The following is a 461,373-nucleotide window of genomic DNA, read 5'->3' as shown; positions in this document are numbered from 1 at the left end:
CGCAAAGGTTTAGCGATTATGGCGCTAAAATTGGCCAGTTGTTGTTAACACATGACGTTTTTGATTATCCGCAAACTCGGCAGCATGTTTTGGATACCATCGATGCTTTGCTGAAGCGGCAGGTGATTCCAATCATTAATGAAAATGATAGCGTCGCGGTTGATGAATTGGATCATCGTACGACTTTTGGCGACAATGACCAACTTTCCGCCTTGGTCGCGAAGCAAATCGGAGCAGACTTACTGGTGGTGCTTTCCGATATTGACGGGCTTTATGATCGCGATCCTAATCGCCATGCAAACGCCGCCTTGATCCCGGAAATCACTCATGTGTCCGCTAAAATTTTGGCTGGTGCAGGGGGCAGTTCAACCCGGTTTGGAACCGGGGGAATGGTGACGAAGCTTAAGGCGGCGCAAGTGATGATGCGAGCAGGGAAGCACATGGTTTTAACGAGTGGGCGTGACCCACGCATTATTTTGCGAGTCGTTGCCGGCGAGTCAGTGGGGACATGGTTCGGGGCAGAACTTGAGCCTGTGCCATCTGAAGTTCACGCGGCTAACTGATGTTTAACGAGGTTGCTGAACGAACAGTCTTTAAAAAATGAACGGTTGCGCCTGTCAGGGTACAAGGAGGACGATTAAAAATGGATGTCACCACGATTGATCTGGAACAAATGGGCCGAGCAGCAAAGGCCGCGGCGACTGTCTTGAGCCAGTTGACGACCGCACAGAAAAATGCCGGGTTGTTGGCCATGGCTACGGCTCTTGAAACGCATACGGAAACAATTTTGGAAGCTAATCATGAAGATCTAAAAGCGGCAGCAAGCTTGCCGGCTAAGTTCACGGATCGACTGGTGCTGACCGCCGAGCGAATTGCTGACATGGCAGCAGGGGTTCGCCAAGTTGCCGCCTTACCTGATCCAACCGCCCAGACGGATAAGGCCTGGGTGAATCACGCAGGACTGAATATTGCGCAAAAACGGGTACCTTTAGGGGTGGTCGGGATGATTTATGAGGCTCGGCCAAATGTAACCGTTGATGCTGCTGCGTTAACTTTTAAAAGTGGCAATGCGGTCATTCTCCGTGGCGGTAAAGAGGCGCTGCACAGCAATTTGGCCTTGGCGACTGTTTTACAGGCTGCATTGACCGCACAAGGATTGCCAAAAGACGCGATTCAATTAATCACGGACCCGAAGCGAGAAGTCGCGAATCAGATGATGCACCTGAATGGCTATATTGATGTACTGATTCCGCGTGGTGGCCGGGGGTTAATTAAAGCAGTCGTTGAACAGGCCACCGTACCGGTCATTGAAACCGGGGCGGGCAATTGTCACATTTATGTTGATGCGCATGCGCAAGCCCAGATGGCAATCGACATTGTTGTCAACGCCAAAGTTCAGCGGCCGTCTGTTTGCAATGCGGCCGAGAAACTTTTAATCCACGCTGATGTTGCAAACGAGCAGCTGCCTTTAATTGCTGCGGCACTGCAAGCGCATGGTGTCGAATTGCGCGGTGATGAACGGGCGCGGGCAATTGTGCCGAACATGCAGGTCGCCACGGAAGAAGACTGGGATACCGAATATAACGACTTAATTATGGCGGTCAAGGTGGTGGATTCCGAGGAAGAAGCGATTGCGCATATCAACGCACACAACACGAAGCACAGCGAGGCCATCATTACAGATAACTACCAAAATAGTCAGCAATTCCTCCAACAGGTAGATGCGGCTGTTGTCTATGTGAATGCCTCAACTCGGTTTACAGACGGCTTCGAGTTTGGTTTCGGCGCGGAGATCGGTATTAGTACGCAAAAATTACACGCACGCGGACCAATGGGGTTAGCGGCGTTGACGACGATTAAGTATCAGGTGCTGGGTAACGGACAGGTACGCGAAGGTTAGTTCAAAAATTAGCGAAAACGCAGGCAAGCACAGTGTCTTTTCAACGTGCTTGCCTGCGTTTTTTGGTGTTACCGCGATACCCACTTTTTTATCGTAGACTGGTGAAAACCGAAGATGACCATCGTTAACATGAGGGCTAACACGCCACATGCAGGAAATCCCCATAAACCGCCAGCAGCATCCATGACACTGCCGGCGTATAGACTGCCAATCGGGGTTGATCCTTGATTGAGCAAAACGTAAACACTCATAATCCGCCCGCGCAGTTGATTGGGAATGCCAAATTGAAACGAGGCGTTGGACTGGTTCAGGAAAACCATGTTACAAAAGCCGATGAGAACCATGAGCAGCATGGCAAGCCAGTAGACATGAATGAACAGCATGGACGACTGAATCAAGGCCGTGCCAACTGCTACGGCCAAATAAAGATCCCGGCGCAGGCCGAAGCTGGCAAGATAACTCATGAGAAAAGCTGCTACCAGTGAGCCGACACCAGTAGCAGACAAAAGGCTAGCATAACCTTGAGCGCCGCGGTGCAAAACCTCCTCGGCATAGATCGGGATGATGACGTTATTGTTGAAGTTTAATGTACAGATGACCAGCATCAATTCAGCACTGAGTTTCACGTCTGCATGATGCAAGATATAACTTAACCCTTCCCGAATATCTAATAAGATGTGGCGTGAACGATGACTGGCAATAGGATGATCTTGGTGAATCATTAACAAACCGGCAATAATCGCCACATAACTAAGCGTATCAATCAGAAAACACGGTGCCACGCCCAGCGTCACCATTAAGATACCTGCCAGTGACGGACCGGCAATTTTAGCCAAATTGAAAATGGATGAGTTTAGCGAAATGCCATTAATTAAATCTTTTTTGCCTACAAGTTCAATAACATATGATTGCCGCGTTGGCGTATCGAAACTCTGAAGGATGCCATAGCCCAAGGCAATCGCGAGAATCTGCCAATACTGGACGATCTTCAAATAGGTGATCAACGTCATCGTAGCACCCAACAGTAAAAAGCCGAATTGGGTAAACAAAAGAATTTGTCGCTTGGGGTAGCGATCAATCAATGTTCCGGCGACCAAAGTCAGCGCCATGATCGGAACAAACTGTGCCGCCGCTAGCAAACCAACTAGAAAAGCGGATTTTGTCATTTGATAGACAAGCCAGGTTTGCGTTGTTCGCTGAATCCAGGTTCCCATAACGGAAATACATTGGCCCGTCCAAAATCGACGAAAGTTCTTTGAACGCAGCGAAGAAAAGGTTGCTGCGAAAACGTGTCGGTTCATTTGATCATCACCTTGCCTTGAGACTTAAATGCTTCTTAAGCGTTAGTCTTTCTTAGAATGATGTCAATAGAAATATTAATGACTAGGAATTCTTAAAATCATAGAAAGTATAAATGGCGTTTGGGTTGGCGCAATTTTTAGTCTGGAGACAGGGAACGAACGAGCTTGCAGGAGTGGGCATTATGAACAAAATATTAGAAAATTTGTATAATTGATCGTTTATGTTGACGATAAAATATTCACCTTGATAATCTAATATCAACCCAGCAGGAGCAGGTGGAATATTGGTTGTGCTGGGTTGCGCTTTCCGAGACGCGTTCACAGGGCGAGAAACCTGTGTGTAAGGACCTTGGTGCAATGGTCAAACTCGGGCCATTACGCTTAAGACCACTTACACTCCGGTTTCTAAGCAGCCCTGCTCACGCTCCATAACGCGTTCGCAGGGCCAGAAACCTGCGTGTAAGGACCTCAGTCGCAATGGCCAAACCCGGGCCATCACGCCTGAGGCCACTTACACTCCGGTTTCTAAGCGGCCCTGCTCACGCTCACTATACAAGGAGGTTTTGGTGATGAAACATGCAAAATCAGGAATGACTGTTTTGTGCCAGGCTAATGGCAATATGGAATATGATTTTATTGTCCGGATCGAGAAATGTTATGAGAATTCAGCTTTGGTGACGATTTTGGATTATGACCCCCGAGATAAGTTTAATGTTCAGGACTTGGTGGGCCGGACGGTGATTGCGTTTAAGCGGATGAAGCAGAGTAACCGTGACCGGCTTGAGTCTGACTTTGATCAGCCAATGCAAAGAGATGTTGGCTAACATATCAATGGTAAGTGTTGAAACGGTGAGAAAGCTTTAGCGTTGATATGCCGGGAATGAACGTTAGTCTGGGAAGTTCTGATACCTTTTTTTGCTCGTGTGGTTGAAACGGGACCAATAAGGGTGTATAAATGCTTCTTGTGATACAAAAACAAGTGCCAAGTCATGGTACAATTAGTAAAGGTGGTTAAGAGGAATCATGTTATTTGCAGCACATCTTCGTGATTATGAAGTCGTTGGTCAATATACGGATAAGTGGGGACACCGGCACGATTCTTCGCGGGTCTGTCACCAGATGACCAAGAAAGAAGCGCGTGATGCGATGCAGCGGTATTTGTTGCAACATTACAGTGATTCGGTTGACCTGAATGCACCGATTAAGGTTAAAGTCCAGGTCGCCAAGTAAGCTCTTAACTATTGATGAAAATGGCGTTGGCAACAGCGCAAAGATAGTGCGTCTATCCCAGTCGAAATGCAGTGCGTCACGATTCCGTTTCAATAATTGTCATAACGCGCCTTCATTTTCCGATGATGACGGCTCGTGTTACGATGGTGACGGGAATGTGGCGGAAGATGCGTTGAAGGAGGTTTTTGTGTGTCACAAGAAATCGTTGTAGGCGATAAGGTCTCGGTACGAAAGACCAAAGATGTGCCATTGAGCTTCAAAGGCACGGTCGAAAAGCTTTATGCCAATGCAGCCATGTTGACGATTGACAGTTTTTCACCCGAAGATGCGTCAATGGTTGAAGATATGAAGAATAAGACAGTTGTGAACTACAAGCATATTAAAAAAGGCGGCAAAGCGGTTATTCCGCCAGCGCCTGAGGAAAAACGTCCCGGTGCACGGCACTAAAGGCGCATCATTAGTCATTAAAAGAAGGACCCTTGAATGCCGAACATTTCGGTGTTTAGGGGTCCTTTTGTATGAACTGCAGTATCCATATTGGCATCCGCAAATGAGATGACATGATATTGGGTGGTTGAAAATGTTGATTAGCGACATGATGGACAAGAGTACATAAGTATCTTTGACGATGTATTGACTCTTTTAGTTAATTGTTCGCATGCGCTAATGTTTGAGTGATAACCGCAATATATAACCTGAATTTATCATCAGTTTTTTGATAATCAAGCCCCGTTTGCGATTTAATCTCCTTTAAACGATATCTAATAGTATTTGGATGCGTGAACATTTGCTGGCTTGTTTTTTTGATTGACTCATTATTCTGAAAAAACAGCTTCAATGTTTTGAATAGATCTTGGTTTTTTAAAACTTCTTTCAATCGTTGTGTTGTTAGTTCTAAAGAAGCTGATTCTTGTATACCTTCAATAAGTGACCAAACAGCTACATCATTAAATTTTGTAACGGTATTTTTGTAGTTGAAAATTTGAGCCATTTTGATACTAAATACAGCCTCCTGATAGCATTTGTGAAGTTCTCTAGCTGGGTGAAGGGTTGAGATTCCAATATACAGCGCCTGATTTGAGATCTTTACTTGAGATGACAGTTGTAAGTGATGCAACAAAGAAACGTCCGATTCAAGTTTTGAGCCTGTAAATAATATCATAGTCGCACCGTCTGAATTCTCAAGAACAAAATAGCTCGAAAGTATTCGATTAGTAATAAAACTGCTAAAGATGGCGTGGAGTTGCCGACTTAGTGTAAATAAATCATGAATTCGATGATTAAGATTTGTCTGAGATGTGAGAGTGATTTGAATAACACAAGCATTTTGCTTATATAAATCAATACTTTTTACGCTTGAAATGTAGTCAAAATCACTATCGCGTGGTTTGTCTGTTCTTAGGAGATGTTCAAGGTCTAGTTCAGCCAAACGATTAACTTGACGGTCTTTAAAAAGCATCATATTAACGTCATTCATCAATTCTAAATATGTGATGTTTGATGACATTTTAAAAATTGGAAGAACATCCTCTTCTAAAAGAATATTTGAAAATTTTTGTGATGAAATTGGGGAAGTAACACATTTAATAATCAAGCAGCAAGCCTGGCTGATTTTTAGTTGAGATAAGAGTTCCTGTAACTGATTCTGCTCGGTTGGCAAAGTGTGCGATCCTGAAAGCACAATTTCGCCACCCCGTAGCCACTGCCGAACATTTGTGTTATCCATAATCGTAATTGCGCTAACAACGTGACCGGAAAGATTTGCTGAATTAACAGGCTTGAGTCGGCGAGATTGCGTTTTTAAAACTGATTCGAGATAAATCATGATTGAGGACCCCCTTTTTTGTGATGAAGGACAAATTAAAAAAATCGTTTTTGTAGTATACCACAAAAGCAAACGTTTACATATGTGATAGGCTTCAACTATTAAATAGTTTGGAGGAGGTTCTTCTGATGGAACAAAGCGCGAGAAGTTTTAGCCGCGAACAGCGCAAGGCTCTATTTGTCAGTGGTAGCGGATTGTTTTCTCAATCAGCAAGCACAATGCTTTTGTCATTTGTCCTAGCAAGTATGATGACAAGCTTTCATGTCAATGGGGCTGCTGGTGGTTTTATCTCAACAATAACCAATATTGGGATGTTGGCAGGTGGGCTGATATTTGGACCTATGGCAGATCGAAATGGTCGTATGAAGATTTTTGCGGTAACCACTATTATTTACGCGAGTGCAACAGGGCTGATGGCAATAGCAAAAAATATTCAAATGGTATATCTATTTAGATTTCTAGTGGGCGTGGGCGGAGGTGGTGTTTATGGCGCCATTATGTCAATGGTTGCTGATGTTTTCAGAAACGATCAACGTGGTCGAATTACTTCTTATGTAACAATATTAGGCCAAATTGGCAGTATTATTGCGGCATTAGCTGCCGCAATTATTATTCCGATTTTGGGATGGCGAGGTCTTTTTGTTTTTGGTGCTCTACCGATTCTTTTGGGATTCTATGTTTACTTCAAGATGCCTGAATCGAAACAGTGGTTAGAGTCAAAAAATGAGCTAATAAATCAAAGAAATTCGAAGATAACCCTGCTAGATTTATTTCGAGACGGTCGAGCCAGTAATACAATTAAATTGATCATTATGGCGACTGTACAAATAGCGGGATATTTTGGTCTGATGAATTGGCTTCCGTCGATCTTACAACAAAAATCGGGTTTGTCTGTTTCTGGATCGTCTATATGGATGATTGCTACAATTTTGGGTATGTCGCTTGGCATGCTTGTCTTTGGACAAATTATGGATAGAATTGGCAGTAAAGTTGCCTATTCTTTTTTCTTGATTGCCTCGGCCATTTCGGTTTTCATGTATAGTTTTGCGGACACACAGATTACATTATTGGTTGGTGGAGCAATAGTGGGATTTTTTGCTAACGGAATGAATGCGGGGTACGGTGCTATCGTCGCCAATCTTTATGAAACAAGAATTCGTGCCTCAGCAAACAATCTGATCTTCAATGTGGGTCGGGCAATAGGCGGATTTTCATCAGTGATCATAGGCTTTTTATTGGATCACTCGTCTTTGGTTATAACCATGAGCTTCTTATCGGTTCTTTATATTATCTCATTATTAACAGTTTTGACATTGAAGGTAAAGAAGGGTGATTCTTATGAGTAGTGAGCATTTAGCACATATCCAAAAAGGGGATCTTGGTGAAGTAACTTTAATTGTTGGTGATCCTGATAGGGTTGCGTTGATTTCTAAAGATTGGGAGTCTAAACGAAAAATAGAAGATAGTCGAGAATTCGTCCTGGTAGTTGGTATGTTTCGGGGCCATCATGTTTCTGTCTGTTCGACGGGGATGGGAGTTGGATCGACTGAGATTTGTGTTGTAGAACTTATCGAGAACGGTGCGAAACAAATTATTCGATGTGGTGGCTGTGGAGCATGGCGAGATGATATTAACCCCGGTGATATCATTATTAATCGTGCAATGGCGCGAACATCAGGATTAATGGGCGATTATGTTCCCGATAGTTATCCGGCCGTAGCTGATCCGCTTTTAGTAAACAAGATTTATACAGGAGCGGTAAAAAATGGGTTTAGGGTTTATACCGGTATAGGGTTAACAACTGAGACGTATTTTTTTGGCCAATACCGGCAACCGGACATCTCGGAGACAGCTCTCAAAGTTGATGGGGCAAAAATGAAGTTCTGGCAAGACCGTGGCATTATCAATGCTGAAATGGAGTCTGCGGTTTTGTTTTTGCTGGGCTCTCTTTACAATATTCCCGTGGCAAACTGTTTGGTTGTCCACCTTAGTCGTGCAACATATAAGTGGGAAAAGCCCGAAGACTATAATCGTATTCATCAAAGATCTGCCGAGTCAGTTCTAGAATCAGTTTTAGGGTAAAGATAAGCTGTAGGGAGGAATGATAAGATGCAAGAAGCCGAGTCATATCGGAAAAAGATATTAGTATCTTCTATGCTGGGATTAGGACTTGAAGGTATGGATATCTTGCTGCTGTCATTTGCATTAAGCTCAATTATCAATGAATTTCATATTTCATCTGCTGCGGGCGGAGTTTTACCGTCAGTCACGAACATTGGAATGTTGGTTGGCGGTGTGATTTTTGGGTACTGGGCGGACAAGAAAGGCAGGATTAAAATTTTCACCTATACTATTTTTATTTTTGCTATTGCAACGCTGTTGATGGCGTTTGCACGCAGCATAGGGGAAATATATATATTGAGGTTTGTGGTCGGTTTAGGTGCTGGTGGTGAGTATGGTATTGGGATGGCTTTGGTTGCAGAGGCATTTCCAAAAGAACGAAGAGGGCAGATGTCTTCTTGGATTACAGTCGGTGGTCAAATGGGAACGCTGATTGCTGCATTGATTGCGGCAACAGTGATCCCTTTAGCTGGCTGGCGTGCAGCGTTTATTTTTGGGGTTATTCCAGTTTTTTTGGCTTACTTTGTGCGCCGACATCTTCCCGAAACTAAAAGTTGGCAGCTAGCACATAAATCAGGTGCAGAAAAATCCGACCATCCTCGAATTAGTCTGCTATTCAATCAACCCAAGATCGCATTGATTACTGTAGGATTAACAATTATGTCAGCAATTCAGGTTGCAGGCTACTATGGACTGATGAACTGGTTACCATCGTTACTTGAAAAGCAGCAAGGTCTGTCTGTCTCCGGGTCGTCTTTGTGGATGATTTCGACTATTATCGGTATGTCACTAGGGATGTTGTCGTTTGGTAAATTGTTTGATAAATTTGGCTCTCGATTGACCTATTCTGTCTTTTTAATCATGTCTGGCATGTCGGTAACTCTCTATGCGTTCGTACACAGTGCTTTTCTGATGTTAATTATCGGCGCGATTGTTGGCTTTTTTGCTAACGGTATGAATGCAGGCTACGGTGCGCTCATCAGCAGCTTTTACCCAACAGAAATACGGAGCTTAGCAAATAATGCAATATTTAATACCGGTCGTGCGATTGGTGGACTGTCGCCAATTTTAATTGGCTATATTATCGATGAGAAGGGCTTTTCAGTGGCGTTGTTGGTTTTAGGATCCTTTTACTTAATATCATTAGTCATAGTTAATCTAATCCCCAACCCAGTAAAACGGAGAAACTCTGATAGTCAAGGGCGTGTTGTTGAATGAAAAGATTTGAGCGAATCATTACAATTGTATTGGACTCAGTTGGCATTGGTGAAGCTCCGGATGCTAAAAGCTTCAACGACCAAGGGGCAGACACGCTCGGGCATCTTTGTTCTTATTGGAATGGAAAACTAGCAATACCTCAACTGGAAGATTTGGGAATAGGTCGGATTCTGCGAGCAACACCGCTAAAGGGAATTAAAGCAAAGAGCGGTACATCTAGCGCAGTTGGAAAGATGAGAGAAGTTTCTGCTGGGAAAGACAGTTTAGACGGACATTGGGAAATGATGGGTGTTCCTGTTGATTCTGCTTTAGACACTTTCCCGAACGGCTTTCCACAACGGTTAGTTGAACAAATAGAACAATTCTCAAATCGACGGGTCATTTTAAATCAGGTTTATTCTGGAACTCGGGCAATTGAAGATTACGGTGAAGAACAAATCGCAGAGGGCGCTCTGATCGTTTACACATCAGGTGATTCAGTTCTGCAAGTGGCCGCATGTGAAACCGTGGTCCCAGTTGAAGAGCTATATCGCATTTGTCGATTTATTCGATTTACTCTGGATGATAGCGGGTGGCAAATCGGTAGAGTTATTGCACGACCATTTATAAGAATGGACTCCGGGAGTTTTCGTCGTACAGCAAATCGTCGCGATTATACTATAGTACCAGGCCACGAAACGGTGTTAGACATACTAAGCACGAATAATATTTCTGTTTGTGGTATTGGTAAGGTTAACGATATTTTCTCGGGTCGAGGCATTGATCGTAAAATTCACACAACAAGTAATCAGGATGGGCTATACCAAGTTATTAATATTCTCGAAGACAAGAAGTATAGGTTTATTTTTGCTAACCTCGTTGATTTTGATTCACAGTATGGGCATCGGCGTGATCCAAGAGGTTATGGTAAAGAATTAGAACGGGTAGATCATTTACTTCAAAGCGTGATAGCAAAAATATCTGAATCTGATCTATTACTTATAACGGCTGATCATGGAAATGACCCAACATTTTGTGGGCACGACCACACGCGTGAGTATGTGCCGCTGATTGCTTATTCTCCAAACCTTACTAATGGAGATCTTGGGATAAGAGAGACCTTCAGTGACCTTGGAGCAACTGTTCTTGAAAACTTTAATTTAAAATCAAAGCAAAATATTGGCGCAAGCTTTCTTAGCAAATTATAGTTGTGTGATCACCTGATTAGAGATCATAAATCATAAAATTAATTGTATTTATATGAGCTTATTGCTGGTGATACGAACCGTCAACTTGGTATCCTTAAGTTAAGCAAAAATAAGGAGGCATGATCGTATGGCAGATTTTGATGCAACTAAGGATAAGGTCAGCGGCAAGGTAAAAGAAGGCGCAGGCAAACTTACCGGCGATGAATCAACCGAAGCAAAAGGCAAGGCTGAACAGATGGTCGGCAATGCTAAGGAAAAGCTCAGTGATGCCAAGGACAAAATCGCGGAGAAGTTCAATGACGTGGTTGACAAGTCCAAGGAGAAGAAAGAACGCTAAACCGCCAATGGTGATTCGGTGTTTGGCTAACAAAGGAGGGCCTCGTTTTGCAGGTTCTCCTTTTTGCTTACAAAAAATTAGCAAAATGCCTTTACTTACTATTTATAAGTGCTACACTTATAAGTGTTCTAATAAGTAAGCAATTCAGGAGGCTTTTGACACATGACAGTTGTTAATGGTTACGAACAAAGCGATGCAGAGAAGAAATTGGATATTTTGAACTTGCCGTCATTAGAAGGTGAAGCCAAGAAGATTATTCCAACAGGTGGATTTGGCTATATCGTTGGCGGATCCGAAGATGAATGGACGCTTGCCGAGAATACCAAGGCATTTAACCACGCACAGATTGTTCCCAAGGCCTTGTCGAACATTGATTCTCCAGACTTGTCGACCAACTTTTTGGGCATTGATCTGAAGACGCCGGTTATGATGGCGCCAACTGCGGCTCAGGGATTGGCCCACAGCCAAGGTGAAAAGGATACCGCTCGCGGCTTGGCAGCAGTCGGTGGTTTGATGGCGCAGAGCACGTATAGCTCAACCTCAATCGCGGATACTGCTGCGGCCGGCAACGGAGCACCGCAATTGTTCCAGCTGTACATGAGCAAGGATTGGGACTTCAATAAGAGCTTGCTTGACGAAGCTAAAAAGGCTGGCGTCAAGGGGATTATTCTGACCGTTGATGCCACTGTTGATGGTTATCGAGAAGAAGATATTATCAACAACTTCCAATTCCCGATTCCAATGCCGAACCTGGAAAAGTATTCTGAAGGCGATGGCAAGGGTAAAGGCATCGGCGAAATTTATGCTTCTGCTGCTCAAAAGATTAATGAAGATGACGTTCGCCGGATTGCTGAATATACCGACTTGCCGGTTATTGTTAAAGGTATTCAGTCTCCTGAAGACGCATTGCGGGCAATTGGCGCCGGTGCTGCGGCAATCTATGTTTCTAACCATGGTGGCCGTCAGTTAAACGGTGGCCCAGCATCATTTGATGTTTTGCCTGCCATTGCCAAGGCCGTTAACAAGCAGGTTCCGATCATCTTTGACTCCGGCATTCGTCGTGGCAGTCATGTCTTCAAAGCATTGGCAGCCGGTGCAGATTTGGTTGCGTTTGGCCGCCCGGTTATCTATGGCTTGGCTTTAGGTGGTGCACAAGGTGTTCAAAGCGTGTTCGAACAGATTGATCACGAGTTGGAAATTATCATGCAGCTGGCCGGCACCAAGACGATTGAAGATGTTAAGCATGCACCGTTAACCCACTTTAACTACGCTGACTAAGTTGCAGCATTGATGAATTAAACTCGGTGTTTGTTGTACAGACACATGATTCGACCGAAAAAAGAATCCCTGTCAGTTTTTAAGGCTGAAGGGATTCTTTTTTGATACATAGATTCTGTACATCAGCATGACCGTATTGACATCAAGAAACTACGATATGTATGAATCGATAGGATTTTGATGACGTGGGTTAGAGGCTGATGTCCTAAATGTGCTGATCCATTTTGATACCCGTAACAGGATTGCTACAGGCCAATCTGGCTCAGCGTGTACATGGCATTGCGGAACTCGTCGCGGCGATTTGCCCGTTTTTCAACATCGCTTGGCAGTTCGGTCATATCAATGCGAACAACGGCACGCCGCAACAGGCTGACCATTGTTTTGTCATTCATTTTGATGTAAAGGTGGTCGGCATCAAAACGTTCAACCGCGTCCTCCCAAACCCGAGCATTTTCGTGATCGCTTTGGACGTTGCGCTTGATGAGTGACTTGCCATCGACAGTGTTGAATGTGACATCATAAGTTGTCATGTGGAGCTCCCCTTTCATTTAACCAAGTTTATTATACATCGCGTCATTGGGATGGAGAATAAATTGCCAAAGATAAAGCGTATTGGCTAATAGATAAGCGGTGAGTCCGAACATGAAGGGTAATGGCATAATGGTTGTCATGAAGCTAAAAATACCAAAAATCAACACGGAAAAACCAAGGTAAAACCAGCGCTTGAAGCCGATGTCAATGTGCTTGACAGGGTAGGCGCTAAGATATCCGATTAAGCTAAAATAATAAACTGCCAACGTCACCGTGATGGCAAGCGCAAACCATTGAGGATCAAGCAGCCCGGCCAGCCACGAGTGAATGAACGTACTGAGACTGAGAATGGCCGCCAGTAATGGAAGTTGTAAATAGATAACAGCCAAGCCCGCGGTTTTTTGCCGGCGATCGAGACCGTTGTCATAAACAAGTTGGTAGGCAATAAACAATAAGATGACTACCAAGAAGAAAAGACCTGCTTGCAAAGATAGACCAGCATAAATGGTTTCCGCCACACCAATGATCGATTCGCCAAATATCAGTAAAACCAATAGAGAATAACGGGTGCTGAGATTGCCTAAGTCGGCTGGCGTGGCTTTGAGTACGTTCCGCAATAGCAATGGCATCAATCCAGCGGCTAAAACACCGCCAAAGAAGACCGCAAATGAAAGGGTGTATGGCTTTATAAATAGCGAAATTAAAATCACAAAACTGCAAGCTGCCAGCGTGATGCCAAATGTTTTGGCGAGTTGCGAGTGTTTTCGCCGCCAAAGCAGACCGTATTGGCTCGCAAGACTCAAGAAGAGAATCGCAGCACTTAATTGAAATGGCCACTTAGTTTTAGCAAAATCAGGGTTAATCGCGGTGCTTAAGACAATCACCCAAAACATGTTGAACAACGTAAACAGGTTGTGGGTCACTTCATGATGTGAAAAACGATCGATTAAGACTGTCTGAAAAGTCCAGATGGTCCAGAAAACCAGCAGCATCAATAGAAATTCAACCAGTACTTGTGGCGCGATCATCCCATGCACCGGCACTGCCAGAGTCTGCGCCATTCGCCCAACGGCATAGGCAAAAATCAAATCATAGAAAAGCTCGACCATGGTGACAGATTGATGCGACTTGGCCATGAGCATCCTTCTTTCTATAAGCTAAGGCAGTGTGCCTTGCTTAGTTCAATAATAGTAGCCTATCATTTTCACGCCTTGGCAGCAAAAAAGACCTGCCGAGCAGACTACCCTAAACCCGTTGAGATTGTTATACTAGTTGGGTTAAGGAGGCCGTGATGTGGTCAAATTAGTCCTTTTAAGACATGGCGAAAGCATTGCTAATCAACAAAATACTTATACTGGCTGGTCCGATGTCGGATTAACGGCGCAAGGGAAAGCTCAAGCAGCAGCTGCCGGCAAAAAGATTGCGGCGACCGGGATCTTATTTGAGCATGTGCATACCAGCGTGTTATCGCGGGCCATTATGACTGCCTACATCGTTCAGGACGCAATCGGCCAGAATTACCTGCCGATCACTAAAAGTTGGCGTCTGAACGAACGGCATTATGGCGCCTTACGCGGAATTAACAAAGATCTGACCCGGAAACTTTTTGGCCCGGATCAAGTTGCCAGCTGGCGGCGAAGCTTTTATGCGCATCCGCCGTTGTTGGCACATCCCAGTCGTTCACGGCGCTATCACGCGTACCCGGCGACGATTATTCCGCGCGGTGAAAGTCTTGCCGATGCGAGTGAGCGCCTGTTGCCGTATTGGAGTGCCGAACTGGCGCCGCGGTTGATGGCCGGCAAGAATCAGCTTATCGTGGCGCACGGCTCAACGTTACGGGCATTAGTCAAGTACATGGAAGCTATTAGCGATGCTGGTATTAACAAAGTTGAAATTGGCAATGCCCAACCTATCGTCTACACGCTTGATCAGCATTTAACCATTCTCAATAAACAAACACTGTGAAGACTTTCCGGCAAGGTAGTTTAGCTACATGCCGGATTTATTTTACCAAGATTTGGGATTAAGTTGTGATTAACGATTAAATATCACGTCATATTTCCCTGAAAATGTTATACTGTTGATTAGCAATCATGAGGAGGAGCGCTTACGCAACTTACTAAACGTCAACAAAAAATTGTTCAGTTACTAAAAGCAAAAAGTCCGATGACTGGGGAAATGCTGGCGACGCAATTAAAGATTAGTTTGGCCACGATTCGCGCTGACTTACGCTTGCTGACAACGGTTGGAATTTTAGATGCCCGGCCTAAAGTTGGATATGCCTACCAAGGAGCGAGTGTTTTATCAGTCGATAACGATGCGCTGTTTAATACCCCGATTGCCAAAATATTATTGCCGCCGACTGAAATTAAGCTGACAACCTCGATGGAAGAAGCGGTAACCAAGCTGTTCTTGGCGGATGTCGGCTCCTTATACGTGTTAGATGATGATGGCGCCTTGGTCGGCCTCATCTCGCGAAAGGACTTATTGCGCGCCAGCTTTACAGATCGTGACACCACTTTACCGGCCAGCATTGTCATGACGCGGATGCCCAATGTCGTGACGGTGACGGCGGATACGACCATTATGGCGGCCAGCAAGTTGTTGTTGAAACACAATGTCGATTCACTCCCTGTGATCCAAAAACATGGGGACACTCATGTGATTGGCAAGATCACTAAAAACCGGATCTTTAAATACTTAATTGAAACACTTGCACCATGAGGCTGGGCTTTCATTTGCAGCTTCAAATTAAAGGTGTCCTATTTCTCGATTTTGGCGAGAAATAGGACACCTTTTTACATTCCTTATAGGCAAGTTTCTTGTTGTGACATGGGTTGTTATATTAACCGCGCATCGCCGCACTTGCAAAAAGATTTTTGTGTATTATATAGCGTTATGAAATTGAACTTTTTCCGAATTAGACCAATTTCTAAGTGTAAACGCTTGCATTTTCGCGGGCTAAATAATACATTATATAGCGAACATATATAACGTCATATTTAGCGAAGGGAAGGCTTTATCATGAAACAAATCTATGCGTTTGCGGAAGGTAATATGGAGATGCGGGCATTATTGGGTGGCAAAGGTGCCAATCTGGCCGAAATGACCAATCTTGGCCTGCCGGTGCCTCCGGGTTTTACGCTCACAACTGCTGCGTGCCACGATTATCAACAGCATCACGGGCTTTCAGAAGCGTTGTTAACCGAGCTGGATCAACACATACAGGCGTTAGAAAAAGCGACCGGGAAACGATTCGATGATCCGGTTGCGCCATTACTGGTGTCGGTTCGTTCCGGTGCACCGATTTCAATGCCAGGCATGATGGATACCATTTTGAACATCGGCTTAAATGATCAAACCGTTCAGGCACTCGCCCGGGAAACTGCCGATCCCCGGTTTGCGTATGACAGTTATCGCCGCTTACTGGCGATGTTTGGTAACGTGGTTTACGGCTTGTCGGAAAAAGGATTCGATGACATTTTAACCACCGTGAAACGCCAAAATGGGTATGACTCTGACTTGGCGTTGACAACCGCTGACCTGCAGCAAATCATTCTGGCATTTAAGCAGCTTTATATTGAAGCAGGCAAGTCATTTCCACAATCGCCCAAAGCGCAAATGCTGGCGGCAGTGACGGCAGTATTTGAATCATGGAATAATCGGCGGGCAGTCGTTTATCGACGCGAAAATCGCATTCCCGAAGACTTGGGAACCGCGGTGAACGTTCAGACGATGGTTTTTGGTAATGCTGGCGCTGATTCCGGAACCGGCGTGGCCTTCACCCGTGATCCGGCGACTGGGGAACGCGCGCTGTTTGGCGAATATCTTTTGAATGCCCAAGGTGAAGATGTGGTGTCAGGAGTGCGGACGCCTCAGTCAGTCGCGGTTTTACACGATCAAATGCCTGAAGTTTATAATCAGCTGGCAGCGATCGCGACCACGTTGGAGCAGCATTATCGCGACATGCAGGATCTTGAATTCACGATTGAACATGGCCAACTTTATCTCCTACAAGCGCGTAATGGTAAACGGACACCGGCGGCCGCTGTTAAAATTGCGATAGATTTGGTTAACGAAGGCTTGATTGATCGCCAGACCGCGTTGTTGCGTATTGAACCGCAATCATTGAGTGACATGTTGCATCCGGAGTTTGATCCGCAGGCGTTGCAGGCACATACGATTTTGGCTACCGGTTTACCGGCATCACCAGGGGCGGCAACTGGGGAGGTTTATTTTACGGCGGCAGAAGCCAAAGCGGCTCATGAAGCGGGCCATCAAGTGATTTTGATGCGTCAAGACACTTCGCCGGAAGACATTGAAGGGATGATTGTCAGTCAGGCCATTGTGACTGCGCGCGGCGGGATGACGTCACATGCAGCTGTGGTCGCGCGCGGCATGGGGGCAACCGGTGTCGTGGGGATGCATGCCTTAACCGTTGATGAACATGCCAAAACCGCGACTGTTGGCGATACGGTGCTGCATGAAGGCGATTGGGTATCCGTTGATGGGACAACCGGCAATTTGTATCGCGGCCAAATCCCGACCACTGCTGCCTTGGTCAAGGATAGTCTGGCGACACTGTTAGCATGGGCAAAGGAAGCCAGCCGCATGGGCGTGTTTACGAATGCCGACACACCTAAGGATCTGCAGCAGGCCTTGGCTTTTGGCGCTGATGGCATCGGCTTGACGCGCACCGAGCACATGTTTTTCCAACCAGAACGATTGTTACAAATGCGTCGGTTGATTCTCGCAAAAGATGCAGCCGGACGCAAGGCACCCTTGGCCGCATTAGAGAAAATGCAGGAGCAGGACTTTTACGAGCTATATCGCTTGGCAGCTGGTAAAACCGTCACGATTCGTCTGCTTGATCCACCGCTGCATGAATTTTTGCCACATGACCAGCGTGAAATCGGGCAAGTCGCGCATGAGCTGGGGTTGGAGCAAAATCAGTTACGCGAACGGATGGCAGCCTTGAAAGAAGTCAATCCGATGCTAGGCCATCGCGGGGATCGCCTAGCCGTGACCTATCCGGATATTTACGCCATGCAAGTGCGGGCGCTGATGCATGCGGTATTCCGGTTAGCCGACGAAGGGATGCAGGTGACACCGCACATCATGATTCCTTTGACCAATTCGGAAACCGAGTTGCGTTGGGTGCGGCAATTGGTTGTTCGGCAAATTGAACAGCTGGCCGCCGCAAAAGGGATGCAGGTGAGCTATGAAGTTGGTACCATGATCGAAACCCCGCGCGCTTGCGTCTCCGCGGACAAAATTGCTCACGCCGCCGACTTCTTCAGTTTCGGGACGAACGATCTTACCCAGTTAACTTTTGGCTATTCGCGTGACGATGTGGGATCCTTCTTACCCGCATATCTGGAGCAGAAAATTCTTCCGAATGATCCTTTCCAAACAGTTGATACAGAAGGCGTAGGCGCATTGATGGCCATGGCGATTACAAACGGTCGTCAAACAAATCCGCAACTGCCGATCGGAGTCTGCGGCGAAGTTGGCGGCGATCCGGATTCAGTGGCGTTCTTTGATCAAATTGGCATCAGCTACGTCTCCTGCTCGCCTTACCGGGTGCCGGTTGCCCGACTCGCAGCGGCTCAAGCAGCCTTGCGCGCCATGAAAAAAGTTAAAGCCGGTGCCTAGATTGCAGACGGACAGATTTGGTGTGAGCCGTCAAGCAGTGTGAGGCTGTATTTTCAACAATACCTGTACTTAAAAAGTGTCCCAAAAAGTCAGCAGTCGATGAAGACATGCATGACTTTTGGGACACTTTTTTCTGTGAGCGCGAGCCGGCGCCGGGGAGCGCATTATGTGTGCGCCACCGCCTAAGCTAGTGAATGTGTTGTGATCTGACTAAAATAGCTAGTCGTCTTCATCCTCGGCTTGGGCATCAACTTGCGAACGACTTAGGCGGGTTAACTTGGTGATCGGAATCTTACCAAGTACAAGCGGGACGGTTTCGTCCAAGGTGTCAGCATATTCCAAACCGAACCATTGAGCAGGTGTAACTGTCACGCGCTGAAGCCATAGCCGCGCCTGGATAATCGTCTTCTGAAAACCTTTGATCTGAGTTTGCGGTGACAATTCTTCATGCAGCAAGACAAACGTCCAATCACCAACCTGTCGATCCGGAATGGTGGTGTATTTTTGCGGTTGGGTTGGCAATTCACCTTCGCGCATCATGTCATTCACAATCTGGCGGAGGAAAACATTGACCTGCTGCTCCATCCGAAAGCCTAGATACAGCTGCACGTTGACCATATAATCAGTGCCATACGTATCAGTTGTATATTGTGCCGTGTATGGTTCATCCGTGACGTTAACGGTGACAAACCAGTAGACACGGGCGCGCTTTGGTCGTTTATCCAAAATGGAGTACAGGATTTCTTTTTTAATGTAGTGATCATCGGCAATCTGCGTCATATAAACCAAGTTGGTGGTGTAGGTTGGATATTCCGGATCACTGCGAAGTTCGGATAGCTGCTTTTTATACGCAAACAGTGAGGCCATTTCAGCGCGGTAGGTGTTATCATCGCGAATCCGGCCGCCGTATTGCCAAACGTACATAATGGCCAGAATGACAAACGCGATCATGGCCGTGACATAGCCGCCATGGAGAAACTTGACGGCGCTGGAAATGAAGAAGACGGTTTCGATCGCGCTAAAGAAGATCAAGGTACCCAAGGCGATCAAGGTTGGGGCGTGGCGAGCGCGCAGATATTGATAAAGCAACAAGGTCGTCATTAACATCGTGATGGTAATGGCTAGACCGTAAGCGCCTTCCATTTCGGCACTGGTTTTGAAGTAAGCAATAATAGCCAAGCAGGCGAGCCACAAAATCGTGTTCACCATGGGGATGTAGAGCTGTCCTTTAAGCCGTGTCGGATAGACAATGTGCAGCCGCGGCAAAAAGCGCAGTTTAATTGCTTCAGAAACCAGCGTGTAAGAACCGGAGATCAACGCCTGCGAGGCAATAATCGCAGCCAATGTCGCTAGAATAATTGCGCCTAGGCGAATGCTTTCCGGTAACATTTGGAAGAATGGGTTGAAATCGCTAATCTGATTATAAGCACTCACATTAGCATGGCGATCAAGCCAGACTGCCTGACCAAAATAATTCAACACTAAGCATAGGTTAACGTATGGCCAGCTGACGTAAATATTGCCACGTCCCACATGGCCCATATCCGAATACAACGCTTCCGCCCCAGTCGTTGCCAGGAAAATACTCCCTAGAATAAAGAGACCCATTTTGTTATCCGGACTGACCAGCAAACGCAATGCATAGTAAGGGTTCAAAGCACGCAACATGGACCAGTCTTTTGATAAAGCAATAAAGCCGGCAACGCCTAAGAAGGTAAACCACACAAACATGATCGGCCCAAACGCCTTGCCAATGAGGTCAGTCCCAAAACGCTGGATGAAGAACAGGAAGGTAATGATCAAAATCGTGACCCAAATAACCTGTTGTTGATTGTCGATCAAAATGTTGCCGTTAATATGGACCCCTTTTAAACCTTCAATTGCGGTTGTGACCGTCACGGCTGGCGTCAACATCCCGTCAGCTAATAACGCCGCACCGCCAATCATCGCTGGCAGTACAAGCCACCGCGCCCGCTGCCGAACCAAGGTGTAAAGTGCAAAGATACCACCTTCACCGTTGTTATCCGCTCGCAACGCAATGAGAACATATTTGAGGGTCGTGATAATCAGCAACGTCCAGAAGATCAGCGAAACCGACCCGACTAGAAAATCGGTATCGAAATGTCCCATCCCGCCATTTCCAGCGATAATTGACTTCATAACGTAAAGTGGTGATGTCCCGATATCGCCATAGACAACACCAAGGGTTACGAGTAAAGCCGCCGCGGTAATCTTATGCCGCAGTTTTTTATTAGCAGTCAAGCCTGACGCCATATTTGTGCCTCCTGAAAAGTAATAACGTCATTGTAGCAGAACCGAGTGTCATTGTAAGGGAAGGCTCTTAATTTATTTTGCCCAATATCTTGCATCCAGAAAAACTTTCATAAAAAGCTGCTGTTCAAGCGACTTTGAGTGGCCTTGGTGATTAATCGGCATCATAAAATTCATTGAAGTAAGTTTCAAGATCCAGTGGTGCTAATTTAAACACAATGTGATGCGCAGCCAGTCCTAGCAGCAACTGGTTAAAATGTTCGCCGGGGAGGTTGTTAATTGGCAATACCAACATGCCATTGGGATAGTGCTGCCAAGGCATGCGCGGTAACCGGTTGGCTTCTTCGGCTGCCACTTGAATATACAAAGGTTGTTGTTCATGCTGATCAATCGTTTTGATGATTTTGCCATCGCGCATGAAGTAGATGAAATCAGCATATCCTTGCAGATTATTCAATAGATGCGACACTGTAATAATCAATTTGCCTTCTGCCCGCAATCCGCGCAGAATCTGCGACATGCGCGCAACGTTGATCGTGTCCAAACCGTTCATGAATTCATCTAATAGCATAATCGGGGTGTTGGCCGCCATCACCATGCCAAAGCAAAGACGCTGCTTCATGCCCATTGAATAAGTTCGCACCGGCTGATTGACATAATCCTGCATGTCGAGTGCGCTGATAATTTGCTTAACACTTTTCGTTTGGTTATGCCAAAGTCGGGCGTAATATGCCAGGTGCGCCTTGCCCGATAAGTCAGGATAAAGATCATCTTGAACCGGGAAAAGGCACATTTGCCGATGCATGGCGAGGGTATGCTTTTGGCTGCCGTATGTTTGTCCATCTAATACCACTTTGCCGGATTGTGGTTTGAGATCATTAAGAATCAATCGCAGCAAGGTTGTTTTACCAGTACCATTGGGCGCCACAATGCCGACAATTGAGCCGCTCGTCATCGTTAGGCTGATATCATGAATGACATTGGGTTTATTTTTGAAACCCAAAACGAGATTTTGTAATTGTAATTCCATCATGGGGCCTCCTTTATTTAACGATTGCTGCCCGGCGTCGATGCGTGATGATGAATAGGATCACTTCAAGCACGATAATCACACTGCCGACCACAATCAAAGCAGCGAGCGGACTCATGCGGCTGGTATCATAGCGAAAGTTTTGCAACCTGCTGACAATCGCCGCCGGATTCATGTACCCGGGCAGGTAGTACGCGGTTTGCGGAACCGAAAAAGCCAGGCCATGCATGAAGTAGAGTGGTTCGCCGAATAGCAAGAGTGCACTGAGTACCAGTCCAACCAGTTCGTTGTGGAAAAGTAACTGACACAGTAGATTTAACCGAATAAAGAGCCACATCAGTAGGATTGTCAAGCCGAGGATGATGGGGAGAGCAATGCTGAGCGCGATCGGATCAACGGTAACTGTCATCCCATCTTTGGCAAAGTAGGCGATCGCAGTTGTTAGCGATCCTAGTCCGTGAGTAGGGATGACGAAGCCGGCAACAACAAGCGCTGATAGCAGAAGTACACCGGCTAAGGCTGTTAGCACGGTCAAGGTTTTGGTGTTGATGGCATGCCAGGGACTTAGAGGCGATGACCGAACGATGCTGCGATGGCGTTGTTCGCTCGTCAGCAAATCATTAGCAAATAAGATCGTGATCAGCAGTAGCGCAGTGAGCCACCCGCCTAACGCGCCACGGAAAAGCGTCTGCCAGAAAGTTTGCTGATGAACCGCAGTCATGTCGGGATCGCGCTGATCGGCTAAAGTCATCAGCGAGCGCGTCAGGGTGATATTGGCAAAAGCAGCATCGGCATCAGGGTATTGCCGATTTTCAAAATAATATGTTAGCGGATAGTGGAATGGGCTACTTTGAGCCTCAGGATTGGCGGCATTTTTTCGTACAAAAGCCAGATAATCCAAAGTTGCCTGCACATAGGCCTGCGAATGCTGCTGCTTTTGCGCCGTTAACATGCGGTTTTCAATTTTGACGAGTTGACGGGTGACAGGGACCCACATCGCTGTATGCGGTCCATGTGGCTCATTGATAAATGCCACATTTTTATCGCGATCACGTGTCAACACCGTACTTGTCGGAAGTTCAGGTGGCACCTGATTTGGCGGAAAAAAGACGAACTGGCAAATCAAGGCAACGAGTGCGATGCCAATGACAGCCAAGTTTTTACGATTGGTAAGCAGTTGATGGAGTTGAAATCGGAAATATCGCATCATGCTGCCTCCTTTCTGGCCCGATAACCAAAGAGTCCCAGATTAAGCACCGACCAGATGAATAAAGCGCCTGTACCGATCCAAATACTGGCTAAGGGCTGATTCAGTCGATCAATTAATGTTCCACGCATCATTGCGGCAACGTCGAGATAGGAGAATGGCAGAAACCACACAAACCGGAAAAGCTGCGGCAGTATAAGCGGCAATAAAGCAGTGGCGGTCACAATAAAGGTCGTGAGGTAAGCATTGGTTATCCACGTGTTAATCAGCATACTAAAGCTAATGATCCAAATGCCGGCCAGTAATGTGAGAGCCATGAAAATGAGTAAATATTCCCACAATGGCAGTAATGTTTGTCCCATGATGGCCATGGGGTAGTCGAAGTCACCAAAGCCTTTTAATAGCGCAGGTAAGCCGACTGCAGCCGCGCCACCCGCAACAAGGATCAATATGTAAAAACCAATTAAAGTGAGCAAGCGACTGCTACCCGCAACGCCGACAGATAAAGGACGCGCGCTAATCAGCGTTTGGTGGCGTCGTCGTTCAACCCAGCTATCACAGGCTAGCAGCACGGCAGCCGCGCCGGTTAACCAGCTGAGATAAGGCAGGATGGTGACGAGATACGCCACGCTAGTGGAAACCGCTGTGACGGCAGGTTTTTGCTGCTTTTTTAACGTAGTAAGCGCTAGAACGTCACCTTTAAGTTGGTGCAGCGGCGGCAGCGGCATGGTGTTAAGTGCTTTATAATGCCGTTGCCGCATTTCAAGTTGAGCAGTGCGCAAACTAAGCAGCCCGTTACGGGTCGTATCGGGTTGATCAAGCTGGATGCCCAAGTCAATAACACCAGTCGCCGAATTTTGGTCATCTAGATTCGCCAATAGCGGTTTTTGCGTCTTGCTCAGTGTGTCCAAGTTATATTCTGCATAGTTAGCCACGGCGGCATTGGCAGTGGCCTCGGAAGTCTGTTGAATATCAAGGCGGTGCGTCCAGACTAGTGCGAAGAATGCGATGATGAATGCCGCAAAGAACAACCCCAATAAGGCAATGTTTTTGCGTGAATGAATGATTTGGCGCCAATCAAAAGCTAATTGTGTCCCCATGGCCCGATCTCCTCATTTGATTTAATCCAGTTGCAACCAGAATACCACAATTTTATCAGACTCAAAGACTTCTGCGCTGGAAAACGCGTTATGAGCGTTAAGTCACTCAGTCAGCCGCATTGGTTTGAATCGCTTACGGCGGTATACAAAAAGCCTCGTAACTTTAGATCAAAATTACGAGACTTTTCCAGTTATCTTAGTGTTTTCAGATCAAGCTTATCTTGATGCCAAAGCACCCATTGGATCCCAAGGTGCAAGAACGGTTGGCTTGTCGTATTCGTTCTTGATGACATCCTGTAGTTCAGCTGGGAGATACTTCTTGGAAATAACAACTTGGTAGACGAATTGGTCAAACCACGCATCACTTGCGACAAAGTAGCCTTTTTCGCCGACTTTTTCACCCCAAGAGTTTTCAACTTTCCACTTGGTTGGCTTGCCGTCTACAAGATCAACGCCGGTCAAGACCATTGCGTGAGTCATCAAGCTTTCGCCATAGTCAAGGCGTTCAGCTTTAGTCATGGTGAAGTCGGTGTTGAACAGGTCATCTTTCTTGTAAATGTTGGTGTCCAAAATGCCAAGTTGACGATCGGAGCTTTGACCAACATCGGAACCGAACCAAACTGATTCGCCGGCCTTGAGTTGCTTGATTGCCAAGTCTTTGAAGGTATCAATGTCAAGATTCAAGTGGCGAACTTCACGACCACCTACGACATTGCCCAGCATTTCAACGGTGTAAAGGTGCTTGTAAGGCTTGTCAGCGGTTGGGGCGTTGATGATACTTTGATAGTCATCGAGATTCCAGCCGACATACTTCTTGAAGAAGGTTTGCGGCGTCAATTCGCGATCAATGTGATAATTCTTATCATCATCGCGGTATTCAAAGTCAAATTTGGTTGGCGGGTTGCCTAACGTGTATGCCAAGATGCGATAGTCTTCAGCCAGCATTTTTTGCTTGGCTGCTTCAATGTCGGCATCGCTAGCTTTGTCAGCAACTAACTTACGTAGGGTGACGGCGTCTTTACGCAGTTTCAAGTTGAGCAAGCCGTTTAATTCGTTACTCTTGCTAGAACTGTAGGTTTCAGGCATTACTGACTTCGGCACAATACCATACTTTTCGATTAAGGCTGACAGCATATCCCATTGGCCGCCATCTTGTTGCGGGGTAGCCAAAAGAAAGGCAACTTTACGGCTGTCGAGTGGTTGATCGGCGGTTTTTAAGACATTTTCATAAAAATAGTTGGACTTTTCAAACTTGTCCCAGAAGAAGGTGTAGTTTTGGGACAGTTCAAAATCCTTGATCTTAAATTGTGCCTGAATGCCATGACGCATAGTATTCAAGGCGGCGAACATCCAGCAACGACCGCTTTGCTTTTGGTTTGACACAGCACCGGTATCAAGTTCAATTGAGAACGTTGGTGTCATGGCAACTTTGCTGTCCGTATTCTCGGCGGTTGCATTAATACCATTGTTCATGACCGCTTTTTGTAAGGCGTTGGCGCCAGGTGTGGCTTGAAGATCCTGTTTGAACTGATCCAAATCGCCTGAAGTAATTTCTGCAGACATTAAATAAACACTCCTTTTTATGTGCATGAGCTGAGTCACCATGCGGCTGGTAATGAAAATCATGGTCGTTCGAAAAGGCGGCGAAGATTTCGTCATAAGCCGACACCGTTTTGTGACTCACTTAGTTTAGCATATCAGTTAATCTTAATTTAGAAAATCCCATACAGGCAAGTTGATCGGCTCGGTTTGAAGGAGCGCTTGTTCCGCGTCAGTTAAAAGATCCTTGCGAACCACGACTTCATAAACGTACTGGTCAAACCAGCTGGCATCGGCCACAAAATAACCATCGTGGCCATTTTCCTTGCCCCATGAATTTTCGACTTTCCATTTGGTGACCGTGCCATCAACGACATCGGCGCCGGTTAGGGTCATGGCGTGGGACATTTCTGCTTCGGTGGTCACGATACGGTCGGTTTTGTTCACATGGAAATCGACACCAAACAAATCACTGTAATTGAACAATCCGCCTTTAAGCGTGCCGGATTTCCGATCCATGTCGGCTAGTACATCATTGCCAAACCAGACAGCTTCACCTGCTTGCAGTTGCGCTAATGCCAGCTGCTTCAAGCGTTCCGGAGGGAGATTTAAAATTGTCAGCGGATGGCCTTCAACAACTGTGTTGGCTGAATTGATGGTATACAATTGCTGATACTTTTTGGTTGGTTCGGGATCGCCGGCAATCACCACGTAATCGTCGAAATGCCATTTGACGTACTTTTTGAAGAATGACTGCGGGGTCAAGTTAGTATCGCGATGGTATTGCTTCTTGTCATCACGGTACTCGAAATCAAACGTTGTCGGCGGATTGCCAAAGGTGTAAGCCAAAATGCGATAAACAACACTGAGAAATTCGCGTTTTTGCTTGGCGATGGCTTCTTCGCTGGCGTTATCTTGCTTGAGGGTCCGCAACACCTTGGCATCTTTACGTAACTTCTCGTTCAACACACTGTTGAGTTCAGCGGTTTTGTCGCTGTTATAAGTTTCCGGCATGACCGACTTAGGCACCAACCCGTACTTTTCAATTAAGGCGGCCGCTTGATCGTAGTGGCCACCATCTTCATCTGGACCGCTTAAGTAAGTGGCGACTTCTCGGTCATCCAGGGGTTTGTCCGCGGTTGCCAGAATATTTTCATAAAATAAATTGGCTTTTTCCAAGCGATCAAAGAAGGCATTGTAGTTTTGTGAGAATTCGAAATCCTTGATGCCAAATTCATCCGCAATCCCGTGGCGGACTGTATTCAATGTCGCAAAGAGCCAGCACCGACCGCTTTTCTTCTGGTTGGCAACGCTGCCGGTGTCCAGATCAATTGAGAAAACCGGCTTCATATCTTCGCCGTCCATGGTTTCACGGCTTGCGGCTTGTGGCCCGACATTTTGGACAGCTCGGCCAAGTGCACCCGATGCCGGATGCTGATCAAGCTGATCTTGAAAGGCTTTAATTTGATCAAATGTAATTTCTGACATAACGTCCTCCTTTTCAAATTGCATTAAAGAAACCTTACCCCAATTTAATTTAGATTTAAAGATGAAACTGGAAAGCTTTTGGGTAAAAGTTGGCGTTTTATTAAAAAAGGAGCCAAGACTATAAAGGCATCAAAAAAGCTGCCAAGGTTCGGCAGCTTTTGCGGAGGATTTTTACTGATCTTTAACTGGTCGCAAAACGTCTGCATATTCCGGATGATTATGGAATGCATGCACGGCATAGGAACATAGCGGCTCGATGGTTTTGCCTTCTTTGCGCGCTGCTGCAACTACGGCTTCGATGAGCTGAGCGGCAATGCCTTGACCGCGAAGGCTTTCATCGACAAAGGTGTGATCCACTGCCCACGCCTGACCGTCATCGATTGATTGGAAAGTGACTTCCGCCATCAGTCGGCCGTCCCAATCCGTATTAAAAATTCGTCCTGGTTCACGTTGAAATTCCATAGCAGCCTCCTTGGCAAATTGAATGATGGTCATCCTATTAAGAATCAAGGCGCGTAACTGGCACAGTTCGTCTGATGACCCATCCGTCGTTAACCCAATTCATGAATGACTTTTATAAGCCAAATTTATCAGGAAAACGGTATAATTACAAGAAGGGAAGCCCTTACACCGTGGCCTTCGATTGTCTCCGCGTGGTATGATACTTTGGACGTGTTGGCGTGCTTTCTGGCGCACAAGCTGGTTTGCGCTCGTCATAACGCGTTCACCAGCCCAGAAACCTGCGTGTAAGGACCTCGAACGCAATGGCCAAACCCGGGCCATCACGCTCGAGGCCGCTTACACTCCGGTTTCTAAGCGGGCTGGTTCACGCTCACTTTCTATAACGCGCTCCCCGGCGCAGAAGTCTGCGTGTAAGGACCACAGCCGCAATGGCCAAAGCCCGGCCATCACGTCTGTGGCCACTTACACTCCGACTTCTAAACGCGCCGGCTCGCGCTCACCATAACGCGTTCGCCAGCCCAGAAACCTGCGTGTAAGGACCTTGGTCGCAATGGCCAAAGAGCGGCCATCACGCCCAAGGCCACTTACACTCCGGTTTCTAACCGGGCTGGTTCACGCTCACACTTTTTTTGGAGGCTATTTTCATGAAGACCCGCGGATTTGAAATTGTTTCAAAGTATCAAGATGACAACTTAACCTTGCCGACCCGCCAGACTAAGCAGGCGGCTGGGTATGATTTTTATGCGCGCGAAGATTTTCTGTTGCGGAGTATTTGGCGTTATGACTTCATTCGGCTTTTTCGGTTGATTAAAAATGAGCACCCGCTGACGAATAAGGACTTTGAACGGGCGAAGAAGATTTTAAAGCCTTACTTGGTTCCCACTGGCATTAAAGCCTATATGCAGCCTAATGAAGTGTTGATTTTGGCCAATCGTTCCAGCAGTCCGCTTAAGCACGGCCTGACGCTGCCCAACGGTATTGGGGTCATTGATGCCGACTACTATAACAATCCGGCAAATGAAGGCGAAATCTATATTCAGCTCCTGAATTTCTTCCCGCGGGATGTGATGATCAAAAAAGGTGATCGCATCGGTCAGGGTATTTTTATGCCATTTCTATTGGCAGACGGTGACCAAGGCGGCTTGGCGCAACGACAAAGCGGTTTTGGCTCAACCGATCACTAGCAGATATTGAAGGGATAGTATGGCGAAAGCAAAAACACAATATGTATGTCAAAATTGCGGTTATATTTCGGCGACTTATTTAGGCCGTTGTCCAAACTGCGGCGGGTGGAATACGCTCGTCGAAGAAACCGTTAGTTCCACTAAATCGGCGCCGCGACAAACGCGCACCGGTAGCAAGGTTAAGCCCACACGCATGGATGAGGTCACGGTGACCAAAGAAACCCGGGTTAAAACAGGCTTGGCCGAGTTGAATCGCGTGCTTGGTGGCGGTGTGGTTCCGGGCTCGTTGGTTCTGATTGGCGGCGATCCCGGGATTGGCAAATCAACCTTGCTGCTGCAGGTGTCTGGCCAACTAGCTAGCACAGGCGGTACGGTGTTGTATGTTTCAGGTGAAGAAAGCGCCAGCCAGATTAAAATGCGGGCAGGGCGGTTAGGGGTTGCCAACTCTGGCATGTATTTATATCCCGAAACCGACATGCCCAGCATCGAAAACGTGATTGACCAGATGCAACCGGATTATGTGGTGATTGACTCGGTTCAAACCATGAATGTACCGGACATGAATTCGGCAGTCGGCTCGGTTGCCCAGATTCGGGAAGTCACCGCCGAATTGATGCGCATTGCCAAGTCAAAAGGCGTGACGATTTTTATCGTTGGCCACGTGACGAAGGAAGGCGCCATTGCCGGGCCCAAGATTCTTGAGCATATGGTGGACACCGTGCTTTATTTTGAAGGCGATATGCATCATACTTATCGCATTTTAAGGTCGGTCAAGAATCGGTTCGGCTCTACTAACGAAATCGGCATTTTTGAAATGCATCAAAATGGCTTACAGGAAGTCGCCAATCCCTCGGAAATTTTCTTAGAAGAGCGACTGGCCGGCGCGACAGGATCAGCGGTGGTGGTTTCGATGGAGGGTACCCGTCCGATTCTGGTTGAAATTCAAGCGCTTATCAGTCCGACCATGTATGGCAATGCCAAACGTACGAGCAGCGGCTTGGATCACAACCGCGTCAGCCTGATTATGGCCGTGCTGGAAAAACGTGCCAATTTGATGTTGCAAAATCAGGACGCTTACTTGAAAGCAACGGGGGGCGTTAAGCTGGATGAGCCGGCGATTGACTTGGCAATGGCAGTGGCAATTGCCTCGTCATACCGCGACAAGGAAATCCCGCCGACTGATTGTTTTGTCGGTGAAATTGGCTTAACCGGTGAAGTGCGGCGGGTGAATCGCATTGAAGACCGGGTGAAAGAGGCGGCTAAGTTAGGGTTTAAACGAATTTTTGTGCCGCGAAATAACCTGCAAGGCTGGCGTGCACCTAAAGATATTCAGGTTATTGGCGTCACAAGCATTGCCGAAGCGCTGCATAAGGTTTTTAATTAAACTTAGAAAGGAGGTATATCATGAAGAAACGAATTATTTATTTGATCTTTGGTCTCATTGGGATCGGCGTCGGCATGGGCGCATTACCATCACTTTGGGATCTTATTGGTTGGAGCGCCAATCACTTCTTAAATAACTTGCTCATTGACGGCTTAATCGGTGCCATTATCTTCTTGCTCTTGGCGAGTCTCAGTGTGAACTGGATTCTTAAGCGCTTGAAGGTATTGGAAAAAACGTTAAACACTAAATCGCCAAGCTATCTACTGTTTGGCAGTTTGTCGACGATTATCGGGTTGATCCTGGCCGCTATTATTTCCATTCCGTTTTATGGCTTCATCGCGCCGCTGAATATCTTCCTACCACTCATCATCATGCTATTATTCGGTTACTTGGGTTTTCGGGTGGGTACGACACGCAGCGAAGAATGGCGCCGGCTTCTGAGCTTTCGCAACCGGCGGAATACGGAAACGGAAAATGATCAGGTGCTCGAGCGCAAAGTTGGCGATCATTTTCGCAAATACAAATTGCTAGACACCAGTGTGATTATCGATGGCCGGGTTCAAGCCATTGCCAAAACCGGCTTCATCGAAGGAACCATGTTAGTACCGAATTTTGTCTTGCATGAACTGCAACTGATCTCGGACTCGGCTGACTCAATGAAAAGAATGCGCGGCCGCCGCGGCTTAGACATTCTAAATGCCATGCAAAAAGACAAGGACATTCATATTGAGATGTACGAAGGCGATTTTGACGATATGACCGAAGTCGACAGCAAGCTGCTTAAACTGGCAAAACTACTGGATGGGATTGTCATGACCAATGACTTTAATCTCAACAAAGTCGCCCAATTTCAAAATGTCCCGGTTCTCAACATCAACGCCTTGGCAAACGCACTCAAACCAGACGTCATCCCCGGCGAAAACATGACCGTGACCGTGATTAAATCCGGCTCCGAACGACAGCAAGGTGTTGCTTACTTAGACGACGGCACCATGGTCGTGGTGGAAGACGGTAAATTCTACATGAACAAACCGCTGGAAGTAATTGTCACCAGTGCTTTACAAACAGCGGCAGGACGCATGATCTTTGCCAAGCCGGCTCATCAGCAAAAGGCTATTCGCGACAAGGAAAGGTAATTGGATTAAGAAAAAATAAAAGGGCAGTTTCGGTATTTCTCTAGAAAGCGGGGGAATACCGGAACTGTCCTTTTTTGTTGGCTTATATTGATTAAGTATGGTCACTTACAGGTTCGTGAAATTGAAATTCTGATTTCCAGCGACGCCCGAATGCGGGACTGATTTTGAAAATTACTTTTACGAGCTCTGATAATTCATCGGCCGTTTCGGTACTGTTGGTGAGCTTGTATTGGCATACTGTCTTAAGAAGCCTTAATTGCAAACGGATAAAGAAGAGGTTGTCTGGCAACTGCTGATCTTGAAGATGATTAAGAGTTTGAATTGCCTTCTTATATTCTTGTCGGTAGAATAGCGCGACAGCAGTATTATAAAACGACTGGAAAAAGAGATTGATGTAATCTCGCCGTTGACGGAACGAGAAATGAATGGTTAAAAATTTAGTGTACAACTGATCAAAGTCCTGGGGTTGTAGAAAAGAGACACAGTCACCATAAAGACTGTACTCTAGTTCGTACCAAACATCTCTTGCCATTAAATAGTCGTTAACAAACTTTGAATCTGCCTGTGTCAGTAAAGTATGAGTGTCTCGCGTATCAATCAAAACTGCAGAAACGATTATTTCGCGCAATTTGTAGAGCCTGATTCCTGATTGTTGAAAGTAGTTAGTAAATTGCTTGCGGAAGTGTGTTAGACCATCAACGTCTTGTTCAAGAGCAAGCTTCATCAGATGTTTATCAAAAGCCCTTTGCGAAAGTGTTACGGGAGAACTTTTGCTACTTTGTTTTGAACTAAGGATTTCGAAAAACTCCGTAGCATCCATGCCAAGCTTTTGAAGCAACAGCATCAACTTCTCTGCGGAAATCTCGGAGTGCCCATTTTCAAATTTTGAGACAGTACTGATGCTCAGATCACCGGCGACATCGGTCAAGGTAAGACCGCGTTCAAGGCGAATTTCTTTGAATAATTGGCCTGTAGTATGGATCGGCATAGACTGTCACCTCATTTTTCTTAAAGTCGAAACTCACTCGATTATATCGTTAATTTTTTTCTTTCGTCAAAAGTTGCGGCTTTTTAACTGATCTGTGATAACTTTACCTCAACTCCTGTCGAAAAGTTTGTGAGGTTAAGTATGCTAAAAGTCGAACAGTTAGATAAATGGTTTGGACGACACCAAGTTTTACATAAAATTTCGTTTGAAATAAAACCCGGACATATTTTGGGCTTGATTGGGGCAAATGGTGCCGGTAAAACAACGATTATGAAAGCAATCTTGGGCATTTCGTCATTTGCTGGCCACATCAGCTTGAATGATGCGCCAATATCCATGAATGAACATAAGCCTTTGGTAAACGTAGGCGCGTTGATTGAATATCCCGGTCTTTATCCTTATCTGACCGGGCGCGAGCAGTTGACACTTTTTGCAAACGGTACAAATCGAAAGGCAAAAGTCGATGCCATTGTCGCAGCCCTTCAACTGGAACAATTTGTGGACGTCAAAGCCAAAAAATATTCATTGGGGATGCGTCAAAAGCTAGGCATTGCGCTAGCCTTCCTTAATCAGCCGGAATTGGTGATTTTGGATGAACCGATGAATGGCTTAGATCCGGAAGCAACCATGACACTGCGCAAATTAATTTTGCAACAAAAGGCGCAAGGGGTCAGTTTCTTGATTTCCAGTCATATCTTAAGTGAGCTGCAGAAAATCGTGGATGATGTGGTTATTATTAAACAGGGTCATATCGTCGCCAACGCCACCACGGAAGCCATATTGGCCGCCAATCAACGTTTCTTGTTAATTCAAACCGATCACGATCATGTTGCTCAGCGTACCTTGAAACAGCACGGCTATGAAGTTCAGCAAACGGCATCTGCTCTAAAGGTGAAGTTGGATTCGGCTACTTCAATCAATGCGTTACTCAAAATCTTGTGGGACCACCAACTGAAAATCAATCGAATCACGGAGACACAAGGTGATTTAGAAAGTTCATTGTTGGCGGTTCTGGAAGACCAGAACATTGATTCGGAGGTGCTTTAAAGTGATAACTTTACTTAAGCAAGAGATCTACAAACTCATGAAACGTCCCTCACTTGTAGTTTTTATTATTTTACTTTTTTGCTTTCAATTAGCAGTTGCCCTGATTGCTATGAAGTATCCAAATTTATTAAATATTAAGGCCACTTTCGTCAGTAATTTTTTTGCACCAGTGTTAATCGTGTTTTATATGATCGCAGTGGGGAGTACGCAACTCTCTTCGGAAATCCAGTATGGGACATTGAAAACATTGCTGTATCGGCAATATTCATTTGCGCAAATTTTGCTGAGTAAGTGGCTGGCTTTATTGATTGGTGTCATTTTGTTGTACGTCAGTAGCGCATGCATGAGTGTCATCATCAAAATTTTAGTGCTCAACAATCAGTTTGCCTTAAATGCACACGTTTGGCAGCTATGGTCACTGAATATCGTTGCCACGTTTTTGACCTTATTGTTCTTGTTATGCTTTGTCGAACTTATCGCTACATTGTTTGAAAACTCAACACCAGCGATTATTGTCGGCATCAGCGCCTATTTTGTCATTTCCATCTTTAACCAGTTAATGTTCATGATGATTGATCAACACCCATGGCTAAAATGGAATCCCGTCAACATGCTGAATTTAGGAGAACAAATTGGCAATCAACAGCTGTCTAGGATGACCCAATTAACACTTGGTCAAATCACTGTCGGGTATGTCGTTTATATTGGTTGCTTCTTACTCGCCGGTTTGTTCATTTTTAAAAAACGGAATTCAAATTAATTATCAGAACAACGGTATCAAAAAGCAGTGTCAACCATCTAGAAGCATGAATCAACGCTGAATGCCATATCAGTGTGTATTCAAAAAGAAAATTGGAACTCCGATATTTTATTGATAAAGTTTATGAAACGCTGACGTAGCGGCTTTATTGGCATGCTAAGGTGTAGCTGATAACTCTTTAAAAACTAATTAATGCTACAATACAAGTGAATGTATGAGCAGCTGTTTTTGTTGTTTTCAGTTGAAAAAGTTTTCGGCTGGATCACGAAAGAGGGGCAAGACCATTGCGTTTATTTGGAGAAGAGAAGACTCGTTATAGATTATATAAGTCAGGAAAGCTATGGCTGGTAGCTTTAATTGGTGTCTTTGCGTTGGCTATCGGGCATCAACCTAATCAAGTTAAGGCGAGCTCAATGGCGACTAGGACAGCCACATTGGCCGTGCAACCGGCAACGCTTGGGCAAGAATTGAATTTAAATAATCAGCAAACAATGAACGCTGATTCGCCAACGAGCAGCAATGAAGTTGTGGTGAAGTGTGTTGATGATGCTGGGAACACGCTTGTTAAAGACATGATTCTTCAAGGTGAAGTTGGAAAAGTGTACACAATTAAACCAGCGACGATTGCCAATTATCAATATACAAAGTTGGCTAATGGCAGTGCGCCAATTAACGGAACCTTTAGTAAAGGCACTTTGACAGTTACCTTGGTTTATACAAAAGTCCCTGTAGCTCAAAGAACGGTGAATGTGAAGTATGTTGATGAACATGGCAATGAAATCGCACCAGCCACAACCCTGATAGGGACAGTCGGTGGTTCGTATACTGCCGTGCCAGCGAACGTCAAAAATTATGAATATGCGCATCTGGCTGCAAACAGTGCGCCTGAAAAAGGAAGCTTTACTGCTAATCCGCAGACGGTGACTTTTGTTTATACAGAAAAACCGGCAGCGCAAGGAAGCGTGACGGAAAGATTTGTGGATGAGGCTGGCAAGCGCATCGCCCCTGATAAGACGCTGACGGGTCAAGTTGGTGATTTATATGAAGCCCGGCCCATTGAGATTAGCGACTATGCCTTTTCCCGTGTGGCCCAAGGCAGTGCGCCGGCTGGTAATGCCTTTATCAACGGCAATGTGATCGTTACCTTTGTTTACAAGCAGGTGCCAGCCACACAAGGATCGGTCACGGTTCGTTATGTTGACGAAAATGGTAACGAATTAGCACCTAACAAAGTGTTGACAGGTCAGAGTGGATCGGCTTATACGACCGGTCCGATCACGATTAACGGTTACCGGTATGTGCGCCTGGCAGCTGATAGTGCTGCAGCATCAGGAACTTTTCCTAAAGATACCGGATTGGTTGTCAGCTTTGTCTATACGAAACCGGCTATTCCAGTTACGCCAACAACGCCGGAAACATCAACGGTACCATCAACCAGCAGCCAGTCTGCCACAACTGAAGTCATAACGCCAAGTGCTCAGCGACGGTTACCTAATACTAACGAAAAGCACGAGTACGGTATTGCAGCAGTGGGTTTAGCGTTGTTATCACTTATGGGCCTTGGTTCGACGCAGCTGTTTCGTAAGGCGAAGCGCCAGTGATGGTTGAAAGTAAATCTAAATCAGCTACATGGAGATTAAGCAAAATCGGTTCTCAGTATTTGAGGACCGATTTTTTTGGTGGCGAAAAGTTGACAAATTGAAATGAAAAAACGACTTTACATATTCTAAAATTCGGCCATGAGAATATCAGCCTGGTCAACAAGCAAAAAGAAACAACTGGTTAGGATTCATAATTGATTGGCAAACGTAAAAAGAACACGATCACAAAAATTGCTGCCTCAGTTACTAAGCAAAAGATTAAGTTATAAAATTAAAGAAATATTTGATAATGGCATTAGTATTAAGTAAATCGTTGACGAATCACATGAAGACAGGTACAAACAAATTATCCTGACAAGCTAGTTCTGTTTCAGTAAATAGTTGTCTATGCGGCGAGAATGTCAGGACGATGTAACAATGCTATGTTTTTTCCGGACAGAACCCGGACCTTTTTGCAGAACCAGTCGAAACACGTCAAACGTGAAACAGAGGTACGCCTATGCCACCCATCATTAAACATGTTCTGAAAAAACGGACGGCTTCCTTCATCGCATTAATTTTACTGGCAGTGGCCGGAACCAGTTTAATCACTGGCGGGACTTATCTAGAAGGTAAATTGTTAGATAGCCTTGTGTACAGTCACGATCGCACCTTATTTGTCACCTTATTGCTAATCATTCTAGGAATCGGGCTGTCGCGGCTGATCGTTTCCTATTTTCAGAATCGTATTCAGATCCTGACGCGACGGCGAACAATCCTAGCGATGAATCGCAGTATTTTGGCGTGCTTGTTTACTAAGAAGACCCTCGCAATCCTGACCTGGAGTCCGACTACCTTGAGTTCCTGCATAAACGATGACGTCAACGAAATTGTCGGCTTCTTTGCGGATACTATGGTACGGCTCATTGGCATTATCGTTTCAACAGTGACCATTGCTCTTTATGTCATGAAAGCAGATGCTAAAATTTTTGGCATGATGGCAATCTTTGTCCCGATTTATTTTGTGATTTACGTTGTCTTCCACCAGAAAATCTACGCGATCAGCTTGCGAGTTAAGAACAAGCAAAACGAATACTTCACGGCGCGCAATGATTTTATCGGTCGTTATATTGAAATTAAAGGTGCTGGTAGTTTTCAGAACGAAGCAAAGCGCTTGAACCGGGTTGAAGCAGGGCTATTCCAGACTTATATCAAAGATTTCTGGATTCGGTTTACGATGTCGGCTTCGCAAATCAGTATTCAGTTGATCTTTCAAACCTGTTTCTTCTTAGTCGGCGGATTTGCAGTGCTCAATGGACAGATTACCATTGGCTTTTTCTCGATTATTTTGCAATATTTCAGTCAATTGTTAAATTCGGTTGACCAGCTGCTGACGGTAGCAATGGGCACGGAAGCATACCGGGCTTCGCTTGCACGCATGCGACAAATTCTAAGCATTGCGCCTGATGAAAAAGGGACCGGACAAGTGAATGGGATTCACTCCATTGAGGTAAAAGGATTCAATGTCAGAAGGTTTTCCCAGCAGCCAAGTAACGATGAGATGTTTTATGCCAAGAACATGAATGTTTCATTTCGGACGCCCGGACTTTATGTTATTTCCGGCGACAATGGGATTGGGAAAACGACTTTTGTTCGAACCATTACCGGAATTTACCAACCTGAAATGACGGGCGATGTGCTGATAAATGGGCTTAATGCGGCGCAAGTCGACTTGACAAAAGTGCGGCGCGAGCAAATTGGGTTTTTATTTCAAGATGTACCTAGCCCGCATCTGACAGTTGGCGAATACTTAGCCGATGACTGTCGCAATGTGGCGGCATTTTTAAATGAAGAACCGAAGCATTTTACTCAGGTGTTCCATTCGCCTAATTTCAACATATTCAATTTACTAGATAAAAAAGTCGATATTCTTTCAAGTGGCGAGTTGCAACTGGTTCGACTTCTAAAGGCCTTGAGCAAGGAACACGCCACGACCTATGTTTTAGATGAACCTACCGCGAATATTTACCCGGAAATCAAAGCGGATGTGATTCACTTGCTGCAGGAGCTGGCAAAAACGCGGTTGGTGATTGCGATTACGCATGATGATCAACTCGCACAAATTGGTACGCCGATTTTAATGCGGTAAAAAAGGCGTCGTTTAGGGTACTTATAATAAAAAAAGTCGAGCGGCGGCAATTTAGCCAAAATTCGTTGACCTTTTTTTGCACGAGTGTTATACATGATGTAGAACAAGTGTAACGGGAAGAAGGCGGGTTTGTGCGTTTGACAATTGATTTGGCTTCTAAAGTACCGCTTTATCAACAAATTCGCGATGCTATTGTGAATGGTATCGCGACTGGCACGCTCGCAAATGGAACCGTGTTGCCTTCTATTCGCGCACTGGGAAATGAGCTGGGTGTCAACTTGCACACAGTGAACAAAGCCTATCAAGCGTTGCAACAAGAAGGCTTCGTAGTCATACAACGAGGACGCGGTGCGGTGGTCCAATCACGCGGCGCCCCTGAACAAGCTGTCGAGAATGTTTTGCGGCCAGCACTTGAAAAAGTCGTTGCCGAAGCAGTGGCGCGGAACCTTGACCGTAGCACGGTGCATAAAATGATTGATCAGCTGTACGACCAATTAACGGGGAGTGAAGATAGATGAAAGCAGAAATTTTGATCCTTGTCATAACCTGGCTTGTGCTTGTTGCCATTCAGGCGATGCTGCCATGGCTGTCGCGCCGCAATGTTCTCTTCGGCGTTGTTTACGCACGCACATCAATTTGGCAACGTCCTGAAGCAGTGACATTGCGACGGCGTTATCTAGTTGCTTCGTCGTTAGGCGCAGTGGTGATTGCCGTTTTGGCAGGCGGGGCCGTGGCTATTTGGGCATTGTCGTCAGTGACCCTTGCCTGGATTCAAATTGCCGCTACTTTAGCGACAGTGAGCCTTAATGGTGTATTAATCATTGCTGGTCACCGGAAAAGTAAACAATTGATGCAGCAATTACATGCAGATCAGGCGTTGACTAACCATCAAGTGACAATTGACTTGGCAAACCTAAAGCCGCAAACACTGGTCCCGGCCGCAGCGGGTCTGGTTCTGTTGCCACAATGCTTGCTGGCTATTTTTCTGGGTTTCCGCCAGCCTTCCGCAGATACCATCGTGCTTTTAATGGCGTTGGGCATCGAAACGCTGATCTTATTAACCGCTTTTTATTTGACCCGTCGAGCACGTGGTACGGTTCGTGGTAATCCGGATGCCGAACCGCGATCCGGGCGCGTGCGTAACGCTATTTTGTACTATCTGCTTTTAATTGGCTTCCTCTCACAAAGCCTGCTGGTCTTACAGCTGATGTTACCGGCAATGTCTAGCGACTGGCAGTGGCTTAACGTGATTCTCACCGCGACCCTGACGCTGGTCTCGGTTATGTTACTGCCCATGGCTTATATTGCTGGCACGCGTAAACTGGATGCAAAAGGCAAGGTACTGAACGACAATCAGCATTGGATCGGTGGTGTTTTTTACTACAATCCCGGCGACCCAGCCATTTTTGTCGAGAAGCGCATCGGCATTGGGTTTACATTGAATATGGCTCGGCCGATCAGTTGGGTCTTAATGGGACTAACACTGGTATTGATCCTTGGTATTGTGCTCTTAGCATTCTGGTTTGATTGAGAGGTAAAAGCGAATGGAAAAAGTTGTGAATAATCAAATGGTCAGCCAATCAGCCGTGACCATGATGTTGATTCAAATGCTCATCTGCTTAGCGTTGCCGATTGGGCTGGCAGTTTGGGTTATTAAGCGGCGAAGTCATCCCAAAAAAGGGGCGACTAAAATCTTCTTCATCGGGATGGGAATCTTCTTCCTATTTGCGGGTGTACTAGAAGGCCCGTTTCGTGGAATTGCCCGGCAGTTTCAGCACACACCTTGGGCTTATGCACTTTATGGCGCGCTTTTGGCCGGTGTCTTTGAAGAAGTTGGCCGGTTTTTGGGCTTCAAGTTTATCCAAAAGCGTATTCCCGATAAAATTAACGATCCTGAGACGCCATTCCTGTATGGCTTAGGACATGGCGGCTTGGAGATGATTCTGGTTGGGAGTATGACAGTGCTCAGTAACTATCTTTTTGCCATGTTGATCAATAGCGGATCAATTGAGAAGGTATTAAGCCAAACGCCTGCCAGCTCGCGGTCCGCTATCACCGCGGTAGTGAAACAGTTAACGGGTATGAGTGCGTGGACAGTTTCGCTGTCGTTGCTGGAACGGATCATGGCATTAGCCGTACAGATTGCCCTTTCCGTTGTGGTTTGGTTGCTTATCGTTAAACGGAAGCAATGGTTCTGGCTATTGGTTCCGATCGGGTTACATGCTTTCATCGACTTTCCCGCGGCACTGACACAAGTGGGTGCGTTGAGTGTGACCGTTGAAGAATTCCTGCTGGTTGGCCAGTCACTTTTGATCGTGGGACTTGTTTACTGGCTATGGCAACGGACGATGCGCAACCGACAAGTTAGCGACTAAAGCCGAGCAGGTTCAGCGAGTGCTGTAATTGGCTTCAATCTGATAAGCTGACGTCTGATAAGGAAGGGTCTGGTCGTTCTTGACGATTTGTTAACATCCAAGGTATAATAATGGCGTTGAAAAGAGGCCATCAGGTGGTGCCCTGATGACCTCGACGCAGTTCACAGATGACTTTGGGTAAAAGCTAGCCTCTACGGTTAGCTTTTTTGATTATCGCGTAAGCTTTGGCCATTCTGGTAACCAGTATGGCAAGCGCGACGATAATCGACGCCACGTCCAATGCGGCGAAACCCTTTCGTCTCCTGATTTTGGCATGGCTATCACCTCCGCGTTCAAAGAATGTTGAGGGGTGTGTGCCATCCAATCCGCTAAACAAAGAACAAGGGTAATTAAGCCTTGTTCTGAGCCTGATAACAGTCTAAAGATTTTTGCGTTGACGGTCAACGAATTAGCTAATTAAGTAGGTGCCAATTGCACCCGGACCCGTCCATCGTTTGCCCTTCTGTGGTACACTATCAGTGCATGTTTACAGAAAATGGAGGCTAAGACATTGGCAGATCGACCAATTCGGGTGCGTTATGCACCAAGTCCGACTGGGCATTTGCATATTGGCAATGCACGGACGGCGCTGTTCAATTATTTATTCGCACGGCACAACAAAGGGACGTTGGTGCTGCGGATTGAAGACACCGATACGAAACGCAACGTTGCAGACGGTGAAAAGAGTCAGATGGACAACCTTCACTGGCTTGGTATTGATTGGGATGAAGGCCCTGATAAAGGTGGCGACTTTGGCCCATACCGTCAGTCTGAACGTAAAGACATTTATGACAAGTTGATCAAGCAGCTTGTGGATAAGGGCTTTGCTTACGAATCATATCGGACCGAAGAGGAACTGAAAGCCGATCGCGAAGCCCAAAAGGCCCGTCACGAAATGCCACATTACGAGTACGAATATGAAGGCATGAGTGAAGCAGAAAAGGCGGATGCAATTGCTGCAGCCAAGGCCAAGGGATTACAGCCAGTCATTCGGTTCCACATTCCGACTGATAAAACTTATGAGTGGAACGATATCGTTAAAGGCAAAATTTCAATTGATGCCAACACGCTTGGCGGCGATTTTGTCATTCAAAAACGTGATGGCATGCCGACGTATAACTTTGCGGTGGTTGTCGATGACCATTTGATGGAAATTAGTCATGTGCTGCGCGGGGATGACCACATTGCCAACACGCCAAAGCAATTAGCGATTTATGATGCGTTCGGCTGGGAACCACCGATCTTCGGCCATATGACCTTGATTATCAATGGTGCAACCGGTAAGAAGTTGTCCAAACGCGATGAAACGGTTTTGCAATTCATCGAACAATATCGTGAATTAGGCTACCTGCCAGACGCAATGTTCAACTTTATCACCCTGTTAGGATGGTCTCCGGTTGGCGAAGACGAAATCTTTACCAAGAAGGAATTCATCAAGCAGTTTGATCCTAAGCGTTTGTCCAAGAGTCCGGCACGGTTTGATCAAAAGAAACTGGAATGGGTCAATAACCAGTACATCAAGGCTAAGCAAAAGACCAATCCAAATGAGTTAATGAGCCTGTCATTGGCTAACCTAATTGAAGATGGCAAGATTCAAAGCGATCCGGATCCCAAGACGATTGAATGGGCTCGGCAGCTGATCAGCCTTTACACTGATCAAATGAGTTATACAGCTCAGATTAGTAAATTGGCGGATATTTTCTTTGATAAGGCCACTGATTTGACTGATGATGAGCGCAAGGAACTGGCAGATGATAACGCTAAGCCAGTGATCGAAGCTTTTGCCAAAAAGATTCGGGCACTCGACACGTTTGATGCTTATTCCATTGGGCACATCGTCAACGAGGTCAAGCAGGAGACGCAAGTTAAAGGACGCAAGCTTTACATGCCAATCCGAATTGCCGCAACATTACGGATGCATGGCCCACAACTAGCCGAAACCATCGAATTAATGGGACGCGATCAAGTCTTGAAGAATGTTGAGATTGTCACGTCACAACTTTAAGCAAATTTAAAACCCGCGCGCATACGTTTGCCGCGGGTTTTTGTGTGAGCGCGAGCCGGCGCGTTATAGAAAAAACATTTTTTCACCCGTTACTTGGACGGTGAATCCAACTCTTGACGACTCAGCACAACGTTAATCGGTGATTTTCCGACGTTTATTTGGGAAAACCCACAAGTGCATCTCGATAGGGTAAAATAAAAGTTGTTGGGACGGGTAAGCGGTAACATCATCTGAGGTGAAGCGAAAATGAAACGTAAACGCAGTATGTCCAAAGTCGGCTATTTTTTGGCGGGCATTGTGACAGGGTTGGTTACGACAGGGCTTTTTCGTCTGTTAAGTGGGTGGCTCTTTTCGTGATGAACGGAAAGGCGATGGATACTGCGGCATGACCGAGTTGTGAGAACGAGACGGACTTGATCGGGTGCGTTTCGAACAAGCTGGGTGATGTTGATTTTTTGGGGTAGGTTTCAGGTGACAGGCAGGGGGACAGCGTCGGATTCGGCAGCTGACACCCGGCCTGTTTTTTATAAGGTTAGGTTGATGGCATGGCGAAGGGTTATCGCGTGCGTTTTCAGCAGTTAACCGAGTATTATTTTATTTATAGTCTAATGATGCGATAGGAGTGAATGTTGATGTTGCCTTCCCGCCAACCCCCATCCCCGGAAAATTCGGTTACCACTTCCTCAAAATATCCTGCCTTTGCGTTGCGCTATATTCCCGGTTCTGCCGCAGCCGGTTGTTTTGCTGGAAAGGCTGGGCTAATGCTGACCGGTCAACGGATGCTGAAACTATTGGTGCCGACTTTTTATTACATTTTGCCACGATTTAGCCGGTTTGACGGATTTGATCATCATTTCTGCTTGCTGGGGCAGCCTGAAGTCGCGGTTTTGACCGGTTTTGATACTCATGGTCGGCATGTGGTGCGCGTTGCTTATCCGCAAATCGCAGAGCCCTTGCAAATAGCGCCCGGGCAAGTTTTCAATGCACTGCGGTTTCGGCATGAGCCGGATGCCTGCGCCGACACGGATGTCTTGACCATTTGTGTGGCCTCACAAACGAAAGTGACGGGTGTTGGCTATCCGCGGCGACCATTGCAGACGAAAAGAATGGCCCGAGATTTAACGTGGTTGGGAGAAGCGGTGATTACCGTCCATCCTAAACTGTCGTATCGCAATCTTGACGATACCAATCGCCTAGCTTAATTTATCTTGGTTTGCCCCTGAGACTAAATCCTGACCTTCTTTTGTGAATTGAGTCATAATAAAAGCGAAATAGTCGTATCAGTAACATTTCATGATTGACGGTCAGGACAGGGGGTTAGATCATGGCGATTTTTACAGCTTACGATCATGCAGAGATTTTAACCGCATTGCAGGATGCCGCGCCGCATGCGGAGATTCACACAGATGATAAAGTTGCCCGCGAACATAGCGCTAATGGCAATGCCCAACAGGAGATAGCCGGGCACATTTTGGCATACATTGCAGTGGGGGACGTGCCTGATATTCAGGGCGTTTTAAAGGTGGCACGGCAATATCATATTCCGGTCGTGCCTCAAGGAGCTGACACTAGCACGGTGATTGGTGCTGACGGACTGGACGGGAGCATCATTTTGTCCACGGCGCGAATGAAGCGGATTAAAGAGATTAGCAAAGGCGACTTATTGGCCGTTGTGGAACCTGGCGTCATCAATGGCGATCTGGATCAAGCCGCCCGAAAACAAGGCCTATTTTATGCGCCTGACCCGGGATCCAAGCCGATTTCAAGCATTGGCGGGAATGTTGCAACGAATGCAGGTGGCATGAGCACGGTGAAATATGGCACTACCAGTGACAACGTGCTAGGACTAAAAGTGGTGCTGGCAGATGGACGTGAAATCAAGCTTGGCGGGCGTACTTATAAGCATGCCTTCAGTTATGATTTAACCCATCTTTTTGTCGGCTCTGAAGGAACGCTGGGGATCATCACGGAAATTACCGTCAAGTTAAATCCGATTCCGGTTGGCACTCCGGTTGTCGGCGTGGCGTATTTTGACAATATGACCGCTTTAGCCAAAGGGGTCGAGGATTTGCGGCTGTCCGGTATTTATCCGGTGACACTGGAGGCGCTGGATGGGTTAACGGTGGCAGCACTAGATCGTTATGAAGGCACGCATTATGCAGAAGGCGCCGAAGCTATGCTCATTTTCCGCCTGGATACTGGTGGTGAGGCAAGCTTGAAAATTGCCGAGAAAATATTAACCGCTGACCACGCTAAAAACATTCAGGTGACCAGTGATCCCGCTGAATCAGCCGCGATCATCAAACTGCGCCAAGACATGTTGCCTGCTGTGTTTGCAAACGGTCAGCACATCATGGAAGACATGGCCGTGCCACTTTCCAAGCTTCCGGAAATGATGGACTATATTGCGGCGGTCGCCAAAGAGTTAAACGTTGAAATCTACACCGCCGGACACGCAGGCGATGGCAATGTTCACCCAACCGTCATTTGGCCAGCCGATCAAGTTGAACCGCCAAAAGAAGCCCTGCAGGCAATTCGCTTGATGTTTCGCAAAGCTCTTGCACTAGGCGGAACAATTTCCGGCGAACATGCCGTGGGGATGAGCAAGAATCAATGGAACAATGAAGAGCTTGGATTTGCCGTTGACGAGCTTCAACATCGCATCAAAGACTTGTTTGATCCGTTAAACATTTTGAATCCAAAGCGGAAGATTGATTAAATGCAGCCGCGCCGGTTGATCATATCCGGACGCCGTTTTTTGATGAAAAACTGTGAAACAACGCGTCACGTTCCTTTATAAACGCTGCTGTTTCCTGTAAAATGCAGGTAAGACGCTACAGGAAGGATATGAGCCGATGTTAACGCTATATAATACGATGTCGCGACAAAAAGAGCCGTTTAAACCCTTGCATCCCGGAGAAATCCGAATGTATGTCTGCGGCCCGACTGTCTATAATTACATCCACATCGGTAACGCGCGCAGTGCCATTGCGTTCGATACAATCCGCCGTTATTTTGAATATCGCGGATTTAAGGTCACCTATGTTTCGAATTTCACTGATGTCGATGATAAAATTATCACCGCTGCACACAAAACCGGAGAAGCCCCCCTTGATCTGGCACAACGATTTATTGATGCGTTCATGGAGGATACCACTGCGCTTGGCATCGAACCGGCGACGGCGCATCCGCGTGCCAGTCAGATGATCCCGGATATTGTCGATTTCGTCCAGGATTTAATTGCAAAAGGCTATGCATATGCGGTTGATGGGGATGTTTACTATCGCGCCCGTAAATTCAAACATTACGGCGAGTTATCCCATCAAAATGTTGATGAACTCGAAGAAGGTGCCAGTCAGCATATCACACAAGAAGAGCTGGACAAGAAAGAAGATCCAATCGATTTTGCCTTGTGGAAAGCTGCTAAACCCGGTGAAATCAGTTGGGACTCACCATGGGGTAAAGGGCGGCCAGGTTGGCACATCGAATGCTCGGTTATGAGTACCCAACTCCTTGGGGATACATTTGATATTCACGGCGGCGGTCAGGATCTTGAATTTCCGCACCATGAAAACGAAATTGCCCAAAGTGAGGCCAAAACCGGCAAGCAGTTTGTGCGTTATTGGATGCACAACGGGTTTGTGACCATTGGCGAAGATGACCAGAAAATGAGCAAGTCGCTGGGTAATTTTATTACGGTCCATGATATTCTCAAAACGGTCGATCCCCAGGTTTTACGTTTCTTCATGGCGGGGACGCAATATCGGATGCCGATTCGGTATTCAGAGGCGAATTTAAAGAATGCTGCTAATAGCTTAAATCGTTTGAAAATTGCCCGGGAAAACTTGGTCTATCGCCGTGCCAATGCTGCTGACGGCGTTGATGCACAGATCACTGCTGAGCTTAAAACCTTAAAAGACCGTTTCATTGCTGCAATGGACGATGATGTGAACGTGCAAAATGGCCTGACTGTGCTATTTGATCTTGCCAAATTGTTGAATGAATATGCCAATGAAGATACCGTCAAACAGGAAAGTGTCAATGATCTCCTGAATCAGTATGACGCTTGGCTGCAGATTTTCGGGGTTGTTTTCACCGACCCGACCAATCTGGATGCGGATATTGACGCCTTGGTGAAGGCTCGGGATGCGGCGCGCGCGGCGAAGGATTTTGCCAAGAGTGATGAGATTCGCGATCAGCTGGCAGCACAAGGGATTATTTTGGAAGACACTCCTCAAGGGACACGGTGGCGCAGAAAATGACATTTGATCCAAAACAATTGAACGGGATTGCACTGGCCTATCTAGGCGATGCAGTTTATGAAGTCTATATTCGGGAACACTTACTCAAACGCGGGCTGGTGCGCCCGGCAGCCTTGCAACGAGCAGCCAAGGATTTTGTTTCCGCCAAGGCACAAGCGGCGTTGATTGCCGGGATGCAGACGGCGGATTTGTTAAGTGCCGAAGAGACAGAAGTTTTCAAGCATGGGCGCAATGCCAAAAGTTACACCCATGCCAAACATACGGATGTGGTCACGTATCGCATCTCGACAGGATTTGAAGCACTGTTTGGTTACTTGCATCTTGAAGGCCGCGATAATCGCGTTGCCGAGCTAGCCGCATGGTGTATCCAATACGTTGAAGAAGGGAAGACGGGTCATGGCAAAACAGCCGCAAGCACCAAATAATGAACACGAGCCAGATGAATTCGTCTTCGGGCGCCATGCAGTTGAAGCCGCACTCAAGGCGGGAACCGCAGCCACCATCAACAAGCTGTTTGTCCAGACCGATCTAAAAAGCGAACCGATTCAGCATCTTGTCGGCATGGCGCAAAAGAAGAAGATCTTAGTCGCCACGGCTCCAAAGCAAAAACTTGATCTCATGAGTGACCACGGCAATCATCAAGGGGTTCTCTTGGCGATGACGCCATATGCTTACGCAACATTGGACGATCTGTTTAAGCACGCGGCAGATAAAGGGGAAGATCCGTTCTTCTTATTGCTGGATAACTTGGAAGATCCGCACAATCTCGGCTCGATTTTGCGAACGGCTGATGCGAGCGGGGTGCATGGCATTATTATCCCAAAGCATCGGGCAGTCGGTTTGACCAGTGCCGTGGCCAAAGTCAGCACTGGGGCGATCGAATATGTGCCGGTTGCGCGGGTCACGAACCTAGCGCAAACCATCAAAATCTTGAAAGATCGCGGCATGTGGATTTTTGGCACCGCCATGGACGGGCAGGATTATCGCCAGTGGGACGCAAAAGGCAGCACGGCGTTAGTCATCGGCAATGAAGGCAAAGGTATTTCGCCGGGAATTGCCAAATTGATGGATGCCACCATTGCCATTCCCATGGTCGGTCACGTGCAGAGCCTTAACGCGAGTGTTGCGGCGGGCATCTTGATGTATCAAGCTTTTGCCAGTCGCCATGAGGGTAAGTAAATGCGCGAACATATTATGATTGTGGATGGCTATAACGTCATCGGTAACTGGCCTGAACTCGCCAAGTTGAAAGCAGAAGATCATTTCGATGTCGCCCGTGATCGCTTACTGGATATTCTGGCTGAATACCGCAGTCATGAAAATGCGAAAATGATTGTGGTTTTCGATGCCATGTATGTTCCGGGAATCGGTAAAAGTTACGCCAAGTGGGACTTGCAAGTGGTTTTCACGAAAGAAGACGAAACTGCCGACAGCTATATCGAACGACTCGCTCAGGAGATGAACTCGCCGCTGGTGCAGCTGGTCGTGGTCACCAGTGATCAAGCAGAGCAGTGGACGGTCTTTTCCCGTGGTGCCTTACGCATCAGTTCGCGCGACTTTCTCAAGGAAGTGCAACGCTCGGAACGTGAATTCAACCATGATACGTCCAGTTACGCGGCGCATCTAGCTCGCCGTAATAGCCCATGGAATAATGATCAACTCTTCTTGCTCGATAAAATGCGGCGCCACTTGGAACGTCGACCGAAACCAAAAGAATAAGTTTTCAGATGTGACTTCATTTAAAAAGTCCGGTTACGCAGCGGGTCATTGTCAATATTGGCTAATGACCGTCGCACGATGATCGGACTTTTTTTGCGTCTCTGAGCAATTTATTGGCACATCCTCGTATGAATATCTGTGTGAAAGCTTGCCACCCGCCAGAAAAAAGGCTATGATACGATTATCGACTTACAAAAAGTAAGTATTATCGTTTGGGAGGCATTTTTGATGGTAGACATTGAGCATTTACAGTTTGGGCTGGAGACGTTTGGTGACATTGTGGCGAATGAAGATGGCAGTTTACAAACGGCTGCGGCCTCGATTCGACAGATTGTGCGTGAAGGTCAACTGGCTGACGAATTAGGCATTCAGGTTTTCGGAGTGGGCGAACATCATCGCCCGGATTATAGCGTTTCAAGTCCGGAAACGGTTTTGGCAGCAATTTCGACAGTTACCAAGCAAATTAAGCTTGCCACGGCGGTCACGGTGCTCAGTTCCGATGATCCGGTTCGGGTTTATGAGCGCTTTGCAACTTTAGATGCTTTGTCTAACGGGCGCGCGCAAGTAATGTTGGGCCGCGGATCATTCACCGAATCCTTTCCGTTATTTGGCTACGATTTGACCGACTATGACGACTTGTTCAACGAAAAACTTGGCTTGTACGATGCCTTGCGCAATGAAAAAGCGGTAACCTGGTCAGGAAAATTCCGCGCTGCTTTGAAGAATCAGGAAGTTTATCCCAAAACAGAAAACGGCAAACTGGAGACATACATTGGTATCGGCGGCTCACCGGAATCTGTCATTCGGGCGGTTAACTTCAGCTATAAAGTGATCATCGCGATTATTGGCGGTCAGGCGAGTCGGTTTAAGCCATATATTCAGCTGTACCATGCTGCCGCAAAGGAGCTCGGCAAACCCGAATTCCCAATCGCCGTCCACTCTCATGGCTTTATTGCCGATGACGAAGATGAAGCAATTGAAGTCGCCTTTAAGAATATCAAAGCCAATTTTGACCGCATTGGCTTAACTCGCGGCTGGGCACCGATGAGTCGCGAACAATTCGATGGTGAAACCAAAGTGGGCTCCTTCTATGTCGGCAATCCGGAAACCGTGGCGCGGCGCATGGCAGAAACAATTGATCTGCTGGATTTGGGCCGCTTTGACCTTGTTTACGGCGCCGGTAACCAAACTGCGGCTCAGCGTGAACGCATGATTGAGTTGTATGGCACGAAAGTCATCCCGCGGGTTAAAGAAATTCTAGCAGAAAAGGCGGCGGTGAAATAATGGCGATTCAACGTATAGGCATTCTTGGTGCTGGTAAAGTCGGCATCGTTCTCGCTGGTTTAGCCTTAGATGCCGGTTATACTGTCCGGATTTCCGGCTCAGGCGCAGTCAAAAAAATCGCCTTAACCATCAAAACCCTCGTCCCCGACGCGATTGCTTCCGAAAATGCCGAGGTGGTGGCTAACAGTGACTTGATCATTTTAGCAATCCCGTTAAGCCGGTATAAAAATATTGATGCAGACTTACTCAAAGGTCATTTAGTCATTGATGCGATGAATTACTGGTGGGAAACAGACGGTATTCGTGAAGAAGTGTTAGATCCAACGACCACCTCGAGTGAACAGGTTCAAGCCTATTTTAAAGGTGCCAAAATTGTCAAAACCTTCAACCATATGGGCTATCATAACCTGCAAGAAGAAGCGCGGCCTAAAGGGAATCCAAAACGCAAGGCGCTGTTTGTGACCGGTGATGATCCCGCTGCTGTTGATCAAGTAGCTGCCTTTGTTGATCGAATGGGCTTTGACACGGTTGTTCATAACCGATTAGCAGACGGCATTATGACCGAACCGGGAAGTCCGTTGTTCGGCGCTAGTCTGCGGTATGCCGAGCTTAAGGATATTATCGAACATTTTGATCAAACAGATTTCGGCAAACAAATCGCTGCAAAAGTTCACACTCATTGATGCGGGTTTAATAAGCCAAGGTACCCAGTTTTTTTGAAGGCTGAGGTGCTTTGGCTTTTTTGGTAAGCGCGAGCCGGCGCGGTTAGGGATCGGAGTGTAAGTGGCCTCAGGCGTGATGGCCCGGTCTTGGCCATTGCGCCTGAGGTCCTTACATGCAGATCCCTGCGCCGGGGAGCGCGTTATAGGAGTAAAGGAAGGCCCTTACATGTAGGGACCTGCGTCGGGGAGCGCGTTATGGCGGATGTGATGCACGATTAATTTGAGCTCTTACTTGATGGCGGCCTCATTTTAATGTAATGTAAAGCTCATCATGTACTAATCAATGGATAAAGAGAATAGAAGGTATGAACTAGTAAAGAAATAGCTGGTTTTTGCTGGGCTCATATTTTATCAATATACTCAAAATATGTGGACCTATTGATTTGGTATGTTAAAGCAACTCACAGAATTTTACTTTGAGTAAAGTTTTGACCAGAGAAAGCAAAAACGGGTGAACAGAGAGGCATCTAAGATGAAACAGTTAAGCGCCTTTTTTCAAAAGCAAGTGATGCTGAATCAGAAAAACCTGGTAGGCGAACTTTTTATGGTTTTTCTAGTGATTGGCTTGTTTTGGGTTGCTAAATTTCAGCAGATTGCCGATTTAAAGATTGAGACATTTAGGATTCAGCAGTCGGTGCAATCGAGTTATTTACGCTATGATGCCCAAAGCTATTCGAAAACCAGCAAACAAGGAAAAATGGTGCAGGCGTTGAATGAGCAACTTTCAGGAACCGGCAAGATTGATAGTGGCTTACTCGTCCATGATGCCAGCATGATTCTTAATGGGCAGGTTGAATTGGCTCAGGCGCAACTTAAAAGTTATTCCCTTGATTTTGCCGGTGCTAGCGGACTATTAATCCCAACCAAAGAAGCCGTGACGGGGAAGCTCGCGGTTGCCAGAAAGTTACAACAAGTTCAAGGTTCGCCGCGGGTTGCCATCAAGACTGCCAGTGACTATGGCGCCTTATTATTTCAGGCCATCGCTGTGTGCGCACCCTTTTTAATCGCCTATTTAGTCGGAGATTCATGGTTAGTAGAACTTGAGCACCAAAGTGTTTTGAGGAACATGCCGGTTCATTTTCTTGGTAAAATGGCGGCCCACGTCAAAGCAAACTTTCAATTAAGTATCGGACTGTTCTTTGTTCTGCCGGTTGTGGGATTAATACTTTTAGGAATCGTTATCGGTTTCGGGGACTGGAACTATCCAACCGCTTTTACCTTGATAAACAAAATCACCACGGTTCCCAGTTGGCTTGCCGGCTTACTGATTGCGGTCTATGCAGTTGTGCTCACAGTATTGATGTCGGTTGTAGCCATTTGGTTGAATCGACTGATCGGAAGTTTCTATGCGACACTCCTCGCTTTGGTTGTCGTGTTAACCATCGTGACATTCAGTCCATCGTTGCCAGCAGTCTTCTATTTAACACCGCTACCTTATTTAAGCATTGCTAATGTGTATTCAGGCCATTTTCTAATAAACGATCATCTGCCCATTGGTTGGGTGACAGGTTTGGGGATGATGTTAATCTGGCTGATGGGTATTTTATTCGTGATTTCAAGGTGGGGGCGTGCAAAAAATGAGTCGTAATCGTTCATACATAGCCTTTCAAATCAAACAAAATCTCCTCAGTAAGAAAAATTGGGGCGCGTGCTTAATTTTTTTGCTATGGAGTTTTTGGTTCTGCTATCAGTACTTACCTGCAAATGGCACCTTGGAAAACTTTTCACGCCAGGAGGTGACCGCTAAGTACCAGAAAAATGCGAAATTCATGAAATCCTTCAATCCGGCATTTCCTAACTATCCGACCATTGCCAACGCTGGTACCTATGTCCCTCAGTTTATGAAAGATGAACGCGCGCAGTTGAAAGCGGCTGGGCAAGGCAAATACAATCAGGTGGCAGCATCAATGGCTGATGAATTAGCGCTTACCGATCGCCTAGTGCTACAAGGGCAACCGTGGCTTAGTTATCCGCTGCAATATTACAGTGATCCGACTGTGGTCCGCGATGCAGGTTCAGGCAATCAGAACCGTAATGGCCATTATTGGAATTTAGAGGCGCGGACTCGGTTGCGTCAATATGCACATATGCCAAACAATAGTGTCACGGCAGCGATGATTAATCAACAAACAGCCTTACAGCAGCTGCAACGCGCGTTATTTTATGGACTGGCGTTGTCGTTATTGCTTGTGACGGCGATGATCAGTACAGATTTAGTGACAAGAGATCGCAAGAAACAATCGATTTTGAAAAACTTCCCGTTAACAACTTGGGCCATGCTCAATGACAAGTCTCTGTCAGCGTTACTGATGAGTGGCGGCTTGTTACTTGGCTTTTTGGCCATCTTATTACCGTTTAACATGATCAAGTTCGGCCTCGGTAGTTTGTCCCTACCGATACCGGTGTATGAAGGGCTTACTTTCAGCACGATTTCACTTGGCCAGTTTATGATGGAAGCCTTTATTCTTTTACTGTTAAGCGTATGGATGATCATTCGTCTGCAGGTTGTCTTACAGGTAATTTTAAAAAGTGAGTTTGCCAGTTTGGCGGTGACAATCCTGTTGATAGTTAGCGAAAGTCTTTATTTTCTACCCGGCTTAGTCGCCATTAATCACAACTCGTTATACTTGTTGCCGAGTTACTTCAATATCGGCCGGTTGGTGGTGGGCTTTCAAAACTTCAGGTATGAGACGACCCAAATGACCTTCGTGTTCGGGTTGATCATGATTCTGAGTGTGATAGTCGTACTTGAAGTTGTTATATTTTGCCTGACTCACAAACGGCACCCGAAAAAGAGAGAGGTGGCATCATGCTAAAGCTAAATGATATCGGATTGTCTTTTGCCAACAAAAAGCATGTCTTAGATGACGTCACGCTCACTTTGAATCAGAAAGAAATTGTCGGACTTGTGGCTCCGAATGGCACAGGTAAAACCACGCTTTTGAATGTCATCATGAATAATCTAAAGCCTGACCGTGGCTATGTAGAGGTGGACGGGCTGCGCTACGAAAGCAATCAAGCGATTAAGGCGATTTATCAAAAAATTTGCGCATTCCCTTTAGAAAGCGAGCTTTTTGGTGAGTTAACTGGCTATGAACATTTGAAATTGTACCGAAACATGTGGCAGAGTCAGATCACGCTCGATGCCTTAATCGATGGCTTGAAAATGCGCAGTTATATCACCCAAAAAGTCAGCACCTATTCGCTCGGGATGAAACAGCGCCTATGTTTTGCAATGGTCGTGGCTTCGGATACGCCGATTATGTTACTGGATGAAGCCATGAACGGCCTTGATCCGGAAAATATTGCGCTGATCTCGGGTCAAATTCAGCAACTGCGAGAAGATGGCAAGCTCGTCATCATGGTCTCGCATTTACTGGACAACCTGCAAAGTCTGGCCGATCGCATTCTTTTTCTGCGAGCAGGCAAGATTGTCAAACAAATCAATATGCATGAGAGCCAGCCAAACTTTTTGAAAATGCGGCAGACATCCCAGCTGTTAACCGATGTTAGTGCGGATGCGATATTAGATACTGATCGTGATCGGGTGCTTATTGATTTGACAAAACTGGATAAGGGAACACGTGAGAAGCTTGTTTTAGGACTTGTGACTCATGACGTGCCATATAGTGTTGCGCCGCTTTCGTTGGCTGATGAGTTTAGGCTGATATTTCAAAAAGCGTGAGTGTGATTTACGATCATAAAGATTTGTTGAATGTGAAACGGATAATTGTGTCAAGCCGGCTTGGATTCGGTCTTGTTAAAGATTAAAAATGCGAGTCAATTAGTCTAGTTGAGTTTGACAAAGGGCAGAGGCATAGATTAATCTAGAAAAATTATGACATTTCTTGAAGGTTTACATCGAGTGCTAATCGTGTTAACGCTTGCCATGGCCGGTTATATAGGGTACGTACGGCTGGTTCCTGATAAAAAGTTCAGTTTGAAACGATTTGTCCTGGTCGGCGTACTGTCTTTGTTGCTTATTTGGGCAACTTGGTATGTTGGAACCTTAGTGAATCAATGAGATTTAGCGCTATACATTTTTTGACTTTGTTTGGGATGTGCAGCCTTGAATAAATGAAATTAACAAAGCAGCAAGTTCGCCCCGTCTGTGCTAAGACGGGTGGACTTGCTGCTTTTTGCAAACTATTTAATCCTAGGCTGACATCAAATATTCCACCTTAGAATATTAGGTTAATCGTTCTCTTCTTCCATGGGGACCCAGCACTTCTTCAGGTGATGTTATTTAAGATTGCCTCGGGATCTAAATTCAGAGACTTCATCCACGCCATATTCGTCTTATATAACTTCGGGTCAATGATCTCTGTGGCCATCAGTAAGGTAGCTAGTTTCTTTTTGGCTTCCTGATCTTGGCACTTTAAAATCGGCACAGCTAGCCGGATGAATGCCACATGATGCCGCAGATACAGGGCTGTATTTTTGACAGGAAAGTCGGCAACTATATCTAGCATTGATAAGGCACGGTCATAATCGGCATCTTTTAAGTACCTCGCGGAAATATTATAAAAAGTACCAACAAAAGCTTGATCGTACCGAGATAGGTGAAATTCTTGATATTTGTTGACCATATGGCGAAGTAAACGGTCATTGACGCAATTGGAGAGCGAGTGACACAAATTGGCGTATACCAGATACTCAAAGTGGAACCAACGCCCTTCTGTTAACAAAAATTGCTGGATGCACTCTTCATCCTCAGCCGAGAAAATCGGGCTTTGTTCCTTAACTTTAGCAATACAAGACATAACGATTAGCTTGAGCATATACTGTGGTGTTTCAGATCGTTTAATTCCATGATAATCGGTCAAGAGCATTTGCAAGCCCGCTAAATCCAGACTTTCATATAAGGTATTGAGCTCTGTAAAAAAGCGACGCAATTGACTATGCGTTTGATCAATTAACTCAAAGAATTCCTGGGGTTCTGTCATTGTTGGCTTCAAGATCTCCATCAGGCTAAAAAGACGGATGTTGGCATCTTTAGTCTCAAAGAAAGAAACTGAAGTCTTGTGTAAGGGTCCTTGTACATCGGAGATTTTAAGATGACGACGTTCACGAATTTGGCGAAATAAGTTACCACAAGTAAATTGATCAGCAAACATTTCTTCACCTCTCATGTAGAAAATACTCGACCTTTGAATTTTTTTAGCTGAAGTTTGATTAAATTATCAGTGTAGATGTCGGAGGAGGTTGGAGGAGAAAGGGGGGAATCCGTGTGCCGGATTTAACAGAGATCCTGAATGACACTTATCCGGTGGGTGATGACGTTATTATTGTTCCTGGATAAATTATGGCGGATGTTGACAAAAAAAGCGAGTAACTCGCTTAACAAATGGGGGGATTCACATGGAATTTCAGTCGAAGTGGAAAAGAACACCTAAATTTCTTGCATTGCTAGCGATATTCACAACGACATTGTTTGTTAGTCTAATGCTAACCGGAGCCAAACCGGTCAATGCAGCAACTAAAGCAGACGAGATTACTGTAAACTCGGCAACGCCAAAAGAGCAAGCCGTCGCCAAGGAACTAGAAAAGATGTTTGTAGATGGCGATATTGAAAATCTTAACATTGATTATCTCATTGCCAAATATGGAAAAGATGAAATTCAGGCTACAGAAAGGTTTATCGGTATCTCTGAGAATGAATCTCGTATTTTTCCAACGGAGCATCGAATTGTTCAACGCGATCTAGCCGATATTGGAAATTGCATGCTGGGAAAACTCGGTGAGGAAATCCGAAGCATGGTCAATGTCAATACTATCGTGGCTTATATTGACAAAAAGCTCTGGTTGGAAGCAGCAAAGGCTATCGTTGCTAAAGTAGCAGCTCAGGGTATTAAACGTAATGCAGCTGTTATGGCAACCGTATTGGCATGGTATGCCGTACAATGCGGTCTGGGGTGGTAAACGTTAAGAATAAAGCCAAGACATATCTTGGAGGATTTTTACTATGGTTGGCGTTGATGCTCTTTAATATTGGTTATGATCTTCTTTTTCTGGGTGAGCTTTATTGGACGCAATATTTTAAATTAACTGGTTATCTAATGATTGCTGTACTCATAGGGAGCGTTTATTTTAAAGATAGGTCAGAGTAGTGAAGGCTTCCATACGATATTAACAGGATATTTTCTCCAGATATGCGATAAATCAACTAATAGCATCATCCTTAACAATTTAATAGGAGTGTTTGAAGTACAGAAAGTCCCAATTTTATGGGACTTTTTTTGCTTGTAAACAGTCTCTATGCCATCCAGTTACAATGTATATCAGTGTACTGAATTTTTTAAATGTTGGGCTAACTAAAATCCTAACAAAAGCAGAAAAGTATGCACAGCAAACCTCCCTCGCTTAAATATAGAAATTATGCCGATAATTCTCAACAAACGGCATGTCCATTGCCAGCGCCTGCTTGAATTCCCTTTGCAGATCATAAGAAATTCGGCGAAACTGCGGATTGATTGCGCCGTCGTCAGTCACTTCCAGTAAGAGATACTCAGCGCGCCACTCTTGATACCGGCGAGTTGGCTTGTCAAAAGGCAAACCGACTGAGCCAAGGTTCAAAACAAGGCGTTCATCGGCTTTGGCATAATCAAAGGCATCAGCGGTTTGGATCGGCATGCTTAAGTCGACATAACGCATTGTGGGATGGTGAATGTGGGCATAGATGGCCAAGTCAAGGGTACTACGGGGTCCACTGAATAATGCCGATAATGCGGAACCTTCAGCACGGACTGAGAGCGTATCCCCGCTGTTATTGGCGGGAAGATGGTGTGAGAGCCCAATTTGCACCCCATTGACCGTCACTTCTTGGTGAAGCGGCCAGCTGGCAAGGGTGGCGCAAATCTTGGCCGGATCATGCAGGTGGTTCAAAATATAAGCTTCAATTTTCTTTTGCGTGGTAGATAGACGATCTTTACCTGACCATGTGGTGACCAAGAAATCTTCCCAGTTGCCCCGGATTTTGATCGTCGGGTTGATGGTTTGTAATTCTTCCCACAATGGCTGAACGTCTGGTCCGGGCCCAAAAAGATCACCTAAGAACCAGTAAGCTCCAGAGCCATGTTGAATCGCATCTGCATACACGGCTTCTAACGCTGCTAAGTTGCCATGGATATCTGAAAAGACGGCAATGGTTGTCATGTCACTCACACTTTCCTGGGTTGAGAATGGTTGAAGGCTCTATGGATAACTATGCTTTGTGGAACGCAAAAAAACAACCAGCAGATGAGCTGATTGTTCCTTCAATTCAGCAATGTACATTGCATGGGGTCGATTTAAGGGGAATGCTAATTACTTAACAACAAATGATGCTCCCCAGGTAGCGCTGTTATTACCATCATCGAAAGTTGTGTTGTATTGAAGCTGCAAGCCTTTCTTTTTAGAAATAGCCGAATTGATCGCCTCTCTAAAGTTGTTGAACTGGGTGTTTGTTCGAATCAATGCGGCCGTTGCCAGAAGCCCTGCGTATTGATTTATAGCGCCAAAAGCTGCCGCAAAAGCTAGTCTAGCATTTGCCTGGGTGTTTGAAGCCGCTTTAACTGCAGCCATTTGTGAGGCTGAATAGTAAACATAAACCGTATCATTACCCAATCCATATAGGGTGATACCGCGCTTTGCAGGAGTGGGGTATGAAGCAGCCTGGACGACAACGGGTTCTTCATGATTAACGGCTTGGTAAACAAATGATCCAGAAGTGGTGATGCCAACAGCAATAGCCAGAACCAAGGGAAAGACGATATGACTGACAATTATCTTGCCGGAATTAATGACTTTAGCTTTATTTTCCATAACGGTTACCCACTATTCAAAAATAGACTTCTGACTTCTACGACTTGAAATTGTGAACCTATAGTAAGCTGATTTCGTTGCCATTGCAAGCGGATTCATCGAATGAGACTGTTACATTAGTTTGGTTATTTAGCTGATTTTCCGCAGATGAAAGTTCGACTTTAAATAACGAGTTCTAACAATTGTGAAAGTAAAAAAGTCTTGGGATTGTCTCATGAAGCGAAGAGATTTTTCCATCAAAATGGGCTACATATCGACAAGACGCCGTAAAGACCATGGGCAGATAAACAGATCAAAAATGAAAAGTTAATGGTCATTAATCGAGAGTAAGAAAAATCGAACCTGATAGCGATCTAGGAGTTAGAGGATTTGTTGTACATCTGCATTAACAAAAAAACAACCAGCTCAATTTCTGCTGGTTGCTTAAGATCCGGTTAATACGAATTAAGATTTGCGCTTCAAAAGGCTCTCCGTCAAACGGATTAAATCGTCTCGTGCAGCGCCGGCAGGCAACTTCTGCAAACCGGCAGTCGCCAGTTCAGTACGTTGTTGCGCCATAGTGTAGGCCTGCTTGACACCTTCATACTTGATGACAAGATCGCGCAGTTGAATCATCTCGGTATCGCTAATGTGTTCTTTTTTCGCTAACAGCGGCAAAAAGGCTTGGCGATCGCGCTGCATGGCCAAAATGAGTGGTGCTGAGTAGACGCCGCTGCGCACATCTTCGTAAACCGGTTTGCCCAAAGTTTCGCCATCGCTAGTGTAATCGAGAATGTCGTCTAGCAATTGGAAGGCGATGCCAATGTTCATGCCGATTTTTTCGGCCGTTTTGGCAAAGTTCGTTGTTCCGCCGCTTTCGTAGGCACCGACAAAACAGCTTAACGCAAAGAGCTGGCCGGTTTTTCCGGAAACCTGCTTGAGATAGTCATTAATGGTGATTTGGGTTTGGTAGCGTGTGGCCATCTGATCCAGTTCGCCTTTTAAGATTTTCTCCATGCTGCCGCTGTCTTGTTGAATGCTGCGGAGGCTTGAGGCGTAATGTGCCAACAGCTTGAAGCAGACAACAAAGAGATAATCGCCAGCATAAACTGCTGTGTCCGGGCCGAATTGTTTTTGAATCGTCACCTGATTGCGGCGGGTTGGAGATTTATCGATAATGTCGTCGTGGATCAAAGTGGCGGTATGAAGCGTCTCAATGGCGGCCGCCAGTGCAATCATTTTCTCGCGATCCGTGTCTTGAAACCGGGAGAAAAGCAGACAGTACGCCGGCCGTAACAATTTGCCACCGCCATTAATCATTTCCATGATCGCCTTGGCCACAGGTGTATTGTTGGTTGTGATCTGTTTTTCAATCAACGTTAGCGCTGAAGCAAGCTCCGGCGCCAACGTCGGGTATTCATGCCACATGGGATGAATTTTCATGTGTAGCTCCTTTTTTACGACGCTTGGTGCGATCATAGCGGAGTCGTCGTAAGATATCGATGTGTTCAAAAAGAAAATTAGCAGCAATCCCAACCGCAATGCCCGCCAGAATGCCCATAAACGCGAGAATCGGTAAATAGAGCATGACGGTCCAGCTTTGGGCGATGAAGGATGCCATCAAGAGCTGGCCGACATTATGCAAAATGCCACCTGCTGCAGAAATACCGATCATACTGACACGTTTTTCACCTAATTGTTTAATGAGTAACATGCCAAACCACGATAAAACCGCACCAGCACCACTGTAAAGAAAGGTTGACAAGGTGCCGCCAAGTAGTGTGGTGAGCAGCAGTCGCAAGCACATCAGAATAAAGCTGTCGGGAATTGACATCGTGAACAATGAAATGATCGTGATTAAATTGGCCAGGCCCAATTTGGCACCAGGCGCAAAGGCAAAGGGAAACGGGATCATACGCTCGAGTAGGCCGATAATGACGCCTTGAGCGCAGAGTAAGGCAATATAGATATACTGCCGGGTACGGTCGGCTTTATAAACACTCATTCGGTCACCATACCTCCCGTGTTGCTATCGCCTTTATTTGACTTAATCGCAATGAGTAGCTTATGCGGCAGGCAGACAATTGTTTGACCGGGTTTCGTAATCCGACCGCGGCGAACGCAGACCTGATCCTGACAGTTAGCTTCCGTAATCGCGATTCCCGCGCCTTTGACTTCAATCTTATTCCAGTCACCGTCTTTATCACGATAGGTGAAGTGGCTGGTCCCAGTATGACCGGTTAGTCGCTTGCGATAAACTTCATGGCCGTCATGGGTCACCACGGCTGTTAATACCTGTTGCGAGGCGGTTGCTTGCTGCTGATTCTCATGAATGCCGAAAATAAGATACGGAATGAACGCTGCGATAAACAGGCCGCCAACAATGATCCAGTCAAATGGGCGAATCATCTTAAGATAACGTTTAAAGGTATTTGGCCGTTTCATTGTGAGCCTCCAATCTAGTGAAATTGAATCGCGTTCAAGTTCATGACTTCAAAACGATGATGTGAACACGAAGGACGGGGAGCAGTCGTGGCCGATAAAAGAGACCGCAGCAGCTTCCCGCTCTTGAAAAAAGACTCTAGGTAAGTCCACCCAGAGCCTTTTGTGTAGACAATTATTTGAGTGCATCGGTACCGTAAAGAGATCGCGGTGTTCCATAGCGCCATTTGCCAAAGACTTTCTGGAGATAAGGGACAACCCATTTATCGAGCCCAAATGCGCGGCCGGAACCGTTCATGCAGGCAAAGGCCATCGGGATCATCCAAATGTTAACCCAGTAGAACATACCACTGAGGCAGAAGACGCCGACAAAAGCGATCGTAGCAGCAGAGGTCAACCAGGTGAATAAACCGGCAACAAGCGCAAGCCCAATCAGAATTTCCATAATCGTCATGGCCTTTTGCATGAAGAAGGCAACTTGCTGATTAGGAATCAAGGTCTTGGTAATGCTGTAGTACCAGTTTGGCATCTTGTCAAAGACCATCATCGGATCATTACCATACTGATATGAAAGGGAGAAGACGGTCTTGGTTGCTTTGGCAGCACCGGCAGCGGCCCCGGAAGCAGCACTGGTTGCATCAGCGCCAGCAGCAGAGGCACCACTGGTAGCAGCCGGTTGTAACCAGCTAAATGGCAACCGGAGCTTGTCAATGAACCATGACTCTTTACCTTGAATCTTCGGCCAGCAATCAATCAACCACATAGCGCCTAATGTGAGACGGGCAGGCAGTGTCCATAAAACATTGCCTTGACGGGAAAGATGTCCGCGGAACATGTTGCGGCCATTGCGGGTCCGGAAAAATTCGTGCATGAAGTACTCGAATAAATAATAACCGGAATAGATCTGAACGAAGTAGAGCATGTTGACTAAATGTTTCATCAACATCGCAAAGAAACCGGAAAGGTGCAGCCAGCCCATGATATTGGCAACACCATATTTTGAACCCAAGCTGACCATAAATCCGGAATAGTTGGCTTTATATTCAACCTGTTCCTTATTTTCCAACTTGGCTTCAATGTTCGTCAACGCGGTGTGGGCAGTTGCCTCAGCGCCTTGAACGATTTGCGGCTGGCCCTTGCCGGTGCCGTCTTGATCAACTAACGATACATCGCCGACAACATAGATGCTTGGATCGTCTTGCGATTCCATGTTGTTTTTGACTAAGATTCGGCCGGCACGTCCTTGTTTCAAGCCGAAATCTTTCGCTTGGTCAGTTGCTTTAACCCCGGCCGTCCAGACTAAGGTACATGTTGGGAACGTGGAGCCGTCTTTTAGATCAACGTGATCTGCGTGAACGCCGACAACGCCGGTATTCTTCATGACCTTGATGCCGCGTTTTTCCATGTAACGTTCGGCTTTGTTCGCGTCTGAACGATCTAGCATATTCATGATCGTTGGCGCCATTTCCATCAAGCTAAATTGAATTTCGTTCGGATCTAGCTTGTACTGTTTGGCTAAGGTATCGCGCCAGTCACGTAATTCACCAATCGTTTCGGTACCAGTGAAGCCAGAACCGACAATGACGATAGACAAAAGGGCTTTGCGTTTAGCCGGATCGTGCTCTTCGGAACCGCGCCGAACAACGTCTTCAATGTGGCGCTTTAGCCGAATCGCGTCTTCCCACTTACCCAAGGTGAAACCGTGTTCGGCAACGCCAGGCGTCCCAAAGTCGTTCGGTTGTGATCCAATTCCCAAGATCACATAATCATAAGGGAAGCGTCCGTTTTCAGTGACAACTTCCTTCTTGTCGCGGTCAATCCCAGTCACATTATCGGTGACCAGCTTGACATTCTTACGTCGATTGAACAACCGCTGTAAATCGTATTGGATTGCGTCTTCTGGGACACGATCCGCGGCGATTTCGTGCAGTTCGGTGACATAAGTGAAGTACGAGTGGCGATCGATCAGCGTGATCGTCACGTCTTTGTTACGTTTGTAGTGCTTGGCCAGGTGCTTTGTCGCATAGACCCCGGCAAACCCCGCGCCAACCACGACGATATTGGTTTTCGCCATGCATAACACTCCTTACCATTTGCTTTACCCATACTCTTACAAAGTATGTATCTAAGCCATTATAGCCTTTAAAATTACGTAATGTCTAACGTTCGCGCTCTCTTTTTCTAAAGCCGTACATTTTTGTGTAAAATGACACAAAAATACGCTTCGTAAAGGACGATTAAAAAATGAGAAAGCGCTTATAATACCCGTGTTTGGTTGATTTTTTTGATTTGACTAGCTAAACTAAATATGTGATTGAAAACACAATATCGCAGTTATGAACTGCAAAAGGGGTAAATGTCATGAAGTTAAGTAAAGTTGTGACGGGGACAGCCGTTGTTGCACTGTCCACTTTGGTTTTAAGTGCATGCAGCAGTAGTTCAAGCAGCAAAAATTCATCCAGCAGCAAGGCTTCCAGCAGTAAAGTGGTCAAGAAGTCATCAACCCAAAAGCAGGTTGCAGGTGGCCCGTTGAAGGATGGTACTTACAAGCTGAATGAAACCGGCTATGACCATGGCTATAAGGTTGAAATGGCGATGACGGTCAAAGACGGGAAGATTACTTCTACTAAGTATGATTACGTTGATAAGAATGGCAAATCCAAGACCAAAGACGCCAGCTATGAAAAGGCCATGAAGGCTAAGGTCAAGGTTGGACCAAAGGAATACATTCCTGAATTAAACAAGTCCTTTAAGAAGAATGGAACCAATGTCGGCGCTATCGATGTTATTTCCGGTGCGACCGATTCCAGTATGACCTTTAAGAATTACGCCCAACAATTAGTTCAGGCGGCTCAGGCTGGGGACACCAAGCCAATTGAAGTCAATAACACTGGCAAGATGAAAGATGGTACTTACACGCTTGAAGAAAAGAACTACTTCAACGGCTATCGGGTAACCTTCTCCATCACGGTTAAAGACGGTAAGATTACCGAAAGCAACTACGACAACGTCAATAAAGACGGTAAGTCCAAGACTCAGGATACGAAATACGAAGCTAACATGAAGAAAGTGAACAAGGTTGGCCCGAAGGAATACATCCCAGAACTGAACAAGTCACTGGTTGCTAAGCAGTCACCAGCCAAGGTTGATGTGGTTTCCGGTGCAACCCACAGTTCCGATACCTTCATCTTGTATGCTGATCAGTTAGTTAACGCTGCTCAAAATGGTAATACCAACAAGATCGAAGTCGACAATATTGTTTACAAGTAATGGCGTGATCTTGAAAAGAAGTTAATGTGCGTTATTAGCGCGGGTTAACTAAGCAAGAACTTGTTTGGAATAATTTTTCTGAGCGAGTTCTTTTCTTATGCTCATAATGCCCGGTATAATGGTGCTGTAACCGTTTTAGTCAGTAAACGATGTGGCACTTGGCTAGTGTGTCGGCTTGCTTTCGGTTCAAGATGCTCACCGGTGCATAAAGCGTTCGCCAGCGCAGAGATCTGCGTGTAAGGGCCTTGGACGCAATGGCCAAAGCCCGGCCATCACGTCCAAGGCCACTTACACTCCGATCTCTAAGCGCGCTGGCTCACGCTCAGCTCACTATAACGCGCTCCCCGGCGCAGAAACCTGCACATAAGGACCTTGGACGCAATGACCAAAGCCCGGTCATCACGTCCAAGGCCACTTATGCTCCGGTTTCTAAGCGCGCCGGCTCGCGCTCACACTTTTTGGAGGTGATTAACAGCAGACAAATATATGTAACAATGTAGCGTAACATGGTATGTTATGAGCACGATAATTAAGTGGAAGATGCTCATATGCTCAGACCAAACGAAATGGCTAAATGTCTCGGTGCAACTGCAACAGTGGGATAAGTCTGGAAAGCTCAAAGCTCGCAGAACACCACCTAATTGATGTTATTATACCGAGCATCAATACTTGGCTTATATCGGTCATGCTGATGAATTAAAGAAACATCGACGAGTTGCGTGCGTTTTGGCTATGATTGGTTTGAGCGCCAAACCCCAAAGATTCAACCACACAGCTTGTGGGGTTGAATCATCCTGGTCTATCACCTCAGGGAGAGCTAACTGAAGACTTAATTAGTATGATTCACGTATTTTCGCGTCGGTTATCCGGCTTACGTCAATACAAGGAAAGCTTGAAGACGATCCATTTTTGAAGTAAGTCCTTTAGTTAACTTGAAGGGAGGTGAACACTTTTGATTAAAACGCATAAGATCAAACTTTATCCCAATGCAACGATGCGTAAAGAATTAGAAAAATTGTTTGATTATCGCCGTTTCGTTTGGAACCAAGGGCTGGAAATCTGGAATGACATGTATGACGCCTCTTTAGTCATGATGGATAAGTCGATACGGCCTAATGAGCGAAAAGTTCGTGATGAACTGGTTGCGAACAAAGCAGATTGGCAGTTTGAACGATCGGCGCGCGTTTTACAGCTTGCCGTGAATGATTTAAGTAAGGCGTGGGCAAACTATTTGAATCCTAAAATGCCCAACCATGACAAGCCTAAGTGGAAGTCGAAAAAGCGCTCACGTAAAACTTTTAGAACGGATCGTGCCCAGATAGTTAATGGCAAGCTCCGTTTGGACAAACCACATGGCACAAGGGTATGGTATGACATCAAAATGGCTGAACAGCCACGATGGCAAGGTGAAATCAAGCAGGTTTGCATCGTTCAAGACGCAGATGGCTACTATGCATCGTTGTCTATTGAAGCCACAGTCATGGTTGAAAAACGAACCATTCGCCGGGTTACTGCCGTTGACGTCAATGTGGGCAAGTTCGACTACAAAACCCCATCAGGTTATGCCATTCAGCCAACACTACCCGCTTCTCTACCAGCACTTTACGCTCGTATCACTCACTATCAAAAACAATTAGCACGTAAGCGAGCAACAAATCCAAAGCACTTTAATTCAGCGACCTATCGCGCAACGAGAACCAAGTTGAAGCGAAACTATCAACGCGTTGAACGGATACAAATGGACTTGTTAAACAAATTTACGACCAAGCTAGTTGTTGATCACGATCTAATTGGGATAGAAGACTTGGATAATCAGCACATGCGCATGAATCATCGTCTCGCCAAAAAGCTGCATCGTTCAATGTTTGGCAAATTCAAAATCATGATGCAATACAAAGCGGATTGGAACGGCAGTACTTTAATTCTTGCCGATCCAATGTTTCCGAGTACGCAACGGTGTTCAAAATGTGGTTATATCAAAACCGGTGAAGAGAAACTTACTTTGCACGGTAATGCCAAATACCACACTGGACATGATGATTACATTTGCTACCAATGCGGTGCTAGGATGCGACGTGATGAGAATGCAGTTGATAACCTGATCGATTATGCAAAATCAAAAGTACCGGGGTAGGCTATACCCTTAAAGTTCAAGAGGCGGTCACTGTCATGATGAATTATTTCAGAGTGGGAATACCGCTGTTAACGGGACTAAATGAAATGCTGAATGTCAATCAAGAAAGGAAATATATAGAACCTTTATTGGTGTCAAAGAGACATTCTTCCACATTTTATATAGCAGGTTGTACATGAAAAAGCGATTGATTGTCGTTATCCTGATGCTTTTGGCACTGGTGGCGACGGGCTGTTCGAGTCAGTCGACAGCTAAACGGGAATTGGTTTCGGGCGATCCTTATTCGGATACTCAGTTTCTGATGGGGACGGTTGTTATGATTAAGATTTATGACAAGGGGAAGCAGGGAGCACTAGATGCTGCTTTTGCCCGTGTTCAGCAGTTGGCCGATGAACTGACGGTTAACCAGAAGGGCTCCGAAGTCGATGCTGTCAATAAGAATGCGGGGGTGAAACCCGTACATGTCACTCCGAGTGTTTATCGGGTGATTGAAGCTGCCAAGCATTATAGTGAAAATTCGAACGGTTCGTTTGACTTGGCAATTGGGCCGATTACGAGTTTGTGGCATATTGGTTTTGCCGATGCGCGCAAACCGGCGCAAAGTGAAATTGATGCCAAGCTGCCATTGGTTCACTATCAAGATGTTGCTCTCAATAAGAAACAACAGACGGTATATCTTAAGAAAAAGGGCATGGCAATTGATCTAGGTGGTATTGCTAAAGGCTTTATTACCGATGAAGTCGTGAAAACGTTGAAGAAACAGCATGTAACGACTGCTATTATTGACTTAGGCGGCAATATTTTTGTCATGGGCAAAAGTCCTAAAAGCACTAAAAAAGACTGGAGTGTCGGTATTCAGGATCCTAAGAAGCCTCGTGGGACGGCCATCGGGACCTTACCTGCCAGCAATAAAACCATCGTGACCTCGGGTATCTATGAACGCTATCTTAAAGTTGATGGTAAGGTTTATATGCACCTGATGAATCCCAAAACCGGCTATCCATTTGATAATGAATTAATGGGTGTTTCGATTATTACCAAAAAGAGTGTGGATGGGGATGCTTTGTCAACAGCGACTTTTGATAAGGGGCTATTTGATGGGATGGCCTATATTGAAAAGTTGAATTATGCTGATGCTATTTTTGTTACCAAAGATAAAAAAGTTTACGTGAGCTCGGGGTTGAAAGATAAGTTTAAGTTGTTGAAGGACTCGGGGTATACGCTGGCGAAGTTAAAGTAAGTTGGTTAAGGGTTCACAATAAAGGCTTGACCGACTTTTAACCGCGCTGGCTCGCGCTCACAATAACGCGTTCACCGGCGCAGAAGTCTGCGTGTAAGGACCACGAACGCAATGGCCAAGAGCGGGCCATCACGTTCGAGGCCACTTACACTCCGACTTCTAAGCGCGCCGGTTCACGCTCACGATAACGCGCTCCCCAGCGCAGGGCTTGCGTGTAAGGACCTTGGTCGCAATGACCAAGCGCGGGTCATCACGCCCAAGGCCACTTACACTCCAGCCCCTAACCGCGCTGGCTCGCGCTCACTACAAAAGGGGAGAGTAGATGTCGTTACCGATATTTTTAGAACTGGTTGAAATTCGCACCAAACTGGCAAGTGTTTTGCCATTTGCGATTGGCACTTTGTTTGCAGTGACTTATTTTCACGCCTTTGATTGGCTCAATACGCTTTTATTTTTTACTGCAATGTTGATTTTCGATATGATGACAACTGCGCTTAATAATTTGATGGATTATCAAAAAGCCAAAGATGCTCATTATCAGCAGGAAGTGAATGTCATTGGTCGGGCTCAGCTTGATCCGGGAATGGTTGCCAAGTTGATTCTGGTAATGCTTGTGGTCGCTTCGTTGCTGGGCGTTGTGTTGGTCGTGCGGACGGATTGGCTGTTGCTGTTAATGGGGATGGCTTGTTTTGCCATTGGTATTTTGTATACTTGGGGGCCATTACCGCTTTCTCGTTTGCCGCTTGGTGAAATTTTTTCCGGGATCGTCATGGGATTAGGCATTCCGGTTATTGCAACCTATGTCAATATTGCCCCGGGACGCTTGCTTGCCTTGGATTTTGGGTGGCCAACAGTTGTTTTACGTGGTGACTTTATCGCCATCGTTGCATTAGGATTAGCCTGCATTACCCCGATGGCAACCATTGCCAATATTATGCTGGCTAATAATATGTCTGATATTGAAGAAGATCAGCGCAATCATCGCCACACGTTGCCGATGTATCTGGGCAAATGGTGGTCGCCACGGGTATACGCGTTGTTAGCTTATGCCGGCTTCTTAGCGGTGATCTTGGGCGTCATTTTTGGCGCGCTACCGATATGGACATTGGTGGTGGAGTTAGCCTGGCCGTTGGTGATTCGCAATGTGCATCGGTTCATTCGTGATCCCAGCAAACAGCGAACGTTTCATACCGCGGTGATCAACCTGGTTTTGGAAAACGGTTTGCTGGTTGTGGGTTTGGGAATGGGGGTGGTGCTATGACCCAGTCTTATCATCGGCTGACGTGGCCGCTATTTTTAGAATTTATTCGGTTACCGGCTAAGGCTGCCAGTATGTTGCCGCTGGTGTTGGGAATCAGTTACGCTGCTTGGGCATTTCATCAGTTTTCTTGGATCAATAGTCTCATATACGCTGCGGCTCAATTGGCTATTGCCTTATTTGTGACAGGATTCAACAATGTTCAGGATTATTTTAAGGCCAAAGATCGCAGTTATCAGCAGTCGCAAAATATTATCGGCCGCGAGCATTTGTCACCTTGGGGCATGTTGGCACTTACCATCTTTATTTTGCTCATCAGCGTGGTTTTAGGCATTATTCTTGTCATGCGCACCAACCTGAGCTTGTTAGTGATTGGCGCGGTCGGGGTCGGTGTGGCCATTTTATATACATTCGGGCCGGTTCCTCTATCACGATTGCCGCTGGGAGAGGTGTTGGCCGGGTTTGTGGAAGGTTATGGGACTTTCGTGATCGCGGTGTTTATCAATATGACACTACCGGGACCGCTTGACTTAACGCTTGACCGCCGCACGTTTACATTTGCACTTAATCTGGGCTGGCTGTTACAACTGTTGATCGCTGTTTTACCGGTGATCATTTTGAATGCTGCTGTCATGTTTGCCGATAACATTGCTGATATGGCGCAGGATATCAAAAATCAGCGCTTTACATTGCCATATTACCTTGGCCGAACCCGAGCTTTACGTTGGTACCGGTTGATACCCTTCTGTACCTTTGTTGCGTTACTGCTAGGTGTTTTGACCCGCAGTTTGCCATGGTGGAGTTTACTCGTTATGTTGACTTGGCCGGTGGTGAAGAAAAACACGCGGCGGTACACTAAAGCACCAAGCAAAGACAAAACTTTTATTTTTACGATTCAATCTTTAATGATCGTTGGCGGTGCTTTACTGTTGACCTTGTGGCTTGGTATTTTCTTCTGAGGGTGTGAGTTCAAAATATCAGACTCGATCATGGTAGTTGGTAGCAGTGCGATGGGTCCACCTTGTTAGAATATTAAGATAGAAAGCAAGAGCTGGCGGAGCGGTGGCGGGCTCAGTCGTGCCCACCACTCTAGCTGCGCGGTCGCCAGCCCTCGCCACCGCGGAGCCAGCTCGGAGTAACGGAAATCACTTAATTAGAGTAGAACCGAGAAAAAGTTGACACTTACCGGCGCGAACCTCTGCTTGCTATCTGTTTGTAATCTTGGTAAGATATTGGACGTGACTGGAGGGAACAAGATGTCAGTAAAGAAAGTTGCTTTAGCTTGTTCGGTTTGTGGGCAACGGAATTATTTTGTTCCCGAAAACCCAAAACGAACAGAACGGTTAACGTTAAAAAAGTTTTGTAAACATTGTGGCCGCGTGACGGTCCATCAAGAAACCAAGTAATAATGGAAGGAGCGCAATGATGAAATTTATCAAAAGTGTTTTCGCGGAAATGAAAGCTGTCACTTGGCCAACTGCCCAGCAGACGCGGCGTGATACGTTTACCGTCATCATGACTTCCATTATTTTTGCGATCTATTTTGCGGGTGTGGACTGGGTTATCAATGCAGTCTTCCAAGCCTTCTTATATTAAGACCTGACAAACTGCTTTATTTTTGCTATACTATGAGCAACGCAAAACCGCCTTCGATGACGGTTTTTTATTTTGACTCAAAACACTAAAAGGAGAACATTATGGCTGAAACAGTTACATCAGCAGAGAAACGTTGGTATGTCTTGCACACTTATTCTGGTTACGAAAATAAGGTGAAGACAAACCTTGAACAACGGACCAGCAGTATGAATATGGATGATTATATTTTCCGGGTAGTTGTTCCGGAAGAAGAAGAACACGAGCAAAAGAACGGCAAAGAGAAGATCGAAATGAAGAAGACCTTCCCGGGTTATGTGTTAGTCGAAATGGTCATGACGGATCAATCATGGTTCGTAGTGCGGAACACGCCTGGCGTTACCGGTTTCGTGGGTTCCCATGGTGCAGGTTCAAAGCCGGCGCCATTGTTGCCTGAAGAAGTTGCAAGTGTCTTGCATTCAATGGGCATGAGCACACGGCATCAGGATGTTGAGTTTGATGTGGGCGAACCCGTTACGATTATTGATGGGGCCTTTACCGGGATGCATGGTAAAGTAACCGCTGTCGATAAAGACAAGATGAAGCTCAAAGTCGTGACCGAAATGTTTGACCGCGAAGTCACTGCTGAACTGGATTTTGATCAAGTCGACAAACTGTAGGCAAGGCTCATGAGCAGCTGGTTTTGGCTCGTGATTGCAGTTGGCACTGTTGTGATTGCGGGCGGTTTAGCAGACTTTATATTACTGGGTCGTCCCGGATATGCGCCGGTGCCATTAGTCATGGATGCAACGCCGACTTTGTTCATCCCCGGCCATTTAGGTACGCGGTATTCATTCGGCCATATGTTGTGGCGTATGCAGCGTCGTTATGGCTTGAGTAAAGATGTTGTCGCGATTGTTGCCCCTGATGGCAGGGTGCGTTTGCGTGGTCGGTTGAACTTGAATCATCATGCTGCGGTGCAAGTGCTATTCACCGATAAAACCGTGCGCCCAGCTGCGCAATTACGGGGACTAAATCACGTGATTACGGCTTTACAGGCGCAACAAGCTTTCAGTCAGCTTAATCTGATTGGACACTCAATGGGCGGCGTGACGGCAGTGTTGTATTTATTAAGCAAACCAGCTGTGCCAGTCGCCAACCTAGTCACTATTGCTGCGCCTATGAATGACTTAGAAGTTGCTCAGCGCTCACCGATTCTAAACTGGTCGTTGACGCGTCAGGGACCGGAACACACAGCCCCAATTTATCAGCAATTTCAGCGCACCATTGACAATCTTCCTTCTGATTTGCGATGGCTGAACATTGCCGGAGACTTGATGCTTGGAGGTCGCCATGACGGCGAGGTTGCGATTAACAGCAGTTTTGCGGTGCGTTATCTGGTGAAGGATCGGATCAAGGACTATACGGAGGTCGTCATTCGCGGACCGCGGGCAGCCCACAGTTTGCTCCATGAGAATCGCCTCGTTGATCATGATATTGTTGAATATTTATGGCAGCAGCAACGCGATTTTTAGCTATTGTCAGAAGATATCGGTTGCGCGATAAGCAACGGCACATTATTTTTGGCATTGCTTAGGAACCTTGACCATGATGGCCAAGGTTCCTTATGTTTTACCCGCAAGTTGCTGTCACCGGAAATAAGGCATTGGCGACAATAAAGTTGCCGCAATGCTTGCTAGGAGGAAAATATGGCCCAAGTCTATCTTGCCGCTCCTTTTTTTGATCCCGCGCAGACAAAGCGGTTGAATCAGGTATTAGCGGCTTTAAATGAAAATGAGTCCGTTAGCGGTATTTTTTCACCACGCGATGATACTAACAAAGCAGGTTTGACGGAAAATTCACCAGCTTGGCAGCGACAGGTTTTTGGTGAAGATATTCGCGGCTTGCACCAAGCAACGGTGATGGTCGCGATTTTGGATTATATTGGCGAAGACCCTGATCCGGGAACCGCCTTTGAGATCGGCTATGCGTATGCGCACCACATGCCAATTGTGGCGCTACAACTGACGGACATGAAAATGAACCTGATGCTCGCCGGCTCCATTACCTGTTTTGTAACAGATATTGCCGAGCTGAAAACACTGGATTTAGATCATGTGCTCGTTCGTCCTTATGTGGGACCGGTGTTTTAGTGAGCGTGAACAGGGCCGCTTAGAAACCGGAGTGTAAGTGGCCTTGTCGGGCTTTGACCATTGCGACCAAGATCCTTACACGCAGGTTTCTGCATCGGAGCGCGTTATGATGATAACTGAAAACTTGCTAGCGTGATGTAACGCTGGCTTTTTTAATGTCATCCTGAATTTTTTAAAAGCCCGCCATTATCTGTTTGACCGGTCATCGTCAGCATTAACGAATTGTTATTGATTAATCTATATCTTGATATTGAATTCGTTTGGCTATACCATATCTTGTATACGGGAGGGACGGATATGCAAGTTATGATGAAACCGATCACCTTGGCGCCTGAATTCATTGCCGAGGTTAAGAAAGAAATTAAGCCGCACTGGGGGGAGCTTGGCTGGGTAACCTACAAGCGGACCTATGCGCGGTGGCTGCCGAATGAAGAGCGAACCGAGAATTGGGATGAAACCGTCAAGCGCGTTGTTGAAGGCAATATTAACCTTGATCCGCGTTTACATACTGCGGATCCGGATCCTAAAGTAGTAACGGCCTTGCAAAAAGAGGCGCGCAATCTTTTCAAACTTATTTATGGGTTGGCAGGCACGCCATCTGGCCGTAACCTTTGGATTTCCGGAACGGATTATCAAAAGCGTAATGGCGATGCATTGAATAATTGCTGGTTTATTGCGATTCGTCCCCAACCATATGGCGATTCACATATTGTGCCAACCGATTTTTCTGCTGATCAGCCTGCTGTTTCGATGCCATATTCTTTCATGTTTGATGAATTGATGAAAGGCGGCGGTGTTGGTTTTTCCGTCACCAAAGACAATATCGCCAAGTTGCCACCAGTAGCCAGTGCGGTTGATTTGACGATTGTCATTGATCGGCGCAGCGCCAGTTATGAAGCTTCACTTAAGATGGGCGCGGTTGATCGACAAGCATGGGAACAAGCCCATGCAACCGAACGCAACGATCGGTATGTTTTGCCGGATACGCGCGAAGGCTGGGTTTTGGCCAATGCCAAGGTGATTGATCACCATTTTGCCGCAACTAATCCTAGTGGCCAAACGAAATTGGTATTAGACATTACCAATATTCGACCAAAAGGCGCGCGCATTCATGGTTTTGGCGGTACGGCTTCAGGGCCCATGCCGTTAGTTGAAATGTTGCAGGATATCAATAACGTGCTTAATGCGCGAGTTGGCAAGCATTTGACAGCGGTTGATGCAACCGATATTGGCAATCTGATTGGTAAAACCGTTGTCGCAGGTAATGTTCGCCGCTCTGCCGAAATGTCGTTAGGATCTGCTGATGATGATGCGTTTATCACCATGAAGCAGGATCAAAAGCAACTGTATCATCATCGTTGGGCATCGAATAACAGTGTTGCGATTGATACCCAGTTTGAAGCCTACGCACCGATTGCGACGGCGATTGCCAAAAATGGCGAACCAGGTATTGTCAATCTCGACTTGTCCCGGCACTATGGACGCATTGTCGATGGCGAAAATGCCGCCAATGATCCGGATGTCGAAGGGACAAATCCTTGCGGCGAAATTTCTTTGGCCAACGGTGAGCCCTGCAATTTATTTGAAGTATTCCCGGTTGTGGCCGTGCAGCAAGGTTGGAAGCTAAAACAAGCCTTCACGTTGGCGGCGCGTTATGCTAAACGGGTCACCTTTAGCAACTACGACTGGCAGGTTTCACGCGATATTATCAAGAAGAACCGGCGAATCGGCATTTCGATGTCCGGTATTCAAGACTGGTTCCTGGATGATTTCGGTCATCGGGTTGTTTCCGGATTTGAACCGGTTGTTGATCCGCATACGGGAAAAATGGTCGAGAAACCGATTTACGATCCTGAGATTAAACAAGCGGTTGATGGACTTTATCGTACGGTGGTCAACGCAGATAAAGCTTATTCTGAAGCCTTGGGATGCGAACCGTCGCGCAAGCACACAACCGTTAAACCATCCGGAACTGTGGCTAAATTGGCGGGTGTTTCCGAAGGCATGCATTTCCATTATGCCGGTTATTTGATTCAACGGATTCGGTTCCAGGCCAATGATCCGCTATTGCCGGCACTGAAGGCATGTGGCTATCACATTGAACCGGATGTTTACACTAAAAATACGATGGTCGTTGAATTTCCGATTCGTGCAGCGCATGCGGATGATCCGGCATTTGCTTCGGCAGGCACGGTTTCGATTGCCGAACAAATTGCCACCCAAGCGTTCTTGCAAACATACTGGTCTGATAATGCGGTGAGTTGCACCGTGACCTTCCAGCCTGAAGAAGCTGACCAGATTGCTGACTTATTATCACAATATCGGCATGTCATCAAGTCCACGTCAATGCTGCCATACGTTGGCGCAGGCTTTAAACAAGCACCAAAAGAACCAATTGACGTCCAGACTTACAAGCAGAAATGCCAACAGATTCACGGTTCGGTTGCAGCGGTTTTTGCGGCTCAAAATGCCGATCATGATCAAAAAGATCTCGGATTAGTGGATCAAACCGATTGTGCTGGCGGTGCTTGCCCGATTAAATAAACGATATGGAGGATGTAGGTTCATGTTAAAGAAAGTTTTACGGTCACTGGTTGTCTTCTTCACTGCGATGTTGGTTCTTACCGGGTGCAGCAGCAGTGCTAGCAGTACGGCCAAAAGCAGCAGCAAACCCAATCAGATTGTGGTCACGTATCAACTGAAGGAAAACGGTAAGGCATTTGCGAATAAGAAAATCACGCAACCTAAAAAATCTGTTGTTATGACCGGTTTGAAGAAGGGCTGGAAAGTCAAGGCTTCCAAGGGCTTCATCACTGAGATCGCTGGCAAGAAGCAAAATGTTGCCAAGAAAACATACTGGCTGTACACCATCAATGGCAAGATGGCTAAAAAAGGTGCCTCGCAGCAACCGGTTAAGAACCATGATAAAGTTGTGTTTGACTTGAGTGTGACTAAATGAAGCTGCCAGTAGCAGCCAAAAAGCCATCGCCTGTCCGGGCGGTGGCTTTGCTTGGTTTATTAACCGCCTTGTGTACGGTTTTGCGCATTATTAAAGTACCGATTCCTAATGTTCAGCCCGTCACGGATATTTTGATGGTGACAACGCTGCTACTGGGATTTCGGTGGGGCATTGCTTTGACCATGAGTACCTTGGTGGTTTCAAATCTGATTTTAGGATTTGGCTTGTGGACGTTGCCGCAGATTGTTGCTTATGCGATGTGCCTAGTCGTGGTTCAAGTTAGCGTAACGTTGATACCGCTGATTCGGCTCACACTTTGGATTCAGATTGGGATAGCCGGTCTGCTTGGCTACTTATACGGGTTCATCGTTAGTTTAGGAATGGCCGTCATTGGCAGTTTGAATGGTCTTGGCTTTTGGGCTTATTATTTAAGTGGTTTATTGTTTGATACTTATCACGTCATTGGAAATCTCGTGTTTTATCCGATTGTGGTGCTGGTTTTGCAACAGGGATTGAAACGCTTTTCTCATCAGGGTTGAAGACAGGAGGCAGTCATGAAGCTATACACAAAAGTCGGGGATCACGGTGCGACCAAACAGATTAACGGTAAGAAGGTGCCAAAATACGATCCGCAGATTGTGGCACTAGGCGATCTTGATGAACTCGATTCGTGGCTCGGCTATGTTGCTGCTCAAGCGCAGGCAACGCCAGGATTTGCCTGGCTTACAGAAGCGTTGCAAGCACGGCAGCGGGAATTATATGAGCTGCTGGCGGATATTGCGGTTCCGCGGCACCAAACGATCACAGAAGCACATGTGAAGGCACTAGAAGATGCGATTGATCAAATGATGGCCGCCGTTCCCCATATCACAGCGTTTGTTTTGCCAGGCGGACATCCGCTAGCAGCCGCGTTACAATACGGCAGAGCAGTGGCCCGGCGCGCAGAACGGTCATTGGATCAATTAGCTGCTAAAGATGACACTTTGAGCGCCGTCACATTGCAATATAGCAACCGGCTATCTGACTATCTTTTTGCGTTGGCACGCTACGTCAACTTCAAAGCAGGCGTTGCTGAGGTGAAAAGTAAGTAAACAAGGTTAGTGTGATCGTTAGTTTGAAAGACCCGCAAGTAAAAAGCCTTGATCCGAAAAATTGGACCAAGGCTTTTTGCATACTGTGATAGTGGAACGCATTTTTAACTAAAAGCTATTCTGTCGCTTACGAAGGCTGGCTTGCGGCTGGCGATCTTATTCCGCTACAGGCAACATTTTCAAAAGATGGTGTTGTTCAAACCAATAGCCGATCCGTAGAAGTTGATCTTCACGACCCTTGGCGGCGGTAAATTGGATCCCTAGTGGCAGGCCTTCATCTGAAATAGCGGTCGGCAAGCTGATGGCTGGGGCGCCGGTTAAGTTCGCTTGTTGCGTGAATGGTGAATAGGTGAGACTGGGTTCGAATAAATCCCAGATCAGCGTTTGTTGTTCGCTTGGGTCAAGCTCGGCTGCGTGGTGCATTTTTTTAATGATCGCTGGTGATTGTAACGCGGCATCAATGCGCGGGGCGGTTTTGGCGGTGGTCGGGGTTAACAGCAAGTCGTAACTTTCGTGAAACCGACTGTAAGCTTCAGCGGCTCGATCCCAGATGGCTAACGACCGGCTGTAATCAGCGGCGGTGGTGTGCAACCCTGCTTGATAGATGGCCCAAGTGATTAACTCAATATCGTTAGGCGTAACCGTCCGACCGGTTTGATCGGTGTAGGCTTGGAACATGGCAGCCGTTTCGCCACCATTCATCAGATAATAAGCCTGCATGAGTGCCACACCGTCCACATCCGGAGCAGCTTCGGTCACGGTATGCCCTGCAGCGCGCAACGCATCGACAGCTTTTTCGACGGCAGTTATGGCGGTGCTGCTGACCGGTGTGCCCACGGGAGATTGCGTTGTGTAAGCAATTCTTAACGGTCGCGTGTCGTTGACTTGATCAAGCCGCAGTGGTGGGGCGATAAACGGTGCGGCTAATTGAGTAGTGGCTAAACCGCGTAAGAGCGCTTCGGTATCTGCCATTGTCCGGGTCAAGGCAAAATTAATGGAGGCACCTTGCCAGCCGCGCCATTCACCGGGACCGGTGGGAACACGACCACGCGTTGGTTTTAACCCGATCAATCCAGAAAATGAAGCGGGGATGCGGATAGAGCCGCCACCGTCAGAACCGGCTGCGAGCGGGCTAATTCCTGCGGCAACCAACGCTGCAGCACCACCGGAAGAGCCACCCGGTGAGTAGGCCAGATTCCAAGGATTACGCGCCGGTCCGTAAAGTGCAGCATCGGTAATGTTTTTAAATCCGAATTCCGGCACATTACTTTGACCGACAATGATGAAACCCAGTCTTTGCAAGGCCTGAACAAAGTTATTCGTACGGGTTGCCTTGGCATCTTTAAAAAGACGGCTGCCGCCTGTTTCCGGAGCGCCGGCGAGGCTTTGACCGAGTCCCTTCAAAAACAAAGGAACCCCGAAAAAAGGCTGACCAGTATCCGTGAGTGCCGCGGCTTCATGCTTTGCCGCATCAAACCTCGTCCACGTTACCGCATTCAGTTGCGGATTGCGCGTGGTTAATTTTTTTGCAGTCATGTCAATCAAGTCACCACTCGTCACGGCACCTGCACGAACAGCCGCGGCTTGAGCTAATGCTGAAGAAATCATGTTTAGCCTCCAAAAAGATAGTGAGCGCGAGCCGGCGCGGTTAGAAGTCGGAGTGTAAGCGGCCTTGGGCGTGATGGCCGGGCTTTGGCCATTGCGACCAAGGTCCTTACACGCAGACTTCTGCGCTGGTGAGCGCGTTATAGAAAGTGAGCGTGAACCAGCCCGGTTAGAAACCGGAGTGTAAGCGGCCTCGGGCGTGATGGCCGGGCTTTGGCCATTGCGACCAAGGTCCTTACACGCAGGTTTCTGGGCTGGTGAGCGCGTTATGGTCGAAGCGCGAGCCGGCGCGGTTAGACCTCATGCCAACAAGCGCCTTTTGTTTCCCTGACAGCAGTTATTTTTAGTTACCTTTGACAACCATCTTACCGTCAAGTTAAGCTTTGAGTAAAGTTAATTGTTTTAGCCCGTTATATTTTTTCGGCTAAGGCATGAAAACGAGGGAGTGATGAAACAATGGCAGTTTATGGATAATAGCGACGCGGCACCCACGCAGACATGAGTGCAATCATTAAGTGGAAGGTGCTCATGTGGTCAAAACAAACTCAATGGCGAAATGTATTGATGAGCTGTTAATAAGCAACATAGGCTCTGAAACCTTGCCAAGTATGATGAAACCAGTAAGTGTCTCGCGGATGCTTGCTAGAGACGACATGCATACGTCAAATTTATGAGGAGGAACGATATAAAGCTTTAATTCGTGTCATAGCGGCATGCTTCCACAGTTTATATAACAAATAATGATGTTCAATAAAACCATATCGAGGCGCGATGCTTCGACTCAGGAGAAAACTGCTGCACTGACACGGTACAGCCAGCAAGAACCACAAGCCATTTTTGCAGCTTTGAAGACGCAAGAAGCGGGTTTGTCTTCACAAGAGGCAGCAGAACGGCTTGAACAGGACGGCCCCAACACGGTTGTTACCCAACATCCGCGCCCGTGGTATTTAATTTTATTCGCTGCATTCAACGAACCCTTTGTCTGGGTATTGCTATTGTTGTGTGCAGTCTCAACCATGACTGCGGATTATGACGGCGCCAGAATGATGGGCTTGATGATTATCTTATCGGTGTCCATTCATTTTTGGCAGGAATATCGTTCTCAAAAGGAAAGTCATGCATTGGCGGCCTTGATTGCCAATACCACGGCGATCACGCGTGCCGGTGAAACCAAAGAGCACCCCATGGATGAAGTGGTGCCTGGTGACATTGTTCAGCTGGCGACCGGTGATATGATCCCGGCTGATGCCTATTTAGTTGCGACTCATGATTTATTTGTCAATCAGTCGTCGTTTACTGGTGAAGCGATGCCGGTAGAGAAGAAAGCAGGCGCGGCGAATTTAAGCGATAAACAAAGCTTGTTTGATGCTCCTAATCTCGTTTTTATGGGAACTGATGTAATTTCCGGATCGGGGACGGCCGTTATTCTAAAAACGGGAGACGCGACTTATTTTGGCGACATGGCGAGTCAAATTAGCGATAAGCCGGCGCCGACCAGTTTTGAGCAAGGGATGCGCGCCATTAGCCGGGTTTTAATTAGCATGATGTTGGTGCTGGTGCCGGTGGTCTTTGTCATTAACGGTATTACCAAGCACGATTGGTCCCAGGCATTCTTTTTTGCCATCGCGGTGGCGGTCGGACTGACACCGGAAATGCTGCCGATGATTGTCAACAGTAACCTGGCAAAAGGGGCGTTGGCGATGTCGAAGCGGAAAGTCATTGTGAAACGACTGCACGCCATTCAAAATCTTGGCGCAATTGATACGCTTTTCACGGATAAAACCGGGACCATCACTGAGGACCGGGTCGTTGTGATGCGCTATGTTGATGCTACGGGCGAAACCGATCCGGCAGTGTTGCGGATGGCATATATGAATGCTAATTATCAAACCGGGTGGCACAACTTGATGGATACTGCAGTGGTGGATTATGCCCGTGAGCATCAGCATCTTTTAACCGATTTACCAAGCGGGCTGACCAAAATTGATGAGATTCCGTTTGATTTTGAACGCCGCCGACTGACGGTTGTCGTTGCTAACGACGCGCATCAGTGGATGATCACAAAAGGCGCCTTCGAAGAAATGCTGGCGGTTTGTGACCGAGTGCAACTCAATGGTGATGTACTGCCGCTGACACCTGAGCGGATCCGAAAACTTGAGCAAACTAACGCGGCCATGAGTGGTCAAGGTATGCGCATGATTGTCGTGGCATATCGTCAAGACGTCCATCAACAGGAAATTTATACGCCAGCGGATGAACAGCATATGGTTTTGGCTGGTTTTCTGGGTTTCCTTGATCCGGCCAAACCCGATGCAAAAGAAGCAATTGGGTTGTTAGGCGCGCATGGTGTCCGGGTTAAGGTTCTGACCGGCGATAACGCCATTATTACGCAGCATGTTGCTGAGGAAGTAGGAATTGCCAATCAGCTTGTTGCAACCGGCAATGACGTTGATGCCATGGATGATAGCGCGTTGCGACAGGCAGTTGAGACCACGGATTTGTTTGTGAAACTAAGTCCGATGCAAAAAGCCAGAATCATTAAAACCATGCGTGCGGCCGGTCACACAGTCGGATACATGGGTGATGGCATCAATGATACTGCTGCGTTGCGTGAAGCGGATGTCAGCATCAGCGTGGATACAGCTGCCGATATTACCAAAGATGCAAGCGGCATTATTTTGTTGGAAAAAAGCTTATTGGTGTTGGAAGATGGGATTCTAGAAGGTCGTCGCGTTTATGCCAACGCTATGAAATACATTAAAATGACCATTGCATCTAATTTCGGTAATGCTTTTTCGGTGTTAGTGGCGAGTATCTTTTTACCTTTCCTACCGATGCTGGCCATTCAATTACTGGTTCAAAATCTGATTTATGATACCTCGCAAATGACGATTCCATGGGACAATGTGGATGAAGCAACCTTAGCGCAACCGACACCGTGGCGAGCCAAGGGATTATTGCGCTACACATTGACTTTTGGACCGCTAAGTTCGATTTTTGATATCACGACTTTCCTATTTTTATGGTTCGGGCTTGGCGTTGGGACGCATGCTGCCAGTGTGCCGGCTCAGCACCTATTTCAGGCGGGGTGGTTTGTGGTTGGTCTATTTACCCAATCACTGGTGGTTCATGTCTTACGCACCCGCCAAACGCCATTTTGGCGGTCACCAGCCTCAGCTATTGTCATCTTGTCAACCATGATGGCTTTGTTAGTTGGCCTTTTCATAATTCTATCGCCATTCCATCAGGCATTTGATTTCGGTATTTTACCAGTCACTTACTGGCCTGGAGCTGCTGTCATTATTCTTATCTATTTGATATTGGTTGAAACTGTTAAAAGAATTTACCTAAAGCGCGGACGACCGTGGTTATGAAGTTTTTTGGGAACAGATAAAACGCAGGGATGTGCCGGTTCTTCTTGCCTTTTATCGTCTAACATGGTAATCTATTCGAGTATGTTTTCAGCATACGCGTGGGAGGCCAAAAATTCTGGCCATCATAACCACATCACGGACTTAAGGAGGTATGTCTCGTGGCTAAAAAAGTAGCAAACATTGTCAAACTCCAAATTCCTGCTGGGAAAGCAACCCCAGCTCCTCCGGTTGGCCCTGCACTTGGGCAAGCCGGTATCAACATTATGGGGTTCACCAAGGATTTCAATGCACGGACAGCTGATCAGGCTGGCATGATTATCCCTGTTGTCATCACGGTTTATGAAGATCGTTCGTTTGATTTCGTAACCAAGACCCCGCCGGCTGCTATTCTACTGAAGAAAGCTGCTGGTGTTGAACATGGTTCCGGCGAACCGAACACGAAGAAGGTTGCTAAGGTAACCAAAGCTCAGGTTAAGGAAATCGCCGAAACAAAGATGCAAGACCTTAACGCTGCCGATGTTGAAGCGGCAATGCGCATGGTTGAAGGAACAGCTCGCTCCATGGGCTTCGAAGTCGAAGACTAGGCCGCACTGTTCGGATTCTCAGTGAAAACTGAGGCAATCAGGTGGAAGGGAGTAAAATGCTCCCAGTGACCACATTTGCAAGGAGGAAAACCCAGAATGGCTAAAAAAGGTAAAAAGTATTTAGAGGCTGCTAAGGCCGTTGATGCGACCAAGCAGTATACCCCTGAAGAAGCAGTTAATCTGCTTAAGAAAATCGACTTTGCAAAGTTCGACGAAACCGTTGAAGTTGCATATCGATTGAATGTTGATCCAAAGCAGGCTGACCAGCAGATCCGTGGCGCTGTTGTGCTACCAAACGGAACTGGTAAAACGTCGAAGGTTATTGTTTTTGCCCAAGGCGATCAGGCTAAGGCTGCTGAAGATGCAGGTGCTGATATTGTTGGCGCCGAAGATCTTGTGCAAAAGATCCAGGACGGCTGGTTGGACTTTGATGTTGCCGTTGCAACACCACCAATGATGGCCCAAGTTGGACGTTTAGGCCGGATTCTTGGACCGAAAGGCTTGATGCCAAACCCGAAGACCGGTACCGTTACGATGGACACGGCCAAGGCTGTTAATGACATCAAGGCTGGTCAAGTTGCTTATCGTGTTGACAAGGCTGGTATCATCCATGCCCCAATCGGTAAGAAGAGCTTCGATGCTGACAAGCTGCTTGAAAACTTCAAAGCAATGAATGATATTGTGCTGAAGGCTCGTCCAGCAAGCACCAAAGGTATTTACATCAAGAGTTTGACGTTGACCTCAACGATGGCACCTGGCATCAAGGTTAACCCAACAGACTTCTAAAACATTCATTGAATATTTTAAGACTCGCTATGATTAGCGGGTCTTTTTCTTTTGCGGTAAATTAAGTCTGAACCGTCAAGTTACGAAAAGAGGTCTTACTATGGAATCATTCACGATCCGGTCGCTTCAACCCAATGATGAGGATGCATTTAATGAGTTTCGGCGCGATGTTTTAAATTTCGATCAGCAAAATCCTCACAGTCAAAATATTGTTCGCGAATTGACGCCTGCAACCGACTTTACGACAAGGTTGGCAGTACTAACCGCCGATCAGAATCCCGAAAAACCCGAGTTAGTGCCGCAGTTTGCTTTTTTCATGTTTAACTCGGAAAACGTCATCTTGGGGCGGGTTCGCTGCCGGACTGAAATGACACCGATGCTAGCCAGAACCGGCGGGCACATCGGCTATTATGTGGCTCCGTCTCAGCGCGGCCACGGTTATGCGAAAAACTTGCTCAAATTTGCGTTAGGTTATTATCAGCAACGCCAGGAACCTTATGTCATTGTGACAGCAAAAGCGGCTAATTGGGCAAGCCGCAAGACGATTGAGGCCAGTGGCGGCGTTTTACAGGAAATCTTGCCCGAACAAAACACTGAATCGCTTGCCATTTACCATATTCAGTTAGCTGCTGCAACGGGTATTTGAGCCCGACGACTTGTTGATAGCGGATTATTCGGTGCTTGTTGATACGATAATTTGCCAGGCAATCTGTCGTCGAGGGTTCATCCGCTGTCTTGGAATTTATCCGGTTGGCATCTACCCTCTGAATAAGCTATGATTAAGTAAGGACACGAAGGGAGCGTTTACAAAAATGGCTTATCAAACCGTTGATCCGAACACGAACACGTTGGAGAAAACTTATGCGAACACAACACCGGCACAAATTAGTGAGATGTTGACGGCGGGGCATGCTTTTTACAAGCAGCAGCGTAATCTTGACCCTGCAACGCGTAGTGCAACATTACATGCGGTTGCTGCTTATTTCCGCGACAATGCCGATGAAATGGCGGCAATTATTACCAAAGAAATGGGCAAGCGGACCGAAGAAGCGTTAGGCGAAGTTGAACTTTGCGCTGAAATTGCGGATATGTACGCTGATCGGGCTCCGGCATTGCTGCAGCCGCAACCGCTTAACAGTACTGCAGGGGCTGCGGTGGTCAATCACGTTGCCAGTGGTATTGTGTTTGGCGTTGAACCGTGGAACTTCCCTTACTACCAGTTAATGCGTGTTTTCGCACCAAACTTTATGGTGGGGAATGCGGTGATCATTAAACCTGCCAGCAATGTTCCGGCTAGCGGCCTTGAATTTGAAAAAGCAGTTCTGGCTGGCGGCGCTGACAAAGGTGCTTTCCAAATCGCACTTATCGGGCATGATGATACCGAGACCTTTATTAAAGATCCGCGCGTTGCCGGTGTCTGCTTGACGGGTTCAGAAGGTGCGGGTTCGCATGTGGCGGCGTTGGCAGGTAAGTATTTGAAGAAGTCGCTGATGGAATTAGGCGGTATGGATGCTTTTCTGGTCTTGGACGGGGCTGATCTTGAGCACGTGATTCCAGAAGCCATTAAAACTCGCCTCATGAATTGCGGACAGGTTTGCACCAGCTCCAAACGGTTTATTGTGTTAGATAAATACTACGATGACTTTGTTGCCGGCTTGAAGAAAGGTTTTGAAAACGTCAAAATTGGCGATCCGAGTGATCCATCAGTCAATGTGGGTCCATTGAACAGTCAAAAGGCAAAAGATAAGCTGCAAGGTCAGGTTGATACTGCCATTGAACACGGAGCCAAAGTTGTTTACGGCAATACACCGGTTGATTTGCCTGGTGCCTTCTTCCGGCCGACTATTTTAACGGATATTGACAAGGACAATCCGGCGTATCGGACAGAATTATTCGGCCCGGTCGCCTGCGTTTATAAGGTGCATAGCGAAGAAGAAGCGATTGCGTTGGCCAATGATGTTCCTTATGGCCTTGGCGGAGCAGTCTTTGCCGGTGATACCAATCATGCGGCAGAAGTCGCTGCCCAGATTGAAACCGGGATGGTCGGTGCCAATCAGAGTCAAAGCTACAATGCTGAGTTGCCATTTGGCGGGGTCAAGAACTCCGGCTATGGTCGTGAACTGGGAGATTTAGGCCTGTATACGTTTGTCAATGAGCAAACGGTGACCCGGGCGCTGCGTCAGTGATCTAGCCCACACGAGTTTCAAGTGAAAAACCGCCTTTGTATCATAACGAAACTTTGAAAAGACTTTGTTGCGCATTTGCCGTGATAAAGTCTTTTTTAATGGCCAGAAGCATGAGTCAATAACTGGAATTTGGTGCGAAAAAATTTGTAGACCAAGGAACAGCTTATGGTGGCATGCTTTTTTGGTGATGATCTGGTTTTTGAAAAATAATTTTCGAAAAAAATTTTTAACCTGTGGATGGCTGATATGGCGCTGATTATAACGGGGGATGGTGCAATATGCTCGAGAAAAATTCAAAAGTGGAATCGATTTCATTGTATTTATATATTAACAAATTTTTTAATGCTAGTATTGTATAAGTAGTCAGAAATTAGTGTAGGGTATGAGTTAAATTCTAGCCAGTGACGGTTCTGAGTGGCCGACGTGTTAGCGCCTATATTGGATAGATAATGCTTCCGGGAGACAAGGTTAATTAATAGTCAGAGTTCGTTTCATAACTAACACAATTTTTCTCGATAAGTTTATTTTTGAGTCTAGGAGTGATTGCTAGTGAACTATTTCATCAATTTCGGTATGCCTGCCAGCAAATCGGGTATTGAGCATGCGCAGATAAAGCGCAAGCGCCTATTTGATAAGCATGGTGAACCTTACGTATTTCTTCTACGGGATTGGGAACGGGATCTACATACTAACACTGCCAATGCAGGAATTACGGATGATCACCTCGTTAACATGTTTGATTACTATCAGCACGCCTGCCATGTTGACGTGGTCCGGTTGTTACCGGAGCAGGTAGATCTGGGACTTAAAGATCTTCAATATTCCGATGATTACGAGCACAATCGTATGTTGGTTTCACGAGCTGATGGGCGATTGGCTGCGCGGATCAACTATGTTCGCGGCACTAGACAGGTGGTTTCTGTCGAATTGTTTGACGGAGTTGAGAATCTATACCAAGTTGAATTTTATGATGTTCGCGGATTTAAATCATTGGTTCAGTGGTATACCCCAGACAATAAGGTTGGCAACGAGGAATGGCTAACGGTGGATGGCCGTCCGGTAATCAGAGCATTTAACAAGAAAAATGAAGATGGCAAGCTTAAGCAGACTGGGTGGATTCTGACAGATCGCAAAGGTAAAATTTTTCAGTTTGACACGATTGATGCGTTTTTTGAACATTTTATTAATGACATGAATGAAACTGGCCAGAATGTCTTTATCCTTGATCGGTCTTTATTGGCGGATGAAGCGCTTATTCATCTAGAGAAACCCGCTTACACGATTATGCACCTACATAATTCACATGCTGGCGATGCGCAACGGCCAATGGATTCGATTATGAATAACAATTATGAATTTGCATTAGTTAATGGTGCGAAGTATTCAGCATTTGTTTCTGCAACTAAAAAGCAGGCAGCCGATGTTCAAAGACGCTTCCCTTACATCAAAAAGTCCTTCCATGTTCCTGTTGGCGTGGTATCGGATGACGTGCTTCACCGCCAGCGAATTCTGTCGGAAAATCGAATATTCGGCAAAGTCATCGCGGTTGCTAGGATTGCACCGGAAAAAAATCTGAATGATCTGGTTCGAGCCATTGCCATCGTCCACAAACAAATACCGCAAGTGACGCTGGATTTGTATGGTTACCCGGATGCAACGAATCATTATGCTGAAAAACGAAAAATCGAAAAAACAATCCAAGAACTTTCATTGGAAGGGGTTGTGGCTTTTAAAGGCTACACGGAAAATCTGGAAAGTGCGTATGATACTGCCCAGATTTTTGGCTTAACTTCTATCATGGAAGGTTTTGATCTCTCATTACTGGAGGCGATTTCGCATGGTGTTGTCGGCGTGACCTATGACGTTAACTACGGTCCAAACGAAATCGTGCAAGACGGCATCAATGGGTATGTCACTCCGTATGGCGATATTCATGCCTTAGCGGAGAAGATTCAGTTATTGCTATCCGATCGTGACAAGATGCAGCAGATGAGTACGAATGCATACGAATCTGCTAACAGATATTCTGAAGAAAATGTTTGGAAGAAATGGCACAACGTTTTAATGGATGCACAAAAGAGTGAGGGGAAGGTGACGAAATGATTTACATGGTTGGTGAAAATGTTTTTACATTTAATTCCGGCACTGAGTTCTCGCAGCTGCAACGCCTGAAAGCCTTCAATCAAAATGGCATTGAATCTAAACTGCTACTCCGGAACTATAATCGCTTCTTGTATCGGGATGCCGAGCGTGCAGGAGTTAACAAAGATGCATATATCAACATGTACGATTACTTTCAGGGTGTTGTCGGGGTTGAGCGTAAAGAACAAAAGTTACGCTTACTGGAATCGATTCCCCTGACGAAATATCATGTCGTTGGGATTGACAATAATACGACAACTATCGATCTGTTAGGTCGAACGCTTGCAAAGATTACTGTCATGCCAGAGACGGTCGGATTAGTTGGAAGTATTGATTATTATGATCGCTTTGATCACAAAGAGTTAACCGAATTCTGGGATTGGCGCGGGTTTAAGTCTATGGAACAAAATTATAATCCCGATGGAACCGTGGCTGCACAGAAGTTTTTGGATCAGAAAGGCCATGTGGTTTTGGAGATTATCCACATGAATAAAAATGGTCAGCTTGCACCGACAATGTGGAAGTTGGTTCATTATCAAGGACATGATTATGTATTTGATTCCGAAGATGACCTTTTCCGTTTTTTCCTGAATGAAATTAGTAAAGGCAATCCGGGGATCATGATTTCAGATCGCAGAACGCTCGATGCTGCCGTCAAGCAAGTTAATCATGCAACTGCTAAGCTCGCTTTTATTCATGAAGGTGACCTGTTCTTGAAAGGAGAAGGGAAGAAGCGCGTACCTAATGTCATTTATAACGAGGTACTAAGCGAGCAGCATCCGTTTAGTACCGTTATTTTTCCTACGCATGATCAAGTTAAAGCGATTGAGACTCAATATCCGTACTTAACCATTGAGGCTGCCCCGGATACTTATGCACAGACGCCGAAAGCTAAGAAAATACAACCCGATCATCCACGATTGGCGTATATCGGGCGTCTTTTTCCAGATAAACAGATTACGGATTTGGTTGATGCGTTTGAACGTGTACACCGAGAACGCCCGGATGCTGAACTGTTCCTCAAAGGTTATTTTTCAGACGAGGCCTATCGCCGGGAGATCCGCGATAGAATCCACAAGAAAAAACTTGATGATGCGATTCATCTGGTTGCCTATAGCAATGACAATCAGGATATTTTGAACAAGACGACGCTGTTTGTTTCTGCGGCGAAGTCAGAAGCTTTCGGTATGAATAGTCTTGAGGCAATGTCGTATGGCATACCAGTGATTGCATACGGATGTCACTTCTTGAAGCATAACCTGTTAGTGAACAGACAAAACGGGGTGGCGGTTGCTAATATGACGCCTAGCGAGTTAGGCAAGGCGATTTTGGTCGTGTTACAAGATAATCGGCTTTATCACAAATTACAAGCTGGTGCTTTAAATACTGCAAAACAACATTCAGAAGCTGATTTCATCGGTGCATGGAAGTCAGTATTATCAGCGTTCTTTTGAGATGACTCCCGGTTCGCTTTTGCTTGCAAGTACTCAGGAAAGGGGATGATCGCACCACGAGAAACTATTTAAACAGTTCTAAGCCGGATTTTTAAATACAAGTAAAAAATCAAGTGGGTTGCTCATTATTTATTGAGAGGATCTTGGGTATGAAAAAGATAAATAGAGCAAATGTTTTGGTGGAGAAAAAGCGTTTCAAGATGTTTAAGGCAAAGAAGAAATGGTTAATTGCTCCATTATTCTTCATCGGCATCGGTTTGGGAACCGCCTATCAGACGAATTTGGTTAAAGCTGATGCTCAAGCGCCCAACAGTTCAGAGTTTATCGAAGCGCCTTCATCGGGAGCCAGTAGTGGTCAAAATGGAACAAATAGCCTAAAATCAGCAAGTGCAAGTGTAGCTACAGCCAGCAGCAGTGCGAGCGATGGTCAAGCCAAAGCGAGCACGGCAAATGTGGCAACGACCACTAATAGTAAAATTGGCGGCAGTCAAAGTAGTGCCAACGCGGCCAGTGCGTCTCAAAGTAGTGCTAGCGTTGAAAGTAGTGGCCAGATCAAAAGCACTAGTTCAGCCAGTGCTGGCAGTAACGGCGAAAAAGCGACCAGCGCTCTAAGCAGTAGTGCAGTTAATGCCAGCGATGGTCGTGCGAGTCAGGGTGTTGGCGGCACGTCAAGTGGTAGTTCAGATACTACGAGTCAGGCAAATGAAGGCAACAGCGCCGCCAGTGTAACAAGTGCAAGCGCCAATAGTGCCTCTGCAACAAATACATCTGAAGGTCAAACTCCAGTTAATGAAGCGGTATCAAACGATGCTTCTAGCGCCGATGTCAGCACCGCGTCAGAGTTTGATGCAGCCATGGCCGATTCAACGGTAAGTGTCATCAACGTACAGTCCGACTTTGTTATGGATGTTAGTGGTGATCGCCAATCGTATGCTTATCGGCCAAACTTAGTTATTAATGGCAATAACCACACAATTGATTTTCAAAAGAAGTATTTCGAAGCTGATCCTACAAGTAGTCAGAATGAATCGTTTACCATCAACGATTTAAATATGTACGGTTACAGTTGGTGGGGCCCGGTTACTATCAAGGGTAGTAAGCCGAAAGACGGCATCGATCATTCGGTAGTGTTCAATAATGTCACATACACAGGTGCACAACTGATGTATGGCATTTATACAAAAGCCTTTATTAAGGGGAATACAAAGATTCAGTCAGTGGGCAGTTATGTTTCCCCGCTGGACGGATCAACCCAGACAACCCAAGGCTTAGGCAACCAGCAAAACTTTCAAATTAGTTATTTAGAGGTTTTGCCTGGCGCTACTTACACGGGGACAACTACTGGTGGGACTAACGTTGAAGTATATGATGGCGGTTCATTTATTGTTGACAAGGGAGCAACCGTTAACTTACAACGCACGGATGCAAGCAAATCGAATGAACGTGGTACGAATGCATTGATTGATACACAGGGAGGTAATGTTGAGTTTAAGGATGGATCAACCGTTATCCTTAATAAAAATGCACTTGTGAAAGATGGCTTTGCACCAATCTATATTGAAGACGGTGGTAATCTAACCGTTGATAAGAATGCAACGGTATCCATTACCGGTGCAACTGGAAACATTCCGGTAAGAATTGACGGTACCGGAACTGTCAACCTCAACGAAGGATCGCACATGACGATCACTCAAAATGGTGCGCCTAAACTTGGCTATGGCTTTATCAATATTAAAGGTACCGGAGGCTTCTTCGTTGCAAGTGGCAGCACTTTGGATCTTAATGTAACGGGTACAGGGACAAAGAGTGTCAATGCAATTAATGTAGCAAATGACGGTCAACTGAGTTTTGCACAGGATGCTACGGCCAACTTAACCATTGACGGTGGCACGGGCGAAGCGCATTTGTTGAAAGTCGGTGACGATGCCAACATTAACATCTATATGCCGAAATCCGTTCTTTTTAAGATTACCGATAACGATGACGCAGACAGCAGTTTATTTAAAGTCAGTGGTACCGGTACGCTAACAGGTCAATATGTGAAAATCATTCCGGATGACGGGAATGCCTATGGTCCATATAAGTCCGCTATCTATACACTAAAAGGGAATGGCTCTTCTTCAGATACCGCTACGGTTGAAGGTGAGACAGCAGAAGATGAACAATCCGGGAAAGCACTTGCCGACACGTTTGCGACTGATAAAAGCCTGGAGTTCGTCAGTGCCAGTGATAATTTTATTAAGGTAAATCCAGTTACTGATGAAACCACAACGCTTACAGGTAAAACCACTGCCGGAGCCTATGTAACGATTTCAGGTTTAAAGGGGATTCCAGAAGGCAGCTTAACTGCGAATTCCTATGATAGTACAAAATATTTGGTACAGGCGGACAAGGGCGGTAATTGGAGTTACGAACTGCCGACTGGGGTTTCGTTACCTGCCAATGCTTCATTTGAAGTTATTTCGAGTGCTGGATTCATTGTGAAAACAGCGACGGTAGTGATCAACGATGCCGAAACGCCAAAGCAGGCATCCAGTGCAGCTGGCAGCTTAATCAACGCCAATAGTGCTGCTGATGTCACAGCTTCACAGGCAAAGGCTACAAGTGCTGCTGCTAGTGATGCGGCGAGTTATGCAAGTGAAGCGCAATCGATTGCTGGCAGTCATGCTGATAATATGGAAGTCAAGTCTCTTGCCAGTGATGCTGAGAAGCAATCGCAAATTGCTTTGGCAGCTAGCAAGTCTGCTGCGGCTAGTTCCAGTGCGGCAGCGTCCGCAGCAATCGTGGCAAGTAGCGCGGCTAGTGAAGCGTCATCTGCAGCTGCTGCCGTAAGTAACGCTGATGCATCAGCAAACTCTGCAGCCGCTGCTTATGATTCCTACGCTTCTGAGGCCAGTGCCGCTTCTGCTGCTAATGATAGTTCGGGATATGCCACTGCATCATCTGCAGCAAGTTCCGCTGCGGCTGCCATGAGCGCAGCGTTATCGACAGCGCAAGTTGCTGCCAAGGTTGCAGTGAGTGATGCAGCAGCAGCGGGTAGTGCAGCTGCTGTTGCTAGTGCAGCTCAAAGCGACTCCAAGAATAACCAAGCGACTGCAGCTACAGCAAGAAGTCAAGCACTTGATGATTTGAATAAGATCAAGTCTCTAACTGATTACGCAAGTGGCGCAAGTTCCAGTGCCAGCGAAGCGGGTCAAGCATCAACCGCAACATCTGCGTATGCTAGTGCTGCAAGTTCGAGTGCCAGTGAAGCCGGTTCATATGCTCATCAGGCAGGTTCCAGCGCCAGTGACGCTGCCGGTCAGTCCGGCAGTGCAGCCCAACATGCCAGCACCGCTGCGAGTGCGGCATCCAGCTATCCGAAGGATAGTGGGATTCAGTCACTAGCCAGTTAGGCTGCAAGCGAGGCAGCAAAGGCAAGCAGTAACGCGAGTGCCGCAACCAGCGCCGCGGCCGTTGGTTCCAGTGCTGCCAGTGATGCAAGTGAACAGGCGAAGACGGCTGCAAGTGCCGATGTGGTGGCAAGCAGTGCAGCCAGCACGGCCAACAGTAATGCGAGTGCCGCAGCCAGTGCGACCAAGGCTGGTGATAGCAAAGCCGCAGCAGGATTCTCGAGTGCGGCGAGTGCCGCAGCAAGCAGTGCCAAGCGTGCAGAAGCAGTTGCCAGCGGAGCGGCGAGTGCCGCGGCATCCGATGACTCGGTAGCTTCTAGCGCCGCCAGTGCGGCTGCAGGCTTTGACAAAGCTGCCAGCGCTGCGGAAGGCGCAGCTTCAAGTGCCGCGAGCGCGGCTGCTAGTTCAGCGGCAGCTCAAGGCACACGAGGTGGCGCAAGTTCCAGTGCCAGCGAAGCGGGTCGAGCATCAACCGCAACATCTGCGTATGCTAGTGCTGCAAGTTCGAGTGCCAGTGAAGCCGGTTCATATGCTCATCAGGCAGGTTCCAGCGCCAGTGACGCTGCCGGTCAGTCCGGCAGTGCAGCCCAACATGCCAGCACCGCTGCGAGTGCGGCATCCAGCTATCCGAAGGATAGTGGGATTCAGTCACTAGCCAGTCAGGCTGCAAGCGAGGCAGCAAAGGCAAGCAGTAACGCGAGTGCTGCAGCCAGTGCCGCTGAGGTTGGTTCCAGTGCTGCCAGTGATGCAAGTGAACAGGCGAAGACGGCTGCAAGTGCCGATGTGGTGGCAAGCAGTGCGGCCAGCACGGCTAACAGTAACGCGAGTGCCGCAGCCAGTGCGACCAAGGCTGGTGATAGCAAAGCCGCAGCAGGATTCTCGAGTGCGGCGAGTGCCGCAGCAAGCAGTGCCAAGGGTGCAGAAGCAGTTGCCAGCGAAGCGGCGAGTGCCGCGGCATCCGATGACTCGGTAGCTTCCAGTGCCGCCAGTGCGGCTGCAGGCTTTGACAAAGTTGCCAGCGCTGCGGAAGGCGCAGCTTCAAGTGCCGCGAGCGCGGCTGCTAGTTCAGCGGCAGCTCAAGGCACACGAGGTGGCGCAAGTTCCAGTGCCAGCGAAGCGGGTCGAGCATCAACCGCAACATCTGCGTATGCTAGTGCTGCAAGTTCGAGTGCCAGTGAAGCCGGTTCATATGCTCATCAGGCAGGCTCCAGCGCCAGTGACGCTGCCGGTCAGTCCGGCAGTGCAGCCCAACATGCCAGCACCGCTGCGAGTGCGGCATCCAGCTATCCGAAGGATAGTGGGATTCAGTCACTAGCCAGTCAGGCTGCAAGCGAGGCAGCAAAGGCAAGCAGTAACGCGAGTGCCGCAACCAGTGCTGCTGCGGTTGGTTCCAGTGCTGCCAGTGATGCAAGTGAACAGGCGAAGACGGCTGCAAGTGCCGATGTGGTGGCAAGCAGTGCGGCCAGCACGGCCAACAGTAACGCGAGTGCCGCAGCCAGTGCGACCAAGGCTGGTGATAGCAAAGCCGCAGCAGGATTCTCGAGTGCGGCGAGTGCCGCAGCAAGCAGTGCCAAGCGTGCAGAAGCAGTTGCCAGCGGAGCGGCGAGTGCCGCGGCATCCGATGACTCGGTAGCTTCTAGTGCCGCCAGTGCGGCTGCAGGCTTTGACAAAGCTGCCAGCGCTGCGGAAGGCGCAGCTTCAAGTGCCGCGAGCGCGGCTGCTAGTTCAGCGGCAGCTCAAGGCACACGAGGTGGCGCAAGCTCCAGTGCCAGCGAAGCGGGTCAAGCATCGACCGCAACATCTGCGTATGCTAGTGCTGCAAGTTCGAGTGCCAGTGAAGCCGGTTCATATGCTCATCAGGCAGGCTCCAGCGCCAGTGACGCTGCCGGTCAGTCCGGCAGTGCAGCCCAACATGCCAGCACCGCTGCGAGTGCGGCATCCAGCTATCCGAAGGATAGTGGGATTCAGTCACTAGCCAGTCAGGCTGCAAGCGAGGCAGCAAAGGCAAGCAGTAACGCGAGTGCCGCAACCAGCGCCGCGGCCGTTGGTTCCAGTGCTGCCAGTGATGCAAGTGAACAGGCGAAGACGGCTGCAAGTGCCGATGTGGTGGCAAGCAGTGCGGCCAGCACGGCCAACAGTAATGCGAGTGCCGCAGCCAGTGCGACCAAGGCTGGTGATAGCAAAGCCGCAGCAGGATTCTCGAGTGCGGCGAGTGCCGCAGCAAGCAGTGCCAAGGGTGCAGAAGCAGTTGCCAGCGAAGCGGCGAGTGCCGCGGCATCCGATGACTCGGTAGCTTCCAGTGCCGCCAGTGCGGCTGCAGGCTTTGACAAAGTTGCCAGCGCTGCGGAAGGCGCAGCTTCAAGTGCCGCGAGCGCGGCTGCTAGTTCAGCGGCAGCTCAAGGCACACGAGGTGGCGCAAGTTCCAGTGCCAGCGAAGCGGGTCGAGCATCAACCGCAACATCTGCGTATGCTAGTGCTGCAAGTTCGAGTGCCAGTGAAGCCGGTTCATATGCTCATCAGGCAGGCTCCAGCGCCAGTGACGCTGCCGGTCAGTCCGGCAGTGCAGCCCAACATGCCAGCACCGCTGCGAGTGCGGCATCCAGCTATCCGAAGGATAGTGGGATTCAGTCACTAGCCAGTCAGGCTGCAAGCGAGGCAGCAAAGGCAAGCAGTAACGCGAGTGCCGCAACCAGTGCTGCTGCGGTTGGTTCCAGTGCTGCCAGTGATGCAAGTGAACAGGCGAAGACGGCTGCAAGTGCCGATGTGGTGGCAAGCAGTGCGGCCAGCACGGCCAACAGTAACGCGAGTGCCGCAGCCAGTGCGACCAAGGCTGGTGATAGCAAAGCCGCAGCAGGATTCTCGAGTGCGGCGAGTGCCGCAGCAAGCAGTGCCAAGCGTGCAGAAGCAGTTGCCAGCGGAGCGGCGAGTGCCGCGGCATCCGATGACTCGGTAGCTTCTAGTGCCGCCAGTGCGGCTGCAGGCTTTGACAAAGCTGCCAGCGCTGCGGAAGGCGCAGCTTCAAGTGCCGCGAGCGCGGCTGCTAGTTCAGCGGCAGCTCAAGGCACACGAGGTGGCGCAAGCTCCAGTGCCAGCGAAGCGGGTCAAGCATCGACCGCAACATCTGCGTATGCTAGTGCTGCAAGTTCGAGTGCCAGTGAAGCCGGTTCATATGCTCATCAGGCAGGCTCCAGCGCCAGTGACGCTGCCGGTCAGTCCGGCAGTGCAGCCCAACATGCCAGCACCGCTGCGAGTGCGGCATCCAGCTATCCGAAGGATAGTGGGATTCAGTCACTAGCCAGTCAGGCTGCAAGCGAGGCAGCAAAGGCAAGCAGTAACGCGAGTGCCGCAACCAGTGCCGCTGCGGTTGGTTCCAGTGCTGCCAGTGATGCAAGTGAACAGGCGAAGACGGCTGCAAGTGCCGATGTGGTGGCAAGCAGTGCGGCCAGCACGGCCAACAGTAATGCGAGTGCCGCAGCCAGTGCGACCAAGGCGGGTGATAGCAAAGCCGCAGCAGGATTCTCGAGTGCGGCGAGTGCCGCAGCAAGCAGTGCCAAGCGTGCAGAAGCAGTTGCCAGCGGAGCGGCGAGTGCCGCGGCATCCGATGACTCGGTAGCTTCCAGTGCCGCCAGTGCGGCTGCAGGCTTTGACAAAGTTGCCAGCGCTGCGGAAGGCGCAGCTTCAAGTGCCGCGAGCGCGGCTGCTAGTTCAGCGGCAGCTCAAGGCACACGAAGTGGCGCAAGTTCCAGTGCCAGCGAAGCGGGTCGAGCATCGACCGCAACGTCTGCGTATGCTAGTGCTGCAAGTTCGAGTGCCAGTGAAGCCGGTTCATATGCTCATCAGGCAGGCTCCAGCGCCAGTGAAGCGACTGGCCATGCAAGTAGTGCTACAAGTCAAGCAAGTGCCGCATCCAGTGCTGCGTCCAGGTACCCAAGTGATAGTGGGGTCCAGTCAGATGTAAGTATTGCGTCCAGTGCAGCAAGTACTGCATCCAGTGCCGCTAGTGCCGCACAAAGTGAGGCTTCGACGGCATCGTCGGCTGCAAGTCATGCTAGTGAACAAGCAAGTATTGCTTCCAGTGAGGATGTTGTATCAAGCAGTGCTGCGAGTGTCGCGTCCAGCGCGGCCAGTGCCGCATCCAGTGCTGCAAAGGCTGGTAACAGTAGTGCTGCGGGTATATACTCTCATGCAGCAAGTGCAGCTGCAAGCAGTGCTAAGAGCGCTGAAAGCCAAGCAAGCAGTGCCGCCAGTGCTGCTGCTTCTGATGATTCGGTAGCTTCTAGCGCTGCCAGTGCCGCTTTGTCTGACGATGCTAAGGCAAGTAGCGCCGCCGATGTAGCATCCAGCGCGACAACTGCTGCCATTAGTTCCGCCACATCCTTGGCTGATCAGAGTGCCGCAGGGTCAACCGCTGGCTCCCATATTTTGCCAAGTACTGGTGGAGAGACGACAGGTAGTATGCCATCGGGTCAGACGCCAACGCAGACGAAGCCAACACAAACGAAGCCAACACAAACGAAGCCAACACAAACGAAGCCAACACAAGCCGGTCAAACAATCCAGATAGGTTCATTACCGCAAACGGATCATGCAGGGAGGCATATGCTACCGCAGACCGGTGATGATGCTGAAAGCGGTACTTCTGTTTTGGGTTTGCTGATTGTTAGTCTGATGGGATTGTTTGGTCTTGCGGGAACCAGACATCAGAAGGAAAATAAGCCATCAAAGTAATATTGGATCACTAATGTCGCCCATACACTGGTGATAAACCAAAATCTGATGGAAATAGCTAGTGGTGTAAGAGATGATTATTCTCTTGCACCACTTTTTTGTTAAGCACGTTTTTTTATGGATTCTGTGTGACAAATGTTTGAAATTGATGTGGTTAAATTGGTTTTGCGGGTAATCTAGCCACTCTAAAAAAAATCCATGACCACAAAATAAAGGCGTACTATTTTTAGTACGCCTTTATTTATGATTATTATAATCTGTCTCTAAATAACTATCCTGATGACTAAGTGAAAAACCATCTTAGTATACTCTACCGTTTTCCTATAAAGAAATTGAGCTTTCAAGGACAGCTACTGTTTCGCTGTTGAAGTTTCAATGGTGTCAGCTAACTTAACGCCCATAGTTTCTTTACCAAGGAAAATAATCGCAATAATGGCAATGAGGATAGACGCCGTGAAGATTCCGAAAATACCCGTGACGGACCAGTTAGCGCCTAGCAGGTGACCGACTAATAACGGACCGACAATGCCACCGATTCGGCCGATACCTGCAGCCATGCCAGAGCCGCTGCTACGAACAATGGTTGGGTATTGTTCTGGCGAATAGGCATACAACGCGCCCCACGCACCGAGGTTAAAGAAGGAAAGTAGCATGCCGGCAGTCAAAAGCATCGGTAAGCTGGCTGCCATGCCAAAGCCTAGCGCGCTACCAGCAGTGCCGAGAAGAAAAAGGCTTAAAACAGTTTTTCGACCCCATTTTTCGATCAACCAGGCAGCCACAAAGTAACCCGGTAACTGTGCAAGGGTCATGATTAACACATAACCGAAGCTATTGATGAGGCTGAACCCTTTGAGCACCATCACACTTGGCAACCACAGGAACATGCCATAATAAGAAAAGACTACCATGAACCAGACAATCCATAACATGAGTGTTGAACGAACATATGGTGGCCGCCAGAGGGTTGTCAGGGTTTTGATTAACCCCGGCCGCGCCACTTTTTTGAACGCGCGCGATTCATGGATGCCTTCACGGAAGTAAAATGCGTACAACCCGGCTAATCCAGTGGCAAAAATGGCGACTCGCCAGCCCCAGATTGGCATGACAAAGTATGAAATGATCGCTGCCAGTAGCCACCCCGCAGCCCAGAAACTTTCAAGCAAGACGACGCTGCGCCCGCGCTTTTCAACCGGGACGCTTTCGGAAACCAACGTCGAAGCAACAGGTAGTTCACCGCCAAGACCAGCGCCAATAATAAACCTTAGTACAAGAAAAATACCATAACCCGTGGCAAAAGCAGATATGCCACTGCCAATCGAAAAGACTAATAATGTAAGGATGAGAATGGCTTTACGCCCGAAGCGATCTGCCATCATACCAAACAAGATGGCGCCAACTGCCATTCCGATTGAACTAACACTTCCGATCCAACCCATTTCAACCGTACTCAACTGCCATTCTTTATGTAAAGCGGCAATCACAAAACTCAGCATGCCGACATCCATAGCATCAAACAGCCAGGCAATGCCGATTCCGATAATTAACCGCGTATGGCTAGGTGCTTTCTTTGACATCGTTATCCCCCTTGAGAAATCCAACATTAATTAGGTGTCTTGACACCCCAAAACATGTTACTTATTTCACCAAAAAAAGGCGGGTCTGTCAATGAAAATTTTCATAGTAAGCACGTCTGAGGTAAAGAAGGGATCGTGGCGTTAACAAAAAGTAGCGAGTGAAAAGCCAAATAATTTTCAAAGCTTGGAGGATTCAAGGAAAAAGCAATCGTGAGGCGAAGAAAGCCTAATGCCCAAATACTGCCGACAATACCTTGAGGGATGTACATGATCACGGCAAAAATCAATCCGCTGACCAGGATTTTTCCGGATCCGATCCGATCGCCCAACTGCCCCAAGCGTGGTGCAGCCATCAGATTTGAAATACCTGGTAATGCGGCAATAATACCAGCGACAACTGTGATCGGCCCGACGTTATGCATTAATTCCTTGACATAAAGACTGATGATTGGGTAAATAGACATGTTTCCGAGCTGAATGATGGCAGTTGAAATCAACAACACCATGATGGCCTTGGGATTGCCGACTTGAGTGAGCAATCCGGGACGCTTTTGCTTGTTCAGCAAGCGCGGATCAGGCGTATAGTGTTCATGCACCATGGTTAAGCTGAGCACAAAGACAATCATGAGTAAGGCTCCGGTAATAATGAAAGTCAGCCGAATTGAAAATGTCTGGGCCAAAAACCCGCCTAGAATCGGTCCGATCAGATTACCGGAAACATAGCCGGTTGTCAGAATTCCAATGGCAGTTCCGCTTTTTGCTTTCGGCGTTTCGGTGGCAATCAAAGCGCTGGCATTAGGAATGTAACCAGCTGCTAATCCCTGTAAAAAGCGTAATGCAATGAGCGCATAAACATTATGCACAAACCCGCACGCACCAATAATGATGGCCATGCCGAAACTGGAGCGCAGCAGCATCAGTTTACGGCCGCGACGATCCGCCAGTCGGCCCCAAAGTGGACTGACAATCGCAACTACCATAAAGGTGACCCCAAACGTAATACCGGAGTAGATACTGAGTTGGCCTTTGGTAAAATCGCCGAGCTGGTCGACATAGAGTGAGATAAACGGCGAAACCTCACTAAAACCCATGCCGGCGATGAAGGTGCCAAGCCACAAGACAGCTAAATTTTGCTGCCATGGCTCGAGACTTTTAAGTTTACTTGGCAAGATCGCCAACTTCCTTTCAAAAAATTAGTTACCTAACTAATATAACGCAATCTGTGGGTGCTTACAATTCAACGTGTCAGTTTACGATTGTTGAAGTCTCGGCATTCGCACAAAATATATTTTTGCAGAAACACTTTGACATCAACCTCCGACCATGGTATTCTACTCGTTGTGATTAGTCACTCTGCCTAAGACTCAGGGGGCGCAAGCCTTAATCATCCTGCCGAGGTGGTATCGGAAACAGTAGATACCTCTATGTCTTGGTAGACATGGAGTTTTTTTATTGCTAAAAACTTCAACCAAACTAATGGAGGTGAAAAACATGAGTGAACAAGCTATCGCAAAAAAAGCTGAACTCGTTAAGACGATTTCTGAACAATTCAAGAATGCTACCAGTGCTGTCGTTGTCGACTATCTGGGCTTAACAGTTGAGCAAGTAACCGCATTACGTAAGGAACTGCGCGAGGCTGGTGTCAAGATGGAAGTCTTGAAGAACACCTACCTGCGTCGGGCCGCTGATGCCAACGGTTACGAAGCATTGGATGATGTTTTCAAGGGCCCTACAGCCGTTGCCTTCTCCAATGACGATCCTGTTGCCCCTGCCCGTATCATGGCCAAGTACGCTGACCAATTTGATGCATTGAAGATCAAGGGTGGCATCATCGAAAACAAGGTTGCTTCATTGGACACCATTATGGAAATGTCCAAGATGCCAGATCGCGAAGGTCTGCTGTCGCAACTTGCTTCTGTCTTGCAGGCACCTGTCCGCGACTTTGCATTGGTTGTCAAGGCAATTGCAGAATCCAAAGACGAAGAACCTGCTGCATAATTTTACGTTACAAACTATTTAAAAAACGGAGGAAACAAACATGGCTTTAGATGTAGATGGCATCATTGCACAACTTAAAGATGCTTCCATTTTGGAACTAAACGACTTAGTTAAGTCGATCGAAGATGAATTCGGTGTTAAAGCAGCTGCTCCTGTTGCTGCCGGTGCTGCTGCTGGTGGCGATGCTGCTGCTACCAAGGATTCCTATGACGTTGAATTGACCGAAGCTGGCCAAGAAAAGGTTAAGGTTATCAAGGCAGTTCGTGAAATCACTGGCCAAGGTCTGAAGGATGCTAAGGGTCTCGTTGATGCCGCTCCTAAGGTTATCAAGGAAGGCTTGTCCGAAGACGACGCTAACAAGATCAAGGAACAGCTTGAAGAAGTCGGCGCAACCGTAACCCTCAAATAATCTAGTTTCATTTTCAAACAAAAGCACCTCGCTTAATCGTGGTAATACCGCAAAAGGCGAGGTGCTTTTTTGTATAAATTTTAAAAGACTGCCGAAGATAACAACTCAAGCTCACGATGCCGTCATTGATTTAAATAACAACATCAATGACAAAGTTGTTATTAAATAGGAAGAAATTCATGGCATGTGAGCAAACTAAGGACTAATTGGCTGCGACGCTTTGTTTATAGCTGTCAAGCGCATCCGCTAGATCTTTATCTTTGATGGTGACGTGTTGATCTTTCAGTACCTGACTAATGACACGTTGCATCACACTTGAATTACGCGACCATTTTGAATAGACACTAGCAGTTAAGGCTTTCTTACTGTCTGAAAATGTCCCTTTAGCCGGGTGCTTGATCATTTTAATGACCTCATACCCATTTGTGACTTTAACCGGTGATTGTGTATACTCGCCATTTTTAAGCTTGTACGCGGCGTCTTTAAAGGTCGAATCAAGACTTTTACTGTTCGATTCAAAGCTTACTTTGCCACCTTTATCCTTGGTTGAGGTATCGATTGAATAAGTTTTTGCCAACGTCGTGAAGTCTTTGCCAGCTGCTAAATCACTGATGACTTGTTTAGCTGTACTTTCATCGCTAGTTAGAATATGCTGAACGGTCACTTTGGGTTGGTAGGTTTTCCAAGCGGCTTTAAGTTGACTGTTGGTGACTTTCTTTAACTTTTTTAGTGCCACTTCGCTTAAGAGGTTGGTTCGAATGCTTTGGCGAAAACTGCTCTTACTAAAGCCGTTTTGACTCAAAAAAGAAGTGAAGTTTTCACCATATTCATTTTTATAGCTGTTATAAGTATTGTCCACTGATTTGGCGCTGACGGATTTTCCATACGCTTTGTTGAGTGCGCGATAGATAAGCAGGTTAGCGAGAACGGTTTTGGTGGTCGGGGATTGTTTGAGCTCTTTATAAAAACTGGCTTGTGTGACCTGACCACCGGAGTATGTAGCGACCGTTGTACTATCGGCTTGTTTGGATTGGCAGCCGCTTAATAGCATGATTGAAGATGCCATCATTGCGGCTAAGAATGGAACGCGCAGTTTTTTCTTCATGAAATCAATCTCCTTTAACAGATTGCGGAATAGATCGTGGCTACATTCTAACGTTGGATATTAAAAAACTCAACATATTCCTCATAATCACATAATTTAAACATTTTTCCGCCTTAGCATACCTGAATTGCCCAGTATCACAGTCATGAGAGCTTTTTTACAAATAAGAAAATTAATAAAAGATTAAAAATTATGTTGAAACTCCTGAGTGTCTGTATATAATCTTAACTATATCAAGCCAAGGTTTGAATAGTTTTGAAATTACTGGGAATCGGAGGGTATAGGATGCAAACAAAAAGGAAAGGGCTATCAATTCTCTTAGCCAGCACAGTTGCATTAGGAGCACTTTCTGTTTTGCCAATTGGTGAAGTTCAAGCTAAAGCGGCAATCTCGCAGCAAACTAAAGGAACAAATTTAGCGGAAGCCAAGACTGCCTCAGCTGGACGAACTGCCAAAGACACGACCAGTGCGGTGACCAATCAAGCCATTGCGACCCAATTAGCCGCAAAAGGCATTGATTACAACAAGTTAAATAAAGTTCAGCAACAGGATACTTATGTCGATGTTATTGTGCAGATGAGCGCGGCACCGGCTTCCGAAAATGGCACGCTCAAACCCGATTACTCCAGTACTGCCGAAATTCAGCAGGCAACAAATCAGGTCATCGCGGCTCAAGCCAGTGTTAAATCAGCCGTTGAACAAGTGACGCATCAGACAGCTGGAGAAAGCTATGGTTACGTTGTTAATGGCTTTACAACCAAAGTCAAAGTCGCTGATATTCCGCGGTTGAAACAAATCCCCGGCGTTAAAACCGTTACTTTAGCCAAGGTTTATTACCCAACCGATGCTAAGGCCAATTCAATGGCAAATGTGCAGGCGGTTTGGTCTAATTACAAGTATAAAGGGGAAGGCACGGTTGTCTCGGTCATTGATACTGGGATTGACCCCAACCATAAGGACATGCGGCTTAGTGATACTAAAAAGGCCAAATTGACCCGAACAGATGTTGAAAAATTCACCAGTACTGCTAAACACGGGCGTTATTTCACGGCTAAGGTTCCGTATGGCTTTAATTACGCAGATAACAATGACACGATTACCGACGACACGGTTGATGAACAGCATGGGATGCATGTTTCCGGGATCATCGGGGCTAACGGTACAGGTGATGATCCAACCAAGTCAGTTGTCGGTGTAGCGCCAGAATCACAATTATTAGCGATGAAGGTGTTTACCAATTCAGATACATCGGCGACGACTGGTTCGTCAACGCTTGTTTCTGCGATTGAAGATTCGGCCAAACTGGGCGCGGATGTTTTGAATATGTCCCTTGGGTCTGTTTCCGGCAATCAAACACTGGAAGATCCTGAAATTGCAGCCGTTCAAAACGCCAATGAATCCGGGACCGCAGCGGTTATTTCAGCAGGAAATTCGGGTACATCCGGGTCAGGTACAGAAGGGGTCAACAAAGATTATTATGGCCTGCAGGATAATGAGACGGTTGGCACACCGGGGACATCACGCGGGGCAACGACTGTCGCATCGGCCGAAAATACAGATGTCATCAACCAAGCCGTTACGATTACTGACGGCAGCGGGTTAAAACTCGGGCCTGAAACCGTACAGCTTTCAAGCAATGACTTTGTTGACAGTTTTGATCAGAAGAAATTCTACGTTGTCAAAGACGCAAGCGGTAAGTTAAGTACAGGTGATGCTGGCGACTATACGGCGGATGCCAAAGGGAAAATTGCAATTGTCAAACGTGGCAGTCTGACTTTCACTGACAAGCAGAAATATGCCGAGGCCGCTGGTGCAGCAGGCTTAATCATTGTTAATAATGATGGCACATCCACACCTTTGACTTCGATTTCTCTAACGGCTACTTTTCCTACTTTTGGTCTTTCCAATACGACTGGCCAAAAACTGGTTGACTGGGTAACTGCGCATCCAAATGACAGTCTGGGCGTAAAAATTGCCTTGGCGTTGTTGCCAAATCAAAATTATAAAGCAGATCGGATGTCAAGTTTCACTTCATATGGCCCTGTATCTGATCTTTCCTTTAAGCCTGATATTACAGCGCCGGGTGGTAATATTTGGTCAACGCAAAACAACAATGGTTATACGAATATGTCGGGGACCTCAATGGCATCTCCATTTATCGCCGGCTCCCAGGCACTTCTAAAACAAGCGCTAAATAATAAAGACAATGAGTTCTATGCCGACTATAAGCAACTTAAAGGCACAGCATTAACCGATTTCCTCAAAACAGTTGAAATGAATACTGCAAAACCGATTAATGATATTAACTATAATAATGTCATCGTCTCTCCACGCCGACAGGGAGCAGGGTTGGTGGATGTCAAAGCCGCGATTGATGCTTTGGAGAAGAATCCATCAACGGTTGTTTCGGAAAACGGCTATCCTGCTGTTGAATTGAAAGATTTCACGAGCACTACCAAAACGTTTAAGTTGACGTTTACCAACCGCACCAAGCATCAGCTGACGTATCAAATGACTAGCAATGAAGACACCAATGCGGTTTATACTTCGGCTACCGATCCGAATTCAGGCGTTCTCTATGACAAGAAAATTACTGATGCGGCAGTCAAGCCGGATACCGATATTGTGGTACCGGCTGGAAAATCCGTGAAGGTACCGTTCACGCTTTCACTGCCTAAGACTTTTGATCAGCAACAGTTTGTTGAAGGATTCTTGAACTTCAAGGGAAATGATGGCTCGAATCTCAACTTGCCATATATGGGCTTCTTTGGTGATTGGAATGACGGGAAGATCGTGGATAGCCTGAATGGCGTGACTTACGATCCAACTGGTGGCAATTATGGGACTGTTCCGGTGCTCACCAATAAGAAAACCGGCAGTCAGTATTACGGTGGCTTAGTCACGGATGCAAGTGGCAAGCAAACGGTTGATGATAAAGCAGTGGCCTTTTCGAGCGATAAGAACGCGCTTTATAATGACATCAGCATGCAATACTACCTGTTACGCAATATTAGCGATGTGCAAGTCGATGTGCTGGATAATCACGGTAACAAAGTAACAACGCTCAGCAGTACGACTAACCAGACTAAGACTTATTATGATTCAACTGGTCGCAACTATACTTACTATCGCGCACCGGCTTGGGATGGTACGTATTATGATCAACGAGATGGCAATATCAAAACAGCCGCTGATGGCAACTACACGTACCGTATTTCGGGTGTTCCTGAAGGCGGCGACAAGCGGCAGACATACGATGTAGCATTCACGCTGGACTCTAAGGCGCCAACGGTTCGTCATGTCGCTTTAACGTCTAGACAGGAAAAAGGCAAAACCACTTACTATCTCACCGCTGAAGCAAAAGACGATCGAAGCGGTTTGGATGCCACTAAGAGTGCAAAAACATCGGTTAATCAAGTCACCAATCTTGATGGCACCTTTACGACGACAGGGACAACTGCTGATGGCTACACAAAACTCGAAACGCCACTGACGGATAAGCAGGCACAAGCCTTGGGTCAAGGCGATAATAATGTTGAACTTTATTTGACCGATAACGCCTCAAACGCCACGGATCAATCAGCTTCCGCACAAAAGCCCGGATCAACTGCTTATGATCTGATTATTAATGGTGGTGGTTTACCAGATAAAATCACGAGTCAAACGGCTAACTATCAAGCAGGGAAGCAAGGTGGCACTTACACCTTTACCGGGACGTATCCGGCTGCTGTTTATGGTACCTATACCGATGCGCAAGGAAAGCAGCATGATTTGACGACCACTTATGACGCTGATGCCAATAGTTTCAAAGCCACTATGGCACTTGACGCCAGCGACTATGCGACGAAGGTTGATCTTTATACTGACCAAGCACATACCCAGTTAGTTAAACATTTTGATACGAATGTCCGGTTGGCGGCACCTACTTTTAGTGACTTGCGGGTTAATGATAATCAAGATCAAACGTCCGAAAGTACCGTTAAAGTAACCGGAACAGCTAGTGCCGACACTGAGAAGGTAACGGTTACTAACGGTGGCACGACAACACCGGTTACTTTGGATGCCAAACATCACTTTAGTGGCGATGTACCCGTTAACTATGGGGATAATACCATTACGGTGACGGCAGAAGATGAAGATGGCAATACCGTTACCAAGCAGCAGAAGGTAAACTCAACTTATGATGCCGATGTCCTAAAAAATGCGGTGACCTTCGACCAAGGCGTCACTTTCGGGGCAAATCAACTGAAAGTTAAAGATGCTAAGTACTATGACCCTAAGACCGGGATTGCAACGATTACCGGTAAAGTCAAGCATCCGACGACGACTTTGCAAGTAGATGGTAAACAAGTACCGATTAATGATGATCTAACCTTTAGTTTTAAGTTGAATCTGGGGACAGCCGGTCAGAAACCGTTTGGCGTTGTAATTGGTGATACCACGCAAGATAAAACGGTTCAAGACAGCTTGACCTTTATTTTAGATGCTATTGCCCCGACACTGTCACTCGATAGCTCGACGGACAAACCTGTCTATACGAATGATCCGAATTTCCGTATCACCGGAACAGCGACAGATAACGTTAATTATTTGGAACTGGCAATTAACGGTAGTCAGGTTGCCAGTCAATATGAGGACATTAACTTAAACAGCGGGCAGCCGGGTCATATGGCAATTGATCAGACGGTGAAACTATTAGAGGGCAAGAATGTCTTAACCGTTGCGGCAACAGATAGCGGCAGTAACGTCACAACTAAAAAGATTACGGTTTATTATGAGCCTAAGAAGACACTCGCAGCGCCAACAATTACGCCAAATACGACTGATCCAGCTAAAGAAGTGACGTTGACAGCCAAGGCAGCAGCAGGTGAGACCGTTCAATACAGTACTGATGGCGGCAAGACTTACCAAGATTTACCGACAACGGGACTGAGTGTATCGGCAAACGCGGACTTTAAATTTAAGGCTGTTGATCTATACGGTAATGAATCGCCGGCAGTAGATTACGCGGTTAAGAATATTAAGACGGATGATCCGGCGCAGTTACAAAAGGCCACAACAACGCTGCAGGATTTGCTTACTCAAGCAAAGGCAAAAGCAGCGAGCGCTCAGTATACTGACGCCACAACTGATGCTCTGAATACCGCTATCGGATCGGCGCAGACTGCTTTAGCTAAAGCTGATGCCACAATTGAAACACTCACAACGGCAACAACGCAGCTGACCACCGCAGTGAATCAGTTGGTTGATAAGCTGCCAGCAGACCAACAAGCTGCACTACTAAACAAGATACAATCTGCCAAAGAGGCGTTTGGAACTGATTTAGGTGGCCAAACCGATCCAAGCACCGGTAAAACGCTAAATGCCGAACTGGACGCTGTCGCTGCGCAAACGACAGCAGGAACTAGTACCGCCGATCAAATTGAAACCAACTTCAATAAGGTATTAGATGCTGCATTGAATCAATTGGCAAAAACAATTAAAGCGGCAACGCCTGTCAAAGTTGGTAATGCCAAAGATACCACTACCGGTAAAACCTGGTACGGTGATGTTGATGCTGTCATTGCTGCAGGTACAGCAGCTAAAGCGGATACTGAAAAGATTGCACAATTGCAAGGTTTGTTTGGTTTGAAGACTAAAATTGCCGCAGCGGTTGAGGCAGCTGCCAAGACACCACAGCAACCTGGAGGCGGATCCGGAAGTGGTTCTGACACTGGCAAAGGGTCTGGCACCGGAAGCGGCTCTGAAGCAGGTAAAGGTTCCGGCACCGGAAGTGGTTCCGAAGCAGGTAAAGGGTCTGGCAGCGGAAGTGGCTCTGAAGCAGGTAAAGGTTCCGGCACCGGAAGCGGTTCTGAAGCAGGTAAAGGTTCCGGCACTGGAAGTGGTTCCGAAGCAGGTAAAGGATCTGACACCGGAAGCGGTTCAGATGCCGGTAAAGGCTCTGGCACTGACAAGGGAAATCAACCAAAAGACACACCATCAACCAATCCTAAGGGCGGCGACGACAAGAAACAGACGCAAGAAACGCCGGCACAACCAACAGGGACCGAAAACGCCAATAGTAATGGTGCAAACAGTCAAGCGTCCACTAAAGATACGCTGCCAAGTACAAATGAATCGCCACGGCCCGCACTTGCTTTCTTAGGAGCTTTAGTCATGGGTGGGCTAGGTCTTCTTGGCATCAAGCGTAAACGCAAGCAAAGCTAATCACTATCTTTAAAACGATTCGTTACAAGTATCGACTACCGGTCAAGCGTTGTAACGCTCGGTTATGAATCTATGGTTTAAAAAATCCGACATACAGATATGGTGTGTAAACGCCATGCTGAATGCCGGTTTTTATTTTGGTTAAATTTTGGTTAAAATAGACAAAAATCAATCACGAAGAATTAAATCGGACTGAATTACGGTCTGAGCAACTTCTGCACGCAAGGCCAGTTTTAAAGCTGCGGCACCAATGGCGGTTACATGATGATCAATCGTGCTCATGTTTAGTAGCCGACTGGAAAGTTGATTTTCCTGACCCATTAATGGCGGAATAGGGAGATGCTGATCAACAAAATATTGCCGCAATCCTGCCGTAATATCGTCACCATTACCCAAAATAAAATCAGGCTGTTTCGCCGCAAGCATCTTTCCAGCGCGATAACCATCTTGAAAAGTACGCATTTGATAAACCACCAAAGATTGCTCGGGACGGTGACCAAAAACATCGACATAACTATTAATCGTGAGTTTGCTTGTGGCACTTTGCGCATAAGGTCGACTGAGCAAGAGACCGATTCTAGTGTGGCCTTGCCGCTTCATCCAGTTAAATGCAGCTTGATAAGCGGGAGTGCGATCAGCGTAAGCAGCGGCAAGTTTAACCTGGCCCGGATCTTCGCAAACAACAATCGGACCATATCTTTGGTAACTGGCAATAGTGCTTAAACCAAGTCCGTGGGATGTGAAGATCAGTCCATCATAGGCTTGTCTGCGCAATGCTTCCAGATAAGTGCGCTCAAGTTCCTGATCGTAACGCGAGGGTAAAATAACGGCGTGGTAGTTGCCGATCATAGCGGCGTTTAAGATTCCCGTTACCAATTGTTCAAAATAGGGATGATCGGTATGAGGTAAAATGACACCGATTGTCCGGGTCTTACCGGCGCTTAGATTCTGGGCCATCGTGCTCGGCACATAATCAAGCTGTTTCATAACAGTCAGAATTCTAGCGCGGGCAGCAGCCGAAACATAACGATGGCCATTAATCACGCGCGAGACCGTTGCGGTTGAGTAACCAGATAGGCGTGCAATGTCGTGAATATTCGCCATGAAAGCACCTCCACACACAGTATACCAGTCGATTCACCCAGTCGAAAAAGCCGATATGGCATGCAGCGCGTTTAACGTGCACGCATATCGGCTTGGATACGCGACTGCGGGCTTTAAGCAATAGCAGCAGTTGCCATTTGAGTTACAGCCTCTAAATCTTGATGATCGCGGCTGTTTGTTGCAATCGCATCAAGCCAATCATGGATGGTTTGATCATCAGTTGAGACTGGCACTAGCAGCACGACTGCACCGCTAATTTGCTGTCCAGCCGCCCACGGTAATTGGGAGCCAAAGTCGAATCCGATCACCATTGGCGCGGATAGCTTGCTAACGTGCCCGTAAGTCAAAACAATCCGATCACTGAGCAATTGTGTCTCCTCTGCGGCGCTTGCTAACAGTGAACTGAGAACTTCTTGATAATCAAAGTCATAGTCAGTGGTCAGCTTTAACGCAATCGCCTTCAAAGCCCCAATTTGTGTAGGGTGATAAACGGGAAGTTCAGAGTAAAAATGTGTTTGCATTAACATGAAAATGACCTGCTATATAAAACGTGGAAGAATGTCTCTTTGACACCAATAAAGGTTCTATATATTTCCTTTCTTGATTGACATTCAGCATTTCATTTAGTCCCGTTAACAGCGGTATTCCCACTCTGAAATAATTCATCATGACAGTGACCGCCTCTTGAACTTTAAGGGTATAGCCTACCCCGGTACTTTTGATTTTGCATAATCGATCAGGTTATCAACTGCATTCTCATCACGTCGCATCCTAGCACCGCATTGGTAGCAAATGTAATCATCATGTCCAGTGTGGTATTTGGCATTACCGTGCAAAGTAAGTTTCTCTTCACCGGTTTTGATATAACCACATTTTGAACACCGTTGCGTACTCGGAAACATTGGATCGGCAAGAATTAAAGTACTGCCGTTCCAATCCGCTTTGTATTGCATCATGATTTTGAATTTGCCAAACATTGAACGATGCAGCTTTTTGGCGAGACGATGATTCATGCGCATGTGCTGATTATCCAAGTCTTCTATCCCAATTAGATCGTGATCAACAACTAGCTTGGTCGTAAATTTGTTTAACAAGTCCATTTGTATCCGTTCAACGCGTTGATAGTTTCGCTTCAACTTGGTTCTCGTTGCGCGATAGGTCGCTGAATTAAAGTGCTTTGGATTTGTTGTTCGCTTACGTGCTAATTGTTTTTGATAGTGAGTGATACGAGCGTAAAGTGCTGGTAGAGAAGCGGGTAGTGTTGGCTGAATGGCATAACCTGATGGGGTTTTGTAGTCGAACTTGCTCACATTGACGTCAACGGCAGTAACCCGGCGAATGGTTCGTTTTTCAACCATGACTGTGGCTTCAATAGACAACGATGCATAGTAGCCATCTGCGTCTTGAACGATGCAAACCTGCTTGATTTCACCTTGCCATCGTGGCTGTTCAGCCATTTTGATGTCATATCATACCCTTGTGCCGTGTGGTTTGTCCAAACGGAGCTTGCCATTAACTATCTGGGCACGATCCGTTCTAAAAGTTTTACGTGAGCGCTTTTTCGACTTCCATTTAGGCTTTTCATGATTTGGCATTTTAGGATTGAAGTAGTTTGCCCACGCCTTACTTAAATCATTCACAGCAAGCTGTAAGACGCGTGCTGATCGTTCAAATTGCCAATCTGCTTTGTTCATAACCAGTTCATCACGAACTTTTCGCTCATTAGGCCGTATCGACTTATCCATCATGACTAAAGAAGCATCATACATGTCATTCCAGACCTCAAGCCCTTGGTTCCAAACGAAGCGTCGATAATCAAACAGTTTTTCTAGTTCTTTACGCATGGTTGCATTGGGATATAGCTTGATCTTATGTGTTTTAATCAAAAGTGTTCACCTCCCTTCAAGTTAACTAAAGGACTTACTTCAAAGACGGATCGTCTTCAATCTTTTTCTTGTATTTACGTAAGCCGGATAACCGACACGAAAATAAGTGAATGATACTAATTAAGTCTTCAGTTAGCTCTTCTTGAGGTGATAGATTAGGATGATTCAATCCCACAAGCTGCGGGTTGAATTTTTGGGGTTAGGCGCTCAAACCAATCATAGCCAAAACATACGCAACTGGTCGATGTTTCTTTGACTCATCAGCATGACCAATACAGGCTAGGTGTTGATCTTCTGTGTCATAACATCGATTAGTCGGTGCTATGTGGGCTTTGAACTTTCTAGACTTATCCCACTTCTGCAGTGACACCGAGGCGTTTAGCCATTTTGTCTGGTTTGAGCATATGAGCATCTTCCACTTAATTATCGTGCTCATAACATACCATATTACGCTACATTGTTATATATATTTATCTGCTGTTAATCACCTCCTAATGAAAGTGAGCGTGAGCAGGAGCGCTTAGCAATCGGAGTGTAAGTGGCCTCAGGCGTGATGGCCGGGCTTTGGCCATTGCGTTCGAGGTCCTTACACGCAGACTGCTGCGCTGGGGAGCGCGTGATGATAAGCGCAACCAAATTTCGTTAACCTGTCTCTCTAGCAACCAATAAAACCATTTCCTAACTGCAAACACAGTGTAATTTGTGTAACGCGTTACAGGTCAAGTGCTTTCACACTAAAATTTTCACTTTTTTATATGGACCGCGAAAACCGGCGCGCTTAGGGAGCGGAGTGTCAGCGGCCTTGGGCGTGATGATCGCTCTTTGCCCCTCGTGACCAAGGTCCTTACATGTAGATCCCTGTGTCAGTGAACGCGTTAAGGTCCTGCAAACTTACAGTGTCTTACAAAAAAGTCAGAATGAGTGCGGACGGGTCGTGTTTTCCATATAATGGATGGGAGTACAAACACGGAGGGCGCAAAATAATGAAGAGACTTTTTCGAAAAGTCGGAACGTTTTTTAAAAAACATCTCACAACGTTAAAGGTGCTATTTGTGCTGGCAGTCCTTGTGTTTGTGATTTTCGAGGTTGGCCGTATTAGTCAAGATCTCAGCGGCGAACAAATGCGGGCGAGCCTAGCCACGCAAAGTCCCGGTTCACTGATCATTTTGCTAATCGTGGGCTTGATTGCTGTGACGCCGATGCTGACGTATGATTTTGTTATTACCGAATTACTGCCGGGCGACTATCCACGCCGATATGTTATTAAGTCCGGTTGGATTGTTAATACATTTACGAATATTGCCGGTTTTGGTGGCTTGCTGGGAGCCAGTTTGCGGGCCAATTTCTATCATGAAAAGGCAACGCAGAAGCAGGTTTTATTTGCTATTTCTAAGATCGCTATGTTCCTGTTGGCAGGCTTGTCGCTGTGGTCAATGATTGGGATTGTGATTATCTTTGTTTTCGGGATTGGCGCTGAATTTTCCAATTATTGGATTTGGCTAGTTGGGGGCGCAGCGTATTTTCCATTGTTGATGTTCATTTCCCATGTGCGCGACAGTGAGTTCTTCGCGGATATGCCATTAAAGCGGCAGTTGCGCTTAACATTAGGCTCGTTTCTGGAGTGGGGTGGGTGTGCAGCTTTCTTCCTGCTCATTGGTTATTTTCTTGAGGTCCGGATTCCGTTGATGTCAGTGTTGCCGCTATTTATGGTAGCCAATGTGATCGGGGTTATTTCAATGGTGCCAGGTGGGCTGGGTTCATTTGATGTGTTCATGATCTTTGAACTCGGACAGTTGGGACTGGATAGCAATGTTGCTGTTGTGTGGCTGTTGTTTTATCGATTGTTTTACTATGTGATTCCATTTCTGATTGGTGCCGGTCTGTTTGCTCAAGATGCAGGGAAACGTCTGAATGCCTATCTTGAAGGCTTGCCGGTTCAGCTGATTCGTAAAGTTGCGTTCGGTTTTTTGGTTATTTTCCTGTACTTTTCCGGGATCATGTTGCTGTTGCGCGGAGTAGCACCGGACTTGGCGTTTCGGAATACGCTTTATCAACGACTATATCCGTATACATTCCTATTCTTGGATCGGGTGACGAATGTGGTTGTGGCATTCCTGATTCTGGGGTTTGGGCGTGGTATTGCCAGTCGTGTCAAACGCGCTTATTGGCCGACTGTCATCGTCTTGATCGTCGCCATGATTGCGTCATTGCGCGAGGACAATCACCTGCGTTTTATCGTCTTTTTGGTATTGGTTGTCCTGGCCTTGATTTTGACGCGGCGGGAACTGACTCGTGAACGGCTGGCCTTATCGTGGGGCAATAAGCTGATTGATGGGGCGGTTTTTGGCCTGACATTCATCTTTTATGCATTCGCCGCGTTTTATAATGCCCCGGCGATTCACCATCGTCATGTGCCGGACGTCTTCTTATTCCCGTCCGAGCGCATGTTTTTCACGACTTTAATCGGGGTCATGCTGGCGGCGTTAACAGTGTACTTAATCTTCCGTTACTTGTCGGCGCCTTCCAAACCATTGGCGGATCCCTATGATGAGGAGCGCTTAAAGGCAGTGGTTGAAAAATATGGCGGCAATGAAGTCAGTCATTTGGCTTTGATGCGTGATAAGTCGCTGCACTTTTACCAAGTAGACGGTGAGGATCGAGTTTTCTTCTTATTCAAAAAGAAAGCTGACAAACTGATTATCATGGGCGAACCGATCGGGGATGAAACCCAAATGGCTGCGGCAATTGGTGATTTCATGAAAAAGGCCGATAAGCAGGATCTATCACTGGTGTTTTATGAAATCAATGAAAGCCTAACGATGAAGCTGCACGAGTTTGGTTTTGATTTTATGAAGTTTGGTGAAGAAGGTTATGTGGATGTCACGACCTTTACCTTGGCGGGATCAAAACGCAAAGGCGAACGCGCATTAATGCATAAATTCGAACGGGAAGGGTATACGGTTGAATTACTGCAGCCACCGTTTGACGATGCGTTAATGCAGGAACTCAAAGCGGTATCCGATTCGTGGTTGGCTGGGCGCAGCGAAAAAGGATTTAGTCTCGGCTTTTTCGATCGCCATTATCTTAATCAGGCACCGATTGCGGTTGTTCGCGGCCCGGAAGGTAAGATCGTTGCGTTTGCTTCTGATATGCCAAGTGGTAATCAGGAAGTTACCAGTATTGACTTGATGCGTTCAAGTGCTGATGCGCCGTCAGGAATTATGGATGAGGTGTTTATCAACCTGTTCCAATTAGCCAAGCAGCGCGGTTTTAAGTATTTCAATATGGGCATGGCGCCACTTGCCAATGTGGGAACGTCTGACTATTCTTTCATCGAAGAAAAGATTGCCCATTTGGTTTATGAATATGGCTATCGATTCTATGGTTTCCAAGGATTACGCTCATATAAAAACAAATACGTAACAGAGTGGGTTCCTAAATATGTCGCTTATCGTAAGCGGACATCCTTACTGTTCACGTTGTTGCAGATTATGATGGTGGTTAATCAAAAAGTGACCATTGCATCGCCTGTTAAGTGGTGGCCTAAGCGTTTGGCTTGGGTAAGCCGTCTTGGCCAGGGAATTGACAAATAAGCAGTCGGTGGTAGATGCGGGCTAGTGAGGTACGCATGCTTGCAGACAAAGTGTAAAATAGTCGTTAAAGTAAATCTAAACGCGATTGTTTGCTCGGATCTACCTGTGCCGAGTTGCACGCATGCTCATGTTCAAGGAGGTTTTTATGCAGCATTATTATACGAACGATCCTGATCTTGCCCACGATGAACGCACTTTTGATTTCGAACTTGGCGGTCATCGTTTGCGTTTCACCACGGACAACGGCGTTTTTTCAAAGCATACCGTGGATTTCGGCAGTCGCGTACTGATTGCAGCGGTCTTGGCCGAAACCTTGCCTGATGGGCCGATTCTTGATGTTGGCGCTGGCTATGGGCCAATCGGGTTGGCACTGGCAAAGCATTTTCCGAACCGGCAAGTGACGATGAGTGATGTCAATGAACGGGCACTTGCCTTGGCAAAGCAAAACGCGGCTGATAATGGCATCACCAATGTTTCGATCATCGAAAGTTCTATGTACGACAGCATTGATGATCAGTTTGCGGTCGTCGTGACCAATCCGCCGATTCGTGCCGGTAAAGCCATTGTTTCCGGCATTCTTTCCGGAGCAGCCGCGCATCTTTTGCCAGGCGGCCAGCTGTATGCGGTCATTCAAAAAAAGCAAGGTGCGCCTTCTGCATTAAAGTTAATGAAAGCCACTTATGCCAACGCGGAAGTTATTAAGAAAGAGCACGGTTATTACATTCTCAAAGCGAGTAAATAACAGTTTTAATACGTGACGTGGTACACTCATACTAGGATAGAAAGGAGCAGATTTAGATGGCAAATTCGAAGTACCTAGCAGCAGGTGCGGTTGCCGCTGCTGTCATTGCAACCGGCGCATTTGTTTGTGCCAAGAATTTAACGGAATATTTTGAACGCAGGCATCAGCGGAAACAGGTTGAAGGCTTCGTCAAGAAGATTTTTGGTGACAATGAGCGGGTTCAAAGCATTTTGGACAAATTAAGCGATGATGACGTGGCCAATCTGCTCCGGGTCAGTGATAAGTTGCGCAGCCTCAAAGACAGCGCCAGTGAGTATGCCGGATCAGCACGCGAACAAGGGCTGGCCGCATTTGATCGCTTGAAAGCAGCATTGAGTCGTTGAGCGTTTGAAACAGTTTTAAAGAATCAAGCATCTAAAAAGAACCGGCCATGGGAAAATTTCCTTGTGGGCGGTTCTTTTAAATGGTTACAATAAGAAGAACCGGTATGAGGCGAGTTTGGCGGTATATGAACCCGCTGGAGGCTTGTGCTGATAATCACACTAAAATGGAGGCCGCTTTTTCACGATGGCAATGACGGATTCGGAAATCAATCAATATATGATCGCGGCACTGGTCGAAGCAAAAAAAGCAGCGGCTATCGGCGAGGTGCCAATTGGAGCCGTCGTTGTGCATGACCAGCAAATCATAGGTCGTGGGTATAACTTGCGCGAGACGACGCAGGATGCAACCCAGCATGCGGAAATATTGGCGATTCAGGCAGCCTGCCGTCAACTTGGCACCTGGCGTTTAGAAGATTGCAGTTTGTTTGTCACATTAGAACCTTGTCCTATGTGCGCAGGGGCAATGATTAATGCAAGAATTGCTACCTGTTATTTTGGTGCGACTGATCCGAAAGCAGGGGTAGCGGGTACTTTTTATAATTTGCTGGAAGATACCCGATTCAATCACCAAGTTGCTGTTGTTCCCGGGATTCAAGCCACTGCAAGTGCTGCCTTATTGCAAGATTTTTTCCGTGCGATCCGGGCAAAACGAAAAGCGGCCAAACAGGCTGGTCAAACGGATCAAAATCAGGTATAATGGTTTTTGCCGCAAGGCCTTAAGGCAATGATGGCTTTCCGAATTGTGTCAGGTCCGGAAGGAAGCAGCACTAAGGTAGGTTCGTCATGTGCCTTTTGTTATTGAGAAATTGACCGGTCGCTTTGTTATAAAGCGGCCGTTTTTGTTGTCAGAATACAAGGCATCTTCTGGCTTGGCTATGGTAAACTAGAACGAGGCTTTATGCTAAACGATTGAAATGTTAAGCCATTCATGAGGGGGCGAAAAGGTGAGTTATCAAGCGTTGTATCGGGTCTGGCGCCCGCAGCAATTTAAGGATGTTATTGGGCAGGATGCGATTACCAAGACGCTGAAGAATGCGTTGATCACCGGACAAACGAGTCACGCCTATCTTTTTACTGGCCCCAGGGGAACCGGGAAAACATCGGTCGCAAAAATTTTGGCCAAAGCGTTAAATTGTCTACACCTTGAAGATGGTGAGCCGGACAATACTTGTGAAATTTGTCAGGCGATTAACGATGGCAGTCTGACCGATGTGATTGAAATCGATGCTGCATCCAATAATGGCGTCGATGAAATTCGGGACATTCGCGACAAGGCCAAGTATGCGCCGACACGAGCACGCGTTAAGGTGTATATCATTGACGAAGTACACATGTTATCAACCGGTGCGTTCAATGCGTTATTAAAAACGTTAGAAGAACCGCCAGCACATGTGGTTTTCATTCTCGCAACCACCGAGCCGCATAAAATTCCGGCAACGATTATTTCGCGGACGCAGCGGTTTGATTTTCGCCGGATTACGCCAGAAGATATTGTGAAGCGGATGCGCTTTATCCTTGATGACAAGCAGATCACCTATGATGATGCAGCACTCAAGGTCATTGCCAAAGCAGCTGAAGGCGGCATGCGTGATGCCTTGTCAATCCTGGATCAAGTGTTGAGTTTTGGCGATAATCACGTGACGACTGAGGATGCGCTTGATGTCACCGGTGGCGTCACCACAGCCGTTTTAGGCAAATATCTGGCGGCGGTGTTGGCTAAGGATCATGCGCAGGCTTTGAAAATGGTCGAGGACTTGCTGGCAGCCGGTAAAGATGCCGGTCGCCTCATTGAAGACCTGATTGAGTATCTGCGTGATTTATTGGTCAATCAACAAGCACCTGCGTTATTAGGCGAGTTAGAAAAAAGCCTGCTAGACGATCAATTCAAGATTTTGAGTGAAAACTTCAAACCGGCGCAGATTTACCATATGATTGACGTGTTAAATACGACGCAGCAACAATTGCGGATGACCAATCACCCGGAAATTTATCTGGAAGTTGCCACGGTTCGGCTAAGCGAGACCGCTAAACCGGTTGTCGAAGCTGCGCCTGAGCCCGCCGTGACGCCGCAACTTGAGCAGCTATCGGCCAAAGTCAAACAGTTGAGCGATCAACTTAAGCGGGTAGAAGCAAATGGTGGTACGATTGCACCGCCACCGCGTACCCGCCGAGTCAAAAAACAAAAAGCCAATCATGTTAATCGTAAGGCAATTTATCCGATTCTCGGCGCGGCAACCAAGCAGGATTTAACCAATTTAAAAGATGTCTGGCCTGACCTTTTGGGAATGCTGAGTATTACCAAACGTGCGATGATGAAAGTCAGTGAGCCGGTAGCAGCCAGTCCGGATGGCGTGATTGTCAGCTTCGACTATGATATTTTAGTTGAACGGGCCATGAACGATGCGGCCTTAATGACAGAACTGGAAACCGGATTGCAGAAGTTGACCGGCAAGCAGCCCAAGATTGTTTTGGTACAAAGCGATGTCTGGCCGACCATTCGCAAGGAATATATTCAGGAACTCAAGGCACCGGCAGCTAAGGCAGAAACGAAAGAGACTAAGCCACAGACGCCCCCGGTTGTCAGTAAACTGACTGAACTTTTTGGCAAAGATGCACCTAATGTGACAATCAAAAATGACTAGTAAAGGATGATCAAATATGCGTGGAATGGGTAATATGCAAAGTATGATGCGGCAGATGCAGAAAATGCAAAAAGAGATGCAGGCCGCGCAAAAAGAACTATACGCGACAGAATTCGAAGGTAAATCTGCTTCTGACATGGTGACCGTTAAATTCAGCGGTGAGAAAGTCATGAAAGATATTCAGATTAAACCGGAAGCAATTGATCCGGATGATCCGGATATGTTGCAGGATCTGATCATTGAAGCAGTCAATCAGGCAATGGCCGACATTGACAAGCAAACGCAGGATAAACTTGGCAAGTATACACGCGGACTTCCGATGTAACCCACCATCAAGCGGATTCTGTAAGCGAAGACGCCGCGGTTAATGGCGGTTAGTCGAATCATGTAGATGATAAAGCTGTTCGTCATTTAGCACGATAGCGATCACGATTTTAGCAAGAGGGGTTACTATGCAATATCCGGAACCGATCAGTAAGTTAATTGATAGTTATATGCGCTTACCCGGCATTGGCGCTAAAACAGCTACTAGACTGGCTTTTTATACCATTGATATGAACAAAGACGATGTTACGGCATTTGCTAAAAGTCTGGTCGCGGCTAAAGAAGATCTGCATTATTGTTCGATCTGCGGCAATATTACCGATGAAGATCCGTGTGCAATTTGTCGTGACAAAAATCGCGATCAAAGCACCATCTTGGTCGTCGAACAGCCCAAAGACGTCATGAGTATTGATCGGGCTCAAGACTACCATGGCCTTTATCATGTGTTGCATGGGGTGCTATCGCCAATCGAGGGTCGCGGCCCGGAAGACCTTAACATTGAAAGCCTTTTGAAGCGGCTGAAAAAGAATACCGCCGTCAAGGAAGTCATTATTGCGACCAATGCAACGCCAGAAGGGGAAGCAACAGCCCAATACCTTGCGCGCCTTATCAAGCCGGCTGGGATTAAAGTGACGCGTTTAGCTCATGGCCTTTCGGTTGGCAGCGATATTGAGTATGCCGATGAAATGACCTTAATGAAGGCGGTTGAAGGAAGGACTGAGCTGTAATGTTCGGACGCAAGCAGATCAAGGTCAAAGAAGAAAAAGACGAAGAACTCATGATGCTTGTTTATCGAGTTCGTGATCAGATGGCGGCACAACGGAAGCTCGTGGCAACTTTCCGTGAGGTTGATGACCAGACAAAATCACAAGTCGCGCTGCAAGCAGCTTTATTCGATTTTCTCTATCGTGAGGCGCGCACCCGCAAGATCAAGGGTGAAATTGTAGCCAAAGTTGCGGCTGAACAAATTGCGGAGTTCCGGGATCAGTAACAGTCAGCTGCTCGAACCGGTTTCCTTTTGGTCGGGACAAGTGCTTCGCGGTGATGTTAGAAGCACGCGATATTTCACATTAACGGTAAATGGTGATGATCTCTTTTTCAGATCTAAGCATTTACCGTTTTTATGTCGCTGTAAGTCTTGGTGCATGACTTTTATGAAACGGATTTAAAGATAAGTTTTTAATTGTGAAACATTTCAAGTAAAATGGACTTAATTCCAAAAAAGGAGCGGCATATCGTGACAGGCACTTTTATCACCTTCGAAGGTCCCGATGGCGCAGGGAAAACCAGCGTCTTGAATACATTAATTCCTAAATTAAAGGCGTGTTCGGTTACTTCTGTGCATCTTACCCGTGAACCCGGGGGCGCGAAAATTTCCGAGATGATTCGGGATGTGATTCTTGATCCCAAGAATACGGCCATGGATGCACGCACGGAAGCATTGCTATACGCAGCGTCACGGCGCCAGCACTTGGTTGAAGTGATTCAGCCGGCGCTTGCTCACGGGGACATCGTTGTTTGTGATCGATTCGTCGACAGTTCCGTTGCTTATCAAGGTGGCGGCCGGCAAATCGGTACGCAAGCGGTGTTACAAATGAACCAATTTGCGACCGCGGGGCTGGAACCGGATTTGACCGTTTATTTGGATGTGCCTGTACAGGTGGGCTTGGATCGGATCATGGCTCATCAAGGCGAACGTCAATATGATCGCCTTGATCAGGAAAGTCTGGCCTTTCACGAGCGGGTTCATGCTGCGTACATGAAACTGGTTGCCGATAATCCTAAGCGAATCGTCACCGTTGATGCGACTCAGCCACTTGCGGCGGTTGTCACTGCGGCGTTTATGACGATTACAGAGCGGTTCCCGGAGTTATTTGCGAAGTAAGGAATGGAATGCGCTAGGTCGTGTGCGACAATGCTAACTAGCGCAGGGAGGATATTATGAAGCTGATTCTTGCAATTGTTCAAGACAAAGATAGTAACCTGTTAAGCAGCCAATTTATTGATGCTAATATTCAAGCGACCAAGTTATCGACGACTGGTGGATTTTTAAAAGCCGGCAACACCACTTTTATTATCGGTGTCGCTGACGAACGGGTTGATGAAGTGCTTAAGATTATTAAAGAGACTTCCCAGACGCGGCAACAATTTATGACGCCGCCAGTTAATCTTGATGCGACATCAGATAGTTCGATTGCGTATCCGGTTGAGGTTCAAGTCGGTGGGGCTACCGTCTTCGTGCTGCCGATTGAAGCCTTTCATCGCTTCTAATGGCTGATTTTCTGATTAACACGCTGCAGCCTAAGCTTGTTGCCCAATTTGCCCGCGTCATTGATCGGCACCAATTGGCCCAGTCCTATTTGTTTGTGGGGCCAAAAGGAGCAGGGAAGTTAGCGCTGGCTGAGTGGATTGCGCTGCGCCTATTTTGCCAGCATGTCCAAGACGGTGCTCCTTGTGGCGAGTGTCCTGAGTGCGAGCGCATCTTAAACCATAATCATCCGGATGTGATGATGCTCAAAACCAGTACGCAAAGTATCAAGGTGGATGACATTCGCAACTTGAAACAGGAAATGAGCAAAACCGGGGTTGAAGGCAATCAGCGCGTGTTTATTGTGGAAGATGCTGATAAAATGACGGCAGGAGCGGCCAATTCACTGCTAAAATTTTTTGAAGAACCGGTTCCGGGGATGACGGTGATTTTAACGGCGACGGCTAAGAATCAGTTATTGCCGACAATTTTATCGCGGGCACAGGTGATTACTTTTCAGAGTCCGGATCGTAACGCTGTGATTACCAAGCTGGAAGAAGGCGGAGCCAATTCGCAGCTGGCGCGAGTGGCAGGGCGCTTAACCGGTAATGTCAGTGAAGCGCAGGAACTATTGGCGTCTGATGATTTTCAGGATCGGGTTAATCGGGTTTTTCAGTTATTAGACCGATTAGCTGATCATGATCCGGAAAGTTTCGTGCGCGTGCAAACCCAGTTACTGCCGGTTGCCAAAGATGCCGAGGCACAGCGACAAGTCTTGGCATTGATCGGACTGGCTTATGCGGATGCCTTAAATCGTCATTTTCAAGTGAATGCCCCGCAGCAGCTGGACATTCCTGCAATTGGCATTTTGGCTAAGTTATCAAGCCGCCAGTTAACCGCTTCCTTACAAGCTATTTTGACAGCACAGGTGCGGTTAACGCAGAATGTGACGTTTCAATCGGCAACAGAACAGTTAATGCTTAAACTCTTAGAAGGGTGATCTTGTGGAAAAGAAAGAACTGTACGATGGTTTCCTAGTCCTTGAGAAACACGCCCAGCAGATGCTCAAGGAAATTGCGGCGATGAAAGATGATATGGCGGAGACGCTTGAACGCAATGCGGAACTTGAAATCGAGAATAAGCATCTGCGTCAACACTTGGCTGAACTGGAAAAAGACGACAACAAAACCAGTGACGGCGGCGTTGAACTATCAAAGTCAAAGCAAAACCTAGAAAGCCTCTATAATGAAGGCTTCCATGTTTGCCCAATGTTTTATGGCCAGCGCCGGGTCAATGACGAGCCATGTGCGTTTTGTCTTGATATTATTTATGGGGAGAATTGATTTGGAGCAGCAACGAAGCTTTGGTACCCATACAACCGGTACGTTATATTTAGTCCCGACGCCGATTGGCAATTTAGCTGACATGACGATTCGCGCAGTTGAGCTTTTGAAAACGGTTGATCTTATTGCGGCTGAAGATACCCGGCATACCCAGATGTTGTTGAACCATTTTGAGATTGCTACCAAAACGATTTCATTCCATGAGCATAATACCCAAATGCGCATTCCCGAACTGCTCGCAAAGCTGCAAAACGGTGTCACCATTGCACAAGTGAGTGATGCTGGCATGCCGTCTATTTCGGACCCCGGTAAAGAATTGGTACACGCGGCGATTGAAGCCGGCATACCGGTTGTTCCACTGCCGGGTGCTAATGCGGCCACTACCGCATTGATTGCGTCAGGGTTGCCACCGCAGCCATTTTTATTTTACGGCTTTTTACCGCGCAAAACGGGAGAAAAGCAGCGCGTGTTAGAAAAGCTGTCAAGCGAACCGGCGACCTTGCTATTCTATGAAAGTCCCCATCGAGTAGGCAAAACGCTTGCGGCGATGGTAGCGGTGTTTGGCGATCGGCAGGCGGCTTTGGCGCGGGAGTTGACTAAAAAGTTTGAAACCTTTATTCGCGGATCGTTAACGGAATTACAAACCTATGCAGCTAACGAATTAAAAGGCGAATTTGTCATCATGGTAGCCGGCGCGACGGACAAACCGGCTGTTAACAGTCAATTGCCGCTTAAAGAACAGGTGGCAGCGATTGTGGCAACCGGTGCCAAGCCCAATGCTGCGATCAAGCTGGTTGCCAAGCAAAATGGCGTGGCTAAGCAAGTGGTTTATGATGCTTATCATGAATTGGATAAGTAAACGAATATATTTTTAGAATCTGAGGACTGAGACAAAACCGAGCTTGAAAGAGAAGGGGTTTTCATGGGAGCAGTTTATGAAGAAGATTATCGAATTCCGGGTTTTCTAGGAGATCGATTTGGTCGCGCCGGATTGGCCAACATGATGAATGTCATGTTGGAAGTGTCGGAACGCCAATTGGAGCAGTTGCATGCCGGCATTGATGCGATCAGTGAGTTTCATGCCGGGTGGGTGATCACCCAGTATCACATGGATATCCACCGTATGCCAAAGATTGAAGAACGGTTACGTGTCGGCACGGAAGCCACCACTTACAATAAGTATTTTACTTACCGCGATTACTGGATCGATGATGCGCAAGGCAATCGGTTGGTTTCAGTGAGCAGCAATTGGGTGATTATGGATTTGCGCACCCGTAAAATTGTCGATGTGATCCCTGAACTGGTTGAACGTGTCGGAGCCGTTTCAAATCGTAAAATCAATCGGTTCCCACGGTTTAAAAAGGTGACCGATCCGGATGGTGAAGAAGCTTTTCATGTTCGTTATTTTGACATTGATAGCAATGGTCATGTGAATAACGCTCATTATCTGGAATGGATGGAAAACAGCCTAGGGTATGACTTCTTGAGCACGCATACTTTACGGGGCGCAGATATTCGATATGAACGTGAAGTAGCATATGGCACCACGCCAACCGCGCAATTTCAACATGATCCTGATGATCCAATGCGCACCTTGCATCGGGTTGTAACCAATGACCAGGTGAATGCCGAGGCACAGATGATCTGGGATGACTTCAGTGCTTAAACATCGCAGGGAAAAGTTTTTGTTTGGGAATAAAAAGCAGTTCTAAGCAATTTTCATCACTTAGGACTGCTTTTTTAATTGCCCAAACTTAACTCACAGCATTATCCACAAAGTCAGCCAATGCTTGGCCGCGTTTGCCGTCGCTTAGGCCCACTTGCAGCTTAATGCGTGCCTTTTGTCCATTGAGACCTTGGCAGAAGATGATGCCCATTTTTTTAAGCTGAACCCCGCCGCCTTCGTAATTGTAAACGGCCTGGGCGACGCCATTGAAACAACGGGAAACTAGCACAATCGGAACGTGACGGTCTAACAGGCGCTGAATGGCTGGCAGTGTTGTGGGAGGAAGATTACCGGCACCAAGCGCTTCGATGGCAAGGCCGTTGATATTATCCGGTAAGGCATCAAATAAAGTGCCGTCCATTCCGGCATAAGCCTTGATTAAGAAAACCCGATCAACAAGATGATCAATCGCACAGACTTCTTGATTGATTAATTCCTGGAAGAAGCGCACACCATCTTTAGTCACCAATCCCACTGGCCCAAATGTCGGGGTGCGGAAGGTGGCGACGTTGGTGGTGTGGGTTTTGGTCACGAAACGGGCGGTGTGGATCTCATCGTTCATGACCACTAAAGTCCCTTTGTTCCGCGATTCATCGCTGGCAGCTGTTTTAATCGCACTTTGGAGGTTTTCCAGGCCATCACTGCCAATTTCGTTACTCGATCGCATGGCACCTGTCACAACAACGGGCATTGCCGAATCAAGGGTGAGATCAAGGAAATAGGCTGTTTCTTCCAGTGTGTCCGTACCGTGTGTGACAACCACACCATCTGCCCCTTCCTTTTCGGCGCGGCGGATACGCTTAACCAAGGTCAGCATCCGTTCAGGCGTCATATGCGGTGAAGGTAAGTTAAAAATTTCTTCATTTGTCAGTTCAACACCGGCAGGAACAAAGCTGTCGGCACCAAGTAAGGGGTTATGCTGACTTGGCATAATATCGCCATCTCGAGTTTCGGTCATGGAGATGGTGCCCCCAGTATGTAAAACAAGAATGTGTTTGGTCACGATTGGATCTTCCTTTCACACGTTATCGAGATTCATTATACGGCTTTTTTTCCAGGCGTGACTGTTAAAATGGTCACGTGTCAAAACCACTGGTAAGCGGTTTTGAAATGCTGCTAAATAAGTCTGGACTTTTTTCCGTTTGGCTGTAAATACTGTGGCGCAGCTGATGATGAGCGATGCCACGGGTGTTTGAAAAGTGATTAATAAAATAAAAGATTAAAAAAACACTTCGATAGTGAAGTGTTAAGGGAATCCCTACATGAGGGAATGAGAGCAACCAGAAAGATGTGATTACGAGTCAATATTTTAGCAAAAGAGTCTGGCAGCATCGTTGGTATCACGCTAGAAAATACCGTGAAAGTTGTGAGATAAATTTCACCACGGCTTTTTTGAACGGCAATGCGAACATTTAAGGGGTTCCCTTTAGATAATTTTCGGTGTACGATAAGACTCGTTACAAAAATCTAGGAGTAGGAACCTGCGCGTTAAGTGCTGCCGGAACGGAATGTGAACGGCAGACGAAGACAGATGTCGCGGTGCAGGTTCCGCATTCGCCTGATGTTTAGGCGTCTCCGCAAAAAAGGAGATTGCAGCTAATGCAAGTTTTATCGTTTAGTAGTCCCAAGCTTTCCACTCGAAACATTGTGTATCTCGCCATGATGATGGCTATGCAGATTGTTTTGAGCCGTTTTTCTTTTGGCACCCCGTGGTTGAAGATTAGTCCTGCTTTTTTTGCCACTATCTTAATGGGGTATTATTTCGGACCATGGATGGCAGCAGCCGCAGCAGCATTGAATGATCAGCTGTCGATCATGATCTTTAATCCTGGCGCTAACTTTCCTGGGTTTACGCTTAGTGCAGCAATTGCAGCCATGATTTACGGGATGTTCTTCCACGGTAAGAAGGTTTCGGTTATTCGGACATTGCTTGGGGTTGGCTTAGTGTTGTTGATTAGTAATATTATTTTGACGACACTGTGGCTAAACATGATGGGCACGCCATGGCAAGGTATTATCTGGCCGCGCACGATTAAAAACGTGGTCATGTTGCCAATTCAAACGGCGCTGTCCTACGCAACGCTAAAAAGTGTTGAACGGATTCGGCCACATCTTTAATTGACATTGTTGATTGTTGAAACCGGCTAAAAACAGCACTGATTTTCTGGCCATGATTAGATGGCAGAAGGTCGGTGCTTTTTTGATGTTGAGCAGGTGGTTGAGCGGTTGACTGGTCAGTGGGGCCGTTAATTGTTAGAATAGACAATCAAAGGTTTAGGCGGGGGATTTACTCGGCGCAGAAAGCTGGGTGTAAGGACCTTGGTCGCAATGGCCAAAGCCCGGCCATCACGCCTGAGGCCACAAGTCCGCCTTTACGCCCATAACGCGCTCCCCGGCGCAGAAACCTGCGTGTAAGGACCTGAGTCGCAATGGCCAGGAGCGGGCCATCACGTCTCAGGCCGCTTACACTCCGGTTTCTAAACGCGCCGGCTCGCGCTCAGCTCACCATAACGCGTTCGCAGTCGCAGCAATCTGCGTGTAAGGACCTTGGTCGCAATGGCCAAAGTTCGGCCATCACGCCCAAGGCCGCTTACACTCCGATTGCTAAGCGCTCCTGCTCACGCTCACCATACAGAAAGGGTGCCGGTTATGTATCTTTTGTTGATAGGTTTGACTGCACTGGCTTTGGCTGGAGTCGGTTTATGGGCCTTGCAGTTGGAACGGCAGATTGTGGCGATGCAATTGACAACGCATAAAATGATGTATCCGAATCAGGTGCGTAGCGGGCGGAAGACTTATATTCGTAACTTGTATCGCGAAGATGCGAGTGCGCGTCTGGTTCGCCGAGTTGGGTTGATTGGTAGTTGGATCAGCGGGCTGGCGTTTGCCGTGGCACTTGGAAACCAATTTTATACCGAGTTGCGCCATTTGCCGTTTATTAGCCGTCTTTATGTGATGGCTACGAATTATTTGACGACGCGTGATCTGGCATTGTGGGTCGTGATGATCAGTGTTATAGTTGCCGGCTTGGCCTGGATTTGGTTGGCGAAGTGGTTACACGATCGCTTGTTAGCGGAGAATGAAGCCACTGGAATTCAAAGTGCAACCGACTTGTATTGGACTCCAGAAGGCGTGATTCATCAACGTCTGTGGCTTAAGATCTTGTTACAGGTGCTGCTTATTGTCGGTGGCGTGCTTCTTTTGCTGGCGGCTTTAAACGGTGCTTTGCCTGATCCTGGTCAAGCGTGGATTTAATGTTGATTTAATCTAACCCTGCTACTCTTTCAAAAAGTGATGGTTTTGCGGTCAATTGGTTGCTCAATCATAGCACTAAAAGTACGCACCTATATTCTAAGCTCTGCATATACATGCTCACGCTTCGAGGCTATTTGTGATAAACTATTGCCATGATTGTATCGCCGGAGGGAGGTTTAAATATGCGATTATTAGCACTTGATACCTCAAATGAGGCGATGTCGGTTGCAGTGTTGGATAATGATCGATTATTGGCGCAAACAACGATTAATCACAAGCGAACGCACAGCGAACAATTGCTGCCGACCATTGACGAACTGGTTGCTGCAAGTGGCTTACAACCTGAAGATTTAGATAAGATTATCGTTGCTGATGGTCCGGGATCCTATACCGGTATTCGAATTGCGGTCACCACTGGGAAAACACTGGCATATACCCTAAACATTGCGTTGGTTGGTGTTTCCAGCTTGGCCGTTTTAGCGTCAAACATCAGTGCCACTAAAGCGATGATTGTGCCGATTATGAATGCGCGCCGGAATAATGTGTTCACGGGGGTTTATCAGTGGGACAAAGGTAAACTGCTGAATGTGGTGACGGATCGACATGTTCCATTGACGCTGCTGCTCACGGAGTTATCGACCTTGCACCAGCCAGTCATTTTTGTTGGCGTAGATGCTGGCATGTTTCGGAGTCAGATTATTGAGGCACTTGGCGGATTGGCACATTTTGCCCCGGATTGGCTGAATTTGCCCCAAGCATTGCGACTAGGACAGCTTGGCAAAGACTTGCCACCGGTTTCGGTTTATGACTTTGTACCGCGCTATTTACGCTTAACAGAAGCCGAAAACAACTGGCTTAAGGCGCATCCCGGCAAAGGACATGATGTTTATGTTGAGAAAGTTTAGGTCGTGGTTTGAACGCACGACGCCTGATGAATTGCAATTTAAACCGCGGACGATCAATGTTCGCAATAAAGAATATCTGTTGCGCCGAATGACGGAAGCGGACGTTGACGCAGCGCTGGCCATCGAGCGTCGAATTTATCATGATACGCCGTGGGATCGTTATGCTTTCTTCTCTGAACTGCGCAAGGTACGGCATTCGTTGTACCTCGCCGTTGAAGATGCCGGTCAGATGGTGGCGTTAATTGGTACATGGTTTACCATGAACGAGGCGCACGTGACGAATATTGCCGTTGATCCAGCTTACCAGCATATGGGGCTGGGTCGCTTTTTAATGCAATTCATGATTGGCCGTGCAATTGATTACGGCAGTCAAAAGATCACACTCGAGGTTAGAACCAATAACGAGATTGCCAAACGGTTATACCACTCGTTAGGTTTTCAAGATGGAAGAATTAAAAAAGGCTATTATGTCAGCAACCATGATGATGCGCTGGATATGTATCGGGAATTGCCGTAATTTCGGCGATCATCGTGATTGTAGAGGAGAATAATGTGGCAGCAAGAGAATTAATTTTAGCATTCGAAAGCAGCTGCGATGAAACCAGCGTGGCCGTTGTCGAAAATGGGACCAAAATCCTATCGAACATTATCGCCACGCAAATCAAGAGTCATCAGCGGTTTGGCGGCGTTGTACCGGAAGTTGCCAGTCGTCACCATGTGGAACAGATTACGTTGGTGACCGATGCGGCGTTAAAAGAAGCAGGTGTGACTTATACTGACCTGACCGCAGTTGCCGTGACGTATGGACCCGGACTGGTAGGTGCCTTGTTGATCGGGGTAACGGCTGCCAAAACCATTGCGTATGCCCATCACTTACCGCTTATTCCGGTCAATCATATGGCAGGCCATATTTATGCAGCTAGATTTGTTAAGCCATTGGTCTATCCATTGTTGGCATTAGCGGTTTCCGGCGGGCACACGGAACTGGTCTATATGCGCGCTGCCGGTGAATTTGAAATCATCGGTGATACCCGTGATGATGCGGCCGGTGAAGCGTATGACAAAGTCGGCCGGATATTGGGTATCCCTTACCCCGCCGGAAAAGAAGTCGATCGCTTGGCCCATCTTGGTCATGATACCTTTCATTTTCCGCGAGCCATGGATAAAGAAGACAATCTCGATTTTAGCTTCAGTGGTTTGAAGTCAGCTGTCATTAATACGGTGCATCATGCCGATCAAATTGGGGAAACACTCAGCCGTGAAGATCTGGCTGCGAGTTTTCAAGCGGCAGTGGTGGACGTGTTGGTTCACAAAACCCAAAAAGCGCTGACCGAATATCCGGTTAAACAGCTCGTGATTGCCGGGGGCGTTGCCGCTAATCAAGGGCTGAAAGAAGCGATGAATGAGACCTTGGCCGTTCATTTTCCCGATGTCGATGTCATTGTGCCGCCATTGCGCCTGACCGGTGACAATGGTGCCATGATTGGGGCTGCAGCTCATATTGAACTGGCAAAACGGCATCTCGCTTCTGAAGATTTAAATGCCGATCCCGGCCTGAGTTTTGCCCATGCGTAAGTAATCGTCACCCGCGACAGCAATTTTATTGACGTTGTCTAACTGTTTTGGTTAGACTTAACTTATTGATAAGGTTGTTAACGAAAGGATGATTCCCATGGCTCAAAAAACGATCATGTTAGTTTGCTCCGCTGGTATGTCAACCTCAATGCTGGTACAACGAATGAAAAAAGCGGCGGCTGCAGATGGTATTGACGTCGATGTTTTTGCAACTGCAGCTGCCGATGCGGACAACAAGCTCGCCTCAGAGCCAGTTTCGGTCCTCATGCTCGGCCCGCAAGTCCGGTTTATGGAAAGCCAGTTTAAAGCCAAGGCTGACGAGAAAAAGATTCCAATGGCGGTAATCGACATGAAAGCCTATGGGATGATGGATGGCGAAAAAGTTTTACGCCAGGCATTGGGACTACTCGATCAAAAGGTTTAAACATCCCACCAATTAGCGTGCAAAAAAAGAACTGGTTCTAACAGCAGCATTTGTTGTTGGAACCAGTTCTTTTATATTCTTGTCATCTGACAGTCAACGGCAAACTTTTATCAAAACGAAAAGGGTTAGGTAGACTCATTTTGCATCGTTTCAAGTTGAATGCTTTTTTCTTCCCATGCATCCTCGGTCGTTTTGGTTTCCTGTTGAACCGCATCAAGTTTGGTTTGCAATTTTTGCATTTTAACATAATCGGTTAAAACATCTGGCGCGGTCATTTGCTTTTGAATGGCGGTTGCTTGTTGTTCCAATGTTTGCAATTTGGTTTCCAGATCCGCGACTTCACGCTGCAATTTGCGTGCTGCTCGAGCATCTTCTTTGGACTGCTGATAAGAAGTGGCACCGGTCGTTTCCGATTTGGTCATTGGGGACTCAGCCGCTGCTGCTTCGGCCTGGGCTTTGGTTTCGGCCAGCTTTTCCTGGTAGTAGTCCCAGTTGCCAAGATACGTGGTACTGCCGGTAGGGGCGATGGCGATAACGTTGGTTGCTAGTTCATTGATGAAGTAACGGTCATGGGAAACAAACAAGACCGTACCGTTGAAGTCTTTTAATGACTGCTCAAGCACTTCTTTGCTGTTAATATCCAAGTGGTTCGTCGGTTCATCCAGAACGAGAAAATTATCGTGTTTCAGCGCTAACTTGGTTAATTCCAGCCGCGCTTTTTGCCCGCCGGATAACGCGCTCACTGGTTTTTGAATATCATCGGCACCGAATAAGAAGGCAGCAAGGACAGCGCGTACATCCTTTTCCGGCATCATCGGATGATCATCCCAGATCTCGTCAATGACGGTATTTTTGGGATTGAGTTGTTGAATTTCCTGATCGTAATAACCAACATCGACATTGGCGCCAAACTTGGCAGTGCCGGCTAAGAACGGTATTTTTCCCAAGATGCTCTTAAGTAAAGTTGATTTGCCGACCCCATTCGGACCGATAATGGCGATGCGATCGTATTTGTTAACCTGAAAATCGATGGGACCTGCCATTGGATGATCGGCTTCATAACCGACTGTTGCCTGATTAACCTTGAGGACCTCATTACCGCTTGGTCGATTAGGCGTGAAATTAAAATGGACGGTTTTATCATCGCCGGTCGGTTTTTCCAGCACGTCCATTTTTTCCAATTGTTTTCGGCGTGCCTGTGCCTGTTTGGTGGTGCTGGCGCGGACAATGTTTTTATCGACAAAATCCTGTAGTTTGGCGATTTCTTCTTGTTGCTTGTTATAGGCTTTCCACGCTTGGGCCTGGCGTTCGGCTTTTTGCTTGAGATAGCCGCTGTAGTTGGTTTTGTAATGGGTTGCGTGGTGATGATCCAGTTCATAGATTTCCGTGACAACGTGGTCAAGAAAATATTGATCATGACTGACCGTTAAGATCGCACCGGGGTATGTTTTGAGATAACCTTCAAGCCAGCTCAGCGTTTCGATGTCGAGATGATTCGTAGGCTCGTCAAGGATAATCAAGTCATGTTTTTCCAGCAGCAGTTTGGCCAATGCTAGCCGTGAGCGTTCACCACCGGACAAAGTACCCACGGGTTTATCATAGGTGTCTTCACCGAACTGAAAGCCGTGTAGAACCGAACGGATTTCGGCCTCGTAGCCATAACCGTTTTGTTCATTAAAGTCATGCTGCAGTTGATCGTATTGTTTCATAGTGGCCGCAAAAGCAGCTTGATCGGCAATCAGTTTAGGATCGCCAAGTTTGGCCTCTAAATCATGGATTTGACGCGCCATCGCTTGAAGCGGAGCAAAGACGGTCAGCATTTCTTTGAAAATCGTTTTGTCGGAATCAAGCCCGGAGTTTTGAGCTAAATACCCAATTGATAGATTCTTCATGGTGGTGACCTGACCGGCGTCCGGGGGAGCAATACCGGTCAGGATTTCCAGCAGCGTTGTTTTGCCAATGCCATTGGGACCAACAAGGCCGATGCGGGCGCCGTCTTGGATCTCCAGGTTCACGTTGGCAAATAATTCATTGCCGTTGAAGCTGCGGCCAACTTGTTGTGCCTGCAAAATGATCACAGGAATACCTTCTTTCACAATTAATCGTTAAGACCTAATATAACATAGTTTCGTTCATGGGCGCGCATTCCCCGCCGATACATTTAGCTGGCAAAATCTGCTTGTGAAGATGTATCCGCTTGCGTTCAGGCCATAAACCAGCTAATATAAGCAGAAGATACTATGTTGGACAGTTCACATGTTCTGCATGGGAATACTTCTACAGGAGGCTTGCTTACATGGCGGAAACGATCATCCCCAAAGCAACGGCGAAACGCCTACCCGTGTACTACCGATACTTGAATTTCTTGGCTAATTCCGGGACAACCAAGATCAGTTCAACTGAACTGTCGGACGCGGTAAAGGTTGACTCGGCGACGATTCGACGTGATTTTTCCTATTTCGGTGCACTCGGCAAACGCGGTTATGGTTATGATGTGAAGGATTTGCTCAATTTCTTCAAAAAGATTCTGAATCAGGATCGACTTACCAATGTCGGTTTAGTCGGGGTCGGCAACCTGGGGCATGCGTTGTTGAATTATAATTTTCGACAGGCAAACAACATCCGGATCAGCGCCGGTTTTGACATTAATCCTAAGCTCGCTGGAACGATTCAAAGCGGCGTTCCGATTTACCCGATGGATGAAATGATTAAACAGATTAAAGATCAGCAAATTGAAATTGTGATCTTGACGGTGCCAATTGATGCTGCTCAGCACATTACCGATGATTTGGTTAAAGCAGGTATCAAAGGGATCATGAATTTTACCCCGATTCGGATTTCGGTACCGAGTTATGTTCGCGTGCAGAATGTGGATTTAGCCACCGAGTTGCAAACATTGATTTACTTCCTGGAACATTATGGGCCAACGCTCAACGAACCAGAAGCCTGAATAAGACCATAATGGCGTCGTTTACCTTTAGCAGGCAAGCGGCGTTTTTATATTGCACTTTTTAGTGTACTGCGTATAATAGTACACATAATACGAAAGGAGGCGCGGTCATGGCGACTGAGTCTTATGCTCACTTGGCTTACTATGAACGACTGGTGCTCCAAATTAAAGCCAGAGTCGTTCAAGGCATCATGCAGCCAGGTGACAAATTACCGTCCGTACGGGAAATGGCGAAGCAAGAACAGCTAAATCCTAACACGGTCGCGAAGGCGTACAAGCAGCTTGAAGCTGACGGGGTTATCTTTGTTGAACCGGGACGTGGCTCGTTTATTGCCGAACCGTTGAAACATGCCAACGCAGCAGCAGTGGCAACCTTTCGCCCTAAATTTGATGCGTTGGTGGTTGAGGCACAGAGTCTCGGTATCAGTCTTGCCACGCTGCATACCTGGCTAAATGAAAAGGAGGAACCTGCATGAGTCTCACCATCACGAATTTGCAAAAAAAGATTGATCAGCGACCGGTGCTAGAAGACGTTACATTTTCGTTAGAGCGCGGCCAGGTCGTCGGTCTAGTCGGTCCCAACGGTATTGGCAAAACCACCATTTTTCGCACCATCACCCATCAGTATATTGCGGATGGCGGAACGGTGAAGGTTGACGATCATGATTTGGCAACCGAACCGGCCCAGCGAGAAGCTATTTTTTATTTGGATCAACAGCATTTGTTTTTCCGCAAATATTCACTGGTTAAAATTGCCGCCAACTACGCATTGCTGTATACCGACTTTGACCAAGCCGCGTTTCTGCACTTGATTGAAAAGTTTGGCCTAAATGGAACCGCCCGTTTCCAGAGCCTATCTAAAGGTTATCAGGCACTGGTGATGGTCGCGTTGGCTTTAGCGAGTCAGGCACCTTATGTTTTCTTGGATGAACCATTCGATGGCTTGGATGTTTTGATTCGGGAAAAAATCGTCAATCTGGTTGTGGATGCGGTTGCAGATGGCCAGCGTACGTTTCTGATTGCCTCACATAATCTGATTGAGTTGGACGGCTTATCCGATCGGGTTTTGTTTGTTAAAGGTGGGCGCATCAGTCGCGATTTGACCCTTGAAGATGTTCGGCAGCAAGCGGTGAAGTTACAGTTGGTGTTTAAAACCAATAAAATTCCGGCAGTAGTCAAGCAGTATGGCCGAATCCTGAATATTCGCGGGCGGGTGATTGAGGCGGTTTTCCCGGATTTCAATCAGGAGATTCAAGCAAAGTTGGCAGCAGAACAGCCAGTCCTCAATGAGAATTTACCGTTATCGCTGTCAGATTTGTTCAAAGTCGAATTTCGACCACATCATTCGGGGGTGAAATAATGTATGACCATCAATTATTGAAGCTGGTTCAATCACGGCATAAAGTTTTGCTGCGGGTGGTACTTGTATTTGTTGTTTTACTGGCATTTCTCAATCTCGGCGGAACGATACAGGGCTACCAAAATCGTCAGGAGTACATGATGAGTCCTAGAGATTTTGCGATTATGAAAAAGCAGTCCGCAAAGAATCACGATACAACGTTTGCCAAGATGTCTTATAGCCAATATCAAGAAGAACAAAAGTATTTAATCGCTCCGCAAGATAAGCACAAACTTTACTCGCCTTCTTTCATTGCGTATAGCATGACAATTGTTTCGTATGCTATTCCTTTGCTTGTCGGAATGGCGATGGCAGGGGTTGATCAGGCCAGTGGTCTCAATGCGGCACTGTTTACGAGCCGGTTTCGGCGCCGACAAATGTTTTCGGTTCGCTATGGCTATGGCCTTGCGTATTTATTAGGGGCAACAACAGTCGGTATTGGGATCACGCTTTTAGGCTTTTATGCCGCCGTACCTGCGATGTATGTCGGTCTCAGCGGGGCTAATATTGTGGGTGCATTATTACTCAATCTCGCCGTCAACAGTTTTATGTTTACAGTCGGCATTGGGGTTGGCACGATCTTTGCCTCGCCATTTTGGATGGGCGTTTTTGGCTTGTTTGGTACGTGGTTTGGCATGAGCGCAATAGAACGGTTTATAAATTCGATTAGATTTTACGGCCCAGTCAAAAAGAGCTTTTGGCACACGCTGATTCCCAGTGGCAACCAACTTTTTTGGGTACTATTTATCGGGGCGATACTGGCGAGTGTCGGCGGTTATTTCCTGATAAGGTGGTTGTTTGATCGGATTTCCCTAGAACATTCAGGCGATGTCCTATTGTTGCCGAAGCTGCGATGGTTAATTCTCGCATACGCACTCGTGGTGATTCCGTATACGTTTGATGATTGGATCTTACAAAATCGCTTAATATCATATGTTGTCTCAATTGGCATGGTGATTGGGCTAGGCGTATGGTGGCAGCGGCGAGAACATGTAGGATCGCAAACATCATTGAAAACCAAAACAGTTTGAAGCTAGCTTTAAGTCATGAAGTTTATGCAAACATACCTTTATGGCGTAAAAAAGTCGGCTCCAGCGCTGCATTTTCATGCACGTCGGAGCCGACTTTTTTGTGGGTCCTGATTGATTTTGATGATTGTTTGGCCAGACAGTTAACTAGTTAACTGCCATTAACGATCATAAGGGGTATAAATAATGTAGTTTTGATCCGTTGTGGCTTCAAAGTCAAATTGCGAGTTCTTCGCGTTTTGTTTGGTTTCTTCATTGCTAATCGTTTCGGTTTGTAAGCCGAGAGCTGTACGGAGTTTATTTGAGACTCGCTGCATTTCCGCATCGGAGGCAATCTGATAGGCGCCGTCCCCGACCCAGGCATTGACGCCCTGCAAATGATCGGTTGAGATGGTCTTGGCGGCATCACGATAATTCAAGAAGATACTTTGCATATCTGCGAAACTCATATTAGTGGCGATGTTCTTGGAAACCGTGTCCATAAGTTTGGTGAAATTACCGAGTGATCCCACTGATATGGCTTTTTTCAAAATAGCTTTGATCACTTGTTGCTGGCGTTTTTGGCGCCCGTAATCGCCTTCTGGGTCTGAATGACGCATTCGGGAATAAGCGAGGGCCATATTGCCGTTTAGGTGCATGTTGCCTTTAGTGAATTTCTGGTTGCCGGTATACGGGTCTTGGAATGAAAATGGGACGTTAACGTCAATCCCGCCGACTGCATTGACTACCTTTTCAAGTGCGCCCATGTTAATGGTTAAGTAGTAAGAAATCGGGACATTGACCAGCTTGGAGACAGTATTGATGGCCATGTCCGAACCGCCGACGTTATAAGCGGCATTGATTTTTTGCATATTGAATTCTTTGGTACCAATCAGTTCAGCAGCGGTATCCCGCGGAATGCTGACCATGGTGGTTTTTTTAGTCTTGGGATTAATGACGGCAACAATCATCGTATCCGAGTTGCCTTTTTCAATCCGTCCGTCTGCCCCCGTGTCAACCCCCAGTAGCAAAACAGCAAATGGTTTCTTTTGGGCAATATCCGTGCTGACGTGTTTGGTGGCATGGTATGTATTGTCAATCGCATATTTTGCCTGACTGTATAAGCGCAACGCATAAGCTCCGACTGTAAACAGGCCGACGACAAGGATTAAACCGATGAGTCTTCCCCAGTGAAATCGGCGGGGTTTTTGACGCTGACGGTGATTTGAGCGGGTCTCCATAATTTAACTCCTTCGTAAAAGCATTATTTTCCATTATAGGAGATTGTGGTGATGGGTGCGATTAATATTCGGTTACGTTTATAGGGCATGGGCAATGTAATAAAGCCAAACCATCCATAAGGCACCGACATGGGCGATGATCGGTGTGCTGATGGCGCCGGTGTGGCGATAATCGTAAGCAAGTACCAACCCGACCAGAGTTGCACTAAGCCAGTGGCCACCGGGTTGGGTCACGGCAAATAGGAGGCTGGCGATGAGCGCGCCGCCAAAGATACCGGTGACATTGACGAGATTACCGAACAGAACTTTACGAAAAGCCAACTCTTCCAAGATCGGCAATGCTAAGCCAATGGTCAAAAAGTACCAAGGATTAGTCGTCATACTGGAAAGCTGTTGATGAATTTGGCTGCTGGTTTGCGGCATTTTGAATAAAATGGTTTCAAGCCACGAACCAACCAGTTGCGCTGCCAAAACACCGGCAATGCCCATTACGCCCCAGAAGACGCGTTGCTGCGGGGCAAGAACGCCAGGTGCTTCAATCGCGTTGGCAATCACTAAGTTACGCTCGCTCAAAATCGCGATAATGAGTGCGACCATACTGATTAAGGTAACAATACCAAGGCTAAGGCGCCCAACCGGCAATATCTGAAAAATAAGGAGGTTAGCGATGAAGGCAACCAAGTAGGCGCCAATAATAGAAAAAGCATGTTTTTGAAGTGACATAAACGACTCCTTTTAAAAAATGTCTGAAATTAGTATAACATTCCGGAGTTTGGGGGTTGCATTCACCCGCAAAACTCGTTATAGTTACTTTTGTAGTTAGCACTTAGACGCAACGAGTGCTAAATCAAAAAATGTAATGTGGAGGGATTGCCTTGTTAAAACCATTAGGAGATCGCGTGATTGTCGAGGTCGTTGAAGAAGAGGAACAAACCGTTGGCGGCATCGTTTTAGCCAACAATGCAAAACAGAAACCGCAAACCGGCAAAGTTGTTGCTGTAGGTGAAGGCGCTTTGACACCGGAAGGCAAGCGTCTGCCAATGGCCGTTAAAGTTGGCGATACTGTATTATACGACAAATACGCCGGCTCTGAAGTGAAGTATGAAGGTCAAGACTACCTCGTACTGCACGAAAAAGACATTATGGCAATTGCGTAAAAAATAATCGATCAATTTTGAGGTGAATAAAAACAATGGCAAAAGAAATTAAATTCTCTGAGGATGCACGTGCCGCAATGCTGCGTGGCGTGGATCAGTTAGCAAACACAGTTAAGACAACGTTAGGACCAAAAGGCCGCAATGTTGTTTTGGACAAGAGCTATGGTGCACCGGAAATCACCAATGATGGTGTCACGATCGCAAAGTCAATTGACTTGGAAGATCACTATGAAAATATGGGTGCTAAGTTAGTCGCAGAAGTTGCTTCCAAGACTAATGATATTGCCGGTGATGGTACGACCACCGCAACGGTTTTGGCACAAAGCATTATTCGTGAAGGCATGAAGAACGTCACTGCCGGTGCTAACCCAGTCGGCATTCGGACCGGGATCGAAAAGGCAACCAAGGCTGCAGTTGACGAATTGCACAAGATCAGCCACAAGGTTAACGGCAAGAAGGAAATTGCCCAAGTTGCTTCCGTTTCCTCTTCTAATGAAGAAGTCGGCAACCTGATTGCTGACGCGATGGAAAAAGTTGGCCATGATGGTGTGATTACCATTGAAGAAAGCAAAGGGATTGATACTGAACTCTCTGTTGTTGAAGGGATGCAGTTTGATCGCGGCTATCTGAGCCAGTACATGGTTACCGACAACGACAAGATGGAAGCTGATCTGGATGATCCATATATCCTGATTACCGACAAGAAGATCTCCAATATTCAAGATATTCTGCCACTCTTGCAAGAAATCGTGCAACAAGGCAAGGCACTGTTGATCATTGCTGACGATGTTGCCGGTGAAGCACTGCCGACCTTGGTTCTGAACAAGATTCGAGGCACCTTCAATGTTGTTGCCGTTAAAGCACCTGGCTTTGGCGATCGGCGCAAGGCTCAACTTGAAGATATTGCGACCTTGACAGGTGGTACTGTCATCAGCTCCGATCTTGGCTTGGATTTGAAGGATACCAAGATTGAACAATTAGGCCGTGCAGGCAAGGTTACGGTTACCAAGGACGACACCACCATTGTTGATGGCGCTGGTTCCAAGGATGCTATTGCTGAACGGGTTAACATCATCAAGAAGCAGATTGCTGATACGACCAGCGACTTCGACCGTGAAAAACTGCAAGAACGCTTGGCTAAGTTAGCTGGCGGGGTTGCTGTTGTCAAGGTTGGTGCCGCAACGGAAACCGAACTGAAAGAACGTAAGTATCGGATCGAAGACGCTTTGAACGCGACCCGTGCTGCGGTTGAAGAAGGCTATGTTGCTGGTGGTGGTACTGCCTTGGTAGACGTATTGCCTGCTGTTGCTGCTTTGAAAGAAGACGGCGATGTTCAGACCGGGATCAACATTGTTCAACGTGCACTGGAAGAACCAGTTCGCCAGATTGCCGAAAACGCCGGCAAGGAAGGCTCTGTCATTGTTGAAAAGCTGAAGAAAGAAAAGCAAGGCATCGGCTATAACGCTGCAACCGGCGAATGGGAAGACATGGCTAAGTCAGGTATTATCGACCCAACCAAGGTTACCCGCTCTGCATTGCAAAACGCTGCCTCAGTTGCAGCACTGTTGCTGACAACAGAAGCAGTTGTGGCTGACAAGCCTGAACCAAAAGATAACAACGCTGCCGCTGCCGGCGCAAACCCAGCAGCTGGCATGGGCGGTATGATGTAATTTCGCCTCGGCGTTTAAGGCTGCAACAAAACACCAGTCCCCAACCGGGCTGGTGTTTTGTTGTACATAAGGAACAGATTCGGTTAATTCTGACGATCATTGAGGCGTGAAACAAGATGACCATGATTAACAAATAAAGATGGCAACTGAGCGGCATTAAGCGCAATAATAGGCATTGACCGGCTTTCCTTGGTAAAATAAAATAAATAAGTCATCTTGGTTATCATTTTAAAGTTGCCAGGATAGCGACAGTCAAGCAATGCGTGGGGTCCGTTTAATGAATTTCTCGCGCTCACATTAGCAAAGGGAGCGGTTGATATGAAACTAGTTCAAAATCCGATTCGACTTAACGCCAGCCTGCATAAAATGCTACCGAATACCATGCGTTATCTCTATAGTCGCAAGCCGGTTAAATACTTTGAGCTTTACACACTTGGTTCAGTACATGTTTATTATGTCGAAGGCTTTGACCAGATTGACATTGTGCTGACGCATGATAAACGGACAATCAAAGATACCGAGATTGATTTTGTCTTGGAAAAGTTATTGCCGGATACGCCAAAAGATGAATTGAAAATCGATCATGCTGCCAAAAGCGAGATTGAACATGAAGTCCATCGCAAGCTAAAGGTTCATGATGTTGTGATAGTCGAGAAGGCTTAATTGCCAGCGGTTACTTTTTCGGTCAGACGAAAGAGTGATCGCTTTTCTTTTGGTTTGCGCGAGTTCGTAAAATGGCGGTGTTGTTGCCAATCAATATAGGTTAAGATGAAAGAGGGTAGGCGCTGGGCAATTTTTAGCGTAGACTGGTGCATGTTTACTTTTTAAAATTTCAATTAAGGTTAATAGGAGTTTAAAATGATGCATTTGAAGCGGCTGTTTATTGGACGGCCATTGAAATCTTCCGAAGAAGGCGGACAACAGCTAAACATCTTCAAAGCGTTGGCGATGCTGTCGTCAGATGCTTTGTCAAGTGTGGCATATGGTACTGAGCAGATTGTCTTGGTTTTGACAACCTTGTCAGCTGCAGCAATCTGGTATTCATTGCCAATTGCGGCGTTTGTGTTGATTCTCCTGATCTCGCTGACACTTTCTTACCGGCAAATTATCCATGCTTATCCAAGTGGCGGCGGAGCTTATGTCGTTGCGAGCGAAAATCTGGGCAAGAATGCCGGTTTGACGGCGGGCGCTTCACTTCTGATTGATTACATGCTGACGGTTTCGGTTTCCGTTTCGGCGGGGGCTGAGGCGATTACCAGTGCGATCCCAGCGCTTTATGGTCATCAAGTTGCCATCTCGCTTGTCATTATCTTTATTTTAATGGGCATGAATCTTCGCGGAATGAGTGAATCCGCTAATTTCCTGATGATTCCGGTGTACCTCTTCGTTTTGGTTATGACCGCGATGATTATCTGGGGGTTGTACCAAGTTGTGACCGGGGCCATTCCTTATAAGGCAACATCGATGGTCGGTGCCGCAATTCCCGGCGTTTCCATGGCGTTAATCTTCCGCGCCTTTTCCAGTGGTTCCAGTTCACTGACCGGGGTTGAAGCGATCAGCAATGCGGTGCCATTTTTTAAGTTGCCAAAAGAAAAAAATGCGGCGAAAACATTGGCCATTATGGCGGCTATTTTGGGCTTCTTCTTTGCCGGCATCACATTTTTAAACTACTGGTATGGTTTGGTGCCAATGGCGAAAGTGACGGTATTGTCGCAGGTGGCCAAAGAAACATTTGGCGGTACTGGAATCATGTACTATGTCGTTCAGTTTGCGACGGCGCTGATTTTGGCGGTCGCTGCGAATACGGGTTTTTCTGCATTTCCAGTGCTGGCCTTTAATTTAGCCAAAGATAAGTTCATGCCGCATATGTACCTGGATCGTGGGGATCGATTGGGTTATTCCAATGGGATCCTGACACTGGCGCTGGGGTCAGCGGCGTTGATCACGATTTTCCAAGGGTCCACGGAGCGATTAATTCCGTTGTATGCTGTCGGGGTGTTCATCCCGTTTACGCTGTCGCAAACCGGCATGATCATTCATTGGTTCCGCAATCGTGGTAAAGGCTGGATAGGCAAGACGGTCGCCAACTTCTCCGGAGCCTTAATTTCCTTTGCCATTTTAGTCATTCTCTTTGCTTATCGTTTGTTTGACATTTGGCCGTTTTTCATCGTCATGCCGCTTGCCATCTTCTTGTTCTACAAGATTCGTGATCACTATGACAAAGTAGCGGCGCAGTTACGGTTGCCGGCCGACGTTGAAGAGCATGACTATGACGGTAGCACCGTTATCGTCCTTGTCGGCAATGTGACGCGGGTTACCCGAGCAGCGTTGAATTATGCCCAGTCGATTGGCGATTATGTCATCGCGATGCATGTGTCGATGGATGAGAATCCTAACAAGGAAAAGGAAACCCAAAGCGAGTTTCGGGCAGACTTTCCGGATGTTCGGTTTGTAGACATCCATTCGTCATATCGCTCGATTGAAGCGCCTACGATTCGGTTTGTGGACATCGTAGCTCGCAATGCAGCTAAGCGTAATTTCACGACCACGGTGCTCATTCCACAGTTTGTCCCGCGCAAAAAGTGGCAGAATATTCTCCACAACCAAACCAATTTCCGCTTACGGGCTGCTTTTGCTAGCCGGGAAAATGTGATTATTGCGACGTACAGTTATCATTTGAAGAAATAAGTTTCAGTAAGCTGCCGGCTGGATTGTGTAAGTGTCAACTTTTTCACGGTTCTACTCTAATTAAGTGATTTCCGATACTCCGAGCTGGCTACGCGGTGGCTGGGCTGGAACGTGGTGGGCACGACTTTGAACCCGCAAATTGCGCGGTTTCAAAGCTCGGCCTTGGTCTAAAGCGGAGAAGACCACTCCGCTTAAGACCAATTTCACCACTGAGCCCGCCACCGCTCCGCCAGCTCTTGCTTTCTATGCTAATATTCGTCACACTGCTGTTGGAATCGTCTAAATTGATGCGGCCTTTGTTTGACATACACATGCACCAAGAGAGATTTTACACTAGCTCCTAAAAACCGGCCAGATTCAAACAATCCAGGGCTGTGGGATTGACGGAACTGGTAAAATATGAATAATAGAACGTCAGAGAAAGTCAAAGGATAAAGGGTGAATTTTGTGCCGCAAAAAACCAGCGATACGCCGATGATGCAACAATATAATGCGATTAAAGCGCAGTATCCGGATGCATTTTTATTTTATCGGATTGGTGATTTCTATGAGCTGTTTAATGATGATGCGATCAAGGGGGCGCAGTTACTTGAGCTGACCTTGACGGCGCGGAATAAAAGCGCGGATGATCCGATTCCAATGGCAGGGGTGCCGCATCATGCCGTGCAAAGCTATGTCGATATTTTGATCGATCATGGCTATAAGGTAGCAATCTGTGAGCAGATGGAAGATCCAAAAAAAGCGGTCGGTATGGTTAAGCGTGCGGTCATTCAATTAATCACGCCCGGCACGAATGTCGATATTAAGGCCGGTGCGGCGAAGACCAATAACTATATCACAGCAGTTTTGCCGCACGCAGCCGGGTACGCATTTGCTTACGGGGATGTTTCCACTGGCGAACTGAAAGTCACGGACCTGAAAAGTAAGTTCGCCTTACAAAATGAATTAAGCGCGCTGGCCACCAAAGAGATTGTAGTGCCAGAAGACCTGAACGATGAAGATGCCGCGATGCTTAAAAAAGGGGAGCGGCTGTTATCAGTCCAGCAAGACACGAAGCCGACCAGTGAAGGCAGTTATGTTTCCCAAGATTTAACCGATCCTGCCGAAGCTGCGGTGGTGCAGATGCTGATGGCGTATTTGTTGAACACCCAAAAGCGCAGTCTGGCACATATTCAAAAGGCTGTTGCCTATCAACCGTCCGCGTATTTGGAAATGGATCAGGATGCCCGCAGCAATCTTGATATCCTACAAAATAGTCGTACCGGACGCAAAGGTGATACGCTGTTGTCATTATTGGATGCGACCAAAACCGCAATGGGCGGGCGCTTATTGAAGCAGTGGCTGGAGCGGCCATTGTTGGACATTGATGCCATCAGTGTGCGCCAAAATCAGGTGCAGGATTTGCTGGAACACTTTTTTGAGCGGAGTGAGCTGCAAGAGCGGTTGACAAAGGTGTATGATCTTGAGCGGTTAGCAGGACGGGTGGCCTTTGGAACCGTTAACGGGCGCGATTTGATTCAGTTGCAAACCTCGCTGGATCAAGTCCCGGCGATTCAGGATGTTTTGAGCAAGCTTGACGATGGCAGTTTTAAAGAACTTCGCGGTAAGATAGACCCGGTTAGTGACGTGGCAGGACTCATTCGGCGGTCAATCGAGCCGGAGCCACCGATTTCCGTGACAGATGGCGGCTTAATTCTGCGCGGTTACAATGAAAAGCTAGATGCTTACCGCGATGCCATGAAAAATTCGAAGCAGTGGATTGCGGAACTTGAAGCTTCAGAGCGGAAAGCGACGGGCATTCACAATCTTAGAATCCGTTACAATAAGGTCTTCGGCTACTTTATTGAAGTGACCAAGTCAAACCTGGATAAGGTGCCAGAGGGTCGGTATGAACGCAAACAAACGCTGACTAACGCCGAGCGCTTTATTACGCCGGAACTTAAAGAAAAAGAAACGCTGATTTTAGAGGCGCAGGAAAGTTCAACTGCGCTTGAGTATGACCTTTTCCAGGATATTCGGGAAAAAGTTAAGGCTCAGATTAAACGGCTGCAGCATTTAGCCGCTCAAATTTCGGCGTTAGATGTGCTGCAAAGTTTTGCGACCGTTGCCGAAAATAACCATTATGTGCGGCCAACGATGCATGCCGGGACCCATGACATTAACGTCAAAGGCGGCCGACATCCGGTAGTTGAACATGTTTTGGGGCAGGACAGTTATATTCCTAACGATGTCATCATGGATCGGGATACGGATATGCTGCTGATCACGGGCCCAAATATGTCCGGGAAAAGCACCTATATGCGACAGCTGGCATTGATTGTCATCATGGCTCAAGCAGGATCGTTTGTCCCGGCTGACACGGCAGATTTGCCTATTTTTGATCAAATCTTCACCCGCATTGGCGCTGCCGATGACTTAGCAAATGGCGAAAGTACCTTTATGGTCGAGATGTTGGAAGCAAATGCGGCCTTGAGTCATGCAACCGCATCGAGTTTGATCCTGTTTGACGAAATCGGTCGCGGCACGGCAACGTATGATGGGATGGCATTGGCTCAGGCGATTATCGAATATTTGCACGATCATGTCCATGCCAAGACACTTTTCTCAACGCATTATCACGAATTGACCAGTTTATCGGATTCATTGGCAAAGCTGAAAAATGTCCATGTCGGGGCAGTTGAAGAACACGGCAATCTGGTGTTTCTGCATAAGATGATGCCGGGTCCGGCTGATAAAAGTTACGGGATTCACGTTGCCAAATTAGCCGGTTTGCCAGCTGACTTATTGAGCCGTGCGGATACTATTTTGAAACAACTCGAAGCGGCAACTCCGGAAAAAACCGTCCCGGCAGCTACCAGCCAAGTCGAGGACCAGCAGTTATCGTTGTTTGAGGAACCTAAACCTGCACCCAAGAATAGTCCGATTTTAGCCAAACTTGCTAAGTTCGATTTGATGGATGCAACGCCGATGGATGCGATGAATTTGATTTTTGACCTGCAAAAGCATTTAAAGAAGAAGTGATTTTATGCCAAAAATTCACCAACTATCTGCCACTTTAAGTAACCAAATTGCTGCTGGGGAAGTTATTGAACGGCCGGCCAGCGTGGTGAAAGAATTGGTGGAAAATAGTATTGACGCCCAAGCCACCCAAATTGACGTGAAGGTGTCAGCGGCCGGTTTACAAACCATTCATGTTAGCGACAACGGAATCGGCATTGACCCTGACGATGTGGCGACAGCTTTCTTGCGCCATGCGACGAGTAAAATTTTGACCACGCGTGATCTGTTTAATGTTCATTCACTGGGATTTCGCGGGGAGGCGCTGGCAAGTATTGCGGCGGTTGCCGATGTGACGCTAACGACCGCTACCGATGCCGGGATTGGCGCTAAAATTCATGTCAAAGGCGGACAGGTAGAAAGTCAAACGACAGCGGCGCATCGTCGCGGAACCGATGTCGAAGTGAGCGATCTGTTTTTTAACACTCCAGCACGGCTGAAGTACATGAAGTCGCAACAGACCGAACTTGGCAAGATTGTTGATATTGTCAGTCGGCTGGCATTAGCTAACCCTAAGATTGCGTTTACGGTCAGCCATGACGGCAATATGATGGTGCGGACAGCCGGTCAAGGTGATCTACGCCAGACATTGGCGGGCATTTACGGTTTGCCGGTTGCTCGGTCAATGGTCGACTTTCAAGCCGAGGATCTTGATTTTAAGGTGAGTGGTTTGACCAGTTTGCCTGAAACCACGCGGGCGTCGCGTAATTATCTGAGCTTGGTCGTCAATGGCCGCTATATCAAGAACTTTCAGTTGACGAAAGCCGTGATTGCCGGTTATGGCTCCAAACTCATGGTCGGGCGCTATCCTATGGGCGTGATTTCGATTCAGATGGATGCCGCTTTGGTGGATGTCAACGTGCACCCAACCAAAGCCGAGGTGCGGTTAAGTAAAGAAGATCAGCTCAGCCACTTGCTCAGTGAGGCCATTCGTGCGCGCTTAGCCAAGGAAAACCTGATTCCCGATGCCATGGATAATTTGCCCAAACGCGAGCGTTATGATCTTGATCAACTGGAACTGACCCTTAATAAAATCAGTCCTAAGACGACAGCAGTGTCGCATCAAGGTACTGAAGTGCGCGAAAACGCCGACACTAACACTGAAAATACGCCGACTTCTCAACCAGCAGCGCAGGCAGAAGCAGCAGTCGATTTAACCATCAACGACTTAGATGATCGGCCAATTTTTGATGAGCCACAGCGCTTGGCTGCTTGGGATCAGCGTTATCAAACGTTAGACGCCAATGTTGCGCCTGCCTTGGTGGAGGATACCGCAGCTTCGGATTTGAAGCGATCGGAGCCGACTGAACGTTTTCCCGATTTAACCTACCTTGCCCAAGTTCACGGGACATATCTGCTGGCGGAATCTGGGGACGGCTTGTATATTTTGGATCAACATGCGGCCCAAGAACGGGTTAATTATGAGTTTTATCGCCAGGCAATTGGTGAAGTCAGCAACGATCAGCAACATTTACTGGTTCCCATCGTGCTGGATTATTCCGCGGCTGATGCGATCAATATCCGCACGCATCGGGATGTGTTGGAAGCGGTCGGCTTGTATCTAGAGGATTTTGGCCAAAATAGTTTCGTGGTCGAGCATCATCCGACGTGGTTCAAAGCCGGTCAGGAAGAAGACACGATCAAAGAAATGGTTGATTGGGTTTTACGTGACGGCAAGATCTCCGTTGCGGCTTTTCGGGAGAAGACGGCGATCATGATGAGTTGTAAGCGCGCCATCAAAGCCAATCATCATTTAGACGATCAGCAGGCACGGGCGTTATTGCAGAAACTGCCGCAATGCGAAAATCCATTCAATTGTCCGCATGGTCGGCCGGTTCTGGTCCACTTTTCCAACACCGATCTGGAGAAAATGTTCAAGCGGATTCAAGACAGTCATGAAAGTGGGGAGATGCAGGCATGATTATTCTGGCGAGTTATTCACCACGGCGCCAAGCATTACTCAAGCGTATTATTCCTGCATTCGAAAGCCATCCTGCAGCAGTTAACGAACGGGCGTTGCCGATTTTGCCACCACCGGAGTATGTCCAGAGTCTGGCCAAAGCCAAAGGAGAATCGTTAGTACCGAGTTATCCGGGGGCAACAATTATTGCGGCCGATACGATGGTGGCTTTTCAAGGAAAATTACTGGGTAAGCCGCATAGTCGTGCAGAAGCCAAGCAAATGACTACTGCACTCGGCGGCCAAACCCATCAAGTCTATACGGGCTTGTGGGTGCGTCTGGACAATGGCACGATTCGGCAGCAAGTCGTGGCCACAGATGTCACTTTTTGGCCGCTTGATGAAGCCGAAGTTGAGTCGTATTTACAAGAAGACGCCTATCAAGACAAGGCGGGTGCTTATGGCATTCAAGACGCCGGAGCTTTACTGGTTAAGGCGATCAATGGTGATTTTTACAACGTCATGGGTTTGCCGATCAGTACGTTGTATCGAATGTTGTTGGCGTAAGGCGTTTGCGCTTTTATTCAACCGTATGGAAATTCAGAGGTTATAAAAAGCCGCCCTTAGAGAAATCTAGGGACGGCTTTTTACGGATATAGATACTTTAAAAACTTACAACCTGCCAATTACTCGGTAAAGTGAACGTGTAAATCTTGCCAATGGTTTTGCCTTGTTCACCGGATCCGGCGAACATAATAGCGGTGAAAATATTGGTGTACTCGAGTTTCTGCGCGGTCACGGCAACTTGCGGAATCGTACCGTGTGTCAGTTTGGTTTTGACGGTAGTACTTGGCTTAACAGTATGAATCGTTGCATCACCCGAAATACGATATTGATAAGCCATGTGTTTCTTAGCCGTGCCGATGGGGTGGCTTTGAATTTGTAACTGGTCATTCATGGGTGCTAGCGGTTGCAATTCAGTGGTTTCGTCAATCGTAAAGCCGATGTGATACAAATCATTCAAACTCAAAAGTACAACCGGTATCATAATTAGCAAGGCGCTCACAGCGATTGCCAAGGGTCGACGCCGGTTGGGCTTCATCAATACCATCGTCCAAAAGAAGGCAACGGCGCCAATAATCAACAGCAGAATAATCATGATGGGTGCCTCCGATCCATGGCATCGTTATTCAAGAAGAAACTCAGAACTAACCCTAAAGCGGCCATGACCAGCGAAACTGCAAAAGCAGCACGATATCCGGCAAGAGTTGCTTGATGCATCGCGTTGGTGTAGTCAATCGGATCCAGGACTTTCCCGCTAGCCGAGGGCGTGGCGCCTTTTGTGACGACGGATAAAACCGAAACCAAGATGGCGGTGCCGATTGAAGCCGCGACTTGCCGAATCGTATTGTTAACCGCAGTGCCGTGGTTGATGAGATGGGTTGGCAGTGCATTCATACCGGCAGTGGTGACGGGCATCGTTACCATGGTGATACCAAACATCCGCACCGTATAAATGGCCGTGATGTAAATTAGCGGTGTTGTTGCGGTGACAGTCATCAATGGCAGCGTACCGGCAACTAAGAGAAATAACCCAGCTACGGCCAAACGCTTAGCTCCGATTTTGTCAAAAATCCGGCCAGTAATCGGACTCATGATCCCCATCATAATGGCGCCGGGGAAAAGGATCATTCCAGAGTGAAAAGCACTTTCGCCGCGAATCGTTTGAATGTACATCGGCAGTACCATTTCCACGCCAACCATGGACATGAAAGCAACAGCGGTCAAAATGACACTCAAAGTAAAGGTTTTCGATTTAAAAACCCGTAACTCCAACAGCGGGGTTTTGAGATGCAACTGCCGCCAGCAAAAAAGGGCCACAAAAACGATCCCAATCGCCAGACTGATGAGTACCTGCGAATCTGTCCAGCCAGCGTCACCAACCGTTGAAAAGCCATACAATAATCCACCAAAACCTAACGTTGAGGCAATAATGGACGGCACATCAATTTTGGGATGCGAAGTAGGCAGCACCTGACGCATGCTGTAAATCGCCAAAAGAACAACGCCGGCAGCGATGGGCATAATGACCGCAAACAATGCACGCCAGGTGTGATGCAGCAGAATCCAACCGGAAAGCGTCGGGCCAATTGCCGGCGCCAACCCGATCACAATGCCGGCCAACCCCATGGCACTACCGCGTTTTTCAGGCGGGAAAATGGTGAACATGACGGTCTGGAAAGTTGGCATCGACATCCCAACGCCGATTGCCTGAATGAGTCGCCCGAGCAGCAACATTTGAAAATCATTGGCGAGCCAACAAAGCAGCGATCCCAAAAAGAAAATCGTCATGGCGGTTAAATAAAGATGTTTAACGTTGAACTTATCCAGCAGCCAAGCCGAAACAGGAATCATTATCCCCATAATCAGCATGAAGCCGGTCGTCAACCATTGAACCGCGCTGGCGCTAATGTGAAAATCCGCCATTAAGGTCGGGTAGGCAGTCGTCAGAATCGTTTGAGTCAAAAAAGTCGTAAAGGTCCCGATCAGTAGCGTAATGACAAGCAGCAAACGATTGTAAGGATGACCATTAACATCAGTTGTTGTCAACAATATCGTGTCCTTTCTAAAAACATTATAATCTAGTCTAGCACGTAATCTGACAATTTTGGGTAAATGGCCTTCACAAAATCTTTAAAAAGCGATCAAAGAAATACCCCACTCACCTTGTTAGGCTAAAAGTAAGTTAGTCGAACGAAAGGGGCGTTTAAAAACGTGAAAGTCCGATCATCGCATCAGCGAATTGAATGGATTGATGTTGCCAAGGGCCTCGGAATCATTGCGGTTGTGCTGGGACATTTCTATCCGCGCAACACAACCTTTTATGAAAGTCTGTATTGGTGGCACATGCCGTTGTTTTTCATGATTGGCGGTTTTTTTGTTAAGCCGACAACGCTGCCAACCTTAAAAGCTTTTCTAGCGCGACGTTTTTGGCCATTATTGAAACAGTACTTTGGTTACGGCGTCGGTTTAATCTTGTTGAACTTTATCATTGAACAGCGCACCCCGGCGTTTACCGTTGATTATTTGCGACGGTTAATTTATGGTGGGACCGAATTGAATGGCTACTTGTCAGTTTTCTGGTTTGTGACGGTATATGCGTTCAGCAGCTTGCTGTTTAGCTTATTGCGCGGGTATTTGCCAAAAGTCTGGCACGAAGCAATTTTAATGGCCGGATTGTTCTGGTTAGGGTTTAGTTACCCTAACGCTGAAAATGTTTTGGGATTTCCGATTCCCGGCAATCTTGATTTAGTATTGGTTGCATTGCCTTACATGTTTGTGGGCTGGTGGTTATTTCATTACGCTCGCCATATTGTCACGCAACCATGGTTTATGCTAGTTGCGCTTGGTGTTTTTGCCGGTTTATTTGTTGCCCAGTCGCGCGGTCAAATCGACTTCTTGCTTTACATGAAGTCGCACCATCTAACGGATCCATTACTTGCTAGCTTTGTGCCGGTTATTATCTGCGGCGGTTTATTTGCCGGTGCGAAAACATTAACCGGAACCGTGCTTGGAGACTGGCTAGATCGCATTGGTCGTAGTACACTACCCATAATGTATGGGCACAAGGCGGTCGGCTATGTGCTGGAAAAGTTGGGCGATCCGAATTTACTTGTTTTAGTTGCTGCTGGTGTGACGATTCCTCTTTTCCTTGCTTACGCGGGCCGCTATGTGCGCGAACGCTGGCAAGGTGGAGGATTATATGCGTTTAATTAAACGAATACTGCTAGTTGTGGCGGTTCTGATCATTGGCTTGGCCCCAAGCGGTCAATTAGTCGAAGCCGATACGACGCCGACTATATTTGTTCATGGTTATCGGGGGACCGCGTTTTCCACTAACCAACTTATAGAATCGGCGGAGGCTGCCGGGGTGGCCAAACGAAGCATGGTCGTGACCGTCAGTCCAAATGGCCAATTAAATGTGCAAGGAGACTTGCATGCCACAGCTGCACCCATTATTCAGGTGATTTTTCAAAACAATACGGCTGGCGAAGAAGTCGATAGTCAGTGGCTGGCCAAAATTCTAACTATGTTGCATCAGCGCTATGGCGTTACCCGGCTAAATGCGGTTGGCCATAGTATGGGCGCTTATGCCGTGATTGCCGCCGCGATGGCACAAACACCGGTAGAACTGGAAAAGGTAGTTGTGATTGCCGGCCCATACGATGGTTTACTGGGATGGAATGACAAACCCCATGAACTGCAATTGGCAGCTGATGGGCGGCCCAGTTTAATTCGACCCGAGTACGCGCGACTTTTGCAAAGACGTGAACACTTCCGGGCTAAATCGGTTTTGAATATTTATGGTAATGTTCAAGACGGCAGTGACACAGATACGGTCGTAAGCGTTAATTCGGCTTTGAGTCTAGGCTATTTGTTGCGAGGGCTAACGAAGTATCAAACGTTAGCAGTGACCGGACCGCATGCCCAACACAGTCGCTTGCATGAACACAATGTCGCCGTTGACCGCGCGATGTTGCAGTTTATCTGGGGAAAGTAGCACAGGATGAAGCGTTAGGCAGTGGCGTGGAAGTAGCAGGCACTGAAATCGTTAAAGTTGACGCTACTAATACGAAAGAGTCAAAAAGCGTACCATTTCTTGCAAAAGTCGAGAAATGGTACGCTATTATTTTGAAACGATGAATGATGGGCCTTGATTGTTTTAATAAGGCCGCATATTTTTGTCTTGAGCTAAAAACTTCACCAACAAAAGCAGATGACGTGACAACATTAGTCTTGATGCTGGCTCTTGGCTTCTTTAACCTCTTCGGCAACGGTTTGCTTAACCGGCTTTGGGTCTTCAGTCACATCAAACCAGTTGGCAAAACCGCGGGAGAAATCGGCAACCGTAAAGTTAAAGTGATCGATTTTGACCTTGTCATGTAACTTTAGATCCGGATGTGTTTCCATGATGAAGCCGGCTATGGTAATGATTTCGGAGTCGGTGAACGCTTTAATGTCGGTGTGGAAATAGCGCTCAAAGTCCCAAAGTGTGGTCTTGCCGCTGACTCGGAAAACTTTAGGATTGTCGGTTTTGCGAATATATTCATCAGACACATCGTCAATTTCATCTTTAACAGTGCCGAAAAGTTCTTCATAAATATCTTTATCTGTCACAATGCCGCTGGTGCCGCCGTATTCATCCACAACGACAACGATGGGCGTTTGCTTCTTGATCATCTGGGCTAAGATGTTATGAATCGGCGTTACTTCCGGTACATTAATGATGGAGCGCAAGAGTTTGGAAACTTTGACGGACGGATCCACCTGACCTTGTTTAACCAGATCATAGATGTAGACATAGCCTAAAATTTTGTCCTTATCGCCATTTGCAACGACGGGGAAGCGACTATAGCCTTGGGTTAAATAATCACGTAAGGCTTCTTTAACGGTGGTATTAATATCAATCACAAACAGGCTGGTGCGATCAACCATGATATCTTTGGCGGTCTTGTCGTTTAACTCGAATGCCCGCTGCATGTAGATGACATCGTTTTGTTCCATATCGCCTGATGTTACGGCGTTTTTACTAAGACTCAAAATTTCGGCTTGCGAAAAAGCCTCGTTACCTTCATCAGCCGGCTTCATGCCCATCATTTTGACAATGCCGGTCGCACTGACATTCAGTAACCAGACGAAGGGGAAGAACAAAATGTGGAAATAATGCAAAGGGGTGACAACTAACATTAACGTTTTAATTGGATAGTCAATCGAAATGTTTTTTGGCACGATTTCGGTAAGCACCACTTCCAAATAAGTTAAAATAATGACCCCTAAAACTGCACCTACCGCATGTAAACTACCATTAGGCAAGCTTAAATGCGTCAACCCGAACAAATCGACCAGCAGGAATTCAACGGTGGTTTCACCAATCCACCCTAAAATAATACCTGCCAGCGAAACGCCGACTTGGGTTGTGGACAAATATTCATTCAAGTTGTGCACCATTCGCAAGGCGCGCTCGATTTTCGCTTTGCGGCCTGTGCCTTTGTCAATCATATCTTCCAAGGCACTCGGACGACTTTGAACCAATGCAAATTCACAGGCGACAAAAAATGCCGCGAAGAAAAAGGTGACGAGCATCACCAATAAATTGGGGACGATTTGGCCACTTTCCATGTATTCCATTCCTCATTTCATGTTACTTACAAACTTAATTTTAACATTGAATTGGCCGGATGAACGATAATTCATGAGTTGATTGCTTCTATGTTATGCTGAGATCGGTCAGAAATTACTTTGGGGTAGTTGCGGCGGCTTGATTAGATGGCAGCATTTGATATAAAGCGTCTGTCAGCGTGGTTATCTGCGCGTAAGAATCTGTGTTGTCATGTCAAACCGTGAGTGGCCACACCATAAAGCGCGTATACACCGAGTGCTGATCGCGTTTGACCACGTTTATTTTGAATAGGAGCAAGATTAAGATGGAACAGGTTAAGATGTATTGGGAAACGATGAAAGTTTTTAAAGCGAATCCAGAAATGCCAAAGACGGAACTGATCAGCCAACCATTACCGCAAACGCCGGCACAAGGTTCTACTGCGCCGCAAATTGCTATTCGGAATGTGGATGTTTTCCAGCTTATGAGTGAGTTGACAGGCAAGATTGGGGTGATGAATTTTGCCAGTCCGATTCATCCAGGCGGTGGTGTGATGTTTGGCGCCCGAGCCCAAGAGGAATCGATTGCCAAAGGAACTTTCCTGGTGCCCGCCTTGAAGCAACATATGGCCGATTACTATGATGTCAATTGTCAGCAGGCCAATCGCGGGCTCTTTAGTTCCAAACTGATTTATGCTGAACATGTGCGCCAGGTGTTTGACGATCAAGGCCGGCGATTACCGAATAAATATGTTGATATCGTCACAGTAGCTGCTCCTGATCGTCGGGTAGATCCGCAATTAGATGACGAAACCGCCATGCATGATATTGCGTTTAAGGTTCTCCAAACGTTACGTGCTTTTAAAATGCATGCGGTTGATCAGATCATTTTGGGAGCTTTTGGTACCGGCGTTTTTGGGAATCCCGTCAAACCGGTTGCCAAGATTTTTCGCGACACGTTGTTGATGCCTGAATTCGCCGGTGCTTTTAAACGGGTTTATTTTGCTATTTATAATCCCGGGATGACGACAATAAAGGCGTTTGCCGCGGTGCTAAAAGGTGAAGATGAACAATAAAGGAGAGCTGATGGGCGGATGAAGCTTACAGTCATGCAACATGCAAATGCCGAAGATCTTGGGGTGATTAAAGAATGGGCCGCAGATCAGGGGATTGAAACAGTCACCTATCGACCGGACCAAGGCGATCCAATTGCCCAGTTAAATCCAGCTGATATTGATGGGTTGATTGTGCTTGGCGGGCCGATGAGTGTGAATGATGATCTCGATTGGCTTGCTGCTGAACGGATTTTGATTCGCAGTCTGAACAAACTTAACCGGCCTGTTTTAGGTATCTGCCTTGGAGCACAGCAAATTACCAAAGCGTTCGGCGCCAATGTGTATCGCATGCCGAAACCTGAGGAAGGCATCGGGACAGTAAAAGGAACGGATGGGACGTTATTGAATGTTTTCCATTGGCACGGCGAAGCGATGAGTCGATTACCCGGCAGTCAGATACTGTATGAAAATGAGCACGCACTGCAAGGCTTTGCTTATCATGAGCGGATTGTGGGCTTGCAATTTCATTTGGAAGTCACGCCTGCAATGATTACAGCGATTGGCGCGGTAGCTGATAAACCGCAAGCGCCGGTCAACGAAGCACTGCTAGAGCCGGGACATCAGGTTTTGACGGCTATTTTAGAACGGCTGTTTAAATGATCGACAATGATGAAGCATGTTTCCGAGCTGTAAACAAATACGAAACCAGGTAGCTATGTAGCGGTTAAATGGTGACCTGCTTGCGGATTGAAGGCTGGATACCACTGACTAAATGAGGGTGATTGTGCCGACTGTTATGTTAAAGCTGTAATCTAATGTAATCTTTTGTCATAGAACTTAACCTAAACGCAACACGCCGAATACATGTTCGTAATACTCACTGACTATACTAAGCGACAGTTAGTTAAGTCACCACACAAATTCAGGAGGAACTCGAACATGAAAAAGCTCTTAAGTACAGTATTATTCTCAGCCGTTGCTTTATCTGCCGTTGCCTTGTCAAAACCAGGTCACGTTAACGCGGCAACGAAAGATACTGACACCACCGTCAGCGCACCAGCCAGTGATAAGACTGAAGCTGATGTCACTTATAATGGCGGTGCAACAACCGTTTGGACCTCACCGACTGTGGGACAGCAAGTTAAGCGTTATGTAGCAACCGGTGAACATCTTAAATTTATTAATAGTAAAAAAGTTTACGCAGAAATCTGGTACGAAACATCTGACCATGGTTGGGTTCCAGAACGTTATTTGAGCATCAACACCTTGCAGCAATTATCATCATTGACCAAGAAGGCTGATGCCACTGCTGTGCCAACTCAGACAACCTCGACTGCGGAACAGGTTGCGCAAACATCCACAGATAATAATCAGGCTGCATCCGATGCTGCTGCTCAAAGTGCTGCAGCTTCTAATGCGGCTGCCTCAAGCGCCGCTGCATCAAGCGCTGCAGCTTCCAGCGTTGCGGCATCCAACGCTGCTGCTTCCAGCGCGGCTCAGGCTGCGGCTCAACAGCAGGCGCAACAACAAGCTCAGCAACAGGCTGCGGCTCAACAACAGGCACAACAGCAAGCCGCTGCTCAGCAACAAGCACAGCAGCAGGCAGCTGCATCTCAGGCTGCCGTTCAACAACAGCAAGCACCAGCAACCCAGACGACCCAAACATCAACTAATAAGGGCACTTTTAAAATTAGTTTCTATGACCCGTCTGTTTTAGGTAGCAACATGGGTTACGAAGGTGTGGCTGCAAACCTGAGCGTCTTCCCTAAAGGTACTAAGCTGCGAATCACCATGTCTAACGGACAAGTGTTAGAACGAACCGTTAATGATACTGGCTCATTTGCATATAGCAACCCGCGCCAGCTTGACGTCGCAATGCAGGGTAAGGACATTCCATCAGCCGGAGTGCTTTCTGCAACCGTTGAAGTGATCAACTAAGCATCGGCAAACTTTAATCAGTTAAAATCAGTTTAAAAAGCACGCGTCAATTCCCTAGCATTAGGAATTGCTAACGCGTGCTTTTTACGTGGTTGATTTTAGAGAGATAAGCTTAATGTACCCGTGAACTCAGTAGTAGATAAAGTTGTGCGGTTTCAGCCAGCCGTTTGTCGGTAACCTGGTACCAACGATTAATGATCAATTGTGAGCTGATCAGTTCTTCGACCGCTAACTGATCACCGGTTGGTTGTTTTGGCGGTGCAACGGCAGCCACTAACTGTCCTTTGGCATTCAGCAGGGCACTAAGAACCTGAGTGATCGCTTTTAATTCCGCTGGCGATTGGTCGAATGCGCCAACAATCAAATCGTAGGGACCCGTCAGCAATTTCAACCACCGATCGGGCATGATTCGGTATCGGAGCCGATCAGAACTCGCAGCTGCACGCGCATTTTGAATGGCTTCGGTATCGGTGTCAATCCCAAGAACAGCTGTCGCACCGTGGTTCAAAGCATAACGGCAAAACCAGCCATCGCCACAATGAATGACAAGGACGCGCAAGTCAGTCAACGGTGGCATTTTCTTGATGAGTGCCTGCCAAATCGGTTGATGATCGCCTGATTCAACTGGCAGGTTGGGGTTATCTTGCATATTAGGATATGGCGTTTCCATAGGTTCACAACCTTTCACGTTCATTATAGAGGAAAAAGATGAACGATGTGTGACGAGATAGCGGGTAGGAGGGATCACGATGCTACCTCAAAATTCAAGGCAAGTACGGCACCTGTCAGCACCTTGTCTAAGAGGAATCTGAAAAAATGCCGGAAATTCAAACAAAAGTATTGCATTCCTCTAAGAAACATGAGAATATACTATACATACTTATTGCCCAGTAGTTCAGTGGTAGAATGCTTGACTGTTAATCAAAGGGTCGCTGGTTCGAATCCAGCCTGGGCAGGCCTTAATCGCGGATGACGATAATATCCGCGATTTTTTATTTGAGCACGAGCCGACTTCTGCGCCGGGTACCGCGTCATGTTGTGTTTGCGCTGACGCAATTAAGCGATGGTTCTTGAGTGAGATGGCACGATGGTTCGTCAGTTTAAATTAACCAGATTAAAAAGAACACTAAAGAGACAGGCCATGAACGAATTCTTTGATCAATTGTAAACAAAACATGGTATGCTTAATGAAATACAAAAGCAGGAAGGGTGGCGTCATGCATACAAAGACGTTGACACGGATGGGGTTATTGTTAGCTGTATTAATCGGGTTGGCATTTGCCCCACCAATTACCGTTGGATTCTTGGGTGTACCAATCGTTTTACAGAATATGGGTGTCATGTTGGTCGCCATGTTATTGCCGACGCGTCCGGCAACCATTACGATCGGCATGTTACTGGCGTTGGCTGCGTTAGGATTGCCAGTGTTGACTGGAGGACGCGGTGGCATTGCTGTCTTTATGGGCCCGACAGCCGGCTTTATGTATGGCTGGTTGCTGACGCCGCTAGCGTACGCGGGCATCACGCATTTCCTGAAACGGGATTTCTGGCTCACAAAAGCAATCGGCATGACATTTGGCGGCGTTTTGCTGACAGAACTTTTGGGCGCATTATGGCTAACGGCCACGACCAGTATCGGATTTGTGCCTGCCATTTTAAGCGTTCTGATTTATATTCCAGGCGACTTGCTTAAAATGGCACTGACCGTGTTAGTTGTTCAGCAACTGACCGCTGTTATTCCGGCGTTGCGCCAGAACTGAATTTGGTCATCAATCAATTAAACAATTAAAAAATACCGCAACCTGATCGGCGTTTCATGTGATCGGCTTGCGGTATTTTTAGAGTTATTCTTGACAATGGGCGAATGCCAATCAAAACGGGAAGAATGACTGGTCGATATGACGTCATTAATCGACAAACAAAAGCTCAAACGTATGGTCTTGGGTATTAATATTGACGGCAACGTGGCGGTTAAGATCGCTGACCAGATTTCGGGCAAATGCCATCTTGGCCTCAAAATCTTTCAATTTAGCGGTAAAAGGCACCGAATTGAAGTCAAAATTCTCACCAATGAAGGCGGCATCTGTGACATATTTAAGGTTGTTTTGATCGTGCCGACTACCTGGTTTCAAAACAGCGTCTAAGTAATGATAGAGTTCTGATGGCGCGTAATGCAGCGGCTTAACTAGATCGGTTGTGATCTTGAAGTCTGGCGCATCATCGGCCATTTCTTCATTGACCTGTACTTGGGTAAGTCCTTGATATAATTTCAAAATAGGCACCTCTCATCTTTATTTTCTATTATAGCATGCTCAACGTTGCGCGATTCGCTCAAGTGCTTTTTGAAATTCTGCCTGCGCCAAAGCAGTGGTTTCTTTTGCTTGCGCTTTCTCCAGGAATGTTGTCAATTCAGCATTTGGGGTTGCGGCAAGCTCGCTTACAGCCCATGCGGCAGTCGCGCGAATCATGGGGCGGGGATCGGTATCGATCACCTCAAGCAAATGAGGGACGGCACTGCGATCGTGGAGATTGACAAGAGCAATGATCGCATTACGTTGCAAGGGCTTTTTTCCCCGCCAGGCACCGGCAAGCTTCCCGAATCGGTTTTTGAATCCTTTATTGCTTAGCGTCAGCATCGGGATCAATTCCGGCATGACAGTATCCGGGTCAGGCTCCATTTCAGGATGAACGTGAAAATCTTTGCCTTTGTTGAACGGGCACACTTGCTGACAAATATCACAGCCGTATAAAACATTGCGAATCATTGGCCGAAATTCCGGGTCCATAAACCCTTTTGTCTGTGTCTGGTAAGATAAGCAGCGTTGTCCGTTCATTCGACCGTCGCCGAGTAAAGCATGCGGTGGACAAAAGTCGATACAGCGGGTGCATGTGCCGCATTGACATGACATGGGTTCATCAGGGGCAAATTTAATATTGGTTATGATTTCGCCTAAATAGACATAGGAACCGAACTCGGGTGTAATTAATAAACCATTTTTACCGATAAAACCCAGCCCTGCTCGTTGGGCAACTGCCACATCAATTAGTTCGCCGGTATCGACCATGGGTTTAAAGCGGATATCAGTCTGTGACTTGGCGGTTTTTTTAATAAAGCGAATGAGTGCTGCCATTTTCCGGTCGAGAACCGTGTGATAATCAATTCCCCAGCTGGCACGAGCAAAGCGCCCACGTTTGGGACCGGTTCGTGGTGGTCGGTCGTGAATTTTCGAGGGATAAGCCAGCGCAATGGCGATAATACTTTGCGGTTGGTCGAAAATTTTATCCGGATAGAGCCGCTCGTCCAGATTCTGGTGTTCAAAGCCAGTTGTGTGGCCGGCAGCTTTTTGTGCCAAAAGGCTTGGTTTTAATGCAGCAAAGTTATCGGCTGTCGTAAACCCGATTTTGTCAATACCCAGATCTTTGGCGTGCTGCTTAATCGTAGCTTTAAGATCCATGAGCGCCACCCCTAACAATGGTGTTTGCCATTATTTTAGCTAAATGACCTGACGAACGCAAAAAATCGCAATGCTGTAAATTCCTACGTCGGTGAACGCATTATGATACAGTCATTTTAATAGACAAAAAGCGCCATGCGGCTAGGCCGAACAGCGCTTTTACATTACGCACTTCCCTGATTTAACTTCGGAAAGTGCAGGATAATGGGCAGGAGGTGAATATCGCTTTTCACGACGATGTTAAAGTACCGCTAAAATGTGAACAGAATATGACGATTTTGGCGCTAATTACTGAAGATAAAGTTCGCGTAAATCACGCTTTTCGGCGTCGGTTAATTGCAAGGCTTCCTTCAGGTAATTGTGCATGTTGCCATATTCAGCATCAATGGTGGCTAAGGCGCTATCAAGAAATGCACCGGAGACCGTGCCGAGATCGCGAATGTTGGCAAGCAAAGCATCAGTTGCACCGCGTTTGCGAGCGGCAGCAAGATTTTTCTCGACCATTGGCTGAATAAGATCGTTGGTTGCCAGATAGTCTTGGCGAATGGTGTGGCCGTCAACGCCTAATGCTGACAGCAAATAAACGGCGCCCATGCCGGTGCGATCTTTACCAGCCGTGCAATGAAATAAAACAGCACCGTCATTTTCCTGATGACTTAAAAGGATATCAAAGAACTGCCGATAAGCTTTTTGCGCGGAAGGCATTTTGACAATATCGGCATAAGTTTTGACCATATTTTCAAAGCCAGCGTGGGGATCGCGTGAAAAACTTTTTTGTAGAGCATCGGCTTGTTCGCTGCTTTTGGTTTCATCTGTTGGGAAAACCGGGACGAAATGATAAGTCGTGTTTTCGGGATAACGATCAGGTTCGGCTGCTTGTTCTTCCGGAGACCGAAAATCGACATCGGTTGTCAGGCCATAGTCTGCCAGATATTGCAAGTCGTCATCTGACAGTTCACTTAATCTGGCAGAGCGAATAATTTTACGTGATTTAATCACTTGACCTGATTTCGTCTTGTACCCACCAAGATCGCGAAAGTTGAGGCCGTTTTTGATATTAAGAACAAATGGTTCCAAATTTAATTCCTCCATCGTGAAAACGTTTGACTTTAGTATACGCGAAATGGATGGTGACCAGCAACGGCTGAATAGTTTTTCGTGACGATCTCGCGTTTATCGGCGTAGGGATCGGAGTGTAAGGACCTTAAGTGCAATGGCCAAGACCGGGCCATCACGCTTAAGGCCGCTTACACTCCGACTTCTAAGCGCGCCGGCTCGCGCTTACTTTCCATAACGCGCTCCCCGGCGCAGGGATCTACGTGTAAGGACCTTGGTCGCAATGGCCAAAGCCCGGCCATCACGCCCAAGGCCACTTACACTCCGATCCCTAAGCGCGCCGGCTCGCGCTCACTTTCCATAACGCGCTCCCCGGCGCAGAAGTCTGCGTGTAAGGACCTTAGCCGCAATGGCCAAAGACCGGCCATCACGGCTAAGGCCGCTTACACTCCGACTTCTAACCGCGCCGGCTCGCGCTCACAAAAAAAGAGCCGTTTTCAGACGACTCCTTCATCACTTCGAACAACTATTCAGGCTGTGAAATAATAAGACCAGCAATGAATGCTGCGACGAGTGACTTGGTTCCTGAAGAAAGCGGCGAGCCGTTGTAGGTCAAAACGGAATTGTTTCCGATGAGATCTTCAATGCGGATCGTTGAGCCTTCTGCAGCTGCTTTTTCCTGTTCTTGCTGTTTCGCATACTTATCAGGGTATGCAACACCGAGCAATTCCAGTGGGTCGGTTTGATAGTATTCTGCAAGTTTACGAATACTGCGTTCACTTGGAATTGTTTGATCATTTTCCCACTTGGTAAAGCTTGCCGGGGAAGTATGGGTTGCCTTTGCAACTTCTACAATTGATTCGCCACGACTTTTACGGATTTGTCGTAAAACACTGCCAACACCATTTGTAATCATTAATTTCACCACGCTTCTTTTCATTTTGAACGCCAAATTTTTAAAAATTAAGAATTCAGCTTACTCACTTTAATATAGCATCATTACGCATTAAATCAATCATAAAACCGCAAAAGTAAAGCATATTTTAATAAATAATGATAGCCATTCTGCAAGTTGTATGTTAATGCTTCAAGGATGTTACTGGCATATATTTTACATGGTGTGAAGATAGATTACCATGTAAAAGTGCAAATTTATTTCTTGTATTCGTTTCCTCACCGTTCTATGCTTAAGTTAATTAGAAAGTTAGGATGTGAGCGGAATGGATCAAGAATATGATCGCTTGCTGGTACCTGTAGACGGATCGAAGGAAGCTGAATTAGCTTTCAACAAGGCAGTTAAAGTTGCATTGGCCAATCAAGCACATTTGGATGTGTTAAATGTGCTTGATACCAAACAATTTATCGGCAGTTACGGCGGCATGATCTCAGGTGATGCAGTTTATCAGCTGACACAGGACGCACAGGAATATTTAGAGAACTTGAAGGATCAGGCAAAGCAAACCGGCCTGACAGATGTGGACATCCATATCCGGTTTGGGAACCCTAAGACAGTTATCGCAACCGACTTTCCTCACGACCATCACAACGACTTGATCGTGATCGGCGCAACCGGTTTGAATGCAGTTGAGCGCGTATTAGTCGGTTCGGTGACAGAATACGTTAACCGCACGGCTCCGTGTGATGTTCTGATTGTCAAAACAAAATAAGCGTTTTATCGATGAAGAGTCGGCAGCGAAGGTTGCGGACTCTTTTTTGGTAAGCGCGAGCCGGCGCGTTTAGAAGTCGGAGTGTAAGCGGCCTCAGGCGTGATGGCCGGGCTTTGGCCATTGCGACTGAGGTCCTTACACGCAGACTTCTGCGCCGGGGAGCGCGTTATGGGCGTAAGCCAGAACATAAGGGCCATCTAGCCTAAAATGGCCGGGCTTTGCCCATTTAGGTTAGAGGTCCTTACACGCAGATTGCTGCGACTGCGAGCGCGTTATAGATAACAGAGAATAACGCCGCCACTTGCCGAAAATAGAATTCCTCCAAGCCACCACAGCCTCAAACGCAACATAACCATCTTCCGAAGTACGTTAACTGGCATTCTCGTAACTGACGGCGTAATGTATCGTTAACAACGATAAAGACTTGGAGGAATCCTAAAATGACAAATGCACATGATCGCGCTGAGCAGGTCAAAACAGAGGCGGCATTGCGGAAGTATCAGGCGCGTAAGCAATACACGGACTGGTTGGCCAAAATGTCACCGGAATTACGTGCTTATCATGACCATGAGTGGGGTGTTCCGGTTCATGATGACCAAAAGCTATTCGAGTTACTATCGTTAGAAATTTTTCAGGCTGGTCTGAACTGGGAATTGGTACTGCATAAGCGAGCCGCTTTTAACGATGCGTTTCATCAGTTTGATATCAAAAAAGTGGCTGCGATGGATGAGCCGGACATCGATGCCTTATTACAACGCACCGACATTATTCGCAACCGGATGAAACTTGAAGCAACGGTCACGAATGCACGGGCTATTTTGCGAATTCAAGCGGCGTATGGCAGCTTGAATGACTATTTATGGGCATTTGTGGATGGCAAACCACTTGTCAATCGACCTAAATCTTTGGCCGAGATCCCAACCAGAAGCGCATTATCGGTGAAAATTGCTAAGGATTTGAAAAAGAACGGGTTTGCCTTCGTTGGCCCGGTAATCGTGTATAATTATTTGCAAGGCGCAGGATTAATTGATGATCATGTTGTGATGCAAGACTGATCCAATCAGCGCAAAAAGGGGCAAGAGCGTTGAAACGCATCCGCTTATGGGGGATTTTTCTGGCTATCCTTGGTTCAAGTTTATGGGGAATATCCGGTCCAGTGAGTGAAGCTTTATTTGATGAAGGCATTAAAGTTTCCTGGCTGATTAGCTCTAAAATGATCATTGCTGGCGTTGTTTTGATGACGTTAGCTGTTTGGAAAGATCGCGCTGCCATTATGTCACCGTGGCGCAATCGGCGTGATGCGATACAGCTGATTTTGTTTGTGTTGTTTGGCATGATCGGGATGCAATATATTTACTTTAAAGCAGTTGCAGTGGCTAACGCAGCGACTGCGACAATTTTGCAATATCTATCACCGGTTATCGTTTTGGTTTTTTTGGCGTTACGATTACGTGAAAAACCACGCCGAATTGATTTATTCACAATTGCCATGGCGATGCTTGGTACCATGCTAGTGGTGACAAAGGGACGGTTAACACATTTGGCTATTTCGCCGTCTGCTTTTTTCTGGGGGGTGATGGCCGCTTTAGCCGCAGCAGCGTATACATTATTGCCGGCGGGATTACTGAAGCGGCATTCGCCTATTGTCGTGACAGCTTGGGCTCAATTACTGGGTGGCTTATTAGTTGATATTTTCGATCCTTTCTGGAAACAAATTCCGCACTTGGATCAAGCAGGGTGGGCCGGTTACTGGTTTATCGTCATCTTTGGGACGATTGTTGCTTATTCGGTCTATTTGGCCAGCTTACAGTTTATTTCGCCGACAGCCGCGACCTTGTTAGACGCGTTTGAGCCGCTGGGGGCAACCTTGGTGTCGGTCATTTTTTTGCATATGCATCTAGGTGTGGCTGAGATACTGGGTGGGATGATCATTATTTTAACCGTGGCGATGATGGCACTCATGACCCCACGCGGACCTAAGCTTGAGGATCGTTCCGACTAAGTGGCTAATGCGCAACCTGTTTTTAGGCAAAAAAAGAAGGACAAATGAACGAACCCTTGATAGCGCTTGGCTCGCAAAAAATTCATTTGTCCTTTTCTTTGTTTGTTTCTCAGGTGGAAGCTTGAACCTATGCTCGTCAAATCAAAGCGTGTCGCAAATTGCGAGGCAGCATGTCCCAACAAAATCAAGCTTAACTTGCGTGTTTAACGAGAAGGTTGGGAAGTGCTTGTTGGTGCTGGTTGCGGCGTAATGCGAGAATGTAGCCGTTTTTGACGCGCAGACGATAGGTGACAAATAACTGCAGTTGGATTGGACGCCCCAAATAGTCAATAATCGGATATGGTGTCTGATTCGTCGGCATGATGCTCATCCCCTTAACATCATTATAGAACCAAAAAGTGTCACAAGTTTATAACAATCATGCACATCAAACCCGATGTCCATGCTATACTGGCGTAAGAATCTGCGATGAATATGGAGGCACAACATGGATCAGTTTAGTATCAGTAATTTAGCAGACTGGCTTGAGGCCCATAATGATGAGCTCATGGCTAAGACCACCCAGCTGGATCCCACGAAGGTTTTTGCCATTGTGGATTATTTAAAGGTACTTAAGAAACCGGCTGAAAAATACTTGCACATGAAACAGGCTGATTATTACACCACTGAATCGGATCACAAACTCAATCTGCCCGATGATCAGGCACCGTTAACGGCGGCACATGATCGGATTATGGTGAATCACGTTGATGGTTCGATTAAAGATGATCATTTAAACTTTACATATAACCATGAACCGGTTTTTGACGGTGGTTATGCACCTCAACGCGATCTCAACATTGTGAAGTATGGGCTTGAAGTGATCGGTGCGGTTGCAACCAGCGGGCACATTAAAACTGTCAGTGCCGCATTGTCACCTGATGCAGTTTTGACGCTTATTTTAGCTGCCAATGCTTTTGCCACGCATCAAGCATAAATTTTATACTGGCGATGCTAACCAGTCATGATCGGTGAGTTCATGATATTTTTTAGAAACCGGAACCCAAAGATGGGCTTTTAGGATAGCGCTGATGCTCTGCCAAAAAGCAGGGTCATCGCGCTGTTTTTGGTTAGTTTGAATCGTGATTGACGCGCCGGTTTCAGTGATGGCGGTGATATTAGGGTAAACAATTTGCTGTAATTGGGTTGCGATGAAATCTGTCTGGTTAATCAACATAAGAATCATCCTTTCATTTGTTGATAGAACCAGCATAGCTTGTCCATGTGGCTTTATCGCGAATCAGTCGGGATGAATTTGGGGATAAATAATGATAAACGTGTGGTTTTTTCCCTAAGCAAAGGTTAAGGACGTTAAGAAAAATGAAGCCTCGATAACACTTGCAGCTCGAAACGCAATAATGCTGATGGAGTGTGGACTTAAGCGTGTGAGTTTACAGGTAAGGTGCGTAATCTTGTTTTAAGCGCATACGTAATGTTTGCTTGGTGGTTTCGGGGATGAAAGCTGCATTGACGGCATTGAGGTTAAAAGTTAGAAAGTCAGCGGCGGTGGTATCAAAATATGCTTGATACCGTTCATACTCGTGGGTCAGGGTGGTGTTGGAGACAGTACGATTATCCGTATTAATCGTGATGGCGGCCCCGGCTTTTTTGAGGGCTTGATAAGGAAATTCTGCCAGTGACCGTGCGGCTTTGGTTTGCAAGTTGCTGGTGAGGCAGAGTTCGATCGTTGTATGGGTTTTCACGATTGTCTGAATCAGTTCAGGTCGGTCAAAACAAGCGGTGGCGTGGCCGATTCGCGGAATACCCAAGCGGATCGCCTCGGCAATATTTTGCGGGCAGTGGCATTCACCAGCGTGGAAAGTTAACGGGACGCCAAGTCGTTGCGCAGTTTCAATGGCAGGTGCACAAACTTTAGTCGGATAGTCAGCTTCGTTACCGGCAAAATCGCCGCCAACCAAGGTATCACCGACTAAAGGAGCATTGGCGGTAAACATGGCTGCATTGTCTGCGTTTGGCAATTGGCGCATGCCGCAAACTAAGACCTTGGCAATAATATCGAATTGGGCCATAGCCTGATGTAAGCCCGTGATAACCGCCTCGGTGGCTTGACTCAATGTTAAATCGCCAGCAGTCGAAAGTACCGGGGCAAATCGGATTTCGATATAGCGGACATTTTCGCGGGCAGCTTGGGCGACAACATCAAAGGCCGCCATCTGCAGCGCCTCCTTGGTTTGCAAAAGGGGTGCGATAAAGTCGAATGTTTTTAGGTAATCAGCCAGATTTTCAGAATTTTCCGGAGCCTGGACCAGCTTGCGTAAGGCGTTATCATCGGCAGGCAACGGTTGATTGATTTTTTGGGCTAGTTGACGAATGCAATTTAAGGACAGAGACCCGTCCAGATGGCAATGCAGTTCCGTTTTACCCAGCGTATGTAAGGTAGCAAAATCCATGATGTTCTCCTTTGAATGAATAGATTGATTTGAGTTTAACATAGGTAGCAAGTAGGGCGTTACAATAGTCATAACAACCGAGTGAAGGGTGATAAAAAATGCGCATGGTCGACTTGATTACAAAGAAACGCGATCACGGGGAATTGACCGATGATGAATTAACCTGGATGATTCAGCAGTATACCGCGGAAAAGATCCCGGATTACCAAATGAGTGCGTTTTTGATGGCAGTCTATTTTAACGGCATGAGTGCGGCTGAACGCGATCACTTTGCGTTTGCAATGCTGCATTCCGGTGACGTCCTTGATTTAAGCGATATTCCCGGCATCAAGGTTGACAAGCACAGTACTGGGGGCGTGGGTGATAAAATCAGTATTCCGCTGGCACCTTTAGTAGCTTCTCTGGGTGTTCCCGTACCCATGATTTCAGGCCGTGGCCTTGGCCATACCGGCGGAACACTGGATAAGCTAGAAAGTATTCCGGGCTTTAATGTTAACGAAACTGAAGCCCAATTCAAACACCAAGTGCAAACACTCCATCAAGCCATTGTGAGTGCCAGTCGCGATGTTGCCCCAGCGGATCGGCGAATCTATGCATTGCGTGATGTGACCGGGACAGTGGAATCGATACCATTAATTGCGGGCTCGATTATGAGTAAGAAACTGGCGAGTGGGACCGATGCCTTGGTTTTCGATGTCAAAGTTGGCAATGGTGCGTTTATGAAGACTTCAGAAGATGCGCGTGCTTTAGCTAAAGCCTTGGTTAGCATCAGTCAGGCTGCCGGCGTCAAAAGTGTTGCTTTGCTAACTGATATGAATCAACCGCTGGGCATTACAATCGGTAACAGCTTGGAAATCGCCGAATCAATCGCTATTTTAAAAAATCGCGGGCCACGGGATGTCCACGACTTAACGGTTGCATTAGCCGCACAGATGTTGGTCTTAGGCAAAAAAGCACCAAGTCTGGAAATTGCCACCGGGTTAGCAGAAGATGCCTTGCGTGATGGCCGAGCTTTGAACGCGTTTAAACAGCTCATTCAAGCTCAAGGCGGTGATCCGGCGGTGGTTGATGATCCGCGGAAGTTACCGCAAGCAGCATATCGAATTCCGGTTAAAGCCGAGCAAAGCGGTATTGTCACTGCGATTGATACGAATGCCCTAGGCGTGGCGGCAATGCAACTGGGCGGCGGCCGCGCTCAAAAAGGAGACACGTTGGACTTGGCAGTCGGCTTAGTTCTACACAAAAAACTGGGAACGCCGGTGACTAAAGGCGATACGCTGGTCATGCTGCACGCTAACGATCAACATGTGGATGCGATTGTAGAGTTGGTGCGCCAAGCTTACCATATCGGCACAACCGCTCCAAAAAAGTTGCCGTTAATTCATGAAGTGATTCGACCGTAAACGTTTTTTCACAAATAGATGCGATTGTTTTCTCTACTGTGAAAAGATAGGAAATCGACTTTCCGGAAAGCGGTTGCGATTATTGACGTCGGAGAATATCATAACAATCTTGTGAAATGAAATATCCTAAGAAGCATGATTTCCATCTGGTTTTTTGGGTTTTTGGTTTTTAAAAAATAAATATCGGGGTATACTTAGATTGTAATCAATCTATTAAAGGAGGAGAAACATATGCTAATGGCAATGGACGTATTATCGCTAGCTCGTTTTCAGTTTGCGATGACGACCGTTTTCCATTTCTTTTTCGTACCGTTTTCAATTGGTATGGGTCTTGTGGCTGCCATCATGGAAACGATGTATGTACGCAAAAAGGATGAGACATATAAAAAAATGGCCAAGTTCTGGGGCAAGATTTTCTTGCTGAGCTTTGCTGTCGGGGTCGTTACCGGTATTATTCAGGAATTTCAATTTGGCATGAATTGGTCGAATTATTCACGATTCATGGGGGACATTTTCGGAGTGCCACTGGCGATTGAAGCCTTGTTGGCATTCTTCATGGAATCGACTTTCATCGGGTTGTGGATGTTTACCTGGGACCGCTTCAAGCCAGCTGTACATGCTATCTTTATTTGGATGACTTGGTTGGGCACCACGTTATCAGCAATTTGGATTCTTTCCGCAAATGCTTTCATGCAACATCCCACCGGTTTTGCGATCAGTCAAACAACTGGTCGGGTCAAATTGGTTGACTTTGGTGCGGTGATCACCAATCCGCAACTGTGGGTTGAATTTCCACACGTCATCTTTGGTGCCTTTACCACAGCCGGTTTTGCGGTTGCGGGCATGGCAGCTTGGCGGTTGCTTAAAAAAGATCATGTTGATTTTTACAAGAAGTCGCTTAAAGTCGGCTTGGTTGTCGGGACCATTGCTTCTGCCTGTGCGATTGGCTTTGGTGACTTGCAGACTCAGTTCATCATTAAGGATCAACCGATGAAGTTTGCGGCAACTGAAGGGATTTACAAAGACACCAGTGATCCGGCACCTTGGACGTTGGTTGAGTTAATCAACACCAAAGATCACACAACTAGCGGCAACATTGAAGTGCCATATTTACTGAGCTTATTGTCCTATCATAAGATGAACGGTTCAGTTAAAGGCATGGAGACTGCTAATAAAGAGCTTGAAGCCAAGTATGGCAAAGATAAGAATTATTATGTACCGGTTAAGACCCTGTTTTGGAGCTTTCGGGTCATGGCTGGTGGCGGCGTTTTGCTCTTCTTGCTGGGTGTCTTAGGCCTGTGGTTCAGTCGTAAGAAGAAGGATACGTTGCTAGATCAGCGGTGGTTATTGTATATTCTCGGCTTTGCTCTGTGGCTGCCGTTTATCATTAATACCGCTGGCTGGTTCATTACCGAATTAGGTCGTTATCCGTGGGTTGTTTACGGATTGTACACGATTGCCGATGCGGTTTCGCCAACCACGACGGCCGGTCAATTGCTGTTCACCAACATCTGCTACTTCTTGATCTTTACCTTATTAGGTGGCGTGATGATTTACTATTCACATCGCGTTTTGAAGAATGGACCAGATGGCGATTTGAACACCGATTATGGGGTCAACAGCGATCCGTTTGCTAAGGAGGCGTTCGCAAAATGAGCTGGTTACAGATTTTATGGTTCTTTTTATTGTTCGTCCTGTTCAGTGGGTTCTTCGTCCTTGAAGGGTTTGACTTTGGAGTCGGGATGTCAACTAAGCTCCTGGCCCACAATAGCGATGAAGAAGATCAGTTGGTAGCAACCATTGGCCCACACTGGGATGGTAATGAAGTGTGGCTCATCACGGCTGGCGGTGCGATGTTTGCTTCCTATCCGATGTGGTATGCAAGCCTGTTCTCCGGCTTTTATATCATGTTCTTCCTTGTTTTGTTTGGTCTGATTGTTCGCGGGGTTTCCTTTGAATTTGCCGCACATGCTGAGACCAAAACCGGGCGCAACATTTGGCGTTGGGCGTTGGCGTGTGGCAGTTTGATTCCGCCGTTTATTTTGGGCATGATTTTCACCGCGATTATTCAACCGCTGCCGATTACCAAAAATGGGGATGTGTTTCCGACGTTGGGCAATCAGATTAATCTATTGACGATTGTCGGCGGCGTTGCAGTGACCCTGATGATGTTGATGCATGGGCTGAACTTCATTCGCTTGAAGACCACAGGCGACTTGCGGAAGCGAGCACGTGACTGGAATAGCAAGTTGTATTATCTGCTTTATGCCGGCGAAGTTGTTTTCGCTGTCTTACTATTCTTCATGACCGATTTCTTCAAGGAACGCCCGATTAGCACGTTGCTGATTCTGGTTATCATCGTTGGTTCAACGGTCGCAGCCCATATCGGGGTTTTAAAAGATAATGAAGTCTTGTCATTCATTGGCAGCGCCCTTGGTTTGGTCGGCGTTGTCGGCGTCATCTTCAACGGTTTATTCCCGCGGGTGATGATTGGTCAAAATGCGGCCATGTCGATTCTCGCTAAGGATGCCAGTGCCAGCCCATTGACGCTGACCATTATGACCATTGTGGCAGTTATTCTTTTGCCAATTGCCTTGGCCTACTTCATTTGGAGCTATGTTGTCTTCCACAAACGCATTCAAGCCAAAGGGGCGGTTAGCGAATGATCGATAAGACGCTGTTGCGCCTTTCGGGAATGCGAAAAACAATGACAATGCTTGCCGGGTTTGCACTCGTGCAAGCTTTTGTTATTTTACTCCAAGGAAAATATCTCGCTGAAGGGATTGTTCATTCTTGGAATCGTCAAAGTTTAGCTGGTTTATGGCTGCCGCTTGGCTTTTTTGCCGCGGCTTTTACGGTCCGCCAGTTGATCGTGTGGGTACGAAACCGTATCGCCGCCAAGTTTGCGATGAAAAGTGCTGCCTGGCTGCAAGCGCAGTTGTTGCGACATCTTTTTGCGCTTGGTCCGGCAGCGGTTGCTAAAGAAGGTACTGGTAATTTAGTCACGATGGCACTTGACGGCATTCCCGAAGCTGAAAATTATATCGAACTTATTTTAAATAAGATCTTGAATATGAGCATTATTCCGTGGATTTTGGTGGCTTATATTTGGTATGAAAACTGGTTGACCGGATTCACGTTGCTGATTATGTTTCCAATCATTATCTTGTTCATGGTCATCCTTGGCTTGGCGGCGCGTGATAAGTCGGAAAGTCAGTACGCCGGATTTCAAAAGATGAGCAATCATTTTATTGATTCACTGCGGGGGTTAAAAACACTGCAACTGATGGGTATCAGTCGCGAGTATGCCAACAACGTCTATGAAGTCTCTGAAGATTATCGCAAGCAGACGATGGGCGTTTTGCGAATCGCCATGCTTTCCACCTTTGCGTTAGATTTTTTTACCACTTTATCAATCGCAGTCGTGGCGGTTTTTCTGGGCATTAAGCTAATGGATGGCACGATTCCGTTGTACCCCGCGATGGTAGCATTGATTTTGGCACCTGAATATTTTATGCCGATTCGTGATTTCGGAACGGATTACCATGCCACTTTGAACGGTAAGAATGCCATGACGGCGATCTGGAAGGTGATTGACCAGCCGCTGCCAACGGATACGCATGTGCTACCAGCGTTTAAGGGATGGCAGCCGCAAGATACACTCAGCATGCAGCATCTTGATTTTACTTATGCTGACAAGCGAGCGGGCATTCAGGATGCTAATTTAACCTTTACTGGACCGGAAAAAGTTGCCATTATTGGCGCGAGTGGATCAGGAAAATCAACGTTACTGAATTTAATTGGCGGATTTTTACAGCCGCAAGCTGCCGATATCACGTTGCGCGGGACCAAAATTCCCCATATGACGCAAACGGCCTGGCAGGATCACCTGAGTTATATTCCGCAAGATCCTTATCTGTTTGCGGATACGATTGCGGCTAATATTCGGTTTTATCGGCCGGATGCTTCTGATCAGGCAGTGCGGGATGCCGCAGAATCGGCTGGTTTGACGACTTGGATCAATTCGTTGCCAGATGGTTATGCAACGCGAATCGGTGAAGGCGGCCGCGGCATTTCCGGTGGTCAGGCGCAGCGAATTGCCCTTGCCCGGACTTTAATCGACACAAATCGTTCTATTTGGCTTTTCGATGAACCGACCGCACATCTGGATATTGAAACCGAAGCGGCGTTAAAAGAAACCTTAGTTCCACTTTTTGCTAATCGACTGGTTATCTTTGCCACGCACCGGTTGCACTGGTTGAACCAAATGGACCGGGTTATCGTGGTTGACGGGGGCAAGATTGTTGCGGAAGGAACCCCGACTGAATTAGCCGCCCACTCTAAGCCGTATCAGGCGTTGGTCCATGAAATGCGAGGTGAATTCAATGCATTGGTTGAAAAATGAACATTGGGTCCGGCCTGATCTCAAGCGCTATCGGTGGCTGTTGTTTTGGTCATTGATTCTGGGCATTATGACCTTTGTCTTTGCCGGTGCGCTGATGTTCACCTCCGGATTTCTAATTGATAAAAGTGCGACCAAGCCACTGTTTGCTGCGATTTACGTCACAGTGGTGCTGACCCGGGCATTCGGGGTTGGCCGGCCAGTCTTTCAATATGCTGAACGCCTGACCAGTCATAATTGGGTGTTGCGGATCACCAGTCACATGCGGCGAAAATTATATAAAGTCCTGGAAACCGATGCGGCATTTGTCTCCGAACATCATCAGACGGGCGATATTCTCGGCTTATTGGCGGACGATATCGGACATATCCAAAACCTCTATCTGCGAATGATTTTTCCCACAGTTGTCGGAGCCGGTCTAACGGTCATTGCAACGCTATTATTGGGCTGGTTTAACTGGGGCTTTGCCTTGTGGATATTGCTGCTGTTGCTCTTCCAGATTTTGATTCTTCCATGGTGGGGTTTGGTCGTTGAACGTTTTCGTAAAGCGGAGCAGAAACAGTTGAATCATGATGCCTATGTGTCGTTAACCGATTCGGTGCTGGGCTTGTCTGATTGGGTGATTACCCACCGCGATCAAGATTTCATGAAGCAAAGTCTGGCAGCACCCAAAAAACTTGCTGTCTCTACCGCTAAGTCCAAGCGATTTCAGTGGGGGCGTGATTTTATCGGCCAGCTTTTGTTTGCTTTAATCGCCGTTAGTATGTTGATTTGGACCAATTTGGAATGGACCGGCAATCAGTCAATGGCTAATTGGGTTGGCGCGTTTGTCTTGGTTGTCTTCCCGCTAGACCAGGCGTTTTCCGGAATCGCCCAAGGGGTTGGTGAATGGCCGACTTATCGGGATGCCATCCGTCACCTCAATGATTTACACCCGGTTACGCGCGAGTTGCCACAACAACAGCCAGTACCGACTACCTTTAATAAAATCGAATTAAATGATGTCAGCTTTCGGTATACACCGTCTGATCCTGAATTGATCACAAACATTGATTTGACGATCCAGGCAGGAGAAAAAATTGCCATTCTTGGCCCCAGCGGGATGGGGAAAACCACGCTCTTGCAATTGGTGCTAGGTGATTTAACCCCGACAAATGGCCACGTACTCATTGACGGACAAGATGTACTCGACTACCAGAATCACCGCACGAATTTGTTTGCGGTCCTTGATCAAAGCCCCTTTCTTTTCAATACATCGATTGTGAATAACGTGCGTTTGGGAAATGAAGATGCCAGCGATGAAACCGTTGCGGCGGCGTTAAAAGCGGTCAAATTGGATCAACTGGTTGCTCAGTTGCCCAACGGTATGAACAGCAGTGTTGAAGAAGCAGGCTTTGGCTTTTCCGGTGGGGAGCGGCAGCGTCTGTCACTAGCACGGATATTATTGCAGGATGCCCCGATTGTTTTGCTAGACGAGCCGACTGTCGGATTAGATCCGATCACAGAACAAGCCTTGTTGAATACTATGTTCACGGTTTTAAAAGGTAAAACGATTCTATGGGTAACCCATCATCTGCAGGGAGTTAGCCAAACTGATCGTGTCATTTTCCTGGAAGATGGTCGATTGACGATGAATGACTCGCCACAACATTTGGCTGAACAGAATAAACGGTATCAAAATCTTTATGCGTTGGATGCAGGGTTGAGGTAGTGCTGGAGTTGTGGCATGCCACGGTTTGTGCATTTGAAAAGCAGCTTAGACACTATTTTTAGGATAGTGGCTAAGTTGTTTTTTATTGGCTTGTTGAAGACGATGCAGAACCTCTCCGCATGTTTAATTTTAAAAATAGCACACGGTGTATAAGTACAGTAGCCTAAAAGACTTTTGCTTCGAAATGTGTGTACTAACACAGCCGCCTTGTGCTAAAATTCATCATATAAATGTAAGCGATTTCATACAAGGAGGTACAACATGGAAAAAGTTGCGATCATCGGGGCAACGCTTTTACTTAGTATTGGGTTAGTAGCGTGTGGCGGTGGGTCTGGGTCCAGTTCAAGTAAGAGCAGCAGTACCACTAGCCAAACCAGCAACGCCAAAGTCAAGATTAAAACGGGTGCGGATGCGAATGCCAAAGTTCCAGCTGCTGGTACTTTGGTGATGCGGCAATTGTATGCGGCACCGCATGGTAAGCAGTCTTTTGCGGCGGTGAATGTCACGCTGAATGGTGATACCATCGTGTCCGCTAGAATCAATGAGTTCCAGTATGTCAAAAAGAGTTCGGATTGGACTGGGGTGCCAAATTCCAATAAAGACTTTGGAAAAAATTATCCGTCCGGTCAGATTTTGATTGCTAAGGCGGAAAATAGCAAACCATACTCAGCGTTGATGAAAAAGGAAGCAAAGGCAACTCACACGTGGGAAGAAAACGAAACGGCGATTACGAATTTTGTTAAGGGTAAGAAGATTAGTGATCTAAAAGCGGCTGTGGCTGAAGTGAAGGGTACTAAGAAGGTTAGCGATGTTGTTTCCGGTGCGACTTTTGCTGACACAGCCGGTTATCTGCAAGCGATTTACGATGCGGCAACGACCGGAATGGTTGCGGAAGGAATTCAAACGACTGATCCGAATCTCACGGAAGGTCAGGTTCTGGCGGCGCCGCATGGGACTCAGTCGTTTGGCATCGTGACAGTTGCCATGCAAGGCGATAAAATTGCTAACGTTTTCTTGGATGAGTTCCAATATATGCCAGCCAAGGACTTCGGTGCGGTTCCTAATTCGAATACCGATTTTGGTAAGGGCATTAAGGCCGGCACGGTTTTGGCTTCGAAGCGGGCAAACTCTGATGCTTATTCGGCCATTATGAAGTCAAAAGGCAAAGCGACAAAGACCTGGCAGGAAAATTCAACGGCTATTGATGAATTTGCTAAAGGGAAGACCGTTGCCGAACTTGAAACAGCAGTTAGTGACTTAAAAGGTAAGAAGAAAGCCAGTGACGTTGTGTCTGGCGCTACTTTCACCGACACGGCAGGTTACTTAGCGGCAATTATCAAGGCGGCAAAGGCTGCAAAATAGTCGTGTTCTGAAAATGATTGTGCCGTGAGAATAACGAAGAAAGCTGCGAATGGAAGTTCGTGGCTTTTTAGTTGGCCTGAATAACTTGGCTAATCCTGATGGGCGGCGCTGACAGGCAGTGGGTCGTACTTAGGACTTGATAACGTGTAAGATAAATGTTGAAGGCTTTAAACCGAGGTGAAAAGAATGCGCTGGCTTAAACGCTATGTACGACCGCTGGATTATGTCATTGTTGTCTTGCTATTTATCGCCTGTTTTATTCCGGCGGGGATTTTTTCGCTGACCGAAGCCAATGTGAATACGAGTCAAAAGGTGGCGGTAATTTCAGTTAATGGTCAGGTCAAACGGCGAATTAAGCTGGGAGCGCACACCCGCCATCAGCAGTTCACGCTTTATCCGGCAAAAGGTCAGTACAATATCATTGAAGTTGATGGTGAACGTATTCGGGACAAAGAAGATAATTCGCCTGACCAGATTGCGGTGCATACTGGCTGGATTAGTCGCATTGGCCAGCAGAGTATTTGCTTGCCGCATAAGTTGCTCATAGAGATTAAGCCGGCTCAGGGAAATCATGGTTCCAATGGCGATGCAGGCGGACTGGTTCATCCATAATACAAACTGGTGGCGGCCGATCAGTGTGCGCTGAATCGGCTTTTTTGAAAATGGATAGACTACTGACAGATCAGTTTTGACGGCTTGCACTAAAAATTGCTGCAGTACTGATGACTTCCCGTGGTAAACTGTAACAACAATCTGTCATTGTGCTGAGGGCCAGCGGTAGGTTGAAACGCTGCATATTCAAAGTGAGAAAAGAGGCAAGCCTTTGTTTGGATTACTGAAATACGGACGTGATCAGCGTTGGGCTGGGGTGATTGAAGCGCTTTTTGATTGGTTGCCAACCTTACTACCGATCTTGATTGCGCTTAATTTGGGTACTGGGCATCAGGTTACGGCGCTCGTGACAACACTGGTGTTAATGGCGGTGTGGTTGGGTTACGTGGTGGGTTATGAACGGCACCACCGCCACGCATGGGCCATGAGTGCGAAACGGGAGCTGCGGGATCGCTATTTTACTGCGCTTTACCGACGCAATGATGCCGTTGCAACCACTGCTGCGGATCATGCGGTGATTCAGCGCGACTTGGGTGGTCTCAATAATTTAGATATGTTTTACAGCACGCTATTTCCAACCATTTTGCAGGCGGGCATGACGTTTTTGGTTTTAATTGGGCTTTCGTTTTGGTACCGCTCGTGGTTGGCACTTTTACCATTTGGCTGTGTGTTTTTAATTGGGCTGGCCATGATGTTTTTAGGCAAGCGGATGTCGGCGCAGAACAAGGCTCATCTCAGTGGGTTTTTGAAAATGGGCGGCCGGTTCATGGATGATTTACGCGGGATGACCACCTTAGTGATGTATGATGCCGCAGATCGTTATGCCCAGAAGTTTGCCGATGATAGCGAGTTTTTTCGGCAGGCAACAATGAATCTTTTGAAAACGCAATTGCAGACCTTGTTTGTGATTAACGGCTTTGTTTATTTGACGGTTTTTGCTGGCGGCTTCATCACGGCAGTTCAGCTGGTGGCCGGTCAATTACCGGTGGCAGGCGCGTTTGCCACTTGGTTTACATTGGCGATGATGATGGTAAATGCTCGGCAACTCGGTTATTTTGTCCATGTGGTGAAATCAAATGGCCCATCATTGGCAGCCATTTTGGCCACGATCGCCAAGGCTAAAGCGGCGCCGGACACCGTCAAAATCACGGATAATCGCCCGCTTAGCCAAATTACTTTGGATCAGGTTAGCATTGGATATGCCGCAGATGCGCCGCTGGTAACGGGGATTAATGCCACCCTGGTTCCGGGTAAGCTTTACGGTTTGGCTGGCGAAAATGGAACCGGCAAAAGTACGTTAATCCAAGCGATTTTGGGACGATTGAAACCTTTATCCGGCGCCATTATGGCTGACCAGACTGCGGTTTCGGCTCTAAGCAATGTGCAACAAGCGGCCGTGTTCGGCTATGTCACTGCCAACGAATATCTTTTTTCCGGCACGATTCAGGAGAACTTATTGTTAGGCAATCGCTTCGGTGATCAATGGCAAGCCAGACTCGCATCGTTGGGATTGATGCAGTTTGTGCCATCGCTGGAAAAAGGTTACGCGACCCAAGTAGGCGAAAACGGACGGCTGCTTTCACCTGGGCAGCGACAACAGTTGGCGTTTGCCCGGATGTTGCTGGCGGACAAGACGGTTTACTTATTAGACGAAATAACATCGAGTATTGATGAAGCCAATGCGGCGATTATCCTTCAGGCGGTTAAGAAGTTGAGTCGCCATAAGATTGTTTTGTTCATTTCCCATGATCTCAAGGCAATGACGCAGGCTGATGAAGTCTGGTTCATTCATGACCATCAGCTGACGGTTGCCAATCATCAGAGGCTGTATCAAAAACAGCCTGCATATCGGCAACTGGTAGACAACCCGGAGATGATGGAAAACGAGGTGAATTCCAATGATTAGAGGCCTGTTACGCTATACGCATCATCTGACCGGCGCTATTTTTATTAGTTTTCTAATTGGTATGGTGGCTGAATTAGCTAAAGTCGTGGTGTTGGTTTTAGCTGCTATGATGCTTTTTGATCCGCAAAACGCTGGACAATTGCTGTTACCTGGATTGATCGCCATTATTTTATTAGGCTTAGGCAGCTTTGGCGAGCAGTATTCCGGACATTATGTTGCGTTTCACGTGTTGGCAGACTTACGTGGAGCGGTTTATCGCCAATTGGTCAAACTGGCACCGGCTAAACTAGATACGCAAGCTAGTGGTAAGTTGCTTAAGCTAATTGGCAGTGATATTGAAGCCATGGAAATTTTTTACGCGCATACCTTGGTTCCGGTTGCGATCGGGTTGGTATACGGGCTCTTGGTAGTTGGCATTTATAGTCAGCTAAATTGGCTGGCTGCAATCATCGCACTGATTAGTTATGTTGCTGTCGGGATGGTGGTGCCATATGCGCGTCATCGGCAACTGACAGCCAAAACCCAGGCAGCCGATCGTTTGAAAGCTGCCAATCAGCAATATTTACTGGAATCAGTGCGCGGCATGGCGGTAGTGCGGCAATTAGGGATCGCCAAGCAACGCATGACAAAAGGCAATGAAGGTTTTGATCAGGAAGCAGCGGCTTTTCAGCAGGCGCAGTTTAGCCAATTGTTGAAAAATGTGGCGGCAACGGTCGTCATTGTTGGTGGTTGGCTACTGATGATTTGGCTCAGTGGCTGGCAGCAACCTACTGCCATTCAGCAAGCCTTGCTAGCAATCTTTCCACTTACTTTTGGGCCGCTGCTGGCGTTAAACAATCTGCCGGGCTCGTTGCTAAATGGTCTTGCGGCTGCGCGGAATTTATTTAACTTATTACAGGAACAACCGCTAAATGCTGCATCGCCAAACGCAAACCGCGTTGTGACTGCCATTAATCGAATTCAAGTGGATCAGGTCAGCTTTAGTTATCCAACTCGGCCGGAAGCGGTATTAAAAGACGTCACGGTGACTTTGAATGCCGGTGAAATCGTTGGTTTTGTTGGCGCGAGCGGATCAGGTAAAAGTACCTTGGCCAAGCTGATCATGGGTTGGTATCCGGTTAGTCACGGGCAGATTTTGATTGACGGTAACGATTTGGCGACCATCAAGCCGACTGCATTACGCAATCAAATGAATTATCTGCCGCAGACGCCGGTATTCTTTTCCGAGTCGGTGCGGGATAATCTCACACTGCATGACCCAGCCATCACGGATCAGCAGATTTGGACAGTTCTCGATCAGGTTAAGCTCCGGGCGCGACTGGAGCAAATGAGTCACGGCTTGGATACCGTGGTTGCGGCTAGTCACGTGCCATTTTCAAGCGGCGAGCAGCAACGACTCGAGTTGGCGCGGGCGTTGTTGCACCCAAGCAGTGTGTTGGTTCTCGATGAGCCGACAAGCAACTTGGACACCGAAAATGAACGGTTGATTTTAGAGACGATTAAAACTTACTATCATGGCATTGTGATTCTAATCTCGCACCGGCCTGAATCAGCAGCGTTTGCGGATCGGGTTTATCGGTTTTCCGAGCATCAGGTGGTCTTAGTAACTGAATAGTTAGCCTTCTGAAAAAAAGTGCGGTGAAAATTGAAGCCAAGTCGTTTACGTTGTCATTTTCTCGAAAAATTGTTAGCCTGAATCTGGATGCGGATTGAACCGTGATCTGACCGCCTTGGGGGAGGGCTAGCTATGATCATTGATGCGATTCTTAATAACAATGCCGTTGTCGTGCGGCGTGATAAGCGCGATATCATTGTCGTCGAACGCGGTATTGGGTTTCATGCTAAAAAAGGTGACCAGTTAACGCTGCAGGATTCGATGAAAATTTATGTGCCTGAAGATCACGCCAAACTAAAGATTGCGATGGCGACGATTGCCAGCTTGCCCGATGAATATTTAACGATTGCCGCGCGGATTATTCAGGAAGCTGAAGTTCAGTTACACACAAAATTCAACAGTTATTTGTTAATCGAGTTAGCCGATCATATACATTTTGCCGTGACGCGCTTGCATGAACAGCTTATTCTGCATAACAAATTACTGTGGGAGATCCAGATTGCCTATGAGCCGGCTTTTCGCATGGGTGAATGGGCGTTGACGGAAATTGCTAATCAGATCGGGGAACAGCTTCCTGAAGATGAGGCGGGTTTTATTGCGTTGAAATTTGTCAGCAACGATTTGAGCCAGCAACATCCCGTTAACTCGGTGGCGTTCACGCAAATGCTGGCTAACATTACCAAAATTATTTTCTATCAACTCGGACTGAACATGAACGCTAAGACGCCAGAGTATCAACGCTTGGTCATTCATCTAAAGTTCTTTCTTCAACGCGTTTATGCAACTTCAACGGCGAAAACACCGGTATCACCCGAACCATATGATCAGGCCTTGCTGGCACATCTGCAACAAGACTATACGCAGGCATACCGGTGCATGGAAGATGTGGTTAAGTTTATGCAGCAAAAATTACCCGGACCGATTTCAAAAAACGAACAAATTTATCTAACCCTCCACATCGCCCGTTTAGCCAAGAGTCAGGGGCAAAGTTTAAAAAGTAGTTGACGAACGCTAATCCATCAGATAAGATGATGATGTTGAAAGCGAATACATTTTAATTGGGCTTGTAACTATTGAATTAGGCAAAACCAGAAAGATACGACTTGTGTGCACCACAAGTCATGTCTTTCTGGCTTTTTTTTATGTGAGCGCGAGCCAGCGCGGTTAGGGGCCGGAGTGTAAGCGGCCTCAGACGTGATGGTCGGTCTTTGGCCATTGCGACTGAGGTCCTTACACGCAGACTTCTGCGCCGGGGAGCGCGTTAAAGCCGGCGTCAGCAGCGGGTGCAACTGCAGGTGCTGAGCGTAAACTAAAGGAGGCAGTTTGAAATGGGCGAAACAGCATTAGCCAAACAGTTGTTGAAACTGGTTGGCGGTAAGCAAAATATCAATCAGGTCTGGCATTGTGCCACCCGTTTGCGTTTTACGTTAAAGGATCAAGACAAGGTACCCAAAGAAAAAGTTGAAGCCTTAGACGGCGTTATCACCGTCGTGGAGGCTAGTGGACAGTTTCAGGTGGTCATTGGCAACAATGTCAGTGATGTTTATCAGGAAGTTGTAAAACTGGAACCATCGTTGAGTGATGGCACAGAAGGACCAGCAACCGTGACCCATGAAAAAATGACCTTTAAGCGCGCTTTCAACGGCTTGCTAACCTTTATTTCCGGCGTTTTTACCCCATTCTTGGGTGCAATGGCCGGTGCTGGGATCCTGAAGGGCCTGTTATCGCTAGCGGTGGTGCTTGGTTGGCTGACGACGAAAAGCGGGGCCTATCAGATTTGGTGGGCCGCGGCGGATGGCATTTTCTATTTTCTGCCGTTAGCCTTGGCATTTACGGCTGCCAAACAGTTGAAAGTCAATCAATTTGTTGCGATGGCGATTGCGGCGGCGATGGTTTATCCCAACATCGTGGCGTTGGTTGGCAAGCCGAGTATCGACTTTTTCGGCATTCCGGTGGTGGCTGCCAACTATACGGCAACCGTGCTGCCAATTTTGCTGGTGGTCGTGGTGCAGAAGTTTTTGGAGCCATTTTTCAACAGGATCTGGCATGAATCTGTGCGGAACATTTTGGCGCCGCTGTGTCTGTTAGTCGTGATTGTTCCGTTAACCATGCTGGTGGTCGGTCCGGTTAGTTCGATTCTCAGTAATGGCTTGGCAACTGCGATTGTGTCACTGAATAAGAGTGTGCCGGTCTTGGCAGGGATGATTCTTGGCGGATTCTGGCAGGTGTTTGTGATTTTCGGCGTTCATTGGGCTTTGGTTCCGGTGATGATGAACAACATTGCGCTGTATGGCACCGATCCGATGATGCCGATTCTTCTACCTGCTGTGTTGGCACAAGCGGGAGCAGCGTTTGCCGTGTTCCTCAAGGCGCGGGATGCCAAGATGAAAAGTCTGGCGGGCTCCAGTACGATCACCGCACTTTTCGGGATCACGGAGCCGACGATTTATGGGATCACGTTAAAACTGAAAAAGCCATTCTACTGTGCCTGTGTTGCTGGTGCAGTTGGCGGCATTATCGTCGCCATGTCCGGTGCTGGCGCTAATGTGGCCTCACTGGCAAGCATTTTGTCATTACCGACTTATTTAGGCAAAGGGTTTGGCGTTTCGGTGATTGGCGATGTAGTTGCCTTTGTGCTGGGCGTTGGCTTGACGCTCGCATTTGGCGGCATTAATGCACCGGCTAAAAATCAAGCTGCGGCTGAGGTGGTTGCTGATCACGCCGAAACTTTGGCCGCGCCGGTAAAAGGAACATTGGTCACCCTCAGTGACGTTCCTGATGAAGTGTTTGCTTCGGGTACCATGGGTCAAGGGATTGCGATTGAACCAGAAGAAAATGTCGTCAAGTCCCCGGTTGCCGGTACCGTGAGCCTAGTTTATCCAACAGGGCACGCAATCGGCATCACATCTGACAAAGGGGCCGAGATTCTGATCCATATTGGGATTGACACGGTGAACTTAAAAGGCAAGCACTTCAAAGCTTTAATTGAACAAGGCCAAAAAGTTACCGTTGGGACGCCACTGGTTGAATTTGACTACCAAGCGATTCAAGCGGCCGGATATGCGCCGACTGTGATGATGATTGTGACGAATTCTGATCAGTATCAAGTTGAGACCCGATCAGATGGTGCGACCGACGACGATGCATTAATGACACTGGCATAGAAAAGGTGGTATTTGACGATGAATAACTTGAAATTTCCAAAACAGTTTATGTGGGGTGGGGCAACCGCGGCCAATCAGCTAGAAGGTGCTTATCACGAGGATGGCAAGGGTTTATCAATTGCCGACGTGTTGCCTCAAGGAAAAGACCGGTTTGCGATTGTGAACCAACCGGACTTTGACTGGACGATTGATGAAAGCAAGTATCGCTATCCGAATCATTTGGGCATTGATCATTACCACCATTTTAAAGAAGATATTAAGCTATTTAGTGAGATGGGCTTCAAATGTTACCGCTTTTCCATTGCCTGGTCGCGGATTTTTCCAGAAGGTGATGAGCAGCAACCAAACCAAGCCGGCTTAGCTTTTTACGATGCGTTGATTGCGGAGTGCTTAAAGTATGGCATCGAACCGATCGTGACGATTTCTCATTATGAGATGCCGCTTCACTTGGTAACCAAGTATGGCGGGTGGAAAAATAAAGCGTTGATCACTTTCTACAAGCGGTTTGCGGAGACTGTGTTGACGCGATATTTTAAACAGGTTAAGTATTGGATGACCTTTAACGAAATTAATAGTGCGTTTTCTTTTCCTGTCATGAGTCAAGGCTTGGTCGCCAGTAACGGGGCTGATGATAAACGCAACATTTTCCAAGCGTGGCATAATCAGTTTGTCGCCAGTGCTTGGACAGTTAAAATTGGTCATGAATTGGATCCGCAGCTGCAAATCGGGTGCATGTTGCTGTATGCGACCACGTATAGCTATGATGCCAATCCTGTCAACCAACTTGCAACTTTGCAACAGAATCAGGCGTTTAACTTTTTCTGCGGCGATGTGCAAGTGCGCGGTGAATATCCGGCATACACTGATGCCATGATGGATGAGTACGGCGTTAAGTTCCAGGATCTTGAATTTTCCGCAGCTGAATTGGCGCTGTTGAAGCATTACCCGGTTGATTATATCGGGTTTAGCTACTACATGTCAGCGGTGATTGAAACTACGCAGGAGCATCATGCAGAAGTTGGCGGTAATTTGCTGAGTGGTCTGAAAAATCCGTTCCTGAAGGCGAGTGAATGGGGCTGGCAAATTGATCCAATCGGTCTGCGTATTGCCTTAAACCAACTTTACGATCGTTATCGCAAGCCACTGTTCATTGTTGAAAATGGTTTAGGCGCCATTGATCGGCCTGATGAAAAGGGTGAAGTTCAGGATGATTACCGGATTGATTACTTGCGGCAGCACATCGAGCAAATGGGTGCGGCGATTCATGATGGCGTTGATTTGATGGGTTACACACCATGGGGCTGCATCGACTTGGTGAGTGCCTCGTCGGGACAGATGTCAAAACGCTATGGCTTCATTTACGTTGATCTTGATGATGATGGGGAAGGGACGTTGGCGCGCAGTAAGAAAAAGTCATTTGATTGGTATCGGCGCGTCATTGCTTCAAATGGCGCGGATCTGGCTTAAATCTTGGCGCGCATGGATTAGCTAGTTGAAATTCACACGAAAAAGGACACCACTCGAATCCATCCGAATATTCGGTGGAATCAAGTGGTGTTTTTGGATGCATGAAGGTGGTGGCGACTGAGCTTGACGTTGGTTGTGTCATTTGGGTGATGCAAAATCGCCATTCACATCTACTTTTTGTTTCTGGCGCAAAATTTTAAAAAGTAAGTGATCGAAGCCGCTTGGTTTGTGACGAATTTAGGAAGAATTTGTTATGCTTGATGAGTCAGGATCAATGCCATTAACGTGTCGCGATAAACTGGTTCCTAATAAGTCGTGATTAAATGTGGCAAATGGTGCACATTTTTCCGGTTGAAGCAGCGGCGCCGTGGTATAAGATTCGGTAAGGTTAGAGCAAAGCGGTTGTGTGAAGTGTGAATCCAGCAAGCTGAATTCCTGGATTGATGAAAGGAAGACGGATATGTATCGAGATCTGAATGGTAAGGTTGCAGTCGTGACCGGTGGCTCCAAAGGTATTGGCGCGGGCATTGCAGAACGGTTTGGCAAAGAGCATATGGCCGTTGTGATTAATTATTTAGGTGATCACGAAGGCGCGCGAAAAACAGCCGATACAGTGATCAAAAATGGCGGTCAGGCAGTCAGTATTCATGCGGATGTTTCGACAGAAGCGGGGATAGCGAGTTTGGTTAAAACTGCCGAGTCTGAATTTGGCCGCCTTGATGTCTGGGTCAATAATGCAGGTATGGAAATTAAAGCACCGACGCATGAAGTGTCCCTGGATGACTGGAATAAAGTTATTGCGATTAATCAAACCGGGGTCTTTTTAGGCGCCCGGGCTGCTTTGAATTATTTTCTCGACCATCACCAGCCAGGCAATATTATTAACATCTCATCGGTCCATGAACAGATTCCCTGGCCAACGTTTGCCAGCTATACTGCAGCTAAAGGGGCGGTTAAGCTTTTCACGGAGACGATTGCGATGGAATACGCTAACCGCGGAATTCGGGTCAACGCTATCGGTCCCGGTGCCATTGAGACGCCGATTAATGCGGAAAAGTTTGCTGATAAGGCGCAGTATGACCAAACAGTCGCTATGATTCCCCAAGGACGACTAGGTAAACCGGAAGATGTTGCCGCCGGAGCAGCCTGGCTGGCATCGACAGAGTCAAGTTACGTCACTGGCACGACCCTATTTATTGACGGTGGGATGACATTATATCCTGCGTTTAAAGACGGACAGGGCTGATCAATGTTGCGAAGATGCAAAAAAGTCGCCATCTCGATTATGAAATGGCGACTTTTTGTTTACGGGTTAGAATTCGCGTTTTTTATACAGCACGGTGCTTAACCACCAAGAGAAGATGAAAGCTGAAATAAAGATTGCCACAATTACTCCGAACCAAGGCTTGAGGGCATCTAAGTCTACTTGGAAGCTTCTTTCAAGAAAGACGGCAATTAAGAGAATGGCAAGTGGAAAATAAGCAGCAAGAGGCGCGCGCTTAAACCCCAAGCCAATCATGAGTGGAAACGATAAGATAATTTGAAAGAGCATGAGCGCAGTACCAAAACAAAGCATCCACCCGAAAGCTTGTGAATCACGGATTGGATTAACGCGAGCCATCCAACCCAGACCAATGATAAGCATGCTGCACGCGTCAATTAAGCCCACTGTCATCAAACCGAACAGATAATGGCCGGCGACAATGGTAGTACGGCGGACCGGTAACATGGTGTAAAGATTCTCCATTCCTTGGCGATCAACACCGACAAAAGGCATCATCAATAAGCCAATGCTAAGACCCGTAATGCCGCCTGCAAGCGGGGTTGCTAAGTCACCGTTCAAGAAAGGGAGAAGCAACAAAACGATACTGATCAAAGTACCAAACCAAAAATACTTCTTACTATTAGTATGAAATACAGCCAGGTCCAAGCCAACAAGTTTGACCAAATCACGCATGTGCACGCCTCCCCTTGCCAAAAGCAATCATCAAGGTTTCCAAATCAACTGTTTCCTGAACAATACTGTCAGGCAGTTGATCGGCTTGATCGGCAGGCCAAATACCGGAGAATCCGACGCGGCTTTGTTGCAATCCGATAATCGTTGCTTGAATGCCCGGGGTTAACTCATTTGGGCCACCTTTAATCATAATATACCGATCAAGCAGGTCACTTAATGGCCCAGTGAAGGTTACTTTCCCTGTTAGCAAGTAAGTGACATAATCGGCCACTTTAGCCAATTCGATAATACTGTGGGTTGAAATCAAAACGCTATGTTGATCGTCGCTGATAAAATCCTGCAAAATGGCAATGAGTTCGTCACGGGCAATCGGATCCAAGCCAGACGTGGGTTCATCTAAGATTAAGAGCTGCGGATGATGGGCTAAAGCCGCGGCCAGTTGCAACTTGATTTTGGTACCCATTGATAAATCACGATATTTGGTTTTTTCAGGAATCGCAAAATCGTGACATAACTGTTTAAAATAAACCGCATCCCAACTAGGGAAAAAAGGACCGACAAACCGATTCACCGCGGTTGATTGCCATGAGTCTGGATAAACCATTCCATCCAGAACAACACCAAGCTGATCCCGAACCTGTTTTCGAGCTGCAACGGTGGTTTGACCCAGTAAACTGATATCACCACTGTCAGGTTGAAGCATGTCGAGAATCGCTTTGATCGTTGTTGTTTTGCCTGCGCCATTTGGACCGATGAAACCCATAATATAACCGGCAGGCAGGTGAAAACTGACGTCAGCCAAGTGAAAATCCTCATAGTGTTTGTTGAGGTGCGAAACTGTGAGTAAATCAGTTGTCATGATCGGCTTCTCCTTCTGCTTGCAGTAATGTATCTAACATAGTGTGCAACTCGGCGGGGGTGATTTTGGCCATTTTAGCCGTGTCGATTGCTTGATTCAGGGACGCTTCAATGTCGCGCAGTGCGTTTTCCCGGACCAAAGAGCTATCTTGGCCGAGAACATAGGCGCCTTTACCCTGAACGTTGGTAATGAATCCGGCTGCTTCAAGTTCGTGATAGGCGCGGGTCGTTGTGATCACGCTGATACGTAAATCTTTAGCAAGACTGCGGATAGACGGCAGTTGTTCATTCGCCTTTAACTGACCGGCGAGGATCGCGGTTTTCACCTGGTCTTCGATTTGTTCATAAATCGGTTTGCCCGATTGATTTGAGATGACGATCCGCATGGTTAACCTCATTTCGTGTCATGATTTGACCGGATGACGCTTGCGGGCGGTACGTTGTAATTGTAACGAACGCTTGAACGCTTTGAAAATACCGCCATCAGAATAGCTTAACACATTCGTCTGATAAAGCTTGACCGTTAGCCAGGTGAACGCGATTAAAAAGATCACATTAATGCCGAATGCTGACCAGCCGGCCGCAGCACTGACTTGGCCTGCTCCCAGTCGTACGGGCATCATCATGGTTGATAAAAATGGCACATAACTGGCGATATTAAGAATAGGCGAGGCGCCATTGGCAACAATGATAGCGCCAAAGTAGCCAACCATTCCCAGCATCACAATCGGTGTGGTAGCCTGGCCGATCTGTTCCTGATTCGCAACCAGCGAACCAGTTAAGGCGGCCAAAACGGTATAGGTCAAGGTGCCGACAAAGAAGAACGCAATACTAAACAGAATCATGTTTGGACTCACACTACTCAGGTCAAGATGGCCGATAAGCGTTGACAGGGGATTTTGCGGTAGCTGGCGTAAGGCGACGAGACTGGCTAATCCGACCACGCCATAAATAATGATTTGTGTTGCCATCAACGCCAGAATGCCAAGCAGTTTGCCAAAGAACTGAGCTTGCGGCGTAATCGCAGTTAAAATCGATTCTTCTATCCGTGACCCTTTTTCTGTCCCAATTTCCTGCGCCATCATTGAAGCATAACCGATGACAAAGGTGTAAATCAAAATATCGACGATGAAACCCGCAACCGATCCGGACGCTTGGGATTTGGCAGAACGGGTGACAAGCTTGCCATCATCTACTTTGACACTGGTAGTGGCCAAGGCGGGAGTCGCAAAAAGTTGCTGCAGTTGGGTGGTCGATAGCTGTAGTTGACTGGCAACTTTTTTGGTGTGGGCTTGAGCCAGCACACCTTGTAGTTGGGTGCGATTGATGCTTTGCCCATCTGTTCGCTGAATGAGACTTGCCTGTTGGGTCGGCTGACCGGTGACTGTCAAAACTGCATCAAGTTTTTCGGCCGCCAATGCTCGTTTAGCTGCAGCCGTGGTGGCGTAATGCGTATAATGCTGATCGTTGTCGCTGCTGCTTTTAAACGTTTGAACCAATGCCGGGCTGTCCGAAACCACGCCGATTCGGGTTGTTTGGTTGGTTTGATTCATCAACCAGAAAACCGCGCCAAAAATAGCGGCTAATACTAACGGACCCAGGACAATCCATAACCAGGTTTTACTTTTAAGATTCTTGATGAAGACTTGGCGAAAAATGACATCCATTTTTTCCATGATTAGGCCTCTACTTTCATGCGGAAGATTTCGTCTAAGGATGGTGCTTGTTGACTAAACTCGGGAATGTAGCCTTGGTGTGTGGCAGCGGCGAAAATATCATGGCCAACTTGCGGATCGGTCAGTTTGACTAAGAAGCCGCGGGAACGTGGCGTCACCGTGATCACGCCGGGGAAAGCCTGTAGCTCCTGTTGGGTTAAGGGGGATTGAACGTAGAGTCGGGTTTGACCAAACTGTTCGCGAATTTCGTCAAGCTTGCCGGATAAGACAACGGCACCGTTTTTTAGCATGACCAACCGATCGGAAATGGCTTCAACGTTGCGCATGTCGTGGCTCGAATAGATAATTGCGCTGCCTTGATCACGCAACCGGCGAATCCCGACTTCTAGCAGATGGGCATTAACCGGATCCAGACCGGAAAAGGGTTCATCCAAAATAATAAATTGGGGTGTATGAATCATCGCGGCAATCAGTTGAACTTTTTGCTGATTACCTTTTGACAGATCTTTGACGAGATCAGTGGGCTTGCCTTTGACTTGAAATTGGTCAAGCCATTGATCAAGGACTGCCATGACCGCTGGACGTTTCATACCGTGAAGTTCAGCGAAGAAACAAATTTGATCCGCGATGGTCATTTTAGGATACAAACCGCGTTCTTCAGGTAAATACCCGATTGTCTCGCGACTCAGTTTGGCCAATGGTTGCTGGTTCCAAGTAACCGTGCCTTGATCCGGTTGCAGCAAGTTCAGTAACATGCGGAAGGTCGTGGTCTTTCCGGCACCATTTTGACCGATAAGTCCGAGAATTTCTCCGGGTCGAACCGCAAAAGAAACATCGTGAACGGCGGTGGTATTTCCAAAACGCTTGGTAAGGTTGGTGACGTTGAGCATAGCGAACATCTCCTTTGTGTGTTTATACTGTATATGTAATATATGCACAGTATAAACAGCGACTATTGGAATTGCAAGCAGCATTTTGGAAATTTGATGACGATTTGTCAGCTGCGGCGATTTACGTGGGTTGAGCGGCTATCATTTGTGTGAATATAAGGCAACTTTTTTGAACCCAAAAACGCCAGAAGTCAGGCAGCATTTGCTGTAATGACTTCTGGCGCATTCAAAAAGCAGTGATTCAAATGTTAAGGCAGGTTGAAGATCAAAATCGGATTCATTCCGCTTGTTGGGCAACTTGGCTTAATGACATAACATCCCGGACAATCATTAATTCCTCGTTTGTCGGGATAACGAGGGTCTTGACACGTGCATCGGCTGCCGTAATATCGCCGGCGTTATCGTGAATCTGTAAATTGCGCTCAGGATCAATCCGGGCGCCCAGATAGCCAAGCGATTGCATGATGCGGGCGCGAATATTACTACTGTGCTCGCCGATGCCGGCTGTGAAGACAAGCACGTCAACGCCATTCATTAAGGCCGCGTAAGCACCGATATATTTGATGATTCGGTTGACGAAAATATCCAGCGCTAGTTTTGCGCGCGGATGCGTCGGGGCGGCGGCTTCAAGATCACGAACATCGTGGCTGATGCCGGAGATCCCGCGCAATCCGGATTCGGTGTTTAAAATGTCAATCATTTGATCAACATCGGTTATGTCTAACTTCTTCATGAGGTAGGCAATCAATGAAACGTCCACATCACCGGCGCGGGTTCCCATTGTCACGCCGGATACAGGGGTGAACCCCATTGACGTATCCACGGATTTACCATTTTGGATCGCCGTGATGCTGGAGCCGGCGCCAAGATGCATGACAATCATACGCATGGATTCAAGCGGTTTGCCTAGCATTTTGGCTGCGTGAGCACTGACATACCGAACGCTGGTGCCATGTGCGCCATATTTACGAACGCCATATTTTTGATAATATTCATAAGGAATGCTGTAAAGATAATTGACCGGTTTCATAGTCTGATGAAAGGCAGTATCAAAAACCGCCACTTCAAGCGCCCAAGGCATCATCTTACGGAAAATGTCGATGCAATCGGCTTCGACGGGATTGTGCAGTGGCGCGTAATCCCGCAGCGCTCGAATTTGTGCCAACACCCGATTGTCAATGACGATAGGTGCGGAAAATAGTTCTCCACCTGCAACAACGCGATGACCGATGCCGGTAATTTCATCGAGGCGGTTCACCAGACCTAAAGATTGCAAGTGACTGAGCAAATTGCTGACAGCTTCCCGATAATTGCGAATCGGAGTGGTACTTTCATAAACCTGATCAGTACCATACTTGATTTTAACCGTCGACTGACGCAGGATATCAGTTGCGCCTTCTGCTACTTGTCTTTCGCTGGGCATGTCAAACAACTTCCATTTAAGTGAGGAGCTGCCGGCATTGATAGAGAGGATTTTTACCATGTTTGATCACTCTTTCACTATTGCTATATCTGTATCATACCACTTAAAAAGCACAATGTTTGTGAAACATTGTGCTAATTGTTAATTTTTAAAAATTAAATGAATTATTATTTTGGCATGATTTCTTGAAATATGCAATGTTGGCGGCGATTCTTTAACAATTTTTGCACTGACAGACAACCAAAATTGAAGCTGGGATCGCTAAAGAAATCACAAATTAGTTAATGCGTTCGCTGCAAGAGCTGCTGCGTGAGCTTGGTCAAGGCTGCTTTGGTAGGCGATGAAGGCAGTGGGTTCAAAGCTGCAATTGCTCGGTGTGTATAGGTGAAAGCAAGCTGATGTGCCTGTGGAAGACCGTGTTTACGAACAATCGCAGCGATTTCATCAGCATTGGCGGCGATTTGTTCGGCTGTTTTCGTTAAAGGCGTCAACTGGTCAGGCACAGTTTGATAGGCGTAGATGAGCGGCAAGGTGACAATGCCATTATTTAAATCCTCAAGCGCCGGTTTATTCAATGTTTTGGCAGTTTGGGTATAATCAAGTAAATCATCAATCATTTGAAAGGCCATGCCGAGCTGCCGGCCAAATCGGTAAGCGGCCTTTTTCTGGGTGGCAGAAAGGTGACCGATCGTTGCGCCTGTATAAGTCGCCAGCGCAAACAAAGCGGCTGTTTTACCGCTGATGGCACTTAAATAAGCATTGACGGTTGGAATGAGCGGTGCGCTGGGGCCGTTTTGATCCACTTCACCCATAAAGATGCGCTTCATGATGCGGGCGTTGGTTCTTAAATCAACGGTTTCGGGATCCTGTTCGCTAAGCAACTGAAAATAGATGGCAAACAGGAAATCACCGGCATAGATGGCTTCACGATTTCCGGACTCGGCAGAAACCGTGGTCATGCCGCGACGAATATCGGCATGATCCAGCACATCATCGTGAACCAGTGTGGCTAGGTGTAGTGCTTCAATCGCAGCACCAGCCGTCACAAGCTCAGCGTTGTCAGGTTCGCCAAAACGCGCTAGCATAAGCATAAGCCCGCTTCGTAACATCTTGCCGCCTGCATTGATTTGTTGCTGAATCAACGTATGCACTTGTGGTTCGCGTAAAGTCGCGACCTGTTCCAGCCGCTGCTGAATCTGTTCGAGTTGGTGATAGACCATGGGGAATCGGTGCCACAGGGGATGAATCATGCATTTTCTCTCTTTCCTAAAGACATATTTACTCTACTGTACCTGATTCTTAAAAGTCAATTGTTGGAGGTTGTTATGTCAATATCTGTATTTCTTGAATTAGTTGAGGTTAAGGCGAAAACAGCATCGGTTTTCCCCTTTTTGTTGGGGACGTTGTTTGCCTGGTACCATTATCATACGTTACATATTCCGGAATTGTTGGTTTTCTTTGTTGCCATGCTTTTGTTTAACATGGCGGTTGATGCGAATGACAACTATCAAGATTATCGCCGTTCGGAAAAGACAGAAGCTCTACATTTTCGCGAAAAGACCAATATCATCGGCGTCAATCATCTGAATCCAAGTATGATTGGCTGGATGGTGGTGGCAATGATGGTCACCAGCGCAGTGCTTGGCTTGTGGATGGTAAGCCGTACCGGATGGCCATTGTTGGTCATGGGACTGTTTAGCTTTGCGGTAGGCTATGGCTATGCAGGTGGTCCGCGGCCGATTTCTGCCACACCGTATGGAGAATTCTTCTCGGGATTTACGATGGGGTTTGTCATTTTTCTGATCGCGGTTTATGTCAACGTCTTTAACGTGGTCGACTTTTCGTGGTCATTAATTGCGTCGGTTTATCTGGCAAGTGGGTTGGCACAATGCGCAATTTCGGCGTTGTTACTGGCCAACAACATTGCTGATCAGGATGAAGATGAGACGCTTAAACGGCGCACGATTGTCCATTATCTCGGACGTCAGCGCAGCATTGTTTTCTTTTATAGTCTGTATACGGCAGGATTCTTGATGCTGATTGTTTCGGTATTACTCGGCCTGTTGCCAAAATTGACGCTGCTGACATTGATCACCGTGCCGCTGGTCGTCAAAAATGCGCGTGGGTTTGCTGCTAATCCGGTTAAAAAGCTGACGTTTCCGAACGCCATCAAAAATCTATTCGTCACCACTTTAGCGCAGGTAGTCTTTTTGGCGCTTGGGGTGTGGCTCAATTTCTAAGCGGTAAAGCGTACGTGTGAGGAGGTTAAGCAGGCCATGACAATTCGGCCTTTTGTTAAAAAAGATTTGGGCCATTTTATTGATGCGGTGACACCATTATTGTCGCCTTCAGCCTTGAATTTCGCCTTGATTACCGATACTCATGACAAAGCCAAATTCTCATCGACTTATTATGGCCCGACTGGATTTTGGCATGTCCGTGAGCAGCAGTGGTTGAGTACCCGGATGCCACTTGACTTGCGGGTTCATCTTGGCGACTTGGTTGATGGCTCGGAATTGCCATGGCTAACCAAAATGCGCTTGCGCAATATCATGGTTGATTATCGGCGGGGTGCGGTGCCATTTCTGGTTACTAAAGGCAATCACGATGACAATGATAAATTCGCCGAAAAGCGGCCCGGTCACAAAGGCAGCTTCTTGCCGGATGTTAATCGTCAGCTGATATTTGCGACAGATGCCGCGCAGCCTGATATTGCGGTTTCGCATGAAGGCTTATTGGTACGGGACTATCCGGGATTACGCGTGATCGTATTAAATACGGCTGATGTACCGTTACATGCCGGACATAAAATTTACGATGTCAAGAAGACTTTAGCGGTTTCGTTTGCGCAGTTACGCGACTTTGCTTTAGCGTTAAAAGGCGCGTTGAATCGTGATGTGTTAATCATGAGTCACGCGCCGGCAATGAATCAAAAAGGCCAACCAGCCTTAAGGTTTAACGGTCGGGCCGTCCATGAGTTGTTGCGGGCTTTTAATTTGCATGCCAGTGGGGTGTTGAATACAGGTAAAACGCCTGAATTTGGCGGACAGTTAAGGTTTGATTTCACCCAAAACACGGGCCGGATCATTGCGTATCTCGCCGGACACTATCACTTGGAAGCGGACTATCAGGTGAATGGTATTCATTACAGCCTACAAAATACCAGTGCACTGATGGGTCGCCATCACGGATTGACGACTAAATTTAATCGCCGGTTTGATCGACATTTTGGTACTCCTAGCGAATATGCCGGATATGTTGTCAGTGTTGACATTGATCGTCGGCGTTTAAGTCTCTATGGCTATGGCGCAGCAAGTCGGGTTCGACGGTTTGCTTTTTGACGGTTTAAAAATTTTTTTGTAAAAAAGCAGGTCATAGGGCTTGCCAAGATAGCGCTTACATGATACACTTTATTTGAAGTTAAGGAAGAACATCAAGGTCGATGCAGGAACCAAGAATCACGATCCTTCGTTCAGTAACAAGCAAACGAACTGGCTCGAAAGTGTGTGTCGCAAAGCACGAGTAAAACGAATAGAGCGTTGGTGCAGTAAGTATCTGCGCCACCTATCGTCAGATTCATGTTCCATGAGATCTAAAGATGAACACACATGGAGGTATGAGGCTAATAACAAGACTCAGTAATCCAAGCGGGACAATGAGCTTCCCATAGATGTTCAATCGGGTGTGTCATAGAACCACCAAACAACGCCAAGTTATCTGGCAACATCATTTCAACACTCGTCGTTCCGTACAAGTGAATAAGATTTTTGTAGAGGTGTCGCAGTATTAGGTTTATTGAAGAGGGTTTTACAATTAGTACCAGTCAATGTAACAATATGACTGCATCGGTCAAATCCTTAACTTAGGAGATCCAAGTTCGACTGTAGGAACTTGGATCTCTATTTTTTTGCCGTTTTTGGGGGATTTTAGTGGTGGGATTCGGTGATGGTGCCGACTTTGAGGGGGGCAGTGTGAGTGTGGTCGGGCTGCGGCTGAAACGCGTTCACTGGCGCAGGAGTCGGTTCACGCTCTGTTCTGAAACGCGTTCGCCAGCCCAGAAACCTGCACATAAGGACCTTGAGCGCAATGGCCAAGCCCGGGCCATCACGCTCAAGGACACTTATGCTCCGGTTTCTAACCGGGCTGGCTCACGCTCTGTTCTGAAACGCGTTCACTGGCGCAGCGATCTGCGTGTAAGGACCTCAACCCTAAATGGCCAAAGCCCAGCCATTTAGGGTTGAGGCCACTTACACTCCGATCGCTAACCGCGCCAGTTCACGCTCTTTGATTGACTTGCGTTGTCAAATCTTTATACTGAAACAAGTAATGATCGTCATTCACGCGAAAAGGGGTTAACTGTATGTGCGGAATCATCGCGTTTGCGGACAAGACAATTTTGAACAAGAAACCAGTTATTAATAACATGATGGATATGATTAAACACCGGGGGCCGAATTCGAGTGGCGAATATATCAATGATGATGTTGCGCTTGGATTTCGTCGGTTGTCGATCATTGATTTAAAGGGTGGTTCGCAGCCGATTCTGAACGAAGACGGTACTGTTGCGATTATCTTTAATGGGGAAATCTATAATTTTCAAAGTATTCGCAAAGATTTGATTGCTGCCGGACATGTGTTTAAGACCCATTCCGACACCGAGGTGCTGCTTCATGGTTACGAAGAGTATGGCATTGAAGAACTGTTGAAAAAGATTCGCGGCATGTTTGCTTTCCTGATTTGGGATGACAACAAGAAAGAAATGTTTGGTGCCCGCGACTTCTTTGGGATTAAGCCGATGTATTATTACCACGATGGCGATACGTTCATCGTTGGTAGTGAAATCAAGGCCTTTTTGAAGCATCCTAAGTTTAAGAAACAACTGAATAAAGAAGCGCTCAAACCGTATTTGACTTTCCAGTACTCCGCGTTGGACGAAACTTTCTTCAAAGGCGTTTATCGCATTCCGGAAGGTCATTACTTCACGTTGAAGGATAATGAACTCACGATTAAGAAGTATTGGGATATGGATTTCAAGGCTAATAATCTGAGTTTTGAAGATACGGTTGCTGCCATTGACAAGAGTGTGTCCGAATCAGTTGATGCCCACCGAATTTCCGATGTTGAAGTCGGATCGCTGCTTTCTTCAGGGGTGGATTCATCTTACATTACCGCGCTGTTGCGGCCAGAGCACACCTTCTCCATCGGTTTTGACAACAAGAAGTATCATGAAGGGGTCGCCGCGAAGGAACTCAGCGATAAATTGGGCTTAGATAACACCAGTGATATCGTGACGGAAAAAGAGGCGTTGGATAACTTCCCGTTGATTCAATATCATTTGGACGAACCGGATTCCAACCCTTCCTGCGTGCCGTTATACTTCCTGACAAGACTGGCTCACAAAGATGTGACGGTTATTTTGTCTGGTGAAGGGGCCGACGAACTTTTTGCCGGGTATGCTAACTATGGTTTTCACACCCGCAGCCATGCGATTCGGGTCTTCGCGGACGGCTTGCGCAAGTTACCGCGCGGCGTGAAGTACCGCATTGCCCATGGGTTGAAGAAGATGCCGAACTTCCACGGACGGCTGCATCTGTATGAATCCACGGCCCCGGCGGAAGAGTTCTTCATTGGTGAGGCCTTAGTTTTCCATGAAGGCCAGGCCGATGAGATTTTGCAGCCGGAATTCCGCCAGAGTAAGAGTGTTCGTGATATCGTAACGGAATCGTACAAAAAGGTGCGCCATTACGATGATGAAGTCAAGAAGATGCAGTACCTTGATATTCACCAGTTCATGCCTAAGGATATTTTGCTGAAGGCCGACAAGCTGTCGATGGCCAACTCCATGGAGCTGCGGGTGCCGTTTTTGGATAAGGAAGTTGCCAAAGTGGCGGCTGGTATTCCAACCAAATATCTGATCAACTCACACAATTCTAAGTACGCCTTGCGTGAAGCTGCCAACCGTCACCTGCCAGAAGAATGGGCGAGTCGCGAAAAACTCGGCTTCCCGGTTCCGGTCAAACAGTGGCTTGAAGATGAGCCTTTTTATAAAAAGGTTCGCGAAACATTTGAGCAAGACTGGGTTAAAGAGTTCTTTGATCAAGACGCGATTTTGGATATTCTCGATAAGACTTACCGCAAAGAGCGCAATGATCGCCGCAAAGTTTGGACGATTTATACCTTCTTAGTTTGGTATAAGGTTTATTTCATTGATGATGAGATTCCGCATTATGTGGCGGATTCAAACAAAGAAAAGCTCGAAGCCTAATCGATTTTGAACCTAAACAAGCACAAGCTGCAGCCAGAACTCATTCTGTCTGTGGCTTGTGCTTTTTAAGTGTTAGTCACTTCTCTGCGCTGGCAAGTGTGGTGGGAGCTCATCATCTAGACATATTTTTGGGTAAGTTGGGTTTGACCTGAATGCAACAGTACAGCACTGGAAAGTCACTTTGGAGGACTTGCTCGGCACTTTTGCAGATGCGGTAGGATTTGGCGAGGCTATCACCGGCTGGGAGCACGATTTCGGCTTCGACAATAATATTGCTGCCAGCATACCGACCATCAACGAAGCTGACCGCGAGTATCCCACTAACAGTTTGCAGCTTGTCCACAAGTTGGGTGCGGAGGGCAGGATTGAACCCGTTGGAGAGCTTTTCAGCGCTGGTGCTGAGAATTCGGCTGCCGTTCCAGATCAAGAATAGCCCGATCAAAACAGCTGCCAGTGGATCAATCCAGTGGATGTGCCAATAGGAAGCACCGAGAATGGCGATCATGGTGCCAGTTGAAGTCAAAGCGTCGCCGAGAAAATCTTTGGCCGATGCCGCGAGTGAACTGCTTTGTGTATGTTGGCCAATGAGGTGGTTGAACCAACAAAGGATTAACATTGACACCGCTGAAATGGCAGCCATAATAGCGGCTTGGCCTTTGAGTGGCGCAGCGGCGTGTCCGGATAGTAAGGCCAAAGTTGCGCCCAGTCCTTCCCAGATGGTGATCAGGCCGATAAGAAACATACCCAAGCCGGCAAGAAAAACGGCAAGATTCTCAAATTGCCAGTGACCTTCAAGATGAAATGTATCAGAAGGGCGGGTGGCAAACGATAGTCCGACAATCAAAGCAGAGACGGTGACAATGCCAGTCAAATTATTTTGACCATCGGCGGTTAAAGCAACGGCATGATCCTTCGCGCCGAACCATAGCTCAATGGCGGCAATCACAGTGTAGACGATGAGATTCACAACCAGCATACGCCGGGCCTGACGAATCTTCTCATGACCGTGTTGTTCAATTAAGGCTGAGATACTGAGCGAATTGTTGCTTTTTAACATCGCAAACACCTTCTTTAGTGAGCGTGAGCCAGCCCGGTTAGAAATCGGAGTGTAAGTGGCCTTGGGCGTGATGGCCGGGCTTTGGCCATTGCGCCCAAGGCCCTTACACGCAGATTTCTGGGCTGGCGAACGCGTTATGGTAAGCGCGAGCCAGCGTGGTTAGAGACCGGAGTGTAAGTGGCCTTGGGCGTGATGGCCCGGTTTTGGCCATTGCGTTCGAGGTCCTTACACGCAGGCCTTTGCGCCGGGGAGCGCGTTAAGCATCTTCAGTAGCATCAATTTCGATGAAGCTTTGATGCAAGCCGATCTGAAAACGGAAGAGCATAAGAAGATTGAATAGACCGATTAAGCCGATCATGATCGCCATGTCGGTGCCAATCGCTTGATGAGTTGCAATTAAGCTTCTTAAAGCGTCAATGAGATAGGTCATCGGCAGCCATTCATTGATCGCTTTTGCAAAGCCATTGACCAAATAAGTAGGGTATAACCCACCTGAGCCAGCTAGCTGAAGGACCAAGACGATTGAAACCAGCCATGTTCCGAAACCGCCAAGCAGCAGGCGGAGACAGAAAATCAAGGACAGGAACAACCAAGATCCGAGAAGAATGGCAATGAAGAACAGACCATGATCGCTGACGTGCAAATGATTACCAGCTAATAAGGAAATATCAAGCAATCCTGCCTGTAATAAGCCAACTGTGCCAATCACCGAAGCTTTGCTGGCCCACCAACTTAGTGCGTACCGTGGTTTACGATGCGGTAGGAAGCCTTCGTACATGGTGCCCAGCGCGATTCCGCCGACATAGAGGCCGATAGCGATGGCAAAAGGCGCCATGCCGGTTCCGTTGTTGGGGATCTTGGCGACATCCGACGTGACTTCACGCACAGGCGCGGCTAAAGCAGCAGCGTTATTCGCCCCAGTTTGGATACTTGCCAGCTTCTGACTGCCGATTGTCAATTGGTTGGCTAAAGTTTGGCTGCCGTTTTGTAACTGTTGCGAGCCAGCTGCGAGTGCGGTGGCGGCAGTTGTTAATTGGGTGACGCCGGTATTGAGGGAAGCCACTGCTTGATTCGTCTGTCCCTGACTTTTGGTTGCTTGCTGAAGCCCGGTTGCGAGGCGGTTTAGTCCAGTGCTAAGTTGTGCGGTGCCGGTTGTGAGTTGTTGAGCGCCGGTGGTCAACGTTTGGCCGCCGGTAGCCGCCTTGGTCATGCCGGTATCGGCCTGATGTAGTGCCGTTAGCACAATGCCAGCATATAATTTGGTAACTTGACTCGCCACTTTTGATTTGATGGCAGTCGCAGCGCCTGTGGTCATTTTAGAGACAATGAAGTTCTGACCGGAATTGAACCGAAAGTAAAGCGGCATGGTTTCTGGGGTGGTCGTTAGTAGGGTGGTTGCCTTTTTGGAAAAGTTACGCGGGATGGTCAACACCATGTAATAGGTGCCCCGGTGCAGCCGGTTGGTCGCAGTGGAAGCAGAAACATGATGAAAATCCAGCGCGGTTGATTTGGTCAAATTGGCGGTTAACTGCTGGCCAATCGCAATCTTTTTTCCGTGGTAAGTAACAGGCCGATCATGATCAACGATGGCGACCGGTAACTGATCCATCTTGCCATAGGTATCCCACATGGACGAAAGATAGATAAAACAATAGATGGCTGGGATGAGCGCAATTGCCACCAGGACAACGACCATCATTTTGTGCTGCATGAGATAACGCCATTCACTTCTTAGCATGGTAAGACCGCCTTTCAAATTGACACTCTGTTCATTCACGATCATAGTGGCCTTAAGGCGGTCAGACAAGAAACAATCTGAGCCATCTGTTCAGTCTCTGAACGCACTTTTAACCGGCAGCATGCGGGAAAAGTGCTGATGATCGCCGCTTAAACGGGTGAACAGTTTGGCACGATTTGTCAATTGCTTCGGGGTAAAATTTGTTGTTCAATGAGAATGGTAATTAACAGTATGTTCATGGAGGTTGACGCGATGGCTAGTAGTACGAAAATGCTTGAAACAGAAATGAAAATTCAGCAGGCGTTTATGACGCTGATGCATCAGGAAGGGTTTGGCAAGTTAAGCGTGCAACAATTAGCCAAGTTGGCCGGCATCAGTCGTGGCACCTTTTATCTGCACTATTTCGATAAGTATGATTTATTGGCGCATTATGAAGATGAAATGATCGGACATGTGAAAAGCATTTTTGCCCATTTTCCCAAACCGCTTCAAGCTAAACGCGCAGCAAACCCGTTACCCGAGCGTGATGCTTTCTTTCAGTTGTTCAAGTATTTGTATCGCCAACGGGATCTGGCCGTTTTACTGTTGAATGAAAATCAAACGCAACTAACCGCGAAAGTGAAGCAATTGGTTGTTGAGTTGTTGCGGCAAGGCGGTAGTGAGTTAGTTGCTGATGATCGTGATGTGCCCAGCGATTATGCTCAGGAGATTGTCAGTCAAGGGGTTGTGGATTTAATTGTTTACTGGCTCAATCAAACGCCGGTTCGCTCACCGGAATCGGTTTACAGCATCTTTCGCACCACACGCCACCTAACGCCTGAACAGTTAACAGCTCGGATATAAAGAGGACGCAAAAAACCGCCGCAAAATAGCGACGGTTAATCAAGCGTAGCGGTTTGGCACTATTTGTGTAGAAACTGATGAAACGCGGTCATGACAGCCTCAGGCGCATCGATCATCAGATTATGACCGGCGTTTGGGATTACGGTTGTGGTCATGTGTGCGCCTTTATGGGCAAAGACCACTTGATCCTGATAGCCAACTTCATTGTCATTTTCACCTAACACAAGCGTAACTGGTGACTTAATCAGGCTGCTTAAGCGTGATTCAATCGACAGACGATAAGCATGGCGGTTCTTCATGGCAACCCAGAAATCGCGGTTAAAAGTTTTAAGCCCTAGCAGGATAAGTTCCTGATATTGTCGCCAGGTTGAAGGATTGATAACAACATTCATGTGTAGATAGTCGGTAAAATCCGGTGACTGACTGGTTACTGACGCACTAATAAGATGCTTTAGTGGCGCAACCGTACGTGCTGTTTTCTCCGCGAGTACAACCGGAGCGGTTAAAAAAGCACCGGAAAACTCGTTAGGAAATCGCGCAAGCAGGCCTAATGCTAGATAGCCACCGTAAGAATGGCCGACAAGATAACATGGCCCTTCGCTGGTCGCCTGAATGAAAGCATGAACCTGTGCCAACACATCATCAGCAGATTGCAATGCTGACGTGGCCGGTGAATTTCCCATTCCCGGTAAATCCGGATAGAGGCGGGCAAAATGCCGCTCTTCGCTGGTAAAACGTGGCTCATAAAAAGCTGCCATGCTGTGTCCGTCTAACCCCATGCCATGTAAAAAGTAGATGGTTTTCCCAACCCCAATTTTGTTGTAGTGAAGGCCTATTTTAGTTGGCATCGTATAGAGCTCCTTAGTGATCAGTTATCATTGCTGGGGATGAATGGTTGAATCAAATTAGCCAGTGCCTCGATGTTCCGAGTCTGGATATAGACGGTCCCGGAACCAGTGAACCGATTGACTAAACCTTCACCGGTAGTAAAACCGATGACACCACTAGCCGGCTGGATGCTGTAATCCAGCTGGCTGTCCCAAGCGACAACATGACTGTTATCCACGACATATTCATGGCTGCCATCAAGTTCGATCGGAATGATGTCACCATAAGCCGAAACCAGCATGGTGCCAGTGCCCGCTGTTTCCATGATGAAGAATCCGCCAGTGCCGCCAAATAAAGCACCACCGACTTTTTGACTGGCCATGTGATAACTAACGGAAGTGTCCATTGCCAAAAACGCACCGGTATTCAGGCGATATTGATGATTGGCATCGAGCGTCAATTCTTTGATAACGCCGGGGTTGCCGGGCGCAATCGCCAATTCAGCGTTAGCCGCCTTACCAGTTGCCGTTGTGATAAAAAAGCTCTCGCCACTGGTTATGGAGCGTCCAATCGCACTCATTAGGCCGCCGAGTCCGCGTTTGCCATTGCTATTCATGTGGCCGCTTAGTTCAACCAAGCCATTGTGATAGATCATGGAGCCAGATTCGATCTGGATCGTTTCATCTTGTTGTAGCGCAATCTGCACAACCGGAAACGTATTGTTGGCCGAGATGGTATAGTTCATCATTAAAGCCCCTTTCTTGATTGTCTTCATTGTAGCGTATTCCATTGCCAAAATGCGTTCATTTTCCTCTGAAAAAGTGAGTTAGTAACTTGCCGGTGACGTGATGGCGACCCATTGTAGTGAACCTAAATGGCAAATTCGTCCCGCAAAAAAATCAGTTCAGTTCCGGTTGACAAACCGTCCGTTAACCAGTAGTCTTTAACTAATCTATTTCTTAGGAGGTTCTCATCATGATGACAAAGCTGACTCAAGGTAGCCAATCATTTTATTTCTGGTTTTTCAGACGCGATCTGTGAGACCAGTTACCTTTGAGTGAGCGGTCACACAGATCAAGCAATTGACTGTGTGGCTGGAATCAGGAGAATCATTCCCATTTCGTGCCCCGCGGTCAATCGATGACTGCGGGGCTTTTATTTTAGTTTCAACTTACTGGATGTAAAAAGATGGAGGGATTTACATGGCATTAGTCGATCGTATGAATCACGAGGTTCGGCAACTCAAACCGAGCGATATTTTACAATTCAATGCAGAAATTAGCGGTATTGAAGGGATTGTTAAGCTGACATTAGGTGAACCGGATTTTCCGACGCCGGAGCATGTCAAGGCGGCGGGCATCCAATCAATCGAAAATGATGAGAGCCATTATACCCAGAGCAAAGGCTTGCCGGGATTACGAGCTGCGGCAAGCCATTATCTGGCAACGAAATATAAAACCTCCTATGATCCGGAGACGCAGATTTTGATCACAGCTGGGGCCACTGGCGGTATTTATTCGAGTTTAACGGCTATGTTGAACAAAGGCGATACCGTGATTATCCCAACTCCGATTTTTCCTTTATACATCCCAATCGTGTTATTAAACGGAGCAAAACCAATATTTATCGACACTTCGGCGGATGGGTTCATTCTTAAGCCAGAGAAATTACAACAGGCGATTGAAGCCAATCGGGACACGGTTAAAGCGGTGATTCTTAACTACCCGACTAATCCAACTGGGGTGACTTATAATCGCGCGGATCTGAGCGCATTAGCCAACGTCATCAAGCAGTATGAAATTTTTGTCTTAAGCGATGAGATTTACTCAGAATTGACCTACAGTGGGACGCATGTTTCGATGGGCGAGATACTCCCTGATCAAGCAATTGTCCTTAACGGGGTTTCAAAATCCCACGCAATGACCGGCTGGCGCGTTGGGATCACAGCAGGTCCGGCTGCGATTATTCAACAAATCGGCAAGGTTAGCGAGTTTACGATTACCAGCGTCACCACCAATGCCCAGCGCGCGGCTGAAGAGGCGTTAAAAAATGGTATGGAAGATAGTCAGCCGATGAAGCAAGCCTATCGAAAACGGCGTGATTTTCTGATGAAGGCCTTACCGGAAGCCGGCTTGGAAGTTCCTCATCCGGATGGCGCATTTTATATTTTTGCTAAGTTGCCAGACCGGTTCCATGACAGCTGGAAGTTTGTTTATGCGTTGGCACGTGAAGCAAAGGTTGCCGTGATTCCCGGTGCCAGTTTTGGGCCAGGCGGTGAAGGTTATGTGCGGATTTCGTATGCGGCCTCGATGGCGGATTTGAAACTGGCGGCTGAGCGCATTAAGCAGTTTATGGCAACGCATTAGGTAGGCAGGTTTGCAGTTGGACGATAACGCGCTCAAAGGAGAATGATGATGAAGAAAATTTTAATGTATAGTGTTCGACCAGACGAACAACCAGCGATTGATGACTGGGTTGCTGCTAATGATATTCAAGTTGATACCAATACCGTTGCCTTCAATGCTGATACGGTTGATCTGGCTAAGGGCTACGATGGGGTTGTCATTCAACAGCATGGCGCCATTCCAGAACCGCTTGTTTATCAGAAGTTGAAGTCATTCGGGATGAAGCAGTTGACTTTGCGGATTACCGGCTATGACATTGTTAATCTCGATGCTGCGGCTGCCAATGGATTGGCCGTGACCAATGTGCCCGCATACTCGCCGCGATCGGTTGCGGAACTGGTTTTGGCTCATGCCATGCGATTGATTCGCCATTTGGGTGAGGCTACGGCGCGCGAAGCCAAAGATGATTATAGCTGGGGTGGTCTGGAAGCGCAGGAAGTTCATCAATTAACGATTGGCATCATTGGCGCTGGCAAAATCGGCAGTACCGTCGCCCGCATTTTTCGCGCCTTAGGATCTACCGTCATCGTGGCTGATCCGGTAACGCGACCTGAATTGGCGGATACGGTTCGTTATGTCGATCTTGACACCTTGCTGGCCACTGCCGATATCGTCACCGTGCACACACCGCTGGACGACATCACCACCCATATGCTTGATGCTGCCGCCTTCAAAAAGATGAAAAAGACGGCTTACTTGATCAATGCAGCCCGCGGACCGATTGTCGATACGGCTGCTTTGATTGAGGCGCTGCAACGTGGTGAGATTGCCGGCGCTGCTTTGGACACAATTGAAGGTGAAGCCGGTATTTTTGGGGTTGATCGCAGCCAATCCGGCGTGGACAATACCAATCTTGAAACTTTAAAGGCTTTGCCGAACGTTGAGATTTCTCCGCATATCGGTTTTTATACGGATGCAGCCGTGAAAAACATGATCGATATTTCATTGGATGACGTCAAAACTATTTTAGCCGGTGGGCATTCACCGCACCAAGTTAATTAAACGGAGGAAGACGATGAAACAAGATGTAAAAACCGTGACGATGAACATTTTAAACGGTTTATCAGTGGGGATTATTGTTGCCTTGGTTCCTGGAGCGATCTTAAATGCGCTCGTCAAGTTGCTTTTACCTAGCTTTCCACAGTTGGCCGTTGTCACGTATATGACGACCGCCGCGATGACCTTGTTACCGGCGTTATCGGCTGTGTGCGTGGGGATGCTGGCGAAGTTTACGCCGATTCAAACAAGTTCGCTGGCACTGGCTGCCATTATTGGTGCCGGTAATTATCATCTGACCAAAACCGGCTTGAGTGTTGCCGGAACCGGGGATGTGATTAATTTGGCGATCACCCTCGCCATTGGCTATTTAGTCATTCTATTGTTGGGCAATGCGCTCAAGGCGTACACGATTCTTCTGATTCCATCGTTAGTATTGCTGATTGCAGGTGGGGTGGGGATGCTCACTCTCAAGCCGGTTTCCGGAATCACGAAGTATATTGGCGTTGTTGTCCATGATATTACCGAATTGCAGCCGATTGCGATGGGCGTTTTGATGGGGATCATCTTTGCCATTTTGATTGTGACGCCGATCAGTACAGTGGGGATTGCGACGGCTATTATGTTGAACGGCATCGGTGCCGGATCTGCTAACCTTGGCATTGTCGGGGCAAGTTTTGCGCTGGCGGCTTATGGCTGGAAAGCGAATCCGCTTGGGACCTCGCTGGCACATTTTCTGGGCTCGCCGAAGATGCAAATGGCCAACATTTTGTCTAAACCGAAACTCTTCTTACCCATGGCGCTTAATGCCGGCATTCTTGGTGGTATCGGTGCTGCATTGCACATTCAAGGAACGCCTGCCAGTGCCGGATTTGGCTTTTCTGGTTTAGTCGGGCCACTCGCTGCACTCGATGCAATGAAGGCGGTGACGGTGGGAAATGTGCTTGAATTGACGATCATTTTCTTCATCTTGCCGATTGGACTGGCTTATCTTAGCAATTTGCTATTTACCAAAACACTGCACTATCAGGTGTCGGAAGACTATGCCTTGCATTACGACTAATGGCAGGTCGAAAAGCATTCACGCAATATACGTGATTTTTGAAGCTTTAGTCGGTGGCAAACAAAGAGTAACTTCTTCATGCCACCGGGACTACATAGAGACGGGGTGTTGGCCCCGCAGTCAACATGCAAAGCACCACTAAATATTTTTCTTATTGGTATAGGCGTATAACCGTTTACATGATAAAATGAGGAAGATTTTAGTCCCTTTGAAAGCGAGGCGAGTGTCGTGTTGGCATGGTGGGCACAGCAAGAACTGTGGTTACAGGTGATCGTCGGAGTGGTGGCGCTATTGGTCATTGGCGGTCTTTTATGGATGTTGTTATCACTGGTATTGTTACCATTATTGGCGTTATTGCAACGGCTACTGTCGCCGGTTGAGAACACCACATCAATGAGCGATCGGGATTACTTACTCGGTACGCTGACGTTAGATGTGGCGCATCATCACACTGGCGAAGTCATGGTAACCGGTGGTGGACGCGCCCGCCAGACATATCCGGCCAAGTTGTGGTCGGATAAAAGCCAGCCGCTAGATCAGGGCACAAAAGTCGTGATCATTGAACTCAAACAAGGTATTGCCTATGTTGATGCCTTGGCTACTCACAACCCTAAGGAGGGAACTGATGGAAATTTTAACTGATTATATGCCGTGGATTATTGCGGCCGTTTTATTGATCTTGCTCTTTATTTTTCTGGCCACCCATCGTAAGACCGCTTTGCCTAACGAAGTGCTGATTATTTCCGGTGCCTTGATTTCCGGCAAGCACAGTTTTCGCGATGTCAATGGCAATCGTGTCAAATTGATTACCAACGGCGGGTCTTTTATTTTACCGATTTTGCAGCGCTGGGACGTTTTAAGTCTAAATACGCGGACCATTGAAGTCGCAACGCCTGAAGTCTACACGCAACAAGGGGTTCCGATTATCGTCAACGGGACGGTTATTTTAAAAATAGGCTCCAGTCAGGAAGAAGTCGCAACCGCTGCGGAACAATTTTTAGGCAAAAATGACGAGCAGATTAATTCGGAAGCCACCGAAATTCTGGAAGGCCATTTACGGGCAATTTTGGGCACATTAACGGTTGAGGATACCTATCAGAATCGTGATGCCTTTGCCGAAAAGGTCCAGGATGTGGCGAGTTCCGATTTAGCCAAAATGGGTTTACAGATTATTTCGTTCACGATCAAAGATATTGCCGACAAGAACGGCTATCTGGACTCACTGGGTAAGAAGCAGATTGCGGAAGTTAAGAAGAACGCCGCTGTAGCCGAAGCAGCCGCCAATCGTGACACCCGAATTCAACAGGCGCAAGCAGATCAGGAAGCAAAGCAGCAGGAAATCGAACGTCAGACCCAAATTGCTGACGCCGAACGGGAACAGCAGGTCAAGATGGCTGACTTCAAAAAGCAGCAAGAAATTGCTCAGGCGCAAGCTGATCAGGCCGCGATTGTTGAACAGATGAAGGCCAAGCAGGTTCAAAAAGAAAAAGACATTGAATTAGCCCAAAAGAACGCCGAATTGCAGGAACAGGAACTGAATGCAACCGTGCGTAAACAAGCGGATGCGGACTTGTATAAAGCCCAGCGTGCCGCCGAAGCCCAAAAAGCAACCCAGATTGCGGCCGCTGAAGCATCGGCAAAAGAGGTTGAATTGGATGCCGAAGCCAAAGCAAATGCAACCAAGGCGATTGGGGAAGCAGAAGCTGGCAAGACCAAGGCGATCGGGCTTGCACAAGCGGAAGCGATTGCTAAACAAGCGGAAGCAGCACGGCAACTTGATGAATCCGGCCGCTTCAAGATGACGATTGAAGCAATGCCGAAGATTATTGAGGCTGCTATGAGTCCGTATGCAAATGTTGATTCGATCAAGCTTTATGGCGATGGCGACCTGACGAATCAAACCAGCGGCAGTTTGGTCAAGCAACTAGACATGTTGCAAGAAGTTGCCGGCATCGACATTCGCGGGATGTTAAATGGCGCACTGATGCATCAGGCTGGCAATCAACCGGTTGTCGATGCGATCAAGCACCACGAGCAACCATCAGCCAAGGCACCTGACACCAAGCAACCAGCACCGGCGCCAAATAGTGATCAACCGGCCACTACCGAGCAAGCGGCATCAAGTACACCATCGCGCATGGCCGAGAAGCAAAAGTAGTCATGAGTGAAATTCAGAATGATTGCTTTTAATTAAAAAAGTGGCTCCGTTTGCGATTGTTCTAAAATCGCAACGGAGCCACTTTTTGGTTGATGTCTAAAGAAATTAATACACGGCGGGATACACTAAGCAATGCCTTCAATGTATGGCGCCGGGCGGTGAAAATTTTGATGAATACTACTATAAATCACGCGGATGGCTTTGTCGTAGTCTTTATCATTTACGCCAATTAACAAATTGATATCGTCATTGGTCTGGCTGACAAGCTGGACATTGAGCAGGTTGTCGTCTAGATAGGCGAGGACCTTGCCGGCAATTGCCGGTCGTTGCCGTAACTTTCGGGAAACCATCGCAATGAGTGCAACATTCTCGGTGACCTCAAGTTTATCAGGCTGACACGCTGCTTTAATTGCTGCCGTGAGTTCGTGAACGGAAACCTGATGGCGTGGTTCGCGAATTAACAGACTAAAACTGTCAATGCCAGTGGGGAGATAATCAACGACCAAATGATGATCAGCAATGACGTCCAGTGCATGCTGAATGATATCGAGATGTAATGCCAGTTGATATTGCCGAATCGTCACCACCAGATAATGCTTGCGACCGGCAATCCCGGTAATGATCCGCATATCATTTGCCGGGTCATCATCTTGGATAATCAATGTGCCCGGATCTTCCGGGGCATTCGTATTAAGAATGCGAGTTGGAATGCCACTTTCTCGCACTGGCTGGACAGCCTCTTCCTGAAAAACACTGAAGCCCATATAGGTCAATTCGCGCAATTCATCATAACTCATCACATCAATACTATCGGCATCTTGAATAATTCGCGGATCGGCCATTTTGATTCCGGAAACATCGGTCCAATTTTCGTAAAGATCGGCTTGAGCCAGCCGCGCCAACCACGCACCGGAAATGTCAGACCCGCCGCGCGCCATGAGTTGTACGTGACCGGCAGCATTTTGCCCGTAGAATCCGGGAACAACTATCCCATGATGACGCGGTAGCCGCCGATAAGCCGCTAATGTTTTGGCTTCATCGATTGCCCCATTTTGATCAAAAAAGAGGAGATCAGCAGCATCAACGAAGGTATAGCCCAAATAGGCAGCCATCAGGTGGGCGGTTAAAAACTCACCACGCGAAACCAGATAATCGCGCGAGTAATGAGTGGCGATGTGATGACGAATCGTATTCATGAGTTTTATGAGTGGCACATGCAAATGTAGAGCCTGATTGATAGCTTCCAGTCGGGCTGTCACTTGAGCAAAAAGCGGGGTGACATCACGACCGGCTTCGAGTCCATCCGCAATCAGATAAAGGGTATCGGTCAACTTGCGGGTTGCATCGCCATATTTACCGGCTGCACTGATGACAACGATTTGGCGCTGCGGGTCTTGGTTGATAATGGCTTTGACTTTTTGAAACTGCCCGGCGTCGGCAACCGAACTGCCGCCGAATTTAACGACTTTCATTCGATTACCCCCTGATCAACTTGTTCTTTGACGTTACGGGTGGTCAGTTCACTATCGCCAATGGCTGCCATGAAGGCATGAGCATCAATTGCCAAAACGCCACGCATGAGCCGATGCATTTCACCAGTCGGGATTTGTTTGATTAAAAGATGATCCTGAACGACTTCGGTGTCCTTATCGTTAAACATGGCAAACGTGAGCGGATCGGCGCGCAGCAAGTAATCAGCAGTATTCAGATCTGCATCGAATTGTAAGTTCTGATTAAAGTGCCGCGTCAGATGCGGGGCATTTTCCAGAATGTCGAATAGATCCTGAACAATGGCATTAGCAGTCGGATATTTACCGGCGCCTTGACCATAAAACTGCAAATCGCCAATGGTCTGGCCGTGCAGTCGGATCAGGTTGAAGTTTTCAAACGTGTTGGCCGCCAAAGCAGTCGCCGGATAAAGACGCGGTTCAACGACCATACTATAATGGTTACCAACTCGTCTGCTCTTGCCAATTAGGCGTAAAACCTGGTGACGACTGGCGAAAAAGTCAATATCGGCTTTGGTGACATTACGAATGCCAAATTTAGGAACATCACGCGGCGGAACCATATCGTAAGCCAGTGCGGCGGAAATTTTCAGCTTGTTAACCACATCGTCACCATCAATATCCGCACTGGGATCGGCTTCGGCATAGCCCATGTCTTTAGCTGCCAACAAAACCGGGTCAAAATCGAGATGCGCCCGTTGCATTTGATCCAAAATATAATTACTCGTACCATTAAAGATGCCTTCGATGGTATCGATTTGGTCAATGCGAGCAGCGCGTTCCAAATTGCGAATCCAGGGAATGCCACCACCAGTAGTGGCTTCAAAATAAAAGCGAACGTGATGCTGAGCCGCCGTTGTGATGAATTCAGGCAGGTGTTGCGCAACGACAGCTTTATTGGCGGTCACCACATGTTTGCCGTGCTGCAGTGCACGTAGGATATAATCATAAGCAGGATGCAAGCCGCCAATAGCCTCAACGACAACATCGATAGTCGGGTCGGCAAGGATAGCATCGAAATTTGTTGTCATCTCAGGCATCGTAGCTGGGTGGGTTGGGCGAATGAAAATAGCAGTGACCCGCATTCGGCGATCACCATTTTCAACGATGTCATAAACGCCGCTACCGACAGTACCAAAACCTAAGATGGCAATATTCATTTTCTTCAGCTCCTTGTATATAAAATATAGACACTTGTTTTTCTAATGCGAACAGATTATCATATCCTTATTGCAAAAACAAGTCGGATCAGATAGGAGTCGTTCACATGCGATACACAAGTACACGGGATCAGCGCGTTAGCAAGACTGGACAACAAGCGATCAAGCAAGGCATCTCCGAAGAAGGCGGGTTATTTGTTTTACCGCATTTGACGGATTACCGCTTGAATCTTCAAAATTTATTAGGTAAAGATTATGAAACGATTGCTCAGAATGTTCTCACGACCCTGTTGCCTGATTTTAACACTGCTGCGCTGAAAAAGGCGATCCAATTTGCATATCATAAAAATTTTTCTGATCGCCGGCTGACGCCTGTTCGGTCTGTGGGTGATTTTCATGTTTTAGAGCTATTTCATGGCCCAACCAGCGCCTTTAAAGACTTGGGGTTGCAACTACTACCCCAATTGATGCGCCTGGCACTGGATCCGGAAGATCGCATCATGATCTTAGCCGCAACCAGTGGCGATACCGGGACTGCAGCGTTGCAGGGCTTCAAAAATGTCGCCCAAACCGGGATTACCGTCTTTTATCCTGATCATGGGGTTAGTCCGATTCAGGAGCGGCAAATGTTAACGACAACCGGCAATAACACACGGGTTTTCCCAATTGGCGGTAATTTTGATCAAGCGCAGAGTGCCGTTAAAGATCTCTTTACCGACACCGGTTTTGCGGCGCGTTTGCAGGCGGAACAAGTAACGCTTTCGGCCGCCAATTCGATTAATATCGGGCGCTTGATTCCCCAGGTGGTTTATTATTTTTCCGCCTACTTGCAACTGGTTGAATCAGGTGCCATTGAGCTGGGTCAAAAGGTTAACTTCACCGTTCCGACTGGCAACTTTGGGGATGTCCTAGCTGGTTTCTACGCGAAGTTATTGGGTTTGCCGATTCATCAATTAATTGCCGCGGCCAACGCCAACCATGAACTGGCGGACTTTCTTGAAACCGGTATTTATGATCGCAATCGCCCGTTCCTAAAGACGGTTGCGCCAAGTATGGATATTCAGATTTCCAGTAACTTGGAACGGCTACTCTACTATAAGAGTGGTGAAGATAGCAGATATGTGGCTAAGTTAATGGAAGAATTGGCCACAACCGGCCGCTATCAGGTACGGCCCGATGTTTTGGCAGCGATTCAGGCTGATTTTGCTGGCGGTTTTGCCGCAGATGCGCAGATTGCAGCTTCAATTGCTGCGGTTTGGAAGCAAAACGGCTATTTGTTGGATCCTCACACGGCTGTCGGCTACCATGTGATGCAGCAATATCGGGAGACAACCGGCGATCCGACGCCTAATGTGTTACTCGCAACGGCTAGTCCATACAAATTTCCACGTGCAGTTGCTCAAGCCCTTGACTTGCCGGTGACAGGTGACGACTTTGCCGTGATGACCCAGTTACAACAAATGAGTGGTGTTCCGATTCCTGCTAATTTAGCGCGCTTGGCAACTTTGACTGCCCAACCTAAACACGTGGTGGCGCCGGACAAAATGGGTCAGGCGATCATTGCAGCCGCAAAGGAGGTTTTTAACGATGATCAGCGTGTCCGTTCCGGCAACAAGCGCTAATTTAGGCGTTGGTTATGACGTTTTAGGATTAGCCCTTGATCTCAAAGCTCGGTTCACCTTCGAAGCGAGCACCCAAAAGCTTGAGATTGTTGGGGATGATCCTGACTTTGCCAATGAACAGAACTTGATTTATCAAGCGTTTGCGACATTTGCCAAGGCGGTTGATCAACCAGTGCCAAATTTAAGGATTACGGTCGATTCGAATATTCCTAGTTCTCGGGGCTTGGGGAGTTCGGCTACGTGTGTTGTTGGCGGAATTGCTGCGGCGAATGAGTGGTTTCATGCCGGCTGGGATCGGACTCAGCTTTTGAAGCTTGCAGCGAAAATGGAGGGACATCCGGACAATGCTGCCCCTGCAATTTTTGGTCAGCTGTGTGCAACTATTTTGGCAGATACAGAGCCCATTGTGCGCCAGTATCCGGTCAGCTCACAGTTGCAGTTAGTGACATTCATTCCCGACTATGCTGTGAGCACGGCAGAAGCACGAAAAATCCTTCCTACAACGATGACTTACGCAGATGCTGCTTATCAGATGGGGCGGTGCGTTTTAATGACGCGCGCGTTGGCCGATGGTGATTTGCCGCTTTTACATCAAGTGGCCCATGATCGGATGCAGGAACCTTATCGTGCCACATTGATTCCGGACTATCAGGCTGTCCGTCAATTGGTAACCGCAGCCAATGGCGTTCTGTTGATCTCGGGTTCAGGATCGACCCTGCTTGCAATTGTGGAAGGAGCAACGGCTGCTCGCCAGCTGCAAGCAGCCGCCAGCCAACAATGGCCGGCATGGCGCGTGCAGGTCGTCCAGCCGAGTATAGAAGGGGTGCGGGTTTCAGAAAGCTGAACAATATCAAAAAACGCCAAGCCCTGACACTTGGCGTTTTTGCATCTAAATCTTGAAAAACTGTTATCCTATTAGTATCTTCATGAATGCAGATTGCCAGTATGGTATAATTCTGGGGCGACGAGCTGAAGGCAATATTCATTTTGACCAACCGCTCAGGGAAAGTTATTAGTGCAGTTTGGACCCGCTGAGACAACTTGCCACTGCACTTTCAATGAAAATTTCATGGTACCCGGCATTCTTTTGCCCGCACCTAATCGAACGAGGAGATTATCATTCAGATGAAAGATACACCCAGTTTTACCCCCATCCTGCTTGGCAGTGATATGAACGTGTATGGTATGGCGCGTTCGTTCCACGAGATGATCGGCGGGGCGATTGATGTCTATGCGCGTGAACAGCTGGCACCGACACGCTTTTCACGAATCGTAAATGTCCATCTGATTAAGCAATTTGATTCTGACCCGACTTTTATCGAAAAAATGCGTGAAGTTGCGCATCTGCACGCGGCGTCGGCTGGGCGTCTGCTGCTAATTGCATGCGGTGATACATACGCACAATTGGTGTCCAAACATAAAGATGAATTAAGTCAGTGGTTTATCTGCCCATATGTCGACTATGATCTTTTAAAACGCCTTAACAGTAAGGAAAGCTTTTACCAGGTTTGTGAAGAATACCATCTTCCTTACCCAGCCACTAAGATCGTGACCAAGTCGATGTATGAAAGCAACGCCACAATTACGGCGCCATTTGAATTTCCTGTGGCGCTGAAACCGACCGATTCGGTGGAATGGTTGAATATCCACTTTGAAGGGCGTAAGAAGGCCTTCACGATTCACTCCCAAGTCGAATTGACCAACACCATTGCCAAGATTTATGACAATGGGTATACATCTGACTTAATTCTTCAAGACTTTGTACCGGGTGATGACAGCAATATGCGGACGTTGAATTGTTATGTCGACCAGTATCATCATGTCAAAATGATGTGTCTTGGGCATCCGCTACTTGAAGATCCCACTCCAGCGTCTATCGGGAATTATGTGGCGATTATGCCAGCTTTTGATCATACATTGTATGATCAAATCAAAGAATTTCTCGAAGCCATCAAGTTTACCGGTTTTGCTAACTTTGATATGAAGTACGATCACCGCGACAACACGTTTAAGTTATTTGAGATTAATATTCGTCAGGGACGCAGCAGCTTTTTCGTGACCCTGAATGGCTATAATCTTGCCAGCTGGCCTGTGCGCGATTATATCACCGGTGATCTCAAAGATGCTCCGACTGTTTATGGCAATTCCGATCGCAGCAAGTACAAATTATGGCTTGGGGTGCCTGAACGGGTCTTCAAGCAATACTCTGCCGACAACGAGGCCAAGCGGGAAGCGTTGAAGTTGATCAAAGAAAAGCGTTATGGGACGACTGTCTTTTACAAACCCGATATGACGCTTAAACGCTGGCTATTATTGAAATATATGTTTCATAATTATGTTGGCCGCTTTAAGCAGTATTTTGCGGAAAACAAAGGCGATGTGTGATAAAATAAACATGTTAGGGACACCTAAACTTGCAAGGGGGCATTTCTTTTGGTTACTGAAAATGATTTAACGATTGAATCCGTGCATTATAATCGGCTGTTATTGGCGGTTGATGATGATGATGACGACTCCTCGCGCAAGGCATTGAACTACGCCTGCACGGTTGCCAAGATTTATGATATTCCGCTGGGGATTGTATCGGTACTTGAAACCGGCGATCTGAATATTTTCCAGTCATTGACACCTGATGATGTTGAAGCAGCACGGGAAAAAATGGCGAAGAACCTGAATACTTATGTTGAAAAAGCCCGTGCGTTCGGCGTACAGAAGGCCCAGCCGATTATTGCTGAAGGTCGCCCGGCAGCAGCACTGCTTGACGAGGTTATTCCAGCGTTCAAGCCGGACTTGGTTATCATGGGTTCACACGTACGTCGTGGCCGTCTGCGACTGGGCCACGTTGCAAGCGAAGTAGCCCGCGATGCAGCGGTATCCGTTATTATTGTCCGCTAATTGTCAGTGCTATGATTCAAATAAGCAGCCGTGAGATTTGATAAAGTCTACGGCTGCTATTTTTGTGTAAGCGCGAGCCGGCGCGGTTAGAAGTCGGAGTGTAAGTGGCCTTAAGCGTGATGGCCCGGGCTTGGCCATTGCGCTTAAGGTCCTTACACGCAGACTTCTGCGCCGGGGAGCGCGTTATGGGCGTAAACCAGAACATAAGTGGCCATTGCAACCAAGGTCCTTACACGCAAATCCCTGCGCCAGCAAACACGTTATGAGCATAAGTCAGCGCGGTTAATAAGCACTATGCTACCTGTTCAAGCAAAATCGAAATGAGGAGCGTTTATGCAGTATCAAAATGTCAGTGTCGGGCAACTGATCCGGCGCGTGAGTCGGTTTACGGTTGAAATTGCGATTGATGGCGTGACGACATCGGTACATATGAACAACACTGGCCGGAATAAGGAAATTCTAGTGCCAGGTTCGCTTGCCAGTGTCCGGTATGTGGATCATCCCAACCGGAAGACGCACTATGATCTGCTTGCGGTAAAGCGGCAGAATCGTTGGATTAATATAGACAGCTTAGCCCCCAACCACGTTGCCAGAGAATGCTTGGAGGCTGGCACCATGAAATTGCCCGGATTATCCTTGCCTTATGCGGTTCGTCCCGAGACCACCTGGCGCGATTCCCGGCTTGATTTTGCGGGAACTGCGGCTGATGGCAAAAAATGGTTTGTTGAAACTAAAGGCGTCACATTAGCCAACCAAACATTGGCGGCGTTTCCCGATGCACCCACCACACGAGCGCTGAAGCATGTGCACACGCTGACAATGGCACAAGCGGAAGGCTATCAGGCATTTTTGGTTTTTATTGTGCAGTTACCCAATATTCAGCAAATGACGATTTATCGTGAACGGTTTCCAGAGCTTGTCACCGCAATCACAATTGCCAAGCAAAACGGTGTGCGCGTCTTGGCTTATGACACGATGACGGGTCCGGATTTTATTACTTTGGGCCAGCCGATCCTGTTTGACGAGCATCTGCCATTTACGGAAATGAACTTGGCGAGTTTGTGAAATATGAGAATTCGGTCATGATATTTTCATATTGACTTGACAACGATTACGATGCACGATTAGCGGGTCATCAATCGTCCCTAGCCCTCAATCCCATGCCGATGAGGGCTTTTTTGTTATGGTTAAAATTTTCAGCAAGTGAAAACACCAGCGAGGCTTGAAAATGAAAATGAGATTCCGTGATTTGAATCACACACAAATGACTCGTACAATGGTTAGCATTGTTTCAATTCGATGACAACTGTTTCTGAAACAGAGCAAAATCGCTACATCAGGTCATGAGCGATTTTAAAAAGTACCGGGCACCAAAACGAGATCTTAATTCGTTAAAGTGCCTGAGAGGAGTGAGCAAATGCAACACAAGATTGAAAATGATGCTGAAACAAAAATCGAAGTGAGTGGTTTAACCAAGATTTTTGGCAAACGAATCAATCGCGCCAAAGAAATGTTAAAGCAAGGGAAAACCAAGGCTGAGATTCTAAAAGCTACGGGCGCAACCGTGGGTGTTGATCAAGCTGATTTCACTATTAAAAAAGGGGAAATCTTCGTTATCATGGGGCTTTCTGGTTCGGGTAAATCAACCACACTGCGAATGCTGAATCGGTTAATTGAACCGACTGCCGGACAAGTTCTGATTGATGGTGATGATATTGCCAAGTTGGACAAGCAACACCTGCGTGAAGTGCGGCGGCAAAAGCTGAGCATGGTATTTCAAGGCTTCGCGCTATTGCCTAACCGAACTGTTTTACAAAACGCAGCGTTTGGCTTGGAAATTCAGGGGATGGATAAATCCGAACGTGAAGCTAAAGCCAACAAAGCGCTTGATTTAGTGGGATTAGACGGGTTTGCCGATCAATTTCCTGATCAATTATCTGGCGGGATGCAACAACGTGTCGGCTTGGCGCGCGCGTTGGCCAGTGATGCCGAGATTCTCTTAATGGACGAGGCCTTTTCTGCGCTTGATCCGTTAAATCGGCGTGATATGCAAGACGAATTGTTGGATCTGCAAGAAGAAATGCACAAGACGATTGTTTTCATTTCCCATGATCTGAATGAAGCGTTGCGGATTGGCGATCACATCATGATTATGAAAGACGGCGAGATCGTTCAAATCGGGACACCAGAAGAGATTCTGAGTCAACCAGCAGATGATTACGTTGAGAAGTTCATTGAAGGTGTGGATCGAAGTCAGGTTTATACCGCAGCTAATGTTATGATTCGCGCTAACACCGTGAATATCGACAAGGATGGTCCGCGTTTGGCAGCACGGCGGATGCGTGACAACGAGATTTCCAGCTTGTATGTTGTCAACACCAAGCGACAATTAGTAGGAATCTTGGATGCCGATGATGTTCGTGCGGCCATTGATAGCGGGAAAAAGGACTTAACCACGATTGTTAAGACCGACGTACCGACAACAAAAATGGATACGCCGTTAGCTGACCTGCTGGATGCTGTGTCGACTACTTCAGTTCCGTATGCTGTCATCGATGATCAGAAACGACTTTGCGGGATTATTATTCGTGGTGCCGTTCTTGGCGCACTTTCAGGACAGGAGGTCAATGTCAATGTTTAATCTTTTAGTCACCATCCCAACGTTACCATTAGCACATTGGATTGATTCCTTCGTGGACTGGCTCACTCAATTTGCCGGGTTCTTCGGTGTGCTGACGAACTTTATCGGAACGATTGTCAATGCCTTTCAAGCGATCTTTGATTTCATTCCGATTTGGCTGTTTATCATTTTGATTATGGCGCTGACCTGGTACCTTAAGCGAGGGCAGAAGTATCGCAGTTTGCTGATTTTTGAATTAGTGGGGCTGTTGTTAATCTGGAACCTGGGATTTTGGCGCGATATGACGCAGACGCTGACCTTGGTTCTGACCGCAAGCTTGTTGGCAATTGTCATCGGCATTCCATTGGGTATCTGGGCTGCTGAAAGTAAAACCGTTTCGGCGATTGTTAAGCCGTTGATGGACTTTATGCAGACCATGCCAGCCTTTGTTTATTTGATTCCCGCCGTGGCATTCTTTGGCATCGGGATGGTACCTGGCGTTGTTGCGTCAGTCATTTTCGCGATGCCGCCGACTGTTCGGATGACGCAATTGGGAATTGAACAGGTACCAGCCGACTTGAATGAGGCAGCCGTTGCATTTGGTGCTACGAGTTGGCAGCAGCTGATCAAAGTGCAGCTGCCCTTTGCTCGCGGCACCATTATGGCTGGCATTAACCAAAGTATGATGTTGGCTTTATCCATGGTCGTAATTGCATCCATGATTGGGGCAATGGGCCTAGGTACCAAGGTTTACTTTGCTGTGGGTCGTAACGACGCTGGCGGCGGGTTTGTTGCCGGTTTGGCGATTGTTATTCTGGCAATCATTCTGGATCGGATTACCCAAAGTCTCAATCGCACGCGCTAGGAGGTGGCTGTTTGACTTTTTATAAAAAAATCATTGCGGCACTGGCGATGGTAGCCACGGTTGGCTTTTTGACCGCATGCAGCAGTACCCAACCTAAGTACGATGCCAAAAAGCCTTTAGGGCCGCAAATTAACTACACGATTACCGGAATCGATGCAGGTGCCGGCATCATGAGCAGTACCGACAAGGCCTTAAAAGCATACGGATTGGAACAAAAAAATTGGCAGTTGCAACCAAGCTCAACCGCGGCGATGACCAGTACGCTGCAAAAGGCGATTGCCGATAAGCGGCCCATTGTGGTGACCGGCTGGACGCCTCACTGGATGTTCACCAAGTTTCCGTTGAAATTTTTGAAGGATCCTAAGAATGTCTATGGTAAAGCCGAACAGATTCATACGATTGTGCGTAAAGGGCTTAAGCAAGATGCTCCGCAAGCCTACCAGGTGCTTGATCAATTTCACTGGACGCCCAAAGAAATTTCTAGTGTGATGTTGGCGGTGAACAATGGCCAGGATCCTGCTGCAGCTGCAAAAGCATACGTGAAGAAACATCCGGAGCAAATTGCTCAATGGACTAAGGGTGTTAGTCATGTTAGCGGTAGTCCTAAATTAACCCTGACCTATATTGCCTGGGATTCGGAAATTGCCTCCACAAACGTTGTGGCGACCGTTTTGCGGCAAGTGGGTTATAAAGTGACGATTCGCGCGATGGAACCGCAGCCGGTTTGGGCATCAGTTGCGACTAAAGCAGCAGATGCACAGGTATCGGCGTGGTTGCCAAATACTGCTGCTAAGTTATACGCCGATTATAAGAACCAGGTTGTTGATCTTGGTGTGAATATGGATGGCGCTCGGGTCGGTTTGGCCGTTCCAAAGTATATGAAGAATATTAATAGCATTGAAGATTTGAAGTAACCATTGTCAAAACGCTGAGGGTACGGTTCGTCATGAAGACGGATCATATCCTTGGCGTTTTTACATAGGCAGATGATTTGCTTTCTCATCTTTTCGTGCCTAGTATAACCGCGGAAGCAGCTTTAATAACACGCCAAAACTGGCAGGTTCAGATTGCCGGTTTTTAAATAAAAGGGGGACTTATGATGGCTGAGACGATTAAAGCCGGGGTTGCAGCGCTACAAACTTTGGAGAGTTGGGGCGTCACGCACATTTACGGCATCCCCGGTGGTACATTTAATAACATGATGTACGCGTTGGATGAGGAAAAGTCACGCATCAAGTATATTCATGTACGCCATGAAGAAGTCGGGGCTTTGGCAGCGGTCGCCGATGGAAAATTGACAGGTCGTATTGGGGTGGCATTCGGGTCAGCCGGTCCCGGAGCAACACATCTTTTCCAAGGGGCTTATGATGCCAAAATGGATAAAGTGCCTACTTTGTTCTTAGTGGGCCAAGTGGAACAACGGTTTATGAATGCTGATTTCTTTCAGGAATTAGATGAAGATCCAATGTTTCAGGATGCGGCTGTCTATGCACGTACCGTCACCACAGCGCAGAGTTTACCGCATGTCATTGATGAAGCGATTCGGCGGGCATATGCTGCTCATGGTGCGGCGATTGTGGTGATTCCTAACGACTTGGCTGCCGAGTTGATTCCGGCGAATGGGTATTACAGTGCCGCGGCGACCCATGCCACCCCGATTTTAGCGGCTGGCACCGATGAACAGGTGGATCAGGCATTAAGATTGATTCGTACCGCGTCTCGTCCGGTGATGTATGTCGGTCAAGGCGTTCGCGGGGCAGCAGATACGGTGATGACGCTAGCCAAAAAGTTACAAATGCCGGTGATTACCACAGCGCTGGGCAAGCCGATTATTCCGTACGCCTTTGAAGCACTCTTGGGTTCGGCTGCACGAGTCGCATCGAAACCGGCCAATGAAGCATTGCGGGTGGCCGATTTGATCATGTTTGTCGGCTCGAATTATCCATTTGCGGAAGTCATGTTTTCGCCTAAAGCCAAGTTTATTCAAATCGAAGCTGATCCCAAAACCTTAGGCAAGCGGCATCACACAGATGTGGCAATCTTAGCGGATGCACCCGCAACTTTGAAGAAAATGATTGCCCGCAGTGATGAGGCTCCTAGCAGCGGCTGGTATCAGGCTAATGTCGATAACGTCAAAAATTGGCACCAATATAATGACGCCATGATGCAACGAACCACTGGTGATATGCGCTTTGAGCCGGTATTCGGCCAGATCAACCGCATTGCGACCGATGATGCAATTTTTGCGATTGATGTCGGGGATGTCACCCAAAATGCTGTGCGCTTGCTGAAAGTGAATGGTCGGCAAGCGTGGACAACCAGCGGACTGTTCGCCACGATGGGAGCAGGATTGCCGGCAGCCTTAGCCGGACAGTTGAGTTTTCCTCAGCGCCAAGTGTTCAATCTTGCTGGTGATGGTGCCGCGGCGATGGTCATGCAGGATCTGGATACAGAAGTGCGGTACCACCTGCCGATTATCAATGTTGTCTTTTCCAATAATGCATTGGGTTATATTGAAGATGAGCAAGAGGATGACGGACACGAATGGTTTGGCGTCGATATGCCAGCGATTGATTTTGCAACGGTTGCTAAGGGTATGGGCATGACCGGTTTGACCGTCACCAAGGTTTCGGAACTCGCGGCTGCGTTTGATGAAGCCGAAGCCAATCGCATTGCTGGCAAGCCAACACTGATTGATGCCAAAATTACGAATGAGCGGCCAATCCCGGTCGAGCATCTGCAGTTAGATCCGGATCGTTTCGATGCCGCTACAATTACTGCCTTCAAGAAACGTTATTATGCTGATAATTTGGTGCCGTTTAGTTCGTTTCTAGCGGCGCATCATGTTTCGGTGGGTTGAATTTGGTTGATGAAAACGCAAACGTGCCCCAAAAGCGGTTTTTACTTTTGGGGCACGTTTTAGTTAACAATCTAGAACTCGATAAGCATAGCTACCGTTTGCGGACAAAGATCAGTTTTGAGAACAGGTAGTTAGCGACGACAATGATAATTTGATCCAGAATTTTGACCAGGATCTCGTTGCCGTGAAGCCAGTCCACGCCGACAATCATAATGAAGTTATCCAGCAACAGTGAAACGCCACGGAGGATTAGAAAACTGGTTAGCTCGAACCAGAACTTCTTTTTGCTTGAATAGTCACTGTGGAAGACGACACTTTTGTTGGCGAAGAATGCAAAAATGACACTGACAATGTTAGCGGTCGTGTTGGTTAAGACCAAGCCAATATCAAAATAGCGCATCACAAAAAAGGTGACGAAATTGATCAAGGTGGTCAGCCCGCCGATAAATAAGTAGTTGATGATCATTTCGTAGCGTTTATATAGATGAATCAGCGTTTTCAAAGGTTAAATCTCTCCTAGCTTCGAGTTTGATGCAATGCAGTTCTTGGTTGTGAGCGAATGATGTCAGTATACCATGCAAGCTGAGTGGTAGTGAGATGCTTTTTATAAGGTTCATGCGAGAGTGACATTAACGATAACCCCTTGTCAGTGTGCAGCTAAAAAAGCGACTGAGCTGTTGACTTGCGTTTATCCGCCTAATTGACTTACAATTTGTTAGCGAAAGGCTGAGACTTGGGTATCATGGGCCTGCTTGAATCTCAGTGGGTTTCAAGGTATGCTCTTTGCAAGGAGGATAACGATGACGAAATCAGGTAAACAACAGTCCCCACGTAAGCATCGCTGGCTATGGCGGACGATTTTTGCGCTCGGTGTCCTTCTGGGCTTAGCGCTGGTTTTCAACGAACCGATTAAGCTGTTTGTCGTTGATCATTTAAGCCAATGGACGATGGGGCAGATTGATCGCAATACAGTTGATAAGAACGAAAAAAGAAGTGCCACGTTTGATTTTAAAGGTGTTAAAGCGCTTGATATCAACACGGTCGGGAATGCCGCGTTGACCCGTAATCTGCATCCGATTGGTAAGATTGCCATTACCAGCGTTCATCTGAAGTTGCCGATTCTCAAGGGGCTGTCAAATGATAACCTGAGCGCCGGCGCCGGGACGATGAAGGCTGATCAGAAGATGGGCGAAGGCAATTATGCGTTAGCCGGCCACTACATGACCAACCAAGGGATTCTTTTTTCGCCTTTGAAAAATGTCCAAACTGGCGATACAGTCGCGATTACGAATATGAAGAAAGTTTACACTTACAAAGTGACCACGAAACAGATTGTTAACGAAACTCAGGTGCAATGGATCGATGATGTGGCAGGCAAAAAACTGATTACCTTAGTCACATGTGCGTCACCGACAGAAGGCGAAGTGGATCGGATCATTGTTCAAGGAGAACTTCAGTCGGTCAAGAAAGCAAATCAAAAGAACCTGAAAATTTTCTTATAATTTGAACAAGTGCTGGCGAATGCTTGCACTTTTTTTCTTTTTGCGGCACGCTAAGATTTAACTAGCGAAAAATGGATGGTGGGGAAGACGATGTCAGCGTACGAAAAATTTATCAACAATGTGCCAGTCCGACGTACAGTGGTTTTATTCTCGGTTTTTTTGGTTTTGTGGTTTGCCCGTAGCATTATGAGCGACATTTTGTTGACCTTTATTTTTGCGTTTCTAGTCAGTCGCTTAGTGCACGCGGTTCAACGCCACGTTCATGTTCGGCCGTTTGTGATCGTTGTACCTGTTTACATATTGGTGATTTTAGGGTTGATCTATGCAGCGGTCCATTATGTTCCAGCCATTATTCACCAAACGATCACGCTGTTTAATTCGGTACAGGATTTTTATAACAGCGATGCCTTTGCCAACAATCAGGTGATGCAGTGGGTTTTGCAGAGTACCAAGAGCCTGAACCTCACCGAACAACTTAAGACTGGCCTGTCAACGGTTCTTGAATATGCCGGTAACATTGGTGCGATGGGCTTGACGTTGGTGTTGTCGTTTATTTTGAGTTTCTTCTTTACCATCGAGTTGGATAGCTTACCGGCATTTGGGCAACTGTTTTTGGATTCACCGTTTGGCTGGTATTTTAAAGACCTGCGTTATTTTGCCTTGAAATTCATCAATACGTTCGGGGTTGTTATGGAAGCCCAGATCTTTATCGCGGTGGTTAACACGGTGATTACGACGATTACGCTGTTGTTTATGAAAATGCCGAATATTCCGAGTCTGGCGATTATGGTTTTTCTGTTATCACTCATTCCGGTTGCCGGGGCGATTATTTCACTCATTCCGTTGACGATCATCGGGTATACGGTTGGCGGCTGGCAAGATGTCATCACCATTTTGATCATGATTGCGGCGATTCATGTGTTGGAAGCATATGTCTTGAATCCTAAGTTCATGAGCAGCCGCACGCAATTGCCTGTCTTCTTCACCTTTGTCGTGTTGCTGGTGGCAGAGCGGCTCTTTGGGACTTGGGGCTTGATCGTTGGCATTCCGATCTTCACCTTTTTCCTGGATGTTTTAGGGGTCAAAAAGATTGCCGGAACCAAAGCACATCATTCGACTTATGACACTGTCCCGCAGCCAAAGGAGCATCATGAAAATGACGCGTAAACGCCGGTGGCTGATCATTTTGGCGGTGTTAGGTGTTTTGGTCGTCGTTGGTGGCGTGACGATGCGCTGGATCCAGCATCAGCGTCAAGTCAGTAAGATTACGGCACGACCTGTTCCTCAAGCACAGTTGCGGCGGCATGTTCGTAAACTGATTGATGCGACCGACTTTAGAGGCAGTGTTGCCTTGATCAAAAAGGGCCGGATTGTTTATACAGGCGGTGTCGGTGAAGCAGATCATACGCGCAAATTAGCGAATAATGGGACGACGATGTTTCCGCTGGCCTCGGTAGAAAAGTATTTAACGGCGCTCGTCATTGGGCGACTGATTGCCGATCACCGGCTGTCATTGACTACTAAGCTAGCCAAGTTTTATCCCGACATTGATCATAGTCGCGACATTACCATTCGGCAGCTGCTGGATCATCGCTCAGGCATTCAGATGGATGAACTTACACCGGAGCAAATACTGACATCAGAAAAAACCGCGCTCGACTGGAATTTGAATCAACTAGGATCCACCGGCGACCATAGCTTTATTTATACTAATGCCAATTATGCGTTATTAGCGGGGATTATTCGCAAAGTCACAAAGAAGCCTTTCGCTGCGGCACTAGACCAAACGATTTTGGCACCGTTAAAACTCACACACACCCGTAACTTCGATGCGTTATCGGCGAAAATGCCAGTGGCGCAAGGTTATCTGAGCGAAGATGATCAATCGTACCAGCCGGATGATTTAAGCCAGGCGCTTTTGTCGAGTTTACTTGGCAGTGGGAGTGTCTACATGAGCGTGACCGACTTGGCCAAGGTGATCATTGCAGCGGAAACCGGGAAGATTATTCCTAAAAAAGTCTATCGTCAGTTAATTGCGGCACATTATGCAGATGGTAATCAGTATGCCAGCGGGGTAGCGTGGTTGGACGATCAGCGTTTATTGCAAGGCATGTACAACGACAATCCGGAAAGTTTCAGTACCCTTGCTTATTTTCGTGCTAATGCGACCAGTGGCGTTGTGTTGTTTGGTAATCATACGATGACAACCGACACGGTGACGCTGGCGCAGAACTTAGAAGCATTGGTGGAATAACCAGGCAGGAACATGAAAACCGGTCTTAATGACAGAAGATAAATGTCATTAGGACCGGTTTTGTGTTGAACGGCAATTGCTTGTTTTTTAGCGCGAGTGCCTTATGCGCCTGACTGATGGCACAAGCATTCCAAGTGGCTAATACGCGATTGATCCAGCTGTATTAGTAATTAAACGAGCGGCCAAAATCGTTGAGTCCTTGATAAAGGCTGCCCATGATGCTGGCAAGACCAAACATGGTAATCACCATGAAGACAATGGCTAGTAGCACACTGACGATGAGAAGGGCGTAAATCTTGTCGAAATGATTAGTTGACTGAGCCGTAAATAGCATATAAGGCCCGGCTAAGAAAAAGAGGCTAAGACTGATGGTCAATAATAACGAAATTAACATTGCCGAACCAACGTTGATGAGACCCAATATCTGCATTAACAGGGTAAAGACGGAGAAGAACACCATCCAATTACAGTGGAACGCATAATCTGTCGTAAAGTCGAGAAAACGCCGCCGCCGATCACCTAATATGCCGCGAACGCCCAGATAATAAATGGCAATCACGCCAATCGCCAGAATCGCAACTAAGACCAGCAACTTCAAAAATGTACTCATGACAGAACTGGCAAGGCTGCCGGGTAAGGATGAAAAAGCCGAGCCGGCGCGCAAAGCAATCGTCAAGGCCAGACTAACGATGGTAATCGCCAGACTGGTCAGTCCAAAATAACTATGATAAGTGCGCTCAATGCTGGCCGGATGCTTAATACTATCGACTAAATACCGCCAGTAACTGCCCGCATACTGCTTGGTAGCCTCAACGGTTGGATTAGGCTGTGGCGTTGGCTGAGGGGCCTGACTGGTTGGAGCATCGGTAGCAGTGTTGTCGGTAGTCGGCGCAGTTTGCGTTGCGGCCGCTGAGCTTTCCGAACTTTGGGCAGCTTGTGAATCGGCGGCCGTATCAGCTTGGGTGGTGTGAGTGGAAATCGGTTTAGCGGTTTCCGGTGCTGCTCCAGATTTTGCGTCTGCCGTTGGTGCGGTTGCTACGGGTGATTGGCTAGTCGCACTAACGGTATCGGCTTTTCCATCGGTTGTGTCAGGAGTTGCGGGAGCTTGCGGCTGTGTGGCGGCCACCCCCGCCAGATTTGCACCGCATTTTGTACAGAAGTTAGCAGTGGGTGCGTTATGTGCCCCACAATTTGGACATAATTTAAACATGATATTCCCTCCAAAGTTAAACCCAGTTCCATTTTCAAAAACAATCGTCACTTAATCATAACAAAAGACAGACACAATACTGACTAAAATGACGGGAAATTTCTTACCGCCGATGAAATAAACGATAAAGACCTCCTGCAACTAAGGCAAACGTACCGCCAAGTAAGATCAGATCCATGATGCCATGAACCAACGATAAAAAGCCGTTTTCATTTACTGCCAGTTGCATCGCCGGTAAGTTGATATAAATCAAAAAATAAATGACACTGATCAACCATATACCACCAATTGTGAGCCAAATTTTTTTCACGAGAACCTCCAAATTACTGAGCATAAAAGTCATAAGGGACGTCAATCCGAATCGCATCGGTACCCTGTACTGACAAGCGTGCGTGTCGATCACATCGTACCGTGTGTCGTAACTGGTGCACCAGTTACAAACGTTGTTAAACCTTTTCTTTTTGCTATGTTTCCAATATACCAGAGAAAGCGGGTGCGAACTTACTGAAAATGGTGTAACATGAGATTCTGTAAACAGGCAGAAGACTGTCAAATCATAAAAGCGAGGTATTCTCTGATATGGCGAAATTAGTATTGATCCGTCACGGACAAAGTGAATGGAACCTGTCCAACCAGTTCACTGGCTGGGTAGATGTTGATCTGAGTGAAAAGGGTGTCGAAGAAGCAAAGCATGCCGGTGAATTAATTAAGCAGGCTGGTCTTGAATTCGACCAAGCTTACACCTCAGTTTTGACCCGTGCGATCAAGACCCTGCACTACGTCTTGGAAGAATCCGGCCAATTGTGGATTCCAGAAATGAAAACCTGGCGCCTAAACGAACGTCACTATGGCGCATTGCAAGGTTTGAACAAGAAGGAAACGGCTGACAAATACGGTGCCGATCAAGTTCACATCTGGCGCCGTTCGTACGACGTTTTGCCACCATTGTTGAAGGCAACTGACGAAGGCTCTGCTGCTAAGGATCGTCGTTATGCCGACCTTGATCCGCGGATCATTCCTGGCGGCGAAAACCTGAAAGTGACGCTGGAACGGGTTATCCCATTCTGGGAAGACCACATCGCACCAGATCTGTTGGACGGCAAGAATGTTGTTATTGCCGCACATGGTAACTCTCTGCGTGCTTTGACCAAGTACATCGAAAACATTTCCGATGCTGACATCATGAACTTGGAAATGGCAACTGGCGAACCGGTTGTTTATGACTTTGATGAAAAGTTGAACGTTAACAGCAAGACCAAGTTGGACTAATGATTCGCTAACTCATTTGCATAATTGAAAAGACGACCATCCCTTGAGCGTTGATAAGACGCTTGAGGGTGATGGTCGTTTTTGTATGGTGTTGCTTAGAATTTTTTATAGAAAATCGGGTCAGCTTTTGGCTCCAGCAACTGTGTGCGAAATTTTGATCTGGGTGATGAGTCGCTTGCACTTGCCAAGCATCTATTGAATAATCAATGTAATGAAGTCAAGAAAAGAGGCAGCCAAGTGGCAAATTATATAAAAGACATCCGCAGCAAGGTCGGGCATATGCCGATTTTTCTAAATGCAGTTGCGGGTGCTGTCGTCAATGACCAAAGACAAATATTACTGCAACAGCGCACTGATGCAGGCAATTGGAGTTTACCCGGTGGCATGATGGAGTATGGCGAGACGTTTGTCGAGACGCTGAAACGGGAAATGAAGGAAGATGCAGGCTTGCTGGTTGAGCCTATCAAGCCGTTACACACTTTTGAGCAGGGCTTTACCACGTATCCAAATGGCGATCAGGCCCAGATTATCTGCCGACTATATCTGGTAAAGCCGGTGGGTGGCGGTTTGGAGCAAGCTGATCCGAATGAGACATTGGCTTTGAAGTATTTTGACTTCGATCAGTTGCCACCATTATTCAATATGCAATCGCGCGACATGATTGCGTGCGTTCGCGCTTATTTGGATGGGGAACAGCAACATTAAAAAGCTAGCAATTCGATAAAGTAAAGTCCGCCCAGGGATGATAGGGGCGGGCTTTTTGCTAGCACTTGGAATCGGGACGGCAATGAAGAGCATTACCACATTGGGTTGGAACTTGTGGTCGACAGTCTCAGGGGTTGTTTTGAGGCGGGCACTCAAAACACTTGATGATTTTATGTTAGTTTTAATTGACGCTAACTAAATAAGTGATTATACTAATGTAAGTTAGTTGAACGTAAACAAAACTAACTTTCAAAAATCTCGTATTCAAAAGGAGCAAAAAAGTATGACACAAACTTCAGAAGCATTATTAAAAGTATTCGGGCAATTACTCCAAAAGCGGCCATTTATGGGGGCCATCGCCAGCAGCCTGCGTTTTGGTGATCAGCAGCGGCAACCTAATCAATTGCGTTTGTTGCGCTTACTCGATCAGCGCGGTGAGCTAACGAACTCGGATTTAGTTGAAGCTTTAGACATTCGCCCTAGCTCGGTTTCGGCTTTGGTGCAGAAACTAGAAGAACTGGGCCTGATTAACCGCCATGAATCGGAAACCGATAAACGGGTTCAACTCATTGCTTTGACTGACGATGGGCGCAAATTCATTGAAACCACCGGAAAGCTGAAAACCGATTTACCGGATCAAATTTTTAGCGGTTTGACTGACGATGAACAAGCCGAGTTGTTGAAGTTAATTGAAAAATTAACGGCGGATTTGGCTAATCGCGATGATCTCAGCTGGCCAGAAGGAAAACAGTTTGACGATATGCGGGCGTGGGCGGAGCGCTTTCATCACGGGCATCATGGTCCCCGCCGCGGCTACCCTGGCAGCTTTGGGGCAGGTGGTCCCCATGGCTTCGACCGCCATTTTTAAGCGGTTGTCGTGAAGATGGCGCTTCCGCTTGAAAAGCTTAAAAGTAGCGGATGCACTGACTTAATCTAGAATAAGCGAGCAACTTAAAAGGAATTGTCCGGTGGGCGATTCCTTTTTGTTTCGGAACGATCATAAGTAAGTGAGGGTGGAAGCAACCAATGTTCATTTTCACAAAAATTCAGCGGCAAGATGACTGCTGACTATGCCATTCATGGTTTGCAAAATCGCTTGCTTTTCGTTAAAAAGTTGGCAGAAACTTTACTATTTTGGCGGAAGCAGGCAAGATGGATTTAAACAACAAAAATGGGAGGGAAACCGATTTGGCTGGAAAGATGCGGTACTGTCCAAATTGCGGTTTTAAAATACCGGCAGGCGTTAAGTACTGTCCAAATTGCGGCACGGATTTGGTGCGTTTTGATGCCCAAATTGCGGCACAAACAGCGGCACAATCCACGCAAAGCCGACCGACTAAACAAGCGGAGCCGCAAGATTCGATTGCTGACCAGGAGCCAACAGTTGGTGAGCGCTCTCGGCGACGTCAAAGTCAGACGCCGGCCGGTAAGAAAAGCCTAGACTTAACTGACGACAGCTTTCAGCATTTTCTTGATTGGCTGGCTGTTCACATTGTGTATACGTTAATTGGCGTCATGGTGTTATTTTGTGTCTTTAGCTTTTCGGTCTTGATCGGTTGGGTGCTTGCAGTTGCCAGTGCGGTGGCGGTTTATGTCGTGGCGAACCGGCGACCGGTGGCACGTTACCAGCCGCGGAATCGTAGCGATCAGTCCGATGATGATGATATTTGGACGATGCCTTCATCTGGACAGGCTAGTCAGGTGCCTCCGTATTCGACGCCTATTCGTCAGCCAAACTTTTCACCTAATTCCCAAAGTGGCGGTTCGTCGCGTTGGTGGCTGCAATTTGCTGGAAAATCGCATCGGCGCGGTAGCTTGATCTGGCTGGTTTATTTAGCGGCCGCGTTTCTTGCCCTAATTGCCGCTTATGCTTGGCCTTTTGGAGCGAGCGGGGTTGGTACGACAACGGTGGGCGGCAGTTTGTATGACTTGGTTCGCAGTGCCAGTACATTGGCCGAAACGACGGCTGCTACCACTGGGACAGTGGGTGCGGCAAAGGTTAATCTGCCTTATGTAGCGCTAGCGTTGGCAGGTGTGGGGCCAGCTTTAGGATTAGTGTTTGGGCTTTTCCGGGCGCGCGGCATGATGCGACTTGGCGGGATGTTAGGATTATTAGGGTATGCGGCTTTATATGTTGCCTATGCACCATTAATGAGTAGCGGAACAAATCAAATTCAAGGGTTGCTCAATCCTGGCATTGGCTATGTTGTGGGGATAGTTGCTGCATTAGTGATGGTCGTCACGGCACGGCTTTTGCGGCGTGATTGACGCGTTTCGCAACTGAACGTTTGTTGCGATAAAATAAAATATGTTCTGTATTGGTGCTGAGTGTTGTACGATAAAGAAGTCCTTCACAAGAGGCAGTTATGGGGTAAGGGTTTGAAACCGAAACAAAGGAACGTATTGGCTTGGGTTAAGGTGCACGACTATGCAACGGCGTAAGCGAATCTCTGGTATTTTAATCACTGCTTTGATGATCGCGGTCGTATTTTTGATCTGGTGGGTTCCATCTTTGGCACCTTCAAAATCGGGTCAATCTTCAACGTCAGCGCCACGACAGGTGACATCGGCGTCTGCTTCAAAAATTGTTAACCGCAGCACTATCAGCACATCAACTTCATCTGAGTCGAGTGTCACGTCACCACAAGCGGCTAGCAGTCTCAACGAGTCAAGTTTCTTTTCGCCGACGCTGAATCGTTCTTGGCGCTATTTTACGTATCTTCCGGCTGGCTATACCTCATCGCGCCAGTATCCGCTTATCTTGATGCTGCACGGGATGGATGGTGATGCAACCAATCTGGTGAAATTGGTTGATTCAAAAACCATGTTAGATCAAGCGGTGACAGCCACTAAGCATCCCGCAGTCGTGGTTTTCATTGATGGTGGCAATAGTTTTTACGTTGATTCGCCAGCAGAAAAGATGCAGACAGCGATCGTTCAGGATTTGCTGCCGCATTTGCAGCAACAAGTTGCCGTATTGCCCCAGGCGGATGCCCATGCGGTTGGTGGCGTGTCGATGGGCGGTTATGGCGCACTGCATCTGGCGCTAGCGGTTCCGACAGCATTTCGCACGGTTGCAGCATTGTCACCGGCTGTCTGGCAACAAGTTCCTGAAGCTGCGCGGCCACGGATGCCAGCATTTTTGCGTGCCGGACAATGGAATCAGGCACAGTGGGAAGCAGATGCGCCGGCTAAAATGTTAACAGGTGACCGCACTGTCGGGTTGCACGTTTTTCTTGCTTCCGGTCAGGCGGATACAACGGTGCCATTTCAGGATGTTAGCCGGTTTGCCGATCAACTCACGACTGCCGGGGTAAATCCGACCACGCACTGGAGCGCTGCTGGGGCGCACGGCTTTACTTATTGGCAACAGATCCTACCTGAAGCTTATCAATGGATGTTGCGACAGCTGCCGGTTCCTGAAAAATAAGTGAGTAGCGTATACAGCTTGCGATCGTCAGTGCTAGCTTGGCGTTCAATTGTTGGTATGACAGGGTAGTAAGATACCAAATATCAAAAACGGAGGAAGTAGAAATGGAATTTTGTCCACATTGCGGCGTTCAGGTTAGCGCTGACGAAGCATATTGTCACAATTGCGGTTTCAATCTTAAGGCATATCGATTAGAAAATCAGAATGCTGCGTTAGCCCATCAGCAGGAAAATGTTGGCGGTCAGACGAGTCCGGCATCGGCGTCAGGACCACAATCAGGCAGCGTGCCACCGGTGACCCGTCGCCGCCAAACCAGTGGCGGATCCCCCAACCACCCGAAACGACCATGGCTAATTGTGACGCTGGTATTACTCGCTGCGGTTGTCATTGTGGGCGGTGTCTTATATTTTCAGAACCGCAGTCAGCAGACGCAAGAAGCCGCCTCGAGTTCGGCCAGTGCGTCAGCAGCAAGCGCCTCCTCAGTTTCGATCGCCTCAGCCTCGGCATCCGAATCGCAGGCAGCAGCATCTAGCTCACTGGCAGCGTCTCAAGAAGCCGCCAGTGAATCACTCGCTAATGCCAGCGAGTCACGTGCAGAAAAAGAAGAGACCAACAGCAGTAGCAGCGATCTAAGTAACCGCGATGTTGCCAAAATGGCCGCCGATCTGGACGATTTTGATCTCGACGATTACCGCGTGGAAGTCACATCGCCGGCAGTTAACATGAAAGAAGTCGATGTTTACGACAAAGATAGTGGCGAACTGTACAATAAATACCGCTACGATGAGATTCATGACCAAATGAGCAAATACGATGATGATTCAGGCAAATGGGAGCTTATTAAAGACAGCGATGATTAATTGCGCCAAGAAGACAAGGGCGTCTGCATACAATGAAATTATGGCAGGCGTCTTTTTGAATGTCCTTCAATTGTAACGCGGTTTGCTACTGGGATTCAGAGAAAAGACGCTAACGAAACTGTTGTGTTTGCAAGTCAAACGTGTATGCTAATGGGTATGGAGGTTCGACATGCAAACCGAAACAAACATTTCCGGCTTGATTTATCAGCTGGCTAAATTACAGAAATATTTTCTCAATCAACATCTCGGCACGCTCAACTTAAATAGCGATCAGGCTAAGGTATTGACTTTTGTCGCTGCACATCCTGGTACGAATCAGCGCCAGATTAGCGTGGATCTAAGTCGTGGTCCGGCGAGTGTTTCTAACCTGATCAAGCGGCTAATTCAACAAGGTCTGCTAGAAAAACGGATGGCACCGCACAGTGACCGCGAGCGGCAACTTTTTTTGACGGCTGATGGACAAGCGGCGGCTGCGGAAGTCCATGAGTTGTTTCAGGTGTTGGAGAAAGCTTTCGCCACCAATGTTAAAGATCCTGAAGCACTTACCGCCACCTTGGAACGATTGTTAACCGCTTTGCAATGAACTTGATGGTCCGTGCAAACCCCAGCTTATTCGTCTTTACATACAGAGGTAAGGGTTCTGAAAAATTCTGTGTTCAACCCAATTTCATGACGGGCGGATGGCTAAAGTAACATTTAGATTAAAATAACGAAAACATTCAAGATTCTCTTGGCGCCTGAGAAGAAACATGCTACACTATGCACAAATTACAGCAAGCAGAAAGGTGTCCCTTATCATTGATTGGCGCAACGAACGAAGCGTTGTTCGCTTTACTATTTCCAAAAGATTTTCCAACCCTGTTAGTCGCTAAACAGGCCCGACGCATGCTATGTATCCGCGCCAGCCATGGCAACCAAGAGGCAGCACGTCTACTGCGAGTCCGCTCAACCCCGATTCGCGTTGTTTATGCCGTCAAAGTTAGTCATTAGTTTCAGAGCAGCATCCTAAGCCCGATGATGATTATCGGGCTTTTTTGGTGTGAACGCGAGCCGGCGCGGTTGGCAATCGGAGTGTACGAGGGCTTTGCAGCTGAGGTCTTTACACGCCAACTTCTGCGCCGATGAACGCGTTATAGAACGCAAGAAAAATTACCAAATCGCCCAAAACAAAAAACGCAAGAAAAAACCGCAAGCAGCTAATCTTCTTGAACTAGGACCAGATTTAATGACAACTGAAGAACATTTCCAAAGTACCGGCGTTTTAAAAAACGCTCGTTGTTTAAAGCGGTACATTCCGTTAAACTTAAGAAGAAGTGTTATTAAGCAGCCAATATTCTTTGTTGAGAATATTTTTAGATCGGAGTTATCATGTATCGTTACTTTATTCAACCGCAACTTAATAAAGCCAATCAAAGTCTCATTGGATATGAACTTTTGATGAAGCAACATACGTCTCGTGGTTGGCAGCCACCTGTGTCTTTTTCAGCACTGCCGGCACCGGTGATTGCTGATACACTGCGGCAAACAGCGCAAAAATTGGTTTTGAAAATCGGATCGGTTTCCGTCAATCTGAATCGGATGCAGATGCTCAATCACCAGATTCAAACGGCCTTGATTGATGTGCAAAATGAGTTGCGTCCGGTGCGTCTGGTTGTGGAACTAACGGAAGAGCCGGAGGAAGCCCCGATTGCCTGGGCGCAACTTGAGCCGATGATCCAGCGGTTTGTCGAACGCGGGATTGAAATCAGCCTTGATGATGTGGCTACCGGCGAAAATAAATTGTCGCATATCCGACCACTTTTGCCTTATGCGAGTGAGATGAAGTTCGCTTTACAAAATGATGCCAAGTTGACGTTGAGCGATGCACGTATGCAGCAACGTGTACGGTTTTGGCGTGATCTTGCGGCTGAGTACCACATGCGCTTCATTCTTGAGGGGATTGAAAGTGCTGCTGATGATCGGCTTGTTGATGCACTGGGGATTGATTTGCGGCAGGGCTATTTTTATGGGAAGCCGCAACTTTTGAAGTTACAGGCTTCTGATCCAACAAATTGAGGAGATCTGACAGCGTTGAGTAAATGGGGGGGATTTTGACGCTATGAAAATTGTTTTGGTTGGCTGTACGCATGCAGGAGTTGCCGCTGCAATGCAGATTTTAAAAGAACATCCAGAAAGCGATGTTGTCATTTATGAACGTGAAGACAATGTCTCATTTCTTTCATGCGGGATTGCACTTTATCTTGCTGGGACGGTCAAGCGGCTTGAGGATATGTTTTATGCGACTCCGGCAAGTTTGCGCAAAGCAGGGGCAACGGTACATATTCAGCATGATGTCTTAAAAATTGACGTTCATGCGAAACAATTGACCATTCAGAATCTGCTGACTAACGAGGTGTTCAAGGATACCTACGACAAATTGTTGGTCACGACCGGTTCCTATGTCGTCGTTCCGCCGGTTTACGGGGTTAGTGAAGAGCGGGTGTTGATGTGCAAGAATTACCAGCAGGCGCAGGCAATTTACGCAACCGCAAGTCAACATGCACACATTGCGATTGTCGGTGGTGGCTATATTGGGGTGGAACTAGCCGAAAGTTACACGAACACAGGTCATCAGGTGACGTTGCTACAAGGTAATGATCAATTGCTTAATCACTATATTGATCCGGCGATGTCCAAACGAGTGGTCAGACTGCTTGAGGCACACGGGACTAAAGTGTTGCTAAACGAACGGGTTCAGGCTTTTCATAGCGGTGCTTCCACTGCGGATCCGATCACGATTGAAACAGCGATGAACACTTATCAAGTAGATTTAGCGATTGTTTGTACCGGATTTATGGCTAATACAGAACTGTTACGCGGGCAAATTGAGATGGATCGGCATGGCGCGATTATGACCAATGATTACTTGCAGACTTCTGATCCTGATGTTTACGCGGCAGGCGATGCATGTACCGTGAAGTTTAATCCGACTGGAGAACAGGTTTATATTCCGTTAGCGACGAATGCGGTTCGGCAAGGGATGATCGCGGGTCGCAACCTTTTTGGGAACTTGCAACGTTATCCGGGGACGCAAGGGACAACTGCGATGCCGCTATTTAATCACCACTTGGCCTCAACCGGCTTGACGCTTAAAAACGCCTTGGAAAAAGGGATCACCGCCGCGGCAGTTACTTACGAGGACACGTATCGGCCTAAATTCATGCCCACAGCTGATCGGGTCATGATCAGACTCGTGTATGCGCGTGATACGCGACGCATTCTTGGCGCGCAATTATTAAGTCGCTACGATATCACCCAGTCAGCCAATACCGTATCGGTTGCCATTGCAAATCGGAATACGATCGATGACTTGGCGTTTGTCGATATGTTCTTTCAGCCAAACTATGACCAGCCTTTTCATTATCTGAATTTGGTCGCGCAACAGGCAATTGAACAAGAAGCAACCGCGGATCAAGCATCAAACAATAGGTGAATGGAATGAACGTTGAAACACTTTTGCCGATTTTGGCGTCAACTTTGCGTGATATTTTTGTTATTCTCGGCGTCATTTTGATCTTTCAGATGATTGTCCTGGCTTATTTAAAACGCCATCATCTCCACGGCGGTAAGGTGATCTATACCAAGGGACGGTTGAATCAGCTGGGAACGGTTTACTTTGGCGTGTTACTGGTTTTCTTTCAAATAGAGTTACTGACCGGCAAACCTACCTGGATTATTGTGAATGAACGATTAATGTTGTTTTTTTATGTCATGGCTTATTTGGGGGCTCGCAGTTTGGTGGTCACTGCCGGTGCCGGTGGCTTGACACAGTTGGTTTTGATCGGATTTAACACGACAATCTGGCAGGACTTGAGCGTAATAAGCATTGAAGCAGTCGTTGCTTATGCCTTTGTAGTGTTGGGGCGACGCATGCAATTGTCTTTTATGCAGGCCAGTTTCGCGCTAACAGTTTGCGTTGGGCTGTGTTGGCAGGTTGTAGTGTTTCTCAATGCAGCCTTATTGGCAAATGGCACGGGCGCAATGGCTTTGGTCTATGCTGGCGACTTTTTGATCACAAATACCGTGCTAAGTTATGTTCTGGATTTTTTTGACCGCAATAATGATGACACAACGCGCATTCAGTACGCGGCAAGTACGGATCGGCTAACGCAAGTGGAGAACTATGCCAGTTTTGAGCGGCAGTTGGCGAAAGCATTTAAGGATTTTCGTTTTCAACAAACACCTGTTGCCATGATTGCTTTTGATATTGATCATTTCAAACAGATGAATGATACGTATGGCCATTTGGCAGGAAATGAAATTTTGGCGCAAGTTGGTCGGCTATTGTTGGACGAGACCAGAAAGACGCCGGATGTTCAATGTTTTCGCGTGGGTGGTGAAGAATTTAATTTGCTGTTGCGGCATCAAAGCTTCGAGCGGGCCGTGGCTTTTGCCAATAGCTTGCAAGCGAGGATCCACCACTATCCCTTCATGGTTGCGGGCAACGTCTTACACATCACAGTATCGATGGGATTGGCGCAATTGAAGGCGGCTGATCTCAATCCGGATGCCTTTTATGATCGCACGGATCAGATGCTTTATTACTCGAAATTTCAAGGCCGCGCAAAGTTGACCACAGAGCAGGATGAAGCCCTCGTGAATCTTTCGGCAGAGGATAGTTATTCGCATTAAATGACAGCCAATGCCTGGTGAAACAAGGCATTCATTTTTTCTGATGTTGTTATTAGAAATATTAGTTGTTTTGTAAGCCGAAATCAGTATAATAATATATTAGTTGGTCTATACCGTCAGGGGTTTAGCATGTCTAAGCAGGGCAATAAAGCATGATAAAAAAGACGGTTAGTTGATCAGAACAAATCGAGTGGGGAAAAGTAAAATTGTTTGCAAAAATGTCAGTTTGGGGATGGCAACGGTTGCTGGCGGTTTTGGCAGCCGGCCTTTTTTTGGCTGGGTGTCAGCAAGTGCAACCTGAAAAAACAACAAAACAAGTGGCACCGGTCACTAGATCGGTGCCTATTCGTGCGCCTAAAAATAAAGCGTTTGAGGCGCAATATACCGCGCTGCTTCGATTCTTAAAGAAAGAAATGGTCCAAAAAGACGGGGTCTATACGAATTATCGTAACGACCAGCAAACCGGAACTAAGGCGTCTGGCCATGCTTATTTAAGCGAATCTTCCGGACTATGGCTGCAGCATCTAGCGTTAACCCGGCAAAATGCGGCGTTTTCGGCTTTTTATCATCGTACGAAGCGTCTTTTTTGGCAGGGACACCAGTTTAGCTATCGTTACCAACCAACGACGCGAACCTTGTATCCGGTAAATGCCCCGGTTGATGACTTCCGGATTATGCGCAGCTTGTTGCAGATGCCGCAGTCCAAGTGGCAACAAACTGCCCGCGGGCTTTACGCCAAGTTTCAAGTGACCAATTTACGCGCAAACCAGTTAACCGATTATGTTGACGCGTCCACGGGTAAGCGCGCGAAAACCCTGACTTTGTGCTATGTGGATTTGGCAACGCTTAAGCAGTTAGGCAGCAAAGCAGTTTATCAGAAAGCCTTGCTGCAGGTACAAAATGGACATCTGTCAAGTGCTGCCTTACCGTTATTTGCCACACGCCTAAACTTGACTGATCAAAGTTACACCAAAAGTGCAACCATCAATATTGTCGAAAGTTTACTAACGGCATTGCATCTTAGTGAAGTTCAGGCGTTATCGGATGCTACTTGGCAGTGGGTGCGCCAACAGGTGAGAGCGGGTCAGTTGATGAATCGTTACACGGCGACCGGACAAGCAGCTAGCGAGGATCAATCTGCTGCTGCTTACGCTTTGGCGGCCTTGTTGGCGATGCAACAGCACGATCAGGCAACCGCCAAAAACGCACTGCAGCATGCGTTGGCGTTTCAGATGCAGACTGACTCACCGTTAAATGGCGGGCTGGGTGATGCGGCGAGTCAAACGGTGTATTCATTTGACAACTTAATGACATTGGTTGCCTTGGATACCTATTGCGAAGGACAGGTGACATCATGAAGCGGCGTTTGCAAGCGGCAGGCGCTGTTTTTAGCCGTCACTGCTCTCCGGCGCTTTTGGCAGTCATTCTACTGATAGCTGTCTGCGGCTGGTACTTGTTTGGGCCGATCTTGCACGGGTATGCCGATAACGGTGAATTTGCTAGGGTGCTCTCTCATAACCAATTGTTGCCGCGATTGGGCGCATCTCATCATGGAGCGCGTTATTTAGATGTTACCTATAGCATCCGGCAATTTTACAACGATACCCGTTTGCCGGCATGGTCGAGTCAAAACTTGCTCATTCAAGTTGCGCTTTGGATCGATCAACTTTTAATCAGTCGAACCGTTTTTCATTTACGGGTTTTGGGAATGCTGGCGTTTGGCTTGTACTTAGGTGGTGTGTATTTGGTTGTTGCCGGATTGACTCGGCAACAACGAAAAGGCCGCCATTATCTCATTGCGATACTGGCAGTTTGGCTATTGGGTGATACCAGCCTGACGCTGTACTTCAATTCTTTTTATTCACAATCCGTGATGCTGATTGCTGTCACTTATTTGTTTGGCAGTTTGCTGCTATTGGCCAGAAAACCAGCGCATGCGTGGCGTTATTTGCTGATTGTTGCAAGCGCTGGGGCCATTTTGATCACAGCCGATATGCAGACTGCTTGGTTAGTGGGACCGGTATTGTTAGCTACCGTGGGGTTATGGTGGCACCGTACTCGGGCATTTAAATGGTGTTTGCTGCTCGTGAGTTTTGCGTTGGTACTTTTGAGTGGCTTGACAATCCGGCAGACGCCAGCCGAGCTAAAGGCGGTCAGTTTGTATCAAAGCATGACCCGCGGTGTGTTGCTAAACGCCACTGATCCGGGCAAAACGTTGGCCAGTGTCGGTCTTGAACCGCAATACGCATTGTTGGCGGGCACTCAGTTTTACCAGGATAAGTTGCCAGTTAACACGCGTCATCGCGTTGTACAGCGTGAGTTTGTGCGCCAGTTGCGATATAGCAAGGTACTGCGGCTCTATGCCGGTTATCCCGATCAGCTCGTTCGGATGCTCCAGCTTGCGAGCGGGGATGTGTACCTGACACAGATGGCGGCCGTGGGCGACTTTCCTGTTACGACGAAAGGGCTACCGAAACAGCAAAGTCGGTATTTTACGAGTTGCAGTTTGGTCATGCGGGCATTTTTCCCCAAACAGTTTCAGTTCTTTCTATTACTTGCCAGCATTCTAATTGGCCTTTACGGTTATCGGGTTTATCAAGGCGGGCGCCGGGGTATTCGGGCATGGATTGTTTGCGGCTGGCTCGTGATCGGATTTGAAGGGCTTGTGGTAATCGCAATGCTCGTGGCTGTTATTTTGAATGGTGATGCTGATTTGGCCCGTCATTTGGTCTTAACCGCCGTTAGTCAGAATCTGGTCTTGCTTTTAGGGCTTAGCGACTTCATGACGCGCCATGAGGACCAAGCGGTGGATGCGCTGGCTAGTGCCAAGGAGGTGTCGCCATGAAGCGTTTGTTCAGCTGTTTGTTGATCATCATTGGCTTGGTAGCCGGCAATCATGTCTGTCAGGAGCAACCTGTTGCTGCTGCCACCCGACCGGCAGTGCTATTGGTCTATGACAGCCAACACTCAGAAACCGCACAAGATCAACCTGTTGCTGATATGACCAGATTATTGCTTGGTTTAGGACAGTCGGTGACCCAAGTTGCGCTTAGCCAGTACCATGCCGGTGAGCTCAATAGGAAATACACAGCGGTGATGAGAATGGTGAATTGGCAAGCAAGTCCGCAAAATAGTGCTGCATTTGACCATGATTGGGCGCAGTTTACGGGGAAAAAGATCCATATCGGCGCGCGATTACCGCAGGATTTTATACGGACATTCGGTGCTGGTGAGCAAGTGACGCATTTGCAGTTGCAATTGCAGGATGAGACAACCAACGTCAGGCAATTACTGCCGTTTACCGCGACAACTTGGACTTTGTATCCGGCAGTTGCTGATGCAGTGGGTCGTCTGCAAGTGCAAGGAACATCGCAGACATACGGCTATGGTTTGATGACCGAAGACAAAGCTTATTTACCTTTCTTTGATCAGAACGGTTTGACCGGTTTGTTAGCCCAGCGGTTGTTAGCTCGGTTTTTAACGGGGCAGGCACAAAAATTGGCACCGGCACTTCTGATAACCGGAGTGACGCCGACAACGAGTCCTAAACAGTTACGGCAGGTGACGACGTTTTTACGCCAACAAGGGATTTCCTTTGCGCTTAGTGCCACATTAACCGCGAAACATGTACGTTTACCGGAGCATGCTGCTTACTTGGCAGCTTTAGCCAATAGCATGCAAGCTGGCGGTCAGTTAATCTGGCAGTGGCCACAGCTCAGCCAGACGATACCTGCTGATGCTAAAGCTGTGCAGCGATTGTATCTGGCACAAGTGAAACAGGCAATACAAAACGGGCTTTACCCCAGTGGCATCAGTGGTGACATCCGTACTGCACTGACGCCTAAATTACAGGCGCTTTATCGTCAAACGAACACCCAGTGGTTACTGCCGAGTATGCCCACCGCTGATGCATCGGCGCATACCGTACCGCAAACTGCGAATACGACTGAACGTGCTTTTTGGGTGATGCCGCTGCGGCGTTGGCAAACGATTGAAGGGGCGAATGATAGTGGCATCACATCTGCAGCACCGCTAGCACTGCAGATGGCACTACCAACGACAGCAAAAGCGTTGGCGCAATTCAAACAGGATCTCCGTGCTTATCACGGCACTTGGTTTGACTTTAGTTCGGATGCATTCACCAATCGGCTTGTAGCAGGCAACGTGACGGTAACCAGTCAATTCGGCCAATATTGGCGAAACGGCAAACCCGTCACGGTCGCTAGCGGGGACAACCCCCACCAGAAACGGCCACAGGCAAAGCGTATCAGTACCCGTCTGAACGGATTCTTCAATTGGCAAGAACGGTTTTTGCTGATTTTCATGCTGATCATGTTGGTGATCCTTGCCGTGTTGCTGAGAAAAGGCAGTAAGCTTTATCGCGATAAATTTCGACGTTAGGTAGAGCGATTGAAGGAATTCGTCATAAAAACTGAAGGAGGCTGCAATTGAGTGCTTTAGATTGGATCATGCTATTTGCCATCGGGGCGATTTGGCTGATCCTCATGGTGAACGTCATTTTGGTTGTCGCGGGCTATTTTGAGTATATGAAGATGACGCAACAACCAGAACCGTCTTTGCCGCCCACACCGCCAATGGTTTCCGTTATGGTGCCAGCGCACAATGAAGGCGTGGTGATTGTCAAAACCGTTGAATCCTTGTTGCGATTTGATTATCCCCAGGATCGTTATGAAATCATTGTGATTAATGATAATTCTTCTGATAATTCCGCGGCGTTACTTCGCGATTTGCAACATCGGTATCCAGATCGGCAGTTGCATGTGATCAACACAGATGCCGTGACAGGCGGTAAGGGAAAGTCTAACGCGTTGAATATTGGGCTGACCAAGGCACAGGGGTCGGTGTTAGCCATTTATGATGCCGATAACACGCCAGAATTCGGTGCTTTGCGAATTTTGGTGAGTGAACTGATGGCGGACGATGGATTAGGCGCGGTGATTGGTAAGTTTCGTACGCGCAACAAGCAGGCGACATGGTTAACTCGTTTCATCAACATTGAGACCTTGTCGTTTCAGTGGATGGCTCAGGCTGGTCGGCAACATTTGTTTGGCTTATGCACGATCCCCGGCACCAATTATGTCGTTCGCCGCAGCCTGATTGACAAAATCGGCGGTTGGGATGTCAAGGCACTAGCCGAGGACACGGAGATCAGTTTTCATGTCTATATGAACGGCGCCCGGATCAAATTTCAACCCAAAGCCGTGACCTGGGAACAGGAACCACAGACACTCGATGTGTGGTTTCATCAGCGGACACGGTGGGTCAAAGGTAATATTTACGTTATTTTAAAAAATAGCGCCTTACTTTTTCAAAAACGCGGTCGACCGATCCGGTTTGACCTCATTTACTTTCTCTCGATTTATTTTCTGCTCATGACGTCGCTTGTTCTGTCCGATGCGGTTTTTATTCTGTCAACTGCCGGCTGGGCGCATGTTGGACTGAAGGGTTTCTCCACCGGTCTGTGGCTGCTGGCGATCTTGTTATTCATCGTTAGTACCTTCATTACGATCTCCACAGAAAAAGGCGAAATGACAGTCGGTAATGTCGGGATCATCGGGTTAATGTATATCACTTACAGTCAGTTATGGCTGGCAGTCGCACTTTATGGAATGGTGGCGTATATTCGTGAACAACTTTTTCATCAACAGGCTCACTGGTATAAGACAAAACGGTATCAATAAATGGTTCTTATACTTGCTAGCCGTCCTGTGTTTTTTCTTTGTCAAGCCGTTGCCGGTGCAAGCAGCAACGCAAACTTTTACCGAACCGTTTCAAAATGTCGCGACTAGTCAGTCTGGTCAAGGCATTCGAACGGACATGTATTTTGTCAAAATGGGATATTGGCAAGTCGAAACAGCCAAACTTAATCTGAACTTTCAGGTGAGTCAGTTGGCAGATCGGACCCTATCTGATTTGACGGTGGCCATTAATGGGGTTAAATTTGCCTCTTTTCGACCGGATAACACGAGTGGGTTACAAACTCACAGTATTGATGTTCCGGTGAATTTAATTCAAGGCAGTAATCAACTAACCGTCCAAGGCCAAGTGCTAACGACGGATCAGGGGACAGTCGAAAAGACCCAGACGCCTGCTAACTGGTTAACGGTTTATCCACAAAGTAATTTGAATTTTACCTATACGCTAGATGAGCCTGAGCCGGCGATTAAGTCGTTTTATCAGCATTTTAGTGGTCAAGATACTATAGCCAAAGGACAGGCGGGCATTGCCGTTCCGAAAGCGCCGAGCAACTCGGAATTAGCTGCCGCTACATACGCTTTGGCGGGTTATGCACGGGTTTTGAGCAATGCGGAAGAAGCAATTGCGATTGCCCCAAGTGATAGTGAGACCTTAGCTAATCGTCCTTACCAAATGGTGGTAGCTCGTTACGACCATTTGCCAAGCGCAGTTAAGCAGCAGATCCAAACTCGTGATCTGAATCGCGGGGCTGTCCTGCAGACAGTTTATACAAACGGTCGCTACCAATTGATAGTTACTGCCAAAACGGACACGTTACTTGTGAAAGCGGCACGATTTGTGGCCAATCAGGAACTGATGCAGGAAACTAAAGCAACGAAAAAAATCATCACGGCAAAAACCCAGACTTTTTCTAGTTCGCTTCAGGATTTCGGGAACCATTACGCGCTGAGCCCAACGGATACAACCCTTACTGGTAGCGGACATCAGCAGGCAGTCTTTTTCGTGAAGCTGCCAATGGATCGCACCAATGCTGATGGCAGCCAAATTAAATTGAATTTGCGGTATGCCAAGAATCTCGATTTTTCCCGGTCATTAGTGACGGCTTCTGTGGACGATCGACCTATTGGGAGTTGGCGATTGACGCAAGCGGGTGCTAATGGCAAAACAATTACGTTAACCGTGCCCAAGAACATGCCGCTTGCAAATGCGGTGACAATCCGCATCGCCGTCGATTTGGCGTTACCGGGCACGACCACGACGACCAATGACCAGACGCCATGGGCTACGATTGGTGAAGCCTCGGAATTTCGGGTTAAGTCAAAGCCACAAACCAGTCAGCTTTTTCGAAACTACCCGACGATGTTCCTCAAGCAAGGGGCGTTCGATCATGTAGCGGTGGTTCGCCCGGCCCAAATGACGAACACAGATTTTAAAACGTTGACGAATATTGTGAACTTGCTTGGCAGTTTTGCTAAACGGAATACTGGCACCATCACCTATTATGATCAAGCGCCAAGTGAAGCAGTCTTAGCTGCCAACAATGTCATTGCTTTTGGCAGTCCCAAAGCCACGCGATTGGTTCAAACGTTAAACCCCAAGCTTTATTTTCGCTACAATGGTAATTTTACGCGGCTAGTGGCCAACGAAAAGCTCAGTATTGAAAGTGCTTATGGCAAAACGCTAGGTACGGCGCAATTGCTGCGCTCGCCGTATAATGCTGCCAAAACCATGCTAGTTGTGACTGGAGCCACGGCTGACGCCACCTTTTTAGGGTCGACGCAAATGGTAACCCAGCCACAAATTAAGGCATATCGTGGTGACTTGATTGCAGTGGATCCGGATAATCAGCATTACGACTATCGCTTTAAAAAACAAGCGATAACCAGTACCGGATCATCCGTTACCAAACAGTTGCTTCAGAAACGGACGCTGGTCATTTTCTTAACGGTTGCTGCGGTGATGCTGGTATTGTTGCTGGCAGCACTGATTTTCTTGTTACGAAAGTATGGCACACGGGCACAGGAGAAGGGGATAACGAATGAAAAGCAAAACCGCTGAGCTTGGTCTGCGGACCGATTTGAACTTGCTAGCATTCCTGTTTCTGACAGCAGTTACTGCGGTGTTCATGGCATTGACATCTGATCAGGTCTTGCTTAACACTGTCTATCTTGGTATCAGTATTTTTCTTTTATTGGCAACCTACTTTTGGGGATTGACGGCGGGGCTAGTATTGAATCTACTGTTCATTTTTGCACAGGGCACATGGATGGTGTATACCGACCTTTTAGCCGGACACCCAGCACCGCTAGCGTTGATTTTTTGGTTGATCATGCCGGTTTTGTTCAGTGTCTCCTTTTACGGTCTGGTTCAAAAAACACTGACGTTGCAACATCGGAATCAGGAGTTGATCAATCGGGTTCAGCAATTCGGCAGTTTTGACGAACGAACTCGGTTGCGAACGTTGGTGGCTTATCAACAAGATGGCGCCGTCTACATGGATACTTCCCGCCGTTATCACTTACCGGTTAGCACCATTGCCTTAAAATTGCGCTACGAAGGTGAGTTGCGCCGGCTAATGACAACAGCGCAGTTTAATGAGCTGATTCAAATTGTTTCACAGGCGCTTACAGCTTCAACGCGGACGAATGACATGGTTTATTTGATTGATCGGACCCATCCGACTTGGGCTGTGTTGCTATACACTGATCGCGCAGGGGCCACCATTGCGGCTAAGCGTATTCGCAGCCAGTTTGCCAAATCGCTGGCCGCGCAACCCGGTATGCCGGATGTGGCTGTTACGTTGCAACTCGGCATTGCCGATATGCGCGATGATGGGATCAAGACGCCGGCAGATCTGATTCATCAAGCAGAAAAAGCAACGGAATATGATGTTTGATCTGTCATTGATAGCTTATGGATATTAACGCCGGTTATAACAGGGAGTTTTTTGCCTGCACTTTTTTCACAAGTATTAGTTGTGAAGAAGGTGCTTTTTTTGGTGGGCTCGAGCCTGTGCGGTTAGCAATCGGAGTGTAAGCGGCCTGCCGAGGTTTGGCCACTGCGCTTAAGGTCTTTAAGCGCAGATTGCTGGGCTGACGAACACGTTATAGGAAGTAAGATCAAACTTGCAAATCGTCCAGAGTAGAAAGTCGTATTCTGTGTTCACAACTCATAACTGATATAAATACCCTGTCTTTGCGTCACGACTACGCATTTTCAAAGTCATCATTGAATAACAGTTGTATAAACCCATTTTTCGATAAAACATTGCTTGACACGCGTGAGAATGAGTTACATACTCATGTTGTTAGCTGGCTAACAATATGAGGAGGATGGCTTTTGAATTTTGACTTTACTGATCGCCCGGATGAACATCGGCTTGACCTAATGCGCAAAGTTTATCCCGATGTTGACACTCAATCAGTCTTGACTTTTCTGAATTTTCGCACTTGCTTCAGAGCGGTTGCCAATGACTATCAACAGGTTCTAGATCAATTTGGGTTGTCGGAATCACGCTTTTTGATCTTAATGTTCCTGTACCATCAACAACCGCAAGCTTTAAGTATTACTGTCTTAGCTGAAAAGCTCGGGGCAACTAAAGCAACCACGAGTAAATTAGTTCGAGGCATGGTCGCAAGTGGCTTGGTTGAGAAGACGACGACCGCAGCTGATAAACGCGCTTCTTTAATTCGGATGACAACAGAAGGGGCGACGTTACTTGACCGGTTTTTACCGGTGAATTATCAAACGGTTAATCGGCTCTTTGCCAACCTAACCCATGATGAACAAATACAACTCAACCGATTACTCGATAAATTACTGCTCGGGACCAAGTACCCCATATACCCTCAGAAAGGGGCACATCATGATGGAACAAGCTAAAATTGATTTTTTAAGAACCTACTTAAGTCTTTACATTGATCACTTCACAGTTCTTCATGCGTTACAGGCTGGTGACCAAACATATGAAGTTCTGGATGTTCGTAATGCACCGACGCAAGCCAAAAAGGTACAAATCAAAGGTGCCCGCGCCATGCCGGCAAAAGATCTTGTCACTAAATTGGACCAACTCGACCAGCAAAAAACCTATGTGGTGTATGACTGGACTAGCGGCACTACTTTGGGCAAACAAGCCTTGTTGATCTTGCTTTCGCATGGGTTTAAGGCATTTGAGTTGGCAGGTGCGTTGGAAGGATGGCAAGGGATGAACCTACCAGTTGAACCAGCACATTAAGAATGACTCAGTGGCAATATTAACGGCGTAACAGTCATCGGACTTTGTTGCACCATTGAATCAAGTACGGCAAGGGGAGGTGTCACTCATTCCTTTTGCCGTATTTTTGGATTTCGAACAACATAAGAATGCAAAAATCGGCATTTCGATTACAAATCAGGGTCATTGTTTCTTTGCAGTATGGTTCGCATGAATTTGGCTTGGTGTATTGGCTATCTTGAAATTAAGCCGAGGACAGTATGCCATGTTCGGCCCGAATCCGGTTTCTTTTTTAATGCCAACAACGGTACAATTAAGTTGACATTATATGATAGGAGATGGCACTGTGAAAAATTTCCGATTTCAAAACGCCACCGATATTCGCTTTGGTACCGGCCGGCTTGATACTGAGTTACATGATGCCGTGAGTCGCTTTGGTTCACGTGTTCTTTTCGTTTATGGCGGTCATTCCATCAAAAAGTCCGGCTTGTATGATACCGTTAAGGGGCTTTTAGCAGACTTAGACGTTACCGAACTGGCTGGTATTGAGCCCAACCCTAAAATTGCCTCGATTCGTGAAGGTCAACAGTTGGCAAAGCAACACGATATTGACGTGGTGCTTGCAGTTGGCGGCGGTTCGGTGATTGACGCTGCTAAAGTCATTGCCAGTGCCAAATTCTATGACGGTGACCCGTGGGACTTGGTGAAGGATCGCGGGATAACGCGGCACAAGTTGCAGCAGGTACCGGTTGTTGATATTTTAACGTTGGCGGCAACAGGTAGTGAAATGAACAGCGGCTCCGTGATTTCTAATCCGGCAACCCATGAAAAGTTGGGTACCACTGGCCCGAATACCCCCGCCATTTCGTTTCTTGACCCGAGCTTGACCTATACTGTCCCAGTACGGCAAACGGCGGCTGGTTCAATGGACATCCTTAGTCATTTGATCGAACAATATTTTGATCGTTCGAAAAATAATGACGCCAGCAAAGGGATGATGGAAGGTCTAATGCGTACTGTTATTAAGTGGGCACCTATCGCCGTTAAAGAGCCGCATAATCCGGATGCCCGCGCCAACTTGATGTGGAGTGCGACCATGGCATTGAATGGTCTTGTGAGCGTGGCCAACGAAAATGGTTGGACGGTTCACAGTTTGGAGCATGAGCTATCAGCCTACTATGACATTACGCATGGCGTTGGCCTCGGCATTTTAACACCGCGCTGGATGGAGTTTATTTTGACCAAAGATCCGACCACCGCGGAAATGTTTGCGCGATTCGGACGGCATGTTTGGGACCTTGAAGGAGACGAAACATACGCGGTTGCCCAAGCAGCAATCGACGCAACGTTTGACTGGATTCAGCATTTAGGCTTCCCGATGACCTTACCGGAAGTCGGAATTGCCGATGAAGCGCATTTTGACGCGATGGCAACAGCGGCTGTGGCCAATGCCAGTCTGGAAACCCGCGCGTATGTGCCATTATCTGAAGAAGACGTCAAAGCGATTTATCAAGCGTCCATGACGAATGGCCTGACAGCTTAGTTAAGTCGCTAATTGAGGGATAGGATTAAAAAGGAGGAATTGATTGGTGACGCAACCCATTCTTGAACATGATTCGGTTGCTTTTCAGGCGGCGCGTAATGCGGAGAATCAACTTTGGCTTGATTTTCACTTAAAACCGAAAACGCGATGGCTTAAAATCGCACCCACGGAGTCAGCAGAAGCAAATTTGCGTGTCCGCGTCTTAGAATTTGGTCACGGGGATCCGGTACTCATGATCCCTGGCAATACCGGCGATCCGTATGAATTAGCGCCATTGTTGCCGCAATTAGCTGGTTATCATCTATTTGTGCTCGCACTACCAGGCAGTGGGTTAAGTGACGGCTTTGATTACGAACAGGTCAAGGTGCATGACTTTGCGGTTGAATTGATCGGCCAAGTCATGGATCAGCTTGATTTGAAAACAGTGCCGATCATTGCCCACTCGCTGGCCGCACACTGGGCAACCTGGTTTGCACTGCCTTATCCGGAACGAGTGGATCAGCTCATTTTGCTAGGCAATCCGGGCCGGATGCTGATGACCAGTACACCGGCACCGTTAAAACCGGCCTTAAATCCGGTCTTGAGTCGCTGGTTTATGAAACGCCAGATCCCGAAATCAGCCAAGCGCGCCTGGGGACCGCTTCATCGCATGGGGACAGATCCGGCCGCCGTGAGCGCACTGCCGCAAAGCTTTGCTGATTGTGTTCATGCGTTTACACATTTACCGCATTATCAATTAACCAGCTTGTCGTTATTACGCAGCATGTATCGGTCAAAAGAATCCAACGTCTTGCCGGAACGGTATTTACGGCAGCTAACGGTACCCATGAGTTTAATCTGGGGAACCAACGACCCATTTGCCAACCCTGAATTGGGTCAGGAGATCGCCGCTGTCGTCCAGCATGGTGAATTAACAACGATCAACGGTGCGGGCCATGAACCGTGGATAGATGACCCGGAAAAAGTCGGAACCATTGTGCGGCTGAAACTAAAAGACAGTGAACTACGCGCTGCCGTCAGCCGCCATTAGCGGTAAAAAGACTTAACCGAACTTAAATCGAAAAAGCGGCTATCCCAAGGCGGATGGCCGTTTTTATGTGAGCGCGAGCCAGCGCGGTTAGAAGTCGGAGTGTAAGCGGCCTTAAGCGCGATGGCCCGGTCTTTGGCCATTGCGCTTAAGGTCCTTACACGCAGACTTCTGCGCTGGGGAGCGCGTTATAGAAAGTGAGCAAAAACGGCGCAGTTAGAAATCCACGTATCAGGTAGTGTTTTCCAAACGACTACCATCGTTCCAACAACACAGCACCAGATATTATCATCTTCAAGTTGAAACCGATTTGCCGTCATGATCAGCCAACTGTCATTCACCAAATTAGTTGTGGGTGGCTCGTCAATCGATCGTTCGCAGATAAAATTTAATAAATAAATTTTCTGCATATTTTATCAGTTTATGGCAACCCTTAAATCCCTTAACAATATTATCTGAGACCGCATTCATTCAGGAATATCAATATTCTCACAAATGAATAATGACGAAAAAGGTTTGACAATCAAAACAGTTCTGCATATGCTTTGAACATCCAATTAATCTGGTTGGACAAAAACCGGCAACCAGTGATGACGGTTCAACGCGAAAATATCGCACAACTGCTTTTAGACATTTTCGCGACTGTCACCATCTGAGGCCGCGGTTAAAGAGGAGGCGAGGCTATGACAACTTTGGATACCTCAACCATCCAAACGCTAATCCCAAATCGTTACCCGCTCTTTTACATTGATCGGGTGACCGAATTAGTACCGGATGAATCGATTGTCGCAGAGAAATACGTGAGCGTGGCAGAAGATCATCTGGTTGCGTATCTACCCGGTGAGTTAACCATGCCGCCAACGCTGATTATTGAAACGCTAGCGCAGGCAGCATCGATTTTGATTCTGAAGTCACCGAAGTTTGCCGGCAAAACTGCTTATCTGGCAAGTATCGGCAAAACAGAATTCCTTAAACCCGTTCCAACTGGCAGTGTGCTGACACTGGCAGTCAAGATGGGTAAGGTTCGGGCGAATATGGGGGTGGTCACAACGACCGCCAGTATCGGTGAAGAGCTTGTCTGCCACGCAGAATTGCATTTTGTGGTAGAAGCAAATGCTTAGTCCACTTGACAGGCTTTTTTTTTCAACTGATACTTTGAGTATCAAATCAGTTGTACACGGAGGCACACCAATGTCCCAAAAGCCAAGCGTCAAGCGGATAAACGATAAGCTCATTCGCGTTTATTCGGATATTTTACGAATGGAAGAAGAGGAACTACGTAAAAGTCAGTTCCGGGATTTAGGCATTAAAGAAATGCATACCATTGATGCGATTGGTATTCATGCGACCCCTAGCTCTAGTGATGTTGCCAAGAAGCTGCATGTGACCCAAGGCACTTTAAGCTTCGCCATTAACAATCTGGCGCGCAAAGGCTATGTTGAACGGTTGCATCTAGAGTCGGATAAACGGGTTGTGAACCTGCGACTCAGCCGCAAGGGACGACTCATGTATCGGGCGCATCTTGCTTTTCACCAAAAAATGGTTGCCAGTTTTGTTAAGGGATTTACCGAACCGCAAATCGAGCTAATCGAACGCGCGCTAGATAATCTCAATGAATTTATTGACGAATATCGTCATTAGAAAGAAGGCCCCGTCTTGGAGATTCTGGCCAGTGCTTACTCGGTGCCAGCCACGCGCATTGAAAACGAGCAGTTACGAGAATTTATGGACACATCGGATGAATGGATCAGAGAACGCACGGGGATTCAAACCCGGCATGTGGTCACTGACCAGCGTAACTTTGATTTAGCCTATGATGTCGCCCAACAATTGTTAGAAAAATCGACGGTCACCGCCGATCAGCTCGATTTCATCATCGTGGCGACCATGAGCCCGGACTACGCCACCCCGGCCGAGGCTAATCGCCTGCAAGCAGCTTTAAATGCGAATCACGCATTTGCGTTTAATCTCAATGTTGCTTGCGCCGGTTTTGAATATGCGCTGCATGTCGCTGATCGGCTGATGACCAGTCCCACCGTTCATCAAGGACTGGTGATCGGGAGTGAAGTCCTTTCCCGGTTAGTTGATTGGCATGATCGGCGCACAGCAGTTTTGTTCGCTGATGGAGCTGGCGGCGTTTTGGTTAGTGATCAAGGCGCCCCGGTTCAAGCAGTTGATTTAAAGAGTTTCGGTGATACCGAGATGGTGTTGTTGGCTGGGGAGCAAGCAAATCAAAGCCCCTTTGCCGATGCACAAGCGCAACCGTCGCCATATTTCAAAATGAATGGGCGCGCGGTTTACCAGTTTGCCATTAGCGAAGTACCTCGCTCGATCAATCGGGCTTTGGAACAAGCTAATCTGACAACAGATGACATTGACTGGTTTTTGCTTCATCAAGCGAATGCGCGCATTGTTCAATCAGTGAATAAAAAGTTGAAAGTCGCGGAAGCAAAATTTCCGATCAATATTGATGAGTATGGTAACACCAGCGCAGCCAGCGTCCCGATTCTGTTGGCACAGTTGGCAGAAAGCGGTCAGTTAAAACGCGGCCAGAAAATAGTGCTTAGCGGTTTTGGCGGCGGCTTGTCTGTTGGCTCACTTATCATGACTTACTAACTAACGGTTACAATTGACAGACCAATGAAACGGTCAAAACTTAACACTCAAAGGAGAACATATAAACATGACTAACGAAGAAGTATTGCCTAAGGTACAAAGTATTATTGCTGACCAATTGGACAAGAAGCCGGAAGAAGTAACCTTGACGACGAACTTCAAGAACGATCTGGATGCAGATAGCTTGGATATTTTCGAAATCATCAACGAAATCGAAGACGAATTCGACGTTAAGATCGATACTGACGAAAGCATTGAAACGGTTTCAGATCTGGTTACGTTTATCACTGAAAAGGCTGAAGCTTAAGACACTGGAGAGGAGTGGGCCAATGAGTCCATTAATGGAACGTTTAGGCGTTAAATATCCGCTTTTTCAAGGCGGCATGGCGTGGGTCGCTGACGGCAAATTAGCTGCGTCGGTTTCTGAAGCTGGCGGTCTTGGTATCATTGGCTCCGGTCATGCACCTGCTTCATGGGTTAAGGAACAGATCGAAGTTGCAAAATCAATGACCGACAAGGCATTCGGTGTCAACGTGATGTTACTATCACCGTTTGTCGAACAGGTCATTGATGTGATTGTCGATGCCAAAGTTGCCTTGGTAACAACCGGCGCCGGCGATCCTAGCCGCTATCTGGAACGGCTCCAGCAAAACGGCACCGTGGTCATGCCGGTTGTGCCGTCAGTTGCGATGGCTAAGCGCATGGCTCGTGACGGCGTTGATGGTGTGATCGCTGAAGGCATGGAATCCGGTGGTCATATCGGTAGTATCACCACGATGGCCCTAGTGCCGCAAGTGGTTGATGCCGTTGATATTCCGGTCGTTGCAGCTGGCGGTATTGGCGATGGTCGCGGTGTTGCGGCTGCGCTTAGTTTAGGTGCAGTTGGTGTCCAAATGGGGACCCGCTTTTTAACCTCAACCTCAAGCCGCATTCATCAAAACTACAAAGACGCTGTGATTAAAGCAAAAGACGTTGATACCCTTGTTACCGGTATGTATGTCGGTCATGCAGCCCGCGTCTTGAAGAACCCGATGAGCCGCAATTATCTCAAACTGGAAAAAGAAATTGCGCTTTCTGGCACCACTGATTTTACAGCGGTGGAAGAATTAGGTAATGGTAGTTTGCGTAAAGCCGTTCTAGAAGGCGATCGCGACCATGGATCCTTTATGGCAGGCGAAATTGCCGGATTAGTGAAACGCGAAGAAAGCAGCAAGGATATTGTTGAAGAAGTCATGCAGCAGGCAAAAGAAATTGTCGCCGGCTCGAAAATGGCGGCTTTGCTCACTAGTCAGGTTGACGTGCAAGCGTAACCCAAACGCAGGCAAGGAGGTACCACTTTTTGCAATTTGCTTATGTGTTTAACGGCCAAGGTGCCGAGGTCCCCGGAATGGGGATTGATTTTTACCAGAATACTTTGATATTCAAAGAGATTATTGATCGTGCCGATGCCGTTTTGGACTTTGACTTGCCAGAGTTTTTGGCTAACGGTGATTTTGCGGCCCATCCGGATTACCTACAGCCGGCCTTAGTTGCTTATAGTGTGGCCATGCATGAGGTTGCCTCAGCAGAGTTGCCGCCGGAAGCTGCTTTAGCCGGCTTGAGTCTGGGCGAATATAGCGCATTAATCGCAGGTGGCGGGTTGAGCTTAGAATCAGGACTTGAGCTCGTTGCAGCCCGTGGTAAAGCGATGGCCGACGCGTGTCAAGAACAACCAGGCGGCATGCTGGCGGTGATGAGCGGCGATGAGTCCATCATCAAAACAGCTTGTCAGCAGGCAGAACATGTTTGGCCAGCTAATTACAATGGTCCGAAGCAAACGGTTTTGGCAGGGACACATGATGACTTGGCAACGGTTGAAAAGTGGCTGACAGACCAAGGTGTCCGCGCCATTCCTTTGCAAGTTGCCGGGGGCTTTCATAGTCCGTTAATGGCAAGTGCACAACCACCATTACAAGCAGCACTGGCAGCGGCTCATGTCTTTGAACCAGTGATTCCGGTCATTAGTACGACGGCACTTAAGCCATTTTCGGCTAGCAACATCCGACCGGTATTAGCGGCGCAAGTAGCCGAACCGACGAAGTTTGCTACCGTGATCGCACAACTGAAAGCACAAGGCGTTGATACGATTGTTGAATTAGGTCCGAAACCGGTGCTTAGTAAAATGATTAAACGCATTGACCGCAAGATGACAACCTACCTGATTCGTGATGCAGCAAGTCTCAATGAGGTAGCCGATTTGAATAACGGAGTGAAGGCAGATTGAAACTAACTGATAAAACCGCGATCATCACCGGTGCCTCACGAGGTATCGGTGAAGCGATTGCCAGAAATTTTGCTCAAGCAGGGGCCAACTTGGTCTTGAATGCGCGGCATGAATTTCCGGAAACTTTGATCAAAGAATTAGAAGACTATGGCCACGGTGTTGTGACCGTGCTGGGCAGTGTGGATGATCCCACAACCGGTGATCAATTGGTCGCCGCTGCCTTGGACCAGTTTGGCAGCGTGGATGTGTTGGTTAATAATGCCGGCATTACCGACGATATGTTGGCGATGCGCATGAAACCCGATTCTTTTGCCAAGGTCGTTCAGGTTAACTTGGATGGAACCTTTTATGTTACCCAACCGGCCTTCAAGAAAATGCTAAAGGCGCGCGCTGGCGTCATCATCAATCTGGCCAGTGTGGTCGGTTTGACCGGTAATATCGGCCAAGCCAATTATGCGGCAAGTAAAGCAGGCATCATCGGGCTAACTAAGACGCTGGCTCGTGAAGGGGCTATGCGTGGCGTGCGCGTTAATGCCATTGCCCCAGGGATGATCGCCACCGATATGACCGCCGCTTTGAGCCAATCCAGTCAGGACCAGATTCTAGCGGAGATTCCGTTGAAGCGGTTCGGACAACCTGAAGAAATTGCCCACACGGCCCGTTTTCTGGTCGAAAATGCCTACATAACCGGTCAGACAGTGACTGTCGCCGGCGGATTAGGTTAAGTACATGAACGGAGGAATGACATTGCAACGAGTAGTCGTAACCGGAATGGGTACTGTGAATCCGCTGGGCCATTCAGTCGCCGAAACTGTGGCGACGATGGACGCTGGCAAGGTCGGCATCCAGCCAATCACCAAGTTTGATGCTGAAAAAACCGGAATCACAGTCGCTGGTGAAGTCAAAGATTTCAAACCCGAAGAACGGATGAGCAAACGCCTAAGTAAACGGATGGATCTGTTTACCCAATATGGTCTCTATAGCGCCATTGAAGCATATGAACAATCCGGTCTAACTGAAGATGCGGTCGATTCAGATCGAGTGGGCGTTATTTTCGGTTCCGGGATTGGTGGTTTGACAACCATTCAGGAACAAGTGACGAAGATGTATGTAAAAGGCCCGGATCGCGTGAGTCCGCTGTTCGTGCCGGAAGCCATCAGTAACATGGTTGCAGGGACAATTTCCCATTACTTTGGTACGCATGGTCCCAGCTATGTTGTCGTAACGGCATGTGCTTCAGCTACGAATGCGATTGGCGAAGCAGCGATGCGGATTCAAGCCGGTAAAGCCGATGTTGTGATTACAGGCGGCGCCGAAGCTTCAGTTAACGAAATCGGAATTGCCGGTTTTGCTGCGCTTTCCGCATTGTCCAAAAATACCGATCCAACCAAGGCCAGCCTGCCATTTGCGGCTGACCGGAATGGTTTCGTTTTGGGCGAAGGCGGCGGTGCATTGATTCTCGAAAGCCTAGAGCATGCACAAAAACGCGGCGCCAAGATTTTAGGTGAAGTGGTTGGCTATGGTGCTACCAGTGATGCCTATCATATGACGGCGCCTGATCCAAGTGGCTCTCAGGCGGCACGTGCGATGCAGTTGGCCGTTGAAGAAGCCGGCATTAAGCCAAGTGAAGTCGGCTACATTAATGCCCATGGGACAGCAACCAAAGCCAATGACGCGATGGAAAGTAAAGCCATCCATGATCTTTTCGGCGACGATGTGTTGGTTAGCTCAACCAAGGCACTGACAGGACATCTGCTAGGTGCTGCTGGGGCCATCGAAGCGATCATGACGCTAAGTGCCTTACAAAGCGGCCGGTTGCCAATGAATGTGGTGGATGCGGCTCAAGACGAGGATTGCCCGGTCACGCTGGTTAATCGCGACAATCGTGATACATCAGTCGATTATGCATTGAGTAACTCCTTTGGCTTTGGCGGTCATAATGCCGTTTTGGCCTTCAAAAGGTGGTGAGTGTCATGGACACCAAAATGATCGAAGTTTTGATCAAACAGTTGGAGCAAAGTTCGCTGCACGAGCTGGAACTGACACTTGGTAACGACTCGCTACATTTGGTCAAAGCAAGCCCTGCTGCCGCGTCTGCACCTGTGACCCCGGCTCCGGAAAATACGGCAGCGACACCTGTCACGCCGGTACCGGACAAGCCACAAGCGGATGAAGGCACAGCGGTCAAAGCGCCACTGGTCGGAATCGTTTATCTGGCTCCTAAACCAGGCGCTGATCCGTACTTTCAAGTCGGCGATCACGTAAAAAAAGGTGACGTTGTCTGCATCATCGAATCCATGAAAATGATGAATGAGATTAAAAGTACTGTTAGCGGCACGGTTAAGGCGGTTAAAGTCGATAACGAAAGCTTAGTTGAATACGACCAGCCGTTGCTCATCGTACAAGAAGACAAAGCGTAAACCGAGTCGCATTCCGGCTCCATAAACACGTTTTAGGAGGATAGCATTCATGCTCGAAACCAAAAAGACACTTGAAGCACAAGAAATTCAGGCGATTTTGCCACATCGGTATCCCATGTTGATGATTGACCGGGTACTGGATCTCAAACCCGGCGAATCTGTGGTTGCACAAAAGAACGTTTCTATCAATGAACAGATTTTTCAAGGGCATTTTCCCGGTAACCCGATTTTCCCGGGCGTTTTGCAGATCGAAGCGATGGCGCAAGCAGGGGCAATTGCTTTGCTTTCGATGCCGGACTTTAAAGGTAAAACAGCTTATCTCGGCGGCATTAAGAAAGCCAAGTTCCGTCACATGGTACGCCCCGGCGATGTTTTGCGCATCGAAGTCACTTTAGAGAAATTGATCGACAATGCCGGCTTAGGAAAAGGCAAGGTTTACGTCGGCGAAGATATGGCTTGCAGTGCCGAACTTGTCTTTGCAATTGGCTAAATCGACCCGATTCAGACTCGTGTAAGGAAGTGGAACTGTGTTCAAAAAAGTACTCGTTGCCAACCGTGGCGAGATTGCGGTCCGCATCATTCAAACGTTGCGGGAAATGGGCATCACCTCGGTGGCGGTGTTTTCGAACGCCGATCGCCACAGCCTACATGTCTTGCTGGCGGATGAAGCGATTTGTATCGGTGGTCCGCGGGCAACCGATTCTTATCTGAATATGCGCAATGTCGTGAGTGCCGCCATTTTAAGCGGTGCGGAGGCGGTGCACCCGGGTTTTGGTTTCTTGTCCGAAAATGCCGAATTTGCCAAGTTGGTGACTGATGCCGGGTTAGCCTTCATCGGGCCCAAGCCGACTGCCATTGAGCAAATGGGTGATAAAGCCGTTGCCCGTCAAACGATGATTGATATTGGTGTGCCGGTGATCCCTGGCAGCCGGCCGCTTCAGGATGTCGATACAGCATTGGCGGCTGCACAGGCGATTGGCTATCCGCTGATGCTTAAAGCCAGTGCTGGCGGTGGCGGTAAAGGTATTCGTAAATTGGCGACTGCCGATGACCTGACAGCCGAATTTGCCGGGGCGCAGGCAGAAGCCCAAGCCGCATTCGGTGATCCCACGATGTACCTGGAAAAGGTGATTGTCCCGGCTAAGCACGTTGAGGTTCAGGTGTTGCGCGATCAGCAAGGACACGTGAGCGTTTTTCCCGAGCGTGATTGCAGCCTGCAACGTCACAGTCAGAAAATGATCGAAGAAAGTCCCTGCCCGGTGTTAACGTCACCGGAGCGGGCTAAGCTGTTGCATTTAGCCGAAACAATTGCTGACGGCGTTGATTACCTCAATGCCGGAACGATTGAATTCCTAATGGATCAGCAGCATCATTTTTATTTCATGGAGATGAATACGCGGATTCAGGTTGAACATCCGATCACGGAAATGGTGACCGGCGTGGATTTGGTTCAGGCACAATTGCGCATTGCGGCAGGCGAAGACGTGGAACTGACCACGCCGGAACCATCCGGCGTTGCCATTGAATGCCGACTCAATGCCGAAGATCCGGATCATCAGTTTATGCCCGATGTCGGGACGCTGGAACAATTACGCTTTCCGACTGGCGGACTGGGTTTGCGCGTCGATACCGGCGTGGCGCCAGGCGATAAAATCAGCCCGTACTATGATGCGATGATTGCCAAGATTATCGTTCATGGCCAAACGCGTCAGTCGGCCTTGGCTAAAATGCACCGAGCCCTGACAGAGTTAGACGTTCAAGGGGTCAAAACCAACCGCGACTTTGCACTGGCACTTTTCCAGGCACCCAAGGTATTGGCTGGAGAAGCTGATACGGCTTATCTCAACCGTGACTTTTTGCCACAATGGCAGGATGAAAGGAAGGATGCTGCATGTTCCAACCACAACTAACCCAAGAAGCACTTGCTCGTGAGGCGGCTTTGCCTGAAAACTTATGGATTCAATGTCCATACTGCAAGCAAGGCAGTTATCGTGAAAGTCTCGGCGATGCTCAGGTTTGTCCGCATTGCCATTATGGATTCCGCATCACGGCCAAAAAACGGTTAGCACTGGTAGCGACAGATGCAACGGAATGGGATGCGGATTTAACCACGACCGACCCGCTGGATTTTCCGGGTTATGAGAAGAAACTAGCCGCGGGACATCAGGCGTCTGGTTTAAAAGACAGCGTTTGGACCGGTCAGGCGAAAATCGGCGGACAGGTATGCGGTCTCGGTATTATGGATCCTAAGTTTATGATGGGTTCACTCGGAACCGTGACTGGTGAACGGATCACACGTTTGTTTGAAAAAGCAACCGAAGCAAATCTGCCAGTCGTTCTATACTGCGCAAGCGGGGGTGCACGGATGCAAGAAGGCATTCATTCACTGATGCAAATGGCTAAGGTCAGTGCGGCTGTGAAGAATCACAGCAATGCCGGCTTATTGTTCATCAGCGTGCTCACCGATCCAACCATGGGCGGCGTCACAGCCAGCTTTGCCATGCAAGGCGATATCACACTAGCAGAACCCCACAGCCTCATCGGATTCGCCGGCCGCCGCGTCATCGAACAAACCATCAACCAAAAGCTCCCGCAAAACTTCCAACGCGCCGAAACCGTCCTCCAAAGCGGCTTCATCGACGCCATCGTGAAGAGAAGCGAACAAGCGGATTATATCGGGGAACTGTTACAAATGCACAGAGCGTGAACAGGCCCGCTTAGAAACCGGAGCGTAAGTGGCCCTGAGCCCTAAATGGCCGGTCTTTGGCCATTTAGGCTCAGGGTCCTCACGTGCAGGTTTCTGGGCCTGTGAACGCGTTTCAGCATCGGAGAATGTCCCCAACCGAAACAAAAGTGACTTTCCCGAGCCAGCCGGTCTTTGGCCATTTAGGCTAGAGGCCCATACACGCAGATTTCTGTAACTGTGAACGCATTTCAGCATCGGAAAACATCCCCACCAGCACCAACACGAAGCAAGGAGGTACCCTGGCATGCCCAAAAAAGAAACATCCGCCTACGCCACCGTTCAAGCGGCGCGCGCCCCACGTCCCTATACCACCCGCGAACTCATCAACGGCTTAGTCACCAATTTTCATGAATTACATGGTGATCGGTCCAGTCATGATGATCCGGCTGTCATTGGCGGCATCGGTTGGTTGGATGACCAAGCGGTAACTGTGATTGCGACCGATAAAGGCAATGACTTGACAGAACGGTTGCAGACCCATTTTGGCAGTCCGGAGCCTTGGGGTTATCGCAAGGCGTTGCGGCTTATGAAACAGGCGGCGAAGTTTCATCGTCCGATTGTCACGCTGATTAATACCCCTGGTGCCTATCCAGGTAAAGAAGCAGAGGCAAATGGGCAAGGGGCAGCGATTGCAGACTTGCTCGTCACGTGCGCCGATTTGCCAACGCCGATTTTAGCGATATTGGTTGGCGAAGGCGGATCAGGCGGGGCACTGGCGCTGGCGTTTGGTGATGAAGTCTGGATGACAGATAAAAGCATGTACAGCATCTTGTCACCAGAAGGCTTTGCGGCGATTTTGTGGAAAGATTCCAGCCGCGCCAAAGAAGCGGCTGAAGTCATGCAACTGACCCCGCGGGATTTGTTGGCTAAAAAAGTCTGTGATCGGATAATTACGGATACCGGTACCGACTTCCCCAGCGCACTCAAAGCCGAGGTTAAGCCAAAGTTGGCGACCCTTATGGCATTGGATCCGCAGACACTGGTTACCCAGCGTCAAGCCCGCTTCCGAAAATTTTAATGAAAGCGGCAACACACCGTCCATTTCATTGGCGGTGTTTTTTCTTTGGTCAAAAAGCTTTATAATTACGGTTGTAACTTTTCAAAACGGAGGTCATCATGCTCGAAAAAAAGTTTTATCATACCATGTTCAGTCACTCTTTCAATATTCCGGTCCGTGTTGAGTATTGGGACCACACGGAAGAAACATATGGAACAGGCGAGCCGACGATCACGATTAAAATGAAAAAAGCGATCCCAGTGCGTTTGCTGCTAAAGAATGCTTCGCTTGCATTAGGTGAGGCCTACATGCGTGGTGACATTGAGGTTCTTGGTGGTAAGCGGCCGTTGCAGCAATTAATTGCGGCGGCCTATGCCAACGCGGACAGTTTTATGCGTAACAACAAACTCATGCGCGTGTTGCCTAAGCAAAGCCACACCGAGCGCAAGTCCAAGCAGGATATTCATTCACACTATGACTTGGGTAATGACTTTTACAAGCTATGGCTGGATCCAACGCTGACGTATTCCTGTGCTTATTTTGAGAACTGGGATGACGATCTGGAAACGGCACAATTAAATAAAATCGATCACATTTTACGCAAACTGAATCCGCAGCCGGGTCGGACGTTATTGGATATCGGCTGTGGGTGGGGGACGCTTATGTTACGGGCGGCCAAGACCTACCATTTGCATGTGGTTGGTATCACCTTAAGTAAGGAACAGTTTAAGCTGGTTTCTGACCGGATTGAAGCGGAACACCTGAATGACGTGGCGGAAATTCTATATATGGATTACCGCGAATTAGATCGCGAACCGTTTGACTACATTACCTCTGTCGGTATGTTTGAACATGTCGGTAAGGAAAATCTAGAAGAGTACTTTAAAGATGTTGCCAAGCTGCTAAAAGATGATGGTGTGGCGTTGATTCATGGGATTACACGGCAGCAAGGCGGGGCCGTGAATGCCTGGATTAATAAGTACATTTTCCCGGATGGCTATGTGCCTGGGATGGCGGAAAATCTGACCCATATTATTGATGCCGGTATGCAGTTGGACGACTTGGAGCCATTACGCCGCCATTATCAGCGGACGCTTGAAATTTGGGATACGAATTTCAATAATCACCGTAATCCGATTCAGCAAAAGTTCGGTTATGAATTTACGCGCATGTGGGATGTTTACCTGCAAGCCGCCGCTGCGAGTTTTGAGGCCGGTAACATTGATGTCATGCAGTATCTGATTAGTAAGGGTCCGTCTGGTAAGGACTTGCCAGCTACCCGTGATTATATGTACGAATAGTGCCGGAAATTTAGTTAACGGTTTATGACACGACAGCTTTGAAAAGGTACCTTCAGGGGTGCTTTTCTTTTATGGAGGAGTATTCAACTTGACGAATATATTAGTGATCGGAGCGACCGGCAATATTGGACTGCCGCTGATTCAAGCTTTAACCAAACGTGCAGACGTGCAACTTTTTGCTGCTGTACATTCGCCGGCTCATGCGCGTGCAACTTTACGGGACTTGCCGGTTCAATTACGCAAATTTGATTTTCTTGACGCCGCAACTTTTGACCCGGCATTGGCGGCCATTGACAAGGTCTTCTTCGTGCGCCCGCCGCAATTAGCAAAACCCAAAACGGACATGTATCCATTTCTTGATGCCTTGGTGCGCCATGGGATTAAGCAGGTGGTTTTCGTCTCGTTACTGGGCGTTGAACACAATCCAATGACCCCGCATCATAAGATTGAAAAACGCATTGAAGCACTTGGGTTGCCATACACATTTATTCGGCCAAGCTTTTTCATGCAAAATCTCAATACCACGCATCGCCATGACATTGTGGCCCACCATGATCTATTTGTGCCGGCTGGACGCGCTCGGACGAGTTTCATTGATACGCGCGACATCGGTGCCGTGGCAGCAACTGTCCTGTGTGATCCGCAATATATTGGCCAAAAGCTGGCGATCACCGGCGATCAGGCGCTCACGTATGCCGAGGTCGCTAAAATCATGACGGCAGTGTTAGGCGTCCAGATAACGTATAGTCGGCCAAGTCTACTGCGTTTTCGCCACACCATGATTGCGCGCGGCTTGCCGAAGAATTATGTGAATGTGATGGTCATGCTGTATCTGATCACGCAAATGGGGAATGCCAAAGAAGTGACCACAACGTTGCCAAAAGTGCTTGGGCGACCGGCAATCACGTTTTCGCAATATGTCCACGATTATCGGCGCGACTTTTTACCGGAAAAGTAATCTTGGCTGCCAAACGCAAGGTCATGAGACACGGCGGAAAACCTTGTTAACACAAAGAGCGATTTGCCGTCACAGAATGTTCAAAGTTCGTCGGTAGTATTAACAACATAGAAATGAGCCACCCACTCATTCCTAAACCCCAACCCAACTTTTTCATTTCTACTCCTCCAAAATAATGATTGCCAATTGGTACCCTCCGATTGGTAAAACTGAGACCCGCAGCTGATGGCCGCGGGTTTTGTGTTGGATTTTAAGCTGAATAAAGTTGGACAGCTCACTTTTAAACTGGGCGAATTTAAAAAGCGGTGCGGTTCATGGTGATTTTTAATCGTACCCGTGGCATAATGGGTCGTTCGTGCGTAATCAATGATTAAGCAGCCCGGATCATCGGATTGTTTGCGCTTCCATTGACAATGCCGCGAACTCAGATAAGATAAGGGTATTATTTCAAACACAAGGTGGTAAGTACATGACGGACTCAATTGAGAATATGGCTAAGCGGTATCAGCCTTATTCGACGTGGACACCAGAGTATGTGGCGAGCTTGAAAGCTGAGGTTGCTGCAAGTCAGTGGCGAACTAAGACGCATATTCAACCGGACACGGGCTTGATCAATGATCCCTGCAGTCTGAATTTCTTTAATGGCAAGTGGCACCTATATTACCAGCAGTTTCCATTTGGTCCGGTTCATGGTTTAAAGTCGTGGGCGCATGTCGTATCCAAAGACTTATTTAACTGGCGGCGGGTCCCGGGTGATTTATTGCCGGATAACGAACTTGATGCGCAAGGTGCTTACACCGGTTCGGCATTAGTGACGCATGGTACGTTGCGAATCATGTACACCGGTAATGTGCGGGATGAGCAGTGGCATCGACAGTCCACGCAATTAGGGGCGGTTCTGGGCGCAGATAGTCGTTTATATAAAGATCCGAAGCCATTGATTGCTAATCCGCCTGCTGGCTACACCCAAGAGTTCCGGGATCCATTTCTATTTAATTATCAAGATAAAACCTATGTCTTAATCGGTGGTCAGCGGGCCGATCACACCGGCGCCATCCTACTATATGAAAAGCAGCCGGATAAGACCTGGCGCTTTGTGGCCCCGTTAAGTATCCCGGACGAGTTTTGCGGTTACATGGTGGAATGTCCAAACATTGCCTTTATTAATGGCAAAGTCGTCTTAGTGTACTGCCCACAAGGCTTGGATCAAGACTTTTTCGAATACGAAAATGTTTATCCTAATATTGCACTTGTGGCCGACAGCTTTGATCCGGAGACTGGCACACTGACCCATCAGCGCCTGCAAAATATCGATAAAGGGTTTGACTTTTACGCAACCCGGCTTGCCAATACCGAAAAAGATGGCACTTTAGCAATTTCCTGGCTAGGCTTACCCGACACGAATTACCCAACGGATGCAGACGGGTGGGAAGGCGTCTTGAGTTACGTGCGCCAGCTGGATTTACGCGATGGTCATGTTTGCCTAAAGCCGCATCCCAACATAGAACAGCTTCGGGAAACTGCTGCTGAGGCCTTACCAGTTGTCAGCCACAATACGGATCAATGGTCAGTCAAAGCGTTGAGCGGTGCGTTCGAACTGAGCATGACGTTAGCTGCCGGCCAAAAAGCCACCGTCCATGTTCCGGATGGCGATCACGATCAACTGTTGATCAATCTTGACTCAGATAGTGGACAAGGGATGGTTCAGCGCGAGAACCGTAATAATGGCGGCAGCTTGCGTCAATTTGGTTTCCCAGCAGGCAAAACGGTCACGATTCGGTTATTTGTGGACGTCTCCGTTTTCGAGTTATTCATTGACGGTGGTTATCGGGTGGTTTCCGGGCGCTTCTTTGGAGACACATGCCCCACTGCCGCACGTGTGAATCCACCTGCTGCGGTTAGCAACGTGCAGGCGTGGAATCTGCGGAAGGGTAATGGCGGGCTATAGGCGGCTTTTGAAACTGAATGAAGCGATGTTAGTAGAAAGCACATCTGATATCAACCATGTCGCCACCATTTAAACAACTTATTTGCGCCAATAAATAAAAAAGCATCAGCCAAATGTCATTCGTGCAGACATTGGCTGATGCTTTTTTGCCAATCAACTGCAGTCATCTGTGCACCGAGGCATTTCATTTGCAGAAGTAATCGAATTTTTTCAACTGTGCCTTGACAATTTTTGAAAGCGCTGTATACTCACAGTATGAAATCGATTCCATAAACAGGAGGTGCGCCATTCATGGCAACGATTAGCGAAATTGCTGCGGCAGCCGGCGTGGGTGTGACGACGGTATCGCGGTACTTGAATCATCATCCGTATATTTCCGCTGATAAGAAGGCGCGGATCGAAGCTGCGATCAAGACGCTGGGTTATACGCCTAGCGCAGCCGCTACCTCCTTGCGCGCCCAGGCAACCGGAAATATTGGCGTTTTGGTCTCGCGAGTCACGAACCCGTTTTTTGCCGGTTTGTTTGATGCCATTGAGCGAACACTGCACGCCCACGGTTACCAAGTCATGATTTCGCAAACTTACGATGATCCGGATGCCGAGGGGCGGTTTTTGAACCAGCTGAAAAGTCGCGAACTCGATGGTGTCATCTTAGCGTCAGTTGAAGCACCGGCGCGGGTGGCGGCAGTGGCTAAAGCCTTTCCTGGGCGAGTGGTCGTGGTCAATGCGGATGTGCAGATTCCCAATGCTAAGTCCTTGGTGTTACCGCACTATCAGGCAACCCGCGATGCATTGGATTACCTATTTGCGCAAGGTCATCGGCATTTTGCTTATATGACCGGTGGCGCGATCAAAAGTGCCCGCCACGGTCAAAGTCGAACCCAAGCTTTCTTTGATTTTATGCAAGCGCGCGGGTTGCCAGTCGAACCTGCCTGGCTGTTTGAGCAGGTGCATTCTGCAACAGAAGGCCAAACGCTCGGACGCCAAATCGCCGCGCTGGCTCCGGCAAAGCGTCCGGATGCTATTTTTACGAACTCAGATGAAGTGGCAGTTGGCGTCGTGGACAGTTTAGTCGCCGCTAACATTGCCGTTCCAGATGACATGGCGGTGATGGGTTATGACGACCAGCCATTTGCACCGTTTGCCCGCGTGCCGCTGACGACCGTCCATCAGCCTGTTGCCGAAATGGCGCAGGTGGCAACGGACTTACTATTAGCCGGACTTGGCCGCGGTGAACCGGCTGCGACCTTAGAACCGTTAACCTTGACGTTAAAAATCAGGCAAAGCGCCTGAGTTTTATTTTTGGCAAATATGGAATCGATACCACATTTCAGAAAAGGGAGTTACGCATGCTTAACGAAACCAGCCGCACATGGTGGCAACAAGAAATTTTCTATCAAATTTATCCGGCATCCTTTAAAGATAGCAACAATGACGGCATTGGCGACTTGCCAGGGATTACCAGTGAGTTGCCGAAGCTCAAGGCCTTAGGAGTGACGGCGATTTGGTTGTCACCGGTTTATCGAAGCCCGATGGTGGATAATGGCTATGACATCTCCGACTATCAGGCAATTGACCCGCGCTTTGGCACCATGGCTGATTTTGACGCGTTGATGGCCGCTGCTAAAGAACTAGGGATTAAAGTGGTGATGGATCTGGTGGTGAACCACACTTCGGATCAGCATCCGTGGTTTCAAGCCGCGTTGAAAGATCCGACTTCACCCTATCGCCAGTATTATATTTTCCGCAAAGGTCATGACGGACAGCCGCCGAATAACTGGCGCTCTAATTTCGGTGCTGGCTCGGCGTGGACGGCGGTTCCCGGTGAAGCCGACATGTATTACCTGCACGTCTTTTCCCCGCAGCAGCCGGATTTGAACTGGGAGAATCCCAAGCTGCGGCAGGCGATTTACCAGATGATTAACTGGTGGTTGGCAAAAGGCTTGGCGGGCTTCCGGGTTGATGCGATCACTTTCATCAAAAAGGATCAGGATTTTGCAGCGATTACGCCAGATGGCAACGATGGTCTAGGAAAAGTGAAGCGGAAGGCAGAGAATCGGCCCGGCCTGGCGCGCTTCCTTAAAGAACTGAACGCTGCTACCTTTAAACCTGCCAATGCCGTAACAATCGGTGAGGCTTCCGGGGTTGCCTATGATGAACTAGGCGACTTCATCGGTCCAAACGGCTACTTTTCCATGATCTTTGATTTCCATTATGCCGATATTGATGTAGCTTCCGGTTCGGAGTGGTTCAAGCAGACGCAGTGGACGCCGAAAATGCTGGGCGATGCGATTGCAAAAAGTCAGCTGGCCATTCAACGCGTCGGCTGGGGGGCTAATTTTCTTGAAAATCACGATCAGCCGCGGAGTTTGAGTAAGTACATTCGCGAACCGGCGTACCGCAATGCCACCGGCGCCAAAGCATTGGCATTATTGTATTTCTGCTTGCGCGGGTGCCCGTTTATCTATCAAGGTCAGGAGTTGGGAATGGTAAATGCGGTTCGCAGCAGCATTGATCAATTTAACGATTTGTCGGCGCATGATAATTATCGGCGGGCGTTAGCGGAAGGTTATTCGGAAGCGGACGCCTTGGCATGTGTCAATCGCCGCTCGCGTGATAATGCCCGCACACCGTATCCCTGGAACGACGAGGCAAACGGCGGGTTCAGCGATCACCAGCCGTGGCTACCGGTGGCCCAACAAGCACCCGGCGTCAACTGGCAGGATGAACAGGCCGATCCCGACTCGGTCTGGCACTTTTACCAAAAGCTGTGCCAGTTGCGTAATGATTCGCCGTTGCGGTCGGATCTGATTGACGGTGATTTTGCGCCGCTTACGGTGGCAGACGAACACGTCATCGCGTACGCCCGCGGGAAACATTTGCGGATCTATGTCAATCTCAGTGCTACACCGGCGACTATCGACTTACCGGATGGCCAAATCTGGCTGAACAATTATCCGGATGCAGCACCAACGTTGAAACCCTACCAAGCGATTCTCATTGAGGTGAATTAAGATGGCAAAAAATTATGAACAAGAAGCAAAAGCAATTTTGAAGTTGGTTGGCGTCAATAATGTTGATTCCGTGACCCATTGCCAAACCCGGCTGCGTTTTGTTGTGAAGGATCGCAAGGCGATTGACGATAAGGCGTTGGAGCAGCTGCCAGAAGTCAAAGGTGTTTTCTATGGTTCCGGTCAGTATCAGGTGATTATTGGTACCGGCGTTGTCAATGATGTGTACGCGGCAATTGCCAAGCTGGGGACCGTGAATGCGATTTATGGCAAGGACGATGCGGACACCACCGCAGCGGCAGGCGACGAACATAAGACTTGGGTGCAGCGCTTAATGGCCATGCTGTCCGGCATTTTCATTCCGATCATCCCCGTCATTGCGGCTACCGGACTGTTCTTAGGATTGAAAAGTGCGGCGACCAACGCTCAGGTGTTAAAGCTTTTTGGCGCTGTGCCTAGTGACATTCCCGCCAGTCTCACCTCGGTCATTTCAGTGCTGACCGACACCGTGTTTGCCTTTTTGCCGGCGTTGATTGTGTGGTCGACATTTCGCTACTTTAAAGGGACGCCGATTATCGGCATTGTGATTGGCCTCATGTTAGTTTCGCCGATTTTGCCTAATGCCTACTCAGTTGCAGACGGCAGTGCCAAGGCAATCATGCTGTTCGGCTGGTTGCCAGTGGTTGGCAGTCAGGGTTCAGTATTAACGGCTTTGGTCGCTGGGTTTATCGGCGCCAAACTGGAGCTGTTCTTCCGCCGTCACATGCCGAATGTTTTGGAGCAAATCCTGACGCCATTTCTAACGATGCTAGTCACGTTTGCCATTATGATTTTAGGCGTCGGCCCGCTTGTCCATGCGATTGAAAATGGAATGCTAGTTGGCGTGCAGGCGGTGATTCACTTACCATTTGGCATTGGCGGCTTTCTGATCGGGGCAGCTTATCCGCTGATGGTGCTCATCGGGATCCATCAAACCATGATTGCCATCGAAACTTCGCTGCTGGCGTCCACCGGCTTGAATCCGTTGATTACGTTAGAAGCGATGTATGGCTTTGCAAACTTAGGTGTGGCGTTGGCAATTTTCCTCCGCGCGCGTTCCGGTAAAGCTAAGGCAACTTCAATGGGGGCATTCACCTCACAACTCTTTGGGGTTTCAGAGCCAACTTTATTTGGGGTTTTGATTCGCTATAATTTTCGGCCATTGATTGTCACCGTGTTAACTTCCGGACTTGGCGCGGCGGTCTTGAGCATTCTCAATGTTTCCGCCAACTCTTATGGGCTTGCCGTGGTTCCGTCATATCTAATGTATATTTACAACGGCCACGCCTTGCTGTGGTACACCATCGTTTCACTGGGGACGATTGTCGTTGCGTTTGTTGCCACCAACGCTTTTGCCATTCCTAAAGAAGTCTTGGCGCCCGATCGTGATGTGGAGACGGCAAATGCGGTGATTTCGTCAACCGTGAGTGACAACAAGGTCTATGCACCGGTCAGCGGCGAAACGCTTGCTTTGAATAAGGTAAGCGATCCGGTATTTGCTTCCGGCATGATGGGCGACGGCTTAGCGATTAAGCCAGAAAATGCCGGCGTCAACAAAATCTACGCGCCACAATCCGGCACCTTATCGGTTGTTGCCGACACGGGTCATGCATACGGCTTGACCAGCGATGACGGTATGGAAATTCTGGTGCACTTAGGGATTGATACCGTTAATTTACACGGTGCGCCGTTCACGGTTGCCGTCAAGGCCGGTCAACACGTCAAAAAAGGCGACTTGCTGGGAACCATGGATCGCGCAGCCATTGAAAAGGCTGGCCTTGATCCGACAACGATGGTGCTAATCACCAACAGCAAAGCCTACGCCCGGATCGAACCGGTTGCCGACACCACGGTTGAAGCCGGCGCCGATCTGTTGGCAGTGCAGCGTGAAGACGTTAAAGTCGAATCGGTTTCACCGGCGTCCTTGTAAAAGATGCTGAAATAAGCCTTAATCCTATCGCCCTAGTTATTGTGACTGGGGATGGGATTAAGGCTTTTTTGATCCCGTTAGTTTAGGAGTGCCGAAAAAACGTGAAAGCGTGTAGGATGAAGGACGTACAAATCCAAAGCTTCATCCCGACACTTTCTGCTTTTTGTCCAATTGCGTGACCAAACACCTGTGATATAATCAGAAAATATCTCAATCTAGGACTCGGAGGACGTTATGCGTAACATTGGCAAATTAGTGGCGCTGGACTGGAAACGAATTTTCAAAAGTCCTTTAGCCTTCTTACTCATCGCAGCGCTGGTCGTCATTCCCAGCCTTTACTGCTGGTTCAATGTCTGGGCGCTGTGGGATCCTTACAGCAACACGCAGGATTTAAAAGTAGCCGTGTATTCGGCGGATCAACCCGCCACTTTTCGCAACCAGAAAGTGGCAGTCGGCGATGAGCTGACGGATCAACTGAAAGATAATAAACAACTCGGCTGGCGCTTTGTCGACTCCAAACAAGCCGTCCAAAAAGGCGTTAGAAGCGGTAAGTACTACGCCGGGGTGGTGGTGCCAAAGCATTTTTCAAAAGACTTGCTGAGCTTCGTTGATGGCAAAATTCACAAACCGAAACTCGATTATTACGTCAACGAAAAAATCAACGCGGTGGCGCCTAAAATCACCAGCACCGGCGCGACCACGCTGCAAAACAAAATTTCGGATGAATTTATCTCAACGGCAGCCAAGACATTGGTGAAAGCCTTCAATAAAGCGGGCATCAAGCTAGATCAAAACCTGCCGATGATTCGCCGCTTCACCAGCTTGGTTACCAATACAAACGATCAGCTGCCAACGATCGAAAAGTATTTGGCGGAAGTCGACCAGTTACAGGCTAAAATGCCAGCGATTCGCGCTAAACTGCAAACCGCTAACGAAATGGCAGGGTATCTGCCCGAGATCAATCAAATGGCTCAAAAGCTGACGGGGGCAAATGGCTATCTGCCCATGGTCCAAGATGCCGGTGAGCTCGCCACGAATGTTAAGGGCAAGCTACCCGAAGTTCGGCAGGCAGGGGCCCAGCTGAATACGGTGGTCACCAATTTCGATCAGCTCGAATCCGGTGTCACCAAAGCGGTTCAGGTAACGGATCAAGGCATCACGGTGGTTAACCAAGTCGATGGCACGCTGCCGGCTTTAACTGATTTTGGCAAAAATGCCCAAGCGGCGGTGGCAACGACCAAAGATGACGTGATTCCCAAAATCAATACGGCCTTGGGTGTGGTGCAAAATGCAACCGACGCCGGCTTAACACTGATTGCGGCTGCCAACACCAGCTTGAGCGCTGACTTAACAACGTTGCAACAACAACTGCAACAATTAGACAGCAGCAAAGACACCGCGGCACTGAAGCAAGCGATGGCGCAACGGCTGACAGCATTGGCCAATCGTCAAGGTAAGGTTGCCGCCAATGCCACCAGCTTGGCAGACACGTTGACCCGGGTGCAGACAACTCTTAATCAGTTAACCGGCAAGGATGATCATGTGCTTGACGGGGCCATTGCTAAGCTCAAAGAAGTTGCCGCGACAGCCACTGCGGTTCAACGCGACGCCGAAGCTTTGGCTAAGGATGTACCTAACCTAAGTACGAGTGAATTGCAGCAGCGGCTCGGCGTTTTAGCAAACACCGCCAATCAATTCGCCGACGCGGCCAATACGCTCAAAGCCCTCGATCTCGGCACCAGCGTCAAGCAGGTTTTGAATGATTTTAAGGCGGCTCTCAACGATGCCAACACCACGCTGGATACGATTAACCAGCAGATCCTGCCATCCATACCGTCACTGCTCAGCGGCACGAAGGATCTGTTGACGCAGGCTCACAACTTTTTGGTCAAAGCGAAAAAGCAGCTGCCGGCACTCAAACAGGAACTTACCGATGCCAACACGCTGCTTAACGGTCACATGGATCTCATCACCAGCGGCATCACAACCGTCGCGGACTTGTACCAAAATGATTTCCCCAGCCTCAAAACCAAGCTGACAAAAGCCACCGACTTCATCAATCAAGATCTCCCTGGCGTCGAATCCGACCTCACCAACACCTTGGCCTTGGCGAACGAAAAAATGCCGCAACTCCAAAGCGGTTTGGATGACGCCCAGAAATTCGTGAAAGACGACTGGCCGACGCTAAAAGAAGCAATTCAAAAAGGCGCCGCGGCCATTAAAAAAGGCGAAAAGTCCGTCGATTTATCCCAGTTAATCAAACTGTTACGCCGCGACGCCACCAAAGAGGCTGGCTTCTTAGCCAAACCGGTTGAACTCAAACAACAAAGCTTCTATCACATTCCGACATACGGTTCGCAAAGTGCGCCATTTTACCTGGCACTCTGTATCTGGGTCGGGGCACTGCTGCTGGGCGCAATCCTGATTACCGAGTATCGACTGCCGCCAACGCTCAGCGACGCCACCGTCAAACAAATGTACACGGCGCGTTGGCTGACGTTTGCCGTCCTGGGGATGCTGCAAGGTCTCATCGCTGCACTCGGCAACTTATTCTTGATCGGCACGTACGTCGTCAACAAGCCGCTTTACCTGCTATTTGCCATGATGCTCAGTCTGGTCTTCGTCTCCATTCTCTACGCTTTAATCTCGCTATTCGGCAATATCGGCAAAGGCATCGGCATCATCATCTTAGTCCTTTCCATCTCCGGTGCAGGCGGGAACTTCCCTGTCGTCTTATCCGGCAAGTTCTTCCAGATGATCAACCCATGGCTGCCATTTACCTACGCCGTCAACCTCCTGCGTGAAACAGTCGGCGGCATCTACTGGCCAAATCTCTGGGTCGATGTCGCGGCACTCCTCGCATTCGGCATCATCTTCTTCCTGCTAGGACTCTTTCTGAAAGCGCCAATTCACCCGTGGATTGAGCGGATGAATGAGAAGACGCGCGAGTCGAAAATCATCGAGTAGTTCGTGCGGGTGGCAAAAGTAAAGATTGTTCAATTGAAACAGGCAATGTTGCTGGTGATCAGCCAGTAGCATTGTCTGTTTGCGTGTGGAAAAAGATATTGAAGGGCGCAGTGTTCAAAAATAGACAGGCAGTAGGCGCGGGCATGGCAGCAAGAGCGCTATACTTTGATATTGATTGGTGTGAAGTTAGGTTCATGAAAGGGCTGGCGATCGATCGAAGGGAAACCACGCGTGCAGCAGCGATGAGCCCTACACGCTGATGATGTTCAGATTTAAGGGGACAAGCAACACATAGCGTTCAGATTTTTAGGCAAAAAAAGTGACGCCCCTTTGTGAGTACGCCACTTTTCGATTCAGTCGCTGATTATTCTGCTTTTTCCTTCTTCGTGGTCACCGTCACAACGAAGGTAGACTCATCTTTTTGATACAGGCGATGAATGTTCTGTAGTAGCAACATGATCCACGACATGGCGAGGGCAAAGGCAATCATCTCAAACGCCGTCAGCGAAAGGTAGTGGACAAATTGGAACAAGATCGCGGCGAAAATGATGATGCCGCCGATGATGTAACTGGTGCTGAGAAATTCGCGTGAGACCCCCGGCAGCAGCCAACGCACGGCGATAATCATCCCGATGAGGAAATAATTCAGAAACCACGCGCTTTGAGTGTGAAGGACATGCCAGATGCCGCGGTTATTCGGAAACAGCCCAACGCCCAGTAACGCTACGGCCGCCACGGTTAACATAATCCGCATCGTAATCAGTCGCCAATCCGTTTTCCGATGCGCCATCAACGGCACAAACAAATAGTCCACCAGCGCAATCCACAGCAACGCCGACACCGCAATCGTCAAGTTAAACTGCCACGCATTCAGCGCCTTGCTCGTGCCCAAGAAGCTGACATTATGCTGCCACCACTGCCGCGAACTGTTCGTCACAATCGCCCCGACAACGCCACCAACGAATGTCGACAAAAACAAAGTCGTAATGAAAGACGTCGAAATCGACAATGCCGAATAAATCATTAGGTAGTTCACAATACTGATAAACAGCAAAAACAACCCCGTCGCCGTATAAATATCAAAACTGACACCTTCAAACATGTAGCCAATCGCCCAAAAGAACACCGACGCCACAAACGCTAGAATAATCGCAAACGCCAGCAACAGCGTCGGAAAAATCCGCCAATACCGCCGCCGATGATCACGGCCATGAATCCGCCGATGATTCTGAACATACGTTACCGCAAACGTCCCCATGCCACTTAATTCACCCAGCACAATCACCATCTGCGCAATCGAATTCTTCCCCGTCATCGGCACCTGCAAAATCTGAAAATAAATAAAGTAAGCCAGAAAAAACAGCCCCGCCAAAACCGTTGGAATCAGGAAAAATCGCAACGAAATCGTCTGCGTCCCCGTATCCGTCCGCTTCGGCCGAATCACTGCCTCTTTATCCTTCAACGTCACCTCAACCTGCTCGCCATCTTTAATATCAAGATCTTCCATAATGGCATCCGGAATGACGACTTGATGTGCTTCTTTAGTCAATTTCTTCTACACGCTCCAACTTGTTTGATGTGTTTTGTTCAGAAACTTACTGTAGCACATTTTGGGGTGGGGTGTGATGGGGAGATGTCGGCGGGATGACAGGGTATGTGATTTTTTTGAAGGATGGCCAGTCAGCGTTTAGTTGACTCGACCATCTTTTTTCTGTTTGAGCTGTTAGTTAAATTACTTGTTGTGCTAGGTGACGTCAACGAAGATTATGCTGAAATCGTTTTGATTGTTGCACGAAAGCGACATTATGACAGATAATAGATGAAGATAATATTAACGCTGGAATGAAGCGATAAAGGTTTGCTAGTTGTGTACTGTTAATAAAGTATGCAGCTGTGGAGGAAGACATGGGGATAGAAAGAAACGAGCTTGCGTTTGAAAGTAAGCTCATTGATCATTTGCAGCATATTGGCGGAACTAAGCAGTGGCAGTATTTACCAGATATAAAAGATGGAGAAGATCTGTGGCAGAATTTCAAAGTAATTCTTGAGCGGAATAACGCTGACCAGTTACAAAAGCCGCTGTCGGTTGCAGAATTTAATCAGGTCCAGGCTAAAATTAGAAACTTACGCTCTCCGTATGAAGCAGGACAATTTCTATACGGTCTAAACGGGACTTCGCAGATTGAAGTTGATCGCGATGATGGTAAACACGTTTTCTTAACCGTCTTTGATCAAGCTGAAGTTGGCGCTGGTAATACGGTTTATCAAATTGTTAATCAGATTCGGCGCCCACCTGTTCAAGCAGGTCGACCAGCTCGCCGGTTTGACGTTACCCTTTTGATTAACGGTTTACCGATTATTCAGATTGAAGAAAAGGCTGACAGTCATGACCCCAAAGAAGCCTTAAATCAAATGCATCAGTATATCCATGAACGACAGTACACGGATATCTTTAGTACGCTCCAGATATTGGTCTCCATGACGCCGCATGATATTCGGTACATGGCCAACACAACAGATGATATGTTTAACCTTGATTTTGCCTTTCGTTGGCAGAGAGAGTCTGATAATAGGCCAATTCGTGATTGGCGCGAGTTTTCCAATCTTATGTTGTCTATTCCGATGGCACACCAGATGGCGACTAATTATATTATCCTCGATGGCACTAAAAATCGGAAAATGATCAAGGTTATGCGTCCATATCAGGTCTATGCCACCATTCGCGTTATTAACAAAATCAGACGGCAACAATTCGGACTTGATCCTAAGGAAGTCGGCTATATTTGGCATACCACTGGATCGGGAAAGACAATAAGTTCATTTAAGGCGGCGTGGCTCGCTTCACGTCTACCAAATGTTGACAAGGTTGTCTTTTTGGTTGATCGAATTGCATTGACCAACCAGACTGTCGACGAATATCGTGCCTATGATCCTGATAGCGATCCCGATGGCAAAAATGGGGTCGTAGCAGATACGGCCAATAAGACCGTTTTGAAGCAAAAATTGAAGACAAAACGGTCTGGCATCATTGTGACTTCTATTCAGAAATTGGATGGATTAGCACGAAATAACTTTAAATTTGATAAAAATGTTGTTTTCATTGTGGATGAGGCGCATCGGTCAACAGCCGGCGAAATGATTCAGCACATTAAAGCCGCATTTCCTAAATCGGCGTGGGTCGGCTATACGGGCACGCCTAATTTTGATGCAACAAAAGGCCCAACAACTTACGAAATTTTTGGAGAAGTCTTGCATGCATATACGATTCGAGATGCAATTGCAGACCACAATGTTCTTGGATTTAAAGTTGACTTTGAAACCACATTGACCGATTCAGCTCTGAGAGAATCGTATTTGCCGAAATACTTTGCTTGGCGATATCCTGAGTGGCCAAAAGAAAAAATTGAAAATAGAATTAACAACATGACGGCAGATGATATGGATGATGCCGTTCTACCATCTGTTTACGATGGCAACCAAGATCATATCCGCTTAGTCGTGAAAGACGTGCTAGATAATTGGCAGAAACGTTCTAACAATTATGCTTACAACGCGCTATTTACTACCCACGTTGGCGGTCAACAATCATCAATTAAAAATGCTGTGAGTTTTTACGAAGAGTTCAAGCGACAGAATGCTAAACGAAAGCGTCCATTACGAATTGGCATTACTTTTAGCATGGACACAACGAATAGTAGTACCCAGCAAGGAACTAATGACGGTTTACTTGAAGCGATTAATGATTATAATGCTGCTTTTGGCGAGCACTTTGATCTAACAAACGTAAGAGGGTACTCAGAGGCTGTTGTGACACGTTTAAATAAAACGGTAGATGATAAACGTTACTTTGATTTGGTCATTGTCGTTGATCAGCTTCTAACTGGGTTTAACGCCCCAGAACTAAATTGTCTATATGTCGATCGTACTCTCAAAGGGGCGAATCTGATCCAAGCTTATTCCCGGACTAACCGCGTGCAGAATTTTCAGACAAAACCGTTTGGCCGGATCGTGAACTACCGCTGGCCAAATCAGTCAGAAAAGTTGATGAAGGAAGCTATTCAGGTATATGCCAATCGTGATTCTGCAAACGTGCAGCTCACAGTGGGCCCGGATGATACATCTGGCGTGATTGAAAAAAGTTACAACGATCTCAAAGATGAAATGAAAAAGATTGTCAAAGAGGCGGCCAGTTTAACTGGAAACTTTACAATGACACCGCCGAGTGAAAGCGCCCAAGAGCATTTATATAATCTGCTGCATGATTACAATCTCACCATGGCAAAACTTAAGCAGGATGACAAATATGACATTGATCACCCTGAAACACTTTTAAGTCAAATTGGACTGACACCCGATCAAGAAATTCAACTGACAACTGTTATTGCTGGTGACTTGAAAGCTAATATTGCCGAAAAACGAAATATTGATATCAGTGATCTAACGCTGCAAATGGAACACGTGAAGGATATTCGCGTTACGTATGATTATATTTCCGAACTGCTGGCTGAACTTGCAAATAAAGTGCATGACAATGATCAAGAAGGTAGTACTGCCACGCGAACACAAATTCAACAGGCTACCGAGCAGATGGATGATGAACGCTATGCAACAAACATTCGTAGCCTAGCAGATGCCTTGGTCAACGGGGAAACCAAGGCGGAACAATATCCAGTCAAAGCTAATGATGTGAAGAGCATGATTACCAACCATATTAACCAGACAAAGCGGTTGATAATTCGTGACTTTAAGCAATGGTGGGGTGTTTCTGATATTCCGTCAGACCGCTTGATTAATCAAATTGTGGAAGAACATACACTCGGCGAAGATGATTTAAATGCCACCGGAGCCTTGAACTCGATTCTCAAAGAGGGTCAAGCAACGTATAAGACTGATGCAAAAGATGAAAAAGTGCGTCAATTGTCGCCGATAAAATTTAGAAACAAATTCCGTCAAGCCTTTGCAGAATTTGCTGATCAATACAAGAAACAGTTTTAGAGAGGAATATAACTCATGGCAGAAAAGAATATTGCACAGGAAATCACTTCCCAGTTGTGGGCAATGGCTAACGAACTCCGAGGCAACATGGATGCAAGCGAATTCCGGAACTACATCCTAGGATTCATGTTTTATCGTTATTTAAGTGAGCATCAAGAACGTTATTTGCAGGAAACAAACCTATTTGAACCTGAAGCGGGTCAGACTTGGAACGATGCTTTTCGCGAAGTAGCTAGTGATCCGGAATCACGAAAAGAATACCTTGAAGACATCTCAAGCGAATTAGGTTATGCGATTGCACCTGAGCAGACATGGGCGTCACTTGTTCAAAAGGTGAATGACGACAAAATCGTTCCATCCGATTACCAAGATCTATTTGATGACTTTAATAAGAACGCTGCGCTCAATCCGAATTCTGAAGCGGACTTCCGCGGAATCTTCGCTGATATTAATCTCGGTGATTCGCGTCTCGGCAGTTCAACCACAGCGCGAGCAAAGGCTTTAAACGGGGTTGTCCGCTTAGTTGACCAATTTGAATATAACGATAAGCAAGGTCGAGATATCCTTGGCGATGTGTATGAATACTTAATCGCCCAATTTGCTGGGAACTCTGGTAAGAAGGCTGGCGAATTCTATACGCCGCATCAGGTTTCTAAAGTGTTGGCCAAATTAGTTGCGCTGGGTGTTCAAAAAGATCAGGAAATCTTTACCGTCTATGACCCTACGATGGGCTCTGGATCTTTGTTGCTGACGGTGAGAGATGAACTGCCCGCAACTGTAAAAGCTGTTATGTTCCATGGACAAGAATTAAATACGACCACTTTTAACTTAGCCCGAATGAACCTAATGATGCATAACGTGCCATATACAAACATGAGCCTCAGAAATGCCGATACATTGGAGGATGATTGGCCTGACGGTGTTGTGGGAGGGGTCGACTCGCCCCGCAGCTTTGATGCAGTAGTTGCAAACCCACCATATTCCATTCATTGGGATAATAGCGAAAACAAGTTGAAGGACCCCCGATTTAAGCCTTTTGGCGCGCTGGCACCGAAAAGTAAGGCTGACTTTGCTTTTGTTGAGCATGGACTTTACCATTTGAATGATACTGGCACCATGGCCATTGTCCTTCCTCATGGTGTTTTGTTTAGGGGTGCAGCTGAGGGAAAGATTCGCAAGGCCATTATTGAGAAGAACTATTTAGATGCTGTGATTGGTATGCCTGCAGGGCTCTTTTTCTCAACAGGGATCCCAACTGTTGTTTTGGTCTTCAAAAAGAACCGAACCAACCGAGATATCTTTTTCATTGATGCTAGCAACAACTTTGAAAAAGGTAAAAACCAGAACATCTTGCGCGATAGTGATATTGACAAGATCATTGAGGCGTATTCCAAACGTGAAGATGTTGACAAATATGCGCACAAAGCTGAGCTCGATGAGATTGTAGAGAACGAATATAATCTCAATATCCCTCGCTATGTAGATACAACCGAACCTGAGAAACCAATAGATGTTGTTCAGGTAGTAGCGGATATCAAGGAGACTGACAAGAAGATCGCCAAGTTATCTAGTGAATTAGCTAAGGACATTGATGATTTGGTGGCAAATAATGATGAAGCAGCGAAACAGCTTGCTGCTTTGAAGGAGCTGTTTAAAAATGAGTAAGGGTACCAGAAACGTTCCTGCATTAAGGTTTAAGGGGTTTTCGGACGCTTGGGAAAAGCGTAAGTTGATTGATCAATTGTCCTTGCTAAAAGATGGAACTCATGGCACACATAAAGACGGTAACTTTGCGTTTCTATTAAGTGCGAAAAACGTAATTCAGGATTCTATAGTTTTCGATGATTCTGACAGAAAGATTTCTGAAGATGATTTTAATGATATTTATGCCAATTATCATATAAAGAAAAATGATGTTCTTCTTACAATTGTCGGGACAATAGGCAGAGTCGCGCTTTTCCCGAGGCTGACTGTTCCGGTGGCTTTCCAGCGCAGTGTGGCTATTTTGCGAACAAAGCCGACACTTTTTCCATACTTTCTTGCTTTGGAGTTACAAACGCCAACAATTCAATCTAAAATCAAGGCCAGAGCTAATATGTCAGCGCAAGCAGGAATATACTTGGGTGATTTAAAGAAAGTTGTTATATCTATTCCAAAATCAGAAGAACAAATTGAAATAGCCATGTCCTTAAACCGATTAACAAACCTTATCGCTGCAACTCAAGGTAAACTTGATAACCTTGAGAAGATCAAAAGGGCGCTATTAAAGCATCTCTTTGACCAATCAATGAGGTTCAGAGGTTACTCTGACCCGTGGGAAAAGCGTAAGTTTGGAGAACTCTACAAACCGAATAAAGAGAGAAATGAGAGCGCAGAATTTTCAAGTGAAAATACATTGTCGATCGCAACAATGACAGTTAATAGAAAGGGTAATGGTGCCGCCAAAACGTCGCTTTTAAAATATAAGGTTATTCGTATAGGCGACATAGCATTTGAAGGCCACACGAGTAAAAAGTTTGCCTTTGGTCGTTTCGTTCTTAACGATGTGGCAGACGGGATTATGTCGCCTCGTTTTACCTGCTTAAGACCAATTCATCGACAAATTATCCAATTTTGGAAACAGTATATTCATTATGAACCAATTTTGCGGCCTATTCTAATTCGTTCTACAAAGTTAGGAACAATGATGAATGAACTGGTTGTCCCAGACTTACTAAAACAAAATATTCGTGTTCCGAGTATCAACGAACAGAAACTTATTGGTAAGAGTCTTTCTAGAGTTGATGACCTTATCGCTGCAACTCAATCCAAACTTTCAAGCCTCGAAACATTAAAAAAAGCCCTATTACAAGGACTTTTCATTTGAAAAGGGTCGCCTAACGCGGTAAAGCTGCGTTAGGTGATCTTTTTCTGTTACATCAATGAGGTGAGATAGCGCATAATCTTATCGTTGTCTTGGTTTTCTAATTCTTGGATGATATGGAGGTAGGTCTTCTGAGTCGTGCTCATATTGGCATGCCCAAGCCGTCTTGCTACTGAGCCGACCGACACACCTGCATACAGAAGCAACGATGCATGTGTGTGGCGAAGGCCGTGAATGCTAATGACTGGAATGCTGGCGCGCTTGCATTTACGTTCTAAAATGTCATTTGCTGTTTCGTTATACACGCGCTGACCCTCGGTAACAAAAATCGGTCTGTCTTGCGGAAGATTCTTGATCAAAGTGGCGAACTGCATTGCAACTTGCCAGTCAAGAGGTACTTTGCGAACGGATGCTGTGTTTTTGGTTTCGGCAAAGCTGCCAGTTGCACTTTTGTAGTCCCACGTTTTGTTGATAGTTAACGTTAACTTGGCCATATCAAAATCTGCCGGTGTTACGCCAAGCGCCTCGCCAAATCGCAGCCCAGTCTTTGCTATCAACAATAGAAAATAATCCCATCCTAGCCCGCCATCAAGGTCTAATAGCGCCAGCAGCTTTGTAAGCTCATGCTGGTTTAGGAACTTGACCTTGTGCATTCTTGAAACTGTTCCTTTAATCACGACTTTACGCGTGGGATCTTGTTCGAGCAATCCTTCATCCAATGCATCTAGAATGGCAGCTTTAAGATGATGGTGAAAATCCAGCGTTGTCTGCTTTTCATGATTGGCAGCAAACTCATTAATTAGTTCTTGATAGGTTCGCCTCTTCAGCTCATCCATATGCAGATCTGGCGCAAGGGTCACCAAGTGTTTATGTGACATTTGATACTTTTGATAAGTAACGGGTCGAACTGCTCCCTCCTTGTAAAGCTCGATCCATTGCTTGAAATACATGTGGAACTTCTGCGTGCGTTGCTTCATTCCGCACCTCCTGAGATTAATAGTCTTTATAATTAAAGACTATTAAACGTTTACCACATGAATGAAAGAAAGTCAGCGAAAGTAGCTCTATGGAAAGAGCATCCTTAACAAGGATTTCTTTGCCTGTTGCAAATTAAAAAGTCTCAACCTAGTCTCATCAGTAAGTTTCTTCAATTTTTCAAGAACTCGCGCGATTTTATTTTGTTCTTCAATTGACGGTAAAAGTACTGATATATTCATAAAAGAGTCGTAATTAATATTTAAAAGGCCGTCCATTCTTGCTCCAGAAGAAATTAATTTTCTTAGTTCGTGGTTTGGCACTCCGGATTCAAATAAGTATTCAATAAAATCAGGATCCGCTTTCCCTGAAACATTAAAGCTATGGTAGACACGTGGGACGAGAGCTTCTTTAAATTGTTTTAACACAAAGACAGCTCCATATTCGGCAAGCTTTGAATTGCCGTGATTGTACGACAATTCTCCTTTAGACAGCAGCGTATATTTTTTTAGCTCATTTCCTGCAATATTTTGAGAGAATCGCTGTTCTTGAGTTAGCCATCCTTTACCCGCAGAAATCGTCAATATAGGCAGATTCATTCTACCGTCATTTCCACGAACACGTGTGGCTACATCACCCAGTCTATGATTCTCCCATACATGCGAGTATCCAGAAAATCTCCAAGTTTGAGCAAAAAAATGTTGTAGAAAGCCTCGTTGAAGTATGCTTAATTTTTCAAGCTTATCTTGAGTTGCAGCGATAAGGCTGTCTAGTCTTTCAAGAAAGTTCCCAATGTTTTCTTGTTCTTTGAAACTCGGGGTACAGAGTGTTTGTCGAAGAAAGTCATGAGAACTCAAGTTAGTCATCATCGTAGCCTTAATCGTTGATTTTCGCAGAATATTCCTCATAACAAACTCGTTGTGAATGAAGTACTTCCAGTAAGAGATTATCGGGGACACTTTGGGGCGAAAAACGACAAAAACGTGGGAGACAATGCCGTCTCCTATATCATTCTCCACAAATCGACCAAATGAAAATTTCTTACTTTTGTTCCCTTCAAAGGCAATATCTCCCTTTCTTAGAACATTATATGTGGCCAGATAGTCTTCACTAGATATACGCACATTTGTCTTCCAAGACATTGTTGCAACTGAAATGATCTTGTCCGGTCCAAAACTGCCATCATTCTTTTCAGAAGTTTTACTGTATAAATCTCCAAACTTACGCTTTTCCCAAGCGTTTATCGGATAAAAAATAGGGGTCATCAATCTTTTAAAAGACGGATATGAGCTATCCTCTTGTACCAACGTGAATCACGATTAAATGTTGGTGTTTATCTAACTCAATTTCAGGTAAAATTGAAGCACATTCACACGGCAACCCCACGCCAACAACCTGAAAGGAGCATTCAATGTCCCTAATCGACACCATCAATCGCGTGATCAACATGATTTCGCTGGTCATCCTGCTTTTCTACATTGTCAAAGTCTACCGCCAAGTCCGCTCATTAGACTTTCTGGACTATTTTGTCATGTATCTGAAGCATCGGCGGACGATTTATGCCGAGATGCAGCGGAATCCCCAGTTGCGGCAGAAACAGTTGTTATCATTGTTTGTCAGTTTAATGATTCTTACTTTTTGGGTGATTGGCAGTCTGGAGAAATTGTTGACGGCTTGGAATCTTGGCAATTTTATTAATGCGTTGATGACGCTGTGGTTGTTTGCCTTTTTCATTTACCAGACTTGGCAGACAAAATATCTGAACGAACAGAATCGCTATTTGAGCCTTGGTAATCGATATCAGCGTAAGCATTTTGATGATGTGATGGCGATTTTTCACCGGAAACTGGTAGCGTGGGTGCCGGTGAATGATGAGGATGCGCGGGAATTGGCGCGGTTTCGAAGGCTGTACGCGCGGGTCGAGGAGCAAGCGCGGCGGGATCAAAAGGCGGCGATGTTGAGCGATGACGTGTACGCGTTGTTTGACGATCAGTTGTTGCTTCGTGATGATGGTGAGCCGCTGACTAATCGTGAGAAGCGGCTGTTGAGTTATTATGTGGGTTATTGGGATGCCGAGCCTTATAATGACTATAGTTTGAGCATGATTGAGGATATGGATGAGCGCGAGCGGCGTATAACGTCTAAGGTGCTTAATGTTGTCATGACCGTCACGGCGGCGGGGTTGGTGCTTTTGGCGATTCGGCAAATAGTGGGATGAGACCTAGGACGTGTGCAGCTATTTGAATGGGTAAAATAGTTTGGTTGTCTGACTTCAGAGACTGGACCGTTCAAAGTTTTGAAATTAGCGAATAAATGTTGTAGTTGGGATAGAACTGTCTGCTGGTGCAAGTGTGCCGAGTAGATGGTTCTTTTTTGGTAGGGCCAGATAAAACTGAAAACTTTTTGGCACGAGTTACTGGCGAATTGGCGAACATAAACCGAAGACACGGGATTTAATAGTAGTGTCGCCAGTTAACTGGTTGTCTTGAATGATGCGTGAATATTCTCAAAAAGGAATTTTATAAAAATAAAATGAAACCATTGACTTTTAATCTCATAATTTTATAATCAAACCATTACATTCCGGTCGAGTTAGATCCTTAACCATCGAATTCGGCCAAAATGTCTGCAATTATTAAAAAAATATGTGAGGTGCCCAGTATGGAAGAAAACAAACGTGATCAAACATGGTTCGGCTTAGCAATGATTTTATGTGGTGCCTTGGTGTCCATTCCTAGCTTGATTTTAGGCGGGAGTTTGGTTTCCGGGATGTCGCTTCCGGCTGCAATTTTGACGGGATTGGCGGGATACGGCTTTATTGTCTTGATGATGATTTCTCAAGGGATGCAGAGTGTGGATCAAGGTAAGCCTGCAGTAGTGGTTGCCCAGCAGGTATTTGGTAAGGTTGGGTCGTCGAAGGTGATTTCGATTATCATCGCGATTGCGGCATTGGGCTGGTTTGGTATTCAGGCGAACGTTGGCGGTTTGGCCGTGGCGAATTTGCTGAAGTATGTTGGCTTGCCCATTCCGGCGTGGTTGGCTTCATTGCTGACGGGGTTGCTGATGGTCGTGACTGCGATGTATGGCGTGAAGTTGATTCGGTTGTTGGCGTATGTTGCTGTCCCGTATCTGGTGATTGTCATTTTATATGGTTTGTGGTTCGCATTTGCCAAGCAGGACGCGGCGGCAACGATTGCGGCTTATCATCCCAGTGGCAGCTTGTCGTTTGTGAATGGCTTTTCTTCCACAGTCGGGTCATTTGCGATGGCTGGCGTCATTGTCGGTGATTATGCGCAGTTTTCCAAAAAGCGCAGTGATGTGGTTAAAGCCGCTATTTTCGGCGTCATTCCTGCTGGTGTCCTGATGATTGCGGTTGGGGCGATCTTGACGATTGCGTTCAAGTCGACGGATATTAGTAGTTTATTTATGAAAATCGGTTCGCCGGTTGTTGGTGGTCTGGCGCTTATTCTCGGTACATGGAAAGTGAACGTTGTGAATGCTTATTCTGGCGGGATTGCAGTGGCAAACATTTTCAACATCCCGGAGAAGTATCGCAAGTTGACGCTGTTCTTGGTGGGCGTCGGCGGCACGATTTTGTCGATTCTGGGGATTTTAAATTATTTTGAGCCGGTCATGACGATTTTTTCAGCGATGATTCCACCAGTTGCCGGAGCGATGGCAGCGTCTTATTGGGTGATTCATCGTGGCGAGTTGCACAGCTGGCAGCCGGTTGCCGGAGTGAACTGGCTCGGCTTGACCGCGTGGGCGTTGGGCGCGGTGGTTGGTGTACTGCCCGTGCTGTGGCCGGCGATCCCAAACATTCCGGTGCTGGGAATTATTCTTGCGTTTGTCCTGTATTATGCAGGCGCAAAGATACATCCAGAATGGGACAAAGCATCAGAGTTGAATTAGCAGCCTAACAGTGGCCACGGTGATGTCAAAAGAATGTACTTGCGGCTGTTTCACCCAGTGTGGTGCGTGACTCGTATGCCTTAGCGGACTGAAGATAAGTTTAAAAGGAGAACAATATGCGACTTTTAGATCAGGAATCCATTGAAAATATAGCGACCGGCGCGGCTTTTTTCGGCGCTGGCGGTGGCGGTAATCCGTTCTTGGGTAAATTGATGGCCCTTGATGCGATTAAAAAGCACGGACCGGTGAAGTTGCTTGATGTTTCAGAAATTAACGATGACGATTATTTTTGCCCAGCAGCGATTATGGGTGCGCCCGCGGTCATGATGGAGAAGATTCCTAAGGGTGATGAGTTTGAGCGGGTTTTTAAGATGTTAAGCCAGTACACCGGTCATGAGTTTGTAGGGACTTTTCCCATGGAAGCCGGCGGGGTGAATTCGATGGTGCCGATTGCGCTAGCCGCATCGTTAGGAATTCCACTGGTGGATTGCGACGGGATGGGCCGTGCGTTTCCGGAGTTGCAGATGGTGACGTTTTACTTAGGCGGCGTGGCAGCAACGCCGATGGTCATTACGGATGAAAAAGGTAATGCTGGCGTGATTAAAACGATCAGTGCCAAGTGGGCTGAGCGATTGGCCCGTGTACAAACCGTAGAAATGGGTGGTAGCGCAACGGTAGCGTTGTATCCTTCGAACGGCAAGCAGATTAAGCAAAATGGTATTCGCGGCATTGTCACCTTGTGCGAACAAGTAGGCTTGCGAATTCGCGATGCCCACCTGAATCCTGCGAAAGCCTTGGCGGAAATTCTTGAAGTGACGAATGGCCATCTGATTTTTGAAGGCAAAGTCATTGATGTGGTTCGCCGGACTGAACGTGGTTTTAACGTTGGTGATATCAAAATTGATGGCTTCAACGATTTTCAGGATCAACATCTCAGCGTTTTAATTCAAAATGAAAACCTGCTGGCGTTGCGTAATGATCAGCCGATTGTGATGACACCGGATTTGATTGAAATTGTGGATGCCGATACGCTTTTGCCGGTGACGACTGAAGTGATTAAGTATGGCAAGCGGGTCAAAGTCCTAGCCACCCCTGCCGATGCGCGCTGGCGGACCAAAGCTGGTATTCAAACGGCAGGGCCGCGGTATTTTGGCTTTGATTATGATTATCAGCCAGTAGAAGACTTGGTGGCCAAGGCGGACTGAGGTTTTGATGAGCGGCGGATAAGTACCTTCTTCCGCACTGACTTGAACACTCACAAATAGGGGGATTTCCATGTATCGATTAGGAATTGACGTCGGCGGCACCAATACCGATGCCATCATTTTGGATGATCAGCAGCATGTCATCAATTCAGTTAAACGGCACACAACTAAGGATATTCAAACCGGCATTACGAACGCGATTCAAGCGGTTTTGGCGGATCAGCAGCTAGACTTGGATCAAATTAATAAAGCCATGTTGGGGACGACTCAAATTACCAACGCCATCGTGGAACGCAAGCACATTGCGCGCGTTGGGGTGTTGCGGCTGGCGTATCCCGCAACGGAAGCCATTCCGCCGTACACTGCATGGCCGGAAGATTTAGTTGCCAAGTTGTCTGGAAAATATGCCATTGTCAAGGGTGGCTATGAATATGATGGGCAGATCTTAAACGAATTGGACCCTGACGAAATCAACGCCGTATTGGCAAAATGGCGTGGTGAGGTTGACGCCATTGCGATTATCGGTGTCTTTGCGGCGTTGCGGGTTGACCAGGAACAACAAGCGGCGGATTTGGTGCATGCGGCTTATGGTGATACTTTTCCGGTTACCATGTCGCATGAAGTCGGCTCCTTGGGCTTAATCGAACGCGAAAATGCCGCAATTTTAAATGCCGGCTTGTTTCGCGTGATTGAAAATACCGTTGATGGGTTCGAGCGGGCGTTGGCTGAATCTGGCATTAAACATGCATCCCTGTACTTAACCCAAAATGACGGAACTTTGATGACAGCAAGCTATGCGCGGCATTTTCCAATTCTAACTATTGGCTCGGGTCCAACCAACAGCATTCGCGGTGCTGCCTATCTCTCGCATCTTAAAAACGCGATCGTGGTAGATATCGGCGGAACAACAACGGATCTCGGGGTGTTGCAAGCTGGCTTTCCGCGTGAGTCTTCGATTGCCGTGACCGTGGGCGGTGTGGCGACAAACTTTCGGATGCCTGACATCATGTCGATTGGGTTAGGCGGTGGTTCGATTGTCCGGCAGCAGCGCGATGGCAGTGTCACAGTCGGTCCGGATTCAGTCGGCTATCAAATTACCGAAAAAGCGCTGACTTTCGGCGGTAATATCGTGACCGCGACAGATGTGGCTGTGCGGCTCGGTCTGTCCGATGTCGGCAATCCCGAACTGGTCAAACAAATTCCGCTAAAATTTGCTCAGGCAGCGATGACCACCATTGGCCAGATGATCGCGGTTGCCATTGACAAAATGAAAACCAGCCCCGAGCCAGCGACTGTTGTGCTAGTCGGCGGCGGTGCGATCATTGCCCCACATCATCTGGAAGGCGTTGGCAAACTGGTACGTGATCCCCTCGGCGGCGTGGCCAATGCGATCGGTGCCTCCATTAGTCAAGTTTCCGGTGAATATGGCCGCATCTATCCTTACAACCAAATCCCACGTGACCAAGCAATGGCAGACGCCAAGAAAAAAGCGATTGAAGCGGCGATTGAATCCGGTGCTGATGAAAATACAATTGAAGTTGTTGAAGTCGATGAGGTCCCGTTGGCTTATCATCCGGAGAATGCCAATCGAGTGAAGATTAAGGTTGTGGGTAACTTGGCTAAATGAAGATTGAGCGATAAAAAAAAACTCTCCAAAATTTCGATGGAGATGCTGCGATCTATCCTATACTCCTAGAGCTTTTAAATAATAAAGGAAGTGAGAATGAATGCTTGGAAATATATTAACTTCAATCGTATCTCTTCTTATTGGGTATAGTTTGAACCACTTTGGGGGAGATGATCGGTTTTCTGTATTGAACAGGGACAAATATCAATTGGAAAGTACAGGGACGTTTTTTGCTTTCATAGTGATGGGAATAGTGTGTTTGGCTGGAAGTATGGCCGTTGTTTTTGCCATTTGGATCATTATATTTTCAAATGAGTCAGATGAAGTAAAGACTAATATGTATACGGTTGCTTTATTATACCTATTTATAGCAATCTTGGGAGGCTTTAGAGCATATAAAGAAGCTAAATCTTATAACCCCTTCTTTACATTTATTTACTATGGGAATACTTTTTACAAGCTATTATCATTGACGGATGCTGGATACCTGGTGAGTTTTGTTGATATTAATGATGATAAGGTTATTATTTCCGATATTGCGAAATGCCTGCCTATTGATGCACCTACAGACCCGTTAAGCAAAATGGTTCCTTTTAGGAAAAAGGATTTTGATAAGATTAATTCCAAAAAATTTCTTGCAAAGTTTAAGTTATGAAAACAGGAGAGCTCAAAGTTATTGCACGTAGAACAGCTTTTAGGTCAGACGAGAGAGTAATTGTAAAGTTCTATAACTTTTGACAGTTTTAGTTTAATTTAAAGAGCGGCAAAAAATTTTAGCGGTTGACAAAGCCTGCTGGAATTATTTGTCGCTTTTTCGCTGATATCAGGTCGGCATAGTACGAGCCGCAGCTATTTACACAACCAATACCCAACCTTTTCAAAACCACCACAACCCCTTTACATCCTTTAGGTATAAATGAATTGATATACAACGATAACAATCATATTTTACGCGTAGGAGGATGACGGATGGTTAGGAAAAGATGGACGGTGATTGGTAGCCTGCTGTTGATGGCGGCTTTGATGGGTGGCGAAGTTGCGGCGCCGGTGGTTGCGGTGACGGCGACGGATACGCCGGTGGTTTCGAGCGCTGCCGCGACGGCCTCGCAAAAGCCTGCTTCTGCCTCGTCAACGGCGGCATCTAGTTCGGTAGCATTGAGTCCGGCGAGTTCGACAGGGGCTAACAACTCAACGAGCGCCAGTCAAGCGTCCGCTAACACAGCGAAGAATGCCGCTAACAGCACGACTGCTACTGCCAGCAAAACGACTTCCCCGACCACCAGTGCGCAGGCGCCTGCCGCCAATCCGGTAATCAAGTCCATCATTGATCAGCATGAGGCAACTTTAACACCAGGCGTGACGGAACAACGCCTTACATATATTAGCCAAAGCGGAGCACAAAATAAATATTATTCCGTTGCACTTAATCCGAAGAACCCCAATACCCAATTATTAGCCGGAACACCAGGGGATGGCGCGACTTCCGGCGTACAAACGGTGAGCGATCAGGCATCCGCAGCAATTAAGCATGGTCACCAAGTTGTGGCGGCGGTTAACGGGGATCTTTTCAAAATTGCCAGTGGCGTGCCGACGGGGAATGTTATCAAGGATGGCGTTGAGTTGCAGGCTGCGACAAGCCCTAGGGAATCTTTTTTCGGTGTTAAAAAGGATGGGACCCCAATTATTGGTGATGAGCAGACTTATCAACAGGTGAAAGGTGATCTTCAGCAGGCATTGGGTGGCAGAAATATTTTGGTTGCTGACGGCAAGGTGAATGAGACGAAGGCGATTGGCACTGATAGCGAACCGCGGACGGCTGTTGGGATTAAAGCCGATGGAACAGTTTTCTTTGTGGTGGTTGATGGCCGCCAAGCCCCAACTTCTAACGGTCTTTCAATGGTGGATTTGGCTAACTTGATGATTCAACGAGGTGCCGTGACGGCGTTGAATTTAGATGGTGGCGGGTCTTCAACCTATGTAGCGCGCGAACCTGGGGAAACGCAATTGTCACTGCAAAATCAACCTTCTGATGGCAAGGAGCGGACAGTTGCAAATGCTTGGTTGATTGCTTCAAAAACCACATCGGATCATCAACTGGCTTCGGCGCAATTGACGCCCGATGATGCTGTGTACACACCTAACAGCACCATTACATTCAAGGCAAAAGGTGTCGATGCAGCAGGAAGTTCAGCTTCGTTACCTGCTGAAGGTTTAAACTGGCAGCTGACGAACACTAAAATGGGAACGATTGATGCTAAGACGGGCGTTTTTCATTCTAACGGTACGCAGGGAAAGGTAACAGTCCAATTGACCCTTAACGGCCGCCTTTTAGGATCCGCAACGATAACAATTGCGATGCCAGATAAGCTTGCCTTTTCACAACCTGAGCTAAGCGTTAAAAGAGGTGCAACTCAGGCATTGACCTTGCATGCGACTTATCAGGGACGAGCGGTGACCTTGAAAAGTAGCGACTTGCAGTGGCAGGTTCCTGCTAAGCTCGGTATTTTGACGACGGGTGATCAATTACAGGCGGGCCAGCAAGTGGCAAGTGACACAATTGAAGCTAAGTTGAAGAATACCGACTTGCATGCAAGCATTAAGGTCGATGTCGGCAGATTGCCTGAGGTGCTTGATGATTTTGAATCTGGAATTAGCAACTGGGGTTCGTTGACGGCGGATCGCGGTGAGCAGGCAAATATCGGTTTGAGTTCAGCAGCAGATGGACAAGTGCGTTTTGGCAAGCACGCCTTAAGACTAGACTATGACTTTTCCAGCGGGACTAAGAGTGCCACGCTCGGTGTTTATGCTGGTCCGCAAACAAGCCAAAAGATGCCAGGAATGCCGACTGGTGTGGGAATGTGGATTTATGCAACACCTGAGGCAAAAGGCTATTGGCTGCGAATGTATGTTACTGATGCGACTGGTGCCGCAAAGCCGATTGACTTGACGACACAAGACACTGGTATTGACTGGACCGGGTGGAAATATGTGGAGGCAACGATTCCTGCTGACTATCAAGGACCGTTCAGTATTTCACCTGAGCAAGCGCTTTGCATGATCTCACTGAAGGCGGGTCAAAGTGATGGCGGACCGATGACAAGAGGCAGCCTATACATTGACAACATCCGTGCCATGTATGGAACCAATCCAGATGATTCAAAAGCACCGCTCATTAGCCACATCAATGTTGCGGGGCAAACTTATACAACGCCGCAAGTTGCCATTACGACAACGGCCACGGATGATACTCGTGATCCTAATGCTAGTGGCATTGATTGGACCAAAACACGCATTTGGGTTGATGGCAATGAGTACACGAACGCGAAGGAACACTTGACGGTGAACACCAAGGATCATACGTTCACGTTGGCTGGCTACCAGTGGCAGAATGGTACGCATCATGTCAAAGTCAGCGTGCAGGATAAATTTGGTAATGAAACCGAACAGGAAGCTGATTTTAATGTAAACGTTGGCGCTGCGACAAGTGGGGAGACATCAAGTAGCAGTGTATCGTCTGTAGCTAGCAAAAAGAATTCTGATCAACTTCCTGCAACCGGTGAAAATAACTGGGCAACTGGCATCTTAGGACTGCTTCTCGTGGTTGCTAGTGCCGCAACCTATCTGTTAAGTGGCTATCGGCGAACACGGTAAATGGACGACTGCGTTAGTTAGACAGAGGCCAAGCAATCATCATCGTTGCCAATTAAAGAGGAACGGTATTTCCAAGAAAGCGGGGGTATCGTTCCTTTTTTATACAAGCTTGAACGAATAGGACTGAAGCAAAAAGGTTATTGTAAAATTTCTCTCGGAGCATGTGGATGTCAAACACGAGCGCATCGGTTTAGGTGATTACAGCAGTGCGATGGGTCACCTTGTTCGAATATTAAGATGGAAAGCAAGAGCTGGCGGAGCGGTGGCGGGCTCAGTGGTGAAATTGGTCTTAAGCGGAGTGGGCTTCTCCGCTTTAGACCAAGGTCGAGCTTCGAAACCGCGGTCTTTGCGGGTTCGAAGTCGTGCCCACCACGTTCCAGCCCAGCCACCTCGGAGCCACCTCGGAGCCAGCTCGGAGTATCGGGAATCACATAATTAGAGTAGAACCGAGAAAAAGTTGACACTTACAGCAAAAAGAGTACTAGGTTCTCTATTGCCCACCTGTGGTAAACTTAAATTGGTTACTGTCATCGGTATAGTTATGACTGACACTCCTGACAAAGCTTCATGATGGAAAGAAGGAACGGCACTTGAAAATCATCGCGATCGGAGACAATGTTGTTGACCTTTATCCGGCTGACAAGAAAATGTTTCTTGGCGGCCATGCTGCGAATACTGCGGCTTTTGCGACCATGATGGGCTTGGATGCAGCTTATCTTGGGACGTTTGGCAATGACGCGCGCGGTGATTTTGCGCGGCGGACATTGATTGAGCTTGGCGTTGACCTTAGCCATTCGTTACAGTATGACGGTCCTAACGCTTTTACCACGATGAAGATCACCACAGGCAAGCGGCATCAAACCGTTGGCGAGCCGGTTCAGGAACTTCAACTGAGTCGCGACGATATTGCTTACATTAATACGTTTGATCTCGTTTACCTTAATAATGAAAGTGGCGCGGATGCCTTTTTATCCGCAATCACGGCACCGACAATTTACGATTTTTCAACGATTGACGATGATCGTATTTTCAAAAAGATTGCCCCACAGATTGACTTGGCGTATTTGTCGGGGAAGGCCAAGTCGGATGATGATGTGGAGGCGTTGTGTCGGCGCGTGGCCGCGGCTGGTTGTCAGCGGGTCGTTTGCTCGCGCGGGCTTCGCGGGTCAGCGGCCTTGGTGGCGGACATGATGTCTTGGCAGCAGGCGCTAGGCGTTAAGGCAGTGGATGCTTTGGGCGCAGGGGATGCGTATATCACGTGCTTTGCCGCCACACTTTATTCGTCGCAAAAGCCAACGCTAGACGCGAAAGTTTCCGAGTCGTTAAGCCACGCCGCCAAATTTGCCTCGGCACAAGTTCAGCTGCCGGGGTCGTTTGGCCATGGTGCAGCGTTGATTGCGTGAGCGTCAAAAAAGTTAGAAAAAAACCGCCGACTTGTTATCGGCGGTTTCTTTGACACTTGACGCGACTAGCCTATGATCGTTTCCGATTTGATCGTTAATCGGCTATGTGCGTCTCAGGCGTGCGCAAACCAAGCTCTGTTGACGACAGTACGATCAGACATGTCGCAACTTGGCTGTCACGGATGATGGCGATAGGTCGCCTTTAAGCTACATCATTAACTTTATTCTTAGCCAACATGCAGCTCCCCAAAGCTGATATTGTTGACTAGGAACGTGGTGGAAATTTACCCGATACTTGTACTATCAGATCGGCTGGTTTAGGTCTTGCAGGCAGCTGGTCGGATGTGATCAGAATCCGCCAACGCTTGAGACAGTTCGTTGTGTTCACTGCGATTGCCGGCGATCACCTCCTTTCTGTCCCGGTTTGATCATCGGGGGTGATGTGGTGTCGCAATCTAAGGTTAATTATTTTCCCGTGCTAAGACGGATTTGGGTTGGCAGTCGCAGCTTGAGCCGGCTGACCCGGTGTGAGCGTGAAGGTAATGACGCCGCTGTAACTTCCGGCTTTAACGGTATTATCTTGCGGTACTGCTAATGTGGTCTTGTTGAGATCATAGCTGCTAATACCAGCGCCATCCAAAGTGGTCGTGGTTGCAAAGAGTTGTTGGTCGGTGGTGGTTAATGCGACTGGTTTCGTCCAATCCGGTGACACGCTATTCGTGGTGGTTGTTGCATCAGGGACGAGTTTAATGACCGCACCCTTCAACTCCGCACCACTACTGGTCGCAATCGGTGAAGCTTTGGCAGTGACGCTATAACCGCTGCCAGTGCCACGAAAATCGCTGACGGTCAAAATGGAACTATCCGAAGCATTGACGTTTTCGTTCAGATCGCCTTTGACAATGGATTCAACACTGAGACTTGGAAACGTCAAACTATTCGGCGCCGAAAGTCCAATGGAACCCGGCGTGACGGTCACAGATGTATTCGTTGACCCACTATCCGCATCAGCTGCCAAAACCAGTGAACCAGCTGAAAAACTCCCAACAAGCAGTCCGGCAAAAGCCACACTGCCGATCCAGTATTTCTTTGACATAAAAAGTCCCCCCAGACTTAAAGTGAGCGTGAGCCAGCCCGCTTACACACAGGCTTCTGGGCTGGCAAGCGCGTTATGGTAAGCGTGAGTCGGCAAAACTTGCAGCTAAAAGCCCTTATGTCGACAAGCGCTTTATGCCAAGTACGAAACAATTTTGGAACACCTTTAATTGTAGCCAGATAATTTGGGAAACAAAGAAAATTGATTTGGCAAATTCACAAACGAGCAGAAAAGGTTGATTTGTAAACCTTTTTGGTAAATTAATCTTTACGAGCAATTTGCGAGCTCATTCAAAAAGAGCTTTTTGTCTCAGTTTTAGGAAAAAAACTGTCAAATTTTGAGACTTTCATTGTTAGACTAGGCAGTGGCGCGATTATATGAAAATACTAATCAATTCTGGCCTAGCCGAACAAAGTCTTAGACTACCTGATAATAAGCCGAGCTGTTTGATGTTAACTCGTTATCTTAGGTCCTTTAAAGGTGGCGCACAAGCAGATTTACTGCAATTAATTGTTTTTAAATAGAGATTGGAATTAAAAAGCGATAAGTTTTTCACAAGCTGTGAGTGACAGCCTTCTCGGCAATAGACACAACCGTTTTGAGGGCGGTTTGCAGTCACTGCTTGCACCGGGTAAGCTTACGATTAGAAGTGAGGCATATAATGGAAACCAATCATACAAATTCACAGCCGGCTGCTGCTGAGCGCCAACCGGAGATTCGCTTACCAAACGGCACTACCACGAAAGGCGTCTTGCTCCACCGCGGCATGGCTAACTTACAGCACGATGCTGACCATGCTGATTTTGAGCCGCAAACAAAGGTCTATTTGGCGTGGATGAATGATTTAAATGGCAACCGGTTCGGCCTTAAGATTACGGATGCAAACGATCAGTTGTTGTTGCGGCAGACCGAATTTTTGGATGACGCGATCAAGGAACTGGCGTATGCAGATGCCCCGGCAAATGCAGAACTCACGCCTGATGATTACAAACCGGCGCAAAAATTCTATGTACCATCTGCGGGCCTCATCGCGCTGGTGGCGGGTTTGCAATGGGCTGCGCGTCACAAGCGGGGAGATGTGGTTGTGTACAGTACGCACCGTTGCGACTTGACGTTTTATCAGCCGCGGCATCAGCCAACGTTCATCCAACAATGGGCGCAGCAGCAACTCCAGAGCTTGCCAGCGGATTTTCGGTTTCGCATTGCCACCAAGCTTGATCGGGCTGCCACCCATGAGACGACAAAATTACGGATACAATTGTGACCGATAACGCGAAATATATTAGAGAGGAGGTTGGTGCACGGTGCCACAGACTCAGGTTTATGAAAATGTTGACTTGCAGATTATTAAGTTATTGTTCAACAGTGATACCAGCGATTATAAAGTTTACGCGGTGCGGATTTTAAACCCGAATCCGGCGCTCAAAATGACGCTCACGCAAGAAGCCACGGTGACCGGCGATATGGGCTATTACAATCAGCGTGCCATTATCACTGCTGATTTGGTTTATGATGATGCCGATTCACTGCGCTATCGGAAACCGTCTTATAAAGTGGCGCGGCTGCATTTTGGGTTACCGAAAGAACCCCGCCGCCAGTGGCAATTGCTTGAAACCTTGCTCGTACACCAGCCAACGGTTTTACGCCGCTTGCATGAAGCGTTTGCCGATGACGAGCCGATTTTGGCGACTTTTTCAAAAGCCACGATTAAGGATGCACGGATTCCGGGGATCGGGTCGGCAACGATCCAAAAAATTGCCATGGCCATTCGCGGCAAGCTTGAGGTTGCAGTGTTGGCTAACCACTGGGGTAAAGCACTCAGTTCGATGACGTATGAGAAAATCTGGCTGGCGTATAAAGATGCTGAGCTGGCCATGCACCATATTGATGCCAATCCTTATTTACTGATGCAAGTGGCGCAGTTTGATTTCAAAAAGGCGGATGCGTTTGCTAAAAGTCGTGGGGTTGCGGCCAATGATCCGCATCGGCTCGCTGCCGGGTTGCAGTACATTTTCCGGACGGCGGTTTTGACGCAAGGGTTGACCTACATTACGATCACGTGGTTCAAGCAGCAAGCAGCCACGTTATTAGGCGTGCGCGCCGAAGACCTGACGATGTTTGCTGACCCTAAGCAGGCGTTGGCGTATGGCTTTTTGTTAAATGAACAGTATGACTTGGTGACCAGCTGCGATATGTTTGCCACGGAAGGCTCAGTGGCCAAAATCATGACGGTGGCGCAAAAAACCGCAGAGCCACTGATCAAGCCGGAAGAACTGGATGATAAACTGGATCAATTTTTGGATCGCCATCAACTCGTCATCAACGACCAGCAGCGCGCCGCTTTTCAGAATGTGAATCGGCATGGGCTAAGTGTGCTGAATGGCAGTGCGGGCACCGGTAAGACTTGGTTGACCAATTTGCTGGTTCACTTTTTCAATGCCCAGGCGAAGGGGAAAAGTGTGTTGCTGGCACCAACCGGGCGGGCCGCGAAGGTGTTGGCGAAGTATACGCACGAACCTGCCGCCACGATTCACGCGTACTTGCACTTGCTGCCAGGCGAGGAGGTTGAGCGGTTCAATGCTGAGTCTGATTGGGAGACGTTTGGTGATGCGCGGTTGATCATTGTCGATGAAAGCTCGATGTTAACCACACCCTTGGCCCATACCGTGTTGAAACACGTGAATTTCAAAAAGGCGCACGTGTTGTTTGTCGGCGATGTCTTTCAGCTGCCGCCAATTGGTCCGGGGAACTTTTTGAAGGACTGTTTAGCCGATTCGCAGGTGGCGGCCACAACTTTGACGCGCGTTTATCGTCAGGATGCGCAATCAGGGGTGCTGGCGCTGGCCAATCGAATTCGGGATCGACTGCCACTGCCATTCGGGCCGGATGATGATCGCTATGTCAGCGGCAATGTGGCACTTTACAATCAGCGCGATGCCGGCCGCGTTTTCGATGCCGGAATCAAGGCGTATCAAGACGCGCTAGCCAAAAATGGCCATGAGCTGGACTCGCAACTTTTAATTGTGAATAAAAATGTGGGCGCTACTGGTCGACTGCGATTTAATGCCGAACTGCAGGCCTTGGTCAATCCGACTAGGCCAGGGGAGGAAGAATACGTCAGCAGTTATGTCGATCCGGTGACCAAGCAAAAGCACCATTTGCGAATGCGTGATCGGGTCATGATTTTAAAAAATGACAAGCATGTGGCGCTGGTTGATCCTAAGACCTGGGAGCGGCGCGCAGTTTTAGGCGAAAACGGGTTGCAGCAAACCGACGAATTCGGGACAAAACGTTGGCGGGAGACGATTATGGCCAATGGTGATACCGGTGTGATTGCCCATATTGATACCAAGCGGCGGTTTCTGGTTGTCCAAGTTGGCCAGCTGTTATTACAGTTTCGGTAGCGTGCCGCGGGCGTTGACGTTGGCGTATGCGATCACCGTCCACAAAGCGCAAGGCGGTCAGGCGGACACGGTGATTGCGATTGTTAACGGGGCCGATCATATGTTAAATGCCCAGAGCTTTTATACCGCGTTGACGCGAACGCAAGCACGCTTTATCTTTTTTGGCGACTTTCGGGTGTTGCTGGCGCGGACGCAGATTTATCCCATGGACACTCGCCACGACTTACTCGGTAGCCTGCTATCGGGACAATTGACGGTGGATAACTTCAGCCGCTTCACATTTGAACAGATACTGGCGTGGTTGGATCATCAGCAACACCAAGGAAACCAACCGCGCGCGGCACTGGAGGCGGAAAAGCCCGATGCCACCAGCCAGCCATTTTTGGTGCGTTATGCTGAGCAGCTGGATATTTTGAATCAAGTTGTTGAGACAGTGGCCAAGATACCGGTTCGTAAATCGTCTGCTGAACATTGATATATGTAAAAAGTCACGCTCATTGTTGGCGTGACTTTTTTGCATCCGTTAATACCAGTTAAAACTTCCTACGTGCTTAGCGTGCCGGTCCGTTAGCATTCACCCAATAAGTACGGCCGTCTGCGGTGCGATCAAGGAAGCCGTATTCGATCAGATTACGGCGAACGGTGACGTAATCCGATACGTGACGCTGCAATATTTCGTTGACGGCGGTCTCGGAATAGTTTTTCTGGGGGTCGAAGTCTTTGAAAATCTCGGACAAAATGATCAGTTTACGTTTTTCCTTGGCGGGCCAATTTGTCACCCGGCCATCAGGAGTGAGGAAGGCTTTTAAAGTCTTTTCCCGTTCTTGTGGGGTAATCGCATACCGGTCATCAATCATGGTGGCGCCATCATGCGGCATGATCAGGGCATCCGGCAAGGCGAGCAAGGCCATTGCGGCGAGAAAATGCTGCGCTTGCTGCTGTTTTTCTCGAAACTTGAAGCGATAGTTGCGGATGGTGGAAGCCGAAACTTTTAAGCGCTGGGCAATCACCGTGTCGCTTAATCCTTGGGCAAACAGGCGCAGAACTTGTTGCTGACTGGCAGATATACCGAGTTGATTGGCTGGCTGCTGCAGTAAGGCGGCCAATGCACCGTTGTGGACATGTTGAATGTGGCGTTTGATCATCGCTTCAGCAGTGAAGTAACGGCCGTTTTGTGGATAAACTTCATCTTCGGCGAAACTAGTGTCGCAATAGTGGCAGTGAAGGTAGCCGGATTCTAGGTAGTAGCCTTGCTGCAATTCGGATATTTTATAAACGAAAATGTTATTTGTCATTCTATAAACAAGCCTTTCTTGATATTGTTTATATATTAACTCGCAGACAGTCGTTTTGTCACTTAAAAAGGTCCTAACAACAAAAAAATGACCTACAACCAAGCCCAAAGTAAAGCTGGACTTGGTTGTAGGCCATTCTTAGAAGTCAACTTGTCCTATTTTGCAATAAAAACAAGCTCATCCGCGGTCGAAAGTGGCGCATCAAACCGATAAGTCGGCGAGTCAAAGTGCGTCAGTTCCGCCACTGTTGTAACCCGATGTGTGGCAGCATACCGCACCATTTCCCCGCGTGCCATTTTAGCATAAGTCGCACGGGTTTTGAGTTTGCCGTTGACGTTATGGGCAAAGCGGACGGTGATAAACTGATCAGCCGGCTGCAGGTAAGGACGGATAGTTTTGGCATATTCATCAGAGGCGAGGTTGATGATCGGGCCGGGGATGGTCGCCAGTGCCTGATACAGCCGATCGCCCCAAAAATTATATAAGCTATGATTCGGCACCGCAGCCAGACGGGTTTGCATTTCCAACCGATATGGAACAATGCCGTCAAACGGTCGCAAGATACCGTATAGACCAGACAAAATCCGTAAATGTTGCTGAATATAGGCTAAGCCGGCATCATCCAACAGGTCAGGCGCCATGTACTGATACTGAATCCCGACATAGCTGAAAATCGCAGGTGATTGGTGCGCCGTCACGTCACTGGTTTGCAGCTGTGCGTACGCCGCACCGGTGAGTTTTTCGCTGGTATGCCACAGTGTCTGGGCTTCTGCGCGGGTGAGCTGCTGCATGTGACGTAGCAGCCACGCCGCCTGATCACGAAACTGCGGCTGACTTTGAACGGGAAAATCGTCCTGAGCGACCACCATTTTCTTAGCCGGTGCGATGATAAACTTCATGTGGAAACCAAACTTTCTATATAAGATAAACTACTTAAGAAACTTTTGCTGACTTCGTTAAAATCGCAACTCACCGATGTCGCCACCAGGCAGTGCCGTGGTTTGTGGCAGGTGACTCACCACGCGCAACGTCATTAAGGTAGCGGAAAAATCACCATGCGCCAGCGGTAAAGTGATCCCGGCATAATTGAGTTCAGCACCGGTGGCCGTGGCCTTGTCATTAATCTGGTAGGATACTTCCGGGTTGAGGTAATGCAACAGCACATGTTGGTAGTGCGGAATCGGCGAAACCACGCCAGCTGACGTTAAGACGAGCGCCTTGGTTTTGGCTTCGTTGGTGATCAGCCAGCATACCTGATCCTGATTCGGATGACTGGGATGCAGCCGATAAAGACTGCCATTTTGCAATTCCGTACGATTAGCTTTGTAAAAGGCAAAGCTGGCTTTAACCGCCGCGGCTTCAGCGTCACTCAACTGGCTTGGCGGACACTCGATCCCGGTAACGCCCACCAGACTAAGCAGCGCCCGCGTTTGCAAAGGCGTGACTCGCGAGTCCTGCAAATTTGGTGACATCGTGAAATGCGAGACGAAGGTTTTAAGCGGGAAGAATAAGGAGAAGCCGTTCATAATTTTCATCCGGTAAACAGGATCGGTAAAATCACTGGTCCAGGTTTGATCCGTATACGCCAGCATCCCGCCATCCAACCGGCCACCGCCTGACGAGCAATTTTCGATAAGCAGATCGGGAAAAGTGTCGCGCAATGTTTTCAAAACCCGATACAAGCCGCGGGTGTATCGATAGCCGACTTCGCCTTGTTGATCAGGTGGCAGTACCGGACTTCCGGGCTGGCTGAAATGACGGTTGTAATCCCATTTCAAATAATCAATATGATTGGTCCGGACCAAATCAGTTAGCACCTTAATCAGATGATCCTGAACAATTCGCTGGCTAAGATCCAGAATTAACTGATTGCGCGAACGTAACGGCTTTTGGCCAACGTATTGCATCGCCCAATCCGGATGTTCGGCATATAACTCACTATTTTCAGTGATCATTTCCGGTTCGACCCATAAACCGAATGCTAGTCCGCGCTCGTGCAAGGCATCGGCAATCGGGCGCAACCCACGGGGAAATTTGACCGGATCAGGCACCCAATCGCCGAGCTGGCCGGCATCATTCGGCCGATTCTTGAACCAGCCATCATCAATCACAATCAATTCGACTCCGAGCGCCTCGGCCTTAGGAATTTCGGCGCGCACCTTGGCTTCACTGACATCAAAGTACGTAGACTCCCAAGTGTTATATTCGATCAGATTTTTCCGCGGCAATGGCATGACGTGATCGGCAAAAAAGCGGTGGAAAATATGACTGAGATCATTCAAGCCATTGGTCGTGTAAGCCACCGCCGCTTCCGGGGTCACAAACGGTTCACCAGGCTTCAGCTGCCAGGAAAAGAGCTCCGGATTCAGGCCCATCACCAGCCGACTGTTGCCAAACTGATCGACTTGCGCGGTGTAGCTAAAGTTGCCACTCCACAACAGCGCCATACCAAGCGCCTCACCTGCAAAGTCATCCGTTGCCGGTGCCGCCAGAATCGTTGCCGGAACGCCTTGTGGACCACTGGCACCATAATTGCTGGCGATGGACTTTTTACCCGGTGTGAGCGGTTGCCGGGTGACGCTGGCTTCGCTGAGATGGGCGCCCGTCAAAGTAATGAGATCGTAAGCATGATCATCAAAGTCCAGTTGTAAGCTCGCAGCATGGGTAATCGTAAGGGTGTCGTCACTCAGATTGTGGTAAGCCACTTGTTTAAGCAGGACAGGCAGATCACCAACGATGGTGTACTTGAGATTCACCGCCAGCGTATCGGTTTCGTCATGCATCGTGATCACCAGTGTCTGCCCATGCGGAGTGCGCGCGGTCGGCAAAGTGTCATTGAAGTTTTTATTTCCCGCCAGAATCTGAAAATCATGAAACTTCAGATTCCCGATCAATTGCCCATGCCCATTGCGAACGGCATAGCCAGGCGTCCGATAATCCCCGCCCATCAGCGTACTATATTCAAGCGGCAAGGTCGTGAGCGAAAACGGCGCCGCATCATTTTGAATGTTAAACGCATGACTGAAATCTTCCAGCTTGGCAGTACCGGAAAAACGTTCAAGCGCCGGTCCGCAATACCGCTTGACCAAATAGCCGCGAATCACCTGAATGATATAGCTAAACGTATCATTATGCAGGTGGAAAAGCTGCTTTTGCGGGTCGTATTCTATGTTTGCCATGTTAGTCTGTCCTCCTGTGAGCTGAGCGCGAGCCGGCGCGGTTAGAAGCCGAAGCATAAGTGGCCTTGGGTGTGATGGCCGGGCTTTGGCCATTGCGCCAAGGTCCTTATGTGCAGGCTTCTGCGCCGGGGAGCGCGTTATGATTGAGCGCGAGCCAGCGCGGTTAGGGATCGGAGTGTAAGTGGCCTCAGGCGTGATGGCCCGGTCTTGGCCATTGCGCCTGAGGTCCTTACACGCAGATCCTTGCGCTGGGGAGCGCGTTATGGCGTGTGGTTGCGCTAAAAACATCCAACTTTAATCCATTATAAGCAATAGAGGTTATATTTGCTCGTAAGCGAGATTTATGTAAGTATCAACGCCCTGCAGAGAAGCAATCTTTAAACTCGGCAAAGTATAAGATGCATTCGTTCAAACACGATACCGATACGCGTCCTTGTGAAAGCGCTTAACAAAGCTGAAAAAGTCAAACTTTTTGCTTATAAAAATTATAAATAATAACTACTATAATCTTTGACCCGCCGATCTGCACTCCCGTAGAATTTTAATTGTAGTTAAGTATTAATGCGACATTATTTAAAATTCTGAAGGGAGTACAGTGATATGAATGCATTTATAGGATGGTTGAATCGACATGTTGTGCCGGTTGCAGCCAAGATCGGCTCCATTCGTTGGTTAGTGGCGTTGCGTGACGCGTTTATTGCGATCATGCCGGCGATGATGGCCGGGGCGGTTTCCACTGTTTTGAACGTTTTGATTCGCGATATTCCGACCCAATTTAAGTGGATGGGGATAGTCGACTCCATGCAGTGGCTGATCGGTATCAACGCCATGGTCTGGACCGGCACACTGGCAATTTTAGGCTTGCTATTCGCCTTTACTTTTGGCTATCAGCTGGCAGTTCAATACCAAGTTGAGCCGGTGACCGGGGGGATTGTGGTGTTAGGCACGTTTATTATGAGCCTGCCGCAAAACTTCATGTTGCCGCTAAAAGGCACGCTGAGTAAAGGTGCTGCCAAGTTAATCACCGATGCCGGTGGGGTAGTCGATGGCAAGAACGTGAGCATGTGGGGCTTTTTCAACTTTGGTAAGTTCTTCGGTTCCTATGGCTTCTTCACCGTCATGATCATGGGCGCCTTGGCGATGACGCTTTACATCTGGTTAATGAAAAAGAACGTGACGATCCGGATGCCAGAAGCAGTACCGCCAGCGATTGCCAAAGCTTTTACCGGTATTATTCCAGCAACTGCGGCCTTATATCTGGCTGGCGTTGTGAATTATCTGTTCAGCTTAAACAAGACCACGGTCATCGAATTCATTGCGACCATCGTGCAGGAACCACTGCTAAATATGTCGCAAGGCTTCTGGGCCGTGTTACTCATGACGTTGCTGGTACAAATTTTCTGGTTCTTCGGGCTTCACGGCACCAACGTTTTGGGGCCGGTTCTGGATTCCATCTGGCTCACCGCCCAAATTGCCAATATGAATGCGTTCATGAAAGGTGAAGCACTGCCGTTTGTCTGGACCCGAAACGCCTTTGACTTGTATGCGTGGATCGGTGGCGCCGGTAGTACCTTATTACTTTTGATTGCGATTCTGATGTTCTCCAAACGTGACGATCAACGCACCGTGGCCAAATTGTCGATCGCACCGGGCTGTTTTAACGTGAACGAGCCGGTGATGTTCGGACTGCCGATTGTCCTTGACCCAATCTACTTCATTCCATTTATTGTCGCGCCGGTTGTCATGGTATCCATCGCGTACGGCGCCCACATGCTCGGCTGGGTGTCACCGGTTAAGAACCAAATTGTCTGGTCCATGCCGCCGTTTGTGAACTCGATCATTGCGACCATGGATTGGCGCGCCCCGATTCTGCAAGCCGTCAACATGGTCATTGGCTTCCTGATTTACGTACCGTTTGTCAAAGCGGCCAACAAACTCGATCCTGAATTAACTGTCCCTGAACCACCAATGAAAAAAGCCAAAACTGTTGCCGATGATCGCAATGGTGATCGCAATTTAGAAGGTGATGCGATTTGAAGCCTAGCACGACACCATTGATCTTGCTTAACCTCAGCATGACCGTGATTGTCTTCAGTGCCATTTTACCGGCACCTTGGCGAATCATTAGCTGTCTATTCGGGGTGATCGCAACTGCTATTTGCACACGCTGGTATCTCGGTCTGGCAAAAGAAGAGTAGATCGCAGCGCAACGTTTGCTGAAGCATATTGCTGCAACCATGCGTTCAGTCCGCAGTTTGTCCAAAAGGAGGTCAAAATGAAAATTGTCATGAATCTACCCGTTGAAGCCAGTGTCTTTTTCAACCAATTGCAACAATCCGCCATGGCCGATATTCGCCAGCACACCGGTCGTGAGCCGCTACCTAAGAGTTTGCAGGGCTTTAGCTACGAGAAAAATTGGCCGAATGGGCGAAAAGCGCGGTTGACGATTACCGAGTTTACGCCAAATTCAGTCTACGCATATGAACTGGCGACACCGAATGATGACTTCACCGTGCGATACCACTTGTCGCCGTTGTCTGCCGGAAAAAGTCGACTGGTTTATGAAGAAGCACTCGTCGCCCGTACCGCTCGCGGTGCAGCGAACAACCGGACTAGCGGATTTCTTTTAGGTTGGTTGCGTAAACGGCGCTTCAAGAAAATGGCGCGGCAAATGTGTGCGATTTAAAGAACCGGTTGCAAAACAGCTTGGATGAACGTGGCTTGAGCGACACAGCCACACCATCATTAAAAAATATAGGAGATTGACATGGGAAAAATCGGAATCAGTCTTTATCCCGAACAAATAACCGTTGATCAGGCAACTGATTATTTAACCATGGTCCGTCAGTTTGGTTATCGGCGCCTTTTTACCTCATTACTGCAACTATCCGGTCATCAAGGCCGCGATCAACTGGCTATTTTCAAGGCGGTGGTTGCCAAGGCGAATCAGTTGGGTTTTCAAACGATTGTCGACATTGCGCCGCCGTTGTTCAAGGAACTAGGCATTGATTATCAAGACCTTAGTTTCTTCCATGAATTAGGCGTATGGGGATTGCGGCTTGACGAGGGCTTCACCGGTCAAGAAGAAGCCTTGATGACCCATAATCAGTATGGCTTGAAAATTGAGCTGAATATGAGTGCCGGTACGAATGCCATTGATGCGATCATGGCGTTTGGACCGCGACTGGATAACTTGTTGGGTTGCCATAATTTTTATCCGCAGCAATATACTGGTTTAGGCGATGACCGCTTTTTGGCCTATTCGCAAAAGTTTCGGCGGCATGGCGTTCGGACGGCAGCCTTTGTGACGGCGCCAAGTGCGGATCATGGTCCGTGGCCGGTGAGTGAAGGTTTGCCAACTTTGGAAAGTGATCGCCATCGCAGTATTGCCAGTCAGGTTCACCATTTGCGCCTAACAGAGGTGATTGATGATGTTCTCATCGGTAATGCACTTGCAAACGAAGCAGATTTAAAAGCCGCGGCCTTGGCATTCTTTTGCCCATATCCGGCATTGCGGGTGATCACGGACCACGCACCATCAGCGTTAGAAGCCAAAATTGCCTTTAGCGAAGCCCATCTTTATCGCGGTGATGCGTCTGATTATCTGATTCGCGATACCCAACCACGCGTGCGTTATGCCGGGCAGCCTTTGCCAGTGCATGATGCGAGCGGTCACTTGCAGCGCGGGGATGTAGTTGTCGTGAACGAAACGTATACGCGGTACGCCGGTGAACTACAAATTGTCTTGCGGGAATTGCCGAATGACGGCCGCCGCAACAAAATCGGCCGCCTGACAGATGAAGATCTGACCTTGTTGCCACTGCTTAAGCCATGGCGAACATTTATGTTAAAACAGGTGTCCCACTAATAATGACAGATAGGAGTGACTCCATGAGCAACGCCAACGAACAAACGATTATGGGCTTGATTATGGCAGGGGGCAACGCTAAAAGTGAAGCCTTTGAAGCCATTCAAGCAGCCAAGAACAGTGACTTTGATGCTGCAACCAGCCATTTAAAAGCAGCGGATGAGGCTCTGGTCACGGCGCACAATGTCCAAACCGATTTATTGACCGCCGAAGCCAACGGAGCGCACGCAGATGTTTCATTACTACTAGTCCACGCTCAGGATCATCTGATGAACGCCATTACTTTTCGCGACTTGGCTGGCGAAGTGGTCGCGATTTATCAACGCTTGGCTGCAAATACGACCGTTGCAAATGAAACGCTTTAAGCCATTGCGTGATAGCCAGTTGCGCCGTGAATGAATTTTATATGTAAAACACGCGGTTATTGCGAAGATAACCAAAAGGCTGGGACGAAGCATCTCTGGAAAGATGAGATGCTTCGTACCAGTCTTTTTATTAGATTAGCAGTATCGCAACTATCAGCCCATGACCTTGTACAACTTACCCACTGCAATTGGCAAAGTGAGATAAGGCTTTTTTTCGTCTAAATCACTCGCCACGGTCTTTGGTAACAAGACGTCGCTTTGAACCCCGTTGACGTAAACCACGGTATTGTCCAGGTTGAACACGTCATGGCCATAATGTTTCGCCAGTTGTTGGCGAAGTTGGGATACGACAACCCGCTGCTGGTAAATATAGAACCCGTTGTCATCGGCTTCAGGGTATTTGCCACCCACCAACTTCAACTTATCGGGTGCATTATTGAGAGGGACAAAGACTTTGCCGGAAACTTGCTCGGCTTCTTCCTCATCGATGACCCCATCATGATTCTGATCCTGAGCACTTGTAGCTGGCGTGACCGGCGCATCGGAACCGGAGCTTTCCAAGACTGCCATGTGATTCATGTCCGCCGGCGTATTGAACATTTCAATGCGAATCTGCAGAGCATCATCATCGGTAACTTCAAAATTTGCAAAGCCATGTGCCTGCCGACCAATGCAATCTGAGTTAAGTGCCCGCAATGTTGCTCTATATTGCTTCCGCATAAACCCGCCTCCTGTTTGATTTGAGTTATTTAGGTACCCCTAACTCACCTTCAACGATAGTCCTTTTAAGAAAAAAATCAAGGCTGTGAAACCGTGAGGAACAGCGGTATATCAATGAAAAGACACTGCTTTACGCTGGTGAAAAGAACGAGCTCTCGGCGTGTCGGGTAGTGGCCAATATAAATAAATTGATATTGATTATGGTTCTATAAGTGGTATACATTGGAGCTATCCAGACCGGTTATGCTCCTAAAACAGGGTTACCCATCTGCCAACAAAAGCGCGAAGAAAATGGCACGCTTAGCATGGCGGAAAAAGAGGCGCCAGTAAAAATAACATTTAACATTTTGAAACCGTTTTCGGTGTCTAATCCGTTGTCACAGGTGTATAGTTAAATTGGAATGATTGTAATATGGGAGGTGCATTATGAAAGTAGTTATTTTCTCCACCTGCATCGTGGATCTTTTCTTCCCCAATGTCGGAGCGGCGATGGTCGAGGTGTTGGAACGGTTTGGGTGTGAAACCTTCATGCCGGTCAAACAGATTTGTTGCGGTCAACCGACTTATAACTCCGGGTATGTGAAGGAAAGTCAAAAGGTGTTTCGCAACGAAATTGACGCGCTGCTTTCGGTTGACGCCGATTATATTGTCGGGCCAGCCGGTTCTTGCGTGAACATGTTGCGCGAATATCGGGTGCTATTGAAAGACGATCCGGAATACGCCCAAAAGGCTAAAGAAGTGGCAGACAAGACGTATGAATTTTCCCAATTTCTGTATCGCGTCTTGAATGTCATTGACGCCGGGGCTGAATTAGATGCCAAAGCCACTTACCATCGCTCCTGCCACATGACCCGGTTGCTAGGCGAACGCACGGCACCGTTTGTCTTGCTGGATCACGTGAAGGACTTAAAGATGGAACCGCTACCACATATTGAAAATTGCTGCGGTTTTGGCGGCATGTTTTCTGCCAAAGAGCCGGAAATTTCCAAGCAAATGGTTGATGAAAAAGTCAACGATGTGCTCAGTACCGGCGCACATGTTCTGATTTCAGCCGATCCCGCGTGCCTGATGAACATCGCCGGCCGTTTTTCCCGCCGTAACGAAAAGATTAAGATTATGCACATTGCCGAAGTATTGAACCACAATGTGAATCCGGAGCGGATCAAGTTTCATGAGCCGCTCGGGGTTGAACAGGAGGTGCGCCCATGAGCATTTCAACCAGTGACAAGCCGTTCTTGGAGCGGGTTAAAGAATCGGAACAGGATAAGTTCATGCAAGCCAGCGTTGCCAAGTCGCAGGATGCGCAGTGGGACAAGCGCGAGGCCTCGCGTAAAGAGCTGGGTAATTGGCCGCAATGGCGGGACTTAGGCGAGCAGATTCGTCAACATGTCATTAAATACTTACCGGATTATTTAGAAGAATTCAGCGATAATATCGAAAAACGCGGCGGTCATGTTTACTTTGCCAAGACCGACAAAGAAGCCGCAGCCTACATTACCAACCTTGCCAAGCAAAAGCAGGCGCATAAAATCGTTAAATCCAAATCCATGGTGACAACAGAAATCAACCTGGACAAGGAGCTACTGAAACTTCCGGGCACCCAGCTGATGGAAACCGATTTGGCGGAATTTATTTTGCAAGAAGACGACTGGGCTGAACCGACGCATATTGTGTTCCCGGCGTTGGCCAAGAATCGGGATCAAGTTAAGACGATTTTTGATAAGCTCGGCTACAAAGGGGATAACGATCCGGAACATTTGGCGCGGTTTGCGCGGGAATATTTGCGCCGCTATTTCTTGCAAGCCGACTTCGGGATTACCGGGTGTAATTTTGCCATTGCCGATTCCGGCTTGATTAACTTGGTCACCAATGAAGGCAATGCGGATCTGACCATGGCCATTCCTAAGACGCAGGTAGTTGTGATGGGGATGGAACGGATTGTGCCGAGTCTCAAGGAAGCCGAGACGCTAGACAACATGCTTTCGCGCTCGGCGGTGGGACAGAAGCTGACCAGTTACTGTTCCTTCTCCGGTAAAAAAGTTGCCGGTGAAGCAGACGGCCCGGAAGACTTCCACGTGGTCATTGTCGACAACGGCCGCAGCAATGCTTTAGGAACGCCATTTGAGCCGGTCTTGCAGTGTATTCGTTGCGGGGCCTGCCTGAATGTTTGCCCGGTATACCGGCACATCGGCGGTCACGGTTACGGTTCGATTTATCCCGGACCAATTGGCGCGGTGCTTTCACCAGTGCTGGATGGCTATGAGAAATTCGGCGACCTGCCATTTGCTTCCAGTCTATGCGCGGCCTGCACCGAAACCTGCCCTGTCCGCATCCCGCTGCACCATCTGTTAATCAAGCACCGGGAAGTAATGATGGACAAGCTGAAAACCGATCACAGTTTTAGCGATAAAATTATGAAAATGGTCGGCGTCGGCACCAGTGCGCCGGTTCTGTTCAACATGGCGCTTGATATGGATCACGCAATGATGGGCGTTTTGGCAACCAAAGATCAAGGCAGTGTTGAAAATGAATACAACAGCGGCCGGATCAAACAAACCGGCATGATGCCGAAGCTGGCTCGCGGTTGGACCGATGTGCGTGACCTGCCGCGGCCACCGAAGAAAAACGAAAACTTCCGTCATTGGTTCAAACAACACAAAGCAGCATTGGAGGCGCAAAAGCATGATTGATCACAGTAATCGCGAGGACTTTTTAAATGCCATTGCCGAAAAAGCCGGCCGCCCGCGGCACCAGCTTAAGGATCATCCGTTTGTGCCTTTAAACGACTTGCCGGAAATAACTCTGTCCGGCCACTCCCAAGACGAGTTGGAAGCCATCGCCAAGCAAAACAGTGAAGCGGTGCATGTCACGTTTGAAACCACTACGAAAGCAGAGTTGGCAGACGCACTCAATGCTTACATTGAACACGATGCACCCAAGACGCTCATCTTGCCGACGACGGAACAGTATCATGATTATGGCTTGGATGAGTGGAAGCAAACCGTCACGCCCAAGCCAATGTACTGGACCCCCGGAAAAGGCCGTGACTTCAACTTGAAGCAAGCTGCGGCTGCGGATGTGGCCATTGGCTTCGCGGATTATCTATTAGCAGAATCTGGGACCATCACCGTTGCAACCACGCCCGGACAAGGTCGCGGCTTCCATTTTCTGCCGACGCATTATTTGGCAATCGTCAAGAAAAGCAGCATCCTGCCACGTTCACGCCAAGCCATGGATCACTATGATGCGGCAATGAAGGCCGGGCAGCTGGAAACCAGCAACATCAACTTCATCACCGGACCTTCCAACTCCGGCGACATCGAAATGACCTTGGTCGTCGGTGTCCATGGACCGCTAGACATGACGTATTTGGTGGTTGAGGATCTGTAGCGACTGTTTTAGCTGATGAGTTGCGGGAAAAGTCGGGCCTAGCGAGCGTATCTGCGCTAGGGTCGGCTTTTTGGGTTGGATAAATTATACTTATCGGATTAATTGGAACGTACTCTTCAACGAAGGATACGTTGAGTCTCGTTGTTTGAGTGCAGGGATAGAAAGCAAGAGCTGGCGGAGCGGTGGCGGGCTCAGTGGTGAAATTGGTCTTAAGCGGAGTGGGCTTCTCCGCTTTAGACCAAGGCCGAGCTTCGAAACCGCGGTCTTTGCGGGTTCGAAGTCGCGCCCACCACGTTCCAGCCCAGCCACCGCGGAGCCAGCTCGGAGTATCGGAAATCACTTAATTAGAGTAGAACCAAGGAAAGGGTTGACACTTACACCTCATCCCTAGTTGGCGCCGGCTCCCACACAAGGTTATGGTATACTAAATCCTGAGACGTGCGATAACGGCACAATGCAAATAAAGGGGATAGCGACATGACGGAAGCAATCGATTTGAAGGCCGGAATGGTTTTTGTTAAGGATGGCAAACTGATCAAGGTTTTGGAATCAAATCATCATAAGCCAGGCAAAGGAAACACCGTGATGCAGATGAAACTGTATGACGTTCGTTCCGGCGCCAATGTCACGACGACCATGCGGCCGAGTGAAAAAATCGAAATCGCCATCATGGATCGGAAAAAAGCAACGTATCTGTATACGCAAGATGATACTGCTTATTTCATGGACAGTGATAGCTATGAACAGTATGAATTACCGACTTCAAGTATTGAGCACGAGTTGAAGTTTATGCTGCCAAATATTCCGGTCGAAATTGAGTTTTACGGTGATGAAGTGATCGGGCTTGAGCTTCCCGGAACGGTTGAACTCAAGGTGACCGACACCCAGCCGTCTGTCAAAGGCGGAACGGTTGCGGGCGGCGGCAAGCCAGCCACGCTTGAAACGGGGCTTGTGGTGACGGTGCCTGATTTTGTCAAAGCAGGCGAAAACATTTTGGTTACCACGGACACAGGCGCTTATAAAGGGCGGGCGCAGAAATAAAAGATAAGCGAATTAGCGAAAGGTGACGCAATGATGCGTTGCCTTTTTTGTTAAGCGCGAGCCCGGGGAACGCGTTATGGCCAGATGAGGAGATCCTTCGCGTATCAACGCCCATAATTAAAATTATCCCCACACTTCATTCACGACAGGGCGGAATAATTGTAGCGCATGGCTAACGAGCATAGAATACATGCGAAAGGGTGTGGGGACCATGACGATGGCGCGGGCGCAACGCATTAAAATCTTGATCGTTTTAGGGATGATGTCATTATTAACGGCTTTGTCCGGCTCTAGCACGAACTTAGCAATGCCAAAGATCTCCGAAGACTTGATGATCTCTAGCAGTGCGGCAACGTGGATTGTATCAATTGGCCTCATTACAACGGCAGTCTTGCTCGTGATGTTTGGCCATATCGGTGATTTAGTCTCCAAAAATCTCGTGTTTCTGCTGGGCGAGGTTGTGTTCATCGTTGGCTCGCTACTGACCGGTATTGCGCCAACTTATTTCACCATCATGGCCGGGCGCGTGGTCCAGGCAGTTGGCTCGGCGATGATTATGGCTAATTCGATGGGGATTATCAGTGAATATTTTCCCGATGCGACCCGTGCTGAGGCATTGGCGGTCATTTCGATGTTTATATCAATCGGCTCAATTTCCGGTCCGGCATTTGGCGGCATCCTGATTACCTGGGCGAGTTGGCGGTGGATTTACTTATTTAATGTGCCAGTCGGGATCTTCATTGTCCTTGCAGGTATGCGCGTGTTGCCGTTACGTCGCCCCGAACCCGGTGAAATTAAACGCGTGTGGCAGCAGGCAAACTGGACCGGTCAGAATCTGTTTACCGGGGGCATGATCTTGATGTTTGCCAGTGGCTACTGGTTGCAGCAGCCAACGCAATTTTGGCTCGGTACAGGGGTGTTGGCAGGCGGCATTTTCTTGACGGTCCTGGCGTTTGTGCAAGATCAGCAGGCCCGGTCTCCTTGGATTGCACCGGTGATTATGCATAACGCCGACTATCTGATTTCTGTTAGCGTCTTGCTTATCGTGATGCTGGTTAATTCAGTATCAAACATTCTTTTGCCATTTTATCTTCAAAGCTATGGCGGAATCTCAGCATTTTCAAGCGGGTTACTGATGATGCTACAAAGTGTCACGATGTTGGTGATCACGCCATTTGCCGGCTGGTTGGCCGATCATTGGAATCGGTACTATTTAACGATTTTAGGCTTATTAGTGTTAATCATCTCGCAAGTCGGATATGCCAATTATCCAGTCAGAATCACTATGGCACCGATTATCTGGCCGATTGTGGCTAACGGAGCAGGGATGGCACTGTTCCTTTCGCCGAACAATGCGCTAACGATGGGAGCCGTCGATGACAAACTCTCAGGAGTAGCCGGTTCGTTGAATTCACTGGCACGCACCGTTGGCTTAACTATCGGTATCAGCTTCGGCGCCACGTTACTATTTGCCCAATTGCCCGGTGTGACCCGCATCTCAGCTCAATCGGGCGCCCCTTTTCTACACGCACTGGCAACAGTTTTCTGGTTAGCCACTTTAGTATCGGTGGTGGGCTTAATCATTGTCATTATCCGCAGTCTGCGAAAACGACAAGCGAACGCGGTACTGACAAAAAATAAGCATGTACTTTGAAAACGATTAGCATTAACTGAGCGGCGACAATGTTTTTCATTTCTGGTTTGACAGAAGTGAAAATTATGTCTGAAAGAATGGCGGTCAGGGAAAAACAAGCCAATTTTAGGGACATAAATTGATGTTATTTAATATTCGCGGATTTCTGTAAAAGTTTAGCGGTTTCCCCAAAGGATCATCTAAAGTAAACAGTTTAGTACCTTGTAAATCCCCGTTTTAACGGGAGATTTAAAAATATGCATAGTTGATGCACAAGATGTTGTCCCAATAAGTTCCGCTTCTTTTCCTGTGATGTTTTATGACATACAAGTTTTTTTATTCGAAATTGAGGATTCGCTTATTTACATTAATGAGATTCTAATGTAAGGTAAGTTCAATCATTTTAGGAGGGAACAGGATGAAATTTAGAAAAACAATGGTTGCGGGCACAGCAATTGCGCTCGCTGGGGTGCTGGCAGCCTGTGGTTCTAATGCTTCCAGCAGCAAAGGTACATCAATCACTCGGATGGAAAGTGATGTTATCTCCACAATGGATCCGTCAACAAATACGGACGCGATTGCGGGGCAGGCATTGATTGATACCATGGATGGTTTGTATCGGTATTCCGGCAGTGACTTGAAGCCAGCGATCGCAAAAAGCGAGCCAAAAGTGACGGACGGCGGCAAGACTTATACCTTTAAGCTACGGAACGCTAAATGGAGCAATGGCGATGCCGTTACTGCACAGGATTTTGTTTTTGCTTGGCGGCGAACGGTTGATCCTAAGACCAAGTCTCAGTATGCTTATCTGTATTCCGGCGTGAAGAACGCGGACGATATCACAGCCGGTAAGAAGGCAGCTAGTACCTTAGGCGTTACAGCGGTTAACAAGACCACGCTGAAAGTGACCTTGGATCACGCCATTCCTTACTTTAAGACCATGTTAGTCAATCCGGCATTCTTCCCGCAGAATGAGAAGTTTGTTGAAAAGGCTGGCAAGAAGTATGGCACGACTTCTAAGTACCTTCTCTCCAATGGCCCATATGAATTAAAGGACTGGAACGGGACTGGTAATTCATGGAAGGAAAAGAAAAACAAAACCTACTGGAATGCTAAGAATGTCCACATCGATACGATCAATGGGCAAGTGGTTAAGGATCCGCAAACTGCTTTGAACCTGTATCAATCGAATAAGTTGGATATTGCTCAGTTGTCTGGTGAACAGGCGGCACAAGCTAAGACAATGTCTGGATACACACCGCTTAAGCAAAGCGCAACATTTTATCTTGAGTTGAATGAGAAGAAAGATCCTATCTTCAAGAATACCAAGATTCGTCAGGCAGTCTCGATGGCAATCAATCGTCAAGAATACATCAAGAAAGTTTTGAATGATTCATCAATTGCTGCGAACAATGTGACGCCTCAAGGTTTATTTGCTAAGAATGGACAGGACTTCTCAAAGGCAGCGACTAAAGCAGAATCTTCTACAGTTAAGTATGATCCTGCCAAGGCTAAACAACTCTGGACAGAAGGCTTGAAAGAGACCGGTCAGACGAACCCAACCTTGGAACTGTTGACCGATGATACCACGAATGCCAAGCGCTCGGCTGAATACATTCAAAGCACCTTACAACAGAATCTGCCAGGCTTGAAGGTAACAATTGCAACAGTGCCATTCAAAACCCGTCTTTCCCGTTCTCAAAATGGTCAGTTTGACATGGTTATCTCCGCTTGGAGTGCTGACTTCCCGGATGCCATTACCTTCCTTGATCTGTTTACGTCCGATAACAGTTATAACGATGGAAAATGGGCAAACAGCGAATACGATGCTTTGATCAAACAGTCCAAGACGACCGATGCAACCAATGCCACCGCTCGTTGGAACACCTTGTTGAAAGCACAGGAACTGCTCACCAAGGAACAAGGCGTTGTACCTTTGTATCAACGGGTTCAAACAACCTTGCAACGTAAGACCATTACCGGTTTGAAATATAACCCGACTAACTCTTACGATTTTGTAAATGCCAAGGTTAAGTAATAAAAGCGTGACCTGTCTTAGCAGCTGTTAGACGGATCAACGCGTTTAGGAATCTTACAGGGTTTCCTAAATCGGAACTTGTTTCCAATAAGTAGTTCTCACAAGCGGCGTTGTCACGTGTTTTGCGGCGGACAACGCCGTTTGCTTATTAGGGCCAATGCCCAAAAAACAGGAGTGAATCATGGTCAAATATATTTTAAAACGGATCGGCTTCCTGCTCCTGACACTGTTTCTTGTTGCGTCAATCACCTTCTTTTTAATGAAGGCATTGCCAGGGACGCCATTTAATAACCCCAAGATTCCGGCTGATCAGCTGGAAATTCTGAAGAGACAGTATGGACTGGATAAGCCGGTTTGGATCCAATATCTCACGTATATGGTTGGTATCACGCACGGTGACTTCGGGATGTCTTATCAATTTCCGGGCCAAACGGTTTCCAATCTGATTGTTTCCCGGCTCGGTCCTTCGCTACAGATCGGTGCGCAGGCGATGGTGCTTGGAACACTTATCGGGATTGTGCTTGGTGCCATTGCGGCAATTCGAAAGAATACGGCCGTTGATGCCGAAGCTACAATTTTCGCTATTCTGGGACGTTCAATCCCTAACTTTGTGTTTGCTGCGCTATTGCAGTTGTTTGCTTACAAGACAGGGGCATTCCCGGTAGCGTTATGGGGTGGGTTTTCATATAGTATTTTGCCGACCATTGCCTTGGCGATCGCCCCGTTGGCACAGACAGCGCGGTTTATGCGAACCGAGATGGTGGACGTGCTGAGCTCGGATTATATCGAGCTAGCTCGGTCTAAAGGTGAATCGCGCTGGCAGGTTGTGGCAAAACATGCTTTGCGTAATTCCATGATTCCGATTGTAACGATTATTGGGCCAATGGCAGTTGACTTGATGGTTGGATCACTGGTTGTCGAAAACATTTTTGCCATTCCCGGAATCGGGGAACAATTTGTCAAGTCCATCACAACGAACGATTATCCGGTCATCATGGGCTTAACGATTCTTTACAGTGCGATGTTAACGGTTGTGATCCTTGTCGTCGATATTCTATACGGCTTCATTGATCCACGAATTCGACTGAGCGGGGAGGCAAACTAATGGCAACAACAAAATTAAGTCCAGAGGCATTCAAGCGTGTCAAAGTGAATGCGGCTGAACAAGAGCGTATTGCCACGCCTGCGTTGACATTCACGCAAGATGCGATTCGCCGCTTAAAGAAAAACAAGGCCGCGGTCATTTCACTTTGGGTACTGATCATCATTGGTGTGATCTCTATCGTGTCAATTTGGCTATCACCAGCCAATCCGAATAAACAGAGTCTTAATTATTCTAATTTACCGCCAAAGTGGCCAGGCATTGATTTGCCGGGACTAAACGGCTATATGAATGGCCAAAACAAATATGCCGGTATGGGTAAAAACGTCTATTTCCTGCTTGGGACGGACTACCTTGGCCGTGATTTGCTGTCTCGGATTATGGTCGGCACGCGCGTTTCCCTTTTCATCGGGATTGTTGCAACATTCTTTGATTTAACCATTGGCGTTTTCTACGGCATCATCTCCGGTTGGCGCGGTGGTTTGACCGATACGTTAATGCAACGTGTCATTGAAATCATCTCTAGTGTGCCAAACTTGGTTGTTGTTATTCTGATGCTGCTGGTATTCAAACCAGGGATGACTTCCATTATCTTAGCGATTGCTTTGACTGGCTGGGTCACGATGGCACGACTCATTCGTGCGCAGACCCTGCAGTTAAAAGATCAGGAGTTTGTGCTGGCTGCCAGAACGTTAGGTGAGTCGAGTATTAAGATTGCCTTTAAACATCTGATCCCGAACCTAAGCTCGATCATCATTATTCAAACCATGTTCACGATTCCAACAGCGATTTTCTTTGAAGCCTTCCTGAGTTACATCGGGATTGGTTTGCCAGCACCGACTGCTAGTTTAGGGACGCTGTTGTCAGATGGGCAAAAGAACCTGCAAGTGCTGCCGTATCAGTTGTTATACCCAGCGATTGTCATCGTTATTCTGATGCTGGCCTTTAACTTGCTGGCTGATGGTTTGCGCGATGCCTTTGATCCGCGCAGTGAACATTAGGAGGTGGCAAAATGAGTAAGATTCTCGAAGTAAAAGATTTACAAATCGACTTTGCCACCTATGCCGGACCGGTCCACGCGATTCGCAATGTCAGCTTTGACTTGAACAAAGGCGAGACGTTGGCGATTGTTGGCGAATCTGGCTCTGGTAAATCGGTAACCGTGCGCACAGTCATGGGCTTATTGGCACCCAACGCCAAGATTACCAATGGTGAAGTTTTGTTTGATGGCGGTGACATTCTCAAAAAGTCGGAAAAGCAATTGAATGCCATGCGCGGAAATGATGTTGCCATGATTTTTCAGGATCCGATGACGTCATTGGATCCGACGATGACGATTGGTAAGCAAGTTGCCGAACCGCTGCTGCTGCATAACAAAATGAGCAAGGCCGATGCATTGAAGGAAGCTGAACGGGTGCTTGAACTAGTGGGTATCAAAGGCGCCGGTTCACGATTGAAAGATTATCCACATCAGTTCTCTGGCGGCCAACGTCAACGGATTGTCATTGCGATTGCGATTATTAACCATCCGCAAATTCTGCTTGCAGATGAACCGACCACGGCGCTGGATGTGACTATTCAAGCGCAAATTATTCACATGCTGAAGGAAATCCAGTCTAAGATTGATACCTCCATTATCTTTATCACCCACGATCTCGGCGTTGTTGCCGGGATTGCCGATCGGGTGGCAGTCATGTACGCGGGTAAGATTGTCGAATACGGCACCGTTGACGAAATCTTTTACAACGCGCAGCATCCATATACTTGGGGACTGCTGGAGGCAATGCCGACCTTAGAGACCAAAACGGATCGTCTGTATGCCATTCCGGGGACACCGCCGGATTTGCTGGATCCGCCAAAGGGTGACGCATTTGCCCCGCGCAATCCGTATGCCATGGCAATTGATCTTGAAGAAGAACCACCATTCTTCAAGATTTCACCAACCCACGCTGCGGCTACTTGGTTGTTAGCACAAGGCGCACCCAAAGTCGAGTTACCGCCAGAAATCGCGCGGCGGCATGCATTATGGGCAAGTAAACATCCAGACGAAAAGGCGGTGAACTAACGTGGCGGACAATCAAAAGAAAAAAGTGTTGGTTTCGGTCAAACACCTGGTTCAAACCTTTAATGCCGGAAAGAAAGACGAAGTAAAGGCCATTCAGGATATTTCGTTTGATATCTATGAAGGCGAAACGCTAGGTCTGGTTGGTGAATCCGGTTCCGGGAAAACCACCACCGGCCGGGCTATCATTCGCTTGTATGATCCAACCAGTGGCGAAATTCTCTATAACGGTCAAGACATTGCCAAATTGAAAAATGGCTCCAAACAAATGTTGGATTTTCGGCGTAATACGCAGATGATTTTTCAGGATCCGTATGCTTCATTAAATCCACGGATGAAAGTCAAAGACATTATTGCAGAAGGTATTGATATTCATCATTTGGCTAAAGATCGCGCCGACCGTGATCATCAAGTCGAAGCTTTATTGGATGAGGTTGGTTTAAATGCGGATCATGCCACGCGTTACCCGCATGAATTCTCCGGTGGCCAGCGTCAAAGAATCGGGATTGCCCGGGCACTGGCAGTTCAGCCGAAGTTCATTATTGCCGATGAACCGATCAGTGCGCTGGATGTTTCGATTCAGGCACAGGTCGTCAACTTGCTAAAAGACATTCAGGATCGGCAAGGTCTGACGTATCTGTTCATCGCCCATGACTTATCTATGGTCAAGTATATTTCTGATCGGATTGCCGTTATGCATTACGGGCGGCTTGTCGAATTGGCCAGTGCGGAAGAAGTATACACGCATCCCCTCCATCCATACACCAAGAGTCTCTTGTCTGCAATCCCGGTTCCGGATCCAGACATCGAACGCCAGCGTGTACCGATACCTTATGATGCAAGCAAGGTCGAAGGCGATAATAAGCAACGTAAAATGGTCGAAGTCTATCCTGATCACTTTATCTTTGCAGCTGACGATGAAGTGGCAGCGTATAAAGCTGAAGCACAAGAGGATCATAAGGCCCCGGCAGGCACGGCAGCAGAATAACGCGGTCAAACATGATAACATTCTGTTAAGGCAACTCTTTAAAAATGATCCTTACAGCAAAAAGCCGAAAACACTGAAAATGTGTCTTCGGCTTTTTGTCATATCCGCAGTATTGACGCAAGAAAACGGTTCGAATAGCTAATTCTGATCTTTAAGCTTGTTTAAACTAGGCTGCGTTTTTATGGTGAGGTAACGTTTTCAGCGAATCTTCTGCTACACTGGTTTTAAAGGAGTGTGTGGAAGGATGACCAAGTTTTATTTTGTGCGCCATGGGCAGACGGAGACCAATTTGGCGCGGCGGTTCAATGGCGGGCGGACGGATACGCCGCTGACTCCGGCTGGCCGGGCAGGCGCGGAGGCAGTTGGACGGTATTTTGCTACGACCGGTTTTGCCGGTATTTACGCCAGTCCGATGCCGCGGGCGCAAACCACCGCTGAATTGATCGTGGCGCAAAGCAAGGTAGCCCAGCCGGCGATCGTGACGGTACGGGATTTACGGGAAGTCGATTTAGGCGATTGGGACGGGCAGCCACTTGCTTCCGTGCAAGACGATCCGCAAATTGATAATTACTATCACCATCTTGCTGAGTTTGATTATAAGCGGATTGGCGCTGAATCCTTCGCTGAGGCCTTAAATCGTGGGCGCCGTGCTATTGCCGGCATTTATCAGCAACATCCGGATGGTAAGGTGCTCGTGGTGGCCCATGGATTGTTGGGCATGCTGCTAATGAGCACTTATCTAGGCGCCGAGTTGGACGATGCGCGTGATGAGATGACCATGCCGCCTAACAACAGCATCAGTGAATTGGATACAGACGACGGGGAACAATTTACCCGCGGCACGCTGTGGGCTTTTGTACCAAGTGAATATCAAACCAAGTAACAATGCCACCCACCCGGCATTGTTTTTTATTAAAAAAATTATCAAGCCAATATTTGGCACTTTCGCAAGGCGAGCGCTTACAATGATACTGAGAAGTGAAATGGTTAGTTAATGTGGGGTCTTGCACCGGCGTTGTGTGACAATAGGCCGTCTTTGGATTATTAAATAATATTATAAAATCTTTTGATGGTCGGACGTTTCATTTAATGTTAAAGCATAACGCCGCACATTAGAGGTGGGGAACATGATGTTAGATAATATCGGCAAATTAGTGCACCAACAACGCCGCAGTATGAACTTAACCATTGAAAAACTGGCCGAACGCTCTGGGGTTTCAGTCAGTCTCATATCCCGCATGGAGCGTGGTGATGTCAACAATATCAGCGTCAAGAAGCTGACTGACATTGCGCGGGCACTCGACATGCAGGTGGGTGATTTCTTTATCGCCCCGGAAATGAGCGATATCAATACGTTGGCGTTGGTTAAGTATTTAACGCGGTTGCCGGAAAACGAACGCGCACACGTCTCCGAGGTACTCATGCAGGTGATTAATCTCTGAGCGTGTCGTAGGCGAACTTGCGGCGGTTGCCAATAAGTGCAAAAACGGTTCTAGAGACACTTTGTCTTTAGAGCCGTTTTAATGTTTTCGGAAAAGTTATACTTGCGGCCAATTAGCGGAATCCGGCGCGAATTTTGAAAATCTGCATGTGGTTAAGACTGTTCGCAGGCAGAAAAATCGCGTATACTAAGTGCGCTGAATTAACCGCAACGATGACACAGGCCTTCGCGAGTAACACTGTGAACATGCTGGGTCATCTTATAAAGGAGGAAAAGTGACAATGACATTTGAAGCCGTTTTGCCAGCGCTAAAAGAAGGCAAAAAAGCCGTTCGTACTGGCTGGGAAGGTACCGAGTTGTATGTTCAACTGGTTCCGGAGGGTAAGTTCGAAGGCGACACCCTGAATCCTTATTTTCTGATCAAAACCGCTGATGAGGCCTTCAGCTTGTGGTCCCCGACCGACTGTGACATTCTGGCCGAAGATTGGCAGCTCGTGGACGTATGAACCGGTTTGATTTTAGCGGCCAGACTGTGGTCGTAACCGGGGCGGCATCAGGAATTGGGGCTGCGCAGGCGGCGGCTTTTAAAGCGGCCAGCGCCCAGGTGATTGGTGTCGACTTGCAACCAATGACTAGCGTGACCGTCGCAATTCAGGCCGATGTGAGCGATCCAGAGACAGGAAGGAAGCTTGCCGCTGATTATACGCCGGACATTGTCTGCAACACAGCAGGCATTTTGGATGGCTATAAAACCGTTGCCGAAACCGATTTGGCTACATGGCAGCATATTCTCAACGTCGACCTCACCAGCCAATTCCTGATGATTAAGGCACTGCTGCCGGGAATGCTGGCACGTGGTCACGGCGTCTTCGTCAACATGAGTTCCATTGCCGGTTTCGTTAGCGGTGGCGGCGGCGTAGCGTATACTGCCGCCAAGCACGCGGTCATCGGCCTAACCAAGCAACTGGATCTAGACTACGCTGCCCAAGGTATCCGCGCCAACGCCCTTGCACCCGGCGCCATCAACACGCCCATGAACGCAGCAGATTTCGCCGGTGATGGTAAAATGGCCGCCTGGGTCGCAAAAGAAACGCCAGCCAAACGTTGGGCCAAGCCGGAAGAAGTCGCCCAACTCACACTTTTCCTAGCCAGTGACGCGGCCGACTACATCCACGGCACCGTGATTCCTATTGACGGCGGTTGGTTGGAAAAGTAAACTGGAAACATTGTAAGAACTATTAACTGAATCGGAACCGCCCCGCGCGCTTCCACGACGATACTTATTTCCTTTGATCGTCGTTATTACTGGCAAAGCCACAAAGGAGAAACAATATGCAAACAACATCTATGACCCATCGTTCAATCGTCAGTCTCGCCAAAACCGCCATTGTCGCCGCCATCTATGTGGTGATGACCCTCATGCTTAGTCCATTAAGCTTTGGGATCGTTCAAGTCCGGTTCTCCGAGATGCTCAACTACACGGCGCTCTTCAATCGTCGGTACGTCTGGGCGGTTACGTTGGGTGTTTTTTTGGCCAATTTAGCCTCACCAACCGCCATTCTCGACGTCCCCATCGGCACAATCGGCACCTTGGCCTTCATCCTGCTCAGTCGCTGGCTCGCTAAGTTCGTCCACCAAAAATGGGCTAAATTTGCCATCATGGGCGTCTTATTTGCCCTCTCAATGTTTACCGTCGCCGGTGAGCTGGTCGTGCTCAGCAAGGTACCATTTTGGCCAACATACGGCACCATTGCACTAGGCGAAGCTATTTCAATGGCGGTCGGTGGCGCTGTGATGATGGTGCTGACACGGTTTGTGGACTTGGATAAGTGATTTGTAAGTTAAATTGCGAAAGTCTAGTTTTTAGACTTTCGGATCTGTGAGCGTCTCCTCGATGGTTTGGGGGCGCTTTTTTGATACGCTTGGTTGCAGCTGATCTATCGAAACGCAATGTTGACAATAGCGATTGGAGGAGATCGAAAAAAGGGATGATCGATTAACCGCGAAAGTCTAGTTTTTAGACTATCGGATTGGACAAGCGGGTTTTCGACTCTTCGAAGCATGCAAATAAACACCGAGTCAGTGACCTATGTAAAAGAAGCCATCAAATCGGTTTTTTTTTAACTTGGCTGGAGCTTTTGGTACCACTGTAGCTTTCAAGTGATCCTAACGCCCAAAAACCTACTTCTTATCAAGTGTCTTCATGACATCCTTGGCAATCAGCGTGTAATAATGCACGCGTCCTGCGTCATTAGGGTGCACACCATCATCGGCAAACCAATCATCGTTACCGCCCGCCAGATAATACCAATCCACCACATGCAGATTTGCATGCGTCTTAGCAGCGGCGTGAATCAACTTGTTAACCGGATCAATCCAAGCCTTCCCAGGGGCATAAGCTGTCACCCAGAAAACCTGGCGATTACTCCCCAACTGATCCAAAATGCCATTAATGTCAGCTTCCGTCATCGGTCCATTCGTCCCCAGACTAATGACAACGGTATCCTTCAACTTCCCACTCGACTTCAACTGATCAATAATCGCCGGAGCCGCCTGTACTTGCCGGCCAACCTCAGCATCAATCGACATCTGCGGGAAAAGCACCTTCAAATAAGCCGAACTCCCCAACATCACCGAATCACCAATGGCAGTCACTGGTAACGTCTTGGCGGCACTGATTTCGCTGTCGGTCAGGCCATAAAGGCGATACTGATTCAAAACCTTTTCTTTCTTAACCTTAGCCTTGGAATCTTTCTTAATCTTCTGACGCGTTTGCTGATTAACTGCGATCGCCTGCTCGGATTGGAAATGGCGGAAGTAGAAATAACCTCCAACACCGGCAATGACGAGGCCCAAGGCGATGCATAGTATGATATCACGCAAGCGTAAGCCGCTTTTATTCTTCATTTCTGACAAACCTCCAAAAATTACATACCCTTATTCTAAACTAAAATTAGTAAAAAGCTGATTACAAATTAAGGTCATTCAGGCAGGACTTCATCTGGCCGGATTTAAAATTAAGGTGCACCGCCGTTTTGGCTAGATCAATTCAATGATACCTTTTTAATAAAGTCGGCCATGAATACCTATTCTTGAGGCATCGAAACAACAAGAAAGATGATACCATCATGACCTAAGACCGGTTTAACGACACTGAGCATGACACATCGACTCACTGGCGAAAGCGAAGAAGATATTGCGACCTTTCATCACTTCAATTACGTACACGTTTAGGAAGCACAGACAGTTCTCCCTGAATATCTTTGTAGAAGCGTGAGACCGGAACTCCGCTGAGGTCTATCCATGGCCCCAGAGAGGAGGCTGAAGTTTTAAATCATAAGGTCGAAATCTTAGTTTTTAACACCGGTAAACTGTTCCTTCTTGATTGGTGTTCATTGTTACACTTCATTTGGCGAGTGGAAGTACCCAAAATTGTAAAGATAATGTAATAAAAGTTTTACAAACTGTAGGTATGGCTTCATCAAGGAAGATGGCAAGGAAATAAGCTGTCACCAAGTTAAGGATGAATTGCTTAAAGCTAAAAAGACGGGTAGACTTGAAAGCACAAACTAGGGTATTATGCTTGGGAGTGGAATTTTCAAAGCTCTTTTTACATGAATGCAGTAGTATTTTGTTGAGAAGTTTTGACTAGCTTCACATGAGTAGGATGAATTATATAAGATGGGATTAGGTGGGAAGAATTAATGAACGAGCAAATTGACCTTGCACGACTTTGGAACGTTTTTAAGCACAGTTTTATTGTAATGATTTTACTCGGGCTATTGGGGATGTTTATTGCATATTTCGGTGCGAAAACATTTATTGCCCCAAAATATTCGGCTTCAACCTCAATGTTGGTTAACCGAAAGCAAGACAACAATCCAAATATGCAGCTAAATGCTCAACAGGCTGACATTCAAATTATTAATACATATAAGGACATCATTACGCGACCGGTAATATTGAGAGAAGTTGCTGATGATCTCACGAGCCCAAGGCGTGTCAAAGTGAAAAAAGCACAAAAAGCCGTCTATGGTACACGATATAATGCTGCTACCGGCGTTCGTGAACGTTATGTAGTTAAAGAAGAGCAACCGGCAAAATACAAATTAAAACCAGCAAAGTACGCAAATATCAGTGAAGACGATCTCGACAAGATGATATCTGTCTCCAACGCTCAGAATTCTCAAGTTTTTACCGTGAATGTTCGTGATACCGATCCTGTACGAGCAAAGGATGTCGCCAACGAGATTGCAAAAGTCTTCAAAGCAAAAATTGCTTCGATTATGAGCGTTTCGAATGTTTCTATTGTCTCCCGGGCAACGGCAGATCCGACCCCTGTCACTCCTAACCTAAAGATCGCTTCTTTAATTGGTTTAATTTTAGGTATGGTTCTAGCATTTACTGTCGGTCTGATTCGAGAATTAACAGATCAAACAATTAAGAGTATTGATTTTATAACTAATGATCTAGGACTTGTAAATCTCGGACTGGTTAATTATGTGCAACGGATGAATGATATGGATGAAGCTATTGCACGGTCAAAGAATAAGATTATTGATTCTGAAGCCGAACCAGAAACGACGGGCTTTCCGCAACGAAGCCGGAGACGCGTTTAAGTATTGAGGAGAAAAAACATGAATTTTTCATTAGAGAAAATTTTGCATAGACATAAAGAAGATCAAGAGACTCAAAAAAATGGTGTTATGTTGGTGACATTTGCAGAGCCTAAACATGTTGTATCTGAACAATTTCGGACTGTGCGAACCAACATTGAGTTTGCCGGAGCAGCACTTGATCAATGTCAAGTCGTAATGTTTACCTCTTCGGCAATGTCTGAAGGTAAATCTACAGTTTCTGCGAACGTTGCAGTTACATGGGCTCAGGCTGGGAAAAAGGTGTTGCTGATCGATGCTGATTTGCGTCGGCCAACGGTACATGCGACATTTAGAACTTTAAATCTTGATGGTGTCACAACGGTATTAACTGGAAAAGAAAAGCCGGATGATGTAGTTGAAGAAACGTTTGTAGACAACATGAGCATCATAACATCTGGACCGGTACCACCGAATCCTTCAGAGTTGCTTAATTCGAAGCGGATGGCTGGTTTGTTAGAGTGGGCGCGAGAAAAGTATGACATTATTGTACTAGATGCTCCGCCTGTTTTGGCAGTTTCGGATGTGCAGGTATTGGTACCTAAAACTGATGGCGTTGTAGTTGTTGCCAATATGGGCAAAACGTTAAAGGGAGACTTAAAACGTACGGTTGAAGTTCTGAAGTTAGCCAACGCAAAAATTCTCGGATCAGTAGAGCGGGTAAAGGCCAAACACGGGGACAGAGGATACGGTTACGGTTATGGTTATGGATACGGGAACGAATCTAATAAATAGCATGCGCTTCTAACTGTCAAAAGTGATTATAAGACCTTTTTAGATATTGGTGAAAGCATATGTTGCTAACTGATAACATTGTGTCAACCGAATGGTGATAAGTACGACCATAACAGCGTGCTACTAAATATTTTGTTTTTGGGGAAAGCATGGCACGTTGCAAAATATGCTTTCAGTCGACTTCACAAGACAGATTTGATAAAGATATAACCAGAGAAGCTTACAGGAAGTGGTTGCGAAGGTTAAAAGCCGATGCTCCTGCTAATAATTTGCTGCTTTTTGATCAATGCAGAAACAGCAGAAGATAGAGAGAATTGGGCTGTATTGGAGTTCAATATTGGAAAAAGTTTAGAAAGATTTAAAGGGGAGCTTCTTTAATGGCAACACAAAAGACTAAAAAGTTGCTGGGGAATTCGGCTATTTTCGCGGTGGGAAATTTAGGTAGTAAACTCATTACTTTCTTAATGGTTCCGCTTTTCACGAATTACCTTTCTACTGAGCAATTTGGGACAGTCGATCTTGCTACGACTACTGTAAATATGTTGTCACCAATTGTCGCTCTGAGCATTGCGGATGCGGTTTTTAGATTTTTGATGGATGACGAATCAGACGATCAAGCCATTTTTACAACCGGATTGACTTTTACAATTACGGTAAGTCTAGTTTTATTGTTTCTGTATCCAGTAGTTCGTTTTTTCCATATTGCTAATGGTGGCTATATCCTTGTATACCTCACACTTGTAATTCTACAGGCATTGCTTCAGAATTTTATCCGTGCTATAGAATATGTGAAGTTATTTGCGTTTAACGGCATTTTTTCGACATTGATAATGGCTGTGACGGGATATTATTTAATAGCTGTTTTGAAGCAGGGAGTAACCGGGTACTTTTGCGCTTTGATCTTTTCGGCGTTAAGTTCCATTTGCTTAACCTTTTTTGGATCAAGAGGGTGGCGATTCTTTTCAGTAAAGAAGTTTGATACCTCTATACTTAGGTCTTTATTGAAATATAGCATTCCTTTGATACCTAATGCGTTCATGTGGTTTTTCACAAATGATGCTAGCCGTTTTTTTATCGTTGCTATTGTCGGGCTCTCTGCGAACGGGCTCTATGCAGTTGCTAATAAAATTCCAACGATTATAAATGTTCTCTACAATGTCTTTACACAGGCGTGGCAAATTTCAGCAGTCGAAGAATACCAAGAAAATCCTAGAAGTAGTTTTTTTTCGGAGATATTGAATGCAAATATCGCATTGTCAATGATATCCTTATCGGGCATTCTGTTTATTCTAAAGCCTTTGATGCGTGTTTTTGTAGCTCCTGACTTTTATGAATCATGGAAACTGGTCCCACTTCTGTTGATTGCAGCAGTGTTTGCAAACTTCTCAAGTTTTATAGGCACTTTATATTTGGCGACAAAGAGAACTCGTGCAATAATGAGCTCGACAGTTTTTGGTATGATTTCCAATGTTCTCTTCAACTCATTACTAATACCGAGTTTTGGAGTTCAAGGGGCTGGCTTGGGAGCTATGCTGGGCTTTTTATTAGTTGCTGCGATTCGATATAAAGACATACAACGTTATATTTCGCTAAAAGCAAATTTTAATCAGTTATTACTTTCATTAATAGGAATCGTGTTGATGATTGATGTCAATTATTTCTTGCAGTGGGGAGTTACAAGCGTTGCTCTTTTAAGTTTAATCACTATTATAGAAGTGGTCGTAAACGTTAAGGCGTTAAAGGCGTTAGGAAAAGGAAAAACAAGATGAGGGTTGTAATTTCTGTTGTGCTTTATCGCACAGAACTGAAGACAATTGAAAGAATCGTACGAGAATTCGAATATTTGGCTCACCATTCGACAAATGAGTTGACGCTTTTGTTATTGGATAATGGGTCTAAAATTGCGTTTACTGATTCTTTTCTAAAAAGAATTGTTAGTGAGAAAAGTCATGTTAAAGTTTTAATTTCTGAAGATAATATGGGCTTTGGGGGAGGACATAACTTTAATTTTCGGGAAGTAGAGTCAGAGTACTTTGTTGTAATGAATCCTGATATAAAGAATATCAACACTCAGGATTTCGATGCAGCTATTCAATTCTTAAACCTGAATCCTAAAATTGGACTTTTGGTACCTAAATTAATTAATCCAGACGGTAGTGTCCAGTTAACAAATAAACTACAATCTACAGTTTTTGATCAAGCAATAAGGCTTTTGGGAAAAGGAGTTTTCAAGCAACGCCAACTGAAGTTTGTACAGGCCAGTACTGGATATAGTCAGATTATGCCTACTTGTAATGCCCATGGTGCATTTATGGTTTTTAGATCTTCAATTTTTAAGAAGGTCGGAGGATTCGATGAACGCTATTTTCTCTACATGGAGGATACTGACATTACAATGGCGGTCAATACAATTAGCGAGTCGATTTACTATCCACGTTTAACAGTTGAACATGAATGGCAACAGGCAAACCGAAAGATTTCGGGAATTCGTGAAATGATAAAAAGCATGTTTAAGTATTACAACAAGTGGGGATGGAAGTTGTTCTAAAGGGGGAGTGTCAAGATGCATTATGTCATCGTCGATTTTGTAGTAAGGCAAAATTCTGGAGGGATATTATCAATATTACAAGATGTCAATAAATTTGCGCTTGAACATACAGAAGACCGTTTTACGTTTATAGTTGGGACAGATGGTCTGATCACTACTTCGCCAAACATAAAGGTTATTTTGCGCCCTGATTTGCAGCGTAACTACATAAAAAGAATTTTTTTCGATTTCTGGAGAGGTGCTGGTGTCATTAATTCTTTAAAACCGGATGTGGTTATTTCTCTACAGAATACCGCCGTTCTTGGAGTTAATGCTCCTGAAATGTTATATGTGCACCAACCTCTCCCGTTCGAAACAAATTATAAATTTAGCTTCTTTAAAAGCTCGGAGAGGAAAATGGCTTTTTACCAAAGTTTAGTGGGCAGTGTTATCAAATTGAACTTAAGGAGTTTTCATAAGGGGGCAATCACGGTACAAACTCACTGGATGTTGGAAGAAGTACAGAAGTACGCTAAAACACCAATTTTTGTAACGCGACCATCTATTGATAAAAATGATTTCAAAGGTCAGATTTTAGGAAGTAAAGGAAGCAATTTCTTTTTTCCGAGTACTGCAATGGTTTATAAGAACCATCGAAATCTAGTTGACGCCTATGAAATGCTTTCTGACGAAGTAAGGCGTGAACATCACTTAATATTTACGATCTCTAGAAAGGAATACGGTCGTTTGTACGGGCAAGTACCTGATGATTCGAATATTAAGTTTCTAGGAAGGATTCCTCGGGCTAAGGTAATCGAAATTTTAAATCATAGTATATTAGTCTTTCCTTCAAAAATTGAAACTCTCGGGTTACCGCTTATTGAAGCAATGATATTGCAAAGACAGATTGTTGCTGCAAATATCAGCCCGGTCACTGAAGTAACTAGTGAGTACGATTCGATTAGTTACTTTGATCCTGATGATGTGAAGTCTATTTACAACTCTCTATTGGCCGGAATAAGAATGAATCCTTCTAGGAGAAGCTTTAAAGAGACAAATGACAATGGTTGGCAGGCATTCTTTTCTAATGTAGAGGCATTGAATCATGCAAAATAGGAATGGCGCGGTTTGTGTTGTATATAAGCCCAATGTGTCCCAACTTATAAAGACAATCAAACATTACGACTCATTCTTTGACGAGCTAGTTATTGTAGACAATTCTGGTGGGAATAATATTGAACTTACTGAGCAAGTGAAGTTGATTAGAAATGTAACATATATACCGCTGCATGCGAATAAAGGTATAGGTAAGGCACAAAATATCGGATTAGCGGCTTTGTCTGATCAGATTGCAACGGTGTGTTTTTTCGATCAGGATTCATGGGCATCCGAGAAGGATTTACAAACATTGTTCACGCTATTTTCGGTAAAGGCTAAAGAAAACTATGGTATGCTAGCCTTGTCTGTTCATCAAAGCTCGGAGAAGGAAGTAAAAGTCGATGACGTTGATGAGGTTATTAGTTCTGGATCGGCAGTTTTAAAATCTGTCTTTGACAAGTTGGGTGGATTTGACGAGAACCTGTTTATTGATTTTGTAGACTATGAGTTTTGCTGGCGAATGCGCTCCTCAGGATACCGGATAGGAGTTATTGAAGGGACACACTTGCATCATCAAATTGATTCCGAGACAATACACAATCACACTCGGTCTGCCCCCTTCCGTAACTATTATGTTTTTAGAAATGCAATTTTACTGTTGAAGCAAAACCGCGTATTTACTCGCAAAGGATATATTCTGGGACTGATGGCAAAAAGAGTAGCTTTCGAGCTTCTTTTTAACAATAACCGAATGAAAAGAGTCCGCTTTATTGTAAAAGGAATAAACGATGGCCTAAAGGGAAAGAATGGTGAGATGCTTGGATAAGCAAGTCTGTCGGGTAGCTGTATTAATGTCTACTTACAATGGTGAGAAGTACGTTGAATCTCAGGTTCGCAGTATTGCACACCAGGTAGTTCCTAGTAATGTTCAGGTTAGAGTATATATTCGTGATGATGGTTCTACGGATAGAACTTTAGAGATCGTTAAATCACTTAAAAGGCAATTCAAGGATCTGATTACCATTATCAATGAACCGGAGGGGAACGTTGGAGTCAAAGCATCCTTTTTTTCTTTATTAGTGTCACATTCAATAAATGCTGATTACTACTTTTTGAGCGATCAAGATGATATCTGGGATGAAAATAAGATTGGGATCTTTCTTTCTAAATTCGATAAATTGTCAGATAAGAAGCCAATTGGAGTTTATTCAGACTTATGGATCGCGGATAAAGATGCAAATTCGACTGGCAAAAAAATGAGCCAAGTCTCTCATTGGAAAAAAGGAGCCATTGATTTTAAATTCTTATCATTTGATTATCGAGTAGTTGGCTGTGCTTTCGCGATTAATAATGCCGCTAGAGAACTTTTTAAGAACAACGTTACTGTAAACGTAATTAAAAGTGTTAATATGCATGATTCTTTTCTTGCACTGTTGATCGCCGCGTCTGGCCAGCTTTATCTTATCGACAAGCCAACCGTCTTTTATAGACAGCACGAAGGTAATGTGATAGGTGCCATTAAAAAGAAGGAAACGTTGGTCCAAAAAGTTAACAAGGCAGTTGCAGTGCCGGGACAATTAGTGCATGATAATGTTTGTGTCGGCGAAATCATCAAAAATGAAAAGATAACGGTTAACGATGGCGTAATGCCAATTGTTTCTTTGTATAGGAAATATTATGATGCGGGAGCTTTCCATGAACGCCTGAGTTCGGCCATCAAGGTATACAAGTTAATGCATCACAGAAGACGTTGGCTGCACTTAATTCTTATGATTTTTATTCATACTACAGAATACACTACGCAACCGTGGATAGGAAGTAAATAATGTTTTTTATTATTGCAACCATATTATTGGCTCTTTCCTTCTTGACCAATAAACTTCAGAAAACAATATCAATTCTGGCACTGGCTGTTGATGCGTTTTTAGTAGCATATCCTGCTGTTCGTCATAATGCTGATTACAATCTATATAAGTTGAGTTACAGCCAGCAGTTAGACAACTTTGAAAAGGGTTATACATTCTTGGCAAAGCTTTTCTTTAATTGGGGAGCTTCGTATGAGACTTTTCGAGTGTATATTGCATGCGCAACTTTCATAATTTTCGGAATAGCCATTTTTCGTCTTTCAAAGAATCCAAGTCTAGTTGTATTAGCTTTTAACGTGGGATTATTTGCTATTGAAGCCATTCAAATTAGGAATATGATTATGTTGGCGCTTGCTTTACTTGGATTTTCGATGCTGAAGCAAGGGCAATTCGCTAACATAGTTTTGGGCTTTCTAGTGCTTGTTATTGCTACATCTTTTCATACTTTGGGGTATTTCTTTTTATTGGGCGGTATTTTATTCTTTATTCCTTGGGATAAGTTGATTAAGGGATTGAAAGTTGTTGCAATTGTTAGCTTTCCAGTTTCGATTTTATTTTTAATTTTTGGTGTTCAGTCCATTCAAAGTGCATTCGGAACCTTTTTATCTATTACTGGAGCAAGATCTGATTTCTCATTTGATCTTGTTTCTGTGTATAACAATGGTATTGGTTTTAATGCCTGGCTATTAACAGTCTTTATTGTGGCCATTTTGCTATTTCCGTTTTTTCTTAATAGTCCATCAGTCAGGAATTTTTTGAACGATCCAAAATCAAAGAACGTTTTAGTTCCTGCGTTTTTAAGTGTGTTTTCGGTTGTTTTGACTCTTCTTTCTTCAGACTATGTCAGATTAGTCCGTGACGCATCTGTGTTTTCATACATAGCTTATTCACAACTTGTCGAAAAGCTAAGTTACAAACGTTTCATCATTTTAATCTATGTATTTGTTATAGCCTGTTTTGTCTTCTGGCTTCAGAATTTTATTATTTATCCTGAATCTGGCAGGTACATTGGGTACACTATTGGGCTAATATCCGATTCTGTTTTTCAGTGAAAGTGGGGAGACACTGTGAAAATAAATTTTGTTTTACCTGGTAATGAAGATGTTGTGGCTGGTGGGTACAAGGTGATTTATCAGTATGCAAATCAACTAGTGATGCGTGGCAATGAAGTGGTTATTTCCTTTGTATATTCACCAAGGTTTTATCATAATAACTTCGTGCGATCCATGAAGTTTCTTGGTGCTTCAGCCGGCCTTTTTCGAAAGAATAAAGAGCAAGTTACTTGGTATCCTTTAAGTGATAAAATTATTCTTGATTTCAACGTTGTAACTCCCAAGCATTTAAAAGATGCTGATGTCTTGGTGGCAACGGGTGTAGAAACAAGTTATTTTATAGCTAATGCGCCCGGAAGCAAAGGTAACAAGTTCTATTTCATTCAGAATTACGAGACGTGGGTTAATGGCAGGGAATTTGCAGACAAGAGTTTTTGTCTTGGATTACATAATGTAGTAATTGCCACGTGGTTGCAGAAACTTGTACAGAATCTGTCCGGAATTAAACCTCCGATTGTTCCCAATTTTTTAGAGACAAAGTTTTTTAGTCCTAATACAGAAATAGAGCATCGTGGACATACGGTTGCTCTGCTGAATCATGCCGAGCCTTCTAAACGGACCGCATTTGGGTTACAGATTTTGGAAAAACTGAGAACTAAGATTCCGGATCTTGAAGTGAACTTATTTGGTGTATGGGAGATGCCGGAAAAATTACCAACGTGGGTTCATACTTTTCGAAATCCGAGTCAGCTCACTCTTCGCGATGACATATATGGTGGATCATGTGTTTATTTATTGCCTAGTTTACTTGAGGGATGGAGTTTGACCGGGATGGAGGCAATGATAAGTGGGGCAGTAGTTGTTGCTTCAGACATAGGTGGAGTTAAAGATTATGTCATTGATAACCAGACTGGGTTGTTAGTTAAGCCGGATAATCTGGATGGTTTTGTGACAGCCATTGAGAATGTTTTTTTTGATGAAGAGTTGCACAAGAAATTGGTTCGCAACGGTGTGAACACAATTTTAGCATTAAGTATAGAGCGTTCGACGACCAAGCTTTGTCAAGTATTTGAGGAAGTAGGGAAAAAATAAAATGACTGAGAGAATTTTGGTTTTTGACACAAGCCAGACTAGTGAAAATTTAGGAGACTATATTATTATGGATTCCGTCAACAAGGAATTACACGATTTGTTTCCAGATGACTTGTTGATTCGAACGACAACTCACGATACTGTTGGGAAATTTGCTTATTCTTGGGGAAATCGAACAAAGTTAAAGTTTCTTGGCGGCTCCAATTTACTAAGCGGACGATTTACTGGCAGAAATGTTGCGCAATGGCGTTTTGGATTTCGAGATGCCCGAAGATTAAATGATATCGTTGGATTAGCATTAGGATGGCAATCTTATCGTGAATTTACACGTTTAATTGATCAACCTTTTGTCCTTGCCCAAAAAATGCTTTACAAGAAATCATTGAGTTCACATTATCTACATTCGGTTCGTGATTCTTACACTCAAAAAAAACTTGAGGAATATGGATTTCGGTCAATAAATACATCTTGTGTGACCATGTGGAGACTTGATACTGAATCTTTAAAGCAGTTACCGCTTCGCCAGAGTGATAAAGTCGTTACGACAATTACGGACTATCGAAATAATGGAGAATACGTAAAAGTTTACGAGAAAATGCTAGCGACACTTTTAGAGATGTATAAGCAGGTTTCTTTGTGGATTCAGGCTCCTCCTGACAAAGATTTAATTGATAAATTGAATATTAAGGATAAATCAAGAATTAAGTTTATCAATCCGAGTCTGGAAGCTTATGATGAAGCCTTATCCGGAGAGGTTGATTACATTGGTACTCGACTGCATGCAGGGATACGAGCACTGCAACATAAACGCCGGGCATTAATTGTCGAAGTCGATAATCGCGCTACGGAAATTGCGAAAGACACGAACCTGCCGACCTTGCCGATGAAGGATATTGATAAGTTAAAAGATATCATCCAAAAGCCAAATCCGATTGATCTTCAAATTCCTTTTGCCGAAATTGAACGGTGGAAACAACAATTTGTTTTATAAACGTGTGTATAACTGCATAGGTTAGTTTAAAGAATGTTAGTTTTAATGAAGTCTTTTTTGATATCTTGGTTTATTTGGAACTTTTTTTAAATGATAGGGAAAAGCAAACTGGTAATGATGGCTTTGTTGGGGTATTGTTTTGTTGGTCATATGAATCAAGTTTGCCGATTGATGAGGAGGAGTAGCAAATGAAAGGTATAATTTTAGCCGGTGGATCAGGAACTCGCTTGTATCCAATTACGGAGGCCATCTCAAAACAGTTGGTTCCCGTTTATGACAAGCCAATGATTTATTACCCATTGTCAACAATGATGTTGGCGGGTATTCGTGACATTTTGGTGATTTCAACACCGCGTGATATTGATCGTTTTGAGGATCTTCTAAAAGATGGTAAACAATTGGGGCTTAATATCAGTTACAAAGTACAGGACAAACCAAATGGACTGGCTGAAGCCTTTATTGTTGGTGCAGACTTTATTGGGGATGATTCTGTTTGTCTTATTCTTGGCGATAATATCTTTTATGGCAGCGGCTTGTCCAAGTTGGTTCAGCGCTCTGCTGCCAAAACAACTGGGGCGACGGTGTTTGGCTATCAAGTCAATGACCCTGAGCGTTTTGGGGTGGTGGCATTTGACAAGCAACACCATGTGCAGTCGATTGTAGAAAAACCTGAGCATCCAGAAAGCAACTTTGCGGTCACCGGTATGTATTTCTACGATAATCAAGTGGTAGAGATTGCTAAGAATCTTAAACCATCACCACGAGGCGAACTAGAGATTACCGATGTGAACAAAGCGTATCTCGAACGCGGCCAACTTGATGTTGAGCTGTTGGGTCGAGGGTTTGCTTGGTTAGATACTGGCACCCATGAATCCTTACATGAGGCGGCTAGTTTTATTGAGACAGTTCAGAAGCGACAGAATCTTAAAATTGCCTGTCTTGAGGAAGTAGCCTACCGAATGGGTTACATTGATCGTGATCAATTACGCGAACTGGCACAGCCGCTCAAGAAGAACGATTACGGCCAATACATTTTGCGATTAGCAGACGAAGAAGCATAGGAGGCAAAGACATTTGAGTTTAAAAGTTATTCCAACCAAATTAAAGGATGTTAAGTTAGTTGAAACCGATGTGTTCGGCGACAATCGCGGTTTTTTCACAGAAACGTATACCCGGGAAAAGTTTGTTGAAGCCGGAATTAAAAATGATTTCAACCAAGATAATCAGTCACTGTCGGCCGAAGCCGGGGTCTTACGCGGCATGCATTATCAAATGGCACCTTATGCGCAGACGAAGCTGGTGCGCGTGGTGACCGGGGTCGTTGAGGATGTCTTGGTGGATATTCGCAAAGGTTCGCCAACATATGGTCACTGGGAAGGTTATATCCTGAGTCAGTATAATCATCGCCAACTCTTGGTTCCTAAGGGGTTCGCGCATGGCTTCATTACTTTGACGCCCAATGTTAACTTTGTTTATAAAGTTGAGGGTTATTATGCCCCTGAAGCTGATCGCGGAATCGCGTTTGATGATCCGGATATTGGGATTGACTGGCCGATGTCAACGGCACATCTGATTATGTCGGAAAAAGATCAGCATCATCCGCAATTAAAAGATGCCGAGAATAACTTTATTTACGGGGAGATTTAAACATGAAACTTATGATTACAGGCGGGGCCGGCTTTATCGGCTCAAACTTTGTCCATTTTGTTTATAAGAACCATCCAGATGTTCAGATCATGGTCTTGGATAAGCTGACCTATGCCGGCAACAAAGCCAATATCGAAGACGTTTTGGGCGATCGGGTTAAGTTAGTCGTTGGCGATATTGCGGACAAAGAACTGGTCGATCAATTGATGGGTCAAGTGGACACGGTGGTTAACTTTGCGGCTGAAAGTCATAATGATAACTCACTGATTAATCCGGATCCGTTCTTACACAGTAACGTGATTGGCACCTATACTTTGTTGGAAGCGGCCCGTAAGTATGATGTTCGCTTCCACCACATCTCAACCGATGAAGTTTATGGTGATTTACCGTTACGTGAAGATCTCCCCGGCCATGGTGAAGGCCCCGGTGAAAAGTTCACTGTCAACAGTCGTTATAACCCTTCAAGCCCTTATTCTTCTACCAAGGCGGCCAGTGACATGCTTGTTCATGCGTGGGCACGTTCTTTTGGCGTTCGGGCGACCATCTCTAATTGCTCCAATAACTATGGACCCTATCAACATATTGAAAAGTTCATTCCGCGACAAATCACCAATATCTTGAGTGGCATTAAGCCAAAACTTTATGGCACCGGTAAGAATGTCCGTGACTGGATTCACACCAATGATCATTCCAGCGCCATCTGGGATATTTTGACCAAAGGCAAGATTGGCGAAACTTACTTAATCGGGGCTAATGGCGAACAGGATAACAAGACCGTTCTCGAATTGATCTTGAAGCTCATGGGCAAACCGACTGACTATTATGATCAAGTCAAAGATCGCCCGGGCCATGATATGCGTTATGCCATTGACGCCTCCAAGACTCGCGAAGAGTTAGGCTGGAAACCTCAATATACCGACTTTGAAGAAGGCTTGGCGGACACCATTAAGTGGTATACCGACCATCGTAGTTGGTGGCAAGATGAAAAGTCAGCAGTTGAAGCGAAATACAAAAAGAATGGTCAATAAATCGAACTCAACTTCAATTAGTTGAACCTACCAATTTTTAAAATGTTGAGGAGAAGATAAATGAAAATTTTGATTACCGGCGCACAAGGCCAACTTGGTACAGAACTACGCCACTTATTGGATGCACGCGGCATGACGTATCGGGCGACTGACGCCAAAGATCTGGATATTACCGATGAAGCCGCCGTTAATCAGTATTTTGCGGACTATCAGCCTGAGGTAGTGTATCACTGTGCTGCCTATACAGCCGTTGATAAAGCCGAAGACGAGGCAAAGGCTATCAATCAGCTGGTGAACGTTGACGGTACTCGTAATCTGGCTAAAGCTGCGGAGAAGGTCGATGCGACCTTAGTTTACATCAGTACTGATTACGTATTTGATGGCGACAGCAAGGAAATTTATACAGTTAACGATCAACCTGCGCCACGCAATGAATATGGACGGGCAAAATACGAAGGCGAACAGCAAGTGCAAAAGTACCTTAAGAAGTACTACATTATTCGTACTTCTTGGGTATTTGGTGAATATGGTCACAACTTCGTCTACACGATGTTGAACCTCGCCAAAACGCATAAGGAATTGACCGTGGTGGACGATCAATATGGCCGTCCATCATGGACCAAAACGCTGGCCGAGTTTATGACCTTTGCCGTTGATAAGCGTTTAGATTACGGAATCTATCATCTATCCAATGATAACAGCTGTAATTGGTATGAATTTGCCAGTGCTATTTTGGCGGATAAAGACGTTACGGTTAAGCCGGTATCGTCAAAGGAATACCCACAAAAAGCATGGCGGCCCCGCCATTCGATTTTGGATTTAAGTAAGACGAAGGCCACCGGGTTTGAGATTCCAACGTGGCAAGACGCTTTAAAGAATTTCTTGAAAAGTATAGACAAATAATGATCATCATAAAAATGTCAATTTGCCATTTTGGGTAAAAAAGATATTTAGATTGTCCAAAGCATTTGGCCAGTTTTATCCTCCATATGATAAGAATGTAAATGATAAGTAGAGACAATTTTATTATTGCGTCTTGTGAGTCTTCTAGCATATGTCTAGTTTTTGGAGCTTGTTTGTTGGACAATGCTAATCTTTCGGATAGCTTGATCTGCACTGTACTAAGTGGAGATGGTCTATAATGACCCGGATTTTAAACCCGGGTTTTAAACTTTATTCGTTTGTAAGATAGCATGTCACTTGAAACGGTGATGTAAACAATACGAATTTTTAAGCCACTATTAAAAAAAGCCGACAAAATCCGGTTTTCCGTTGTATTTTGTCGGCTTTTTGGGTTCTAAATTGACCGTAGATAGTGTTTAGGCACCCATGAAATTGTATATGATCGGCACAAAAACAACTGTATAATAATTATGCTATTGACTAATGAGGCAATTCCAATATAATCAGAACTGTATAAATCATTAATTAGGGCAACTTGAGCAGTTTTGTTGTATTTCTTGAAAGTAGAACTGTTTATGGGTAAAAATTAACAGTGAAGATTAGGCATGAATTGCAGCCTTATGCTCTGTTGCTCGGATGTACGATTTTTATGCTGAGTTAAAGTTGACATTTTGTAATAGTCGGATTGTTCTTTATCTAATGAGATTTCACACTGGTTAGTGTACAAATTAAGGTTGCTACTACATTAGGAATGTTATAAGATTACTTGAACAGAGAATTTGGGGAAACTTTACTTATATGATTGCCAAATATTGGAGGGGTAAATTTGGAGACTGCATCTAAGCACAGACAAACTACCGTTGAACAAGTTGATCTTGGGGGGTTAACACCGACATATCTAGTAACTAAACGTTGTTTCGATTTCTTAGCCAGTTTTGTTGGTCTTGTTCTGCTTAGTGGTGTTTTTTTAATTTTGTCCATTCTGATCAAAATAGATGATCCGCACGGGAAAATTTTTTATTCGCAGACAAGAATGGGAAAAGATGGTAGGACGTTTAAAATGTGGAAGTTTCGATCCATGGTAACTGGAGCGGACAAGATGGTCGACAAATTACTTAAAAAGAATGACGTTGAGGGGGCAATGTTTAAAATTAAGCATGATCCGCGAATTACGCGTGTTGGACGAGTCATTCGAAAATACAGCCTTGATGAACTGCCACAATTATATAATGTTCTTCGTGGTGATATGAGTTTGGTTGGACCAAGACCTCCGTTGCCACGTGAAGTCGTCAAGTATACAGATTATGATCGTCAACGGTTAGCAGTTGTTCCTGGTGTTACGGGATTGTGGCAGGTTTCGGGACGAAACGAATTAAGTTTTGATGAAATGGTCAGGTTGGACATTCAGTACATCAACAATGCGTGTGTTACTGAAGATCTTCGAATTTTATTCAAAACTGTTCTTGTTGTCGTTCATCCAACTGGAGCCTATTAAAGAAGCATTTTTCATCAACTGTATTGGCTTGTCTTTAAGCGGATTTGAAACGATGACTTCGCTATAGACAGTCTTGAAGAATAAGTTTATCTTTAGGGGCGGCTCTCCTTTTGGGTGGGCCGTCTTTTTTAGTGCGTCTGGCATGGGCGGCAAACTAGAAGCAGAGATTTTGAAGCCGGGGTTAGGATCGTTTTAGGAACCGGATTAGATGTTGATGCCATCGTGTGGGGTGTGGAAGTGTCGATCCTAGATAGCCACCCAGCACGCCATACAATGGTTCTAACTGTCAGTAGTTGTCATTATTTGGGAGCCAAAGCTGGCGGCGATCGTGTGGCGCAATTTAGGCAGCGATGGCGTTGCTTGTGAAGATTAATGATCGTTGATGCGCCTCTGTCGTTTCGAATATGGGCATGAACGATATAGAAGCCATTAGGTGCAAGAGATTAAATGCGCACAGTTGGACAATCTTTCAGCTGATAGGTTAGATCGTCACTGATGACGTAGATCTTCCTGTTTTGCGAGCCTTTACCACGATAATTGTCATGAACAAAAGAAACATGGATGTTTGAGGCTGGTATTTCAAAAACGAACAGTGGAGATTTATAGTTGGACATTTATTCATACTTTACTTACTTTGGTTTAGTTCAGTAGCTAATAAGCGTGACATAGAATACTGAGTAGGTGTTTTTTTACGGTATCGGGAAAAGGCCCACATTTTCATTGTCGATAAATATCCAACATCAAAAAGTATAGACCCAAAAAACTACGGCACGAATTGATTAATTTTCCATCAATTCATGCCGTAGACTTTTATGTCCTTTACTTTGCATCTAACGCATTTTGGATAACATCATGTGCCCTTGTAAGTTCTTTATCAGACATCACTTCATAATCTTGCCCATCAATATTCTGACCAGTACCATGCAACTGATCACTCTTGATCGTATTGCCAGCATCACGGTAATCGGTTGCCAAGTTCTTAACCGACCCTAGCGAAACATCAGTCCGAACATTCTTCCCAACAGCATCGAGGAACTTCTGACTCAACACAGTCGTTGGATTCTTCTTAAGCTTACCGATAACAGACGTCAAAATGAGCTGTTGCCGCATCTGACGGCCATAATCCCCTTGAGGATCGTCATACCGCATCCGCGAGAACTTCAAGGCGTCACTGCCGTTTAAGTCATATGACTGACCCTTAACAAATGATTTGCCTTCATAGTCAAAGCTTAATGGCGAGGTTACTGTGACGCCACCAACGGCATCTACCATCTGTTCTAGGCCTTTCATGTTGACGAGCAGGTAACCATCCAATTTGATGTTTAACAGCTTCTCAACGGCTTCCATGGCGGTGTCAGAGGAACCGTAAGAATAGGCTGCGTTGATTTTGATTGTGACGTCATCAAAATCGACTTTGGTGTCACGTGGGACTGAGACCATGGTGGTTGTTTTTGATTTGGGGTTGAGTACCATCACGATCATGGTGTCGGTACGGCCTTTGTAGGAGCGGCCAAGTTCGCCTGTGTCTGTACCGAGCAGTAAGTATGCGACCGGCTTTTTGCTGGTGGTTTTATCATCGGAAGATTTGTTTGTCTTCTTATTATAGGAATATATTTGCGATGTCGAGTTGTGAACCATGTAGTACACGAAGCCGCCAAACCCCAGCGCAGCAACGAGTACGACGAGTAGAACGCGTACTAGGATCTTTTTCATCTTTAAACCTCATTTCCTCCGTAATCTTTGCATATTATACCGCAAAGTCTGCCAGCTCGCTGATCTATTGTGAAACGTTAACAAACTGTTACAAAAAAATTTGACCTTGGGAGCGCTTCATTAGATACTTAGATAGTATTGGAAGGGGAACTGAATGATGATTGATGTGCATTGCCATATGTTACCGGGAATTGATGATGGTTCAAAAGACTTAACCACGTCGCTTGAATTGGCACAGGCGGCGGTGGCTGATGGGATTACGCATGCGTTGATGACGCCGCACCATATGAATGGCCGGTATACGAATCATGCGACTGACGTGATTCGGATGACAGATGAGTTTCAAGACGAGTTAGACCGCCGCAATATTCCACTGACGGTTTTCCCGTGTCAGGAAGTGCGGATTAATGGGCAGTTGTTAGAAGCAATTGACCATAACGACATTCTGACTTGTGACGTGAGCGGGCATTATGTGTTAATTGAATTTCCGTCTGACGATGTGCCGCTTTATACCCAAAATATGTTGTTTGAAGTGATGCAGCGTGGCATGATTCCGGTCATTGTCCATCCTGAACGGAATACCCGACTGATGAAGCATCCCGGTTTGCTTTATCAGATGGTTGAGCGCGGAGCTTTTGCACAGGTGACGGCTAGTAGCTATGTGGGCACTTTTGGGAAAAAGGTACAACAATTTTCCGAAGACATTATCGATGCGGGGTTAGCACATGTCTTTGCCTCTGATGCCCATCACTTACCGGGTCGCAGTTATGAGATGAGTGCAGCGTTCAAGCGGTTGACTCGTAAGCGTGGCGAAAAGAAAGCTCGGATTTTTGAGGAAAATGCCCGGGCCTTGGTTAATGGGGATCCGTTAGTGCGGTTTAATGAGCGTAAGGTTGAAAAGCGTTTGTTGTCGCGGTATTAATCAACTGAGAAACGCCTTGCCTGACTTAGCGTGAGAAAAAATTAGCACTCGGGTTGTGCGAGTGCTAATTTCATGCTATAATACATTATGTAAACAAGGAAAAGGCGCAACAGTATCAGTGCCAACAAGTGAATAAGCACGACACGAAAGTACTGTCAGAGCGCCTGGGAGTGCTTTTTTTGTAGAGCGTGAACAGGGCCGCTTAGAAACCGGAGTGTAAGTGGCCTTGGATGTGCTGGTCGGGTTTTGACCAGTGCATCCAAGGTCCTTACACGCAGGTTTCTGGCCCTGCGAACGCGTTTAGGAAAGCAGCAAGGATCTTGTTCATCCTAACATGCTCCCCGCCACCACCGCTTTTTCCCCGCATATTCCCAACAAGGAGGAATTCAACTATGGCAAACTTTAACGATCCGTTTTTCAATCATGACATGGACGATGTATTCAATCAGATGCTTCAAGGAATGGGTAAAGGCGAGTCAGCCCGTTATGTGGTGAATGGCCACGAAATGACGCCGGATGAATTTGCGCAGTATCGTGCGACCGGCCAGCTGCCAAAGCAAGGCGATGAAATCCCGGTTGAAACGACTGGCGAACAAGCCGTCAAGAAAGGCGGTATTCTTGAAAAGCTTGGCCGCAACCTGACGCAAGAAGCCAAGGATGGTCTGCTTGATCCGGTGATTGGCCGTGATCACGAAATTCAGGAAACTGCCGAAATTTTGAGTCGGCGGACGAAGAATAATCCAATTTTGGTCGGTGACGCCGGTGTCGGCAAGACCGCGGTGGTTGAAGGCTTGGCACAAGCGATTGTGAAGGGCAATGTACCTGAATCAATTAAAGACAAGCAGATTTGGTCGATTGATCTGTCGAATCTGGAAGCAGGCACGCAATATCGTGGCAGCTTTGAAGAAAAGATTCAGAATCTGATCAAAGAAGTGAAAGCTGCTGGCAATGTGATTCTGTTCTTTGATGAAATCCATCAAATTCTTGGCGCCGGTGCAACTGGTGGCGAAGAGTCTGGCGGTAAGGGGCTCGCGGATATTATCAAGCCGGCTTTGTCGCGTGGTGAAATCACTGTGATCGGTGCGACGACGCAGGATGAATATCGCAATACCATTATGAAGGACAGCGCCTTGGCACGTCGGTTTAACGATGTCACGATCAATGAACCGAGTGCTGCCGACACAGTCAAGATTCTGGAAGGCGTCAAGAAGCTTTACGAACAGCATCATCACGTTCAGTTACCGGAAAATGTTTTGAAGGCGGCGGTGGATTACAGTATTCAATATATTCCACAGCGCTCCTTGCCGGATAAAGCAATTGACCTCATTGATATGACCGCGGCACACTTAGCCAGCAAGCATCCGATTGTTGACAAGGTGGAACTGGAAAAGCAAATCAAGGATCTCAACGCGCAAAAGGATGCAGCGGCAAAAGCTGAAGATTTTGAAAAAGCTGCCAACCTTAAGAAGGAGATTGCCGACAAGCAACATCAGCTTGAAGGAACGAACAACGAGAAGCCTGTCGTCGCAACCCCGAATGATGTCGCTGCAGCTGTTGAACGTTTGACTGGCATTCCGGTTTCCAAGCTGGGTGCATCCGATATTGAACGGCTGAAAGGCATTGGTAAGCGCCTGAAGGGTAAGGTAATTGGCCAAGACGAAGCCGTTGATATGGTTGCCCGCGCTATTCGCCGGAACCGGGCTGGCTTTGATGAAGGTAACCGCCCAATTGGCAGCTTCCTGTTTGTTGGACCAACCGGTGTCGGGAAGACTGAATTAGCTAAGCAGTTGGCGTTAGATCTTTTCGGCAGTAAAGATGCGATCATCCGGTTAGATATGTCCGAATATAGCGATCGTACAGCGGTATCCAAACTGATTGGCACCAGCGCAGGCTATGTTGGCTACAATGACAACAAGAACACGCTGACAGAGCAAGTACGGCGCAATCCTTATTCCATCGTCTTACTCGATGAAATCGAAAAGGCTGATCCACAAGTCTTGACGCTGTTGCTGCAAGTCTTAGACGATGGTCGGTTAACAGATGGCCAAGGTAATGTCGTTGACTTTAAGAATACCGTCATCATTGCCACTTCCAATGCTGGGTTTGGCAATGAAGCATTAACTGGCGAGAAGGAGAAGGACGAAGATTTGATGAAACGGTTGGCGCCTTACTTCCGTCCTGAATTTCTGAACCGGTTTAACGGGATTGTTGAATTCAGTCACTTAACCAAGAATGATTTGGGTAAGATCGTTGACTTGATGCTTGAAGACGTCAACAAGACTTTGGCGAAGAAAGGCATCACGCTCACCGTGACGGATGCAGCCAAAGATTGGTTGATTGCCCAAGGTTACGATGAAGCGATGGGTGCACGACCATTACGGCGGGTCATTGAACGCAACATCCGCGATAAGGTTACCGACTTCTACCTGGATCACCTGAAGGCTAAGAAGTTACAGGCTGACTTGATTGATGGTGCGATTATCGTCAGTGAAGTGCAACCAGCAAGCGACAAGCCAAAGAAAGAAGCTAGCGGTGCGAAGTAATGCGCACAGCGGCCGTCAAGCGAAAAAAATCGTTTGGCGGCCGCTTTTTTTGCTTTGAAAAAGTAGTATAATAAAATTTGAAATAAATTGCGCCCGTCTGTTTTGCCCACAACTTTTAGAACGATCAGCATGAAGGCTTATTAAAAGACAATTTATCGCCAGTATTTTATATGTCAGATTATGGTGAAAATATTTGAATATTAGTAATCGAAAATTAATTTTTCAAAAATTGTTATTGAAAGCGGTATAAGCTTGTGCTAAATTTAAAGAGAACCAACCGCTGATATGAAACTGATGTATCAGATTTTATGCTAAAAATTCACAAACTTATATTGACTTAATTTGGCTGTAAATGCTGTTATTTATTGTTGGTGAGACTTAAGCTTTATAATAACCGTTCATCACTTAACTGCTAGATGTGCTTTGGCCTGATATTGATGAGTCATAACCAGAGTGGTCACTGTGTAAACGCTTATTTATTGTCATATGAGTCTCGTTGTGTTAAGTTATCATTAAGATAATAAAAAAGTGTCTTGGGTGAATCAATATAAGCCGGTGAATGTTGTTAGCAACGAGCATGTGGGTGGTATTAGCTAGGAAACGATAGAAATATACTGTTGTTTCTGCGAGGGGTGATTGGATGATTAAGTTGTATACGTCGGGTTCTTCGAAATCAAGTCGAGAGGCTCGGGCATGGTTAGAAGCCAATGGGTTGCCATTTCAGGAAATTTCGTTGTCAAAGCAAGGTATCAGCAAGGAGCAGATTCTTGAGCTCTTGGCGCGGTCGGAGGATGGCGTTGATAGTTTAGTCTCGCGCCGATCTAAGGCATTTCAGGCACTTGACATTGATTTCGATGCGCTATCACTAAAGCAGGCGGTTGATTTGTTGGCAGAAAAACCGGCTATCCTGCGCCGTCCGATCATTGTGGATGAACGCCGACTGTTGTTTGGGTTTAATCAAGACTCTGTCCGGGTCTTTTTACCACGTGAAGTCCGGCGGCAAAAGCTTTGGACGGCTTTGTTAAATACATCGAGTGTGTGAAGTGTGCCAACCAGCGTCACATGCGGTGCTTGACCACCATTAACGATACAGAATATCGTTAATGGTGGTTTTTTTAGTGGTATGAATAACAGTCAATAAGGAATCTTGGTTGGTATAGTTTTTAGCCTGTTATGGCAGAAAGGCAGCGCCAACTTGTGCGTCCATCAAGTTGCAAAGCACGCTGAGGGTTAGCAGATATTTATAATTTTCTTGGAAAATGTTGAAACCGTATACAAAGACTGAAATTATGCTATCATATTGCCATGAGTCAAAAATTGGTCTATGCGAAAGGGAGCTGCATCATGGATTTGTACAGTGAATTGACGGCCAAGTATCAAACGGTTCCGGCCATTGCCACCGAGATTATCAACCTGGAGGCAATTTTAAACCTGCCTAAGCCGACTGAGGCATTTATGAGTGATATTCACGGGGAATATAATGCGTTTCAGCATGTTCTGCGCAATGGCAGCGGTAATGTGAAGAGCAAGATCCGTTCATGTTTTCGGGATGAGATGACCGAGACGACTTTGCAGCGGTTTGCTTTTTTGGTGTATTACCCGTCGGAACGGTTGGCTGCGATTCATCAGGAATTGCAAGGGGATGATTTGCAGCAGTGGTATCTGACCACTTTTCGCCGGTTGATTCGCTTGCTGGCGTTTACCGCGACTAAATATACGCGTTCGAAAGTGCGTAAGGCGATGGCGCCGGAGTTTGTTTATATTACCGAAGAGCTACTGTATAACGATGCGGACACGCCTGATAAGCTGGCTTATTATTGGCAGATTATTCGTAACTTGATTGTTTTGGAGCAGGCCGATGAGTGGATTGAGGCGACGTGTCGGACGATTCAGCGGCTGACGGTCGATCATTTTCACATTGTGGGCGATATTTATGATCGGGGACCGGCGCCAGATCAGGTAGTCGAGAGTTTGATCAAGCGTGATCAGCGGCATTCGGTGGATATTCAGTGGGGCAATCATGATATTTTATGGATCGGTGGTGCAGCTGGTTCGGCACTATGCATTGCCAATCTGGTTCGGATTTCAGCCCGGTATAACAATCTAAGCATTCTTGAAGATGTTTATGGGATTAATTTGCGCCATTTAGCACGCTTGGCGGAACAATATTATCAGGATAATCCGGCCTTTTCGCCTAAAATGGGGCGCTCGGATCGACCAATTACCGAGGCGGAACGGTTACAAATCACCCAGATTCATCAGGCAATTGCCATGATTCAGTTCAAACTTGAAGGCCCGGCCATCAAGCGGCGTCCGGAATTTGAAATGGATCATCGGTTGCTGCTGGATAAGTTAGCTGCGGATTTTTCCACGATTCAGCTGAACGGGCATACTTATCCCATCACCAATGGCTGTTTTGCGACGGTTGACCCGGCTGATCCTTATCGACTTTTGGAGGAGGAGCAAGAGGTTATTGATTCCTTAGTCGAGTCCTTCACTCATTCGGAAAAGTTGCATCGCCATATGGACTTTTTGATGGATCGCGGCAGTATGTATCTGCGGTATAATCGCAATTTGCTGTTACACGGGTGCGTGCCGGTTGATGAAGATGGCAATTTCATTGGTTTAACGATTGAAGGCACGACTTATACAGGCCGGCAGTTGTTTGACATGCTGGAAGCCAATTTGCGCCTCGCTTACAGTCAGCCCACGGAAAAGGCGGATTTGGCGACTGACCTGTTGTGGTATCTGTGGACCGGTCCGAATTCACCCCTTTTTGGCAAGCACGACATGACCACATTTGAGCGGTACTTTATCAAGGATCCGGCGACCCATGCAGAAGGCCGTAATGCTTATTATCACCTGCGCAAGGATCCTGATTTCATCAAAAAGATTCTGCGTGAGTTTGTGCTTGATCCGGAAGTCGGTCACGTGATTAATGGTCATACGCCGGTTAAAAAAGGAACCGATCCAATCATGGCGAATAACAAAATGATTGTCATTGACGGCGGATTTTCAAAGCCTTACCAAAAAACAACCGGGATTGGCGGGTATACCCTGCTGGATAATTCTTATGGCATGCAGCTGGTCACCCATCAGCCGTTTACGACCAAGGCCGATGCGATTGCCAATTTAACTGACATTATTTCCACTCGCCGCGTTGTTGAAACCGAAGCCCGGCGCCGTACCGTGGCAGAAACCGATATTGGCACCGCGCTGCAGGCTGAGGTGGAGGTGTTAAAACGACGCCTTGCTGAGTTACGAAATGGTGACTAACCACGGTTTTAAAATGAGCGTTGTTTGTCAGCAAGCATTTTATCCCGTATAGTTATTAACATAATAAGTTAGAAACATGGATAACCATAGAAAGGGTGGCTTGATGCAAAAAACGATGCGACATCCGGTGCTGAAATGGCTGTGGATCATGGCGGCGCTTGCGCTTATTGCGGTGAGTATCAATATGTTTTACGCCCCGCATGCAGTGGCTGCTGGTGGCGCAACCGGGATCGCGATTCTGGTTCAGGAAGTGGCCGGGATTCAAGTTGGCTTAACCACCATGGCTGTTAATCTGCTGATGCTAGGGCTAGCATGGTTTTTCCTCGATCGCAGCACCTTAAAACGCATTCTTTTTGGCAGTTTCATGCTGCCATTACTTTTGTGGATCACGCCTGAGATTAACCTTGTGACCGATCGGCTATTGGCCATTATTGTCGGGAGTGTGGTATTTGCTTTTGGGGTCGGCTTGCTTTACCAAATGGATGCTTCCAGCGGTGGAACGACGGTACCGCCGCTAATTTTCAAGAAATATTTTGGTTTGAAGCCGTCTGTTATGTTACTGATCACGGATGTCATCGTTTCGCTCTTCAATATTCCGGTGTCAGGTGTTGAGGCCTTCATTCTTGCTGTATTTGCACTCACGATCACGAGTCTGGTCATGAATTATGTCGAAACCGGCTTTGACCGTAAAAAAGCCGTTTACATCATGAGCGATCAGCTGGATATGTTGAAACAGCGGATTCGTGACGAAACGCCACACGGGTTAACGGTACAACCGGTTGTCGGCGGCTTTTCAGATGAAAACAGGGAGATGTTGATGGTCGTCGTTGAGCAAAGTGATTTCCGGCGCCTGATTGAACTGATTCATGGTATTGATCCCGATGCCTTTATTCTGACCGTAGCCGCGACTGAAGTTCATGGCGGTAGTATTTGAGTTGCTAATCGGTTTTTCGAATTTTTAAAGATTAAACATCATGATAAATTGCTCAGTGACGATATTTGTTCACTGGGCGTTTTTTTGTTGAAATGACGGGGATAAACGAGCTGAGTAAGGCCTAAAAATAACAATATTTATAAAACACCGCAAACCAACTTTTAAAAAGATTTCTTTGATAATTTGGCCTTAAAAAACCAAAACCGCTTATTATCAAGTATTATCCTGATTATAAATAACAAAAGTGACTTTTTAAAAGTAAGCATATTTGTTTACCTACTTCATTAAATTGTGCATAATCTAAATCAAGAGATGGCCATCTCGAAGTTAATAGTGTGGTAAGTCATTTTGCAATATGGACTGGGGGAGTCTATATGTTTCGCAGAAGTCTGATCACTTTCGCTCTTGTATTGGGCGGGCTGTTTGGTACGACCACAGTCAGTCATACAATTCAGAGCCGAGACTTGGCCGGATTGCGCACCAGCACAAGGGAGAAAGCTAATGATGTAAGCACATCGAGCGATTTACTCAGAGCAACCGCTGCGGTGACGCCAGAAAAAGTTCAGGCGGCAGCGCATCCTAGTTGGAGTGTTCGCTCAGGTCAAGCAGTCGTTAAATCGTCTGACCCGGCATCATCCGGCCAGACAAAAGTAAGTCAACCAAGTGCTGTTAGCGCGTCGGCAACCAATCAGACCGGTTCATCAACAAGTTCCGCTGCGTCAGCTTCAAATGCGTCAGCCGGAACCGCAACCGCTGGCACATCGACCGCGCAATTTACCGTTGCGGCGGCACCGGCTAAAACCGCGTCGGCCGCCACGAATCAAACGGCAAACCAACCAACCGCTCAGCCGCAAGCACAACCGGCGAAACCGGCAGCGGCATATGCGAGTCGGGTATTAATGTTTGCCGGGGTCACCGTTCCGTACATTATTGGTAATGAAAGTATGGACGCCGCGCCAATAAACGGTGCCGCAACTTGGGGCGGTCAGGCAAATTACAGCAACGTCAGCGGGCAGAATACGCACTTTATCGGGCATAATCCCGGTGCGTTTGCTGCGATGCTTTCGCTTGGTATCGGTTCGCCAATTACGGTGACCGATGCCGCCGGAAGTCCGCGCACGTATCACGTTTATCGGTTAGTTCAGGTTTCGCCTGAAGCCGTTACAGCTGACGGTCAGGATCTTTGGAACGAAATTACCGGTACAGGTGGTGGTCAGCGCATTACGCTCCAGACTTGTGTTGGTGATTATTGGCGCTTAATTGCCTTTGCTCGCTAACAGGTGTGAATCGAAATTGTCAGTTTGTTTGGATGAGTTTTAGAAGAAAGATCGCGATATCCATGGCAATACAAAAGCAGCTGCCAGCGCATGAAGATGCGTTGACAGCTGCTTTTAATTTGCAGTTTGAAATCGGTGCGTGACGTTTGCTTTAATCAACGGGTACATTGACAATCCAGCCGTCTGGTGCAGGGACGTCGCCAAACTGAATACCCGTGAGTTCGTTATAAATCGCCTGAGTATGTGGGCCGACCTCGGTTTCGGAATAGAAGACATGTTCGTGATCGTTGTATGTGATGCTGGCGATAGGCGTAATGACCGCTGCAGTTCCGCACGCGCCTGCTTCACCAAACTGATCTAAATCGGTGATGGCAATCTTGGTTTCTTCGGTTTTCATGCCGAAGCGATCATGTGCCAACGCCAAGATTGAGTATTTGGTAATACTTGGCAGAATCGAAGGGGATTTCGGTGTTTTAAGGGTTTTACCGTCCTTAGAGATACCGAAAAAGTTAGCTGAACCCACTTCTTCAATATATTTATGTTCGATCGGGTCAAGGTAAATCGCATCGCCATAACCATGTTCGTGGGCAAACTTTCCGGCTTGTAGCGAGGCCGCATAGTTACCACCGACTTTAGCCTGACCGGTGCCGTAGTGAGCAGCACGGTCATGTTGATCGGCCACCACAAACTTGGTTGGCACCATGCCGCCTTTAAAGTAAGGACCAACCGGCATCGCGAAAACATCAAAGATATATTCTTTGGCGGGGGCAACGCCAATATTAGGGCCAACGCCGATTAACATGGGACGTAAGTATAAAGTTGCGCCGGTGCCATATGGCGGTACGTATTCATGGTTAGCGGCAACGACTTGTTTGACCGCCTCAATGAAGCGATCTTCAGGAAACGGTGGCATTAAAAGTTTTTCTGCTGAGTTGTGCAGACGGTGGGCATTTTGATCCGGACGAAAAAGCTGAATGGCTCCTGATTTGGTGCGATAAGCCTTGAGTCCTTCAAAAGCACCTTGCCCATAATGTAAAATTGGCGAACCTTCATTCAAAGTTAAATTGGGATCGCTTGATAAGGTGCCGTCATCCCAAGCGCCGTCTTTCCAGTGGGCAACATACCGATAAGGCAGTTGCATGTAATCAAATCCTAGATTGTTCCAATCAATATCGACGCTCATCGTCATCCCTCCAGTGGTTGGTTGCAATTGCCAAAACACAAACTTGCCTAGTACCGGAATCGGTTTAGTCTAACATTGTGTTTTCATTAAATAATATAGCTCTTATGTTAGATTATTCTCACAAATAACTCAACCGGAAAAATTGTATTTACTGTTAATATTTTCGGAAAGCGGTTACAATTAACGGCGAGGAGGATTATATTCCTCTTGGAAGTAAGGGTGGTCAGATTTAAAAAAAGTGATCCGGTGAGCGTTTCTTGAGCCTTTTCATGGTTGTGCTGTTACACTTGTGGCGGAAGGAAATATTCGTGATGCTTGAACCACATGCAACGAGTCGGATGATGTGATTGGGGGAGTGATCATGATCCAAGGATTAAAAGATTGGTTATACCTCTTCAACTCAGGGCAGGATTTTCAAAGTTACAATCGGTTTGGTGCCCATGAAGTTTCACCTGGCAAATGGTCGTTTCTCGTCTGGGCGCCACATGCACAACAGATTAAAGTTGTCGGCGATTTTAACGATTGGCGCGGCAGTCCGCTGACCCGGCAAGGAGAAACCGGCTGTTGGTACGGCGAACTCGCAGCCAAGAAAGGACAGTTGTATAAGTACCAGGTGGTCAGTCCGGATGGGGCCACACATGAAAAGATTGATCCATATGGGTTTGGATTTGAACGTAAGCCAGGCAGCGCTGCCCGACTGGTTGATATTCCGCGAATCAAATGGCATGACGGTTCGTGGCTAAGCAAGCGTAGTAAGTGGCGACCGTATGATGAACCCTTGGCAATTTATGAAGTACACTTAGGTTCTTTTATCCGCGATACACATGCCGGTCCGGATGGCGGGTATATGACCTATCAGGATGCGATTGATAAGCTGATTCCTTACGTCAAGGAACTGGGTTATACCCATATTGAGTTTCTGCCGTTGATGGAGCACCCGCTTGACGCTTCATGGGGCTATCAGCTGATGGGCTACTTTGCCCCGACAAGCCGGTTTGGCGACCCGGCAGATTTTCTGAGATTGGTGGATGCCGCTCACGTCGCCGGGCTGGGCATCATCATGGATTGGGTGCCAGGGCATTTCATTAAGAATACCGATATGCTCGCTCAATTCGATGGTACCCCGACGTTTGAATACACCGATCCGCACCGCGCCGAAAATGTTCGCTGGGGAACCTGGAATTTTGATTTAGGCAAAGCACAAGTGCAAAGCTTTCTGATTTCCAGCGCGATGTACTGGCTTGATCATTGTCATCTTGATGGGCTGCGCGTTGATGCGGTCTCGAATATGCTGTACATGGATTATGACGCCGGCAAAGAAAATGATCGCAATCGGTTTGGCGGCCGCGATAATCTTGAGGGCATTGCCTTTTTGAAGCAGCTGAATACGAAGGTGTTTGCCAAGCATCCGGATGTCTTGATGATGGCCGAGGAAAGTTCAGCCTATCCTAAGGTGTCCGCGCCGATTAATACCGGTGGCCTAGGGTTCAATTACAAATGGAACATGGGCTGGATGAACGATACGCTGAAGTTCTTTGAAGAAGATCCGGTTTATCGCCACAGTGATATGAATTTATTGACGTTTTCATTTATGTATATGTATAACGAACAATTCGTTTTGCCATTTTCCCACGATGAAGTCGTTCACGGGAAGAAGAGCCTGATGCACAAGATGCCGGGCGATCGGTACAACCAGTTTGCCAATCTACGCACCATGTACGTGTGGCAAATGACGTTTCCGGGGAAAAAGCTATTATTCATGGGCAGTGAGTGGGGTCAATTCCTTGAATGGCGTGACTGGAGCGAGCTTGAGTGGGTTGATTTGAAAGACCCGATGAACCATAAAATGCAAACTTTTACGAAAACGCTGAATCATATCTATACAAACCGACCGAGTCTGTGGCAACAGGATCATGAACCACTTGGCACTAAGATCACAATGGCGGATGAACCGGATGTCATGAGTTACATCCGTTATGGCAAGCAAAAAGATGACTTCACGGTGGTCGCGTTAAATTTTGTCCCGGTGCAAAAAGACCACTTCCGCGTGCCAGTCCCAAGCTTGGGCACGTACACGATTCTTTTGAATACGGAAAACCTTGACTTTGGCGGTACCTGGACCAAATGGCAGGCGACTTTAACCGCCCGACTAGGTGATCATTACGGCGAGCCGGCTTGGTTAGATGTGATTTTGCCAGCAATGGGCGCGTTACTAATTGTTCCCAAAAAACTGCAGCCGTTGCCTAAAAAGTTGGCGACTGAGCACCACCAGCGGCCAGCCGCACTTTCCGGAAAGCAGCCGCCACTGGCAATTTCAAATCAGGAACGACCGGCCATCAGTCATCAACGCGACTGGGGGACGGCGCCTGCCCGAACGCAACCGGTGAAAAAAGACCTGATTGTTAAGAAGCATAAGAAGAAGTGAGGGGGGAAGGCGCAAGTTGCGCCGTCATCATGAGTACTGAAATGTTAGGTATCATTCTCGCTGGGGGTCAAGGCACACGGTTGGGTAAACTAACCAAAACCACTGCCAAGCCCTCGGTACCTTTTGGAGGTCGCTATCGGATTATTGATTTCACCTTAAGTAACTTGGCTAATTCAGGGGTGAATACGGCAGGTGTCATTACCCAGTATCAACCGCTTGAATTGAATCGGCATATTCAAAACGGGGCGAGCTGGGGACTCAACGAGCGTGGTGCCGGGGTTACGATTCTGCAACCATACGCGTCAAGTGAAGGCGAAAAGTTCTTTGAAGGTACCGCGCATGCGATTTATCAAAATATTGCGTATATCGATTCTTATAATCCGCAATATCTACTGATTCTATCCGGTGATCATATTTACAAAATGGATTATCAGGCCATGTTGGATTACCACAAGGCCAAAAAAGCCTCGTTGACCGTGGCGGTTATGCCGGTTGCCAAAGATGAAGCCAAGCGGTTTGGGATTATGAACACCGATGACACGGATCGGATTATTGAATTTGAAGAAAAGCCGGCTAAGCCTAAGAGCAACTTGGCTTCAATGGGGATTTACATTTTCAACTGGCCAACCCTTAAACAGTATTTGACTGAAAGCTATGCAACCGATGGGGCGATGGAAGACTTCGGGCACGATGTCATCCCAGCCTACCTGACCCATAACGAAGCCAGCTATGCGTATGCGTTCCGTGGTTATTGGAAAGATGTCGGGACGATTCAGAGTCTGTGGGAAGCCAACATGGAATTCTTGAATCCGAATAATCCATTGAACATCGGCAATCGCAATTGGCGGATTTTCAGCCAGAATGAAGCTTTGCCGCCAATGTTTTTAACCAAGACCGCCAAAGTGTCAGGCTCCATGATTGTGGATGGCTGCTATGTTGCCGGTGCCATTGAACACAGTATCCTGAGCCAGAATGTCAAGATTGGCGAAGGTTCCGTGATCAAAGACAGCATGATCATGCCAAACGCCGTGATCGGCAAGAATGTCACTGTGGATCATGCCATTGTTGGCGAAAATGCGATCATTGGGGATAACGGTAAGGTGATCGGCAAACCGGACGAAATTAGTGTTGTTGGTTATGGGGAAGTTCTAGGAAGGACTGAAAAAGAATGAGAAAAGGCGATTTAGCAGCAATCATTGATCTGAATGAAAAAGATGACCAAATTCAGCCATTGACAGCAGCCCGCCCGATTGGAACGCTGCCATTTGCTGGGCGTTATCGTCTCATTGATTTTCCGCTGTCGTCATTGGATCATGCAAATGTACGCAGTGTGGCGATTTTCCTGCCCAAGTCGGGTCGTAGTGTCACGGATCATATCCGCAGCGGCTCAACCTGGAATATGGACCAGATAACAGGTGGTGTTTTCACGTATCCGTACATGGCTGGCCGCGATTATGAAGATCCGCAGCTGCGGGCACGGTATTTTGACGATTATCTTCAGTTTCTGCGTAAAAGCAGCGCTCAATATACCATTATCATGGGAACCCAAAATGTCGCCAATGTCGATATTGATGCGATTGTGGCCTACCATCAAGCTGGTGAAAGTCCGGTAACGGCGGTGTATAAGAATCTGCCGGAAGCTGCCATGCAACCGGAAGATCTGACTTTGGATATGACCGAATTGGGAACCGCAAGCTCGGTTGTTCCGGCCGCGGAGAATCGGGGACACCTTAAAGAAGGCAAGATTCCGGCGTTCATGGATATTTACCTGATCGGCACGATTGACTTGATCGATTTGCTCACCGATGCTTCGGAAGCGCCGACTTTTAAACGTCTGCCACAGATTATGCGGGAAGCGGTTTTGCAAAACAATGCCAACGCGTTTGAATATACCGGCTTTTTGGCCAAACTCAATACGATCAAGCGTTACTTTGACGCCAACATGAGCATGTTAGAAGACCAAAACTACCAAGCTTTGTTATATAGTGCTAACTCGATTTAAACCAAGAACAAGAACGAAATCCCGACATTTTTCTCAACCGAATCCCATGTTGCCAACAGTTTGTTAGGGACCGGTGATTTTATTGAAGGGGAAGTCAATCACTCGATTCTTTTCCGGAATGTGCATATTCATCGCGATGCCTTGGTGGATCACAGTATTGTGATGCAAGGCACCAAGATCGGGACCGGTTCCAGCGTGAAATACGCAATTTTAGACAAAGGTGTTATCATTGGACCGAATCTGGCTTTGGAAGGCACACCGGAAGAACCATTAGTGTTTGCCAAGAATCAGAAAGTTTTTCAACCAGATGGCCAGGGGGTGACGGCCCGTGCTTAAAGTACTTTTTACCGCAGCCGAAAGCGCGCCGTTTTATAAAACCGGGGGCTTAGGCGATGTCACCTATGCATTGCCTAAAGCCATTAAGAAACAAGGCGTTGACATTCGGGTGGCAATTCCTTTTTACGAACGCAAATTTCCAGCGAAGTATTTGCCTAAAGTCAAAAATCTGACTCATTTTACGATTGAAATAGGCGGACAGCCGGTTTATGTCGGCCTTAAAACGATTAAGCTAGGCGATGTCACCTATTATCTGATTGATAACCGACAATATTTTGACCGGGACGGCTTATACGGTTATTGGGATGACGGCGGCCGGTTTGGCTTTTTCCAAATGGCCGTGATTGAAATGCTGCAGGTGATTGAGTGGATTCCCGATATCATTCATGCCAATGACTGGCACACAGCGTTCATTCCGGTGCTATTGAAGGAAAAGTATGGCTGGATTCAACCTTATCAAGCGATTAAAACGCAGCTAACCATCCATAATCTGCAATTTCAAGGATGGTTTCCGCCGTCGATTCTGGACACGGTGTTTGGTATCGGACGGCAAAGCTTTAATGATGACGGCTTTGCCCAGGACGGCTCGGTGAACTGGCTAAAAGGCGGGATTAACTTTGCTGATCTGGTTTCGACTGTTAGCCCCAGTTATGCTCAGGAGATTCAATCACCGGCATTTGGCGAGCATTTGGATGGCACTTTACGCAAACAAAGTGGTAAATTAGTCGGGATCTTGAACGGCATTGATGATGAAGTCTATAATCCGGCAACCGACCCGCATTTGACGTATAACTACAGTGCCAAGGATTTAAAAGGCAAAGCGAAAGACAAACGCGTTTTGCAAGAAGAAATGCATCTGCCAAAACGTTCGGATCCGCTTTTTGCGATGGTGAGTCGGCTGACCCGGCAAAAAGGGGCCGATTTGCTCGTTGATGCCTTGGAAAACTTCCTGGTTCAAAATAACGTCCAGGTCGTAATCCTCGGTACCGGCGATCGCGACTTGGAAGAGGATCTTCTGTCGTTGCAAGATCGCTTCCCAGGGCAATTGGCGGTTCGAATTGATTTTGATGAAGCGTTGGCGCAACGGATTTATGCCGGTGCCGATTACTTCATGATGCCAAGCGCGTTTGAGCCAAGCGGATTGGCGCAGATGATGGCGATGCGTTATGGTACGTTGCCGATTGTGCATGAAACCGGTGGCCTGCGTGATTCTGTCACGCCATACAATGCCGAAACCGGCGCTGGTACCGGTTTTAGTTTCTGGGATTACAATGCCGGCGTGTTGGCCAAGATTCTGTGCATGGCGAAGCACGTTTATTCCGATGAGCCAAAAGTTTATGCCCGTCTGCAACAACAGGCTATGGCGATGGACTTTGATTGGCATCATTCGGCGGCGGCTTACTTGAAGGGGTATAATCGCATCCTAGGTAAAGCATGAGTGTCATCGCGAGGTCATGTCGAATGAAAGTCACAGCCGACAAGACGGCATTTCGTCTTAGCTGCGGATCGGACATTCGATGAGACCTCGTTGTTCATGTTCGCCAAAATGGTTGCGATGGTTTAATTTTGATGAGGTGTATATTTGATGGCATTAACAAAGGAACAATTCATCGCAGACTTTAAAGACATGGCCTTGAAAATGTATGCGGCACCGCTTGAAGACCTATCTTCACAACAGCTTTATCAGGCATTGGCCTTGTTGACGCGGACATACATTGCCCAACCTTGGGCTGACACCAAGAAGCGGTATGATCAAGAAGAGACCAAACAGGTTTATTACTTTTCAATCGAGTTTTTACCTGGTCGGCTGTTGCAGTCTAATTTGCTGAATCTGGGTATTTTGGATGCGGTCGAGGCAGGGTTACATGCCTTGGAGTTGCATCCGCAGAAGATTTTTGATGCCGAAGCTGATCCTGGGTTAGGCAATGGTGGACTTGGACGATTAGCGTCAGCGTTCATGGATGCGATGGCCAGTGTGGGGATGGCCGGCAACGGTAATGGCATTCGCTATCAATATGGGTTATTTAAACAAGCCTTTGTTAACGGTTATCAAGTTGAACTGCCAGATGATTGGATGCGCAATGGGTTCCCATGGGAGACGCGCAAGGAAAATCGGGCGGTCACGATTAAATTCGGCGGCTGGGTGGAATTAAAACCAAGTCGCAGCGGTAATTTGCGGGTGATCTATCACCAAACTGACGATGTACTAGCCGTGCCTTATGATGTTGCCATGGTCGGGTATCACAATGGCGTCGTGAACAATCTGCGGCTATGGTCCGCTGAAGCGCCGATTAATGCCGGCTCGCGGTTTACCTTGGAACAAAAAGAACGCATCAATCAAATCACCCAGATCTTGTATCCGGATGACTCTGACAATGCCGGAAAAGAATTGCGGTTGCGCCAAGAGTATTTCTTTACCAGTGCCGGGATTCAGAGCATTGTTCGTCATTACCGGCGGACGCATAACAGTATGGCAGGGTTTGCCGATCGGGTTGCGATTCATATTAACGACACCCACCCGGCGATGGCGATTCCTGAGTTGATGCGGGTTTTGATGGATGATGAACATGTCAGTTGGAACGAGGCATGGCGGATTACATTAAAGGTTATGAGTTACACCAACCATACGTTGCTATCCGAAGCACTTGAAGTCTGGCCGATTGATATGTTCAGCGGTCTGTTGCCGCGGATTTATCAAATCGTTCAGGAAATCGATCGGCGCTTCCGTCTGGCTTTTGTTCCGCAGTTTGGGCAAGCCATGATTGATCGCATTGCTCCTTTAGGTAACGGGCAGGTACGGATGGCTTACTTAGCAACCATTGGCTCTCACGCGATCAACGGCGTGGCCCCGATCCATAGTGAGTTATTGAAAAAAGATGTTTTGCACGACCTGTTCCAGATTTTTCCGGAGCGGTTCAATAATAAGACCAATGGCATTACCCCACGGCGCTGGATTCAAATCGGCGACCGTCCGCTGGCGCACTTACTGGATAAAAAAATTGGCACTACCTGGCGGAAAAATCCGTTGGCATTGCGGAAGTTACATGATTTCAGCGATGATCCGCACTTTTTGTCCGACCTGAATGCCGCTAAAGCCGAAAATAAACGGGCATTGGCTAAGTACATTGATCAAACCGTGCACGTTAAGGTTGACCCGGATGCTATTTTCGATGTGCAGATTAAACGGCTGCATGCTTATAAACGCCAGCTCTTACATGTATTAGGAATTTTAGATGCCTATTTAGCGCTTAAAAGCGGTGAAAAACGACCGAAACGCCTGCATATTTTCGGAGCCAAGGCCGCACCCAGTTATGTTTATGCCAAAGAGATCATCAAGGTTATGAATGCGGTAGCGGATATGGTGAACGGTGATCCGGAAGTCAGCCCTTATTTGCAAGTCGTTTTCTTACCTAACTACGGTGTGACGATGGCTGAAAAGATCATCCCTGCTGCTGATATCTCCGAGCAGATCTCCACAGCCGGTAAAGAGGCCAGTGGCACCAGTAACATGAAGCTCATGAGTGCCGGCGCGTTAACCTTAGCAACTCTGGATGGGGCCAACATCGAGATTAAAAATGCGGTGGGCGATGATAACATTGAAATTTTCGGCTTAACCGAAGATGAGATTGCCGGTTATTATCAGCGCGGTGATTACCGGGCCCGCGACTTTTATGAAAAGGATCCGCGCTTGCATGCGGTGTTGGATATGCTGGTTAATGGCCAGATTCCGGGAATTGAAACGGAAGGCCGCGATATCTTCAATTCCTTGCTGACGTATAACGATGAATATTTTGTGTTAGCTGACTTTGAAAGTTACTTAGCCGCTAATGCCAAGCTGGATGCCTTGTATCAACAGCCGCAAGCCTGGGCGAAGAAAGCGTTGGTAAACATTGCAGAAAGTGGGCGCTTTTCCGCAGACTTTACGGTTCAGCGCTATGGTCGCGACATTTGGCATGTGGTCCCGCAAACGCCAGAAGATGATGGCTCAGGCAACTGATGCGTTACATGGAGGAAAAAGATGTTTCAATTTGATTCATTCACCGATCGGCAGCCTTTTGGGGCAGTTCGGAAGGCAACAACGATTCATTTCACGGCTAAAGCTGACGGTGCGGTGACGCAAGCCTCACTGATTATCATGCCGGATGGGCGCGGGGATCAAACCGAGACATTGCCAATGACCAAAAGCCCGAATGGTTATACGGTGAGTTTTGCCCCGCAGACGGCTGGTTTATGGTTTTACCATTTTGAACTGCAAACCGATGAAGGCCGCCAACGCTTTGGTGCGGTTGATGGCGGTTTTGGCGGGATCGGGCAAGTTTATCCGGAAAATGCCGATGTGAACAGTTATCAGCTGACCGTGGTCAATGAGTTTGACCCAGTGCCGGAATGGTATCGGCATGCGCGGTTTTACCATATTTTCGTGGACCGGTTTAATAACGGGAATGCGGATGGCCACGTCAACGCACCGAAAGCCAATTCTTTTATCTATGGGCGCCAGTCGGATCGGCCAATGTATATTCGCGGTACCAATGGCGAAGTGTTGCGCTGGGATTTTTATGGTGGTAACTTAACCGGCATTCAGCAAAAATTGCCGCTGTTAGCTGCACGGGGGATTAATGCGCTTTATCTGAGCCCGATTTTTCAGGCGCGCAGCAATCACCGCTATGATACCGGTGATTATTATGCGATTGATGAAGTGTTAGGTACATTGCATGATTTCAAGCAGTTTCTGGCGGCGGCTCATCAGCTGGGGATGCATGTGATTCTGGATGGTGTGTTCAATCATGTCGGTGCCGACAGCCGGTATTTCAATGCCGTGAACGAATATGACGATGTTGGTGCGGCGAACAGTCTGGATTCACCATACGCATCGTGGTTTTCGTTTAAAAGATTTCCTGATGACTATAACAGCTGGTGGGGGGTTAAAGACCTCCCGGCGATTAATAAAGACAATCAGGATTTTCACAATTTTATTGCCGCTAAAAAAGATTCGGTGATCAGTTATTGGACCGATCTGGGCGTGGATGGCTGGCGTTTGGATGTCGCCGATGAGCTGACTGACGACTTTATTCATCAAATTCGGACGACATTGGATCAGTTTCCTGACCGGGTTTTGATCGGTGAGGTTTGGGAAGATGCATCGAATAAGCAGGCTTATGGCAAACGCCGCCAGTATTTTGAAGGTGGCGAGCTGAACGCCGTGATGAATTACCCGTTGCGGTCGATGTTGATTGATTTTGTCAACGGTCAACTCAGCGCGGCCGGTTTTGTCCGCCAGTTAATGACGCTCAAGGAAAACTATCCGCCCAATGCGTTTGCGTTTAATTTTAATAACATTGGCACGCATGATACGGCGCGAATCTTGACCGTGTTGAATGGTGATCGGCGTAAGTTACAATTGATTGTGTCACTTCTTTATTGGCTGCCGGGGGTACCTTGTCTTTATTATGGCGACGAGGCAGGATTAACCGGCGGCAAGGATCCGGACAACCGCGCCTTTTATCCATGGGGGCACGAAGATCAAGCCATTTTGGATATGTATCAGATTGCGTTACAGACGCGGATCGATCAACCAGCTTTAGCAGCCGATGCGGCATTTTTCCCGTTCACGTTTGAAGACAGCCTCGGTTTTGTCCGGCAAAACGAGGCCCAGACGTTGGTCGTCTTGGCCAACCCCACCTGCTCGCCTCAGGTTTTACAAGACCCGAATGCCAAGCTTGTTCCGGCTAATCTGCGGTCACTTTTGCCAATGGGAACCATGGTGCCGCCTGGAAGCGTGATTTGGCAAGCTATCTAAAAAGTCGGGATTGTAGCTATAGGTAGCTGTTAGAGGTGCTAAATTAGAGATCGCAAAAAGCAGCAACCAAAAAATGGCTGCTGCTTTTTGAGTCGCCAGGTAAAACAGCTGGTCTACATTGTCACCGCAAGCGTTTCGCGTAATCCGCTAGTTTGATAAACGCGGGTGTCTTTGGTGACAAAAATCGCTTCCTGACCTTCTGCTTCGATTGCATCGTAACCAGCCGGGACGCCAGCGTAGAAACCGACTGAAGATAACACGTCACCGATAAGACCATTATCGGCAATGACAGTGATGCTGGCCATGTTCGACTCGACCGGATAACCGGTATTAGGATCGATGAGGTGGTGGTATTCTTTGCCGGCAATCTCTGAATGGCGTTCAAAAATGCCGGTTGTCACAACGGCTTTTGGCTCGGTTGTCAGCGTTGCAATGCTGCGCTGGCCGGGATGGCGGGGATCCGCGATTGGCCACTGCCACAAAGGAATGCCACTGGCCGCTTTACCAACGAGGCGCTGGTTGCCACCTAAGTCAATCAAGCCGCCTTCAACCCCGGTTTTATCCCATAAATCATAGACTTGATCGACAATAAATCCTTTGGCAATTCCGCCAAGATCCAAAACCATTCCTTCTTTAGGTAAAAAGACGGTTTGATTTTCCGAATCAAGCTCGACTAGATTCGGGTCGGTTAAAGCTAGGGCTGCATTAACTTCATTGGCGGATGGAACGCGCGCATCGGCAAAGCCAATTCGCCATAACTTGACGATCGGGCCGATTAACGCGTTGTAGCCTAGACCACGTTTGCTCCAGGCTACTGCTTGGGCGATGAGATTAAACACCGGTCGTACCGGAATGTGGACCGGTGTTTTACCGGCCTGGGCATTAATCATGGTTAGCAACGATTCGTCATCATAAAGCGATAGCAAATGCGCATAAGCCTGAATCATACTGACACTTTGATTAAGTAATTCGTTGGCACCATCGGCATAAACGGTTAACGTATTGTCCGCACCTAAGCCGTGAAAGGTTGTTGTCGTTGTCATATTGCACCTCCAAGTAGTCATTGATTATCCTAATGCATAGTATGAACGGTTTGCATATTTGTTGCAATCGTTATGATTTCAGGTATTATTCGTTGTGAATGTCAATTGATTCACCGCGTGTGCTCAGCGCAATTCATGAGGAGGCCAACTATGGCGGCATATAGTTCAGCACAACAGGAAGCATTAAAAGAATTCAAGCAGGATATCGGCCACTTAAATGCCTTATCCAATTCAAGTCGGCAAAAGCTGATTATGATTCTCGGTGCAGCCGATAATCACGTAGGCGTTAGTGTTAATGATCTGGCTGATGCAATCGGATTATCGCAGCCAGCTACCTCGCATCATCTCAAACACTTGAAAGATATTGGGATGGTCGGATCCCGCCGTGAAGGCAATATGGTTTATTATTATTTAACCTTAAACGATACAATTGCCCGGCTTGAGCGGTTAACTAACGCCTTGAAGCGCCAGATCGCCCAAGCGTGACAAAAGTCTTATTGTTCAGCGTGAACCATGGCTAATGCAAATAACAGGTTATTCCTATGTAAAAGTTTTGTAAGAAAGCGCTTGATGCCGTTAAAAAGCGTGTTTAAACGATGATTAAGATCAATTTTGCTTTATAATAGCCTCTAACGACTTTTCTGACGAGGGGGAATTAGTATGGATGCTGGTCGCAATATTTTAAAAGATGAACAACGCCGATTTGCCCGTCTGAAAAGTGCCCAGCATGCAGCGGCGTTGAATCTGGTCGTTTATGGTGGTTTAACAGTGGCCGAATTGTGGATCGCGCAATTAGCACATTCCAGGGCATTGGCGGCAGATGGCTTGAATAATCTGACAGGTGTGGCTTCGGCGCTTATCTTATTATGGGGGCTGCAAGTTTCCCAGCAACGACCAGACAGTGAGCATCGATTTGGACACTGGCGATTTCAAACGATTGCAACCTTGTTTTCAGGTCTGATTATGTTAGTCGTTGGACTGGACGTGGTGCTTGATGGCTACCACGGGTTGCAGGCATGGTACCAAGGTAAAGTGCAAGTGCCCGGTGTTTTGGCGGTTTATGTGAGCCTGGCTGCGGGGGTGGCCATGGCGAGTGTTTCGTTGATGAATCATATTCGCGCTAAGCAACTGGACAGCAGCGTATTACGGACAGCGTCTAAAGACAGTTTTTCCGATGCTGCGACTAGCGGTGGGACTTTACTGGCCATTCTAGGTGCGAAGGCTGGGTGGCTGTGGCTGGATGGCGGCGCAGCGATTGCGGTCGGCCTTTTGATTTTATATGCCGCTTGGACAATTCTACGTGATGCCATTTTTGAATTGACAGATGGGTTTGACACCAAGAAAATTGCGGCTTATCGGCAAACGATTACGCAGGTTCCGGGAGTTCTCGGGGTTCAAAGCATTGAAGCGCGTTATGCCGGCGATGCGGTGTTGCTGACGATCGGCATTCGGGTGGATCCGACAATGACCGTGGCGGATTCTTATGAATTAGGCGAACGAGTCGAACGCAAATTGATGGATGCGTACGATATTCTGGATGCCGATGTTAAAACTTATCCGGCCGATTTACCACCGGAAGATGCGCCGCAAGATCCGTAAGATTGCGGTGGGTTTTCCGAAACGAGGCTTTTGGGAATTAGCGCGCGGTTTTCGTGGATGAGTTTAACGACTGCCTCTGTACAAATAGCGTGCATGTGTTAAAATTTGACCTATAAAATTTACCAGCTGAGTCGCAGTAGTGTTATCTAGGTAGGCATTCAGAAAAACGGTGGTTGCTGCAAACCGTTCCGCCTGATAGCACGAATTACAGCTCAATGAATTCTGGCCGCGGGTCATGCCGATATCCATGAGAGTGATGCAAAGCATAATTTGGGTGGTACCGCGGTGAAAGTCGTCCCTGATCTTAGTTGATCAGGGACGACTTTTTTCGTAATTAGGTACATTTTGGCTCGAGGCTAACGTGCTGATCATGCTAGCCATATCGTAATGAGGAGGATTTTTCTAATGACAGAAACACAGCGAGGACAGATTTTAGATGAATTAAAATGGCGGGGGGCGCTGAATCAGCTGACCGATGAAGCCGGGCTGCGCAAGTTAACCGAAGAAAAGGCGGTTAGCGTATACTGTGGTACCGACCCAACTGGCGATTCTCTGCATGTCGGCCATCTGATTCCTTTCATGATTCTCAAGCGCTTCCAATTAATGGGACATCGACCGGTCATTTTAATCGGTGGCGGAACCGGTTCGATTGGGGATCCATCTGGCCGCAACTCGGAAAGGGTCTTGCAGACAATGGAGACCATTGCGACGAACAAGAAGAAATTGACGGCGCAGATGGAGAATCTGTTTGGAACCGACGATTTTCGAATTGTGGACAATTACGATTGGCTTTCCAAAATTTCCATGCTCGACTTTTTACGGGATTACGGCAAGTTGTTCTCGGTGAATAACATGCTGAATAAGGAAGTCGTGGCAAGTCGGCTTGAGACTGGCATTTCTTACACTGAATTCACCTACCAGATTTTACAGTCGGTTGATTTCCTCCATTTGTTTAAGCATGAAGATGTGCAGCTGCAAATCGGTGGGGCGGATCAGTGGGGGAACATCACGGCCGGCATTGATTTGATTCACCGACTTGAGGGACCTGACGCCCGTGCTTACGGCTTGACCAATCCGCTGATGTTGAAAGCGGATGGTACTAAGTTCGGTAAATCGGCTGGCGGAGCGGTTTGGCTGGATCCGGAAAAGACGTCACCATACGAGTTCTACCAGTTCTGGTTTAATCAAGACGATGCGGATGTCGAAAAATTCCTCAAGTTCTTCACGTTCCTATCTCGTGATGAAATTGCCGAGTTGGTCGAGGCCACTAAGACGCATCCGGAAAAACGTGCAGCTCAGCGCGAATTAGCCCGCGCCGTTACCAAGTTTGTTCATGGACAAAAAGCAGTCGATCAAGCCGAAAGCATCAGTGCGGCACTTTTCTCAGGCGATGTTGCGGATTTAAGTGCTGATGATATTAAGCAAGGCTTTAAGCAATTTCCAACGGTTGAAGCGCCGCAAACGGCAGAGAATATTGTGACCTGGTTGGTAGACACTACCAAGATCGAACCAAGTCGGCGGCAGGCCCGGGAAGATATTCAAAACGGTGCGATCACCATCAATGGCACCCGTCAACGCGACTTGGATTTTGAAGTTGATCCAAGCACGCATTTTGATGGTCAATATGTCATCGTCCGGCGCGGAAAGAAGCGGTACTTCCTAGTTAAAATCAAGTAATTCGGTTACGGTGAGACGATGAATGAAGCTAGGTAGCGAGTCGCGGCTAGTTTCAATCCGGTTAGCATTAAATGACAAAATAAGCAGGAAGTCAGGAGTAAAGAGCCGCTTTTATTCCTGACTTTTTTAAATTTAAAAACGTAAATATAACTTAGAAATAAAATGGTTATTAAAATGATCATAAAGTGCTGCTGAAGTAATCGCAAAAGTATTCTGATGGTAACCACCCTGTAACGAGTTTGTAACAGTTCAGTGTTAGTGTGAACCTTGTGAACAAAATGAGAGCAGGAGTGGCGATAAAATGAGATTAAAGCAATTGGTTACGGGTGCCATCACGGTTGCAACATTAGCCGGTGTTGGGGTTTCGGGTTTCGCGGCAACAACCGTTCATGCGGCAGACGACAAAGCGAGCCTGCAAGCGCAAAATGACGATTTGTTGAAACAGGTTCAGGCTGCCAACGAAAAAAGCGCCAAACTGAACAACGAGGTTTCCAATAAGGTTCTGGCGATTCAGGATGCCGAAGCCAAGATCAAGGACAGTCAGGCCAAGATCGCTGATTTCGCATCACAACTGACAAAAGCCAATCAGGAAGTCAGCAAGCGTAAGAGCAACTTGAAAGATCAGCTGATCTCTCTGCAAAAGCGTGCCGGCGACTCGGTTACTGGCAATGTCTATTTTGACTTTATTTTGAATTCCGACAGTCTGACGGATCTTGTCGGCCGGTCATTGACAGTTAGCAAGTTGAGTCAAGCGAGCGCTGAAGCTTTGCAAGCCGTTAAAGATTCCGAAGCCAAGGTTAAAAACCTGAAAGCCGCTCAGGAAGCTAACCAAAAGAACCTGGTTGCAACCAAGAGCCAGCTTGAAAGTGATAAAGCCAAGATTGATGGCTTAAAGGCGGATGCTGATAAGGCAGCTGCCGATGCTCAACAAACGATTGATGCTAACAAAGAAAAGCTGGCAGCCATGGCCGCTGATGAAGCTGCCAAAGCTGAGGCGGCTCAAAAAGCAGTGACAGCCGTTGCTAGTTCCACCGCTAGCGCATCAAGCACTTCTGCTTCCTCTAGCACAACCGCTTCTTCAAATAGTCTCGGCTCTAGTAAAGCTGCATCTTCTCAGGCTCCCGCTTCAGCTGGAAGCAGCACAGTTTCCGTTTCCGGTGGCAGCATCGCCGGTAACGCCGCTAAATACCTCGGCGTACCGTATGTTTACGCCGGCACATCACCTGCTGGGTTTGACTGCTCAGGCTTAATCTATTACGCAGCTAAAGAAGCCGGAATTAGCCTGCCACGTACCTCTCAGGCGCAAAGCACACTTGGCTCATATGTTTCGGTTTCCGATCTCCAGGCTGGCGACTTGGTCTTCTGGGGTAGCGTTGGTAATGCTTATCACGTTGGCGTTTATATCGGTAACGGCCAGTACATCCACGCACCGGAGCCAGGACAAAACGTTACGGTTCAAAGTGTTGCTTACTTTGCAGCAAGCTTTGGCCGTCGTCTCTAATTTATCGTTCACATCCTGCAAATAGTAACTAAAAGATCGGTCATGGTGACCGGTCTTTTTTAGTAAGCGCGAACCGGCGCGGTTAGCAATCGGAGTGTAAGTGGCCTCTAGCCTAAATGGCTGGTCTCTGGCCATTTAGACTAGAGGTCCTTACACGCAGATTGCTGCGACTGTGAGCGCGTTATAGAACGCAATGTCAGCTCTCTTAATTGCCTAAATAAGAAACTTTACTGCCTACTAGCTACTTTCTGAAGTCAAATAGGCTTTGGCCATTGCAACCAAGGTCCTTACACGCAGATTGCTGCGACTGTGAGCGCGTTACGATTACGCGAGCCTGAACATATCCATTGAGTATGAATGTATGCGACAATAGAACTCATTAAAGCGTTCATCAACGTAGCATGGCGGTGGAGATTCAGGAGGAGGTTTATTATGATTAAAATTGATCAGCGTCAGTTAAATCAGGCAGATGTGCTTGCCCTTTATCAAGCGGTCGGTTGGAACATGTACACGCGAGATCCGAAGAAACTTGAGCGGGCGATAGCGCAATCGTTAAGCGTGCTGGGGGCTTATGATGGCGATCAGTTAGTTGGTTTGATTCGGGCAGTTGGCGATGGTGAGACGATTTTATTTATTCAGGATTTACTCGTTTTGCCCAGTTATCAACGGCAGGGGATCGGGCGGCAATTGGTAGACGCATTAGTAGATCAATTTCCACAGGTTCGTCAGCGGGTCCTTTTAACCGATGATCAGCCCCAAACTCGCGCCTTTTACGAAAATATTGGCTTTGTTCAAAGTAGTAAAGTTGGTGTGATTGCTTTTTACCAGGATTTGACGTAAGTGAACCCGGTCAGCGAGTTTGGCATCAAAGCGCAAGGGTCGTTGATTTTGAGCTGACGAATCGGCGTAGGTTTGGTACAATCGAGGCAATCATTTAAGGAGGCTGCTCATGAAGGCTGCGCATAAGTTGATTGTGATCACAGGGGCAACAGGGACTGGTAAAACAACGGTGAGCGCGTATCTGCGCGACAACTACCGAATTCATCGGGTGATGACTCACACAACGCGGCCACCGCGGACTGGAGAACAAAACGGGGTTGATTATTATTTTGAGACACCGGCAAGTTTTGCGACTAAGCATTTTATTGAAAAAGTCACTTATGCCGGCTATGAATATGGGTCATCACATGAGTCGCTGGAGAAGAACTGGGCTAAGCATCCCTTCCTAAGCATCGTTTTGGATACCAAAGGCGCGATTACGTATGTTCGTGAGCTGCCAAAAGAAGTCGTCGTTTTGTTTCTGACCATTGACGATCCCACGGTTTTGAAAGATCGCCTGCTTGGTCGAGGAGATGAGCCGAACATGGTGGCAGCGCGATTGAAAAGCCCTGAATACAAACGCGACTTAACCTTGCCTGATGAACTTAAACCGTTTGCGACAGTCATTAAAAATGATCGTTGGGATGAAGCGCGACAGCAAATTGACCGGTTCATGAAGGACTTGGCGCTTAAAAGTTGTGGCTTTTTGTCGGTCGACACCGAACAGAAGTGACGTGGTGGCAAAAAGAACCCTGGTCGAGAATTATCGCGATTCATTTTGTGAAATGTCTAGTAGACCGGTAATGTGTCGATAAAATGCTTGATGGCAGCACTAAAAGGCCTCTAATGACAAAAATCTTGTCGTTAGAGGCCTTTAACGTTTTTATTTTACAATTTTCGACATGGCAGCGACAATAAGGTGCCGTTCTGATTGTTATTTTGTCGTTTTCTTAACTGCCTTGATAACCCGTTTTGCTCGTGAACGGGTTTTGGGGTTTTTACTTTTGAGACGGCGTGCAGCAGATGCGTAATCGGTTTTTTCAGCCATGTTGCTTCCTCCTATCAGGCGTGATACACTGTAAGTTGCTAATCGTAACCAGTACGATTTGATAGAATACACGTCTAGAATTCAAGTGTCAAGCCAAAGGAGCCTCTTATGGATAACACAGCGATTGCTTTGAAGCAGTTAAAACAGCATGGCTACCGCGTCACCAAGCAGCGTGAATCGATGGTTGATTATTTAGGTAGAAATCAGCATCGGTACACAGCGGTGACGATTCTCGATCGGTATATGCGCACGCAATTTCCAGGGGTGTCGCATGATACGATTTACCGCAACGTGAAGTCGTTCATTGAAATGGGTATCGTTGAAAGCCGTATGGAAGACGATCAAATTGTCGTTAAGCTTCAGTGCGACTTTCAACATCCGCACCACCATCATTTTATTTGTACCAACTGCGGCAAAGTGATCGAATTAAAAATGTGTCCCTTGAATTATTTTGAAGAACAGGTACCCGGCGCTAAGATTCAGAGCCATAATTTTGAACTCTACGGCTTATGCGCAGCGTGTCAAGAACATGCTGATCGCTTGAAAAACGCTAATCGGTAGCTGAAGCGCTGTGAAAAAAATTTAACGGTACGACTAAATGAGGCGGCATCAGATCAATTATCTGATGTCGTTTCGTTTATTTACCAACTGCCTTTTCCATGCAGGCGATAGATGTTGGTAAAGATAGTTCAAAGCAGCGGTTTTCGCTAGCCGTTTTGGCTGCTGCTTAGAATGTCGTATAATTTTAGCGGTAACTTAAGATGCTTCGGGCTGTTTTTAGGGTAAAATGAATCGATGAATGAAAGGAGCTGGCTTCATGGCTTATCGAACACCGCCATTATTACCGCCGACTGCCATTGTTTCGCTCATTGTCCTGATTAGTGCCTATAATATTGTGAATACGATTAATCCGGTCAATCAACCAAAATCGGCAACCGAACAAAGTGAATTGGTTTCAAAAATAAAATCCGAATCGGCTTCACGGGCTGCGCAATCAGCGTCTTCAAAAGCTGAGCCAAGTCAAACATCAACTTCGCAGCCAGCTGCAGCAAGTCAGTCGCAGGTACAGGCGAGTCATCCATCTGGTGAAAAAGAAACAACGAGCACCGAGGCTTCTACTTCAACGCCGAGCGCTTCGACCGCATCAACGGTTTCCACTTCAACGCCAAGCAGCACCACGACCAGTGACGACCAAGCATCCGATCAAACTGGTACTGATAATGGCCAAGAGACTGATACCACCAGCAGTGGCGGTCAATAAGCCGCGGAAAGGATGAGATGATGTTAACTGTAATTGATATTATCAACCGCGTGCTTGGCTACTTTAATATTGCTGACAAGCCAAAAGGAAAAGCCTTCACGTGGATAGCGTTTGTCGCCAATTTTTACCTACTTTACATCGCCATTCAAAACTTACGGTATCCGGATTTTCGAATTCGTGGTGCATTGTTCATGCTGGCGTTTGTTGTCTTTTTGTATTTTATTGCCTTAAACTTCTTATACTATTTTACAAATAAGACAACCCGGTTTGATATTTCGCCGACAGTTGAGAAGTGGTTGGGCAGTAATTCGGCTAAGAAAACTGCTGCCGAAAACGAATTGAAAACGCAACTGGGGGCAGCACCGGCCAGTGGCGTGTTTACCCAGGATCAATTGCTGACGGCGGATGTGACCATGACGGCTGAACAGCAAGCCAATTTGGATGACTTAGTTGCCAGTCTGGTCAAACAGGGAGTCTTGAGTCTGAATTATCAAGGGCTTGATGACAAAGCGATTAGTCGCGTGGCTCAAGAAACCCAGCAGCCAGTTCTAGCTATTGGCGCGCCGTTTCCAATTCCGTTTTTCGATTTGCAGCACACGGATCACGAGCTAATCATCACCGGTGGCTTGAATGCGTTGATGGCTAAGCCGCTAGCAACCATTGAACGAGTTGGTTTGTTACCGGCAGCAGAGGCGCAACGTGATTATCATCTAGTCGCCGCCAATGTCTTTTTAATTGGCGGTGAGCAAAAGTTACTCGGTCGCAGTGGTTTGCGCAAGGAGAAGCAGCCATACAGCTTAACGGTGCAGCTGGCCTATCAGGATAAGACGCCGGCTGCAAGCGAAGGCGAACAGCCGGCCACACCTGCAACTTTGCCAACACGAGAAGAGGCGCGGACTTCTGTGACAGAAAACAAAGCAACGTCTTCCGCGGAAGAACCGCCGTTGCCTACGCGTGAAAGTCGGCGTCATCAGCGGTAGGTAGTCGCTACTGTCAGATGGTTAAGAATAAAAATGCATATGAGTCGCGAGTTTTGAAAGTGCCACTAAAACTCGCGGCTCTTTTTTTAATGCTGATAGTTGGCCGATACTAAAGTGCCGTATGGTGATCAGAGTTCACGGGTAAGTCACGACGAAAATCGTTGATGGTGCGGAATCCCGAGTTTCGGGAGTTTTACGGATTCGGCGGTCATAAAACTTGACTTTTTGAAAAGAAATATTTGCGTATCATTAATTTTATCTGTAAAATCCATGATAAGAGCAAGCGAACCCAAGGAGGTCCTCGAACATGTCTATGATCGAATTTCACGATGTTAACAAGTATTTTGGCAAATTCCAAGCCTTAAAAAATATTAATCTAACCATCGATCGCGGTGAGGTGGTGACCATTATCGGGCCTTCAGGTTCTGGTAAAAGTACGGTTTTGCGGTGCATCAATGGTCTTGAACGAATTACTTCCGGACAATTGATTGTCAATGACTTTGACTTGGCAGACAAAAAAACCGATATGAACCGGATTCGTAAAAATGTCGGCATGGTCTTTCAGCATTTTAATTTGTATGCGAATAAGAATGTCTTGCAAAACATCACTTTAGGCCCTGATTTAGTCTTGAAGCGAGACAAGGCGGAAGTTGAACAGGAAGCCCGCGATCTGCTAAAGATGGTTGGACTGGAGAGTAAGGCGGATAGTTTTCCGGGTGAGTTATCCGGGGGCCAACAACAGCGCGTGGCCATTGCCCGCAGTCTGGCGATGAAGCCTAAAGCCATCTTGTTTGACGAGCCAACCAGTGCCTTGGATCCGGAAATGATCGGGGATGTGCTGGACGTTATGCAGAAGATCGCCGAACAAGGCATGACGATGGTAGTGGTAACCCACGAAATGGGATTTGCCCGCCATGTTGGCAATCGGATTGTCTTTATGGACGATGGCAAGATTCTAGTCGATTCAACCGATGTCAACCAGTTCTTCGACGATCCGCAAGAACCTCGCGCCAAAGAGTTTATCAGTAAGATTATCAATCATTAGTGTGACAAGACCAGTTGAGGATTGATTCCAGTTATGAGGCGTTTGCTGGCGGGACATTTCCGCCGGGAGGACTCGCGCTACGATAACGCGTTGGCTCCCGACCAGAAACCTGTGTGTAAGAACCTTGGTCGCAATGACCACACAATCCGGCTTCTACCCACGCTGGCTGGCGCTCACGAGGAGGGACATTAAAATGGCAAAAATGTGGAAACGCATGCTCCTGCCACTGGTGTTGTTACTATTGATGATACCGTTAAGCAGCTGTGGCAAAAGTGTGGCGGATCGTGATATTTTAACGAACGCCAAGGCAACCAATACGATTATTTGGGGCGTCAAGGCTGATACCCGTCTGTTTGGCTTGATGAACATTAAAACCGGTAAAATTGAAGGCTTTGATGTTGATATGGCCAAGGCGATTACCAAGCAGATTTTAGGCAAAAAAGGAAACGCCCAGCTGGTTCAGGTGACCAGTGATACCCGCGTGCCGATGATTAAAGGTGGGAACCTGGACGCGGTGATCGCTACCATGACGATTACCCCGGAGCGCCAAAAGATTCTGGACTTTTCCGATGTTTACTTCAATGCCGGGCAAAGTCTTTTAGTTAAAAAAGGCAGTCCGATTAAGTCAGTGAAGGATTTGAAGAAAGGCACCAAAGTTATCGGCGTGCAAGGGTCCAATTCAGTTGATAATGTTAAAAAAGCTGCTCCCGACACCACTGTCTTGCAGTTAGCCGATTATGCGCAGGCGTTCACCGCTTTGAAGTCAGGCCAAGGTGATGCCTTGACTACTGACAATGGGATTTTATACGGGATGTCAGAACAGGATAAGAACTATATTGTCACCGGGGGTACCTTCACTAAAGAGCCATACGGGATTGCAATTAACAAAGGCCAGAAGCCGTTTGTCAAAGCCGTTAACAAGGCAATCAAACAACTCAAACAAAACGGGACTTATGCAAAGCTGATCAAGAAGTGGTTCGGCGATGTGCCAGGATTCAGTCTTAAGGAGGTGGAATAACATGTGGTCAATTCTTACCAATAATTGGAACACCTTTCTTTCCGGACTTGGTTTCACGTTAGCAGCGAGCATTTTAGCTTTGATTGGCAGCTTGATTGTCGGGACGTTATTTGCACTCATGGAAATCTCGCCATTTAAACCGCTACGAGTCATCGGGCGAATTTATGTCGAAGTTGTGCGTAACATTCCGCTGCTAGTTATTACTTTGGCATTCTACGTGATCGTGCCCCAGTTTATTGTCAAAATCGATGGCTTTACCGCGGGCACCATTGGCCTGTTGATTTACACGAGTGCCTTCATCGCAGAAACCGTGCGTGCTGGGATTGAAGCAGTCCCCAGCGGCCAGATGGAAGGTGCTCGGAGTATCGGGATGACTTATACGCAGGCGATGACGCAGATTATTTTTCCCCAGGCATTTAAAATTGTCATCCCGCCACTGGGCAATCAATTTATCAATTTGGTAAAAAATAGTTCCGTTCTGGCCTTCGTTGCTGGATTTGATCTGATGTACCAAGGTAAATTAATTGCGGCGACAACTTTTTCGACTTTTGATACGTACTTAATCGTCGGCATTTTCTATTTGATTTTGACGATGCCGTTGAGTTACCTAATGCGTTATCTCGAGAAAAAATGGGTGACCGCCTAGAAAGGAGCAGGTTTTATGCAAAATTTTGTTGATGCGTATTCGTGGATTAATTTACGGTACCTGCTCCAAGGCTTAGGGGTGACTTTGGAAGTTTCGATTGCCTCGATTTTTTTCAGCTTCGTCCTTGGGGTTATTTTGGGCTTGGCACGCTATGTCAAGATTAAATATTTTTCGGCGGCGGTTGGCTTTGTCATTGACGTCATCCGTAATTTGCCGCTACTGCTGATTCTATTCTTCACTTACTTCGCTTTGCCAGACATTGGCATCCGGCTTAACGTCATTGTTGCTGCCATTGTTGCGATGAGCATCTTTGAATCGGCAATGTTGGCAGAAATCGTTCGCTCAGGCATCAATGCCGTACCGCGAGGGCAGATGGAAGCGGCGCGCAGTAACGGTCTGACCTTCTATCAGGCGATGCGGTACATTATCATGCCGCAAGCATTGAAGAAAATGATCCCACCGATTGTCAGCCAGTTTATTTCGCTCGTCAAAGACACATCACTGGCAACGATCATTTTACTGCCAGAAGCGACGTATCACGCGCAAATCATTTATGGTCAAAATATTAACTACATGATTCCAATGTTTGTGGCATTGGCCGTGATGTATTTTGTTGTGAATTACGCGTTATCTTTGGCAAGTCGGTGGTTGGATCGGCGGTTGGTACAGTCGAATTGAATGATTCTCGATATCAGTGCTTTAATAGCCATTAAAATCGGTCCTCGGCAGACGAACTTTGTCTGGTCAGGACCGATTTGCTTTAGTTATTTTGCAAAATCATCTGGCAAAAGCGCACAGGCGGTGACACGGTGTCACCTCAATTTTAAATATAGGCAACGATCGTTCCTTTTCGTAACTGGGTACGTTGCCTCACCACACTTGGCAAAGTCTTGGATCGATTTGGGTTGCTGTTACTTTTTGACCACAAACCGCCGATGACAGCTGGGAAGCCCCCGTTCAAGCAAATGATCGGTCAGGCTGTTGCAAAGGGGTAACAGTTAAGGCGTTGACCGGTTCTTATCATTTTCCTAACATTTGCGATTAGCTGCGGTGGTCTGGTCGCTGCTGTGATACCATGAGAGAGAAATAAAACAAGCAAGACGGAGGAAATTATCTTGAGCAGCTACTTAGTGACCGGTGGCGCCGGGTTTATCGGTTCCAATTTGACGGAGCTTTTGTTGACGGATCCTGACAATACGATAACCATTGTCGATGATTTATCAATGGGCTTGCGAACCAATATTCCCGATTCTAGCCGGATTACCTTTTATGAACATAGCATCACGGATCATGCCTTCATGTCCCAGCTTTTGATGGAAGGCCGATTTGATTACATTGTTTTGTTGGCTGCCATTGCCAGTGTTGCTGATTCGGTTGAACGGCCGTACGCGACACATCAGGTTAATCAGGAAGCGAACCTGAACATCATTGAAACCTTGCGCACCCAGAAAATACCTTATAAAAAGTTATTCTTTGCAAGTTCCGCTGCAGTTTATGGTGATTCTCCTGAGCTACCTAAGAAAGAAGACATGGCCGTTAAACCGCTAACTCAATATGCAGTTGACAAATTTGCCACGGAACGCGCGGTTTTGAATTATGGCCGGCTTTATGACATGCCAATGGTTTGCACGCGCTTTTTCAACGTATACGGGCCGAAGCAAAACCCTAAGTCGCCCTATAGTGGGGTACTGTCGATCATGATGGCGGCGTTGCAAGAAGACAAACCATTCACTTTCTTCGGCGATGGCGAACAGACCCGCGATTTCATCTATGTTGGTGATGTCGTGCATGCGATTCGCGGCTTGTTAGAGACCCCAAGCGCTCGGGATGATGTTTTCAACGTTGCTAACGGCAAACAAACCACCTTAAATCAGGTCGCCAAAGAGCTTGAAAAACTCACTGGCAAAACGTTACATGCCACCCATAAAGCCCCGCGTCTTGGTGACATTCGCGATTCATATGCACAAACGGACAAGCTGGATCAGTTTGACTTCATGACCCACACGCCACTTGCAGAGGGACTTGCCAAGTATGTGGCGTCGGTTCAGTAAACAATGATCGGCCAGGCGGTGAGATACTGGCTGGTTATTTTTGTCGTGTTAGCGCAATCTATTTTTGTAGGAGAGAGATGCTTTGGGTAATACACCTGTTGTTTCCGTTGTCATGCCAGCTTATAATGCTGCGACGTACCTTCCTAATACCGTTCAGTCGGTATTGGAACAAAGCTTTAAGGATTTGGAACTTTTAATTGTAGATGATGCTTCGTCGGATCACACTTTTGAAGTGGTGGAAAAATTGTCCGCTACAGATAGCCGCATTACCTATATTAAACTAGACGAGAACCAAGGTGTGGCGAATGCACGCAATGTCGGGGTTCAGCATTCTAGAGGCGAGTATGTTGCCTTTTTAGATAGTGATGACATATGGCTACCAGATAAGTTGAAGATTCAATTAACGTTTATGCAGCAGCATCAGGTTGATTTTTCCTATTGTTCCTATGAAGTTGTGGACGATCATGGTACAAAAATTGGTGAGCGCAAAATCTCAGAAACAAAATTGGACTATCATGAAATGCTGAAGGGAAATCGAATTGGATTGTTGACAGTGATGCTATCACGTAAAATTGCTCAAAAGTATCCGTTTCCCGAGATTAATCATGAAGATTATGCTTGTTGGCTATCGATTGCCCGCAATGGCACGGTTGCTTATCTTGCATCCGAGCAAATTCTCGCTAAATATCGGAAGCATCAGACTTCATTGAGCGCAAATAAAATTCAGGCTGCCCAATGGACTTGGACAATCTATCGTCGCCACGAGCACTTGGGTTTATTTAAAAGCTTCTATTACTTTCTCCATTACTCGTTAATGGGCCTCACCGATAAACGATAACAATCAGAAAAGGAGAAGCGTTATGATTCCTAAAATTATCCATTATGCTTGGTTTGGAACGACGCCACCGCCATTTATTGAAGCGCGCGTTAACGAGTGGCGAACACAACTTCCTGATTGGGAGTTTAAGTTTTGGAACGATAAGAATTTTGACTTAAGCAAGTATGCATTTTCGGAAAAAATGTATCAGGCGGGCAAACTGGGTTATGCGGCCGATGAATTGCGGTACGCAGTTTTGTACCAATACGGCGGTTTTTATTTGGATACCGATATGATTGTCAAGAAGGACCTTGCGCCGTTTTTGAATCAAAAAATGGTATGGGGATTTCAGTATGATAATAGTATCCTAACGTCTTTTATAGGTGCAGAGTCCAAAACACCGCTGTTAGCTGAGATTTTAGATGTATACGCAGGTCGGAAGTTTCCGGATTTACAAGATGACATGCAGAAAATGACCAGTAATCCTGTTGTCACGAAAATCCTGATGCGTTTATACCCCGATTTTCGGATGAACGGTCAGCGTCAGGAATTGGCGCCGAAAATTACGGTTTATCCGCGCGATTACTTTACATATGCCAGTCGTAACTCAAATGCAAACTATATGGAGCATCTTTTTGATAATTCATGGGGTAGTGCTAATTTGGGCATGCGTGGGCGTTTGAAACATGCATTTAAAACCGTTTTCCCATATTTATGGGCTGACATTTCTGCGCGACGAGGTATAAAAAGTGCTGAGCGTGATGGGATACCTTATCAACGCTGAGAGGCCGTTGTTGGGTGTTTCCACGATAAATGACCGACATGGCGGACATTTTCTGTACGTATGCTATAATGAGTGAGCTTGTTTTTGACCAAAGATATTTATTGAGAGGGTTGCTGTATGAAACAGAGTGCCGAATGGAATGGCTTCAAACGGCTGTTAACAATGATCGGCGACGTCGGTCTTTTTAATTTAAGTATATTACTCGCCTTTTACTGGCGGTTTGGATCTGATATTCCTGAGTGGAACTTTAAAATGTATGAAGGATCGGCAGTCTATATCTCGCTGCTTTTTCTACTGGTAAATTTCTTCTTAGGCGTTTATGTTTATTATAATCGGCGAATCAGTGACATTATTTTTAACACGGTCCTTGCCCAGACAATCACGATATTGGGACTAACTATGATTACGTTTATGGGGCGTTTCTTCGCTTTCCCAAGACTAGTCTTAGCTTATTCTTTCCTGCTCAGCATTTTGATTTTGGGCATTTGGCGAGTGTTCATCTACTACATGTATATTCACTTTACAAGTAATTACAAAGTAGCAGTGTTGTCTTATGAACATGAATTACCTGCTGTTTTAGAGAACTTCCATTCAGCAAAGAATAATAAGCACAAGGTTACCTACGTCGTTTCAGACCATTTTGTTGAGAATGCTAAGAAGATCATTGACAAAGTGGATATCTTTTATCTCACCAAGAGCTTACCGGACGAACAACGCCGTGAGATCATTGATATTATTATTAAAAAAGAGAAGACAATTCTATTGCCGTCAACCTTTGATAACTTAATGATGCTGCGACCAAACTTAATGAACTTTGAAGATGAAAGTGTCATGGGAATAACTCAATTCAGAATTAAGCCTGAAAGCGCGATTCTGAAACGTATCTTCGACATTGTTGTCGGACTTTTGATGTTGGTGGTTGCTTCCCCGTTTATGCTTGTAACGGCGATCTTGGTTAAATTATCATCACCAGGCCCGATTATCTATAAGCAGACGCGCATCACCTTAAACCAAAAAGAATTTAAAATCTTAAAGTTTCGAACCATGTCAGCTACGGCGGAAGCAAAGTCAGGACCAGTCCTTGCCAAGGCTCATGATTCGCGGATTACGCCAGTGGGTAAATATTTGCGCAAGTTCCGACTGGATGAGTTGCCACAGATCTTTAACGTTTTAAAAGGTGATATGTCCATTGTCGGGCCACGTCCGGAACGTCCATATTTCGTTGATCAGTTTAATCAGCAAGAGCCGCATTACTATTTACGGCACAACGTTCGTGCTGGGATCACAGGTTATGCGCAGGTTTATGGTAAATATGCTTCCGATTATCATAGTAAGCTAAAGTTTGACTTGTTATATATCAAAACTTATAGTATTTTTCTGGACGCGCGTATTCTGTTGCAAACCATTAAGATTCTTTTCGACAAAGTTTCTTCGCAAGGACTTGAAGAGGATACTGAACCAGAACGGCAGAAGCTTCATGATCTAGTCGTTCAACAAGACATCACACATCTGTCCTAATGCAGGAAATTGGCAACGTTTGTAATTTAGCGTCAATCAAACAGGTGACGGATATTGGAATGGAAAAACCACCTCCAATATCCGTTTTTTGTTTTTTCTCAATGCAAATTCCGAGTAGTGGTACCTAGTCACCATTAATTTCGACAAGGATTATATATCAATTCAGGTTAATTAAATGAGTGACGGCAATGAATTATTTTGAATTCGGGGATATAATTAAGTTATATAAAAAGGGAGGCGCGGGAAATGAAGAAGCTACTTGTGATAGTGCCTTTGGCGTTACTTTTGACCGTTGCGGGGTGCGGTCAGACTGGTCAGAATAACCATGCAAAAGCATCAAGTAATGTTAGTCAGACAAACAAGTCCACTAAAGCGTCGGCGAATCGCGAAAGCAACGGGGTTAATGGCTCAAAGAAAAGTGCTAGTCTCAGTAGCAGCAATCAGGTTGGAAGTAAGGCGTCAGATTCTTCCAGTAGCAAGAATTTGCCTGAGCAACGTTATGCAAAGTTGAAAAAGGCGGTTTTTAATCAAATTGCCTCAGCTAAGTGGCCATCTTCATATGCCGTTGCCGAGTCACAATATTTGAATATTTTCGCTACTGGTGATCAAAGCAACTATTCGATTTTCTTCAGCCCGGGAAGCGTCGCACTGCCCTTTAACGATCCAACGTTGCAGAATATAAATGCGGAATTGGCCATCCAGAAAAAAACTTATCCAAATGCCTCTGATGCGCAAGCACAAGTAGCGGTATCCCAGTCAACTGCCAGCCTTCCAAAAGTGGCGCTTGGAGACGGTATTGAAGCAACTAGCCAGGGAGCGGCAGGATCAACTTACCTGACATGGACAGAGGGTCGATGGATCGTGACGGTTAAGGCATCTGCCATTAACGGGGAGGATCCTTTACCATTAGCTAAACAGGTTGTCGCTTGGTTTGCCAGCCATGCGTTGCCGGTGCCAGATCAGCGCGGCACCGTTGATCTAACGGTGACAAACGCTAATGTTCGTCAGAATCAGATTACTTGGACAGAAGGCAATGCGCTTTATATGATTTCCGGGCTTGAGCCAATAAAGACAATTCAAGAAGGAACAGCGACACGTTAACAGACTAACAATTTAAGCAGCACTGACAAATGTAACCTCTACAATTTGGTGGAGGTTTTATTTTTCTTTAAGTCTTCTGTAGCAAATTGCAAATGCTGATGGAATTTAGATTCCTATTGAATAATCTGCTATAATTTTTCTGAGTTTAAAATTATTCTTGCAATGCAACATTAGTCGTTTAATCAAAAAAAGAATGAGGTGCCGACTTGGCAAAGATCAAAGTTATGACAGTATTTGGAACCCGGCCAGAAGCAATCAAGATGGCGCCGGTCGTTTTGGGACTTAAGCAGCGAAGTGATGAATTCGAGGAAGTTACTGTAGTGACAGGCCAGCATCGAGAAATGCTTGACCAAGTGCTTTCAATTTTCCATATTCAGCCTAGCTACGATTTAAACATTATGAAGTCTCGACAAACATTGGCAGATATCACAAGCAACGTTTTACTTAAATTGGGCCAGATTATTGCAAAGGAAAAGCCAGATATTGTGTTAGTTCATGGCGACACGACCACAACATTTGCTGCTAGTGTTTCTGCTTTTTATCAGCAGACCAAGGTGGGCCACGTTGAAGCTGGGTTACGAACATGGGAAAAATATAGTCCTTACCCTGAAGAAATGAATCGCCAGTTAACGGATGTCTTGAGCGACCTGTATTTTGCGCCAACCGAGCAGAGTCGTACCAACCTTTTGAAAGAGCATCACCCGGAAAAACAGATTTTTGTGACCGGAAACACGGCTATTGATGCCTTGGACCAAACTGTTCGGGATGATTATCACCACCAAGTACTTGAGTTAATTGATCCGGACAAAAAAATGATTCTTGTCACCATGCATCGTCGCGAAAATCAAGGCGAGCCGATGCGGCGAGTATTCAAAGTGATGCGAGAAGTTGTCGAAACACACCCAGATATTGAGATTATTTATCCTGTCCATTTAAATCCGGTTGTACAGGAAGCCGCTGATTCAATACTGGGTCATCATCCGAGAATTCATTTGATTGCACCGCTTGATGTGGTTGACTTTCACAATCTTGCCGCACGTAGCTATTTCATCATGACGGATTCCGGTGGTGTTCAAGAAGAGGCACCGTCCCTAGGTAAGCCGGTCCTGGTGCTTCGCGGTACAACGGAGCGTCCTGAAGGGGTTCAGGCGGGTACACTTAAATTAGTGGGAACAGATCCAAAGACTGTCAAGACTGCAATGTTGCAACTTTTGGACGATGATCAGGAATATCAGCGAATGTCCGAAGCCAAGAATCCTTATGGCGACGGCCATGCTTCACAGCGCATTTTAGACGCTATTTTATATGAATTTGGGAAAAAGGCAACTCGCCCGGTAGCATTTAAGTAGCAGAATAAACATCACACTCGCCACTGCAAATTTTTGCGGCGGCGAGTGTGATTGAAGGAGAGGAACGAATATGGCGCTTCCAGTATTGTGGATCGTAATACCCTGCTATAACGAAGAGAAAGTTTTACCGATCACGGCGCCTAGATTTTTAAAAAAACTAACTGAATTCATTCAGAAAAAGCGGATTGCGCAAAATAGCCGTGTCCTTTTTGTCGATGATGGGTCAAAAGATCGCACATGGTCTTTGATTCAGGAGTTTTCGCAAGCGGACGACCATTTTTTAGGCATTCAGCAAAGTCGAAACCGGGGCCATCAAAATGCAGTTTTGGCTGGTTTAATGACCGCTAAAGACCACTGTGACGTGACTATCTCTATTGATGCGGACGGTCAGGATGATCTCAATGCTATGAACGACATGTTGACGGCTTATGAAGATGGCTGTGAGGTTGTTTATGGGGTTCGGTCCGATCGAAAAAGTGATTCATGGTTTAAACGGGTAAGTGCTCAGAGCTTTTACCGATTTCTACGTCTCATGGGTGTGGATGTCGTTTACAATCATGCCGACTATCGCTTAGCAAGTAGTAAAGTGCTTCAACACTTGGCAGATTTTAAGGAAGTCAATTTGTTTCTTCGCGGAATGTTTCCACTTGTTGGCTTCAAAAGCACCTCGGTTTACTATCAACGGCATGAACGGCTAGCAGGAAAGAGCCATTACTCCCTGTCTAAGATGGTGGCGTTGGCAATTAATGGCGTCACAAGTCTGTCTATCAAACCGATTGTGTTTATTGCCGAACTTGGAGGCATTGTCAGTCTTTTCGGCTTTGTCGGAACCATTTGGGCAGTTCTGATGGCTTTTCGCGGGGCCACGGTTGCCGGATGGGCCTCTATTGTTTGTATTGTTTCATTTATGGGAGGCATTCAGTTACTAAGCTTAGGGGTTATTGGTGAGTATGTCGGTAAGACCTATCTGGAAAGTAAACACCGTCCCCGTTTTATTATTAGTCAACAAACATGGCAGAGTGAAGAGCGCCATACCAAAGACGAGTCTGAAAAGCTTAAGTGAGGTTCTTCAACGTCAAGGTATTAATGGTTTGTAGATGCGAACAAGCCGGAAAAAAAGCACCTACCAATAATCACGGGTAAGTGCATCTGAATTGAAAATGAGGATCCATGTTCAGACTGTTTTAACGCTAAGACGCCTGCTTTTTAGCCGCTGAAGACATAACTGTAACAACGCGATGATGCCGGCCGCCAGATAACTTAATGAAATTACCACAATGGTATAAACAACGCTGTGTGATCCAATTGCATCGATGCTATATAGCCAATCGGCGATAAAGGGATGGTAGAGATATAGGTTTAGGGACCACGCGCTGCTTATTAAGAAGATTTTACTGACGAATTCAACTCGGTAACTAATCATCATGACAGATAGCGCGAAGAAAACTTCACTGACCACACGATAACGCATTTGCCCATGCATCTCGTCTAAAGTGAAGAACAGAGCGAAGATTGTTAGCGTTATTAATGTCAAGGGTAGATAATATCGGCGAATAAAAGGAACAAGGCGTTGTTCATAAAAGGCAAAAAGAACGCCTACAGGGAATACAAGTGCGGCATTGATAAGCCATTCGCCCATACCTTCTGTTCCGATGTAAACCATATAAACACCAGTAAGAAGGAATAAGCAGGAAAACAAAGGTAAAGGATGTCCATGAGAAATTCGAAGAGAAATCCAAAAAACAACATAGAAAAAGATGATGGCTAACACGAACCAACTGTCATTTACGAACGGCGCCCCATCAGTCATTGAAATAACCGCTTGAGCCAGTGTCAATCCCATAAACTGGTGCTTAATCGGAAAGATGATCGCCATTGCAAGCAGATAAAGTACCACAATTGGTAACACTCGGTGTGATAAAAAATTCTTTAAGTAAGTGGATCCCTTTATCTGATACTGACGCATGACGCCATAACCTGAGACAAAGAAGAAGATGGCAACGCCAAGCCTGCCTGCAAGCGTTAAGCGAGACGAAAAAAAAGTCCCGCCTACTTCACCGATCTCTTGATTGATATGGTGCAGAATGATGAAAATGATACTAATACCCTTTAGGTTGTTGGTAGCGTTTTTGCCCAAATGCCCATCCTGAAGATTTTGACTTGGGCGCATACTTGCAAAAATAAAACCGATGAATGGCAACAAAATAAGATCCACTGCCAATATCCCTCCTTAGCCGAATTGATCTAATAGCAACATCCGAAAAGTAGTATAACATGGCGGTGTTGCAATCTTGAAACTTCATCCGTGGCAAAATAAGTCGTGATGAGCTCACCAAGACCTTTTCAGGGGCTGCGGCATAATGAAAGCATTTTGGGGGATGACTGTTTGGAGAAGCGTCGTTAAAGTCGGGATTATATTGAAATTACAAGCTTCAACGAGAACCTCATACTTTGGAGATTGCGAGGAGAATTGGAGGAAATACATAAAGTGAAACAGCGTGTTGAACTTATTCTTGAAGATTCTAATAAGTTTATTAATCGGTTGGCAAGGTACCTGCTTGTTGGGGTCTTCATATTCTGCCTATTGTGTCTTTTTAAAATCCAGGTGGTAGAAGGAGCTGCTTGGGGAACACCCGCCTTTGTACTGGGAGGTATGGGCGTTGTAATCACCTTTTTTTTACTTTTTAAACTAAGTACCGTTAACCTCTCTGATTGGCAAGCTCTATTTTTGCTGGCAGGGATCACGATTATTTTCTTGGGACTTTGGAATTATGTGTATCGAACAAAGCCGGTCAGTGACTATCAGGTATTGCTTGAAGGTGCGCGTGATATTGTCAATGGGACTTTTAAGAGCCAAGCAGTTAAGCCTAGCGATTACTTTAGATATTATAATTTCCAGATTGGCTATGCCTATTATCTTTCAGTGTTCATGCGCGTGTTTGGTGATCGTCTTTTATACTTTAAAATTGTTGAAATGGTGGTCATAACCTTAACTGTTCTGACACTTTATAAAACGTTAAGGCTATTTTCAAATCGTCATGTTGCTTTTTTTGGGGCAGGGCTGTTTGCATTTTTCCCATTTATCTTCATTGGCGCCGGCATTATTAATAACCAACACGAGGGTCTGTTGTTGGAAGCCTTAGCGATATACTTTGTTCTTAAACGTCGATCTTGGCTGAATCTTTTAATAGCGGCTATTTGCATCGCAGTGGCCCAGGTTTTGCGTCCGACTGCGGTGGTAGTGGCAATGGCGATTTTGGTTGCCTTAATTATTCAAGCGATTCAGCAAAAAAGTCGGCAACGTTTAGGTGAGGCCGTCTTATTTCTAAGCTGCTTTTGGATCCTTGGGTGGGCCATTAATCAGCTGTTTATTCTTTCGGGTATTGCACCATACGGGATCAAAGGCGGGAACCCTTACTATAAGTTCTTAATTGGTCTGACCGGGAAAGGCGTTAGCGGCAAGTATACGACAAGTGCCCGAAAGTCACAGCTCTATTATGATTTGAAGGCCTATCACTTCGATTATGCACTTTATAAAGACGCGGCTGCCGAGAAACTAAGAAATGCCTTTACACATGGCATCGATATTCAGGAAGTTATGAAGCGATTCACAGGCTTCATTGGAAATGTCGATAATCAATATAATCTTGGCGGTAATCAACATTTCCTGGATCGCCATCCGTTACTAATCTCATCTTTGAACTTTTCAGGGATAGTTATTTATTCCAGCACGGTTTTGGGGACCTTCAAGCGTGTTTTAACGGAAAAACGGGTGACAACGCGAATGAGCTACCTTTTACCGGCGCTTGTTTTTGGTATGTTCTTTTTTGCTTATATTTTTATGGAAACTCAGGCGCGATATCGGTTTGAACAGTATTATGTTTTATTCTTGTTGGCGGTACCGACACTTTACCAATGGCTTGTTCAGGTTCAGAAAAGAACTTTCGACCGTGAGATTTCTGATCACCGAATTTGATTGTCTTTAAGAATCGTCAGTACTTGAGCCACAAATTTTTTTGTCATCAGAATGTTTCTTTAAAACTTGTCGTGGTCCATGTATAATGGTCTGTGTTTAAGGTTTCGTTCTAGGAGGAGTTTTTATGGGGTCAAAGGAGAAAATTTTGAAAAATAAGTTATTTTGGGCGTCTGCTGCGATTGCTTCGTCACTTTTGTTTTCACAACTTGTATTGGGGACACCAGTCAGTGTATCTGCTGACACTAATGAGAGCACAAGCACGCAGTCAACACAAAACCAAGCAGCGGCTTTCCATGATATGAATCAGCATTCTAATGAAAGTGGCGCGGGGATGCCGAATACCAATGCTGCAAACGGCGTCCGAACTTTCTCGAGTGCTCAAAATGGCGATACGACAACGCAGGCTGCGGCACAGGCAAATATTCAGACGTTTGCTGCAAGTCCGTTGACCATGATGAGTTTTACGATTGGTAATCAATCGGTACCGCGAACAGACGTAGTAGATATTGCGTCTTATCAAGGTTGGATGACGCAAGCGAATTTTAATACACTACGTTCACTTGGCGTAAAAGGTGCCGTTGTTAAGGCCTCGGAAGGAACCAATTACCAAAATCCATTTGCTGCAAGCGAAGTTCAATATGCACGGAATGCGGGTATGACGGTTTCCATGTATCATTACAGTCGCTTCGGGTCAAGTGCTGATGCAGTGGCAGAGGCTAATCATTTTGCTAACACACTAGATAAGCTAAATGTGGGTAAGCAGGTCAATGTTGTGGCGGACGTTGAAGGAAATGACGTGAGTGGCGATGTTGGCGGTAATTTAAATGCATTTTGGCAAACACTTAATCGGCGTGGATACACACATCACGTTTTATACACCGGTAAATATTATGAATACTCTAATGCTGCTATCAATACAGTCGGCAAAAGCCGCACCTGGATTGCGGATTATCCTTATACGCCAAGTGCTAATTCAATGTGGAATCAGGACTTTGGCGCTTGGCAGTATTCTTCATTAGCCTATTTGCCCGGTGCATCAAAGTCAATTGATGTCACGGTTGACTATACAGGCTTATTTACACAGCCCAATGCGGTAACGCCACCGGCCCCTGCATATGATTCAATTTCCTCGACAAAAGCAGTAAGTTATGATGCCACGATTGTCAATCAGAATACGCGAAAAGATGGCATTTACACTGCTGCGCCTTATCACACGAGTGCAACAACTGCCATTTCTAATTTTGACGGTGTTAACTATAATAACCAGTCTGTGCATGTACAAGCTGAGGCCACTACATTTCGAGGTACATATGTACAGGTAAAAGCACAAGATGGCAAGGTTTTTTGGATTGACAAGAACGGGACGGCACAATTTTCGTTTGATAAAGTTGTTTCAAATAAAGCTGTGAATTATACGGCCACGATTCAACAAAAGGGGCGTGCTGATGGCATTTATACTGCCGGTCCTTACCATACCTCAGTTGAAACATCTGGTGGTAACAGTGATGCCACTAAGTATAACGGTCAAAAGGTTCAGGTGATTGCTGAAGCCGTTACAACTAGAGCCGGTGGTACAACTTATAATCGAGTTAAATTAGCGAATGGCCAGACTTTCTGGATTGACAAACGCGGCTTGACAACGACGACAGCGACTGGGACATCGAGTTACGATAAGATTCTTACTACTAAGTCTGTAAGCTATCTTGCCATAGTTGATCAGACTCATCGCGCCGATGGTTTGTATCAGGAAGGCCCATATCATACATCCGCTGCGACTGCGATCGGTAATGCCAATACCAAATCATTAAATGGCCGGTTAGTGCAGGTCATCAACGAAGCGACAACTTCGCGTCCGACGCACTCAACCTACGTTCAAATTAGGTTAGGAAATGGTAAAACGTATTGGACTGATAAATTGGCACTAACGAGTTTTTCGTCTTTAAGTCCAATTCTATCTACAAAGAGCGTTAGTTATAGTGCCGTTATCAATCAGAAGACCCGTACTGATGGCTTGTATGTGGACGGTCCATACCATACCAGTATTACAACACTGGGTGGTAATGATAATGCAAAGCGGTTTGACGGTCAGCAGGTTCATGCCTCTGTTGAGCAAAAGACAGATCGTGGCACCTATGTTAAGGTACAATTTGCAAATGGCCAGACCTATTGGATTGATAAAAGTGGTTTAACAGTTAAATAAGCGTCAGGGGTTTTTAGAACCGGCTCTACGTTAAACACCTTGTAATAACTGGTAGAATTGTTATCAGCGGCTACAAGGTGTTTTTCTGTTAAGTCGGTCGGTTGTTAATGGTCGTGACACTTTTCTACTCTGAGCGTGTAAACTATTATCATTGAAGATCTTAGACGAGATGATAGAGGATGGGGACAATAAAGATGCAGGAAATCAGGGGCGTAAAATGGAAGCGTGATGGTTTATGGATCGTGGGGATTATTGTAATGGCACTCGTTGTCTTAGCTCCGCAGATTAATTACCATGCAATGGCAATTGGAGATGATTGGGAATTTCAATGGAATCGTTTTTATGAAGCCGCAATGCAAATTAAAAATGGCCACTTCAACTTTTTCCAATCGATTTATGCATTTCGGCAGTCAGGACGGGTTGTTAATGCTGTTTATGGAAGTGCGTTTGCTTATTTAAACGGTTTTATTTTAATTCTGGTTAAAACTTGGTTTAGAGCGCAGATTATCTCAAGCTTTTTATGTTTACTGACAGCGGGAAGCGGCATGTATTTTTTGGCACGCTATTGTCGGGTCAAAAGGCAATTAGCATTTGGTGCAGCGGTGCTATACATGGGTACGCCACTAGTCATGTTTTACGTCACAGACACAGCATTAAGAGGTTGGGGGGCCGCACTTTTGCCTTTCGCCACCATTCCATTAATTCGGATGGTGAGGAATCATGATCGGCCGATAAACCCGGTTCTCTTTGGCTTGGCTGCTGGAAGTCTACTGGCAGTTCAGAACTTTACAGCCTTACTGTATGTATTAAGCGCGGTTGTTTTCTTTATTCCGGGTCTTTATCTCGCCCGGGATCGTTACCGAACATTATTAGCTGCAGGTGGGGCTGTTGCCATCGCGGTGGGACTAAACGCAGCAACGTTGGCCGCATTGATTGATTTACATCACGAAAGCCTGGTTATGCCGTACCGGGTTAAAGACCTGATCGGGAGCGCCTCACAATTATCGCTGGGCAATATGACACGTTTGGACTTTGGCTTGATTCTGTCATTTGTTGTCGTGATTCAACTGGTCTTTGCGGCATTGAGTTGGAAAAACCTTGCTTTGTATGAAAAAATCATCAATGTTGACGGACTTTTATTTCTCTGGCTCAGTTCGCCACTTTTTCCGTGGAATGTCATAGGAAAGCATTTCCCTGTCATTCAAACAATTCAATTTCCTCAGCGGTTTAATGCGGTTGCCTTGACGATGATTATTTTAGGGGCAGTCTTGTCACTTCAGAAACTCGGGCGTGGTAACTTTATGCAGTTGCGCTTAATCGCCGCCGCTTTTATTAGTCTTGCGGGATTAAACCTGATTAATGGCTATACGTGGGTTAACGAAAAGGCATCAGCATGGAGAGGGGATCAATTGGCTGTTAGCGCTGACTCGACCATTAAAGATCAAAGTAAAATTCGAGATTTGTTCAATCATGCCTATGATCAGTCACACGTCTTTAGCGTTATTACCAAAAATACGCCAGACTACCTACCTGTAACACAAACCGGCAACACCCTTTTTGCTTATGATGCTTATAAAAGTCAGATTTTGAATCATCCACTAAAAGTAGTCATAGGCGTTAACTCTGATAGTCAAGTTGTTTATAAGTGGAAAGCAAAAAGCCGAAAATCAGTGCTGATTCCGGCTATTGTATATCGACATTCAACAGTGATGTTAAATGGTACCCTGTTGTCGCGGTCAGAATATCATCGGAGTAATATTGGTGCACTCATCGTAACGCCTCGCAAGGGAAGCAACCAGGTGACGCTTGGCTATCAGCCGTCTAGGTTATTTGATATAGCAGGAATCATAAATATTTTGACGTGTTTAGCGCTTATTCTTTATGGTGGCTTTAGGATTTTTTTGGTAAATATGAAGTGGTTAAGCGTTAAGGGAGAAGATGCGGATTCGTCCCGACGCCGACATGATGACATTTAGTGAGAAGCATTGGCATACCACGGAGGAGAAGCTATTGTCGCCTAATGTAAGGTTGCCTTAAGTTGCTAGGTTTGTCGCAGGAAAGCGGTAGGGCTGTGGTATAATGCTCAAGAAAGTCACAACATATTGCGGCAGAACGTCTACCCATCAGTGTGCAGGCTTTATTTTTATGGCCTGGATCAGCAGCTTTCCTGTTGCATGACAAAGAATAATGAGTGTCATTTGAAGCTTTGATCCAGCCATCATAACCGGAGGACACCATGAATTATCAATTGAGTATCGTCATTCCAGTGTTTAACAGTGAACAGTATTTACCGAGACTATTTAAAAGTTTGGGTGAAGTGCCACCTGAGGTAGAAATCATCCTCGTCAATAATGGCTCGACTGATAACAGTGCGAGTTTGTTACAGCATTATCATGAGACACATGCCGACACTGTCATAATTGATGAAAATCGCCGTGGCGTGGCATTTGCACGTAATACTGGTCTGGACAATTCTAATGGTAAGTATGTCTGGTTTATAGATGCCGATGATGTACTTCTTCCTGGTGCAGTCAATCGCATTCTACGGGTTATCAAGGGCACCGGCTTTGATTTGCTCGTCTTTGATTATCTCTCATTGGTCGAAAAAGATAAGGTTCCAAAAGAGGCGCCAGCAGTGAAGAAAGCTGAGAAGACTAAGCTTGCTGACATCTTACATGAAATGTTGACGGGTGCCCATGATCCTATCGGTGGATTTCCGCATAACAAAGTATTTGCAAGAAAGCTTATCGGCACTGAACGCTTCGAGAATTTACAGTATGCCGAGGATTTGGCCTTTTTCCTGCCTATTCTGCTGCGTGCCAATAACATTTATCGGTTACACGATGCTTTGTATGTTTACTACCAGCATGCAGGTTCCATTGCTCACAAGATTAACACCGAGAAGTTAACCGATTATGCAAAGGTGGTCGATGAAGTCGAACGCGTGCTACGTTCGAGTGATGTTGCCGCAAATAAAGATGTTGATGAATACATACTGAGGAGACGGTTGTCGATTTATTTTCAAAATCTTGCGGCATCAAACGACCTTGGGCTTAAGCGGCATATCCGCGACAAGATGGCCCAATATTCGTTTAAAAAGTTAATGCTATACAAGAAAGACAAGAAGTTGGTCATTAAGATGCTGCTTTACAAATTCAGAGTTTTGGATATTTTTCCATTTTTGCTAAAATACGTCTATTAACTTTGCGATGCAGACGTTCTATGCGAAGAGAGTGAGTGGATCAGGAGGAACCATGAAGATATTATTTGTGTCTACGGGACATGTGGATGATGATTCTAGATTATTAAAAGAGAGTGCCGCTTTGCAGGCTGCCGGCCATGATGTGACAATTCTTGGGTGGCGGGAGGAGCCACATGGTCGAATGACGACCGATACTTTTGAATTTGACGGTCAGAAACTGAAGGCCATCTTCACTGGAATCAAGTTGTCGTATTCTTTTAAATATTTTAAGGTCCTTGCGTTCATCCGCTTTGAAGCCTTCTTGTATCGCTGGCTTCGTAAACATTTACACGAATACGATGCGGTTCAGGCATGTAATGTGCATACCGGTTATGTGACGGCAAAGGTTGTTAAGAAAACAAAAACAAAGTTCGTTTATGATATCTTCGACTATGCACCTGACACGCGCAATTATCCTGAATGGTATCGGAAAATGGTCGTTCACTGGGAGAACGTGACAATGGCAACGGCGGATTGGACGCTAATCTGCTCTGAAGACCGCCGGCGCCAAATTGAACCTGCTAAGCCTAAAAATCTGGCTGTGATCTACAATTCGCCATTAGATAGTTCAGTTGCTGCAGATGCCGAGGTTATAAATCCAAAACAAACGAGCTTTAGAATCGTATACATTGGTGGACTTAGCCCGTACCGATGCTTACCGGAATTGTTAGGTGCCGTTGAAAATAATCCGGCGCTATCATTAACCGTTGCTGGCCAAGGACAATTTCAAAATATGTTTGCGGACGCGGCCAAACGCGATCAACGAATTGACTATTTAGGCGTTGTGCCTTACGAGAAAGTCAACGGAATCGAGAAAACGGCTGATATCTTAGTCGCGCTTTATGATCCCGTCCTTAAAAATCATCTCTATGCTTCACCAAATAAGTTCTTTGAAGCTATGGAATTGGGAAAACCGCTGTTAATGATTAAGCGGTCTGGTATGTCGAACTGGTTAACCAAATATGGTTTTGGTGCGGTTTGCGAACCTTCTGAGTCAGGTATTGCGGCTGGGTTGCAGGAGCTTGTTGACAAGCGCCAAGATTGGGCCAAAGAAGCGGTTTTAATGCGACAAATATACCAAAAAGAATTCGCGTGGCCATTGATGCAACAACGACTGCGACGAATTTATGCAAGTTTTGAAACTAAGTGAAATGAGGAAGCAAATTGCCAAATCGGTTTGAAGTGACAAGAAAAAGCATTGTATGGAGTTATGCAGGAACGATCTTTTCGATGGCAAGCAACTTTTTATTGCTACCAATCATCTTTCATTTCCTTAATTCGCAAGAGATTGGCTATTGGTATTTGATTTTAAGCATCAACGGCCTGATTGCTTTGTTTGATTTTGGCTTTGATCCGGCGTTTGCCCGTAATATTGCTTATATTTGGTCAGGAGCCAAAACGCTGAAATCACGTGGGGTAGATAAGGAACATGATCATACCGTGATTAATTATCATTTATTGGCCTCCACGATTCACGCTGCCCGCGCGATTTATATGATTCTAGCGATAGTTGCCGTTGTGCTGGTTGGGATTTTCGGGACCATTTATATGAACGCGTTTGTGTTCAGCAAATTACCAGATGCTGAATATAAGTGGACATGGCTGGTATTTTGTTTCTCGCTTTTCCTAAACTTGTATTTCGGCTATTTTTCGGCATTGCTTCGCGGATCGGGTAAAATCGATTCAGTCAATAAGGCACAGGTATTCTCACGGTCACTCCAGATTCTGCTAACATTTGGTGGCTTTCTGATTTATCCGTCCATTCTATCACCAGTTATCGGACTGGTGATGTATGGTATTATTTTCCGAACCATCTGCAGTCATTTTTACTGGCAAGATGAAGAGGTTCGATCTCATCGTGATGTACTGAAGTCACCCATGAATTGGCATGAAATTAAGGAAATCTTTTTGTTTATCTGGCCAAATACCTGGCGTGATGGCCTTGTCAGCATGTCTAATTATGTAACTTCTCAGGGGATGTCACTGATGGCTGGAGCCTTTTTACCTCTGTCCGTGACGGGTGTTTATTCGGTAGGGGTCCAATTTGCGTCTGCAATAGGAACTGCCTCTTCTGCTATCAACGGCGCCTATAATCCGATTTTACAGTCAAATTTTGTTAAACAAGATTTTGCTTCTATCCGCGATAAGACTTCCAAAGCCGTTGCCGCCTATGTTTGGCTTTTTCTTATCGCATCGGTAGGGACGCTATTAGTGATTTTCCCATTACTGAAGTTGATCAAGCCCGCCTCTGTCCCGACACTGGAAGTCTTTTTACCATTAATCCTGTATTATTTTCTTTATCAGCAACACTCGGTTCATGCCTCTTATATTGCTAATGCAAACATTATTCCCTATACCAAGGCTTTTCTTATTTCTGCGGGTGCTAACTTGGTAGGTTTATGGTTGGGGCTTGAATTAACGAATGGTAACATTTACTTTCTGCTGTTCTTCCCGATTCTAGTTCAAGCCGCTTATAATAACTGGCGTTGGCCGAGTTATTACTATAAGATGATTGATAGCACGCTTTTGTCCTCTATAAAACAAGGTACCATCGCGTGGGGAAAAACCTTTGCAAATTTCTTTAAATCTGGATCAAACGTATGACTTTTGCCGATGTTGCGGTATGATGAAAACGCAAATAATGAAGGCGGCTGTCTATAATTAAGAAATGTGTTTATGATGGAGGAATCATGGATAACTTATTGAGTATGAAAGAATTGCTGGTCTCACTTCGAAAGAACTGGTGGTTGGCACTTTGCACTTTGTTGCTGGGCGCTGTGATCGCAGGCGGTTATGCTTATGGTGTCAAGAAACCGTCTTATTCATCAACTGCTCTGGCCGTTGTCAATCAGCAGAAGAATAATACTGAATCACTGAGCCAGATTTTAAATCAAAACCAATATGATTCGGAGTTACTGGCTACTGGTAAATCTTTGTTTAAAACAGCGGCTGTTTATGATAGAGCATCTGCACAATTACTTCAAAAAGAACAGCTGAAAATTAGTAGTGGTGATTTGCAAAAACAGGTTAAGGTAGACAATGAAGATAATTCGCGTGCCTTTTCGATTCATGCAACGGCAAAAAATGCCAATGATGCTGCGTCAATTGCCAACGAGGTAGCGGCGGCATTTCAAAAGACCATTTCGTCAATTACGAATCATACAGATACCGTTACAATTTTAGCTAAAGCAGAACCTAGTGATGTTGCTGCAGGTACCAAACCGCTTGTCCTCATCGTGATTGGTGCGATTATAGGATTCTTAGTTGGTCTTGCCTGGATTGTTCTTAGAGAAATTAAACAGGCAACTATTAAGACAAAAGAGACGCTGATTAAGGTCGCAAAAGCACCGGTTCTTGGTGTTATCTCGACGAAGAAGCTATGAACTGATCTCTGTATGATATAACGGTTTTGACTTGATCGTGTTTAATTTAAAGGAGTTTTCCATGACAAATGAACTTGCACATCAATTTGTGAGTGATGCGTCCGTCTCTAGCCAAGAATTTCGGACACTCAGAAATAACTTGTCGTTACAGATGAGTCGGTCTGATCGGCCAGTTTTACTTATCACCTCTGCTACAGAAGGTGAGGGTAAATCTTACGTGGCAGCTAATCTTGCTGCTAGCTTTGCAATGGAAGGTAAAAAGACGTTGTTGGTCGAAGGTAACCTACATCGGCCGATTTTAGCTTCAGTGTTTGACGTTAAGGATACTGAAGGACTTTCTTCCCTGATTCATGTCAATGACGCTCAGGCGGTTAACGTTGACGATCTTGTTATTAACACCAAGATTCAACAACTCGCTGTAGCCCCTGCTGGCAGTGAGCTTGGTGATCCGGCCAAGCTACTGGCAGGATCTTCATTTAAAACCTTTCTTGATCAAGTAAGACATCAATTTGATTTAATCTTAATTGATGGCCCGGCGATGGCTGATGCTAGTGAAGCGGGCTTAATTGCCGAGCTTGCAACAGGTGTTGTGATTGTTACCAAGGCTAATGGCCCTTCTAAGCATCGTGTAGCGCAGACAATTGCCCAAGTTCGACAGTTACCGGCTACTTTAATCGGGACTGTGTTAAACCAAGCTTAACAGTGGTAAACCAGAGGGCTTCATCGGCAAATGATGAAACGTTGATCGCATAAAGGGCAGTAGGAGAATGATGTTGTGGCTTTTTATTTAGGTCTCTTTGCAATTATGATAATCTTCATGTTACTCGGACGTGTGACAATGTCGTCCGTTTGGGCATGGCTGGGTGTCTTCATGCTTGCTGTTGTTGCAGGTTTGCGATATGAAACTGGTAATGATTTTTTGCCATACAAGACAATCTATGCGGGTGATTATTCAGCTGGTCAAGTCGAACCTGGATTTTTATTCTTGCGCAATGTCTTCAACTTGGTTCATGCACCGTTTTGGCTTTTCCTTTTAGCTTGGGCAACGGTCACGTTAGTCTTATTTTATTGCTTCGCTAAAGAATACTTTCGGCCTGCGATCATTCCGATTGCATATTATATGAGTCGCTTTTTCTTTATGCGCGATATGGGACAGATTCGTGCGTCACTTGTATGTGTCATTTGCATGTTGGCACTAAAGTTTGTTTACGATGAGAAGCCGTTGCCATTTGTGTTGGTAGTTGGTTTATCAGCAACGATCCATGTTTCGGCTCTATTCTTTTTGCTCATATATCCATTTTGGCTTCTATTTCGCAAGATCACTTTTAAATGGGTGCTTGGTTTTCTTGTTCTGGGTGCAGCGGGAGGTTTTATTGCTCCTAAAATCTTAAGTGTGATCATTGTGCACACATTACCACGCTATGCACCGTACGTCACAAACGCTAATTATTTATCAGCGGGTTTATTTGACCCGGTAACCCTTATGCAGGTTTTGATCTGTATAACCGGTTTTTATATTTTACAACGTGGTATTGTTGCGGATGCCTTGATTGGTGGCAAAGACAAGTTTAAGTTCCTGATGTTGGTTTACTTATTTGCCACCTTAACATTGCTGTCTTTGTCACAGTTATCAACAATTGGTGGGCGACTTTCGACAATTGCAACAACCACAGAGACGGTTGTTTTGCCTACCATCGTCTTTTCGATTATGCCAAAAAAGACGCGAACATTAGCAATGGTAGGTGTTTGTGGCGTCATCTTTGTGTTAATCTTCTTAATCAGTGGTGCATATAAGACCTTTATTCCTTATCAAATGGCTTTTTAGTTTTCGATTAACCCCCAATTGTCGCCATTGTCGACAATTGGGGGTTTTCACGTTCTAAAGATGTACACTGACTCTGGCTTGAGTTTTTTCGCTTATTAACATTTGTTTGTATTTAAAAAGACGGTTTTCATTTCAGTGCAAAATTGCATATTATGACAGGGATATCTTTTAAAGTATCTTTTGTAAACTAGACGTGATACCATTAATTTTATGAACTGAATGCGATTAAATTATAAGTGGTTATTAAAGTCCATTTGGGGATGGATTTCTTTTTGGGAGGTTTGTGTTTGTGATTGATCTTGAGACACGTTTTAGTCGGTTAAATATCAAAGTAGCTGTCCTTTTTTTTTTACTTACGATATCGCCCAATCCGATGTTGGATTCTTTTGCCGTTACTTCTAAACGAACTGAGATTTAAACTGAAGCAAATTGAGGAGCTAAAGTATCAAGCTGTTTTCTGGCATTATTTGTTAAGCGTTTCATTAACAGAAGAACGTTGGCGGCAATTCGGTAAGCGCTTAAGTAAACGGTCTCATCGGCGTGTTAAAGCGAATACTTGGTTGGTAGCTGATGTGCCGGACTTTTTGCTTAACTGGGTAACCCCAGATAGCCGCCATGTTGGACTGGATATTGATGATCATGGACATCTTCTTCCTCAAGCACGAACGCTTAAGGCTAAGATGGGATTTTTGGCACCTCATTCGCTAGTGGTATCACCACGGTTTTATCGGTTATTCGTGCGCAACACTGGATTGGAGAAAAGTGCGCGCATTGAGGCTAACAACCGTCTTTTTAAAACCTACAAAGGCTTTAATCGCTACCAGATTGCGCTATTTTTAAGAAATGCTTTTGTCCTTTTAATCATGGCTATCATAACTGGCATCGTAACGATTTACTTGGCATCTGGTGACTACGACTTAAAATTAACGCTCCTTGTTTTTTCAAGTGCACGTTTGGTTTTGTTCAACATTTTGCCGATCTTCGTTGTCATGCTCGTAACTTACTTGATTTTTAATCGGGTGCAATTGGCAATTTTTGTCGGGCAAGCCCTAGCTATTATTGTTGCTATGGTTAATTACTTCATGTTGCAATATCGTGACTATCCCTTCGAATTTGCAGATATTTCTTTGGCATCAGAAGCTAGCAATATGGGTTCAAGATATAGTTATATTCCACCGGTAAAGTACTTCTTTATCATTGGTAGCTTGTTGATACTGACTATCATCGTTGGTCTATTTCTTAAACCTGCGATGATTCGTTGGAATACGCGCATAATCGCACTTGTTCTTGTGATGGTCGGATCGGCTTTCATGCTTCATCGGTACTACTTAGTCGATGATTATTATACTTTGGCGAACAATGACCCCTGGGGACCAGATGCAGATCGCTATGTTGTTAATGGCTACATGTTTTCTTTTATTCACTCAGTTAAAAACGACTGGTTACTTCCGCCTGAGAATTATGATGCCGCAAGTGCCAAATCGGCGCTGACTCAATATCAGTACCAAAATATTCCTGCCAATAAGCGCGTGAACGTGATTACAATTCAGCTGGAAGCTTTCCAAGATTTTTCTAAGTGGGATCAATTGGATATCGATCCTTCTGTCTACGCGGGATTTCATCAGGTAGCATCTGAAGGTATGGCAGGTGAATTGACGACCACAATTTTTGGTGGTGGAACTGTGGATACGGAACGCAAGGTGCTGACCGGTTTTGCGGATTTAAGCCCCATTAATGGTATGACTAATTCATTTGTTCATTATTTCAATGAGCAAAAATACGTCACCAGATTTATGCACCCGGGCGATGCATGGTTTTATAATCGCCAAAATATTGATCGATATCTCGGTTTCCAAAAGACACTCTTCAGAGAAAACTATTATGACAAGAATGTTGCTAATGTGGACGTTGTTCCTGATTCAGAAGTGTTTACTGATCTCGTCAAGCAATTGAAAGCCGTAAACGCAAATGGTAAGCAATTCTTTAATCAAACAGTCACGATCCAAAACCACGGTCCATATGGCACTGATTTTGATGGCGACACATTGCTACCGTGGAAAAAGGGATATAACAAAAAGGATTACGCCATCATTAACAATTACCTGACTGGCATTAAAGAGACTTCGGATGCGCTCTTGGAACTTAAGGATCAGCTAGATCAACTAGATCAACCTGTTGTTTTAGCCTTCTGGGGTGATCATAATCCATGGGGCGGCGACAAGAATTCAACATATAAAATGCTTGGTGTTAATTTGAAGCAGTCGACACGGGAAGGCTACGAGAATTATTACAATACACCTTACGTCATGTGGTCTAATCAGGCGGCCAAAAAATTGATGGCCAAGGATTTTTCCGGACAAGGACAGACCATGAGTCCTATGTTTGTTCTTCCGGAAATCTTTTCACACGTGGGATGGAAAGGTTCACAGTATATGCAAGTGCTGCAAGATCTCGAGGCACAAGTCCCTGTTTTTGGCGAAAAAAATCATTATATGATTGACAATAAGCTTACGACAAAGCCAAATAAAAGTGAGAAGGCGGTCATTAAGAAATTCGATGATGTTCAATATTATTTGAAATCGAATTATATGCTGAATCAGGCAAAACTTAAATGATATTGGGTTTGGTGCTTATCTGCGGGAACGACTCACATATATGATGACTTGATTAAAAGAAAACCATTTTACCGTTTTTTTAAGTGTCTCATGGTAAACTCAACTTCGGATAATCTTTGATCACAATGTGGAGGGTAAGCGTGAAACACAAATATCTTTTGTTAGGGTGGGGCCTTGCGCTAATTGCGGTATTGGCCGTTATAATCTGTTTTTCGTTAAAGTTGTATGTTGATCACCAGACTAATGTAGCGAAGTCGCTTAGTGCTAGCCGCCATTACGCCTCGGTTCGTATAAGTGAATCAAAACGTAGCATGTTTAGCAAGCAGGCGGCATCACGTCGCCAACAAGAGGCGGCTCGGCGGCAGTCGTCTGAGCAGGTACAATCGAATTCTGGGCGTACCCATATTCCTGCAGCCGACCCGTATGCTTACCCCATCGCTCAAGTCAAACAAGAGATGACCGCCCCAAACACTAGCAGCATCAAAGAAAAAGTCGTGTTCCTGACATTTGACGATGGTCCGAATACCATCATTTCTCCTCAAGTCTTGGATATTCTTAATCGGGAAAGCGTTCATGGTACCTTTTTCGTTGTGGGTCGCCAACTTTCGCCGGAAACGACACCGGTCTTGAAAGCTGAGTATGATGCCGGACATGCAATTGGTTTGCACAGTATGACACACAACTACAATTTGCTTTATCCGAATCGAGTGGGTGCAACATCGGCAATTGAAAATGAGGCTAAAACAGAGCAGACTGCTGTGAAACAAGCTTTGGGACCCGATTTCAATACTCACCTATGGCGCTATCCGGGTGGCCATTTTAGTTGGAAAGGCTTGACTGGAGCTGATACTGGTTTAGTTCGCTTAGGACTTGATTGGATCGATTGGAACGCGGCAGTTGGGGATGCTTTGGGTCCGGCACAAGCGCCGAAAACAGAGGAAGCTATGCTACAGTATCACTTGCGGTCTTTGATGGTTTATCCCGACAGCCACGTACGCGTTGTATTAATGCATGATGCCGTGGGGAAGGATCTAACCGTTAAAACACTGCCCAAGATTATTGCGTATTATCGCAGTAACGGGTATAAATTCGGTATTTTGGAGTAGTCGGGTTTGTAGAAGCTTGATTGAAATTCATATTTGACATTTTAAGTGGCGTTTTTCAATTTAGAAATTCCGTTAAGAGGCTACTTGTGGCTTCGCTGTGATCAGGGCTGCATTTTCCCGATTTCTAAGCACACCGCGACTCGTACTGCAACAAAAAAACGCTTTGCCACCCCTGCTTACAATTATTAAGCAGGGAAAGGCAAAGCGTTTTTGTCTTGCTTTGAAGCGTAAATTAAACGCCTTCTTTTACCGCAAACCGTGCCAACTTACCTTTTTGAACCGGGTTAACAACGGCTGTAATGCGCGTGCCGTGTTCCGTGTAGTCAGTGGTTTTGACCACAGTTTCCTGATTGAGGTAGTTGACGAGCTGACCTTGATCAAATGGGATCAGGTAGGTGTGTTCTTCATCTTGGCCGAAGAGATTGGCTTTGATGAGATCGGTGAGGGCTTGGAGCGAGCGTTTGTCACGAGCCGAGTAGACGAGGCGTTGGCCGTTTATTTCCGGATAACGGGTGCCTTCGCGTAAATCGGCTTTGTTGTAAGCTTCGATCATCGGGATATTGGTGATGCCGACTTCACGGAGCGTTTTTTCGGTGATGGCCATCATTTCCGGGTAATTCTCATCGGAATAATCAACTACCTGAATGAGCAAGTCGGCGTTGGCAGCTTCAGCAAGGGTGGCTTTGAAGCTGTCGATGAGGTTGTGCGGCAGTTTGGAGACGAAACCGACCGTGTCGCTCAGAAGGAATTTGCGATTATCAGGCAAGGTGATTTGGCGAACACTGGTATCGAGCGTGGCAAATAGCATGTCTTTTTCGAAGACCTGTTTGTCTTCCGGGCGATCCGCAAAAAGCTGCAGCAGCCCGTTCATGGTCGTGCTTTTGCCGGCATTTGTGTAGCCGACTAATGCAACAACTGGAATGGCGTTGTCTTCGCGACGGGCGCGGCGTACTTGATCGCCGACGCTGGCATCTTTGAGTTCTTGCCGCAAGTGACTGATGCGCTTGTTGAGCACCCGACGATCGAGTTCAAGTTGGGTTTCACCGGCACCACGCGTGGCAAATCCGGCGCCGCCACCGACTTGCTGGTCGAGGCGGTTGGCGCTGGGATGAAGCCGCGGCAACGCATATTGCAATTGGGCGATTTCAACCTGAGTTTTGGCGGCTTTACTGCGCGCGCGGTCGGCGAAAATATCGAGAATCAGCTGCGTGCGATCAATCACGTGCAGTTTGGTCTGCTTTTCAAGATTGCGCAATTGTGAAGGCGATAATTCATCGTTGATAATCACGGTTGAAGCCTCGCGGACATCAGCCAGTTGGCGAATGTCGTCTACTTTGCCGGAACCAAAGTAAGTGGCCGCTACTGCGCGATCGAGATTCTGCCGTACTTCGCCGACAACGGTGTAGTTATCCGCTTTGGCTAATTCACCGAGTTCGGTCATGGTGTAGTCAAAGTCAGGTTGTTGCCGCGAAATGCCAGCAATCAGTACATTTTCAGAAGTTACTTCATTAGATATTTGTTCAGTCATAAATTCCTTTCATAGATCCGGGCGTTATCGCCACAGATCGGTACTAACGAATCGACAGTCATGGTGCAACCTTGCGTAACCGCATGGCGATTCACCCCTCTCATTTGAATAAGTCTAGTGTAACACGGGAATTTTGGAAAGACTATTAGAACGGACTATTCGAGGACTGTTCAGGCTAGTAAAAAAAGCAGCACGACAGTCAAAAGCCGTTGAAACTGCGCAACTTAAAAGTAGGCGATATAAATGCAATAAGTCATTCATATGCGGCACTTCCAGATTATTTTCCCACCGGTGGGGCCAATACTTGAATATGGTCAGCGATGACAGTCAATTTTAGCGGCGTCTTGGTGCTCGGGTCGCCGTCAACCCGGCTTTGGAGCGTTTTTGGAGCCTCGATGGTAAGTTGCTCGGTGGCGAAATACGTCATGCCGGGTAGTTTCTGAAAGTTGCCGGTGATGAAGTAGGGGATGGCCAGTAGTGAGCGCCACCAGGTTAGTTTTGGGGCGATAAAAACGTGCAGATGACCATCATCCACGGCGGCATCTGGCACCGCATTCGTAAAACCGCCAACGGAATTGGTCATGCTGACTAGCAGAAATTGGGTGTCTTTTTCCCAGTGATTATGGGCGCTGTTCAAGTGTAGGATCCAGTGTTGGTGTTGGGCCAAAACTTTAAAACCCTTTAATAAGTAGATGATCGGACCAAAATGGCGTTTTTCTTTTTGAGTGACGGACAACGCCGCATTGGCTAAAACGCCGAGTGTCAGGGTACTTACCATGTAGCGATCATTGACCTGTGCAATGTCTAATGGCTGCGGCTTGGCTTCTAGAATGTTCTTGATCGCCAGTGGCAGCAGCAACGGAATATGCAGGACTTTAGCCAGGTTGTTGACCGTGCCTTCCGGTAAAATAGCGAGTGTTGGCGGTTGTTTGCGCGGTGCGAGCCCGGCAACGACTTGGTTAATCGTGCCATCTCCGCCAACTGCAACAACAATATCCGATTGGGCTTGATAAGCAAAATTTCGGGCGTCATCAGCACTTTTGGTCGGTGCCATGGAGACTTGCCGCTGGCGATCTTCAAGTTTGGCCTTGAGCTGTTCGGCGGCAGTCGGGCCTTTAGCGTGGCCGGAAGCAGGATTATAAATGATCGTGTAGCTGAGCATATGGCACCTCCTAATATTCTGAGTCTTCAACGATTGTTTAAAAATAAGTCGAAGCAGCTATGCAAAAACCAATTTCTACAATTAATTTTATCACGTTGTTACGATGGCTACTTAACTTACTGCCAGCATAGTAAGTGCCAACTTTTTGCTACGATGGACGCGGTGTGGTAACGATGTCGTTGACTGGTAGATACTCGCAGTTGATTTTTTCTGCTGGACAATCCGGTTACAGCCAAAAAATGCCCTAGCAACAGGTTACGTTGCCAGGGCATCGTATAACTAATCTTTATTCGCCAAAACGTTCTTTAACATAGTAAGCCAGAACTCATCCCTCATCAGGCGAACCAGCTACCCGTTGATGCCGACCGTTTGCGGTGACTTTGAGCACCACCCCGGCAATGGCAAGGTCAACGATGATAATCAGTGGCCACTGAATGACAGGCGTTAAGTGATCGAGTAAGTTGACGTGTATCCCATAAGTAGCCGCGACAACTAGCCCGACTAAGCTGAGGGTAGTGAGTACCAACCAGGTGTTGCGGCTAAACGCAAGGCCGTTGTTCGCTTGCCGCTGACGTTTGGCGATCCACGGCATCAAAACGCCAAGCGCGACCATGCCAATTGGCACCACGATATTCAAACCGAGCATGAGTGCAAAAGTGTCCGCGGTGGCGTCAGTCGGGAAGAAGCCAAGGGTGCCAAGTAAAAAGGTAATCCCTAACATCCAGATACCGACAACTAAGCCGACTTTTCGATTTTTAAGAAACGTATAATCAGGCGTCGGGAACCGATCCTGATGTAACCGGACCATCGTGTAGGACCAGAACAAGAAGCAAGTGGACAGCGGGCTGACAATACCGTTGAGATTGAGCAGCCAGTTGAAGATGTCATTGATTTTCGGCAAAAGTGCGCCGAGTGCCATGATCAACGCACACAGAATCGTTGTCATCCAGTAACCATTAATCGGCAAGCCGTCTTCGTTCATCTTTGTCAACTGACGCGGCATGAAGCGCTTGGCCACATCGGACAGGAATACCCGGGTTGAGGCGTCCAGAATCACAGCCAGCTGGGCTAACATATAAATACCTTGCACCACGGCGAACAGATACATCAGACTGTTGCCCATCCCGAATTGACGACCAATGGCTTGAAACGCATAGTAGGAACCATTCATTTTCAAATCATTTGGCAGATGGTGGGCGTTAAAGTATACCCCTAATGAAAAGGTGCCAAAAAGTGTCAGGAACATGGTCATGATCGCAATCATTTTCAATGCTTTGGGAAAATCACGGGCAGGATGGCGCATGTCCTTGGTGTAAGGTGCAGCAAGTTCGGAGCCGTTCATGGCAAAGACGAACAAGCCAAAAGTCGATAGGAAGCTCAGTGAAAAGAAATCTTTGGGGATGAAGGCCTTGAAATCAAACGGGCGGGTGGCAATCGGGGCGCCTTTGGATAAACCGATGAAGGTCATGATCACGAATAAAACCGTCATGATAAACATGGCCCCGCCGCCGATTGTTGACATGATCTCAAGACTTTTATTTTTAAAGAAGTGCTGTAACCAGATAAAGATCACAAAGATAACGGCCGTGAGAATACCGAACCATGCGTTACCAAGGTTAGCTTGAATGTTGCCGTTGCCGTTGGTGATCCAGCCAAAAGAAATAACAACCGAATTGGCTACGTCCACGACATAAGGCAGCCCGGTGATCCAATAAAACCAAGCCGCATAGTAACCAACCGTATCGCCATTGGTTTCGCGCATCCAGCTGGTGATCCCGCCGCCATGTTCGGAAAAAGTCGAACCCATATGCGCGACAATCAGATTATACGGAATGACATAAAAGAAGGTCATGATAATCCAGCTGGTGAATGCCACCAAGCCTTGATTCTGGAAGTTATAGATGATGTCGTCAAACCCGATGACGGTGACAAAGTCCATCAAGCCGACAATCATCCAGGGAATGAACTGCTTTTGCGGTTTTTCTAAATCATTCATATTAAAATGTGCTCCTTTACTAAGTTCAATCAGCCGCTGATTTTGAACTTAGCCCGGGCGCTTTGTTGCGAAAGGTTCCCACGATTAACCAACTTTCATAAGGATTTTCATAGCTCATGTGTGATTATAGCAAGGATTGCGGCTAGATGGGGCCAAAAATAAAGAAAAGCTAAAGTAGCTTACAAACCCGTTAGTTTCGATCCGGCATCCGTTAGTGCATTATCAGGAAAAAATTGCTGGCAGCCATTATCATTAATCTTGTAAATAAAAAGCAAGCACATTGCAAATGGAGGTTTATCATGGACAAGCAACCTGTTGTAACGGTTGAAAATGTTACGAAAACATATGGCAAACAAGGGGAAAAACAAACGCCAGCACTAAAGGGTGTGAGTTTTCAGGTTGAACCCGGTGAATTCGTTGGGATTATGGGTGCTTCAGGCTCCGGTAAAACCACTTTATTGAATATTCTGAGCACGCTAGACACCCCGACATCCGGTTCCGTTCGCATCAAAGGCGCCGATGTGACCAAACTCAAAGGAGACGCCTTATCCGATTTTCGCGCCAAAAAGATCGGCTTTATTTTCCAGGATTTCAACTTACTAGAAAACTTAACCGGCCGGGAAAACATTGCATTGCCACTTGCCTTGCAAAATGTCAGCGCTAAAAAGCAAACCGAAGCCGTTGATAAGATCGCGCAAACGCTTGGCATTGAACGCGTGTTGGATCATTACCCAACCGAACTGTCCGGTGGTCAAAAACAACGGGTAGCCGCAGCTCGGGCATTGGTTCAGCAGCCGGATATTCTTTTTGGTGATGAACCAACCGGCGCACTTGATTCCAAGGCTGCGCGCGAATTGTTGGATACCATGGCGCATTTGAATCGTGACGAAGGCGTGTCGATTCTGCTGGTGACCCATGATCCGTTTTCCGCCAGCTATGCCAGTCGAATTTTGTTCATCAAAGACGGTCAGATCGGTTCTGAACTGGTTCACGGTGACAAGAGTCAAGAAGCTTTCTATCAAGAGATTCTTGAGACCCTCGGCACATTTCAGAAGTAGGAGGCAGCAAGAATGTTAAGTAAACTCGCACTTGGCGGCTTAAAAAACCGTTTCCGCGACTATGCGGTCTTATTCTCCGGACTGGTCATTGCCAGCGCTGTTTTCTACATGTTTATGGCTTTAGCAACGAACACGAGCTTTTTAAAGAAAAATTCACCCATCGGCTTCACCCCGTTTATTTTTGGGTTCGGGGCAGTTTTGCTGGCGATTATCACGTTAGTTTATATTGTGTACGCCAACAGCTTTTTGCTCAGTATGCGTCAACGCGATTATGCGATGTTCATGATGCTGGGCGCAAAAGGGCGTAAAATCGGCCAGCTGATTTTCCTTGAAACCGTCACAGTCGGGATTATGGCGACGATTGGCGGGATTCTTATTGGCATGGTTGGCACACTTTTTATTGGAAAATGGATTATCGCCGCTTTACATGCACCAGCCACGGGTTTTTCACCGATCTGGGTGCCAGCCATTTTATGGACAATAGGGTTCTTCTTTGTTCTATTTCTTTTGTCTGCTATGTATAACGCGGCAAAATTGCTGAAAACGCCGATGTTGCAATTATTACATCAGGCACAGACACCGAATCGGATTAAGCAACGCAAAAGCAGCTTTGCCTTGCAGATTGTCCTCGGTGTGATCTTGCTGGCCATCGGTTATTACAGCATGGCCAATGTCCCTAAGTTTCAGTTAATGGCGATTCCGCTAGCTTTGGTAACCATTGTTTTGGGAACATATTTCTTATTTAATTCCGTCTTTGTGGCTTTAATCAGTTTAATGAAGCGGAATCGGACATTTGCAGCCAAGCAGTTGCATACGTTCACATTGTCCCAGCTCAGTTTTCGGATTCGGGACTATACCCGCATCTTATCCGTAGTTGCCATGCTGTTTGCACTGGCTTTAGGCGCCATTACCGTGGGGATGGGCTTTACGCATGACATTCCCAAGCTGGCAAGTCAGTCGACAGTTTACGACGTGACGGTTGCTTCACCAAATGCCGCCACCCGCGCAGAAATCAATAAGTTGCAGGATGTGACGGCCAAGCAGCAATACGAACTTAAATCAGATGCTAAAACCGTCTACATCAGTAAGGCGAAACTTGACGCCCATCCATTGGAAATTAAAGCGGTGGATAAAGGCATCAATGCACCCAACATCAAAGTCACCAGTCAGAACTTTGAAAAGCTGATCGAATTGTACCCCGGTGCTTTTGGCATCTTCATCGGGAACAATCGCGGCAAGCAGATGAAGGTTGCGGATGCTGCCACTTTTGCCAAGTTGGGAAATTCGGAAACCTTGACGACCATTAAAGTTAAAGACTTCAATCAGAATTATGATACGATTCAAAAGATTGTAACGCTGCAGCAGCACCAATATCCACGGCTTTGGAGCAGCAATGGCGATCAGAAATTTGAATTCTATGCGGTGGTCAATGGCCTGTATTCCGGCTTGGCTTTCATGGGCTTCTTCCTAGGAATTGCTTTCTTGGCGATGTTGGCTTCAACGTTGATGTTTAAAATTCTATCGGGTGCCAATTACGATAAGAACCGTTATCTCATGTTGCAAAAAATCGGTGCCCGGCCGCGCGTCTTACGTCGGTCGATTCGCCAGGAAATCGGCGCCTTGTTCCTTTTGCCAGGAGTGGTCGGCATCGTGCACGTGTTATTCGGATTACAGTTGTTCAAGACCCTGTTAAGCGAGCCATATGGTCATTTGTTAGTACCTTTCGCGTTATTCATCGTGCTGTACGGTCTGTATTATCTGGCAACCGTCTGGATTTACCAGAGTATTGTGATTAATAAGAACCTGGCCTCAAAGTCGTAAGCAACCCGGCAATGTGGTGTGAAAAGATTTGAACCGTTAAAATGAATCGTAATCGGCTTTAGCGATGGTTTTGCCTATCACGCTAAAGCCGATTTTTGTTTAGTGCGTTATGAAAAATCAAAATACTGCCGGGCCAACCGTGAAGCGCTATTCGTCATGGTATGACCGGATTGAGCTTTCATTTGCAGAGTACGGGGTGATATGTGCATCTGTTCCGATTTCGCTGTTTTGATGCGTACATTTGGTCTGGTCGAGCGCTTACATGGCTTCGTAAAATAGAAGCTGTAAGAAAGATTAATAACAAACGTGCTAATGGCTATTCGGGTGCAGTAGGTTTGACGCTTTTTAAGACAACAAAAAAGTTGATCTGTTTATTTGACACTGTATAGGGATAGCTTTGGCATGATGACCAGAAGAAAGAAGGAACGTTTTCATGGCAGGTTCAAAAAAAGATTTCTTGAATCCGGAATATACACAGGCGTTTATTGATTCACCATTTGTGCAACAGATGCGTAAGGTGACGTGGAATCTTTATCAACATGGCTGGGATGAACGAAATGGCGGCAATGTCAGCTATCGGCTTACAAAGCAGGAAGTCGGTCAGTACGGCGATGTTCATGAAGTCAAGCGCACGATCCCGATTAAGTTTGATGCTAGTGCCTTGGCAGGTCAATATTTCTTGGTAACCGGGACCGGTCGCTATTTCAAGAACGTCAAAGACTTCCCGGAACGCGATACGGGACTGGTTCGGATTAATCAAGACGGTCAAAGTGTTGATTTACTCTGGGGCTTTTCCGATGGCGGCCAGCCGACCAGTGAATTCCCGGCACATTTGATGACCCATATCCAACGGCTTAAGCAGGATCCTAATCAGCGGGTTGTGATGCACTGTCACCCAACGAACACCATTGCTATGACCTTTACGTTACCGTGGAAAGAAAAATTGTTCAGCCGCATTCTCTGGAAGATGCAGGCAGAATCAATCGTTGTTTTCCCTGAAGGCGTTGGTGTTTTACCATACATGACGCCAGGAACCAACGAAATTGGCCAGGCAACTGCCGAAAAAATGGGCCAATACCGCATCGTTTTGTGGCCGCTGCATGGTATCTTCGGTGTCGGCGATTCGATTGACGAAACATACGGCTTAATTGAAACCGTTGAAAAAGCCGCTACTATCTACACCGCAATTCAGGCGCAAGGTGGTCAGTTTGTCAACGAAATCACAGACGAAAATCTGGAACAGCTGGCCGAACGCTTCGATTTGACCCCGAATCCAGAGTTCATCCACGGCGGTTCACTCATTGAGCAAAAAGAATTGGTTCACTAGTCGCAGTGGCCTAGATAGGGAATAAAGTTGTCTGAAAAAGGGTCACACAACCATGCAAAGCTGGGTGTGTGACCCTTTTGGTTTCATCAAAAAAAGCGGCTGAAAAATCACCGCTTGAAGGTTTAAATTGAATCAGGCTTCGAATTCATTATAACTTAAGACCTTAATGCCTGTGTCCGTCAGTAATATTTTACTGATTGAACCATTGCGCGGTGAGTCGGTTACTACGAAGCCATCATTTTTGCCAAACTTGTCAACAATACTGCGAATCGTTGTGCCATGACTGACCATCAGCACCTTGTCGCCTTCATGATTCTCCGAGCGCAACTGCCGAAATCCTTTCATTAGCCGCGTCCAGTAAGTTCGAGCGTCTTCTGCTTCATGAAACGGATCAGCGTCATGCATGAAGTCTTTAGACGCATCGACACCGTATTTTTCGAGAATCTCCGGATAAGTACGGGCGCCATGGGGGAACCCAACCATGTACCAGGTTTGTCCCGAATCTTCACCTTCAAAATAGCCGTAAAATTGTTCCCGGAAAAACGGCGTCACTGTCAGCGGAATCTTACCCGTGACATTTTTGCTTAAAATCAAGTCTGCTGTCCGGGTTGCCCGGGTAGTGTCACTGCAATACGCGTGGGTAAAGGCAACATTACGCAAGATGACTCCGGTATTGGTGCCGTCCTTGATCCCGTTTTCAGTCAACGGCGAGTCGCTCCAACCCTGCATTTTGTTAAAGTGATTAAACCATGTCTGCCCATGGCGCACTAGGTAGACGGTAATGCCTTTCGTAGCCATTAAATTTGCCTCCTCGACAGTCTAACGCTCGCCGATTTCACCTCGGCAAACATTTTATCTTTCTAATGTTAGTTTAGCATAGAAGCAGGAGTTGGTTGGCGGGAAGCGTGACCAATATTGTGGTGCGGCGAGGTTTTTGTGTCCCGAAAGCGCGAAAAAGATTTGCCGTCAGCGTAGGCTTTGGCAGTTGATAACCGGGATGATTTAAACGACTCGCTCCAAGAAACCAAATTTAAAGCGATGGACCTGTGTTATTCTTAAATTATAATTTTTGGAGACAATGGGGGCAGTTAAATGGCAAAGGGGTTATTAATTGTAAATTTGGGATCGCCGGTTTCGCCGCAGACCAAAGATGTCCGACGTTATTTGCGGGAGTTTTTAAGCGATCAGAATGTGATTACCATGCCTAAAATTTTGTGGCAACCGATTTTACGTGGATTTGTGCTACCATTTCGCAGTTGGCGGTCAGCGACATTTTATCAGCACGAGTGGACGCAGGCTGGCTCACCGTTGATTGCTTATACGCAAGTCACACGTGATCGCTTGCGCCAGGCACTTCCGGATTGGGATGTTCAAATGGCGATGACTTATGGCGGTCAGTATCCCATTGCCGCAACTTTGCAAGTAATGGCGGCGCGTGGGGATCGGCCGATTGTTGTCATTCCCCTTTTTCCGGCGTATACCCAAAGCACCACCAAGACAATCCTGGAAAAAGTCGCAGCATCGGGTGTTAAAACATTGAACGTTGAGCACTTTTACGAGCAGTCCGCTTATCAGAAGTTATTAGCGCAACAACTGGACGATGCCTACATACAAGGTGACTATGATGCCGTGATTATGAGTTATCATGGCATTCCAACCGCGATGGTGCGGCATGGCGATCCTTATCAGCAAGCCTGTGAAGCGACTACAGCAGGGGTTAAGCGTTATCTGACCAAAGTGCCACCGGCCATTGTAGAGACGTGTTATCAGTCGAAGTTCGGACCGGTGCCGTGGTTAAAGCCGTATTTACGCAACCGTTTAATGGCCTTAGCAGCGTTGGGCAAAAGGCGGGTGTTGGTGACGACGCCTAGTTTCGTGACGGATTGTTTGGAGACGTTAGAAGAAAATGATGTTCAAAACTATCAAACTTTTCGCGCTAATGGCGGTAAAGTCTTTAAAACTGTCCGCCCCATGAATGGCAGTTCTGCGTTTTGTGACTTTTTAGCAACGCTGGCGAAAGAAAAGGTTGCTGCAGAGGTGATGCGTCATGACCAAGCGAAATGAGCAGCTCAGTGTCCAGCAAGCAAAGCCTAGTTTGGATGAGATTAATCGCAGTGTGCAGGTACCGGGAGTGTATGAACCATCGTTTGTTCAAAAGTTCCTGGCTTACAGTGGTCCCGGCGCGTTGGTTGCGGTTGGGTATATGGATCCCGGTAATTGGCTGACGGCGCTGGAAGGCGGGAGTCGCTATCATGAGACGTTATTAGCGGTGTTGCTATTGTCAATTTTGGCGGCAATGTTCATGCAAACCCTGGCCATTAAACTCGGGGTGGTCGCGCGGTTGGATCTGGCTCAGGCGATTGCGGCGTTTGTTCCGAAGTGGAGTCGAATCGGATTGTGGCTGGTGAACGAAGCAGCCATGATGGCAACGGATATGACCGGAGTTGTCGGTACGGCGATTGCGTTGAAGCTATTATTCGGCCTGCCATTGATGTGGGGGATGCTGCTAACGATCGCGGATGTGTTGGTGGTGTTGATGTTTTTGCGGTTTGGCATTCGCCGGATCGAGTTGATTGTGTTGGCATCTATTCTGACAGTTGGCATTATTTTCGGCATTGAAGTGGTGCGGGCGCGGCCGTCAATGGGTGGCATTGTTGCGGGGTTGGTTCCGCATACCGGGATTCTGACTAATCGTGGCATGTTGTTATTAAGCTTAGGTATTATGGGTGCAACCATTATGCCGCATAATATCTACTTGCATTCATCGCTGGCCCAAAGCCGCCGATACGATGAACATATTCCCGCACAAGTCACCGAGGCGCTGCGGTTTGGCAAATGGGATTCTAATGTCCATTTAGTCGCGGCATTTGTGATTAATGCGCTGTTGCTGATTCTGGGGGCAACTTTATTTTATGGCATGAGTAGCCACGCGACCGCATTTGAAGGTGTTTATAACGGCTTGAAAAATCCGGCAATCGTGGGTGGACTAGCCAGTCCCCTAATGAGCACCTTGTTTGCCTTTGCGTTATTGATCACGGGTTTAATCAGTTCGATTGCTAGTACCTTAGCTGGTCAGATTGTGATGGAAGGCTATTTGAACATTCAGATTCCGCTGTGGGCCAGACGTTTATTGACGCGGTTGGTTACGCTGATTCCGATCATGATCATTGGCTTTGTGATGGGTTTTAGCGAGCAACACTTTGAGCAGGTTATTGTTTACGCGCAAGTAGCACTGAGCATTGCGCTGCCATTTACGCTATTTCCGCTAGTGGCATTAACCGATCGGCGTGACTTAATGGGCCAGCACGTTAATTCTCCGGTCGTGCGCTGGATGGGATACGTTTTAACCGGCATCATTACGTTGTTGAATGTGCAACTTATTTTGTCAGTTATTTTACCGTGAATACAATAAAACGGTCGATGCGCAGTTATGCATCGACCGTTTTATTGGTGAATCTGATCTGGTACGTGAAAGATATTGCGATCAGTAACTTCCTTTAATTACGAAAAAGGATCCGCGAATGGTGCCGGCGAGTTTTGACTTTTGGCGGGCGAATTTAAACTTGTCCGCGAGTTCGGCGGGAACGGTCATGCCATCGCTGAGTTTAAAGCCGACCGCCCGTTTTTTGGGATCAGTAAGGTGATACATCACATTGATAGCTAGTCCATCTTGATAATAGACTTCAACCCAGCGCAGATCCGGTAGCGCAAGGTCACAGATTTCAAGTGGCTTGGCAGCGATATGGAGCTCGCGTTCTGCAAGAATTGCCTGCACCCAAGCGAGGCTGTCCGGTTTTTCACTGACAGGATAGGCGACATAGGGAACTTTATATTTGTTCCAAATATACCGGGCTTCATTGGCTCTAAGCCCAGCCAAAGCCGGTGCAACAGGAGAACTTTCTAAGCCGTTGGTGCTAACGGTTTTAAAATCAACGGTGTAAGCCATGGTGAGATCCTTTCATGTTAAAAAGATGCATAGACAAAAACCGCGACCATATTAACAGTAAGGGCGCGGTTTTTACCATTAGTCGTTAAAGGTGCCGTTTTCAACATCGGAAATGAATTGCTTCAAATGCTTGAAGTAAACCGGTGCGTTGTCAATCATGTGATGATGGCCGCCATTTGGAGTCGTTACCAACCGAGCATGCGGAATTACTTCAGCCATGCGCTGGGCAGCTTTTAGCGGCATGGTTTCGTGTTCGCCAAATGTCAGCAATGTCGGCACTTTGATGTTGTGAATTTGATCGCTAATGTCCCAGTCCTTCAGCTTACCGGTGACGACAAATTCATTATCGCCTTGGAACGCATTGTAAACCGGCGTTGCCATCGTGCTAATTAGATGTGAGATTGCCGGTGGCTGCTTGCGATCAACATAGCCGCGATTTAAGACATCCACATATTTTTGATATTGCGGATCGTCCCAATCGCCGGCTTTTTCGATTTTCTTCATATATTTTACGGCTGAAGGTGGCAATGCTTCTTCGCGGACCAGATTGATATGCTCAACATACTCGTTAATATTGTCCACCATCGATGAAATGATCGCGCCTTTGAGATGCTGGCCGTATTTCAACGCATATAGTTGGGTCAAGGCACCGCCCCAGCTTTGGCCGATCAAATAAAAGTGATCCAATCCTAGCTTCTTGCGGACTTCTTCAACTTCACCGAGAAAATAATCGGTTGTCAGATATTTTTTAGCAATTTCCGGATCAGAATAATCGGGCTGATCCGAGTAAAACGACCCGAGTTGATCGTACATATGGACTTGAACGCCGAGATCAGCGAGTTCTTCACCAAAATTCTCCCAGTATTCGTGCGTGCCACCAGGGCCACCGTGTAGGCAAAGCAGGTGAATGTCACCTTCGCCTTGCGTATTGGTCCACAAGTGGTAGCCATTGTCTAAGGTCAGGATCGTTGTTCCTTGTTTCATTTGATCACCTTTTTTTCTTAGAATAATCTCATTGTACCACGGAAAATAGCCTGACAACGGCGTAAAAAAGGAAGTGCTGCCATTTATAACTATTTTGTACTGAGATCAGTCATTGGTGAGTATCAAAGCAGAATTTCACATCCTGATTGAGCAGCATTAATTTAACTTTTCAACCTGTGCGCGGATATTGCGGATGAGGTGCTTGTCCCCGGAGAAAATGAGGTGGTCACCAAGGTGCAGTTGGGTGTCGCCGTGAGGAGCAATGAATTTCTTTTGTCGATAAATCTGGCTTACGGTGATGTCGTCAATGAACGGTAAATTCTTGAGCTCAAGACCGGCAAAACGCGAATTGCGGATGGTGACTTCATAGATGCCCGCAATTGTATCATCAAGGATTTTCAACGTGGACGGGGTTTCGATCAAGCTACGCAGCAACGCAACGTTGGCATCGAGTGCATTGAAAACTTCAACGCCGTCATCGCGCAATCGGTCATAGCGATCAGAGGTGGTATCTTTTGCGGCAAACCGGGCGATGATTCGTGGAACTTTCTGTGCTAATGCCATTTTTGCCAAGTCGTAATTGGTGTCCGCGTCGAAATCACCCAGCACCATGACGTCACAATAATATGCGCCGGCAGCTTTTAACGCGTTTTCCTGATAATCCGTTAATGTGATTGCCACTTCGGAGTTATACGTCCGAAAATTTTCTACCCGATCGGTAAATAGTTGCACCTCATAGCGCTCAGGACTTAAATGTTGTGCGATGGGTACCGTCAAAAGATTGCCGCCAATAAAGGTGACGCGGGTCTTTTTGAAGGTTTCGGGCTCAGGCTTGAAGAAACTATTGAAAAGGATTGGCCCCGCCACACAGGCAATGACCGCTGCCAGTGTGAACGCGCCGGATTGCTGCTCGGTCACGATACCAAGGTTGCGCCCAACGGTTAACGTCGGAATGACCAAGGTGATGGTGGTGGTGGCTAAAAACGTGCCTGCCAATGCGTTTTGCGGCTTAAACCGCTGCCGCAAAACAGGAATGAGGCCGATTTTGGTGATGAAAAAGCCGATGAGCACCAACGGAATCAAGGAGAGGCTCTTAGGATCAGCGACTAAAGCTTTCAAATCGAGGTTTGCCCCAGTGACGATGAAGAAAATTGGAATGAAGAAGCCATAACCTAAGGAAGTCAATTTATCCTGAGTTTCTTGGCGCGGACCAAGGAGCTTCATCACCATGCCGGCAAGAAAGGCACCTAAAATGGACTCGGCACCTACTCGTGAAGCGATGGTCACTAAGGTGAAGACTAAGAAGAACGCCAACCGAATGTCTAGTTGCGTGGTGCTTTTATCAATCGCCGCAAAAAAGCTGTAAATGTGTTTGAATCGCGCTAGTAAAACCAACGCCGCCAGCAGCAGTAACAGCAGTAACCATAGATTGTTATCGCTTGAACCGTTTAAGGCTGAGTAAATAGTCAGGCTGATAAGGGGAATCACTTCACCCAAAGCCGCAATCAGCAGGATCGTTTGCCCAAGCGGTTGATGTAACAACTCCTGTTCTTTTAAAGCCGCAATGACAACGCCAAGCGCAATCGTGGTGAACAGAATGGTTGCAAAAATCGGGAAGTTATAGAAGTGAATGAATTTGAGTAGGTAACTGAATCCCAAACTGATGATGATGACCGTTGCAAATCCAACTGTGGCTAGCACGACTGGATTGGCCGGCTGAGGTCCTTTGTCCGTCTTGGGCTGTGGTTTGAAAAGCGAAAAGTCGATTTCCATGCCAGACAGGAAGATCAGGATGGTGACACCGAGTTCACTTAACGCCTGCATTTCGCCGCCAGTATGGACCCAACCTAAGAGACTTTTGCCTAAGATGATGCCCACTAGAATCTCGGCAACAGCAGTCGGGATACTATTAATATGAAAGTGCGCCATTAACAGCGGCGTCAACAACGCGGCTGTCAAGACGATTAAAAGTGAAATAGATTCCATAATGGCCTCCGATCAGAGATAATGGATGAGTCAATCGTAACGAAAAGTGTTTATAAATGAAAGGAAAGCGTATGATACAAAATCAAAAACCTTCACGTCAAGGTAAATCGTTTTTCAATCGGCGTGCCGTCATCGTTGGTACTTGTGTGTTAATCGGGTTGTTGGTCAGTTTACCGTTTAAAAAGATTCTGTTAGGCGTGGCGGTTGGATTGGCGGTTGGGTATGTGTTGGAGGCTTGGACGCCGTTGTTGCGCGGGAAGTTGAAGTAGGGGCATTTGTGTTCTGGCTTATGCCCATAACGCGCTCACCGGCGCAGGGATCTGCGTGTAAGGACATTGGTGGCAATGGGCAAAGTCCGGCCATTACGTTTAAGGCCGCTTTTGTTCTAGCTTACGCCCATAACGCGCTCACCGGCGCAGGGATCTGCGTGTAAGGACCTTGGTCGCAATGGCCAAAGCCCGGCCATCACGTTTATGGCCGCTTGTGTTCTGGCTTATGCCCATAACGCGCTCACCGGCGCAGAAGTCTGCGTGTAAGGACCTCAGTCGCAATGGCCAAAGCCCGGCCATCACGCCTGAGGCCACTTACACTCCGACTTCTAACCGCGCCGGTTCGCGCTCACACTCTTTTTTGCGGCGTTTCCTCATAAGTGATAAGATGTTATAACGATTATTTAATAACCGTTAAAGGAGATGACGTCGTGGCTGGGAATGAACAAGCTAAAGAGCAGCAGCATTTGGATGCGATCATGAAGGAGCTTTCGGGTGCCAAGGAGCGGCTTTCTAAAGAGATGGCCAAGACCAAGACCGAAGAGAAGAATATCAGTGATAACTTTTTCAACGATTTTTCTTTAAACTTCACGAATTATGCTGAAACCATTGAAACAGCTGCTTCGATTCAGCAACAGCAGCGGGTGCTTGATGAGCGGACGAATGCTTGGAAGCAAAGCGCACAGCAGCTGGTGACAGTGCAGCGGCTGTTGGGAAACCCTTATTTTGCCCGGATTGATTTTCAGGAAGGTCGCGAAAAGCCGGAGACGATTTATATTGGCCTCGGTTCGTTTACGAATGAGGCTGGCAAGTTTCTCATCTATGACTGGCGGGCACCGATTAGTTCGATTTATTATGATGGCGGCTTAGGTAAGGTGACTTATCAAACCCCTGATGGCCCGCAACAAGTCACGGTCTCCTTAAAACGGCAATTTGTGATTAAAAACGGTCAAATTCAGACCATGTTTGACACAACCGAAACCATTGGCGATCAAATGTTGCTGGAAGTTCTGGGTGAAAAATCCGATACCCAGATGAAGACCATTGTCACGACGATCCAGCGCGAACAAAACCAGATCATTCGCGATACCAAAGCGGATTTGTTGTTCGTCCAAGGGGCAGCCGGCTCCGGGAAAACCAGTGCCGTGTTGCAGCGGGTTGCGTACTTACTTTATCGTTATCGCGGTAATCTGACGAGCAGCCAAGTGATCATGTTTAGCCCCAACCAACTTTTCTCCGACTATATCAGTAATGTGTTGCCGGAATTAGGCGAACAAAACATGGTCCAATTTACGTATTATCAATATGTCACCCGGCGCCTGCCACATATTGAGGTTCAGAACCTCTTTTCCCAATTCGAACAGCAGTTGACGCCGGTGCAAAAGAAAATTGCCCGGGTCAAGGGAAGTTTGGACTTCTTTAAAACTGCCCAGACCTATGCAACGAGTCTGGAACGCTCCGGATTGCGGTTTAGGGATATCCGGTTCCGCGGCGAAGTTTTCTTTTCACGCAAGCGGATTCGGGAGATCTTCTACAGCTATAACGAAAATTATCATATGGGCAACCGCCTGAATGCGACTAAAGAGCGGCTGATTAAAATGTTGAATCGCAAAATTGAATCCGAGACCAAAGCACAGTGGGTTCAAGAAGCAGTTCAGAATCTAAGCGATGAAGAAATTCGCTCCATGCAACAAGATGGGCCAAAAGAATTTAAGAATAGTGACGATGAATATCGCTTCTTTGCCCGGCAGTTGGTCATGAAAGGTTTTGACGCGATTCAGCAAGATATTGTCCGCAACCGGTTTATCAACATTCGCGGGCAATATGTCAGCTTTTTACGCGAAGTGCCTGCCATTTACGACTTAGCAGCGGAAGGGATTTCCGAAGCTGACTGGCAAGCAGAAGTGGATCACTTTATTGCCATGTTCAAGGAACGCAAACTGCCCATGGCTGACGCAACGCCATATTTGCACCTATATGATTTGATTACCGGCCGGCACGGAGAACGCGAAATGCGCTATGTCTTTGTTGATGAGATTCAAGATTACACGCCATATCAGTTGGCTTATCTTAAAGCCAGTTTCCCCCGTGCGAAATTTACGTTACTTGGCGACTTGAATCAGGCAATTTTCACAAAGGATGACTCGCGGACGCTGATTAATGAGACCAGCAAGTTGTTCGATCCGGAGAAAACCCGTGTGGTGCAGTTGACGCAAAGTTATCGGTCAACGAAACAGGTGACGGATTTCACCAAAGCCATTTTGACATCCGGTCAGAAAATCGTTGCCTTCAATCGCCAAGGTCCATTGCCGAAACTAATTGTCCGGCCTGATGAAGCAGGTTTGATGACCGCACTGCAAGCTCAGCTGAAGGTGAATGACGAGGCCAAACAAACCACCGCGGTGATTGCCAAAACCTTGGAAGCCGCAGAAGCAATTTATGCTAAGATGAAGGCTGCCGGCATTAAAGTCACCCTCATCAAGTCCGAAAATCAACGCTTGGCGGCCGGCGTCATTGTCGTGCCAAGTTTCTTAGCCAAGGGATTGGAATTCGACGCCGTGGTGCTGTGGCAGGTTAACGCGAAAAACTACCACGAAGAAGACGAACGCGAATTGCTATACACCGTTGCATCGCGGGCCATGCATCGGCTGACAATGCTAGCCAGTCCGGATGTGACGCCGTTGTTGGACAAGGTGCCAGAAGAATTGTATGAGCGGGGGTAAGCGAATGGTTAAAATGCGTGATACATTGGCAGTTTCCAGTTATCGCGTCTTTCCAGGGATGCTAAACGCCCATCAGACGCTGTTTGGCGGTCAGATCTTCACCTGGATCGATGACGTCAGCTCCATTGCCGCGCAACGATTAGGTCGACGCGGATTAGCCACCGGATCACTGGATATGGTTCGATTAGCCGCACCGGTTAAAATGGGGGATGCCCTAATTATCAAGTGTATGGTTAGCGGCGTCGGTCATCGCTCACTTGAAGTCTTCGTGCAACTTATCGGCGAGCACTTAGCTAGCGGCGAGCGTTTTCAAGTGGGAACGGCCTTTGCAACTTTTGTGGCCCGCCACAAGGAAGACGGTCCACTGCCACCAGTAGAAGCCGAATCGGACTTTGAAAAGCGGCTGCTCGCGGGTTACGCTGAACGGCGGGCGGATTATCGGAAGATTAACGCGAGCTTTGGTGAAGTGCCACTGGATTGAAAGTTGCCGAGCGCTGATGTTGATCAAAAGATGGGGCAGATATGGGGAAAATGTGTTTGCTACAGTGTTAGCGTATAAACGTATGATTAGAGTTTATAGCTGCAAGCAAAAGACGCGCTATTTTTTCGTTCTGGCGAAAATAGCGCGTCTTTTGTAGTCTTCGGATTCGGGTGATTGGAATTTGGCGCGGTTCAAAAATGGTTAGATACCCATCTCATTTCGGTATGCAGAATTTGGTAAGTCCGGAATAGTTTGGCTAGACGCATCATTAGACTGCATGCTAAAATGAATATGTAAAAAGGCTAGCGGTTTCCAGTCGCTAGCCCTTGTGGAACTAACAACGCCGTCAACAGCGGCTCAGAAGTGGCAAATAGCCATCCTAAGTCTGTCAAACGTTGGGGATGGCTATTTTTTGCGCTTGTTTTCGGCTGTCAACACTGTGACCAGCACAATCAACGTCATGAAATTATCCACAACTTGATTGACCAGACTCAGAGCTTCGAAGACCGACAAACACAGGCTCCTTTCTTCAGTGGGTTGTGAGCTTCAGGGAAGAAAACCATCTGCATCACCCCCTTCGTCTGAGAGTAGCCGCCATCTCTTGACGTTGCCAATTTGATTGTAGCAAACCGGTGTTCGCGGTTCCACACATTTCAATTGTTATGCTTTATTTTTAACGTTTAATAGCCGCAAATTGAATTGCTGTTTATTTTAAATTCGTGATGAGCTGGATTCTGAGTTCGCTTGGCTAGACGCACAATTAAACCGCATGTTAAAATTTTTAAAGCAACAACGCCATTAACAGCGGCTCTGAGATTACAAATAGCCATCCCGAGGCTGTCAAACTTTAGGGATGGCTATTTTTTGCGCTTGTTTTCGCACACCCTTGGCAAACCTGTCTTCACGCGGTAAAGTTAATCATAAATCCATTCCCGCACGGTTCTGCACATCTGCGGATTCATTTTGAAAGAAGGACGATTATTTTGGCAAAACGTTATGTCGGCTCCTGTACCACAGTGTTGGTCGGTAAGAAGGCTTCCATCGATGGTTCCACGATCATTGCCCGGAACGAAGATGGCGAATCACCATTACATCCGCAAAAGTTTGTGTACGTTAAACCTGAGGATCAGCCGCGTCATTACCAGTCTGTTTTGAGCAAATTTTCCATTGATCTGCCGGCCGATCCATTAGGGTATACGTCAACGCCTGAAGCTGAGGACGGTCACGGTATTTGGGCGGCTGCAGGGATTAATAGCGAAAACGTGGCGATGACCTCAACTGAGACAATTACCACCAATAGCCGGGTGCTCGGCGTTGATCCGCTTGTAGCTGAAGGCATCGGAGAAGAAGACATGCCAACCATCGTGCTGCCATATATTCACAGTGCGCGTGAAGGGGTGCAACGTCTAGGCAGTCTGCTTCAACAATATGGCACCTATGAAAGTAACGGAATTGCCTTTGCCGACAAGGATGAAGTTTGGTACTTCGAAAGCATCGGCGGCCATCACTGGGCAGCGATCCGCATTCCTGACGATGCGTACGTGGTTGCACCGAATCGCTTCAATATTACCGATTTTGATTTTGCCAGTGATGATACAATGAGCAGCGCCGACCTGCGTGATCTGATTGAGACCTATCACCTCAACCCAGACCCAGAAGGCTACAACTTGCGCCACATCTTCGGCTCGGCCACTATCAAAGACACCCGTTACAACAACCCGCGGGCATGGTACGGCCAAAAGTATTTCAATCCGGAATTCGACACCACGCCAATCGATCAGGATCTTCCGTTTATCTGCCGCACTAACAAAAAGATCAGTATCGAAGACGTGAAGTTTGTCGAAAGTTCCCACTACGAAAACACGCCATACGATGTTTACGGTTCGCTTGGCACGCCGGCGCAGAAAAAGCTGTACCGGCCGATCGGGATCAACCGTAATCAGGAACTTCACATTTTGCAAATTCGTAACGATGTGCCTGCTGCAATTGCAGGTGTTCACTGGTTGGCATTTGGCCCGAACACCTTCAACACAGTGGTTCCGTTTTATGCTAACGTTACCGATACACCGGCAGCATACCGCGACACCGGCGATAAGTTCGATGTCACCAAAATGTATTGGCTCAGTAATCTGCTGGCAACGTTTGGCGACTACGACTTTTCATTGTTCAAAGATCAAGAAGATGTGTTTGAGCAAAAGACTGTGGCTGCTTGCCGTCATCTGCAACTTGAAACGGATAAAGCAGTGCAGGATGCCAAAGACATTCAGGCACATTTAACCGCTGTTAACAAGAAAATGGCCGATTTAGCCATGACCAACAGCAATGAACTGCTGGGCCAAATGGTTGCCGCCGCAGCTCCGAATATGAAACTGGCCTTTAAGTTACAGGATTAATGGAGGTATCTAAAAAGCGCTCATACCAGAGCGCTTTTTGTATGCCAATTATTGCTTGGCCCGCCTGCGATAATCGCGAAACCGCAATGTTGCCCGAATCAAAAATACCGGCATAAGGACAACCAGTAACAGGCCGACCAACACAATGGTACCTTTTGTGGCCCGAAGTTGGGTAAGAACCAGCAACCACAATGCAAAGGCTGTGACACTAACACAGAAAATGACCAGCAGTATGTACCACGTCCAATACCAAAATGGACGGGGATTGCGGCGAAAGGTGGGAACAAGAAAAATGGCGATCAAAATCGAACCGAGAAAGCTCAGGATCTGACGCATGATGCCGTTCACCTCCTTTTGAAAATGGACCTTGTAGCGGGGGACAACCTTAAAGTTCTTGATACGGTTTTTCGGCCGCTATCTTTTCTGCCCGTTCTTTAACTAACGCGCGGCGATAGTTGAAAAATCTGATGCTAACCCGGTACCACATGAAGAGCCCGGCCAGCAAGAGCACAGCCGCAACAAAGACGATCATGATTGAAATCGGGTCCGCGGTGAGGCTTTCAATCAATAACCAAGCCCCAGCTGCGGTAATCCCACCATCGATAAGCGAAGTGAGCACCATGCGAAAACCGTTAAATTTAGGCGATGCGGTCAAATCAAATTCTGGCATAAAGATGGGGGCCAGTAAAAACTCAAAGATAATATCGGAGAAGAGTTCCAGCAAGAACTCGATCATGGGCAGCACCTCCAGCCGGCTTGTTAAGTTCATGACAGCGCTTCGTTGGTTTGATTGTGAACAATTATTCTGAAACTGTCAAGATAAACGGCAGTTAAGAAAAACGTAAGGAAACCGCAGTTGCGAAGATCACAAACGACGCCAAATAGGAAACGGTATGTCAATATTTTTGGGCGTGATCGGCAGCATTTGCCATTGCGATCAAGGGCCTTTGCACATGCCTTTTCATCGGATGAACGCGTTTTCGCGGTTAACCAAACATGGACGCGTTTCTATGCTAAAATAAGAACATTAAACGCAAGGACACGGTAAGTTATGCAATCCGAAATGAATTTCTACAAGTTTGATCGGGCAGAATGGTCACAGTTTCATTCGCAAAATTTTACCAGCGTGACCGATGCCGAGCTGGCGCAATTACGCTCACTGAATGATGAAATCAGCCTCGATGATGTCAAAACCATCTATTCACCATTACGCCACTTGATTCACATTCGCTATGAGGACTACCAGGGCGATATGTTTACCCTGAGCCGTTTTCTGGGCATGCAGCGCAATCCGCACACACCGTTTATCATCGGCATTGCCGGTTCGGTGGCAGTCGGAAAAAGCACCACCGCACGACTGCTGCAATTGCTGTTGAGTCGGGCTTATCCGGATAAACGGGTTCAACAAATTACCACGGATGGCTTTTTATATCCCAACGCGGAACTTGAACGCCGCGGGATTCTGGATCGCAAGGGTTTTCCGGAAAGCTATGACATGGAACTGCTCATTCATTTTATGAACAACGTCAAAAATGCGAGCGGGGTGGTTCGAGCGCCAAAATATAGCCATCAGATTTATGATATTGTTCCAAATGAATATGAAGTCATTGACCGGCCGGATATCCTGATTGTGGAAGGGATTAACGTCTTGCAGCTGCCAAGCAAGCAGCCGATTTATGTCAGTGACTATTTCGACTTTTCCATTTATGTTGATGCGGATCCGGTGTTAATTGAGCAGTGGTACCTGGAACGTTTCGGGATTCTGCTGGACACGGCCTTCACCGATCCAAGCAATTACTACTATCAATACGCCATTGGCAATCGGGCTGATGCATTTGCCATGGCGCGGCAGGTCTGGCATGATGTCAATCTCAAGAACCTCAAGGAATATATCTTGCCCACAAAGAATCGGGCCGACGTCATTTTGCATAAAACAAAAGGACATAAAATTGACCAGGTTTCGTTGAGAAAATGGTAAAATAGAGCCTTGGTTGGTTTTCAGAAACTGAGGGGTACATGTGTGAAAGCTTGAAATCAGTTAGACTGGTGAGACTGTCACTTGACAGTTTTACTCAGATGAGAGGCTTCTCACCCATGATTGACCAGCTTATGAAAACTCTGTAAAATTAGTGCATTCAAACAAGGGAGTGTGGCGGACTGTGGCAAATGACCAGAACAAGGATTACGACAAGATCATCGTCCTCGATTATGGTAGTCAGTATAATCAGTTAATCACCCGGCGTATCCGGGAATTTGGTATCTACTCTGAATTAAAGCCTCATACCATCACAGCGGCTGAAGTCAAGGAAATCGCGCCTAAGGGAATTATCTTCTCTGGTGGTCCGAACAGTGTCTATGACGAAGGTGCGCTCGGGGTTGATGAGGACATTTTCAAACTTGGCATTCCGATTCTAGGCGTGTGTTATGGTATGCAGCTGATGGCTCAACGACTCGGTGGTGATGTCGAACCGGCAGACAACCGCGAATACGGCAAGGCCGACATCGAAGTCACCGATGCCAGCGCCAAACTCTTCCACGATCTGCCAAAAGACCAGACTGTCTGGATGAGTCACGGCGATTTAGTCACCCGCGTTCCGGATGGCTTCCGCACCACGGCCACCAGCGTCAACTGCCCAATCAGTGCGATGGACGACGATGACCGTAAATTCTACGGCATTCAGTTCCACGCCGAAGTGCAAAACACTCAATACGGCCACGAAATTCTGCACCATTTTGCCTTCGACGTCTGCCACGCCGAAGCCAACTGGAGCATGGACGACTTCATCACCAAACAAATCGCCAAAATCCGGGCCGAAGTCGGTGACAAGCGCGTCCTTCTTGGCCTCTCCGGCGGGGTTGACTCTTCCGTTGTCGGCGTTTTGCTACACAAAGCAATCGGCACCCAGCTAACCAGCATCTTCGTTGATCACGGCCTGCTGCGAAAAGGCGAAGCAGAACAAGTCATGGACAGCCTCAAAGGTAAATTTGGCCTCAACATCATCAAAGTTAACGCCAAAGACCGCTTCCTCAATGACCTAAAAGGCGTCACTGACCCAGAAAAGAAACGGAAAATCATCGGCCGCGACTTCATTGAGGTATTCAACGAAGAAGCTGCCAAACTCAACGGCATCGAATTCCTCGCCCAAGGTACGCTATACACCGATGTGGTTGAATCCGGAACCGATACCGCGCAAACAATCAAGTCCCACCATAACGTCGGCGGCCTACCAGAAGACCTCAAATTCAAACTAATCGAACCACTAAACAAACTCTTCAAAGATGAAGTCCGCGAACTCGGCGAAAAACTGGGTATGCCACATTCACTCGTCTGGCGCCAACCATTCCCAGGCCCAGGCCTCGGCATCCGGGTTATCGGTGAGGTGACTGAAGATAAACTGGAGATCGTGCGCGACTCCGACTATATTTTACGGGAAGAAATCGCTAAGCACGGGTTGGATAAGGATATTTGGCAATATTTTACGGTGTTGCCAGGCTTCCGTTCCGTGGGTGTAATGGGCGACGGTCGCACCTACGACTACACCATCGGCATCCGCGCCATTACCTCAATCGACGGCATGACCGCCGACTTTGCCCGGATTGACTGGGATGTATTACAGGAGATCTCGAGTCGGATTGTTAATGAAGTGAAGCACGTTAATCGCGTTGTGTATGATATTACTTCTAAGCCACCGGCAACGATTGAGTGGGAATAAAAGGTACATGTTAATTGAACCCGGAATGTTGATTTAACGGCGTTTTCGGGAGATACAAAGGATACGATTGGCGGGGAAATTGTTACGTTCCCCGCCAAAATCCCCGCCAAGTTTGGGCCGAATGAGGGCTGAGTTGGCGGGGATTTTTGTAGCCATTTGAGAAAACGCTATACATTATTTAATACCTTCTTGTAGCTTGCTATATTCTATTAGATAATTAGCTTAAGAACACCGCGTAGGGGGAGCAAAATGGCAATCACCGAGTACGAAGATCAAATTCAAGAAATCGTGAACAAATCTGATCACTCCGAGTTTATCTATGATTTTCTGGGCGTTTACGATATTCCCAGAGCAACCGTTACCAAGCTACGCAAAGGCATGAACAACCTTGCAAAAGAAGCGGGTGCGGTCTATTTGAAAAACAAGTTGTACTTCAGAGAAGGCACTGGCGATTTAATGCAAGACTATGCCGACTTGCAAGAACGGGTCGACGAACTTGGTTCCAAGCCGCGTTATCTTCTGGTTACGGATTACCAGCATTTGCTAGCCAAGGATACAAAGACTAACGAGACACTTGATATTGAATTTGCGAAGTTGCCACAATACTTTGACTTCTTTCTTGCATGGAACGGCATTGAAAAGGCTGATTTCGATAAGGAAAACCCTGCTGATGTTCGGGCGGCTGAACGGTTTGCAAAGCTATACGATGTCGTTGTTAAAGATAACCCGGATGCAACACGCAAAGGATTGAACCTATTTCTGATTCGTATTCTGTTCTGTCTGTTTGCTGAAGATACCAATATCTTTGAACATGACTTGTTCACTAATCGAGTTAAGCAGATGACTGCTGATGACGGTAGCAATTTTGACCAATTCATCCGTAGTCTCTTTGGCGTGCTGGACTTTGAGAAAGGTCAACGGCCAGTCGATACTCCTAGTTGGTTGAACGACTTCCCGTATGTTGACGGCGACTTGTTCAAAGATCGGCATGAATCCTTACACTTTAGCGCCAAGTCTCGGAAGCTCATTATTGAAGCTGGGGAGCTGCTCAAATGGGATCAGATTAACCCTGATATCCTTGGCTCGATGATTCAGGCGGTTGCCAGTGAAGACAGTCGTAGCCATTTAGGTATGCACTATACTTCTGTGCCGAATATTATGAAGGTTATCAAGCCGCTGTTCTTGGACGGATTACGTGAAGACTTTGAAGCAGCAAAAGGTAATGAGAATCAGTTGCAGCAGCTATATGACCGCATTGGCAAGATCAAGTTCATGGACCCGGCCTGTGGTTCAGGGAATTTCTTGATTATCACATACAAAGAATTGCGGCAGCTTGAAATTGATATTCTCATTGAACTTAACAATATTGGTGTTTCGACGATGTACGTTCCATCAGTTACGCTTGATCAGTTCTACGGAATTGAAATTGATGACTTTGCGTGTGATGTGACGCGGTTGTCGTTGTGGATTGCAGAACATCAGATGAATGTTAAATTGCACGAGCAGATTAGTGATGCTGTTCGTCCAACGTTACCACTGCAACATGCGGGCGATATTTATCATGGTAATGCATTACGAGAAAATTGGAATAGTATTATGCCGTTATCACAGGATGAAGAAGCATATCTTTTTGGAAATCCTCCATATTTGGGCGCAAGAAAGCAAGGAGCAGATCAGAAAAATGATATAAGGGAATTGATGGGAACCGTTTCTGGAATTAATTCTTTAGATTACATTTCTGGGTGGTTCGTAAAGGGTGGAGAATTCATTTCCAAGACTAAGTGTCAGTTGGCTTTTGTAACAACAAATTCTATTTGTCAGGGTGAACAAGTAGGCGTATTGTGGCCGATGTTGTTTTCGTATGAGTTGGAAATATCTTTTGCATACACATCTTTTATGTGGAAAAATAATGCAAAAAAAAATGCTGGGGTAACGGTAATTATTGTTGGACTGGTATCGAAAGGACAAACAAGCGTTGACCATAAATTATTTTCCGACAATAGAATTTCAGTTGTGGAGCATATTTCTCCCTACTTGGTTGAAGGAAATGACGAGACTGTAAAAAAAAGTTCTAAGCAAATATTTGGACTACCTAAGATGGCGTTTGGAAGCATGCCAAATGACGATGGCAACTTGATCCTGGATGAAAAAGAGTTTCGTAATCTTTCTCGGGATACTAAACGCTACATTAAGAGATTCGTGGGTTCGCAAGAATTCCTAAATAGTATTAATCGATACTGTATTTGGCTGTATGGTGCAGACCAGAAATATCTAAACAATGACTTCATTATGAGCAGAATTTCGAAAGTTAGAGAATATCGTCTGTCGAGTAATAGGTTAGCTACAAAACGATTGGCTGCAAGTTCTGAGCTGTTTGGCGAAATACGTTGGAAAGATAGACCCGCCATCATAATACCTCGTGTTTCATCAGGAAATCGATACTATGTTCCGATGGGTTACGTAGACTCTGACTCCGTTATTTCTGATTCTGGGATTGCCGTCTATGATGCTTCGGTATGGCTGTTAGGACTTTTGGAGTCTCGAATGCATATGGTTTGGCTGCGTAACATTGGAGGAAAGCTCAAGAATGATTATAGATATTCAGCTAGTTTGGTTTACAATACCTTCCCCGTCCCCGAAATTTCATCACGGCGAAAAAAAGAAATGGAAGAAATTGTATTTCAAATATTGGATATGCGTGAGGAAGATGGAGGCACTCTTGCTGAGCAGTATGGATCTCCCTTGGCAGACAAAAACCCTAAACCAATGAGAGAAGCTCTCCAAAAGCTGCACCAAAATTTGGACCAAGTTGTTGATAGAGCATACAGAAAAACAGACTTCACTGATAATAACGATCGGTTGGCTACGCTACTAAATATGTATGAAAAGAAGGTGCAGTCTCTTGATAAATAAAAATGTGGTAGACGTTAATTACCATCAAACTGGAAAAAGTACGAATACGAATGAACTAGGCATGCGCGAGATGCAGGCACGAGTCTATCAACATCGCAGTTCACAGTACATTTTGGTTAAGGCGCCACCAGCTTCTGGTAAGTCACGGGCTTTGATGTTTGTTGCGCTGGATAAGTTGGCTAATCAAGGTGTCCGAAAGGTTATTGTTGCCGTTCCCGAACGCTCGATTGGGAAGTCTTTCCAACACACCGAGTTAGCTAAGTTTGGTTTCTATGAAGATTGGTCAGTAGATTCGCAGTATGATCTTACTCTAAATGGTGGGGATGCGGGCAAAGTTCAGAAATTCATTGATTTCATGAACGACGATACGGCTACCATTCTCATTTGTACACACGCCACGCTGCGTTTTGCGTATGAGAAAGTCGATGATGATCATAAGTTCGACAACGTAATGTTGGCGATTGATGAATTTCACCACGTTTCTTCTGAAGACAGCTCTGTCCTTGGTGGTGCGCTGAAGAACATTATGCATAACTCAACGGCACATATACTTGCAATGACGGGGTCTTATTTCCGTGGCGATTCGTCGCCAATCCTAACGCCGGAAGATGAGCAGCAGTTTGATAAGGTTAATTACACTTATTATGAACAATTGGACGGCTACAAATACTTGAAGTCATTTGGCATTGATTACAAGTTCTATCAAGGCTCGTATCTCACGGCTTTGGATAAAGCGGTAGACGTGTCTAAGAAGACCATCATTCACATTCCTAGTGTTAATTCAAGTGAATCAACCAAGGACAAGTACAATGAGGTTGACGCTATATTTGATACCATTGGCACGGTTGAGTCGCAGGACGATGAGACGGGAATATACACGCTCAAGAGCCATGTGGATGGACGTTTGTTGAAGGTTGCTGACCTAGTCAATGAAGAAGGCCGCGACAAGGTTCAAGAATACTTACGTAAGATGAAGCAGGCTGATCAGTTGGACATCCTGATTGCGTTAGGCATGGCCAAAGAAGGCTTTGACTGGCCGTGGGCTGAACAAGCATTGACCATTGGCTATCGCCGTTCATTAACGGAAATTGTGCAGATCATTGGCCGGGTTACGCGTGATAGCTCCAATAAGACGCATGCGCAGTTTACGAACATGATTGAACAGCCGGATGCCAAAGACGGTGACGTTCAATATGCGGTCAACTCGATTCTTAAGGCGATTACTGCCTCACTTTTGATGGAACAAGTACTGGCGCCAGAGATTCATCTGAAAGCACGTAAGCATAAGACGGACAAGTCTTCCGGCAATGGTGGTGATATCTTTGTCCGAGGACTGAAAGATCCATCGACCAGGGCTGTCCGTAGCATCATTGAGAATGACATGCCTGATCTGAAGGCGGCTATCCTGCAAGATAACGCAGTGAAGAATGGTATTGCGGCTAATGTAGACGCTGAGACGATGAACAAGGTACTGATTCCTAAAGTCATTATGACCCGCTACCCACGCCTAAATAATGAGGAAGTCGAAGAAGTCCGTCAATACGCGGTAGCAGACACCGCGCTGCGGCATGCAGTCGTGGATCAAACTACGGACAAGCACGGTAATACCAACGAGTTCTTACGAATGGCTGATAAGTTCATCAACGTTGATGAGTTAGATATCAATTTAATTGATTCCATCAATCCGTTCCAACGCGCATATGAAGTGCTGTCACAGAATATTGACAGTGACGTTTTGCGGGCAATTCAGCGTTCTATTGACGCTAAGAAGTTTGACTTCGATGAAGCTGAACTCGTCTACCTGTACAATCAGACTAAGCAATTCATCGCTGATAATGGTAGGGAACCATATAAAGGAAGCCGCGACGAGCTTGAGGTGAAGATGGCGTATGCGCTTGCTAAATTAAGGGATATGCAGGCACGGAGGCAGCAGAATGGATAATCAAAGCTTGATTCGGTCGCTGGATGACATTTTTAATGATCCGGACGCAACGTCTTTGCTCGCTAGCAAACTCAAACATACTCCCGTAAGCTATGACCCCACGGTAGAAGGATTTCAAGAGATTACCGATTGGGTGATTGCTCATGACGGTAACGAGCCACAGAAGCTGCGAGATCCCTCACAGATGAAACAGCGCAAGTTGGCAAGCCGATTAAAAGGTATCCGTGAAGATCCTGAGCGTCGGGATTTGTTGATGCCGTATGATACTGCAGGGTTACTAAGTGTTCATGAAGACGGCCCAGCGTTGAATGAAATTGTGAAAAACGAAAAGCAGGATTTCTCATCGTTGGATGATATTCTTAGCGACGATTCCATTCTGTTTAAGAAAAGTGATCAGCAGGCTGCCGGTAGCAAGTTGTTCGATACCAAGAAGCTCAACGAAATTCAGCGTGAGCAAGAAAATCGTCCGGAAGTGATCTCTCAGCGTAAGCCGATGAAGGAATTCAGTCAGTATGAAGCGATGTTCCACAAGGTTCAGGCTGAAATTGCTTCTGGTCAGCGGCAGCTTCGCCCGTTCAAGAATTACGAGTTGCTGAGCAAGCACTTCTACGTTCTTAAGGGACAGTTACTGTATATTGATGAGATTGGCGAAGAAGTTGAGCTTAATGACAACAGTCAGCGAAAAACTGATGCAAGAATGCATGTAATCTATGATAACGGGACCGAAAACAACCCGACTCGAAATGGGCTTGCCTCATCTCTGTATGGGCGTCAAGGCAGGATTGTTACGGAAGTTGAGCATGGTATTGAACTGACAAGTGACGACCATGTGACGGGGTTCATATATATACTGGAATCTTTGAGCGACAACCCTCAGATTAAGCGAATGCAAGCGAAGCACCCGTTGTACAAGGTTGGCTTCACTACTGGATCGGTGCAGGCAAGAATTGCCAACGCTGAGAATGAGTCAACTTATCTATATGGTCCAGTACGACTTGTCGGCGAGATCAAAGTAGTGAACTTGAAAGCTGAAGCGCTGGAAACTGCACTGCATCATGCTTTAGCAGAATACCAGTTAGATGTAGATATTACCGCAGCTAACGGACGAATTGTTAAGCCGCGTGAATGGTTTGTGGTTGACCTTAATACGATTCAAGAAATCACGACTAAGATTGTCATCACACTAAAATCAAAGCAGTAATAACTAAGATTGAGGGAGCTCAACATGAACATCGAAAGAATTGTTGTTAGCAACTACAAGATATATCAATCGTTAAATTTTTCGATTCAAAATGAAAATAATATTTTCGTTGGAGATAATGGGTCAGGGAAAACAACGCTTCTTGAGTCAATATATTTAGCACTTACAGGTAGGATTGATGGACAAAACGCTGAGCGGTTATTAACACCCGACATGTTTTCTAATGACATAAGAGCTGAATACATCAATCAATTAAAGAGTACGGGCAAAGCTTCGCTTCCTAAAATAATTATTGAGATATATTTTAAGGATGAGGATGAATATGCTCTACAGAAAGGAACCGAGAATTCGCAGAATATTGATTGTCCGGGAATTAGATTTGAATGCTCATTTGATACACAATATGGCAAAGAGTACCAGAATCGTCTGGAAATTACCGATGATGAAGAAGCAGGTTTTCAAGTGTTAGATATTCCGATTGAATATTATTCAATCAAAAGAACCTACTTTAGTGGGCAAAGTGTCATTCAACGGAGCAACCCATTTAAAGTGTTTTTTGTTGATGGCACTAGAAAGAGTTATTCGAGCTATATTGGAAAGTATATATACTCTACCATCGGAAGTTTATTATCAGATAATGAATCTTCTCAGATAAGAACTGTTTATGAGAATATCAGGCAAAACTTGAAGCAGCACAGTATTCTGAAAAAATTCAATGAGGATAATCAAGAAAACCTACACTTGGCAGGGAAGAATGTGGCGTTAACAGTTCGTGAAAGCTTACCTGATGATTGGCTGCAGGAAATAACCGTTAGTGTCGATGATTTTCCGTTTAATAATATTGGATTCGGTCTTCAAAAGATGATCGAACTGGAACTTGCAGTTGGTAAATCAGCTGATCAACCTGGTATATTGCTGTTTGAAGAACCAGAGAACAATCTATCATATCCAAATATGTCAAAATTGATAAATATTTTGGAGCAAGGGAGTAATAAACAAAAGTTTATTTCGACACATAGTAGCTTTGTGGCGAATAAACTAGGTCTTGATAATCTAGCATTATGTGGTGGAGGCAATATAGAAGCACTGACAGCTTTGAGTAAAGATGACATTGAGTATTTCAAACGGCTTCCGGGATATAATACGTTGCGAGTGCTATTGTCATCTTGTCCGGTATTGGTCGAAGGGCCGACCGACGAGCTGTTATTTAACGCAGCGTATATCCATGAGCGTAAAAAGCTGCCGATTGAGAATGGTGTTGATGTTATTGTGGTTGATTCGTTGGCTTTTAAACGATACTTAGACGTTGCAAAACTGATTGAGAAAAAAGTGATTGTAATCACAGATAATGATGGAGATGAGGAAGCCCTTGGTCGTAAATATGCAGGATATTTAGATGATCCGTTATTCTCCTTTTATGTTGAAAGCAATCACTCGCTTAAGACTATTGAGCCAAGTATGGTGAATGCGAACGTGGTGAATGGCACTCTTCCAGAATTGATCAGTGTTGTTTTTGAAGGTAAAAAAGATTCTGATACTATAACTGCGGACACCCTTGAAAAATATATGACTGCGCATAAGTCGCTTTGGTCGATGCGTGTACTTGAAGCTAACGCCGCAATCTCATATCCTGCTAATATCATTCAAGCAGTTGAGGCATGTATCTAATGGGAAATCGTGGAATACTTGCCTGTGCCGGAGCAGGGAAAACCTACACAATTTGTTCGGATGCGCTATCTTCTGAAGGCAGAAGTTTGTTAATCACGTATACTAACAAGGGACGAACAAGCATTGAAAAGCAAACATTAGAGCTCAATAATGAGGTTCCAACGGACAAAGTTAATGTAGAAACATGGTTCGGATTTTTGCTAAAAGAGATTATACGGCCCTACCAGTCCATATATTTCAAAGCATTGAAGTCGGGTTCACCGGTAGTTATCAATTACTTTCAGAGCATAGATTTCAGTACTACTTATGGACGCTTCAATAAATATAAGAAAGGGACATTTCAATACTTCTGGTCAAAAGGGAGGATGTTGAGACATAACGAAACTGTGGTGTTAGCGAATATTTTGTTCGAGTTGGCCGGTGATAAGATTATCAGACGGCTTGAGCAGCAATACTCCACTATTTTTTTTGATGAAGTTCAAGATTTGACCGGTACTGATATGGATATACTTAGGCACTTAATTGATTCCAGAATAGACGTAGTCATGGTCGGAGATCCAAAACAATTTACTTATCGAACACACGAGGAGCATAATAAGAACTCAGCTATTTCTGGCGTAAATATTGATAAATTCTTCAAGATATTAGAGCAAAAGGGAAAGTTGCAGGTTCAGTATAAACAAGTTACGCGTCGGTTTGGCAGCGCACTGGCAGACTTTGCAAATAGCGTTGATCCAAGTGGCGAATTACTGGCCGGTTCCGGAGAAGTATCCCAATCGGAACATGAAGGCGTGTTTATTCTTCCGTTGGAGTACCTAGCAGAATATCATCATGCTTATAGTCCTACTTACCTAGTTTATGATAGCAAGCAGGCCAAAAAGCTACCAAATTTCTGTTCAGAAGTAATTAACTATGGCGATTCAAAAGGAATCACAAGAGAGGATATCGTAATTTTGCCCAATGGACAGTTTGACAAGTTCCTTTTGGGTAAACCACTTACAGCGCCAACTAAATATTATATAGCCAGTACACGCGCTCGTCACAGCATTGCTTTTATCGTTAAGAATTCAGATAAGTACAGTTCTATTCATAGTGATTGGCCTGTATGGAAACCTCGATCATAGAGTTATTCCTTTACGAACTGGTTATGTCAGGAAATATTGCACCGGTCTATGATGAGAGTCTATTTTACTATCAGCACTTTGCCTCATCTTGTCGAACCATGAATCTTATCCTTTAGGAAGACCTCCATAATAAAGGGAGACTGCTTTAAAAATAGACTACTTAACTTCCCATCTCCATCCAATCACGGAAATATCCCGGAAATAACCCTTAAAGTGAGAATGCTCGCCGCTTTGAGGATTATTTTTTGTGCTTTATTAGGATGCCACCATAGTGATTGGCTAATTTTGCGACTTTTTCAGTAGATCTTTTTTTGAAATATTTAAGAAACAGTTAAAGCGCGGTTTACAATTTCAAATCGCGTCCTACAAACCGTCTGTATATGGTGAGAGCGAAAGTTCTCACAGACCTTCCGGAAGGGTCTTGCAACGTATGCCGCCGTGCGCGGCGTGCAGCGCGAAAGCCGCTAGCGCGAGCGGCGGCGGTCGGCGTTAGCCGGCCGCCATAAGCCCCCGGGCTCTAATAGGGGGGCAAATATTAGAGACAAAATACACGTAAGTAGGACGAAAGCGCCGGTGGCAAGCCGCTTTGCGTAAGCAGAAAGGCGACTTTGCTGTCAGGTCGCTTCGAAAGGAGCTAACATGCTGAAAGATTTGAACTTGGTCGGCGGGATGACGAATACTGACTGGCTAAACCAGTTTCATGATGAGATGCGCATGCACAAGATTACTCAAGGCCAATTAGCGACGACTGCCGATTATAGTCGGTCACATTTGAACCAGTTGCTGACGGGAAATAAGCCAATCAACCAACAAGCGCGGTTGCGGCTGACGTTAGCGATGAGATCGTTGACTGGTCAGAACAATATTGACGTTTGTATTGATTATTTGGGTGTCACCTTCAAGTCGCACGATTATGAAGAACTAGTGACGGAACTGTTCCAGATCAACCTGAATCACTTCAATCTTAAGGAAGGCGCGCGATACGGGTACGCGGCGACCGTCAAATGTGGTGAAATCGATGTGCTGCTGTCGCCATATCAAGATGCAAATGCAGACGGTTATGATCCAAGCGAAGATAGCGGCACAATGATTGAGTTGAAAGGTCAAGGCTGCCGTTACGTTGAATCGTATTTGCGCCAGCAGGATCGCACCTGGTACGACTTCTTGGAGACGTGCATTGCCCTTGGCGGTCACTTCACCCGCGTTGACCTCGCCATCAATGATCGTAACGGTTTGCTCGATGTGCCGACCTTGATCGAGAAGTGTGACCGCGATGAATTCACCTCGCGTTTTCATGGCTTCCGAGATAATCGCACCAAGCAGTGGGAGGTATCAGGCAGAACCTTGTACCTGGGATCGCCGCAAAGTGAAGTCTACTTCTGTATTTACGACAAGGCTTTTGAGCAACACCAGAAGCACCCTGAGATTGCGATAGAAGACCAGCCGATACGGACGCGCTTTGAGGTCCGATTACGCCGCAAACGCGCCGCTGCGGCAATTAAGAATCTGTTGGCAGAACGTGATCCAGAGAAAGTTGTGTTCGGCATCATCAACCGTTATCTGCGCTTCTTGACGCCGAGCCACAAAGCGAAGAGTCAGTGGGCGACAGATCCGCGTTGGGATGCTTTCATCGGCAATTATCGCGACAAGCTACGACTATCAACCAATCCTGAACCATTGAGTTATGCACACATTACCCGCTGGCTGAGGAAACAGGTCGCGCCGTCGCTGAAGATGTTGCAGCTGATTGATCAATATAATGGCACCACCGAGCTGAAGGCGATTATTGACGGCGGGAAGCTGACGCAACGCCACTGGGATTTGATCCATCACTATCAGCACCACCGCAATGGCGTTTTGACGGATGTAGAACCGGGTGAGACATCAAAAAAGAGCGACTACGCCGACCAAAGCAAGTAGTCACCCCTCACAGATAAGATTTGGGTCCTATCTGGTTTGATTATCTCACTTCAATCAACGAGAAGGAAGTGACGTAGTTGGATAAGAGTTTTGTCTGCTATCAAGATCTGATGGCATTAGGATTTAAGCAGCACACTGCGCGCGATATCATTAGACAAGCGAAGCAAAGGATGGTACAAAAGGGGTATCCCTTGTATCTCAACCGAAACTTAGGGCGCGTACCGCGTTCTGTCGTTGAGTCCATTCTCGGATCACCGATGAATGGAGCTGTTGAGAATGAGTAAAACCAAATATCCAGGCGTGTTCATAGACGCCAAAGGTAATTTTTACTATGAAACCGAGTTAGGCACCGATAAGATGAGTGGCAAGCGCGTCCGCAAGAAAGGGCGGAAGGACAGTCAAGGAATGCCATTCAGTACCGCGTTTGCGGCGAACAAGGAACTTACGCGGGTGAAACGTGAATATCATGAGGCGCATGGGTTTACGAACTTTCGCATGACCTACCGCCAGTTCATGAAAGACGCGTATATCCCGGCATACAAAACCGACGTGGAGGAAAGTACCTTCGCTGTCCGTAATCGCAGCTTTGACATCTGCATCGCGCGTTTTGGCGACTTGTTGCTGCGTGACATCGATATCACCGACGTGCAGAACTTCCGCACGTGGCTGCTCACGGATCAGAAAGACGGTGGTGCCGGCTACTCCCAAGGCTATGCCGGATTGGTGTTCGGCTGCTTCCGCAAGTCTCTTGACCATGCGGTGCAGATGCAGTATCTGTCCAGCAATGTGTCGAAGCGAGTCAAAGCGATTCCTAAGGCCAAAAGCAGCGTGCCGTTCTGGACGAAAGCCGAGTTTGAACAAGTCATCGCGCAAATCTGCATTGATGACATCTATGGGCACCTGAACTTTGTGATGTTGTGGCTGTACTTCCTGACTGGCGTACGCGTCAACGAAGGCACGGCGCTGTGGTGGCGGGATGTTGATCTTGCTAAGAAGCAGCTGCACGTTGACCACATGCTGGTGATGAAGAACCGGCATGACTGGGAACGCCACGACTACACTAAGACGGACAGTGGCAAGCGGATCTTGACGCTCGACGATGACACCGTGGCAATTCTGCGACGTTGGCGAGAGGTGCAGACGAGTTTCGGTTTGGGCGGGATTGATGACTTCATCATGACCTATGACGGCCTGCCGATGACCAAATCGACGATCTCGCGAATTATCCACCGCTACGCCAAGTTGGCGCAGGTGCACCCAGTCGAAGGCAAGGGGCTGCGCCACAGTCACGCGTCGTATCTCATCAATGAGTTCAACGTCTCGGTGCTGGTGTTGTCTAAGCGCTTAGGCCACTCGTCGCCGGAGATTACGCTGAAGCATTATTCACACTTGTGGGGCGGGCTGGATGCGGATATCGCAGAGCAGATTGCGGGTAACATTACAATCAAGACGGCGGGTCAGAATCAGGTGCGGTTCGTGGGTAATCAGGCGGTGAAGTACGATCAATTAAGCCCCGCCAAACTCCCCGCCAAATCGGCAGTTGAGGCATAGAAAGTCTGTAGTGACGCGGGTTAACGCCGCTGAAGTTACGCTTGAGTGGGAATAGAGATGCATAGGCTTTTTGAATTTGCTCAAAGTGGCTCAAGCTCTGTCAACTCTGCCTAATCATGGTTGGCAATCAATCGAATATTCATTTAAGGCTGCTAGAATTCACTTGGTTCTGGTGGCTTTTTATTCCGTTCAAAGATACGAACTGCTGTATTCAGAATGCGCAGTACAATGCTTGGTACTTATGTGCTTAGGATATATACTTAAATAAGTTATTAATATCTTGGGGGAAAGACTTTGGAATCAGAAAATTTTGAATTACTGGAGAATACAGATATTACAACTTTCCTGATTGATCGACCGTGGGTGACATATCGAACAAATGCGGATCTTGAAAAACTGGGAGCTAGATTTGGTTCTCCAAATCCGGAAGGCTCAAACAGATTGCGCCGAATGAGTTCAATAATCAAGTCAACTCATGCAAGTAATCGCACGAGTTCGTTGTTATCGTTTTTGTTTTCCCCAGCGCAGTTGCGACCAGTCATTAATGAGTATCTTGCTGGAAGTCGATTTTCGCAATTGAAGGAAATTGATAACTTTGTTTTGGAAGGTCTTACTGGTGATGTTTCCAAGGATATTTTGATTGTGGCGGAAGCAATTAAGCGGCGTGTAATCCAAGAGATAAACGCAATTCTTCTTTATAGCAACTTTAAACTCGTATCTAGTGGTAATTCGTGGGAAATTGTCGCAGCAGATAACGATATAAAAATCTCCGTTCCAATCAAGAGAATCAACTCAGGATATATTTCAAACTTGTTGGCGCAGGGGCTAGATGACTTGCAGGATAATGACTTTGATAGTGTGGTTACAAAGTCTAGAACAATCGTCGAAGAGGTATTCCTTCAAATACTGGCTGATAACAATGTAGAGTGTAAGCATAATGGTGACATTAGTAAGTACCGTAACTTGGTGGTTAAAACGCTTGGAATGAGGCCTTCTAAAGAGTGGAACCCACGTGTTACAAAAATGATCAGTCACTTAAATGGAATTATTGATTTGATTGCAGAAATGCGCAATAAAGATGGCGATGCACATGCTAGCAATGAGCGAGTGAAAATTAAGGCAGCCGAAGCAGAATTGTTACTCAATACGTCTGTTAGCGTGGCAACCTACTATCTAAGAATTAGTGATAGGCATACGTTGGGATGAATTGATTGATCATTTGGAGGAATGCAATGGGGGAGCAAAGCAACACAACGCTCAATAGGTAGACCCGAAAAACATTAGGTAGCGCGACCTTATGCTAGTTATGTGGTTGTGTCCTTTTTTTCTCGTGATGTGAACAATTCAGGCTGAGTTCTTATAAATGTGAATGCCAAATAAAAATAAATGAAGTATCTAAACTGTGAGACTGCTGAAAAACTCAATAAAGACACAGACTAAAGACTGAAAGCACAAAAATGGCTCTGATTGCAGCTGTGTCAGAGTATATCCACAAAATCATATTCAAATCCTGTACATGCCGCATTGCCGAAGTGTCTTGCTAGCCTCTTTGGCAAGGTAGTCTGGAGAAAGTTTATGTATGATTTTGCATATATATTCTGACAGATAAGAAGTGAAGGTCATTTTCGTGCTTTCGCTGCTTTTAGTAGTTTACTAAGATAAGCGCCTTTATTGATTATGGTTTTGTAACTTTTAACTAAATTTTGGAGTTACTAGAGGGGCTGGGGTGAGACCAATTAAATATGAACTGGAGATGTAGTTAATCTTGTTAGGAAATTTTGACGTATTGACTCCAAGTATATTTGTAATATTTATCATCGCTAATGTCAGAGTCCTTATTGATAAGCATCGGAATAACAAGGGCAAGGAAACAAAATTTTGGAAATTTTTTGAAGTGTACCAAGATAATAAAGTATCTGGCGTTAGAGTTCTGTTAATAGTGAGCCTACTAATTAGGATTATTTTTGTTCTTTTTGGATTGGCAAAAATTCCAATTTTTAATACCCTTTATGGCTTCTCGGGGGTTACCATATCTGTCTTTGTTTCTTACTTCTATTTTCGCCTATTATATTTGTCACTATACAGAAATACTAAGACATTTATAGGCGCTGTTGTATATTGGATAATAACTATAACAGTATTTATCTTTATCTGGTTAGGTGTTGTCCCGATTCTGGGAATGCGAGGATCGAATATTAGTTGGAAACTTTTAATAGTATTTGTAACTGCGATTACTCCACTTGCTCAGTTCATTAGGACTATTTTAGACAAAGACATATCCTATCACAAAGATTCATTAGTGTTTTTTCGAGAGGTGGCTATATTTTTATTCTTTATTTTAGGTGTGTACCTTGTAAATGTTAGTGTTGGTTTATCGATTTATTTTATTCAAAACCCGCAAGAGCAAACCACAAAGATAAATAAAGTTGATTATAATCTTTTTGACGCAAAAGCCTCTGATTTCACTGCTTTGCACAACGCGGTTTTATTTTCGACTAGATTATTTGCTGGGGGCCAACAATTTCTTTCAAATTCTGACCCATCAGTGCCGGTACGCCAACTAGAGGAAAAAGGAGTCAAAAAGTTATCTGCAGAACAAACTACCGAACTTTATCCCATTCTTGCTGAAGCAACATTAATTCAATTTTGTTACACAGTAATTGGTTTTGCGTTAATAATGGATTGGATATCAAGGCGAGTGACGACGTTTACTGAACATAACTCTGGAATAAATCCAAGTATAAATGGTCTAACCAAAGAAACACTGCAAATTGAGGCTATTCTGGGTGCCCGAAAAAGTCAGTTGATAGAAAAACGCAAGCCAATAATACACAGAAAAGGCTGATTTACTATCTTTCGGATTTTGAAGGAAAAAATGTGGAGAAATTTCCAAATTATTTTGTTGCCGTTACATTGGCGGGTACAAGAGGATAGAGAGATGCAGTATCAACGAAGAAATACTGGCCGCGCCATTTTGCTGGCTTTGCAAGATATTCGTGGGTTGCATCTAGAAAACAATTAAAGTTGACAGGCAGTGGATTGTTGAACCGGTTGAACAATATCGTCTGCATATCACACCTACAAACATTTACATTAGGGTCTACTGAATAATTATGAACTGTCTGTAATACAAGACTTTCATTCGTTATTATTACAAACAAAATGCAGTGCCAGATGCCTGTAAACCGCATAACTTCGGCGTAGGGGCTTGCAGTTTAACAACCAACGATATGAGAAGTCACATGGTTTATCGTAAAAAGACAGTTCAACGGTCATTTGAATCGCTGGGATAGGCACTAGGAATGCCACTCAGCACTAACAATCATTGGGTGCAATTGGCCGAGATTTTTTCCGTGGGCTGCTATGGAAGAGGTGTACCAATTAATCTTCCCTTCAAAGTTGGGTCGTGCTGCTAAGCCATTTCGCCTTCTGTACGGTGCTCAATTAATTAAGCAAAAGTATGGTTGGTCTGATGGTTGTCGCGGCGCATACTCTGCCAACCATATATTCGCCGCTTTTTGCATGCACATTAATCCAAAAGAAAAATACAAGAACAGGAGTTTCGCCTGTAAACTGTTTAACGACAAAGAAAAACAAAACAGGGGAAACTCCATATATGAACGCACGCTTTGCGATATTTTGCGTACGCGGGATGAGTCAGATTCTGAAACCATTCGTCGAGCAATGATTAGTTACTCGCAGTTAAAGCATAAAGACGTCGGGCGGCTGGTAAGCTATGTGGATTTGTTCAAAGTCATGCGTACGTGTATAGCGAAAAGGTCACTCGGAGAAAGATAATGCTCTAATTAATACGAATAACGGGGTCAGTATTGATTGAAAACACTTATTAGTTCAAGTGAGGAGATGGCGTGAGGATGAATACTGAAGAGCTTAAAATTTGGTTGGATAAACCGGAAGGCGATCATCATGACTTCAAAGAACATTGGTACCATAAAGGCCAAAAACCAGAATTAGTTAAGGATATTTTTAGCTTTGTAAATACAGTTCATCATGATGATTGTTTATTAATTCTTGGTGTAAACGATCAACGTAAGGTCACTGGCGTTGAGGATGACGAAAACTGGCGCCTTAATCAGCAACAGTTAATTGACTTTATGAGGAAATTACCAATTTCCGGGGAGCTTATTCCGCGTCTTGGGGTTGAGACGATACATATTGGTGAGCATGAAGTTGATGTTATTCGGATCTTTAATTCTAACAATGTGCCTGTATTTCTTGGGAGAAAGTGGAATGAAAAAGGGCTTCCGAACAATGTTATATTACCTGGCCAGATATTCACAAGGGAACAGGATGTTAACACTGCTCGAGATTCAACCGCTGACTATCATCAAGTTGAAAGGTTATTCAAAAAACATTTTAGAATGGATACACCAATTGAAGAACGGTATAAGTATACTTTAAGCGACACCTCAAACTGGAGGTATACGGAAGCTGATGGATTTGTGTTTCAGTATAGCCCTAATCCAGATTTTTACATGGTTCTTTGCGATGATGATGAGGATCGTTATAAAGCAGAAGCATACTCATTGGATCAGTTTCGGACAAAGATGAGTTGGCAGTCTCTGAAAATAAAGTTCCGTCAAAGCACGATAGATACTTTGTTAGTAGTTTGGTTGGATGGCGGAAGACTTGTGGTTGTTAAACCGGATGTTGGAATTTTACGAAGTGATAGTAGTAGGCCGTTGTCGTACTACTGTTTGATTGAAAATACGATTGCTGGCCGAGTGCAAAATCTCTTTGCAACGGGACTACCGTTAACAGCAGATCCGTATTCTTTGAATGCGTTTTATAAAAGTGTCGTGCTGTTTCGATCTGAGGACGAGAAAAACAATCTTGAGTCACTTTTGGCAGAACGGATTGACGATGTAGAAAGTCTGATCAAACCGACCGAGGATGAAATTACTGGTATAGCTGGTCGAATGGCCATGGACTTTAAAAGTACAGAACAAGAAGTACAAGACACTACGATCAGTTACATGCTTGTTCAACACGCAATGGGAAGACTTATGAATGACTGTCTACTTGATTATCGGCGTGGTAACGACATATCTGGGGTCATCAGTAGGTGGCGACAAAAGAGAACTGAGGGTTAGGTACTTGTCTACCATAAGATTGCGTTCTTGTTTTCTTTTGGTGTGATGTGACTGATTCAGCTTAAGAAGGCATAGAATTTTTAGCTTTTGAAGATTTAACCATCGACTGCTATTTCAAACATTCAATCAAGGTTTGCCCTTAGCAATTAACATGATTTTAACTGTAACAAAAAGACGCAAAGCAAAAATCACTCTGCTTGCTTCTTGTTAATCAGGGGCTTACACTGCAAGTGAAATCGACAACCTGCTTTACTTACGAGCTTCGGTATTCCAATTTGAAGACACTATTCGAACGATTGCTGATTTATTGTATACAGATTATGCAACTGCAACTTTTAAACTTCGATCACAATTGCGTTTAAACTGGCTTCACAATACACACTCAGAAAGTATTTGAACGGCAGGTGAAGATGATGCAAAAAGGGCATAGAACACGCGTTAAACCTAAACTCCCCAGTTTCTCGAACGTTAAAGCGTTAAAGTATGGGAATACATTAGAGATGACGAACAGTATTTCTGATTCCAGTCCAATTTTAGTTTTGCCGAACCATCAATATATGGTAAGACGAACTGGTCAGATTAAGAATATGCAGCCTAAATCGGTGACACGGGCGGACGATATAGCGTCGGTTAAGCGAACGATGCGGAAATTACGCCGGTTGGTGATTGCAAATTTTAATGGTGGCGCTGATCAACTATGGGTAACCCTGACGTTCAAGCGGAATGTTCAAGATCCGAAAGATGCTTATCAGGCTTTCACACGATTTCGACTGCGGATGCGGCGGCGTTATCGTGTCAGTTATATTAGTGTGATTGAACCGCAAGCTTCTGGTAACTGGCACTTTCATGTTTTAATGAAGTCAGATGATGGCAGTTCTTTGACTATATCCAATGATCAGATGGCTAACATGTGGGGAGAAGGTTTTGTGAAGGTCAAGCGCCTTCATAATGGTGAAAATGTTGCATCATATTTGATGGCGTATTTGACCAATCTCGACATTGAGGATACGGATAAGGTGACAGGAAAAAAGTCTAAGCGAATTATAAAGGGCGCTCGCTTAGTGTTGTATCCTCGGGGACTACGAATTTATCGCGCCAGCAAAGGCATTCAACGACCCAAGGAAATGAGAGGAGTAAAAATTGATATTTTGTGTAGGGAAAAAATCGCAAATAGCCCTAGCGCAGTTTTTAAATCGCAAGTTGAAACCAATAGTGGCTTAATTTTGTATTTCACGACTGAATATTATCGTACCCATTAGCTCTTAAAGAGAGGCATCATGGGTAATGTTTTAAAAGAACAACCGTGATCTTAACAGGAGATAATCCGCAAAACCCTTCGACCATTTTGAAGGGTTTATTTTTTTTGCGAAAAGTGTCTGGAAAAACGTAAAATAAAAGTCGCAATTAAATCTTTAATGACGTATTTATATGCTGTATAATGTCACCAGATACTTATTTACACTAAAAACTTTGGAGGCTTCCAATTATGAAAAAGAAAACCATTTCCACAACCATTGCTACCGGCTTGTTACTGGCCCCGATGGCATTAGGCTTGGTTGCTAACCAAGCACCAGCCGCAACTGTTCACGCCGCTACCAGTACCATTGCTAAGACGCCAAGCAATAACGCTTTAGCCAACTGGACGGCCAACACCCCAAGCCACATTAAGCAGCAAATCCAATCCCAAGGCATTGACCCAAGCAACGCCAAAGCCGCAATCTATACGATTCAATGGGGCGACACCCTTTGGGGCATCAGTCAAGCCACCGGCATCACGATTGATCAATTGGCAACTAACAACCACATTGCTAACCGCGACTTGATTATCGCGGGTGCCAAATTGACACTGAACGGTTCCGCTAAGGCTCAGGCCTTTGTGCAAAATGCTCCGGGCCAGTCCGCTGAATCCAAAGCATCTGTCAGTGGCGCAGGTAACATCGCAGCGAATACCACCGGTGCCGCAACCGGGACCACTACGACTGCTACTGGCGCAACGACTGGTGCTACGGGTTCTGCCGCTGGTACCAGTTCTAAAGCTGACACCAGCACCCCAAGCACCACGCCAAGCGGTACTGAAAGCACCGGCTCGGGTGTCACCGGCGGCAAGACTGGTGCGACCACCCCAAGTGGCGAAGGCTCCAGTGCCGTAACCCCAAGCACCCCAAGTACCGGATCAAGTGCCGGTTCTAGTGCTGCATCTGGTAGCAGTTCCAGTGCCAGTGAGGGCAGCTCCAGTGCCTCAACGCCAAGTCAGCCAAGCACCGGTTCCGGTTCGGAAGGTTCTGGCAGCAGCACTCCGTCACAACCAAGTACCCCAACCGCCACTTATGCGGACGTCACCGTTAAAGCCGTCACCAGCGACGGCACGGTTCTAAAGACCGCTACGATTTCGCATCAGGCAGTCGGCACCAGCGTCACTGCGCAAGCCAGTTCCGTCGCTGTTAGTGGTTATGACTTGAACGACAATTCCAGCAAGTCCGCCACCGTGACCAAGAGTGGCGCGGTCATCACGTTCACATTCAAGAAGCACGAAACTCCGGCACCCGCTGGCAAGACCTATACGCCGAATGTCGATCACATTAAGCAGCTCGTGATGGCCAAGTACAATCTTGCGTCACACGGCAAATATTGGGGCAAACCGGTCGGCACACCAGGCGACAACGGCTCAATCGTTGGTGCTGATGGCCATCTCTATCTAGCCACCCCAGAAACATGGCCGACAGACAGCAACCCTTATACTTCTGACGAGCAAATTGCCGAAGCTATTTGGGAAACCCGTGTTACTCAGGCACTAGATGACCCTAACAATGTCTCTGCAGTTATTGATACCTTAACTGCTACCGGATCAACTACCATCAATCCTAATGGCACTGTCTCTGGTAAGATTCAGACCTACATGCACTTAACTTGGTACCAAAAGTTCTAAAATCTCACACCTCAAAAGAAGGTCACTACCATGCTAACTTTCATTCTGGAAGTCGCTTATGCGGCCATGATCATCTTCAGCCTAGAAGTCACCCATTATTCGATCGTCACCATCATTTATGTCATCCTGAGTATGGTAGTGGTTGGCTGGTACAATTATGAACGCAACCAGATGACTAGACGATAACTCCAGTCCAAATGCATCTATAACCCCGAAAGTCTAACGTCTTGAAAGAAGGCTACAATCGTGACCATATTTGATTTTATCCACGATATCTTCGCCGTCTTGGGCAATTTCATCATGCAGCTCGTTTACATGATGATACTGATCGTTCATCTGATCATCACGGCTGACCCCATTTCCGTGTTGATTTTCGGCCTTTTGTGCATGGTTGCCATCGGTGCATATGGCTATCACTTGTTGGCCCAAAACCACCAGCTGCTTCGCTAGTTCCACCTTTCCCGATCTGGTGATGTTGCTAACTTGACTTAGCAACCGGCGGTCCGATTCCGCCGCGGGTACTTGCGCGGGTGCCCAAATCGTAAATCCCGCGCTAATACCAAACCCGGTTGTATCACGCATTTGGTCCCAATCAAATGGACCACGCATAGCCGTTGCGGACGTGATGACGGTCGATCGGGTTTAAACGTACCAAAGCAACCGTAGCTCAGTTTGGTAGAGCTCCCGCCTAAACGACGGACGTCGCCGGTTCAAATCCGGCCGGTTGCCTTGACCAAGTTTAATCACTTGGCCGAATAAAGGGCTATGATGGTGCGCCACCACCGCAAAATGTTGGCGTGAGTATGACCTCAGGGTGCTATGGAAGTCCCCATTGTCAGCGTGCCGCTGTACGCCGCCCTGAGTTGTTTTATATGCACGAGCTTGTCAAGTGGTCAAAGACCCGGCACCTGCCCCGGCTTGCACGTACGGAGGAATGCAGCCGCATTAACAACTACGCAAGCTTCGTTGGTTCGAATCCAACGCTCGAGCTTAACTGCAAAAATAGCGAAGATAAAGATGGTGGGGGAAAGTTAAGGGTTTTGAGGTAGGTTATTTTAGAATCGGTGCAAAGCTTAGCAACACACTTTGGGAGGAGTTCATATGTTTAAGAAGAAGCTAGTATTTATTTTCGTCCCTTTGTTAGTCATTATGCTTGTTACGTTATCTGGTTGTGGTTCATCCATGGCTGGTACTTACCATGGAACAAGTGGGAGAACTACCATGACCTTATCAAAAGACGGTAGTGCTGGGTATGGAGAAATTACTGCTAATGGAGACTCAAAAACGTGGCATGGAAAATGGAAAGTCAGCGGTAATTCAATCCACATCGTCTTAAAAAGCAGTTCTGACTATGGATTTAACTTAAAAGGTACGATTCATGATAAAGACACGTTTGAATTACCTGATCAAAGAGGTACAGGGGAAAACAATTCTTGGGATGATGAAACTTTCACAAGATCCAGATAAGAACAATCCTGACTCTAGGAAAAAATAAATCATCGCGTATCATTGTGATGATTATAATGATGAAGCGAAGTATATATTGTTGTAAGTAGCCGCACGAAAATTGAAAATTGTACTTACATAAATAATTTAAGTGGAGATCATTGTGTACATGTCCAAAAAGGCCCTAAAACTCAACTAGTTGTGAGATATAGGGCTATTTTTATGGACTCATAAATATTTTTAAAAGCATGTTGCAAAATTTGTATCTTCATAAGTGCGTCATTACTGACATATTCCAGTATTGTAAGATATATCTAAATCCCTTTGAATAGTTTATTAATTCTCGTAACGTGGCATTAAAGCTGCTTCTACGGGAGGAATCATTCAGTGTTGATGAATATTGGGAGAATTGTGAGGGAAAGACGTCAAGCGAAGGGTATGACTATCGAGCAGTTGGCGGAAAAAGCGGATGTTTCTGTATCGCTAATTTCCCGTCTAGAACGTGAGCGTGTTGATAACATTAAATTGGCCAATTTAGCAGCGATCGCAAATGCACTGCAACTGCAGATGGCAGATTTTTTCAGAGACTCGCGTTTGCAAACCCCTAAAGTTGTTGAGCTTTTGGACTACTTGGCCGAGCAGCCTGAAGAGAAACGTGAAGATGCCGCCGCGCTCATGTTACGGCTGATGAAGCTATAAATCGTAGGTAGCGACAATTTGATGGGCAAGTGCTTCAACACCACTAGATTTGTGAGCGTGATACAAGTCAGCGAGATTGATAGTCTTGTCCGGTAACTCAAGTGTCAACAGTTTAAAGCAGTGGTAGTCAAGACCATACTTTGCGCTGACAAATATTTCAAATTTCAAATTCTGTAAATCGAGCAGGGTTTGTTCTAGATTCATAGCGATTCCTCCAAAAACAAAAAATAACCTCAACAATTGCTGTTGGGGTTATTTTAGTCCGCTCAAAAACTGAGATAAAGTCTTGTTAGCGAGAGAAATTTGTTCGTATTATTAATATTATGTATCTTGTATAGAACAAACTTTAAACAGGCTGTCAAGCTTCGTCAAGATTTTTTTGATTTGCGTACTTAAAGTTTTGCCTTCCTTTATAAGCGGAGCATGGTACAGTATGAATATTAAAGCGATTTTGTCTGGCAAAATGCAGATACATTTATTTGAAGTTGCCCAGCAAAATATGGAGGATTACATGGCTTCGAAACCAATCTACACCTTTTACTGCAAGTTACATGATGTCCTGCCCGAGACGTGGCGGTTGATTCAACTTCCTCTGAATCGAAGCGTTGCACAGCTTGCCTATGCTGTGATGACAACCTTTGAGATGCAGGCGCGTCATCTGTTCAATGTGACGGTTTTTAAAGATCCTTCAAATCAAAACTCTTTGCGTCGATCTAAGGATGACACTGTTTATACGACGGATGTTGACGAAGACCGCGAAGTTTATGGTTCAAGTGTGGCCGATGCGGTGGCTACTCAGATTGACAGTGTCTTTGCGCCGGGGCATCGTGAGGCGGTGTTGAATTACGATTATGGTGATGGGTGGAAGGTTAGTATTGTGCTTGTTGACATTATGACTGATCCAGAGCTTAAAGTGCGGGACTTGCCGCGGGTTATTGCGGGCGCAGGTTATGGCATTGTTGAAGACATCGGTGGCACATATGGCTTATACCAGTTGGAGGATGCTTTTCAGAATCCGACTTCTGGCACTGATCATGATATTGAAGAGAAGCAAGCTATGCGCGAGTGGTTTTGGCTTGATCATTTTGATATGAATGAGTTTGATCGTGATGAAATGAATAGCCGGATCAAAAAGATTCCAGGTATTTATCAGCGAGCGTATGAGAAGTGGAAAGCACCGACTGCGGCTGAGGCTCGCTTGATCATGCGGGAGAATTAAGAGAATTGCCTTTTTTTCGAACGGTTAAGGACTTGAAATAGCTTGATCTTTGAGGTGCGTTTGTGACGTAATGAATTAGTGAGTATACGGGGGATAGAGAGATGTCGTATCAACGAAGAAATGCTGGTCGTGCCATTTTGCTGGCTTTACAAGACATTGGTGGGGTTGCATCTAGAAAGCAAATAAAAAAGCGCATTGCTGACAACGAAGAAACTGGTTTTACCTACGATGATGTTTTTGAAAAGGTGGCAGCGAAATCCGGCAAAGAATACGTACCATTTGATTTTGATTTCAATTTTTCATTAAAAGAATTGGGCCTTTTGGGGTATATTGAACCACCACAACGCGGCCAAGATATTGCATTGACAGAAAAAGGACGCGCATCTGATGCTAGCTTGTATCTATCTGCTGATGAGGCGGCGAGAATTGCCGATTATTGGCAAAAGAAAAGTGACTTGCGGCGCGCAAAAAATGCAAGTCAAGCATCGGCCAAAGTCGAGCCAATAACTTCGGATCTTGACAGTGCAGATGATAATTCCGATACTTGGCAGGCACAGTTAATCAGTCAGCTGAAACAGTTTTCGCCAGCAAAGTTTGAGAGCTTTTCGCGACTTTTAATTTCAAAGATGGGTGTCAAGATTGACAAGAAAATGGGAATAGTGAAGTCGGCTGATCATGGTATTGATGGATTTGGTTACTTTGAATCTGGTGAATTCCGTACATCACGCGTTGCAATTCAAGCGAAACGGTTTACTGATAGCCCAGTATCTGAACCTGATATTGATAAGTTTAAAGGCGTTATGGATGGCTTTAACGCGGAATATGGGATTTTCATTACGACCAGCTACTTCACAGATCAGGCAAAAGCTAAGGCGGTTCGTGGCAATCGTTCAGTAACTTTAGTTGACGGGCAGCGAATTGCTGAACTGGTTGAACAATATCGTCTGCATATCACACCAGTACAAACATTTACGTTAGACGACTATTATTTCGAAGAGTCGTAAGCCTCCAGTAGATTGGCCACTTTGCGTTTCAGACCAGTCCCAATCAGACGAACACTATTTAAAATCCCCGAGCCTAAAAAGTCGCCAGTCGCGTGCATTTGCACAAAACTGGCGGCTTTTTTAATGAGACTTGATTGAATACGTTGAAAACAAGAGTAAGAATTTAAAATTGCTTTTTGAGAATATAAGAAAAGATGTTGTATTAAATAAATTCATGATCAGTCGTTTACGCATGGTCATCACTTATTGTCCTTTTGAATCAACGTGTTCACGATCTTGTGGAGTGCCCGGATAACTTCTGGATCTTTAATCAAAGCGATTGAAGAAGCCAGTTCGGTTGTCTCATCTCCGTCTTCTGGAAAAGTGAAGAATTCTTGATAACTGACGTCTAATCCGGAAACGATGCGTTCTAGTGTGCTCATTCTGATGTCGCCGCGGCTTCCGCGTTCGATTCTGGCTAGCATGGAAACGTCCATGTTGGCTTTTTCGGCTAGTTGTTCCTGGGTCATGGATTTGCTGAGTCTTAATTCGTGGATTCTTTTGGCGACCTTTTCCTGTAACCGCATCCCTTAACCCCCTATCTGCCTTGGTCATAACATCAACGCTACCTGACTCCGGATTGAAGGATTAGGGCTAAATAACACATATTTTTAAAAAAAGTGGACTTATTAGACCATAAAGCTTTATAATATTATTTGTGGTTGACAGATGATGTGAGGAGCAATTGCCATGGTAAACCTTGTTATTCGCTGGAATCATCGGACGGATAAGGTTTGCGCCACTGTTGGGGTGGTAGTGTATATACTTTCAATCATGTTGCCAACTGCAAGTCGTAGGCAGATCAAGCCGACTTTTTTGAATGCATCATGAAAAGCATATGGGGATGTTCTTTTTTTCGACAAGATGCTTACAAAATATAACAGTCTGTGTGGCGACAATTTTCGTGTGGGGCGAAGATTATCGTTGCGGTTCGTATATCATTAGTTTATTTTAATGGCTTGCAGGATCTGTCTCTTCCTAGTAAGTTGTGCCTTGAATATCCTGTCTATGGCGGGATATTCTTTTAGTTTACGCTGATTTTGATCATTGTGAATTTGCAAATTGATTCTGTAAAAAAGATTTGGTAACTTTTACAAAAATTGTTGAATAGTTTGTATAAAGAAATCGAAAATAGAAGTATAATAACATTTGTATTTAATATTAAAGGATTTGGAGGAGTACAAATGGGAACAACGCAGCGGCGAAAATTTTGGACAGCGCTTACGAACAACGAACATAAGGTGACATTGGTTCATAGTAAGCATCATGGCTGGTTGGCAATTGGATTAACGTTTTTTGCAATGGGGACTGCAGGAATCGCCTTGTCAAGTCAGGGCCAAGTGGTGCATGCAAGTGACCAACAGCCTGCAACGCAGCAAACAGCGACCAATCAGGGCCGAGTTTGGAAAGTTCGTCCAGTAAGCCAAATCGAAGCACAGATTAAAGCTTCCGAGACAGGCTCGACGAATTACAACATTCAGTGGGGTGACACGCTTTCAACAATCAGTGAAGCGCTGAATCACACCGGCTTCACAACATCGGTAGCGCGACTGGCAGCCATTAATCGGATCGCCAACGTGGACTTGATTTATGCCGGTGCCAAGTTATCCCTGCAAGGTAGCGGTGACAATGCGACAGTCACGACGCAAGACACCTCGGGAAATAATCAAACATTTAATTTAAATCCAGCAAAACCGGCTACCCTTACACCGGCCCAACAAGCTGAGGCTAAATATACTGTAGTTGGCGGATCAACTGGCGGCACTTCAAATGGTGGCGCGTCACCTGCTCCTGCTGTCACACCTAATCCCGGCAGTACCGATAAGGATGCCCTCCAAAAACAACTGGAAGCGATCCAAGCGGCTAAGGATAAAGCAGAAGCTGAAAAAGCAGCGGCCGAAAAAGCCCAACGTGAAGCAGAAGCTAAGTTGACCGTCTTGTTGAACAATGAAAATACGGAGACGTTGGCGCAGTTGCAAGCCAAACGAACTGCAGCGCAAAAGGCAGTTGATGCAGCCAAGGCTAAAGTGGCGGCCACGCAAGAAAAGCTTCAAGCTGCTCAAACAGCAGCACAGCAAGCACAAACAGCTGCTGACCAGACAAATGCGGCAGTTGCTGCAAAACAAGCCGCCGTTGATCAGAGCACAGCCCAAGTCAACAGCGTCACCACGCAACTGAGCGATTTGCAGAATCAACTAAATACGCTGGCAGATCAAGTGAAGACCAACCCAGATTCACAATCAAAGGTTAATGAAACAAAAGCCCAGTTGGCAGTTGCACAACAAAAGCTGACAAGTTATGAAGGCCAGTTAGCCGATGCAACTACAGCTCTGACTCAAGCAAAGCAAACAGCTAGTCAAGCGGGACAAAAATTAACCGCAGCCACCCAAGCGGTTAATGCGGTTAAAAATGAGGCTACGACAGCCCAAAATGAATTTGACCAAGCTGAAACAACTTTGAAAGCTTTACCCGCATCCGTGACGAGTCAAAACAGCCAAGAAGCAGAAACCGTTAAAGCTCAGTTGGCTGATTTGAAGGTCAAAGTAAACCAATTAGATACAACGATTGATACGCTTAACGCTCAAATTGCAACGTGGCAAGATCGTTTGGCAACGGCACAAGATGATGCTGCGACAGCTCAGACTGACTTGGCCGCTGCTAAAACCAAGGCTGAGAAAGTCGACACAACCGACCATCAACAGACTGTAAAAGCTGCTCAAACATCAGTTGCTGACGCTAAGAAGACTTTACCAACGATCTATGTGCCAAAGAACACTGACAAGAAAGTCACCATCAACAAAGACGAAAATGGCCAGACGCTCAACAACTTGGACGGGTACAAACTCATCACTGCCGGAACGCCTGTCAAGTCGGTTCAGACTTCTAGCAACGGTGACACAATCACGACTTATACAACGACCAATGTTTATCATAAGATTGCCTATCAGACAGTTAACAAAACGGTCAATGTGGATCAGTCCGGAAATGCGTTAACAAACACAGATGGCTATACTAAAGTTTCTGTATCGAGACAAGTTGCTGAATCAACCGATCCTAAGACTGGCGATGTCACGACGACGGTTACATTAACCACTGTTTGGAAGAAGACGGAAACGCCAACGCATACTACGGTCAACAAGACTGTGAACGTGGATCAGTCGGGCAAGGTTTTGACAAGCACAGATGGCTATACAGAAGTTTCACGTTCTAGCAAGTCGGAAGACACCAAGGATAACGCTGGCAACATCACCACAACGGTTACGACCACCATTGTCTGGAAAAAGAATGAGACCCCAACGCACACCACCGTCAACAAGACCGTGAATGTGGACCAGTCAGGTAAGGTTCTGACAAGCACAGATGGCTATACAGAAGTTTCACGTTCCAGCAAGTCAGAAGACACCAAGGATAACGCTGGTAACATCACCACGACGGTTACGACTACAATTGTCTGGAAGAAGAACGAGACGCCAACCCACACCACCGTCAACAAGACTGTGAACGTGGATCAGTCGGGCAAGGTTTTGACAAGCACGGCTGGTTATACGGAAGTTTCCCGCTCCAGCAAGTCGGAAGATACCAAGGATAATGCTGGCAACATCACCACAACAGTTACGACCACGATTGTTTGGAAGAAGAACGGGGCCACAACGCCAGCCATTGTGAACAAGACCGTCAATGTGGACGAAGCAGGTAACGTTTTAACTAGTGTTGACAACTACTCGCTTGTTAACAGTTCAAAAACGTCTAAAGAAGACCCAAGCTCATCGACAACAACCTTCACCACGACCAACGTTTGGAAAAAGAATACCGATCCAAACGAAACAATCATCAATAAGTTTGTTAACGTTGATGATCAAGGCCACGAGCTAACTTCTACTGATGGGTATGTTTACATTGGTGGAGGATCAGCTACAAGTTGGTTAACGACTAGTGATGGTCACAAGACAACAACAATGACCTACACAAGCACGTATCACAAGCCACAAGCTAAAACCATTACAAAAGAAGTTGATGTAGACGAAGGCGGCAATACCTTGACTGATAAGACGGGTTACGTCAAGATTTCGTCAACGCCAATTACAACAGTATCGAAGGATCCGAATACTTGGGATACAACAACGACGATCACGACGAAAAATGTTTGGCGCAATGTGGAAGCTGCAGGAACCATTATCGGCGCAATTAAGAGTGTCAACGATGCTACCACGCAGCTGATTCAAACGCAGATCGAAAAGAATGATCGGAAAGTTTCGATTGAACAAGCCGCACAGTACACAGATAAAGATCTGACTATGGCCGTTATCAAGAAGTTCAATGTGCTGATCAATGGTGAACAGAAGCTGAACAGAAGCGTACCGGTCATGTTCAAACTTCCTTAACTTCAGATCCGAAAGCTTATGAGATGGAAGCACCGCGCGCCGTTGAGGTTATGTTCAAGTTTAGCCACACGCGGCCGGTTAATGCACCAGCAAGTGGTACTGAAGCCGTCACCTATCAAAAAGGCGATCCTTACATGAGCCGAAATACTGAGAACATTTCAATTTCCTCGCTTTGGAAGAAAGATGTCGATGGCAGTGCCGATAAGCTGAGCACTTTGATTGCGGAAGCGATGTTCAAACAATACATTGTGGATGAACGTCCAGAAAACAACCATGGTGAAACAGGCGGTCACTACCAAAACATCATTAATTCTGGCTACAAGAACATCGTCATCGGCGTTTACGTCATTGACGAAGGCTCGTATTACGCAGCCTCAACTGCTGTTGCCACAGGGAATGATGGAACCTTCAATTAACCAATGATCGAAACTGATCGCTAACCACGCTGGTGCTGTGAAGTTTTACATTTCACACGCGGGTTCGATTCCCGCGGTGGTTTTTGTTATATGATCACAAAGAAGCTGAGATTAAATGAGTTCTTAACCTAACTGATGTCTGTGTGAAAAGATAAACTGCCAGAACCATTGCTTATGTGAAAAGCGGTTCTGGCAGTTTTGAAATGTCATCATTGGGCAAGCGAACAACTTTTTAGTCATCGTTACTGATAATCTTAAGGTTTCTTTTTACTGCAAAGAGTATCATAGCGGTGAAGAATACAAAAAAGATGGCGGTTTGGATGAGTCGGTGCTTATCAACCAAACTGGTTAAGAATCCTTGTTCACGCAATGACAGAATGGCGCCCAATAAATGAAAAATAGCGGTGGAAACGATGCTACTTAAGAAAGCTTTTCGCCGGGCACGCTTTAAGGCAGCTGGATAAGCATCGGCTGTCACTTCTTCTTTTCCCAGTCCGTTTTTCCTGATGGCTAGGGTCGTGGTGGCAATCAAGATCAAAAAAATTCCCGTCAGTTGTATGCTGGACATAATATAAAACGCGTCTTCATAACTGTGAAATGGGATAAGGAAAGACATGACATTGATTGTCAGTTCAAAAGTCAGAATTCCGAGGACGGCATGAATGGCTGCGCGTCCGAGAATAGCATAGGCGTGTTCGTCAATTGGTTCTTGAATGCCGAAAATACGGGCGATCAGTTTGCTCTCAAAGTTCTTCATTCTTTTCCCTCCAAAACAATGTGTTGAGATCCGTGCCTAGTGTCCACGACAGTTTGAGACAAAGTTCCAAAGAAGGATTGTATTTCCCATTTTCGATGAGGTTGATCGTTTGTCGGGCAACGCCGATCTTTTCTGCCAAAGCAAGCTGCGAGAGTTTCTTTTCACGGCGAAATTCACGTACACGATTCATGGGAAGCTACCTCCTTTCAAAATAAAATGTCACATTTAATTGACACGGATAGCATACAAGAAGGTTGCTTTTTTGTCAATTATAAATGACATGTTATGAGTCCGAGACAAGATTAAACGGCATCAACAGCAAGTATCGCGCTTGTTGTCGATGCCGTTTAGCTATGATTGGAGAGAGTTGAGAGATTAATTAATAAATTATTGGGCATAAATCGCCTTGAGCCCGGCAATATCGCCATCAGATAATTGCGTAACCCCGCGCGTGACTGGATACATCACCGAATCAGTCGACTGGCTATGATCCAGTCCGAGCGCGTGGCCAAGTTCATGCATGGCCACAGCCGCATTAATGGATTGTGATGGGTAAGCGAGGTTGAGACTGGCGCGGGCATGGTTGATAACGGTAACCTGTGCGCCTAGCGTTTCAACGATAATGGTCGGACCGCCTTCACCAAGCTCAGTGGTACCAAGACTGGCTTGGCTCATGTCTTTTTGATAACTGGAAAAAGTGATTTGATTGTCGCTTCTTTTGCCTTGACCGGGGATGAGCTTAACAATACCGGTTGCGTTATAAGCGCGCACGGCATTGGTGAAGACAGTGTGTTCTGCTTGCGGTAAATTGGCATCAAAATGGTAATAGTAAGTACGCTTAAGGTGTCGGCCTTGGACAATATTCAAGGCCGAGGTGGCTCCTGCTGGCGTACTTGCCGAGCGTGAAGTTGCCTGGCTAGTGGTGCTTGAGGCAAGACTGGTGGAGGAGGAGTCCGCAGATGAATTGCCATGCAGCCAGTTACCAACAGTGTGTGTTGTTGTAGTCCACGCCTGGGCGATACCGGCCTTCACTGTTTCGCGGGTTGTAAACGGAAGCGGACTTTCGGTGCTATAAACCAGAAAAACGCCTGCGACAAGCAAGATCAGCCAAAATAAACGGTTGCGGTGTTTCATGCCCATTGGCCTCATTTCCAAAAAAGAATTTGCTGACTGCGTACGATTATTTTATGCTAACTTAGACGCGGTTGTCGTGCAGCTTTAGACTGATATTTTAACGGTTTTGTAGGGAATCGTCAGCCAGTAGTGTCACAAGTGAACGATCTCACCGAAAAAGCTTGTTAGTGAGCCATCAGTTGAAAAAGTGGAGGGGATCAAATGGATTCTTTATCAAGCGTGCTCCTTGCTTATAACCTTGGTCACGTCACAAAAACGATTCCAATGACAAATGGTAAAAGCAGCATGGCATGGCGAATTGAGACAATATCGGGACCAGTTTTAGTCAAAACAGTTCCCAGTACGGCACAGGCTTTGTTTGAATTTGCGCTAACACAAGCTATTCAAGACGTTGATAGCCGCTTGACGCCAGCAATTTTGTTAACCCAGGCTCAGCAACCATTTATCAGTGTGAACCGGAAAATTTATCAAGTTCAGCGATTCTGGGAACACCATCCCTCTGCACCTACATTAGCGGCAGCACTAAACTGTTATCTAAAAATTCGGAAGGGCTTAGATCAGTTTGAATATGATTGGCAACCGCAAGATCCGCAACCACTGCAGCAACTGTGGCAAAAGCAGCATCCCAAGTTGCAGCAAACTCAGCCGGCAATTTATGCACATTTGGTTTCTCAGATAGAATCGCTGCTCTTGCTCGACCAAGCTCAGGAAGCATGGGTGCATGGCGACTTAGGACGGTGGAACTTGCTCACAATGACGAATAGGCAAGTTGGTGTCATCGACTTTGGGCAAGCTCGTCGCGGTCCGCGATTTTTGGACTTTGCGGCTCTTTATCATGGTTTTATGCCGAGGCAGAGAGTCGCACTATCTGTCTATACTGAGCGTTTTTGCTGTTTAGCTGGTATTAGTGAAGGTGATCGGTTAATTTTTTTAGCAACGGTGCGCTTGTGGTTGGTAAAAGGGCTATTGGTGGCTGTTGATAAGGCTCCAGATGCGATTAAAGTCTTTGATCAAGCGTGTCATCAGGTTGAACAATTGGCGTAATCTTCCTCGCACACAATTGATTTTCCTCACAAAAAGTGGCACACTAAAAGTAAGTAACAGGAAAGGTGACGGTAAGATGGCAACGATCAAGTTATCGCAGTCGTTTGTTGATTTGATGAAGAAGAAGCATTTTGACCAGAAGATTCTGTTGTTGATTGCTGATGATGGCGGCGGGCGGTATTCTTTACAAGGCGGGGCCTGCAGTATCGGCACAAAGTTTACGTTAATTGTCCTTGATGAACCGGATCCGGATTATCAAGTAAAATTGGAAAATGATGCCGGATTGCAACTGTACACTTCCGACTATGACATGATTTTCTTTGCAAGTGGCTTGGCGATGGACTTTAAGCAAGGCGCGATCAGTATCAAAGATGACGCTCATGCTTATTTGGACGGAAGCGTTCGAATTGCCAAGGGTTCAGATGTGTTGGCGGCCTTTAAGAAGGGCATCCTGATGAGTGGCGCTACTTGCTAGTTATTCGCGGCAGTATTAGAAAATAAGTAAATTAGACGACACTGGCGATGGAAATTTCGTTGTCAGTGTCGTTTTTTGTCTAACCGCAGTGAGCTAGTCAATAACGTTAATAGGCAAGCACAGCATGTGAATGTTTGTAAACTCACCGTAGATTTTTTTAAATGACAAACCTTCTTCGTTGCCTTTTGACCAAATAATTGGTACTATTGCACCATAAAATAACAAGTCGAACGGAGGCTTTTTCCAATGCGGATCAAAGACCGATTTACCCCATCAAAACTTAATGTCGGGGCTGCGCTTGGTGCAGGGTTCTTTGATGCGCTTCGCAGGTAGACTTTCGGTCGGTCATAAAATGGGATTAACGTTAGGCGGCTGAGAGGTCGTCTTTTTGTTTGCCATTGTGCAGTCCTAAGTAGTCGATTCGATTGGTTTGGCCAGTCGGAGGAAGCGAGGGGACATGCAATGCAAAAAATCATGCAAATCGGTGCCTTGAAGAAACGATGGTTGTTGGGATTATTCATTTTGCGGGTTGCCATTGATGGGTTTAATGTGGCGATTTCGATGTTGATTCAGCTGGGATTGACCGCTGCATTAGCAGGTCACACAGGGATGCTGATAGGTGTTTTTGCTGGCATGCTTGCAGCAACAGTGGTCTATACCGGACTCTACTGGCTGTCAGGCGTTGTCATGGAGCGGCTAAAACGACGCTTGAGTGTGGCAGTCGCCCGGGCGTTGATGGCAAGTTTCTTGGCGGGGGATGCTCAAGATGTACCGGATGCGGGTGTGGCAACGAATTTACTGATCACGGATACGCAGAATGTGATGCAATTTTTGGACAGTGGTGTGCTGCCGTTGGTTGATTTTGGCATGACAGTTAGTTTAGGACTGGTGTATGTCGCGACACAATCTTGGCAGTTGGCCGTGGCTTTCATTGGATTTGGGCTTTTATTTGCCTTGGTGTCGCGCCATTTATT

383 protein-coding genes, 2 tRNA genes, 1 other RNA gene, 9 pseudogenes, 1 riboswitch and 1 other annotated feature (2 of these 397 cut by a window edge) are annotated in these 461,373 nt (G+C 46.6%); of the genes and pseudogenes, 309 read left to right on the top strand and 86 right to left on the bottom strand.

Annotated elements, in window-relative coordinates:
- Together proB and EL173_RS12085 are read left to right on the top strand one after the other, a co-directional pair.
- On the top strand, positions 1–563 hold the 3' portion of the coding sequence (proB, locus tag EL173_RS12090) for a glutamate 5-kinase (protein ID WP_005692297.1). 274 nt of this gene lie to the left of the window's left edge; 563 of the gene's 837 nt are visible here — the last part of the coding sequence; the start codon falls outside the window, past its left edge; it ends in the stop codon at positions 561–563.
- Positions 564–643: 80 nt separating this feature from the next.
- Positions 644–1,900 (top strand): glutamate-5-semialdehyde dehydrogenase, encoded by a 1,257-nt coding sequence (locus EL173_RS12085; RefSeq protein ID WP_005692298.1) that lies wholly within the window; start codon positions 644–646, stop codon positions 1,898–1,900.
- Between the two features lie 68 nt (positions 1,901–1,968).
- Here the strand turns inward: EL173_RS12085 and EL173_RS12080 are convergent, their stop codons facing one another.
- Positions 1,969–3,201, bottom strand: a complete 1,233-nt coding sequence (locus EL173_RS12080) for an MFS transporter (RefSeq protein WP_015764702.1) — start codon at positions 3,199–3,201, stop codon at positions 1,969–1,971.
- Positions 3,202–3,770: 569 nt separating this feature from the next.
- Between EL173_RS12080 and EL173_RS12070 the strand changes: the two genes are divergently transcribed.
- The 3 genes from EL173_RS12070 (at position 3,771) to EL173_RS12060 (ending at position 4,878) form a co-directional block, all read left to right on the top strand.
- Positions 3,771–4,025 (top strand): hypothetical protein, encoded by a 255-nt coding sequence (locus EL173_RS12070; protein ID WP_019728414.1) that lies wholly within the window; start codon positions 3,771–3,773, stop codon positions 4,023–4,025.
- Between the two features lie 199 nt (positions 4,026–4,224).
- The gene (locus EL173_RS12065; protein WP_005686086.1) at positions 4,225–4,431 is read left to right on the top strand and encodes a hypothetical protein; all 207 of its coding nucleotides are present in this window, start codon (positions 4,225–4,227) and stop codon (positions 4,429–4,431) included.
- A gap of 189 nt (positions 4,432–4,620) precedes the next feature.
- Positions 4,621–4,878 carry a hypothetical protein gene (locus EL173_RS12060; RefSeq protein ID WP_005686089.1) on the top strand — a complete coding sequence of 86 codons (258 nt, stop codon included), beginning with the start codon at positions 4,621–4,623 and terminating at the stop codon, positions 4,876–4,878.
- A 199-nt stretch (positions 4,879–5,077) separates the two neighbouring features.
- Here the strand turns inward: EL173_RS12060 and EL173_RS12055 are convergent, their stop codons facing one another.
- Positions 5,078–6,256 (bottom strand): helix-turn-helix domain-containing protein, encoded by a 1,179-nt coding sequence (locus EL173_RS12055; protein ID WP_014571566.1) that lies wholly within the window; start codon positions 6,254–6,256, stop codon positions 5,078–5,080.
- A 128-nt stretch (positions 6,257–6,384) separates the two neighbouring features.
- Between EL173_RS12055 and EL173_RS12050 the strand changes: the two genes are divergently transcribed.
- The 6 genes from EL173_RS12050 (at position 6,385) to EL173_RS12025 (ending at position 12,397) form a co-directional block, all read left to right on the top strand.
- The gene (locus EL173_RS12050) at positions 6,385–7,602 is read left to right on the top strand and encodes an MFS transporter (protein ID WP_005692301.1); all 1,218 of its coding nucleotides are present in this window, start codon (positions 6,385–6,387) and stop codon (positions 7,600–7,602) included.
- Positions 7,595–8,338 (top strand): nucleoside phosphorylase, encoded by a 744-nt coding sequence (locus tag EL173_RS12045; protein WP_005692302.1) that lies wholly within the window; start codon positions 7,595–7,597, stop codon positions 8,336–8,338. The genes EL173_RS12050 and EL173_RS12045 overlap by 8 nt, the downstream gene beginning before the upstream one ends.
- A gap of 27 nt (positions 8,339–8,365) precedes the next feature.
- Positions 8,366–9,595: an MFS transporter gene (locus EL173_RS12040; RefSeq protein ID WP_005692303.1), complete on the top strand. Its 1,230-nt coding sequence runs from the start codon at positions 8,366–8,368 to the stop codon at positions 9,593–9,595.
- A complete protein-coding gene (locus EL173_RS12035; protein ID WP_005692304.1) occupies positions 9,592–10,782 on the top strand; it encodes a phosphopentomutase in 1,191 nt (396 codons plus the stop codon). Before EL173_RS12040 ends, EL173_RS12035 begins: the two co-directional genes overlap by 4 nt.
- Before the next feature lie 127 nt (positions 10,783–10,909).
- Positions 10,910–11,119, top strand: a complete 210-nt coding sequence (locus tag EL173_RS12030; RefSeq protein WP_005686092.1) for a CsbD family protein — start codon at positions 10,910–10,912, stop codon at positions 11,117–11,119.
- A 162-nt stretch (positions 11,120–11,281) separates the two neighbouring features.
- Positions 11,282–12,397, top strand: coding sequence for a lactate oxidase (locus EL173_RS12025; protein ID WP_005692305.1), 1,116 nt, complete (start codon positions 11,282–11,284; stop codon positions 12,395–12,397).
- Positions 12,398–12,642: 245 nt separating this feature from the next.
- Here EL173_RS12025 and EL173_RS12020 read toward each other — a convergent pair whose 3' ends face one another.
- Both EL173_RS12020 and EL173_RS12015 read right to left on the bottom strand, forming a co-directional pair.
- A complete protein-coding gene (locus EL173_RS12020) occupies positions 12,643–12,927 on the bottom strand; it encodes a chromosome partitioning protein ParB (protein WP_005686095.1) in 285 nt (94 codons plus the stop codon).
- Positions 12,928–12,945: 18 nt separating this feature from the next.
- Positions 12,946–14,064: a low temperature requirement protein A gene (locus EL173_RS12015; protein ID WP_014571565.1), complete on the bottom strand. Its 1,119-nt coding sequence runs from the start codon at positions 14,062–14,064 to the stop codon at positions 12,946–12,948.
- Positions 14,065–14,221: 157 nt separating this feature from the next.
- Between EL173_RS12015 and EL173_RS12010 the strand changes: the two genes are divergently transcribed.
- The 3 genes from EL173_RS12010 to ppdK all read left to right on the top strand — a co-directional run bounded on the left by EL173_RS12010 (position 14,222) and on the right by ppdK (position 18,583).
- Complete coding sequence (locus tag EL173_RS12010; protein ID WP_005692313.1) at positions 14,222–14,893, top strand: 2,3-bisphosphoglycerate-dependent phosphoglycerate mutase; 672 nt, start codon at positions 14,222–14,224, stop codon at positions 14,891–14,893.
- Between the two features lie 171 nt (positions 14,894–15,064).
- Positions 15,065–15,652, top strand: a complete 588-nt coding sequence (locus tag EL173_RS12005; protein ID WP_072137620.1) for a CBS domain-containing protein — start codon at positions 15,065–15,067, stop codon at positions 15,650–15,652.
- A gap of 300 nt (positions 15,653–15,952) precedes the next feature.
- Positions 15,953–18,583 carry a pyruvate, phosphate dikinase gene (gene ppdK / locus EL173_RS12000; RefSeq protein WP_005692316.1) on the top strand — a complete coding sequence of 877 codons (2,631 nt, stop codon included), beginning with the start codon at positions 15,953–15,955 and terminating at the stop codon, positions 18,581–18,583.
- Between the two features lie 219 nt (positions 18,584–18,802).
- Here ppdK and EL173_RS11995 read toward each other — a convergent pair whose 3' ends face one another.
- From EL173_RS11995 to EL173_RS11965, 7 genes are all read right to left on the bottom strand, one after another.
- Positions 18,803–20,857: a KUP/HAK/KT family potassium transporter gene (locus tag EL173_RS11995; RefSeq protein ID WP_005692318.1), complete on the bottom strand. Its 2,055-nt coding sequence runs from the start codon at positions 20,855–20,857 to the stop codon at positions 18,803–18,805.
- Between the two features lie 151 nt (positions 20,858–21,008).
- Complete coding sequence (locus EL173_RS11990; protein ID WP_014571564.1) at positions 21,009–21,884, bottom strand: ATP-binding cassette domain-containing protein; 876 nt, start codon at positions 21,882–21,884, stop codon at positions 21,009–21,011.
- A gap of 13 nt (positions 21,885–21,897) precedes the next feature.
- Complete coding sequence (locus tag EL173_RS11985; protein ID WP_005692321.1) at positions 21,898–23,094, bottom strand: hypothetical protein; 1,197 nt, start codon at positions 23,092–23,094, stop codon at positions 21,898–21,900.
- Complete coding sequence (locus EL173_RS11980) at positions 23,091–24,191, bottom strand: ABC transporter (protein ID WP_005692323.1); 1,101 nt, start codon at positions 24,189–24,191, stop codon at positions 23,091–23,093. The genes EL173_RS11985 and EL173_RS11980 overlap by 4 nt, the downstream gene beginning before the upstream one ends.
- 216 nt (positions 24,192–24,407) lie before the next feature.
- The gene (locus EL173_RS11975) at positions 24,408–25,754 is read right to left on the bottom strand and encodes a C1 family peptidase (protein ID WP_005714538.1); all 1,347 of its coding nucleotides are present in this window, start codon (positions 25,752–25,754) and stop codon (positions 24,408–24,410) included.
- Between the two features lie 144 nt (positions 25,755–25,898).
- The gene (locus EL173_RS11970; protein WP_014571562.1) at positions 25,899–27,218 is read right to left on the bottom strand and encodes a C1 family peptidase; all 1,320 of its coding nucleotides are present in this window, start codon (positions 27,216–27,218) and stop codon (positions 25,899–25,901) included.
- 171 nt (positions 27,219–27,389) lie between these two features.
- On the bottom strand, positions 27,390–27,680 hold the full coding sequence (locus EL173_RS11965; protein WP_005686109.1) for a GNAT family N-acetyltransferase: 291 nt from the start codon (positions 27,678–27,680) through the stop codon (positions 27,390–27,392).
- Positions 27,681–28,324: 644 nt separating this feature from the next.
- On the opposite strand from EL173_RS11965, the gene EL173_RS11955 reads away from it, so the two are divergent.
- From EL173_RS11955 to EL173_RS11945, 3 genes are read left to right on the top strand one after another with little or no spacing between them, the layout of a single operon-like run.
- Positions 28,325–28,864 carry a dCTP deaminase/dUTPase family protein gene (locus EL173_RS11955; RefSeq protein ID WP_005686110.1) on the top strand — a complete coding sequence of 180 codons (540 nt, stop codon included), beginning with the start codon at positions 28,325–28,327 and terminating at the stop codon, positions 28,862–28,864.
- 19 nt (positions 28,865–28,883) lie between these two features.
- Positions 28,884–30,248: a DNA repair protein RadA gene (gene radA / locus EL173_RS11950; RefSeq protein WP_005686111.1), complete on the top strand. Its 1,365-nt coding sequence runs from the start codon at positions 28,884–28,886 to the stop codon at positions 30,246–30,248.
- Positions 30,249–30,268: 20 nt separating this feature from the next.
- Complete coding sequence (locus EL173_RS11945; RefSeq protein ID WP_005686113.1) at positions 30,269–31,384, top strand: PIN/TRAM domain-containing protein; 1,116 nt, start codon at positions 30,269–30,271, stop codon at positions 31,382–31,384.
- A gap of 91 nt (positions 31,385–31,475) precedes the next feature.
- Here EL173_RS11945 and EL173_RS11940 read toward each other — a convergent pair whose 3' ends face one another.
- The gene (locus EL173_RS11940; RefSeq protein ID WP_005692335.1) at positions 31,476–32,372 is read right to left on the bottom strand and encodes a helix-turn-helix domain-containing protein; all 897 of its coding nucleotides are present in this window, start codon (positions 32,370–32,372) and stop codon (positions 31,476–31,478) included.
- A gap of 141 nt (positions 32,373–32,513) precedes the next feature.
- On the opposite strand from EL173_RS11940, the gene EL173_RS11935 reads away from it, so the two are divergent.
- From EL173_RS11935 to EL173_RS15405, 20 genes are all read left to right on the top strand, one after another.
- Positions 32,514–33,419 carry an ATP-binding cassette domain-containing protein gene (locus EL173_RS11935; RefSeq protein WP_005692336.1) on the top strand — a complete coding sequence of 302 codons (906 nt, stop codon included), beginning with the start codon at positions 32,514–32,516 and terminating at the stop codon, positions 33,417–33,419.
- Position 33,420: 1 nt separating this feature from the next.
- Entirely contained in the window at positions 33,421–34,179 is a 759-nt protein-coding gene (locus EL173_RS11930) for an ABC transporter permease (RefSeq protein WP_005692337.1), read from the top strand.
- A 284-nt stretch (positions 34,180–34,463) separates the two neighbouring features.
- Entirely contained in the window at positions 34,464–35,780 is a 1,317-nt protein-coding gene (locus EL173_RS11925; RefSeq protein ID WP_005692338.1) for a MucBP domain-containing protein, read from the top strand.
- Positions 35,781–36,279: 499 nt separating this feature from the next.
- Positions 36,280–37,908, top strand: coding sequence for an ATP-binding cassette domain-containing protein (locus EL173_RS11920; protein ID WP_005692339.1), 1,629 nt, complete (start codon positions 36,280–36,282; stop codon positions 37,906–37,908).
- Between the two features lie 131 nt (positions 37,909–38,039).
- Positions 38,040–38,426: a GntR family transcriptional regulator gene (locus tag EL173_RS11915; RefSeq protein ID WP_005686116.1), complete on the top strand. Its 387-nt coding sequence runs from the start codon at positions 38,040–38,042 to the stop codon at positions 38,424–38,426.
- Complete coding sequence (locus tag EL173_RS11910; RefSeq protein WP_015764697.1) at positions 38,423–39,439, top strand: DUF5808 domain-containing protein; 1,017 nt, start codon at positions 38,423–38,425, stop codon at positions 39,437–39,439. Before EL173_RS11915 ends, EL173_RS11910 begins: the two co-directional genes overlap by 4 nt.
- Positions 39,440–39,452: 13 nt before the next feature.
- The gene (locus EL173_RS11905) at positions 39,453–40,283 is read left to right on the top strand and encodes a YhfC family intramembrane metalloprotease (RefSeq protein WP_005692341.1); all 831 of its coding nucleotides are present in this window, start codon (positions 39,453–39,455) and stop codon (positions 40,281–40,283) included.
- A 550-nt stretch (positions 40,284–40,833) separates the two neighbouring features.
- Positions 40,834–42,327, top strand: coding sequence for a glutamate--tRNA ligase (gene gltX / locus EL173_RS11900; protein ID WP_005686122.1), 1,494 nt, complete (start codon positions 40,834–40,836; stop codon positions 42,325–42,327).
- A gap of 632 nt (positions 42,328–42,959) precedes the next feature.
- Entirely contained in the window at positions 42,960–43,529 is a 570-nt protein-coding gene (locus EL173_RS11895) for a hypothetical protein (RefSeq protein ID WP_014571558.1), read from the top strand.
- A gap of 122 nt (positions 43,530–43,651) precedes the next feature.
- Positions 43,652–45,046 carry an FAD-binding oxidoreductase gene (locus EL173_RS11890; RefSeq protein WP_005692350.1) on the top strand — a complete coding sequence of 465 codons (1,395 nt, stop codon included), beginning with the start codon at positions 43,652–43,654 and terminating at the stop codon, positions 45,044–45,046.
- A 136-nt stretch (positions 45,047–45,182) separates the two neighbouring features.
- The gene (cysS, locus tag EL173_RS11885) at positions 45,183–46,589 is read left to right on the top strand and encodes a cysteine--tRNA ligase (RefSeq protein ID WP_005692352.1); all 1,407 of its coding nucleotides are present in this window, start codon (positions 45,183–45,185) and stop codon (positions 46,587–46,589) included.
- A complete protein-coding gene (locus EL173_RS11880) occupies positions 46,586–47,014 on the top strand; it encodes a Mini-ribonuclease 3 (RefSeq protein WP_005692354.1) in 429 nt (142 codons plus the stop codon). Before cysS ends, EL173_RS11880 begins: the two co-directional genes overlap by 4 nt.
- Positions 46,986–47,768, top strand: coding sequence for a 23S rRNA (guanosine(2251)-2'-O)-methyltransferase RlmB (gene rlmB / locus EL173_RS11875; protein WP_005692356.1), 783 nt, complete (start codon positions 46,986–46,988; stop codon positions 47,766–47,768). Before EL173_RS11880 ends, rlmB begins: the two co-directional genes overlap by 29 nt.
- The gene (locus tag EL173_RS11870) at positions 47,769–48,308 is read left to right on the top strand and encodes an NYN domain-containing protein (protein ID WP_005686136.1); all 540 of its coding nucleotides are present in this window, start codon (positions 47,769–47,771) and stop codon (positions 48,306–48,308) included. It abuts the gene before it with no gap.
- 228 nt (positions 48,309–48,536) lie between these two features.
- Complete coding sequence (locus EL173_RS11865) at positions 48,537–49,592, top strand: LLM class flavin-dependent oxidoreductase (RefSeq protein ID WP_005692358.1); 1,056 nt, start codon at positions 48,537–48,539, stop codon at positions 49,590–49,592.
- Complete coding sequence (locus tag EL173_RS11860; RefSeq protein ID WP_024305712.1) at positions 49,589–50,275, top strand: NADPH-dependent F420 reductase; 687 nt, start codon at positions 49,589–49,591, stop codon at positions 50,273–50,275. The genes EL173_RS11865 and EL173_RS11860 overlap by 4 nt, the downstream gene beginning before the upstream one ends.
- A gap of 511 nt (positions 50,276–50,786) precedes the next feature.
- On the top strand, positions 50,787–51,902 hold the full coding sequence (locus tag EL173_RS11855) for a hypothetical protein (protein WP_005692364.1): 1,116 nt from the start codon (positions 50,787–50,789) through the stop codon (positions 51,900–51,902).
- Positions 51,892–53,130: a hypothetical protein gene (locus EL173_RS11850; RefSeq protein WP_005692366.1), complete on the top strand. Its 1,239-nt coding sequence runs from the start codon at positions 51,892–51,894 to the stop codon at positions 53,128–53,130. Before EL173_RS11855 ends, EL173_RS11850 begins: the two co-directional genes overlap by 11 nt.
- Positions 53,124–53,999: an ABC transporter ATP-binding protein gene (locus EL173_RS11845; protein ID WP_005692368.1), complete on the top strand. Its 876-nt coding sequence runs from the start codon at positions 53,124–53,126 to the stop codon at positions 53,997–53,999. Before EL173_RS11850 ends, EL173_RS11845 begins: the two co-directional genes overlap by 7 nt.
- Before the next feature lie 153 nt (positions 54,000–54,152).
- Positions 54,153–54,338: a hypothetical protein gene (locus EL173_RS15405; protein WP_005692370.1), complete on the top strand. Its 186-nt coding sequence runs from the start codon at positions 54,153–54,155 to the stop codon at positions 54,336–54,338.
- 208 nt (positions 54,339–54,546) lie between these two features.
- Here EL173_RS15405 and EL173_RS11835 read toward each other — a convergent pair whose 3' ends face one another.
- Positions 54,547–55,431 (bottom strand): Rgg family transcriptional regulator, encoded by an 885-nt coding sequence (locus EL173_RS11835; RefSeq protein WP_014571554.1) that lies wholly within the window; start codon positions 55,429–55,431, stop codon positions 54,547–54,549.
- 244 nt (positions 55,432–55,675) lie between these two features.
- On the opposite strand from EL173_RS11835, the gene EL173_RS11830 reads away from it, so the two are divergent.
- Positions 55,676–56,236, top strand: a complete 561-nt coding sequence (locus EL173_RS11830) for a hypothetical protein (RefSeq protein ID WP_005692376.1) — start codon at positions 55,676–55,678, stop codon at positions 56,234–56,236.
- A gap of 441 nt (positions 56,237–56,677) precedes the next feature.
- Here EL173_RS11830 and EL173_RS11820 read toward each other — a convergent pair whose 3' ends face one another.
- The 6 genes from EL173_RS11820 to EL173_RS11795 form a co-directional block, all read right to left on the bottom strand.
- A complete protein-coding gene (locus tag EL173_RS11820; RefSeq protein ID WP_014571553.1) occupies positions 56,678–57,469 on the bottom strand; it encodes a metallophosphoesterase family protein in 792 nt (263 codons plus the stop codon).
- A 150-nt stretch (positions 57,470–57,619) separates the two neighbouring features.
- The gene (locus EL173_RS11815; RefSeq protein WP_005692382.1) at positions 57,620–58,117 is read right to left on the bottom strand and encodes a hypothetical protein; all 498 of its coding nucleotides are present in this window, start codon (positions 58,115–58,117) and stop codon (positions 57,620–57,622) included.
- A 444-nt stretch (positions 58,118–58,561) separates the two neighbouring features.
- Positions 58,562–59,539, bottom strand: coding sequence for a polyprenyl synthetase family protein (locus EL173_RS11810; protein ID WP_005692383.1), 978 nt, complete (start codon positions 59,537–59,539; stop codon positions 58,562–58,564).
- Positions 59,514–60,101 carry a Gx transporter family protein gene (locus tag EL173_RS11805; RefSeq protein WP_005686161.1) on the bottom strand — a complete coding sequence of 196 codons (588 nt, stop codon included), beginning with the start codon at positions 60,099–60,101 and terminating at the stop codon, positions 59,514–59,516. Before EL173_RS11805 ends, EL173_RS11810 begins: the two co-directional genes overlap by 26 nt.
- The gene (locus EL173_RS11800) at positions 60,098–60,541 is read right to left on the bottom strand and encodes a NusG domain II-containing protein (RefSeq protein WP_005686164.1); all 444 of its coding nucleotides are present in this window, start codon (positions 60,539–60,541) and stop codon (positions 60,098–60,100) included. The genes EL173_RS11805 and EL173_RS11800 overlap by 4 nt, the downstream gene beginning before the upstream one ends.
- A 172-nt stretch (positions 60,542–60,713) precedes the next feature.
- A complete protein-coding gene (locus tag EL173_RS11795; protein WP_005713555.1) occupies positions 60,714–62,612 on the bottom strand; it encodes an NAD(P)/FAD-dependent oxidoreductase in 1,899 nt (632 codons plus the stop codon).
- Positions 62,613–62,899: 287 nt separating this feature from the next.
- On the opposite strand from EL173_RS11795, the gene pplA reads away from it, so the two are divergent.
- The 14 genes from pplA to EL173_RS11715 all read left to right on the top strand — a co-directional run bounded on the left by pplA (position 62,900) and on the right by EL173_RS11715 (position 76,215).
- Positions 62,900–63,808, top strand: coding sequence for an extracellular electron transfer flavoprotein PplA (gene pplA / locus EL173_RS11790; RefSeq protein WP_005686167.1), 909 nt, complete (start codon positions 62,900–62,902; stop codon positions 63,806–63,808).
- 952 nt (positions 63,809–64,760) lie between these two features.
- Positions 64,761–65,942, top strand: coding sequence for an RNA-guided endonuclease InsQ/TnpB family protein (locus EL173_RS11775; protein WP_020752287.1), 1,182 nt, complete (start codon positions 64,761–64,763; stop codon positions 65,940–65,942).
- 175 nt (positions 65,943–66,117) lie between these two features.
- Positions 66,118–67,182 (top strand): FAD:protein FMN transferase, encoded by a 1,065-nt coding sequence (locus EL173_RS11770; protein WP_019728556.1) that lies wholly within the window; start codon positions 66,118–66,120, stop codon positions 67,180–67,182.
- Between the two features lie 322 nt (positions 67,183–67,504).
- Positions 67,505–68,443 carry a 1,4-dihydroxy-2-naphthoate polyprenyltransferase gene (menA, locus tag EL173_RS11765; RefSeq protein WP_005692394.1) on the top strand — a complete coding sequence of 313 codons (939 nt, stop codon included), beginning with the start codon at positions 67,505–67,507 and terminating at the stop codon, positions 68,441–68,443.
- Positions 68,440–69,399, top strand: coding sequence for a UbiA family prenyltransferase (locus EL173_RS11760; RefSeq protein WP_005692396.1), 960 nt, complete (start codon positions 68,440–68,442; stop codon positions 69,397–69,399). The genes menA and EL173_RS11760 overlap by 4 nt, the downstream gene beginning before the upstream one ends.
- Positions 69,400–69,696: 297 nt before the next feature.
- Positions 69,697–69,846 (top strand): 50S ribosomal protein L33, encoded by a 150-nt coding sequence (gene rpmG, locus EL173_RS11755; protein WP_005686176.1) that lies wholly within the window; start codon positions 69,697–69,699, stop codon positions 69,844–69,846.
- A 19-nt stretch (positions 69,847–69,865) separates the two neighbouring features.
- Positions 69,866–70,036 (top strand): preprotein translocase subunit SecE, encoded by a 171-nt coding sequence (gene secE / locus EL173_RS11750; protein ID WP_005686177.1) that lies wholly within the window; start codon positions 69,866–69,868, stop codon positions 70,034–70,036.
- Between the two features lie 101 nt (positions 70,037–70,137).
- Positions 70,138–70,692, top strand: a complete 555-nt coding sequence (nusG, locus tag EL173_RS11745; RefSeq protein WP_005686179.1) for a transcription termination/antitermination protein NusG — start codon at positions 70,138–70,140, stop codon at positions 70,690–70,692.
- 9 nt (positions 70,693–70,701) lie between these two features.
- The gene (locus EL173_RS11740; protein ID WP_005692400.1) at positions 70,702–71,547 is read left to right on the top strand and encodes an alpha/beta fold hydrolase; all 846 of its coding nucleotides are present in this window, start codon (positions 70,702–70,704) and stop codon (positions 71,545–71,547) included.
- 174 nt (positions 71,548–71,721) lie between these two features.
- Complete coding sequence (locus tag EL173_RS11735; protein WP_005686183.1) at positions 71,722–72,165, top strand: nucleoside 2-deoxyribosyltransferase; 444 nt, start codon at positions 71,722–71,724, stop codon at positions 72,163–72,165.
- Between the two features lie 297 nt (positions 72,166–72,462).
- Positions 72,463–74,709, top strand: a complete 2,247-nt coding sequence (gene nrdJ, locus EL173_RS11730) for a ribonucleoside-triphosphate reductase, adenosylcobalamin-dependent (protein ID WP_015764687.1) — start codon at positions 72,463–72,465, stop codon at positions 74,707–74,709.
- Between the two features lie 22 nt (positions 74,710–74,731).
- Complete coding sequence (locus EL173_RS11725) at positions 74,732–75,124, top strand: DUF4430 domain-containing protein (RefSeq protein WP_005686185.1); 393 nt, start codon at positions 74,732–74,734, stop codon at positions 75,122–75,124.
- Positions 75,121–75,663: an ECF transporter S component gene (locus tag EL173_RS11720; protein ID WP_005692407.1), complete on the top strand. Its 543-nt coding sequence runs from the start codon at positions 75,121–75,123 to the stop codon at positions 75,661–75,663. The genes EL173_RS11725 and EL173_RS11720 overlap by 4 nt, the downstream gene beginning before the upstream one ends.
- A gap of 15 nt (positions 75,664–75,678) precedes the next feature.
- Positions 75,679–76,215: a cob(I)yrinic acid a,c-diamide adenosyltransferase gene (locus tag EL173_RS11715; protein ID WP_005692409.1), complete on the top strand. Its 537-nt coding sequence runs from the start codon at positions 75,679–75,681 to the stop codon at positions 76,213–76,215.
- A 156-nt stretch (positions 76,216–76,371) separates the two neighbouring features.
- On the opposite strand, the gene EL173_RS11710 is transcribed toward EL173_RS11715, so the two are convergent.
- Positions 76,372–77,823 carry an amidase gene (locus EL173_RS11710; RefSeq protein WP_005692411.1) on the bottom strand — a complete coding sequence of 484 codons (1,452 nt, stop codon included), beginning with the start codon at positions 77,821–77,823 and terminating at the stop codon, positions 76,372–76,374.
- A 740-nt stretch (positions 77,824–78,563) separates the two neighbouring features.
- Between EL173_RS11710 and mgtA the strand changes: the two genes are divergently transcribed.
- The 9 genes from mgtA (at position 78,564) to EL173_RS15415 (ending at position 96,466) form a co-directional block, all read left to right on the top strand.
- Positions 78,564–81,194: a magnesium-translocating P-type ATPase gene (gene mgtA, locus EL173_RS11705; RefSeq protein WP_014571545.1), complete on the top strand. Its 2,631-nt coding sequence runs from the start codon at positions 78,564–78,566 to the stop codon at positions 81,192–81,194.
- A gap of 158 nt (positions 81,195–81,352) precedes the next feature.
- Entirely contained in the window at positions 81,353–81,778 is a 426-nt protein-coding gene (rplK, locus tag EL173_RS11700) for a 50S ribosomal protein L11 (RefSeq protein ID WP_005688081.1), read from the top strand.
- A gap of 96 nt (positions 81,779–81,874) precedes the next feature.
- Positions 81,875–82,564, top strand: coding sequence for a 50S ribosomal protein L1 (rplA, locus tag EL173_RS11695; RefSeq protein ID WP_005688083.1), 690 nt, complete (start codon positions 81,875–81,877; stop codon positions 82,562–82,564).
- A 100-nt stretch (positions 82,565–82,664) separates the two neighbouring features.
- Positions 82,665–83,210: a GNAT family N-acetyltransferase gene (locus tag EL173_RS11690; protein WP_005692415.1), complete on the top strand. Its 546-nt coding sequence runs from the start codon at positions 82,665–82,667 to the stop codon at positions 83,208–83,210.
- Between the two features lie 166 nt (positions 83,211–83,376).
- Positions 83,377–84,750: an NAD-dependent succinate-semialdehyde dehydrogenase gene (locus EL173_RS11685; protein WP_005692417.1), complete on the top strand. Its 1,374-nt coding sequence runs from the start codon at positions 83,377–83,379 to the stop codon at positions 84,748–84,750.
- Between the two features lie 549 nt (positions 84,751–85,299).
- Positions 85,300–86,853: a glycosyltransferase family 4 protein gene (locus tag EL173_RS11680; protein WP_014571544.1), complete on the top strand. Its 1,554-nt coding sequence runs from the start codon at positions 85,300–85,302 to the stop codon at positions 86,851–86,853.
- Complete coding sequence (locus EL173_RS11675) at positions 86,850–88,346, top strand: glycosyltransferase (RefSeq protein ID WP_015764686.1); 1,497 nt, start codon at positions 86,850–86,852, stop codon at positions 88,344–88,346. The genes EL173_RS11680 and EL173_RS11675 overlap by 4 nt, the downstream gene beginning before the upstream one ends.
- Positions 88,347–88,495: 149 nt before the next feature.
- Positions 88,496–91,741 carry a KxYKxGKxW signal peptide domain-containing protein gene (locus tag EL173_RS15420; protein ID WP_220094871.1) on the top strand — a complete coding sequence of 1,082 codons (3,246 nt, stop codon included), beginning with the start codon at positions 88,496–88,498 and terminating at the stop codon, positions 91,739–91,741.
- Between the two features lie 123 nt (positions 91,742–91,864).
- Positions 91,865–96,466, top strand: a complete 4,602-nt coding sequence (locus tag EL173_RS15415) for an LPXTG cell wall anchor domain-containing protein (RefSeq protein ID WP_263289410.1) — start codon at positions 91,865–91,867, stop codon at positions 96,464–96,466.
- A 350-nt stretch (positions 96,467–96,816) separates the two neighbouring features.
- Here the strand turns inward: EL173_RS15415 and EL173_RS11660 are convergent, their stop codons facing one another.
- Together EL173_RS11660 and EL173_RS11655 are read right to left on the bottom strand one after the other, a co-directional pair.
- Positions 96,817–98,040 carry an MFS transporter gene (locus EL173_RS11660; RefSeq protein ID WP_005711062.1) on the bottom strand — a complete coding sequence of 408 codons (1,224 nt, stop codon included), beginning with the start codon at positions 98,038–98,040 and terminating at the stop codon, positions 96,817–96,819.
- Positions 98,041–98,237: 197 nt separating this feature from the next.
- A pseudogene (locus EL173_RS11655) lies at positions 98,238–99,209 on the bottom strand (MFS transporter); the annotation flags it as partial.
- 169 nt (positions 99,210–99,378) lie between these two features.
- Positions 99,379–99,500, top strand: a sequence feature (ribosomal protein L10 leader region).
- 31 nt (positions 99,501–99,531) lie between these two features.
- On the opposite strand from EL173_RS11655, the gene rplJ reads away from it, so the two are divergent.
- Entirely contained in the window at positions 99,532–100,038 is a 507-nt protein-coding gene (gene rplJ, locus EL173_RS11650) for a 50S ribosomal protein L10 (protein WP_005687078.1), read from the top strand.
- 40 nt (positions 100,039–100,078) lie between these two features.
- Positions 100,079–100,447, top strand: coding sequence for a 50S ribosomal protein L7/L12 (rplL, locus tag EL173_RS11645; protein ID WP_005692436.1), 369 nt, complete (start codon positions 100,079–100,081; stop codon positions 100,445–100,447).
- Between the two features lie 202 nt (positions 100,448–100,649).
- On the opposite strand, the gene EL173_RS11640 is transcribed toward rplL, so the two are convergent.
- The gene (locus EL173_RS11640; RefSeq protein ID WP_005692437.1) at positions 100,650–101,552 is read right to left on the bottom strand and encodes a peptidylprolyl isomerase PrsA; all 903 of its coding nucleotides are present in this window, start codon (positions 101,550–101,552) and stop codon (positions 100,650–100,652) included.
- A 285-nt stretch (positions 101,553–101,837) separates the two neighbouring features.
- On the opposite strand from EL173_RS11640, the gene EL173_RS11635 reads away from it, so the two are divergent.
- The gene (locus EL173_RS11635; protein ID WP_015764682.1) at positions 101,838–107,759 is read left to right on the top strand and encodes a S8 family serine peptidase; all 5,922 of its coding nucleotides are present in this window, start codon (positions 101,838–101,840) and stop codon (positions 107,757–107,759) included.
- A gap of 168 nt (positions 107,760–107,927) precedes the next feature.
- Here EL173_RS11635 and EL173_RS11630 read toward each other — a convergent pair whose 3' ends face one another.
- The 4 genes and pseudogenes from EL173_RS11630 to EL173_RS15410 form a co-directional block, all read right to left on the bottom strand.
- Positions 107,928–108,863, bottom strand: coding sequence for a LacI family DNA-binding transcriptional regulator (locus tag EL173_RS11630; protein WP_005692439.1), 936 nt, complete (start codon positions 108,861–108,863; stop codon positions 107,928–107,930).
- Positions 108,864–108,976: 113 nt separating this feature from the next.
- Positions 108,977–109,390: a hypothetical protein gene (locus EL173_RS11625; RefSeq protein ID WP_005692440.1), complete on the bottom strand. Its 414-nt coding sequence runs from the start codon at positions 109,388–109,390 to the stop codon at positions 108,977–108,979.
- 177 nt (positions 109,391–109,567) lie between these two features.
- Positions 109,568–110,749, bottom strand: a pseudogene (locus EL173_RS15315) (RNA-guided endonuclease InsQ/TnpB family protein).
- A 34-nt stretch (positions 110,750–110,783) separates the two neighbouring features.
- Positions 110,784–110,909, bottom strand: a pseudogene (locus EL173_RS15410) (IS607 family transposase); the annotation flags it as partial.
- Positions 110,910–111,732: 823 nt separating this feature from the next.
- Between EL173_RS15410 and mprF the strand changes: the two are divergent.
- The 15 genes from mprF (at position 111,733) to EL173_RS11525 (ending at position 123,690) form a co-directional block, all read left to right on the top strand.
- Positions 111,733–114,342 (top strand): bifunctional lysylphosphatidylglycerol flippase/synthetase MprF, encoded by a 2,610-nt coding sequence (gene mprF / locus EL173_RS11595; RefSeq protein ID WP_005715391.1) that lies wholly within the window; start codon positions 111,733–111,735, stop codon positions 114,340–114,342.
- 145 nt (positions 114,343–114,487) lie between these two features.
- Positions 114,488–115,084 (top strand): class I SAM-dependent methyltransferase, encoded by a 597-nt coding sequence (locus EL173_RS11590; RefSeq protein WP_014571539.1) that lies wholly within the window; start codon positions 114,488–114,490, stop codon positions 115,082–115,084.
- A 56-nt stretch (positions 115,085–115,140) separates the two neighbouring features.
- Entirely contained in the window at positions 115,141–115,467 is a 327-nt protein-coding gene (locus EL173_RS11585) for a hypothetical protein (protein ID WP_005687093.1), read from the top strand.
- A gap of 190 nt (positions 115,468–115,657) precedes the next feature.
- Positions 115,658–116,164, top strand: coding sequence for a tRNA adenosine(34) deaminase TadA (gene tadA / locus EL173_RS11580; RefSeq protein WP_014571538.1), 507 nt, complete (start codon positions 115,658–115,660; stop codon positions 116,162–116,164).
- A gap of 16 nt (positions 116,165–116,180) precedes the next feature.
- Positions 116,181–116,267, top strand: an RNA gene (gene ffs, locus EL173_RS11575) — signal recognition particle sRNA small type.
- Positions 116,268–116,411: 144 nt separating this feature from the next.
- The gene (dnaX, locus tag EL173_RS11570) at positions 116,412–118,109 is read left to right on the top strand and encodes a DNA polymerase III subunit gamma/tau (RefSeq protein ID WP_005692458.1); all 1,698 of its coding nucleotides are present in this window, start codon (positions 116,412–116,414) and stop codon (positions 118,107–118,109) included.
- A gap of 16 nt (positions 118,110–118,125) precedes the next feature.
- Positions 118,126–118,434 (top strand): YbaB/EbfC family nucleoid-associated protein, encoded by a 309-nt coding sequence (locus EL173_RS11565; protein WP_005687099.1) that lies wholly within the window; start codon positions 118,126–118,128, stop codon positions 118,432–118,434.
- Between the two features lie 127 nt (positions 118,435–118,561).
- Positions 118,562–119,161: a recombination mediator RecR gene (recR, locus tag EL173_RS11560; protein ID WP_005687101.1), complete on the top strand. Its 600-nt coding sequence runs from the start codon at positions 118,562–118,564 to the stop codon at positions 119,159–119,161.
- On the top strand, positions 119,161–119,424 hold the full coding sequence (locus EL173_RS11555) for a YaaL family protein (RefSeq protein WP_005687103.1): 264 nt from the start codon (positions 119,161–119,163) through the stop codon (positions 119,422–119,424). Before recR ends, EL173_RS11555 begins: the two co-directional genes overlap by 1 nt.
- Positions 119,425–119,670: 246 nt before the next feature.
- The gene (gene tmk, locus EL173_RS11550) at positions 119,671–120,318 is read left to right on the top strand and encodes a dTMP kinase (RefSeq protein ID WP_014571537.1); all 648 of its coding nucleotides are present in this window, start codon (positions 119,671–119,673) and stop codon (positions 120,316–120,318) included.
- Positions 120,319–120,374: 56 nt separating this feature from the next.
- The gene (locus tag EL173_RS11545; RefSeq protein WP_005687105.1) at positions 120,375–120,704 is read left to right on the top strand and encodes a cyclic-di-AMP receptor; all 330 of its coding nucleotides are present in this window, start codon (positions 120,375–120,377) and stop codon (positions 120,702–120,704) included.
- Positions 120,704–121,681 (top strand): DNA polymerase III subunit delta', encoded by a 978-nt coding sequence (gene holB, locus EL173_RS11540; RefSeq protein WP_005692463.1) that lies wholly within the window; start codon positions 120,704–120,706, stop codon positions 121,679–121,681. Before EL173_RS11545 ends, holB begins: the two co-directional genes overlap by 1 nt.
- A gap of 4 nt (positions 121,682–121,685) precedes the next feature.
- Complete coding sequence (locus tag EL173_RS11535) at positions 121,686–122,024, top strand: DNA replication initiation control protein YabA (RefSeq protein WP_005687107.1); 339 nt, start codon at positions 121,686–121,688, stop codon at positions 122,022–122,024.
- 1 nt (position 122,025) lies between these two features.
- On the top strand, positions 122,026–122,883 hold the full coding sequence (rsmI, locus tag EL173_RS11530; RefSeq protein ID WP_014571536.1) for a 16S rRNA (cytidine(1402)-2'-O)-methyltransferase: 858 nt from the start codon (positions 122,026–122,028) through the stop codon (positions 122,881–122,883).
- Between the two features lie 63 nt (positions 122,884–122,946).
- Complete coding sequence (locus tag EL173_RS11525) at positions 122,947–123,690, top strand: acyl-[acyl-carrier-protein] thioesterase (RefSeq protein WP_005692466.1); 744 nt, start codon at positions 122,947–122,949, stop codon at positions 123,688–123,690.
- An 88-nt stretch (positions 123,691–123,778) separates the two neighbouring features.
- Here EL173_RS11525 and EL173_RS11520 read toward each other — a convergent pair whose 3' ends face one another.
- Positions 123,779–124,753: an asparaginase gene (locus EL173_RS11520; protein ID WP_005692468.1), complete on the bottom strand. Its 975-nt coding sequence runs from the start codon at positions 124,751–124,753 to the stop codon at positions 123,779–123,781.
- A 464-nt stretch (positions 124,754–125,217) separates the two neighbouring features.
- Positions 125,218–125,312: riboswitch (THF riboswitch) on the top strand.
- A gap of 37 nt (positions 125,313–125,349) precedes the next feature.
- Between EL173_RS11520 and EL173_RS11515 the strand changes: the two genes are divergently transcribed.
- The 6 genes from EL173_RS11515 (at position 125,350) to EL173_RS11480 (ending at position 129,909) form a co-directional block, all read left to right on the top strand.
- Positions 125,350–125,868, top strand: a complete 519-nt coding sequence (locus EL173_RS11515; RefSeq protein ID WP_005687111.1) for a folate family ECF transporter S component — start codon at positions 125,350–125,352, stop codon at positions 125,866–125,868.
- Between the two features lie 531 nt (positions 125,869–126,399).
- Entirely contained in the window at positions 126,400–127,005 is a 606-nt protein-coding gene (locus EL173_RS11500) for a hypothetical protein (protein ID WP_005692472.1), read from the top strand.
- A 182-nt stretch (positions 127,006–127,187) separates the two neighbouring features.
- Positions 127,188–127,910 carry a tRNA (adenosine(37)-N6)-threonylcarbamoyltransferase complex dimerization subunit type 1 TsaB gene (gene tsaB / locus EL173_RS11495; protein ID WP_014571535.1) on the top strand — a complete coding sequence of 241 codons (723 nt, stop codon included), beginning with the start codon at positions 127,188–127,190 and terminating at the stop codon, positions 127,908–127,910.
- Complete coding sequence (gene rimI, locus EL173_RS11490) at positions 127,894–128,427, top strand: ribosomal protein S18-alanine N-acetyltransferase (protein WP_005687114.1); 534 nt, start codon at positions 127,894–127,896, stop codon at positions 128,425–128,427. The genes tsaB and rimI overlap by 17 nt, the downstream gene beginning before the upstream one ends.
- Before the next feature lie 35 nt (positions 128,428–128,462).
- Positions 128,463–129,485 (top strand): tRNA (adenosine(37)-N6)-threonylcarbamoyltransferase complex transferase subunit TsaD, encoded by a 1,023-nt coding sequence (gene tsaD, locus EL173_RS11485; protein ID WP_005687115.1) that lies wholly within the window; start codon positions 128,463–128,465, stop codon positions 129,483–129,485.
- A gap of 97 nt (positions 129,486–129,582) precedes the next feature.
- Entirely contained in the window at positions 129,583–129,909 is a 327-nt protein-coding gene (locus tag EL173_RS11480; protein WP_005698355.1) for a PTS sugar transporter subunit IIB, read from the top strand.
- A gap of 125 nt (positions 129,910–130,034) precedes the next feature.
- Here the strand turns inward: EL173_RS11480 and EL173_RS11475 are convergent, their stop codons facing one another.
- Positions 130,035–131,987: an ABC-F family ATP-binding cassette domain-containing protein gene (locus tag EL173_RS11475; protein ID WP_014571534.1), complete on the bottom strand. Its 1,953-nt coding sequence runs from the start codon at positions 131,985–131,987 to the stop codon at positions 130,035–130,037.
- A gap of 218 nt (positions 131,988–132,205) precedes the next feature.
- Here EL173_RS11475 and EL173_RS11470 point away from each other — a divergent pair, with 218 nt between their 5' ends.
- From EL173_RS11470 to EL173_RS11455, 4 genes are all read left to right on the top strand, one after another.
- Positions 132,206–132,859: a redox-sensing transcriptional repressor Rex gene (locus tag EL173_RS11470; protein ID WP_005687118.1), complete on the top strand. Its 654-nt coding sequence runs from the start codon at positions 132,206–132,208 to the stop codon at positions 132,857–132,859.
- Positions 132,860–132,969: 110 nt separating this feature from the next.
- Complete coding sequence (locus EL173_RS11465) at positions 132,970–133,335, top strand: GntR family transcriptional regulator (RefSeq protein WP_005687119.1); 366 nt, start codon at positions 132,970–132,972, stop codon at positions 133,333–133,335.
- Positions 133,332–134,219 (top strand): ATP-binding cassette domain-containing protein, encoded by an 888-nt coding sequence (locus EL173_RS11460; protein WP_015764674.1) that lies wholly within the window; start codon positions 133,332–133,334, stop codon positions 134,217–134,219. The genes EL173_RS11465 and EL173_RS11460 overlap by 4 nt, the downstream gene beginning before the upstream one ends.
- On the top strand, positions 134,219–135,289 hold the full coding sequence (locus EL173_RS11455; protein ID WP_005692486.1) for a hypothetical protein: 1,071 nt from the start codon (positions 134,219–134,221) through the stop codon (positions 135,287–135,289). The genes EL173_RS11460 and EL173_RS11455 overlap by 1 nt, the downstream gene beginning before the upstream one ends.
- Positions 135,290–135,447: 158 nt before the next feature.
- Here the strand turns inward: EL173_RS11455 and EL173_RS11445 are convergent, their stop codons facing one another.
- Positions 135,448–136,506, bottom strand: a complete 1,059-nt coding sequence (locus EL173_RS11445) for an LCP family protein (RefSeq protein ID WP_005687125.1) — start codon at positions 136,504–136,506, stop codon at positions 135,448–135,450.
- Positions 136,507–136,584: 78 nt separating this feature from the next.
- The gene (locus tag EL173_RS11440) at positions 136,585–137,229 is read right to left on the bottom strand and encodes a CPBP family intramembrane glutamic endopeptidase (protein ID WP_005692489.1); all 645 of its coding nucleotides are present in this window, start codon (positions 137,227–137,229) and stop codon (positions 136,585–136,587) included.
- Positions 137,230–137,381: 152 nt separating this feature from the next.
- Here EL173_RS11440 and groES point away from each other — a divergent pair, with 152 nt between their 5' ends.
- From groES to EL173_RS11405, 7 genes are all read left to right on the top strand, one after another.
- Positions 137,382–137,663 (top strand): co-chaperone GroES, encoded by a 282-nt coding sequence (gene groES / locus EL173_RS11435; protein ID WP_003567052.1) that lies wholly within the window; start codon positions 137,382–137,384, stop codon positions 137,661–137,663.
- Positions 137,664–137,698: 35 nt separating this feature from the next.
- Positions 137,699–139,333: a chaperonin GroEL gene (gene groL, locus EL173_RS11430; RefSeq protein WP_005687137.1), complete on the top strand. Its 1,635-nt coding sequence runs from the start codon at positions 137,699–137,701 to the stop codon at positions 139,331–139,333.
- Positions 139,334–139,651: 318 nt separating this feature from the next.
- Positions 139,652–139,996, top strand: a complete 345-nt coding sequence (locus EL173_RS11425; RefSeq protein ID WP_005684635.1) for a DUF1827 family protein — start codon at positions 139,652–139,654, stop codon at positions 139,994–139,996.
- 195 nt (positions 139,997–140,191) lie between these two features.
- Positions 140,192–142,021: an APC family permease gene (locus tag EL173_RS11420; protein WP_005692494.1), complete on the top strand. Its 1,830-nt coding sequence runs from the start codon at positions 140,192–140,194 to the stop codon at positions 142,019–142,021.
- A gap of 447 nt (positions 142,022–142,468) precedes the next feature.
- On the top strand, positions 142,469–145,042 hold the full coding sequence (gene mutS / locus EL173_RS11415) for a DNA mismatch repair protein MutS (protein ID WP_005684638.1): 2,574 nt from the start codon (positions 142,469–142,471) through the stop codon (positions 145,040–145,042).
- A gap of 4 nt (positions 145,043–145,046) precedes the next feature.
- Complete coding sequence (gene mutL, locus EL173_RS11410; RefSeq protein WP_019728269.1) at positions 145,047–146,999, top strand: DNA mismatch repair endonuclease MutL; 1,953 nt, start codon at positions 145,047–145,049, stop codon at positions 146,997–146,999.
- Positions 146,996–147,544 (top strand): Maf family protein, encoded by a 549-nt coding sequence (locus EL173_RS11405; RefSeq protein ID WP_005692499.1) that lies wholly within the window; start codon positions 146,996–146,998, stop codon positions 147,542–147,544. The genes mutL and EL173_RS11405 overlap by 4 nt, the downstream gene beginning before the upstream one ends.
- A gap of 97 nt (positions 147,545–147,641) precedes the next feature.
- Here EL173_RS11405 and EL173_RS11400 read toward each other — a convergent pair whose 3' ends face one another.
- Together EL173_RS11400 and EL173_RS11395 are read right to left on the bottom strand one after the other, a co-directional pair.
- The gene (locus tag EL173_RS11400) at positions 147,642–148,136 is read right to left on the bottom strand and encodes a DUF4811 domain-containing protein (RefSeq protein WP_005692501.1); all 495 of its coding nucleotides are present in this window, start codon (positions 148,134–148,136) and stop codon (positions 147,642–147,644) included.
- The gene (locus tag EL173_RS11395; protein ID WP_005692504.1) at positions 148,133–149,590 is read right to left on the bottom strand and encodes an MDR family MFS transporter; all 1,458 of its coding nucleotides are present in this window, start codon (positions 149,588–149,590) and stop codon (positions 148,133–148,135) included. The genes EL173_RS11400 and EL173_RS11395 overlap by 4 nt, the downstream gene beginning before the upstream one ends.
- A gap of 162 nt (positions 149,591–149,752) precedes the next feature.
- Here EL173_RS11395 and EL173_RS11390 point away from each other — a divergent pair, with 162 nt between their 5' ends.
- A complete protein-coding gene (locus EL173_RS11390) occupies positions 149,753–150,754 on the top strand; it encodes an acyltransferase family protein (RefSeq protein WP_005692506.1) in 1,002 nt (333 codons plus the stop codon).
- Positions 150,741–151,538, top strand: coding sequence for an alpha/beta hydrolase (locus EL173_RS11385; protein WP_005692507.1), 798 nt, complete (start codon positions 150,741–150,743; stop codon positions 151,536–151,538). Before EL173_RS11390 ends, EL173_RS11385 begins: the two co-directional genes overlap by 14 nt.
- A 230-nt stretch (positions 151,539–151,768) precedes the next feature.
- Here EL173_RS11385 and EL173_RS11380 read toward each other — a convergent pair whose 3' ends face one another.
- Positions 151,769–153,157, bottom strand: a complete 1,389-nt coding sequence (locus EL173_RS11380; protein WP_015764670.1) for a hemolysin family protein — start codon at positions 153,155–153,157, stop codon at positions 151,769–151,771.
- Positions 153,158–153,462: 305 nt separating this feature from the next.
- On the opposite strand from EL173_RS11380, the gene EL173_RS11375 reads away from it, so the two are divergent.
- The 3 genes from EL173_RS11375 to EL173_RS11365 all read left to right on the top strand — a co-directional run bounded on the left by EL173_RS11375 (position 153,463) and on the right by EL173_RS11365 (position 156,129).
- A complete protein-coding gene (locus EL173_RS11375; protein WP_005692513.1) occupies positions 153,463–154,212 on the top strand; it encodes a TIGR02452 family protein in 750 nt (249 codons plus the stop codon).
- An 18-nt stretch (positions 154,213–154,230) separates the two neighbouring features.
- Positions 154,231–154,851: a type 1 glutamine amidotransferase gene (locus tag EL173_RS11370; RefSeq protein WP_005692514.1), complete on the top strand. Its 621-nt coding sequence runs from the start codon at positions 154,231–154,233 to the stop codon at positions 154,849–154,851.
- Positions 154,852–155,130: 279 nt separating this feature from the next.
- Positions 155,131–156,129: a hydrolase gene (locus EL173_RS11365; protein WP_014571528.1), complete on the top strand. Its 999-nt coding sequence runs from the start codon at positions 155,131–155,133 to the stop codon at positions 156,127–156,129.
- Between the two features lie 112 nt (positions 156,130–156,241).
- Here EL173_RS11365 and EL173_RS11360 read toward each other — a convergent pair whose 3' ends face one another.
- Positions 156,242–156,799, bottom strand: a complete 558-nt coding sequence (locus EL173_RS11360; RefSeq protein ID WP_019728268.1) for a class I SAM-dependent methyltransferase — start codon at positions 156,797–156,799, stop codon at positions 156,242–156,244.
- Positions 156,800–157,013: 214 nt separating this feature from the next.
- Here EL173_RS11360 and EL173_RS11355 point away from each other — a divergent pair.
- Positions 157,014–157,085, top strand: a tRNA-Asn gene (locus EL173_RS11355).
- Positions 157,086–157,346: 261 nt separating this feature from the next.
- Complete coding sequence (locus EL173_RS11350; RefSeq protein ID WP_005684654.1) at positions 157,347–157,889, top strand: biotin transporter BioY; 543 nt, start codon at positions 157,347–157,349, stop codon at positions 157,887–157,889.
- 147 nt (positions 157,890–158,036) lie between these two features.
- On the opposite strand, the gene EL173_RS11345 is transcribed toward EL173_RS11350, so the two are convergent.
- The 4 genes from EL173_RS11345 to EL173_RS11330 form a co-directional block, all read right to left on the bottom strand.
- The gene (locus EL173_RS11345) at positions 158,037–158,402 is read right to left on the bottom strand and encodes a hypothetical protein (RefSeq protein ID WP_005698252.1); all 366 of its coding nucleotides are present in this window, start codon (positions 158,400–158,402) and stop codon (positions 158,037–158,039) included.
- Positions 158,403–158,441: 39 nt separating this feature from the next.
- Positions 158,442–159,584 carry a tRNA epoxyqueuosine(34) reductase QueG gene (gene queG / locus EL173_RS11340; RefSeq protein ID WP_005684656.1) on the bottom strand — a complete coding sequence of 381 codons (1,143 nt, stop codon included), beginning with the start codon at positions 159,582–159,584 and terminating at the stop codon, positions 158,442–158,444.
- Between the two features lie 288 nt (positions 159,585–159,872).
- On the bottom strand, positions 159,873–160,661 hold the full coding sequence (locus tag EL173_RS11335; protein WP_014571527.1) for a tyrosine-protein phosphatase: 789 nt from the start codon (positions 160,659–160,661) through the stop codon (positions 159,873–159,875).
- Between the two features lie 505 nt (positions 160,662–161,166).
- The gene (locus EL173_RS11330) at positions 161,167–161,556 is read right to left on the bottom strand and encodes a helix-turn-helix domain-containing protein (protein WP_005684659.1); all 390 of its coding nucleotides are present in this window, start codon (positions 161,554–161,556) and stop codon (positions 161,167–161,169) included.
- Positions 161,557–161,860: 304 nt separating this feature from the next.
- Here EL173_RS11330 and EL173_RS11325 point away from each other — a divergent pair, with 304 nt between their 5' ends.
- The 3 genes from EL173_RS11325 to EL173_RS11305 all read left to right on the top strand — a co-directional run bounded on the left by EL173_RS11325 (position 161,861) and on the right by EL173_RS11305 (position 164,309).
- Positions 161,861–162,307: a universal stress protein gene (locus EL173_RS11325; RefSeq protein ID WP_005684661.1), complete on the top strand. Its 447-nt coding sequence runs from the start codon at positions 161,861–161,863 to the stop codon at positions 162,305–162,307.
- A gap of 440 nt (positions 162,308–162,747) precedes the next feature.
- On the top strand, positions 162,748–163,362 hold the full coding sequence (locus EL173_RS11310) for a DNA-3-methyladenine glycosylase I (RefSeq protein ID WP_005692524.1): 615 nt from the start codon (positions 162,748–162,750) through the stop codon (positions 163,360–163,362).
- A gap of 29 nt (positions 163,363–163,391) precedes the next feature.
- Positions 163,392–164,309, top strand: a complete 918-nt coding sequence (locus EL173_RS11305; RefSeq protein ID WP_005715354.1) for a DMT family transporter — start codon at positions 163,392–163,394, stop codon at positions 164,307–164,309.
- Positions 164,310–164,499: 190 nt separating this feature from the next.
- On the opposite strand, the gene EL173_RS11300 is transcribed toward EL173_RS11305, so the two are convergent.
- On the bottom strand, positions 164,500–164,670 hold the full coding sequence (locus EL173_RS11300; protein WP_005684664.1) for a hypothetical protein: 171 nt from the start codon (positions 164,668–164,670) through the stop codon (positions 164,500–164,502).
- A gap of 126 nt (positions 164,671–164,796) precedes the next feature.
- On the opposite strand from EL173_RS11300, the gene EL173_RS11295 reads away from it, so the two are divergent.
- On the top strand, positions 164,797–165,285 hold the full coding sequence (locus EL173_RS11295; protein ID WP_005684665.1) for a hypothetical protein: 489 nt from the start codon (positions 164,797–164,799) through the stop codon (positions 165,283–165,285).
- A gap of 3 nt (positions 165,286–165,288) precedes the next feature.
- Here EL173_RS11295 and EL173_RS11290 read toward each other — a convergent pair whose 3' ends face one another.
- Both EL173_RS11290 and add read right to left on the bottom strand, forming a co-directional pair.
- A complete protein-coding gene (locus EL173_RS11290) occupies positions 165,289–165,525 on the bottom strand; it encodes a hypothetical protein (protein ID WP_014571523.1) in 237 nt (78 codons plus the stop codon).
- A 214-nt stretch (positions 165,526–165,739) separates the two neighbouring features.
- Positions 165,740–166,759 (bottom strand): adenosine deaminase, encoded by a 1,020-nt coding sequence (gene add, locus EL173_RS11285; protein ID WP_014571522.1) that lies wholly within the window; start codon positions 166,757–166,759, stop codon positions 165,740–165,742.
- A 98-nt stretch (positions 166,760–166,857) separates the two neighbouring features.
- Between add and EL173_RS11280 the strand changes: the two genes are divergently transcribed.
- The 13 genes from EL173_RS11280 (at position 166,858) to EL173_RS11215 (ending at position 185,647) form a co-directional block, all read left to right on the top strand.
- Positions 166,858–168,162, top strand: coding sequence for a pyrimidine-nucleoside phosphorylase (locus EL173_RS11280; RefSeq protein ID WP_005692533.1), 1,305 nt, complete (start codon positions 166,858–166,860; stop codon positions 168,160–168,162).
- 231 nt (positions 168,163–168,393) lie between these two features.
- The gene (locus tag EL173_RS11275; protein WP_005684670.1) at positions 168,394–169,818 is read left to right on the top strand and encodes a cytochrome ubiquinol oxidase subunit I; all 1,425 of its coding nucleotides are present in this window, start codon (positions 168,394–168,396) and stop codon (positions 169,816–169,818) included.
- Positions 169,815–170,828 (top strand): cytochrome d ubiquinol oxidase subunit II, encoded by a 1,014-nt coding sequence (gene cydB / locus EL173_RS11270; protein ID WP_005692535.1) that lies wholly within the window; start codon positions 169,815–169,817, stop codon positions 170,826–170,828. The genes EL173_RS11275 and cydB overlap by 4 nt, the downstream gene beginning before the upstream one ends.
- A complete protein-coding gene (gene cydD, locus EL173_RS11265; protein ID WP_005692537.1) occupies positions 170,825–172,567 on the top strand; it encodes a thiol reductant ABC exporter subunit CydD in 1,743 nt (580 codons plus the stop codon). Before cydB ends, cydD begins: the two co-directional genes overlap by 4 nt.
- Positions 172,548–174,275, top strand: a complete 1,728-nt coding sequence (gene cydC / locus EL173_RS11260) for a thiol reductant ABC exporter subunit CydC (protein ID WP_005692539.1) — start codon at positions 172,548–172,550, stop codon at positions 174,273–174,275. The genes cydD and cydC overlap by 20 nt, the downstream gene beginning before the upstream one ends.
- Before the next feature lie 261 nt (positions 174,276–174,536).
- On the top strand, positions 174,537–175,637 hold the full coding sequence (locus tag EL173_RS11255) for a hypothetical protein (RefSeq protein ID WP_005692540.1): 1,101 nt from the start codon (positions 174,537–174,539) through the stop codon (positions 175,635–175,637).
- A 186-nt stretch (positions 175,638–175,823) separates the two neighbouring features.
- The gene (locus EL173_RS11250) at positions 175,824–176,249 is read left to right on the top strand and encodes a NusG domain II-containing protein (RefSeq protein ID WP_005692541.1); all 426 of its coding nucleotides are present in this window, start codon (positions 175,824–175,826) and stop codon (positions 176,247–176,249) included.
- Positions 176,250–176,460: 211 nt separating this feature from the next.
- Complete coding sequence (locus tag EL173_RS11245) at positions 176,461–178,155, top strand: ABC transporter ATP-binding protein/permease (protein ID WP_005692542.1); 1,695 nt, start codon at positions 176,461–176,463, stop codon at positions 178,153–178,155.
- Positions 178,148–179,770 carry an ABC transporter ATP-binding protein gene (locus tag EL173_RS11240; protein ID WP_005692543.1) on the top strand — a complete coding sequence of 541 codons (1,623 nt, stop codon included), beginning with the start codon at positions 178,148–178,150 and terminating at the stop codon, positions 179,768–179,770. The genes EL173_RS11245 and EL173_RS11240 overlap by 8 nt, the downstream gene beginning before the upstream one ends.
- A 132-nt stretch (positions 179,771–179,902) precedes the next feature.
- Positions 179,903–180,775, top strand: coding sequence for a PRD domain-containing protein (locus EL173_RS11235; RefSeq protein ID WP_005692544.1), 873 nt, complete (start codon positions 179,903–179,905; stop codon positions 180,773–180,775).
- A gap of 323 nt (positions 180,776–181,098) precedes the next feature.
- Positions 181,099–182,934 carry a beta-glucoside-specific PTS transporter subunit IIABC gene (locus tag EL173_RS11225; protein WP_005692546.1) on the top strand — a complete coding sequence of 612 codons (1,836 nt, stop codon included), beginning with the start codon at positions 181,099–181,101 and terminating at the stop codon, positions 182,932–182,934.
- 18 nt (positions 182,935–182,952) lie between these two features.
- A complete protein-coding gene (locus EL173_RS11220; RefSeq protein ID WP_005692547.1) occupies positions 182,953–184,401 on the top strand; it encodes a glycoside hydrolase family 1 protein in 1,449 nt (482 codons plus the stop codon).
- 460 nt (positions 184,402–184,861) lie between these two features.
- Positions 184,862–185,647: a glucose 1-dehydrogenase gene (locus EL173_RS11215; protein ID WP_014571518.1), complete on the top strand. Its 786-nt coding sequence runs from the start codon at positions 184,862–184,864 to the stop codon at positions 185,645–185,647.
- Positions 185,648–185,713: 66 nt separating this feature from the next.
- Here EL173_RS11215 and EL173_RS11210 read toward each other — a convergent pair whose 3' ends face one another.
- From EL173_RS11210 to EL173_RS11180, 7 genes are all read right to left on the bottom strand, one after another.
- Entirely contained in the window at positions 185,714–186,358 is a 645-nt protein-coding gene (locus EL173_RS11210; protein ID WP_005692554.1) for an ABC-2 transporter permease, read from the bottom strand.
- Positions 186,351–187,217, bottom strand: a complete 867-nt coding sequence (locus EL173_RS11205) for an ABC transporter ATP-binding protein (protein ID WP_005692556.1) — start codon at positions 187,215–187,217, stop codon at positions 186,351–186,353. Before EL173_RS11205 ends, EL173_RS11210 begins: the two co-directional genes overlap by 8 nt.
- Positions 187,207–187,602, bottom strand: a complete 396-nt coding sequence (locus tag EL173_RS11200) for a GntR family transcriptional regulator (protein WP_014571517.1) — start codon at positions 187,600–187,602, stop codon at positions 187,207–187,209. Before EL173_RS11200 ends, EL173_RS11205 begins: the two co-directional genes overlap by 11 nt.
- Before the next feature lie 18 nt (positions 187,603–187,620).
- On the bottom strand, positions 187,621–188,892 hold the full coding sequence (locus EL173_RS11195) for an ABC transporter permease (RefSeq protein ID WP_005692560.1): 1,272 nt from the start codon (positions 188,890–188,892) through the stop codon (positions 187,621–187,623).
- A 2-nt stretch (positions 188,893–188,894) separates the two neighbouring features.
- Positions 188,895–189,782, bottom strand: coding sequence for an ABC transporter ATP-binding protein (locus EL173_RS11190; RefSeq protein WP_014569961.1), 888 nt, complete (start codon positions 189,780–189,782; stop codon positions 188,895–188,897).
- Positions 189,783–190,059: 277 nt separating this feature from the next.
- Positions 190,060–191,265: an acetate kinase gene (locus tag EL173_RS11185; protein WP_005692564.1), complete on the bottom strand. Its 1,206-nt coding sequence runs from the start codon at positions 191,263–191,265 to the stop codon at positions 190,060–190,062.
- Between the two features lie 221 nt (positions 191,266–191,486).
- Positions 191,487–192,455 carry a polyprenyl synthetase family protein gene (locus EL173_RS11180; protein ID WP_015764660.1) on the bottom strand — a complete coding sequence of 323 codons (969 nt, stop codon included), beginning with the start codon at positions 192,453–192,455 and terminating at the stop codon, positions 191,487–191,489.
- Between the two features lie 75 nt (positions 192,456–192,530).
- On the opposite strand from EL173_RS11180, the gene EL173_RS11175 reads away from it, so the two are divergent.
- From EL173_RS11175 to asnB, 3 genes are all read left to right on the top strand, one after another.
- Positions 192,531–193,445 (top strand): 1,4-dihydroxy-2-naphthoate polyprenyltransferase, encoded by a 915-nt coding sequence (locus EL173_RS11175; protein WP_014571516.1) that lies wholly within the window; start codon positions 192,531–192,533, stop codon positions 193,443–193,445.
- 36 nt (positions 193,446–193,481) lie between these two features.
- On the top strand, positions 193,482–194,546 hold the full coding sequence (locus tag EL173_RS11170) for a metallophosphoesterase family protein (protein ID WP_005692570.1): 1,065 nt from the start codon (positions 193,482–193,484) through the stop codon (positions 194,544–194,546).
- Positions 194,547–195,565: 1,019 nt separating this feature from the next.
- Entirely contained in the window at positions 195,566–197,470 is a 1,905-nt protein-coding gene (gene asnB, locus EL173_RS11160) for an asparagine synthase (glutamine-hydrolyzing) (RefSeq protein WP_005684701.1), read from the top strand.
- Positions 197,471–197,582: 112 nt separating this feature from the next.
- On the opposite strand, the gene EL173_RS11155 is transcribed toward asnB, so the two are convergent.
- Both EL173_RS11155 and EL173_RS11145 read right to left on the bottom strand, forming a co-directional pair.
- Positions 197,583–198,527 (bottom strand): cation diffusion facilitator family transporter, encoded by a 945-nt coding sequence (locus EL173_RS11155; protein ID WP_014571514.1) that lies wholly within the window; start codon positions 198,525–198,527, stop codon positions 197,583–197,585.
- Positions 198,528–198,783: 256 nt separating this feature from the next.
- Entirely contained in the window at positions 198,784–200,265 is a 1,482-nt protein-coding gene (locus EL173_RS11145) for a YhgE/Pip family protein (RefSeq protein WP_014571513.1), read from the bottom strand.
- 252 nt (positions 200,266–200,517) lie between these two features.
- Here EL173_RS11145 and EL173_RS11140 point away from each other — a divergent pair, with 252 nt between their 5' ends.
- Positions 200,518–201,108, top strand: a complete 591-nt coding sequence (locus tag EL173_RS11140) for a TetR/AcrR family transcriptional regulator (RefSeq protein WP_005715326.1) — start codon at positions 200,518–200,520, stop codon at positions 201,106–201,108.
- A 59-nt stretch (positions 201,109–201,167) separates the two neighbouring features.
- On the opposite strand, the gene EL173_RS11135 is transcribed toward EL173_RS11140, so the two are convergent.
- Together EL173_RS11135 and EL173_RS11130 are read right to left on the bottom strand one after the other, a co-directional pair.
- Positions 201,168–201,956 carry an alpha/beta fold hydrolase gene (locus EL173_RS11135; protein ID WP_005692581.1) on the bottom strand — a complete coding sequence of 263 codons (789 nt, stop codon included), beginning with the start codon at positions 201,954–201,956 and terminating at the stop codon, positions 201,168–201,170.
- Between the two features lie 20 nt (positions 201,957–201,976).
- Positions 201,977–202,681, bottom strand: a complete 705-nt coding sequence (locus tag EL173_RS11130; RefSeq protein ID WP_014571512.1) for a TIGR00266 family protein — start codon at positions 202,679–202,681, stop codon at positions 201,977–201,979.
- A 457-nt stretch (positions 202,682–203,138) separates the two neighbouring features.
- Between EL173_RS11130 and EL173_RS11120 the strand changes: the two genes are divergently transcribed.
- The 5 genes from EL173_RS11120 to EL173_RS11100 all read left to right on the top strand — a co-directional run bounded on the left by EL173_RS11120 (position 203,139) and on the right by EL173_RS11100 (position 208,558).
- The gene (locus tag EL173_RS11120) at positions 203,139–204,302 is read left to right on the top strand and encodes an aminotransferase class I/II-fold pyridoxal phosphate-dependent enzyme (RefSeq protein ID WP_005692585.1); all 1,164 of its coding nucleotides are present in this window, start codon (positions 203,139–203,141) and stop codon (positions 204,300–204,302) included.
- Positions 204,303–204,350: 48 nt separating this feature from the next.
- Positions 204,351–205,343, top strand: coding sequence for a D-2-hydroxyacid dehydrogenase (locus tag EL173_RS11115; RefSeq protein WP_014571510.1), 993 nt, complete (start codon positions 204,351–204,353; stop codon positions 205,341–205,343).
- A 13-nt stretch (positions 205,344–205,356) separates the two neighbouring features.
- Positions 205,357–206,400: a PTS sugar transporter subunit IIC gene (locus tag EL173_RS11110; protein WP_014571509.1), complete on the top strand. Its 1,044-nt coding sequence runs from the start codon at positions 205,357–205,359 to the stop codon at positions 206,398–206,400.
- Between the two features lie 228 nt (positions 206,401–206,628).
- On the top strand, positions 206,629–207,042 hold the full coding sequence (locus EL173_RS11105; protein ID WP_005692590.1) for a hypothetical protein: 414 nt from the start codon (positions 206,629–206,631) through the stop codon (positions 207,040–207,042).
- Complete coding sequence (locus EL173_RS11100; protein ID WP_005692592.1) at positions 207,026–208,558, top strand: flotillin family protein; 1,533 nt, start codon at positions 207,026–207,028, stop codon at positions 208,556–208,558. Before EL173_RS11105 ends, EL173_RS11100 begins: the two co-directional genes overlap by 17 nt.
- Before the next feature lie 125 nt (positions 208,559–208,683).
- Here the strand turns inward: EL173_RS11100 and EL173_RS11095 are convergent, their stop codons facing one another.
- Both EL173_RS11095 and EL173_RS11090 read right to left on the bottom strand, forming a co-directional pair.
- On the bottom strand, positions 208,684–210,030 hold the full coding sequence (locus EL173_RS11095; RefSeq protein ID WP_005692594.1) for an aspartate kinase: 1,347 nt from the start codon (positions 210,028–210,030) through the stop codon (positions 208,684–208,686).
- Positions 210,027–211,226: a homoserine dehydrogenase gene (locus EL173_RS11090; protein ID WP_005692596.1), complete on the bottom strand. Its 1,200-nt coding sequence runs from the start codon at positions 211,224–211,226 to the stop codon at positions 210,027–210,029. The genes EL173_RS11095 and EL173_RS11090 overlap by 4 nt, the downstream gene beginning before the upstream one ends.
- 107 nt (positions 211,227–211,333) lie before the next feature.
- Between EL173_RS11090 and thrC the strand changes: the two genes are divergently transcribed.
- The 9 genes from thrC (at position 211,334) to spxB (ending at position 222,088) form a co-directional block, all read left to right on the top strand.
- Positions 211,334–212,848, top strand: coding sequence for a threonine synthase (gene thrC, locus EL173_RS11085; protein WP_005692597.1), 1,515 nt, complete (start codon positions 211,334–211,336; stop codon positions 212,846–212,848).
- Positions 212,814–213,692, top strand: coding sequence for a homoserine kinase (thrB, locus tag EL173_RS11080; protein ID WP_005692599.1), 879 nt, complete (start codon positions 212,814–212,816; stop codon positions 213,690–213,692). Before thrC ends, thrB begins: the two co-directional genes overlap by 35 nt.
- A gap of 281 nt (positions 213,693–213,973) precedes the next feature.
- Entirely contained in the window at positions 213,974–215,233 is a 1,260-nt protein-coding gene (locus EL173_RS11075) for a carboxylate--amine ligase (RefSeq protein WP_005692601.1), read from the top strand.
- A gap of 48 nt (positions 215,234–215,281) precedes the next feature.
- Positions 215,282–215,743 carry a universal stress protein gene (locus EL173_RS11070; RefSeq protein ID WP_005692603.1) on the top strand — a complete coding sequence of 154 codons (462 nt, stop codon included), beginning with the start codon at positions 215,282–215,284 and terminating at the stop codon, positions 215,741–215,743.
- Between the two features lie 333 nt (positions 215,744–216,076).
- A complete protein-coding gene (gene sfsA / locus EL173_RS11060; RefSeq protein ID WP_005692607.1) occupies positions 216,077–216,808 on the top strand; it encodes a DNA/RNA nuclease SfsA in 732 nt (243 codons plus the stop codon).
- A gap of 352 nt (positions 216,809–217,160) precedes the next feature.
- Positions 217,161–218,384 carry a quaternary amine ABC transporter ATP-binding protein gene (locus tag EL173_RS11055; protein WP_005692611.1) on the top strand — a complete coding sequence of 408 codons (1,224 nt, stop codon included), beginning with the start codon at positions 217,161–217,163 and terminating at the stop codon, positions 218,382–218,384.
- Positions 218,377–219,228 (top strand): ABC transporter permease, encoded by an 852-nt coding sequence (locus EL173_RS11050; RefSeq protein WP_005692613.1) that lies wholly within the window; start codon positions 218,377–218,379, stop codon positions 219,226–219,228. Before EL173_RS11055 ends, EL173_RS11050 begins: the two co-directional genes overlap by 8 nt.
- A gap of 11 nt (positions 219,229–219,239) precedes the next feature.
- Positions 219,240–220,142, top strand: a complete 903-nt coding sequence (locus tag EL173_RS11045) for a glycine betaine ABC transporter substrate-binding protein (protein WP_005692615.1) — start codon at positions 219,240–219,242, stop codon at positions 220,140–220,142.
- 185 nt (positions 220,143–220,327) lie between these two features.
- A complete protein-coding gene (spxB, locus tag EL173_RS11040) occupies positions 220,328–222,088 on the top strand; it encodes a pyruvate oxidase (RefSeq protein WP_014571508.1) in 1,761 nt (586 codons plus the stop codon).
- A gap of 91 nt (positions 222,089–222,179) precedes the next feature.
- Here the strand turns inward: spxB and EL173_RS11035 are convergent, their stop codons facing one another.
- On the bottom strand, positions 222,180–222,590 hold the full coding sequence (locus EL173_RS11035) for a GtrA family protein (RefSeq protein ID WP_005692619.1): 411 nt from the start codon (positions 222,588–222,590) through the stop codon (positions 222,180–222,182).
- A 298-nt stretch (positions 222,591–222,888) separates the two neighbouring features.
- Between EL173_RS11035 and EL173_RS11030 the strand changes: the two genes are divergently transcribed.
- The 3 genes from EL173_RS11030 to EL173_RS11020 all read left to right on the top strand — a co-directional run bounded on the left by EL173_RS11030 (position 222,889) and on the right by EL173_RS11020 (position 225,844).
- The gene (locus EL173_RS11030) at positions 222,889–223,590 is read left to right on the top strand and encodes a class A sortase (RefSeq protein WP_005684728.1); all 702 of its coding nucleotides are present in this window, start codon (positions 222,889–222,891) and stop codon (positions 223,588–223,590) included.
- Positions 223,591–223,680: 90 nt separating this feature from the next.
- Positions 223,681–224,757, top strand: coding sequence for an AI-2E family transporter (locus EL173_RS11025; protein ID WP_005714699.1), 1,077 nt, complete (start codon positions 223,681–223,683; stop codon positions 224,755–224,757).
- On the top strand, positions 224,747–225,844 hold the full coding sequence (locus EL173_RS11020; protein ID WP_014571507.1) for a serine hydrolase domain-containing protein: 1,098 nt from the start codon (positions 224,747–224,749) through the stop codon (positions 225,842–225,844). Before EL173_RS11025 ends, EL173_RS11020 begins: the two co-directional genes overlap by 11 nt.
- Before the next feature lie 163 nt (positions 225,845–226,007).
- Here the strand turns inward: EL173_RS11020 and EL173_RS11015 are convergent, their stop codons facing one another.
- Both EL173_RS11015 and EL173_RS11010 read right to left on the bottom strand, forming a co-directional pair.
- On the bottom strand, positions 226,008–227,054 hold the full coding sequence (locus tag EL173_RS11015; protein ID WP_015764653.1) for a zinc ribbon domain-containing protein: 1,047 nt from the start codon (positions 227,052–227,054) through the stop codon (positions 226,008–226,010).
- A 103-nt stretch (positions 227,055–227,157) separates the two neighbouring features.
- Positions 227,158–227,364 (bottom strand): hypothetical protein, encoded by a 207-nt coding sequence (locus tag EL173_RS11010; RefSeq protein ID WP_014569929.1) that lies wholly within the window; start codon positions 227,362–227,364, stop codon positions 227,158–227,160.
- A 269-nt stretch (positions 227,365–227,633) separates the two neighbouring features.
- On the opposite strand from EL173_RS11010, the gene EL173_RS11005 reads away from it, so the two are divergent.
- The 41 genes from EL173_RS11005 (at position 227,634) to EL173_RS10790 (ending at position 273,686) form a co-directional block, all read left to right on the top strand.
- Complete coding sequence (locus tag EL173_RS11005) at positions 227,634–228,323, top strand: 2,3-diphosphoglycerate-dependent phosphoglycerate mutase (RefSeq protein ID WP_005684733.1); 690 nt, start codon at positions 227,634–227,636, stop codon at positions 228,321–228,323.
- A 237-nt stretch (positions 228,324–228,560) separates the two neighbouring features.
- Positions 228,561–229,028 carry an NUDIX hydrolase gene (locus EL173_RS11000; RefSeq protein WP_014571505.1) on the top strand — a complete coding sequence of 156 codons (468 nt, stop codon included), beginning with the start codon at positions 228,561–228,563 and terminating at the stop codon, positions 229,026–229,028.
- Between the two features lie 283 nt (positions 229,029–229,311).
- On the top strand, positions 229,312–229,896 hold the full coding sequence (locus tag EL173_RS10995) for a MarR family winged helix-turn-helix transcriptional regulator (protein ID WP_014571503.1): 585 nt from the start codon (positions 229,312–229,314) through the stop codon (positions 229,894–229,896).
- Positions 229,897–230,216: 320 nt separating this feature from the next.
- Entirely contained in the window at positions 230,217–231,296 is a 1,080-nt protein-coding gene (locus tag EL173_RS10990) for a zinc ribbon domain-containing protein (RefSeq protein WP_014571502.1), read from the top strand.
- A gap of 205 nt (positions 231,297–231,501) precedes the next feature.
- Complete coding sequence (locus tag EL173_RS10985; RefSeq protein ID WP_369904481.1) at positions 231,502–232,458, top strand: alpha/beta hydrolase; 957 nt, start codon at positions 231,502–231,504, stop codon at positions 232,456–232,458.
- A 104-nt stretch (positions 232,459–232,562) separates the two neighbouring features.
- Entirely contained in the window at positions 232,563–233,318 is a 756-nt protein-coding gene (locus EL173_RS10980; protein ID WP_005692640.1) for a zinc-ribbon domain-containing protein, read from the top strand.
- A 169-nt stretch (positions 233,319–233,487) separates the two neighbouring features.
- On the top strand, positions 233,488–233,901 hold the full coding sequence (locus EL173_RS10975) for a MarR family winged helix-turn-helix transcriptional regulator (RefSeq protein WP_005684743.1): 414 nt from the start codon (positions 233,488–233,490) through the stop codon (positions 233,899–233,901).
- A gap of 215 nt (positions 233,902–234,116) precedes the next feature.
- A complete protein-coding gene (locus EL173_RS15310; RefSeq protein ID WP_005684745.1) occupies positions 234,117–234,308 on the top strand; it encodes a hypothetical protein in 192 nt (63 codons plus the stop codon).
- Positions 234,309–234,686: 378 nt separating this feature from the next.
- Positions 234,687–235,373, top strand: a complete 687-nt coding sequence (locus tag EL173_RS10965; protein WP_014571499.1) for an EAL domain-containing protein — start codon at positions 234,687–234,689, stop codon at positions 235,371–235,373.
- Positions 235,374–235,416: 43 nt separating this feature from the next.
- On the top strand, positions 235,417–236,790 hold the full coding sequence (locus tag EL173_RS10960; protein ID WP_005692648.1) for an FAD-dependent oxidoreductase: 1,374 nt from the start codon (positions 235,417–235,419) through the stop codon (positions 236,788–236,790).
- Positions 236,791–236,795: 5 nt separating this feature from the next.
- Positions 236,796–237,989 (top strand): GGDEF domain-containing protein, encoded by a 1,194-nt coding sequence (locus EL173_RS10955; RefSeq protein ID WP_005692650.1) that lies wholly within the window; start codon positions 236,796–236,798, stop codon positions 237,987–237,989.
- A 206-nt stretch (positions 237,990–238,195) separates the two neighbouring features.
- Positions 238,196–239,347: a hypothetical protein gene (locus EL173_RS10950; protein ID WP_014571498.1), complete on the top strand. Its 1,152-nt coding sequence runs from the start codon at positions 238,196–238,198 to the stop codon at positions 239,345–239,347.
- Entirely contained in the window at positions 239,344–240,834 is a 1,491-nt protein-coding gene (wsfD, locus tag EL173_RS10945; RefSeq protein WP_005692653.1) for a glycan biosynthesis hexose transferase WsfD, read from the top strand. The genes EL173_RS10950 and wsfD overlap by 4 nt, the downstream gene beginning before the upstream one ends.
- Positions 240,831–242,390 (top strand): hypothetical protein, encoded by a 1,560-nt coding sequence (locus EL173_RS10940; protein WP_005692655.1) that lies wholly within the window; start codon positions 240,831–240,833, stop codon positions 242,388–242,390. The genes wsfD and EL173_RS10940 overlap by 4 nt, the downstream gene beginning before the upstream one ends.
- A 68-nt stretch (positions 242,391–242,458) precedes the next feature.
- Positions 242,459–243,691: a glycosyltransferase family 2 protein gene (locus tag EL173_RS10935; RefSeq protein ID WP_032956022.1), complete on the top strand. Its 1,233-nt coding sequence runs from the start codon at positions 242,459–242,461 to the stop codon at positions 243,689–243,691.
- Positions 243,636–245,765, top strand: a complete 2,130-nt coding sequence (locus tag EL173_RS10930) for a cellulose biosynthesis cyclic di-GMP-binding regulatory protein BcsB (RefSeq protein ID WP_005692658.1) — start codon at positions 243,636–243,638, stop codon at positions 245,763–245,765. Before EL173_RS10935 ends, EL173_RS10930 begins: the two co-directional genes overlap by 56 nt.
- Entirely contained in the window at positions 245,746–246,603 is an 858-nt protein-coding gene (locus EL173_RS10925) for a GGDEF domain-containing protein (protein ID WP_005692660.1), read from the top strand. The genes EL173_RS10930 and EL173_RS10925 overlap by 20 nt, the downstream gene beginning before the upstream one ends.
- Positions 246,604–247,046: 443 nt before the next feature.
- A complete protein-coding gene (locus tag EL173_RS10920) occupies positions 247,047–247,589 on the top strand; it encodes a MarR family winged helix-turn-helix transcriptional regulator (protein WP_014571495.1) in 543 nt (180 codons plus the stop codon).
- Positions 247,576–247,941 carry a rhodanese-like domain-containing protein gene (locus EL173_RS10915; RefSeq protein WP_005714686.1) on the top strand — a complete coding sequence of 122 codons (366 nt, stop codon included), beginning with the start codon at positions 247,576–247,578 and terminating at the stop codon, positions 247,939–247,941. Before EL173_RS10920 ends, EL173_RS10915 begins: the two co-directional genes overlap by 14 nt.
- 325 nt (positions 247,942–248,266) lie before the next feature.
- On the top strand, positions 248,267–249,463 hold the full coding sequence (locus EL173_RS10910; RefSeq protein ID WP_014571493.1) for an iron-containing alcohol dehydrogenase: 1,197 nt from the start codon (positions 248,267–248,269) through the stop codon (positions 249,461–249,463).
- A 46-nt stretch (positions 249,464–249,509) separates the two neighbouring features.
- The gene (locus EL173_RS10905) at positions 249,510–250,493 is read left to right on the top strand and encodes an alpha/beta fold hydrolase (protein ID WP_005692670.1); all 984 of its coding nucleotides are present in this window, start codon (positions 249,510–249,512) and stop codon (positions 250,491–250,493) included.
- A gap of 680 nt (positions 250,494–251,173) precedes the next feature.
- Positions 251,174–251,611 (top strand): 3-hydroxyacyl-ACP dehydratase FabZ family protein, encoded by a 438-nt coding sequence (locus EL173_RS10890; protein ID WP_005684751.1) that lies wholly within the window; start codon positions 251,174–251,176, stop codon positions 251,609–251,611.
- Between the two features lie 70 nt (positions 251,612–251,681).
- Positions 251,682–252,131, top strand: coding sequence for a MarR family winged helix-turn-helix transcriptional regulator (locus EL173_RS10885; RefSeq protein ID WP_019728479.1), 450 nt, complete (start codon positions 251,682–251,684; stop codon positions 252,129–252,131).
- A 15-nt stretch (positions 252,132–252,146) separates the two neighbouring features.
- Positions 252,147–253,106 carry a beta-ketoacyl-ACP synthase III gene (locus EL173_RS10880; protein WP_005692677.1) on the top strand — a complete coding sequence of 320 codons (960 nt, stop codon included), beginning with the start codon at positions 252,147–252,149 and terminating at the stop codon, positions 253,104–253,106.
- Between the two features lie 67 nt (positions 253,107–253,173).
- Positions 253,174–253,413, top strand: coding sequence for an acyl carrier protein (gene acpP, locus EL173_RS10875; RefSeq protein ID WP_005684756.1), 240 nt, complete (start codon positions 253,174–253,176; stop codon positions 253,411–253,413).
- Between the two features lie 22 nt (positions 253,414–253,435).
- Entirely contained in the window at positions 253,436–254,416 is a 981-nt protein-coding gene (locus EL173_RS10870) for a nitronate monooxygenase (RefSeq protein ID WP_005684757.1), read from the top strand.
- A 29-nt stretch (positions 254,417–254,445) separates the two neighbouring features.
- Positions 254,446–255,369 carry an ACP S-malonyltransferase gene (locus EL173_RS10865; protein ID WP_064522054.1) on the top strand — a complete coding sequence of 308 codons (924 nt, stop codon included), beginning with the start codon at positions 254,446–254,448 and terminating at the stop codon, positions 255,367–255,369.
- Complete coding sequence (locus EL173_RS10860; protein WP_005692682.1) at positions 255,366–256,094, top strand: 3-oxoacyl-ACP reductase family protein; 729 nt, start codon at positions 255,366–255,368, stop codon at positions 256,092–256,094. The genes EL173_RS10865 and EL173_RS10860 overlap by 4 nt, the downstream gene beginning before the upstream one ends.
- 22 nt (positions 256,095–256,116) lie before the next feature.
- A complete protein-coding gene (gene fabF / locus EL173_RS10855) occupies positions 256,117–257,337 on the top strand; it encodes a beta-ketoacyl-ACP synthase II (RefSeq protein ID WP_014571488.1) in 1,221 nt (406 codons plus the stop codon).
- A 5-nt stretch (positions 257,338–257,342) separates the two neighbouring features.
- Positions 257,343–257,789 carry an acetyl-CoA carboxylase biotin carboxyl carrier protein gene (gene accB, locus EL173_RS10850; protein WP_005692684.1) on the top strand — a complete coding sequence of 149 codons (447 nt, stop codon included), beginning with the start codon at positions 257,343–257,345 and terminating at the stop codon, positions 257,787–257,789.
- Positions 257,790–257,838: 49 nt separating this feature from the next.
- Positions 257,839–258,279, top strand: coding sequence for a 3-hydroxyacyl-ACP dehydratase FabZ (gene fabZ, locus EL173_RS10845; RefSeq protein ID WP_005684766.1), 441 nt, complete (start codon positions 257,839–257,841; stop codon positions 258,277–258,279).
- Between the two features lie 37 nt (positions 258,280–258,316).
- Positions 258,317–259,699 carry an acetyl-CoA carboxylase biotin carboxylase subunit gene (locus EL173_RS10840; protein ID WP_005692686.1) on the top strand — a complete coding sequence of 461 codons (1,383 nt, stop codon included), beginning with the start codon at positions 258,317–258,319 and terminating at the stop codon, positions 259,697–259,699.
- The gene (locus EL173_RS10835) at positions 259,681–260,496 is read left to right on the top strand and encodes an acetyl-CoA carboxylase carboxyltransferase subunit beta (protein ID WP_005692688.1); all 816 of its coding nucleotides are present in this window, start codon (positions 259,681–259,683) and stop codon (positions 260,494–260,496) included. Before EL173_RS10840 ends, EL173_RS10835 begins: the two co-directional genes overlap by 19 nt.
- A 232-nt stretch (positions 260,497–260,728) precedes the next feature.
- The gene (gene accA, locus EL173_RS10825; protein WP_223391038.1) at positions 260,729–261,553 is read left to right on the top strand and encodes an acetyl-CoA carboxylase carboxyltransferase subunit alpha; all 825 of its coding nucleotides are present in this window, start codon (positions 260,729–260,731) and stop codon (positions 261,551–261,553) included.
- A gap of 98 nt (positions 261,554–261,651) precedes the next feature.
- Entirely contained in the window at positions 261,652–262,833 is a 1,182-nt protein-coding gene (locus EL173_RS10820; RefSeq protein WP_005692692.1) for an SAM-dependent methyltransferase, read from the top strand.
- An 88-nt stretch (positions 262,834–262,921) separates the two neighbouring features.
- The gene (locus tag EL173_RS10815; protein ID WP_014571487.1) at positions 262,922–263,791 is read left to right on the top strand and encodes an SDR family oxidoreductase; all 870 of its coding nucleotides are present in this window, start codon (positions 262,922–262,924) and stop codon (positions 263,789–263,791) included.
- A gap of 469 nt (positions 263,792–264,260) precedes the next feature.
- The gene (locus EL173_RS10810; RefSeq protein ID WP_126298227.1) at positions 264,261–265,739 is read left to right on the top strand and encodes a sucrose-6-phosphate hydrolase; all 1,479 of its coding nucleotides are present in this window, start codon (positions 264,261–264,263) and stop codon (positions 265,737–265,739) included.
- A gap of 291 nt (positions 265,740–266,030) precedes the next feature.
- Positions 266,031–267,032: a LacI family DNA-binding transcriptional regulator gene (locus tag EL173_RS10805; protein WP_005692700.1), complete on the top strand. Its 1,002-nt coding sequence runs from the start codon at positions 266,031–266,033 to the stop codon at positions 267,030–267,032.
- A gap of 56 nt (positions 267,033–267,088) precedes the next feature.
- Positions 267,089–268,753: a glycoside hydrolase family 13 protein gene (locus EL173_RS10800; RefSeq protein ID WP_005692702.1), complete on the top strand. Its 1,665-nt coding sequence runs from the start codon at positions 267,089–267,091 to the stop codon at positions 268,751–268,753.
- Between the two features lies 1 nt (position 268,754).
- Positions 268,755–270,719, top strand: coding sequence for a PTS sucrose transporter subunit IIABC (locus tag EL173_RS10795; RefSeq protein WP_005692706.1), 1,965 nt, complete (start codon positions 268,755–268,757; stop codon positions 270,717–270,719).
- Positions 270,720–270,953: 234 nt separating this feature from the next.
- Positions 270,954–273,686, top strand: coding sequence for a YhgE/Pip domain-containing protein (locus EL173_RS10790; RefSeq protein ID WP_005692708.1), 2,733 nt, complete (start codon positions 270,954–270,956; stop codon positions 273,684–273,686).
- A gap of 364 nt (positions 273,687–274,050) precedes the next feature.
- Here EL173_RS10790 and EL173_RS10785 read toward each other — a convergent pair whose 3' ends face one another.
- Positions 274,051–275,235 (bottom strand): AbrB/MazE/SpoVT family DNA-binding domain-containing protein, encoded by a 1,185-nt coding sequence (locus tag EL173_RS10785; RefSeq protein ID WP_005692712.1) that lies wholly within the window; start codon positions 275,233–275,235, stop codon positions 274,051–274,053.
- Between the two features lie 356 nt (positions 275,236–275,591).
- Here EL173_RS10785 and EL173_RS10780 point away from each other — a divergent pair, with 356 nt between their 5' ends.
- The 3 genes from EL173_RS10780 to EL173_RS10770 are packed head-to-tail and all read left to right on the top strand — an operon-like array spanning position 275,592 to position 281,547.
- Positions 275,592–278,681: a type I restriction endonuclease subunit R gene (locus EL173_RS10780; protein ID WP_014571485.1), complete on the top strand. Its 3,090-nt coding sequence runs from the start codon at positions 275,592–275,594 to the stop codon at positions 278,679–278,681.
- 15 nt (positions 278,682–278,696) lie between these two features.
- A complete protein-coding gene (locus tag EL173_RS10775; RefSeq protein ID WP_005692718.1) occupies positions 278,697–280,346 on the top strand; it encodes a type I restriction-modification system subunit M in 1,650 nt (549 codons plus the stop codon).
- Positions 280,339–281,547 (top strand): restriction endonuclease subunit S, encoded by a 1,209-nt coding sequence (locus EL173_RS10770; RefSeq protein WP_019728475.1) that lies wholly within the window; start codon positions 280,339–280,341, stop codon positions 281,545–281,547. Before EL173_RS10775 ends, EL173_RS10770 begins: the two co-directional genes overlap by 8 nt.
- Positions 281,548–281,594: 47 nt before the next feature.
- Here EL173_RS10770 and EL173_RS10765 read toward each other — a convergent pair whose 3' ends face one another.
- On the bottom strand, positions 281,595–282,521 hold the full coding sequence (locus EL173_RS10765) for a site-specific integrase (RefSeq protein ID WP_005692722.1): 927 nt from the start codon (positions 282,519–282,521) through the stop codon (positions 281,595–281,597).
- A gap of 87 nt (positions 282,522–282,608) precedes the next feature.
- Positions 282,609–283,784 carry a restriction endonuclease subunit S gene (locus EL173_RS10760; RefSeq protein WP_015764627.1) on the bottom strand — a complete coding sequence of 392 codons (1,176 nt, stop codon included), beginning with the start codon at positions 283,782–283,784 and terminating at the stop codon, positions 282,609–282,611.
- A gap of 146 nt (positions 283,785–283,930) precedes the next feature.
- Between EL173_RS10760 and EL173_RS10755 the strand changes: the two genes are divergently transcribed.
- From EL173_RS10755 to EL173_RS10725, 7 genes are all read left to right on the top strand, one after another.
- Positions 283,931–284,737 (top strand): hypothetical protein, encoded by an 807-nt coding sequence (locus tag EL173_RS10755; protein ID WP_005692724.1) that lies wholly within the window; start codon positions 283,931–283,933, stop codon positions 284,735–284,737.
- A 443-nt stretch (positions 284,738–285,180) separates the two neighbouring features.
- Entirely contained in the window at positions 285,181–286,431 is a 1,251-nt protein-coding gene (locus EL173_RS10750) for a cytosine permease (protein WP_014571482.1), read from the top strand.
- 116 nt (positions 286,432–286,547) lie between these two features.
- Positions 286,548–287,636 (top strand): DUF917 domain-containing protein, encoded by a 1,089-nt coding sequence (locus EL173_RS10745; protein WP_005692726.1) that lies wholly within the window; start codon positions 286,548–286,550, stop codon positions 287,634–287,636.
- 70 nt (positions 287,637–287,706) lie between these two features.
- Positions 287,707–289,263, top strand: coding sequence for a hydantoinase/oxoprolinase family protein (locus EL173_RS10740; protein ID WP_005692727.1), 1,557 nt, complete (start codon positions 287,707–287,709; stop codon positions 289,261–289,263).
- A gap of 100 nt (positions 289,264–289,363) precedes the next feature.
- A complete protein-coding gene (locus EL173_RS10735; RefSeq protein ID WP_015764625.1) occupies positions 289,364–289,918 on the top strand; it encodes a hypothetical protein in 555 nt (184 codons plus the stop codon).
- Between the two features lie 314 nt (positions 289,919–290,232).
- Entirely contained in the window at positions 290,233–292,914 is a 2,682-nt protein-coding gene (locus EL173_RS10730; RefSeq protein WP_015764624.1) for a phosphodiester glycosidase family protein, read from the top strand.
- A gap of 590 nt (positions 292,915–293,504) precedes the next feature.
- On the top strand, positions 293,505–294,317 hold the full coding sequence (locus EL173_RS10725) for a PfkB family carbohydrate kinase (protein ID WP_005692729.1): 813 nt from the start codon (positions 293,505–293,507) through the stop codon (positions 294,315–294,317).
- A 478-nt stretch (positions 294,318–294,795) separates the two neighbouring features.
- Here EL173_RS10725 and EL173_RS10720 read toward each other — a convergent pair whose 3' ends face one another.
- Positions 294,796–295,413: a WxL domain-containing protein gene (locus tag EL173_RS10720; protein ID WP_015764623.1), complete on the bottom strand. Its 618-nt coding sequence runs from the start codon at positions 295,411–295,413 to the stop codon at positions 294,796–294,798.
- A 661-nt stretch (positions 295,414–296,074) separates the two neighbouring features.
- Here EL173_RS10720 and EL173_RS10710 point away from each other — a divergent pair.
- Both EL173_RS10710 and EL173_RS10705 read left to right on the top strand, forming a co-directional pair.
- Entirely contained in the window at positions 296,075–296,677 is a 603-nt protein-coding gene (locus tag EL173_RS10710) for a hypothetical protein (RefSeq protein WP_015764622.1), read from the top strand.
- Positions 296,678–296,717: 40 nt separating this feature from the next.
- Positions 296,718–299,292: pseudogene (locus EL173_RS10705) on the top strand (ATP-dependent DNA helicase).
- A 76-nt stretch (positions 299,293–299,368) separates the two neighbouring features.
- Here the strand turns inward: EL173_RS10705 and EL173_RS10700 are convergent.
- From EL173_RS10700 to EL173_RS10690, 3 genes are all read right to left on the bottom strand, one after another.
- Positions 299,369–300,112 carry a DUF2087 domain-containing protein gene (locus EL173_RS10700; protein ID WP_019728264.1) on the bottom strand — a complete coding sequence of 248 codons (744 nt, stop codon included), beginning with the start codon at positions 300,110–300,112 and terminating at the stop codon, positions 299,369–299,371.
- A 155-nt stretch (positions 300,113–300,267) separates the two neighbouring features.
- The gene (gene yaaA / locus EL173_RS10695) at positions 300,268–301,011 is read right to left on the bottom strand and encodes a peroxide stress protein YaaA (protein ID WP_015764618.1); all 744 of its coding nucleotides are present in this window, start codon (positions 301,009–301,011) and stop codon (positions 300,268–300,270) included.
- A gap of 57 nt (positions 301,012–301,068) precedes the next feature.
- On the bottom strand, positions 301,069–303,291 hold the full coding sequence (locus EL173_RS10690) for an alpha-galactosidase (protein WP_015764617.1): 2,223 nt from the start codon (positions 303,289–303,291) through the stop codon (positions 301,069–301,071).
- Between the two features lie 600 nt (positions 303,292–303,891).
- On the opposite strand from EL173_RS10690, the gene EL173_RS10680 reads away from it, so the two are divergent.
- From EL173_RS10680 to EL173_RS10665, 5 genes are all read left to right on the top strand, one after another.
- On the top strand, positions 303,892–305,328 hold the full coding sequence (locus EL173_RS10680; RefSeq protein ID WP_005686219.1) for a PTS sugar transporter subunit IIC: 1,437 nt from the start codon (positions 303,892–303,894) through the stop codon (positions 305,326–305,328).
- Complete coding sequence (locus EL173_RS15170; protein ID WP_015764616.1) at positions 305,325–305,489, top strand: hypothetical protein; 165 nt, start codon at positions 305,325–305,327, stop codon at positions 305,487–305,489. The genes EL173_RS10680 and EL173_RS15170 overlap by 4 nt, the downstream gene beginning before the upstream one ends.
- A gap of 77 nt (positions 305,490–305,566) precedes the next feature.
- Positions 305,567–305,977, top strand: coding sequence for a DUF3284 domain-containing protein (locus EL173_RS10675; protein ID WP_015764615.1), 411 nt, complete (start codon positions 305,567–305,569; stop codon positions 305,975–305,977).
- An 81-nt stretch (positions 305,978–306,058) separates the two neighbouring features.
- Positions 306,059–307,159, top strand: coding sequence for a DUF871 domain-containing protein (locus tag EL173_RS10670; RefSeq protein ID WP_015764614.1), 1,101 nt, complete (start codon positions 306,059–306,061; stop codon positions 307,157–307,159).
- Positions 307,160–307,182: 23 nt separating this feature from the next.
- A complete protein-coding gene (locus EL173_RS10665) occupies positions 307,183–307,524 on the top strand; it encodes a PTS lactose/cellobiose transporter subunit IIA (RefSeq protein WP_015764613.1) in 342 nt (113 codons plus the stop codon).
- 153 nt (positions 307,525–307,677) lie between these two features.
- On the opposite strand, the gene EL173_RS10660 is transcribed toward EL173_RS10665, so the two are convergent.
- Positions 307,678–308,244 (bottom strand): hypothetical protein, encoded by a 567-nt coding sequence (locus EL173_RS10660; protein ID WP_019728404.1) that lies wholly within the window; start codon positions 308,242–308,244, stop codon positions 307,678–307,680.
- A gap of 426 nt (positions 308,245–308,670) precedes the next feature.
- On the opposite strand from EL173_RS10660, the gene EL173_RS10650 reads away from it, so the two are divergent.
- The 15 genes from EL173_RS10650 to EL173_RS10580 all read left to right on the top strand — a co-directional run bounded on the left by EL173_RS10650 (position 308,671) and on the right by EL173_RS10580 (position 323,772).
- Positions 308,671–309,453 (top strand): (Fe-S)-binding protein, encoded by a 783-nt coding sequence (locus EL173_RS10650; RefSeq protein ID WP_015764610.1) that lies wholly within the window; start codon positions 308,671–308,673, stop codon positions 309,451–309,453.
- A complete protein-coding gene (locus EL173_RS10645) occupies positions 309,450–310,934 on the top strand; it encodes a LutB/LldF family L-lactate oxidation iron-sulfur protein (RefSeq protein WP_015764609.1) in 1,485 nt (494 codons plus the stop codon). The genes EL173_RS10650 and EL173_RS10645 overlap by 4 nt, the downstream gene beginning before the upstream one ends.
- A complete protein-coding gene (locus tag EL173_RS10640; protein ID WP_015764608.1) occupies positions 310,927–311,634 on the top strand; it encodes a LutC/YkgG family protein in 708 nt (235 codons plus the stop codon). The genes EL173_RS10645 and EL173_RS10640 overlap by 8 nt, the downstream gene beginning before the upstream one ends.
- A gap of 477 nt (positions 311,635–312,111) precedes the next feature.
- Positions 312,112–312,675 carry an elongation factor P gene (efp, locus tag EL173_RS10635; RefSeq protein ID WP_005686232.1) on the top strand — a complete coding sequence of 188 codons (564 nt, stop codon included), beginning with the start codon at positions 312,112–312,114 and terminating at the stop codon, positions 312,673–312,675.
- Between the two features lie 211 nt (positions 312,676–312,886).
- Positions 312,887–314,329 (top strand): MFS transporter, encoded by a 1,443-nt coding sequence (locus EL173_RS10630; RefSeq protein ID WP_025014081.1) that lies wholly within the window; start codon positions 312,887–312,889, stop codon positions 314,327–314,329.
- A 397-nt stretch (positions 314,330–314,726) separates the two neighbouring features.
- Positions 314,727–316,346 (top strand): peptide ABC transporter substrate-binding protein, encoded by a 1,620-nt coding sequence (locus EL173_RS10625; protein WP_005712962.1) that lies wholly within the window; start codon positions 314,727–314,729, stop codon positions 316,344–316,346.
- A 181-nt stretch (positions 316,347–316,527) separates the two neighbouring features.
- Positions 316,528–317,451, top strand: coding sequence for an oligopeptide ABC transporter permease (gene opp3b, locus EL173_RS10620; protein ID WP_005692766.1), 924 nt, complete (start codon positions 316,528–316,530; stop codon positions 317,449–317,451).
- Positions 317,451–318,449 carry an ABC transporter permease gene (locus EL173_RS10615; protein WP_014569872.1) on the top strand — a complete coding sequence of 333 codons (999 nt, stop codon included), beginning with the start codon at positions 317,451–317,453 and terminating at the stop codon, positions 318,447–318,449. Before opp3b ends, EL173_RS10615 begins: the two co-directional genes overlap by 1 nt.
- Before the next feature lie 11 nt (positions 318,450–318,460).
- The gene (locus tag EL173_RS10610; protein WP_015764605.1) at positions 318,461–319,513 is read left to right on the top strand and encodes an ABC transporter ATP-binding protein; all 1,053 of its coding nucleotides are present in this window, start codon (positions 318,461–318,463) and stop codon (positions 319,511–319,513) included.
- A gap of 1 nt (position 319,514) precedes the next feature.
- A complete protein-coding gene (locus EL173_RS10605; protein ID WP_005712957.1) occupies positions 319,515–320,498 on the top strand; it encodes an ABC transporter ATP-binding protein in 984 nt (327 codons plus the stop codon).
- Positions 320,499–320,742: 244 nt separating this feature from the next.
- Complete coding sequence (locus EL173_RS10600) at positions 320,743–321,381, top strand: histidine phosphatase family protein (RefSeq protein ID WP_015764604.1); 639 nt, start codon at positions 320,743–320,745, stop codon at positions 321,379–321,381.
- A 247-nt stretch (positions 321,382–321,628) separates the two neighbouring features.
- Complete coding sequence (locus EL173_RS10595) at positions 321,629–321,940, top strand: helix-turn-helix domain-containing protein (RefSeq protein WP_005686244.1); 312 nt, start codon at positions 321,629–321,631, stop codon at positions 321,938–321,940.
- 280 nt (positions 321,941–322,220) lie between these two features.
- Positions 322,221–322,445 carry a DUF2829 domain-containing protein gene (locus EL173_RS10590; RefSeq protein WP_015764603.1) on the top strand — a complete coding sequence of 75 codons (225 nt, stop codon included), beginning with the start codon at positions 322,221–322,223 and terminating at the stop codon, positions 322,443–322,445.
- On the top strand, positions 322,442–323,155 hold the full coding sequence (locus EL173_RS10585) for a 3-oxoacyl-ACP reductase (protein WP_015764602.1): 714 nt from the start codon (positions 322,442–322,444) through the stop codon (positions 323,153–323,155). Before EL173_RS10590 ends, EL173_RS10585 begins: the two co-directional genes overlap by 4 nt.
- A 116-nt stretch (positions 323,156–323,271) precedes the next feature.
- Complete coding sequence (locus EL173_RS10580; RefSeq protein WP_015764601.1) at positions 323,272–323,772, top strand: QueT transporter family protein; 501 nt, start codon at positions 323,272–323,274, stop codon at positions 323,770–323,772.
- Between the two features lie 348 nt (positions 323,773–324,120).
- On the opposite strand, the gene EL173_RS10575 is transcribed toward EL173_RS10580, so the two are convergent.
- The gene (locus EL173_RS10575; protein WP_019728329.1) at positions 324,121–324,846 is read right to left on the bottom strand and encodes an SGNH/GDSL hydrolase family protein; all 726 of its coding nucleotides are present in this window, start codon (positions 324,844–324,846) and stop codon (positions 324,121–324,123) included.
- Between the two features lie 797 nt (positions 324,847–325,643).
- Here EL173_RS10575 and EL173_RS10570 point away from each other — a divergent pair.
- The 15 genes from EL173_RS10570 (at position 325,644) to EL173_RS10500 (ending at position 341,027) form a co-directional block, all read left to right on the top strand.
- Complete coding sequence (locus EL173_RS10570; RefSeq protein ID WP_015764599.1) at positions 325,644–326,558, top strand: YveK family protein; 915 nt, start codon at positions 325,644–325,646, stop codon at positions 326,556–326,558.
- An 18-nt stretch (positions 326,559–326,576) separates the two neighbouring features.
- Positions 326,577–327,329, top strand: a complete 753-nt coding sequence (locus EL173_RS10565; RefSeq protein ID WP_019728328.1) for a CpsD/CapB family tyrosine-protein kinase — start codon at positions 326,577–326,579, stop codon at positions 327,327–327,329.
- Positions 327,330–327,706: 377 nt separating this feature from the next.
- The gene (locus tag EL173_RS10560) at positions 327,707–329,098 is read left to right on the top strand and encodes a lipopolysaccharide biosynthesis protein (protein WP_005712941.1); all 1,392 of its coding nucleotides are present in this window, start codon (positions 327,707–327,709) and stop codon (positions 329,096–329,098) included.
- Entirely contained in the window at positions 329,095–329,877 is a 783-nt protein-coding gene (locus EL173_RS10555) for a glycosyltransferase (protein ID WP_015764597.1), read from the top strand. Before EL173_RS10560 ends, EL173_RS10555 begins: the two co-directional genes overlap by 4 nt.
- A 15-nt stretch (positions 329,878–329,892) precedes the next feature.
- Positions 329,893–330,972: a glycosyltransferase gene (locus EL173_RS10550; protein ID WP_015764596.1), complete on the top strand. Its 1,080-nt coding sequence runs from the start codon at positions 329,893–329,895 to the stop codon at positions 330,970–330,972.
- Complete coding sequence (locus EL173_RS10545; RefSeq protein ID WP_015764595.1) at positions 330,962–331,780, top strand: glycosyltransferase family 2 protein; 819 nt, start codon at positions 330,962–330,964, stop codon at positions 331,778–331,780. The genes EL173_RS10550 and EL173_RS10545 overlap by 11 nt, the downstream gene beginning before the upstream one ends.
- Complete coding sequence (locus EL173_RS10540) at positions 331,764–332,780, top strand: glycosyltransferase family 2 protein (RefSeq protein ID WP_020751983.1); 1,017 nt, start codon at positions 331,764–331,766, stop codon at positions 332,778–332,780. Before EL173_RS10545 ends, EL173_RS10540 begins: the two co-directional genes overlap by 17 nt.
- Positions 332,780–333,871 carry an EpsG family protein gene (locus EL173_RS10535; protein WP_005712933.1) on the top strand — a complete coding sequence of 364 codons (1,092 nt, stop codon included), beginning with the start codon at positions 332,780–332,782 and terminating at the stop codon, positions 333,869–333,871. The genes EL173_RS10540 and EL173_RS10535 overlap by 1 nt, the downstream gene beginning before the upstream one ends.
- A gap of 15 nt (positions 333,872–333,886) precedes the next feature.
- On the top strand, positions 333,887–334,963 hold the full coding sequence (locus EL173_RS10530) for a glycosyltransferase family 4 protein (RefSeq protein ID WP_015764593.1): 1,077 nt from the start codon (positions 333,887–333,889) through the stop codon (positions 334,961–334,963).
- A 1-nt stretch (position 334,964) separates the two neighbouring features.
- On the top strand, positions 334,965–335,954 hold the full coding sequence (locus tag EL173_RS10525; protein ID WP_015764592.1) for a polysaccharide pyruvyl transferase family protein: 990 nt from the start codon (positions 334,965–334,967) through the stop codon (positions 335,952–335,954).
- A 188-nt stretch (positions 335,955–336,142) separates the two neighbouring features.
- Positions 336,143–337,015 carry a glucose-1-phosphate thymidylyltransferase RfbA gene (rfbA, locus tag EL173_RS10520; protein ID WP_005712926.1) on the top strand — a complete coding sequence of 291 codons (873 nt, stop codon included), beginning with the start codon at positions 336,143–336,145 and terminating at the stop codon, positions 337,013–337,015.
- Positions 337,016–337,028: 13 nt separating this feature from the next.
- A complete protein-coding gene (gene rfbC, locus EL173_RS10515; protein WP_015764591.1) occupies positions 337,029–337,601 on the top strand; it encodes a dTDP-4-dehydrorhamnose 3,5-epimerase in 573 nt (190 codons plus the stop codon).
- Between the two features lie 2 nt (positions 337,602–337,603).
- Positions 337,604–338,629, top strand: coding sequence for a dTDP-glucose 4,6-dehydratase (gene rfbB, locus EL173_RS10510; protein ID WP_005712923.1), 1,026 nt, complete (start codon positions 337,604–337,606; stop codon positions 338,627–338,629).
- Positions 338,630–338,689: 60 nt separating this feature from the next.
- The gene (gene rfbD, locus EL173_RS10505; protein WP_005712921.1) at positions 338,690–339,532 is read left to right on the top strand and encodes a dTDP-4-dehydrorhamnose reductase; all 843 of its coding nucleotides are present in this window, start codon (positions 338,690–338,692) and stop codon (positions 339,530–339,532) included.
- 826 nt (positions 339,533–340,358) lie between these two features.
- Positions 340,359–341,027 (top strand): sugar transferase, encoded by a 669-nt coding sequence (locus EL173_RS10500; protein WP_015764590.1) that lies wholly within the window; start codon positions 340,359–340,361, stop codon positions 341,025–341,027.
- Positions 341,028–341,846: 819 nt separating this feature from the next.
- Here EL173_RS10500 and EL173_RS10495 read toward each other — a convergent pair.
- Positions 341,847–342,740, bottom strand: coding sequence for an LCP family protein (locus EL173_RS10495; protein ID WP_015764589.1), 894 nt, complete (start codon positions 342,738–342,740; stop codon positions 341,847–341,849).
- A gap of 157 nt (positions 342,741–342,897) precedes the next feature.
- Here EL173_RS10495 and EL173_RS10490 point away from each other — a divergent pair, with 157 nt between their 5' ends.
- The 6 genes from EL173_RS10490 to EL173_RS10460 all read left to right on the top strand — a co-directional run bounded on the left by EL173_RS10490 (position 342,898) and on the right by EL173_RS10460 (position 351,692).
- Complete coding sequence (locus EL173_RS10490; RefSeq protein WP_024129339.1) at positions 342,898–343,662, top strand: tyrosine-protein phosphatase; 765 nt, start codon at positions 342,898–342,900, stop codon at positions 343,660–343,662.
- Between the two features lie 392 nt (positions 343,663–344,054).
- On the top strand, positions 344,055–346,205 hold the full coding sequence (locus tag EL173_RS10480) for an AAA family ATPase (protein ID WP_005692814.1): 2,151 nt from the start codon (positions 344,055–344,057) through the stop codon (positions 346,203–346,205).
- Positions 346,206–346,845: 640 nt separating this feature from the next.
- Entirely contained in the window at positions 346,846–347,247 is a 402-nt protein-coding gene (locus tag EL173_RS10475; protein WP_005697320.1) for a Spx/MgsR family RNA polymerase-binding regulatory protein, read from the top strand.
- A 302-nt stretch (positions 347,248–347,549) separates the two neighbouring features.
- Positions 347,550–349,481, top strand: a complete 1,932-nt coding sequence (locus EL173_RS10470) for a fructose-1,6-bisphosphatase (protein WP_019728303.1) — start codon at positions 347,550–347,552, stop codon at positions 349,479–349,481.
- Positions 349,482–349,584: 103 nt separating this feature from the next.
- Positions 349,585–350,415, top strand: a complete 831-nt coding sequence (locus EL173_RS10465) for a YitT family protein (RefSeq protein WP_015764585.1) — start codon at positions 349,585–349,587, stop codon at positions 350,413–350,415.
- A gap of 374 nt (positions 350,416–350,789) precedes the next feature.
- Positions 350,790–351,692, top strand: a complete 903-nt coding sequence (locus EL173_RS10460; protein WP_015764584.1) for a sortase domain-containing protein — start codon at positions 350,790–350,792, stop codon at positions 351,690–351,692.
- A 151-nt stretch (positions 351,693–351,843) separates the two neighbouring features.
- On the opposite strand, the gene EL173_RS10455 is transcribed toward EL173_RS10460, so the two are convergent.
- Entirely contained in the window at positions 351,844–352,875 is a 1,032-nt protein-coding gene (locus tag EL173_RS10455) for a branched-chain amino acid aminotransferase (RefSeq protein WP_015764583.1), read from the bottom strand.
- Positions 352,876–353,236: 361 nt separating this feature from the next.
- Between EL173_RS10455 and glgB the strand changes: the two genes are divergently transcribed.
- The 6 genes and pseudogenes from glgB to EL173_RS10425 all read left to right on the top strand — a co-directional run bounded on the left by glgB (position 353,237) and on the right by EL173_RS10425 (position 363,435).
- Positions 353,237–355,300 carry a 1,4-alpha-glucan branching protein GlgB gene (glgB, locus tag EL173_RS10450; protein WP_015764582.1) on the top strand — a complete coding sequence of 688 codons (2,064 nt, stop codon included), beginning with the start codon at positions 353,237–353,239 and terminating at the stop codon, positions 355,298–355,300.
- 29 nt (positions 355,301–355,329) lie between these two features.
- The gene (locus tag EL173_RS10445; RefSeq protein ID WP_005687169.1) at positions 355,330–356,472 is read left to right on the top strand and encodes a glucose-1-phosphate adenylyltransferase; all 1,143 of its coding nucleotides are present in this window, start codon (positions 355,330–355,332) and stop codon (positions 356,470–356,472) included.
- Positions 356,469–357,638: pseudogene (glgD, locus tag EL173_RS10440) on the top strand (glucose-1-phosphate adenylyltransferase subunit GlgD). Before EL173_RS10445 ends, glgD begins: the two are co-directional and overlap by 4 nt.
- Positions 357,631–359,076 carry a glycogen synthase GlgA gene (gene glgA / locus EL173_RS10435; protein WP_005692826.1) on the top strand — a complete coding sequence of 482 codons (1,446 nt, stop codon included), beginning with the start codon at positions 357,631–357,633 and terminating at the stop codon, positions 359,074–359,076. Before glgD ends, glgA begins: the two are co-directional and overlap by 8 nt.
- 147 nt (positions 359,077–359,223) lie before the next feature.
- The gene (locus EL173_RS10430) at positions 359,224–361,635 is read left to right on the top strand and encodes a glycogen/starch/alpha-glucan phosphorylase (protein WP_019728285.1); all 2,412 of its coding nucleotides are present in this window, start codon (positions 359,224–359,226) and stop codon (positions 361,633–361,635) included.
- 21 nt (positions 361,636–361,656) lie between these two features.
- Positions 361,657–363,435: a glycoside hydrolase family 13 protein gene (locus tag EL173_RS10425; protein WP_005692830.1), complete on the top strand. Its 1,779-nt coding sequence runs from the start codon at positions 361,657–361,659 to the stop codon at positions 363,433–363,435.
- A 113-nt stretch (positions 363,436–363,548) separates the two neighbouring features.
- Here the strand turns inward: EL173_RS10425 and EL173_RS10420 are convergent, their stop codons facing one another.
- On the bottom strand, positions 363,549–364,478 hold the full coding sequence (locus EL173_RS10420) for an FAD:protein FMN transferase (protein WP_005692833.1): 930 nt from the start codon (positions 364,476–364,478) through the stop codon (positions 363,549–363,551).
- 150 nt (positions 364,479–364,628) lie between these two features.
- Here EL173_RS10420 and EL173_RS10415 point away from each other — a divergent pair, with 150 nt between their 5' ends.
- The 6 genes from EL173_RS10415 (at position 364,629) to EL173_RS10385 (ending at position 370,807) form a co-directional block, all read left to right on the top strand.
- A complete protein-coding gene (locus EL173_RS10415) occupies positions 364,629–364,964 on the top strand; it encodes an ArsR/SmtB family transcription factor (protein WP_005687178.1) in 336 nt (111 codons plus the stop codon).
- A 174-nt stretch (positions 364,965–365,138) separates the two neighbouring features.
- Positions 365,139–366,077, top strand: a complete 939-nt coding sequence (locus tag EL173_RS10410; RefSeq protein WP_005692835.1) for a cation diffusion facilitator family transporter — start codon at positions 365,139–365,141, stop codon at positions 366,075–366,077.
- Positions 366,078–366,482: 405 nt separating this feature from the next.
- The gene (gene tyrS / locus EL173_RS10405; RefSeq protein ID WP_014571463.1) at positions 366,483–367,754 is read left to right on the top strand and encodes a tyrosine--tRNA ligase; all 1,272 of its coding nucleotides are present in this window, start codon (positions 366,483–366,485) and stop codon (positions 367,752–367,754) included.
- A 301-nt stretch (positions 367,755–368,055) separates the two neighbouring features.
- Entirely contained in the window at positions 368,056–369,255 is a 1,200-nt protein-coding gene (locus EL173_RS10400; RefSeq protein ID WP_019728284.1) for a C40 family peptidase, read from the top strand.
- A gap of 432 nt (positions 369,256–369,687) precedes the next feature.
- Complete coding sequence (locus EL173_RS10390; protein WP_014571462.1) at positions 369,688–370,095, top strand: GNAT family N-acetyltransferase; 408 nt, start codon at positions 369,688–369,690, stop codon at positions 370,093–370,095.
- Positions 370,096–370,204: 109 nt separating this feature from the next.
- Positions 370,205–370,807 carry a guanylate kinase gene (locus EL173_RS10385; RefSeq protein ID WP_005687185.1) on the top strand — a complete coding sequence of 201 codons (603 nt, stop codon included), beginning with the start codon at positions 370,205–370,207 and terminating at the stop codon, positions 370,805–370,807.
- A 201-nt stretch (positions 370,808–371,008) separates the two neighbouring features.
- Here EL173_RS10385 and EL173_RS10380 read toward each other — a convergent pair whose 3' ends face one another.
- Positions 371,009–371,122 carry a putative metal homeostasis protein gene (locus EL173_RS10380; protein WP_005687187.1) on the bottom strand — a complete coding sequence of 38 codons (114 nt, stop codon included), beginning with the start codon at positions 371,120–371,122 and terminating at the stop codon, positions 371,009–371,011.
- Positions 371,123–371,230: 108 nt separating this feature from the next.
- Between EL173_RS10380 and EL173_RS10375 the strand changes: the two genes are divergently transcribed.
- The 14 genes from EL173_RS10375 (at position 371,231) to EL173_RS10310 (ending at position 384,755) form a co-directional block, all read left to right on the top strand.
- Positions 371,231–371,683, top strand: a complete 453-nt coding sequence (locus EL173_RS10375; protein ID WP_005687189.1) for a Fur family transcriptional regulator — start codon at positions 371,231–371,233, stop codon at positions 371,681–371,683.
- Between the two features lie 256 nt (positions 371,684–371,939).
- Positions 371,940–372,383, top strand: coding sequence for a hypothetical protein (locus EL173_RS10370; RefSeq protein ID WP_005692845.1), 444 nt, complete (start codon positions 371,940–371,942; stop codon positions 372,381–372,383).
- Positions 372,384–372,403: 20 nt separating this feature from the next.
- The gene (locus EL173_RS10365; protein WP_014571460.1) at positions 372,404–373,363 is read left to right on the top strand and encodes a DUF6681 family protein; all 960 of its coding nucleotides are present in this window, start codon (positions 372,404–372,406) and stop codon (positions 373,361–373,363) included.
- Between the two features lie 307 nt (positions 373,364–373,670).
- Positions 373,671–374,408: an amino acid ABC transporter ATP-binding protein gene (locus tag EL173_RS10360; RefSeq protein WP_014569837.1), complete on the top strand. Its 738-nt coding sequence runs from the start codon at positions 373,671–373,673 to the stop codon at positions 374,406–374,408.
- Positions 374,409–374,601: 193 nt separating this feature from the next.
- A complete protein-coding gene (locus tag EL173_RS10355) occupies positions 374,602–375,426 on the top strand; it encodes a glutamate ABC transporter substrate-binding protein (protein WP_014571459.1) in 825 nt (274 codons plus the stop codon).
- 1 nt (position 375,427) lies between these two features.
- Positions 375,428–376,072 carry an amino acid ABC transporter permease gene (locus tag EL173_RS10350; RefSeq protein WP_005687204.1) on the top strand — a complete coding sequence of 215 codons (645 nt, stop codon included), beginning with the start codon at positions 375,428–375,430 and terminating at the stop codon, positions 376,070–376,072.
- A 15-nt stretch (positions 376,073–376,087) separates the two neighbouring features.
- On the top strand, positions 376,088–376,750 hold the full coding sequence (locus EL173_RS10345) for an amino acid ABC transporter permease (protein ID WP_005687206.1): 663 nt from the start codon (positions 376,088–376,090) through the stop codon (positions 376,748–376,750).
- 437 nt (positions 376,751–377,187) lie between these two features.
- Complete coding sequence (locus EL173_RS10340; protein ID WP_014571458.1) at positions 377,188–378,123, top strand: NAD-dependent epimerase/dehydratase family protein; 936 nt, start codon at positions 377,188–377,190, stop codon at positions 378,121–378,123.
- An 82-nt stretch (positions 378,124–378,205) separates the two neighbouring features.
- Positions 378,206–378,961, top strand: coding sequence for a glycosyltransferase family 2 protein (locus tag EL173_RS10335; RefSeq protein WP_014571457.1), 756 nt, complete (start codon positions 378,206–378,208; stop codon positions 378,959–378,961).
- Positions 378,962–378,983: 22 nt separating this feature from the next.
- Positions 378,984–379,724, top strand: a complete 741-nt coding sequence (locus EL173_RS10330; protein WP_005692857.1) for a glycosyltransferase family 32 protein — start codon at positions 378,984–378,986, stop codon at positions 379,722–379,724.
- Positions 379,725–379,841: 117 nt separating this feature from the next.
- On the top strand, positions 379,842–381,242 hold the full coding sequence (locus EL173_RS10325; protein ID WP_005692858.1) for a sugar transferase: 1,401 nt from the start codon (positions 379,842–379,844) through the stop codon (positions 381,240–381,242).
- A 246-nt stretch (positions 381,243–381,488) separates the two neighbouring features.
- Entirely contained in the window at positions 381,489–382,343 is an 855-nt protein-coding gene (locus EL173_RS10320) for a hypothetical protein (RefSeq protein WP_005692859.1), read from the top strand.
- Between the two features lie 206 nt (positions 382,344–382,549).
- Positions 382,550–383,692 carry a non-hydrolyzing UDP-N-acetylglucosamine 2-epimerase gene (gene wecB, locus EL173_RS10315; RefSeq protein ID WP_014571456.1) on the top strand — a complete coding sequence of 381 codons (1,143 nt, stop codon included), beginning with the start codon at positions 382,550–382,552 and terminating at the stop codon, positions 383,690–383,692.
- 70 nt (positions 383,693–383,762) lie between these two features.
- Entirely contained in the window at positions 383,763–384,755 is a 993-nt protein-coding gene (locus EL173_RS10310; protein ID WP_005692861.1) for a glycosyltransferase family 2 protein, read from the top strand.
- A gap of 111 nt (positions 384,756–384,866) precedes the next feature.
- Here EL173_RS10310 and EL173_RS10305 read toward each other — a convergent pair whose 3' ends face one another.
- Entirely contained in the window at positions 384,867–385,907 is a 1,041-nt protein-coding gene (locus EL173_RS10305; RefSeq protein ID WP_005692862.1) for an acyltransferase family protein, read from the bottom strand.
- A gap of 273 nt (positions 385,908–386,180) precedes the next feature.
- Here EL173_RS10305 and EL173_RS10300 point away from each other — a divergent pair, with 273 nt between their 5' ends.
- From EL173_RS10300 to EL173_RS10250, 11 genes and pseudogenes are all read left to right on the top strand, one after another.
- Complete coding sequence (locus tag EL173_RS10300) at positions 386,181–387,668, top strand: glycosyltransferase family 39 protein (RefSeq protein ID WP_014571455.1); 1,488 nt, start codon at positions 386,181–386,183, stop codon at positions 387,666–387,668.
- Positions 387,669–387,792: 124 nt separating this feature from the next.
- Positions 387,793–389,868, top strand: a complete 2,076-nt coding sequence (locus tag EL173_RS10295) for a GW dipeptide domain-containing protein (protein WP_019728281.1) — start codon at positions 387,793–387,795, stop codon at positions 389,866–389,868.
- 194 nt (positions 389,869–390,062) lie between these two features.
- Positions 390,063–391,844: a hypothetical protein gene (locus EL173_RS10290; RefSeq protein ID WP_014571454.1), complete on the top strand. Its 1,782-nt coding sequence runs from the start codon at positions 390,063–390,065 to the stop codon at positions 391,842–391,844.
- A 260-nt stretch (positions 391,845–392,104) separates the two neighbouring features.
- The gene (locus EL173_RS10285) at positions 392,105–393,070 is read left to right on the top strand and encodes a glycosyltransferase family 2 protein (protein WP_005692867.1); all 966 of its coding nucleotides are present in this window, start codon (positions 392,105–392,107) and stop codon (positions 393,068–393,070) included.
- A 52-nt stretch (positions 393,071–393,122) separates the two neighbouring features.
- Entirely contained in the window at positions 393,123–394,259 is a 1,137-nt protein-coding gene (locus EL173_RS10280) for a glycosyltransferase (protein ID WP_005714650.1), read from the top strand.
- 14 nt (positions 394,260–394,273) lie between these two features.
- Positions 394,274–395,713, top strand: a complete 1,440-nt coding sequence (wzx, locus tag EL173_RS10275) for an O-unit flippase-like protein (RefSeq protein ID WP_005714649.1) — start codon at positions 394,274–394,276, stop codon at positions 395,711–395,713.
- Positions 395,714–395,799: 86 nt separating this feature from the next.
- Positions 395,800–396,492, top strand: coding sequence for a YveK family protein (locus tag EL173_RS10270; protein ID WP_005692873.1), 693 nt, complete (start codon positions 395,800–395,802; stop codon positions 396,490–396,492).
- A 61-nt stretch (positions 396,493–396,553) separates the two neighbouring features.
- On the top strand, positions 396,554–397,192 hold the full coding sequence (locus EL173_RS10265) for a CpsD/CapB family tyrosine-protein kinase (protein ID WP_005692876.1): 639 nt from the start codon (positions 396,554–396,556) through the stop codon (positions 397,190–397,192).
- A 75-nt stretch (positions 397,193–397,267) separates the two neighbouring features.
- Positions 397,268–398,317 carry an EpsG family protein gene (locus EL173_RS10260; RefSeq protein ID WP_015764572.1) on the top strand — a complete coding sequence of 350 codons (1,050 nt, stop codon included), beginning with the start codon at positions 397,268–397,270 and terminating at the stop codon, positions 398,315–398,317.
- A gap of 289 nt (positions 398,318–398,606) precedes the next feature.
- Positions 398,607–400,932, top strand: a pseudogene (locus EL173_RS10255) (LTA synthase family protein).
- Between the two features lie 140 nt (positions 400,933–401,072).
- Positions 401,073–402,038: a polysaccharide deacetylase family protein gene (locus EL173_RS10250; protein ID WP_014571452.1), complete on the top strand. Its 966-nt coding sequence runs from the start codon at positions 401,073–401,075 to the stop codon at positions 402,036–402,038.
- 232 nt (positions 402,039–402,270) lie between these two features.
- Here the strand turns inward: EL173_RS10250 and hflX are convergent, their stop codons facing one another.
- The 3 genes from hflX to EL173_RS10235 form a co-directional block, all read right to left on the bottom strand.
- Positions 402,271–403,566, bottom strand: coding sequence for a GTPase HflX (gene hflX, locus EL173_RS10245; protein WP_005692884.1), 1,296 nt, complete (start codon positions 403,564–403,566; stop codon positions 402,271–402,273).
- 277 nt (positions 403,567–403,843) lie between these two features.
- Positions 403,844–404,728, bottom strand: coding sequence for a diacylglycerol/lipid kinase family protein (locus EL173_RS10240; protein ID WP_005692886.1), 885 nt, complete (start codon positions 404,726–404,728; stop codon positions 403,844–403,846).
- 325 nt (positions 404,729–405,053) lie between these two features.
- Positions 405,054–406,724 carry an APC family permease gene (locus tag EL173_RS10235; protein WP_005692888.1) on the bottom strand — a complete coding sequence of 557 codons (1,671 nt, stop codon included), beginning with the start codon at positions 406,722–406,724 and terminating at the stop codon, positions 405,054–405,056.
- 299 nt (positions 406,725–407,023) lie between these two features.
- Between EL173_RS10235 and EL173_RS10230 the strand changes: the two genes are divergently transcribed.
- From EL173_RS10230 to rhaD, 3 genes are all read left to right on the top strand, one after another.
- A complete protein-coding gene (locus EL173_RS10230) occupies positions 407,024–407,782 on the top strand; it encodes an ABC transporter ATP-binding protein (RefSeq protein ID WP_014571451.1) in 759 nt (252 codons plus the stop codon).
- A 12-nt stretch (positions 407,783–407,794) separates the two neighbouring features.
- Positions 407,795–409,603, top strand: coding sequence for an FtsX-like permease family protein (locus EL173_RS10225; protein WP_005692892.1), 1,809 nt, complete (start codon positions 407,795–407,797; stop codon positions 409,601–409,603).
- 433 nt (positions 409,604–410,036) lie between these two features.
- Positions 410,037–410,930: a rhamnulose-1-phosphate aldolase gene (rhaD, locus tag EL173_RS10220; protein WP_019728278.1), complete on the top strand. Its 894-nt coding sequence runs from the start codon at positions 410,037–410,039 to the stop codon at positions 410,928–410,930.
- 132 nt (positions 410,931–411,062) lie between these two features.
- On the opposite strand, the gene EL173_RS10215 is transcribed toward rhaD, so the two are convergent.
- A complete protein-coding gene (locus EL173_RS10215; protein ID WP_005687299.1) occupies positions 411,063–411,728 on the bottom strand; it encodes a histidine phosphatase family protein in 666 nt (221 codons plus the stop codon).
- Positions 411,729–412,022: 294 nt separating this feature from the next.
- Here EL173_RS10215 and hemH point away from each other — a divergent pair, with 294 nt between their 5' ends.
- Positions 412,023–412,994, top strand: a complete 972-nt coding sequence (gene hemH, locus EL173_RS10210) for a ferrochelatase (protein ID WP_005692896.1) — start codon at positions 412,023–412,025, stop codon at positions 412,992–412,994.
- Positions 412,978–414,333, top strand: a complete 1,356-nt coding sequence (locus tag EL173_RS10205; RefSeq protein WP_005692898.1) for an Nramp family divalent metal transporter — start codon at positions 412,978–412,980, stop codon at positions 414,331–414,333. Before hemH ends, EL173_RS10205 begins: the two co-directional genes overlap by 17 nt.
- An 81-nt stretch (positions 414,334–414,414) precedes the next feature.
- Here the strand turns inward: EL173_RS10205 and EL173_RS10200 are convergent, their stop codons facing one another.
- From EL173_RS10200 to EL173_RS10190, 3 genes are all read right to left on the bottom strand, one after another.
- On the bottom strand, positions 414,415–414,876 hold the full coding sequence (locus EL173_RS10200) for a hypothetical protein (RefSeq protein ID WP_005692900.1): 462 nt from the start codon (positions 414,874–414,876) through the stop codon (positions 414,415–414,417).
- A 78-nt stretch (positions 414,877–414,954) separates the two neighbouring features.
- On the bottom strand, positions 414,955–415,860 hold the full coding sequence (locus EL173_RS10195; RefSeq protein ID WP_005712840.1) for a proline-specific peptidase family protein: 906 nt from the start codon (positions 415,858–415,860) through the stop codon (positions 414,955–414,957).
- Positions 415,861–416,016: 156 nt separating this feature from the next.
- Positions 416,017–417,846 (bottom strand): monovalent cation:proton antiporter family protein, encoded by a 1,830-nt coding sequence (locus tag EL173_RS10190; protein WP_014571449.1) that lies wholly within the window; start codon positions 417,844–417,846, stop codon positions 416,017–416,019.
- A gap of 71 nt (positions 417,847–417,917) precedes the next feature.
- Between EL173_RS10190 and EL173_RS10185 the strand changes: the two genes are divergently transcribed.
- From EL173_RS10185 to EL173_RS10160, 4 genes are all read left to right on the top strand, one after another.
- Positions 417,918–418,115, top strand: a complete 198-nt coding sequence (locus tag EL173_RS10185; RefSeq protein ID WP_005715221.1) for a hypothetical protein — start codon at positions 417,918–417,920, stop codon at positions 418,113–418,115.
- A 431-nt stretch (positions 418,116–418,546) separates the two neighbouring features.
- The gene (gene helD / locus EL173_RS10170; protein WP_005714640.1) at positions 418,547–420,838 is read left to right on the top strand and encodes an RNA polymerase recycling motor HelD; all 2,292 of its coding nucleotides are present in this window, start codon (positions 418,547–418,549) and stop codon (positions 420,836–420,838) included.
- Between the two features lie 4 nt (positions 420,839–420,842).
- Positions 420,843–421,319 carry an acyl-CoA thioesterase gene (locus tag EL173_RS10165; protein WP_014571446.1) on the top strand — a complete coding sequence of 159 codons (477 nt, stop codon included), beginning with the start codon at positions 420,843–420,845 and terminating at the stop codon, positions 421,317–421,319.
- A gap of 983 nt (positions 421,320–422,302) precedes the next feature.
- A complete protein-coding gene (locus EL173_RS10160) occupies positions 422,303–423,712 on the top strand; it encodes a C69 family dipeptidase (RefSeq protein ID WP_014571445.1) in 1,410 nt (469 codons plus the stop codon).
- 48 nt (positions 423,713–423,760) lie between these two features.
- Here EL173_RS10160 and EL173_RS10155 read toward each other — a convergent pair whose 3' ends face one another.
- Together EL173_RS10155 and EL173_RS10150 are read right to left on the bottom strand one after the other, a co-directional pair.
- Positions 423,761–424,048 carry a hypothetical protein gene (locus EL173_RS10155; protein ID WP_005692912.1) on the bottom strand — a complete coding sequence of 96 codons (288 nt, stop codon included), beginning with the start codon at positions 424,046–424,048 and terminating at the stop codon, positions 423,761–423,763.
- A 49-nt stretch (positions 424,049–424,097) separates the two neighbouring features.
- Positions 424,098–424,448: a hypothetical protein gene (locus EL173_RS10150; protein WP_014571444.1), complete on the bottom strand. Its 351-nt coding sequence runs from the start codon at positions 424,446–424,448 to the stop codon at positions 424,098–424,100.
- A gap of 315 nt (positions 424,449–424,763) precedes the next feature.
- On the opposite strand from EL173_RS10150, the gene coaA reads away from it, so the two are divergent.
- From coaA to EL173_RS10050, 22 genes and pseudogenes are all read left to right on the top strand, one after another.
- Complete coding sequence (coaA, locus tag EL173_RS10145; protein WP_005687330.1) at positions 424,764–425,690, top strand: type I pantothenate kinase; 927 nt, start codon at positions 424,764–424,766, stop codon at positions 425,688–425,690.
- Between the two features lie 181 nt (positions 425,691–425,871).
- Entirely contained in the window at positions 425,872–427,425 is a 1,554-nt protein-coding gene (gene guaA / locus EL173_RS10140; RefSeq protein ID WP_005692914.1) for a glutamine-hydrolyzing GMP synthase, read from the top strand.
- A gap of 249 nt (positions 427,426–427,674) precedes the next feature.
- A complete protein-coding gene (locus tag EL173_RS10135; RefSeq protein WP_019728393.1) occupies positions 427,675–430,338 on the top strand; it encodes a class I SAM-dependent DNA methyltransferase in 2,664 nt (887 codons plus the stop codon).
- On the top strand, positions 430,307–432,280 hold the full coding sequence (locus EL173_RS10130) for a DEAD/DEAH box helicase (protein WP_370742377.1): 1,974 nt from the start codon (positions 430,307–430,309) through the stop codon (positions 432,278–432,280). The genes EL173_RS10135 and EL173_RS10130 overlap by 32 nt, the downstream gene beginning before the upstream one ends.
- Positions 432,273–433,481 carry a GIY-YIG nuclease family protein gene (locus tag EL173_RS10125; protein WP_019728391.1) on the top strand — a complete coding sequence of 403 codons (1,209 nt, stop codon included), beginning with the start codon at positions 432,273–432,275 and terminating at the stop codon, positions 433,479–433,481. Before EL173_RS10130 ends, EL173_RS10125 begins: the two co-directional genes overlap by 8 nt.
- A gap of 24 nt (positions 433,482–433,505) precedes the next feature.
- Positions 433,506–435,149, top strand: coding sequence for an ATP-dependent nuclease (locus tag EL173_RS10120; protein WP_019728390.1), 1,644 nt, complete (start codon positions 433,506–433,508; stop codon positions 435,147–435,149).
- Positions 435,149–436,273 (top strand): UvrD-helicase domain-containing protein, encoded by a 1,125-nt coding sequence (locus EL173_RS10115; protein WP_019728389.1) that lies wholly within the window; start codon positions 435,149–435,151, stop codon positions 436,271–436,273. Before EL173_RS10120 ends, EL173_RS10115 begins: the two co-directional genes overlap by 1 nt.
- A 639-nt stretch (positions 436,274–436,912) precedes the next feature.
- Positions 436,913–438,193, top strand: coding sequence for a replication initiation factor domain-containing protein (locus EL173_RS10110; RefSeq protein ID WP_019728388.1), 1,281 nt, complete (start codon positions 436,913–436,915; stop codon positions 438,191–438,193).
- Between the two features lie 77 nt (positions 438,194–438,270).
- Complete coding sequence (locus tag EL173_RS10105; RefSeq protein WP_003575700.1) at positions 438,271–438,477, top strand: DUF3173 domain-containing protein; 207 nt, start codon at positions 438,271–438,273, stop codon at positions 438,475–438,477.
- On the top strand, positions 438,470–439,744 hold the full coding sequence (locus EL173_RS10100; protein ID WP_019728387.1) for a tyrosine-type recombinase/integrase: 1,275 nt from the start codon (positions 438,470–438,472) through the stop codon (positions 439,742–439,744). Before EL173_RS10105 ends, EL173_RS10100 begins: the two co-directional genes overlap by 8 nt.
- 294 nt (positions 439,745–440,038) lie before the next feature.
- A complete protein-coding gene (locus EL173_RS10095) occupies positions 440,039–440,950 on the top strand; it encodes an abortive infection family protein (RefSeq protein ID WP_014571443.1) in 912 nt (303 codons plus the stop codon).
- Between the two features lie 559 nt (positions 440,951–441,509).
- Positions 441,510–442,589, top strand: a complete 1,080-nt coding sequence (locus tag EL173_RS10090; RefSeq protein WP_005692916.1) for a hypothetical protein — start codon at positions 441,510–441,512, stop codon at positions 442,587–442,589.
- 457 nt (positions 442,590–443,046) lie between these two features.
- Positions 443,047–443,218, top strand: a pseudogene (locus tag EL173_RS15305) (transposase); the annotation flags it as partial.
- Between the two features lie 144 nt (positions 443,219–443,362).
- Positions 443,363–443,542 (top strand): annotated as a pseudogene (locus EL173_RS15390) (hypothetical protein); the annotation flags it as partial.
- Positions 443,543–443,619: 77 nt separating this feature from the next.
- Positions 443,620–444,858: an AlbA family DNA-binding domain-containing protein gene (locus EL173_RS10080; RefSeq protein ID WP_019728386.1), complete on the top strand. Its 1,239-nt coding sequence runs from the start codon at positions 443,620–443,622 to the stop codon at positions 444,856–444,858.
- Between the two features lie 500 nt (positions 444,859–445,358).
- Entirely contained in the window at positions 445,359–446,117 is a 759-nt protein-coding gene (locus EL173_RS10075) for a rolling circle replication-associated protein (protein ID WP_019728385.1), read from the top strand.
- Positions 446,118–446,344: 227 nt separating this feature from the next.
- Entirely contained in the window at positions 446,345–447,784 is a 1,440-nt protein-coding gene (locus EL173_RS10070; protein ID WP_019728384.1) for a LysM peptidoglycan-binding domain-containing protein, read from the top strand.
- Between the two features lie 30 nt (positions 447,785–447,814).
- The gene (locus tag EL173_RS15165) at positions 447,815–447,970 is read left to right on the top strand and encodes a hypothetical protein (protein ID WP_005692922.1); all 156 of its coding nucleotides are present in this window, start codon (positions 447,815–447,817) and stop codon (positions 447,968–447,970) included.
- Between the two features lie 60 nt (positions 447,971–448,030).
- The gene (locus tag EL173_RS15160) at positions 448,031–448,234 is read left to right on the top strand and encodes a hypothetical protein (protein ID WP_019728383.1); all 204 of its coding nucleotides are present in this window, start codon (positions 448,031–448,033) and stop codon (positions 448,232–448,234) included.
- 206 nt (positions 448,235–448,440) lie between these two features.
- A tRNA-OTHER gene (locus tag EL173_RS10060) sits at positions 448,441–448,513 on the top strand.
- 372 nt (positions 448,514–448,885) lie between these two features.
- Positions 448,886–449,251 (top strand): hypothetical protein, encoded by a 366-nt coding sequence (locus EL173_RS10055; RefSeq protein ID WP_005692926.1) that lies wholly within the window; start codon positions 448,886–448,888, stop codon positions 449,249–449,251.
- Positions 449,252–449,617: 366 nt separating this feature from the next.
- Positions 449,618–449,929, top strand: a complete 312-nt coding sequence (locus EL173_RS10050) for a helix-turn-helix domain-containing protein (RefSeq protein WP_015764561.1) — start codon at positions 449,618–449,620, stop codon at positions 449,927–449,929.
- On the opposite strand, the gene EL173_RS10045 is transcribed toward EL173_RS10050, so the two are convergent.
- Positions 449,924–450,133 (bottom strand): hypothetical protein, encoded by a 210-nt coding sequence (locus EL173_RS10045; RefSeq protein ID WP_005692931.1) that lies wholly within the window; start codon positions 450,131–450,133, stop codon positions 449,924–449,926. The two genes, EL173_RS10050 and EL173_RS10045, sit on opposite strands and share 6 nt — an antisense overlap.
- Before the next feature lie 229 nt (positions 450,134–450,362).
- Here EL173_RS10045 and EL173_RS10040 point away from each other — a divergent pair, with 229 nt between their 5' ends.
- Together EL173_RS10040 and EL173_RS10035 are read left to right on the top strand one after the other, a co-directional pair.
- The gene (locus EL173_RS10040; protein WP_005692933.1) at positions 450,363–451,148 is read left to right on the top strand and encodes a plasmid pRiA4b ORF-3 family protein; all 786 of its coding nucleotides are present in this window, start codon (positions 450,363–450,365) and stop codon (positions 451,146–451,148) included.
- A gap of 101 nt (positions 451,149–451,249) precedes the next feature.
- A complete protein-coding gene (locus tag EL173_RS10035; protein WP_005692935.1) occupies positions 451,250–452,152 on the top strand; it encodes a restriction endonuclease in 903 nt (300 codons plus the stop codon).
- Positions 452,153–452,391: 239 nt separating this feature from the next.
- On the opposite strand, the gene EL173_RS10030 is transcribed toward EL173_RS10035, so the two are convergent.
- The gene (locus EL173_RS10030; protein WP_005692937.1) at positions 452,392–452,718 is read right to left on the bottom strand and encodes a helix-turn-helix domain-containing protein; all 327 of its coding nucleotides are present in this window, start codon (positions 452,716–452,718) and stop codon (positions 452,392–452,394) included.
- A 657-nt stretch (positions 452,719–453,375) separates the two neighbouring features.
- On the opposite strand from EL173_RS10030, the pseudogene EL173_RS10025 reads away from it, so the two are divergent.
- Positions 453,376–456,989, top strand: a pseudogene (locus EL173_RS10025) (LysM peptidoglycan-binding domain-containing protein).
- Positions 456,990–457,221: 232 nt separating this feature from the next.
- Here the strand turns inward: EL173_RS10025 and EL173_RS10020 are convergent.
- The 3 genes from EL173_RS10020 to EL173_RS10010 all read right to left on the bottom strand — a co-directional run bounded on the left by EL173_RS10020 (position 457,222) and on the right by EL173_RS10010 (position 458,880).
- Entirely contained in the window at positions 457,222–457,746 is a 525-nt protein-coding gene (locus EL173_RS10020; RefSeq protein ID WP_005692941.1) for a DUF3278 domain-containing protein, read from the bottom strand.
- Positions 457,733–457,936: a helix-turn-helix transcriptional regulator gene (locus EL173_RS10015; RefSeq protein WP_005692943.1), complete on the bottom strand. Its 204-nt coding sequence runs from the start codon at positions 457,934–457,936 to the stop codon at positions 457,733–457,735. Before EL173_RS10015 ends, EL173_RS10020 begins: the two co-directional genes overlap by 14 nt.
- Before the next feature lie 197 nt (positions 457,937–458,133).
- Entirely contained in the window at positions 458,134–458,880 is a 747-nt protein-coding gene (locus EL173_RS10010) for a matrixin family metalloprotease (protein ID WP_014571435.1), read from the bottom strand.
- Between the two features lie 201 nt (positions 458,881–459,081).
- On the opposite strand from EL173_RS10010, the gene EL173_RS10005 reads away from it, so the two are divergent.
- The 3 genes from EL173_RS10005 to EL173_RS09995 all read left to right on the top strand — a co-directional run.
- Positions 459,082–459,924, top strand: coding sequence for a phosphotransferase (locus EL173_RS10005; RefSeq protein WP_005692947.1), 843 nt, complete (start codon positions 459,082–459,084; stop codon positions 459,922–459,924).
- Between the two features lie 76 nt (positions 459,925–460,000).
- A complete protein-coding gene (locus EL173_RS10000; protein ID WP_014571434.1) occupies positions 460,001–460,399 on the top strand; it encodes an iron-sulfur cluster biosynthesis family protein in 399 nt (132 codons plus the stop codon).
- 462 nt (positions 460,400–460,861) lie between these two features.
- Positions 460,862–461,373: the 5' portion of an ATP-binding cassette domain-containing protein gene (locus tag EL173_RS09995; protein WP_005692952.1), read on the top strand. It continues 1,075 nt past the right edge of the window; the window shows 512 of its 1,587 coding nt (coding positions 1–512); the start codon lies at positions 460,862–460,864; the stop codon falls past the right edge of the window.

The sequence above is a fragment of the Lacticaseibacillus rhamnosus genome (assembly GCF_900636965.1).
Classification (GTDB): domain Bacteria; phylum Bacillota; class Bacilli; order Lactobacillales; family Lactobacillaceae; genus Lacticaseibacillus; species Lacticaseibacillus rhamnosus.
The sequence above is the reverse complement of the archived record's forward strand: the minus strand, read 5'-3'. Positions and strand labels throughout refer to the sequence as shown.

Excerpts from the sequence above, each read along its gene's own strand:
- tsaB (WP_014571535.1), top strand. The coding sequence starts at position 127,188 with ATGCGATTATTAGCACTTGATACCTCAAATGAGGCGATGTCGGTTGCA.
- EL173_RS11015 (WP_015764653.1), bottom strand. The coding sequence starts at position 227,054 with ATGTTTAAATTATGTCCAAATTGTGGGGCACATAACGCACCCACTGCT.
- EL173_RS10000 (WP_014571434.1), top strand. The coding sequence starts at position 460,001 with ATGGCAACGATCAAGTTATCGCAGTCGTTTGTTGATTTGATGAAGAAG.
- rplA (WP_005688083.1), top strand. The coding sequence starts at position 81,875 with ATGGCTAAAAAAGGTAAAAAGTATTTAGAGGCTGCTAAGGCCGTTGAT.
- EL173_RS10125 (WP_019728391.1), top strand. The coding sequence starts at position 432,273 with ATGGATAATCAAAGCTTGATTCGGTCGCTGGATGACATTTTTAATGAT.
- EL173_RS10985 (WP_369904481.1), top strand. The coding sequence starts at position 231,502 with ATGATCGCGGTCGTATTTTTGATCTGGTGGGTTCCATCTTTGGCACCT.
- EL173_RS10700 (WP_019728264.1), bottom strand. The coding sequence starts at position 300,112 with ATGACAAATAACATTTTCGTTTATAAAATATCCGAATTGCAGCAAGGC.
- EL173_RS11255 (WP_005692540.1), top strand. The coding sequence starts at position 174,537 with ATGGAAAAAGTTGCGATCATCGGGGCAACGCTTTTACTTAGTATTGGG.
- EL173_RS11805 (WP_005686161.1), bottom strand. The coding sequence starts at position 60,101 with ATGAGTGTTTATAAAGCCGACCGTACCCGGCAGTATATCTATATTGCC.
- EL173_RS11800 (WP_005686164.1), bottom strand. The coding sequence starts at position 60,541 with ATGAAACGGCCAAATACCTTTAAACGTTATCTTAAGATGATTCGCCCA.
- EL173_RS10585 (WP_015764602.1), top strand. The coding sequence starts at position 322,442 with ATGAACCGGTTTGATTTTAGCGGCCAGACTGTGGTCGTAACCGGGGCG.
- EL173_RS10885 (WP_019728479.1), top strand. The coding sequence starts at position 251,682 with ATGTCCCAAAAGCCAAGCGTCAAGCGGATAAACGATAAGCTCATTCGC.
- EL173_RS11940 (WP_005692335.1), bottom strand. The coding sequence starts at position 32,372 with ATGCCGATCCATACTACAGGCCAATTATTCAAAGAAATTCGCCTTGAA.
- EL173_RS10740 (WP_005692727.1), top strand. The coding sequence starts at position 287,707 with ATGTATCGATTAGGAATTGACGTCGGCGGCACCAATACCGATGCCATC.
- mutL (WP_019728269.1), top strand. The coding sequence starts at position 145,047 with ATGCCAAAAATTCACCAACTATCTGCCACTTTAAGTAACCAAATTGCT.
- EL173_RS10640 (WP_015764608.1), top strand. The coding sequence starts at position 310,927 with ATGATTGATCACAGTAATCGCGAGGACTTTTTAAATGCCATTGCCGAA.
- EL173_RS10365 (WP_014571460.1), top strand. The coding sequence starts at position 372,404 with ATGTTAACTGTAATTGATATTATCAACCGCGTGCTTGGCTACTTTAAT.
- EL173_RS10035 (WP_005692935.1), top strand. The coding sequence starts at position 451,250 with ATGTCGTATCAACGAAGAAATGCTGGTCGTGCCATTTTGCTGGCTTTA.
- EL173_RS10030 (WP_005692937.1), bottom strand. The coding sequence starts at position 452,718 with ATGCGGTTACAGGAAAAGGTCGCCAAAAGAATCCACGAATTAAGACTC.
- EL173_RS10915 (WP_005714686.1), top strand. The coding sequence starts at position 247,576 with ATGGAACAAGCTAAAATTGATTTTTTAAGAACCTACTTAAGTCTTTAC.
- EL173_RS12015 (WP_014571565.1), bottom strand. The coding sequence starts at position 14,064 with ATGGCCAAGTCGCATCAATCTGTCACCATGGTCGAGCTTTTCTATGAT.
- EL173_RS10070 (WP_019728384.1), top strand. The coding sequence starts at position 446,345 with ATGAAAAAGAAAACCATTTCCACAACCATTGCTACCGGCTTGTTACTG.
- EL173_RS11360 (WP_019728268.1), bottom strand. The coding sequence starts at position 156,799 with ATGGAAACGCCATATCCTAATATGCAAGATAACCCCAACCTGCCAGTT.
- EL173_RS10100 (WP_019728387.1), top strand. The coding sequence starts at position 438,470 with ATGAGTAAAACCAAATATCCAGGCGTGTTCATAGACGCCAAAGGTAAT.
- EL173_RS11235 (WP_005692544.1), top strand. The coding sequence starts at position 179,903 with ATGATCATTGATGCGATTCTTAATAACAATGCCGTTGTCGTGCGGCGT.
- EL173_RS11115 (WP_014571510.1), top strand. The coding sequence starts at position 204,351 with ATGAAGAAAATTTTAATGTATAGTGTTCGACCAGACGAACAACCAGCG.
- cydD (WP_005692537.1), top strand. The coding sequence starts at position 170,825 with ATGATCGATAAGACGCTGTTGCGCCTTTCGGGAATGCGAAAAACAATG.
- EL173_RS15405 (WP_005692370.1), top strand. The coding sequence starts at position 54,153 with ATGACATTTCTTGAAGGTTTACATCGAGTGCTAATCGTGTTAACGCTT.
- EL173_RS10375 (WP_005687189.1), top strand. The coding sequence starts at position 371,231 with ATGGATAACACAGCGATTGCTTTGAAGCAGTTAAAACAGCATGGCTAC.
- EL173_RS10075 (WP_019728385.1), top strand. The coding sequence starts at position 445,359 with ATGACGAACAGTATTTCTGATTCCAGTCCAATTTTAGTTTTGCCGAAC.
- EL173_RS10575 (WP_019728329.1), bottom strand. The coding sequence starts at position 324,846 with ATGAAGAATAAAAGCGGCTTACGCTTGCGTGATATCATACTATGCATC.
- hflX (WP_005692884.1), bottom strand. The coding sequence starts at position 403,566 with ATGACTGAACAAATATCTAATGAAGTAACTTCTGAAAATGTACTGATT.
- EL173_RS11995 (WP_005692318.1), bottom strand. The coding sequence starts at position 20,857 with ATGGCGTCAGGCTTGACTGCTAATAAAAAACTGCGGCATAAGATTACC.
- EL173_RS11170 (WP_005692570.1), top strand. The coding sequence starts at position 193,482 with ATGACAATTCGGCCTTTTGTTAAAAAAGATTTGGGCCATTTTATTGAT.
- EL173_RS10430 (WP_019728285.1), top strand. The coding sequence starts at position 359,224 with ATGGCATTAACAAAGGAACAATTCATCGCAGACTTTAAAGACATGGCC.
- EL173_RS10205 (WP_005692898.1), top strand. The coding sequence starts at position 412,978 with ATGACCAAGCGAAATGAGCAGCTCAGTGTCCAGCAAGCAAAGCCTAGT.
- EL173_RS10135 (WP_019728393.1), top strand. The coding sequence starts at position 427,675 with ATGGCAATCACCGAGTACGAAGATCAAATTCAAGAAATCGTGAACAAA.
- EL173_RS11205 (WP_005692556.1), bottom strand. The coding sequence starts at position 187,217 with ATGACAACTGATTTACTCACAGTTTCGCACCTCAACAAACACTATGAG.
- EL173_RS11970 (WP_014571562.1), bottom strand. The coding sequence starts at position 27,218 with ATGTCAGAAATTACATTTGATCAAATTAAAGCCTTTCAAGATCAGCTT.
- EL173_RS10805 (WP_005692700.1), top strand. The coding sequence starts at position 266,031 with ATGGCAACGATTAGCGAAATTGCTGCGGCAGCCGGCGTGGGTGTGACG.
- EL173_RS11005 (WP_005684733.1), top strand. The coding sequence starts at position 227,634 with ATGGCGAAATTAGTATTGATCCGTCACGGACAAAGTGAATGGAACCTG.
- EL173_RS11590 (WP_014571539.1), top strand. The coding sequence starts at position 114,488 with ATGCAGCATTATTATACGAACGATCCTGATCTTGCCCACGATGAACGC.
- rhaD (WP_019728278.1), top strand. The coding sequence starts at position 410,037 with ATGGCAGGTTCAAAAAAAGATTTCTTGAATCCGGAATATACACAGGCG.
- hemH (WP_005692896.1), top strand. The coding sequence starts at position 412,023 with ATGGCAAAGGGGTTATTAATTGTAAATTTGGGATCGCCGGTTTCGCCG.
- cydB (WP_005692535.1), top strand. The coding sequence starts at position 169,815 with ATGAGCTGGTTACAGATTTTATGGTTCTTTTTATTGTTCGTCCTGTTC.
- EL173_RS10940 (WP_005692655.1), top strand. The coding sequence starts at position 240,831 with ATGAAGCGTTTGTTCAGCTGTTTGTTGATCATCATTGGCTTGGTAGCC.
- add (WP_014571522.1), bottom strand. The coding sequence starts at position 166,759 with ATGGATTTTGCTACCTTACATACGCTGGGTAAAACGGAACTGCATTGC.
- EL173_RS11370 (WP_005692514.1), top strand. The coding sequence starts at position 154,231 with ATGAAGCTTACAGTCATGCAACATGCAAATGCCGAAGATCTTGGGGTG.
- EL173_RS10320 (WP_005692859.1), top strand. The coding sequence starts at position 381,489 with ATGAAGAAGCTACTTGTGATAGTGCCTTTGGCGTTACTTTTGACCGTT.
- EL173_RS10165 (WP_014571446.1), top strand. The coding sequence starts at position 420,843 with ATGGTTAAAATGCGTGATACATTGGCAGTTTCCAGTTATCGCGTCTTT.
- EL173_RS10420 (WP_005692833.1), bottom strand. The coding sequence starts at position 364,478 with ATGACAACGACAACAACCTTTCACGGCTTAGGTGCGGACAATACGTTA.
- EL173_RS11090 (WP_005692596.1), bottom strand. The coding sequence starts at position 211,226 with ATGAATATTGCCATCTTAGGTTTTGGTACTGTCGGTAGCGGCGTTTAT.
- rfbD (WP_005712921.1), top strand. The coding sequence starts at position 338,690 with ATGAAAATTTTGATTACCGGCGCACAAGGCCAACTTGGTACAGAACTA.
- EL173_RS10675 (WP_015764615.1), top strand. The coding sequence starts at position 305,567 with ATGAAAATTGTCATGAATCTACCCGTTGAAGCCAGTGTCTTTTTCAAC.
- EL173_RS11690 (WP_005692415.1), top strand. The coding sequence starts at position 82,665 with ATGGAATCATTCACGATCCGGTCGCTTCAACCCAATGATGAGGATGCA.
- EL173_RS10975 (WP_005684743.1), top strand. The coding sequence starts at position 233,488 with ATGCAAACCGAAACAAACATTTCCGGCTTGATTTATCAGCTGGCTAAA.
- rfbA (WP_005712926.1), top strand. The coding sequence starts at position 336,143 with ATGAAAGGTATAATTTTAGCCGGTGGATCAGGAACTCGCTTGTATCCA.
- EL173_RS15420 (WP_220094871.1), top strand. The coding sequence starts at position 88,496 with ATGAAAAAGATAAATAGAGCAAATGTTTTGGTGGAGAAAAAGCGTTTC.
- EL173_RS10370 (WP_005692845.1), top strand. The coding sequence starts at position 371,940 with ATGGCTTATCGAACACCGCCATTATTACCGCCGACTGCCATTGTTTCG.
- EL173_RS11200 (WP_014571517.1), bottom strand. The coding sequence starts at position 187,602 with ATGCGGATCGTCATCTCAAATCAATCGGGCAAACCGATTTATGAACAA.
- EL173_RS10310 (WP_005692861.1), top strand. The coding sequence starts at position 383,763 with ATGGCGCTTCCAGTATTGTGGATCGTAATACCCTGCTATAACGAAGAG.
- EL173_RS10265 (WP_005692876.1), top strand. The coding sequence starts at position 396,554 with ATGACAAATGAACTTGCACATCAATTTGTGAGTGATGCGTCCGTCTCT.
- EL173_RS10270 (WP_005692873.1), top strand. The coding sequence starts at position 395,800 with ATGGATAACTTATTGAGTATGAAAGAATTGCTGGTCTCACTTCGAAAG.
- EL173_RS11120 (WP_005692585.1), top strand. The coding sequence starts at position 203,139 with ATGGCATTAGTCGATCGTATGAATCACGAGGTTCGGCAACTCAAACCG.
- EL173_RS11735 (WP_005686183.1), top strand. The coding sequence starts at position 71,722 with ATGGCCCAAGTCTATCTTGCCGCTCCTTTTTTTGATCCCGCGCAGACA.
- EL173_RS11500 (WP_005692472.1), top strand. The coding sequence starts at position 126,400 with ATGTATCTTTTGTTGATAGGTTTGACTGCACTGGCTTTGGCTGGAGTC.
- EL173_RS10330 (WP_005692857.1), top strand. The coding sequence starts at position 378,984 with ATGATTCCTAAAATTATCCATTATGCTTGGTTTGGAACGACGCCACCG.
- EL173_RS11110 (WP_014571509.1), top strand. The coding sequence starts at position 205,357 with ATGAAACAAGATGTAAAAACCGTGACGATGAACATTTTAAACGGTTTA.
- EL173_RS11300 (WP_005684664.1), bottom strand. The coding sequence starts at position 164,670 with ATGCCGACGAATCAGACACCATATCCGATTATTGACTATTTGGGGCGT.
- EL173_RS10040 (WP_005692933.1), top strand. The coding sequence starts at position 450,363 with ATGAATATTAAAGCGATTTTGTCTGGCAAAATGCAGATACATTTATTT.
- EL173_RS11180 (WP_015764660.1), bottom strand. The coding sequence starts at position 192,455 with ATGATTCATCCCCTGTGGCACCGATTCCCCATGGTCTATCACCAACTC.
- EL173_RS11440 (WP_005692489.1), bottom strand. The coding sequence starts at position 137,229 with ATGTCACTTCAAAAACATGCTTTTTCTATTATTGGCGCCTACTTGGTT.
- EL173_RS10780 (WP_014571485.1), top strand. The coding sequence starts at position 275,592 with ATGGGGATAGAAAGAAACGAGCTTGCGTTTGAAAGTAAGCTCATTGAT.
- EL173_RS10380 (WP_005687187.1), bottom strand. The coding sequence starts at position 371,122 with ATGGCTGAAAAAACCGATTACGCATCTGCTGCACGCCGTCTCAAAAGT.
- EL173_RS12020 (WP_005686095.1), bottom strand. The coding sequence starts at position 12,927 with ATGACAACTTATGATGTCACATTCAACACTGTCGATGGCAAGTCACTC.
- EL173_RS11905 (WP_005692341.1), top strand. The coding sequence starts at position 39,453 with ATGGAAAAAGTTGTGAATAATCAAATGGTCAGCCAATCAGCCGTGACC.
- EL173_RS11820 (WP_014571553.1), bottom strand. The coding sequence starts at position 57,469 with ATGACAACCATTGCCGTCTTTTCAGATATCCATGGCAACTTAGCAGCG.
- EL173_RS10480 (WP_005692814.1), top strand. The coding sequence starts at position 344,055 with ATGGCAAACTTTAACGATCCGTTTTTCAATCATGACATGGACGATGTA.
- EL173_RS12070 (WP_019728414.1), top strand. The coding sequence starts at position 3,771 with ATGAAACATGCAAAATCAGGAATGACTGTTTTGTGCCAGGCTAATGGC.
- EL173_RS11880 (WP_005692354.1), top strand. The coding sequence starts at position 46,586 with ATGACATTTGATCCAAAACAATTGAACGGGATTGCACTGGCCTATCTA.
- EL173_RS11760 (WP_005692396.1), top strand. The coding sequence starts at position 68,440 with ATGACCCAGTCTTATCATCGGCTGACGTGGCCGCTATTTTTAGAATTT.
- EL173_RS10425 (WP_005692830.1), top strand. The coding sequence starts at position 361,657 with ATGTTTCAATTTGATTCATTCACCGATCGGCAGCCTTTTGGGGCAGTT.
- EL173_RS10760 (WP_015764627.1), bottom strand. The coding sequence starts at position 283,784 with ATGACCCCTATTTTTTATCCGATAAACGCTTGGGAAAAGCGTAAGTTT.
- fabZ (WP_005684766.1), top strand. The coding sequence starts at position 257,839 with ATGCTCGAAACCAAAAAGACACTTGAAGCACAAGAAATTCAGGCGATT.
- EL173_RS11835 (WP_014571554.1), bottom strand. The coding sequence starts at position 55,431 with ATGTTTGCTGATCAATTTACTTGTGGTAACTTATTTCGCCAAATTCGT.
- EL173_RS10290 (WP_014571454.1), top strand. The coding sequence starts at position 390,063 with ATGCAGGAAATCAGGGGCGTAAAATGGAAGCGTGATGGTTTATGGATC.
- mgtA (WP_014571545.1), top strand. The coding sequence starts at position 78,564 with ATGTTCAATAAAACCATATCGAGGCGCGATGCTTCGACTCAGGAGAAA.
- EL173_RS11980 (WP_005692323.1), bottom strand. The coding sequence starts at position 24,191 with ATGGGGACACAATTAGCTTTTGATTGGCGCCAAATCATTCATTCACGC.
- EL173_RS11380 (WP_015764670.1), bottom strand. The coding sequence starts at position 153,157 with ATGGAAAGTGGCCAAATCGTCCCCAATTTATTGGTGATGCTCGTCACC.
- EL173_RS11865 (WP_005692358.1), top strand. The coding sequence starts at position 48,537 with ATGGTAGACATTGAGCATTTACAGTTTGGGCTGGAGACGTTTGGTGAC.
- EL173_RS10980 (WP_005692640.1), top strand. The coding sequence starts at position 232,563 with ATGGAATTTTGTCCACATTGCGGCGTTCAGGTTAGCGCTGACGAAGCA.
- EL173_RS10560 (WP_005712941.1), top strand. The coding sequence starts at position 327,707 with ATGGCAACACAAAAGACTAAAAAGTTGCTGGGGAATTCGGCTATTTTC.
- EL173_RS10555 (WP_015764597.1), top strand. The coding sequence starts at position 329,095 with ATGAGGGTTGTAATTTCTGTTGTGCTTTATCGCACAGAACTGAAGACA.
- accB (WP_005692684.1), top strand. The coding sequence starts at position 257,343 with ATGGACACCAAAATGATCGAAGTTTTGATCAAACAGTTGGAGCAAAGT.
- EL173_RS10120 (WP_019728390.1), top strand. The coding sequence starts at position 433,506 with ATGAACATCGAAAGAATTGTTGTTAGCAACTACAAGATATATCAATCG.
- EL173_RS12065 (WP_005686086.1), top strand. The coding sequence starts at position 4,225 with ATGTTATTTGCAGCACATCTTCGTGATTATGAAGTCGTTGGTCAATAT.
- EL173_RS10660 (WP_019728404.1), bottom strand. The coding sequence starts at position 308,244 with ATGCGGAAGCAATATAGAGCAACATTGCGGGCACTTAACTCAGATTGC.
- EL173_RS11810 (WP_005692383.1), bottom strand. The coding sequence starts at position 59,539 with ATGAAAATTCATCCCATGTGGCATGAATACCCGACGTTGGCGCCGGAG.
- EL173_RS10115 (WP_019728389.1), top strand. The coding sequence starts at position 435,149 with ATGGGAAATCGTGGAATACTTGCCTGTGCCGGAGCAGGGAAAACCTAC.
- EL173_RS12050 (WP_005692301.1), top strand. The coding sequence starts at position 6,385 with ATGGAACAAAGCGCGAGAAGTTTTAGCCGCGAACAGCGCAAGGCTCTA.
- EL173_RS10995 (WP_014571503.1), top strand. The coding sequence starts at position 229,312 with ATGACACAAACTTCAGAAGCATTATTAAAAGTATTCGGGCAATTACTC.
- EL173_RS11720 (WP_005692407.1), top strand. The coding sequence starts at position 75,121 with ATGAAGCTGCCAGTAGCAGCCAAAAAGCCATCGCCTGTCCGGGCGGTG.
- EL173_RS10455 (WP_015764583.1), bottom strand. The coding sequence starts at position 352,875 with ATGAGCGTCGATATTGATTGGAACAATCTAGGATTTGATTACATGCAA.
- EL173_RS11250 (WP_005692541.1), top strand. The coding sequence starts at position 175,824 with ATGCGCTGGCTTAAACGCTATGTACGACCGCTGGATTATGTCATTGTT.
- EL173_RS10965 (WP_014571499.1), top strand. The coding sequence starts at position 234,687 with ATGTATCGTTACTTTATTCAACCGCAACTTAATAAAGCCAATCAAAGT.
- EL173_RS11140 (WP_005715326.1), top strand. The coding sequence starts at position 200,518 with ATGGCTAGTAGTACGAAAATGCTTGAAACAGAAATGAAAATTCAGCAG.
- EL173_RS10820 (WP_005692692.1), top strand. The coding sequence starts at position 261,652 with ATGCTCGAAAAAAAGTTTTATCATACCATGTTCAGTCACTCTTTCAAT.
- groL (WP_005687137.1), top strand. The coding sequence starts at position 137,699 with ATGGCAAAAGAAATTAAATTCTCTGAGGATGCACGTGCCGCAATGCTG.
- EL173_RS11740 (WP_005692400.1), top strand. The coding sequence starts at position 70,702 with ATGAGCAGCTGGTTTTGGCTCGTGATTGCAGTTGGCACTGTTGTGATT.
- EL173_RS10185 (WP_005715221.1), top strand. The coding sequence starts at position 417,918 with ATGATACAAAATCAAAAACCTTCACGTCAAGGTAAATCGTTTTTCAAT.
- EL173_RS10835 (WP_005692688.1), top strand. The coding sequence starts at position 259,681 with ATGTTCCAACCACAACTAACCCAAGAAGCACTTGCTCGTGAGGCGGCT.
- EL173_RS11585 (WP_005687093.1), top strand. The coding sequence starts at position 115,141 with ATGGCAAATTCGAAGTACCTAGCAGCAGGTGCGGTTGCCGCTGCTGTC.
- EL173_RS10745 (WP_005692726.1), top strand. The coding sequence starts at position 286,548 with ATGCGACTTTTAGATCAGGAATCCATTGAAAATATAGCGACCGGCGCG.
- EL173_RS10150 (WP_014571444.1), bottom strand. The coding sequence starts at position 424,448 with ATGATCGAGTTCTTGCTGGAACTCTTCTCCGATATTATCTTTGAGTTT.
- EL173_RS10240 (WP_005692886.1), bottom strand. The coding sequence starts at position 404,728 with ATGCTCAGCTACACGATCATTTATAATCCTGCTTCCGGCCACGCTAAA.
- EL173_RS10110 (WP_019728388.1), top strand. The coding sequence starts at position 436,913 with ATGCTGAAAGATTTGAACTTGGTCGGCGGGATGACGAATACTGACTGG.
- EL173_RS10410 (WP_005692835.1), top strand. The coding sequence starts at position 365,139 with ATGGATGCTGGTCGCAATATTTTAAAAGATGAACAACGCCGATTTGCC.
- thrC (WP_005692597.1), top strand. The coding sequence starts at position 211,334 with ATGCGATACACAAGTACACGGGATCAGCGCGTTAGCAAGACTGGACAA.
- EL173_RS11280 (WP_005692533.1), top strand. The coding sequence starts at position 166,858 with ATGCGCATGGTCGACTTGATTACAAAGAAACGCGATCACGGGGAATTG.
- EL173_RS11725 (WP_005686185.1), top strand. The coding sequence starts at position 74,732 with ATGTTAAAGAAAGTTTTACGGTCACTGGTTGTCTTCTTCACTGCGATG.
- EL173_RS10345 (WP_005687206.1), top strand. The coding sequence starts at position 376,088 with ATGCAAAATTTTGTTGATGCGTATTCGTGGATTAATTTACGGTACCTG.
- EL173_RS11375 (WP_005692513.1), top strand. The coding sequence starts at position 153,463 with ATGGAACAGGTTAAGATGTATTGGGAAACGATGAAAGTTTTTAAAGCG.
- EL173_RS10415 (WP_005687178.1), top strand. The coding sequence starts at position 364,629 with ATGGCGGCATATAGTTCAGCACAACAGGAAGCATTAAAAGAATTCAAG.
- EL173_RS10445 (WP_005687169.1), top strand. The coding sequence starts at position 355,330 with ATGAGTACTGAAATGTTAGGTATCATTCTCGCTGGGGGTCAAGGCACA.
- EL173_RS10665 (WP_015764613.1), top strand. The coding sequence starts at position 307,183 with ATGAGCAACGCCAACGAACAAACGATTATGGGCTTGATTATGGCAGGG.
- EL173_RS11220 (WP_005692547.1), top strand. The coding sequence starts at position 182,953 with ATGAATAACTTGAAATTTCCAAAACAGTTTATGTGGGGTGGGGCAACC.
- EL173_RS11290 (WP_014571523.1), bottom strand. The coding sequence starts at position 165,525 with ATGTTGATTAACCAGACAGATTTCATCGCAACCCAATTACAGCAAATT.
- EL173_RS11895 (WP_014571558.1), top strand. The coding sequence starts at position 42,960 with ATGTTGCCTTCCCGCCAACCCCCATCCCCGGAAAATTCGGTTACCACT.
- EL173_RS12030 (WP_005686092.1), top strand. The coding sequence starts at position 10,910 with ATGGCAGATTTTGATGCAACTAAGGATAAGGTCAGCGGCAAGGTAAAA.
- EL173_RS10570 (WP_015764599.1), top strand. The coding sequence starts at position 325,644 with ATGAACGAGCAAATTGACCTTGCACGACTTTGGAACGTTTTTAAGCAC.
- EL173_RS10770 (WP_019728475.1), top strand. The coding sequence starts at position 280,339 with ATGAGTAAGGGTACCAGAAACGTTCCTGCATTAAGGTTTAAGGGGTTT.
- EL173_RS12025 (WP_005692305.1), top strand. The coding sequence starts at position 11,282 with ATGACAGTTGTTAATGGTTACGAACAAAGCGATGCAGAGAAGAAATTG.
- asnB (WP_005684701.1), top strand. The coding sequence starts at position 195,566 with ATGTGCGGAATCATCGCGTTTGCGGACAAGACAATTTTGAACAAGAAA.
- EL173_RS11710 (WP_005692411.1), bottom strand. The coding sequence starts at position 77,823 with ATGATTTCTTCAGCATTAGCTCAAGCCGCGGCTGTTCGTGCAGGTGCC.
- EL173_RS10525 (WP_015764592.1), top strand. The coding sequence starts at position 334,965 with ATGACTGAGAGAATTTTGGTTTTTGACACAAGCCAGACTAGTGAAAAT.
- EL173_RS11400 (WP_005692501.1), bottom strand. The coding sequence starts at position 148,136 with ATGATTATTCTGCTGTTGATTATTGGCGCCGTTGCCTTCTTTTGGACG.
- efp (WP_005686232.1), top strand. The coding sequence starts at position 312,112 with ATGACGGAAGCAATCGATTTGAAGGCCGGAATGGTTTTTGTTAAGGAT.
- EL173_RS11135 (WP_005692581.1), bottom strand. The coding sequence starts at position 201,956 with ATGCCAACTAAAATAGGCCTTCACTACAACAAAATTGGGGTTGGGAAA.
- EL173_RS10155 (WP_005692912.1), bottom strand. The coding sequence starts at position 424,048 with ATGCGTCAGATCCTGAGCTTTCTCGGTTCGATTTTGATCGCCATTTTT.
- radA (WP_005686111.1), top strand. The coding sequence starts at position 28,884 with ATGGCGAAAGCAAAAACACAATATGTATGTCAAAATTGCGGTTATATT.
- EL173_RS11225 (WP_005692546.1), top strand. The coding sequence starts at position 181,099 with ATGGGCGAAACAGCATTAGCCAAACAGTTGTTGAAACTGGTTGGCGGT.
- nusG (WP_005686179.1), top strand. The coding sequence starts at position 70,138 with ATGGCTGAAACAGTTACATCAGCAGAGAAACGTTGGTATGTCTTGCAC.
- mprF (WP_005715391.1), top strand. The coding sequence starts at position 111,733 with ATGAAGAGACTTTTTCGAAAAGTCGGAACGTTTTTTAAAAAACATCTC.
- EL173_RS11155 (WP_014571514.1), bottom strand. The coding sequence starts at position 198,527 with ATGTTAAAAAGCAACAATTCGCTCAGTATCTCAGCCTTAATTGAACAA.
- rlmB (WP_005692356.1), top strand. The coding sequence starts at position 46,986 with ATGGCAAAACAGCCGCAAGCACCAAATAATGAACACGAGCCAGATGAA.
- EL173_RS11890 (WP_005692350.1), top strand. The coding sequence starts at position 43,652 with ATGGCGATTTTTACAGCTTACGATCATGCAGAGATTTTAACCGCATTG.
- EL173_RS10630 (WP_025014081.1), top strand. The coding sequence starts at position 312,887 with ATGACGATGGCGCGGGCGCAACGCATTAAAATCTTGATCGTTTTAGGG.
- wsfD (WP_005692653.1), top strand. The coding sequence starts at position 239,344 with ATGAAGCGGCGTTTGCAAGCGGCAGGCGCTGTTTTTAGCCGTCACTGC.
- EL173_RS11525 (WP_005692466.1), top strand. The coding sequence starts at position 122,947 with ATGGGAGCAGTTTATGAAGAAGATTATCGAATTCCGGGTTTTCTAGGA.
- EL173_RS11935 (WP_005692336.1), top strand. The coding sequence starts at position 32,514 with ATGCTAAAAGTCGAACAGTTAGATAAATGGTTTGGACGACACCAAGTT.
- EL173_RS10755 (WP_005692724.1), top strand. The coding sequence starts at position 283,931 with ATGTCCCTAATCGACACCATCAATCGCGTGATCAACATGATTTCGCTG.
- EL173_RS11330 (WP_005684659.1), bottom strand. The coding sequence starts at position 161,556 with ATGATTACAAATGGTGTTGGCAGTGTTTTACGACAAATCCGTAAAAGT.
- EL173_RS10010 (WP_014571435.1), bottom strand. The coding sequence starts at position 458,880 with ATGAAACACCGCAACCGTTTATTTTGGCTGATCTTGCTTGTCGCAGGC.
- EL173_RS11565 (WP_005687099.1), top strand. The coding sequence starts at position 118,126 with ATGCGTGGAATGGGTAATATGCAAAGTATGATGCGGCAGATGCAGAAA.
- EL173_RS10545 (WP_015764595.1), top strand. The coding sequence starts at position 330,962 with ATGCAAAATAGGAATGGCGCGGTTTGTGTTGTATATAAGCCCAATGTG.
- EL173_RS10055 (WP_005692926.1), top strand. The coding sequence starts at position 448,886 with ATGTTTAAGAAGAAGCTAGTATTTATTTTCGTCCCTTTGTTAGTCATT.
- EL173_RS11480 (WP_005698355.1), top strand. The coding sequence starts at position 129,583 with ATGGCTCAAAAAACGATCATGTTAGTTTGCTCCGCTGGTATGTCAACC.
- EL173_RS11020 (WP_014571507.1), top strand. The coding sequence starts at position 224,747 with ATGACGCGTAAACGCCGGTGGCTGATCATTTTGGCGGTGTTAGGTGTT.
- EL173_RS11025 (WP_005714699.1), top strand. The coding sequence starts at position 223,681 with ATGTCAGCGTACGAAAAATTTATCAACAATGTGCCAGTCCGACGTACA.
- EL173_RS11675 (WP_015764686.1), top strand. The coding sequence starts at position 86,850 with ATGATTTACATGGTTGGTGAAAATGTTTTTACATTTAATTCCGGCACT.
- EL173_RS10615 (WP_014569872.1), top strand. The coding sequence starts at position 317,451 with ATGGCAACAACAAAATTAAGTCCAGAGGCATTCAAGCGTGTCAAAGTG.
- menA (WP_005692394.1), top strand. The coding sequence starts at position 67,505 with ATGTCGTTACCGATATTTTTAGAACTGGTTGAAATTCGCACCAAACTG.
- EL173_RS10565 (WP_019728328.1), top strand. The coding sequence starts at position 326,577 with ATGAATTTTTCATTAGAGAAAATTTTGCATAGACATAAAGAAGATCAA.
- rpmG (WP_005686176.1), top strand. The coding sequence starts at position 69,697 with ATGTCAGTAAAGAAAGTTGCTTTAGCTTGTTCGGTTTGTGGGCAACGG.
- EL173_RS11470 (WP_005687118.1), top strand. The coding sequence starts at position 132,206 with ATGGCGGAAACGATCATCCCCAAAGCAACGGCGAAACGCCTACCCGTG.
- EL173_RS11850 (WP_005692366.1), top strand. The coding sequence starts at position 51,892 with ATGAGTCGTAATCGTTCATACATAGCCTTTCAAATCAAACAAAATCTC.
- EL173_RS10495 (WP_015764589.1), bottom strand. The coding sequence starts at position 342,740 with ATGAAAAAGATCCTAGTACGCGTTCTACTCGTCGTACTCGTTGCTGCG.
- EL173_RS10590 (WP_015764603.1), top strand. The coding sequence starts at position 322,221 with ATGACATTTGAAGCCGTTTTGCCAGCGCTAAAAGAAGGCAAAAAAGCC.
- EL173_RS11985 (WP_005692321.1), bottom strand. The coding sequence starts at position 23,094 with ATGATGCGATATTTCCGATTTCAACTCCATCAACTGCTTACCAATCGT.
- EL173_RS10195 (WP_005712840.1), bottom strand. The coding sequence starts at position 415,860 with ATGAAACAAGGAACAACGATCCTGACCTTAGACAATGGCTACCACTTG.
- EL173_RS10810 (WP_126298227.1), top strand. The coding sequence starts at position 264,261 with ATGACGGACTCAATTGAGAATATGGCTAAGCGGTATCAGCCTTATTCG.
- EL173_RS10015 (WP_005692943.1), bottom strand. The coding sequence starts at position 457,936 with ATGAATCGTGTACGTGAATTTCGCCGTGAAAAGAAACTCTCGCAGCTT.
- EL173_RS10490 (WP_024129339.1), top strand. The coding sequence starts at position 342,898 with ATGATTGATGTGCATTGCCATATGTTACCGGGAATTGATGATGGTTCA.
- EL173_RS10670 (WP_015764614.1), top strand. The coding sequence starts at position 306,059 with ATGGGAAAAATCGGAATCAGTCTTTATCCCGAACAAATAACCGTTGAT.
- EL173_RS10295 (WP_019728281.1), top strand. The coding sequence starts at position 387,793 with ATGGGGTCAAAGGAGAAAATTTTGAAAAATAAGTTATTTTGGGCGTCT.
- EL173_RS10735 (WP_015764625.1), top strand. The coding sequence starts at position 289,364 with ATGCTTGGAAATATATTAACTTCAATCGTATCTCTTCTTATTGGGTAT.
- EL173_RS11275 (WP_005684670.1), top strand. The coding sequence starts at position 168,394 with ATGCTAATGGCAATGGACGTATTATCGCTAGCTCGTTTTCAGTTTGCG.
- EL173_RS11185 (WP_005692564.1), bottom strand. The coding sequence starts at position 191,265 with ATGGTAAAAATCCTCTCTATCAATGCCGGCAGCTCCTCACTTAAATGG.
- EL173_RS10130 (WP_370742377.1), top strand. The coding sequence starts at position 430,307 with ATGAAAAGAAGGTGCAGTCTCTTGATAAATAAAAATGTGGTAGACGTT.
- EL173_RS10235 (WP_005692888.1), bottom strand. The coding sequence starts at position 406,724 with ATGAATGATTTAGAAAAACCGCAAAAGCAGTTCATTCCCTGGATGATT.
- EL173_RS11310 (WP_005692524.1), top strand. The coding sequence starts at position 162,748 with ATGACAAATGCACATGATCGCGCTGAGCAGGTCAAAACAGAGGCGGCA.
- EL173_RS10580 (WP_015764601.1), top strand. The coding sequence starts at position 323,272 with ATGCAAACAACATCTATGACCCATCGTTCAATCGTCAGTCTCGCCAAA.
- EL173_RS10750 (WP_014571482.1), top strand. The coding sequence starts at position 285,181 with ATGGAAGAAAACAAACGTGATCAAACATGGTTCGGCTTAGCAATGATT.
- EL173_RS12080 (WP_015764702.1), bottom strand. The coding sequence starts at position 3,201 with ATGAACCGACACGTTTTCGCAGCAACCTTTTCTTCGCTGCGTTCAAAG.
- EL173_RS11130 (WP_014571512.1), bottom strand. The coding sequence starts at position 202,681 with ATGAACTATACCATCTCGGCCAACAATACGTTTCCGGTTGTGCAGATT.
- EL173_RS11920 (WP_005692339.1), top strand. The coding sequence starts at position 36,280 with ATGCCACCCATCATTAAACATGTTCTGAAAAAACGGACGGCTTCCTTC.
- EL173_RS10325 (WP_005692858.1), top strand. The coding sequence starts at position 379,842 with ATGAAACAGAGTGCCGAATGGAATGGCTTCAAACGGCTGTTAACAATG.
- EL173_RS11855 (WP_005692364.1), top strand. The coding sequence starts at position 50,787 with ATGAAACAGTTAAGCGCCTTTTTTCAAAAGCAAGTGATGCTGAATCAG.
- glgB (WP_015764582.1), top strand. The coding sequence starts at position 353,237 with ATGATCCAAGGATTAAAAGATTGGTTATACCTCTTCAACTCAGGGCAG.
- EL173_RS10470 (WP_019728303.1), top strand. The coding sequence starts at position 347,550 with ATGGATTTGTACAGTGAATTGACGGCCAAGTATCAAACGGTTCCGGCC.
- EL173_RS11965 (WP_005686109.1), bottom strand. The coding sequence starts at position 27,680 with ATGGAATTTCAACGTGAACCAGGACGAATTTTTAATACGGATTGGGAC.
- EL173_RS10955 (WP_005692650.1), top strand. The coding sequence starts at position 236,796 with ATGAACGTTGAAACACTTTTGCCGATTTTGGCGTCAACTTTGCGTGAT.
- EL173_RS10465 (WP_015764585.1), top strand. The coding sequence starts at position 349,585 with ATGCAAAAAACGATGCGACATCCGGTGCTGAAATGGCTGTGGATCATG.
- EL173_RS11190 (WP_014569961.1), bottom strand. The coding sequence starts at position 189,782 with ATGCTCAACGTCACCAACCTTACCAAGCGTTTTGGAAATACCACCGCC.
- EL173_RS11325 (WP_005684661.1), top strand. The coding sequence starts at position 161,861 with ATGGATCAAGAATATGATCGCTTGCTGGTACCTGTAGACGGATCGAAG.
- EL173_RS10890 (WP_005684751.1), top strand. The coding sequence starts at position 251,174 with ATGACAACTTTGGATACCTCAACCATCCAAACGCTAATCCCAAATCGT.
- EL173_RS11405 (WP_005692499.1), top strand. The coding sequence starts at position 146,996 with ATGATTATTCTGGCGAGTTATTCACCACGGCGCCAAGCATTACTCAAG.
- EL173_RS10385 (WP_005687185.1), top strand. The coding sequence starts at position 370,205 with ATGAAGGCTGCGCATAAGTTGATTGTGATCACAGGGGCAACAGGGACT.
- EL173_RS11955 (WP_005686110.1), top strand. The coding sequence starts at position 28,325 with ATGAAGACCCGCGGATTTGAAATTGTTTCAAAGTATCAAGATGACAAC.
- EL173_RS11815 (WP_005692382.1), bottom strand. The coding sequence starts at position 58,117 with ATGGAAAATAAAGCTAAAGTCATTAATTCCGGCAAGATAATTGTCAGT.
- EL173_RS11685 (WP_005692417.1), top strand. The coding sequence starts at position 83,377 with ATGGCTTATCAAACCGTTGATCCGAACACGAACACGTTGGAGAAAACT.
- EL173_RS10765 (WP_005692722.1), bottom strand. The coding sequence starts at position 282,521 with ATGAAGCAACGCACGCAGAAGTTCCACATGTATTTCAAGCAATGGATC.
- EL173_RS11420 (WP_005692494.1), top strand. The coding sequence starts at position 140,192 with ATGATGCATTTGAAGCGGCTGTTTATTGGACGGCCATTGAAATCTTCC.
- EL173_RS11870 (WP_005686136.1), top strand. The coding sequence starts at position 47,769 with ATGCGCGAACATATTATGATTGTGGATGGCTATAACGTCATCGGTAAC.
- rfbB (WP_005712923.1), top strand. The coding sequence starts at position 337,604 with ATGAAACTTATGATTACAGGCGGGGCCGGCTTTATCGGCTCAAACTTT.
- queG (WP_005684656.1), bottom strand. The coding sequence starts at position 159,584 with ATGGATCTTAAAGCTACGATTAAGCAGCACGCCAAAGATCTGGGTATT.
- pplA (WP_005686167.1), top strand. The coding sequence starts at position 62,900 with ATGAAGTTAAGTAAAGTTGTGACGGGGACAGCCGTTGTTGCACTGTCC.
- EL173_RS11990 (WP_014571564.1), bottom strand. The coding sequence starts at position 21,884 with ATGGAATTACAATTACAAAATCTCGTTTTGGGTTTCAAAAATAAACCC.
- EL173_RS10550 (WP_015764596.1), top strand. The coding sequence starts at position 329,893 with ATGCATTATGTCATCGTCGATTTTGTAGTAAGGCAAAATTCTGGAGGG.
- EL173_RS11175 (WP_014571516.1), top strand. The coding sequence starts at position 192,531 with ATGTCAATATCTGTATTTCTTGAATTAGTTGAGGTTAAGGCGAAAACA.
- EL173_RS12045 (WP_005692302.1), top strand. The coding sequence starts at position 7,595 with ATGAGTAGTGAGCATTTAGCACATATCCAAAAAGGGGATCTTGGTGAA.
- EL173_RS11350 (WP_005684654.1), top strand. The coding sequence starts at position 157,347 with ATGCATACAAAGACGTTGACACGGATGGGGTTATTGTTAGCTGTATTA.
- cysS (WP_005692352.1), top strand. The coding sequence starts at position 45,183 with ATGTTAACGCTATATAATACGATGTCGCGACAAAAAGAGCCGTTTAAA.
- EL173_RS10350 (WP_005687204.1), top strand. The coding sequence starts at position 375,428 with ATGTGGTCAATTCTTACCAATAATTGGAACACCTTTCTTTCCGGACTT.
- EL173_RS11145 (WP_014571513.1), bottom strand. The coding sequence starts at position 200,265 with ATGCTAAGAAGTGAATGGCGTTATCTCATGCAGCACAAAATGATGGTC.
- EL173_RS11030 (WP_005684728.1), top strand. The coding sequence starts at position 222,889 with ATGACGAAATCAGGTAAACAACAGTCCCCACGTAAGCATCGCTGGCTA.
- EL173_RS11660 (WP_005711062.1), bottom strand. The coding sequence starts at position 98,040 with ATGTCAAAGAAAGCACCTAGCCATACGCGGTTAATTATCGGAATCGGC.
- EL173_RS10800 (WP_005692702.1), top strand. The coding sequence starts at position 267,089 with ATGCTTAACGAAACCAGCCGCACATGGTGGCAACAAGAAATTTTCTAT.
- EL173_RS10960 (WP_005692648.1), top strand. The coding sequence starts at position 235,417 with ATGAAAATTGTTTTGGTTGGCTGTACGCATGCAGGAGTTGCCGCTGCA.
- yaaA (WP_015764618.1), bottom strand. The coding sequence starts at position 301,011 with ATGAAGTTTATCATCGCACCGGCTAAGAAAATGGTGGTCGCTCAGGAC.
- EL173_RS10230 (WP_014571451.1), top strand. The coding sequence starts at position 407,024 with ATGGACAAGCAACCTGTTGTAACGGTTGAAAATGTTACGAAAACATAT.
- EL173_RS11425 (WP_005684635.1), top strand. The coding sequence starts at position 139,652 with ATGAAACTAGTTCAAAATCCGATTCGACTTAACGCCAGCCTGCATAAA.
- EL173_RS10595 (WP_005686244.1), top strand. The coding sequence starts at position 321,629 with ATGTTAGATAATATCGGCAAATTAGTGCACCAACAACGCCGCAGTATG.
- EL173_RS10020 (WP_005692941.1), bottom strand. The coding sequence starts at position 457,746 with ATGAAGAACTTTGAGAGCAAACTGATCGCCCGTATTTTCGGCATTCAA.
- EL173_RS10610 (WP_015764605.1), top strand. The coding sequence starts at position 318,461 with ATGAGTAAGATTCTCGAAGTAAAAGATTTACAAATCGACTTTGCCACC.
- EL173_RS11100 (WP_005692592.1), top strand. The coding sequence starts at position 207,026 with ATGGAAATTTTAACTGATTATATGCCGTGGATTATTGCGGCCGTTTTA.
- EL173_RS11240 (WP_005692543.1), top strand. The coding sequence starts at position 178,148 with ATGATTAGAGGCCTGTTACGCTATACGCATCATCTGACCGGCGCTATT.
- EL173_RS10795 (WP_005692706.1), top strand. The coding sequence starts at position 268,755 with ATGGCAAAAAATTATGAACAAGAAGCAAAAGCAATTTTGAAGTTGGTT.
- EL173_RS12035 (WP_005692304.1), top strand. The coding sequence starts at position 9,592 with ATGAAAAGATTTGAGCGAATCATTACAATTGTATTGGACTCAGTTGGC.
- EL173_RS11195 (WP_005692560.1), bottom strand. The coding sequence starts at position 188,892 with ATGGAAAAAATGGATGTCATTTTTCGCCAAGTCTTCATCAAGAATCTT.
- thrB (WP_005692599.1), top strand. The coding sequence starts at position 212,814 with ATGATCAGCGTGTCCGTTCCGGCAACAAGCGCTAATTTAGGCGTTGGT.
- EL173_RS10535 (WP_005712933.1), top strand. The coding sequence starts at position 332,780 with ATGTTTTTTATTATTGCAACCATATTATTGGCTCTTTCCTTCTTGACC.
- EL173_RS10690 (WP_015764617.1), bottom strand. The coding sequence starts at position 303,291 with ATGGCAAACATAGAATACGACCCGCAAAAGCAGCTTTTCCACCTGCAT.
- coaA (WP_005687330.1), top strand. The coding sequence starts at position 424,764 with ATGCAATCCGAAATGAATTTCTACAAGTTTGATCGGGCAGAATGGTCA.
- tyrS (WP_014571463.1), top strand. The coding sequence starts at position 366,483 with ATGACAGAAACACAGCGAGGACAGATTTTAGATGAATTAAAATGGCGG.
- EL173_RS11465 (WP_005687119.1), top strand. The coding sequence starts at position 132,970 with ATGGCGACTGAGTCTTATGCTCACTTGGCTTACTATGAACGACTGGTG.
- EL173_RS11830 (WP_005692376.1), top strand. The coding sequence starts at position 55,676 with ATGGAATTTCAGTCGAAGTGGAAAAGAACACCTAAATTTCTTGCATTG.
- EL173_RS11635 (WP_015764682.1), top strand. The coding sequence starts at position 101,838 with ATGCAAACAAAAAGGAAAGGGCTATCAATTCTCTTAGCCAGCACAGTT.
- EL173_RS10200 (WP_005692900.1), bottom strand. The coding sequence starts at position 414,876 with ATGGCTTACACCGTTGATTTTAAAACCGTTAGCACCAACGGCTTAGAA.
- EL173_RS12040 (WP_005692303.1), top strand. The coding sequence starts at position 8,366 with ATGCAAGAAGCCGAGTCATATCGGAAAAAGATATTAGTATCTTCTATG.
- EL173_RS11385 (WP_005692507.1), top strand. The coding sequence starts at position 150,741 with ATGCGTTTAATTAAACGAATACTGCTAGTTGTGGCGGTTCTGATCATT.
- EL173_RS10475 (WP_005697320.1), top strand. The coding sequence starts at position 346,846 with ATGATTAAGTTGTATACGTCGGGTTCTTCGAAATCAAGTCGAGAGGCT.
- EL173_RS10925 (WP_005692660.1), top strand. The coding sequence starts at position 245,746 with ATGAAAAGCAAAACCGCTGAGCTTGGTCTGCGGACCGATTTGAACTTG.
- EL173_RS11910 (WP_015764697.1), top strand. The coding sequence starts at position 38,423 with ATGAAAGCAGAAATTTTGATCCTTGTCATAACCTGGCTTGTGCTTGTT.
- EL173_RS11365 (WP_014571528.1), top strand. The coding sequence starts at position 155,131 with ATGAAAAAGCTCTTAAGTACAGTATTATTCTCAGCCGTTGCTTTATCT.
- EL173_RS11210 (WP_005692554.1), bottom strand. The coding sequence starts at position 186,358 with ATGCGTGATTTGGTCAAACTTGTTGGCTTGGACCTGGCTGTATTTCAT.
- EL173_RS11625 (WP_005692440.1), bottom strand. The coding sequence starts at position 109,390 with ATGTTAATGCAAACACATTTTTACTCTGAACTTCCCGTTTATCACCCT.
- EL173_RS10005 (WP_005692947.1), top strand. The coding sequence starts at position 459,082 with ATGGATTCTTTATCAAGCGTGCTCCTTGCTTATAACCTTGGTCACGTC.
- cydC (WP_005692539.1), top strand. The coding sequence starts at position 172,548 with ATGCATTGGTTGAAAAATGAACATTGGGTCCGGCCTGATCTCAAGCGC.
- holB (WP_005692463.1), top strand. The coding sequence starts at position 120,704 with ATGGCTGATTTTCTGATTAACACGCTGCAGCCTAAGCTTGTTGCCCAA.
- EL173_RS10650 (WP_015764610.1), top strand. The coding sequence starts at position 308,671 with ATGAAAGTAGTTATTTTCTCCACCTGCATCGTGGATCTTTTCTTCCCC.
- EL173_RS11095 (WP_005692594.1), bottom strand. The coding sequence starts at position 210,030 with ATGAAAGTCGTTAAATTCGGCGGCAGTTCGGTTGCCGACGCCGGGCAG.
- EL173_RS11845 (WP_005692368.1), top strand. The coding sequence starts at position 53,124 with ATGCTAAAGCTAAATGATATCGGATTGTCTTTTGCCAACAAAAAGCAT.
- EL173_RS10190 (WP_014571449.1), bottom strand. The coding sequence starts at position 417,846 with ATGGAATCTATTTCACTTTTAATCGTCTTGACAGCCGCGTTGTTGACG.
- EL173_RS11515 (WP_005687111.1), top strand. The coding sequence starts at position 125,350 with ATGCAAGTTTTATCGTTTAGTAGTCCCAAGCTTTCCACTCGAAACATT.
- EL173_RS10460 (WP_015764584.1), top strand. The coding sequence starts at position 350,790 with ATGTTTCGCAGAAGTCTGATCACTTTCGCTCTTGTATTGGGCGGGCTG.
- rimI (WP_005687114.1), top strand. The coding sequence starts at position 127,894 with ATGTTGAGAAAGTTTAGGTCGTGGTTTGAACGCACGACGCCTGATGAA.
- EL173_RS11630 (WP_005692439.1), bottom strand. The coding sequence starts at position 108,863 with ATGGCGAATATTCACGACATTGCACGCCTATCTGGTTACTCAACCGCA.
- rplJ (WP_005687078.1), top strand. The coding sequence starts at position 99,532 with ATGAGTGAACAAGCTATCGCAAAAAAAGCTGAACTCGTTAAGACGATT.
- EL173_RS12085 (WP_005692298.1), top strand. The coding sequence starts at position 644 with ATGGATGTCACCACGATTGATCTGGAACAAATGGGCCGAGCAGCAAAG.
- EL173_RS12055 (WP_014571566.1), bottom strand. The coding sequence starts at position 6,256 with ATGATTTATCTCGAATCAGTTTTAAAAACGCAATCTCGCCGACTCAAG.
- EL173_RS10775 (WP_005692718.1), top strand. The coding sequence starts at position 278,697 with ATGGCAGAAAAGAATATTGCACAGGAAATCACTTCCCAGTTGTGGGCA.
- EL173_RS10720 (WP_015764623.1), bottom strand. The coding sequence starts at position 295,413 with ATGTCAAAGAAATACTGGATCGGCAGTGTGGCTTTTGCCGGACTGCTT.
- tadA (WP_014571538.1), top strand. The coding sequence starts at position 115,658 with ATGACGGATTCGGAAATCAATCAATATATGATCGCGGCACTGGTCGAA.
- EL173_RS10360 (WP_014569837.1), top strand. The coding sequence starts at position 373,671 with ATGTCTATGATCGAATTTCACGATGTTAACAAGTATTTTGGCAAATTC.
- EL173_RS11445 (WP_005687125.1), bottom strand. The coding sequence starts at position 136,506 with ATGGAGACCCGCTCAAATCACCGTCAGCGTCAAAAACCCCGCCGATTT.
- EL173_RS11295 (WP_005684665.1), top strand. The coding sequence starts at position 164,797 with ATGGATCAGTTTAGTATCAGTAATTTAGCAGACTGGCTTGAGGCCCAT.
- EL173_RS10280 (WP_005714650.1), top strand. The coding sequence starts at position 393,123 with ATGAAGATATTATTTGTGTCTACGGGACATGTGGATGATGATTCTAGA.
- EL173_RS11975 (WP_005714538.1), bottom strand. The coding sequence starts at position 25,754 with ATGTCTGCAGAAATTACTTCAGGCGATTTGGATCAGTTCAAACAGGAT.
- recR (WP_005687101.1), top strand. The coding sequence starts at position 118,562 with ATGCAATATCCGGAACCGATCAGTAAGTTAATTGATAGTTATATGCGC.
- EL173_RS10080 (WP_019728386.1), top strand. The coding sequence starts at position 443,620 with ATGAATACTGAAGAGCTTAAAATTTGGTTGGATAAACCGGAAGGCGAT.
- EL173_RS11795 (WP_005713555.1), bottom strand. The coding sequence starts at position 62,612 with ATGGCGAAAACCAATATCGTCGTGGTTGGCGCGGGGTTTGCCGGGGTC.
- EL173_RS10390 (WP_014571462.1), top strand. The coding sequence starts at position 369,688 with ATGATTAAAATTGATCAGCGTCAGTTAAATCAGGCAGATGTGCTTGCC.
- nrdJ (WP_015764687.1), top strand. The coding sequence starts at position 72,463 with ATGCAAGTTATGATGAAACCGATCACCTTGGCGCCTGAATTCATTGCC.
- EL173_RS10625 (WP_005712962.1), top strand. The coding sequence starts at position 314,727 with ATGAAATTTAGAAAAACAATGGTTGCGGGCACAGCAATTGCGCTCGCT.
- EL173_RS11050 (WP_005692613.1), top strand. The coding sequence starts at position 218,377 with ATGTTTAATCTTTTAGTCACCATCCCAACGTTACCATTAGCACATTGG.
- EL173_RS11055 (WP_005692611.1), top strand. The coding sequence starts at position 217,161 with ATGCAACACAAGATTGAAAATGATGCTGAAACAAAAATCGAAGTGAGT.
- spxB (WP_014571508.1), top strand. The coding sequence starts at position 220,328 with ATGGCTGAGACGATTAAAGCCGGGGTTGCAGCGCTACAAACTTTGGAG.
- EL173_RS11715 (WP_005692409.1), top strand. The coding sequence starts at position 75,679 with ATGAAGCTATACACAAAAGTCGGGGATCACGGTGCGACCAAACAGATT.
- EL173_RS11770 (WP_019728556.1), top strand. The coding sequence starts at position 66,118 with ATGAAAAAGCGATTGATTGTCGTTATCCTGATGCTTTTGGCACTGGTG.
- EL173_RS10215 (WP_005687299.1), bottom strand. The coding sequence starts at position 411,728 with ATGGCTACGAAAGGCATTACCGTCTACCTAGTGCGCCATGGGCAGACA.
- EL173_RS10710 (WP_015764622.1), top strand. The coding sequence starts at position 296,075 with ATGGAAACCAATCATACAAATTCACAGCCGGCTGCTGCTGAGCGCCAA.
- EL173_RS11945 (WP_005686113.1), top strand. The coding sequence starts at position 30,269 with ATGAAGAAACGAATTATTTATTTGATCTTTGGTCTCATTGGGATCGGC.
- EL173_RS11215 (WP_014571518.1), top strand. The coding sequence starts at position 184,862 with ATGTATCGAGATCTGAATGGTAAGGTTGCAGTCGTGACCGGTGGCTCC.
- EL173_RS10790 (WP_005692708.1), top strand. The coding sequence starts at position 270,954 with ATGCGTAACATTGGCAAATTAGTGGCGCTGGACTGGAAACGAATTTTC.
- EL173_RS10355 (WP_014571459.1), top strand. The coding sequence starts at position 374,602 with ATGGCAAAAATGTGGAAACGCATGCTCCTGCCACTGGTGTTGTTACTA.
- EL173_RS10400 (WP_019728284.1), top strand. The coding sequence starts at position 368,056 with ATGAGATTAAAGCAATTGGTTACGGGTGCCATCACGGTTGCAACATTA.
- EL173_RS10935 (WP_032956022.1), top strand. The coding sequence starts at position 242,459 with ATGCTATTTGCCATCGGGGCGATTTGGCTGATCCTCATGGTGAACGTC.
- sfsA (WP_005692607.1), top strand. The coding sequence starts at position 216,077 with ATGCAGTATCAAAATGTCAGTGTCGGGCAACTGATCCGGCGCGTGAGT.
- EL173_RS10730 (WP_015764624.1), top strand. The coding sequence starts at position 290,233 with ATGGTTAGGAAAAGATGGACGGTGATTGGTAGCCTGCTGTTGATGGCG.
- EL173_RS15165 (WP_005692922.1), top strand. The coding sequence starts at position 447,815 with ATGCTAACTTTCATTCTGGAAGTCGCTTATGCGGCCATGATCATCTTC.
- secE (WP_005686177.1), top strand. The coding sequence starts at position 69,866 with ATGAAATTTATCAAAAGTGTTTTCGCGGAAATGAAAGCTGTCACTTGG.
- EL173_RS10680 (WP_005686219.1), top strand. The coding sequence starts at position 303,892 with ATGAATGCATTTATAGGATGGTTGAATCGACATGTTGTGCCGGTTGCA.
- EL173_RS10600 (WP_015764604.1), top strand. The coding sequence starts at position 320,743 with ATGACCAAGTTTTATTTTGTGCGCCATGGGCAGACGGAGACCAATTTG.
- EL173_RS10285 (WP_005692867.1), top strand. The coding sequence starts at position 392,105 with ATGAATTATCAATTGAGTATCGTCATTCCAGTGTTTAACAGTGAACAG.
- ppdK (WP_005692316.1), top strand. The coding sequence starts at position 15,953 with ATGAAACAAATCTATGCGTTTGCGGAAGGTAATATGGAGATGCGGGCA.
- EL173_RS11460 (WP_015764674.1), top strand. The coding sequence starts at position 133,332 with ATGAGTCTCACCATCACGAATTTGCAAAAAAAGATTGATCAGCGACCG.
- EL173_RS11075 (WP_005692601.1), top strand. The coding sequence starts at position 213,974 with ATGAAAGATACACCCAGTTTTACCCCCATCCTGCTTGGCAGTGATATG.
- opp3b (WP_005692766.1), top strand. The coding sequence starts at position 316,528 with ATGGTCAAATATATTTTAAAACGGATCGGCTTCCTGCTCCTGACACTG.
- EL173_RS10870 (WP_005684757.1), top strand. The coding sequence starts at position 253,436 with ATGAGTCCATTAATGGAACGTTTAGGCGTTAAATATCCGCTTTTTCAA.
- EL173_RS10645 (WP_015764609.1), top strand. The coding sequence starts at position 309,450 with ATGAGCATTTCAACCAGTGACAAGCCGTTCTTGGAGCGGGTTAAAGAA.
- EL173_RS10225 (WP_005692892.1), top strand. The coding sequence starts at position 407,795 with ATGTTAAGTAAACTCGCACTTGGCGGCTTAAAAAACCGTTTCCGCGAC.
- EL173_RS11555 (WP_005687103.1), top strand. The coding sequence starts at position 119,161 with ATGTTCGGACGCAAGCAGATCAAGGTCAAAGAAGAAAAAGACGAAGAA.
- EL173_RS11545 (WP_005687105.1), top strand. The coding sequence starts at position 120,375 with ATGAAGCTGATTCTTGCAATTGTTCAAGACAAAGATAGTAACCTGTTA.
- EL173_RS11455 (WP_005692486.1), top strand. The coding sequence starts at position 134,219 with ATGTATGACCATCAATTATTGAAGCTGGTTCAATCACGGCATAAAGTT.
- rplL (WP_005692436.1), top strand. The coding sequence starts at position 100,079 with ATGGCTTTAGATGTAGATGGCATCATTGCACAACTTAAAGATGCTTCC.
- acpP (WP_005684756.1), top strand. The coding sequence starts at position 253,174 with ATGACTAACGAAGAAGTATTGCCTAAGGTACAAAGTATTATTGCTGAC.
- EL173_RS10045 (WP_005692931.1), bottom strand. The coding sequence starts at position 450,133 with ATGAATCTAGAACAAACCCTGCTCGATTTACAGAATTTGAAATTTGAA.
- EL173_RS11640 (WP_005692437.1), bottom strand. The coding sequence starts at position 101,552 with ATGAAGAAAAAACTGCGCGTTCCATTCTTAGCCGCAATGATGGCATCT.